The sequence below is a fragment of the Streptomyces sp. GL_140 genome, from assembly GCF_057834465.1.
In genome coordinates this window covers 5,236,664-5,686,342 of record NZ_CM174404.1, presented here as the reverse complement: position 1 = coordinate 5,686,342, position 449,679 = coordinate 5,236,664, and the positions used below count along the sequence as shown (strand labels likewise).

Annotated in this window: 412 protein-coding genes, 2 tRNA genes, 3 pseudogenes and 1 riboswitch (2 of these 418 only partly in view); of the genes and pseudogenes, 182 read left to right on the top strand and 235 right to left on the bottom strand. The window is 71.6% G+C overall.

Going from position 1 to position 449,679, the window contains the following annotated elements:
- Positions 1-1,617, bottom strand: partial view of a polymorphic toxin type 17 domain-containing protein gene (locus AC3IYJ_RS26505; protein ID WP_489397236.1) — the 5' end (the start) only. The gene continues 5,622 nt to the left of window position 1, outside the view; 1,617 of the gene's 7,239 nt are visible here — the first part of the coding sequence; the start codon lies at positions 1,615-1,617; its stop codon lies off the left edge, out of view.
- Between the two features lie 611 nt (positions 1,618-2,228).
- Between AC3IYJ_RS26505 and AC3IYJ_RS26500 the strand changes: the two genes are divergently transcribed.
- Positions 2,229-3,212 (top strand): XdhC family protein, encoded by a 984-nt coding sequence (locus AC3IYJ_RS26500; protein WP_489397235.1) that lies wholly within the window; start codon positions 2,229-2,231, stop codon positions 3,210-3,212.
- Positions 3,213-3,294: 82 nt separating this feature from the next.
- Positions 3,295-3,693, top strand: coding sequence for a DUF6479 family protein (locus tag AC3IYJ_RS26495; RefSeq protein ID WP_489397234.1), 399 nt, complete (start codon positions 3,295-3,297; stop codon positions 3,691-3,693).
- Between the two features lie 77 nt (positions 3,694-3,770).
- Here AC3IYJ_RS26495 and AC3IYJ_RS26490 read toward each other — a convergent pair whose 3' ends face one another.
- Together AC3IYJ_RS26490 and ligD are read right to left on the bottom strand one after the other, a co-directional pair.
- Positions 3,771-4,661 (bottom strand): ATP-dependent DNA ligase, encoded by an 891-nt coding sequence (locus AC3IYJ_RS26490; protein ID WP_489402937.1) that lies wholly within the window; start codon positions 4,659-4,661, stop codon positions 3,771-3,773.
- Positions 4,661-5,545 carry a non-homologous end-joining DNA ligase gene (ligD, locus tag AC3IYJ_RS26485; protein ID WP_489397233.1) on the bottom strand — a complete coding sequence of 295 codons (885 nt, stop codon included), beginning with the start codon at positions 5,543-5,545 and terminating at the stop codon, positions 4,661-4,663. Before ligD ends, AC3IYJ_RS26490 begins: the two co-directional genes overlap by 1 nt.
- 31 nt (positions 5,546-5,576) lie before the next feature.
- Here ligD and ku point away from each other — a divergent pair, with 31 nt between their 5' ends.
- Positions 5,577-6,656, top strand: coding sequence for a non-homologous end joining protein Ku (gene ku, locus AC3IYJ_RS26480; RefSeq protein WP_489397232.1), 1,080 nt, complete (start codon positions 5,577-5,579; stop codon positions 6,654-6,656).
- Positions 6,657-7,111: 455 nt separating this feature from the next.
- Here the strand turns inward: ku and AC3IYJ_RS26475 are convergent, their stop codons facing one another.
- Positions 7,112-7,903 (bottom strand): nuclease-related domain-containing protein, encoded by a 792-nt coding sequence (locus tag AC3IYJ_RS26475; protein ID WP_489397231.1) that lies wholly within the window; start codon positions 7,901-7,903, stop codon positions 7,112-7,114.
- A 332-nt stretch (positions 7,904-8,235) separates the two neighbouring features.
- On the opposite strand from AC3IYJ_RS26475, the gene AC3IYJ_RS26470 reads away from it, so the two are divergent.
- The 3 genes from AC3IYJ_RS26470 (at position 8,236) to AC3IYJ_RS26460 (ending at position 11,032) form a co-directional block, all read left to right on the top strand.
- Complete coding sequence (locus AC3IYJ_RS26470; RefSeq protein ID WP_489397230.1) at positions 8,236-8,868, top strand: hypothetical protein; 633 nt, start codon at positions 8,236-8,238, stop codon at positions 8,866-8,868.
- A gap of 140 nt (positions 8,869-9,008) precedes the next feature.
- Positions 9,009-9,782: a hypothetical protein gene (locus tag AC3IYJ_RS26465; RefSeq protein WP_489397229.1), complete on the top strand. Its 774-nt coding sequence runs from the start codon at positions 9,009-9,011 to the stop codon at positions 9,780-9,782.
- Positions 9,779-11,032, top strand: coding sequence for a histidine kinase dimerization/phospho-acceptor domain-containing protein (locus AC3IYJ_RS26460; RefSeq protein WP_489397228.1), 1,254 nt, complete (start codon positions 9,779-9,781; stop codon positions 11,030-11,032). Before AC3IYJ_RS26465 ends, AC3IYJ_RS26460 begins: the two co-directional genes overlap by 4 nt.
- Positions 11,033-11,074: 42 nt before the next feature.
- Here the strand turns inward: AC3IYJ_RS26460 and AC3IYJ_RS26455 are convergent, their stop codons facing one another.
- The 3 genes from AC3IYJ_RS26455 to AC3IYJ_RS26445 form a co-directional block, all read right to left on the bottom strand.
- Positions 11,075-11,386 (bottom strand): hypothetical protein, encoded by a 312-nt coding sequence (locus tag AC3IYJ_RS26455; protein WP_489397227.1) that lies wholly within the window; start codon positions 11,384-11,386, stop codon positions 11,075-11,077.
- A gap of 28 nt (positions 11,387-11,414) precedes the next feature.
- Positions 11,415-12,131 (bottom strand): TetR/AcrR family transcriptional regulator, encoded by a 717-nt coding sequence (locus AC3IYJ_RS26450; RefSeq protein WP_489397226.1) that lies wholly within the window; start codon positions 12,129-12,131, stop codon positions 11,415-11,417.
- Between the two features lie 129 nt (positions 12,132-12,260).
- The gene (locus AC3IYJ_RS26445) at positions 12,261-13,202 is read right to left on the bottom strand and encodes an AurF N-oxygenase family protein (RefSeq protein WP_489397225.1); all 942 of its coding nucleotides are present in this window, start codon (positions 13,200-13,202) and stop codon (positions 12,261-12,263) included.
- A gap of 211 nt (positions 13,203-13,413) precedes the next feature.
- Here AC3IYJ_RS26445 and AC3IYJ_RS26440 point away from each other — a divergent pair, with 211 nt between their 5' ends.
- On the top strand, positions 13,414-14,529 hold the full coding sequence (locus tag AC3IYJ_RS26440; RefSeq protein WP_489397224.1) for a ferritin-like domain-containing protein: 1,116 nt from the start codon (positions 13,414-13,416) through the stop codon (positions 14,527-14,529).
- Here the strand turns inward: AC3IYJ_RS26440 and AC3IYJ_RS26435 are convergent.
- Both AC3IYJ_RS26435 and AC3IYJ_RS26430 read right to left on the bottom strand, forming a co-directional pair.
- Complete coding sequence (locus AC3IYJ_RS26435) at positions 14,526-16,001, bottom strand: penicillin-binding transpeptidase domain-containing protein (protein ID WP_489397223.1); 1,476 nt, start codon at positions 15,999-16,001, stop codon at positions 14,526-14,528. The genes AC3IYJ_RS26440 and AC3IYJ_RS26435 overlap by 4 nt on opposite strands.
- Complete coding sequence (locus AC3IYJ_RS26430; RefSeq protein ID WP_489397222.1) at positions 15,998-17,377, bottom strand: FtsW/RodA/SpoVE family cell cycle protein; 1,380 nt, start codon at positions 17,375-17,377, stop codon at positions 15,998-16,000. Before AC3IYJ_RS26430 ends, AC3IYJ_RS26435 begins: the two co-directional genes overlap by 4 nt.
- 109 nt (positions 17,378-17,486) lie before the next feature.
- Here AC3IYJ_RS26430 and AC3IYJ_RS26425 point away from each other — a divergent pair, with 109 nt between their 5' ends.
- The 3 genes from AC3IYJ_RS26425 to AC3IYJ_RS26415 all read left to right on the top strand — a co-directional run bounded on the left by AC3IYJ_RS26425 (position 17,487) and on the right by AC3IYJ_RS26415 (position 19,696).
- On the top strand, positions 17,487-17,876 hold the full coding sequence (locus AC3IYJ_RS26425) for a DUF6325 family protein (RefSeq protein WP_489397221.1): 390 nt from the start codon (positions 17,487-17,489) through the stop codon (positions 17,874-17,876).
- A complete protein-coding gene (locus tag AC3IYJ_RS26420) occupies positions 17,876-18,253 on the top strand; it encodes an SHOCT domain-containing protein (protein ID WP_489397220.1) in 378 nt (125 codons plus the stop codon). Before AC3IYJ_RS26425 ends, AC3IYJ_RS26420 begins: the two co-directional genes overlap by 1 nt.
- Before the next feature lie 144 nt (positions 18,254-18,397).
- On the top strand, positions 18,398-19,696 hold the full coding sequence (locus AC3IYJ_RS26415; protein ID WP_489397219.1) for a C40 family peptidase: 1,299 nt from the start codon (positions 18,398-18,400) through the stop codon (positions 19,694-19,696).
- Here AC3IYJ_RS26415 and AC3IYJ_RS26410 read toward each other — a convergent pair.
- The 5 genes from AC3IYJ_RS26410 to AC3IYJ_RS26390 are packed head-to-tail and all read right to left on the bottom strand — an operon-like array spanning position 19,633 to position 25,342.
- Positions 19,633-20,907: a styrene monooxygenase/indole monooxygenase family protein gene (locus tag AC3IYJ_RS26410; protein WP_489397218.1), complete on the bottom strand. Its 1,275-nt coding sequence runs from the start codon at positions 20,905-20,907 to the stop codon at positions 19,633-19,635. The genes AC3IYJ_RS26415 and AC3IYJ_RS26410 overlap by 64 nt on opposite strands.
- Positions 20,908-20,918: 11 nt before the next feature.
- On the bottom strand, positions 20,919-21,581 hold the full coding sequence (locus AC3IYJ_RS26405; protein WP_489397217.1) for a GTP-binding protein: 663 nt from the start codon (positions 21,579-21,581) through the stop codon (positions 20,919-20,921).
- Entirely contained in the window at positions 21,562-21,951 is a 390-nt protein-coding gene (locus tag AC3IYJ_RS26400) for a DUF742 domain-containing protein (protein WP_489397216.1), read from the bottom strand. Before AC3IYJ_RS26400 ends, AC3IYJ_RS26405 begins: the two co-directional genes overlap by 20 nt.
- Positions 21,948-22,439, bottom strand: a complete 492-nt coding sequence (locus AC3IYJ_RS26395) for a roadblock/LC7 domain-containing protein (RefSeq protein ID WP_489397215.1) — start codon at positions 22,437-22,439, stop codon at positions 21,948-21,950. Before AC3IYJ_RS26395 ends, AC3IYJ_RS26400 begins: the two co-directional genes overlap by 4 nt.
- Positions 22,436-25,342, bottom strand: a complete 2,907-nt coding sequence (locus tag AC3IYJ_RS26390) for a sensor histidine kinase (protein WP_489397214.1) — start codon at positions 25,340-25,342, stop codon at positions 22,436-22,438. The genes AC3IYJ_RS26395 and AC3IYJ_RS26390 overlap by 4 nt, the downstream gene beginning before the upstream one ends.
- A 415-nt stretch (positions 25,343-25,757) precedes the next feature.
- Here AC3IYJ_RS26390 and AC3IYJ_RS26385 point away from each other — a divergent pair, with 415 nt between their 5' ends.
- On the top strand, positions 25,758-26,531 hold the full coding sequence (locus tag AC3IYJ_RS26385) for a protein phosphatase 2C domain-containing protein (RefSeq protein WP_489397213.1): 774 nt from the start codon (positions 25,758-25,760) through the stop codon (positions 26,529-26,531).
- Between the two features lie 86 nt (positions 26,532-26,617).
- Here AC3IYJ_RS26385 and AC3IYJ_RS26380 read toward each other — a convergent pair whose 3' ends face one another.
- Both AC3IYJ_RS26380 and lon read right to left on the bottom strand, forming a co-directional pair.
- Positions 26,618-27,103, bottom strand: coding sequence for a MarR family winged helix-turn-helix transcriptional regulator (locus AC3IYJ_RS26380; RefSeq protein WP_371619797.1), 486 nt, complete (start codon positions 27,101-27,103; stop codon positions 26,618-26,620).
- Between the two features lie 136 nt (positions 27,104-27,239).
- Positions 27,240-29,636: an endopeptidase La gene (gene lon, locus AC3IYJ_RS26375; RefSeq protein WP_489397212.1), complete on the bottom strand. Its 2,397-nt coding sequence runs from the start codon at positions 29,634-29,636 to the stop codon at positions 27,240-27,242.
- A 205-nt stretch (positions 29,637-29,841) separates the two neighbouring features.
- Here lon and AC3IYJ_RS26370 point away from each other — a divergent pair, with 205 nt between their 5' ends.
- On the top strand, positions 29,842-30,252 hold the full coding sequence (locus AC3IYJ_RS26370; protein WP_489397211.1) for a DUF4259 domain-containing protein: 411 nt from the start codon (positions 29,842-29,844) through the stop codon (positions 30,250-30,252).
- 58 nt (positions 30,253-30,310) lie between these two features.
- Here the strand turns inward: AC3IYJ_RS26370 and AC3IYJ_RS26365 are convergent, their stop codons facing one another.
- From AC3IYJ_RS26365 to AC3IYJ_RS26350, 4 genes are all read right to left on the bottom strand, one after another.
- On the bottom strand, positions 30,311-31,066 hold the full coding sequence (locus AC3IYJ_RS26365; protein WP_489397210.1) for a DUF4097 family beta strand repeat-containing protein: 756 nt from the start codon (positions 31,064-31,066) through the stop codon (positions 30,311-30,313).
- Between the two features lie 95 nt (positions 31,067-31,161).
- Positions 31,162-32,019, bottom strand: coding sequence for a sulfurtransferase (locus AC3IYJ_RS26360; RefSeq protein WP_489397209.1), 858 nt, complete (start codon positions 32,017-32,019; stop codon positions 31,162-31,164).
- A 133-nt stretch (positions 32,020-32,152) separates the two neighbouring features.
- The gene (locus tag AC3IYJ_RS26355) at positions 32,153-32,689 is read right to left on the bottom strand and encodes an RICIN domain-containing protein (protein WP_489397208.1); all 537 of its coding nucleotides are present in this window, start codon (positions 32,687-32,689) and stop codon (positions 32,153-32,155) included.
- Between the two features lie 164 nt (positions 32,690-32,853).
- Entirely contained in the window at positions 32,854-34,227 is a 1,374-nt protein-coding gene (locus AC3IYJ_RS26350; RefSeq protein ID WP_489397207.1) for a glycosyltransferase family 39 protein, read from the bottom strand.
- A gap of 195 nt (positions 34,228-34,422) precedes the next feature.
- Here AC3IYJ_RS26350 and AC3IYJ_RS26345 point away from each other — a divergent pair, with 195 nt between their 5' ends.
- Positions 34,423-35,052 (top strand): hypothetical protein, encoded by a 630-nt coding sequence (locus AC3IYJ_RS26345; RefSeq protein ID WP_489397206.1) that lies wholly within the window; start codon positions 34,423-34,425, stop codon positions 35,050-35,052.
- A gap of 98 nt (positions 35,053-35,150) precedes the next feature.
- Here AC3IYJ_RS26345 and AC3IYJ_RS26340 read toward each other — a convergent pair whose 3' ends face one another.
- Positions 35,151-35,837 carry a TetR/AcrR family transcriptional regulator gene (locus AC3IYJ_RS26340; protein WP_489397205.1) on the bottom strand — a complete coding sequence of 229 codons (687 nt, stop codon included), beginning with the start codon at positions 35,835-35,837 and terminating at the stop codon, positions 35,151-35,153.
- A 151-nt stretch (positions 35,838-35,988) separates the two neighbouring features.
- Here AC3IYJ_RS26340 and AC3IYJ_RS26335 point away from each other — a divergent pair, with 151 nt between their 5' ends.
- From AC3IYJ_RS26335 to AC3IYJ_RS26315, 5 genes are all read left to right on the top strand, one after another.
- On the top strand, positions 35,989-37,323 hold the full coding sequence (locus AC3IYJ_RS26335; RefSeq protein WP_489397204.1) for an MFS transporter: 1,335 nt from the start codon (positions 35,989-35,991) through the stop codon (positions 37,321-37,323).
- A gap of 119 nt (positions 37,324-37,442) precedes the next feature.
- On the top strand, positions 37,443-39,230 hold the full coding sequence (locus AC3IYJ_RS26330; protein ID WP_489397203.1) for a glycoside hydrolase family 3 protein: 1,788 nt from the start codon (positions 37,443-37,445) through the stop codon (positions 39,228-39,230).
- Positions 39,231-39,636: 406 nt separating this feature from the next.
- Positions 39,637-40,380 carry a response regulator transcription factor gene (locus tag AC3IYJ_RS26325; protein WP_330298546.1) on the top strand — a complete coding sequence of 248 codons (744 nt, stop codon included), beginning with the start codon at positions 39,637-39,639 and terminating at the stop codon, positions 40,378-40,380.
- Between the two features lie 62 nt (positions 40,381-40,442).
- Positions 40,443-41,495 (top strand): HAMP domain-containing sensor histidine kinase, encoded by a 1,053-nt coding sequence (locus AC3IYJ_RS26320; protein ID WP_489402936.1) that lies wholly within the window; start codon positions 40,443-40,445, stop codon positions 41,493-41,495.
- Positions 41,496-41,753: 258 nt separating this feature from the next.
- On the top strand, positions 41,754-45,656 hold the full coding sequence (locus AC3IYJ_RS26315; protein ID WP_489397202.1) for a multifunctional oxoglutarate decarboxylase/oxoglutarate dehydrogenase thiamine pyrophosphate-binding subunit/dihydrolipoyllysine-residue succinyltransferase subunit: 3,903 nt from the start codon (positions 41,754-41,756) through the stop codon (positions 45,654-45,656).
- Positions 45,657-45,830: 174 nt separating this feature from the next.
- Here the strand turns inward: AC3IYJ_RS26315 and AC3IYJ_RS26310 are convergent, their stop codons facing one another.
- On the bottom strand, positions 45,831-47,051 hold the full coding sequence (locus AC3IYJ_RS26310) for an aKG-HExxH-type peptide beta-hydroxylase (protein ID WP_489397201.1): 1,221 nt from the start codon (positions 47,049-47,051) through the stop codon (positions 45,831-45,833).
- Between the two features lie 149 nt (positions 47,052-47,200).
- Here AC3IYJ_RS26310 and AC3IYJ_RS26305 point away from each other — a divergent pair, with 149 nt between their 5' ends.
- Positions 47,201-47,389 carry a DUF6104 family protein gene (locus AC3IYJ_RS26305; RefSeq protein ID WP_030386011.1) on the top strand — a complete coding sequence of 63 codons (189 nt, stop codon included), beginning with the start codon at positions 47,201-47,203 and terminating at the stop codon, positions 47,387-47,389.
- 111 nt (positions 47,390-47,500) lie between these two features.
- On the opposite strand, the gene sodN is transcribed toward AC3IYJ_RS26305, so the two are convergent.
- Entirely contained in the window at positions 47,501-47,896 is a 396-nt protein-coding gene (gene sodN, locus AC3IYJ_RS26300) for a superoxide dismutase, Ni (protein WP_489397200.1), read from the bottom strand.
- 191 nt (positions 47,897-48,087) lie between these two features.
- On the opposite strand from sodN, the gene sodX reads away from it, so the two are divergent.
- Positions 48,088-48,555: a nickel-type superoxide dismutase maturation protease gene (gene sodX, locus AC3IYJ_RS26295; protein WP_489397199.1), complete on the top strand. Its 468-nt coding sequence runs from the start codon at positions 48,088-48,090 to the stop codon at positions 48,553-48,555.
- Here the strand turns inward: sodX and AC3IYJ_RS26290 are convergent.
- Complete coding sequence (locus AC3IYJ_RS26290; RefSeq protein WP_489397198.1) at positions 48,459-49,088, bottom strand: CGNR zinc finger domain-containing protein; 630 nt, start codon at positions 49,086-49,088, stop codon at positions 48,459-48,461. The genes sodX and AC3IYJ_RS26290 overlap by 97 nt on opposite strands.
- Positions 49,089-49,280: 192 nt before the next feature.
- On the opposite strand from AC3IYJ_RS26290, the gene AC3IYJ_RS26285 reads away from it, so the two are divergent.
- On the top strand, positions 49,281-49,970 hold the full coding sequence (locus AC3IYJ_RS26285) for a methyltransferase domain-containing protein (RefSeq protein WP_489402935.1): 690 nt from the start codon (positions 49,281-49,283) through the stop codon (positions 49,968-49,970).
- 85 nt (positions 49,971-50,055) lie between these two features.
- Here the strand turns inward: AC3IYJ_RS26285 and AC3IYJ_RS26280 are convergent, their stop codons facing one another.
- The 3 genes from AC3IYJ_RS26280 to AC3IYJ_RS26270 form a co-directional block, all read right to left on the bottom strand.
- The gene (locus tag AC3IYJ_RS26280) at positions 50,056-50,808 is read right to left on the bottom strand and encodes an amino acid ABC transporter ATP-binding protein (RefSeq protein WP_489402934.1); all 753 of its coding nucleotides are present in this window, start codon (positions 50,806-50,808) and stop codon (positions 50,056-50,058) included.
- Positions 50,809-50,819: 11 nt separating this feature from the next.
- Positions 50,820-51,770 carry an amino acid ABC transporter permease gene (locus AC3IYJ_RS26275; RefSeq protein ID WP_489397197.1) on the bottom strand — a complete coding sequence of 317 codons (951 nt, stop codon included), beginning with the start codon at positions 51,768-51,770 and terminating at the stop codon, positions 50,820-50,822.
- A 70-nt stretch (positions 51,771-51,840) separates the two neighbouring features.
- Positions 51,841-52,785, bottom strand: a complete 945-nt coding sequence (locus AC3IYJ_RS26270) for an ABC transporter substrate-binding protein (protein WP_489397196.1) — start codon at positions 52,783-52,785, stop codon at positions 51,841-51,843.
- Between the two features lie 525 nt (positions 52,786-53,310).
- Between AC3IYJ_RS26270 and AC3IYJ_RS26265 the strand changes: the two genes are divergently transcribed.
- From AC3IYJ_RS26265 to AC3IYJ_RS26250, 4 genes are all read left to right on the top strand, one after another.
- Positions 53,311-54,513: an NAD(P)-dependent malic enzyme gene (locus tag AC3IYJ_RS26265; protein WP_489397195.1), complete on the top strand. Its 1,203-nt coding sequence runs from the start codon at positions 53,311-53,313 to the stop codon at positions 54,511-54,513.
- A gap of 280 nt (positions 54,514-54,793) precedes the next feature.
- Positions 54,794-55,756 (top strand): zinc-binding dehydrogenase, encoded by a 963-nt coding sequence (locus AC3IYJ_RS26260; RefSeq protein WP_489397194.1) that lies wholly within the window; start codon positions 54,794-54,796, stop codon positions 55,754-55,756.
- 81 nt (positions 55,757-55,837) lie between these two features.
- Positions 55,838-56,047 carry a helix-turn-helix domain-containing protein gene (locus AC3IYJ_RS26255; protein ID WP_215015209.1) on the top strand — a complete coding sequence of 70 codons (210 nt, stop codon included), beginning with the start codon at positions 55,838-55,840 and terminating at the stop codon, positions 56,045-56,047.
- Positions 56,047-56,571: a Clp protease N-terminal domain-containing protein gene (locus AC3IYJ_RS26250; RefSeq protein ID WP_489397193.1), complete on the top strand. Its 525-nt coding sequence runs from the start codon at positions 56,047-56,049 to the stop codon at positions 56,569-56,571. The genes AC3IYJ_RS26255 and AC3IYJ_RS26250 overlap by 1 nt, the downstream gene beginning before the upstream one ends.
- 70 nt (positions 56,572-56,641) lie before the next feature.
- On the opposite strand, the gene AC3IYJ_RS26245 is transcribed toward AC3IYJ_RS26250, so the two are convergent.
- Together AC3IYJ_RS26245 and AC3IYJ_RS26240 are read right to left on the bottom strand one after the other, a co-directional pair.
- A complete protein-coding gene (locus AC3IYJ_RS26245) occupies positions 56,642-57,550 on the bottom strand; it encodes a PadR family transcriptional regulator (protein WP_489397192.1) in 909 nt (302 codons plus the stop codon).
- A 1-nt stretch (position 57,551) separates the two neighbouring features.
- Complete coding sequence (locus AC3IYJ_RS26240) at positions 57,552-58,472, bottom strand: DUF4097 family beta strand repeat-containing protein (RefSeq protein ID WP_489397191.1); 921 nt, start codon at positions 58,470-58,472, stop codon at positions 57,552-57,554.
- 170 nt (positions 58,473-58,642) lie between these two features.
- On the opposite strand from AC3IYJ_RS26240, the gene AC3IYJ_RS26235 reads away from it, so the two are divergent.
- Positions 58,643-59,470: a hypothetical protein gene (locus tag AC3IYJ_RS26235; RefSeq protein ID WP_489397190.1), complete on the top strand. Its 828-nt coding sequence runs from the start codon at positions 58,643-58,645 to the stop codon at positions 59,468-59,470.
- Between the two features lie 37 nt (positions 59,471-59,507).
- On the opposite strand, the gene AC3IYJ_RS26230 is transcribed toward AC3IYJ_RS26235, so the two are convergent.
- Positions 59,508-60,452 (bottom strand): LysR family transcriptional regulator, encoded by a 945-nt coding sequence (locus AC3IYJ_RS26230; RefSeq protein ID WP_489397189.1) that lies wholly within the window; start codon positions 60,450-60,452, stop codon positions 59,508-59,510.
- Positions 60,453-60,658: 206 nt separating this feature from the next.
- Here AC3IYJ_RS26230 and snpA point away from each other — a divergent pair.
- Positions 60,659-61,325 (top strand): annotated as a pseudogene (gene snpA, locus AC3IYJ_RS26225) (snapalysin).
- 26 nt (positions 61,326-61,351) lie between these two features.
- Here snpA and AC3IYJ_RS26220 read toward each other — a convergent pair.
- The 5 genes from AC3IYJ_RS26220 to AC3IYJ_RS26200 form a co-directional block, all read right to left on the bottom strand.
- Complete coding sequence (locus tag AC3IYJ_RS26220; protein ID WP_489397188.1) at positions 61,352-61,552, bottom strand: hypothetical protein; 201 nt, start codon at positions 61,550-61,552, stop codon at positions 61,352-61,354.
- 71 nt (positions 61,553-61,623) lie between these two features.
- Positions 61,624-62,208, bottom strand: coding sequence for a dihydrofolate reductase family protein (locus AC3IYJ_RS26215; RefSeq protein ID WP_489397187.1), 585 nt, complete (start codon positions 62,206-62,208; stop codon positions 61,624-61,626).
- Positions 62,209-62,253: 45 nt separating this feature from the next.
- Positions 62,254-62,880 (bottom strand): GNAT family N-acetyltransferase, encoded by a 627-nt coding sequence (locus AC3IYJ_RS26210; protein ID WP_489397186.1) that lies wholly within the window; start codon positions 62,878-62,880, stop codon positions 62,254-62,256.
- 201 nt (positions 62,881-63,081) lie between these two features.
- Positions 63,082-64,152: a family 2 encapsulin nanocompartment cargo protein polyprenyl transferase gene (locus AC3IYJ_RS26205; RefSeq protein WP_489397185.1), complete on the bottom strand. Its 1,071-nt coding sequence runs from the start codon at positions 64,150-64,152 to the stop codon at positions 63,082-63,084.
- The gene (locus AC3IYJ_RS26200) at positions 64,152-65,558 is read right to left on the bottom strand and encodes a family 2B encapsulin nanocompartment shell protein (protein ID WP_489397184.1); all 1,407 of its coding nucleotides are present in this window, start codon (positions 65,556-65,558) and stop codon (positions 64,152-64,154) included. The genes AC3IYJ_RS26205 and AC3IYJ_RS26200 overlap by 1 nt, the downstream gene beginning before the upstream one ends.
- Before the next feature lie 225 nt (positions 65,559-65,783).
- Between AC3IYJ_RS26200 and AC3IYJ_RS26195 the strand changes: the two genes are divergently transcribed.
- From AC3IYJ_RS26195 to AC3IYJ_RS26180, 4 genes are all read left to right on the top strand, one after another.
- Positions 65,784-66,236, top strand: a complete 453-nt coding sequence (locus tag AC3IYJ_RS26195; RefSeq protein WP_489397183.1) for an Rrf2 family transcriptional regulator — start codon at positions 65,784-65,786, stop codon at positions 66,234-66,236.
- A gap of 169 nt (positions 66,237-66,405) precedes the next feature.
- Positions 66,406-67,602, top strand: coding sequence for a globin domain-containing protein (locus tag AC3IYJ_RS26190; protein WP_489397182.1), 1,197 nt, complete (start codon positions 66,406-66,408; stop codon positions 67,600-67,602).
- A 121-nt stretch (positions 67,603-67,723) separates the two neighbouring features.
- On the top strand, positions 67,724-68,314 hold the full coding sequence (locus tag AC3IYJ_RS26185; RefSeq protein ID WP_489397181.1) for an N-acetylmuramoyl-L-alanine amidase: 591 nt from the start codon (positions 67,724-67,726) through the stop codon (positions 68,312-68,314).
- Positions 68,315-68,336: 22 nt separating this feature from the next.
- Positions 68,337-69,245, top strand: a complete 909-nt coding sequence (locus tag AC3IYJ_RS26180; RefSeq protein WP_489397180.1) for a 1-aminocyclopropane-1-carboxylate deaminase/D-cysteine desulfhydrase — start codon at positions 68,337-68,339, stop codon at positions 69,243-69,245.
- A 7-nt stretch (positions 69,246-69,252) separates the two neighbouring features.
- Here AC3IYJ_RS26180 and AC3IYJ_RS26175 read toward each other — a convergent pair whose 3' ends face one another.
- Complete coding sequence (locus AC3IYJ_RS26175; RefSeq protein WP_489397179.1) at positions 69,253-70,830, bottom strand: Na+/H+ antiporter; 1,578 nt, start codon at positions 70,828-70,830, stop codon at positions 69,253-69,255.
- 64 nt (positions 70,831-70,894) lie between these two features.
- Between AC3IYJ_RS26175 and AC3IYJ_RS26170 the strand changes: the two genes are divergently transcribed.
- From AC3IYJ_RS26170 to AC3IYJ_RS26160, 3 genes are all read left to right on the top strand, one after another.
- Positions 70,895-71,155 (top strand): UBP-type zinc finger domain-containing protein, encoded by a 261-nt coding sequence (locus tag AC3IYJ_RS26170; protein WP_489397178.1) that lies wholly within the window; start codon positions 70,895-70,897, stop codon positions 71,153-71,155.
- A 227-nt stretch (positions 71,156-71,382) separates the two neighbouring features.
- Positions 71,383-71,796: an ATP-binding protein gene (locus tag AC3IYJ_RS26165; protein WP_053676432.1), complete on the top strand. Its 414-nt coding sequence runs from the start codon at positions 71,383-71,385 to the stop codon at positions 71,794-71,796.
- A complete protein-coding gene (locus tag AC3IYJ_RS26160) occupies positions 71,793-72,866 on the top strand; it encodes an RNA polymerase sigma factor SigF (RefSeq protein WP_489397177.1) in 1,074 nt (357 codons plus the stop codon). Before AC3IYJ_RS26165 ends, AC3IYJ_RS26160 begins: the two co-directional genes overlap by 4 nt.
- A gap of 79 nt (positions 72,867-72,945) precedes the next feature.
- Here AC3IYJ_RS26160 and AC3IYJ_RS26155 read toward each other — a convergent pair whose 3' ends face one another.
- Entirely contained in the window at positions 72,946-73,383 is a 438-nt protein-coding gene (locus AC3IYJ_RS26155; RefSeq protein ID WP_489397176.1) for a hypothetical protein, read from the bottom strand.
- Between the two features lie 83 nt (positions 73,384-73,466).
- Between AC3IYJ_RS26155 and AC3IYJ_RS26150 the strand changes: the two genes are divergently transcribed.
- Together AC3IYJ_RS26150 and AC3IYJ_RS26145 are read left to right on the top strand one after the other, a co-directional pair.
- Entirely contained in the window at positions 73,467-74,432 is a 966-nt protein-coding gene (locus AC3IYJ_RS26150; RefSeq protein WP_489397175.1) for a diacylglycerol/lipid kinase family protein, read from the top strand.
- 332 nt (positions 74,433-74,764) lie between these two features.
- Positions 74,765-75,022: a WhiB family transcriptional regulator gene (locus AC3IYJ_RS26145; protein ID WP_003953983.1), complete on the top strand. Its 258-nt coding sequence runs from the start codon at positions 74,765-74,767 to the stop codon at positions 75,020-75,022.
- A gap of 171 nt (positions 75,023-75,193) precedes the next feature.
- On the opposite strand, the gene AC3IYJ_RS26140 is transcribed toward AC3IYJ_RS26145, so the two are convergent.
- Both AC3IYJ_RS26140 and AC3IYJ_RS26135 read right to left on the bottom strand, forming a co-directional pair.
- Positions 75,194-76,663 carry a sensor histidine kinase gene (locus tag AC3IYJ_RS26140; protein ID WP_489402933.1) on the bottom strand — a complete coding sequence of 490 codons (1,470 nt, stop codon included), beginning with the start codon at positions 76,661-76,663 and terminating at the stop codon, positions 75,194-75,196.
- A gap of 373 nt (positions 76,664-77,036) precedes the next feature.
- Entirely contained in the window at positions 77,037-77,630 is a 594-nt protein-coding gene (locus AC3IYJ_RS26135) for a TetR/AcrR family transcriptional regulator (protein WP_489397174.1), read from the bottom strand.
- 82 nt (positions 77,631-77,712) lie between these two features.
- On the opposite strand from AC3IYJ_RS26135, the gene AC3IYJ_RS26130 reads away from it, so the two are divergent.
- Positions 77,713-78,474 carry an SDR family oxidoreductase gene (locus AC3IYJ_RS26130; RefSeq protein WP_489397173.1) on the top strand — a complete coding sequence of 254 codons (762 nt, stop codon included), beginning with the start codon at positions 77,713-77,715 and terminating at the stop codon, positions 78,472-78,474.
- Between the two features lie 178 nt (positions 78,475-78,652).
- Positions 78,653-79,438, top strand: coding sequence for a glucosamine-6-phosphate deaminase (gene nagB / locus AC3IYJ_RS26125; protein WP_489397172.1), 786 nt, complete (start codon positions 78,653-78,655; stop codon positions 79,436-79,438).
- A 171-nt stretch (positions 79,439-79,609) separates the two neighbouring features.
- Here the strand turns inward: nagB and AC3IYJ_RS26120 are convergent, their stop codons facing one another.
- From AC3IYJ_RS26120 to AC3IYJ_RS26105, 4 genes are all read right to left on the bottom strand, one after another.
- Entirely contained in the window at positions 79,610-81,112 is a 1,503-nt protein-coding gene (locus tag AC3IYJ_RS26120) for a glycoside hydrolase family 3 protein (protein ID WP_489397171.1), read from the bottom strand.
- Positions 81,113-81,118: 6 nt separating this feature from the next.
- On the bottom strand, positions 81,119-82,009 hold the full coding sequence (locus AC3IYJ_RS26115; protein ID WP_489397170.1) for a carbohydrate ABC transporter permease: 891 nt from the start codon (positions 82,007-82,009) through the stop codon (positions 81,119-81,121).
- Entirely contained in the window at positions 82,006-83,001 is a 996-nt protein-coding gene (locus AC3IYJ_RS26110) for a carbohydrate ABC transporter permease (RefSeq protein ID WP_489397169.1), read from the bottom strand. Before AC3IYJ_RS26110 ends, AC3IYJ_RS26115 begins: the two co-directional genes overlap by 4 nt.
- A gap of 75 nt (positions 83,002-83,076) precedes the next feature.
- Complete coding sequence (locus tag AC3IYJ_RS26105) at positions 83,077-84,366, bottom strand: extracellular solute-binding protein (RefSeq protein WP_489397168.1); 1,290 nt, start codon at positions 84,364-84,366, stop codon at positions 83,077-83,079.
- A 295-nt stretch (positions 84,367-84,661) separates the two neighbouring features.
- Here AC3IYJ_RS26105 and AC3IYJ_RS26100 point away from each other — a divergent pair, with 295 nt between their 5' ends.
- From AC3IYJ_RS26100 to AC3IYJ_RS26075, 6 genes are all read left to right on the top strand, one after another.
- Positions 84,662-85,426 (top strand): GntR family transcriptional regulator, encoded by a 765-nt coding sequence (locus AC3IYJ_RS26100; protein ID WP_328304082.1) that lies wholly within the window; start codon positions 84,662-84,664, stop codon positions 85,424-85,426.
- Positions 85,427-85,649: 223 nt separating this feature from the next.
- The gene (locus tag AC3IYJ_RS26095) at positions 85,650-87,800 is read left to right on the top strand and encodes a carbon starvation CstA family protein (RefSeq protein WP_489397167.1); all 2,151 of its coding nucleotides are present in this window, start codon (positions 85,650-85,652) and stop codon (positions 87,798-87,800) included.
- On the top strand, positions 87,797-87,994 hold the full coding sequence (locus tag AC3IYJ_RS26090) for a CstA-like transporter-associated (seleno)protein (protein WP_489397166.1): 198 nt from the start codon (positions 87,797-87,799) through the stop codon (positions 87,992-87,994). The genes AC3IYJ_RS26095 and AC3IYJ_RS26090 overlap by 4 nt, the downstream gene beginning before the upstream one ends.
- 94 nt (positions 87,995-88,088) lie before the next feature.
- Positions 88,089-88,586 carry a GNAT family N-acetyltransferase gene (locus tag AC3IYJ_RS26085; RefSeq protein WP_489397165.1) on the top strand — a complete coding sequence of 166 codons (498 nt, stop codon included), beginning with the start codon at positions 88,089-88,091 and terminating at the stop codon, positions 88,584-88,586.
- 66 nt (positions 88,587-88,652) lie between these two features.
- A riboswitch (cobalamin riboswitch) is annotated at positions 88,653-88,781 on the top strand.
- A gap of 157 nt (positions 88,782-88,938) precedes the next feature.
- Complete coding sequence (locus AC3IYJ_RS26080) at positions 88,939-91,356, top strand: ribonucleoside-diphosphate reductase subunit alpha (RefSeq protein ID WP_489397164.1); 2,418 nt, start codon at positions 88,939-88,941, stop codon at positions 91,354-91,356.
- Entirely contained in the window at positions 91,356-92,372 is a 1,017-nt protein-coding gene (locus AC3IYJ_RS26075; protein ID WP_489397163.1) for a ribonucleotide-diphosphate reductase subunit beta, read from the top strand. Before AC3IYJ_RS26080 ends, AC3IYJ_RS26075 begins: the two co-directional genes overlap by 1 nt.
- Here the strand turns inward: AC3IYJ_RS26075 and AC3IYJ_RS26070 are convergent.
- A complete protein-coding gene (locus AC3IYJ_RS26070) occupies positions 92,324-92,527 on the bottom strand; it encodes a hypothetical protein (protein WP_489397162.1) in 204 nt (67 codons plus the stop codon). The genes AC3IYJ_RS26075 and AC3IYJ_RS26070 overlap by 49 nt on opposite strands.
- Positions 92,528-92,608: 81 nt before the next feature.
- Between AC3IYJ_RS26070 and AC3IYJ_RS26065 the strand changes: the two genes are divergently transcribed.
- Positions 92,609-93,574, top strand: a complete 966-nt coding sequence (locus AC3IYJ_RS26065) for a helix-turn-helix domain-containing protein (RefSeq protein WP_489397161.1) — start codon at positions 92,609-92,611, stop codon at positions 93,572-93,574.
- Positions 93,575-93,590: 16 nt separating this feature from the next.
- On the opposite strand, the gene def is transcribed toward AC3IYJ_RS26065, so the two are convergent.
- The 8 genes from def to AC3IYJ_RS26025 form a co-directional block, all read right to left on the bottom strand.
- The gene (gene def, locus AC3IYJ_RS26060) at positions 93,591-94,232 is read right to left on the bottom strand and encodes a peptide deformylase (RefSeq protein ID WP_489397160.1); all 642 of its coding nucleotides are present in this window, start codon (positions 94,230-94,232) and stop codon (positions 93,591-93,593) included.
- Positions 94,233-94,289: 57 nt separating this feature from the next.
- Positions 94,290-95,300: a tetratricopeptide repeat protein gene (locus AC3IYJ_RS26055; protein ID WP_489397159.1), complete on the bottom strand. Its 1,011-nt coding sequence runs from the start codon at positions 95,298-95,300 to the stop codon at positions 94,290-94,292.
- A gap of 124 nt (positions 95,301-95,424) precedes the next feature.
- The gene (locus AC3IYJ_RS26050) at positions 95,425-96,684 is read right to left on the bottom strand and encodes an HD-GYP domain-containing protein (RefSeq protein ID WP_489397158.1); all 1,260 of its coding nucleotides are present in this window, start codon (positions 96,682-96,684) and stop codon (positions 95,425-95,427) included.
- Positions 96,681-98,240: an HD-GYP domain-containing protein gene (locus tag AC3IYJ_RS26045; protein ID WP_489397157.1), complete on the bottom strand. Its 1,560-nt coding sequence runs from the start codon at positions 98,238-98,240 to the stop codon at positions 96,681-96,683. Before AC3IYJ_RS26045 ends, AC3IYJ_RS26050 begins: the two co-directional genes overlap by 4 nt.
- 229 nt (positions 98,241-98,469) lie before the next feature.
- Positions 98,470-98,817, bottom strand: coding sequence for a mycothiol system anti-sigma-R factor (gene rsrA / locus AC3IYJ_RS26040; protein WP_489397156.1), 348 nt, complete (start codon positions 98,815-98,817; stop codon positions 98,470-98,472).
- Complete coding sequence (locus AC3IYJ_RS26035; protein WP_008741505.1) at positions 98,814-99,458, bottom strand: sigma-70 family RNA polymerase sigma factor; 645 nt, start codon at positions 99,456-99,458, stop codon at positions 98,814-98,816. Before AC3IYJ_RS26035 ends, rsrA begins: the two co-directional genes overlap by 4 nt.
- Positions 99,459-99,724: 266 nt before the next feature.
- Complete coding sequence (locus tag AC3IYJ_RS26030) at positions 99,725-100,384, bottom strand: alpha/beta hydrolase family protein (RefSeq protein ID WP_489397155.1); 660 nt, start codon at positions 100,382-100,384, stop codon at positions 99,725-99,727.
- A gap of 16 nt (positions 100,385-100,400) precedes the next feature.
- Positions 100,401-101,216 carry an SOS response-associated peptidase gene (locus AC3IYJ_RS26025; RefSeq protein WP_489397154.1) on the bottom strand — a complete coding sequence of 272 codons (816 nt, stop codon included), beginning with the start codon at positions 101,214-101,216 and terminating at the stop codon, positions 100,401-100,403.
- A 53-nt stretch (positions 101,217-101,269) separates the two neighbouring features.
- Between AC3IYJ_RS26025 and AC3IYJ_RS26020 the strand changes: the two genes are divergently transcribed.
- The 4 genes from AC3IYJ_RS26020 to AC3IYJ_RS26005 all read left to right on the top strand — a co-directional run bounded on the left by AC3IYJ_RS26020 (position 101,270) and on the right by AC3IYJ_RS26005 (position 104,914).
- Entirely contained in the window at positions 101,270-101,983 is a 714-nt protein-coding gene (locus tag AC3IYJ_RS26020; RefSeq protein WP_489397153.1) for a M50 family metallopeptidase, read from the top strand.
- A gap of 125 nt (positions 101,984-102,108) precedes the next feature.
- Entirely contained in the window at positions 102,109-103,461 is a 1,353-nt protein-coding gene (aroA, locus tag AC3IYJ_RS26015; protein ID WP_489397152.1) for a 3-phosphoshikimate 1-carboxyvinyltransferase, read from the top strand.
- Positions 103,462-103,469: 8 nt separating this feature from the next.
- Positions 103,470-104,480, top strand: a complete 1,011-nt coding sequence (rsgA, locus tag AC3IYJ_RS26010) for a ribosome small subunit-dependent GTPase A (RefSeq protein ID WP_489397151.1) — start codon at positions 103,470-103,472, stop codon at positions 104,478-104,480.
- Positions 104,481-104,590: 110 nt separating this feature from the next.
- Positions 104,591-104,914 (top strand): DMT family transporter, encoded by a 324-nt coding sequence (locus AC3IYJ_RS26005; RefSeq protein WP_330298490.1) that lies wholly within the window; start codon positions 104,591-104,593, stop codon positions 104,912-104,914.
- Here the strand turns inward: AC3IYJ_RS26005 and AC3IYJ_RS26000 are convergent.
- Positions 104,880-105,494: a TetR/AcrR family transcriptional regulator gene (locus tag AC3IYJ_RS26000; protein WP_489402932.1), complete on the bottom strand. Its 615-nt coding sequence runs from the start codon at positions 105,492-105,494 to the stop codon at positions 104,880-104,882. The genes AC3IYJ_RS26005 and AC3IYJ_RS26000 overlap by 35 nt on opposite strands.
- 132 nt (positions 105,495-105,626) lie before the next feature.
- Between AC3IYJ_RS26000 and hisN the strand changes: the two genes are divergently transcribed.
- Positions 105,627-106,430, top strand: a complete 804-nt coding sequence (gene hisN, locus AC3IYJ_RS25995) for a histidinol-phosphatase (protein WP_489397150.1) — start codon at positions 105,627-105,629, stop codon at positions 106,428-106,430.
- Positions 106,431-106,624: 194 nt separating this feature from the next.
- Positions 106,625-107,020, top strand: coding sequence for a CBS domain-containing protein (locus AC3IYJ_RS25990; protein WP_489397149.1), 396 nt, complete (start codon positions 106,625-106,627; stop codon positions 107,018-107,020).
- A gap of 75 nt (positions 107,021-107,095) precedes the next feature.
- On the opposite strand, the gene AC3IYJ_RS25985 is transcribed toward AC3IYJ_RS25990, so the two are convergent.
- Positions 107,096-108,562 carry a catalase gene (locus AC3IYJ_RS25985; protein ID WP_489402931.1) on the bottom strand — a complete coding sequence of 489 codons (1,467 nt, stop codon included), beginning with the start codon at positions 108,560-108,562 and terminating at the stop codon, positions 107,096-107,098.
- 136 nt (positions 108,563-108,698) lie between these two features.
- Between AC3IYJ_RS25985 and AC3IYJ_RS25980 the strand changes: the two genes are divergently transcribed.
- Positions 108,699-109,115: a Fur family transcriptional regulator gene (locus tag AC3IYJ_RS25980; protein ID WP_371617824.1), complete on the top strand. Its 417-nt coding sequence runs from the start codon at positions 108,699-108,701 to the stop codon at positions 109,113-109,115.
- A 118-nt stretch (positions 109,116-109,233) separates the two neighbouring features.
- On the opposite strand, the gene AC3IYJ_RS25975 is transcribed toward AC3IYJ_RS25980, so the two are convergent.
- Positions 109,234-109,307: transfer RNA gene (locus tag AC3IYJ_RS25975), tRNA-Met, on the bottom strand.
- 47 nt (positions 109,308-109,354) lie between these two features.
- The gene (locus AC3IYJ_RS25970; protein ID WP_489397148.1) at positions 109,355-110,023 is read right to left on the bottom strand and encodes a TetR/AcrR family transcriptional regulator; all 669 of its coding nucleotides are present in this window, start codon (positions 110,021-110,023) and stop codon (positions 109,355-109,357) included.
- Positions 110,024-110,050: 27 nt separating this feature from the next.
- Here AC3IYJ_RS25970 and AC3IYJ_RS25965 point away from each other — a divergent pair, with 27 nt between their 5' ends.
- Positions 110,051-110,314, top strand: a complete 264-nt coding sequence (locus tag AC3IYJ_RS25965; RefSeq protein WP_489397147.1) for a hypothetical protein — start codon at positions 110,051-110,053, stop codon at positions 110,312-110,314.
- Positions 110,311-110,838, top strand: a pseudogene (locus tag AC3IYJ_RS25960) (FAD-dependent monooxygenase); the annotation flags it as partial. The gene AC3IYJ_RS25965 and the pseudogene AC3IYJ_RS25960, both read left to right, overlap by 4 nt.
- Positions 110,839-111,120: 282 nt before the next feature.
- On the opposite strand, the gene AC3IYJ_RS25955 reads toward AC3IYJ_RS25960, so the two are convergent.
- From AC3IYJ_RS25955 to AC3IYJ_RS25945, 3 genes are all read right to left on the bottom strand, one after another.
- On the bottom strand, positions 111,121-113,058 hold the full coding sequence (locus AC3IYJ_RS25955; protein ID WP_489397146.1) for a tetratricopeptide repeat protein: 1,938 nt from the start codon (positions 113,056-113,058) through the stop codon (positions 111,121-111,123).
- Between the two features lie 225 nt (positions 113,059-113,283).
- A tRNA-Met gene (locus tag AC3IYJ_RS25950) sits at positions 113,284-113,357 on the bottom strand.
- 44 nt (positions 113,358-113,401) lie between these two features.
- On the bottom strand, positions 113,402-116,296 hold the full coding sequence (locus AC3IYJ_RS25945) for a UPF0182 family membrane protein (protein WP_489402930.1): 2,895 nt from the start codon (positions 116,294-116,296) through the stop codon (positions 113,402-113,404).
- A 148-nt stretch (positions 116,297-116,444) separates the two neighbouring features.
- On the opposite strand from AC3IYJ_RS25945, the gene AC3IYJ_RS25940 reads away from it, so the two are divergent.
- Entirely contained in the window at positions 116,445-117,017 is a 573-nt protein-coding gene (locus tag AC3IYJ_RS25940) for a PPA1309 family protein (protein WP_489397145.1), read from the top strand.
- A 49-nt stretch (positions 117,018-117,066) separates the two neighbouring features.
- On the opposite strand, the gene AC3IYJ_RS25935 is transcribed toward AC3IYJ_RS25940, so the two are convergent.
- The 4 genes from AC3IYJ_RS25935 to AC3IYJ_RS25920 form a co-directional block, all read right to left on the bottom strand.
- Positions 117,067-118,167: a YlbL family protein gene (locus AC3IYJ_RS25935; RefSeq protein WP_489397144.1), complete on the bottom strand. Its 1,101-nt coding sequence runs from the start codon at positions 118,165-118,167 to the stop codon at positions 117,067-117,069.
- Between the two features lie 68 nt (positions 118,168-118,235).
- Positions 118,236-118,433 (bottom strand): hypothetical protein, encoded by a 198-nt coding sequence (locus tag AC3IYJ_RS25930; RefSeq protein WP_489397143.1) that lies wholly within the window; start codon positions 118,431-118,433, stop codon positions 118,236-118,238.
- Positions 118,434-118,550: 117 nt separating this feature from the next.
- The gene (locus AC3IYJ_RS25925) at positions 118,551-119,012 is read right to left on the bottom strand and encodes a molybdenum cofactor biosynthesis protein MoaE (protein WP_489397142.1); all 462 of its coding nucleotides are present in this window, start codon (positions 119,010-119,012) and stop codon (positions 118,551-118,553) included.
- Between the two features lie 226 nt (positions 119,013-119,238).
- On the bottom strand, positions 119,239-120,348 hold the full coding sequence (locus AC3IYJ_RS25920; protein ID WP_489402929.1) for an SDR family oxidoreductase: 1,110 nt from the start codon (positions 120,346-120,348) through the stop codon (positions 119,239-119,241).
- A gap of 269 nt (positions 120,349-120,617) precedes the next feature.
- On the opposite strand from AC3IYJ_RS25920, the gene AC3IYJ_RS25915 reads away from it, so the two are divergent.
- Together AC3IYJ_RS25915 and AC3IYJ_RS25910 are read left to right on the top strand one after the other, a co-directional pair.
- Positions 120,618-122,051 (top strand): zinc-dependent metalloprotease, encoded by a 1,434-nt coding sequence (locus AC3IYJ_RS25915; protein WP_489397141.1) that lies wholly within the window; start codon positions 120,618-120,620, stop codon positions 122,049-122,051.
- Positions 122,048-122,572, top strand: a complete 525-nt coding sequence (locus AC3IYJ_RS25910) for an NUDIX hydrolase (RefSeq protein WP_489397140.1) — start codon at positions 122,048-122,050, stop codon at positions 122,570-122,572. The genes AC3IYJ_RS25915 and AC3IYJ_RS25910 overlap by 4 nt, the downstream gene beginning before the upstream one ends.
- Before the next feature lie 77 nt (positions 122,573-122,649).
- Here the strand turns inward: AC3IYJ_RS25910 and AC3IYJ_RS25905 are convergent, their stop codons facing one another.
- The 5 genes from AC3IYJ_RS25905 to AC3IYJ_RS25885 form a co-directional block, all read right to left on the bottom strand.
- Positions 122,650-123,405 carry an AIM24 family protein gene (locus AC3IYJ_RS25905; RefSeq protein ID WP_489397139.1) on the bottom strand — a complete coding sequence of 252 codons (756 nt, stop codon included), beginning with the start codon at positions 123,403-123,405 and terminating at the stop codon, positions 122,650-122,652.
- Between the two features lie 17 nt (positions 123,406-123,422).
- Positions 123,423-124,103, bottom strand: coding sequence for an AIM24 family protein (locus AC3IYJ_RS25900; protein ID WP_371619788.1), 681 nt, complete (start codon positions 124,101-124,103; stop codon positions 123,423-123,425).
- Positions 124,104-124,132: 29 nt separating this feature from the next.
- Positions 124,133-125,791, bottom strand: a complete 1,659-nt coding sequence (locus AC3IYJ_RS25895) for a TerD family protein (RefSeq protein ID WP_489397138.1) — start codon at positions 125,789-125,791, stop codon at positions 124,133-124,135.
- 136 nt (positions 125,792-125,927) lie between these two features.
- The gene (locus tag AC3IYJ_RS25890) at positions 125,928-126,527 is read right to left on the bottom strand and encodes a M48 metallopeptidase family protein (RefSeq protein WP_489397137.1); all 600 of its coding nucleotides are present in this window, start codon (positions 126,525-126,527) and stop codon (positions 125,928-125,930) included.
- A gap of 72 nt (positions 126,528-126,599) precedes the next feature.
- The gene (locus AC3IYJ_RS25885; protein ID WP_489397136.1) at positions 126,600-127,928 is read right to left on the bottom strand and encodes a hypothetical protein; all 1,329 of its coding nucleotides are present in this window, start codon (positions 127,926-127,928) and stop codon (positions 126,600-126,602) included.
- Positions 127,929-128,178: 250 nt separating this feature from the next.
- Between AC3IYJ_RS25885 and AC3IYJ_RS25880 the strand changes: the two genes are divergently transcribed.
- A complete protein-coding gene (locus tag AC3IYJ_RS25880) occupies positions 128,179-129,345 on the top strand; it encodes a TOMM precursor leader peptide-binding protein (protein ID WP_489397135.1) in 1,167 nt (388 codons plus the stop codon).
- 107 nt (positions 129,346-129,452) lie between these two features.
- Positions 129,453-130,784, top strand: coding sequence for an ABC1 kinase family protein (locus AC3IYJ_RS25875; protein WP_489397134.1), 1,332 nt, complete (start codon positions 129,453-129,455; stop codon positions 130,782-130,784).
- A gap of 57 nt (positions 130,785-130,841) precedes the next feature.
- On the opposite strand, the gene AC3IYJ_RS25870 is transcribed toward AC3IYJ_RS25875, so the two are convergent.
- The 5 genes from AC3IYJ_RS25870 to AC3IYJ_RS25850 form a co-directional block, all read right to left on the bottom strand.
- Entirely contained in the window at positions 130,842-131,048 is a 207-nt protein-coding gene (locus AC3IYJ_RS25870) for a hypothetical protein (protein ID WP_489397133.1), read from the bottom strand.
- Positions 131,049-131,185: 137 nt separating this feature from the next.
- Positions 131,186-131,518 (bottom strand): hypothetical protein, encoded by a 333-nt coding sequence (locus AC3IYJ_RS25865; RefSeq protein ID WP_489397132.1) that lies wholly within the window; start codon positions 131,516-131,518, stop codon positions 131,186-131,188.
- Positions 131,515-131,886 (bottom strand): WhiB family transcriptional regulator, encoded by a 372-nt coding sequence (locus tag AC3IYJ_RS25860; RefSeq protein WP_214949242.1) that lies wholly within the window; start codon positions 131,884-131,886, stop codon positions 131,515-131,517. Before AC3IYJ_RS25860 ends, AC3IYJ_RS25865 begins: the two co-directional genes overlap by 4 nt.
- Positions 131,887-132,082: 196 nt before the next feature.
- On the bottom strand, positions 132,083-132,457 hold the full coding sequence (locus tag AC3IYJ_RS25855; RefSeq protein ID WP_489397131.1) for a hypothetical protein: 375 nt from the start codon (positions 132,455-132,457) through the stop codon (positions 132,083-132,085).
- 168 nt (positions 132,458-132,625) lie between these two features.
- Positions 132,626-134,779 carry an ATP-dependent DNA helicase UvrD2 gene (locus tag AC3IYJ_RS25850; protein ID WP_489397130.1) on the bottom strand — a complete coding sequence of 718 codons (2,154 nt, stop codon included), beginning with the start codon at positions 134,777-134,779 and terminating at the stop codon, positions 132,626-132,628.
- A gap of 197 nt (positions 134,780-134,976) precedes the next feature.
- Between AC3IYJ_RS25850 and AC3IYJ_RS25845 the strand changes: the two genes are divergently transcribed.
- Positions 134,977-135,237, top strand: coding sequence for a mycoredoxin (locus AC3IYJ_RS25845; protein ID WP_489397129.1), 261 nt, complete (start codon positions 134,977-134,979; stop codon positions 135,235-135,237).
- A gap of 61 nt (positions 135,238-135,298) precedes the next feature.
- On the opposite strand, the gene nudC is transcribed toward AC3IYJ_RS25845, so the two are convergent.
- The 5 genes from nudC to AC3IYJ_RS25820 form a co-directional block, all read right to left on the bottom strand.
- A complete protein-coding gene (gene nudC, locus AC3IYJ_RS25840) occupies positions 135,299-136,246 on the bottom strand; it encodes an NAD(+) diphosphatase (RefSeq protein WP_489397128.1) in 948 nt (315 codons plus the stop codon).
- A gap of 69 nt (positions 136,247-136,315) precedes the next feature.
- Entirely contained in the window at positions 136,316-137,743 is a 1,428-nt protein-coding gene (locus AC3IYJ_RS25835) for a dipeptidase (RefSeq protein WP_489397127.1), read from the bottom strand.
- A 10-nt stretch (positions 137,744-137,753) separates the two neighbouring features.
- Complete coding sequence (locus AC3IYJ_RS25830) at positions 137,754-141,332, bottom strand: ATP-dependent helicase (RefSeq protein WP_489397126.1); 3,579 nt, start codon at positions 141,330-141,332, stop codon at positions 137,754-137,756.
- A 48-nt stretch (positions 141,333-141,380) separates the two neighbouring features.
- Positions 141,381-144,839: an ATP-dependent helicase gene (locus AC3IYJ_RS25825; RefSeq protein ID WP_489397125.1), complete on the bottom strand. Its 3,459-nt coding sequence runs from the start codon at positions 144,837-144,839 to the stop codon at positions 141,381-141,383.
- Positions 144,840-145,085: 246 nt separating this feature from the next.
- Positions 145,086-145,433, bottom strand: a complete 348-nt coding sequence (locus tag AC3IYJ_RS25820) for an MGMT family protein (protein ID WP_489397124.1) — start codon at positions 145,431-145,433, stop codon at positions 145,086-145,088.
- 131 nt (positions 145,434-145,564) lie between these two features.
- On the opposite strand from AC3IYJ_RS25820, the gene AC3IYJ_RS25815 reads away from it, so the two are divergent.
- Entirely contained in the window at positions 145,565-148,306 is a 2,742-nt protein-coding gene (locus AC3IYJ_RS25815) for a lysylphosphatidylglycerol synthase transmembrane domain-containing protein (RefSeq protein WP_489397123.1), read from the top strand.
- On the opposite strand, the gene AC3IYJ_RS25810 is transcribed toward AC3IYJ_RS25815, so the two are convergent.
- On the bottom strand, positions 148,275-149,060 hold the full coding sequence (locus AC3IYJ_RS25810; protein ID WP_489397122.1) for a YwiC-like family protein: 786 nt from the start codon (positions 149,058-149,060) through the stop codon (positions 148,275-148,277). The two genes, AC3IYJ_RS25815 and AC3IYJ_RS25810, sit on opposite strands and share 32 nt — an antisense overlap.
- Before the next feature lie 244 nt (positions 149,061-149,304).
- Between AC3IYJ_RS25810 and AC3IYJ_RS25805 the strand changes: the two genes are divergently transcribed.
- The 11 genes from AC3IYJ_RS25805 (at position 149,305) to AC3IYJ_RS25755 (ending at position 165,968) form a co-directional block, all read left to right on the top strand.
- Positions 149,305-153,015, top strand: a complete 3,711-nt coding sequence (locus tag AC3IYJ_RS25805; protein ID WP_489397121.1) for a nitrate reductase subunit alpha — start codon at positions 149,305-149,307, stop codon at positions 153,013-153,015.
- A gap of 4 nt (positions 153,016-153,019) precedes the next feature.
- Positions 153,020-154,546 (top strand): nitrate reductase subunit beta, encoded by a 1,527-nt coding sequence (gene narH, locus AC3IYJ_RS25800; RefSeq protein WP_489397120.1) that lies wholly within the window; start codon positions 153,020-153,022, stop codon positions 154,544-154,546.
- Positions 154,543-155,256 (top strand): nitrate reductase molybdenum cofactor assembly chaperone, encoded by a 714-nt coding sequence (gene narJ / locus AC3IYJ_RS25795; RefSeq protein WP_489397119.1) that lies wholly within the window; start codon positions 154,543-154,545, stop codon positions 155,254-155,256. The genes narH and narJ overlap by 4 nt, the downstream gene beginning before the upstream one ends.
- A complete protein-coding gene (gene narI, locus AC3IYJ_RS25790; protein ID WP_489397118.1) occupies positions 155,256-155,981 on the top strand; it encodes a respiratory nitrate reductase subunit gamma in 726 nt (241 codons plus the stop codon). Before narJ ends, narI begins: the two co-directional genes overlap by 1 nt.
- On the top strand, positions 155,978-157,177 hold the full coding sequence (locus tag AC3IYJ_RS25785) for a TIGR04053 family radical SAM/SPASM domain-containing protein (protein WP_489397117.1): 1,200 nt from the start codon (positions 155,978-155,980) through the stop codon (positions 157,175-157,177). Before narI ends, AC3IYJ_RS25785 begins: the two co-directional genes overlap by 4 nt.
- Before the next feature lie 62 nt (positions 157,178-157,239).
- Positions 157,240-158,619 carry a protoporphyrinogen oxidase gene (gene hemG, locus AC3IYJ_RS25780; protein WP_489397116.1) on the top strand — a complete coding sequence of 460 codons (1,380 nt, stop codon included), beginning with the start codon at positions 157,240-157,242 and terminating at the stop codon, positions 158,617-158,619.
- A gap of 201 nt (positions 158,620-158,820) precedes the next feature.
- Positions 158,821-159,495 carry a two-component system response regulator CseB gene (gene cseB / locus AC3IYJ_RS25775; RefSeq protein ID WP_489402928.1) on the top strand — a complete coding sequence of 225 codons (675 nt, stop codon included), beginning with the start codon at positions 158,821-158,823 and terminating at the stop codon, positions 159,493-159,495.
- Between the two features lie 5 nt (positions 159,496-159,500).
- Positions 159,501-160,769 carry an ATP-binding protein gene (locus AC3IYJ_RS25770; RefSeq protein WP_489397115.1) on the top strand — a complete coding sequence of 423 codons (1,269 nt, stop codon included), beginning with the start codon at positions 159,501-159,503 and terminating at the stop codon, positions 160,767-160,769.
- Between the two features lie 134 nt (positions 160,770-160,903).
- The gene (locus AC3IYJ_RS25765; RefSeq protein WP_489397114.1) at positions 160,904-161,686 is read left to right on the top strand and encodes an ABC transporter ATP-binding protein; all 783 of its coding nucleotides are present in this window, start codon (positions 160,904-160,906) and stop codon (positions 161,684-161,686) included.
- 72 nt (positions 161,687-161,758) lie between these two features.
- Positions 161,759-164,296 (top strand): ABC transporter permease, encoded by a 2,538-nt coding sequence (locus AC3IYJ_RS25760; protein WP_489397113.1) that lies wholly within the window; start codon positions 161,759-161,761, stop codon positions 164,294-164,296.
- An 82-nt stretch (positions 164,297-164,378) separates the two neighbouring features.
- Positions 164,379-165,968 carry an alpha/beta hydrolase gene (locus AC3IYJ_RS25755; protein ID WP_489397112.1) on the top strand — a complete coding sequence of 530 codons (1,590 nt, stop codon included), beginning with the start codon at positions 164,379-164,381 and terminating at the stop codon, positions 165,966-165,968.
- An 87-nt stretch (positions 165,969-166,055) separates the two neighbouring features.
- Here AC3IYJ_RS25755 and moeZ read toward each other — a convergent pair whose 3' ends face one another.
- The 12 genes from moeZ to AC3IYJ_RS25695 form a co-directional block, all read right to left on the bottom strand.
- Positions 166,056-167,234 carry an adenylyltransferase/sulfurtransferase MoeZ gene (gene moeZ, locus AC3IYJ_RS25750; RefSeq protein ID WP_371617793.1) on the bottom strand — a complete coding sequence of 393 codons (1,179 nt, stop codon included), beginning with the start codon at positions 167,232-167,234 and terminating at the stop codon, positions 166,056-166,058.
- Between the two features lie 83 nt (positions 167,235-167,317).
- A complete protein-coding gene (locus tag AC3IYJ_RS25745) occupies positions 167,318-168,064 on the bottom strand; it encodes a spherulation-specific family 4 protein (protein WP_489397111.1) in 747 nt (248 codons plus the stop codon).
- The gene (locus tag AC3IYJ_RS25740) at positions 168,052-169,071 is read right to left on the bottom strand and encodes an SDR family oxidoreductase (protein ID WP_489397110.1); all 1,020 of its coding nucleotides are present in this window, start codon (positions 169,069-169,071) and stop codon (positions 168,052-168,054) included. The genes AC3IYJ_RS25745 and AC3IYJ_RS25740 overlap by 13 nt, the downstream gene beginning before the upstream one ends.
- Before the next feature lie 106 nt (positions 169,072-169,177).
- Entirely contained in the window at positions 169,178-170,077 is a 900-nt protein-coding gene (locus AC3IYJ_RS25735; protein ID WP_489397109.1) for a hypothetical protein, read from the bottom strand.
- Positions 170,074-171,699, bottom strand: coding sequence for a GT4 family glycosyltransferase PelF (pelF, locus tag AC3IYJ_RS25730; protein WP_489402927.1), 1,626 nt, complete (start codon positions 171,697-171,699; stop codon positions 170,074-170,076). The genes AC3IYJ_RS25735 and pelF overlap by 4 nt, the downstream gene beginning before the upstream one ends.
- 174 nt (positions 171,700-171,873) lie before the next feature.
- Entirely contained in the window at positions 171,874-173,592 is a 1,719-nt protein-coding gene (locus tag AC3IYJ_RS25725) for a dipeptide ABC transporter ATP-binding protein (protein ID WP_489397108.1), read from the bottom strand.
- Positions 173,589-174,581 carry an ABC transporter permease gene (locus AC3IYJ_RS25720; protein WP_489397107.1) on the bottom strand — a complete coding sequence of 331 codons (993 nt, stop codon included), beginning with the start codon at positions 174,579-174,581 and terminating at the stop codon, positions 173,589-173,591. Before AC3IYJ_RS25720 ends, AC3IYJ_RS25725 begins: the two co-directional genes overlap by 4 nt.
- On the bottom strand, positions 174,578-175,561 hold the full coding sequence (locus AC3IYJ_RS25715) for an ABC transporter permease (protein ID WP_489397106.1): 984 nt from the start codon (positions 175,559-175,561) through the stop codon (positions 174,578-174,580). The genes AC3IYJ_RS25720 and AC3IYJ_RS25715 overlap by 4 nt, the downstream gene beginning before the upstream one ends.
- Positions 175,558-177,309, bottom strand: a complete 1,752-nt coding sequence (locus tag AC3IYJ_RS25710) for an ABC transporter substrate-binding protein (RefSeq protein WP_489397105.1) — start codon at positions 177,307-177,309, stop codon at positions 175,558-175,560. The genes AC3IYJ_RS25715 and AC3IYJ_RS25710 overlap by 4 nt, the downstream gene beginning before the upstream one ends.
- Positions 177,310-177,529: 220 nt before the next feature.
- Complete coding sequence (locus AC3IYJ_RS25705) at positions 177,530-177,625, bottom strand: Ms4533A family Cys-rich leader peptide (RefSeq protein WP_330298437.1); 96 nt, start codon at positions 177,623-177,625, stop codon at positions 177,530-177,532.
- A 46-nt stretch (positions 177,626-177,671) separates the two neighbouring features.
- Positions 177,672-179,033 carry a DUF3152 domain-containing protein gene (locus AC3IYJ_RS25700; protein WP_489397104.1) on the bottom strand — a complete coding sequence of 454 codons (1,362 nt, stop codon included), beginning with the start codon at positions 179,031-179,033 and terminating at the stop codon, positions 177,672-177,674.
- Between the two features lie 258 nt (positions 179,034-179,291).
- Positions 179,292-180,314 (bottom strand): alpha/beta fold hydrolase, encoded by a 1,023-nt coding sequence (locus AC3IYJ_RS25695; RefSeq protein WP_489397103.1) that lies wholly within the window; start codon positions 180,312-180,314, stop codon positions 179,292-179,294.
- 121 nt (positions 180,315-180,435) lie between these two features.
- Between AC3IYJ_RS25695 and AC3IYJ_RS25690 the strand changes: the two genes are divergently transcribed.
- From AC3IYJ_RS25690 to AC3IYJ_RS25675, 4 genes are all read left to right on the top strand, one after another.
- Complete coding sequence (locus AC3IYJ_RS25690) at positions 180,436-180,651, top strand: hypothetical protein (protein ID WP_489397102.1); 216 nt, start codon at positions 180,436-180,438, stop codon at positions 180,649-180,651.
- Positions 180,652-180,818: 167 nt separating this feature from the next.
- The gene (locus AC3IYJ_RS25685) at positions 180,819-181,457 is read left to right on the top strand and encodes a TetR/AcrR family transcriptional regulator (protein ID WP_330298433.1); all 639 of its coding nucleotides are present in this window, start codon (positions 180,819-180,821) and stop codon (positions 181,455-181,457) included.
- 203 nt (positions 181,458-181,660) lie between these two features.
- Positions 181,661-181,888, top strand: a complete 228-nt coding sequence (locus AC3IYJ_RS25680) for a DUF3107 domain-containing protein (protein ID WP_330298432.1) — start codon at positions 181,661-181,663, stop codon at positions 181,886-181,888.
- A 132-nt stretch (positions 181,889-182,020) separates the two neighbouring features.
- The gene (locus AC3IYJ_RS25675; protein ID WP_489397101.1) at positions 182,021-182,323 is read left to right on the top strand and encodes a hypothetical protein; all 303 of its coding nucleotides are present in this window, start codon (positions 182,021-182,023) and stop codon (positions 182,321-182,323) included.
- Between the two features lie 137 nt (positions 182,324-182,460).
- On the opposite strand, the gene AC3IYJ_RS25670 is transcribed toward AC3IYJ_RS25675, so the two are convergent.
- A complete protein-coding gene (locus tag AC3IYJ_RS25670) occupies positions 182,461-183,219 on the bottom strand; it encodes a ferritin-like fold-containing protein (protein ID WP_330298430.1) in 759 nt (252 codons plus the stop codon).
- A 482-nt stretch (positions 183,220-183,701) separates the two neighbouring features.
- On the opposite strand from AC3IYJ_RS25670, the gene AC3IYJ_RS25665 reads away from it, so the two are divergent.
- From AC3IYJ_RS25665 to AC3IYJ_RS25655, 3 genes are all read left to right on the top strand, one after another.
- Complete coding sequence (locus tag AC3IYJ_RS25665) at positions 183,702-185,726, top strand: DEAD/DEAH box helicase (protein ID WP_489397100.1); 2,025 nt, start codon at positions 183,702-183,704, stop codon at positions 185,724-185,726.
- Positions 185,727-185,836: 110 nt separating this feature from the next.
- Positions 185,837-186,730, top strand: a complete 894-nt coding sequence (locus AC3IYJ_RS25660) for an alpha/beta fold hydrolase (RefSeq protein WP_489397099.1) — start codon at positions 185,837-185,839, stop codon at positions 186,728-186,730.
- A gap of 100 nt (positions 186,731-186,830) precedes the next feature.
- Positions 186,831-186,983 carry a hypothetical protein gene (locus AC3IYJ_RS25655; RefSeq protein WP_489397098.1) on the top strand — a complete coding sequence of 51 codons (153 nt, stop codon included), beginning with the start codon at positions 186,831-186,833 and terminating at the stop codon, positions 186,981-186,983.
- 97 nt (positions 186,984-187,080) lie between these two features.
- On the opposite strand, the gene AC3IYJ_RS25650 is transcribed toward AC3IYJ_RS25655, so the two are convergent.
- The 4 genes from AC3IYJ_RS25650 to AC3IYJ_RS25635 all read right to left on the bottom strand — a co-directional run bounded on the left by AC3IYJ_RS25650 (position 187,081) and on the right by AC3IYJ_RS25635 (position 190,134).
- A complete protein-coding gene (locus tag AC3IYJ_RS25650; RefSeq protein WP_489397097.1) occupies positions 187,081-187,686 on the bottom strand; it encodes a MarC family protein in 606 nt (201 codons plus the stop codon).
- A gap of 112 nt (positions 187,687-187,798) precedes the next feature.
- Positions 187,799-188,665: a PHP domain-containing protein gene (locus tag AC3IYJ_RS25645; RefSeq protein WP_489397096.1), complete on the bottom strand. Its 867-nt coding sequence runs from the start codon at positions 188,663-188,665 to the stop codon at positions 187,799-187,801.
- A gap of 162 nt (positions 188,666-188,827) precedes the next feature.
- Positions 188,828-189,469, bottom strand: coding sequence for a DUF6758 family protein (locus AC3IYJ_RS25640; RefSeq protein ID WP_489397095.1), 642 nt, complete (start codon positions 189,467-189,469; stop codon positions 188,828-188,830).
- Between the two features lie 80 nt (positions 189,470-189,549).
- On the bottom strand, positions 189,550-190,134 hold the full coding sequence (locus tag AC3IYJ_RS25635) for a suppressor of fused domain protein (protein WP_489397094.1): 585 nt from the start codon (positions 190,132-190,134) through the stop codon (positions 189,550-189,552).
- 381 nt (positions 190,135-190,515) lie between these two features.
- Between AC3IYJ_RS25635 and AC3IYJ_RS25630 the strand changes: the two genes are divergently transcribed.
- Positions 190,516-191,640: a magnesium and cobalt transport protein CorA gene (locus AC3IYJ_RS25630; protein ID WP_489397093.1), complete on the top strand. Its 1,125-nt coding sequence runs from the start codon at positions 190,516-190,518 to the stop codon at positions 191,638-191,640.
- Positions 191,641-191,695: 55 nt separating this feature from the next.
- Positions 191,696-192,208: a hypothetical protein gene (locus AC3IYJ_RS25625; protein WP_489397092.1), complete on the top strand. Its 513-nt coding sequence runs from the start codon at positions 191,696-191,698 to the stop codon at positions 192,206-192,208.
- Between the two features lie 13 nt (positions 192,209-192,221).
- On the opposite strand, the gene AC3IYJ_RS25620 is transcribed toward AC3IYJ_RS25625, so the two are convergent.
- A complete protein-coding gene (locus tag AC3IYJ_RS25620) occupies positions 192,222-193,013 on the bottom strand; it encodes a hypothetical protein (protein ID WP_489397091.1) in 792 nt (263 codons plus the stop codon).
- A gap of 222 nt (positions 193,014-193,235) precedes the next feature.
- Between AC3IYJ_RS25620 and AC3IYJ_RS25615 the strand changes: the two genes are divergently transcribed.
- From AC3IYJ_RS25615 to AC3IYJ_RS25605, 3 genes are all read left to right on the top strand, one after another.
- Complete coding sequence (locus AC3IYJ_RS25615; protein ID WP_489397090.1) at positions 193,236-194,561, top strand: magnesium transporter MgtE N-terminal domain-containing protein; 1,326 nt, start codon at positions 193,236-193,238, stop codon at positions 194,559-194,561.
- 202 nt (positions 194,562-194,763) lie between these two features.
- Complete coding sequence (locus AC3IYJ_RS25610; RefSeq protein ID WP_330301049.1) at positions 194,764-195,270, top strand: DUF1003 domain-containing protein; 507 nt, start codon at positions 194,764-194,766, stop codon at positions 195,268-195,270.
- A gap of 42 nt (positions 195,271-195,312) precedes the next feature.
- Complete coding sequence (locus tag AC3IYJ_RS25605) at positions 195,313-196,482, top strand: Mrp/NBP35 family ATP-binding protein (protein ID WP_489397089.1); 1,170 nt, start codon at positions 195,313-195,315, stop codon at positions 196,480-196,482.
- A 98-nt stretch (positions 196,483-196,580) separates the two neighbouring features.
- Here AC3IYJ_RS25605 and AC3IYJ_RS25600 read toward each other — a convergent pair whose 3' ends face one another.
- The 5 genes from AC3IYJ_RS25600 to sigE all read right to left on the bottom strand — a co-directional run bounded on the left by AC3IYJ_RS25600 (position 196,581) and on the right by sigE (position 201,357).
- Positions 196,581-197,300 (bottom strand): hypothetical protein, encoded by a 720-nt coding sequence (locus tag AC3IYJ_RS25600; protein WP_489397088.1) that lies wholly within the window; start codon positions 197,298-197,300, stop codon positions 196,581-196,583.
- A gap of 157 nt (positions 197,301-197,457) precedes the next feature.
- On the bottom strand, positions 197,458-197,907 hold the full coding sequence (locus tag AC3IYJ_RS25595; protein WP_489397087.1) for a sec-independent translocase: 450 nt from the start codon (positions 197,905-197,907) through the stop codon (positions 197,458-197,460).
- A gap of 116 nt (positions 197,908-198,023) precedes the next feature.
- Positions 198,024-199,550: a S1C family serine protease gene (locus AC3IYJ_RS25590; RefSeq protein WP_489397086.1), complete on the bottom strand. Its 1,527-nt coding sequence runs from the start codon at positions 199,548-199,550 to the stop codon at positions 198,024-198,026.
- A gap of 323 nt (positions 199,551-199,873) precedes the next feature.
- Positions 199,874-200,581: a zf-HC2 domain-containing protein gene (locus tag AC3IYJ_RS25585; RefSeq protein WP_489397085.1), complete on the bottom strand. Its 708-nt coding sequence runs from the start codon at positions 200,579-200,581 to the stop codon at positions 199,874-199,876.
- On the bottom strand, positions 200,578-201,357 hold the full coding sequence (gene sigE / locus AC3IYJ_RS25580) for an RNA polymerase sigma factor SigE (RefSeq protein ID WP_330298413.1): 780 nt from the start codon (positions 201,355-201,357) through the stop codon (positions 200,578-200,580). The genes AC3IYJ_RS25585 and sigE overlap by 4 nt, the downstream gene beginning before the upstream one ends.
- A gap of 143 nt (positions 201,358-201,500) precedes the next feature.
- On the opposite strand from sigE, the gene AC3IYJ_RS25575 reads away from it, so the two are divergent.
- Positions 201,501-202,163: an O-methyltransferase gene (locus tag AC3IYJ_RS25575; protein WP_267757465.1), complete on the top strand. Its 663-nt coding sequence runs from the start codon at positions 201,501-201,503 to the stop codon at positions 202,161-202,163.
- A gap of 119 nt (positions 202,164-202,282) precedes the next feature.
- Here the strand turns inward: AC3IYJ_RS25575 and AC3IYJ_RS25570 are convergent, their stop codons facing one another.
- A complete protein-coding gene (locus tag AC3IYJ_RS25570; protein WP_003966491.1) occupies positions 202,283-202,450 on the bottom strand; it encodes a DUF3117 domain-containing protein in 168 nt (55 codons plus the stop codon).
- Positions 202,451-202,780: 330 nt separating this feature from the next.
- On the opposite strand from AC3IYJ_RS25570, the gene chcB reads away from it, so the two are divergent.
- Complete coding sequence (chcB, locus tag AC3IYJ_RS25565) at positions 202,781-203,584, top strand: 2-cyclohexenylcarbonyl CoA isomerase (protein ID WP_489397084.1); 804 nt, start codon at positions 202,781-202,783, stop codon at positions 203,582-203,584.
- A gap of 146 nt (positions 203,585-203,730) precedes the next feature.
- On the opposite strand, the gene AC3IYJ_RS25560 is transcribed toward chcB, so the two are convergent.
- Together AC3IYJ_RS25560 and AC3IYJ_RS25555 are read right to left on the bottom strand one after the other, a co-directional pair.
- Positions 203,731-204,333, bottom strand: coding sequence for a DNA-3-methyladenine glycosylase I (locus tag AC3IYJ_RS25560; RefSeq protein WP_489397083.1), 603 nt, complete (start codon positions 204,331-204,333; stop codon positions 203,731-203,733).
- Positions 204,330-204,683, bottom strand: coding sequence for a DivIVA domain-containing protein (locus tag AC3IYJ_RS25555; protein WP_489402926.1), 354 nt, complete (start codon positions 204,681-204,683; stop codon positions 204,330-204,332). The genes AC3IYJ_RS25560 and AC3IYJ_RS25555 overlap by 4 nt, the downstream gene beginning before the upstream one ends.
- 77 nt (positions 204,684-204,760) lie before the next feature.
- Between AC3IYJ_RS25555 and folP the strand changes: the two genes are divergently transcribed.
- Positions 204,761-205,621: a dihydropteroate synthase gene (gene folP / locus AC3IYJ_RS25550; RefSeq protein WP_489397082.1), complete on the top strand. Its 861-nt coding sequence runs from the start codon at positions 204,761-204,763 to the stop codon at positions 205,619-205,621.
- 163 nt (positions 205,622-205,784) lie between these two features.
- On the opposite strand, the gene AC3IYJ_RS25545 is transcribed toward folP, so the two are convergent.
- Positions 205,785-206,543 (bottom strand): LOG family protein, encoded by a 759-nt coding sequence (locus AC3IYJ_RS25545; protein ID WP_489397081.1) that lies wholly within the window; start codon positions 206,541-206,543, stop codon positions 205,785-205,787.
- Positions 206,544-206,607: 64 nt separating this feature from the next.
- Entirely contained in the window at positions 206,608-207,687 is a 1,080-nt protein-coding gene (gene dapE / locus AC3IYJ_RS25540; protein ID WP_489397080.1) for a succinyl-diaminopimelate desuccinylase, read from the bottom strand.
- Between the two features lie 78 nt (positions 207,688-207,765).
- Between dapE and AC3IYJ_RS25535 the strand changes: the two genes are divergently transcribed.
- The gene (locus tag AC3IYJ_RS25535) at positions 207,766-208,776 is read left to right on the top strand and encodes a hypothetical protein (protein WP_489402925.1); all 1,011 of its coding nucleotides are present in this window, start codon (positions 207,766-207,768) and stop codon (positions 208,774-208,776) included.
- 281 nt (positions 208,777-209,057) lie between these two features.
- A complete protein-coding gene (locus AC3IYJ_RS25530) occupies positions 209,058-209,417 on the top strand; it encodes an ATP-binding protein (protein ID WP_489397079.1) in 360 nt (119 codons plus the stop codon).
- A gap of 85 nt (positions 209,418-209,502) precedes the next feature.
- Here the strand turns inward: AC3IYJ_RS25530 and dapC are convergent, their stop codons facing one another.
- Entirely contained in the window at positions 209,503-210,603 is a 1,101-nt protein-coding gene (gene dapC, locus AC3IYJ_RS25525; RefSeq protein ID WP_489397078.1) for a succinyldiaminopimelate transaminase, read from the bottom strand.
- 148 nt (positions 210,604-210,751) lie between these two features.
- Positions 210,752-211,081, bottom strand: coding sequence for a ferredoxin (gene fdxA, locus AC3IYJ_RS25520; protein ID WP_030868357.1), 330 nt, complete (start codon positions 211,079-211,081; stop codon positions 210,752-210,754).
- 117 nt (positions 211,082-211,198) lie between these two features.
- Here fdxA and AC3IYJ_RS25515 point away from each other — a divergent pair, with 117 nt between their 5' ends.
- A complete protein-coding gene (locus AC3IYJ_RS25515) occupies positions 211,199-212,194 on the top strand; it encodes a GNAT family N-acetyltransferase (protein ID WP_489397077.1) in 996 nt (331 codons plus the stop codon).
- Positions 212,191-212,985, top strand: a complete 795-nt coding sequence (locus tag AC3IYJ_RS25510) for a transglutaminase family protein (RefSeq protein ID WP_489397076.1) — start codon at positions 212,191-212,193, stop codon at positions 212,983-212,985. The genes AC3IYJ_RS25515 and AC3IYJ_RS25510 overlap by 4 nt, the downstream gene beginning before the upstream one ends.
- A 22-nt stretch (positions 212,986-213,007) precedes the next feature.
- On the opposite strand, the gene AC3IYJ_RS25505 is transcribed toward AC3IYJ_RS25510, so the two are convergent.
- From AC3IYJ_RS25505 to AC3IYJ_RS25405, 21 genes are all read right to left on the bottom strand, one after another.
- A complete protein-coding gene (locus tag AC3IYJ_RS25505; protein ID WP_489397075.1) occupies positions 213,008-213,625 on the bottom strand; it encodes a response regulator transcription factor in 618 nt (205 codons plus the stop codon).
- Positions 213,622-214,782 (bottom strand): sensor histidine kinase, encoded by a 1,161-nt coding sequence (locus AC3IYJ_RS25500; protein ID WP_489402924.1) that lies wholly within the window; start codon positions 214,780-214,782, stop codon positions 213,622-213,624. The genes AC3IYJ_RS25505 and AC3IYJ_RS25500 overlap by 4 nt, the downstream gene beginning before the upstream one ends.
- 32 nt (positions 214,783-214,814) lie before the next feature.
- Positions 214,815-215,555, bottom strand: a complete 741-nt coding sequence (locus tag AC3IYJ_RS25495) for an ABC transporter permease (protein ID WP_489397074.1) — start codon at positions 215,553-215,555, stop codon at positions 214,815-214,817.
- Positions 215,552-216,520 carry an ABC transporter ATP-binding protein gene (locus AC3IYJ_RS25490; protein WP_489397073.1) on the bottom strand — a complete coding sequence of 323 codons (969 nt, stop codon included), beginning with the start codon at positions 216,518-216,520 and terminating at the stop codon, positions 215,552-215,554. Before AC3IYJ_RS25490 ends, AC3IYJ_RS25495 begins: the two co-directional genes overlap by 4 nt.
- A 152-nt stretch (positions 216,521-216,672) precedes the next feature.
- Positions 216,673-218,793, bottom strand: coding sequence for a peptidoglycan binding domain-containing protein (locus AC3IYJ_RS25485; RefSeq protein WP_489397072.1), 2,121 nt, complete (start codon positions 218,791-218,793; stop codon positions 216,673-216,675).
- 258 nt (positions 218,794-219,051) lie between these two features.
- The gene (locus AC3IYJ_RS25480; protein ID WP_489397071.1) at positions 219,052-219,435 is read right to left on the bottom strand and encodes a DUF6113 family protein; all 384 of its coding nucleotides are present in this window, start codon (positions 219,433-219,435) and stop codon (positions 219,052-219,054) included.
- The gene (gene mshB, locus AC3IYJ_RS25475) at positions 219,432-220,328 is read right to left on the bottom strand and encodes an N-acetyl-1-D-myo-inositol-2-amino-2-deoxy-alpha-D-glucopyranoside deacetylase (RefSeq protein WP_489397070.1); all 897 of its coding nucleotides are present in this window, start codon (positions 220,326-220,328) and stop codon (positions 219,432-219,434) included. Before mshB ends, AC3IYJ_RS25480 begins: the two co-directional genes overlap by 4 nt.
- Before the next feature lie 80 nt (positions 220,329-220,408).
- A complete protein-coding gene (locus tag AC3IYJ_RS25470; RefSeq protein WP_330298396.1) occupies positions 220,409-220,603 on the bottom strand; it encodes a hypothetical protein in 195 nt (64 codons plus the stop codon).
- Between the two features lie 356 nt (positions 220,604-220,959).
- Positions 220,960-222,045, bottom strand: a complete 1,086-nt coding sequence (locus AC3IYJ_RS25465; RefSeq protein WP_489397069.1) for an ABC transporter ATP-binding protein — start codon at positions 222,043-222,045, stop codon at positions 220,960-220,962.
- Positions 222,038-223,012 carry an ABC transporter ATP-binding protein gene (locus AC3IYJ_RS25460; RefSeq protein WP_489397068.1) on the bottom strand — a complete coding sequence of 325 codons (975 nt, stop codon included), beginning with the start codon at positions 223,010-223,012 and terminating at the stop codon, positions 222,038-222,040. The genes AC3IYJ_RS25465 and AC3IYJ_RS25460 overlap by 8 nt, the downstream gene beginning before the upstream one ends.
- 12 nt (positions 223,013-223,024) lie before the next feature.
- Complete coding sequence (locus tag AC3IYJ_RS25455) at positions 223,025-224,038, bottom strand: ABC transporter permease (protein ID WP_489397067.1); 1,014 nt, start codon at positions 224,036-224,038, stop codon at positions 223,025-223,027.
- On the bottom strand, positions 224,031-224,954 hold the full coding sequence (locus tag AC3IYJ_RS25450) for an ABC transporter permease (protein WP_489397066.1): 924 nt from the start codon (positions 224,952-224,954) through the stop codon (positions 224,031-224,033). Before AC3IYJ_RS25450 ends, AC3IYJ_RS25455 begins: the two co-directional genes overlap by 8 nt.
- Before the next feature lie 30 nt (positions 224,955-224,984).
- Positions 224,985-226,619, bottom strand: coding sequence for a peptide ABC transporter substrate-binding protein (locus AC3IYJ_RS25445; protein ID WP_489397065.1), 1,635 nt, complete (start codon positions 226,617-226,619; stop codon positions 224,985-224,987).
- 151 nt (positions 226,620-226,770) lie between these two features.
- The gene (locus AC3IYJ_RS25440) at positions 226,771-227,697 is read right to left on the bottom strand and encodes a GNAT family N-acetyltransferase (protein WP_489397064.1); all 927 of its coding nucleotides are present in this window, start codon (positions 227,695-227,697) and stop codon (positions 226,771-226,773) included.
- 169 nt (positions 227,698-227,866) lie between these two features.
- Complete coding sequence (locus AC3IYJ_RS25435) at positions 227,867-228,919, bottom strand: ABC transporter ATP-binding protein (RefSeq protein ID WP_489397063.1); 1,053 nt, start codon at positions 228,917-228,919, stop codon at positions 227,867-227,869.
- Positions 228,912-229,958 carry an ABC transporter ATP-binding protein gene (locus tag AC3IYJ_RS25430; protein ID WP_489402923.1) on the bottom strand — a complete coding sequence of 349 codons (1,047 nt, stop codon included), beginning with the start codon at positions 229,956-229,958 and terminating at the stop codon, positions 228,912-228,914. The genes AC3IYJ_RS25435 and AC3IYJ_RS25430 overlap by 8 nt, the downstream gene beginning before the upstream one ends.
- Positions 229,959-229,978: 20 nt before the next feature.
- Entirely contained in the window at positions 229,979-230,926 is a 948-nt protein-coding gene (locus AC3IYJ_RS25425; protein WP_489397062.1) for an ABC transporter permease, read from the bottom strand.
- Positions 230,919-231,851 carry an ABC transporter permease gene (locus AC3IYJ_RS25420; protein WP_489402922.1) on the bottom strand — a complete coding sequence of 311 codons (933 nt, stop codon included), beginning with the start codon at positions 231,849-231,851 and terminating at the stop codon, positions 230,919-230,921. The genes AC3IYJ_RS25425 and AC3IYJ_RS25420 overlap by 8 nt, the downstream gene beginning before the upstream one ends.
- A gap of 175 nt (positions 231,852-232,026) precedes the next feature.
- The gene (locus tag AC3IYJ_RS25415; protein ID WP_489397061.1) at positions 232,027-233,661 is read right to left on the bottom strand and encodes a peptide ABC transporter substrate-binding protein; all 1,635 of its coding nucleotides are present in this window, start codon (positions 233,659-233,661) and stop codon (positions 232,027-232,029) included.
- Between the two features lie 442 nt (positions 233,662-234,103).
- Positions 234,104-236,008 (bottom strand): translational GTPase TypA, encoded by a 1,905-nt coding sequence (gene typA / locus AC3IYJ_RS25410; protein WP_384662309.1) that lies wholly within the window; start codon positions 236,006-236,008, stop codon positions 234,104-234,106.
- Between the two features lie 318 nt (positions 236,009-236,326).
- Entirely contained in the window at positions 236,327-238,801 is a 2,475-nt protein-coding gene (locus AC3IYJ_RS25405; protein WP_489397060.1) for an ABC transporter family substrate-binding protein, read from the bottom strand.
- Between the two features lie 365 nt (positions 238,802-239,166).
- On the opposite strand from AC3IYJ_RS25405, the gene AC3IYJ_RS25400 reads away from it, so the two are divergent.
- The 7 genes from AC3IYJ_RS25400 (at position 239,167) to AC3IYJ_RS25370 (ending at position 249,332) form a co-directional block, all read left to right on the top strand.
- Entirely contained in the window at positions 239,167-239,406 is a 240-nt protein-coding gene (locus tag AC3IYJ_RS25400) for a hypothetical protein (RefSeq protein ID WP_489397059.1), read from the top strand.
- A 109-nt stretch (positions 239,407-239,515) separates the two neighbouring features.
- Positions 239,516-240,340 (top strand): hypothetical protein, encoded by an 825-nt coding sequence (locus tag AC3IYJ_RS25395; protein WP_489397058.1) that lies wholly within the window; start codon positions 239,516-239,518, stop codon positions 240,338-240,340.
- 1 nt (position 240,341) lies between these two features.
- On the top strand, positions 240,342-242,261 hold the full coding sequence (locus AC3IYJ_RS25390; RefSeq protein ID WP_489397057.1) for a fumarate reductase/succinate dehydrogenase flavoprotein subunit: 1,920 nt from the start codon (positions 240,342-240,344) through the stop codon (positions 242,259-242,261).
- The gene (locus AC3IYJ_RS25385) at positions 242,258-243,031 is read left to right on the top strand and encodes a succinate dehydrogenase/fumarate reductase iron-sulfur subunit (protein WP_489397056.1); all 774 of its coding nucleotides are present in this window, start codon (positions 242,258-242,260) and stop codon (positions 243,029-243,031) included. The genes AC3IYJ_RS25390 and AC3IYJ_RS25385 overlap by 4 nt, the downstream gene beginning before the upstream one ends.
- A 79-nt stretch (positions 243,032-243,110) precedes the next feature.
- Positions 243,111-246,335 (top strand): protein kinase domain-containing protein, encoded by a 3,225-nt coding sequence (locus AC3IYJ_RS25380; RefSeq protein WP_489397055.1) that lies wholly within the window; start codon positions 243,111-243,113, stop codon positions 246,333-246,335.
- A 118-nt stretch (positions 246,336-246,453) separates the two neighbouring features.
- Positions 246,454-248,550, top strand: coding sequence for a TPM domain-containing protein (locus AC3IYJ_RS25375; RefSeq protein ID WP_489402921.1), 2,097 nt, complete (start codon positions 246,454-246,456; stop codon positions 248,548-248,550).
- Positions 248,551-248,618: 68 nt separating this feature from the next.
- A complete protein-coding gene (locus AC3IYJ_RS25370; RefSeq protein ID WP_489397054.1) occupies positions 248,619-249,332 on the top strand; it encodes a PspA/IM30 family protein in 714 nt (237 codons plus the stop codon).
- Between the two features lie 57 nt (positions 249,333-249,389).
- Here the strand turns inward: AC3IYJ_RS25370 and AC3IYJ_RS25365 are convergent, their stop codons facing one another.
- From AC3IYJ_RS25365 to AC3IYJ_RS25335, 7 genes are all read right to left on the bottom strand, one after another.
- Positions 249,390-251,990 (bottom strand): SpoIIE family protein phosphatase, encoded by a 2,601-nt coding sequence (locus AC3IYJ_RS25365; protein ID WP_489402920.1) that lies wholly within the window; start codon positions 251,988-251,990, stop codon positions 249,390-249,392.
- A gap of 185 nt (positions 251,991-252,175) precedes the next feature.
- Positions 252,176-252,604, bottom strand: a complete 429-nt coding sequence (locus AC3IYJ_RS25360) for an ATP-binding protein (protein WP_489397053.1) — start codon at positions 252,602-252,604, stop codon at positions 252,176-252,178.
- 151 nt (positions 252,605-252,755) lie between these two features.
- The gene (locus AC3IYJ_RS25355; protein ID WP_489397052.1) at positions 252,756-253,172 is read right to left on the bottom strand and encodes a (deoxy)nucleoside triphosphate pyrophosphohydrolase; all 417 of its coding nucleotides are present in this window, start codon (positions 253,170-253,172) and stop codon (positions 252,756-252,758) included.
- 41 nt (positions 253,173-253,213) lie between these two features.
- Positions 253,214-253,417 (bottom strand): SPOR domain-containing protein, encoded by a 204-nt coding sequence (locus AC3IYJ_RS25350; RefSeq protein WP_489397051.1) that lies wholly within the window; start codon positions 253,415-253,417, stop codon positions 253,214-253,216.
- A gap of 160 nt (positions 253,418-253,577) precedes the next feature.
- A complete protein-coding gene (locus tag AC3IYJ_RS25345; RefSeq protein WP_489397050.1) occupies positions 253,578-254,012 on the bottom strand; it encodes a hypothetical protein in 435 nt (144 codons plus the stop codon).
- An 84-nt stretch (positions 254,013-254,096) separates the two neighbouring features.
- Positions 254,097-254,849, bottom strand: coding sequence for a GntR family transcriptional regulator (locus AC3IYJ_RS25340; RefSeq protein ID WP_489397049.1), 753 nt, complete (start codon positions 254,847-254,849; stop codon positions 254,097-254,099).
- Positions 254,850-254,998: 149 nt separating this feature from the next.
- The gene (locus tag AC3IYJ_RS25335; protein WP_489397048.1) at positions 254,999-256,129 is read right to left on the bottom strand and encodes a DUF4190 domain-containing protein; all 1,131 of its coding nucleotides are present in this window, start codon (positions 256,127-256,129) and stop codon (positions 254,999-255,001) included.
- Between the two features lie 208 nt (positions 256,130-256,337).
- Here AC3IYJ_RS25335 and AC3IYJ_RS25330 point away from each other — a divergent pair, with 208 nt between their 5' ends.
- Together AC3IYJ_RS25330 and AC3IYJ_RS25325 are read left to right on the top strand one after the other, a co-directional pair.
- Positions 256,338-257,456 (top strand): threonine synthase, encoded by a 1,119-nt coding sequence (locus tag AC3IYJ_RS25330; protein ID WP_489397047.1) that lies wholly within the window; start codon positions 256,338-256,340, stop codon positions 257,454-257,456.
- A 62-nt stretch (positions 257,457-257,518) separates the two neighbouring features.
- On the top strand, positions 257,519-258,412 hold the full coding sequence (locus AC3IYJ_RS25325) for an EamA family transporter (RefSeq protein ID WP_489397046.1): 894 nt from the start codon (positions 257,519-257,521) through the stop codon (positions 258,410-258,412).
- Between the two features lie 97 nt (positions 258,413-258,509).
- Here AC3IYJ_RS25325 and AC3IYJ_RS25320 read toward each other — a convergent pair whose 3' ends face one another.
- The 4 genes from AC3IYJ_RS25320 to AC3IYJ_RS25305 form a co-directional block, all read right to left on the bottom strand.
- Positions 258,510-259,301 carry a trypsin-like serine peptidase gene (locus tag AC3IYJ_RS25320; RefSeq protein ID WP_489397045.1) on the bottom strand — a complete coding sequence of 264 codons (792 nt, stop codon included), beginning with the start codon at positions 259,299-259,301 and terminating at the stop codon, positions 258,510-258,512.
- Positions 259,298-260,458 (bottom strand): alpha/beta hydrolase, encoded by a 1,161-nt coding sequence (locus AC3IYJ_RS25315; RefSeq protein ID WP_489397044.1) that lies wholly within the window; start codon positions 260,456-260,458, stop codon positions 259,298-259,300. Before AC3IYJ_RS25315 ends, AC3IYJ_RS25320 begins: the two co-directional genes overlap by 4 nt.
- Positions 260,459-260,768: 310 nt before the next feature.
- Positions 260,769-261,980, bottom strand: a complete 1,212-nt coding sequence (locus AC3IYJ_RS25310; protein ID WP_489397043.1) for an alpha/beta hydrolase — start codon at positions 261,978-261,980, stop codon at positions 260,769-260,771.
- A gap of 151 nt (positions 261,981-262,131) precedes the next feature.
- Positions 262,132-262,569: a MarR family winged helix-turn-helix transcriptional regulator gene (locus AC3IYJ_RS25305; protein ID WP_489397042.1), complete on the bottom strand. Its 438-nt coding sequence runs from the start codon at positions 262,567-262,569 to the stop codon at positions 262,132-262,134.
- A 77-nt stretch (positions 262,570-262,646) separates the two neighbouring features.
- Here AC3IYJ_RS25305 and AC3IYJ_RS25300 point away from each other — a divergent pair, with 77 nt between their 5' ends.
- Positions 262,647-263,669 (top strand): SMP-30/gluconolactonase/LRE family protein, encoded by a 1,023-nt coding sequence (locus AC3IYJ_RS25300; protein ID WP_489397041.1) that lies wholly within the window; start codon positions 262,647-262,649, stop codon positions 263,667-263,669.
- Positions 263,670-263,801: 132 nt separating this feature from the next.
- Here AC3IYJ_RS25300 and eno read toward each other — a convergent pair whose 3' ends face one another.
- Positions 263,802-264,965, bottom strand: coding sequence for a phosphopyruvate hydratase (eno, locus tag AC3IYJ_RS25295; protein WP_489402919.1), 1,164 nt, complete (start codon positions 264,963-264,965; stop codon positions 263,802-263,804).
- 297 nt (positions 264,966-265,262) lie between these two features.
- Between eno and AC3IYJ_RS25290 the strand changes: the two are divergent.
- Positions 265,263-265,502: pseudogene (locus AC3IYJ_RS25290) on the top strand (Uma2 family endonuclease); the annotation flags it as partial.
- A gap of 50 nt (positions 265,503-265,552) precedes the next feature.
- Here the strand turns inward: AC3IYJ_RS25290 and AC3IYJ_RS25285 are convergent.
- The 3 genes from AC3IYJ_RS25285 to AC3IYJ_RS25275 all read right to left on the bottom strand — a co-directional run bounded on the left by AC3IYJ_RS25285 (position 265,553) and on the right by AC3IYJ_RS25275 (position 268,528).
- Positions 265,553-265,807, bottom strand: a complete 255-nt coding sequence (locus AC3IYJ_RS25285) for a Txe/YoeB family addiction module toxin (RefSeq protein ID WP_489397040.1) — start codon at positions 265,805-265,807, stop codon at positions 265,553-265,555.
- A complete protein-coding gene (locus AC3IYJ_RS25280; protein ID WP_489397039.1) occupies positions 265,804-266,091 on the bottom strand; it encodes a type II toxin-antitoxin system Phd/YefM family antitoxin in 288 nt (95 codons plus the stop codon). The genes AC3IYJ_RS25285 and AC3IYJ_RS25280 overlap by 4 nt, the downstream gene beginning before the upstream one ends.
- Positions 266,092-266,341: 250 nt before the next feature.
- Positions 266,342-268,528: a DEAD/DEAH box helicase gene (locus tag AC3IYJ_RS25275; RefSeq protein WP_489397038.1), complete on the bottom strand. Its 2,187-nt coding sequence runs from the start codon at positions 268,526-268,528 to the stop codon at positions 266,342-266,344.
- Between the two features lie 108 nt (positions 268,529-268,636).
- Here AC3IYJ_RS25275 and AC3IYJ_RS25270 point away from each other — a divergent pair, with 108 nt between their 5' ends.
- Positions 268,637-268,906: a type II toxin-antitoxin system Phd/YefM family antitoxin gene (locus tag AC3IYJ_RS25270; protein ID WP_489397037.1), complete on the top strand. Its 270-nt coding sequence runs from the start codon at positions 268,637-268,639 to the stop codon at positions 268,904-268,906.
- A 7-nt stretch (positions 268,907-268,913) separates the two neighbouring features.
- On the top strand, positions 268,914-269,177 hold the full coding sequence (locus tag AC3IYJ_RS25265; RefSeq protein WP_489397036.1) for a type II toxin-antitoxin system RelE family toxin: 264 nt from the start codon (positions 268,914-268,916) through the stop codon (positions 269,175-269,177).
- An 83-nt stretch (positions 269,178-269,260) separates the two neighbouring features.
- On the opposite strand, the gene ychF is transcribed toward AC3IYJ_RS25265, so the two are convergent.
- Entirely contained in the window at positions 269,261-270,349 is a 1,089-nt protein-coding gene (gene ychF / locus AC3IYJ_RS25260; RefSeq protein ID WP_489397035.1) for a redox-regulated ATPase YchF, read from the bottom strand.
- A 134-nt stretch (positions 270,350-270,483) separates the two neighbouring features.
- On the opposite strand from ychF, the gene AC3IYJ_RS25255 reads away from it, so the two are divergent.
- Positions 270,484-270,984 (top strand): DUF6542 domain-containing protein, encoded by a 501-nt coding sequence (locus tag AC3IYJ_RS25255; RefSeq protein ID WP_489397034.1) that lies wholly within the window; start codon positions 270,484-270,486, stop codon positions 270,982-270,984.
- Between the two features lie 8 nt (positions 270,985-270,992).
- Here AC3IYJ_RS25255 and ppgK read toward each other — a convergent pair whose 3' ends face one another.
- Together ppgK and AC3IYJ_RS25245 are read right to left on the bottom strand one after the other, a co-directional pair.
- Entirely contained in the window at positions 270,993-271,742 is a 750-nt protein-coding gene (ppgK, locus tag AC3IYJ_RS25250) for a polyphosphate--glucose phosphotransferase (RefSeq protein ID WP_489397033.1), read from the bottom strand.
- A gap of 81 nt (positions 271,743-271,823) precedes the next feature.
- The gene (locus AC3IYJ_RS25245; RefSeq protein WP_489397032.1) at positions 271,824-272,828 is read right to left on the bottom strand and encodes a 4-hydroxy-3-methylbut-2-enyl diphosphate reductase; all 1,005 of its coding nucleotides are present in this window, start codon (positions 272,826-272,828) and stop codon (positions 271,824-271,826) included.
- A gap of 86 nt (positions 272,829-272,914) precedes the next feature.
- Here AC3IYJ_RS25245 and AC3IYJ_RS25240 point away from each other — a divergent pair, with 86 nt between their 5' ends.
- The 4 genes from AC3IYJ_RS25240 (at position 272,915) to AC3IYJ_RS25225 (ending at position 276,635) form a co-directional block, all read left to right on the top strand.
- Positions 272,915-274,345: an APC family permease gene (locus AC3IYJ_RS25240; RefSeq protein ID WP_489397031.1), complete on the top strand. Its 1,431-nt coding sequence runs from the start codon at positions 272,915-272,917 to the stop codon at positions 274,343-274,345.
- A gap of 9 nt (positions 274,346-274,354) precedes the next feature.
- Complete coding sequence (gene xseA, locus AC3IYJ_RS25235) at positions 274,355-275,578, top strand: exodeoxyribonuclease VII large subunit (RefSeq protein ID WP_489397030.1); 1,224 nt, start codon at positions 274,355-274,357, stop codon at positions 275,576-275,578.
- Between the two features lie 75 nt (positions 275,579-275,653).
- A complete protein-coding gene (locus AC3IYJ_RS25230) occupies positions 275,654-275,902 on the top strand; it encodes an exodeoxyribonuclease VII small subunit (RefSeq protein WP_489397029.1) in 249 nt (82 codons plus the stop codon).
- A gap of 142 nt (positions 275,903-276,044) precedes the next feature.
- On the top strand, positions 276,045-276,635 hold the full coding sequence (locus AC3IYJ_RS25225) for a malonic semialdehyde reductase (RefSeq protein ID WP_489397028.1): 591 nt from the start codon (positions 276,045-276,047) through the stop codon (positions 276,633-276,635).
- Positions 276,636-276,713: 78 nt separating this feature from the next.
- On the opposite strand, the gene AC3IYJ_RS25220 is transcribed toward AC3IYJ_RS25225, so the two are convergent.
- A complete protein-coding gene (locus AC3IYJ_RS25220; protein WP_489402918.1) occupies positions 276,714-277,250 on the bottom strand; it encodes a DUF4245 domain-containing protein in 537 nt (178 codons plus the stop codon).
- 211 nt (positions 277,251-277,461) lie between these two features.
- Here AC3IYJ_RS25220 and glpX point away from each other — a divergent pair, with 211 nt between their 5' ends.
- A complete protein-coding gene (gene glpX / locus AC3IYJ_RS25215) occupies positions 277,462-278,493 on the top strand; it encodes a class II fructose-bisphosphatase (RefSeq protein ID WP_214953512.1) in 1,032 nt (343 codons plus the stop codon).
- Positions 278,494-278,617: 124 nt separating this feature from the next.
- Here glpX and AC3IYJ_RS25210 read toward each other — a convergent pair whose 3' ends face one another.
- The 3 genes from AC3IYJ_RS25210 to AC3IYJ_RS25200 form a co-directional block, all read right to left on the bottom strand.
- A complete protein-coding gene (locus tag AC3IYJ_RS25210) occupies positions 278,618-278,992 on the bottom strand; it encodes a WhiB family transcriptional regulator (RefSeq protein WP_489397027.1) in 375 nt (124 codons plus the stop codon).
- Positions 278,993-279,121: 129 nt separating this feature from the next.
- Positions 279,122-279,721 (bottom strand): TIGR03086 family metal-binding protein, encoded by a 600-nt coding sequence (locus AC3IYJ_RS25205; RefSeq protein WP_489397026.1) that lies wholly within the window; start codon positions 279,719-279,721, stop codon positions 279,122-279,124.
- Positions 279,722-279,843: 122 nt separating this feature from the next.
- A complete protein-coding gene (locus AC3IYJ_RS25200) occupies positions 279,844-280,530 on the bottom strand; it encodes a DUF1707 SHOCT-like domain-containing protein (RefSeq protein WP_489397025.1) in 687 nt (228 codons plus the stop codon).
- 150 nt (positions 280,531-280,680) lie between these two features.
- Here AC3IYJ_RS25200 and AC3IYJ_RS25195 point away from each other — a divergent pair, with 150 nt between their 5' ends.
- The 3 genes from AC3IYJ_RS25195 (at position 280,681) to AC3IYJ_RS25185 (ending at position 284,498) form a co-directional block, all read left to right on the top strand.
- Positions 280,681-282,345, top strand: a complete 1,665-nt coding sequence (locus AC3IYJ_RS25195) for a fumarate hydratase (protein ID WP_489397024.1) — start codon at positions 280,681-280,683, stop codon at positions 282,343-282,345.
- A gap of 296 nt (positions 282,346-282,641) precedes the next feature.
- On the top strand, positions 282,642-283,412 hold the full coding sequence (locus tag AC3IYJ_RS25190; RefSeq protein WP_489397023.1) for a glycerophosphodiester phosphodiesterase: 771 nt from the start codon (positions 282,642-282,644) through the stop codon (positions 283,410-283,412).
- A gap of 189 nt (positions 283,413-283,601) precedes the next feature.
- The gene (locus AC3IYJ_RS25185; RefSeq protein WP_489397022.1) at positions 283,602-284,498 is read left to right on the top strand and encodes an AfsR/SARP family transcriptional regulator; all 897 of its coding nucleotides are present in this window, start codon (positions 283,602-283,604) and stop codon (positions 284,496-284,498) included.
- On the opposite strand, the gene AC3IYJ_RS25180 is transcribed toward AC3IYJ_RS25185, so the two are convergent.
- The 4 genes from AC3IYJ_RS25180 to AC3IYJ_RS25165 form a co-directional block, all read right to left on the bottom strand.
- Positions 284,430-285,035 carry a flavin reductase family protein gene (locus tag AC3IYJ_RS25180; RefSeq protein WP_489397021.1) on the bottom strand — a complete coding sequence of 202 codons (606 nt, stop codon included), beginning with the start codon at positions 285,033-285,035 and terminating at the stop codon, positions 284,430-284,432. The two genes, AC3IYJ_RS25185 and AC3IYJ_RS25180, sit on opposite strands and share 69 nt — an antisense overlap.
- 15 nt (positions 285,036-285,050) lie before the next feature.
- Positions 285,051-287,156 (bottom strand): tetratricopeptide repeat protein, encoded by a 2,106-nt coding sequence (locus tag AC3IYJ_RS25175; protein WP_489397020.1) that lies wholly within the window; start codon positions 287,154-287,156, stop codon positions 285,051-285,053.
- A 45-nt stretch (positions 287,157-287,201) separates the two neighbouring features.
- Positions 287,202-288,416, bottom strand: a complete 1,215-nt coding sequence (locus AC3IYJ_RS25170; protein WP_489397019.1) for a hypothetical protein — start codon at positions 288,414-288,416, stop codon at positions 287,202-287,204.
- A gap of 409 nt (positions 288,417-288,825) precedes the next feature.
- A complete protein-coding gene (locus AC3IYJ_RS25165; protein ID WP_489397018.1) occupies positions 288,826-290,355 on the bottom strand; it encodes a ricin-type beta-trefoil lectin domain protein in 1,530 nt (509 codons plus the stop codon).
- Positions 290,356-290,462: 107 nt separating this feature from the next.
- Here AC3IYJ_RS25165 and AC3IYJ_RS25160 point away from each other — a divergent pair, with 107 nt between their 5' ends.
- From AC3IYJ_RS25160 to AC3IYJ_RS25150, 3 genes are all read left to right on the top strand, one after another.
- Positions 290,463-291,878: a class II fumarate hydratase gene (locus AC3IYJ_RS25160; protein ID WP_489397017.1), complete on the top strand. Its 1,416-nt coding sequence runs from the start codon at positions 290,463-290,465 to the stop codon at positions 291,876-291,878.
- Positions 291,879-291,990: 112 nt separating this feature from the next.
- Positions 291,991-292,782 (top strand): cytidylyl-2-hydroxypropylphosphonate hydrolase, encoded by a 792-nt coding sequence (fomD, locus tag AC3IYJ_RS25155; protein WP_489397016.1) that lies wholly within the window; start codon positions 291,991-291,993, stop codon positions 292,780-292,782.
- Positions 292,783-293,035: 253 nt separating this feature from the next.
- Entirely contained in the window at positions 293,036-295,234 is a 2,199-nt protein-coding gene (locus tag AC3IYJ_RS25150) for a SpoIIE family protein phosphatase (RefSeq protein ID WP_489397015.1), read from the top strand.
- Between the two features lie 97 nt (positions 295,235-295,331).
- Here the strand turns inward: AC3IYJ_RS25150 and AC3IYJ_RS25145 are convergent, their stop codons facing one another.
- The gene (locus AC3IYJ_RS25145) at positions 295,332-297,593 is read right to left on the bottom strand and encodes a transglycosylase domain-containing protein (RefSeq protein WP_489397014.1); all 2,262 of its coding nucleotides are present in this window, start codon (positions 297,591-297,593) and stop codon (positions 295,332-295,334) included.
- 244 nt (positions 297,594-297,837) lie between these two features.
- Here AC3IYJ_RS25145 and AC3IYJ_RS25140 point away from each other — a divergent pair, with 244 nt between their 5' ends.
- The 5 genes from AC3IYJ_RS25140 to AC3IYJ_RS25120 all read left to right on the top strand — a co-directional run bounded on the left by AC3IYJ_RS25140 (position 297,838) and on the right by AC3IYJ_RS25120 (position 302,795).
- Positions 297,838-298,749 carry an SPFH domain-containing protein gene (locus AC3IYJ_RS25140; protein WP_489397013.1) on the top strand — a complete coding sequence of 304 codons (912 nt, stop codon included), beginning with the start codon at positions 297,838-297,840 and terminating at the stop codon, positions 298,747-298,749.
- A complete protein-coding gene (locus AC3IYJ_RS25135; protein WP_489397012.1) occupies positions 298,746-299,042 on the top strand; it encodes a type II toxin-antitoxin system antitoxin in 297 nt (98 codons plus the stop codon). Before AC3IYJ_RS25140 ends, AC3IYJ_RS25135 begins: the two co-directional genes overlap by 4 nt.
- A 179-nt stretch (positions 299,043-299,221) precedes the next feature.
- Complete coding sequence (locus tag AC3IYJ_RS25130; RefSeq protein ID WP_489397011.1) at positions 299,222-299,746, top strand: PadR family transcriptional regulator; 525 nt, start codon at positions 299,222-299,224, stop codon at positions 299,744-299,746.
- Complete coding sequence (locus AC3IYJ_RS25125; RefSeq protein ID WP_489397010.1) at positions 299,743-300,429, top strand: ABC transporter ATP-binding protein; 687 nt, start codon at positions 299,743-299,745, stop codon at positions 300,427-300,429. Before AC3IYJ_RS25130 ends, AC3IYJ_RS25125 begins: the two co-directional genes overlap by 4 nt.
- On the top strand, positions 300,426-302,795 hold the full coding sequence (locus AC3IYJ_RS25120) for an ABC transporter permease (protein WP_489397009.1): 2,370 nt from the start codon (positions 300,426-300,428) through the stop codon (positions 302,793-302,795). The genes AC3IYJ_RS25125 and AC3IYJ_RS25120 overlap by 4 nt, the downstream gene beginning before the upstream one ends.
- A gap of 39 nt (positions 302,796-302,834) precedes the next feature.
- Here the strand turns inward: AC3IYJ_RS25120 and AC3IYJ_RS25115 are convergent, their stop codons facing one another.
- Positions 302,835-303,782 (bottom strand): hydrogen peroxide-inducible genes activator, encoded by a 948-nt coding sequence (locus AC3IYJ_RS25115; RefSeq protein ID WP_489397008.1) that lies wholly within the window; start codon positions 303,780-303,782, stop codon positions 302,835-302,837.
- A gap of 135 nt (positions 303,783-303,917) precedes the next feature.
- On the opposite strand from AC3IYJ_RS25115, the gene AC3IYJ_RS25110 reads away from it, so the two are divergent.
- From AC3IYJ_RS25110 to AC3IYJ_RS25100, 3 genes are all read left to right on the top strand, one after another.
- On the top strand, positions 303,918-304,472 hold the full coding sequence (locus AC3IYJ_RS25110; protein WP_489397007.1) for a peroxiredoxin: 555 nt from the start codon (positions 303,918-303,920) through the stop codon (positions 304,470-304,472).
- Positions 304,473-304,475: 3 nt separating this feature from the next.
- Complete coding sequence (locus AC3IYJ_RS25105; RefSeq protein ID WP_489397006.1) at positions 304,476-305,012, top strand: alkyl hydroperoxide reductase; 537 nt, start codon at positions 304,476-304,478, stop codon at positions 305,010-305,012.
- Positions 305,013-305,157: 145 nt separating this feature from the next.
- On the top strand, positions 305,158-305,817 hold the full coding sequence (locus tag AC3IYJ_RS25100; RefSeq protein ID WP_489397005.1) for a Uma2 family endonuclease: 660 nt from the start codon (positions 305,158-305,160) through the stop codon (positions 305,815-305,817).
- Between the two features lie 17 nt (positions 305,818-305,834).
- On the opposite strand, the gene AC3IYJ_RS25095 is transcribed toward AC3IYJ_RS25100, so the two are convergent.
- The 4 genes from AC3IYJ_RS25095 to AC3IYJ_RS25080 all read right to left on the bottom strand — a co-directional run bounded on the left by AC3IYJ_RS25095 (position 305,835) and on the right by AC3IYJ_RS25080 (position 311,056).
- Positions 305,835-307,298, bottom strand: coding sequence for an AI-2E family transporter (locus AC3IYJ_RS25095; RefSeq protein ID WP_489397004.1), 1,464 nt, complete (start codon positions 307,296-307,298; stop codon positions 305,835-305,837).
- 137 nt (positions 307,299-307,435) lie between these two features.
- Positions 307,436-308,134 (bottom strand): aggregation-promoting factor C-terminal-like domain-containing protein, encoded by a 699-nt coding sequence (locus AC3IYJ_RS25090; RefSeq protein WP_489397003.1) that lies wholly within the window; start codon positions 308,132-308,134, stop codon positions 307,436-307,438.
- A 414-nt stretch (positions 308,135-308,548) separates the two neighbouring features.
- Positions 308,549-309,865: an RNA 5'-3' helicase PhoH2 gene (phoH2, locus tag AC3IYJ_RS25085; RefSeq protein ID WP_489397002.1), complete on the bottom strand. Its 1,317-nt coding sequence runs from the start codon at positions 309,863-309,865 to the stop codon at positions 308,549-308,551.
- Between the two features lie 417 nt (positions 309,866-310,282).
- Positions 310,283-311,056, bottom strand: a complete 774-nt coding sequence (locus AC3IYJ_RS25080; RefSeq protein WP_489397001.1) for an isoprenyl transferase — start codon at positions 311,054-311,056, stop codon at positions 310,283-310,285.
- Between the two features lie 128 nt (positions 311,057-311,184).
- Here AC3IYJ_RS25080 and mgrA point away from each other — a divergent pair, with 128 nt between their 5' ends.
- The 4 genes from mgrA to AC3IYJ_RS25060 all read left to right on the top strand — a co-directional run bounded on the left by mgrA (position 311,185) and on the right by AC3IYJ_RS25060 (position 315,320).
- Positions 311,185-312,222: an L-glyceraldehyde 3-phosphate reductase gene (gene mgrA / locus AC3IYJ_RS25075; RefSeq protein ID WP_489397000.1), complete on the top strand. Its 1,038-nt coding sequence runs from the start codon at positions 311,185-311,187 to the stop codon at positions 312,220-312,222.
- A 343-nt stretch (positions 312,223-312,565) separates the two neighbouring features.
- A complete protein-coding gene (locus AC3IYJ_RS25070; protein WP_489396999.1) occupies positions 312,566-313,000 on the top strand; it encodes a DUF192 domain-containing protein in 435 nt (144 codons plus the stop codon).
- A 59-nt stretch (positions 313,001-313,059) separates the two neighbouring features.
- A complete protein-coding gene (locus AC3IYJ_RS25065; RefSeq protein ID WP_489396998.1) occupies positions 313,060-313,677 on the top strand; it encodes an SMI1/KNR4 family protein in 618 nt (205 codons plus the stop codon).
- 356 nt (positions 313,678-314,033) lie between these two features.
- Entirely contained in the window at positions 314,034-315,320 is a 1,287-nt protein-coding gene (locus AC3IYJ_RS25060; protein WP_489396997.1) for an extracellular solute-binding protein, read from the top strand.
- A 233-nt stretch (positions 315,321-315,553) separates the two neighbouring features.
- Here the strand turns inward: AC3IYJ_RS25060 and AC3IYJ_RS25055 are convergent, their stop codons facing one another.
- Positions 315,554-316,183 carry a hypothetical protein gene (locus AC3IYJ_RS25055; protein ID WP_489396996.1) on the bottom strand — a complete coding sequence of 210 codons (630 nt, stop codon included), beginning with the start codon at positions 316,181-316,183 and terminating at the stop codon, positions 315,554-315,556.
- 144 nt (positions 316,184-316,327) lie between these two features.
- Entirely contained in the window at positions 316,328-317,152 is an 825-nt protein-coding gene (locus AC3IYJ_RS25050; protein WP_489396995.1) for a polysaccharide deacetylase family protein, read from the bottom strand.
- Positions 317,153-317,422: 270 nt separating this feature from the next.
- On the opposite strand from AC3IYJ_RS25050, the gene AC3IYJ_RS25045 reads away from it, so the two are divergent.
- Complete coding sequence (locus AC3IYJ_RS25045) at positions 317,423-318,610, top strand: L,D-transpeptidase (protein ID WP_489396994.1); 1,188 nt, start codon at positions 317,423-317,425, stop codon at positions 318,608-318,610.
- 157 nt (positions 318,611-318,767) lie between these two features.
- On the opposite strand, the gene AC3IYJ_RS25040 is transcribed toward AC3IYJ_RS25045, so the two are convergent.
- On the bottom strand, positions 318,768-320,357 hold the full coding sequence (locus tag AC3IYJ_RS25040; protein WP_489396993.1) for an MDR family MFS transporter: 1,590 nt from the start codon (positions 320,355-320,357) through the stop codon (positions 318,768-318,770).
- Positions 320,358-320,479: 122 nt separating this feature from the next.
- On the opposite strand from AC3IYJ_RS25040, the gene AC3IYJ_RS25035 reads away from it, so the two are divergent.
- The 3 genes from AC3IYJ_RS25035 to AC3IYJ_RS25025 all read left to right on the top strand — a co-directional run bounded on the left by AC3IYJ_RS25035 (position 320,480) and on the right by AC3IYJ_RS25025 (position 323,255).
- Complete coding sequence (locus AC3IYJ_RS25035) at positions 320,480-321,064, top strand: TetR/AcrR family transcriptional regulator (RefSeq protein WP_489396992.1); 585 nt, start codon at positions 320,480-320,482, stop codon at positions 321,062-321,064.
- A 135-nt stretch (positions 321,065-321,199) separates the two neighbouring features.
- Positions 321,200-322,219 (top strand): SGNH/GDSL hydrolase family protein, encoded by a 1,020-nt coding sequence (locus AC3IYJ_RS25030; protein ID WP_489396991.1) that lies wholly within the window; start codon positions 321,200-321,202, stop codon positions 322,217-322,219.
- A 295-nt stretch (positions 322,220-322,514) separates the two neighbouring features.
- Positions 322,515-323,255 (top strand): SDR family NAD(P)-dependent oxidoreductase, encoded by a 741-nt coding sequence (locus tag AC3IYJ_RS25025; protein ID WP_489396990.1) that lies wholly within the window; start codon positions 322,515-322,517, stop codon positions 323,253-323,255.
- A gap of 324 nt (positions 323,256-323,579) precedes the next feature.
- On the opposite strand, the gene AC3IYJ_RS25020 is transcribed toward AC3IYJ_RS25025, so the two are convergent.
- From AC3IYJ_RS25020 to AC3IYJ_RS25010, 3 genes are all read right to left on the bottom strand, one after another.
- Complete coding sequence (locus AC3IYJ_RS25020; protein WP_489396989.1) at positions 323,580-324,314, bottom strand: hypothetical protein; 735 nt, start codon at positions 324,312-324,314, stop codon at positions 323,580-323,582.
- Positions 324,315-324,608: 294 nt separating this feature from the next.
- Complete coding sequence (locus AC3IYJ_RS25015) at positions 324,609-325,037, bottom strand: DnaJ family domain-containing protein (RefSeq protein WP_489402917.1); 429 nt, start codon at positions 325,035-325,037, stop codon at positions 324,609-324,611.
- A 71-nt stretch (positions 325,038-325,108) separates the two neighbouring features.
- Positions 325,109-325,549 carry a nuclear transport factor 2 family protein gene (locus tag AC3IYJ_RS25010; protein ID WP_489396988.1) on the bottom strand — a complete coding sequence of 147 codons (441 nt, stop codon included), beginning with the start codon at positions 325,547-325,549 and terminating at the stop codon, positions 325,109-325,111.
- Between the two features lie 117 nt (positions 325,550-325,666).
- On the opposite strand from AC3IYJ_RS25010, the gene AC3IYJ_RS25005 reads away from it, so the two are divergent.
- Positions 325,667-326,266 carry a TetR/AcrR family transcriptional regulator gene (locus AC3IYJ_RS25005; RefSeq protein ID WP_489396987.1) on the top strand — a complete coding sequence of 200 codons (600 nt, stop codon included), beginning with the start codon at positions 325,667-325,669 and terminating at the stop codon, positions 326,264-326,266.
- Positions 326,267-326,397: 131 nt separating this feature from the next.
- On the top strand, positions 326,398-327,801 hold the full coding sequence (locus tag AC3IYJ_RS25000; RefSeq protein WP_489396986.1) for an SH3 domain-containing protein: 1,404 nt from the start codon (positions 326,398-326,400) through the stop codon (positions 327,799-327,801).
- Here AC3IYJ_RS25000 and AC3IYJ_RS24995 read toward each other — a convergent pair.
- A complete protein-coding gene (locus AC3IYJ_RS24995) occupies positions 327,765-328,622 on the bottom strand; it encodes a S8 family serine peptidase (protein ID WP_489396985.1) in 858 nt (285 codons plus the stop codon). The genes AC3IYJ_RS25000 and AC3IYJ_RS24995 overlap by 37 nt on opposite strands.
- 6 nt (positions 328,623-328,628) lie before the next feature.
- Entirely contained in the window at positions 328,629-329,141 is a 513-nt protein-coding gene (locus AC3IYJ_RS24990; protein WP_489396984.1) for an ATP-binding protein, read from the bottom strand.
- A gap of 241 nt (positions 329,142-329,382) precedes the next feature.
- Between AC3IYJ_RS24990 and AC3IYJ_RS24985 the strand changes: the two genes are divergently transcribed.
- Both AC3IYJ_RS24985 and AC3IYJ_RS24980 read left to right on the top strand, forming a co-directional pair.
- Positions 329,383-330,234, top strand: a complete 852-nt coding sequence (locus AC3IYJ_RS24985; RefSeq protein WP_489396983.1) for a helix-turn-helix domain-containing protein — start codon at positions 329,383-329,385, stop codon at positions 330,232-330,234.
- A gap of 10 nt (positions 330,235-330,244) precedes the next feature.
- A complete protein-coding gene (locus tag AC3IYJ_RS24980) occupies positions 330,245-330,436 on the top strand; it encodes a hypothetical protein (protein WP_489396982.1) in 192 nt (63 codons plus the stop codon).
- Between the two features lie 59 nt (positions 330,437-330,495).
- Here the strand turns inward: AC3IYJ_RS24980 and AC3IYJ_RS24975 are convergent, their stop codons facing one another.
- The gene (locus AC3IYJ_RS24975; protein ID WP_489396696.1) at positions 330,496-332,076 is read right to left on the bottom strand and encodes an IS1182 family transposase; all 1,581 of its coding nucleotides are present in this window, start codon (positions 332,074-332,076) and stop codon (positions 330,496-330,498) included.
- 216 nt (positions 332,077-332,292) lie between these two features.
- Between AC3IYJ_RS24975 and AC3IYJ_RS24970 the strand changes: the two genes are divergently transcribed.
- Positions 332,293-332,574 carry a hypothetical protein gene (locus AC3IYJ_RS24970; protein ID WP_489396981.1) on the top strand — a complete coding sequence of 94 codons (282 nt, stop codon included), beginning with the start codon at positions 332,293-332,295 and terminating at the stop codon, positions 332,572-332,574.
- Between the two features lie 108 nt (positions 332,575-332,682).
- Positions 332,683-334,890 (top strand): protein kinase domain-containing protein, encoded by a 2,208-nt coding sequence (locus AC3IYJ_RS24965; RefSeq protein WP_489396980.1) that lies wholly within the window; start codon positions 332,683-332,685, stop codon positions 334,888-334,890.
- Positions 334,891-335,002: 112 nt separating this feature from the next.
- On the opposite strand, the gene AC3IYJ_RS24960 is transcribed toward AC3IYJ_RS24965, so the two are convergent.
- The gene (locus AC3IYJ_RS24960) at positions 335,003-335,461 is read right to left on the bottom strand and encodes a hypothetical protein (RefSeq protein WP_489396979.1); all 459 of its coding nucleotides are present in this window, start codon (positions 335,459-335,461) and stop codon (positions 335,003-335,005) included.
- 398 nt (positions 335,462-335,859) lie between these two features.
- Here AC3IYJ_RS24960 and AC3IYJ_RS24955 point away from each other — a divergent pair, with 398 nt between their 5' ends.
- Positions 335,860-336,330: a DIP1984 family protein gene (locus AC3IYJ_RS24955; protein ID WP_489396978.1), complete on the top strand. Its 471-nt coding sequence runs from the start codon at positions 335,860-335,862 to the stop codon at positions 336,328-336,330.
- 310 nt (positions 336,331-336,640) lie between these two features.
- On the opposite strand, the gene AC3IYJ_RS24950 is transcribed toward AC3IYJ_RS24955, so the two are convergent.
- The 14 genes from AC3IYJ_RS24950 to AC3IYJ_RS24885 all read right to left on the bottom strand — a co-directional run bounded on the left by AC3IYJ_RS24950 (position 336,641) and on the right by AC3IYJ_RS24885 (position 347,700).
- A complete protein-coding gene (locus AC3IYJ_RS24950; protein ID WP_489396977.1) occupies positions 336,641-337,279 on the bottom strand; it encodes an OmpA family protein in 639 nt (212 codons plus the stop codon).
- 4 nt (positions 337,280-337,283) lie between these two features.
- Positions 337,284-337,877 carry a hypothetical protein gene (locus AC3IYJ_RS24945; protein WP_489396976.1) on the bottom strand — a complete coding sequence of 198 codons (594 nt, stop codon included), beginning with the start codon at positions 337,875-337,877 and terminating at the stop codon, positions 337,284-337,286.
- Between the two features lie 28 nt (positions 337,878-337,905).
- Positions 337,906-338,520 (bottom strand): pilus assembly protein TadG-related protein, encoded by a 615-nt coding sequence (locus AC3IYJ_RS24940; protein WP_489396975.1) that lies wholly within the window; start codon positions 338,518-338,520, stop codon positions 337,906-337,908.
- Complete coding sequence (locus AC3IYJ_RS24935; RefSeq protein WP_489396974.1) at positions 338,520-338,765, bottom strand: hypothetical protein; 246 nt, start codon at positions 338,763-338,765, stop codon at positions 338,520-338,522. The genes AC3IYJ_RS24940 and AC3IYJ_RS24935 overlap by 1 nt, the downstream gene beginning before the upstream one ends.
- Before the next feature lie 110 nt (positions 338,766-338,875).
- The gene (locus AC3IYJ_RS24930) at positions 338,876-339,565 is read right to left on the bottom strand and encodes a response regulator (RefSeq protein ID WP_489402916.1); all 690 of its coding nucleotides are present in this window, start codon (positions 339,563-339,565) and stop codon (positions 338,876-338,878) included.
- Positions 339,565-340,761: a sensor histidine kinase gene (locus AC3IYJ_RS24925; protein ID WP_489396973.1), complete on the bottom strand. Its 1,197-nt coding sequence runs from the start codon at positions 340,759-340,761 to the stop codon at positions 339,565-339,567. Before AC3IYJ_RS24925 ends, AC3IYJ_RS24930 begins: the two co-directional genes overlap by 1 nt.
- Before the next feature lie 5 nt (positions 340,762-340,766).
- Positions 340,767-341,660: a DUF5936 domain-containing protein gene (locus tag AC3IYJ_RS24920; RefSeq protein WP_489396972.1), complete on the bottom strand. Its 894-nt coding sequence runs from the start codon at positions 341,658-341,660 to the stop codon at positions 340,767-340,769.
- Between the two features lie 13 nt (positions 341,661-341,673).
- Positions 341,674-342,612, bottom strand: coding sequence for a type II secretion system F family protein (locus tag AC3IYJ_RS24915; protein ID WP_489396971.1), 939 nt, complete (start codon positions 342,610-342,612; stop codon positions 341,674-341,676).
- Positions 342,609-343,961, bottom strand: coding sequence for a TadA family conjugal transfer-associated ATPase (locus AC3IYJ_RS24910; RefSeq protein ID WP_489396970.1), 1,353 nt, complete (start codon positions 343,959-343,961; stop codon positions 342,609-342,611). Before AC3IYJ_RS24910 ends, AC3IYJ_RS24915 begins: the two co-directional genes overlap by 4 nt.
- A 2-nt stretch (positions 343,962-343,963) precedes the next feature.
- On the bottom strand, positions 343,964-344,326 hold the full coding sequence (locus tag AC3IYJ_RS24905; protein ID WP_489396969.1) for a TadE/TadG family type IV pilus assembly protein: 363 nt from the start codon (positions 344,324-344,326) through the stop codon (positions 343,964-343,966).
- Positions 344,327-344,330: 4 nt separating this feature from the next.
- Positions 344,331-344,657 (bottom strand): TadE/TadG family type IV pilus assembly protein, encoded by a 327-nt coding sequence (locus AC3IYJ_RS24900; protein WP_489396968.1) that lies wholly within the window; start codon positions 344,655-344,657, stop codon positions 344,331-344,333.
- 75 nt (positions 344,658-344,732) lie between these two features.
- Positions 344,733-346,046 (bottom strand): CpaE/TadZ family protein, encoded by a 1,314-nt coding sequence (locus AC3IYJ_RS24895; protein ID WP_489396967.1) that lies wholly within the window; start codon positions 346,044-346,046, stop codon positions 344,733-344,735.
- A gap of 7 nt (positions 346,047-346,053) precedes the next feature.
- Entirely contained in the window at positions 346,054-346,755 is a 702-nt protein-coding gene (gene cpaB, locus AC3IYJ_RS24890) for a Flp pilus assembly protein CpaB (protein WP_489396966.1), read from the bottom strand.
- 39 nt (positions 346,756-346,794) lie between these two features.
- Positions 346,795-347,700 (bottom strand): hypothetical protein, encoded by a 906-nt coding sequence (locus tag AC3IYJ_RS24885; RefSeq protein WP_489402915.1) that lies wholly within the window; start codon positions 347,698-347,700, stop codon positions 346,795-346,797.
- 342 nt (positions 347,701-348,042) lie between these two features.
- Between AC3IYJ_RS24885 and AC3IYJ_RS24880 the strand changes: the two genes are divergently transcribed.
- Both AC3IYJ_RS24880 and AC3IYJ_RS24875 read left to right on the top strand, forming a co-directional pair.
- Positions 348,043-349,740, top strand: a complete 1,698-nt coding sequence (locus AC3IYJ_RS24880; protein WP_489396965.1) for a chitinase — start codon at positions 348,043-348,045, stop codon at positions 349,738-349,740.
- Between the two features lie 170 nt (positions 349,741-349,910).
- Complete coding sequence (locus AC3IYJ_RS24875) at positions 349,911-351,248, top strand: M14 family metallopeptidase (protein WP_489396964.1); 1,338 nt, start codon at positions 349,911-349,913, stop codon at positions 351,246-351,248.
- 108 nt (positions 351,249-351,356) lie between these two features.
- Here the strand turns inward: AC3IYJ_RS24875 and AC3IYJ_RS24870 are convergent, their stop codons facing one another.
- From AC3IYJ_RS24870 to AC3IYJ_RS24860, 3 genes are all read right to left on the bottom strand, one after another.
- Positions 351,357-353,177, bottom strand: a complete 1,821-nt coding sequence (locus AC3IYJ_RS24870) for a serine/threonine-protein kinase (protein WP_489396963.1) — start codon at positions 353,175-353,177, stop codon at positions 351,357-351,359.
- Positions 353,178-353,256: 79 nt separating this feature from the next.
- Entirely contained in the window at positions 353,257-353,676 is a 420-nt protein-coding gene (locus tag AC3IYJ_RS24865; protein ID WP_489396962.1) for a RidA family protein, read from the bottom strand.
- Entirely contained in the window at positions 353,673-354,437 is a 765-nt protein-coding gene (locus tag AC3IYJ_RS24860) for an IclR family transcriptional regulator (protein WP_489396961.1), read from the bottom strand. Before AC3IYJ_RS24860 ends, AC3IYJ_RS24865 begins: the two co-directional genes overlap by 4 nt.
- Before the next feature lie 208 nt (positions 354,438-354,645).
- Between AC3IYJ_RS24860 and AC3IYJ_RS24855 the strand changes: the two genes are divergently transcribed.
- The 4 genes from AC3IYJ_RS24855 (at position 354,646) to AC3IYJ_RS24840 (ending at position 358,835) form a co-directional block, all read left to right on the top strand.
- On the top strand, positions 354,646-355,938 hold the full coding sequence (locus AC3IYJ_RS24855) for an amino acid deaminase (protein ID WP_489396960.1): 1,293 nt from the start codon (positions 354,646-354,648) through the stop codon (positions 355,936-355,938).
- Between the two features lie 4 nt (positions 355,939-355,942).
- Positions 355,943-357,523 (top strand): N-acyl-D-amino-acid deacylase family protein, encoded by a 1,581-nt coding sequence (locus AC3IYJ_RS24850; protein ID WP_489396959.1) that lies wholly within the window; start codon positions 355,943-355,945, stop codon positions 357,521-357,523.
- A 31-nt stretch (positions 357,524-357,554) separates the two neighbouring features.
- Positions 357,555-358,565: a YdcF family protein gene (locus AC3IYJ_RS24845; protein ID WP_489396958.1), complete on the top strand. Its 1,011-nt coding sequence runs from the start codon at positions 357,555-357,557 to the stop codon at positions 358,563-358,565.
- A 78-nt stretch (positions 358,566-358,643) separates the two neighbouring features.
- Positions 358,644-358,835, top strand: a complete 192-nt coding sequence (locus tag AC3IYJ_RS24840) for a hypothetical protein (RefSeq protein ID WP_489396957.1) — start codon at positions 358,644-358,646, stop codon at positions 358,833-358,835.
- A 75-nt stretch (positions 358,836-358,910) separates the two neighbouring features.
- On the opposite strand, the gene AC3IYJ_RS24835 is transcribed toward AC3IYJ_RS24840, so the two are convergent.
- Together AC3IYJ_RS24835 and AC3IYJ_RS24830 are read right to left on the bottom strand one after the other, a co-directional pair.
- A complete protein-coding gene (locus AC3IYJ_RS24835; RefSeq protein ID WP_489396956.1) occupies positions 358,911-359,327 on the bottom strand; it encodes a lipocalin/fatty-acid binding family protein in 417 nt (138 codons plus the stop codon).
- A gap of 245 nt (positions 359,328-359,572) precedes the next feature.
- On the bottom strand, positions 359,573-360,049 hold the full coding sequence (locus tag AC3IYJ_RS24830; RefSeq protein WP_489396955.1) for a macro domain-containing protein: 477 nt from the start codon (positions 360,047-360,049) through the stop codon (positions 359,573-359,575).
- Positions 360,050-360,359: 310 nt separating this feature from the next.
- On the opposite strand from AC3IYJ_RS24830, the gene AC3IYJ_RS24825 reads away from it, so the two are divergent.
- Together AC3IYJ_RS24825 and AC3IYJ_RS24820 are read left to right on the top strand one after the other, a co-directional pair.
- A complete protein-coding gene (locus AC3IYJ_RS24825; protein WP_489402914.1) occupies positions 360,360-361,571 on the top strand; it encodes a PTS transporter subunit EIIC in 1,212 nt (403 codons plus the stop codon).
- A 2-nt stretch (positions 361,572-361,573) separates the two neighbouring features.
- Entirely contained in the window at positions 361,574-361,813 is a 240-nt protein-coding gene (locus AC3IYJ_RS24820; RefSeq protein WP_489396954.1) for a DUF977 family protein, read from the top strand.
- A gap of 96 nt (positions 361,814-361,909) precedes the next feature.
- On the opposite strand, the gene AC3IYJ_RS24815 is transcribed toward AC3IYJ_RS24820, so the two are convergent.
- Together AC3IYJ_RS24815 and AC3IYJ_RS24810 are read right to left on the bottom strand one after the other, a co-directional pair.
- Positions 361,910-362,344: a DUF4279 domain-containing protein gene (locus tag AC3IYJ_RS24815; protein ID WP_489396953.1), complete on the bottom strand. Its 435-nt coding sequence runs from the start codon at positions 362,342-362,344 to the stop codon at positions 361,910-361,912.
- The gene (locus AC3IYJ_RS24810; RefSeq protein WP_489396952.1) at positions 362,341-366,393 is read right to left on the bottom strand and encodes a polymorphic toxin type 33 domain-containing protein; all 4,053 of its coding nucleotides are present in this window, start codon (positions 366,391-366,393) and stop codon (positions 362,341-362,343) included. The genes AC3IYJ_RS24815 and AC3IYJ_RS24810 overlap by 4 nt, the downstream gene beginning before the upstream one ends.
- A 146-nt stretch (positions 366,394-366,539) precedes the next feature.
- Here AC3IYJ_RS24810 and AC3IYJ_RS24805 point away from each other — a divergent pair, with 146 nt between their 5' ends.
- Positions 366,540-366,755 carry a hypothetical protein gene (locus AC3IYJ_RS24805; protein WP_489396951.1) on the top strand — a complete coding sequence of 72 codons (216 nt, stop codon included), beginning with the start codon at positions 366,540-366,542 and terminating at the stop codon, positions 366,753-366,755.
- Between the two features lie 6 nt (positions 366,756-366,761).
- Here the strand turns inward: AC3IYJ_RS24805 and AC3IYJ_RS24800 are convergent, their stop codons facing one another.
- On the bottom strand, positions 366,762-366,995 hold the full coding sequence (locus AC3IYJ_RS24800) for a hypothetical protein (protein ID WP_489396950.1): 234 nt from the start codon (positions 366,993-366,995) through the stop codon (positions 366,762-366,764).
- Positions 366,996-367,081: 86 nt separating this feature from the next.
- On the bottom strand, positions 367,082-367,504 hold the full coding sequence (locus tag AC3IYJ_RS24795; protein WP_489396949.1) for a hypothetical protein: 423 nt from the start codon (positions 367,502-367,504) through the stop codon (positions 367,082-367,084).
- A gap of 269 nt (positions 367,505-367,773) precedes the next feature.
- Here AC3IYJ_RS24795 and AC3IYJ_RS24790 point away from each other — a divergent pair, with 269 nt between their 5' ends.
- From AC3IYJ_RS24790 to AC3IYJ_RS24780, 3 genes are all read left to right on the top strand, one after another.
- Entirely contained in the window at positions 367,774-368,985 is a 1,212-nt protein-coding gene (locus AC3IYJ_RS24790; RefSeq protein ID WP_215033672.1) for a pyridoxal phosphate-dependent aminotransferase, read from the top strand.
- 100 nt (positions 368,986-369,085) lie between these two features.
- A complete protein-coding gene (locus AC3IYJ_RS24785; protein ID WP_489396948.1) occupies positions 369,086-369,478 on the top strand; it encodes an SCO4983 family protein in 393 nt (130 codons plus the stop codon).
- 266 nt (positions 369,479-369,744) lie between these two features.
- The gene (locus AC3IYJ_RS24780; RefSeq protein ID WP_489396947.1) at positions 369,745-370,107 is read left to right on the top strand and encodes a hypothetical protein; all 363 of its coding nucleotides are present in this window, start codon (positions 369,745-369,747) and stop codon (positions 370,105-370,107) included.
- Between the two features lie 36 nt (positions 370,108-370,143).
- On the opposite strand, the gene AC3IYJ_RS24775 is transcribed toward AC3IYJ_RS24780, so the two are convergent.
- On the bottom strand, positions 370,144-370,569 hold the full coding sequence (locus AC3IYJ_RS24775; protein ID WP_489396946.1) for a hypothetical protein: 426 nt from the start codon (positions 370,567-370,569) through the stop codon (positions 370,144-370,146).
- Between the two features lie 137 nt (positions 370,570-370,706).
- Between AC3IYJ_RS24775 and AC3IYJ_RS24770 the strand changes: the two genes are divergently transcribed.
- The 4 genes from AC3IYJ_RS24770 to AC3IYJ_RS24755 are packed head-to-tail and all read left to right on the top strand — an operon-like array spanning position 370,707 to position 375,211.
- Positions 370,707-371,786 carry a substrate-binding domain-containing protein gene (locus AC3IYJ_RS24770; protein WP_489396945.1) on the top strand — a complete coding sequence of 360 codons (1,080 nt, stop codon included), beginning with the start codon at positions 370,707-370,709 and terminating at the stop codon, positions 371,784-371,786.
- 11 nt (positions 371,787-371,797) lie between these two features.
- A complete protein-coding gene (locus tag AC3IYJ_RS24765; RefSeq protein WP_489396944.1) occupies positions 371,798-372,979 on the top strand; it encodes a toxic anion resistance protein in 1,182 nt (393 codons plus the stop codon).
- Positions 372,976-374,604: a substrate-binding and vWA domain-containing protein gene (locus AC3IYJ_RS24760; protein ID WP_489396943.1), complete on the top strand. Its 1,629-nt coding sequence runs from the start codon at positions 372,976-372,978 to the stop codon at positions 374,602-374,604. The genes AC3IYJ_RS24765 and AC3IYJ_RS24760 overlap by 4 nt, the downstream gene beginning before the upstream one ends.
- On the top strand, positions 374,591-375,211 hold the full coding sequence (locus tag AC3IYJ_RS24755) for a hypothetical protein (protein WP_489396942.1): 621 nt from the start codon (positions 374,591-374,593) through the stop codon (positions 375,209-375,211). The genes AC3IYJ_RS24760 and AC3IYJ_RS24755 overlap by 14 nt, the downstream gene beginning before the upstream one ends.
- A gap of 66 nt (positions 375,212-375,277) precedes the next feature.
- Here the strand turns inward: AC3IYJ_RS24755 and AC3IYJ_RS24750 are convergent, their stop codons facing one another.
- Positions 375,278-377,128, bottom strand: coding sequence for a phosphoenolpyruvate carboxykinase (GTP) (locus tag AC3IYJ_RS24750; RefSeq protein WP_489396941.1), 1,851 nt, complete (start codon positions 377,126-377,128; stop codon positions 375,278-375,280).
- A 219-nt stretch (positions 377,129-377,347) separates the two neighbouring features.
- On the opposite strand from AC3IYJ_RS24750, the gene trhA reads away from it, so the two are divergent.
- The gene (trhA, locus tag AC3IYJ_RS24745; RefSeq protein ID WP_489396940.1) at positions 377,348-378,034 is read left to right on the top strand and encodes a PAQR family membrane homeostasis protein TrhA; all 687 of its coding nucleotides are present in this window, start codon (positions 377,348-377,350) and stop codon (positions 378,032-378,034) included.
- 12 nt (positions 378,035-378,046) lie between these two features.
- Here the strand turns inward: trhA and AC3IYJ_RS24740 are convergent, their stop codons facing one another.
- Positions 378,047-379,441 carry a virginiamycin B lyase family protein gene (locus AC3IYJ_RS24740; protein ID WP_489396939.1) on the bottom strand — a complete coding sequence of 465 codons (1,395 nt, stop codon included), beginning with the start codon at positions 379,439-379,441 and terminating at the stop codon, positions 378,047-378,049.
- A gap of 179 nt (positions 379,442-379,620) precedes the next feature.
- On the opposite strand from AC3IYJ_RS24740, the gene AC3IYJ_RS24735 reads away from it, so the two are divergent.
- The gene (locus AC3IYJ_RS24735) at positions 379,621-380,139 is read left to right on the top strand and encodes a hypothetical protein (RefSeq protein WP_489396938.1); all 519 of its coding nucleotides are present in this window, start codon (positions 379,621-379,623) and stop codon (positions 380,137-380,139) included.
- Here the strand turns inward: AC3IYJ_RS24735 and AC3IYJ_RS24730 are convergent.
- From AC3IYJ_RS24730 to AC3IYJ_RS24700, 7 genes are all read right to left on the bottom strand, one after another.
- The gene (locus tag AC3IYJ_RS24730) at positions 380,127-382,547 is read right to left on the bottom strand and encodes a galactose oxidase family protein (RefSeq protein ID WP_489396937.1); all 2,421 of its coding nucleotides are present in this window, start codon (positions 382,545-382,547) and stop codon (positions 380,127-380,129) included. The two genes, AC3IYJ_RS24735 and AC3IYJ_RS24730, sit on opposite strands and share 13 nt — an antisense overlap.
- Positions 382,548-382,630: 83 nt before the next feature.
- Positions 382,631-383,833, bottom strand: a complete 1,203-nt coding sequence (locus AC3IYJ_RS24725; protein ID WP_489396936.1) for a glycosyltransferase — start codon at positions 383,831-383,833, stop codon at positions 382,631-382,633.
- Between the two features lie 6 nt (positions 383,834-383,839).
- On the bottom strand, positions 383,840-385,501 hold the full coding sequence (locus AC3IYJ_RS24720; RefSeq protein WP_489402913.1) for an ArnT family glycosyltransferase: 1,662 nt from the start codon (positions 385,499-385,501) through the stop codon (positions 383,840-383,842).
- A gap of 77 nt (positions 385,502-385,578) precedes the next feature.
- Complete coding sequence (locus tag AC3IYJ_RS24715) at positions 385,579-386,931, bottom strand: glycosyltransferase (protein ID WP_489396935.1); 1,353 nt, start codon at positions 386,929-386,931, stop codon at positions 385,579-385,581.
- A gap of 331 nt (positions 386,932-387,262) precedes the next feature.
- Positions 387,263-389,317, bottom strand: coding sequence for a thioredoxin domain-containing protein (locus AC3IYJ_RS24710; RefSeq protein WP_489396934.1), 2,055 nt, complete (start codon positions 389,315-389,317; stop codon positions 387,263-387,265).
- Between the two features lie 176 nt (positions 389,318-389,493).
- Positions 389,494-390,681, bottom strand: coding sequence for a recombinase family protein (locus AC3IYJ_RS24705; protein WP_489396933.1), 1,188 nt, complete (start codon positions 390,679-390,681; stop codon positions 389,494-389,496).
- A gap of 62 nt (positions 390,682-390,743) precedes the next feature.
- A complete protein-coding gene (locus AC3IYJ_RS24700; RefSeq protein WP_489396932.1) occupies positions 390,744-391,403 on the bottom strand; it encodes a DUF4344 domain-containing metallopeptidase in 660 nt (219 codons plus the stop codon).
- Positions 391,404-391,620: 217 nt separating this feature from the next.
- Here AC3IYJ_RS24700 and AC3IYJ_RS24695 point away from each other — a divergent pair, with 217 nt between their 5' ends.
- A complete protein-coding gene (locus AC3IYJ_RS24695; protein WP_489396931.1) occupies positions 391,621-394,914 on the top strand; it encodes a tetratricopeptide repeat protein in 3,294 nt (1,097 codons plus the stop codon).
- Positions 394,915-395,000: 86 nt separating this feature from the next.
- Here the strand turns inward: AC3IYJ_RS24695 and AC3IYJ_RS24690 are convergent, their stop codons facing one another.
- Together AC3IYJ_RS24690 and mca are read right to left on the bottom strand one after the other, a co-directional pair.
- The gene (locus AC3IYJ_RS24690) at positions 395,001-395,219 is read right to left on the bottom strand and encodes a hypothetical protein (protein WP_489396930.1); all 219 of its coding nucleotides are present in this window, start codon (positions 395,217-395,219) and stop codon (positions 395,001-395,003) included.
- A gap of 2 nt (positions 395,220-395,221) precedes the next feature.
- The gene (gene mca, locus AC3IYJ_RS24685; protein ID WP_489396929.1) at positions 395,222-396,103 is read right to left on the bottom strand and encodes a mycothiol conjugate amidase Mca; all 882 of its coding nucleotides are present in this window, start codon (positions 396,101-396,103) and stop codon (positions 395,222-395,224) included.
- 124 nt (positions 396,104-396,227) lie between these two features.
- Here mca and AC3IYJ_RS24680 point away from each other — a divergent pair, with 124 nt between their 5' ends.
- Both AC3IYJ_RS24680 and greA read left to right on the top strand, forming a co-directional pair.
- Positions 396,228-396,632, top strand: a complete 405-nt coding sequence (locus AC3IYJ_RS24680) for a DUF4307 domain-containing protein (protein WP_489396928.1) — start codon at positions 396,228-396,230, stop codon at positions 396,630-396,632.
- Between the two features lie 286 nt (positions 396,633-396,918).
- On the top strand, positions 396,919-397,416 hold the full coding sequence (greA, locus tag AC3IYJ_RS24675; protein ID WP_489396927.1) for a transcription elongation factor GreA: 498 nt from the start codon (positions 396,919-396,921) through the stop codon (positions 397,414-397,416).
- A gap of 96 nt (positions 397,417-397,512) precedes the next feature.
- On the opposite strand, the gene AC3IYJ_RS24670 is transcribed toward greA, so the two are convergent.
- From AC3IYJ_RS24670 to ilvA, 3 genes are all read right to left on the bottom strand, one after another.
- Positions 397,513-398,370 (bottom strand): ABC transporter permease, encoded by an 858-nt coding sequence (locus tag AC3IYJ_RS24670; protein ID WP_489396926.1) that lies wholly within the window; start codon positions 398,368-398,370, stop codon positions 397,513-397,515.
- Positions 398,367-399,398, bottom strand: coding sequence for an ATP-binding cassette domain-containing protein (locus AC3IYJ_RS24665; RefSeq protein WP_489396925.1), 1,032 nt, complete (start codon positions 399,396-399,398; stop codon positions 398,367-398,369). The genes AC3IYJ_RS24670 and AC3IYJ_RS24665 overlap by 4 nt, the downstream gene beginning before the upstream one ends.
- Positions 399,399-399,613: 215 nt before the next feature.
- On the bottom strand, positions 399,614-400,846 hold the full coding sequence (ilvA, locus tag AC3IYJ_RS24660) for a threonine ammonia-lyase (protein WP_489396924.1): 1,233 nt from the start codon (positions 400,844-400,846) through the stop codon (positions 399,614-399,616).
- 233 nt (positions 400,847-401,079) lie between these two features.
- On the opposite strand from ilvA, the gene AC3IYJ_RS24655 reads away from it, so the two are divergent.
- From AC3IYJ_RS24655 to AC3IYJ_RS24645, 3 genes are read left to right on the top strand one after another with little or no spacing between them, the layout of a single operon-like run.
- The gene (locus tag AC3IYJ_RS24655; RefSeq protein ID WP_489396923.1) at positions 401,080-401,637 is read left to right on the top strand and encodes a MarR family winged helix-turn-helix transcriptional regulator; all 558 of its coding nucleotides are present in this window, start codon (positions 401,080-401,082) and stop codon (positions 401,635-401,637) included.
- 57 nt (positions 401,638-401,694) lie between these two features.
- Positions 401,695-402,156, top strand: coding sequence for a sigma factor-like helix-turn-helix DNA-binding protein (locus AC3IYJ_RS24650; protein WP_489396922.1), 462 nt, complete (start codon positions 401,695-401,697; stop codon positions 402,154-402,156).
- Entirely contained in the window at positions 402,153-402,404 is a 252-nt protein-coding gene (locus AC3IYJ_RS24645; RefSeq protein WP_489396921.1) for a hypothetical protein, read from the top strand. Before AC3IYJ_RS24650 ends, AC3IYJ_RS24645 begins: the two co-directional genes overlap by 4 nt.
- Positions 402,405-402,508: 104 nt before the next feature.
- Here the strand turns inward: AC3IYJ_RS24645 and AC3IYJ_RS24640 are convergent, their stop codons facing one another.
- Positions 402,509-403,666 carry a cystathionine gamma-synthase gene (locus AC3IYJ_RS24640; RefSeq protein ID WP_489396920.1) on the bottom strand — a complete coding sequence of 386 codons (1,158 nt, stop codon included), beginning with the start codon at positions 403,664-403,666 and terminating at the stop codon, positions 402,509-402,511.
- A gap of 147 nt (positions 403,667-403,813) precedes the next feature.
- Here AC3IYJ_RS24640 and AC3IYJ_RS24635 point away from each other — a divergent pair, with 147 nt between their 5' ends.
- The 4 genes from AC3IYJ_RS24635 to msrA all read left to right on the top strand — a co-directional run bounded on the left by AC3IYJ_RS24635 (position 403,814) and on the right by msrA (position 408,617).
- Positions 403,814-404,920: a hypothetical protein gene (locus tag AC3IYJ_RS24635; RefSeq protein WP_489396919.1), complete on the top strand. Its 1,107-nt coding sequence runs from the start codon at positions 403,814-403,816 to the stop codon at positions 404,918-404,920.
- A gap of 187 nt (positions 404,921-405,107) precedes the next feature.
- Positions 405,108-406,718: a M48 family metallopeptidase gene (locus tag AC3IYJ_RS24630; protein WP_489396918.1), complete on the top strand. Its 1,611-nt coding sequence runs from the start codon at positions 405,108-405,110 to the stop codon at positions 406,716-406,718.
- Complete coding sequence (locus AC3IYJ_RS24625) at positions 406,715-407,866, top strand: hypothetical protein (protein WP_489396917.1); 1,152 nt, start codon at positions 406,715-406,717, stop codon at positions 407,864-407,866. Before AC3IYJ_RS24630 ends, AC3IYJ_RS24625 begins: the two co-directional genes overlap by 4 nt.
- Positions 407,867-407,951: 85 nt before the next feature.
- Entirely contained in the window at positions 407,952-408,617 is a 666-nt protein-coding gene (gene msrA, locus AC3IYJ_RS24620; RefSeq protein ID WP_489396916.1) for a peptide-methionine (S)-S-oxide reductase MsrA, read from the top strand.
- A 22-nt stretch (positions 408,618-408,639) separates the two neighbouring features.
- Here the strand turns inward: msrA and AC3IYJ_RS24615 are convergent, their stop codons facing one another.
- Positions 408,640-410,811: a sulfatase family protein gene (locus AC3IYJ_RS24615; RefSeq protein ID WP_489396915.1), complete on the bottom strand. Its 2,172-nt coding sequence runs from the start codon at positions 410,809-410,811 to the stop codon at positions 408,640-408,642.
- 154 nt (positions 410,812-410,965) lie between these two features.
- The gene (locus tag AC3IYJ_RS24610; RefSeq protein ID WP_489396914.1) at positions 410,966-412,057 is read right to left on the bottom strand and encodes an NAD(P)-dependent alcohol dehydrogenase; all 1,092 of its coding nucleotides are present in this window, start codon (positions 412,055-412,057) and stop codon (positions 410,966-410,968) included.
- 122 nt (positions 412,058-412,179) lie between these two features.
- Here AC3IYJ_RS24610 and AC3IYJ_RS24605 point away from each other — a divergent pair, with 122 nt between their 5' ends.
- Entirely contained in the window at positions 412,180-413,091 is a 912-nt protein-coding gene (locus tag AC3IYJ_RS24605) for a helix-turn-helix transcriptional regulator (protein WP_489396913.1), read from the top strand.
- Here AC3IYJ_RS24605 and AC3IYJ_RS24600 read toward each other — a convergent pair.
- From AC3IYJ_RS24600 to AC3IYJ_RS24580, 5 genes are all read right to left on the bottom strand, one after another.
- On the bottom strand, positions 413,081-414,058 hold the full coding sequence (locus AC3IYJ_RS24600; protein WP_489396912.1) for a GNAT family N-acetyltransferase: 978 nt from the start codon (positions 414,056-414,058) through the stop codon (positions 413,081-413,083). The two genes, AC3IYJ_RS24605 and AC3IYJ_RS24600, sit on opposite strands and share 11 nt — an antisense overlap.
- 87 nt (positions 414,059-414,145) lie before the next feature.
- Positions 414,146-414,823 carry an ABC transporter ATP-binding protein gene (locus AC3IYJ_RS24595; RefSeq protein ID WP_489396911.1) on the bottom strand — a complete coding sequence of 226 codons (678 nt, stop codon included), beginning with the start codon at positions 414,821-414,823 and terminating at the stop codon, positions 414,146-414,148.
- Positions 414,824-414,896: 73 nt separating this feature from the next.
- Positions 414,897-416,417 (bottom strand): ABC transporter permease, encoded by a 1,521-nt coding sequence (locus tag AC3IYJ_RS24590; protein ID WP_489396910.1) that lies wholly within the window; start codon positions 416,415-416,417, stop codon positions 414,897-414,899.
- Positions 416,418-416,545: 128 nt separating this feature from the next.
- The gene (locus AC3IYJ_RS24585) at positions 416,546-417,826 is read right to left on the bottom strand and encodes a L,D-transpeptidase (protein ID WP_489396909.1); all 1,281 of its coding nucleotides are present in this window, start codon (positions 417,824-417,826) and stop codon (positions 416,546-416,548) included.
- Positions 417,827-417,938: 112 nt separating this feature from the next.
- A complete protein-coding gene (locus AC3IYJ_RS24580; RefSeq protein ID WP_489396908.1) occupies positions 417,939-418,280 on the bottom strand; it encodes a hypothetical protein in 342 nt (113 codons plus the stop codon).
- A 151-nt stretch (positions 418,281-418,431) separates the two neighbouring features.
- Here AC3IYJ_RS24580 and AC3IYJ_RS24575 point away from each other — a divergent pair, with 151 nt between their 5' ends.
- The gene (locus AC3IYJ_RS24575) at positions 418,432-418,734 is read left to right on the top strand and encodes a hypothetical protein (protein ID WP_489396907.1); all 303 of its coding nucleotides are present in this window, start codon (positions 418,432-418,434) and stop codon (positions 418,732-418,734) included.
- Positions 418,735-418,808: 74 nt separating this feature from the next.
- On the top strand, positions 418,809-419,180 hold the full coding sequence (locus AC3IYJ_RS24570; protein ID WP_489396906.1) for a ribosomal maturation YjgA family protein: 372 nt from the start codon (positions 418,809-418,811) through the stop codon (positions 419,178-419,180).
- A 113-nt stretch (positions 419,181-419,293) separates the two neighbouring features.
- Here the strand turns inward: AC3IYJ_RS24570 and hutH are convergent, their stop codons facing one another.
- The 5 genes from hutH to AC3IYJ_RS24545 all read right to left on the bottom strand — a co-directional run bounded on the left by hutH (position 419,294) and on the right by AC3IYJ_RS24545 (position 425,272).
- Positions 419,294-420,835: a histidine ammonia-lyase gene (gene hutH / locus AC3IYJ_RS24565; protein ID WP_489402912.1), complete on the bottom strand. Its 1,542-nt coding sequence runs from the start codon at positions 420,833-420,835 to the stop codon at positions 419,294-419,296.
- Between the two features lie 93 nt (positions 420,836-420,928).
- On the bottom strand, positions 420,929-422,047 hold the full coding sequence (locus AC3IYJ_RS24560; RefSeq protein WP_489396905.1) for a GGDEF domain-containing protein: 1,119 nt from the start codon (positions 422,045-422,047) through the stop codon (positions 420,929-420,931).
- 185 nt (positions 422,048-422,232) lie between these two features.
- Positions 422,233-423,048, bottom strand: coding sequence for an enoyl-CoA hydratase/isomerase family protein (locus tag AC3IYJ_RS24555; protein ID WP_489396904.1), 816 nt, complete (start codon positions 423,046-423,048; stop codon positions 422,233-422,235).
- A 44-nt stretch (positions 423,049-423,092) separates the two neighbouring features.
- Positions 423,093-424,283 (bottom strand): adenylate/guanylate cyclase domain-containing protein, encoded by a 1,191-nt coding sequence (locus tag AC3IYJ_RS24550; protein WP_489396903.1) that lies wholly within the window; start codon positions 424,281-424,283, stop codon positions 423,093-423,095.
- Between the two features lie 131 nt (positions 424,284-424,414).
- Positions 424,415-425,272 (bottom strand): biotin--[acetyl-CoA-carboxylase] ligase, encoded by an 858-nt coding sequence (locus AC3IYJ_RS24545; RefSeq protein WP_489396902.1) that lies wholly within the window; start codon positions 425,270-425,272, stop codon positions 424,415-424,417.
- Positions 425,273-425,608: 336 nt separating this feature from the next.
- Here AC3IYJ_RS24545 and AC3IYJ_RS24540 point away from each other — a divergent pair, with 336 nt between their 5' ends.
- The 4 genes from AC3IYJ_RS24540 to AC3IYJ_RS24525 all read left to right on the top strand — a co-directional run bounded on the left by AC3IYJ_RS24540 (position 425,609) and on the right by AC3IYJ_RS24525 (position 428,340).
- Entirely contained in the window at positions 425,609-427,204 is a 1,596-nt protein-coding gene (locus AC3IYJ_RS24540; RefSeq protein ID WP_489396901.1) for an acyl-CoA carboxylase subunit beta, read from the top strand.
- A gap of 22 nt (positions 427,205-427,226) precedes the next feature.
- Entirely contained in the window at positions 427,227-427,439 is a 213-nt protein-coding gene (locus AC3IYJ_RS24535) for an acyl-CoA carboxylase epsilon subunit (protein WP_489402911.1), read from the top strand.
- 111 nt (positions 427,440-427,550) lie between these two features.
- Positions 427,551-427,682 (top strand): morphogenic membrane protein MmpB, encoded by a 132-nt coding sequence (gene mmpB / locus AC3IYJ_RS24530; RefSeq protein WP_489396900.1) that lies wholly within the window; start codon positions 427,551-427,553, stop codon positions 427,680-427,682.
- Between the two features lie 49 nt (positions 427,683-427,731).
- On the top strand, positions 427,732-428,340 hold the full coding sequence (locus AC3IYJ_RS24525) for a Maf family protein (protein WP_489396899.1): 609 nt from the start codon (positions 427,732-427,734) through the stop codon (positions 428,338-428,340).
- Here AC3IYJ_RS24525 and AC3IYJ_RS24520 read toward each other — a convergent pair.
- Positions 428,321-428,845, bottom strand: coding sequence for a hypothetical protein (locus AC3IYJ_RS24520; protein ID WP_489396898.1), 525 nt, complete (start codon positions 428,843-428,845; stop codon positions 428,321-428,323). The two genes, AC3IYJ_RS24525 and AC3IYJ_RS24520, sit on opposite strands and share 20 nt — an antisense overlap.
- A gap of 420 nt (positions 428,846-429,265) precedes the next feature.
- Here AC3IYJ_RS24520 and AC3IYJ_RS24515 point away from each other — a divergent pair, with 420 nt between their 5' ends.
- Positions 429,266-431,020 carry an acetyl/propionyl/methylcrotonyl-CoA carboxylase subunit alpha gene (locus AC3IYJ_RS24515; RefSeq protein WP_489396897.1) on the top strand — a complete coding sequence of 585 codons (1,755 nt, stop codon included), beginning with the start codon at positions 429,266-429,268 and terminating at the stop codon, positions 431,018-431,020.
- Positions 431,021-431,387: 367 nt separating this feature from the next.
- On the opposite strand, the gene AC3IYJ_RS24510 is transcribed toward AC3IYJ_RS24515, so the two are convergent.
- Together AC3IYJ_RS24510 and AC3IYJ_RS24505 are read right to left on the bottom strand one after the other, a co-directional pair.
- Positions 431,388-432,347: a DeoR/GlpR family DNA-binding transcription regulator gene (locus tag AC3IYJ_RS24510; RefSeq protein ID WP_489396896.1), complete on the bottom strand. Its 960-nt coding sequence runs from the start codon at positions 432,345-432,347 to the stop codon at positions 431,388-431,390.
- Positions 432,348-432,522: 175 nt separating this feature from the next.
- On the bottom strand, positions 432,523-433,962 hold the full coding sequence (locus AC3IYJ_RS24505; RefSeq protein WP_489396895.1) for an NAD(P)H-quinone dehydrogenase: 1,440 nt from the start codon (positions 433,960-433,962) through the stop codon (positions 432,523-432,525).
- Between the two features lie 329 nt (positions 433,963-434,291).
- On the opposite strand from AC3IYJ_RS24505, the gene AC3IYJ_RS24500 reads away from it, so the two are divergent.
- The 3 genes from AC3IYJ_RS24500 to AC3IYJ_RS24490 all read left to right on the top strand — a co-directional run bounded on the left by AC3IYJ_RS24500 (position 434,292) and on the right by AC3IYJ_RS24490 (position 437,380).
- A complete protein-coding gene (locus tag AC3IYJ_RS24500; protein ID WP_215148387.1) occupies positions 434,292-434,729 on the top strand; it encodes a gamma-glutamylcyclotransferase family protein in 438 nt (145 codons plus the stop codon).
- A gap of 147 nt (positions 434,730-434,876) precedes the next feature.
- Positions 434,877-435,683: a purine-nucleoside phosphorylase gene (locus tag AC3IYJ_RS24495; RefSeq protein ID WP_489396894.1), complete on the top strand. Its 807-nt coding sequence runs from the start codon at positions 434,877-434,879 to the stop codon at positions 435,681-435,683.
- A gap of 38 nt (positions 435,684-435,721) precedes the next feature.
- Positions 435,722-437,380 (top strand): phospho-sugar mutase, encoded by a 1,659-nt coding sequence (locus tag AC3IYJ_RS24490; RefSeq protein ID WP_489402910.1) that lies wholly within the window; start codon positions 435,722-435,724, stop codon positions 437,378-437,380.
- Positions 437,381-437,517: 137 nt separating this feature from the next.
- Here AC3IYJ_RS24490 and AC3IYJ_RS24485 read toward each other — a convergent pair whose 3' ends face one another.
- Both AC3IYJ_RS24485 and AC3IYJ_RS24480 read right to left on the bottom strand, forming a co-directional pair.
- The gene (locus tag AC3IYJ_RS24485; RefSeq protein WP_489396893.1) at positions 437,518-437,772 is read right to left on the bottom strand and encodes a tautomerase family protein; all 255 of its coding nucleotides are present in this window, start codon (positions 437,770-437,772) and stop codon (positions 437,518-437,520) included.
- A 94-nt stretch (positions 437,773-437,866) separates the two neighbouring features.
- Complete coding sequence (locus AC3IYJ_RS24480) at positions 437,867-438,619, bottom strand: SDR family NAD(P)-dependent oxidoreductase (protein WP_489396892.1); 753 nt, start codon at positions 438,617-438,619, stop codon at positions 437,867-437,869.
- 122 nt (positions 438,620-438,741) lie between these two features.
- On the opposite strand from AC3IYJ_RS24480, the gene AC3IYJ_RS24475 reads away from it, so the two are divergent.
- Positions 438,742-439,653 (top strand): LysR family transcriptional regulator, encoded by a 912-nt coding sequence (locus AC3IYJ_RS24475; RefSeq protein WP_489396891.1) that lies wholly within the window; start codon positions 438,742-438,744, stop codon positions 439,651-439,653.
- 83 nt (positions 439,654-439,736) lie between these two features.
- Here the strand turns inward: AC3IYJ_RS24475 and AC3IYJ_RS24470 are convergent, their stop codons facing one another.
- The 3 genes from AC3IYJ_RS24470 to afsQ1 are packed head-to-tail and all read right to left on the bottom strand — an operon-like array spanning position 439,737 to position 442,628.
- On the bottom strand, positions 439,737-440,483 hold the full coding sequence (locus tag AC3IYJ_RS24470) for a GerMN domain-containing protein (RefSeq protein ID WP_489396890.1): 747 nt from the start codon (positions 440,481-440,483) through the stop codon (positions 439,737-439,739).
- On the bottom strand, positions 440,467-442,053 hold the full coding sequence (locus AC3IYJ_RS24465) for an ATP-binding protein (RefSeq protein ID WP_489396889.1): 1,587 nt from the start codon (positions 442,051-442,053) through the stop codon (positions 440,467-440,469). Before AC3IYJ_RS24465 ends, AC3IYJ_RS24470 begins: the two co-directional genes overlap by 17 nt.
- Entirely contained in the window at positions 441,951-442,628 is a 678-nt protein-coding gene (gene afsQ1 / locus AC3IYJ_RS24460) for a two-component system response regulator AfsQ1 (RefSeq protein WP_243333801.1), read from the bottom strand. Before afsQ1 ends, AC3IYJ_RS24465 begins: the two co-directional genes overlap by 103 nt.
- A 165-nt stretch (positions 442,629-442,793) precedes the next feature.
- Between afsQ1 and AC3IYJ_RS24455 the strand changes: the two genes are divergently transcribed.
- The gene (locus AC3IYJ_RS24455; protein WP_489396888.1) at positions 442,794-443,498 is read left to right on the top strand and encodes a SigE family RNA polymerase sigma factor; all 705 of its coding nucleotides are present in this window, start codon (positions 442,794-442,796) and stop codon (positions 443,496-443,498) included.
- 202 nt (positions 443,499-443,700) lie between these two features.
- Here AC3IYJ_RS24455 and AC3IYJ_RS24450 read toward each other — a convergent pair whose 3' ends face one another.
- Positions 443,701-444,399: a uridine kinase family protein gene (locus tag AC3IYJ_RS24450; protein WP_489402909.1), complete on the bottom strand. Its 699-nt coding sequence runs from the start codon at positions 444,397-444,399 to the stop codon at positions 443,701-443,703.
- Between the two features lie 65 nt (positions 444,400-444,464).
- Here AC3IYJ_RS24450 and AC3IYJ_RS24445 point away from each other — a divergent pair, with 65 nt between their 5' ends.
- Positions 444,465-444,827 carry a hypothetical protein gene (locus AC3IYJ_RS24445; protein ID WP_489396887.1) on the top strand — a complete coding sequence of 121 codons (363 nt, stop codon included), beginning with the start codon at positions 444,465-444,467 and terminating at the stop codon, positions 444,825-444,827.
- A 98-nt stretch (positions 444,828-444,925) separates the two neighbouring features.
- Here AC3IYJ_RS24445 and AC3IYJ_RS24440 read toward each other — a convergent pair whose 3' ends face one another.
- Genes AC3IYJ_RS24440 through deoC form a run of 3 tightly spaced genes read right to left on the bottom strand, consistent with a single transcriptional unit; the run spans position 444,926 to position 448,222 of the window.
- Positions 444,926-445,825 carry an aldehyde dehydrogenase family protein gene (locus AC3IYJ_RS24440; protein ID WP_489396886.1) on the bottom strand — a complete coding sequence of 300 codons (900 nt, stop codon included), beginning with the start codon at positions 445,823-445,825 and terminating at the stop codon, positions 444,926-444,928.
- On the bottom strand, positions 445,818-447,254 hold the full coding sequence (locus tag AC3IYJ_RS24435) for an aldehyde dehydrogenase family protein (protein WP_489396885.1): 1,437 nt from the start codon (positions 447,252-447,254) through the stop codon (positions 445,818-445,820). Before AC3IYJ_RS24435 ends, AC3IYJ_RS24440 begins: the two co-directional genes overlap by 8 nt.
- A gap of 5 nt (positions 447,255-447,259) precedes the next feature.
- Positions 447,260-448,222 (bottom strand): deoxyribose-phosphate aldolase, encoded by a 963-nt coding sequence (gene deoC, locus AC3IYJ_RS24430; protein ID WP_489402908.1) that lies wholly within the window; start codon positions 448,220-448,222, stop codon positions 447,260-447,262.
- Positions 448,223-448,490: 268 nt separating this feature from the next.
- On the opposite strand from deoC, the gene AC3IYJ_RS24425 reads away from it, so the two are divergent.
- A protein-coding gene (locus tag AC3IYJ_RS24425) for a hypothetical protein (protein WP_489396884.1) crosses the window boundary here: on the top strand, positions 448,491-449,679 show its 5' portion. Its footprint extends 86 nt past the window's final position; only the first 1,189 of its 1,275 coding nucleotides appear in the window; the start codon lies at positions 448,491-448,493; its stop codon lies beyond the right edge, outside the window.

Here is a 449,679-nt window from a genome sequence, read left to right as displayed (position 1 = left end):
GTTGGTGCAGGTCCCCGTCTGCTTGCACTCCTGGTCGACGGGTACGTCCGGCCAGTTGGTCTTGTTGGCCACCGTGCGCTGGGCCGGATCACAGTTCGCCTGGTCCACGCAGCGCTCGGCCGTCGTGAAGTTGACGCGGGCGGCCGGCTCCAGGGCGCCCTTGGCGGCGATCTGGTCGCTCAGGCGCTGCCCGTAGGCGATCTTCTGGAGGGTGGTGGCACGGGTGTAGTCCGTACGGGTTCCGGTGCCGTTGTTCTGGGCGCCGCCGCGCTCGTACCAGTTGGTCTCGGGAGACCAGGTGTACGAGGTCAGGTTGCCGTTCGGGTCGACGACGTAGTCGAGGGAGAGGCGCTGCCACATCGTGCAGAAGGACGCCGCGCCCTTGGCGCTGTCGTAGCAGGGGTCGCCGCTCTTGGGCGAGTAGACCGGGACGCTGGAGACGGAGTTGGCGGCCGGGTCGGACTTGTCGCCGCCGGGCAGGTGGTTGACACCGAAGTAGAAGACGGTGCCGGAGCTGTCCGTCATCTTCGCGTAGGAGCCGTCCTTGACGCCGTTGGCCGCGCCCGAGACGAACTCGACCTTGCTGCCGTCATCGCCCTTCAGACGCCAGGTGCCCGTGGCCGCGTCCGTGGTGGCGCCGGCCGAGCCCTGGTTCTTGTCCCGGACGAGCTGCCCGCTGTGGGAACCCACCGAGACGGTGGCGTTGAAACCGCTCCAGCACAGGTCACCGGAGTTGTCGATGCCGTTCTTGTCGCACTGCTTGAACGACCGCTCGATGTAACCGGGGTTGAAGTCCCAGCCGTCGCCGACCCACGAGGCCTGCGAGTTCGTCGCGGACGTCCGGCCGTCCACCGAGGACGAGTTGTAGCCCAGCGCGACGGACGGCGGCGTGCCGCCGAGCGCGGGCGGCACTTCGACGGGATAGCTGTACATCATCGAACCAGCGGCTGCGCCCGTGGCCCAGCCCGACGAAGGGGCCAGCTGGGTCGCGGCGTAGGAACCACCACCACCCGAAGGGCCGGTCTCAGCGGCCAGCACCATGGCCTGGGCCGGTGCCGCGGGCCCGGCGAGGGAGCCGGAGCGGGAGCCGGAGGCCGACTGCGTCGACTGACCGGACCGCTTGGTCTGCGGTGTGAGTACGGAGCGGCTCGGGGCCGGGACCTCCAGGTCGGCGCTCACGCGCCCGGTGGCCTTGTCGAAGGCCATCGTCACGGGCGTGCGCTTGCGGCACTCGGGGAGTTCCGGGGTGAGGGACGCGCAGGAGGGCAGCGCCACCAGGCGGCCGCGCGAGGCGAACTGCCCGTCCGTGGCGGCCTGCAGGGCGTCCAGGCCGAGCGAAACGCGGGTGGGCACGGCGGCGGCCGGGCCGTCGGCCTGATGGGACACGGTGAGCGTCAGCAGGGCGCCGTTGATGCCGGCCGCTTCCGCGGTCCGCGTACCGCTACGGACGACGGTCACCGTCGTGCCGGCGGGATCCTTGGTACCGGTGGGCGCTATCCACACCGGCAGGTCCCCGGCCTTGGCGGGAGCATTCGCCCGTGCCGCGGCCAGGTTCGCCGCCCCGCTCTGGGCCGGAAGGCTCGCGGGGGCGCGCTGGGGCTTTACCCGGTCGGGCACCGCGTAAATCGGCGCGACTTTTCCAGCCGGGCGCGCGGTCGAAACATTCAGTGAAGCAGTCTTGGGAAGTGCGGTATGGGGCGGTTTCCATACTTTACTGAAGTCCGGACCGGACGGCACGGCCTCCCCGATGGGCACTGTGAGCAGCGATGTCGTCAAAGCCATGACGATCGGCACGGAGACCCGCATCCGATACTTTCGGCCCAAACGACGCATGCCAAATGCTGGCACTACGTATCCCCCCGAAATATTCCGAGACGGCTACCAGATCTCTAATGATCAGCAGCCCAATCGCTGGGAATTTACATGTAAAGATGACCTAAAGCTCACTGGGAATTAAGATCCATCTGTGTTTCGCGTCACGCCAGAATGGGGCATCTCGGGCCTTCTGGGAATTCCACCCATCGGTTCAATAAGAGCCTTGCATTCCGCTTTCGCACCGGCATTGGCCGCTGTTCCGGTGGTCCGTACGAAGGAACTGGGGCCGGGTCTGTGGGTTTTGGGGGGTGGGGCGCGGGGGTGGGGGTGCGTAGGTTGGTCGGGAGGCCACCTTGTGCTGCTGACCTGGTGCTTTGTGGCGTGCTCTGACGGTGAGGATGGGGCGGCACGAAATGCGTGACTTGGTGGAAACGGCGCAGCGGTGGGTGGCCGAGGGACGGTCCGGGTTCTTGGCCCGGCCCGTGACCGAGCAGGGGTTCGGGCCGCGGGATCCGGCCGGGGCGGTGCTCGTGGATGCGCGCGGGGAGTGCGCCGGGGCCCTGTACCGGGGGGTGTTCGACGCCGAACTGGTCGCGGAGGCCGCGGCGATGGGGCCCGGAGAGAGCGCACGGGTGTGCGAGGTGTCCGTCGGGATCGGCGAGGCCGTGGAGGCGAAGCTGACGTGCGGCGGGCAGGCCGAGGTGCTGCTGCAGCCGCTGAGCGCGATTCCAAGTGAGTGGTGGGAGCTGCTGGGGCAGGGGGTCGGGGTCGCGCTCGTGACCCGGCTGAACGAGGGGGCGGACCGGGCCGTCAGTGTCGTGGTGCGGGGTGCGGACGTGCCGTCCAGCGACGCCGAGCGGCGGGCCGGGGAGCTGCTGGGGACCCGGCGGCCGGGCCGGGACGCGCTGTACGCGGGCTCCGGGCTGGTGCTCGTGGAGGCGTACCCGTCGGCCCCCTGCGTCGTCATCGGCGGGACCGGGGAACTCGCCGAGGTCATCGAGGCGCAGGCCCGGCTGCTCGGGTGGGACGTCAGTACGGTCGGTTCCGCGGGTGAGGCGGAGAAGCTGCTGGAGCTGCGGCGCGACGCCGCCTGCCTGGCGATGCTCAGCCACGATCCGGAGTTCGACGTGCCGACGCTGCGCACCGCGCTCGCGCTCGGGATTCCGTACGTCGGCGCGCTCGGCTCCCGCAAGACCACCTCGCGGCGCCGCGAGGCGCTCCTCGCGGCCGGGGTGAGCGAGGCCCGGCTGCGTACGGTGCACGGGCCGATCGGCCTGGATCTCGGCGGCCAGACCCCGGCGGAGACGGCACTGGCCATCTGCGCCGAGATCCTGGCGGTGCTCGGGGGCCGGGAAGTGCGCGGGGTACGGGACTCCGACGGGCCCCTGAAGGGGTAGGAGCAGGCGCGGGGCCTTACGAAGAGCTTTCCTTCTGCCGCCGATCGGGTGGATTTCGGCGCAATACGGGAAAATAGGAAGTATGAACACGACCCTGACCTACATCGCGATGGACAGGACCCTGACCAACATCGCGTGGTTCCTGGTCGTCGGGCTCATCGTGGTCGGATTCCTGCTCGGCGGCTTCGTGCTGGGCAAGCGGGTCCGGGCACAGGAGCCCGCACCCCCCACTCCCGAGAGCCAGCCCCACCTGCCCGACGGCGGTGCGGTGTACGAGGTCTCCGAGGAGCGGGAGTACGTCGAATTCCCCGAGCGCGGACTGCGCCCGCACGAGATGCAGGGGTACGGGAACTTCGGCTCCCGGACCTCAAGCGATCAGGAGGAAGCGCGGGCCGAGCGGGAATCCGGGTACGAGCATCCCAATCCGAGGCCGCGAAAGCCCCCGACCCTGCCGCCGCTGGGCGGCGTGAAGCCCGCCTGAAGTCCTCCGACCATGTCTCGTGACCCGCGGCCACCCGCCGCGGGTCACAGGTCGGTCAGGTCACAGGTCCGTCAGGGTCACAGGTCCGTCCGCAGCCGCAGCACCTCCGGCGGCGGGTGGCGGGCCGAGGTGTGGCGGACCTCGGCCGTGAGGGGTGGGTCCAGCGGGCGGAAGGGGACCTCGCCGACCCCGATGGCCGTGGCCGTGGCGCCCTGGGCCGCGGCGCCCGGAGCCCGGGTGGCCACCGCCGCCGCCACCTCGACCCGTAGCGCCGCCGTCAGCGGGCTCGACACCAGCGGGGTCTCGTCCCCGACCGGCAGGACCAGGACGAGCGCCAGGGGGCGGCGCGCTGTGCCCGTGTATCCGACGACCGCCGCGTCGCGCACGTTGGTGTGGCGGAGCTTGAGCCAGTCGCGCCGGCCCGCCGGGTAGGCCTGGTCCATCCGCTTGACGACCAGGCCCTCGACGCCGCTGGCGGGCAGGGTCTCGTACCAGGTGGCCGCCAGTTCCGGGTCGGTGGTCATCGGCACCGGCTGGAGCGGCGGCCCCAGCGGCAGCAGCAGGTCGACGAGGAGCGCGCGCCTGCGTTCGTACGGCCGGGCGCGCAGGTCCAGCCCGGCGAGCTCCAGGACGTCGAAGGCCGCGTACGAGGCCGGCAGGGTGTGCGCCAGTACGGCGGCACGCGCGGCCGAGGCGGCCGCCGCGCGGCGCTGCACGAGCGCGAAGTCGGTGCGCCCGGCGTGCCAGACCACCACCTCCCCGTCGAGCACGGTCCCGGCGGGCAGCTGCCGGGCCGCGGCGGCGAGGTCGGGGAAGGCTTCGGTGACGATGCGGCCGGAGCGGGCCTGGAGGGTCACCCCCTCCAGAGTGCGCAGGACGACCAGGCGGTGGCCGTCGAACTTCGGCTCGTAGGCCAGCCCCGGCCCGCGCGGCAGGCTCCGTACGGCGGCGGCGAGCGCGACGGTGATCACGGGAGTCGCCCGGCCAGGTCGGGGAGGAGCAGGGGACCGAAGAGATCACCGTCGCGGGCCAGCCGGGGCGGGATGTCGTCGGCGAGGAACTGCAGGTCGGATGGGGTCCGGCAGGCCTCCACCTCGGCCCATGCGAGCGGGGTGGAGACGGTGGGCAGGGCGCGGGCGCGCAGGGTGTACGGGGCCGCGGTCGTCTTGGCGGCGGCGTTCTGGCTGTGGTCGACGAAGACCTTCCCGGCGCGCAGCGCCTTGGTCATCCGGTGCACCACGAGGTCGGGGAGCGCGCGCTCGGCCTCCTGGGCGAGGGTCTTCGCGTACGCCGACACCTGCTCGGAGGGGGTCGGCTCCAGCGGGACCGCCAGGTGCAGGCCCTTGGACCCGGAGGTCTTGGCGCAGGCGTGCAGGCCGTCGGCCGCGAGGCGCTCGCGCAGCCATAGGGCGGCCGCGCAGCATTCGACGGCGGTCGCGGGCGGGCCGGGGTCGAGGTCGAGGATCAGGCGGTCGGCGAGGGCGGGGGCGCCGGCCGGCCACTGGGGGGTGTGGAACTCGACGACGAGGTTGGCGGCCCACATCAGGGTGGCCATGTCGGCGACGACCACCTGTTCGGCCCGCAGGTCCTCGGAGCGGGGAACCGGGGTGGTTTTCACCCATTCGGGGGTACCGGGCGGCGGGTTCTTCGTGAAGAAGAGCTGGCCGTCCGGGCCGTCGGGATAGCGCAGGAACGACACCGGCCGGTCGTGGACGTGGGCCAGCAGCGAGGGCGCGACGGTGGCGTAGTAGTGCAGCACCTCGCCCTTGGTGAAGCCGGTCCCGGGGTACAGGACCTTGTCGAGATTGCTGAGCGCGATGCGACGCCCCTCCACCATCGTGATCGGCGTCATACGATGAGATTGCCATGAATCAGGAGGAACCGTGCGATCCATATGGAACGGGGCGATCTCTTTCGGCTTGGTCAGCATTCCGATCAAGCTCGTGAACGCCACCGAGAGCCACTCGATCTCCTTCCGCCAGATCCACGTCAGCGACGGCGGACGCGTCCGCTACCGCAAGGTGTGCGAGTTGGACGGGGAGGAAGTGTCGACCGCCGAGATCGGCAAGGGGTACGAGGATGCCGACGGGTCCCTCATCCCGATCACGGACGAGGACCTGGCACAGCTGCCGATCGCGACGGCGAGGACGATCGAGATCGTCTCGTTCGTACCGGCCGATGAGATCGATCCGTTGCAGATGGACGCGGCGTACTACCTCGCGGCGAACGGGGCGACGGCGTCGAAGCCGTACACCCTGCTCCGGGAGGCGCTGAAGCGGAGCCGGAAGGTCGCCATCGCGAAGTACGCGCTGCGGGGACGGGAACGGCTGGGCATGCTGCGGGTCGTCGGCGACGTGATCGCGATGCACGGGCTGCTGTGGCCGGACGAGATCCGGGTACCGGAAGGTATCGCGCCGGAGGGGACGGTGTCGGTACGGGAGGCCGAACTGGACCTGGCGGACGCGCTGATGGCGACGTTGGGAGAGGTCGACATGGCCTCGCTGCGCGACGACTACCGCGAGGCGGTGGAGGAGATGATCGCGGCGAAGGCGGGTGGTGGCGGTGGCGCGGTGGCCGCGGTGGCGGCCGAGCCGTCGGGGGGCCAAGTCATCGACCTGATGGCGGCGTTGGAGAACAGCGTACGGGCGGCGAAGGCGTCCCGGGCGGCGGGCGGAGCGGAGGAGGTCGCGGAGGTGACTCCGATCCGGCGCAAGCGGGGGCCTGCGGCCGGGGGGACGGGGGCGGCTGCGGCTGCGGCTGCGGCTGCGGCTGCGGCTGCGGCTGCGCCGAAGGGTGCCGGCGGGAAGAAGTCGACGGCGTCGACTGCCGCTGCTGCTGCGAAGAAGAAGTCGGCGGCGGCCGCCGCGAAGAAGACCACTTCGACGAAGTCGGCGGCGACGGCGGGTGCGGCTTCCGCTGCCGCGAAGAAGGCGACTCCCCCGCGCAAGCGGACCTCCGCCTGAGCCGGTTCCCTGCGGGGTCATTCCCCGACCCACCCTTCCACCGTTCCCCGGGCGCTGCCCGGACCCGGTCCTCAAGCGCCGGACGGGCTGGGGCGGGGCCCCGGGCTACGCCCGGACCCCTGGGGCTCCGCCCCAGACCCCGCGCCTCAAACGCCGGCGAGGCTGGATCAGGCCGGCGGGCCTGGACTTGGCCGGTGGGAGCAGGGCTGACCGGTTTCGAAGAAGTGCCTGGTGGGTCGGGGACGCCGCGGTTGTGAGTCGAGGCCGAGCGGGCACCGCGGCTCGTACTGTCCGACTCCGAAAGGCTCCGCGAGCCGAGACGAACTTCCGCGGCGGCACCGGCCCACCAACGAAGCCGGGTCAGCCCCGCCGGCGTTGTGAGGCGCGGGGGTCCGGGGGCAGCGCCCCCGGCAACGGCGGGACAGCCGAAAACAGCCCGGCAGCGGCACGACCCCCTACCCCCACGTGGTCCAGTCGCGCGCAGCCGCGAACAGCGCCTCCACGTCCGGCGGTTTGAGCATCACGGGGGCACCCGTAAGGAAGGGCGCCAGCGTCGGCGGAGTCAGGACGCGGACGTCGCGGAGGGTGGGAGCCACGTCCACCCGGGACGCGTCGGCCACCGCCAGGATCGGGGTCACCGTGGCCGACAGGGCCCGGGTCGCGCGGGCCGCCGCCCGGCGGCATGCGCGCGGGTCCGGGCGGGGTTCGGCGCGGCCCACCGTGAGGAGGAGTTCCCCGACCACCGTCCGCTGCCGACGCCCCGGCACCGCACGGACGCAGAAGACGCCCGGCGGGCCGATCACCAGGTGGTCCGTGATCCCGCCGAGGGAGTGCAGGACCCGCCACTCGTCGGACTCCGACAGCCCTTCCAGCACCTCGCCGATCCGCTGCCGCGCGGCGAGTTCCTGGCGCAGCCGGTGCCGGGCGCGGGTCCCGGCGGAGCCGTGGGTGAGCTCGCCCAGCAGGTCCTCCCCCGGACGGTTCGGGGCCAGGTCGTCGTCGGGCCGCAGGGCCAGGCGGCGCAGGTCCGCGGCCGTGGGAACCGGGGGCGGACCGATCGCGACCGTTCCCGTCAGGTACGGGCGCAAAGCCTTCAGGATCTCCTCCCTGCGCTCGTCCGCCAGCACGCTGATCCGGTTGGCCTTCCGGTCGTACCAGGCCACCGCCCGGCCGTCGGGCAGATTGACGTACAACCGCCCCCGGCCGGGCCGGCCGCTCGGCGCCACTGCGAGTCCCCGCGTAGCCATCGTCCTCACCCCCGCAGTCCATGGGAGCAGCCCCGGCGCCCGGCGGCAATCCCCCAGTCACGGATAGGGAGACGGATACGAATACGGACACCCGTACGGGTACGAGTGCGGGTGCAAGTACAGGTACGAGTACAGGTCCCCCCCGCCCCCGCAAGGGCCAGGGCCGAAGGTCCGGTCCCGGCCGGGACCCGTCCCGGCTTCGCGCCGTGTAACGACTCCGTCGGCTCGCTGCCGTACGGCTGTTACAAATGCGCGGCAGAACCGCAACGGCCGGTGCTTACGTTTATCCCACCTGGACGCACCAGGGCAGGACCCGTACCGAAGGACGCCCCGTGAACACCGTGAGCCGCAGCCGCCGCACTCTCGTTCGCGTCGCCGCCGTGGCCGCGTGCGCCGGCCCACTGCCGGCGTTCCCGGCGGCCGCCGCGCTCGCCGACGGGGTCCCCTCCGCCGCCTCCGCGCACGCCGGGGCTTCCCCGCGGACCCTGGTCCAGACCATCTCCCTCGCGGACGGCGTCTCCAGGGCGAAGGTCTACCGCGTCGCCAAGGGCGCCTTCCAGGCCGACGTGCTCACCGCCGACGGGACCAGGACCGCCACCCTGACCAGCAGCGACGGCATGGCGGACTTCGGCGACGCCGGAGCGCTGCACCTCGCGCTCCAGGCCGACGGCAAGCTCAGCTCCTGGGTCGGGGAGGACGTGCCCACCACCGAGCACGCCGTCACCGGCACCGGTGCGAGCGCCGGACACAAGACCGGGAACCGGGACGGGGCGGTCGTGCCCGCCTCCGACGTGACCGACCGCGCGGGTGGCTCCCGTTCCGCCGAGGCGCTGCGCCTGCACACCCTGGCCGACGGCCCCGGTGACGGCGCGATGCTGCTCGCCGTGGGCGGCGGCATCGCGGCGATCGGCGCCGCGGGTCTGGGCTTCGCGATGCTGCGCCGGGGGCGCACCGAAGAGGCGTAGCCCCTGTCCCCCGACGTTCCCCACCGCACGGTCGCTGCGGGCCCCCGCCGGGCCCCCGCACGGGCAGAATCGATGCTCCTCTGCTTACTGTGGACACCCACATGGTCACGGGAATCACGGGAGAGGAGCGCACAGCCGTCGTGAGCGCCGTCCCCATCACCACCCCCCGCGGCAGCCGCGGCCGCGGCCGTATCGCCCTCTGCCTGCTGGCTCCGCTCCTGCTGCCGCTGGCCACCGGCTGCGGGGACCCCGGCGGGCTGGCCGGGGCCGGGGCGACGCCGACCGCGAGCGGGCCCGTACACCTGTGGCCGGGGCGCAAGGGTGCCGTCGTGCCGCCCGCCGATCCGGGGGGCGCACCGCCCGAGTACGTACCCGGCATCGCGCCCCTTCAGGACCAGAACGTGCACACCATCGACCCGGTGACCCTCGTCCAGGCCGAGGTGCGGGCCCACCCGGACACCGTGTCCGGCCCCGACGGGATGCCCAAGGAGACCGCCGACGCGATCGGGGCGTGCGGGAAGCCCGGCTCGGATCCCGCGAAGTGCCCGGTGCTGACGCCGTACTACCAGGACCTCACCGGCAACGGGAAGGACGACCTGATCGTCGGCATCCAGCTGCCCGATCAGATGATGTCCGTACGGGTCTACACGGCGGACGAAGCGGGCCGCCTCAACCGGATCATGGCGACCACGGACACCGTCATCAGCGTCGAACTCGCCAACGAGGACGTGATCCTGCACGTCCCGAGCGCCAACGCGGGCTACGAGGTGAACACCACCTGGTCCTGGGACTCGAAGCAGCGCTCGATGCTGCCGACGCACGAGCAGATCGTACGAGTGAACCCGCCGAACCCCGCGAACCCGCTGAACCCCATGAACCCCACGGCGGAAACCCCGGCAGGAACCTCGCCGTGAGGCTCCGGCTGCCCGCCTGGACGGCCACGCTGACCTGGAAGTCGGCGTGCTTCATCGCGGTGATGTGCTGCTCGCTCGCGGCGGTGCTGGGCGCGCTGGTGCACGTGGAAGTGACCCGGCAGACCGTGGCGGCCTCCCGGGACAAGGCGCTCGGCAAGCTGACCGACGCCGTACAGGCCTACGAGGCCGGCGAACCCCTGCCCGCCGAGTCCGGCCTGGATCCGGCCGGGCTGCCGGCGGAGCTGCGGGCGCTGGCCCTGTCCGGGCAGCGCGGGACCATAGTGGCCGATCACGACGGCCGGCCGACGATGTGGGCGGCGGCCCCCGCCGACGGGCAGGCGCTGGCCACCGCCGTCGACTACGGGCAGAGCACCCGGGCCATCACCGGACTGGACAACGCGATCATCGGCTCCTCGGTGCTGGCGATCGGCGGCACCCTGCTGGTGGGCGCCTTCGCGGTGACCCGGGTGACGCGACGGCTGCACCAGACGGCGACGGTGGCCCGGCGGATCACCCAGGGCGACCTGGACGCGCGGGTCCGCGACCCGCGCACGAAGGATCCCGCGCGCCACCAGGACGAGGTGGCGATCGTGGCCGGGGCCCTGGACACCATGGCGGGGAGTCTGCAGGCGAAGCTGCAGAGCGAGCAGCGGTTCACCGCGGACGTCGCGCACGAGCTGCGCACTCCGCTCACGGGACTGCAGGCGGCCTCGGAGCTGCTGCCGGAGAGCCGGGCCACGGAACTGGTGCAGGAGCGGGTCCGTACGATGCGCCAGCTGACGGAGGACCTGCTGGAGATCTCCCGGCTCGACTCGGGCAGGGAGGTCGTGGAGACGGACCTGCACCAGCTGGGACGCCTCGCGCAGCGGGTGGTACGGGCTTCGGGGACGGCCACGGAGGTGGCCGTGGTGCGGGACGCGCACGTGGAGACGGACCGCAGGCGCCTGGAGCGGGTGCTCGGGAACCTGGTCGCCAATGCCCACAAGCACGGGCGGTCGCCGGTGGTGGTGACGGTGGACGGGCCGGTGGTGACGGTACGCGACCACGGGGACGGATATCCCGAGTACCTGGTGACCCACGGGCCCCAGCGGTTCCGGACCGAGGGCGCGGGCAAGGGGCACGGGCTGGGGCTGACGATCGCGGTGGGGCAGGCGGAGGTCATCGGGGCGCGGCTGGTGTTCCGCCAGGCCCGGGACGGCGCGGGCGGGGCGGAGGCCGTGCTCACCCTGGTCGAAGCCCCGGTGCCGTAGGGCTGTCGTCGAAGCGCCGTCCGCCCCGGAGCCCCTCCCCCGTCATTCCGCGGGCTGCTCCGGCCCCGCGTCCGGCCTCGGCTCCGCGGCCGGCTTCGGCTTGGTCCAGGGCCAGCGCGGGCGGGGCTTCTCGCCCGAGGGCGAGTAGGCGTACTTCCAGCCCTTCTGGAGCCCCAGGCGCTTCGAGTAGCCGGACGGGACCCGCTCGTAGAGCAGCACCGTCGGGGCGCCGCCGTCCGGGTCCGGGACCGGGATCTCGTACCACTTCGGCGGATGGCCGGTCGGTCCGAGGAGGATCGGGAGGGTCCGGCCGTCCATCGGGCCGCCCTCGAAGGAGGTGGGTTGGCTTCTCACCCCTCCAGTCTCACAGCAGTCCGGAAAATCACAGCAGGTGGGCCGCCTCGGAGACCACCGGAATCACCCGCCGCGCCAGTACCCCGACGGGGCCCTGTGCCGATTCGAGGGCGAGGGCCGCGCGGGCCGCCTCCGCCGTCTCCGCGTCGGTGGCGGCGGTCGCCGTCAGCAGGGCGATGAACTGGTCCACCAGCCAGTCCCGGAGCGAGGAGACCTCCGGCTGCTTGCCCTCGTCGATCCAGATCAGCGAGGCGGCTTCGACCGCCGTGATCCACGTGCGCACCATCATCCGCAGCCGCGCGCCGGGCGCCGGGACCCCGAGGTGGAAGAGGATCGCCTCGGCGGCCGCGCGGCGGATGCCGTCGACGGTGGCGGTGGTGCGGGAGGTCTCCACCACGCTGCCGCCCTGGAGGAGAGCGGAGAACCCGGCGTCGTGTTCGTCGACGAAGGCCAGGTAGCGGTCCAGGGCCCGGGAGAGCCGCTGGGTCAGCGGGCCGGCCTGGGGTTCGGCGAAGCAGAGCCGCAGGACGTCGGCAGCCGAGCGCAGGGCGGCCTCGTAGAGCTGCTGCTTTCCGCCGGGGAAGTACCGATAGACGAGGGGGCGCGAGACTCCGGCGGCCTCGGCGACGTCGTCCAGCGAGACCTCCTCCGGCGCCCGGTGCGCGAACAGCGACAGGGCCGCGTCGAGGAGCTGGGCCCGCCGCTCCTCGACGCTCAGCCTGCGGTACGCACGCGCGGTGGTCATGTCCGCAGGGTAGCCCCACCCGGCGGCCTTCAGGCGGGGAGTACCGGCCGGAGTTCAGGCGGGCGGTCCCGGCCGGACTTCGGCAGACAGTCCCGGGCCGGACTTCGGACGCGCACCCCCGGCCGGGGTTCAGGCGAGCAGTCCCGAGCTCTTCCAGAGCTTGCGGCCGACGCCGCGCATCACGCCGATGTCGTCCAGGAAGTCGGTGAGCCGCTTCGCTCCGGTCTGCATGACCTCCCGGCGGTGACCGCTGGCCTTGACCTGGGCCAGCGCCTCGCGCCGGTCGATGCCGATGTTGTCGTAGACCTGGGGGTTCACGAAGGCCTGAGAGAAGACGCGGGCGGCCTGGCCGCAGCTGACTCGGGTGAGTTCCTGTTCCCAGCGCGGGGCGGTGAGCATCTGGCGGCGCAGTTCCTCGCGGGCGTAGCGGACGTGGCGCGCCTCCTCGATGACGTGGATGCGGGTGACTCCGCGCACGAGGGGCTGGATCCGCTCGTCGGGGAAGGTCAGCCGCTGCATCCAGTCGAGGACCTCCTCGCCCAGGAGGGTGCAGGCGAAGGAACCAGGGGTGGTGGAGACGGTCTTGAGGACGCGGGCGAGGTTGTGGTTGGTGCGCGAGACCGGGTACTCGGGGGCCCCGCCCGTCTTGATCATGCGGGCGAACATCATCGAGTGGCGGCACTCGTCGGCGATCTCGGTGAGCGCGTAGCGGACGTGGTTGCTGGTCAGGGACTTGTCGTAGATGTGGCGGACCAGCAGCTGCATGAGGATGATCTCGAACCAGATGCCGAGCGAGCCGAGCGCCGCCGCCTCGTGGCGGGAGAGTTCGATGCGCTGCTCCTCGCCCATCTTCTTCCAGAGCGGGGTGTCGAAGAGGGAGAGCAGCTCGGGCGGCCAGTAGTACTTGCCCTCGATGGGCGGGGCGTCCCAGTCGAGTTCCTTGTCCGGGTCGAAGGAGTGCTTGACCGAGGATTCGAGGAGTCGCTCGGCTATCTGTTCGCGGTCCTTGAGCAGGCCGAGCGCGTCGCGCAGCTCCCTGCGCGACTGGGCCCTGTCGGTCACGGTCGTCATGGCTTCGGACACCTCACGAGTGGTTGCCGGCGGGAGTTACCAGCGGTCACCGCTTATGAGACTGCTTGTCAGCAAGACCGTCAATCCCCTGCGCACGACTTGTTGACCGCGCGTCTACCAACGTGTGACGCTGCCAACGGCAGCCCGTGACCACCGACCGGCTGTCAACTGGCCTGTCCTGTACGGAAGTACGTGAGACGAGGGGGCGTCAGTGTCGACGCACGAGCTCTACACCAGTGACCCGGGCGGAACCGTCTGGCCGGTCCCCGCGACCGGCCACGCCCGCTTCAGCTGGGAGTACGACGGCGGCCGCGAACGGCTGCTGGCCCTGTACCAGAAGGGCAAGGACAAGCAGTGGGACGGCGCCAAGCGCATCGCCTGGGACATCGAGGTGGATCCGTACGATCCGCTCGGCACCCCCGACGAGGCGCTGACGCTCTACGGCACCCGGCACTGGGCCAAGCTCTCGGAGCGGGACAAGGGCGAGCTGCGCCGGCACTACAGCGCCTGGAACTTCAGCCAGTTCCTGCACGGCGAGCAGGGCGCGATGGTGTGCGCGGCGCGGATCGTCGAGTCGGTGCCGGACCTGGACGCGAAGTTCTACTCCGCCACCCAGACCATGGACGAGGCCCGGCACGCGGAGATCTTCGGCCGGTTCCTGCACGAGAAGGTCGGGATGCTCTACCCGATCAACGACAGCCTCCAGGGGCTGCTCGGCGACACCCTGCGCGACTCCCGCTGGGACATGCCGTACCTGGGCATGCAGGTGCTCATCGAGGGCCTCGCGCTGGCCGCCTTCGGCATGATCCGCGACACCACCGACAAGCCGCTGCCCAAGCAGATCCTGGCCTACGTGATGCAGGACGAGGCACGGCACGTGGCGTTCGGGCGGATGGCGCTGCGCGACTACTACGGGCAGCTGTCCGACGCCGAGCTGCGCGAGCGCGAGGAGTTCGTGATCGAGGGCTGCTACCTGATGCGCGACCGGCTGCGCGGGGTGGAGGTGCTGGAGAGTTTCGGCATCTCCCGCAAGGAGGCCGAGGAGTTCAGCGAGCAGTCGGAGTTCCTGGCGCTCTTCCGCAAGCTGCTGTTCAGCCGGATCGTGCCGTGCGTGAAGGACATCGGGCTGTGGGGCGAGCGGCTGCAGAAGGCGTACCTGGACATGGGCGTCTTCGAGATGGGCAACTCCAACCTGGACCTGCTGATGAGCCAGGACGAGGAGATCGCCGAGGCCCTGGACCGCGAGCGGTTCGCGGCCGAGGAGGAGCAGCGGGTGGCGGAGGTCGCCGAGGCCATCGCGGAGGGGGCCGAAGGCGCGGAAGCCTAGGGGGTGGACGGTGCGGGGGCGGCCAGGGCCGCCTCCATGACCGCCCGGGCGATCGGCGCGGCCGCGCCGTTGCCGCTGATGTCCCCGCGCACCGCCGAGGCGTCCTCGACGACCACGGCCACCGCGACCGCGGGCAGCGGCCCGCCCTCCTTGGCCGCCCAGGAGATGAACCAGGCGTAGGGGGTGCCCGCGTTGCCGACCCCGTGCTGGGCGGTGCCGGTCTTGCCGCCGACCACCGCGCCGGGGATCGCCGCGTTCCTGCCCGTGCCGCTCTCCACCACCTTGACCATCAGCTCCTGCATCCGCATCGCGGTCTGCGGGCTCATGGCACGGGCGAGGGTGTGCTGGTCGGTGCGGCGGACCGGGTCTCCGTCGTCCTGCGTCGTGCGGTCCACCAGGTAGGGGGTCTTGAGCACGCCTCCGTTGGCCACGGCGGCCGCCACCATCGCCATCTGCAGCGGTGTGGCCGTGGTGTTGAACTGGCCGATGGAGGACAGGGCCAGCTGGTCCGGGCTCATGTCGGTGTCGAAGTTCGAGCGCGAGACCCAGGCCGGCACCCGCAGCCCGTCGTCGTTGAACCCGAACCGGCGGGCGGCCTCCGTCATCCCGCGCAGCCCGACCTGTACGCCGATCTTCGCCATCACCGTGTTGCACGACCACTTCACGGCATCCGCCATCGAGGCGTCGGCGCAGCCGGTGCCCGCGTTCGGGAGCACGGTGTCCGTGCCGGGCAGCGGGTACGGGTCGGGGGTCTCGGTCGGCGCGTCCACATCGGTGACCACGCCCGCGTCCAGGGCGGCCGCCGCCGTCACGATCTTGAAGGTGGAGCCGGGCGGGTAGGTCTCGCGCAGCGCGCGGTTGAGCATGGGCCTGGCGGGGTCCGCGTTGAGCTTCTTCCACGCCTCCTTGACCTTCGCCCCGGTGCCGGAGAGCAGCGCCGGATCGTAGGAGGGGCTGCTGACCAGCGCGAGGATCCTGCCCGTGGCGGGCTCGACGGCCGCGACGGCTCCCCGCTTGCCGGCCAGCCCGGCGTACGCGGCCAGCTGCATGCTCGCCCGGATGGTGGTGGCGGCGTTGCCGCCGCCCGGTCGGCCGCGCGAGAGGTCGTACCAGAGCGGGAAGGCCGAGAGCCCGGGGTCCGTACCTGAGAGGACCGGGTCCTCGGCGCGCTCCAGGAAGCTGGTGCCGTAGGTCTGGGAGGAGAAGCCGGTGACGGGTGCGTAGAGCGGGCCGTTCTTGTACGTCCGCTCGTAGCGCAGGAGTTGGTGGCTGTCCCGGGAGCCGGTGACGGGCCGGCCGTCGACCGTGATGTCGCCGCGCGGTTCGGCGTAGCGCTCGATGGCGGGGCGCTTGTTGGCCGGGTTCGCGCCGTAGGAGGCGGATTCCCAGACCTGCACGCGGGCCACGTTGACCAGCAGGGCGACGAGCAGCAGGACGCAGAAGTACGCGCACCAGCGGATGTAGCGAATCATGCGTCGGCCTCCTCGGCCTCCCGGTCGGGCCGGGGTCTGCGGGCACTGTCGCTGAGCCTGATCAGCAGGGCGACGATGATCCAGTTGGTGACCACGGAGGAGCCGCCCTGGGCGAGGAAGGGCATGGCCATGCCGGTGAGCGGGATCAGGCCGGTGACTCCGCCGGCGATGACGAACACCTGGAGCGCGAGGATCGAGGCGAGTCCGGTGGCGAGGAGGCGGCCGAAGGGGTCGCGCAGGGCGAGTCCGGCGCGGAAACCTCGGGAGACGAGGAGCCCGTAGAGGAGCAGGATCGCGATGAGGCCGACGAGGCCGAGCTCCTCGCCGGCGGTGGCGAGGATGAAGTCCGATTTGGCGGCGAAGCCGATGAGGAAGGACTGGCCGTGGCCGAGGCCGGCGCCGAGCAGTCCGCCGGCCCCGAAGGCGAAGAGGGACTGGGCGAGCTGGCCGGGGCCGTCGCCGCGCGCGATGGAGGCGAAAGGATTCAGCCAGTCGTCCACGCGGCTGTTCACGTGCGGCTCGAACTTCCCGACGGCGTACGCGCCCACGGCGGCGAGCAGCAGCCCGATGGCGATCCAGCCGATCCGGCCGGTGGCGGTGAACAGCATGATGACGAAGAGGCCGAAGAAGAGCAGCGAGGTCCCCAGGTCGCGCTCCAGGACGAGCACGCCGACCGAGAGCAGCCAGACGGCGAGGATCGGGCCGAGGACCCGGCCGGGGAGCAGCTTCAGCCTCCAGACGAGGGTGCGTCCGGTGAGGGCCAGGGCGGTGCGGTTCGCGGCGAGGTAGGCGGCGAAGAACACGGCGAGCAGGATCTTGGCGAACTCCCCGGGCTGGAAGGAGAGTCCGCCGAACCTGATCCAGATGTGCGCGCCGTTGACGGCCGGGAAGAAGACGGGCACGAGCATCAGTGCGAGCGCGACGGCCGCGGCTAGGTACGCGTACCTCTGGAGCACCCGGTGGTCCCGGAGCGCCGCCACGGCGAGCACGAAGAGCGCCACCCCGAGGGCCGACCAGCGCAGCTGCTCCCCGGCGGTGACGTGGCCGGGGGTGGTGACGTCGAGCCGCTGGATGAGCACGAGGCCGAGCCCGTTGAGCAGGACGGCGATCGGGAGCAGCAGCGGATCGGCGTACGGGGCGAACAGCCGGACGGCCAGGTGGGCGGCGAGTGCGGCGACGGCGAGGCCGGCGGCGTAGTGGGCGGCGGGGCGCGGGATGTGGCCGGTGGTGGCGAGGCCGACGTAGAGGTGTCCGAGGACCGCGATCGACACGGCGCCGAAGAGCAGCGACAGCTCGACACCGCGACGCTTGGCGGCGCGGGCATCGGGAGGCGGGGGCGGGGAGGGCTCCGCCACCTTTGCCGTCAGAGCGGTCATACGGGGAAACGTAGCAAGCAGGCGGCACGTATGTCCGCTTATGTCATAGTGTGCCGAAGAATCGTCAGAACCGGTCGGAAGTGAATCAGCGGATCAGGAGCCTCTCCCCATGGGACCTGTGGAGTTCATCGTCCTGGCCTTCCCGGAAGAACAGTTGCGGGTCTCGGCGGTCGAGGCGGTGATGGGACTGCGCAAGGCCGGGGTCGTACGGCTGATCGACGGTCTCGTGGCCACCAAGACGGCGGCCGGCGAGGTGCTGGCCGCGGAGTTCGACGAGTTCGTCGAACTCAGGGGCCTGCTCGCGCATCGCGAGGCGGCCCCGCTGATCGGCCCGGAGGACGTCCGGGAAGCGGCGGACCTGCTGGAACGCGGCAGCTGCGCGCTGCTCCTGGTGATCGAACACGTCTGGGCCGAGGACGCGGCCGTCGCGGTGCGCGCGGCGGGCGGCCGGATCGCGGGCGCGGTCCGGCTCCCGGCCGACCGGGTGGGGGTGGCCTGATGTTCATCCGCCCCATCGGCTCGGTCGTCAACCCCGCCCAGCGCCCGTCGGGCAACCCGCTGCTGCGCGGGATCCTGAAGCGCGGAGCCTACGTGTGGGACACGGCCCGGCCGCAGCCCGCGGCCTCGGCCGCCGCTCCGGCCACCCCTCCCTCGCCCTCCCCCGCCGCCCCGTCCGCCGCCTCGTCCCCCACCTCGCCCGTCCCCTCCGCCTCCGCCTCCGCTTCGGCCTCCGGTCCGCGCGGCTCCGGACCGGGCCCTGCCGGAGCCGAACTCACCGACCAGCTGACCCGGCTGGCGGCCCTGGCCCGCGAAGGCCTGCTGACCCCGGAGGAGTTCTCGACGGCCAAGGGCCGGCTGCTGGGTCCGGGCGGCTGAGCGGACGGCGGGCGGGGCGGACCGGTCCGGCGCCGCCACGGGGGGCGGCCGTACGCCACTCGGGTGAGCGGCGCGGCACGGCCGACCCGGGTGGCCGAATTGTCATACCGGGCGTGGCAGCATCGGCCGCCTGGAGGTGACCACATGTCACGTCGACATCGGAGTCGGCTGCTTCGCGCCGCCTGCGTCGCCGCGGTCCTCGCATCGGCGGGCCCGCTGCCCGCCGCACAGGCCGCGCCGGTCGCACCCGACATCCCCGCCGCTCCCGGGGCCCCCGGAGCTCCCCGGGCACCCGGAGCACCCGGCCCGCCGGACTCGCTCACCACCCCCGGCACCCCCGAATCCCTCACGGCCCCCGGCGCCCCGGCCGAGCCCGTCGGGGTCCTCCTCTCCCGGCTCCAGGGCCTCTACCAGCAGGCCGAACAGGCCACCGAGGCCTACAACGCCGCCGAGAGCGCGCTGACCGCCCGCCAGGGCGAGGAGCGCCGGCTCAGCACCGAGCTCGGGAAGGCCCGTACCGCCGTCAGCGAGGCCCAGATCACCACGGGCAAGCTGGCGCGGGAGCAGTACAAGGCGGGCCGGGGGTTCTCCCCGTACGCCCGGATGCTGTTCGCCGGGGACGCCCAAGGAGTCCTGGACCAGCGGCGGCTCGCGGCGCGCGAGGGCGCCCGGCGGGCCGCGGCGCTGGAGCGGCTGGGCCGGGGCGAGCAGCAGGCCGACGCCCTCGCCGTCGCCGCCCGCAAGGCCCTGGACTCGGAGCAGAAGCTGGCGACAGAGACGAAGAAGCGCAAGGAGACGGCCGCCTCGCAACTCAAGGAGGTCGAGCGGATGCTCGCTTCCCTCTCCCCCGCGCAGCTCGGCGAGCTCGGCACGCGCGAGGCCGAGAACACCGCCGCCGCGCAGCGGGAGCTGGTCGATTCGGGGAAGCTCGGCGCGAAGCCCCGTAACCCCACAGCGGCCGGCGGCTCGGCGCTCACCTACGCGACCGCGCAGATCGGCAAGCCGTACGTCTGGGGCGCCGAGGGCCCGGCGTCCTTCGACTGCTCCGGGCTGACCTCGCAGGCCTGGGCGCACGCGGGCCGCTCGATCCCGCGGACCAGCCAGGAACAGTGGGCTCAGCTGCCCAGGGTGCCGCTCGACGAGCTCCGTCCGGGCGATCTGGTGGTGTACTTCCCGACCGCCACGCACGTGGCCCTGTACATCGGCGGGGGCAAGGTGATCCAGGCGCCGCGGCCCGGCGCGAGGGTCAAGGTCTCGCCGATCGCGGCGAATCCGCTGCTCGGCGCGGTGCGGCCGGACCCGGACGGCGCCCCGCTGACCGCCTTCACCCCACCGCCGCTGCCCACGGCGTCGGGCGCGGCGGCGGGGGACGACACGGGTTACTCGGAGGCGGAAGCGCCCGCGTCCGAACCGGCGACCGAGGCCGCGACCTCGGACAGGTAGTCGGCCGCGTCCTCGGGGTCGTAGAAGAACGCGTCGAAGTCGGCCGGGTTGTCGAAGCCGTTGGCGAAACGATCCGCCACCGGCTGGAGCTGCCCGGCCGCGCCGATCAGGTTCAGCACGTGCTCCGGCGGGACACCGAGCATGGCGTTGGTCCACTGGGTGGTCGGCCGGCCGGTGGTGAACCAGTACTTGTCGAAGGTGGCCTTCATCCAGGCCTCGTCGAACGGCTTGTCCCCGTGCATGATGATCGACGACAGGTACGAGGCCGCGCACTTGGCGGCGGAGTTCGCACCCTGGCCGGTGATCGGGTCGTTCGCGACGACCACGTCCGCGACGCCCAGCACCAGGCCGCCGCCGGGCAGCCGGCCGATCGGGTTGCGCACGACGGGGGCGTAGCGGCCGGCGAGCGTGGCGCCCGCGTCCGTCAGCTCCACCTTGGTGGCCCGCGCGTACTCCCAGGGCGTGTACTTCTCCATCAGTTCCAGCGTCAGCGCCAGGTGGTCGGCCGGGTCCTGCACGCCGTTGAAGACGTCCAGCGGACCGCCGGGGACACCTTCCCAGAACAGGATGTCGGCCCGGCCGGAAGTGGTCAGCGTCGGCATCACGAACAGCTCGCCGACGCCCGGGACCAGGTTGCAGCGTACGGCCTCCGTCTGCGGGTGCTCGGGGCGCGGGCCGAGGCCGTGCACGTAGCTGACGGCGAGCGCGCGCTGCGGGGCGTCGTACGGGGAGCGGGCGGCGTTGCGGCCGAACAGCGAGACGAGCTCGCCCTTCCCGGCCGCGACCAGCACCAGGTCGTACGTACGGGAGAAGAAGTCCAGGTCGGAGACGGAGGCCCCGTGGATGACCAGCTGACCGCCGCGCTGCGCGAAGGTGTCGAGCCAGCCGGACATCTTCACGCGCTGGTCGACGGACTGGGCGAAGCCCTTCAGCCTGCCGAGCCAGTCGACGGCGCGGTCGGCGTCGGGAGTGGCGACCGAGACGCCCAGACCCTCGATCTTCGGGGCCTGCTGCTCCCAGAGGTTCAGCTCGAGATCCCGCTCGTGCCGGAGCGCGGTGTCGAACATGCACTGGGTGGACATGACCCGCCCGGTGCGTATCTCGTCCGCCGTCCGGTTGGACATGAGGGTGACCTCGTACCCCTTCGACTGGAGTCCGAGGGCGAGCTGGAGACCGGACTGGCCGGCGCCGACGACGAGTATCTTGCGCATCTGCACGTTCTCTATTCGGGGGTCGAGTCGAGGGCGTGGCCCACGAGCGTCAGCAGGGATTCCACTACCGTGACCCGGCTCCGGGCGTCCATGATCACCACGGGCACGCCGGCCGGTATGGTCAGCGCCTCCCGCACGTCGTCCGGTTCGTACGACCGGGTGCCCTCGAAGTGGTTGACGGCGACGGCGTACGGCAGCCCGCAGCTCTCGAAGTAGTCGAGGGCCGGGAAGCAGTCGCGCAGCCGGCGGGTGTCGGCCAGGACGATCCCGCCGATGGCGCCGCGCACCAGGTCGTCCCACATGAACCAGAAGCGCTCCTGGCCCGGCGTCCCGTACACGTACAGGACGAGGTCGTCCTCGAGCGTGACGCGGCCGAAGTCCATCGCGACGGTGGTGGTGTGCTTGTCCGGGGTCGAGGACAGGTCGTCGGTCGGGACGCTGGCCTGCGTCATCACCGCCTCGGTACGGAGCGGCGTTATCTCGGAGACGGACGCCACGAAGGTGGTCTTGCCCACCCCGAACCCGCCCGCCACCAGCACTTTCACGGCCACGGGCGCGCGCGAGCGGTCGTACTGCCAGGGCTGTACCGGCTCGTCCTCGGGGACGGCGGCTCCCGTCCGGGAGAAGAGGTCGGACGCGGGGAGGAATCCGGTTTCAGAGACGGCGGAGCCCACTGAGCACCCTTTCGAGCAGCGCGCGGTCGGGACGGCCGGAGCCGTGCCCGGTCCCGTAGACGCGGATCCTTCCCTGGTCGGCGAGATCGCTGACGAGGACGCGCACCACACCGAGCGGCAGCTTCAGCAGCGCGGCGATCTCGGCGATCGTGCGCATGCGGCGGCAGACCTCGACGATGGCCGGCATCTCGGGCATCCGGTCGGGCTTCTGCGGCACGGACGCCCTGGTGTCCAGGGTGGCGACGAAGGTCTCGACGTTGAGGACCTGGGTGAAGCGGGTGCGGCCGCCCGTGAGCGAGTACGGGCGTACGCGGGCGGGGCGGCGGTCGGCGCCGCGTATGGGCAGCCGGTCGGAGGCCGGACTCCTCACGGGGTTTTCTCCATCGACTGGCGCAGCTCGCTGCGGACTTCGGGGGTCAGGACGTGGCCGGCGCGGCCCACGAACAAGGCCATGTGGTAGGCGACGACGCTCATGTCGCAGTCGGGCGTGGCGTGCACTCCGAGGAGCGAGCCGTCGCTGATGGACATGACGAACACGGAACCGTGCTCCATCGCCACCATCGTCTGCTTGACCGCGCCGCCATCCATCAGGGCCGCGGCGCCCGTGGTGAGCGAGCCGAGGCCGGAGACGATGGTCGCGAGGTCGGCGGAGGCACCGCGGGGGCCCTTGGGGCGGGCCGGCGGGTCCTCGGCCGGGGGCGTGTCGGGTGCCATCGGGTCGGAGGACAGCAACAGGAGCCCGTCCGAGGACACGACGGCCACGGAGTTGACCCCGGGGACCTCCTCGACCAGATCGGTCAGCAGCCACTGAAGGTTGCGGGCCTGGGTACTCAGTCCGTACGTACTGGGCGCGGTCATGTGCGTGCCTCCTGTGCGGTGTCCCCCCGGTCGGTCTGCCCTTGATCGTGCCGTCGGTCCGGCCCCGGGTCCTGCCGCGGGTCCTGCGCGAGCTCCGCTTCCACGACGCGCCGCCCGTCCTGGGCGCCCCGGTAGAACCCGCCGAGCCGGCGGCGCAGCTCGTCGGCGTCCACCCGGCGCGGCGCCGCCGGTACGGCGTCTCCGCGCCCGGCGGCCACCGTGCGGGGGGTCCGCTTGGGCAGGCCCTTGTCGGTGAGGGCCTCGTCCTCCACGGGTACGGGCGCGGGTACGGGTGCCTCGGCGGGGGCCGGGACGCGGAAGACCTGCTCGCTCGGCGGCAGCTGCTGCTCGGCCGGGGCCCGAACCGTGAACACCTGGTCGGCGGCGACCGGTTCCCCGGCCGGAGCCGGGACGCGGAAGACCTGCTCGCTCGGCGGCAGCTGCTCGGCCGGGGGCGCGAACGCCGCCGGAGCGGGCTCCGGGACCACCCGGGCCAGCAGCTCCTCGGCCGGAGCCGGCGCGGGCTCGTGGATCGGCTCGGGCTCGGGAGCCGGCGCGGGCTCCCCGATGGGCTCGGTGATCCAGCGCGGTTGCTCCGCGGAGGCCGCCTCGGGCTCGGGCTCGGGGGCCGCCTCGGGCTCGGGGGCCGTCGCGGGAGCCTCCTCGGGCTCCGCGGCCCAGCTCGGCACCTGCTCCGCCAGAGCGGCGGATTCCGCCGCGATCGGCTCCGGCACGGTGGCGGCAAGGCCCCGTAGGCGGGACGGGAGGGTGTTCTCGTTCGCCTCCGCGACCACGCCGGGCAGGTGCAGTGCGGGGGCTCCCGGGGTACCCAGGGTGTGGACGGGCGAAACCGGCGGAGCGCTCGGCAGCAGGGACGCCGGTACGACGACCAGCGCCTCCGTGCCGCCGTGCCGCGAGGTCCGGAGCTCCGCCGTCACACTGTGCCGGGCCGCGAGCCGCCCGGCCACGTACAGGCCCAGGCCCAGGCCGTGTTCCGACTCCGGCTCCTGGTCGTACGCGTCCGGCGTGGCCAGGCGGGCGTTCAGCGCGTCCAGCCGGTCCCCGGCGACCCCGATGCCCTCGTCCACGACGGACAGCACCACGTCGCCGGAGTCCAGCAGCCAGCCGGACACCTTCACCTTGGCGTCCGGCGGCGAGAAGGTCGTCGCGTTCTCCAGCAGTTCCGCGAGCACGTGCGAGATGTCGTCGGCAGCGTGCCCGGCGACCTGCGTGTACGAGGGCAGCGCCCCGAGGTCGACGCGCTCGTAGCGCTCGATCTCGCTGACCGCCGCGCGCATCACGTCGACGAGCGGGACCGGCAGGCCCTGCCCGTGGCCGTGCTCCTGGCCCGCGAGGACGAGGAGGTTCTCGTTGTGGCGGCGCATCACGGTCGCCAGGTGGTCGAGCTTGAAGAGGGTGGAGAGCCGGTCCGGATCCTGCTCCTCGGACTCCAGCTCTTCGATGACGGCGAGTTGGCGCTCGACGAGCCCGAGGGTGCGCAGGGACAGCGACACGGAGGTGGTCGACATGATGCGGCGGTGCTCTTCCAGCCCGGCCCGCAGCTGCCCGAGTTCTTCCTCCAGCGCCTCGCGGCCCGAGGTGAGCGCCTCGTTGCGGCCGATCAGGCGGCGGCGGTCGGCGTCGAGCCCGGCGATCCGGGTGTGCAGGGAAACGGTCTGGTCCCGCACGGAGTTGAGGTTCCGCACGACCTCGGCGAACTCGTCGTTGCGCCCGGTGAAGCGGACGGGCTCCACCGAGCCCTCGGGCGTAGCCAGCCGTGCGGCGCCGCGCCGCAGGACCGACAGCGGCCGGGTCAGCGAGCGGGCGACGGCCGTGGCGACGCCGACGGTGACCAGGAACACCATGCCGAGGAAGGCGAGCAGGGTCTCCAGGGCGGTCACGTCGTCGTCCCGCAGCGTGGCGAGGGCGGTGGCGCGCTGGCCGGCGAGGGTGGCCTCGACCGAGCGCATCCGGTCGATGCGGGCGGTGAGGGCCGGGCCGACGGTGCCGGAGTCGAGCTTGCGGTCGGCGGAGGAGAGGGTCGGCCGGTCGGTGAGCCGCCTGAGGTACTCGTCGGCCGTCTTGACCTCCGGTCCGGCGACGGTGGCGGCGAGGGTCTGGCGCACGTCGGGGCGCGCGGCCCGCGCGAAGTCGTCGAGGGCGCCCAGCTCCCGTACCCGGGTCCGCTGGGCGGCGGTGGTGAGTTCGTCCACGGCGGCGGCGCCCGAGGTCTCGCCGCGGGGCACGTCCAGCGCGGCGAGGAGCAGTCCGCGGGTGGCGGAGGCCTGCTCCACGGCCTGGCCGAGGGGGGCCAGCGGGCGGGTGGTGACGAGGGCGTCGGCGGCGCGCGGCGGGGTCAGCTCGGCGAGCCGGGTCCCGGGGGCGAGGAGTTCGGCGATGACACCGGAGTAGGCCTGGTGGGCGGCCAGTGCGCTGCCCTTGCCCTCGACGGCCTCGGTGCGAACGGCGCGGACCCGGCCGAGGGCGCGGGCCAGTTGCTCGTCGGCGTCGGCCCGGACCTCGGCGAGCTGCCGGTCGGTACCCGTGGTGCGCTCCTGGACGGCGGTCAGCGCGCCACCGGGGCGGCCCTTGGCCACGTACTCGGTGACGGCGTCGCGTTCGTCGCCCAGGAGGTGCGCGAGGGTGAGGGTGGCCCCGGTCTGCTCGGCGCGGGTGACCAGGTTCTGGGAGTCCTTCAGGTCCGCCGAGGCGGACAGGACGGCGGGCGCCCCGGCCGCCAGGACGGCGAGCCCTGCCACGGCAACTCCGATGACCAGCCTGCGGCGCACGCGCACCCGGCGCCCCGTGGGGGCTCCTGCGGTGGCTGGTCGGTCGGTTGCGGTGCCACCGGGTGCGGTGCCGTTCGCGACGGTGCCGTTCTTCCGAGGCCGCTTCTTCTGCACCGGTGCTCGCAATCCTGTACGTGTGCTGCTCGTGCTCGTCTACTCGTGTGGCCGAGGTAACGGCCGGTCAACAAGTAAACGCCCCCCGCCCCTGTTGTCTCGCGCCGCTGTGCCGCCGTACCGCCTCAGACCTTCGCAGTGCCCCGGGAAGAGGGCCGCACATCGCCCACCCGGCCACACGAAGGAGTGAACATCACGGACGAGTTGGCGGCCAACTCGGCGAACTGCCGTCAGAGCCCGGCTGTGGACGGGTGGTTGAAAGTTCGATGCGGCCTTTGGCAGGATGCCCGCCCACATACCGGCGGTCACCCCACCGGGCCCCGGGATTCCCTCCCACCCCGGCCGCACCCCTTTGGTCCGCACTCGCCCCGGCCCGTCCCGCCCCTCCGGCACCCCGCGCGGGCAGAATGTCCGCATGCGCATCGATCTCTCTTCCGCCCCGGGCAACCCGGAACGCCCCAACGAGGACTGGCTGTCGGCCGCGATACCCGCGTCGGGCGGCGGAGTCCTGGTCGCGCTCGACGGGGTCACCCCACCGCCGGGCGAGGTCGGATGCACGCACGGAGTCCCCTGGTTCGCGGCCCGGCTCGGCGGCCGATTGACCGAACTGTCCGGATCGCGGCGGGACATGCCGCTCGACCGGATCCTCGCCGAAGCCATCCGCACCACCGCCGACGCCCACCGCGAGACCTGTGACCTTTCTCACGTACGGACCCCGCAGGCGACCGTGGTCGTCGTCCGCTGGGACGAGTCCTGCGTCGAGCACCTGGTGCTCTCGGACTCCGTACTCCTCCTCCAGGCGCCCGGGGGCGAGGTCCGCGCGGTCCTCGACGACCGGCTGGACCGGATCCCGCGCGAGCGGCTGCGTACGGAGGCCTCCGCGGACGTGCTGCGCAACGCGGAGGGCGGTTTCTTCACGGCCGCCGCGGACCCGGCGGTGGCGGCGCGCGCGGTGACCGGGCGGACGCCCCGGGCGGAGGTCCGGGCGGTGGCGGCGCTCACGGACGGGGCGAGCCGGTGGACGGACACCTTCGGGGAGGGCGACTGGGCCGAGTGCCTGGCGGTGCTCCGCAAGGAGGGCGCCCAGTCCCTGATCGATCGCGTCCGGACCCTGGAGACGGACCCCCACCGGCCGCACCGACGCGACAAGAGGCACGACGACGCCTCGGCGGCGTACGCGGAGCTGTAGCGGGGCGGGGTCGGCTGAGCGGGGCGGCGGCAAGCGGGGCGGCGGCCGGGGAGCCGGCCGCTCCGATCGCCCGTCCTGCCGCTCCCCTACTCCACGCCCGCGTTCAGCTGGTTCAGCAGCCGGGCCAGCTCCGCGACCTCGCCGCGGTCCCAGTCCGCGAGCTTGCGCATGTACTGCTCCCGCCGGGCGTCGCGGACCCGCAGGAAGCGCTCCCGCCCCTCGTCCGTGAGCCCGACCAGGAAGGCGCGGCCGTCCGCCGGGTCCGGTTCGCGGGCCACCAGGCCCAGCACCTCCAGTGCCCGCAGCTGTCGGCTCATCGTGGCCTTCCCGACCCCGAAGTACCCGGCCAGCTCGGTCGCCCGCTGCCGGCCGGCGGCCTCCAGGCGGACGAGGAGCCCGTACGCGGCCGGTTCCAGCTCCGGGTGCAGTTCGCGCGCCATCTCCCCGGACGAGGCGCGGGCGCGCCGGAGGAAGACGGACAGCTCCCGCTCCAGGGCAAGGAACTCCTGGTCTTCGCTCCCGTGCACGTGTCCCGCTCCTTCGGTGGTGTGTGGGCCACCAGTATTTCGCAGCGGACGCGCCCGTGGCCCGGGGCCCCGCCGCAGCGGGGTCCCGGGCGCCTGACCGGGCGCCCGACCGGGCGCCGGGCCGGGCGCCGGGCCGGGCGCCGGGCCGGGCGCCGGGCCGGGCGCCGGGCCGGGCGCCGGATCAGGCGACCGCGGTCACCGTGACCGCGTCGGGGACCAGCGCCAGCGCCAGGACCTGGCGGACATCCGTCACCGGGTGGACCTCCAGCCCCTCCAGCACCTCGGCCGGGACGTCGTCCAGGTCGGCCTCGTTGCGCTTGGGGATGATGACGGTGGTCAGCCCCGCCCGGTGCGCGGCCAGCAGCTTCTGCTTGACCCCGCCGATGGGCAGCACCCGCCCGGTCAGCGAGACCTCGCCCGTCATCGCCACGTCCGTGCGGACCTGCCGCCCGGACAACAGCGAGGCCAGCGCCGTGGTCATCGTGACGCCCGCGCTCGGGCCGTCCTTGGGGACCGCGCCCGCCGGGAAGTGGATGTGCACGCCCCGGTCCTTCAGGTCGGCGACCGGGAGCTCCAGCTCCGCGCCGTGCGAGCGCAGGAAGCTGAGCGCGATCTGCGCCGACTCCTTCATCACGTCGCCGAGCTGCCCGGTCAGGGTGAGCCCGGCCGCCCCCGTCTCGGGATCGGCCAGCGAGGCCTCCACGAACAGCACGTCCCCGCCCGCCCCGGTCACGGCGAGGCCGGTGGCCACGCCGGGCACGGCGGTGCGCCGCTCGGCCGGGTCCTGCGCGGACTCCGGTACGTGGTGCGGCCGCCCGATGAGCGCCCGCAGCTCGCCGGCCCCGATCCGCAGCGGCAGCTCGCGCTCCCCGAGCTCGTGCTGGGAGGCCACCTTGCGCAGCAGGCGGGCGAGGGAGCGCTCCAGGGTGCGTACGCCCGCCTCGCGGGTGTACTCCCCGGCCAGCTTGCGCAGCGCCTCGTCCTCCAGCACCACTTCCTCCGCGCCGAGGCCGGCGCGCTCCAGCTGGCGGGGCAGCAGGTGGTCGCGGGCGATGACGACCTTCTCGTCCTCGGTGTAGCCGTCGAGGCGCACCAGCTCCATGCGGTCGGCGAGCGCCTCCGGAATGGCCTCCAGGACGTTGGCGGTGGCCAGGAACACCACATCGCTCAGGTCGAGTTCGACCTCCAGGTAGTGGTCCCGGAAGGTGTGGTTCTGGGCGGGGTCGAGCACCTCCAGCAGCGCCGCCGCCGGGTCCCCGCGGAAGTCGGAGCCGACCTTGTCGATCTCGTCGAGCAGTACGACCGGGTTCATGGACCCGGCCTCCTTGATGGCCCGGACGATCCGGCCGGGCAGCGCGCCCACGTACGTACGCCGGTGGCCGCGGATCTCGGCCTCGTCCCGCACTCCGCCCAGCGCGACGCGGACGAACTTGCGTCCCATGGCGTGGGCCACGGACTCCCCGAGGGAGGTCTTGCCGACCCCGGGCGGGCCCACGAGCGCCAGCACGGCCCCGCCGCGGCGGCCGCCCACGACTCCCATCCCCCGCTCGGAACGGCGCTTGCGCACCGCCAGGTACTCGGTGATCCGGTCCTTCACGTCGCCCAGCCCGGCGTGCTCGGCGTCCAGGACGGCCCTGGCGCCGCGGATGTCGTACTCGTCCTCGGTCCGCTCGTTCCAGGGCAGTTCGAGCACGGTGTCCAGCCAGGTGCGGATCCAGGAGCCCTCGGGGGACTGGTCGCTGGAACGCTCCAGCTTCTCGACCTCCTTGAGCGCGGCCTCCCGTACCTTCTCGGGCAGGTCGGCGGCCTCGACGCGGGCCCGGTAGTCGTCGGACTCCTCGCCCTCCTTCTCGCCGCCGAGCTCGCGCAGTTCCTTGCGGACGGCCTCCAGCTGGCGCTTGAGCAGGAACTCGCGCTGCTGCTTGTCGACCCCGTCCTGGACGTCCTTGGCGATGGACTCGGCGACGTCCTGTTCGGCGAGGTGGTCGCTGAGCGCCTTGACCGCGAGCTTGAGCCGCGCGATCGGGTCGGCGGTCTCCAGGAGCTCCACCTTCTGGGCCACGCTCAGGAAGGGCGAGTACCCGGAGTTGTCGGCGAGCGCCGACACCCCTTCGATCTGCTGCACCCGGTCCACGACCTGCCAGGCGCCGCGCTTCTTGAGCCAGCTGGTGGCGAGCGCCTTGTACTCCTTGACCAGCTCGGTGACGGCCCCGGGCAGCGGATCGGGGACGCTCTCGTCCACGGTCTCGCCCTCGACCCAGAGCGCCGCCCCGGGCCCGGTGGTCCCGGCCCCGATACGGACCCGCCCGCGCCCCCTGATCAGCGCCCCCGGGTCCCCGTCCGAGAGCCGTCCCACCTGCTCGACGGTGCCGAGCACCCCGGTCCCGGTGTACTTCCCGTCGACCCGCGGCACCAGCAGCACCCGCGGCTTCCCGGTCCCGGCGGCGGCCTGGGCCGCCTCCACGGCCGCTCGGGCCTCGGAGTCGGTCAGGTCCAGCGGTACGACCATTCCAGGCAGCACGACCTCGTCGTCGAGCGGCAGCACGGGCAGGGTGAGCGTTACGGACGTCGAAGCCATGATCTTCCCTCCGGCAGTGAAGTTGAGCTATGCCGACTCAATGCACCTGCGCGGCCCAATGTTCCCCAACCCCCGTTCGCCCGGGGCGAACAGCGGTCGCCCGCCCTCCGGAGCACCGTCGGCCGAACGTCCCGTCCGCGCGATCGTGTCGCTGTCAGTGGCCCCTGCGACGATCCGGGGACATCACCACGAGCGGGAGAACAGCATGGGCACCTGGGACGTCGGACCCTTCGACAACGACACCGCCGCGGACTTCTGCGGACGCCTCGACGACGCGCCGGAGCACGAGCGCGAGGCCCTCATCCGGGGCGCCCTCACGGAAACGATCGACACCGTCGGCTACCTCGACCAGGACATCGCGGCGCGAGCGGTCGCCGCGGCCGCGCTGGTGGCCGCGCAGTGCCCCGACGGCACGCCCGTCACCACGGCCTACGGCCCGGACCTGCCCCTGCCCCCGCTCTCCGGCGACCTGCGCGCGTCCGCCGTGGTCGCCCTCGAGCGTGCGGTCACCGAGCCCTCCGAGCTCATGGAGCTCTGGGAGGAGACCCGATCGCCCGGGCCCTGGCGGGCCGGCATAGGCGAAATCCGGGCCGTCCTCGCACCGCGGCAGGCGTAGGGCTCGGCCCTTCGTCGGACCGGGGGCCCGCCGGCCCGGGAGCCGGAGGGCTCCGGCCTCAGGTCGCCGAGATCTGGATGTCGCCCGAGGTGGTCTTCACCGACAGGTGGGCCGGGGCCACCGGGTCGGTGGGGAGGGTGACCTTGCGATCGCCGGAGTCGGTGGAGACCTCGACGCGGTACGGGGCCGAAGGGACCATCAGGTTCGTGTCGCCCGAGGTGGATTCCACCGCGACCGAGGCCGGAGCCTTCGCGAAGGCCAGCTCGACGGCGCCGGATTCGGAGCGGGCCTGCACGGCCTGACCGGCCAGGTTCCGGGCGGAGACGTCCCCGGACGAGGTGCGGATCTTCAGCGGCCCGGCGATCCCGTCGGCCTCGACCTCGCCGGAGGAGGTCACCAGGTCGGCCGCGGCCACCCCGGTCACCGCGATGTCCCCGCTGTCGCTGTGGAGTTCGACCTTGGCGGAGGCCGGCACCTCCAGGCGGTAGTCGACGGAGCATTCGCGGGAGCAGTCCCCGTTGGTGAGGGTCAGCACGCCCCCCGAAACCCGGTGGGCGGGCTCGGGCTTCGCGTCGCCGCGGTAGCGGACGGTGCGGTGGACGACGACACCCGGCCCGGATCCGACGGTGACCTCGATGTCGCCGCTGCGCGCGTCCGGCACTTCGACCGTGGTGACGGCCTCCGAGACGGTGGTGTCGGAGCTCGCCTTCTTCTGCGGGGCCAGGGAGAAGGAGAAGGAGCAGCCGGTGAGGAACAGGCCCGCGGCGAGGGCGACGGCGGTCGAGGTGACGGCGGTACGAGCAGTCAGGGTCATGACGCCGATCGTCCCCGCGGACCGGGTGCGGCAGCCATGGGGACCACGCCCCGATCCCGGTGGGGTTATCCCCCGGGACCGGCGCAACCACCCCCCTAGGCCCCCGTCACCACCGGCCGGTCCGGTGACGGCATGCCCCATTCGCTCCAGGAGCCGTCGTACACCGCGAGCCGCCCGTACCCGGCGAGGTCCGCGCCGAGGGCGAGCACGCATGCCGTGACCCCGGAGCCGCAGCTGAAGTAGAGCCGCTCCCGGTCCCCCGCCACCGCCCCGAAGGCATCGCGGAGCTCCGCGGCGGGGCGCATCAGGCCGTCGGCGTCCTGGAGTTCCCCGAACGGCAGGCTGACCGCTCCCGGCATGTGGCCGCCGCGCAGCCCCGGGCGGGGTTCGGGGGCGGTGCCCGCGAAGCGCTCGCGGGTCCGGGCGTCGAGCACGGCGGCGGCCGGATCGGCCAGGGCCGCCGAGACGGTGGCGGCGTCCACCAGGAGCCCGGCGCGGGGGCGGGCGGTGAAGGAGCCGCGGGGGCCCTCGTACGCCGCCGCGCGCTCCTCCACCGGCCGCCCGGCGGCGAGCCACGCGGGCAGGCCGCCGTCGAGGACCGCGACCCGGTCGAAGCCCATGGCGCGCAGCATCCACCAGGCGCGGGCGCTGGAGTAGATCCCGGCGCCGTCGTACGCGACGACCGTGCTGTCGTCGTCGACCCCGAGGGCGCGCATCGCCCCGGCGAAGGCCTCGGCGCCCGGCATGGTGTGCGGGGCCGCGGCGGTGTGGTCGGACAGGTCGCCGTCGAGGTCGAAGGGGCGCGCGCCGGGGATGCGGCGGCCGTCGGCCCGGTGACCGCTCACGGAGGCGTCGAAGACGACCAGCCCGGGGGCGCCGAGGCGCTCCGCGAGCCAGTCCCCGCCGACCAACGGACCGGGCGGCACGAGGGACTGGGAAGGGACTGCGGTCATACGGCACCTCCGGCAGAAGCCAACGGGCCGCACCCCACCGGCCCCCTCCGCCCCATCCTCCTACGAGGCTTCGCCGGTTGCCGGGACGGGCCCGTCAGCGGGCGGCGGACCCGGACACCCCCTGAACGGCGGCCTAAACGAAGTTCCACCTCTGGTTACTGTCATCGCCGCCGTGGCAGGTCCATTGGTGGATCTTCGCGCCGTCGTCCTTGGACCAGCCCTCGACGTCCAGGCACTTGCCGCTGAGGCGGTTGACGAGCTTGAACGTGTTGTCCGCGTCCCCCAGATACTCGACCCTCCACTCCTGGCTTTCGGTGCCGTAGCAGCCCCACTGGTGGATCTTGGCGCCGTCCGCGTACGAGGGCCCTTCGACGTCCATGCACTTCTTGCTGTTGAAATTGATCAGCTTGAAGTAGCCGTCGTGGGCGCCGAACCGATCGAACGTCCACTTCTGGTTTTCGTCCCTGTCGAGCACACAGCTCCACTGATGAACCGCCGCTCCGTCGTCCAGGGACCGGGCCTCGACGTCGGCGCACTTGTGGGAGTTCTGGCTCCTCATCTTGGTCGGTGTCGTGGGTGGATACGGGGCCAGAGCGCCGGCCGCCGGTGTTGCCATGACACCGGCCAGCCCGAGAGCGAGCATCGCAGCGGCGGCCACGGTTGTACGCATACGTTCTCCCACAGTGGTCCTGAGGGACCGGTCCCTGCCGGTCCCGGGGGTGAACGTAACAGCGGTGTCCGCTCCGCCGGGATCCGCCACCTGAGTGACCTGTTGCGCGCCTGACCTGCAGAAACGGTTACCTCACACCATCGCGGGCAAGGACCGGAACCCGCTTACGGGCAGTCGCCCGGCCTGGCGAAGAGGGCCACTCGGGCGCCGCGGACCTCCGTCACCGAGCACAGGTCGAAGGAGGAGACCAGGGTCTGGCGTTTCACGGCCTCCGACGGGTCCCCGTCCAGCGGTTGGCCCGCCGGGTCCAGGAGGGCCACCACCCGTTCGGTGGAAGGGTCGAGCAGGGCCTCGCGGATTTCCTGCGCGCTGCGCTCCACCCCCTGGAGGCTCCGCGAGGCCGCCGGGGTGCGGGACAGTGCGAGGTCGCGCAGGGAACCGTAGACCTCCGGCGAGGACAGCAGCCATTCGCGCCGCCGGGAGGGCAGGAAGAGCACCGCGTCGCCCGGCCGGGCGCGCTCGCGCACCGCCGCCGCCACGGCGAGCACGTCGTCCTTGCGGCTCTCCGGGGTACGCAGCCACGCGGACCAGAACCCCACGGGGACCAGGAGCGCCCCGGTCAGCAGCCAGGGCCACCAGTCCCGGGCCCGTACGGGCCGCCGCGCACGCGCCGGCCGGGCCCCCGCGAGGAGGGCGAGACCGGCGAGCGAGTAGAGCACGTAGCGGTCCACGTACCAGGGGTGCACCAGCGAGACCGTGAGCAGCACCCCGGGCGGCAGCAGCGCGAGCGGCAGGGCCACGCGTACGAGGTCCCGCGCGGCCGCGTCGGGCGGCGGCGCACCACGGCCGTCCGCCGGTGCCTTCGGGGCGGGCGTGACCCGACGCGGCACCAGGAGCAGCGCCGCCGCCGCGAGGACCCCGTACGCCGCCCAGTCCTGCCAGCCGGGCCGGCCGAGCCAGCCGAGCTGCTGCTGCGCCTGCCGCGCGCTGACCAGGGCGAGCGGCAGCAGCGCGGCCACGACGGCGGCGGCGCTCCACCGCCAGCCGCGCGAACGCCACGCGGTGAAGGCGTGCGCGGGCAGGGCCAGTACGGCGAACTCGTGCAGCCAGCAGCCCAGCACCAGGACCACGGTGTAGCCGGCCCACCGCTCGCGCAGCATCAGGTACGTCGCCCAGATCACGGCCGCGGCGACGAGGGCGTACGAGCGCCCCTCCTGGGCGTACATCTGCACGGGCGGCAGCACGGCGTACCCGAGCCCGGCGAAGAGCGCGGCCCGCTGCGCGGCGGGACCGTCCCCGGTCAGCCGGTGGGCCACCGCGGCCACGCCGGCCGCGGCCAGGGCGGTGGCGGCGACGGAGGGGAGGCGCAGGGCCCACAGGGCGGCGGGGCCCTGGTCGGCGCCGCCCGCGACGGCGAGGACCGCGTGCATCAACAGGTAATAGAGGCCGTGCACGGCGTCCACCTGGCCGAGGAGGTCCCACAGCCCGCCCAGCGGGCGGTGTGCGACCTGCCAGGTGACGGACTCGTCGCGCCACATCGAGCCGCCGCGCGCGAGGCCCCAGAGGCCGAGCGCGAGGGCGGTGAGCGGCGGCAGCCAACGCCAGAGGGCGAAGCGTCGGATGTCGGGCCTCCGGGTGCTATCCGTGCGGGTGGTGCCGACTCCATACTCGGGGTTCGAGCCGAATACCTGCGGGGGTGGGGCGTGCGAGCACGTGGATGGCGAGTCGGTCTGGTGGCCGCGACCGTGGCGCTGGCCCTTTCACCGGCCCTGGCCGGGTGTTCCTCCGGCGGGTCGAAGAACGGGGCCGGCCCGAAAACGACGTCGAGCCAGGGCTCGACCACGGCCCCCGGCAGCTCCGGCGCCGCGACGGCCACCCCCGGCTCCGGCGGCAGCACGGACCCGGGCGCGGATCCGAGCGCGACGGGTTCGAGCGCAGGGTCCGGCGGGACCGGCACCGGCCCGCAGCCCCCGACCGGCGGCTCGGCGCCCGCTCCGACGCCCAGCGCCTCGGGGCCCTCCTCCACCGCGACCCTGGTCACGGTCACCCGGAGCGGGGGCATCAAGGGGCAGACGAGCAGTCTGGTCATCAAGGGCGACGGATCGTTCCTGCGGCTGGACGCCCAGGCCAAGGCGGTCTCCGGGGACAAGCTCTCGGCGGCGGCCCTGGCGAAGCTGCGCACCGCCCTCGAGGACGCGGACTTCGCCCACCTGCCCCGGATCTCGATGCCCGACCGGCCCGTGGCGGACTCGTTCACGTACGCCTTCGCGTACGGCGGATACGAGGTCGCCGCCGCGCAGACCAAGCTCCCGGCCGCCCTGGCGAAGGTCCTGGGCGCGCTGCCGCCCTTCGACCCGCGATGAGGCACGGGCGAGGGCCGGGTGAGGAACGGGGTACGGACCGGGTGAGCACCCGGGTGCGGACCGGCTGAGGACCGAAGTGCGGACCGGCTGGGGCCGGCCTACAGCCCCGTCCCCGCCACCGTGATCTCCCGCAGCCGCCGGTCCAGGTAGCCGCGCAGCAGCGCCGGCATGTCCACGCCCTCCGGGTCCAGGACCCACTGGATCTGGAACCCGTCCATGACTGCGAGGGTCTCGCGGCCGACGGCCTCGCAGTCCGTCCCGGGCCGCAGCTCACCGCGCGCGACGCCCGCCTCCAGCAGGTCGACGCTGTAGCCGAGGACCCGTGCGTAGCGGCGGCGGAAGTAGTCGTGCGCGGGGTGGCCCTGGTTCCCGGACTCCCCGACCAGCGTGTTGAACATCCGTACGAGGCCGGGCCGGCGGGCGTTGTCCTCCGCGAGGGCGACCACGGCCGCGAAGTGGGCGGCGACCGAGGGGACGTCCTCGACCGGTTCGACGAAGAGCCGGTCCATGTCGTGCAGCTCGCTCTGGCCCAGGACCGACAGCAGCAGGTCCTCCTTGCTGCGGAAGTGGTGCAGCAGGCCGCCCTGGGTGATCCCGCAGTCGTTGGCGATCCGGGCGAGCGAGGAGGCGTGGAACCCCCACTGCGCGAAGTGCTCGACCGCGGTGTCGAGGATCTTCTGGCGGCGGGCGTCGCCCACCGCGTAGCTGCCCCGGCCCTTGGCGGCCGTCGAATTGGGGACCATCCGGTCCTTGTCCTGTGCCGTTCGGCCCTTGTCCTGTGCCATGCCGAACACCCTAGACGCAGTGCGTTTCCGGCCACCGGGAGAGAGTGATCCAGGTCACCAAACCAAAACCTAGTAGGTGCATGGTTTTCGCGCTTACGGTGAAAAAGCCGGGTCGGCGACGAGGCCGATCGCGGGAACGTTGGAGTACCCCATGACGCTCACGCAGGACGCCAGAGGCGCACACGACGCCGAAGACCGACCGGATCAGGCCACCCCGACGGACGCACCCGCCGGCGCATCCAACGGCGCAGCCACCGGCGCACCGGCCGACGCACCCGCCAAGCTGATCTTCGGCCTGGTCGCCGCGCAGCTCGGCGTCTGCATCGCCGTCTTCACCCCGATCGTCGTGACCCTGGCCCTGCGCGTGGCCCAGATCGTCCCCGACGCCGAACGCGGCGCCGCCCTCGGCAAGATCCTCTCCGTCGGCGCGCTCCTCGCCCTCATCGGCAACCCGCTCTTCGGCGCCCTCTCCGACCGCACCACCAGCCGCTTCGGCCGCCGCCGCCCCTGGCTCGTCGGCGGCATGGCGGTCGCCGCGGTCGGCCTGACGGTGGTCGGCCTCGGCTCCGGCGTCAGCACGCTCCTCATCGGCTGGGCCATCGCGCAGGTCGGCTGCAACGCCGCCCTGTGCATGGTCACCGCCTGCATCCCGGACCTGATCCCGGACCACCAGCGCGGCCGGGTCTCCGGCATGGTCGGCATGATGCTGTCCGTCTCGATGGTCGCGGGCAGCTTCCTCGCGCAGGCCTTCACCGACAACATGGCGCTGGCCTTCATCGTCCCGGCCCTCGTCGGCGTCCTCGGGGTCTGCGTCCTGGCCGCCGTGATGCCCGACCGGCCGGCCTGCGCCGCGTCCGTGGCCCCGTACAGCTTCCGGGAGTTCCTGCACAGCTTCTGGGTGAACCCGCGCAAGAACCCCGACTACGCCTGGAACTTCGCGAGCCGCTTCCTGGTCTTCATCGGCATCGCCTGCGTGACCAGCTACCAGGTGTACTTCCTGATGGACCGCCTCGGGGTCGCCGAGGGCGACGTCGCCTCGAAGATGTTCACCACCACCCTGGTCACCGTCGGCGGCGTGGTCGTCGGCTCCCTCGCGGGCGGCCGGCTCTCCGACTCCACCGGCCGCCGCAAGCCCTTCGTGCTCGCCTCCGCCTTCGTCATCGGCGTCGGCCTGCTGCTGATCGCCACCGCCGGCACCTTCGGGATGTTCCTCTTCGCCGTGGCCGTCTTCGGCTTCGGCGAGGGCCTCTACCTCGCGGTCGACGTGGCGCTCGCCGCCGCCGTGCTGCCCGACCCGCAGAGCGCCGCCAAGGACATGGGCGTGCTGAACATCGCCAACGCCCTCCCGCAGTCGCTCGTGCCGATGCTCGCGCCGTTCGTCCTCGCCATCGGCGGCGGGGGCAACTACGGGGCCCTCTTCCTCTTCGGCGGCATCGCGGCGGCCGTGGGCGCGGGCCTCGTCCAGCTGATCCGCTCGGTCAAGTGACCGCCGCCCGGGTCACCCCCTCGGCCGGCCCGTCGGCCGCCCCCTCCGCCGACCCTTCTGCCACCCCCTCCGCCGGCCCCGCACCCGGCGTCGCGACCACCCCTCTCAGGAGCCAGCCCATGACCACCGCATCCCACGGCCTGCCCGCCTACAAGGACTCCGCCCTCCCCGTCGACCGGCGCGTCGAGGACCTGCTCTCCCGGATGACCCTGGAGGAGAAGGCCGGCCAGCTCTTCCACTCGATGCTGATGATGAACCCGGACGGCACCCCGGTCACCGAGACCGACGGCTCGATCCTCCCCTTCACCACCCCCGAGCTGATCGAGGGCCGCTTCCTGACCCACTTCAACCTGCTCGGCTCCTACGGCGCCCGCGAGATGGCGATGTGGCAGAACGCCGTCCAGGAGATGGCCGCCGCCACCCGCCTCGGCATACCGGTAACCCTGTCCACCGACCCCCGGCACTCCTTCACCGACAACGTCGGCGCCTCCTTCAACGCCGGCGCCTTCTCCGCCTGGCCCGAGGCCATCGGCCTCGCCGCGATCGGCGACCCGGAGCTGGTCTTCGAGTTCGCCGACATCATGCGCCGCGAGTACCTCTCCGTCGGCTTCCGCGTCGCCCTGCACCCGCAGATCGACCTGGCGACCGAACCGCGCTGGGCGCGCCAGTCGGGCACCTTCGGTTCGGACGCGAAGCTGACGGGCGAGCTGGTCCAGGCGTACGTACGGGGCCTACAGGGCGAGGAGCTGGGCGCCGGCTCCGTCTCCGCGATGGTCAAGCACTTCCCGGGCGGCGGACCGCAGAAGGACGGCGAGGACCCGCACTTCGCGCACGGCAAGGAGCAGATCTACCCGGGCGGGCTGCGCGAGCACCACCTGGAGCCGTTCAAGGCGGCCATCGCGGCCGGCTGCTCGCAGATGATGCCGTACTACGGCCAGCCCATCGGCACCGACTGGGAAGAGGTCGGCTTCGGCTTCAACAAGGGCGTCGTCACCGGCCTGCTCCGCGAGGAGCTCGGCTTCCAGGGCATCGTGTGCACCGACTGGGGCCTGCTCACGGACTCCGTGATCTTCGGCGAGTCGCACCCGGCCCGCGCCTGGGGCCTGGAACACCTGACCACCGCCGAGCGGACGGCGCGTTCGCTGGAGGCGGGGTCGGACCAGTTCGGCGGCGAGCAGTGCCCCGAGGTCGTCGTGGAGCTGGTCCGCTCCGGCCGGATCCCGGAGTCCCGCATCGACGAGTCCGTACGCCGCCTCCTGCGCGAGAAGTTCGTCCTCGGCCTGTTCGAGAACCCGTACGTGGACCCCGACGTGGCGGCGCAGACGGTCGGCCGGGCCGACTTCGCGGCGGCCGGCGCGGCGGCCCAGCGGCGTTCGCTGACCGTCCTGACGAACACCGGCGCGATCCTCCCCGTCACCTCCGCCAACGCCTCCGGCAGGCCGAAGCTGTACGTCAAGGGCGTGGACGAGGCCGTCGCCGCCGAGTACGGGGACCTCGTGTCCGACCCGGCCGGGGCGGACCTGGCCGTGCTGCGGCTGCGCACCCCGCACGAGCCCCGCACGAACATCTTCGAGTCCTTCTTCCACTCGGGTTCGCTGGCCTTCCCCGAGCCGGAGCTCACCGAGATCCTGACCCTCCTGGACGCCGTCCCCACCCTGGTCTGCATCAACCTGGAGCGGGCCGCGGTGATCCCCGAGATCGCGGAGCGGGCGGCCGCGCTGATCGCCGACTACGGGGCTTCGGACGCCGCGCTCCTGGACGTGGCCTTCGGCCGGGCCGCGGCCGGGGGGAGCCTGCCGTTCGAGCTCCCGCGCTCGATGGAAGCCGTGGCGGCCTCCCGCCCGGACGTCCCGAACGACACGGTCGACCCGGTGTTCCCGCACGGGCACGGGCTGACCCTTTCCTGACCCCGGCGGGGCCCGGAGGGCGGGTGCGGGTGGTGCGCCCTGCGGGGCCCGGTCCCCTACGCCCTTCCACCGTTCCCCGGGCTCCGCCCGGACCCGCAGCCCCGGGGCTCCGCCCGAGGCCCCGGGGCTCAAGCGCCGGCGGGGCTGGATTTGGCTGGCGCCGCCCGTACGTTGCCTGCAGGGCAATTCCAGGCCCGCCGGCGACTGAGGCGAAGGGTCCCGGGGGGCCCCCCCCGGCAACGGCGGCGCTCGCGGCAACGGCGGCGCTCGCGGGCACTGCGGGCGGCCGAATCCAGCCCCGCCAGTCCCCCGGGCGGAAGCCCCGGGCGGCGAACCCGTCATAGCCGGAGGCCAGCCGCTCCTCTACGCTGCACCCCTATCCACGCGGGATCTTCAGGGGCGGGACATGGAACAGACGCACACCACCACCCACAACGGAGCCGCGGCCACCCCCGGCGCGCAGCGCCGGGTGCTCGTCGTCGAGGACGACCACACCATCGCCGAGGCCATCGCGGCCCGGCTGCGCGCCGAGGGCTTCCAGGTGCAGACGGCCGCCGACGGCCCGGCCGCGGTCGCCGCGGCCGAGAGCTGGCTGCCGGAGCTGCTCGTGCTCGACGTGATGCTGCCGGGCTTCGACGGCCTGGAGGTCTGCCGCCGGGTCCAGGCGCAGCGGCCGGTCCCGGTGCTGATGCTCACCGCCCGGGACGACGAGACCGACATGCTCGTCGGGCTCGGGGTCGGCGCCGACGACTACATGACGAAGCCCTTCTCGATGCGCGAGCTGGCCGCACGGGTCCACGTACTCCTGCGGCGGGTGGAGCGGGCCACGCTGGCCGCGCACGCCCCGCGCGGGGCCACGCTGCGCCTGGGCGATCTGGAGATCGACCACGCGCAGCGCCGGGTACGGGTGCACACGGAGGACGTGCACCTGACGCCGACCGAGTTCGACCTGCTGGTGTGCCTGGCGGGGACCCCCCGGGCGGTGCTCTCGCGGGAGCAGCTCCTGGCCGAGGTGTGGGACTGGGCCGACGCTTCGGGGACCCGTACCGTCGACAGCCACATCAAGGCCCTGCGCCGGAAGATCGGCGCCGAGCGGATCCGTACGGTCCACGGCGTCGGGTACGCCCTGGAGACCCCGGCGCAGCCGTGAGCCGCCCCAGCTGGGAGCGCGGCGTCAGCCGCTCCGGTGGAGCCCGTGCCGGCACCGGGGGGCTGCGGCCCTTCTCGCCGTTCTCGATCAAGACCAAGCTGGGCACGCTCGTCGTGGTGTCGGTCTTCATCACGACGGGTCTGCTGATGGTGGCGATGCGCACCGCCACCGAGGTCCGCTTCATCACGGTGTTCTCGGTGATCGCCTCGATGCTGATCACCCAGTTCGTGGCGCACAGCCTGACGGCTCCGCTGGACGACATGACCACCGTGGCGCGGGCGATATCCCACGGTGACTACACGCGCCGGGTGCGCGGGGCGGGCCGCCGCGACGAGCTGGGCGACCTGGCCTCCACCATCAATCTGATGGCGGACGACCTGGAGGCGGTGGACCGGCACCGCAAGGAGCTCGTCGCCAACGTCTCGCACGAGCTGCGCACTCCGATCGCGGCCCTGCGCGCGGTACTGGAGAACGTGGTCGACGGGGTCTCCGCCGCCGATCCGGAGACCATGCGGACCGCGCTGAAGCAGACCGAGCGGCTCGGCCGGCTGGTGGAGACGCTGCTGGACCTGTCCCGGGTGGACAACGGGGTGGTGCCGCTGCGGGCCCGCCGCTTCGAGGTGTGGCCGTACCTCTCGGGGGTGCTGAAGGAATCGGGGCTGGCGGCGTCGGGCCGGCCGGGGCTCTCCTCCGGCTCGGGCGGGCACACCCGCAACGACGTCCACCTCCACCTCGACGTGTTCCCGGCCGACCTGGTGGCGCACGCGGACGCCGAGCGGCTGCACCAGGTGGTGGCGAACCTGATCGACAACGCGGTCAAGCACAGCCCGCCGCACGGCCGGGTCACGGTCCGGGCGCGGGCGGGCGACGCGCCCGGGAGTCTGGCCCTGGAGGTCCGGGACGAAGGTCCCGGAATTCCGGAGGAGGAGCGCCACCGGGTCTTCGAGCGCTTCAACCGGGGCAGCGCGCGGGGCGGTGACGGCGGCACTGGGCTGGGCCTGGCCATTGCCCGCTGGGCGGTGGGGCTGCACGGCGGGCACATAGGGGTGGCCGAATCGTCACGGGGCTGCCGCATCCTTGTCACGCTTCCGGGCAGCTCACAGGCGCCGGGTTGACGTAGGGTTCTTGTGGGAAGGACATGATCTCGGCCACACATACCGGGGTCCGTCAGGGGTGCGAGGCCTAGGGGGTCGCAACCGCGGTGCCTCCTGCCCGAACCACGCTTGTTTCCCGCCATTTCAAGCGGTGAAACCCGCCGTTCGATGTGACCTACGCGACGGAAGTCCCGTCCGGTCTGCATCTCACGGCCCGGGAGGCGTAGCCTTTATTCCCGCTGTCCATACCTTGTGAAGCGGAAGAGGGCGGTTGCCGCCGTGTCGCCACAGTCCCCCAGTAACTCGAGCACCACGACCGAAGCATCGGAGGGCGGGAAGAACCCTGCTCCAGGCTTCGGCGCGAATGAGTGGCTCGTCGACGAGATCTATCAGCAGTACCTCCAGGACCCGAATTCAGTCGACCGGGCCTGGTGGGACTTCTTCGCCGACTACAAGCCCGGGGGCGCCATCGCCCCCGTGAAGGCCGAAGAGCCGAAGAAGTCCACGCCGACGACGGATGGCGCCTCCGCACAGGCCGCCACCTCCGTCGTGCAGACCCCGCAGGCCTCCGACGCCGCCGCCACGGGGGCGGCGAGTGCCACGGCCGCCCCTCCCGCAGCCGCGCCCACGACGCCTGTGTCAGCACCTGCCCCTGTACCTGCCACCCCCTCTGGTGCCCCTGCTGTGACTGTCACCTCCCAGGCCCCGGCCGCCGCCGCACCGGCTGCCCCCGCCTCTCAGGCTCCGGCTCCTGCCGCCGCCCCCGCCGTAGCCCCCCAGAAGGCCGCGCCCACCACTGGGGCCCCTGCCGGCCCCGCACTGGTGACGCTCCGCGGCCCGGCGGCCGCCGTGGTCAAGAACATGAACGCCTCCCTCGAAGTGCCGACGGCCACCTCCGTCCGCGCCGTCCCGGTGAAGCTTCTGTTCGACAACCGCATCGTCATCAACAACCACCTCAAGCGCGCCCGCGGTGGGAAGATCTCCTTCACCCACCTCATCGGCTACGCGATGGTGCAGGCCATCAAGGCCATGCCGTCGATGAACTACTCCTTCGCTGAGAAGGACGGCAAGCCGACCCTGGTCAAGCCGGAGCACATCAACTTCGGCCTCGCGATCGACCTGGTGAAGCCGAACGGCGACCGCCAGCTCGTCGTCGCCGGCATCAAGAAGGCCGAAACCCTCAACTTCTTCGAGTTCTGGCAGGCGTACGAGGACATCGTCCGCCGCGCCCGCGTCGGCAAGCTGACGATGGACGACTTCACCGGCGTCACCGTCTCGCTGACCAACCCCGGCGGCCTGGGCACCGTCCACTCCGTGCCCCGCCTGATGCCCGGACAGTCGGTCATCATGGGCGTCGGCTCGATGGACTACCCGGCCGAGTTCCAGGGCACCTCCCAGGACACCCTGAACAAGCTGGCCATCTCCAAGGTCATGACCCTGACGTCGACCTACGACCACCGGGTCATCCAGGGCGCGGCCTCCGGCGAGTTCCTGCGCATCGTCGCGAACATGCTGCTCGGCGAGAGCGGCTTCTACGACGACGTCTTCGAGGCGCTGCGCATCCCGTACGAGCCGGTCCGCTGGCTCCGGGACATCGACGCCTCGCACGACGACGACGTCACGAAGGCCGCCCGCGTCTTCGAGCTGATCCACTCCTACCGGGTCCGCGGCCACGTCATGGCCGACACCGACCCGCTGGAGTACAAGCAGCGCAAGCACCCCGACCTGGACATCACCGAGCACGGCCTCACCCTGTGGGACCTGGAGCGCGAGTTCGCGGTCGGCGGCTTCTCCGGCAAGTCGATGATGAAGCTGCGCGACATCCTCGGCGTGCTGCGCGACTCGTACTGCCGCACCACCGGCGTCGAGTTCATGCACATCCAGGACCCCAAGCAGCGCCGCTGGATCCAGGACCGCATCGAGCGCCCGCACTCCAAGCCGGAGCGCGAGGAGCAGCTGCGGATCCTGCGCCGCCTGAACGCGGCGGAGGCCTTCGAGACCTTCCTGCAGACGAAGTACGTCGGCCAGAAGCGCTTCTCCCTGGAGGGCGGCGAGTCCGTCATCCCGCTGCTCGACGCCGTCATCGACTCGGCCGCCGAGGCCCGCCTCGAAGAGGTCGCGATCGGCATGGCCCACCGCGGCCGTCTGAACGTGCTCGCGAACATCGTCGGCAAGTCGTACGCGCAGATCTTCCGCGAGTTCGAGGGCAACCTCGACCCGAAGTCCATGCACGGCTCCGGCGACGTCAAGTACCACCTGGGCGCCAACGGCACCTTCACGGGCCTGGACGGGGAGCAGATCAAGGTCTCGCTCGTCGCCAACCCCTCGCACCTGGAGGCGGTGGACCCGGTCCTGGAGGGCGTGGTCCGCGCCAAGCAGGACATCATCAACAAGGGCGGCACGGACTTCACGGTCCTGCCCGTCGCCCTGCACGGCGACGCGGCCTTCGCGGGCCAGGGCGTCGTCGCCGAGACGCTGAACATGTCGCAGCTGCGCGGCTACCGCACCGGTGGCACCGTGCACGTGGTCATCAACAACCAGGTCGGCTTCACCGCCGCCCCGGAGTCCTCGCGTTCATCGATGTACGCGACCGACGTGGCCCGCATGATCGAGGCGCCGATCTTCCACGTGAACGGCGACGACCCGGAGGCCGTGGTCCGCATCGCGCGCCTGGCCTTCGAGTTCCGCCAGGCGTTCAACAAGGACGTGGTCATCGACCTCATCTGCTACCGCCGCCGCGGGCACAACGAGTCGGACAACCCGGCGTTCACGCAGCCGCTGATGTACGACCTGATCGACAAGAAGCGCTCGGTGCGCAAGCTCTACACCGAGTCCCTCATCGGTCGCGGCGACATCACCCTGGAAGAGGCGGAGCAGGCGCTCCAGGACTTCCAGGGCCAGCTGGAGAAGGTCTTCGCGGAGGTCCGCGAGGCCGCCACGCAGCCCGCGATCGCCGCGCCGGCCGCCCCGGCCCCGGCCGCGGACTTCCCGGTGACCGTGAACACCGCGATCTCGCAGGACGTCGTCAAGCGGATCGCCGAGTCCCAGGTCAACATCCCCGAGGGCGTCACCGTCCACCCGCGTCTGCTGCCGCAGCTGCAGCGCCGCGCGGCGATGATCGACGAGGGCACCATCGACTGGGGCATGGGCGAGACCCTCGCCTTCGGCTCGCTGCTGATGGAGGGCACCCCGGTCCGGCTGTCCGGCCAGGACTCGCGGCGCGGCACCTTCGGCCAGCGCCACGCGGTCCTCATCGACCGGGAGACCGGCGGGGACTACACCCCGCTGCTCTACCTGTCGGACGACCAGGCCCGCTACAACGTCTACGACTCGCTGCTCTCCGAGTACGCGGCCATGGGCTTCGAGTACGGCTACTCGCTGGCCCGCCCGGACGCGCTGGTCCTCTGGGAGGCCCAGTTCGGCGACTTCGTCAACGGCGCGCAGACCGTCGTCGACGAGTTCATCTCCTCGGCCGAGCAGAAGTGGGGCCAGACGTCCGGCGTCACGCTCCTGCTCCCGCACGGCTACGAGGGCCAGGGCCCGGACCACTCCTCGGCCCGCCCGGAGCGCTTCCTGCAGATGTGCGCGCAGGACAACATGACGGTCGCGATGCCGACGCTCCCGTCGAACTACTTCCACCTCCTGCGGTGGCAGGTCCACAACCCGCACCACAAGCCGCTCATCGTCTTCACCCCGAAGTCGATGCTGCGTCTGAAGGCGGCGGCGTCGAAGGCCGAGGAGTTCACGACCGGCGGGTTCCGTCCGGTCATCGGCGACTCCACCGTCGACCCGAACGCGGTCCGCAAGGTCGTGTTCTGCGCGGGCAAGGTCTACTACGACCTCGAAGCCGAGCGTGAGAAGCGCGGCATCACGGACACCGCGATCATCCGCATCGAGCGCCTCTACCCCCTCCCGGGTGCGGAGCTCCAGCAGGAGATCGCCAAGTTCCCGAACGCGGCGAAGTACATCTGGGCCCAGGAAGAGCCGGCGAACCAGGGTGCGTGGCCCTTCATCGCCCTCAACCTGATCGACCACCTCGACCTGGCGGTCGGCGCGGACATCCCGGCCGGCGAGCGCCTGCGGCGCATCTCCCGCCCGCACGGCTCGTCCCCGGCGGTGGGCTCCGCGAAGCGCCACCAGGCGGAGCAGCAGCTCCTGCTGAGCGAGGTCTTCGAGGCCTAAGCCTCGAAGCTCCCGGAAGGCCCGGCCCCCCTCGGGGAGCCGGGCCTTCCGGCTGTCCGCTCCGCGGCAGATTTCAGCCTCGCCGGCGTTTGAGGCGCGGGGTCTGGGGCGGAGCCCCAGGGACCGGTGGAAGGGCGGGTAGGGGACCGAGCCCCGCACAGCGGCACCCAACCGTCAGCCGCCCGCGAACGGAGCCAAGTTCGGGTGCGCCTCGCACCAGCGCTCCCGCTCCCGCCCCACCACCGCGCGGGCCACCGCATACCGGCCCCCCGGCGGCGCCAAACCGTCCATGCCCCGCTCGGCCGCCACCATGGCATCGATGAACACCCGCCCGGAGGCAGTGAGTTCCGGACACCCCACGAGCACCGGCAGGACAACGGCCACCTGCGCCCGGATCCGCGCGTGCTGCGCCCACGCCCCCCTGGCCCCGTAGAGCGCGGCGCGCTGCCAGTACCCCGCCAGTGCCAAGTGCGCGTACGCGCCCCGCAGAAGCCCCTCCAGCGGCCGCGGATCGACCCTCCAGGGGGCCCAGTACCGCGCGGTGCGATCGGCGGTGTGCAGGGGGAACGCCCCGGCCAGCGCGGCCAGTTTCCCGTGCTGCACCTCGTGGACCAGGGCCGCGGCCAGCGTGGGCGGCGGCTGGGCCCGCGCCAGTACGGAGCCCTGCGCCGCGGGCAGGGTCCCCCTGGCCTGCCGGGAGCTGCCGGACAGCGGGACGACGGAGCGCAGCAGCCGGCCGGTCTCCTCCGCGCGGGCGGCGTCGTAGCGGCGCAGCAGGGTCAGGGCGCCGGACCACTGGGTGTCCCAGCGCTTGTGCCCCCTGGGGGTGAGCCGGCGGGCGGCGGGGACGGCCGCCGTGGCCCGGTAGGGGTCGAGGTCGTCCAGAGCGGTGTGTCCGTCGGGCAGCGCGTGCAGGGGCAGCGCCGCCGGGTCCCCGGGGTCCCAGGAGTGCTCGGTGAGGGCGAGCGGGCCGGGACGAGGCGGGCGCAGCAGTCCCAGCGTGGGCAGGACGAGGCGGCCGCCCGCGGCCCGCAGGGTGACCTTGAAGCCGATCCCGGCCCGCAGGGCCGCCGCCGCGGCGAGGGCCCCGAGGTGTCCGACGTCGGCCGGTGGCCCGTACGGGGAGCGCAGGCGGCGCAGCGTCTCCTCGGCCCACACCCCGGTGGCCGGGTACTGCACCACGTCGGAGGCCGCCTCGGGGTCGTGCCGGTCCGCCTCGTCGAGCAGGGCCCAGTGCTCGGCGGCCTCCGCGCCGGCCACGGCCTCGCGCACCTCCCGGAGCAGCTCCAGCCGCCGGTCCCGCCGTATGCCGCACACCAGCAGGGTCCCCTCGGCGGACGGCTCGGTGGACCCGAGCGCCCGCAGCACCCCGTCGGTCGGCTCCGGGTGCCTCATTGCCTCACCTCCAGCCGTGGACGCTCCATCCCTGCCCTGGCGACGAGCTCCGCGAACGGCGGAAAGCGGTCAAGTCCGACCCGGGGCGTGCCGTGGCCCCGGGCGGATTATCCTGGCGGGAAACACCCCACCACCGCACGGAGCCCGACTTGTACTTCACCGATCGCGGCATCGAGGAGCTGGAGAAGCGGCGCGGCGAGGAGGAGGTCACCTTCGAGTGGCTCGCCGAGCAGCTGCGCACCTTCGTCGACCTGAACCCGGACTTCGAGGTCCCGGTGGAGCGCCTGGCCACGTGGCTGGCGCGCCTGGACGACGAGGACGACGACGAGGACGCGTGAGCACCGCTCCCGCTGCCCCTGCCGCTCCCGCGCCATGACGAAGGGGCCCGACCGCTGACGCGGTCGGGCCCCTTCGTCATCGTCCCTGGGACAAGAAGGACAAGGTCGCGATCAGGCGGCCTTGGTCTCCCAGAAGATGCGGTCGATCTCGGCGATGAGCTCCAGCGCCTTGGCGCCGGTCGCCGGGTCGTTCGACGCCTTGGCGGCCGAGAGGGCCTTCAGGGTGTCGTTGACCAGCGTGTGCAGCTGCGGGTACTTCTCGAAGTGCGGCGGCTTGAAGTAGTCGCTCCACAGCACCGAGACGTGGTGCTTCGCGAGCTCGGCGCGCTGCTCCTTGATGGTGATGGCGCGCGCGCGGAAGTCGGCGTCGTCGTTGGCCTGGTACTTCTCCTGCACGGCCTTGACGGACTCGGCCTCGATGCGGGCCTGGGCAGGGTCGTACACGCCGCACGGCAGATCGCAGTGGGCGGAGACCGTCGCCTTGGGGGCGAACAGGCGGGAAAGCATGGGGTTTGTCCTCCTCGTGATCGTCTTCTCAAGGGGGAGATTACTCCGTGAGAGAGACGTTTTCGCGGGCGCCCCCATGCGGTTGGGACAAAAGTCCAGGGCCGCCACCGGGGCGGTGAGCGAATGTACGGACGCGTGCGGCAGCATGCGGAGTGGGACGAGACCCGGCGAGCCGGGCGAGGAGGTCGGGTATGTCGGGGAACGCGCGCAAGCGCCGGGGGACGCGGGAGTGGAAGTCGCCGCTCAGGCAGATCGGCGTCGTGGCGGTCCAGGGGCCTTCGATGGCACCGACGCTGGAGAACGGGGACCAGGTGGTGGTCCGGTACGGGGCCCCCGTGCGGCCCGGCCACGTGGTGGTGCTGCGCCACCCGTTCCAGCAGGACCTGCTGGTCGTCAAACGGGCGGCGGAGCGGCGGCCGGGCGGCTGGTGGGTGCTGGGCGACAACCCGTACAACGAGACGGGCGACAGCACCGACTACGGGCCGGTCCCCGACGAGCTCGTGCTGGCGACCGCGGTGGCGCGCTTCCGGCCCCGCCCGCGGCCGGAGCACGCGTCGGAGGATCAGCGCTCGCTGAGGGCGTGGCTCTCCTGGGCCGCCTCGTCGCTGCGCCCGCTGCGGGCGGACTCCTCGGCCTCCAGCCGCTTGCGGGCCCGGTAGGCGGCGACGTTGGCGCGGGTGGCGCACCGGTCGGAGCAGTAGCGCCGGGAGCGGTTGGTGGAGGTGTCCAGGTAGGCGTTGCGGCAGGGCGCCGCCTGGCAGATGCCGAGCCGGCCCGGACCGTGCTCGGTGAGGTGGAAGGCCAGCCCGAAGGACGCGATCGCGGCGTAGCCGGCGGAGGCGTTGGAGGGGTGGTCGGCCAGGTGGATGTGCCAGTCGGGACCGCCGTCGTCGCCGAGGGTCTCGTGGCCCGAGACCTGGGGGCTGACGGGGAACTCCATGAGCAGGGAGTTCAGCAGGTCGACGGCGAGGACGTGGTCCCCGCCGTCGGCGGCCTCGAAGACGTTGCGCAGCCGGCCGCGGACGTTGCGGAAGCGGGTGATGTCCGTGTCCGTGACGCGGCGCGCCATCTGCACGCTGGCGCCGAAGAGCGCGCGGACGGCGTCCACGGAGGTCAGCGAGTCCTTGTTGCGGGCCGGCTCCTCGGTGTTGACCAGGCGCACGGCGTAGTCCGAGTAATGGGCCAGTTCCACTTGTAGTCCTTACGGCTGCGGATTAGTGTCTCGGTAACGGCTGAGATAGGTACGAGGGTATTACGCATGGAGGATTTCGTGGCGGACACAGCACGTTCCGATACGGCACGCTCCGACAGGGCACACTCCGATACGGCTTCGCCCGACTGGCAGGCCTGGCAGGACAGCTGGGACCGCCAGCAGGAGTGGTACATGCCCGACCGCGAGGAGCGGTTCCGGGTGATGCTGGACATGGTCGAAGCACTGGTCGGCACCGCCCCCCGCGTACTGGACCTGGCGTGCGGTACCGGAAGTATCACGGACCGGCTCCTCAAGAGGTTCCCGCAATCCACCAGTACGGGCGTCGATCTCGACCCCGCGCTGTTGACGATCGCCCGGGGCCACTTCGCGGACGACCCCCGCGTCTCCTTCGTCACCGCCGACCTCAAGGACCCCGACTGGCGCGCGGCCCTCCCCCACGACTCCTACGACGCCGTCCTGACGGCCACGGCCCTGCACTGGCTGCCCAGCACGGACCTCGCCGCCCTGTACGGGCAGCTCGCGCCCCTGGTCCGCACCGGCGGGGTGTTCATGAACGCCGACCACATGCCCGACCCCGCCACCCCGAGGATCAACGCCGCCGAGCGCGCCCACCGGCACGGCGGGATGGACCGTGCCAAGGCGGTCGGCGCCGTGGACTGGCGCGAGTGGTGGGAGCTGGCGGCCGCCGACCCGGCGCTCGCCGAGCCGACGAAGGCCCGGTTCGAGATCTACGGCGAGCACGCCGACGGCGACACCCCGCCCGAGGCCTGGCACGCGGCCACGCTGCGCGGCGCCGGGTTCGCGGAGGCCCGTACCGTCTGGCGCTCGCCCTCGGACGGGCTGGTGCTGGCCCTGAAGTAGCTCCCGGCGGGCGGCACGGCCGAGGGGCGGTACGGATATCCCGTACCGCCCCTCGGTCACGCACTCACCGGCCGCAGCGCGCCGGCTACAGCACCTTGGACAGGAACGCCTTCGTCCGGTCGTGCTGCGGGTTGCCCAGGACCTCGCGCGGGTGGCCGGATTCGACCACCACGCCGCCGTCCATGAAGACGAGGTTGTCGCCGACCTCGCGGGCGAAGCCCATCTCGTGGGTGACCACGATCATGGTCATGCCCGACTCGGCCAGGTCCCGCATGACGTCCAGGACGTCGCCGACGAGCTCCGGGTCGAGCGCCGAGGTGGGCTCGTCGAAGAGCATCAGCTTCGGCTCCATGGCCAGCGCGCGGGCGATGGCCACGCGCTGCTGCTGGCCGCCGGAGAGCTGGGTGGGGTAGTTCCCGGCCTTGCCGCCGAGGCCGACCCGGTCGAGCAGCTTGACGGCGCGCGCCCGCGCGACCGCCTTGCTCTCGCCCTTGACCATGACCGGGGCTTCCATGACGTTCTCGATGGCCGTCATGTGCGGGAACAGGTTGAACCGCTGGAAGACCATGCCGATGTCCCGGCGCTGGGCCGCGACCTCGCTGTCCTTCAGCTCGTAGAGCTTGTCGCCCTTCTGGCGGTAGCCCACCAGCTGGCCGTCCACCGAGAGCCGCCCGGAGTTGATCCGCTCCAGGTGGTTGATGCAGCGCAGGAAGGTGGACTTGCCGGAGCCGGACGGGCCGACCAGGCAGAACACCTCGCGCGGGGCGACTTCGAGATCGATGCCGCGGAGGATGTGGGCGGGGCCGTACGACTTGTGGACGGCCTCGGCCTTGACCATCGGCTGGGCGGTCACTTCGCCACCTCCGTACGGCGGAACATGTTCAGGTTGGCCTTCAGCCGCTGGAGCGGCGTGGGCGGCAGGGAGCGCAGCGAACCGCGCGCGTAGCGGCGTTCCAGGTAGTACTGGCCGACGCTGAACACGCTGGTCAGGGCCAGGTACCAGATGGAGGCCACGAACAGCATCTCCATGATGGCGCCGGCCGTGGACCCGATGTTCGAGGAGGCTCGCAGCAGCTCCGTGTACTGGACCGCGGACACCAGGGACGAGGTCTTCAGCATGTTGATGAACTCGTTGCCCGACGGCGGGATGATCACGCGCATCGCCTGCGGGAGGATCACCCGGCGCATGGTCTGCGTCTGGGTCATGCCCAGCGCGTGCGACGCCTCGGCCTGGCCCTCGTCCACGGACTGGATGCCCGCACGCACGATCTCCGCCATGTACGCGCCCTCGTTCAGGCCGAGGCCCAGCAGGGCGACCATGAAGGGGGTCATGAGGACGACGGTCTCTTGCTTGTAGATCGGCCCGAGGTCGATGTACTGGAAGATCAGCGAGAGGTTGAACCACACCAGCAGCTGCACGTAGACCGGGGTGCCGCGGAAGAACCAGATGTAGAGCCAGGCGACGGAGTTGGTCACCGGGTTCTTGGAGAGCCTCATCACCGCGAAGACGATGCCGAGCACCAGACCCAGCGCCATGGCCGAGACGCTGATGATCACGGTGTTGCCGAGACCGCTGATGATGGAGGGGTCGAAGAGCTTGTCTCCGACCGTCTTCCAGATGATGTTGCCCTGTGAGAACGCGTAGACGAGCCAGGTGAGCAGTCCGACGACCACCACACCGCTGATCCAGCGGCCGTAGTGCCGGACCGGGATTGCCTTGATGGCCTCGTACGGGGTTCCCGAGGCGCCGGGCCCGGCCGGCGAGGTGTCGGCCGGACCCTTGTCGATCTTGTCAGTCACGATGACTGCCCTTCAGTGGAACTCAGGACCGGGGAACACCGGGCCGCGAGGGCCCGGATGTCTCCTCGGGTCACTTGCCTGCGTTGACCGTGGCGGAGGTGACCGCGCTGTCCTTGACGTTCCACTTCTCCAGGACCTTGGCGTAGGAGCCGTCCTTGATGATCGCGTCGAGCGCCTGCTTCAGGGCGTCGCGCAGCTGGGTGTTCTCCTTGCTGACGCCGATGCCGAAGAGACCGACGTCGCTCTGCGCGCCGCCGACCTCGAAGTCGTTGCCGCCGCCCGAGGTCTTCGCGATGTACGCGGCGACCGGGAAGTCGTTCAGGTCGGCCACGGCGCCGCCGGCCTTGACGCGGGTCTGGGCCTCGGCGTCGGTGTCGAAGGCCTCGATGGTGAGCTTCTTGTCACCGCACTTCGTGGCCTGCGCCTTGAAGGTGTCCTCGTAGATCGTGCCGCGCTGGACGGCGACGGTCTTGCCGCACAGGTCGTCCATGGACTTGATGGCCTGGGGGTTGCCCTTCTTGACGAGGAGCGAGACGCCGGAGGAGAAGTAGTCGACGAAGTCGATCCCCTTGCCGATCTGCTTGCCCGAGTCGTCCAGGCCCTTCTGGCGCTTCTCGTTGTCGGTGACCGAGGACATGATCGCGTCCTGGCGGCCGGTGTAGATCGAGGTGATCAGGCCGTCGAAGGCACCCGCGGTGAACTCGAACTTCACACCGAGCTGCTTGCCCAGCGCCTCGGCGATGTCGGGGTCGACGCCGACGATCTTGCCGCCCTCGGTGAACTCCATCGGGGCGTAGGCCGCGTCCGTGCCGACCTTGATGACGCCCGCGTCCTGGATCTTCTTCGGCAGGGCGGAGAAGAGCGGGGCGCTGTTGGTCTTCGAGCCGCCGCCGTCGTTCTTCTTCGTCTGGTCGCCACAGCCAGTGAGGATCAGGGCGCCGGCGACCGCGATGGCGCCGACCGCGGCGATCCGGGACCGGGCGGCGGTCGTACGACGGGTGGTGCTTGCGGTCATGAGCTGATTCCTCCGGCAGTGGGGAAAAACGCATCCGAGAGCGGTCGGGCACGCACCATCGAGTGTCGCGACCTTGTGTGATTACGGCATCTTGCCATTCGGACTGAGACATTCAGGGTGCCCGTCAGGTCAAAATCGGATAACGGACACCCCCCGGTGCCCAACAGCCCTGCGGATATGGGCCCTCGAGGCCGGATTAACCGCTGCGACCAGGCACTTTCGCCGTCGTTTTTGCGGTGTGTCTCGCCTATCGGACGCCAAGGTTTGGACTTTTCGCCAAAACCAGGGCAAGCAACCTATGGTCGAGGGGGAATCGACTCGTCTGGGTGAGTGTTCTTCGGGTACAACAGATCCTTACACCCCTCATCCGGGGCTCAGGGCGCGCGTGCGGCGCGCCCGCGCGTACGAACCTCCCCTTCGCGGAGACGGGCCAACCGTTGACGCGGAGTACGGACGCGGTGCCCGCCCACCCCTTAACAAGGAGTGGTCACCCTCAACGATTCAAAGACTTAAGGGGTCAAGACAGTGGCAGCGGAGATCGTCAATCCTCGCAGCGACAGCGTGACGGACAACAACCCCGATGCGGTGTTCGCGCTGCACCGGGGCGGCAAGATGGCCATCGTGGCCACCGTGCCGGTCCACAACAAGGACGACCTGTCCCTGGCGTACACGCCCGGCGTTGCGAAGGTCTGCAGCGCCATTGCCGAGCAGCCCGACCTGGTGAACGAGTACACCTGGAAGTCCAACGTGGTCGCCGTCGTCACCGACGGTACGGCCGTGCTCGGACTCGGTGACATCGGGCCGGAAGCCTCCCTCCCCGTGATGGAGGGCAAGGCAATTCTCTTCAAGCAGTTCGGTGGAGTGGACGCGGTTCCGATCGCGCTCGCCACCAAGGACACGGACGAGATCATCGAGACCGTGATCCGCCTGGCGCCGTCCTTCGGCGGCGTGAACCTGGAGGACATCTCCGCCCCGCGTTGCTTCGAGATCGAGCGGCGTCTCCAGGAAGCCCTGGACATCCCGATCTTCCACGACGACCAGCACGGCACGGCCATCGTGACGCTGGCCGCCATGCGCAACGCGGCGAAGCTCACCGGTCGCACCCTCGGCGACCTGCGTGCCGTCATCTCGGGCGCGGGCGCGGCGGGCATCGCCATCGCCAAGATCCTCGTGGACGCGGGCATCGGCGACGTCTGTGTCACCGACCGCAAGGGCGTCGTCTCCGCCGACCGCTCCGATCTGACGGACGTCAAGGCGGAGATCGCCGGCCTGACGAACAAGACGGGCCAGACCGGTTCCCTCGAGGACGCCCTCGTGGGCGCCGACGTCTTCATCGGCGTCTCCGGCGGTACGGTCCCCGAGGCCGCAGTGGCGACGATGGCGAAGGACTGCTTCGTCTTCGCCATGGCCAACCCGAACCCGGAGGTCCACCCCGACGTCGCGCACAAGTACGCGGCGGTCGTGGCCACGGGCCGCTCGGACTTCCCGAACCAGATCAACAACGTGCTGGCGTTCCCGGGCATCTTCGCGGGTGCCTTCAAGGTCCGGGCCTCCCGGATCACGGAGAACATGAAGATCGCCGCCGCCGACGCCATCGCCGGCGTCGTCGCGGACGACGAGCTCACCGCCGAGTACGTGATCCCGTCGCCGTTCGACGAGCGCGTCGCCCAGGCCGTCACGGCCGCGGTCGCCGCGGCGGCGAAGGCCGACGGCGTGGCCCGCCTGTAACGCTGCGCTGGCTGTACGAAAGCAGGGCCCGGCCGGAACCATTCCGGCCGGGCCCTGCTGCCATCCCGGGGGGGCCTGCTCCACCCGGACCCCTTCTGGGGCTCCGCCCCAGGGAACGGGCGAAGGGCGGGTAGGGGACAGCCCCCGCAGGGACAGCCCCGCGGCGGGCCCATCCGGCCGCCCACCGGCCCACCGCCACCCGTCCGGTGCGACGAAGCCCTCACCACCGCGTTGACGCAAAGGCTGGAGCCCGGAGCCTACCCAGCGGTAGCGTCGCGGCATGTTCGCTGCCTACGCCGCCCGAATCGACCGTGACCAGCCGCTGAGCGGCCTTGAGCTGGGCGAGCGCCCGGCGCCAGGGGCCCGCCCCGGCTGGGTGACCGTGAACGTCAAGGCCGCCTCCCTCAACCACCACGACCTGTGGTCGCTGCGCGGGGTCGGCCTCTCCGGGGACAAGCTCCCCATGATCCTCGGCTGCGACGCCGCCGGGATCGACCAGGACGGCAACGAGGTCGTCCTGCACTCCGTCATCGGCCAGAGCGGCCACGGGGTCGGCCCCGACGAGCCCCGCTCGATCCTGACGGAGCGCTACCAGGGGACCTTCGCCGAGCAGGTCACCGTCCCCGCCTGGAACGTCCTGCGCAAGCCCCCCGAGCTCTCCTTCGAACAGGCCGCCTGCCTGCCCACCGCCTGGCTCACCGCCTACCGCATGCTCTTCACCAACGCCGGTGTCCGCCCCGGGGATTCGGTACTGGTCCAGGGCGCGGGCGGCGGCGTCGCCACCGCCGCGATCGCCCTCGGCAAGGCCGCCGGGCTACGGGTCTTCGCGACCAGCCGGGACGAGGCCAAGCGCAAGCGGGCCGTGGAGCTGGGCGCCGTCGAGGCCTACGAGCCGGGTGCGCGGCTCCCCCAGCGGGTCGACGCCGTCATCGAGACGGTCGGCGCCGCCACCTGGTCGCACTCGATCAAGTCCCTGAGGCCCGGCGGCACCCTGGTGATCTCGGGCGCCACGAGCGGCGACCGCCCGGCACACGCCGAGCTGACCCGGATCTTCTTCCTGGAGCTCAAGGTGGTCGGCTCGACGATGGGATCCAAGGACGAGCTGGAGGACCTGCTGTCCTTCTGCGCGGCGACCGGGGTCCGCCCGGTGATCGACGAGACCCTGCCGCTGGACCGGGCCCGCGAGGGCTTCGAGAAGCTGGAGTCCGGGGACCTGTTCGGCAAGATCGTGCTCACGGTGTAGCCACCCAACGCGCGTCGCCCGCCGCCCGCCGACGTCAATGTAGGTTGACAGCCTCCCGCGCGTCAACCTACATTGACACCCATGACCGAAGCCACCGATCTCGCCGAACGGGCCGGTGACCGTGACCCGCGTGTGGGCCTGCGCGCCGTGGCCGCCCTCCGGAGGCTGCTGGAGCAGCTGGAGGCCGTCCAGGTACGCAGTGCCCGCGCGCAGGGCTGGTCCTGGCAGGACATCGCGGCCGAGCTGGGCGTCAGCCGACAGGCCGTACACAAGAAGCACGGGAGGCTCTGATGTTCGAACGGTTCACAAAGGACGCCCGCACCACCGTGACGGGCGCGGTCGCCGAGGCCGAGCGGGCCGGGGCCGCCCTGGTCACCGAGGAGCACATGCTGCTCGCGCTCCTCGCCCAGGGCGCGCTCGACCCCCTGGGCGTCGACCGGGCCTCCGTGACCGCCGGCCTCGCGGCGGCCCGCCGCCGGGGCGGCATGTCCAAGGCGGACGATGAGGCGCTGGCCGGTCTCGGCATCGACCTCACCGAGATCGTCTCCCGCATCGAGGAAACCCACGGCGAGGGCGCCCTGTCGGCTCCCCCGGCCCCTGCCCCCGGCAAGCGCGGCGGGCGGCGCACCCGGTTCGCCCCGGGAGCCAAGAAGGTCCTGGAGCAGTCCCTGCGCATCGCCCTGGGGCGCAAGGACCGCCACATCTCCACCCTCCACCTGCTCCTGTCCCTCCTGTCCCGGCCCGGAACCCCCGCCGAGGTCCTTGCCGACCATGGAGTCACCTACGCCACGGCCGAGGCGGGCCTGGCAGCCTGACGGCCGCTCAAGCCCGCCGTTCAAGCCCGGCAGCGCCGCTCAGCCGGACCTACACACCACCCCGGAGGGCTTACGCACCGCCCCGGAGGACCGCCGCGATCCGGGCTGCGGCGGCCGCGAGGTCGGCTCGGGCTTCGGCCAGCTGGGCCGGGGAGACCCCGTGGTCACGGGCGGCGTCGCGGATGTCGTCGCGGAAGCGGTCCAGCAGCCGGTCCAGGTCGCGGGCCGCATCACCGGTCGCGGGTACGTCCCGCGCCCAGTCGGCCCCCGAGGCCGGGGCCGATGCGGCCGAGGCGGCGGGACCATCGGCGGTGCCCGGGGCGCCCTGGGTGGAGCCGCCGAGCCAGGCTCCCGCCAGGGAGCCCAGGACCCCGCCGGACTTCGCGAACTGCTCCTGCAGCTGGCCGGCGATCCGCTGGACCTCCTCGCGGGCCCGGTCCTGCGCCTCCTTGGCCTGGCGGCGGGCCTGCTGGGCCTCCTCGCGGGCCCGGCGGCTCTCGTCCTTCGCCCGGCGCGCCTGCTCCTTCCACTCCGCCTTCGCCTTGCGGAACTCCTCCTTGGCGACCTTCCAGGACTCGTCCTCCACCTGCGCGGCCGACGCGTTGGCCGCGGCCCGCATCTCGCGCCGCAGGTCGCCCGCGGCACCGCTCACGTCGGCGCGGATCTCGGCGGCCAGTTCGGAGACGGAGTCACGGATCTCCAGCTCCAGGTCGGCCAGTTCGCCGACGCGGTCGGCCAGTTCGGCGCGGCCCGCCTCGGTGATCGAGTACACCTTGCGCCCGCCTTCGGTGGCGTACGTGACCAGCCCCTCGGCCTCCAGCTTGGCCAGGCGCGGGTACACCGTGCCCGCGGAGGGCGCGTAGAGCCCCTGGAAACGCTCCTCCAGCAGCCGGATCACCTCGTACCCGTGGCGCGGGGCCTCGTCGAGCAGCTTGAGGAGGTAGAGGCGGAGGCGGCCGTGGGCGAAGACGGGCGGCATGTCAGAGCACCTTCTTGTCGAGCGCGAGGGGGGCGGCCGGGGCGGCCGGGCGCCGCAGCAGCGCGATGGAACCGGAGACGGTGGTGGCGCGCAGGGTGCCGGTACCGGCGCCCAGGGTGCCGGTGATCCGCTTGGCGCCCAGCTGGCCGGAGACGCGCAGGTCGTCGAAGGCGTTGGAGACGCCGCCGGTGGCGGTGTTGGCCTCGACGCGGGCGTCGGCCGGGTGCGGGAGGCGGATGGCCACCTGCCCGGAGACGGAGGTGAGGGTGATGTCGACCGGGCTCCGGCCGGTGCGGTCCTCGAGGGCCAGGTCGATGAGCATGTCGCCGCTGACCGAGTCGGCCCGTACGTTGCCGCCGGCGCCGTCCACGACCGTCAGGCCGCCGGAGACCGTGTGGAAGCCGAGCTCGCCGGTCACGGACTGGGCCTCGACGCTGCCGGAGACGGTGTTCGCCTTGACCTTGCCGGACAGGCCGACGAGCGTGGCGTCGCCGGAGACCCCGTGGATGTCGGTGGCGCCGGCGATGCCGGAGACGAAGGCGGTGGCGCCGACGGTGGCCACCTGGACGCGGGTCGCGGCCGGGACCGTGAGGGTCACCGTGGCGCTGCGCTCCCAGGCCTTGCGGCCGGTGCCGGAGGAGGACCAGGCCTTCCACGGCTTACCCTCGAACCACTGCTTGAAGCCCTGGGAGCCGTTCCAGGGGAGGTCCTCGTAGGAAACGGTGAGGATGCCGCCCTCCTGCACCACGTGCAGGGGCGGTCCGTCGACCTCGGCCACCTCCAGGCGGGCCGGGCCCTCCTCGGCCGCGACGACGTTGACGGTGCCGCCGACCACGCGGACGCGGACTTCGGCGACCGGCTCCTCGAAGGTGAGCTTCTGCGGTTCGGCTACCGACCACGTCTTCTGCGCTGCCTCTGCCATGGTGCTGATCCTCCTCGGCGTACGTGCACGACTGATGGGCTGGCTTCGCTCCGAAGCACGCAACATATCGCGTCTTCTGGCTAACACGATATATCGCGGTTGCGGTAAGTCAAGCGCGTCAGGAAGATCCAAAATCATCGTTTTGGGGCGATTTGGCTTAGCGTGTGGGCATGCCGATCTCCAAGACCACGGCCGGCGGACTGCTGCTCTGCCGCGCCGAGCCGCTCGCCGTCCGCCCCGCCGCGCACATGCTGCGCGAACGCCTGCTGCTCGCTCCGGCCGGCGGCTGGACGGCGCTGGTCCCCGAGGGCAAGCCCTGGCTGGAGGGCGAGGAATCCGTGGCCGAGGTCCTCTCGGGATGGGGTTCGGCGGTGGCGATGGGAACCAACTGGCCGGTGCTGAGCCTGTGGTGGGCGGACGGCCGGACCGGATTCGTCCTGTCCTCGGGATTCCGGCGGTCCGCGGCCTACGAGTGGGACGCGGCGGGCCGTCCCCACGGCGATCCCCGGCCCGACGACGACGCCATGCGGGTGCTGGCGGCGCGGCTCGGGCTGGATCCGGTCCTGGACCTGGAGGAGCTGGAACGCCTCACCCGCCCCGACGAGGCGGCCGACGGCCCCGCCCGGCTCCTGGGGGTCATCGCCCTGCTGGCCCGCGCGGGGCTGGCACTGCCCGCCGGCCTGGCCCCGGGCGAACCGGCCGACCGGCTGCGCGAAGCGGCCCGGGTCGCGCCCGGTTCGGAGCCGGTGGAGTGGTCCGGCTGGCGCGACGCGATGCGGGCGGAGCTCGCGGTGGTCGAGGAGGGCCCCCTCGGCCGCCTGCTGCGCGGCCCCCGGCTCCGCCTCGCGGGTGCGGCCCAGTTGACCACGGGCGCACCCCTGATGCTCTGGGCGGCCCGCCGCCGCGACCCCGGCTGGCTGGCCGCGGGCGCCCTCCTGGTCGCCCACGGCGCGGGCTCCCTGGCCTACGACCGCGCCCGGCTGCGCGGCCGCCGCTGAACCCGCCGCCCGGACGCCCGGCCCTCCGGATCCCGGTCTACGCCGCCAGCAGCGGGCTCGCGTGCCGGTGGAGCCAGGCCCGGTACGGCGGGATCCCGAGCGCCGCTTCGCGGTAGGCCGCGCGCAGGTCCTCGTACACCTCGGCGCAGGCCTGCGCGTGCGCCCCCGGCCGGGTCGCCAGGAGGAGGCGTACGGCGAGCGGGTCGCCCGAGAGCGGCCGGATCGCCATGTCCTCGCGCGGCCCGGACGTGGGCTGGCAGGGGGCGACGGCCTCGCCCGAGACGATCAGCGAAGTGGCCGTGTGGTAGTCGGCGTGCAGCAGCGGCGGGTCCAGTCCGGCGTCCGCGAACACCCGGCGCAGGCCGTCCCATTCGCCGTCCACGGAGGGGTCCACGGTCCACCGGTCGGCGGCAAGGTCCCGTAACTCCACCACCGGCCGCGCCGCCGCCGGATGGTTCCGGGACATGGACACGAACTGCGGCTCCCGCTCCATGAGCACGCGCAGTTCCAGCCCGGCCGGGACCAGCAGCGGGCTGCCCTCCACCTCGTGCACGAACGCCACGTCGAGCCGGCCCGAAGCCGTCATCCGCAGCAGCGCGTTGGCGGAGACGTCGACGACCAGGTCCGTCTCCGTGTCGGGCAGCCGCCGGTGGAGGCGGCGCAGCCAGCCGGGCAGGGCGCGGCTGGCCGTGGAGCCGATCCGCAGCCGCGGCCCCCGGGACAGCGCGCGGGCCTCCGCGACCAGGGCGGCCATTTCGGCGAGGAGGGGCCGGGCCCGGCCGAGTACCGTGCGCCCGAAGGGAGTCGGCCGGCAGCCGGTGCGTTCGCGCAGGAACAGCTCGCCGTCCAGGGCGCGTTCGATGCGCCGGAGCTGGGTCGTCAGCGAGGGCTGGCTCACGCCGAGCTGCCGGGCGGCCTTGTGCAGGCTGCCGGCGTCGGCGATGGCGCACAGGGCGCGCAGGTGCCTGACCTCAAGCTCCATGCCCCGAGAGTAGGCCGGTCGCGGCAGACCGCACCAGCCACTGGTATCCCACCGAATCCCGCCATTCTCAAGGGAGTCGGCTTGCCGAAAACCTCCCGATAGCCCGGCGCTATCGGGGTCTGACATCATCCGCCGGCCACTTCCGCTCCCGCAGACTCCGGTACCGAACACCCCCCACCGCACCGGATGAAGCAGGAGTCCCCCACATGCGTCATTCCCGCAAGACCATCATGTCCGCCACCGCCCTCGGCCTCGGCGTGGCCGCCGCCCTCGGCGGTGTCGTCCCCAGCGCGAGCGCAGCCGCCCCGACCGGCAGCCCGGCCACGTACGCCGCGTACGAGCGTTCGCAGGAGAACCAGGCCGCCAACCGCGCCTTCTTCGGCGGTCCAGCGTTCGGTGTCCGAGCAGCGGGCCGCCAACCCGGGCCTGCAGGCGGTCACCGTCACCTACAACACCCGCAACGCGCCCAGCTTCCGCAGCCAGATATCCCGCTCCACGCAGATCTGGAACGGCTCGGTCGCCAACGTGAAGCTGCAGGAGGTGTCCTCGGGCGGGAACTTCGCCTACTACGAGGGCAACGACTCGCGCGGTTCCTACGCGAGCACGGACGGCCACGGCCGGGGCTACATCTTCCTCGACTACAGCCAGAACCAGCAGTACAACTCCACCCGCGTGACCGCGCACGAGACCGGCCACGTGCTCGGCCTGCCGGACCACTACTCCGGCCCGTGCAGCGAGCTGATGTCGGGCGGCGGCCCCGGCACCTCCTGCCAGAACACCAACCCGAACGCCGCCGAGCGCTCGCGCGTCAACCAGCTCTGGGCCAACGGCCTCGTCGGCTCGAACGCCGCGGGCCTGGACTCGAAGGGCTGACCACCGAGCGCTGAGCCCGGGGAGGGTCAGCCCTCCCCGGGTACGTACTGCGCGCAGTCCGGGTTCCGGCAGGAACCCGGCACCCACTCGGGGATGAAGATCCCGAGCGCCTTGCGCCGCCTGACCATCGTGTCGACGGGGCTTCCGCAGGCCGGGCACGTCTGCTGCTCGTGTCCGGCCCGCGGGGCGACCGTTTCGTGCGCGTGCTGCTGCTGTTCACCGGCCATACCTCCACGGTAGGCCCCCTGCACGGATTCGGCGGGGTCGTGGATCCGGCGGGGCCGCGGATCCGGCGGGCTCAGCGCTTGACGACGTACGAGGTGACGACCTGGCCGCCGCCGAGGACCGTGGCGCCGGTCAGCTCCAGCGGGCGGACCCCGAAGCCCGCCCGCGACATCGGCATGCCGGTGCCCGCGAGGACCGGGTAGGTCTTGATGACGTACTCGTCGATCTCGTCGATCAGCTGGGTGGCGAGGTCCGCCCCGCCGCAGAGCCAGATCCCGAGCCCGTCCTCGGCCTTCATCTCCCGCACCCGCGCGGCGATGTCCCCGCTGATCAGCCGGACGGCCGGGTCGGGCGTCCGGGCGAGGGAGCGCGAGATCACGTACTGCTCGCGCAGGTGACCGTAGGGACTGGTCACGCCCGCCTTGAGGCCCGGCTCGTAGGTTCCCCGGCCCATCAGGACCGTATCGAACCGCTTGGACGGGGTGTCGGCGAGGCCGAGGCGGGCGCGCACCTGGGTCGCGATCGTCTCCGGGTACTCGGCCTTCAGGTGGTCGATGAACTCGGTGTCCAGGTGCGCGTAGAAGAACTCGCCGTCCCCGTCGGGGGCTCCGATGAACCCGTCGACGGTCGTGGCGATGAAGTACGTGAGCTTGCGCAAGCGATTCTCTTCCGTTCGACAGTGCGCCCTATCAAGGCACGTCGATCAAAGTACTTCAGGCGAAGTGATTACGGCAAGGGATCCCTGCGGCTTGCGCCACATCGGCCACATCGGCGGACCGTCCGGCAGCTGCACGGCCGTGCCCGTGAACTCCCAGCCGAGCCGCTCGTAGAGCCCCTTGCTCCGCTCGCTGCTGGCCTCCAGGTACGCCGGCACGCCCTCGCGGTCGCACCGCTCCAGCACCGGCGCCATCAGCCGCGTACCCAGCCCCTCCCCCTGCCGGTCCGGCGCGACCGCGATCATCAGCAGGTACTCGTGCTCCTCGGCCGTCGGGTGCACCTCGCCCGTCAGCCGGCCGACCAGCTCGCACCGCTCGTTGTCCGGATCGGCCGCCGCCCGCATCTTCGCCGGGACCTCGTCCTCGCCCTCCGGCTCCCCGGCCGGGATCCGCAGCCACAGCGCCGCCGCCGAGCCGTCCACGGCGTAGTCGATCCGGCCCTCGGCCAGCGCGACGTCGACGAAGACGCCGAGGAACTTCCCGTGCACCGCCGCCCGGTGTCCGGGGTCCGGGAACACCCAGCTGCTCACCGGGTCCTCGCGGAACGCCTCGTCCAGCAGCCGCGCCACCACATCGCGGTCCGACCGATCCGCCCGACGTATCTCCAGCACCACGGGACCAACCCCTCACTCGCGTTTCAACGTCCGCCAGCGATCCTAGAGTTGGGCCGAGAAACCCGGAAAGCCCCGTTCCGGCACCATGAGATGCCGGAACAGGGCTTGCGCCTTCCCCCAGGAGGCCTACGGGGCATGCGCGCCGGCCGGGATCACGAGCCCCGCCGGGTCACGCCCCGCCCGGTTACAGGGTCCGCCCGGTCACAGCGTCCGCCGGGTCACGAACTCCGCGAGCGCCAGCAGCCCGCCAGCGGCCCCGAGGTCCGCGACCGCCCGCGACAGCTGCTGCACGGCCCGCCCCATCCGGTCGGCGGCGTGGGCCTGCGCCCAGTCCCGCCCACCGGCCCGCTCCACCGCGTCGGCGGCCCTGCGCACGTCGTCCCCGGTCATGGGACCCGCGTACAGCGCTGCCAGTTCCTCCCCCGCCGCGGTGCCCGAGGTGAGGGCGGCCACGACCGGGAGGGACTTCTTGCGGGCGAGCAGATCGGCTCCCGCGGGCTTCCCGGTGTGACCGGGGTCCCCCCAGATGCCGATCAGGTCGTCGATGAGCTGGAAGGCAAGCCCGGCCTCCCGCCCGAAGGCGTCCATGGCGTCGACCTCGTCCGGCCCGGCCCCCGCGTACAGGGCGCCGAGCGCACACGCGCAGCCCAGTAGGGCCCCGGTCTTGGCCATGGCCATGGTCAGGCACGCGTCGAGCGGGACGTGCGACTGCCGCTCGAAGGCGCAGTCGGCCTGCTGTCCGGCGCACAGCTCGACCACGCAGGCCGCGAGCCGGGACGAGGCCTGAGCCGAGGCCGGGTGCGGGTCCTCGGCGAGCAGTCTCAGTGCGAGCGCCATCATGGCGTCGCCCGTGATGATGGCGTCCGGTATCCCGAAGACCGTCCAGGCGGTGGGGCGGCCGCGCCGTCGGACGTCCTTGTCGATGACGTCGTCGTGCAGCAGCGTGAAGTTGTGCGCCAGCTCCACGGCCACCGCCGGCCGCACCGGCGCCACGGGCCCCGCCGCCTCCCCTGCCCGGCCCCCCGCGCCGTGCAGGGCCTGGGCCGAGGCGAGCACCAGGGCGGGCCGGATCGCCTTGCCGGCGTTGCCCGTGGCCGGGGTGCCGTCCTCCCGCTCCCAGCCGAAGTGGTACATCGCCACGCGCCGCATCGAGCCCGGCAGGCTCTCCACAGTGCGGCGCAGTTCGGGATTGACCGTCGCTCGTGTCCGTTCGAGCAGGAAGGCGGCTTCCTGCCCCTCGCCGGTGGTGACCGTCTCGGTGGCCGACACCATCAGCGCCAGCGTGCGATCTCGACGTTCTCCAGGACGCCGAGTGCGTCCGGCACCAGCACCGCGGCGGAGAAGTAGGTGGTGACCAGGTACGAGATGATCGCCTGCTCGCTGATCCCCATGAACCGCACGGAGGTGCTCGCCTCGATCTCGTCCGGGATCCCGGGCTGGTGCAGGCCGATCACCCCGGACTCGTCCTCGCCGGTGCGCATGCACAGGATGGAGGTCGTACGGGCGTCGCTGATCGGGATCTTGTTGGACGGGAAGATCGGCACCCCGCGCCAGGTCGGCACCCGGTGTCCGCCGATGTCGATCGACTCCGGGTACAGGCCCCGCTTGTTGCACTCGCGGCCGAAGGCGGCGATGGCCTTGGGGTGCGCGAGGAACATCTTGGAGCCGCGCCGCATGGAGAGCAGCTGGTCCATGTCGTCCGGGCTGGGCGCGCCGTCGTGCGGCTGGATGCGCTGGTCGTAGTCGGCGTTGTGCAGCAGGCCGAAGTCGCGGTTGTTGAGCATCTCGTGCTCCTGGCGCTCGCGCAGCGCCTCGACCGTGAGCCGCAACTGCTGCTCGGTCTGGTTCATCGGCTGGTTGTACAGGTCGGCGACACGGGTGTGCACGCGCAGGACCGTTTGTGCAATGGAGAGCTCGTACTCGCGCGGGCGGGCCTCGTAGTCCACGAAGGTGCCGGGGAGCACGGCCTCGCCGTGGTGGCCGGCGGAGAGGTCGATCGCGGCCTCGCCGTACTTGTTGGTGCGCTGCTCGGGCAGGGACTGTACGGAGTCCACGTGCGCGCGCAGCGATTCGACCCGGTCGGCGAGGAGCTGGAAGTCCTGGCGGGAGAGGACGAGCGCGGTGCCGGCGGTGGCGGCGCGGGCGGTGTACTCCCAGATGGACTCCTCGTTGACGAGGGAGTCCTCGCCGAAGAAGGCGCCGTCGGCCACGGTCTGCAGGACGGCGTCGCCGCCGTAGGGGCCGGTGCCGACCTGGTCGATGCGGCCGTGGGCGAGCAGGAACACCTTGTCGGCGGGGCTGCCGAAGGAGGTGAGCTCCTGGCCGGCCTCGAAGTCGATCTGGTGGCAGCGCGCGGCAAGTTCGGTGAGCACGTCGAGGTCTTCGTAGTCGCGCAGGAGCGGGAGCTCGCCGAGCTCTGCCGGGATCACCTGCACCTGTGTGCCGGTCTTGATGAATTCCACGATGCCGTTGCCGACCGAGTAGCTCAGGCGGCGGTTGACCCGGTACGTACCACCCTGGACGGACACCCACGGCAGCATCTTCAGGAGCCACCTGGAGGTGATCTCCTGCATCTGCGGCGCGGACTTCGTGGTGGTTGCCAAGTTCCGCGCGGCCGATGTCCCCAGACTGCGCTGCGGTGCCTGGGGCTCGGATTCGGAACCTGCCTGGACCGACATGTATTTCCCTTTCGATCACTCCATGGATCTGCGGGACGGAAGCCTTCCAGTACGGACCGTGGTGAGACCATTACACAAAAGGGTGGGACTACTCCGTCCGGGACTGGGCACTCTCTAGAGCTCAACTCCTCACCGGGAGACCGCTCGCCCCATCCGTTTCGGCCACTGCGGACGACGACGGGGTTTAAATTTGCATAGAGGATGCAAGTTTTCTACGGTGGACCCATGCGGCTGACCCGATTCACCGACCTGGCGCTGCGCGTCCTGATGCGCCTGGCCGTCGAGGAGACGGACCTCCCCACCACCCGCGAGGTCGCGGCGACCATGGAGGTCCCCTACACCCACACGGCCAAAGTGGTCGCCAAGCTGCAGCACCTCGGCCTGGTCGAGGCCCGGCGCGGGCGCGGCGGCGGGCTCGGCCTGACCGCCACCGGACGCGCGGCCTCGGTGGGCGGGCTGATCCGCGAACTGGAGGGAGCCGGCGACGTCGTCGACTGCGACGGCACCGTCCCGTGCCCGCTGCGCGGCGCCTGCGTCCTGCGCGGCGCGCTGCGCCGGGCCCAGGAGGCCTTCTTCGCCTCGCTGGACCCGCTGACGGTGAACGACCTGGTCGCAGCGCCGACGGGGCCGCTCCTGCTCGGCATTTCGGGCGGATCGACCGGGGCCGTAAGGCCCTGACGGCGGGGGCCGAATGGCCGGTTCGCACCGACGGCCGACCCGCATAACCTGAGCCCGACAGGGATCTCGAACACAAGTCCGCACCGCGGCGGACCCCGTACGCCTGTTTTCGAAAATAAGCATTTCATATGCAGATTTAGAAGACCCACCCCTACGCGAGGAGTCACCGATGCTTTCCGAGAAGTCGACCGCGACCGTACGAGCCACCCTGCCCGCCGTCGGCGCGGCGATCGGCGACATCACGGAGCTCTTCTACGGGAAGCTGTTCGCGGCCCACCCCGAGCTGATCCGCGACCTCTTCAACCGCGGCAACCAGAACGCCGGACTGCAGAAGCAGGCCCTCGCCGGCTCCATCGCCGCCTTCGCCACCCACCTGGTCTCCCACCCGGACGCCCGCCCCGACGTGATGCTGAACCGCATCGCCCACAAGCACGCCTCCCTGGGCGTCACCCGCGAGCAGTACCCGGTGGTCCACAAGCACCTCTTCGAGGCCATCGTGGAGATCCTCGGCGAGGCCGTCACCCCCGAGGTGGCCGAGGCCTGGGACGAGGTCTACTGGCTGATGGCGAACGCCCTCATCACCATCGAGGAGCGCCTCTACGCCGAGCAGCAGGTCCTCGCCGGCGACGTCTGGCGCGAGTGGACCGTGGCCGCCCGCGTCGAGGAGACCGCGGACTGCACCACCTTCCACCTCACCCCGGCCGACGGCGCCCCCGCGCCCGGCTTCAAGCCCGGCCAGTACGTCTCCGTCCAGGTCGAACTGGCCGACGGAGCCCGCCAGATCCGCCAGTACAGCCTCTCCAGCGCCCCCGGCTCGCCGGCCCGCTCCATCACCGTCAAGCGCGTCCACGGCCCGGCCGCCGACGGCCCCGACGGCGAGGTCTCCAACCACCTGCACGCCGGGATCCGCACCGGCGACACCCTGCGCGTCTCCACCCCCTACGGCGACCTCGTCCTCCAGGACTCCGACGCGCCGACGATCCTCGCCTCGGCCGGCATCGGCTGCACCCCGATGCTCTCGATGCTGGAACACCTGGCCGACACCGGGCACGCGGCCCCCGTCACCGTCCTGCACGCCGACCGCTCCCCCGCCGACCACGCCCTGCGCACCGACCACCGCGCCCTGACCGGCAAGCTCCCGGACTCCGCCGCGCACTTCTGGTACGAGGAGGCCGCCGAGCCCGGCGACCGCGAGGGCAGGCTCGACCTGACGGGGATCCCGGTCGCCCCGGACACCAAGGCCTACCTCTGCGGACCGCTCCCCTTCATGCGGGCCGCGCGCGAGCAGCTGATCGCCAAGGGCGTGGCGCCCGCGGACATCCACTACGAGGTCTTCGGCCCCGACCTGTGGCTCGCCTCGGCGTAACCCGTAACCCGTAACCCCCGCCCGCCCCCGCCACCCGCCCCTGTGCGCCCTTGCGGCGGAACGGACGCCTCCACTACACCGTTGAGTGACCGATCGCTCACAGAGAGTCAAGGAGGCGGCCATGTCCGCACCCATGTCCGCAGACCGGTTCCTCACCGTCCTGCGGGGCGAGGGCCTCACCGTCGTCGAGGTCGGCGAGTGGCGCACCCACAACCGCAACCACAAGGGACCCTGGGGCCCGCTGAACGGGGTGATGATCCACCACACCGTCACCCACGGGACCGCGTACACCGTCCAGCTCTGCCGCGACGGCGACGAGGCCCTCCCCGGCCCGCTCTGCCACGGGGTCATCACCAAGGACGGCCGGGTCCACCTGGTCGGCTACGGCCGCGCCAACCACGCGGGCGCGGGCGACTCCGACGTACTGGCGGCGGTCGTCGCGGAGAAGCGCCTGCCGCCGGACCGCCAGGCCGACACCGACGGCAACCGCCACTTCTACGGCTTCGAGTGCGAGAACCTCGGCGACGGCGAAGACCCCTGGCCCGCGGTCCAGCTCGACGCGATCGCCCGCGCGGCGGCCGCCCTGTGCCGGTTCCACGGCTGGACCGCCCGCTCGGTGATCGGCCACCTGGAATGGCAACCGGGCAAGATCGACCCGAAGGGCTTCACGATGGACTCGATGCGGGCCCGGATCGAGGAGCGCCTGAAGTAGCCGATGACGTGAGAATGGCCTGGTGAACGAGGTTCCCGATCCGTCCGCCGCCTCCGAGGCCTCCGCGGTACTGCGCCCCCGCCCCCCGTCCCCGCTGATCGAAGCGCCGGACGGGCGGTTCGCCGCGCACGGCGTACGGCTCCTGCTCAAGCGGGACGACCTGGTCCATCCGGAGCTGCCGGGCAACAAGTGGCGCAAGCTCGCGCCGAACCTGCGGGCGGCCGTCGCGGGCGGGTACCCGGCGCTGGTCACCTTCGGCGGGGCCTACTCCAACCACCTCCGGGCCACCGCCGCGGCGGGCCGGCTGCTGGGGCTGGCGACGGTCGGGATCGTACGGGGCGACGAGCTGGCCCGGCAGCCGCTGAACGAGTCGCTGGCCCGGTGCGCGGCGGACGGCATGCGGCTGCACTTCGTGTCCCGGTCGGCCTACCGGGACAAGGCGGGGCTCCCGGCACAGGCCGGCGCGGGCGACGCGTACGTCATCCCGGAGGGCGGCAGCAACACCCTCGCGCTGACCGGCTGCGCCGAGCTGGGGCGCGAACTGCGCGGCAGCTGCGACGTGGTCGCGGTGGCCTGCGGCACCGGCGGCACGCTGGCCGGACTGGCGGCGGGCCTGGCCGCCGGGCAGCGGGCGGTGGGGGTGCCGGTGGTCGGGGGCGGCTTCCTGGAGGCAGAGATACGTTCCCTCCAGAAGGCGGCCTTCGGCGGCCCGGCGGGCGACTGGTCGCTGGCCGAGGGGTACGCCCACGGCGGCTACGCCCGCGTCCCCGAGGAGCTGGAGGCCTTCGCGGCGGACTTCGAGCACCGCCACGGCCTGCCGGTGGAGCGGATCTACGTGGCGAAGCTCCTCTGGGCACTGCTCGCCCTGACCCGCGAAGGGGCCTTCGCCGAGGGCACCACCCTGACGGCGGTGGTCACGGGCCGCCCGTGACCACCTCCTAGGCAGACTCCTCGCGGTAGGCCGCCGCCTCCTCCAGGTCCAGGCGGCGCAGCAGCACGCGCAGCATCTCGTCGTCGATGCGCCGGGCGTCCCGCAGGGAGACGAAGACCTCGCGTTCCGCCGCGATCATCTCCCCGGCCAGGCGGCGGTAGACGTCGTCCGCCGATTCCCCCGTCACCGGGTTGACCTCGCCGAGCCGCTCCCACACCGCGTTGCGCCTGCGCTCCAGGACCGTCCGCAGCCGGTCGGCCAGCGGTGGCGGAAGGGCGTTCGACGGGGAGGCCAGGAGTTCCGTCAGGCGGTCCTCCGCCGCCCGCGAGGCCTCGCTCTGGGCCTGGGCCTCCGCCAGGGTTTCCGCCTGCGCGTCCCGGGCGGGCAGCCTCAGCAGCCGGATCAACGGGGGCAGGGTCAGGCCCTGCACCACCAGGGTGCCGATGACCGTCGTGAAGGTCAGGAACAGGATCAGGTTCCGGTGCGGCACGCTGATCGGCACGGAGAAGGCGATCGCCAGCGAGACGACGCCCCGCATCCCGGCCCATCCGACGATGACCGGGGCCTTCCAGTTCGTCTCCGGTTCGCGTTCCCGGATCCGCCGGGAGAGCCGCGGCAGGAACGTCGCCGGGAAGACCCAGGCGAAGCGGGCCACCACCACGACCACGAAGACGGCCAGCGCGTACCCGGCCGCGGCCAGGCCCTCGTACTGCCCCAGCCCCTTGAGGACCACCGGCAGTTGGAGCCCGATCAGGGCGAAGACCACCGATTCGAGGATGAAGGCGACCATCTTCCAGACCGCCTCCTCCTGGAGCCGGGTCGCGAAGTCCACCTGCCAGGCCCGGTGCCCCAGGTACAGGGCGACGACCACCACCGCCAGCACTCCCGAGGCGTGCACCCGTTCGGCGGCCGCGTAGGCCACGAACGGGATCAGCAGCGACAGGGTGTTCTGGAGCAGGGGTTCGCGCAGCCGTTGGCGCATCACGTGGATCGGGACCATCAGCAGCAGGCCCACGCCCACGCCGCCCACCGAGGCCAGCAGGAACTCCGCGATCCCGCCCGCCCAGCCGGCGCTCACCCCGACCGCCGCCGCCAGCGCAACCTTGTACGCGGTGATCGCGGTGGCGTCGTTGACCAGGGATTCCCCCTGGAGGATCGTCGTGATCCGGTTCGGCAGCCCGAGCTGGCGGGCGATGGCCGTCGCCGCGACCGCGTCGGGCGGGGCGATGACCGCGCCCAGCACCAGCGCCACCGGCAGCGACAGATCGGGCACCACCAGGTACGCGGCGTACCCGACGGCGAGCGTCGCGAAGAGCACGTAGCCCACCGAGAGCAGCGCCACGGGCCGCAGGTTGGCCCTCAGGTCCAGGTACGAACTGTCCACCGCGGCGGTGTAGAGCAGCGGCGGGAGCAGCAGCGGCAGCACGATGTGCGGGTCCAGCCCGTACTCGGGCACTCCCGGCACGTACGCCGCGATCAGCCCGGCCGCGACCAGAAGCAGCGGCGCGGGCACCGGGGTGCGGCGGGCCAGACCGGCCACGATCGCGCAGCCGGCGACGAGCGCCACCAGCGGCAATACCTCCATCGAAGATCATCCTCGCTTGATTCGCGTCATCCTCGGGCGCCCACACCTCAGTACGCTGGCCATCATGAGCGAGTGCACCCACGTTGCCGAACTGCCGCGCCCCGAGCCCGTCCCCCTTGCCCTGACCTGCCCCGAATGTCTGGAGCTCGGCAGCCATCCGGTGCAGCTGCGGATGTGCCTGGAGTGCGGGTACGTCGCCTGCTGCGATTCCTCGCCGCACCGGCACGCCACGGCGCACCACCACGCGACCGGCCACCCCGTCATGCGAAGCTTCGAACCGGGCGAGACCTGGCGGTGGTGTTTTGTCGACGGTTCGATCGTCTGAAGCGGGGTAGGTCAACCCTCCGCCGGTTCCCCTGATTTGGACCCGCAGACCCCTAGCCACTGTGCGTACCCATGGGCTTACCATCAGTCACTGGCCGCAGGCATGGCCATTCGGCCAGCCGTGTTCGACGGGGCCCTGCGCTCTCCAGCACGGGGTACCGCGACACGATCGCCCGGATCGCGATAGCGTCACCGGCGAACAGAGCTCGTACCACCTTGGAGGTGAGGGTGTCCCAGATCGCAGGCGAGCCCGGGACCCAGGACTTCGTGGAAGTCCGGCTGCCCGCTGCGGGTGCCTACCTGTCGGTGCTGCGGACGGCCACGGCCGGTCTCGCAGCACGTTTGGACTTCACCCTCGACGAGATCGAGGACCTCCGCATCGCGGTGGACGAGGCCTGCGCGATCCTGCTCCAGCAGGCCGTGCCCGGCTCCGTCCTCAGCTGCGTCTTCCGGCTGGTGGATGATTCGCTGGAAGTGACCGTCTCCGCTCCGACCACCGACGGCCGGGCACCGGAGCGCGACACGTTCGCGTGGACGGTCCTCTCGGCCTTGGCCGGGAAGGTCGAGGCCACGGTCGAGGAGGACCGAACGGTGAGCATCAGCCTCTACAAACAGCGCGGCGCGGGGCCAGGCCCGGCGTGAGCGGCGGGGAGGTCCCGGTGCGGGGCGGGGATCGGCCCCGGGTACGACACGAGGTCGACGGGGGCATTCCGGATCAGCAGCACGCCCGGCCGCACCCGGCTGACACGGATGCGGAAGACGGCTTTTTGGACTCGGCGGAGCGACGGGCGGGCCCTGTGAGCGACAACCAGCACGACCAAACACTGCCGGTCCACCCGACGGGGGCCGCTGCCACGGCCCCCGCGGCCCCGGCCCAGGCCTCGGCCACGGACGCGCCGGAAGCACCCGAAGGCCCACAGCCTCCGGTGTTCACGGCCCCGCTGCCGCTGCCCGATCCGCGCGACCGCAGTGGCGCGCGGGCCCTGTTCATCGAGTTGCGGGCGCTGCCCGACGGCTCGGTGGAGAAGGCCGAGCTGCGCAACCGGCTGGTACGGATGCACCTGCCGCTCGTCGAGCACCTGGCGCGGCGCTTCCGCAACCGCGGCGAGCCGCTGGACGACCTGACCCAGGTCGCCACCATCGGCCTGATCAAGTCGGTGGACCGGTTCGACCCGGACCGCGGGGTCGAGTTCTCCACGTACGCCACGCCCACGGTGGTCGGCGAGATCAAGCGCCACTTCCGCGACAAGGGCTGGGCGGTACGCGTCCCGAGGCGGCTCCAGGAGCTGCGGCTCTCGCTGACCACGGCGACGGCCGAACTTTCCCAGCAGCACGGCCGCTCCCCCACGGTCCACGAACTGGCCGAACGGCTGGGGATCTCCGAGGAGGAGGTCCTGGAGGGCCTCGAATCGGCCAACGCCTACAGCACCCTCTCCCTGGACGTCCCGGACACCGACGACGAGTCGCCGGCGGTCGCGGACACCCTGGGCTCGGAGGACGAGGCGCTGGAGGGCGTCGAGTACCGCGAATCGCTCAAGCCGCTCCTGGAGGGGCTGCCGCCGCGGGAGAAGCGGATCCTGCTGCTGCGGTTCTTCGGGAACATGACCCAGTCGCAGATCGCACAGGAGGTCGGCATCTCCCAGATGCACGTCTCGCGACTGCTGGCCCGCACCCTGGCCCAGCTCCGCGAGAAGCTCCTCGTCGAGGAGTGAGCAGCCGTGAGCGGGGCCCTCGGCCCCGCTCACCTGTACGGATCAGTACGTACGGGCCGGCGCACGCGCGACGACGCGGCTATCGGGCCTGTTCCGCGGGCCCGATGCCCAGCGCCACGGTCGCCGTCGGGTTCACCAGCAGCCCGACGACGGCCACCGCGGCCAGCGCCAGGGCGACGGCGGCGCCCTTCATCGCGCCGCCCCCGTTCCACACGGTCCAGGCCACGGGCAGGGCCATCAGCTGGGTGATCAGCGCCGGGCCGCGGCTCCAGCGGCGGCCCAGGCGCAGCCCGCGCGCCGCGATCAGCGGCAGCGCGGCGAGGACGAGCAGGGTGGCCCCGCCCATCTCGGCCGTCGTGAAGGACTCGGAATCGCCGCCGATGCCCGCGTACAGCACGGACACGCCGAGGCCGGCCAGGGCCAGGCCCTCCAGCGCGGTGAGCGCGGCGGCCGCGGTCAGCCTGCGGGGCAGCACGGCGGGGACGGCGGGCGCGGTGGGGCTGGGCTCGGTACTCACTCCAGCAGGGTATCGGCGTGCCTCCCGGTCCCGGAGGGACGGGCCGTATGGGACGCGTACGAACGGGTCGGTAGGCTGCGCTCATGCGTGCACTTCTCGTGGCCAACCCAGCAGCGACGACCACCAGTGCGCGCACGCGCGATGTCCTGACCCACGCCCTGGCCAGCGAGATGAAGCTGGAGGCGGTCACCACCGAGTACCGGGGGCACGCCCGGGACCTGGGACGCCGGGCCGCCGAGACCGGAATCGACCTGGTCGTGGCCCTCGGCGGGGACGGCACCGTGAACGAAGTGGTCAACGGACTGCTGCACGAAGGCCCCGATCCGGACCGGCTGCCGGGCCTGGCCGTGGTTCCCGGCGGCTCCACCAATGTGTTCGCCCGTGCGCTCGGCCTGCCCAACGACGCGGTCGAGGCGACCGGCGCCCTGCTGGACGCGCTGCGGGAGCGGCGCGAGCGGACCGTCGGCCTGGGGCTGGCGGCGGGTACGCCGGGCACGGAGGACGAGTCGGTGCCGGCCCGCTGGTTCACCTTCTGCGCGGGCTTCGGCTTCGACGCGGGCGTCGTGGGCCGGGTCGAACAGCAGCGCGAACGGGGCAAGCGTTCGACGCACGCCCTCTACGTACGGCAGCTGATGCGCCAGTTCTGGGAGGAACCCAACCGCCGGCACGGCTCGGTGACACTGGAGCGCCCCGGCGCGGATCCCGTCACGGACCTGGTCCTGTCGATAGTGTGCAACACGTCACCCTGGACGTATCTGGGCAACCGGCCGCTCTACGCGTCTCCGGAGGCATCGTTCGATACCGCACTTGACGTATTGGCACTGGACCGTTTGTCAACTTCGGCCGTCGCCCGGTACGCGACGCAGCTGCTGACCTCGACTCCTGAGCGCGGCCCGCATGGAAAGCATGCGGTGTCTCTGCACGATCTGACCGACTTCACCTTGCATTCCAAGGTGCCGCTTCCGTTCCAGATGGACGGAGACCACCTCGGACTGCGCACCAGCGTTCAGTTCACAGGCGTACGCCGGGCACTGCGTGTGATTGTGTGAGTGGAAGGGCCTAAAGTCCTTTCACTCGAACGTTTACACGCCGGTCCACCCCCAGGAACTAGGGCTGTGACCTAGTAGACACCGACGAATCAAAAAAAACTTTCCGGAAGGGGTTGTATCCCCGTCCGAGGTTTGCGAATCTCTACATGGCGATCGGGACAGCCCGCAGAACCCGGCACCCACACAGACCGCCAGAACCCCTCCACGAATCTCCGGCAGCCCAGGGCGAGTTTTTCCCCAAACTGGGCGGTCTCCCTTCCTTCGCGAAGGGATTCGTGAAAGCGTTCACATTCACAAGCAACCTGCCCGCAATACAAGGAGATGGAGCAGCCATGGACTGGCGTCACAACGCCGTTTGTCGTGAGGAAGACCCGGAACTCTTCTTCCCCATCGGCAACACCGGTCCTGCGCTGCTGCAGATCGAGGAAGCCAAGGCCGTCTGCCGCCGTTGCCCCGTCATGGAGCAGTGCCTGCAGTGGGCGCTCGAGTCCGGCCAGGACTCCGGTGTCTGGGGCGGTCTCAGCGAGGACGAGCGCCGTGCAATGAAGCGCCGCGCCGCTCGCAACCGGGCGCGCAACGCCAGCGCCTGATATCGACTTTCGAGCCTCGAGCCGCAGCGCGTAGTACCCCATATAAGCGCTCAGCAACGTGCTCTTGAGCCCCGGACCGAAAACCATTCGGTCCGGGGCTCAGTGCTGTCCGGGGCGGGGAGCCTCACTCTGAGTGACGGGGCCGGTGCTCCGGCCCCGCCGCTCCGCCGGCTACTTCTGCGAGATCGCCGGTATGTCGAGGACGACCTTGGTGCCGCGCGGCTCGGCCGCGACCATGTCGAAGCTGCCGCCGAGCTCGCCCTCCACGAGGGTCCGTACGATCTGCAGCCCGAGGTTGCCGGCCCGCTTGGGGTCGAAGCCCTCGGGCAGGCCGCAGCCGTCGTCGACCACCGAGATCAGCAGCCGGGCATCGCCCCGGCCGCTCCCCGAGCGGGTCGCGGACACCTCCACGGTGCCGCCCTCCCCCTGGGTGAAGGCGTGTTCCAGGGCGTTCTGCAGGATCTCCGTGAGCACCATCGCCAGCGGAGTGGCGACCTCCGCGTCCAGGATTCCGAACCGCCCGATGCGCCGGCAGTCGACCTTGCCCGGGGAGATCTCGGCGACCATCGCGATCACGCGGTCGGCGATCTCGTCGAACTCGACCCGCTCGTCGAGGTTCTGAGACAGCGTCTCGTGCACGATCGCGATCGACCCGACACGGCGGACCGCCTCGTTCAGCGCCTCGCGTCCCTGCGGGGAATCCATCCGCCGGGCCTGGAGCCGCAAGAGCGCGGCCACGGTCTGGAGGTTGTTCTTCACCCGGTGGTGGATCTCCCGGATGGTCGCGTCCTTGGTGATCAATTCACGTTCGCGACGGCGCAGTTCCGTGACGTCGCGGCAGAGCACGAGGGAACCGATCCGGGTCCCCTTGGGCTTGAGCGGAATGGCCCGCAGCTGGATGACCCCGCCGTTGCCCTCGGCCTCGGTCTCGCGCGGGGCCCAGCCACTGGCGAGCTTGACCAGCGCCTCGTCCACCGGGCCGCGCGACGGAGCCAGTTCGGAGGTGATGTTGCCCAGGTGCTGGCCGACCAGGTCGGAGGCGAGGCCGAGGCGGTGGTAGGCGGAGAGCGCGTTCGGGGACGCGTACGTCACCACGCCGTCGGCGTCGAGCCGGATCAGGCCGTCCCCGACCCGCGGGGAGGCGTCCATGTCCACCTGCTGACCGGGGAACGGGAAGGAGCCCGCCGCGATCATCTGGGCCAGGTCCGAGGCGGACTGGAGGTAGGTGAGCTCCAGCCGGCTGGGTGTACGCACAGTGAGCAGGTTGGTGTTGCGGGCGATGACGCCCAGCACCCGGCCCTCCCGGCGCACGGGGATCGACTCGACGCGGACCGGCACCTCCTCGCGCCACTCCGGGTCCCCCTCGCGCACGATGCGGCCCTCGTCGAGCGCGGCGTCGAGCAGCGGGCGGCGGCCCCGCGGGACCAGGTGGCCGACCATGTCGTCCTGGTACGAGGTGGGGCCGGTGTTCGGGCGCATCTGCGCGACCGAGACGTACCGGGTGCCGTCGAGGGTGGGAACCCACAGCACGAGGTCGGCGAAGGAGAGGTCGGAGAGCAGCTGCCACTCCGAGACCAGCAGGTGGAGCCACTCCAGGTCGGTTTCACTGAGAGCGGTGTGCTGGCGTACGAGGTCGTTCATGGAGGGCACGTGGCGAGCGTACCCCGGGTATGGGCCACGACTTTCCGCAGCGCGATACCGCGGAGTATCCAGGAGCCCCGGGGTACGCGTAGGGTTGGATGAAGTGACGGGAACCAGGGTCCCGCCATTGGATGGACAGAACAGATTGGTCTAGTCCACAATTGCTTCATACTTCCGCCCTCCCCGCACAGGAGGACGGATCGAGGTAAGCCGCGCGCTCTGCCCTGACCGCGCGGAACCTCCACAGGCCGTCGGGAACCGCACACCCGTCGGTCGCGAGTAACTCCGGGCCACGGTGCCGGGCGGGCTGAGGGTCCCATCCGGCACCGTGCCCAGAGGAACGATCGTCACGCGGAGTGACTCCGCACTCGGCCTAGCCCGGCCAGGCACGCATCGCCACTTCCGCCACCGCCTCCAGCTCCCCGCGGCTCGCCCCGTCGCGCGACTGCTGGGACATCCCCTGCAGCACGGCCCCGGCGTAGCGGGCCAGCGCCCGCGCGTTCGTGGTGTCCGGCAGGACCCCCGTGGCCATGTCCGCCCGGATCCGGGCCTCGAATGCCACCAGGTTGGCCTCGCGCCGCTCGCGCAGTGCCTGCGCCACCTCCTTCGAGGTGGTGTTGACGGCCGCGCTGATCACCATGCAGCCCGGCGGGTGCGCCGGGTCGGTGTAGACCTCGGCCGCCTCCTGCAGGATGCGGCCCACGGCCGCGCGGGCGGTGGGCTCCTCGGCGAGCGCCGCGGCCCCGAAGTCCCCGTAGCGGCCGCCGTAGACCACCACGACCTCGTCGAAGAGCTTTCGCTTGTCCCCGAAGGCCGCGTAGAGGCTGGGGGCGCCGATGCCGAGCGCGGCGGTCAGGTCGGAGATGGACGTGGCCTCGTAGCCGTTCTCCCAGAAGGCGAACATCGCCTTGTCCAGGGCCGCGTCGCGGTCGAAGGAGCGGGGCCTGCCGCGCTGTCCGGTCACCATGAACTCATTCTATAGCGCTCGTTATGAAATCTGATACGGTCGCCGAGTTCTGTATCGATCGCTACCGAATGGGGGGTTCGCCATGGGCGTGCTCAAGGGGAAGACGGCACTGGTCACGGGCGGCGGCAGGGGCATCGGCCGGGCCGTCTCGCAGCGGCTGGCCCGGGACGGGGCACTGGTCGCGGTGGCCTACGGGCGCAACGAGGCGGCGGCGAAGGAGACCGTGGACGCCATCGAGGCGGCCGGCGGTCGGGCCTTCGCGATCGGGGCCGAGCTGGGCGTCCCGGGCGACGCACAGGCGCTCTGGGCGGCGTACGCGGCCCACCCGCTGGCCACGGAGGAGGTGGACGTGCTGGTGAACAACGCGGGCGCGGCCACCTTCGCCGACATCGCCTCGACGGACGAGGAGACCTACGACCGGGTCCACGCGCTCAACGCGAAGGCGCCGTTCTTCGTGATCAAGCACGGCCTGGCCCGGCTGCGGGACGGCGGCCGCATCGTGAACGTGACCGGCACCCCCGAGATCGCCCTGCCGGCCATCCTGGCCACGGTCACGGCGAAGGGCGCGGTGAACGCGCTGACGGTGTCGCTGGCCGCCGAGCTCGCGCCCCGGGGCATCACGGTGAACTCGGTGGGCCCGGGGATCACCGAGACCGATCTGAACGCGGGCTGGCTGGCCGATCCGGCGGCCCGCGCGCACGCCGCGTCCCGCTCGGTCTTCGACCGCGTCGGCACTGCGCAGGAGGTCGCGGACGTGGTCGCCTTCCTCGCCTCCCCGGACTCCCGCTGGATCACCGGCCAGCACCTCTCGGCGACGGGCGGGCTCCAGCTCGCGCTGCTCTAGCCCATCGCGGGCCCGCGGTCGGACGCCGGTCGCGGGCCCGGCTCCCGGGAGGCCGGGAGCCGGGATCCGGCCCACCATGGGAGTGTGCGAAGACAGGCCGCGGGGGGCCTCTCTCTGCTAGATTGGTCCCAGATTGGTCTATACCACAAACGCCACACTCCAGATCGGCAGGCCCCGCGTGGAAGTTGTCATCGTCCCGGACGCCAAGGCAGGCGGCGAACTCATCGCGGAGGCCATGGCCGCCCTGGTCCGCCGCAAGCCCGACGCCCTGCTCGGCGTGGCGACCGGCTCTACCCCGCTGCCCATCTACGAGGCGCTGGCCGCGCAGGTCAAGGCCGGCAAGGTCGACGCATCGAAGGCCCGCATCTGCCAGCTCGACGAGTACGTCGGCCTGCCGACCGGACACCCCGAGTCCTATCGCGCCGTGGTGCTGCGCGAGGTCGTCGAGCCGCTGGGCCTGTCCCAGGACTCCTTCATGGGCCCCGACGGCAGCGCCGCCGACATCGTCGCCGCGTGCGACGCGTACGACAGGGCGCTCGCCGAGGCCGGCGGCGTCGACCTCCAGCTGCTGGGCATCGGCACAGACGGGCACATCGGCTTCAACGAGCCCTGCTCCTCGCTCGCCTCGCGCACCCGCATCAAGACGCTGACGGAGCAGACCCGCGTGGACAACGCGCGCTTCTTCGACAACGACATAGACCAGGTGCCCCACCACGTCATCACCCAGGGCATCGGCACCATCCTCGACGCCCGCCACCTGGTCCTGCTGGCCACCGGCGAGGGCAAGGCCGAGGCCGTGGCGCAGACCGTCGAGGGCCCGCTGTCCGCCCTGGTCCCGGCCTCGGCGCTCCAGCTGCACCGCCACGCCACGATCGTCGTGGACGAGGCCGCCGCGTCCAAGCTGAAGCTCGCGGACTACTTCCGCCACACCTACGCCAACAAGCCCGCCTGGCAGGGCCTGTAAGCAGTACCGGTACGCGAAGGGCCGGGCCCCCTGAGGGGGCCCGGCCCTTTACGTTTCGGCCTTGCCGGCGCTTCATTCCAGCCCCGCCCGGGGGCACCTCCCAGCGGTAGCTGGGGGAGTTTGAGGCGCGGGGTCCGGGGCAGAGCCCCGGCAGCCGGGCCGCAGAGGCCCCTAAACCCCCGCGATGACCTCGGCGGCAGCCTTGCCACAGACCCGGGCGGCGCCGTGGGTCGCGATGTGCAAAGCCCCCCGGGGCTCCGCCTTCGGCAGCCCCATCTCGACGACGATCGTCTGCGGCCGCGCAGCGACCAGCGCGTCCAGGGCCTCGGTCATCCAGGGGTGGCGGTGCGCGTCGCGGACCACCGCGACGACGGTGCGGTTCCCCGCGGCCGCCAGGATGTCGGCGGCCGAGGAGCCCTCGGGGTACACGCCCGACTCGGTGCCCGGGATCAGCGCGGCGAGTTCCCCGGCCACTCCCCACGGGGTCTCGTCGCCCACCGCGACGTTCGCGACGGGTGCGAGCGTGGCCACGTACGGGGCGTTGACCGGTGCGGCGGCAGCGGGCGAGCCCGAGACCGTCATCGCCCGGCGGGCCGCGGCCAGGCCGATGCCGGGCGCGCTCCCCTCCTGGTGCGCGCCCGGCGCGGCGAGGGCGGCGCGCGAGCGCCGGGTCCATTCGGCCAAGGTCCGCACGCGTGCGGCGGCCTCGGCGAGCCGCTCCTCCGGGAGCGAGCCTTCGCGGACGGCCGCGACCAGGGCGTCGCGCAGGCGCAGGACGGTCTCCTCGTCGGCGAGCCCGCCGCCGACACAGATCGCGTCGGCGCCGGCCGCGATGGCCAGTACCGAGCCGCGCTCGATGCCGTACGTCCCGGCGATGGCGTTCATCTCCATGCCGTCGGTGACGATCAGGCCCTCGTAGCCGAGCTCCTTGCGCAGCAGACCGGTCAGGATCTGCGGGCTCAGGGTGGCCGGGCGGGTCGGGTCCAGGGCGGGCACGAGGATGTGCGCGCTCATGACGGCCAGCGTGCCGGCCTCGATGGCCGCCCGGAACGGTACGAGTTCGCGTGCGGCCAGGGTGTCGAGGTCCACGTCGATGCGGGGCAGCGCGTGGTGCGAGTCGACGTTGGTGTCGCCGTGGCCGGGGAAGTGCTTGGTGCAGGCGGCGACGCCGGCGGCCTGGAGGCCTTCGACGTAGGCGGCGGTGTGCCGGGCCGCGAGCTGGGTGTCGGCGCCGAAGGAGCGTACGCCGATGACCGGGTTGTCCGGGTTGGAGTTGACGTCCGCGGACGGGGCCCAGTTGAGGTTGACCCCGCACTCGGCGAGGCGGCGGCCGAGCTCGCGGGCGACGTCGCGGGTCAGGTCGATGTCGTCCACGGCGCCGAGCGCCAGGTTCCCGGGGAAGGACGAGCCGCCGCGGACCTCCAGGCGGGTGACGTCGCCGCCCTCCTCGTCGATGGCGACGAGGACGTCGTCCCGCTCGCGCCGCAGCTGCGCGGTGAGCGCGGCGAGCTGGTCGGGCGAGGAGATGTTGCGGCCGAAGAGGCCGACGGCGGTGAGCCCTTCGGAGACCCGGCGCAGCACCCAGGCGGGGGCGGTGGTGCCCTCGAAGCCGGGCTGGAGCACCGCGAGGGCGTCACGGGTGAGCGTATCGGTGCGGTGCGCAAGGACAGTCATGGGCCGTTATCCCTTCACGGCGCCGGCGGTGAGGCCCGCGGCCATCTTGCGCTGGACGATGAGGAAGAGGATCACGATCGGGATCGCCATCATGGTGGAGCCGGCCATCATCGGCGCGAACTCGGTGCCGTGCTTGGTGGTGAAGTTGCCGAGCCAGACGGTCGCGGTCTGGTTCTGCTGGCTCATCAGCATGAGGGCGTAGAGGTACTCGTTCCACGCCTGGATGAAGCCGTAGACGGAGGTCGCGACCATGCCGGGCGCCAGCAGTGGGAAGACCACCCGCAGGAAGGCGCCGGTCGGGGTGCAGCCGTCGACCTGGGCCGACTCCTCCAGCTCCTTGGGGATGTTCACGATGAAGCCGCGCAGCGTCCACACCGTGAAGGGGAGGATGAAGGTCAGGTACGTGATGATCAGACCGGTGAGCTTGTCGTACTGACCGAGGTCGTTCAGGAGCAGGAAGACCGGGATGATCATCGCGACGAGCGGGATCATCTGGACGGCCAGGATGCCCACGATGACGACCTTGCGGCCCCGGAAGGCGAACCGGGAGATCGCGAGGGCCGCCAGCATGCCGACCGCGATGCCGATGACGACCACGACGAGCGAGACGATCAGACTCCGCCCGACCGGTCCCCAGAAGTCGGCGATGTTCAGCGCGCGCCGGAAGTTGTCCAGCGTGAACGGGCTGGGGAAGAAGTGGGGGTTCGGGTCGATCGCGTCCTTGGACGGCTTGAACGCGGTGTTGAGCATCCAGTAGACCGGGAAGCCCATGATCGCGAAGACCAGGAGTCCGACGGCGTTCCAGCCGAGCTTGGACTTCCTCGGCTTCCTCAGCTTCGTCGGTCCGACGGGCGCGACGGGCGCTGCGGGCGCGGTGGGCGCGGTGGTCGAGGTCACTCCACCTCTCCGATCTTGAGCATCTGGCGCATGTAGACGGCGACCACGCCGAGCAGGAGCAGCACGGTCACGAGGGCGATCGCGGAGCCGCCCGAGTAGTCGTTGACGACGAAGGCCTGCTGGTACGAGTACGTGGTCAGCAGCTGGAACTCGGACTCGGGGTTGCCGTTGCGCATCACGAAGACCTGCGGGAAGACACCCATGTCCCAGATGACGGAGAGCGTCGTCAGCATGACGATGATCGGCTTCATGATCGGGAGGGTGACGTGGCGGAAGACGCCCCAGGAACCGGCGCCGTCGAGGCGCGCGGCCTCCTCCAGCTCCTTGGGTACCTGCGTCAGACCCGCGCTGAGGGTGATGACGATGAAGGGCACCGCACCCCAGATCACCAGGAGCATGATCACCATGAGGCCCTGCGGACCACTGGCGAACCAGTTGTGGCCGATCATGTCCACGCCGGGGAGCTTGTCCAGCAGGTAGTTGAGGACGCCGTAGTCCGTGTCGAAGAGCCACTTGAAGACGGCCGTCGCGACGATGATGGGCATGCCCCAGCTCGCTACGAGGGCGACGCTGATGAGGATCTTGACGAAGCCGGAGACTCGCTGGAGGAGCAGCGCGATCAGCATGCCGATGACCATCGTCAGGACGACCGCGCCGACCGCGAAGAGGACCGTGCGGAGCACGACGGCCCAGAATTCGCCGTCGCCCAGGACCTTCGTGAAGTTGTCGAAGCCCACCCACTGGGCTTCCTTGAAACCCCAGAGCTCGGTCTTGCCGAAGTTCTGGAAGGAGAGGGTCACCAGCCTGAAGAGCGGGTACCCCATGATGAGGACGATGATCAGCAGGCACGGCGCCAGCAGCAGCCAGGGAGTCGCACCCGGGCCCCTGCGGTCGGCCTTGCCCGGCTTTCTGCTGTTTCCGCTCCCGGCTCCCTGGGAAGTCTTCTGCTTCGCCGGCGCCAGGTCGGGCTTGGTGGTCTGTGCGGCACTCATCGCGCGCTCCTCGGGGGTCCCTCTCTTGACGGGCGGCAGGGCCCCGCCGTTCGGCGGGGCCCTGCCGGCTTCAGGTCACTTGGTGTTGATGACCTTGTCGATCTCGGCGTCGGCGGCCTTGGCCGCGTCCTCGACCGACTTCGCGCCCGTGCCGATGTCACGGAGCATCGTCTGCAGGACCTTGCCCTTCTCGACCTGACCCCAGCCGGACGCGGTCGGGACGAACCAGGAGGACTCCGCCGCGGTGGCCGCGACCTGGGTCTTCGGGTCCGCCTTCAGCGGGGCGAGGTCCGTCTTGTTGTTCGGCAGGTTGCCCTTGGCGATCAGGCCCTTCTGGCCCGCCGAACCGGTGAAGACGTTGATCCACTCGGCCGCGACGTCCTTGGCCTTGGACTTGGCCGGGATGGCCAGGTCCGAACCGCCGAGGAAGACGGGGAGGTTCTTGCCGTTGGGACCGGGCTGGACGAAGTTCTCCAACTTGTCCGCCAGGCCGCCGACCTTGTCGTTCTCCGGGGTCGCGGAGGTGGCGCCCTCCCAGCCGGCCGCGAAGATCGCCGCGGAGTTGCCCTGGCCGAAGACCACCGGACGGTCGGACTCGTCCTTGGTCTTGTCGGCGTGCATGTACTTGTCGAGGAGGTCCTTGTACTGCTTGAGGCCCTTCAGCGACTCGGCGGAGGAAAGGGAGCCCTTCCACTTGTCGCCGTCCTTCTTGGCGATGGCGCCGCCCGCGTCGTAGACGTAGGACATCGCCGCGTACCAGTCCGGGGAGGGCTGGTAGAGGGCGCTGAACTTGTCGCCCTTCGCGGCCTGGATCTTGTCCAGGGCGCCGGTGTAGTCGGCCCACGTCTTCGGTGCGGCGGTGACGCCGGCCGCGGCCGCGATGTCCTTGCGCCAGGTGCCCACGCGGCCACCGGCGTAGTAGGGGACACCGTAGGTCTTGCCGTCGTAGGTCACGGACTCCTTGAGCGCGTCGAGCCACGCGGCGGAGTTCTCGAACTTCGAGGCGTCGATGTCGGCGAAGGCGCCGGTCGACATGTAGCCGATCATCTCGGAGTTGCCCATCTCGACAACGTCCGGGGCCTTGTCCGTGGCGAGCACGGCGTCCAGCTTGGCGTTCTTGTCCGGCCAGCCGTAGTACTCGTGCTTGACCGTGAGGCCCGGGTGCTTCGCGATGACCGCGTCGTCGGCCGCCTTGACCAGATCGGGCCAGTTCTTCTGCGCGTCGACCGTCAGCCAGACGGTGATCTCCTTGGCGCCGGAGGCCTTGTCAGCGGTACCGGTCCCCTTGCTGTCAGACCCACCACACGCCGCGAGGCCGATAACCATGCCCGCGACTCCGACTGCCGCAATGAGCTTGCGCTTCACGCCACCCTCCTCAGGGATGCTGCCTGCAACTTCCCTTGCCCGCCGCGGTGACTCAAAAGCACCAAGTACTGCCCGTGGGGCCGGGATCTGATCCATATTGGTGTAGACCAGTAACGGGAGCTTGGCCTAGACCTTTAGGGGTGTCAAGGGTCTAATGAGCGGGTGCTCGGTCCGTTATCGGACCGACACCTGGGGGAGGGAGGAGGCCTGCCCTCCCGCCCGTGTCACGATGTGACCGCACATATCGGAGGAGCCGGTGACGGCAACGAAACTGGAGTCGGGAAGGCGGGCGGCGATGGCCACCGAAGGGGCGACCACGGAGCCGGATGGCGGGGCGGCCACTCGTACGGCTCGCGTGCCCAAGTACTACCGACTCAAGCGGCACTTGCTCGACATGACCGAGACGCTGCCGCCGGGCACACCGGTACCGCCGGAGCGCACGCTCGCGGCCGAATTCGACACCTCGCGGACCACGGTCCGACAGGCGCTCCAGGAGCTCGTCGTCGAAGGGCGACTGGAAAGGATCCAGGGCAAGGGCACCTTCGTCGCCAAGCCGAAGGTCTCCCAGCCCCTCCAACTCTCGTCCTACACCGAGGACATGAGGGCCCAGGGCCTGGAACCCACCTCCCAGCTCCTGGACATCGGCTACGTGACGGCCGACGACACCCTCGCCGGCCTGCTCAAGATCGCCACCGGGGGCCGGGTCCTGCGCATCGAGCGCCTTCGACTGGCCAGCGGCGAGCCGATGGCCATCGAGACCACCCATCTCTCGGCCAAGCGCTTCCCCGCGCTGCGCCGCTCGCTCGTCAAGTACACCTCCCTCTACACCGCCCTCGCCGAGGTGTACGACGTGCGCCTGGCGGAGGCCGAGGAGACCATCGAGACCTCGCTGGCCACCCCGAGGGAGGCCGGACTGCTCGGCACGGACGTCGGACTGCCGATGCTGATGCTTTCCCGCCATTCGCTGGACGCCGACGGGGAGCCCGTCGAGTGGGTGCGTTCGGTCTACCGCGGCGATCGTTACAAGTTCGTCGCCCGACTCCAGCGCCCCGCGGTCTGATTCGTAGTTGACTCTCGTTCCGCTATGCGGACGGGGGGTTACGCCCACCGGGCGGCCCCCCGTAGATTCCCTGCGCTTACGCAGATGATCAACGAGGGGACCAGGGATCATGCCTGAACCGGAAGCAACGGAAACAGAACGGAACACGGCGGGTCCGGGCACCACGCCGGGCTCGCCTTCGCCGTCACAGGGCCCCGAGGGTGCCACGGGGGCGCTGGGGCGCATGTCTCCCCGCTCCGTGGTCCTGTGGGTGCTCGTCGGGCTCGTCGGCGCCATCGGCTGGGGCGTGCTGGCGCTCTCCCGCGGCGAGGAGATCTCGGCCGCGTGGCTGCTCGCCGCCGCGCTGGGTTCGTACGCGATCGGCTACCGCTTCTACGCGCGCTTCATCGCGGACCGCGTCCTGAAGGTGGACCGGACCCGGGCCACTCCCGCCGAACGCCTCGACAACGGTGTCGACTTCCACCCGACCGACCGACGGGTGCTTTTCGGCCATCACTTCGCCGCCGTCGCCGGCGCCGGCCCGCTGGTGGGTCCCGTACTCGCCTCGCAGATGGGCTACCTGCCCGGCACCATCTGGATCGTCGCGGGCGTGATCTTCGCGGGCGCGGTCCAGGACATGGTCACGCTCTTCTTCTCCACCCGGCGCAACGGCCGTTCGCTCGGCCAGATGGCCCGGGACGAGATCGGCCCGGTCGGCGGTGCGGCCGCGCTCGTCGCCGTCTTCGCCATCATGATCATCCTGCTGGCCGTGCTGGCACTGGTCATCGTCAACGCGCTGGCGCACTCCCCGTGGGGCGTCTTCTCCATCGGCATGACCATCCCGATCGCCCTCTTCATGGGCTTCTACCTGCGCGTCCTGCGCCCGGGCCGGGTCACCGAGGTCTCCCTCGTCGGCGTCGCGCTGCTGCTCCTGGCCATCGTCGCGGGCGGCTGGGTCGCGGAGTCCTCGCTGGCGGACACCTTCACCCTGGAGAAGGAGACGCTGGTCATCTGGATGATCGCGTACGGGTTCGTGGCGTCCGTGCTGCCGGTCTGGATGCTGCTCGCCCCGCGCGACTACCTCTCCACCTTCATGAAGGTCGGCACCATCGGCCTGCTGGCCGTGGGCGTGGTCGTCTCCATGCCGGTCCTGAGGATGCCCGCGGTCACCGACTTCGCCTCGCGCGGCGACGGCCCGGTCTTCGCCGGCTCGATGTTCCCCTTCGTCTTCATCACCATCGCCTGCGGAGCGCTGTCCGGGTTCCACTCGCTGGTCTCCTCCGGCACCACCCCGAAGATGATCCAGAAGGAGACCCAGGTCCGGGTCATCGGCTACGGCGCGATGCTGACCGAGTCCTTCGTCGCCGTCATGGCGATCATCGCGGCCTGCATCATCGACCCGGGCCTGTACTTCGCGGTCAACTCCCCCGCCGGAGTCGTCGGCGCCACCGTCCAGACCGCCTCCGAGGCGGTCGCCCACTTCGGCTTCGCCATCTCCCCCGAAGCCCTCGCGCAGGCCGCGAAGGACGTGGAGGAGACCAGCCTGCTGTCCCGCACGGGCGGCGCACCGACCTTCGCACTCGGAATGTCGGAGATCTTCTCGTCCGTGGTCGGCGGCTCCTCGATGAAGGCCTTCTGGTACCACTTCGCGATCATGTTCGAGGCCCTGTTCATCCTGACCACGGTCGACGCGGGCACCCGCGTGGGCCGGTTCATGCTCCAGGACACCCTCGGCAACGTGCACAAGTCCTTCAAGGACATCAGCTGGAAGCCGGGCGTCTGGTTCGCCAGCGCGATCGTCGTCGGCGGCTGGGGCTACTTCCTGTGGGTCGGCGTCAAGGACCCGCTGGGCGGCATCAACCAGCTCTTCCCGCTGTTCGGGATCGCGAACCAGCTGCTCGCGGCGGTCGCCCTGGCCGTCTGCACCACGCTGCTGGTCAAGTCGGGCCGCCTCAAGTGGGCCTGGGTGACGGGTGTCCCGCTGGCGTGGGACGTGGCCGTCACCCTCACCGCCAGCTACCAGAAGATCTTCTCGGACAACCCGAAGATCGGCTTCTTCGCGCAGCGGGACCTCTACCAGGACGGCATCGACGCCGGCAAGATCCTCAAGCCCGCGAAGAACCTGGACGAGATGCACACCGTGGTCACCAACGCCACGGTCGACGGGGTCCTCTCGGTCCTCTTCGCACTGCTGATCGTCATCGTCCTGCTCGACGCGGCCCGGACCTGCTTCAACGCCGTCCGCAAGCCGGAGTCCGTCACCCTGGCCGAGACCCCGTGGACCGAGTCCCGGATCATCGCCCCGGCCGGGCTGATCCCCACCGCCGAGGAGCGCGCGGAGCTCGCCGCCGCCGGACTCGACTCGGGCGGGGGCCGCGTAAAGGAATCCGCGTGACGGGCCTGCGCCAGGTCCTGGACCGGGCCCGCTTCTACGTACGGGAGTTCTCCGGCGAGGCGGCGTACGACCACTACGTCGCCCACGCCCGCACCCACGACCCGGACGCGCAGGTGATGACCCGCCGGGCCTTCGAGCGGGCCCGCATGGACGCCCGCGAGGCCGACCCGCGCGAGGGGTTCCGCTGCTGCTGAGCACGGACCGCGCACACCGGGGCCGCCCCTCCTCCCGCCCCACCGGCGGGAGGCAGGGCGGCCCTTTCGCGCACCCTGTCGCACACTCGGTGCCATGGACATCGTCATCAGGGCGGCAACGGCCGCCGAATACGAAGAGCTGGGCGAGCTCACCGCACAGGCGTACCTCGGCGACGAGCTGCTGGACTTCGCCGAGGACGACCCCTACCTGGACCGGCTGCGCGACGTCGCCGGCCGGGCGGCCGACGCCGAAGTGATCGTCGCGGAGTACGAGGGCACGCTGCTCGGCAATGTGACCTTCGCCCCTCCCGGCAGCCCGCTCGCCCAGATCGCCGGCCCCCACGAGGCGGAGTTCCGGATGCTGGCCGTCTCGCCCGAAGCCCGCGGCCGGGGCGCCGGCGAGGCCCTGGTGCGCGCCTGCATGGCCCGCGCCCGGGAGCTGGAGGGCGTGACCCACCTGACGCTGTCGACCACCGAGAAGATGCTGGGAGCGCACCGGATCTACCACCGGCTGGGCTTCGTACGGACCCCGGAACGGGACTGGTACCCGGTCCCGGGCCTGCCCCTGCTCACCTACCGCGTCGAGCTGTAACAGCGCGCCACCGCCGACGGGCGACACAACATGTGGGGGCTACCGCGAGGGGCGGCCCCCACATGTATGCTCGTCCTCGCTGTCGTCGCAGGGGAATCCGGTGAGAATCCGGAACTGTCCCGCAACGGTATGAAATGCCCGGACCCGTTCGGTGCATCCACAAGTCCGAGGACCTGTCGACAGTGCGCCCGGATCGTCCGACCCGGGTGCCGATTCGTCCGGGCCTCGCGGTTGGGCCGGTGGACGTCACGTGGCGTATGCGTGCCCTGCCAGGTCCGCACTTCCCCGCGTGCGCCCCCTCGCGCCCCGCACCAACGGTGTTCCCGGAGCCGAGCGAGGGAGAGCTCCCCCCGTGACCATCGCGCCTTCCGCACCGCGCGCCGAGTCCGACCCGTCCGCCTATGAGGGTCCGGGGGCCGCGCTGTTGCGCACGCTCACCGAGCTGACCGCCGATCTGCCCGACACCGACCCCGGCCGGGTCGCCGCCGCCGCGCTGCGCGGCCGCAGCGCGGCCGCCGACGAGGCGGAGCTGCGTACGCTCGCCACCGAGGCGGCCGCCGGGCTGATCTCCGAGGACCCGGCGTACTCCCGGCTCGCCGCCCGGCTGCTGACGCTGGCCGTCCGCGACGAGGCCGCCGGCCAGGGCTCCCTCTCGTTCTCCGGCTCCGTCGAGGTGGGTCACCGCGAAGGCCTGATCGCCGACCGCACCGCAGACTTCGTACGTCTCCACGCGAACCGGCTCGACGCGCTGGTCGAGCACTCGCTCGCCGAGGGCGCCGACGACCGCTTCGGCTTCTTCGGCCTGCGCACGCTGCACAGCCGCTACCTGCTGCGCCACCCGATCACCCGCCAGGTCATCGAGACCCCGCAGTACTTCATGCTGCGCGTGGCCTGCGGACTCGCCGAGAACGAGAGCGTTCAGGCCGTCGAGGAAGTCGCCTCCCTCTACCGGCTGATGAGCCGCCTGGACTACCTGCCGTCCTCCCCCACGCTCTTCAACTCCGGCACCCGGCACCCGCAGATGTCCTCCTGCTACCTGCTGGACTCCCCGCTGGACGAGCTCGACTCGATCTACGACCGCTACCACCAGGTCGCCCGCCTCTCCAAGCACGCCGGCGGCATCGGCCTGTCCTACTCGCGCATCCGGGCCCGCGGCTCCCTGATCCGCGGCACCAACGGCCACTCCAACGGCATCGTGCCGTTCCTCAAGACGCTGGACGCCTCCGTCGCCGCCGTCAACCAGGGCGGCCGCCGCAAGGGCGCCGCGGCCGTCTACCTGGAGACCTGGCACGCGGACATCGAGGAGTTCCTGGAGCTCCGCGACAACACCGGCGAGGACCAGCGCCGCACCCACAACCTGAACCTGGCGCACTGGGTGCCGGACGAGTTCATGCGCCGCGTGAACTCCGACGCCGACTGGTCGCTGTTCTCCCCGGCCGACGTCCCCGAGCTCGTCGACCTGTGGGGCGACGAGTTCGACGCCGCCTACCGCAAGGCCGAGGCCGGCGGCCTGGCCCGCAAGACCATCCCCGCCCGCGACCTGTACGGCCGGATGATGCGCACCCTCGCGCAGACCGGCCAGGGCTGGATGACCTTCAAGGACGCCTCCAACCGCACCGCGAACCAGACCGCGGAGCCGGGCACCGTCGTCCACTCCTCGAACCTGTGCACCGAGATCATCGAGGTCACCAACGACGGCGAGACGGCCGTCTGCAACCTCGGCTCGGTCAACCTCGGCGCCTTCGTGCTCGCCGAGGCCGGCGACATCGACTGGGAGCGGCTGGACGAGACCGTCCGCACCGCCGTGACCTTCCTCGACCGCGTCGTGGACATCAACTTCTACCCGACCGAGCAGGCCGGCCGCTCCAACGCCCGCTGGCGCCCGGTGGGCCTGGGCGCGATGGGCCTGCAGGACGTCTTCTTCCAGCTGAAGCTGCCCTTCGACTCCCCCGAGGCGAAGGCCCTGTCCACCAAGCTCTCCGAGCGCATCATGCTCGCCGCGTACGAGGCCTCGTGCGACCTGGCCGAGCGCAGCGGCCCGCTCCCCGCCTGGGAGCAGACCCGTACCGCCCGCGGCGTCCTGCACCCCGACCACTACGAGGTCGAGCTGAACTGGCCGGAGCGCTGGGACGCGCTGCGCGCCCGGGTCGCGAAGTCCGGGATGCGCAACTCCCTCCTCCTGGCCATCGCCCCGACGGCGACCATCGCGTCGATCGCCGGCGTGTACGAGTGCATCGAGCCGCAGGTCTCCAACCTCTTCAAGCGCGAGACGCTGAGCGGGGAGTTCCTCCAGGTCAACGGCTACCTGGTGCAGGAGCTCAAGCGGCTCGGCGTCTGGGACGCCCAGACCCGCGAGGCGCTGCGCGAATCCAGCGGCTCCGTCCAGGGCTTCGGCTGGATCCCTGCCGAGGTCCGCGAGCTGTACCGCACGGCGTGGGAGATCCCGCAGCGCGGCCTGATCGACATGGCGGCGGCCCGTACGCCGTTCCTCGACCAGTCGCAGTCGCTGAACCTGTTCCTGGAGACGCCGACCATCGGCAAGCTCAGCTCCATGTACGCGTACGCCTGGAAGCAGGGCCTGAAGACCACGTACTACCTGCGCTCGCGCCCGGCGACGAAGATCGCCCGCGCCGCGCAGGCCACCACCCCGGTGGCGCTGCCCGAGCCCATGAACGCCGACGCCGCGGCCCTGGCCGCCGCCGAGGCAGCCGCCGCGGAAGCGCTCGCCTGCTCCCTTGAAAACCCCGAGTCCTGCGAGGCCTGCCAGTAATGAGCTCCACAGACAAGAAGAACCTCCTGGACCCGGGCTTCGAGCTCACGCTCCGCCCCATGCGCTACCCGGACTTCTACGAGCGCTACCGGGACGCGATCAAGAACACCTGGACCGTGGAGGAGGTCGACCTCCACTCGGACGTGGCCGACCTCGCCAAGCTCACCCCCGGTGAGCAGCACATGATCGGCCGCCTGGTCGCGTTCTTCGCGACGGGCGACTCGATCGTCTCGAACAACCTCGTCCTGACCCTGTACAAGCACATCAACTCCCCGGAGGCGCGCCTGTACCTGTCGCGCCAGCTCTTCGAGGAGGCCGTGCACGTCCAGTTCTACCTGACGCTGCTCGACACCTACCTGCCGGACCCGGACGACCGCGCGGCCGCCTTCGACGCGGTCGAGGAGATCCCCTCGATCCGCGAGAAGGCCCAGTTCTGCTTCAAGTGGATCAACGAGGTCGAGAAGCTGGAGCGCCTGGAGACCAAGGCCGACCGCCGCCGCTTCCTGCTGAACCTGATCTGCTTCGCGGCGTGCATCGAAGGCCTGTTCTTCTACGGGGCGTTCGCGTACGTCTACTGGTTCCGCTCGCGCGGCCTGCTGCACGGCCTGGCCACGGGGACGAACTGGGTCTTCCGGGACGAAACCATGCATATGAACTTCGCGTTCGAGGTCGTGGACACGGTCCGCAAGGAGGAGCCCGAGCTCTTCGACGACGAACTCCAGCAGCAGGTCGTCGACATGCTCAAGGAAGCCGTCGAGGCGGAGCTCCAGTTCGGCCGCGACCTGTGCGGTGACGGCCTGCCGGGCATGAACACCGAGTCGATGCGCGAGTACCTGGAGTGCGTCGCGGACCAGCGCCTGGTCCGCCTCGGCTTCGCGCCGATCTACGGCTCGCAGAACCCGTTCTCCTTCATGGAGCTCCAGGGCGTCCAGGAGCTGACCAACTTCTTCGAGCGCCGCCCGTCGGCCTACCAGGTCGCGGTGGAAGGCACCGTCGACCTGGACGAGGACTTCTGAGTCCGGGTCCGCACCGCAGGAACCTCTGATCGGCCGGCAGCAGCCTCGCGCAGCTGCCGGTCGATCCTGCGTTCCAGGACCACGCCGTACAGGGACGGCGCGAGCACCAGGACGGCGAGGGCGAGGACGAAGAGAAGGCTCAGGAATGTGGTCATGAGTCCACTCTCGCCAGTCGGGCGAAAACCGGACAGTGGCAGGACTGTCATGGAAGTACGAATTACTGCCACACTGGGGTCATGCTGAAGAACGTGGCCGTGGCCCTCGTCGACGGAGTGGCGCCCTTCGAGTTCGGGATCTTCTGCGAGGTCTTCGGGCTCGACCGCAGCGAGCAGGGCCTGCCGGTGTACGACTTCGCCGTGTGCGCGGCCGAGGAAGGGCCGCTGACCATGGCCGACGTCGGCTTCGCCATCGCGCCCTCGCACGGCCTGGAGCGGCTGGAGGAGGCGGACCTGATCTGTGTGCCCGCCGACCGGCAGGCGCCCGTACGGGAGTATCCCCAGCCCCTCCTCGACGCCCTGTGCAGGGCCGTGGACCGGGGGGCCCGGGTCCTGAGCGTGTGCAGCGGCGCCTTCGTGCTGGGCGGGGCCGGGCTGCTGGACGGGCGGCGCTGCACCACCCACTGGATGCACGCCCCGGCGCTGGCCCGCCGCTTCCCGAAGGCCCGGGTGGACCCGGACGTGCTCTACGTCGACGAGGGCTCGGTGATCACTTCCGCCGGGACGGCCTCGGGCATCGACGCGTGCCTGCACGTGCTCCGCCAGGAGCACGGAGCGGAGGTGGCCAACACCATCGCCCGCAGGATGGTGGTGCCGCCGCACCGGGACGGCGGGCAGGCCCAGTACATCCAGCGCCCGCTCCCGCGCACGTCCTGCGACACGGTCGGCGAGGTGATCGGCTGGATGGCCCGCCACCTGGACGAGGAGATCACCGTCGAGCAGCTCGCAGAGCGCGCGCACATGTCGCCGCGCACCTTCGCCCGCCGCTTCCTGCAGGAGACGGGGACCACCCCGTACCAGTGGGTCCTGCGCCAGCGGGTGCTGCTGGCGCAGGAGCTGCTGGAGTCCACGGACGACACGGTCGACGCGATCGCGGGCCGCTGCGGCTTCGGCAACGCGCCCGCGCTGCGCCACCACTTCCTACGGGCCCTGGGGACCACTCCGAACGCCTTCCGGCGGACCTTCCGCGGGCCGCGGGCGGCCTAGGCGTCCTCAGTCGTCCTTAGACGTTCGGAACCGTCTCGTAGCGCGGGGTGCCCTCTTCCATCTGCTTCAGGGCGTCCTTGCGGTCCCGCTTCGAGAGCCGGTCGATGTACAGGTACCCGTACAGGTGGTCGGTCTCGTGCTGCAGGCAGCGCGCGAAGTAGCCGGTGCCGCGCACCTTGATCGGGTTGCCCTGGGCGTCCTGGCCGGTGACCTCGGCGTAGTCCGTGCGGGCCAGCGAGGCGTAGGCGGTCGGGACCGACAGGCAGCCCTCGTTCGAGTCGTCCAGGACCCGCGCGGCGGCCGGCAGCTCGACGAGCTTCGGGTTGACCACGACGCCCGTGTGGCGGTTGCCGTCGTCGTCCGGGCAGTCGTAGACGAAGACCTTGGCGTCCACGCCGATCTGGTTCGCGGCCAGGCCCACGCCCTCGGCAGCCTTCTGGCTGGCGAACATGTCGTCGATCAGCTGCGCCAGCTCGTCGCCGAACTCGGTGACGTCCTTGCACTCGCGGTGCAGGACCGGGTTGCCGACCACCGTGATCGGGCGGGCCGTGCCGCGCTCGCGGTGGGCCAGCTCGCGCGCCTCACAGTCCTCGGTGTCCACGACGTACCCGTCGTTCACTACCTCGACCTCGACAACGTCGTTCTCCTGCTGCGCCATGTCCGCCGTACGCCTTCCGTAAGTCCACCGAGTGCCGGTACAGCCTACGGCCACCCGTCAGCAGACTTCTTCGAGATCCCGCCACTCCCGGGTGTCCGGGCTGTCCGCGACCCATCCGTCGAGCAGTCCGCGCACCAGGCCGGGGGGCGCCGCGATGCCGCACTCGCGCTCGGGGACCCACAGGGAACCGGAGCCGGTCGTGCGGTGCCCCAGCGGGCCGGGGTGTCCCGGTTCGCTGTGGTCGTGCGGGTCCAGGTGCTCCCCGTCGCCCTCGCCGCTCGGCATCGCGCTCTCCGAGCAGGTCCGGCACAGCAGCCGCACCGACGAGGACCAGTCCTCGGCGGCGAAGCCGGCATCGGAGGCCAGCTGCTCCAGGGCGTTGCGGTCGGCCTCGGTGGCCGCCTCCAGCAGCACCACCCAGGTGGGCACGGGCGAGGGAGCCCAGAGTTCGATCTCGTCGAAGACGGGGTAGGAGGGCCCGGCCGCGGTGACGCGCTCGCCGTGCGGGACCCCGTCGTGCAGGACGACCTCGCCCCAGCGCCGCCCCGAGGAGGGCAGCGGGATCGACAGGACCTCCATGCGGGCGGGATCCAGCCTGCGGCCCCAGACCACCTCGGCCTCGCCCTCGGGAGAGAGCCGTACGGCCGCGCTGCCGAGCTCCATGCCGACCGGTTCGCCGTTGGCGTGGCCCGCGCCGCCGCCCGCGCCGTGCGGGTCCCCGGGCACCTTCAGCCCGTACGCCTGCCACGCGCGGCGGGCCAGCGGCCAGTCCTGGAGCGCGGTGGCGGCGATGCCCACGTTCCACCAGTCCGGGGCGCCGGTCTCCCGGTCCAGCAGCGCCACGGCACGCAGCCCGGCCGTCCGCGCCTGCTCCCAGTCGTGGCGGAACTTGTGGAGCAGCGCCAGGTTGAACCAGGACTCCGAAAGCCAGGGCTCCAGGTCCGCGGCTCTGGTCAGGAGCGCGCCCGCGTCCTCGTACCGCCCGTCGCCGATCAGCGTGAACGCGCGGTCGGTGGCCTGCCGCCACGAGGCGGAGGGCCTATGCCGTACCTTCCCGAAGATCCTCACGATTCCCGCCTGCCGGTCCGACGATGCAACGGTGCCTTGCGGACTCTCACACACCACTCTTGCTGGGGACACCCTTAATGGCATCCAACCATGCCCACTCGGACGGCCGCTCATTACCCATGGGTTACCCAGGCGGGACGGGTACGACTCTGGCACGTCCGCCCCGGGCGAGCACCCTGGCCAGGCATTCGACCACCTCTGGCTGATAGTCGTGCCCAGTGCCCAGCCGCAGCCGCTCCAGGGCCGCCAGTGAGCCGCCCGGGTGACGGGCCCCGCCGACCAGATCGTCGTACGCGTTGACCGCGCGGACGATCCGGGCGGCCACGGGCTGCTCCCGGTACGGGTCCGCCTGCCGCTCCACGACGACGGCGACCTCGGTGGGCACCCCGGTCTGGCGGGCCACCTCCCCGCCCAGCCCGGCGATCCTGCGGGCTTCGGCGGCGGGCAGCTCGGCGGTGGCCCCGTCCGGGACCGGGTCGACGAGGGAGAGCTGCCCGATGTCGTGCATCAGGGCGGCGTACTCCAGGACCGTGAGCTCCCGCTCCGAGAGGCCCAGCTCCCGGCCCACGGCGCAGCTGAGCGCGGCGACCCGGCGGGCGTGGCCGGGCCGGGTGTAGCCGGCGATCTCGGTGGCGCGGGCGAGGGAGGTGATGGTCTGGCGGTAGGTGGTGCGGATCGCGGTGATCCGGTGGAAGGACATCTGCGTCAGCAGCAGCGGCACGCTGAAGACGGGTACCGCCCACAGGCCCGCCACGGCGACACCGAGGGTCATGACCACCCCGGTGGCGCAGATCGCCGAGCCGATGCCGAGCTGCGCGCGCAGCTCGTCGCGGAGCAGGGGGCCGTAGGGCCAGCCGGTGCGGGCCCCGGAGAGGACGGCCGCGAGCACGGCGTCGCACAGGGCCGTGAGGCCGAGCAGGAAGAGCAGGAAGAGCACCAGGTACGGGCCCTGCCCGACCCGGTCCTCCAGTCGGCCGGAGTTGTAGAGCGGCTGGAAGCAGACGGCGGCGAAGGTGACGGTGAGGACCCTGCGGGCCAGGTGGTCCAGGGCGGGGCCGGTGCCCCGGGCGATGTGCGGGACGATCCCGACGAGCGCGGCGGCGACGACCACGGCGACGATCTGCAGGACCCCGTGGTGGGTGGTCTGGCCGGCGTTCTGCCCGAGCAGGGCGTACGCGAGGGCCCCGGCGGAGCCGAGCGGCGCGGGCTGCCTGCGGGCGGCTCCGCCGCGGTCGCGGCAGGCGAGCTCGCCGATGGCGATGAGGGTGCCGAAGGCGAGGGCGATGCCCGGTTCGACGACGCCGTTCCACAGGGTGTGCGCGAGTGCGGCCGCGGTCAGCAGCCCGGCGGCGCCCCGCACGGCCCAGCCGGCCCAGCCCCTCACGCGTTGGCCCCGGCGGAGGGGGCGGACGGGGACCCCCCGGCGTCGGCGCCGTCCGCGCCGCGGCCTGGCCGGGCCTGCGGCGAAGCCGCTCCGGACTGGGCGGGGAGCCCGGCGAGCACCTGTCCGGCGCGGTCGGCGTCCGACCGTGTGGCGGGGCCGGGGGCCTTGCCGGACGCCTCGGCGGCGCCCGGACCCGTACCCGGACCGCCCGCCGGGATCACCTGGAGGTCCTCGTCGGAGGTCACCACCGGGTGCCAGCCCTGTCGGCCGATCGCGTCGCCCAGCGCCCGGACCATGTCGGGGTCGAACTGCGCTCCGGCGCACCGTTCGAGCTCGGCCAGCGCGACCTGCACGGGGCGGGCCCGGCTGTACGAGCGGGTGGAGGTCATGGCGTCGAAGGCGTCGGCCACCGCCACCACCCGGGCCAGCACCGGGATCTGTTCCCCGGTCAGTCCGTAGGGGTAGCCGGAGCCGTCCACCCGCTCGTGGTGGTGCAGGATCGCCGACCGGGCTTCGCCCAGGAAGCCGATGCCGCGCACCATCTCGTGTCCGTACTCGGGGTGCAGTTCGATGACGCGGCGTTCCTCGGGGGTCAGCGGTCCGTCCTTGCGCAGCAGTCGGGTGGGTACTCCGAGTTTGCCCACGTCGTGCAGGATCCCGGCGATGCGGACGACTTCGAGGCGTTCCTCGCCCATGCCCAGCTCGCGGGCGATCATCGCGGAGGCCTGGCCGACCCGCTCGCTGTGGCCGCGCGTGTAGCGGTCCTTGATGTCCACGGCCTGGACGAGCGCCCGGATGGTGGCCTGGTGGGCGGCGCGTTCGCGGTGGTACTGGGCGAAGACCCAGCAGGAGATATACATCGGCAGCAGGACGAGCAGCGCGGCCGGGAGCCCGTAGGGGCTCTGCCACATGACGGCCATCATCAGCCCGGCGAGGCCGTGCACGCAGTGCGGGGCGAGGGAGCGGGTGAGCAGTCCGCGCCAGGCGGTGGCGGCGGGCCGGCGTTCGGCGGCGGCCAGGATGCCGCCGTCGAGGGCGGTGAGCACCAGGCAGAAGGCGACGGCCGCGGCGGCGGCGGGGAACATCACGTAGGGGAAGTCGGCGATCCAGGCCGCGGGGTCGCCGCCCGGTGGCCCGGTCGCGCGGAGGGAGCCTCCGGTCACCGCCTCGGATCCGCCGAGCAGCCCGTAGGTCCACCCGGCGATCCAGGCGGCTATCGCCTGCTGCGCCGCGTGCCACGCGCGTCGTACCCAGGCGGGCCGCTGCATCACGGTCCCGGCGAGTCCTCCCGGCAGCGCGACGAGCGCGGCGGCGGCGGGCGGCAGCAGGAACACGGCGGCCAGCACGACCGGGAAGAAGGAACCGAGTCCCTCGGGCACCCGGTGGCCCAGGAACGTGCAGTACTTGAGGAGTTCGCAGCCTAGGTAGAGCAGCGCGAGCAGGGCGACGGAGGGCCACGGGGTGGCGGTGTCGACGAGGGCCGGGGCCGCGCAACCGGCGGCGGCGAGGACCGCGCACACGATGTAGGCGCGCGCCATCGGCGGAAGTACCCGCATGGCGCTCTCCTCCCCCTGAGCCGTGCAAGCCAGTTACTGAATCAAACCAGTACCGAAAGGGGAGAATAAGTGGGGCCGGGAGCGAGCTGGGCCACATTTCCGCATTGCGCCATGCGGACGCCCCCGGATTACCACCTTCGGGTGAAGGAAGTGCCCTTCCGGGGGCGGCTGTTCGAGATCGTTCAATCGGGGACTACTTAGCGGGAAAGCAAGCTCCCCGATTTCGGCTTCAGCCCGTCGCGGATCCCGGCATCGGCTCGGCGACGGACGACGCGGTGGGCAGGACCGGTCCGGCCGTGACGTCGTGGTCCGGCACGGCCTGCCCCGAACGGATCAATTCGATCCGTCCCATCACCTTCGACCGCAGGTCACTCGGCACGTCGTCGGACCCGCAGCAGCGCTTCACCAGCTTCTTCACGGCCTGCTCCAGGCCGTACTTCTCAAGACAGGGATTGCACTCGCCGAAGTGCGTCTCGAACTTCGTGCAGTCGCTGTCCGGCATCTCGTGGTCCAGGAACTCATAAAGGTGGTCCAGGACCTCAGAGCAGTCCGTCTCGTGCGGATCTCCGCAGCTCATGAGCCCGAGCCTTTCAGGTCGTTCGACTCTCCCGCGCCGGCCGGAACGAGCCCGCGCTCACGGGCATAGTCCTCCAGCATTCCGCGGAGTTGACGGCGGCCACGATGCAGTCGCGACATGACCGTACCGATGGGTGTACCCATGATGTCCGCGATCTCCTTGTACGCAAAGCCCTCTACGTCGGCGAGATAGACCGCGATGCGGAACTCCTCCGGAATGGCCTGGAGCGCTTCCTTCACATCCGAATCGGGCAGGTGATCGAGCGCCTGCGATTCGGCGGAGCGCAGCCCCGTCGACATGTGGGACTCGGCGCGCGCGAGCTGCCAGTCCTCGATCTCCTCCGCCGCACTGCGCTGCGGTTCCCGCTGCTTCTTGCGGTAGGAGTTGATGAAGGTGTTGGTCAGAATGCGGTACAGCCACGCCTTCAGGTTGGTGCCCTCACGGAACTGGTGGAACGACGCGTATGCCTTCGCGTACGTCTCCTGGACCAGGTCCTCGGCGTCGGCCGGGTTGCGCGTCATACGCAGCGCGGCCGAGTACATCTGGTCGAGGTAGCCGAGGGCATCCCTCTCGAAGCGCGCGTTGCGCTCCGGGGTCGTCTCCTCCGCGTGGCCTTCGTCGGTCCCGGCGACAGGACCCACCTCCTCCGACTGCGTGGCGACTCCGAAAGCGGACCCGCTCGAATCGGAGAATAGTCGACCATCCCGGTCGTCCGCCGCCCGAAGCTTGCCGCGCTTGGGCGCGGGAAGCACTGTCCAGTCCAGGTCAACGGCCTGCGGACGGTTATGGCTGATGACCTGGGTCATGCGCTTCCTCTCCTGGCGACGTGTGCCGTGCGTACCGACATCCGGGACAACAGAAGCTCCGCGCGGCGCATTCCCCGCAGGGCGCCGGTTTCGGGCCGATGTCACACCGGAAGCCGTCCGAGCCACTCGGCCACCGCCCCGGTGATCACCTCCAGGGCTTCCTCCTGCGTCGGGCCGATCTTCTTCGGCACGGCGAAACCGTGGTCGCCGAAGGCCACCTCCACCAGCTCGTACGGGGCTGCGTGCCCTCCCCGCTCCGGGAACTCCCCGGGACGCCCGAAGGGGTCGCGGCCGCCCTGGAGCACCAGGGTCGGCGCCCCGGCGCCCAGCAGCTCCTCGGCCCGGGACTTCTCCGGCCGGCCCGGCGGGTGCAGCGGGAAGGCCAGCGCCAGCACCCCGGCGGCGCCCAGCTCGGCGGCGGTCCGGCAGGCCACCCGGGCCCCGGCGCTGCGGCCGCCCGACACCACGGGCAGCCCCGGCTCCGCGAGGGCGGGCCACAGGGCGCGCCAGCCCTCGTCCAGCACCTTGGGCGCGGCGGCGACCTTCTTCCCGGCGACCCGCCAGGGCTGTTCCACCAGCGCCACGGTGACCCCCCGGGCGGGCAGGGCGGCGGCCAGGGCCTGGAGGTCCCGGGCCTCGATCCCGCCGCCGGCCCCGTGGCCGAGGGCGAGCACCAGGCGGGCGCCGCGCGCCGGGGCCGGATGCCAGGTGATGCGGGCCTCGCCCGCCGGGGTCTCGACGCTCTCGGTACGCGTGCTCATGGACCCATCCTGCCCGTCAGAAGAGCGTGCTCTCCTCCGGCGCGGCCAGCTCCTCCAGCAGTTCGGGCCCGTTGTTGCGGACGTTGCTCACGGCCGTGGACACCGGATAGGCGCGCATCAGAGCGCCTGGCGGCGGGGCGAGCAGGGCCTGGAGCTCGTCGGGGTCGGTCCGCGCCGGGTCCAGCCAGGCGTCCCACCGGTCCGGGGTGAGCATCAGCGGCATCCGGGGGTGGATCTCGGCGAGCGAGCGCGGTCCCTCGGCCGGGGCCACGGCCAGCGGTCCGGTCTCGGCCTCCGCGGTGATCACCGAGCAGGTGGCCCACCAGGCGAGCGGGTGCTCGTCGGGCAGGGTCCGGTCGCGCCAGAACTCGTAGATCCCGGCCATGGCGAAGACGGAGCCGTCGGCGGGCAGGACGAAGTAGGGCTGCTTGCGCGCCCGCTTCTTCTTGCCCTCGACCTCCAGCTGCCGCTCGTCGTGGGCGGTGACCCACTCGTAGTACCCGTCCGCCGGGATGATGCAGCGGCGCTGCGCGAAGGGGCGGCGGAAGGACGGCTTCTCGGCGACCGTCTCCGAGCGGGCGTTGATCATCCGGGCCGCTCCCTCCGGGTTCTGGGCCCAGGACGGGACGAGTCCCCATTTCAGGACCCTCATCTGGCGAACCGGACGCGGGCTCGGAGCGTCTTTCAGTGGACGGTCGAGGATCACGTGGACCTCTTTCGTCGGGGCCACGTTCCAGTCGGCGGCCAGCGCCTCCTCGGGCTCCCACCGTTCCACCCCGAAGACCTCCACCAGGTCCTCGGGCCCGCTGCTCGCTGCATACCTTCCGCACATGGCTGCCACACTGCCATGGCCCCCGATCGCCACCGCAAGGAGTCCGCCACCTCATGTCCAGCAGCACCACGGCCGGCCTCTGGGACCGGCTCACAGGCATACAGACCCTGCCCGACCAGTGGCTGGTGATCGCCACGGGACTGGCAGCCCTGGCCGCCGTGGGGCCGCGCCCGCTCTGGCGGCTCTCGCGCAACGCCATCACCATCGCGCACGAGGGCGGCCACGGGCTGCTCGCCCTGCTGACCGGGCGGCGCCTGGACGGCATCCGGCTGCACTCGGACACCAGCGGGGTCACCGTCAGCCGCGGCAGGCCCACCGGCCCCGGCATGATCCTCACCGCCGCCGCCGGGTACACGGCCCCCTCCCTGCTCGGCCTCGGCGGGGCGGCGCTGCTCTCCGCGCACCGGATCACCCTGCTGCTGTGGGCGGCGACCGTCCTGCTCGCGGCGATGCTGGTGATGATCCGCAACGCCTACGGGCTGCTGACCGTGGTGCTGACGGGCACCACCTTCGTGCTGGTCTCCTGGCTGGCCCCGGCCGACGTACAGGCGGTCTTCGCCTACGCCGTGGTCTGGTTCCTGCTGCTGGGCGGGGTGCGGCCGGTCTTCGAGCTGGGGGCGAAGCGCAGGCACGGCGGGGCGCCCGACTCGGACGCGGACCAGCTGGGGCGCCTGACCCATCTGCACCCGGTGGTGTGGCTGCTCCTCTTCCACGTGGTCGCGCTCTGCTCGCTCGTCGGCGGCGGCCGCTGGCTGCTGGCGCTCTGACGGATCGCCCGTCCGGGGCCCATCCCCGGACAACCCGGCCCGTCTCGGCGCACCCCGGCCGTCCGCCCCGCGAGACGGCCTCGCGATCAAGATCTGTGGCCATGGGAAGCCACTAAAGTGGGGGCATGACCGAGACCCCCGCGCTCCACGCCCTCTGGCCCGCCCCGACCGCCGACTCAGCCGTCCGGGCCACCGTCACCGTGCCCGGGTCCAAGTCGGTCACCAACCGCGCCCTCGTGCTCGCGGCACTCGCCTCCGAGCCGGGCTGGGTCCGCCGCCCGCTGCGCTCGCGCGACTCCCAGCTGATGTCCGACGCGCTGCGCGCGCTGGGCGTGGGCATCGAGGAGACCGTCTCCTCCAGCTCCGCCGGCGAGGGCGACAGCGGCGAGGCCTGGCGCGTCATCCCTGCCGCCCTGCACGGCCCGGCCACCGTGGACGTCGGCAACGCGGGCACCGTCATGCGCTTCCTGCCCCCCGTCGCCACCCTCGCCACCGGCGACATCCGCTTCGACGGCGACCCGCGCTCCTACGAGCGCCCGCTCGGCCAGGTCATCACCGCCCTGCGCACGCTCGGCGCCCGCATCGACGACGACGGCCGCGGCGCGCTGCCGCTGACCGTCCAGGGCGGTGGGGCCCTGGAGGGCGGCACCGTCGAGATCGACGCCACCAACTCCTCGCAGTTCGTCTCCGCCCTGCTGCTCTCCGCCCCGCGCTTCAACCAGGGCGTCGAGGTCCGGCACGTGGGCACCAATCTGCCGTCCATGCCGCACATCCGGATGACGGTGGAGATGCTGCGCGCGGCGGGCGTCCAGGTGGACACCCCCGAGTCCGGCGGCGAGAAGAACGTCTGGCGGGTGGCCCCCGGCGCCCTGCTCGGCCGCGACCTGATCGTGGAGCCCGACCTCTCCAACGCCCAGCCGTTCCTGGCGGCGGCCCTGATCACGGGCGGTACGGTCACCATCCGCGACTGGCCGCGCCGCACCACGCAGCCCGGCGACGCGCTGCGCCGGATCTTCACCGACATGGGCGGCTCCTGCGAGCTGACCGACGCGGGCCTGGTCTTCACCGGCACCGGCAAGATCCACGGCATCGACGTGGACCTGGGCGAGGTCGGCGAGCTGACCCCGGGCATCGCGGCGGTCGCCGCGCTGGCCGACTCGGAGTCGGTGCTGCGCGGTGTCCAGCACCTGCGGATGCACGAGACGGACCGGCTGGCGGCGCTGACCAAGGAGATCAACGGGCTGGGCGGCGACGTCACGGAGACCGAGGACGGTCTGCGGATCCGGCCGCGCCCGCTGCACGGCGGCACGTTCCACACGTACGACGACCACCGGATGGCCACCGCCGGCGCGATCATCGGCCTGGCGGTGGAGGGCGTGCTCATCGAGAACGTGGCGACCACCGCGAAGACCCTGCCGGACTTCCCGAAGATGTGGACCGACATGCTCGGCCAGGAACCTTCGGGAGCGGGAGCGTAGGGCCCGCCATGCGCAGGTACGGCAAGCACACCGACGAGGACGACATCCGCCAGCGGCCCAACCCCAAGGGCAACCGGCCTCGTACGACCATCCGCCCCAAGCACGAGGACGCGGCCGAGGGCTTCGTCCTGACCGTCGACCGGGGTCGGCTCACCTGCCTGGTCGAGGACCGCCCGGTGCACGCCATGAAGGCCCGCGAGCTGGGCCGCAAGGCGGCGGTGGTCGGTGACCGGGTCTGGATCGTCGGTGACCTGTCCGGCAAGAAGGACACCCTGGCCCGCATCGTGCGGATCGAGGAGCGCAAGTCCGTCCTGCGGCGCACGGCCGACGACGACGACCCGTACGAGCGCGTGGTCGTCGCCAACGCGGACCAGCTGGCCATCGTCACGGCGCTGGCCGACCCGGAGCCGCGGCCCCGGATGATCGACCGCTGCCTGGTGGCCGCGTACGACGCCGGGCTGGAGCCCCTGCTGGTGCTCACCAAGTCCGACCTGACCTCGGCCGACAAGATCCTGGAGATCTACTCGACCTTCGGCCTGAACTACGTGGTCACCAACCGCGACGAGCTGGCGACGGGCGACGCGGCCGAGCGGGTGCGCGAGCACCTCAACGGCCGGATCACCGCCTTCGTCGGCCATTCGGGCGTGGGCAAGACCACGCTGGTGAACTCGCTGGTCGCCGAGGGCCGCCAGCGCGCCACCGGAGTGGTCAACTCGGTGACCGGCCGGGGCAGGCACACCACCACCTCCGCGCTGGCGCTGCCGCTGCCGGGCGCCGACGGCTGGGTCATCGACACCCCCGGCGTGCGCTCGTTCGGCCTGCACCACGTGGACCCGTCCCGGGTGATCCTGGCCTTCCCGGAGCTCGTGCCCGGGACGGAGGGGTGCCCGCGCGCGTGCAGCCACGACGAGCCGGACTGCGCGCTCGACAAGTGGGTGGAGGACGGCCACGCGGACCCGGCGCGGCTGTACTCGCTGCGGCGGCTGCTGCAGACCCGGGAGCGGCGCGAGGGCGACTGATCGGCCCGGCGGGGTTTGCCGCGCGACAAATCCGGTCAATGCATAGTCGCATCGAGTGGCGCGGCGGCCGAGGCCGCGGGCGCGTCACGTGACGCGGGGAGGCATGCGCCATGGCGTGGCTGTTGGTCGTGGTCGCCGGAATCCTGGAAACGGGCTTCGCGGTCTGTCTCAAGCTGTCGCACGGATTCACCCGGCTGTGGCCGACCATCGCCTTCGCGTGCTTCGCGCTCGGCAGCTTCGGTCTGCTGACGCTGGCCCTGAAGAAGCTGGACGTGGGCCCCGCCTACGCGGTGTGGACGGGCATCGGCGCGGCCGGGACCGCCATCTACGGCATGGTCTTCCTCGGCGACCTGGTTTCCACCCTCAAACTCGTCTCGATCTCGCTGGTCATCCTCGGCGTCATCGGCCTCCAGCTGTCGGGGTCGACCCACTGAGGCCGCTGCGGCCCTCGACACCCTGGCCCACCCCGTTGAACAGCCGCAGCAGTTCGACGGAGCCCGGACCCGGTGCCTCGGCCGGGGCGACCAGGTAGGACATCGCGAGCCGGACGGCCAACTCGCAGCGCTGCGCCCATTCGGCCTCCGCCGGGGCGAAGGCGGCGTCGGCCCGCTCGCGCACGGAGCGGAGCAGTTCGGCGGGGCCCAGAGCCGGCAGCCCCGGCCGGACCCCGCGGCCGGCCGGCACCGGTAAGTTCCCGTTCCAGCACCCCGTGAGCAGGGCCCGTACGAGGGGACGCTCGTGGGAGGCCGCCACGGTCCACTCCGCGACCTCCGCGAGCCGCGCGGCGCAGCCGCCCGGGGAGCCCAGGGCCCGGTCCACCCCGTCGAGGTACCAGGCGGCGTCGCGCCGGACCAGGGCGTGGCCGAGGCCGGTCTTGCCCGCGAACTCGTTGTAGAGGGTCTGCCGGGACACCCCGGCGACGGCCGCCACGTCGACCATCCGCACGGCCGGCCAAGGGCGCGCCGAGAGCGCCGCTCCCGCCGCTTCCAGCAAGGACTCCCGGGCCGTCGGCACCATTGCCTCCCCCTTTGACGTCCCCGTCAGAGTTGACGGACCGACAGATCCTGTCAAGGGTCCCGGTGGACGGCCGAGGTGCTCCCGTGGACGCCGTTCGCCCGGTTCCGGCCGCCTCGGTAGGGTTCTGGCATGCCCCAGTATGACGATGACCTGCGCCTTGCCCTCGAACTCGCCGACGCGGCGGACGCCGCCACGATGGAGCGTTTCCGCGCCCTCGACCTGAAGGTCGAGACCAAGCCGGACATGACCCCGGTGAGCGAGGCCGACACCGCCACCGAGGAGATCATCCGCGCCGGGATCGCGGCCGCACGGCCCTCCGACGCGATCCTGGGCGAGGAGTACGGCCTCAAGGGCGAAGGCCCGCGCCGCTGGGTCGTGGACCCGATCGACGGTACGAAGAACTACGTGCGCGGCGTCCCGGTCTGGGCCACGCTGATCTCCCTCATGGAGGAGGGCGCCGACGGCGTCTTCCGTCCCGTCGTCGGCGTGGTCTCCGCGCCGGCCCTCGGCCGGCGCTGGTGGGCGGCGCGCGGCCTGGGTGCGTACGCGGGCGGCGCGCTGGGCGCGACCACCGCGCTCGGCGTCTCGAAGGTGGCCACCCTGGGTGACGCCTCCTTCGCCTACTCCTCACTGAGCGGCTGGGAGGAGCAGGGGCGGCTCCCCGGCTTCCTGGACCTGACCCGGGCGTGCTGGCGCACCCGCGGCTACGGCGATTTCTGGCCGTACATGATGGTCGCCGAGGGCTCGCTCGACCTGTGCGCCGAGCCCGAGCTGAACCTGTGGGACATGGCCGCCCTGGCGGTCGTGGTCGAGGAGGCCGGCGGGCGCTTCACCGCCCTGGACGGGGTGGACGGCGTACACGGCGGGAACGCGGCGGCCTCGAACGGGCTGCTGCACGAGGAGATGCTGGACCTCCTGCGCCCCCGCGCCTGATCGCCCGCCCGGTGCGCGCCGGTCGTACGGCGGCGCGCACCGTCAGCGTGCCGAGCGCGCCCTCTTGATGACACTCCGTGTCCATGGGAATCTGGGTCTCCTCCGCTTGTGCGCTTGTGAAGGCCTTCTCTAAGTGCGGGCTTCCACGGTGCACCCACCCAAGCGGAGGGACTCACCAGGAGGTGGCTCTCTTCATGTTCGTCCGTGACGCCATGAGTACCGTGATCCTCACCCTCGGCCCCACTCACACCCTCCGTCAGGCGGCCTGCCTGATGTCCGGCCGGCGCGTCGGCGCGGCCGTCGTCCTCGACCCCGAACACAGCGGCATCGGCATCCTGACCGAGCGCGACATCCTCAACTCACTCGGCGCGGGACACGATCCCGACCGGGAGTCCGTGGGGGCGCACACCACCAACAACGTGGTGTTCTGCACCCCGGACGCCACCGTGCAGGAGGCCGCCGAGGCGATGGCGCACGGCGGCTTCCGGCATCTGATCGTGCTGGAGCACGGCGGCCCCGTGGGCATCGTGTCCGTGCGGGACGTCATCCGCTGCTGGGCGCCGGCCCGGCGCAGCACCGTACCCGTATAGGAGCCCCACGGCCGACGGGCCGGCACCCCCTCTCGGGGGCACCGGCCCGTCGACCTGCAACGACAAGCGGTCCTACTAGCCGCGGAGGGCCTGGACCGCGGCTTCCAGACGCTTGCCGAAGTCGCCGTCCGCCTGGCGGAAGTTGTTGATCGCGCGCTCGACGATGTCGTCACGGGAGACCTTGGCGATGAAGCCGGAGAGGTTCTCGATCAGACGGGCCTTCTCGTCCTCCGAGTACAGGCGGTAGAGGTTGCCCGCCTGGACGAAGTCCGTGTCCTCGCTGTGCACCGCGGCCGGGTGGTTGCCCGTGCCACCGGTGACGGCGGTGGAGACCCACAGCGGACGGTCCGTCTGGTGCGGGCCGCCGAAGCTGTTGGGCTCGTAGTTCTTCGCGCCCGCGTGGCGGCCGTCGTACAGGTAGCCGTCGCGGGAGTTGGTGCGCGCCTCGGTGGCGTGCGGACGGTTCACCGGCAGGTGGTCGGCGTTGATGCCGACGCGGTAGCGGTGGGCGTCGCCGTAGCCGAAGAGACGGCCCTGGAGCATCTTGTCCGGGGACGGACCGATGCCGGGGACGAAGTGCGCCGGGGAGAAGATCGACTGCTCGACCTCGGCGAAGACGTTCTCCGGGTTGCGGTTGAGCTCCAGCTTGCCGATCTCGATCGGCGGGTAGTCCTCGTGCGGCCACACCTTGGTGAGGTCGAACGGGTTGAAGCGGTACTCGGCCGCCTCGGCCGCCGGCATGATCTGGACCTGGACGGTCCAGGACGGGAACTCGCCGCGCTCGATGGACTCGCGCAGGTCGCGCTGGTGCGAGTCGGGGTCCTCACCGGCGAGCTGGTTGGCCTCGGCCTGGGTGAGGTTCTTGATGCCCTGGTCGGTCTTGAAGTGGTACTTGACCCAGAAGACCTCGCCGGCCTCGTTGTTCCACTGGAACGTGTGCGAGCCGTAGCCGTTCATGTGGCGGTAGGACGCCGGGATGCCACGGTCACCGAAGAGCCAGGTCACCTGGTGGGTGGACTCGGGCGACAGACCCCAGAAGTCCCAGACGTTGTCCGCCTCCTGCGAGCCCGTGTACGGGTCGCGCTTCTGGGTGTGGATGAAGTCGGGGAACTTGATGGCGTCCTTGATGAAGAACACCGGGGTGTTGTTGCCGACGAGGTCGTAGTTGCCCTCTTCGGTGTAGAACTTCAGCGCCCAGCCGCGGGGGTCGCGCACGGCGTCGGCGCTGCCGAGGTTGCCCGCGACGGTGGAGAAGCGCAGGAAGGTCTCGGTCTCCTTGCCGACCTCGGACAGGAACTTCGCCCGGGTCCACTGCGAGACGTCACGGGTGAGCGTGAAGGTGCCGTACGCACCGGCGCCGCGGGCGTGCACGACGCGCTCCGGGATGCGCTCACGGTTGAAGTGCGCGAGCTTCTCCAGCAGCAGCTGGTCCTGGACCAGAACGGGTCCGCCGATGCCGGCGGTCTCGCTGTTCTGGTTGTCAGCGACCGGAGCCCCTGCTTCCGTGGTGAGCGGTCCCTGCGTGGTCACGTGCGCCTCCAGTGTAAATTTGCTGCAAATCCTGTCCTGGTCCTACCGTAACCGATCCTACGATGGACTTTGTCTAAGTCAAGTGAGCATCCAAGTCGACACAGATTCAGGAGTTACACCGAATCCCCTCGCTGTTAGGCTGGCGTCTATGAGTGACCTGCTGGAACGACTTCGCGGACGCGGATGGCGCATGACCGCTCAGCGGCGCGTCGTGGCCGAGGTGCTCGACGGTGACCACGTTCACCTGACGGCCGACGAGGTGCACGCACGCGCGGTGGCGAGGCTGCCGGAGATTTCCCGCGCCACCGTCTACAACACCCTGGGCGAGCTCGTGACCCTGGGCGAGGTCCTGGAGGTTTCCACGGACCGCCGCGCCAAGCGGTACGACCCGAACGCCCACCGGCCCCACCAGCACCTGGTGTGCGCCCAGTGCGGTGCGATCCGCGACGTGCACCCGGCGGGCAACCCGCTGGCCGACCTGCCGGACACGGAGCGCTTCGGCTTCGTGGTGTCGGCGGTCGAGGTGACGTACCGCGGGGTCTGCCCGAACTGCGCCGGGGCGTAGCGAACCGAAGAACCGAAGAAGGCCGGGGGCTCATCGAGCCCCCGGCCTTTTTGCCGTCTTGGCATCCGGAAACGACTGAAGGCCCGGATCCATGGGATCCGGGCCTTCGAGCCTTCAGTAGCGGGGACAGGATTTGAACCTGCGACCTCTGGGTTATGAGCCCAGCGAGCTACCGAGCTGCTCCACCCCGCGTCGGTAAACCTGACTTTACGGGACGCCACCCGGCAGATGCAAATCGGTTAACGGGGCGGTTCGCCGGGCCCGCTCAGGCCGTGGAGGAGCAGCTCGGTGAGGGTGTCGACCACCTCGTCGTCGTCGAGCTCGACCCCGGCCGTCATGGCGGCGTACCCGAGCGTCGAGATCATGCCCCCCATGGCCGCGGCCACCAGCAGTGGATCCCCGGGCAGCCTGCGCCCGCACTCGCGCATGTACTCCAGGTGCTCCCGCAGCGGCCCGGTCTCCCGCGTGAGCCGCTCCCACGCCCCGCCCTCGGCGGGCGGCTCGGTCATCGACCGCTGGAACAGGGCCACGACCACGGGCAGGTGCTCCCGGAAGGCGTTCCAGGTGACCGCGACGTGCGTGCGCAGCTGCGCGCGGTCGGCGAGGTCGTGCTCGCGGGGATGGCCCGCGCCGGCCCCGATCTCCGCATCGACCTGGTCCCCCATGTCGGCCAGCAGCGACTGGAGCAGCTCGTCCTTGCCGGCGAAGTGCTCGTAGAAGGACCCGGTGGAGCGGCCGGCCGCCCTGGTGATGTCGGTGATCTTCGTCTGCGCGTAGCCGCGCTCCAGGAAGAGCGTGGCAGCGGCAGCGGTGGAGCCCTGCGGGCGGCGGTCATCGGGGGCGGCGTGGCCGGAACGGCGAGCGCGATCGCGCTGCGCCGGCGGACGGGCGCGGAGGTCACGATCCACGAGGCGTACGAGGACCCGGCCGGGCCGGTGGGCTCGTTCCTGAGCCTGGCGGTCAACGGCCTGCGCGTACTGGAGGAACTGGGGGTCCTCACCGAGGTCCAGGCGGCGGGATTCCCGGTCCCGGACCAGTGCCTGTGGTCGGCGACGGGCAAACTCCTCGGCCGGGTCCCCCGCGGCCGGCTCGCCTCGGACGCCCTGCACAGCACGACCCTGCGGCGCGGGCGGCTGGTGGAGACCCTGCGGGCGCAGGCGCTCCGGGCGGGGTCCGGATCGAGACGGGCCGCCGGGTGAGCCCGGACTCCGTGGACGCGGACCTGGTGGTGGCCGCGGACGGCCTCTGGTCGGCCACCCGCTCGGCCCTCGACCCGGAAGCCCCGCGCCCCGAGTACGCGGGCCTGTACAGCGTCTCGGGAAGGGTCGGCGGTCCCCGGAACCCCGCCCTGCCGACCGGGGACGCCTTCAACATGATGGTCGCCCGAAAGGGCGCCTTCGCCTGGATCCCGGCTCCGGACGGCACGGTCTGGTGGTCGGCCCAGGTGGCCTCGCCGCAGCCGCCCGACCTGGCGGAGGTGGACCTGCCGCTGCTGCGCCGGCTGTACGCGACCTCCGGGGCGCCGGCGGCCCTGCTGGCCGGAGCCACGGAGTTCGAGCGGCCGACGCTGATGCACAAACTGGCGGAGGTGCCCGTCCGGCACGATGCCCGCACGGTCCTGATCGGCGACGCGGCCCACCCCGTGGGCGCGGGCCAGGGGGCGTCCATGGCCCTGGAGGACGCGGTGGCCCTGGCCGACTGCGTGGCCGCGGCCCCCTCCGTCGCCTCGGCCCTGACCGCCTACGACCGCCTGCGCCGCCCCCGCGTCACCCGCATGGCCAAGGCCGCCGCCGCCAACCGCGGAGCCAAGACCCCGGGCCCCCTCCAACGCCGCGCGAACGACCTCGTGATGCCGTTCTTCTTCCGCTACGCCTACCCGCGCGCCACGTCCTGGCTGTACACGCAGGCCCCGTACGGCCCCGGCGGGTCCAGCCCCGCCCGAGCCCGAGCCCGAGGCCCGGAGCGAGGGCGGGGGCCGGGACCGGGGCGGGCCGAGGCCCGGGGGCTACGCCGAGAGTTCCTCCGCCAGCGCTTCGCGCAGCCGGGCCGCCCGCTCGGAGACCTCCGCCGGGCCCAGCTCCATGGCCCGCACGCACCACTTCTGCCCCTCCGTCAGATCGCCCTGACGGGCCGCGAGCAGGCCCAGCCGCAGCGCGGCCCGCCCGTGCCCGGCCACCGCGGCGCGGGTCCACCACAGGGCCGCCTCCGGCTCGTTGCCCTCACGGGCCAGCAGCAGCCCCAGGTTGAAGGCCCCGTTGCGGGAGCCGGCCTCCGCCGCCTCCCGGTACCAGCGCGCGGCGGCGCCCAACTCGCCCCGCGCGGCGGCCAGCATGCCGACCCGGACCTGCGCGCGCCGGTGCCCCAGCTCCGCCGCCCGCTCGTACCACTCCTCGCTCTCGGTGCGAGCGGCTCCGCCGACCGGCTCGCCCAGCGCCACCGGCTCCGGCGGCGGAGCCAGCGATTCCAGCAGCGCGGCCAGCCGGAAGCACGCCTCCGCGCTGCCGCCGCCCGCCGCACAGCGCAAGTGCCGTTCCGCCGCCCGGTCCTCGCCGTCGCGGACCAGCGCGATGCCGACCTGGAGCGCGGCGTCGGTGTGTCCCGCCGACGCGGCCCGCTCGTACCACTTCAGCGCCGTCCGGTCCTCGTCCCGGCTGGCGAACAGGATCCCGAGGTTGAAGGCCGCGTCCACGCTGCCCGCCTCGGCCGCCTTGGAGAACCACGGCTCCGCGCCCGCCGCGTCCCCGCCCTGGAGCAGCAGGATGGCCAGCGCGTTGGCCGCCTCGCGGTGGCCCGCGTAGGCCGCGCGCCGGTACCACTGCTCCGCCTGCGCGGTCCGCTCCTGTGCGGCGCACAGCAGCGCGAGGTTGTACGCCCCGTTCTGGTCGCCCGCGTCCATCGCGGCCCGGTACCACTTCTCCGCCGTCTGGGTCTCGCCCCGGGCTGCGTGCAGCGCGCCCAGCGCGTTCGCGGCGTTGCCGTCGCCGTCCTGGGCGGCCCGCAGCCACCAGGTCGCCGCGTTCTCCTCGTCGCCGGCGTCGCGCAGCAGGAAGCCGAGCGCGCACGCGGCCCGCGGCTCGCCCTGCTTGGCGGAGGTCAGGTACCAGCGCCCGGCCTCCTTGAGCTCGCCGCGCGCCTCCAGCAGGGTGCCCAGGTGCAGCCCGGCGCGCCGGTGGCCGCGCGCGGCGGCCTGCCGGTACCACTGCTCGGCCTCGGCCGGGTCGCCCTTCCGGAGGTGCCGGGCCAGCCGGTACGCGGCCTCGCGGTGCCCCTGCTCCGCGGCGGCCCGGAACCACCGCTCGACACCCTTGTCCCCGCGGTGCTCCAGCAGGTCCGCGAGTCCGTACGCACCGAGGGCGTGGCCGGATTCCGCCGCCTGCCGCATCCAGTACTCGGCCGCGGGCTCGTCCCCGCGCTCGCGGTAGTGGCGGCCCAGGGCGTGCGCGGCCGGAGCCGATCCGGCCACGGCTGCCACGCGCCACCAGCCGGCGGCCTCTTCGGGGTAGCCGCGCTGGTGCAGGAGCACGCCGAGGTTGTTGGCGGCCGCCCGGTCGCCCTCCGCGGTGGCCCCGCGCAGGTACGGCTCGGCCCCGGTCAGGTCGCCGCGGCGCAGCAGGAGCGCCCCGAGCACGCTCATCGCGCCCGGGTCCCCCTTGTCGGCGGCGACCCGGTGACGGGCCTCCAGCTCGGCGTCGCTGGCGGCGTCGGTCAGCGCGAAGGCCTCGTCGTCGAACACGTCGTCGGCCGCGGCCGTCCGCGTGATCGGCACGGCAGCCGTGATCGGCGCGGTAGCCGTGCCCGCCGTGGTCCGCGGTGTCTGCGTGGTCATCGCAGTCCTCGCGTCAACAGCCTGAGCCGCCCCATCGGACTCCGCACCCGATTCGGCTTCCGCCCTCACAAACCGCCCTGTCTCCAGCAGAGTTGACCTGTCCCCCATAAATCCCATCGTCGCATCACCTGCTACCCGCGTACACCTGGTATGTCGCAGCCCGTGAGGTCACTACAGCGTTTTGTCGACATGCCCACAGAGAGATAAGTCAAACACGCTCGGACCCCAACTCACCCACCCCAGCGACCTCGTGTCCGCCACGTGTTCACCACAGGCCCGCCGCGTATCCGTCCCGGGCATGACGAAGGCCCGGATCCATCGGATCCGGGCCTTCGTCTTCAGTAGCGGGGACAGGATTTGAACCTGCGACCTCTGGGTTATGAGCCCAGCGAGCTACCGAGCTGCTCCACCCCGCGTCGGTAAAACCACAGTAGCACGACGCGGGGTGGAGCCATTACCGCTAGCCGGTCGGCGGAGTCGGCTCCTTCAGCTTCGCCTCCGCGTCGATCGCCCGCTTCAGCGCCGCCTGCAGATCGCTCTGGGCCTTGCCGTAGGCCGTCCAGTCGCCGGCCTTCAGCGCCTTGTCGGCCTCCTCGACCGCCTTCTGCGCGTCGGCGAGGGCCGCCTTGACCGTCGGGTCCTGGTTGACCGGCGGCGTGGTGGTGCCGTCACCCGGCGGGGTCGTCGGGTTGGTCGGCGGGACCGGCGTGGTCGGGGACTCCGCCCCGAACACCACGTTCAACGCCTTCTCCAGGGTGTCCTCGAAGGCGGTCTGGCCGCCGTAGGTCACGAGCACCTTGCGCAGCAGCGGGTACTTCAGCCCGGAGCTGCGCACGTAGACCGGCTCCGCGTAGAGCATGCCGCCGTCGAGCGGCACCGAGAGCAGGTTGCCGTACTCGACCTCCGAGTCTCCACCGCGCAGCAGGCGGATGGACTCGGCGATCTTCGGCTCGGACTGGAACTTGCTCTGCACCTGCTTGGGGCCGTCGACCGGCTTGCTGGTCGGCAGCTTCAGGATTCTGATCTTGCCGTAGTCCGGGGTGCTCGGATCGGCGTTGACCGCCATGAAGGCGCTCAGGTTGTCCCGCTCGTTCGGCGTGAGCGTCGTGGTGAGCGAGAAGACCTGGTCCTTCTCCTTCTGGCCCGGCATCTTCATCGACAGGTAGTACGGCGGAACCGCCGTACCGGGCTTGGCGGTCGGGTCGTCCGGGACGGCCCAGGCCTCGCTGCCGCTGAGGAAGGTCTGCGGGTCGGTGACGTGGTACCGGGTCAGCAGCTCGCGCTGGACCTTGAACAGGTCCTGCGGGTAGCGGATGTGGTCCATGAGCGCCTTGGAGATCTCGCTCTTGGCCTTGACCGTGCCGGGGAACGCCTTCATCCAGGTCTTGAGGACCGGGTCCTGGGTGTCCCACTGGTACAGACTGACCGTGCCGTCGTAGGCGTCCACGGTGGCCTTCACCGAATTGCGGATGTAGTTGACCTGGTTCTCCTGGGCCACCACCGCGCGCTGGTTGTTGGTCAGCGAGTCGTGGGTGCTCTCGCCCAGCGTGGTGCGCGAGGCGTAGGGGTAGCCGTTGGTCGTGGTGTACGCGTCGACGATCCACTTGATCCGGCCGTCGATGACCGCCGGGTACGGGGCTCCGTCGATGGTCAGCCACGGGGCGACCGCTTCGACGCGCTCCTTGGGCGTGCGGTTGTACAGGATCCGCGAGCCCTCGCCGATGGCTCCCGAGTACAGGATCTGCGGCTCGCTGAAGGCGAGCGCGTACGCGGCACGGTTGACCGGGTTGTCGAGATTGACGCCGGAGTCGCCCTTGTAGCTCGTCTCCTTCTCGCCCTTGTCGTCCGAGTAGTCGAGCTCCTTCTGCGGTCCGCCGACGATCGAGTACTGCTTCGTCTGCTCGCCGTAGTAGACCCGCTGCTCGAAGTCCGTGCCGAACATCCCCTTGGAGGGCAGGTCGGACTGGGTGAAGTCGGGGGCGCCCTGGTCACCGACGGTGGTGCCCTTGGCCGCGACCACGCCGTAGCCGTGCGTGTACTTGAAGTGGTCGTTGATCCAGTTGTTCTTCGGGATGCCGCCGATGTTCAGCTCGCGCAGACCGATGACCGTGTCCTGGCCGTTGTACCGGTCCACGGCGAGCGTGGACGGGAACGCGTAGTAGCCCTTGACCTGCTGGAGCTGCTGGAAGGCCGGGGAGACGATGTTCGGGTCGAGGAGCCGGATGCTGGCGGTCGTGTCGGCCGCCTTGCGCAGCTGCTGCTTGTCGGTCCCCTCGGCCGGGACGCCCGCGTAGTCCGTGACGTCCGCGCCGGCGACCCCGTAGGCGTCGCGGGTCGCCTTGATGTTCTTCTCGACGTACGGGGATTCCTTGGCCTGCTCGTTCGGCTGGACCTGGAACTTCTGCACGATCGCCGGGTACAGCCCGCCGATCAGGATCGCCGAGAGCACCATCAGGCCGAAGCCGATGACGGGCAGCTGCCAGGTGCGGCGCCAGAGCGTCGCGAAGAAGAGCAGCGCGCAGATCGCCGCGATGGCGACCAGGATCGTCTTGGCCGGCAGGTAGGCGTTGGCGTCCACGTAGCGCAGGCCGGTCCAGTTGTCCGCGGCCTTGAAGTCGCTGGACTTCACCGCGAGGCCGTACCGGTCGAGCCAGTAGGCGACCGCCTTGAGCGAGACGAAGAGACCGAGCAGCACCGAGAGGTGTCCGGTCGCCGCGGCGGTGGCCCGCGCACCCGGGCTGGTGACGCGCAGTCCCCCGTAGAGGTAGTGCACGACGGCCGCGGCGATCACCGAGAGCACGACCGCGGCGAAGCCGAAGCCGAGCAGGAAGCGGTACCAGGGCAGGTCGAAGGTGTAGAACGACACGTCCAGGTTGAACTGGGGGTCCTTCTGACCGAAGGCCACCCCGTTCACGTACATCAGCCAGGTCTTCCACTGACCGGCCGCCGAGGCGCCCGCGATCAGTCCGACCAGCGCCGAGATGCCCAGCAGCAGCCACATGCGGTACGGCGCGACGCTCATCCGGTACCGGTCGAGGCTCTGCTGCTCCATCGACATCGCGCTGAGCGGCGGGCGCAGCCGGTAGGCCAGCCAGACGTTCAGCCCGACGGCACCGGCCATCAGCAGGCCGAAGACGGCGAAGAGGCCGACCTTGGTCCACAGCGTGGTGGTGAAGACGGTGGAGTACTTGACGGAGCGGAACCAGAGCCAGTCCGTCCAGAAGCCCGCGAACATGATGAACGCCATGGCAAGGACGGCCAGGACGCCCAAAGTCATCAGAAGAGTCCGGGCGCGCCGGGACGGGCGGCCGACTCTCATCCGTGGCCCGGAAGGGCCTCCGCCGCGGTCCGGCATCTGGAAAGCCAAGGTGCGCACCTCGAAAGTCGCTGTTTGTAACTGATGCTGAAATTTCTTCAGAGCATGGGCCCCCGATCGTAGGGCCCTCTCATGCAACTTACTGGGGCTTTAGTCAGTTCCCGGTATCCGGCGGAAAGGAGGCAGGATGTTGCCCATGTCCAACCTTTCGCCGTCCCCCGGCACCCCGATGGCCGCCACCCCGCTGACCCGTGCCGTCCTCGAGATCGACGAGTACGCCTCCACCCTCGGCTGGGACAAGCCCGCCCGCCTCTTCGCCCTGGTCGACACGGCCAAGCTGCGCAAGGAGGCCCCGGGAGTCGCCCGCCAGCTCGGCCTCGACCAGGACGACACCGGCAAGAACCAGCTCACCCCGATCGAGCAGGACGAGGTCCCGGCCGGGACCCCGCTCGACAAGTTCCTGGGAACCATCGCCTGGCCCCCGTCGATCCTCGGCTGCGCGCTGACCGTCGAGCGGCTGATGCTGCCGCCGTCGGCGGAGTCCTCCGTACCGGAGGGGCTCACCGACAAGCAGCTCGCCAAGTGGGTCGCCGGTCACCCGGAGCGCCAGGAGGTACGGCTGACCGTGGGCGTCCTGCGCGACGGCTCGCGCGAGTCCGCCGTACGGCTGCGCGAGAAGGACTCGGCGAACGAGGTGCTCACCGGCGCGACCCTGGTCCCCGGGCTCGCCGAGGCGCTGGCCGCCACCTTCCTGGACTAGGCCGTCTCTGGGCGGGAGGGGCGGCCCGGCGCGGGCCGCCCGGACACGGTCAGGGCTTGGTGCACTGCGGCAGCCCGGCCGTGTCCCCCTTGCCGATCTTCTCCAGCGCCTTCACGGCGTCGTCGATGGTGGAGACCTTCACCAGCTTCAGCCCGTCGGGCACGCCGGTCAGGGCGGAGGCGCAGTTGTCGGCGGGCGTCAGGAAGTATTCGGCGCCGGCCTGGCGGGCGCCGATGGTCTTCATCTGGATGCCGCCGATCGGGCCGACCTTGCCCGCGTCGTCGATGGTTCCGGTGCCGGCGATGAACTTCCCGCCGGTCAGGTTCTCCGGGGTGAGCTTGTCGACGATGCCCAGCGAGAACATCAGGCCCGCGCTCGGGCCGCCGACGTCGGCGAGCTTGATGTCGATCGTGAACGGGAAGGTGTGGTCGGTACCGGCCCGGATGCCGACGACTGCACGGCCCTCGGCGCCGCCCCCGGCGCCCGCCTTGCTCGAGACGATCGTGACCTTCGTGGTGGCGGTGGGCTCGCGGTGCGCCTTCTCGGCCTCGGCGGCGGCTGCCGCCGGCACGATGAGGAACTCGACGGGCTCGCCGGGCTTGTGCTTGGTGACGAGCTTGGCCACGTCCTCGGGGGCGTTGACGGGCGCGCCGTCCACGCTCTTGATCACGTCACCGGCGTGCAGCTTGCCCTCGGAGGGGCTGTCCTTGACCACCGAGGAAACGATCACGCGGGATTCGACCGGAATCCCGATCTGCTTGAGCGCGGCCACCTTGGCGCTCTCCTGCGACTGGCTGAACTCCTCGGCGTTCTCCTGCGAGGACTCCTGCTCCGTCTTGCCGTCCGGGTACAGGTTCTCGTGCGGCACGACGATGCTGTCACCGGCCGCCCAGCCGTAGACCGCCTCGAGCAGGTTCATGTCGTAGTCCGCGCCGGTGACGCGGACCGTCGTCATGTTGAGGTGCCCGGTGGTCGGGTACGTCTTGTGCCCCGAGATGTTCAGGACGGGCTCGCCGTGCGAGTCCCCGAGCGTGTTCACGGTCGGTCCCGGACTCATCTCCGAGTACGGGACCTTCATGAACACCCCTGCGCAGAGCAGGGCGAAGAGCATCAGGGTGGAAGCGAGCATCGTCGCAGTGCGGCGTGGCATGGATCGACAGTACGGGACGGCCCTCGCGAGCGGCCCCCGGGGCCGGTCCGTACGGGGAACCGGCGCCCTCAGAGGGTGTCGGCGACGGAGTGCGCTTCCGCCTTCGGCCGGGTCTGTTCGGCCTTGCCCATGGCTTCACGGAATCTCGCGTAGCCCGCAAGCTCGGATATGTCACCGGATGTACGGTCGCGTGCCGCCCAGCTGCCCCATATTGCCGCTCCGACCGCGGCGAACAGCGGAATCAGCAACCACGCCAGTGCCGCCATGGGCGTGCCTCCTTACCCCGAAGTACTTGTTGTTGGTGGCTTCAACGCTCGTGCCCGGGAGGGGGTTACGCAAATCGAGGGCGTGTTGCGCGTCCGAACGGGCGTGCCGGGCCCGCCTCAGCAGGCGCCGACCCACTCCTCGGTGCCGTCCGCGAAGGTCTGGTGCTTCCAGATCGGGACCTCGTGCTTGAGGTCGTCGATCAGCATCCGGCAGGCCTCGAAGGCCTCTCCGCGGTGCGGGCAGGAGACGGCGACGACGACCGCGAGGTCGCCGACGGCCAGGTCGCCGATGCGGTGGACGGCGGCGAGGGCGCGGACCGGGTACTTCGCCACGACGCGCTCGGCGACGCGGCGCATCTCCGCCTCCGCCGAGGGGTGGCAGGAGTAGCCGAGCTGATCGACGTCCGCCCCGCCGTCGTGGTTGCGCACCGTGCCGACGAAGAGCGTGGTGCCGCCCGTCGCGTCGTCGCCGACGGCCTGGAAGACCTCGTCGATCGAGAGCGGGGTCTCACGGATTTCGAGGAGCCGGATCGGGTCCGAAGCGGCCTGCTCGCCGGGGTGGTCGAAGTGCGGTGCCATACCTCCATCGTGCCCTAGCCCGCCAACCCGGCGTAATGGCCGTTCCACCAGGGCCGCCCCCACCCGCTTGGGAGCAAGGTCCAGCCCTGCCGGAAAATCCGGCCCCGCCGGGAAATCTGGCCCCACCGGGAAAATCCAGCCCCGCCGGCGTTTGAGGCGCGGGGGCCCGGGGGCAGCGCCCCCGGCAACGGCGCCGCACCGGGACACCGGCCCGACCCCGCCGGGGTCAGATCCCCCGACGCCGCCGCGCAGCGCGAATCGCGGCGGCCGCACCCAGCAGAGCCACCGTCGCACCCGCGGCACCCGCGGCCGTGGCGTCCTTGCGCCCCAGCCTGCGGCCCACGACGGTGTGGCGTCCGGCGACCTCCTGGAGGAGCTCCGCCAGCACCTCCTCGTTGGTCCAGCGCGGCCGCCAGCCCGCCGCGTGCAACGCGCTGATGCTGACCACCCACGGGTGCATCGTGTACGCGAGGTCCCCGGCCGGGGACGGGGTCAGGCCGATCCGGTGCAGCCGGGCCGCCGCGCCGAGGGCCACGGCCGACGGGAGCTCCATGCGGCGGATGCCGCTGAGCTCCTCGACCTCCTCCTGCTCCAGCCAGCCCTCGCAGCCGACCGCCAGCTCCCCCTCGACCTTCTCCAGCGCCGCGTACTCCAGCGCGCTGACCAGGTCCTCCACGTGGCAGAACTGCCAGGTCGGCCGGGATCCGGCCACCACGAGCAGCCGGGGCGACTCGAAGTACCGGGTCAGCGCCGTGTCCGTGCCGCCGACCAGGACCGCCGGGCGGACCACGGTGACGTTCAGGCCGGGGTGCGCGCGCGGCGCCCGGCGGCCGAGCCGCTCGATCTCCAGCAGGTCCCCGACCCCGGTCGCCTCGGCGGTGGCCCGCAGCTCGGCGTCCTCGGAGAGCGGGATGTCGTTGTCGGGCAGGGCCCCGTAGACCATCGCCGAGGTGCAGAGCACGACCCGGTGCACCCCGACCGCCGCGGCGGCGGTGAGCACGGTCTGGGTGCCGCGCACGTTGTACGCGGTACGGGCCGCCGGGTCGGTCTCCAGGTCCAGGTCCAGCGCCAGGTGCACCACGACGTCCGCGCCGCGCAGCTTCTCCGCGATCGCGGGGTCGCGCACGTCCAGGAGGTGCCACTGCGCGGCCGCGCACTCCCCCCGCCGCTCGTCGATCGCGACGACCTGCTTGACCTCGTCGGACTCGGCCAGTCTGGCCACCAGGGCAGCGCCCACCCCCGACGCGGCGCCGGTCACGGCGATCACGGGTCCTCGGACGGCCGGGTTACGCGGCTGGCGAACGCCCTGGGCGCTGTCGCCCGGCTCGGGGCGGATTTCGGCGTCCTGCGGCGCGCGAGCGGGCTCTTGCGAGCCGTTCTTGTCCAAAGCGTGCGGATCTGGGGAACTCACCAGGCGTCTCCAGCGGTTGTCTTCAGTAGGAGACGCGTCGTGACGCGTACCTACCAGGTGATGTCCATCCTGCCGCAGCCCAGGAGTCGGCGGAGCACCGAGCCCGGAAGCGGGTCTGGTGTCTACGCTGGGTGGTGTTGTCGATTCCATTGCCCGCCGGTACCCACCGGCGGCCCTACGAGCCGAGGAAACCCGTGAGCGACACCCCATTCGGATTCGGTCTTCCGCCCGAGGAGCCTACGAACGGCGACGAAGGCAAGAAGAAGGGCAATGAGGGCGGTCAGAGCGGCCCGAATCCGTTCGGGTTCGGCTCGGGCATGCCCGGCGGGCTGCCGGGGGGCGCCGGCGGTCAGGGCGGCGCCGACAACCCCTTCGCCGCGATGTTCGGCTCGATGAACCCGAACGACCTCGGTGCCGCCTTCCAGCAGCTCGGCCAGATGCTGAGCTACGAGGGCGGCCCGGTCAACTGGGACATGGCCAAGGACATCGCCCGCCAGACCGTGGCCCAGGGCACCTCGGACGGGGTGAAGGACGCCAGCATCGGCCTCGCCGAGAAGTCGGCGGTCGAGGAGGCCATGCGCCTCGCCGACCACTGGCTCGACGGGGTCACCTCGCTGCCGTCGGGCGCCGCGACGGCCGTCGCGTGGAGCCGTGCCGAGTGGGTCGAGGAGACCCTCCCGGTGTGGAAGGAGCTCGTGGACCCGGTCGCCGAGCGCGTCGGCGCGGCCATGGGCGGCGTACTGCCCGAGGAGATGCAGGCCATGGCGGGCCCGCTGCTCGGCATGATGCGCTCCATGGGCGGGGCCATGTTCGGCCAGCAGATCGGCCAGGCCGTGGGCACCCTCGCGGGCGAGGTCGTCGGCTCCACGGACATCGGTCTCCCGCTGGGCCCGGTCGGCAAGGCCGCGCTGCTTCCGCTGAACATCGAGCGCTTCGGCAAGGACCTGGGCGTCTCCTCGGACGAGGTCCGGCTGTACCTGGCGCTGCGCGAGGCCGCCCACGCGCGTCTCTTCGCGCACGTGCCGTGGCTGCGCTCGCACCTCTTCGGTGCGGTCGAGGGCTACGCGCGGGGCATCAAGGTCGACACCTCGAAGCTGGAGGACGTGGTCGGCCAGCTCGACCCGTCCAACCCGGAACAGCTGCAGGAAGCCCTCCAGGGCGGAATGTTCCAGCCGCAGGACACCCCCGAGCAGAAGGCCGCGCTGGCCCGCCTGGAGACGGCGCTCGCGCTGGTCGAGGGCTGGGTGGACGCGGTCGTGCACGAGGCGGCCTCTCCCCGGCTGACCTCGGCGGACGCCATGCGCGAGACCATGCGCCGGCGGCGCGCCTCGGGCGGTCCGGCGGAACAGACCTTCGCGACCCTGATCGGGCTGGAACTGCGCCCGCGCCGGCTGCGCGACGCCTCCCGGCTGTGGGCCTCGCTCACCGACGCGCGCGGTGTGGACGGGCGCGACGGGCTGTGGGAGCACCCGGACATGCTGCCGACCGCTTCGGACCTGGACGACCCGGACGGGTTCGTGCACCGCGAGCAGCTGGACTTCTCCGAGATCGACAAGATGCTCGGCGAGGCCGCCGCCCAGAGCGGTGACCAGGACGGCCGCGAGCAGGACGGCGAAGACAAGAAGTGAGCCTGCACGAAGACGCGGTGCTGGTCCTGAAGTCGTACGAGGACCAGCCCGAGCTGCGCGACCTGTACCTGGAACACCTGGCTGCCCACCCGGACGGGGTCTACAAGCCCTGCCATGCCGGGCACGTCACGGCCAGCGCGCTGGTGATCGACCCGGTGGGCGGCCGCGTGCTGCTGACCCTGCACAAGAAGCTGGGCATGTGGCTCCAGATGGGCGGGCACTGCGAGCCCGGTGACGCCACGCTCACCGATGCCGCGCTGCGCGAGGCCGTCGAGGAGTCCGGCATCGCCCACGCGCTGACGCTGCTGGAGGGCGGACCGGTGCGGCTCGACCGGCATCCGATCCCGGCTCCGTGCAACTGGCACCTGGACGTGCAGTACGCGGCGCTCGCGCCCGCCGAGGCGGTCGAAGCGATCAGCGACGAGTCGCTGGACCTGCGCTGGTTCCCGTACGCGGAGGTGGCGGCGGTGGCCGACACCTCGGTGGTGCGGCTGATGGAGGCGACCCGGGCGCGTCTCTGACCCGGCACGGCACGGCGAGAGGGGCGGTCCCGCGATGCGGGGCCGCCCCTCTCCTGCCTTGATCCGGCTGCTGCCGGTCAGTTCCAGGCGTTGTTCTGGTTCTGCGCGTGGGCGCCGTGCTGGCCCATGCCGAACTGCGCGGCCGCGCCCTGCCCGATGGTGGCGTTCTGCGGCGGGAGCACCTCGCTGGGCTGGACCAGGGCGAACCCGGTGCCGAGGAAGCTGAGCTCCCAGCCCTCTCCGGTGTTGCCGCGCCGGCGCCACACGCCGCTGGAGTGCGTCTGGGCCTGCATCTGCACGCGCAGCGAGGTGGACCAGGCGACGATGGCGTCCGCGTCGGCGTTGACGTACTTGTCCGGCGTGACCTGCATCATCAGCGGCTGCCCGGAGGTCATCAGCGCGACCTTTCCGCGGCCGGTGATGTTGAGCTGGTACTTGCCGGTGCCGGAGACCCCGTACTGGCTGTCCACGGCGATGACCTCGGTGTGCAGGGTCGAGTCGAGGGCCAGGACGTAGCCGCTGTCGACGGTGAGGCCCTCCTGGTCCACGTCCACCACGTGCACGTACTGGGCGAGGTTGGCCAGGTAGACCGTGCCCTGACCCGAGCAGCGCATCAGGTCCAGGCCCTCACCGGTGCGGGCGCGGGCGCCGTGCTGGGTGGTGCTCTGGTACTCGCCGTCGAAGTCGATGATCCCCTGGTAGGCGACCATGGCTCCCTTGCGGGCGAGCACGTCGTCGGAGCCGCTCAGGGAGACCCGCAGCAGCTGCGGGTTCTGGACGGCGTACCGCTCCTGGGACTGCGCCTCGGCGTGGGCGAAAAGTGAGCTCTGCATGGTGTGTCTTCTCCCCCTCAGCCCCGGGCCCGGAGCCGGTCGGTGCTGTCCTCGCTGGGCTGTACGACGACGATGCCCTGACCCGAGAAGGCCATCTGGTAGGCCTCCCCGCTGCCCCGGCCGATCAGTGACGAGGCCTTGAAGCTGCTCTTCCCCTTGACCTTGAGGTTCGGGGACCAGGCGACGAGCGCGTCGGGGTCGACGTACGTCTCGTCCTCGCCGCGGCCGCACTCGACCACGATCGGGGTGCCCCGGGAGGTGACGGCGACCCAGCCGGTCCCGGATACCTGCACGTTGAACAGGCCCTGGCCGGCGAATTTGGCCATGCCCTTGACCCGCTCGACGCCCCACTGGAGGTGGGCGTCGAAGGCGAGGAGGTTGGTGCCGTTGACGGAGAGGGCGTCGTTGTTGAGGTTGATGCAGACGACGTTCGCGCCGTAGTCGGCGAGGTAGAGCAGGCCGTCGCCGGTGCACTTCATCAGCGGGGCGCCCTCGCCCGTGAGCCACTGCGAGGCCATCTGGCGCAGGGCCGGCGGGTTGGGCTCGTACTGGACGAAGCCTTCGTAGGCGACCATCGACCCGGTGCGGGCGAAGAGGTCCTGGCCGCTCTGCATGGCGACCTTGAGCATGGCCGAACCGTGGTTCTCCATGCGGGCCGTGACGGGGGTCGGGGCGTAGCCCGCGAGCTGCTGGTTCATCGAGTTCATGGCATTCATGTGGGGCTCCCTCAGACCTCGTACGGCTGGACGACGATGAAGTTTCCGGGGGCGCCGCGGAACTGGAGGTTCACGGTTTCCCCGCTGTGGCCGGGGTAGGCGTTGCGGCGCAGCCGGACCTGGCTGGAAATGATCACCTGGGAGGCGGCGGACCACGCGACGATGGCGTTGCTGTCCGCGAAGGTGGTCGGGGTGACGGGCAGGACGACGGGGGTTCCGTGCGTCTTGACGATCACCGTGCCGGTGCCCTGGAAGAGCATGGTGAACAGCGCGCCGCCGGGGATGCCGTGGCCCTCGATGCGTCGCACCTCGTGCTGGAGCGACTCGTCGAAGGCGAGGACGGACTCGGCGGAGACGCAGATGCCGTCGCCCTGGAGCTCGATGGCGTGCAGGTGGGCGCCGTTCTCGGCGAGGAACACCTGGCCGCGGCCGGTGCAGCGCATGAGCTGCATCTCCTGGCCGGTGGCGTTGCCGACGATGCGGCCGGCGAAGCCCGCACCCTTGTAGCTGAAGTCGACCCTGCCCTGGTAGAGGACCATGCTGCCCTGGCGGGCGAGGACGGCCTGGCCGCCCATCGACAGGTCCACCCGCATGAGCTGCTTGTTCTGCGGGGTCCAGCGGGCGCCCGTGGGGGCTTCCTTGTACGGCTGGAGGGCGGCGGCGAGCCCGGCGCCGACGGCGGGTACCGCCTGCATGGGCTGGCCGTAGCCGGGGGGCTGCTGGCCGTACGGGGGCGGCTGCTGGCCGGGGTACTGGCCGGACGGCTGACCGGGGTACTGCCCGGACTGCTGGCCCGGGACCTGGCCGTACGAGGGCTGCGGCTGCTGCCCGTACGGCGCGGGGGCCGGGGTGGGCGGCGGGACCTGGCCGTAGGGCGCGGGCGCCGGGGCCGGCGGTGCCAGCGGGACGCCCATGGGTGCGGCCATGGTGGGGGCCGCGTGGACGGGCTGCTGGTACGGCGCGGGGGTCTGGGCCGGTGCCTGGTAGGGCGCGGGGGCCGGAGCCGGGGCCTGGTACGGGGCGGGGGCCTGGGGGGCCTGGGCGGGAGCGCCGAAGCCGGGCGCCGGAGCGGCGGCCTGCGGCGGCGGGGCGAAGCCGGGCGCACCGGCCGGGGCCTGGGCCTGCGGCGCGGGCTCCTCCTCCTCGGCGACCTCGCCGCCGAAGTTCTTGAGCAGCGCGGCGAGCCCGCCGTCGAACCCCTGGCCGACGGCGGCGAAGCGCCACACGTCCTTGAGGTAGAAATCGCCGATCATCAGGGCGCGCTCGGTGCTGAACTCCGAGCCCGTGAAGGAGTAGCGGACGACTTCCTCACCGCCCGCCACGATGCGGATGTAGCCCGGTCCGATCTGCGACATCTGTCCGGCGCCGTCGATCGAGGCGGCGAAGGAGAGCTTGTGGATGTTCGCCGGAATGCGGTCCAGGGTCACCCGGAAGGATTCCGCGTCACCGGACTGCGGGCCGAGCAGCTGAATGGACTCTTCCGGCGACTTCGGCTGGTTGAAGAAGACGAAGTAGCGGTCGTCCGAGAGCTGTTCGTTCGCGTCGAGGCCGAAGCAGCTGATGTCGATGGCGAGTCCGGGCCCGGCGATCTGGACGCCCACGTACAGGTCCGTGCCCGCCGTCAGATCACTGATTTTGGCCTTGTGACCGCGTTGGAATTCCCTGGCCATACCTAAGACCGTCCCCCATCCCGACTGTGAATGCGTGGCGCTCAGGCTAACGGCAACCTCGGACATCCGGCCAAGTCGGTACCGACCCGGTACATATCAGGGTGGGCGACATCCGGGGCAAGCGGGAATTAGGGGACTATTCGTCGTCGCGGGCGGCCGGCACCTTCGGGAGGCGCTCGGCGGCGACGACCCCCTCGAGGTACCCGCGGGCCCTCTCGGTACGCGGGTACTCCTCCAGCAACTCCCAGAAACCGGCTCCGTGGCCGGGCACGAGGAGGTGCGCCAGCTCGTGCAGGAGCACGTAGTCCACGACGTACTCCGGCATTCCCTGGAGCCGGTGGGAGAGCCGGATGCTGCCTTCGGCCGGGGTGCAGGAGCCCCAGCGGGTGTTCTGGTTGGTGACCCAGCGGACGGATCGGGGGCGGGCGCGACCGCTGAAGTACTGCTCGGACAAACGCTCGGCCCGCTCGGTGAGTTCCACGTCCCCGAGGGTCCGCTTGCTCTCCTGGGCCGCCAGCTTGTCGAGCATCACCCCCACCCAGCGCTGCTCCTCGGCCTCGGACATCCGGGCAGGGATCAGGACGACCGTACGGTCACCCTCGCGGTAGGCGGATACGGTCCTGCGGCGGCGCGCACTCCGGCGGACTTCGACGGCGCGCTGTGGTGGGTCGGCGGACACGCCACGACGGTACCCGCTCCCCCCGGGGGAAGTCCCGCCCCTCCGGGGTTCGAACATGATCGATTCGCGAACTCCCTCCGGAGAGCCCCGACTATTCCTGCTTTTCCTGAGATAGGAGTGACTGGGCGCTCAGTCCGAAATCGGCGGAGACCCGGGCGGGGAAGCCGCGTCGGCGAGAATCGCGCGGCGGGCATCGACGGCGGCCGCGAGCAGGCGCTCGTCCAGCATCGTCTCGCCGTCCCTCGTGGAGTCGTTGACCGGTACGCGGGTGCGCCGGTCGATCAGCGCCGTCAGTGACGGCAGCGCGGGCAGCGCGTGCCGTCCCATTCGTGCGAGGCCCTGCGAGTAGTGCTCGCCCATCGTGTAGTCGTCGATGTGCGGCGTCATGAGGGCGAGAAGGCGCGGAAGAACCGTGGGACCGGCATGTCGCAGCCACAGCGGAGCGCACTGCGCCTGCGTGGGGCAGGGCCGTTCGAAGGTGAGGCCGTACAGCTGGGCAGCCTGCCGGAAGGTCAGCGGGCCTTCGTCCAGCAGGGCCCCGAAGATCTCCGGGGCACGGCCGAGTCGCCCGATGCCCATCGGCTTGGCCTGAAGCACCGCCGCGGCGGTGGCACCGTCGTACGAGGGCCGCGGGCTGCCGGAAGGCCGTCGGGCCTTGGGGTACGGGGTGAAGGGGGCTTCGGCGAGCAGTGCGCCGTGCGTACGCATGGCGGCCTCCGAGATGGACGCGGTGGTGAGGGCCGTGGCCATGGCCGGGCTGATCCCCTCCCCGCGGTGACGGACCAGCAGGGGCAGCAGTTCGACCGGGGCGGCCCGCCAGCCGTGACAGGCCTCCCGGGCCAGGTCGGCGCCGATGTCTCTGGTGGCGGGATCTGCGACGAGCCGCGCCACCAGGGCGTAGACGTGGTCCTCGCGCCCCAGCCCGCACAGGACCCGGCCCCAGCGCCCGCCGACGCCGTCCAGGTGGCGCGCGGCCTCCGGGGCATCGGCGAACAGCGCCCGGTCGAGCGGCGGCCACTGCTCCTCAGGAGCACCGCTCAGGGTCGCCAGGCGGGCGAGAAAGCGGACGGAGGCCAAGGGATCGTCCCGCAGGTGCGCAACGGAACCGCGGAGCCAATCGGCGAGGACGGTACGCACCAAGGGATCGTCGAACTCGCCCAGAGCCCTCAGCGCGACATCGCGGCTTCCGGCGTGCACGACGAGGAACGCGGCCCTGCGCCGCACCTCTTCATCGGGGTCGTCGAGCAGGGCCAGCGCGGCCTCGGCGGCCTCGGGCCACGGGCGCCTGCCCCCGGGGCACGACAGGAGGTCCACGGCCTCACGGCGTACGAACGCGTCGTCGGACCGGGTGAGCTGAAACAGCCGGACGGCTACGGGGCCGGCGCGATCGGCCAGTAGCGCGTCGAGGATCGCGACACGGGCAGGGTGGGCGGCCGTCGTGGCGTGTCCGGCGGACACGGCCTCGTCCAGCCACTTCAACGGACGGGGCGGTGGCCGCCCTTCCGCGCAGAGGATTCGATCATGCGGCTGATCCTGTCATTCGGGGCAACCGCCGGGCCAGGGGATTTGCGCGCCGCGGGCCGCCTCGGCCGTGGAGTTGTCCACAGGGCTGTCGGCCCGATTCCCAACTTCCCTACTCTCAGTAGTGGAAGAACCTCGCCGAGTAGTCACTCGCGGGGTGCGGTCAGGGGAACGAGGGGGGATCACTGTGTATCCGAGGATGAAGCCGGCGCTGGCGCGGGCCTGGCGGGATCTGCAGACGGTGCAATTCGGAGTCACGCCCGCCCATGCGGTGGTGCTCGGTCCGGTGGATACGGCGACGGGTGCGCTCCTGGACCTGATCGACGGGACGCGGAGCATGGAGCTGCTGCGCGTGCAGGGCCGGGCGATGGGGCTGCCGGAGGGCCGGGTCGACGACGTGGTGCGGCGACTGGCTTCGGCCGGGCTGCTCGACGACTCCACGGTCGGCGGGCCGCGGGCCCAGGCGGTGCGGGGGCGGCCGGAGGCCATGGCCCGGCTGGGCCCTGACCTGGGTTCGCTGTCCCTGGTCCACCCCGAGCCGGGCGGGGACCTACTGGGTGTCGCCGCCCGTCGGGGGATACGGGTCCAGGTGCGCGGGAGCGGCCGGGTGGGCGGGGTGATCGCCTCGGTCCTGGCGGGAGCCGGGGTGGGCCGGGTCGAGGTCCTCGACGGTGGCCGCGCGCAGCCCTCGGACGTGGCGCCCGGCGGGCTGGGGCCCGGCAGCGTGGGCCGGCTGCGCGCCGAAGCGGCCCGGACGGTGGTCCGCGAGGCGGCCCCGGGGCGGGGGCCGCGGACCGCGGAGAGCCAGGGGCCGGAGCCGGGGCTGGCCCTGGTGGTGGTCGCGCCCCGGGACGGGCTCCAGTCCTGGGCCCCCGATCCGCAGACCGCCGAGGACTGGGTCGACACCGGGACCCCGCACCTGTACGCGGGGGTGCTGGAGGGGACCGGGCTGGTGGGACCGCTGGTGCTGCCCGGAGCCACGGCGTGCGCCGGGTGCATGGAGCGGGACCGGGTGGACCGGGATCCGGCCTGGCCGCGGATGCTTGTCCAGTGGCGGTCCGTCCACCGCCGCCGGGGCTCGGCCGCCTGCGACCTGGGGCTGTCCACGGCGGTGGCCGGCCTGGCCGCGGCGCACGCCCTGTCCTTCCTCGACGGCGAGCTCCCCGCCTCGACGGCCACCCGCTGGGAGGCCTCGCTGCCCGGCCTCCACTGGCGGCCCACCCCGGTCCGGCCGCATCCCGAGTGTCCGTGTGGTGCGAGCGGGCACGATGGGCCCGCCGAAGCGGAACCGACCGTCCGGCCCCGGCCGGAACCGGCCATGGCAGCGGGCTCGGAGAGGCGCGGAGGGCCATGACAGGATTGTCGTGGTCGAGGCCCGATCGGGGCCGCGACCGAGAGTTCGTCGGGGGCTCCCCCCGAACCGCCGCTTGCGGCTCAGCTGTCTGGGAACTGGAGGGGCACATGTCTGATCTTCCCCGGAAGGCGGTCACCCGCACCGTCAAGCTGGCCGCGCTGCCGCTCGGCATGGCGGGCCGGGCCACCTGGGGGCTCGGCAAGCGGATCGGGGGCAAGTCGGCCGAGATCGTCGCGCGCGAACTCCAGCAGCGCACCGCCGATCAGCTGTTCCGCGTCCTGGGTGAGCTGAAGGGGGGCGCGATGAAGCTCGGGCAGGCGCTCTCGGTCTTCGAGTCGGCCCTGCCCGAGGAGGTCGGCGGCCCCTACCGGGCGGCGTTGACGAAGCTTCAGGAAGCCGCGCCGCCGCTGCCCGCGGCCACCGTCCACCAGGTGCTGACGGACCGACTGGGTGCCGACTGGCGGGATCTGTTCGAGGAGTTCGAGGACAAGCCCGCCGCGGCGGCCTCGATCGGACAGGTGCACCGGGCCGTGTGGCACGACGGCCGGCAGGTGGCGGTCAAGGTCCAGTACCCGGGGGCCGGCGAGGCCCTGCTCTCGGACCTCAAGCAGCTGAGCCGGTTCGCTGGGCTGCTGGGACCGTTGATCCCGGGCATAGAGATCAAGCCGCTGATCAAGGAGTTGCGCGACCGGGTCGCCGAGGAGCTCGACTACGAGCTGGAGGCGGAGGCGCAGCAGGCGCACGCGGATGCCTTCGTCGGCGACGACGACGTGGTCGTACCCGAGGTCGTGCACCAGGGCGACCAGGTGCTGGTGACCGAGTGGATGGAGGGGACTCCGCTGTCGGAGGTGATAGCCGACGGCACCCGGGAGGAGCGCGACGGCGCCGGACAGCTGCTGGCCCGGTTCCTCTTCTCCGGCCCCGCCCGCACCGGGCTGCTGCACGCCGATCCGCACCCGGGCAACTTCCGGCTCATCACCGGGGCGGACGGCCGGATGCGGCTGGGCGTCCTGGACTTCGGGACGGTCGACCGGCTGCCGGGCGGCTGGCCCAAGCCCATCGGCAGGTCACTGCGGATGACGCTGGACGGTGACGCCGAGGGGGTCTACGGACACCTTCGCGCGGAGGGGTTCGTACGGGATTCCATAGAGCTGGACCCGGATGCGGTGCTCGACTACCTGAAGCCCATCATCGAGCCCGCCGAGGCCGAGGAGTTCACCTTCACCCGGCAGTGGCTGCGCGGCCAGGCGGCGCGCATAGCCGATCCGCGATCTCCCGCGCACCAGTTGGGGCGTCAGATCAACCTGCCGCCGTCGTACCTGCTCATCCACCGGGTGACGTTGAGCACGATCGGCGTGCTGTGCCAGTTGGGCGCGACGGTCCGGCTCCGCGACGAACTGGAGTCCTGGCTCCCGGGGTTCCTGCCCGACGAGGACTGAGCGGGCCCGGGGGCCGGGTCGGTCGGGACCGATCCGGCCGGGTCCGGGCGGGCCGGTTCACCACCAGGCGGAGTCGAGGCGGCCTTCGATGGCGCGGAGGTTGGCCCGCGCGCAGTCGACGCAGAAGTACTGTCTGGTCCCGTTCTCCACGGAGCAGGTCCAGGTGGGCGGGGGGCCGGCCGGGGCCTGGGCGCCGCAGCGCGCGCAGACGACGGGCGGGTCCTCGGAACCCGGCGTGTCCGGGTGGGAATTCGGCTGGTCCACCTCCAGACGATATCCCCGCCGCCCCTGCCTTGGGCGACGGCGCTCCGCAACGCACCGGGGGGACCGGTCCGTTCGGACCGGTCCCCCCGGGCGGTGTTTCAAAGTTGCTCCGGCTGCCCTCGGCAGCCGTGGCGGTCCTAGTTCATGACGGCCATGGCCAGCGCGCGCCGGGCGCGCATGGAGACGCGCTCGGCTCGCCGCTGCATGCGGCGCGCGGCGACCACGCGCAGGGCGCGACGTTCGACGTCGACCTCACGCATACGGTCGGCCATATGGGCACGAGCCATGGCTTCTGGGATGAGTTGCATTTCGCGGGTCCTGTTCTGACGCGAGGTGATCGCGCCGGCGGTGATGAAGTCTGCGGTGGCGGAGCCGTGCGGCTGCTCGCTCGTGGTGGCGTGGGGGGACATGAGGGCCTGCTTCAGGGGGTCGTGCGTCAGGGGGCGGTCGATGGTTCCGTTGGCGGTCATGCCGCGACAACCGGGTTCTTGCGCGGACGGCCACGGGGGCGCTTGCGGGCCACGACCACGCCCTGGACGAAGAGCTCGCCACCCCAGACACCCCAGGGCTCGCGGCGCTCGAGCGCACCGGCGAGGCAGGCCTCGACCAGCGGGCAGGTGCCGCAGAGGGACTTCGCGTACTCGACGTCCGCCGGGGACTCGGCGAAGAAGACCTCGGGGTCGTAGGTACGGCAGGCGACGGGTACGCCGAGGTTCTCGATGGCGTCGTCGAGCGCGGTGAGCGCGGTGAGGGGAGTCAAGGTGGAGTCCTCCGGGACTGCGGGCGGGGAGAGGGTCTGGGTCTTCGGTACGGACGGGGCGTGCGCTTCGAGTTGCACGGTGGTTTCTTCCTCGTCTTGTTCGTCTAGTCGTTCCGGCCGGTCGGCCGGGGGCGGCTGGGCTACCTCGTCACACCGACTGGACTTGCCAGTCCCGAGGCCCCTTCGCTCCGTCGTCCCTGTTCGGGACAAACAGAAGGGCCGCGGATCCCGGGTGGGGTTCCGCGGCCCTGAAGGCGCCGGCCTGATCATGCGATCAGGCTGGATCACTCCAGGGTTCGAGCCCGCGGAAGGCCCACATCAGGTGGTGCTGCTGCTTCTTCGACTGCTTCGACTGCTGCGTCTTGAATCCGACACTGGCGGCACCGGCACCGGCTGCGGCCGCAAAGGCATAGGCGCCATGCGCCCCTGCTTCTGCTGCCAGTACTGCCACCGGTGCCTCGGTCGGTCGCTCATTGCGCTCACTGGCCCTCAGCGCGACGGACGCGCCGGCGCTGGCCAGGGCAGGGTTGCCGGCGGAAATCGCGGACAGACCGGTACCCGTGAGCGGAAGGAGCGTGGAGGAGCCGAGCGTGCAGGAAGCGGCAACCGAGCGATCGGTCATTTTGGTGATGGTCATGAAGCTGGTCACTGGTCTCGCCTCCTCTCGGCGTCTCGGGGACTCGGCCCGGAGGCCTGGTCCCATGCGTATTCGGATAAGTACAGCACGGATCCGGGGCTTCGGAGAAGCCACCGTTTCCGTTGCTAAGAACCTATGGGGATTCGCTGGGCATGTGCAAACTATTTTTCCGACGAGTTTCTACGCGTCGTCAGGATCTTGCCCTTCGGGGTCCTCACCTGCGCAGATGGCCAGCACGTCGGCGCCGTACCGCTCGAGCTTGCGCGCGCCCACTCCAGAGATCATCGCGAGCTCCCCGTCCTGCGAGGGCGCGGCCTCCGCGATGGCCATCAGCGTCTTGTCCGTGAAGACGCAGTAGGCGGGCATGCCCTGGTCCTTCGCCTGGACGGCGCGCCAGTCGCGCAGCCGTTCGTAGAGCCCCTCGTCCATGTCCGACGGGCAGTCCTCGCAACGCATCAGTTTGAGCTCGCCGGCCTCGATCAGGGTCTTGCCGCAGACCCGGCACAGGACCGGTCCGCGGCGGCCGCGCTTGCGGACCACTCCCTCCGGCGCGCTTCCCGGGGCCATGGAGCCCGGTCGCAGGCCGCTCAGGAAGCGGCTGGGGCGTCGGGACCCCCGGCCGCCCGGAGTGCGGGAGAGCGCCCAGGAGAGCGTCAGGTGGAGCCGGGCCCGGGTGACGCCGACGTAGAGCAGCCGGCGCTCCTCCTCGACCTGCTCGTCGGTCTTCGCATAGGTGATCGGCATCATGCCGTCGGTCAGGCCGACCAGGAACACCGCGTCCCACTCCAGGCCCTTCGCCGCGTGCAGCGAAGCGAGGGTGACGCCCTGGACCGTCGGGGCGTGCTGGGCGGCCTTGCGCTCGTCCAGCTCGATCGTGAGGTCGGCCAGGGTGGCGGTCGGCCGGGCGCGGGCGAAGTCCTCGGCGAGCCGGACCAGCGCGGCCACGGACTCCCACTGGTCGCGGACGGCCCCGGAGCCGGCGGGCGGCTCGTGGGTCCAGCCGGTCGAGCTGAGCACGGCCCGGACCTGGGGGCCGAGCTCCACGATGTCGTCGAGCAGCGGGTCGTTGCCGCCGGAGCGGGCGGCACCGCGCAGGGCGAGGATCGCCTTCTGCACCTCGGCCCGCTCGAAGAAGCGCTCGGCTCCGCGCAGCTGGTACGGGACTCCGGCGTCGGCGAGGGCCTGCTCGTAGACCTCGGACTGGGCGTTGATGCGGTAGAGGACGGCGATCTCGCCCGCCGGGACTCCGGCCGCGATCAGGTCCCGGATCCGGACGGCGATGCCCTCGGCCTCGGCGGGCTCGTCGGGGTACTCGGCATAGACCGGGTCGGGGCCGGTCTCGCGCTGGGAGATCAGCTCCAGGCGGTGCTCCGCGGCCCGGCCCTTGGCCTGGTTCAGCAGCCCGTTGGCGAGGTGGACGACCTGGGGGGTGGAGCGGTAGTCGCGGACCAGCTTGACCACGGTGGCCTGCGGGTACTTGGTGCGGAAGTTCAGCAGGTGGTCGGGGGTGGCGCCGGTGAAGGAGTAGATGGTCTGGCTGGCGTCGCCGACCACGCACAGGCTGTCGCGGTCTCCGAGCCAGAGGTCCAGGAGCCGCTGCTGGAGCGGGCTGACGTCCTGGTACTCGTCGACGACGAAGTGCTGGTACTGGGAGCGGATCTGGTCGGCGACCACGGGGCTGTCCTGCAGGATGCCGACGGTGAGGAGCAGCACGTCCTCGAAGTCGATCATGTTGCGGTCGCGCTTGAGCTGCTCGTACATCCCGTAGATCTGGGCGATCTCGGCCAGGTCCCGGGGGGCCTCGCGGCCGGTCTTCACGGCTGCCGCCGGATAGTCGGCGGGCACCGTCTGCGTGACCTTCGCCCACTCGATCTCGCCGGTCACATCGCGCAGCTCGCCCCGGTCGAGCCGGATGCGGCAGCGCGCGCCCGCCTCGGCGACGAACTGGATCTTGCGCTCCAGCAGCCGGGGCACCTCGCCGCCGACCGCCTTGGGCCAGAAGTACTGGAGCTGGCGCAGAGCGGCGGAGTGGAACGTGCGCGCCTGCACCCCGCCGGCGCCGAGCTGGCGCAGGCGGCCGCGCATCTCGCCCGCGGCGCGGTTGGTGAAGGTGACGGCCAGCACGCTCGCCGGCATGAGCTGGCCGGAGCGGACCCCGTAGGCGATGCGGTGGGTGATCGCCCGGGTCTTGCCGGTACCCGCACCGGCCAGCACGCACACCGGCCCCCGCAGGGTCGTCGCGACCTCGCGCTGCTCCGGGTCCAGGCCCAGGAGCACCGCGTCGGCCGAGTCGGCGCCGGCCGTGAAGGATGAGGAGTGCGTTGCTGATGTCACCCCGCCATGCTGCCAGGTCTGCAGGGGAGGGAGAGAAAACCGTCCACAGGGCGCCTGCTTTCTTCATACCGGAGCCGGTCGCCCAGCCCATCGCGCAGCCCGGTCGCCGAGCCCGGTCCGGCCCCCGGGAATGGCCGCGCCGTCCCGTACGTTCGACTACTCGGACCCACGAGCACCCCACGGATGGAGAGCGCAGCATGCAGGACGCGGGCACGGTCACGATGTACAGCACGACCTGGTGCGGCTACTGCCGTCGGCTGAAGAGCCAGATGGACCGGGAAGGCATCGCCTACAACGAGATCAACATCGAGCTCGACGCCGAGTCCGCGGCGTTCGTGGAGAAGGCGAACGGCGGAAACCAGACCGTTCCCACCGTCCTCGTGAAGTCCTCCGCGGGCAACGAGTCGGTCATGACGAACCCGAGCCTGGCCCAGGTCAAGCAGGCCCTCGCCGTCTGATCGCGCGATCCACGTGCAGAAAGGCCCCCGCCTCGGCGGGGGCCTTCTGCTGTGACGTGACTTACGCGGTCGGCCTCGGCAGCGGCTTGCCGTACCAGAGCTCGACCAGCCGGGCCGCGATGGAGATTCCGGCCGGCGGGAGGACCTCGCCCGCCTCGATCGCCGTGCGCAGGTCGTCGCGGGAGAACCAGCGGGCCTCCTGGATCTCCTCGCCGTCGACCGTGATCTCGGAGGTCACGGCGCGCGCCGTGAAGCCCAGCATCAGGCTGTACGGGAACGGCCAGGGCTGGCTGGCGACGTAGTCGACCTCGCCGACCTTGACGCCCGCCTCCTCCCACACCTCGCGGATGACGGACTGCTCGATCGACTCGCCCGGCTCCACGAACCCGGCCAGGGTGGAGAAGCGGCCTTCCGGCCAATGCACCTGGCGGCCGAGCAGCGCGCGGTCCTGGTCGTCCGTGACCAGCATGATCACCGCCGGGTCGGTGCGCGGGTAGTGCTCGGCGCCGCAGCCCGGGCAACGGCGGATGTGCCCGGCGGCCGCGACCACCGTGCGCTCGCCGCAGCGGGAGCAGAAGCGGTGCATGCGCTGCCAGTTCTCCAGCGCCACCGCGTGCACCATCAGTCCGGCGTCCCGCGGGGAGAGCAGCATCCCGGCCTCGCGCAGTCCGGCGGGGCGCGCCGACTGGTCCATGCGGCCGGGCAGCGAGTCCTTCTGCAGCGCGAAGTACCGTACGCCGTCCTCGTCGGTGCCCAGGAAGTACCGGTGGGTCTCGGTGACCGGGGCCTCGAAGGCCGGGGTCATCACGATGGCGGTGCCGCCGTCGGGGGTGTCGTCGATCAGGACCTGGCCGCCGGAGACGACGAAGACCCGGGTCGTCGGGTGGCTCCAGGCCGCGGCGAGCCACGCCTCGTCGAGGCGGTGGTGGGCCTCGCGGTCGATTCCGCTCGGCGCGGCCAGCGAGATCGGGCGCTCGGGCTCGATATGGGTGCTCACGGGTACTTCCAACTCCCCCGGTGGTAGGACACGGGCAGGCTCAGCAGGACGGGTGTGCGGTGGCAGGGCTTCTACGGTGTTTCAGCCGGACGCCGGCTTCCAGTGGGCGGCCAGGTCGCCCCAGAGGTACGCCGTCGTCTCGACGCCCTTGGCCAGCAGATCGAGCTCCACCTTCTCGTTCGGCGAGTGCCAGCCGTCGGAGGGTACGGAGATTCCGAGGAAGAGGACAGGGGCGTCCAGCACGTCCTGGAGGTCCGCCGCCGGTCCCGAGCCGCCCTCGCGGGTGAAGCGCACCTTCTGGCCGAAGGCCCGGCCCATGGCCCGGACCACCGACTGCAGCGCCGGGTGGTCCAGCGGGGTCAGGCAGGGCCGGGTGGGGGCGCCGAAGGTGATGGAATGCCGAATTCCGGCCGGGACGCGCTCCGCGACCCAGTCCTTGACGGCCGCTTCGACCTCGTACGGGTCCTGCCCGGAGACCAGGCGGAACGACAGCTTCAGGTGCGCCGAGGCGGGCACGATGGTCTTGCCGCCGGGACCCTGGTAGCCGCCGCCGATGCCGTTGACCTCGGCGGTCGGACGGGCCCAGACGCGCTCCAGCGTGGAGTAGCCGGCCTCGCCCGAAGCCGCGTACGACTTGGCCGTACGGAGCCACTCGGCCTCGTCGAACGGCAGCTCCGCGATCAGCTCGCGCTCGGCGTCCGTGAGCTCGGCGATGTTGTCGTAGAAGCCGGGGATCGTGACCCGCTCGTCGGCGTCGTGCAGGGCCGCGACGAGGCGGGCGGCGACGGTGGCCGGGTTCGGCACGGCACCGCCGAAGGCGCCCGAGTGGATGTCCTGGTCGGGGCCGTGCAGGTCGATCTCGCAGTCGGCCACGCCGCGCATGCCGGTGCAGACGGTGGGGGTGGTCTCGGACCACATGCCGGTGTCGGAGACGATCACGATGTCGGTGGCGAGGCGGGCCGCTTCGCGCTCGACGAGGGCGCGGAAGTTCGGGGAACCGGACTCCTCCTCGCCCTCGATGAGGAGCTTGAGGTTGACGGCGGGGGCCGCGGCGCCGGTCGCGGCGAGGTGGGCCCGGACGCCCAGGGTGTGGAAGAACACCTGCCCCTTGTCGTCGGCGGCGCCCCGCCCGTACATCCGGCCGTCCTTGACGACCGGCTCGAACGGGTCGGTGTGCCAGCCGTCCGCGAGGGCGGCGGGCTGCACGTCGTGGTGCCCGTAGACGAGGACGGTGGGAGCGGCGGGATCCGCGCTCGGCCACTCGGCGAAGACGGCGGGCGCGCCGGCCCCCGTTTTCGAATCAGAAGGGGTCCAGACCTCGGCGACCGGGAAACCGGTCTCCTTGAGCTTCGCGGCCAGCCAGTCGGCGCTGCGGCGCACGTCGTCCGCGTGCTCGGGCTGGGCCGAGACGGAAGGGATGCGGAGCCAGTCGGCGAGGTCTTCGAGGAAGGCCGCGCGGTGCGTGTCGATGTACGTGCGGACGACGCTGTCCGCCGGGGTGTCGCTCATGCCCACGAGCCTAACCGTCCGTTCGATGGTCACTTTCCGTGTCCGGTTTGCCTTGGAGGATCCGCTCAAGACGGGCCCGGCCGGGGAGGTTGCCCGGCCGGATGACGCGGCCGCTGCGGACGTGCAGGAAGGCCGCGGTGATGTCGGAGAGCGGGGTTCCGGTGGCTTCCGCCCAGGCCAGGCGGTAGACGGCGAGCTGGAGCGGGTCGGCGTCGGTGGTGCGGCCGGTCTTCCAGTCGACGATCTCGAAGCCGCCGTCGCCGTCGCGGTACACCGCGTCGATCCGACCGCGGATCACCCGGCCGGCCAGGGTCAGCTGGACCGGCACCTCCATGCGGTACGGGGTCCGGTCGGCGTACTCGCTGCGCTCGAAGGCCGCCTTGAGGGAGTCGAGGTCGGCCTCGTCCGCGATGTCCTGGTCGGAGCCGGCGCCGGGCAGCTCGGTGACGGGGTCGAGGAGGTCCAGCTGCGGCAGCGGAAGCTCGTCGAAGCGGGCCTCGACCCAGGCGTGGAACCGGGTGCCCTGACGCGCCGCGGGCTGCGGGGGCTTGGGCATGGGGCGGGCGAGGTCGCGCACGAAACCCTGCTCGTCGGCGGCGAGGCGCAGCAGCTGGCTGGCGGAGAGCGCGGAGGGCAGCTCCACGTCACGGACGGCCGCGCGGGCACGGCGCAGCTCGCCCTCCAGAGCGTCGAGGTCCCGGTCCCAGGAGGCCATGGTGCGGGCCTCCTCGGGGGTGGGTCCGGCGGTTCCTTGGGCGGGGCCGGGGGCGGGGGCGGGGGCCCAGCCTTCTGCCTCCGGCCAGAGGTCGTCCGGGGCCGGGGTGCGGGCGTTCTCTTCCCCCACCCCGCCCCTTCCCGAAACCGGGGCTGCGCCCCGGACCCCCTGCGGGGTCGCGCCCGCGGCCGGGCGTGCCTCGGCCTCCGGCCAGGACTCCGGGTCCGGGTCCGGCCGGAGGTCCTCCGGCTCCGGGGGTTCCTCGTCGTAGGACGGGTCCTCGCAGTCCGGGGGCCAGAGGTAGTCGTCGGCAGCATCCGCGACCGGGTCCGGGGCGTGCGCGGCGGTGGCCAGGTGGGATTCCACCAGGGCCGCCGCCCGGCGGCGCAGGGTCAGCGAGTCCGGGTCCAGGGGCAGGGGCCAGGAGTGGTCCGGGGTGGCGTCCGTAGCCAGGGCCGGGTTCTCCGCGTCGGGTTCCGGGGTGTCGGCCCAGGCTTCGATCTCGCCGTGGCCCGAGGCGCAGTGGTCGTGGAGGGCGGAGAGGAAGGCGGACGGGCCGCGGGGCTTCTTCTGGGTCGGACCCCACCAGTGGCCCGAGGCCAGCAGGAGGGAGCGGGGCCGGGTGAAGGTGACGTACCCGAGCCGGAGCTCCTCGACGGCCTTGTGCGCCTTGAGGGCGGCCTTGAAGGAGCGCAGGCCCGGCGAGGTCCATTCCGGGGGCGGCGGGAGGGTGGCCGCGTCGCCGCGCAGGTCGTACGGGAGGACCTTCGCGTACGAGGTCCAGGCCTCCGGGGCCTTCTCCTTCGGGAAGGAGCCCGCGCACAGGTCGGGAACCACGACCACGTCCCACTCCAGGCCTTTGGACTTGTGGGCGGTGAGCACCTTGACCGTGTTCTCCCCGCCCGGCAGCGCGTGGTCCAGGCCCTTCTCGTACTGGGCCGCCGTGCGCAGGAAGGCCAGGAAGGCCGGCAGGGACGCCTCCCCGTCCAGGGAGGCGAAGCCGGCCGCCACGTCCATGAAGCTCGACAGGGTCTCCCGGCGGCGGGCCGCCAGCGCGTGCGGGGACGCGGCCAGTTCCACGTCGAGGCCGGTCGTGGACAGCACCCGGTGCAGTACGTCCATCAGCGGGTCGGCGAGCGAACGCCGCAGGTCGCGCAGCTCCTGTGCCAGGTGTGCGAAGCGGACCCGGGCGGCCGCGGAGAACGGCAGGTCGTCCGGGGCTCCGGCGGATCCCTGGCCGGCGCCGTCCAGGAAGCTCTCCAGGGCGTCGGCCAGGGAGACGACCTCCGACGGGTCCACTCCCTCCACCGCGGCCGCCAGCCGGTCCGCTCCCTCGTCCCCGGACCCGGACGGTGTGCGGGCGATCAGCGTGCGCGCCCGGCGGCCCAGCAGCGCCAGGTCCCGCCCGCCGATCCGCCAGCGCGGACCGATCAGGAGCCGGACCAGCGAGGCGTTGGCGCCCGGGTCCTGGAGGACCTCGCAGACGGCGACGAGGTCCGCGACCTCGGGGAGGTGCAGGAGCCCGGAGAGGCCGACCACCTCGACGGGAACGTCACGCTCGACCAGGACCGCCTGGATCCGCGCGAAGTCCCCGGCGGAGCGGCACAGTACGGCGATCTCGCGCGGCTCCGTACCCGTGCGGACCAGGTGGGCCACCGAGTCGCCGAGCCAGTCGAGCTCCTCGGCGTGGGTCTGCAGCAGTGCGCAGCGCACCGAGCCGGCCTGCTCCTCCCCCGGCGCGGGGCGCAGCGCCTCGACGCCCTCGTGCATGGCGCGCAGCGGGGCGGCGAGTTCGTTGGCCAGGTCGAGGAGGCGGCCGCCGCTGCGCCGGTTCTCGCTGAGCGAGAAGCGGGTGGCGGGGCGGCCGTCCGCGTGCGGGAAGTGCTCGGGGAAGTCGTCGAGGTTGGCCACGGAGGCGCCGCGCCAGCCGTAGATGGCCTGGCAGGGGTCGCCGACGGCGGTCACGGCGTGCCCGGTGCCCCCGCCGAAGAGCCCGGACAGCAGCAGCCGCTGGGCGACCGAGGTGTCCTGGTACTCGTCGAGCAGGACGACCCTGAACTCCTCGCGCAGCAGCGCGCCCACCTCGGGGCGGGTGGTGGCCAGCTGTGCGGAGAGGGCTATCTGGTCGCTGAAGTCGAGGAGGTCGCGGGAGCGCTTGGCGGTGCGGTAACGCTCGGTGAGCTCCAGCAGTTCCAGGCGGCCGCGCACGGCCTCGGGCACCTTGCGCAGGTCGTCGTTGGTGAGCCTGGTGTCGGCCAGGACCGAGAGCAGGTCGGTGTCGTACGCGCGCAGCCTCTCGGGCTCCACGAGGTGCTCGGAGAGCTCCCCGTCGAGCGCGAGCAGGTCGCTGACCAGGTCGGGGACGGATTTCGTGAGGGAGGGGTAGGGGCCGGGGGCCTCGCGGAGCACGCGGGCGGCGAGCTGGAAGCGGGTGGCGTCGGCGAGCAGCCGGGCGCTGGGCTCCAGGCCGATGCGCAGGCCGTGGTCCTTGAGGAGCTGTCCGGCGAAGGCGTGGTACGTCGAGATGCGCGGCTCGCCGCCCGCGGAGTCGGCCTCGGCCGGGGAGGGGTCCGGGTCGCTGATGCCGGCCCGCGCGAGGGCCCCCCGTACGCGCTCGGCGAGCTCGCCGGCGGCCTTGTTGGTGAAGGTCAGGCCGAGGACCTGCTCGGGTGCGACCGCGCCGGTGCCCACCAGCCAGACCACGCGGGCGGCCATGACGGTGGTCTTGCCGGAGCCCGCGCCGGCCACGATGACCTGGGGGGCCGCCGGGGCGGTGACGCAGGCCATCTGTTCGGGCGTGAAGGGGATCCCGAGGAGCTCCTTGAGCTGCTCCGGATCGGTGAGGACGGGCTGGACGGGCGGACGCACGGACACCTCAAAAGGCTAGCCGCCCCCACCGACACTCCCAGCCGGACGGGATCCTCACTCGACCGTCTGGCGGCCCTCCGGCCGGGCGCTGCACGAGTTGCGGAAGGAGCAGTGGTCGCAGTGCTTGCCGATGGCGGGGGCGAAGCGTTCGTCGAGGACCCGGCCCGCGGCGGTGGCGAGCAGGTCGCCGACCCATTCGCCGTGCAGGGGCTCCTGTGCCTGGATCTTCGGGACCTGGTCGCCGCCGTCCTTCTTCGGCGCGCCCTGGCGCAGCTGCACGAGCTCCGCCCCGCCCGGTTCGGGGCGCAGGCCGTCGAAGACCTCGTCCACGGCGCCCTCGCGCACGGCGAGCTGGTAGACGGCGAGCTGCGGGTGGCGCGCGACCTCGTCCTTGGTCGGCGCCCCCTTGCCGGTCTTGAAGTCGACCACGTACGCCCGTCCCTGCGGGTCCGCCTCCACCCGGTCCATGGAGCCGCGGATCCGGACGGCGTACTCCCCCGCTTCGAGCGTGACGTCGAAGTCGTGCTCGGTGGCCACCGACTCCCGGCCCCCGCGGTCGGTGGTGTGCCAGCGCAGGAAGCGTTCCAGGGCGGCGCGGGCGTTCTCCTTCTCCTGGCGGGACTTCCAGGGGGCGTCGAAGGCGAGCGAGTCCCAGACGGAGTCGAGGCGTTCCATCAGGACGGCGAGGTCGGCGGGGGTCCGCCCGGAGGCGACCTCGTCGGCGAGGACGTGGACGACGTTGCCGAAGCCCTGGGCGGCGGTGGAGGGGGCGTCGGCCTTGACCTCGCGGCCCAGGAACCACTGGAGGGAACAGGTGTTGGCGAGCTGGTCCAGGGCGGAGCCGGACAGGGCTACGGGCCGGTCCCGGTCGCGCAGCGGGACGCTGCTGCGGGTGGGCTCGTACAGGCCCCACCAGCGCTGCGGGTGCGCGGCCGGGACGAGCGGTCGGTCCTCGTCGTCGGTGAGCACCGCGAGGCGGGCCAGGCGCCGGGCGGCGGCCTCGCGCAGTGCCTCGGAGGCCTCGGGGTCGACGGTGGTGGCGCGCAGCTCGGCGACGAGGGCGGGCACGGCCAGGGGGCGGCGGGGGCGGCCGGTGACGTCCTTGACGGGGACGCCGAGCTCGGTCAGGAACCGGGAGGGCTGGTCCCCGTCGTCGGCCGGGGCCTTGACGGCGGTGACGACGAGGCGGTGGCGGGCGCGGGTGGCGGCGACGTAGAAGAGGCGGCGCTCCTCGGAGAGCAGCGCGCCGGGGGTGAGGGGTTCGGCGAGGCCGTCGCGTCCGATGCGGTCGGCTTCGAGGAGGGAGCCGCGGCGGCGCAGGTCCGGCCAGAGCCCTTCCTGGACGCCCGCAACGACGACGAGTCCCCACTCCAGGCCCTTGGAGCGGTGGGCGGTCATGAGGCGGACGGTCTCGCGGCGGACGGCGCGGGGGGTGAGGGTGTCGCCCGCGATGTCCTCGGCTTCGAGCTGTTCGAGGAAGTTGAGCGCGCCGGCGCCGCCGGTACGTTCCTCCGCGCGGGCGGCGGTGTCGAAGAGCGCGCAGATCGCGTCGAGGTCGCGGTCGGCGTTGCGGCCGGCGGAGCCGCCGCGGCGGGCGTTGCGTTCGAGGCGCTGCGGCCAGGGGGTGCCGTCCCAGAGGGTCCACAGGACCTCTTCGGCGGTGCCGCCGCCGGCGAGGAGCTCGCGGGCCTTGCGCAGGAGCAGGCCGAGGCGTTGCGCTCCGCGGGCGTAGGCGGGGTCGTGGGCGACGAGCCGCTCCGGCTCCGCGAGGGCGCGGGCGAGCAGCACGTCGGAGGGCGCGGGCGTCCGGATCCCGGCGGCCCGCTCCTCGTCGCGCAGCGCGCGCCCGAGCCGCCGCAGATCGGCTGCGTCCATCCCGCCGAGCGGCGAGGTCAGCAGCACGAGCGCCGCCTCGACCCCGACCCATCCGGCCGCCTGGTCCTGGCCGGTGTCCTGGCCGGTGTCCTGGCCGTCCGTGGAACCGGGGGTGGGGTCGACCCCGGGCGCATCCGCGGAGCCGGTCCCGGTCCCGGCCGCGGCGGAACTGCCGCCGTCGGCGGCACGCCCTGCGGGGCCGGGCACGGCCTCGGACTCGGACGCGGCCTTGTCCGCGGCGCCGGGCTCAGCCGGGGACTGCTCCGCCGCAGGCGGTACGGCCGACTGGGCCAGGGTGCGCAGGGCCGTCAGGAGCGGGGTGACGGCCGGTTCGTGGCGCAGGGGGCTGTCCGTGCCGTCGGTCTCCGCGGGGACGCCCGCCGCGATCAGGGCGCGCCTCATCTGCGGCAGGGTGCGGCCGCCCGCGCGGACCAGGACGGCCATGTCCTGCCAGGGCACGCCGTCCTCCAGGTGGGCCCGGCGCAGGATGTCCGCGATGTTGTCCAGTTCCGCGCCGGCCGTGGGGTAGGTGAAGACCTCGACCCGGCCGCCGTCCCGGGAGGAGGCGAGCGCGCGGTGGGCCCGTACCGCCGCCGAGGGCAGGCGGGGCACCGGCATGCGGGTGGTCAGCTGCCGGGTGGCCGCCAGGAGCACGGCCGGCGAGCGGCGGGAGACCGTCAGGGCGTGGATACGCGCGCCCGGGAAGGAGGTCTCGAAGTCGAGGATGTTGTTGATGTCGGCGCCGCGGAAGGCGTAGATCGACTGGTCGGGGTCGCCGAAGGCGGTCAGTCGCCCCGCCGGCCCGGCCAGCACGCGCAGCAGCCGCAGCTGCGAGGCGTCGGTGTCCTGGTACTCGTCCACGTAGATCGCGTCGTACGCCAGGGAGAGCGTCGGGGTGCGCTCCGCCAGGAGCACCGCGCGGTGCAGGAGCTCCGCGTAGTCCAGGGTGCCCTGGAGGTCCAGGACGTCCAGGTACTCGGAGAGGAAGGCCGCCGCCGCCTGCCAGTCCGGCCGGCCCAGGCGGGCCGCGAAGTCGGCGAGGGCGGTGGGGCCGAGGCCCAGCTCGCGCGCGCGGGCCAGGACCGCGCGGACCTCGTCGGCGAACCCGCGCGTGGTCAGCGCGGCCCGCAGGTCGTCCGGCCAGCGGATGGCCGCGCCTGGGCGCAGCCGGCGCTGTCCCTCCAGGAGGGTGCGGACCATGACGTCCTGCTCCGGGCCGGAGAGCAGCCGCAGCGGGTCCGCGAACAGGTCGGTGTCCTGGTGGGCGCGGACCAGTCCGTAGCAGAAGGAGTGGAAGGTGGTGGCCTGTGGAGCGCGCGCGCCGCCGAGCCGCAGGGCGGTCCGGTCCCGCAGTTCCACGGCCGCCTTGCGGCTGAAGGTGAGGATCAGGATCCGTGCGGGGTCGGTACCGGCCTCGACGCGGGCCGCGACCGCCTCGACCAGCGTGGTCGTCTTTCCGGTGCCCGGTCCGGCCAGCACCAGCAGCGGGCCGCCGGTGTGCTCAACCACCGCGCGCTGCGCTGCGTCCAGCACAGGAGGATCCACCCGTTCCGGCCCGGTACGCACGAGGCGGTACGCGTCCGGGGTCCGCGTACGCCGCCGCTCGGTGCGGTGGCCGTCGGAGGAAGAGGTGTTCACGTGGGGTGCCGGTCCTGGTGGGTCTGCCGTCGCAGCGGTCGCTGCCGTGGTGACGGCCGCAGCCGAAGCCGAGGCCGAAGAGGCAACGCTACGGCAACCCGCGCGGCCCGCGCAGTTTCCCCGGGACAGCCGTCCGCACCGTCGTCCCCACTGCCGTCGGGGCTGCCTTCCGGTCCCGCGGACGGCTCGTACGGGGCTTCGGACGCTCCTTCGACCGCCCGTTCGGCCCGCGGATGGCCGAAGCTGTCAGATGTGACCTTCGTCCTGCCCGGCGCCCCCGTCCCAGCGCGCCCGCCGCATGTCCAGCCGCGGTTCGCCGTCCGCGGTCAGGCGCAGCGGGGTGGCCTCGGCGCGGTAGTTCTCCAGTGCCCGCCGTTCGCTGCCGGGCAGCGGGCGTCCGTCCGCCCGCACCACGCGCCACCAGGGCACGGCTCCGCCGTACAGTGCCATGACGCGGCCGACTTGGCGGGGTCCGCCCTCGCCGAGCCACTCCGCGACGTCCCCGTAGGTCATCACCCGGCCGGGCGGAATACGCTCGGCCGCCTCCAGCACCCGCTCCGCGTAGGCGGGCAGCTCTTCGCTCATTCGGCCCATGGTGCCGCACGGGACCGGCAAGGCGGTGGAAGCTCGAGTTCCGCACCGGCTCGCACCCTGATGCCCCGATCGGCCGCCGGTCCGTGCCACCATCTTCCGGGCGGTGACGCGTGATACGTGATCAAGAAGAGATGGAAGTGACGGAAAAGGAGCAGGGTGTGAGCCCTCCGGATGACGGTGCGACGGGGCACTCCGACGACCCCGCGGACCCCCCGGGCCGCTCCGAGGACTCCGAGGCCCCGCACGGGCACACCCCGACCGCCGCCGACCAGGTGGAGGTCGACGAGCCGCTGCTGGCCGCCCGTGTGCACCGCCCGTCCGACCTCGTACGGCTCCTCGTCGGTGTCCTCGGCATCGCCGTGGTACTCGGCATCGCCGCCTTCGCCCACGGCACCACCGCGGGCCTGGAAGCCGACATCAGCAACGGCACCGGCCAGGCGCCGGACGTGCTGATCAAGGTCGCCGGGCTGGTCTCCAGCATCGCCGTGCTCCTCGTACCGGTGGCCTTCGCCATCGAGCGGCTGATCAAGCGCGACGGGCTGCGCATCGCCGACGGCGTGCTCGCCGCGGTCCTCGCGCACGGAGTCACCCTCGCCACCGACCTGTGGGTCTCCCAGGGCGCCCCCTCCACCATCCAGGAGGCCCTCACCCGGCCCACCGGGGCGGGCGGGGCCCTCACCGATCCGGTGCACGGCTACCTCGCGCCCGTGATCGCGTACATGACCGCCGTCGGGATGACCCGGCGGCCGCGCTGGCGGGTCGCGCTGTGGGTGGTCCTGCTGCTGGACGCCTTCGCGATGCTGGTCAGCGGCTACACCACCCCCTTCTCGATCATCCTGACAGTGCTCATCGGCTGGAGCGTCGCGTACGGAACCCTGTACGCGGTCGGCTCGCCGAACGTCCGTCCCACTGGGCAGAACCTCCTCGCGGGCCTGCGCCGGGTCGGCTTCCAGCCGGTCAGCGCGATGCGCGCCGAGTCCCTGGAGGGCCCCGACAGCACCGAGGTCAGCGACCGCGGGCGGCGCTACCACGTCACCCTGGAGGACGGCCCGCCGCTGGACGTCACCGTCGTGGACCGGGAGCAGCAGGCCCAGGGCTTCTACTACCGGGTCTGGCGGCGCCTGACCCTGCGCGGCATCACCACCCGGCGCAGTCTCCAGTCGCTGCGCCAGGCCCTGGAGCAGGAGGCGCTGCTCGCCTACGCGGCCATCGCCGCCGGGGCAAACGCGCCCAAGCTCATCGCCACCTCCGAGCTCGGCCCGGACGCCGTGATGCTCGTCTACGAACACCTCGGCGGCCGGAGCCTGGACTCGCTGGCCGACGAGGAGATCACCGACGAGCTGAGCCGCAACGCCTGGGAACAGGTGCGGGCCCTGCAGTCGCGGCGCATCGCGCACCGGCGGCTGACCGGGGACGCCCTGGTGGTGGATCGTTCCGGCAGTACGGGTTCGGGCGGCTCGGGTTCGGGCGGCCCCGCGGGCACCATCACCCTGACCGACCTGCGCGGCGGCGAGATCGCGGCCGGCGACCTCGTGCTCCGCATGGACATCGCGCAGCTGCTCACCACCCTCGGCCTGCGGGTCGGCGCCGAGCGTTCGGTCGCCTCGGCGGTGTCCGTACTGGGTCCGGACGCGGTGGCGGACTGCCTGCCGCTGCTCCAGCCGATCGCGCTGAGCCGCTCCACCCGGGCCACGCTGCGCAAGCTCGCGCGGGAGCGTTCGGACCGGGAGCGGGAGGCGGTGCTGGAGTCCTCCCGGGCGGCGAAGGCCGCGCGCGAGGCGGACTCCGCTTCGCCGACCGCGCGCTCGGCGGCCGACCGCAAGGCCGAGAAGAAGGCGCTGGACGACGCGCTCGACGGGGCCCGCGAGGAGGACCTGCTGAGCCAGATCCGCCAGCAGGTCCTGCTGATCCGCCCGCAGGCGCCGGTGGAGCCGGCCCGGCTGGAACGGATCCGGCCGCGCACGCTGGTGTCCTTCATCGCGGGCGCCTTCGGCGCGTACTTCCTGCTCACGCAGCTCGCGCACGTCAACTTCGCAACGATCGTCAGCGAGGCGCGCTGGGGCTGGGTCGGGGCCGCGATGGCCTTCTCGGTCCTCACGTACTTCGCGGCGGCCATGAGCCTGCTGGGCTTCGTGCCGGAGCGGGTGCCGTTCCTGCGGACCGTACTGGCGCAGGTCGCCGGATCCTTCGTGAAGCTGGTGGCTCCGGCGGCGGTGGGCGGTGTCGCGCTCAACACCCGCTTCCTCCAGCGGGCCGGCATCCGGCCCGGACTGGCGGTGGCCAGCGTCGGCGCCTCGCAGCTCTTCGGGCTGGCCAGCCACATCCTGCTGCTGCTGTCCTTCGGCTATCTGACGGGCACCGAGAAGACCCCGGAGATGACCCCGTCCAGGACCGTGATCGCCGGTCTGCTGACGGTGGCCGTGCTGGTGCTGGTGGTCACGGCGGTGCCGTTCCTGCGGAAGTTCGTGGCGACCCGGGTACGGGCGCTGTTCGCGGGCGTGGTGCCGCGCATGCTGGACGTCCTGCAGCGGCCGCAGAAGCTCCTCACCGGCATCGGCGGGATGCTGCTGCTGACCGGCTGCTTCGTGATGTGCCTGGACGCGTCGATCCGCGCCTTCGGCGGCGGCGAGGCCATCAGCTACGCGAGCATCGCGGTCGTGTTCCTCGCGGGCAACGCGCTGGGTTCGGCGGCGCCGACTCCGGGCGGCATCGGCGCGGTGGAGACCACGCTGACGCTGGGGCTGATCGCGGCGGGGCTGGAGAACCAGGTGGCGATCTCCGCGGTGCTGCTGTTCCGGCTGATGACCTTCTGGCTGCCGGTGCTGCCGGGGTGGATCTCCTTCAACTTCCTGACGCGCAAAGAGGCGATCTGAGGCTCGCCTGGAAGACCAGCAGGAGTGATGTCAGGAGCGCGGCCGAGCAGGCGATTTCGACGGCTCCGATCACGGGTGCCCTGAGGCCCCGACCGGGGAGGGCGATCGCCCTGGCCAGGTAGGCGCCGAAGGGGATCGCCAGCCACGGGGAGAGGAAGACCGCCGCCAGGGCGAGGGCCGCCGCGTGGTGGGCCACCGATCCGCGGTAGTACGTACGGGAGTTCCGCTCGCGGATCATCGTCTTCACGTACGGGACGGTGCCCCCGAAGTACAGCAGGCAGGCCGCCGCCGGGGCCCAGGGCCGTCCCGCCCCGCCCAGGTGCGCGGCCACCAGCAGCATCCCGCAGGCCGGGACCACCGCCACCAGCCCGTTGATCAGCGCCCGCTCCCGGTTGCGCCGGGCGTACCAGGTGGTGACCGCCACGAACGGAGCCGCCGCCGCGCCCGCCAGGAGCAGCCAGGGGTGGGCCACCGCGAGCGGGATGCCGGCCGCCGCGCACGCCGCGCCGAGGACGAGCGCGGGGCGTACGTGTCCCCGCGCCACCGCCGGCCGCCGGGCGGCGACCCTGCGCAGGCGCAGCCACTGCTGTGCGTGGAAGAGGGCGCAGTAGCCGAGGAGCCAGGCCGCGAGGAGCGCCGCGTGCTCCCATCCCGGCCGGGGCGCCAGGAAGGTACCCGCGAGGAAGGGCACCGTCAGCATCGCCCAGGCCCCGTGCTGGTCGGGTATCCAGGCGGTGGCCTTCTTCGGTGACACGTTCCCGGGTCCTTCCTCTGATCGGCATTTCGATAATTGGTACGGAGACTCGTAATTTTCCGGGCCCGTAACGGAGTTGACCTCATCCAGCGTGACATCCGGTCGGCCTGTGAAAGACCGGAATTAGGTCATGCCCGCCCGGGACCTTTGTCATCGAATTCGCCTCCGGACCGGGCGTAGCGTCGTGTCTGGGCCATCTTGTCCTGGCCTCGCACCGCCTTTATTTCCGGCCTGGAGGGTCGCCTTGCACGAGCGCCACGGACGTCAGGAACACCAGGACGCCGCCGAATCTCTGATCAAGGCGGGCAGTTTCTTCACGCGCGGCGAGGTCTCGGACGACCTTCGCACCGTCCACAGGACCGGTGGCCGCGCCGCGGAGGCGTTCTACCGGGACCGCTGGAGCCACGACAAGGTCGTGTACTCCACCCACGGCGTGAACTGCACCGGCTCCTGCCGGTGGAAGGTGTACGTCAAGGACGGGATCATCACCTGGGAGACCCAGTCCACCGACTACCCCTCCGTCGGTCCGGACAGCCCCGAGTACGAACCGCGCGGCTGCCCGCGCGGAGCCTCGTTCTCCTGGTACTCCTACTCCCCCACCCGGGTGCGCTACCCCTACGTCCGCGGCACCCTCCTGGAGATGTACCGCGAGGCCAAGCAGCGGCTGGGCGATCCGGTCGAGGCCTGGGCCGACATCCAGGCCGATCCCGAGCGACGGCGCACGTACCAGCGGGCGCGCGGCAAGGGCGGGCTGGTGCGCGCGACCTGGGAGGAGGCGACGGAGATCGTCGCCGCCGCGCACGTGCACACCATCAAGGAGCACGGTCCGGACCGGGTCGCCGGCTTCTCGCCGATCCCGGCGATGTCGATGGCCTCGCACGCGGCCGGTGCCCGTTTCCACTCGCTCATCGGCGCGCCGATGCTGTCCTTCTACGACTGGTACGCCGACCTCCCGGTCGCCTCCCCGCAGGTCTTCGGCGACCAGACGGACGTCCCGGAGTCCGGTGACTGGTGGGACGCCGCCTACCTGATGATGTGGGGCTCCAACGTCCCCGTCACCCGCACCCCGGACGCCCACTGGATGGCCGAGGCCCGCTACCGCGGCCAGAAGGTCGTCACCGTCTCCCCGGATTTCGCCGACAACACGAAATTCGCCGACGAATGGATGCACCCGCACCCCGGTACGGACGGCGCTCTGGCCCTTGCGATGGGCCATGTCATCCTCAAGGAATTCTTCGTCGAGAAGGAGACCCCCTTCTTCGCCGATTACGTCCGGAAGTACACCGACCTGCCGTTCCTGGTTTCACTCACCGAGACCGAACAGGGTCTGGTTCCCGGAAAGTTCGTCACCGCCGCCGATCTCGGCCACACGCATGGTCTGGACGCGGGCGAGAACGCGCAGTGGAAGACCGTGCTGATCGACGACACGACCGGCGAGGTCGTCGTCCCGAACGGCACCCTCGGGCACCGCTGGGGCAAGAACGAGACGCCGGAGTGGAATCTCGAACTCGGCGACACCGTCCCGCGCCTGACCCTCCACGGCACCGCCGACGACAGCGTGGAGATCGTCCTGCCCCGCTTCGAGGACGACGAGCGGGGCGTGGACGCGAACGGCGAGCAGCGCGGCACGATCCGCCGCGGTGTGCCCGTACGGCGCCTCGGAGACCGGCTCGTCACCACCGTCTTCGACCTGATGCTGGCCCAGTACGGGGTCGGCCGCGAGGGCCTGCCCGGCGTCTGGCCGACGGGGTACGAGGACGCGTCCGCGCCCGGCACCCCCGGCTGGCAGGAGTCGCTGACCTCGGTCCCGGCGGCCCAGGCGGCGCGCGTGGCGCGGGAGTTCGCCGAGACCGCGGAGCAGTCGCAGGGCCGCTGCATGATCCTGATGGGCGCGGGCACGAACCACTGGTTCCACTCGGAGACCATCTACCGCGCCTTCCTCGCCCTGCTCACCCTCACCGGCTGCCAGGGCCGCAACGGCGGCGGCTGGGGCCACTACGTGGGTCAGGAGAAGTGCCGCCCGGTCACCGGCTGGGCCACCCTCGCTGCCGCCTCCGACTGGTCGCGCCCGCCGCGCCAGATGATCGGCGCGGCCTGGTTCTACCTGCACACCGACCAGTGGCGCTACGACACCCTGCCGGCCGAGGCCCTCGCCTCCCCGCTGGCCAGCGGTGCCTTCGAGGGGATGACGGGCTCGGACTGTCTGGCGGCGAGCACCCGGATGGGCTGGATGCCCTCGTACCCGACCTTCGACCGCAACCCGCTGGAGCTGGCGCAGGCCCAGGACCCGATCGCGGAGACGGTGCGGCAGCTCAAGAGCGGTGAGCTGGGCTTCGCCGGGGAGGACCCGGACGCCCCGCACAACTGGCCGCGCGTGCTCAATGTATGGCGGGCCAACCTGCTGGGCTCCAGCTCCAAGGGCAACGAGTACTTCCTCAAGCACCTCCTCGGCACGCACTCCAACCTCCCTGAGGACGGGCCGCGTTGCACGCCGAAGGACGTGACGTACCGGGAGGAGGACGTGGAGGGCAAGCTCGACCTGCTCATGTCCATGGACTTCCGGATGACGTCCACGACGCTCCTGTCCGACGTGGTCTTCCCCGCGGCCACCTGGTACGAGAAGCACGATCTGTCCTCGACGGACATGCACCCCTTCCTGCACGCCTTCAGCCCGGCCGTGGACCCGCCGTGGCAGGCCCGCTCGGACTACGACGCGTATCTGGCCCTGGCCGAGCGCTTCGGCGAGCTCGCCGGCACCCACCTGGGCGTCCGCAAGGACCTGGTCGCCACCGCGCTCCAGCACGACACCCCGGGCGGCGAAATGGCCCAGCCCGGCGGGGTCGCGCTGGACTGGTCGAAGGGCGAGTGCGAGCCCGTACCCGGCCGGACCATGTACAACCTGCAGGTCGTCGAGCGCGACTACGGTGCGGTCGGCGAGAAGTTCGCCGCGCTGGGCCCGCTCGTCGACGAGCTGGGCGTGACCACGAAGGCGGTCACCTTCGACGTGGCCGAGGAGGTCGCCTACCTCGGCGCGAAGAACGGCACGGTCCGCGGCGGGGTCGCCGACGGCCGCCCGCGCCTGGAGACCGCCCAGCAGGCCTGCGAGGCGATCCTCTCCCTCTCCGGCACCAGCAACGGCCGCCTCGCCACCCAGGGTTTCGAGACCCTGGAGAAGAAGGTCGGCACCCCGATGGCCCACCTGGCCGCCGAGGCCGAGGGCAAGCGGATCACCTTCGCCGACACCCAGGCCCGCCCGGTCCCGGTGATCACCTCGCCCGAGTGGTCGGGCTCCGAGTCCGGCGGGCGCCGGTACACGGCCTTCACGATCAACACCGAGCACCTCAAGCCCTGGCACACCCTCACCGGCCGCCAGCACTTCTTCATCGACCACGACTGGCTGCACGAGGTCGGGGAGTCCCTGCCCGTCTACAAGCCGCCGCTGAACATGCACACCCTGTACGGGGAGCCCGAGCTCGGCACGGTCGACGAGAAGACGAAGTCGGTGGCGGTGCGGTACCTGACCCCGCACAACAAGTGGGCGATCCACAGCCAGTACCAGGACAACCTCTACATGATGACGCTGGGCCGCGGCGGCCAGATGGTGTGGATTTCCCCGCAGGACGCCGACGCCATCGGCGTCGCGGACAACGACTGGATCGAGGCGGTCAACCGCAACGGCGTGGTCACCGCCCGCGCGATCGTCTCCCACAAGATGCCGCCCGGCACGGTCTACATGAACCACGCGCAGGAGCGCACGGTCGGCGTCCCCAAGACCGAGAAGACCGGCCGCCGCGGCGGCATCCACAACTCGCTGACCCGGGTGATGCTCAAGCCCACCCACCTCATCGGCGGATACGCCCAGCTGACCTGGGCCTTCAACTACCTCGGCCCGACCGGCAACCAGCGCGACGAGGTGACGGTCATCCGCCGCCGCGACCAGAAGGTGGAGTTCTAGAAATATGAAGGTCATGGCACAGGTCGCGATGGTCATGAACCTCGACAAGTGCATCGGCTGCCACACCTGCTCGGTCACCTGCAAGCAGGCGTGGACCAACCGGCAGGGCACCGAGTACGTCTGGTTCAACAACGTCGAGACCCTCCCCGGCCAGGGCTACCCGCGCCGCTGGGAGGACCAGGAGAAGTGGAAGGGCGGCTGGGAGCGCACCCGCTCCGGAAAGCTGCGGCTTCGCGCCGGCGGCCGGCTCGCCAAGCTGGGCAAGATCTTCGCGAACCCGGACCTCCCGGAGATCGACGACTACTACCAGCCGTGGACCTACGAGTACAAGAACCTCACCGAGGCCCCGGCGGGCGACGACATGCCCACCGCCCGGCCCGTCTCGCAGATCACCGGCGAGCCGATCGACAAGATCGAGTGGGGTCCGAACTGGGACGACAACCTCGGCGGCGCCCCCACGCACGCGCCGAAGGACCCGATCGTCGAGAAGATCCGCGACGAGGTCGGCGAGAAGATCCGCTTCGAGTTCGAGCAGAGCTTCATGTTCTACCTCCCCCGCATCTGCGAGCACTGCCTCAACCCGGCGTGCGTCTCCTCCTGCCCCTCGGGCGCGATGTACAAGCGCGAGGAGGACGGCATCGTCCTGGTCGACCAGGACCAGTGCCGCGGCTGGCGCATGTGCGTGAGCGGATGCCCGTACAAGAAGGTGTACTTCAACCATCAGACCGGCAAGGCCGAGAAGTGCACCTTCTGCTTCCCGCGCATCGAGGTCGGCATGCCCACCGTGTGCTCGGAGACCTGCGTCGGCCGGATGCGCTACCTCGGCGTGATGCTCTACGACGCCGACAAGGTCGCCGAGGCCGCCTCCGTCGAGGACGAGCACGACCTCTACCCCGCGCAGGTCGAGTGCTTCCTCGACCCGGACGACCCGGCCGTGATCGCCGCCGCCCGCGCGGCCGGCATCACCGACGAGTGGCTCGACGCGGCGCGCAGGTCCCCGGTCTACGACCTGATCGCCACCTACCAGGTGGCCCTCCCGCTCCACCCGGAATACCGCACGATGCCGATGGTCTGGTACGTGCCCCCGCTCTCCCCCGTGGTCGAGGCGGTCGCCGCCACCGGCAGCGACGGCGAGGACGCCGGCAACCTCTTCGGAGCCATCGACGCCCTGCGCATCCCCGTCGAGTACCTCGCCGCGATCCTCACGGCCGGCGACACCCAGCCGGTGGAGGCGGTGCTGCGCCGGATGGCCGCGATGCGCGCCCACATGCGCCGGATCAACCTCGGCGAGGAGAAGGACGAGTCGATCGCGAGGGCCGTCGGGCTGTCCGGGCAGGAGATGGAGGACATGTTCCGCCTGCTGGCGATCGCCAAGCTCGAGGACCGCTTCGTGATCCCGAGCGCCGCCCGCGCCGACGCCGAGGCGCTCTCCGAATCCCACCCGCTGGACATCGAGCCGGGCTGCCCGGTCGGCGAGGTCCGCGAACCCCGGGTGATGCTCAACCTCAGTCCCACCAGGAGGAGTTCGTGACCGGATATCCGAGCACCGGGGATGCGCTGGTACGGCTGGTCGCGGGCTGCGTGCTGCAGTACCCCGGCGACCACTTCCACGATGAACTCCCCCGGCTCCGTGCGGCCCTCACCGGGGCGCCCGCCGAACCGGCCCGACTGCTCGGCGCGTTCCTCGACGAGGCCGAGGAGCAGACCCCGATCGAGCTGTGCGCGCAGTACACCTCGACCTTCGACACCCGCAACCGGCGCTGCCTCTATCTCACCTGGTGGGTGGACGGCGACACCCGTCGGCGCGGGCTGTCCCTGGTCCGGCTGAAGCGGATCTACCGGGACTTCGGGCTGGAGTTCGCAGCTGCGGAGCTGCCCGACTTCCTGCCGGTGGCCCTGGAGTTCGCCGCCCGCGAGGAGGAGGCGGGCACCGAGCTGCTGCAGGAGCACCGGGCCGGGCTGGAACTACTGCGGCTCGCGCTCGTCGAGGCGGGATCCCCGTACGCCCAGGTGCTGGAGGCCGTCTGCGCGACGCTGCCCGGCCCCTCCCCCGAGACCAAGGCCGAGGCGAAGGCGCTGGCGAAGAACGGGCCGCCGCAGGAACTGGTCGGCGCGGGCTCGCCCCTGGAGCCGTTCGGGCCCGGCATCGACATGCCCGCGGCTGCAGTGAATCAGAGGGGCCCGTCCTCGGCCCCCACCGACCTTCCGTGGCCCACCACCCCCGAAAGGATGCCCGCCTGATGGACCTCCTCCTGTGGGGCGTACTCCCGTACGTCTCGATCGCCCTGCTCATCGCGGGCACGGTCTGGCGGGCCCGGTTCGACAAGTTCGGCTGGACCACCCACTCCTCGCAGCTGCACGAGTCGCGGCTGCTGCGCATCGGCTCGCCGCTCTTCCACTTCGGCATGCTCTTCGTGGTCGTCGGCCACGTCGTCGGCCTGCTGGTCCCCAAGAGCTGGACCGACGCGGTGGGCCTGAGCGACCACGCGTACCACCTGATGGCGGTCTCCACCGGCACGCTCGCGGGTGTCGCGGCCGCCGTGGGCATCGGCATCCTGGTCTACCGGCGCTTCAAGGTGCCGGCGGTGCGCAAGGCCACGCTGCGCAGCGACCACCTGATGTACACCTTCCTGCTCGGCGCGATGGTCCTGGGCATGACGGCGACGGCTCTGAACTCCACCGGGATGACCAACGACTACAACTACCGCGACGGCATCTCGCTGTGGTTCCGCAGCCTGTTCACCTTCACCCCGGACTACCACCTGATGGCGGGCGCCCCCCTCGCCTTCAAGATCCACATCCTGTTCGGCTTCACGCTGTTCGCGCTGATCCCGTACTCGCGGCTGGTGCACATGTTCTCGGTGCCGCTGAAGTACCTCTTCCGGCCCTACGTGGTCTACCGCAAGCGGGACCCGAAGCTGCTCGCCAACCGCCGCACCAAGCGCGGCTGGGAGCGCGTCTCGTGAACCGGCCCCCGACGAGGACGGTGGTCCGCCGGCCCCGGCACGACGTCTCCGACCGGCCCTTCATCGTGATCTGGGAGGCCACCCGGGCCTGCCCGCTGGCCTGCCTGCACTGCCGGGCCGAGGCGCAGACCGCCCGCCATCCCGAGGAGCTCGACGGCTCCGCCGCCCGCCGGGTGATGGACCAGATCGCCGCCTTCGGCAAGCCCAGCCCGCTCTTCGTCATCACCGGCGGGGACCCCTTCCAGCGCGCCGACCTCACCGACCTGGTGGCGTACGGGACCTCGCTCGGCCTGCGGGTCGCGGTGTCCCCGTCCGGTACGCCGACGCTGACCCGGGAGAACCTCGTAGCCGTGCGGGAGGCGGGCGCCATCGCGCTCTCGCTCTCGCTGGACGGCTCGACGGCCGAGCGGCACGACGCCTTCCGCGGCGTGCCCGGGGTGTACGACTGGACGCTGGACGGCTGGCGCACCGCGCGGGAGCTCGGGCTCAAGGTCCAGATCAACACCACGGTCACCCGCGACAGCCTCGCGGACCTCGCCGACATCGCGGCCCTCGTCAAGCGCGAGCGCGCGATGCTCTGGTCGGGGTTCATCCTGGTCCCGACCGGGCGCGGCGAGCAGCTGGACCCGCTCACCGCCGCGGAGATCGAGGACGTACTGCACTTCCTGTACGACTGCGGGGCGGTGATGGCCACCAAGACCACGGAGGGCCACCACTTCCGCCGGGTCGCGCTCCAGCGCACCGTCCTCGACGCGCGCGGCGAGCGGCCGGTCCTGGGGGAGCTCTACGAGCGCCTCACCGCCCGCGCCCGCGAGCTGGGGGTCTTCGCGGGCGAGCAGCGGGCGGTGCGCCGCCCGCCGATGGACGTCTCCTCGGGCCGCGGATTCGTCTTCATCTCGCACACCGGCGACGTGCACCCCAGCGGGTTCCTGCCGGTCTCGGCGGGCAACGTGAAGAACCATCCACTGACCGAGATCTACCGGGGCTCGGCGCTGTTCACCAAGCTCCGCGACCCCTCGCTGCTGCGCGGGAAGTGCGGGGCGTGCGAGTTCAAGGCGGTGTGCGGGGGGTCGCGCTCGCGGGCGTACGGCTTCACGCGCGACGTGCTGGAAGCCGACCCGTACTGCGCGTACGAACCGGGGAGCTTCCCCTATCAGGAGGACCTCAGGGCTTTGGCCGAAAGCATGAGGCGCTGACCACTGGGTTCTCATATGTTTCATATGGGAACATATCGGCCTCGGGGCCACGGGAGAACACAATGCGTTCAGTGATCGTCATCGGTGGCGGAATCAGCGGTCTGGCCGCCGCGTGGCAGTTGCGCGGCCAGGCGGACGTGACCGTTCTGGAGAGCAACGCCAAGGTCGGCGGGAAGCTCCGTACGGGCACCATCGCCGGAATCACCGTCGACGAGGGTGCGGAGTCGCTGATGGCCCTGCGGCCGGAGGCCGTGGAACTGGCCGCCGCCGTCGGACTCGGCGGCGCCCTGTGCGACCCGGCGAAGGCCCCCACCACCATCTGGACCAACGGCGCACTGCGCCCCCTGCCCGCCGGGCACGTGATGGGCGTCCCGACCGACCCCGCCGCGCTGATCGGCACCGGCCTCCTCTCCCCCGAGGGCGTCACCCGCGTCGCCGCCGAGGAGACCCTCCCCGCCACCGCGCTGACCGAGGACTGCTCGGTCAGCGCGTACCTGGCCGACCGCTTCGGCCAGGAGGCCGTCGACCGCCTCATCGAACCCATGCTGGGCGGGGTCTACGCGGGCCTCGCCGACCGGCTCTCGCTGCGCGCCGCCATGCCGCGGATCGCGGCCCTCGCGGAACAGGGCACCCCCCTCCTGCCCGCCCTGCGCCGGATGCGCGCCGCGGGCGCCCCGCGCTCGGCGGCCGTGGCCGTCCAGGGGGTCGTCGGCGGCACCGGACGCTTCCCGGCCGCGGTCGCGGAATCCTGCGGAGCCCGCATCCTCACCGGCACGACGGCCCGCTCGCTCCAGCGCGTGGCGGGCGACCGGTGGCGCGTCCAGGCGATGACCGGCGACGGCGCGCTGACCATGGAGGCGGACGCGGTGATCCTCGCCCTGCCCGCCTTCGCGGCGGCCGAACTGCTGCGCCCCCACTCGCCCATGGCCGAGGACGAGCTCTCCTCGATCCCGCACGCGTCGACGGCCGTCATCACCATGGCCTTCTCCCGCGCCCAGGCCCATTTCCTCCCCGAGGGCAACGGCTTCCTGGTCCCGCCGGTCGACGGCCACGTCCTCAAAGCCGCGTCCTTCCTCTCCAACAAGTGGTCCTGGCTGCGCGACGCGGCCCCCGAGACCTTCGTCCTGCGCGCCTCCATCGGCCGCTTCGGCGAGGACGCCCTCCTCGGCCGCCCCGACCGCCACCTGATCCGCTCGGCCATCGCCGAGCTCCACCACGCGGTGGGCCCGATGGGCGAACCCTTGGCCGCCCGCGTCACCCGCTGGGACCGCGGCCTGCCCCAGTACGGGGTGGGCCACCGCGAGCGCGTCGAGCGGATCCGCGAGGCCGCCGCCAAGCTCCCCGGGCTCGCCCTGTGCGGCGCGGCCTACGAGGGCGTCGGCGTCGCCGCCTGCGTCGCCACGGGCCGTAACGCTGCGAAGCAGATCCTGTCGCAGCCGTAGGAATTGCCCGCCCTTTGTATCGGGCGGGTATCGGGAAGCGCTTGACCAGCCATCCGATCGGAATGCCGGGCCGTGGCGGGCCGGGCCGCGCTCACCGCTGCCATATCGTTCCCCTCAGGTCGCCGTACGCCGAACAGGAGTCATCCGCCCGTGTCCTCCCCCGCTCCGGTCCACGTGCTGCTGGTGGAGGACGACGACCTGATGCGCCGGTCCTTCACCGTCGCCCTGGAGCGCTACGGCTACCGGGTGAAGGCCGCCGCCGACGGCCTCACCGGCCTCGAATCCTTCCGCGAGGGCACCTTCGACGTCCTGATCCTGGACGTGATGCTGCCCGGCCTGGACGGGATCGGCCTGTGCCGCCGGGTCCGGGAGAGCAGCCTGGTGCCCGTCCTGATGATGTCGGCCCGCGGCGACGGGCTGGACATCGTCGCCGGCCTGGAGGCCGGGGCCGACGACTACGTGGTCAAACCCGTGGACACCAACGTGCTGGTGGCACGCATCCGTTCACTGCTCCGGCGCGCGACCTACGCGCCCGCCCCGGCGGCCGGACGCACCGCGGGCGACGGGCCGGAACCGGCGCCCTCCGAGGGGGAGCTGCTGACCTTCGGGGACCTGACCATCCACACCGGCGGCCTGGACGTGTCCGTCGACGGCAGCCCGGTGGCACTGACCCCGACCGAACTGAAGCTGCTGCTGGAGTTCGCCGCGCACCCCGGCGTCGTCCTGGAGCGGCACACCCTGCTGCGCAACGTCTGGGACTACGGCTGGGACGGCGACAGCCGGGTCGTGGACCTGTGCGTGCAACGGCTGCGCGGCAAGCTCGGCCGGGACCGGATCGAGACGGTCCGCGGCTTCGGCTACAAGCTCAGGCGCTGAGTCAGGTGCCCCCGTCCGATCGGCCGCGACCGCCCCGGGTGACCCTGCGCTGGAAGATCGCCGCGCTGGCGGCGGCCGCCGCCTGCCTGGTCGCAGTGGTGGTGGGCCTGCTGGTCCACGCATGGACCGCCCACGACATCCGGCACCGGGCCGAACGGCGGGCCCACGACGCCGTGATCTCCGCCACGGACGTCTACCGGCGCACCGGGACCCTCGCCAGCGGCGCCGAGCTCGATCCGGCCGAGCTCCCGTACGCGCTGCAGAACCCGACCGACGACGGACCGCACGTGTCCTACGGCGGCACCCTCCCCGGGAGCATGGACCCGACCGTCTGGGGAGCCCAGCGCACCGCCGGGCCGGGCAGCCCAGTGCTCGGCGTCCAGATCGCGATCACCGCGGAGTTCCGCGAGCTGTACCGGCTCGACCGGACCATGGCGTTGGCCTCGCTCATCGCCCTCGCGGTCACCACACCCCTGGCGGCCTACGGAGCCGGGGTGCTCGCCCGGCGGCTGCGGCGGGTCTCGCAGACCGCGGTCCGGATCTCCACCGGGGACCTGGACGCCCGTACCGGACCCACCAGGGGCCGCGACGAGGTGTCCGACATCGCCGCCACCGTCGACCTCATGGCCGACACCCTCAGCCGACGGCTCCACGACGAGCGCCGGTTCACCGCGGACGTGGCCCACGAACTGCGCACCCCCGTCGGCGGTCTGCTGGCGACCGCCGACCTGCTGCCCGCCGGTGAGACGGAGGACCTGCTCCGGGCCCGGGTGCGCGATCTGCGCGGCCTGGTCGAGGACCTGCTGGAGATCTCCCGGCTGGACGCCGGAGCCGAACAGCCGGTCCGCGCCCGGGTGCCGCTCGACGCGGTCGTACGGGAGGCCGTGGAGCGCACCGGCTTCGACACGGAGGTCACCGTCACCGGCGCCGCGCCCGAGTCCGCGCGCACGCCGGAGACGGTGGAGACCGACCCGCGCCGTCTCGAACGGATCGTCGGCAACCTCGTCATCAACGCCCACCGGCACGGGCGCACCCCGGTGGAGGTCGTCGTCGACGGCCGCACCGTCGTCGTGCGCGACCACGGCCCCGGCTTCCCCGAGCACCTGCTGCGCGACGGCCCCCGCCGATTCCAGACGGGCGCCGCCGAGCGCGGCTCGGGCCACGGCCTGGGCCTGACCATCGCCCTGGGCCAGGCCCGGCTCCTCGGCGCCGAGCTCCGCTTCACCAACGCCCCGGACGGAGGAGCCGTCGCCACGCTGCGCCTGCCGCACTGAACGACCGGCCCCATGGAACCCCTACACAACCGATACGAACCGGAGCGACCGCCGATACGAGGCGCCCCGGGGCCCCGATACGTTCCCCGGACACCCTTCGGAGTGCACCGTCCGCACCCGTAGAGGAGTCCCCCGTGACCGCCGCCCCCCTTGCCCCGAACACGCTGCACGCGCCGACCGGCATCGCGGCCGCCACCACCGGCCTGTCGAAGGTCTACGGCAGCGCGGACACCCGCGTCGTGGCCCTGGACGACGTCAGCATCTCCTTCCGCGAGGGCGAGTTCACCGCGATCATGGGCCCCTCCGGCTGCGGCAAGTCCACCCTGATGCACTGCGCCGCCGGGCTCGACTCCTTCAGCTCCGGCTCCGTCCGGATCGGCACCACGGAACTGGGCGCGCTGGGCGACGAGCAGCTCACCCGGCTGCGCCGCGACCGCGTCGGCTTCATCTTCCAGGCGTTCAACCTGCTGCCGACTCTGACCGCACTGGAGAACATCACCCTCCCGCTCACCGTCGCCGGCCGGAAGCCCGACCGGCAGTGGCTGGACCACGTGGTCTCGATGACCGGCCTCTGCGACCGCCTCGGACACCGCCCCGGCCAGCTGTCCGGCGGGCAGCAGCAGCGCGTCGCCGTGGCCCGGGCCCTGGTCTCCCGGCCCGCGATCGTCTTCGGCGACGAGCCCACCGGAAACCTCGACTCCCGCGCCGGGGCCGAGGTGCTCGGCTTCCTGCGCGATTCGGTGCGCGAGCTGGGCCAGACCGTGGTCATGGTCACCCACGACCCCGTCGCCGCCGGCTACGCCGACCGCGTGGTCTTCCTCTCCGACGGCCGCCTGGTCGACGAGATGACGCGGCCCACCGCGGACCGGGTCCTGGACCGGATGAAGGCCTTCGACGCCCGCTCCCGCACGAGCTGACCCGTCGGCCTTCCCGCACCGCACCAGCCGCCCGCCCGCTTCCCCGGGCCCGCCCCCCAGGATCCGCATCCCATGTTCCGTACCGCCCTGCGCAACGTCCTCGCGCACAAGGCCCGCCTGCTGATGACCGTCTTCGCGGTCATGCTCGGGGTCACCTTCGTCACCGGCAGCCTCGTCTACGGCGACAGCACGAAGCAGGCCACCGCCGACCGGGCGAGCGCAGGCTACGACCGCATCTCCCTCAACCTTTCGGCCAACGCCCACCCGGGCGGCCCCCCGGCCACCCTCGACGCCCGCACCGCGGCCACCCTTGCCGAGGTCCCCGGAGTCGCCGCCGCCGCGGGCCGCGTCGACGGCTTCGCGGCCGTCGCCGACCGCGAGGGCCGGCTGCTGGGCAGCGCCGACTGGCGCAAGGGCGGCAACTTCGCCCCGACCAAGGACGGAACGGACCCCGCCTACCGGTTCAGCGAAGGTTCCGGCCCGGCGGACGGCCACACGATCGCCCTCGACGAGGCGAGCGCCGCCAAGGGCGGCTACCGCATCGGTGACAGCGTCCGCGTCGGCACGGGCACCGGAGCCGAGTCCTACCGGCTCAGCGGCATCTTCCGGACCGACGCCTCCAAGCTCACCCCCGGCGGCAGCCTCGTGCTGTTCGACGACGCCACCGCCCAGCGGCTGTTCCTGGAGCCCGGCCGGTGCACGACCGTCGAAATCACCGCCGCACCCGGCACCGACCCCACGCAGCTCCTCGCCCGGGTCAAGGCCGCCGCCCCCACGGACACCACCGTGGTCACCGGCGCCTTCCTCGCCCGACTCCAGGCGAACCGCGTCTCCAGCGACAGCGACACCATGAGCCAGATCATGGTGGGCTTCGCGGCGGTCGCCCTGTTCGTGGCCACCTTCCTCATCTCCAACACCTTCACCATGCTGATCTCCCGGCGCACCAGGGAACTGGCCCTGATGCGCGCCGTCGGCGCCTCCCGCAAGCAGGTGCGGCGCATCCTGCTGGCCGAGTCCGTCCTCGTCGGCCTGATCGCCTCCGTGGCCGGCATCGTGGCCGGCACCGGGGTCGCCGCCCTGCTCCAGACGCTCTTCGCCCCCGCCGACAGCCCGGCCGCCCCGCTGGTCCTCCTCCCCGCCACCGTGATCATCGCGCTGGTGGTCGGCACCGCCCTGCCGGTGATCGCCGCGTGGGTCCCGATCCGCCGTGCCATGGCCATCCCGCCCGTCGCCGCACTCGGCGCGGCCGAGCCCCCGGCGCCCGCGCGGACCGGGTCCCTGCGCACCGGCATCGGCGCCGCGCTGGTGTTCACCGGCACCGCCGCCGTGATGTACGGAGCCCTCGCCGCGGATTCGGACTCGAAGGACGCCCGGACCGTCATCGGCCTCGGCGCCGCCCTCGCCATGGCCGGGACGATCACCCTCATCCCGCTGCTGTCCCGGCCGTTCGTCGCCCTGCTCCGGCCGCTGCTGATCCGCCTGAGCCCGGTGCACGGGGACCTCGCCGCCCGCAACACCGTGCGCGACCCGCGCCGTACCGGTGCCACCGCCGCCGCGCTCGCCATCGCCCTCACCCTCGCCTCGGGCCTGTCCGTACTCGGCGCCTCCGCCACCCAGTACCTCGACGGCGCGACCACCCGCGACCTCACCGCCGACTATCTGGTGCAGGCCCCCTCGGGCGGGCAGCGGATGACCCCCGCCACCGCGGAGCCCCTCAAGAAGCTGACCGGCGCCACCTACAGCCCGCTCAACCAGTCCACCGAGTACCGGATCGAGGGCGTCCGCTCCGTCCTGACCGGCGTCGACCCCGCCGCCATCGGCCGCCTCCTGCGCTACGAGGTCACCGAGGGCTCCCTCGACAGCCTGGGCCAGGGAAAGATCGCGATCGCCGACTACAAGGCCAGGGCCAACGGCTGGAAGGTCGGCCAGAAGCTCACGGTGAAGCGGCAGGACAAGCAGGGCGAGGTCACCGTCGGCGCGATCTACCGGGCGGAGGAACAGAGCAAGGTACTGCCCAGCATCACCGCACCCGACTCCCTGGTCTCCCGGTACGACGCCGCCCCGCACACCGACGCGATCGTCGTGGCCACCGCCGGCGGACCCGGCCGGGCCCAGCTCGCGAGCGTCGTCAAGGCCCTCGGCGACAACCCCGCCCTGTCGGTCCTCGACAAGGAGGGCATCCGGGCCGAGGACACCAGCGGCATCGGCGACCAGCTCAACATCTTCTACGCCCTGCTCAGCATGGCCCTGGTGATCGCCGCCCTGGGCATCGCCAACACCCTCGCGATGTCCGTACTCGAACGCCGCAAGGAGATCGGCACGCTGCGCGCCATCGGCCTGGACCGCGCCGGAGTGACCCGGATGATCCGCACGGAGGCCCTGCTCGTCGGCGCCCTCGGCGCGGTCGTCGGCACGGTCACGGGTGTCTTCATGGGCTGGGCCATGGGCCGCACCCTCCAGGAGAGCGTCGCCGGATACGCCCTGGTCATCCCCTGGGGACGGCTCGCCCTCGGTGTCCTGCTGGCCATGGCCGGCGCCCTGCTCGCCTCGCTCTGGCCGGCCCGCCGGGCCGCCCGCGTCGACATCCCCGCCGCCACGGCGGCGCACTGACGGACGGCTCCCCGCGCCCCCGCGCTGACCCGGATGGGTCAGCGCGGGGGCGCAAGTGGCGGCGCACGCACAGGATGAGGACATGCCGACACACGCCCTGCGGGTCGCCGCTTCCGCCGCCGTCGCCGCCGCTCTGCTCGCCACCAGTGCCTGTTCCGACGGCGGCCAGGAGAAGCGGGGCAAGGACGGCGCCGCCCAGGGGGCCAAGGCCCTGAAGTGGGGGGACTGCGAGGCCCCCACCGCGGCCGAGGGCGGCGGGCAGGTGCCCGGCAAGGACTGGCAGTGCGCCGTCCTGGAGGTGCCCCTCGACTACGCCAAGCCCGAGGGCGAGACCATCGAGCTGGCGCTCATCCGGGCCAAGGCGCGCGACAAGGACAAGCGGATCGGGTCCCTGGTCTTCAACTTCGGCGGGCCCGGCGGCTCCGGCATCACCACCCTGCCCGGGGCGGCGAGCGAGTACGCGGCCCTGCGCGACCGCTACGACCTGGTCAGCTTCGACCCGCGCGGGGTCGGCCGCAGCGCGCCCGTGAAGTGCGAGGACGACAAGCAGCTGGACGCGTACTACGCCTCCGACTCCTCCCCCGCCACCCCGGAGCAGGAGAAGGTCTTCCTCGACGGCATCGACAAGTACCAGAAGGCGTGCGAGGCGAACTCCGGCAAGGTGCTGCCCTACGTGGGCACCGAGAACGCCGCCCGCGACCTGGACCGGATCCGCCGGGCCCTCGGCGACGAGAAGCTGAACTACTTCGGCATCTCCTACGGCACCGAGCTCGGCGGGGTCTACGCCCACCTCTTCCCCAAGAACGTCGGCCGGGCCGTCTTCGACGCCGTCGTCGACCCGACCAAGACCTCGGAGGAAGGGGCCCTCGGGCAGGCCAAGGGCTTCCAGCTCGCGCTCGGCAACTTCGCCCAGGACTGCGTGAACCGCGGGGACGCCTGCCGGCTCCAGGGCAGCACCGCCAAGGAGATCGAGGCGAACGTCATCGAGCTCCAGAAGAAGCTGGCGGCCAAGCCCATCGCCGGTATCGGCGACCGCATGCTGACGGAGACCGCCGCGACCAACGGCATCGCCCAGTCCCTGTACTCCAAGGAGCTGTGGCCGCTGCTGGAGCAGGGCCTCGACGAGGCCGACGGCGGGCAGGGCCAGCTGCTGCTCGCCCTCTCGGACGCCCTCAACGGGCGCGACCAGCAGGGCCGGTACAGCAACATCGGCGCCGCGAACGCGGCGATCAACTGCGCCGACTCCAAGGAGCGGCCCACCCTCGCCCAGACGAAGGCGAAGCTGCCGGAGTTCCGCGCCGCCTCGCCCGTCTTCGGGGACTTCCTCGGCTGGGCCATGATGAGCTGCACCGACTGGCCCGTGGCCGGCGCCTGGAGCACCCCGGACGTCTCCGCCCCCGGCTCGGCCCCGATCCTGGTGATCGGCAACACCGGCGACCCGGCGACCCCGTACGAGGGCGCCCGCAAGATGGTCGAGCGGCTCGGCAAGGGGGTCGGCGTGGAGCTGACCTACAAGGGCGAGGGCCACGGGGCGTACAACAGCGGCGACAAGTGCGTGCAGCAGGCGGTGAACTCCTACCTTCTGGACGGGAAGGTGCCCGGCGCGAACACCGTCTGCACGCCGTCGCCCGCCACCTCCGCGTCCCCCTCGCCCGCGGTCTCGGCTCTCTGAGCCGTCCCGAGGACGCCGAAGGGCCGTGTCCCGCTCGCAGGGAGCGGGACACGGCCCTTCAAGATGCCCCACGGGTGGGGCGACTGCTCAGTAGACCGGCTTCTCGGGCTCGATCTGGTGCACCCAGCCGATGACGCCGCCACCGACGTGGACCGCGTCCGCGAAGCCCGCAGACTTCAGGACCGCGAGGACTTCCGCACTGCGGACACCCGTCTTGCAGTGCAGGACGATGCGCTTGTCCTGCGGCAGGTCCGCCAGGGCGGTGCCCATCAGGAACTCGCCCTTGGGGATCAGCTTCGCACCGGGGATCGAGACGATCTCGTACTCGTTGATCTCGCGGACGTCGATGATCTCGATGTTCTCGCCGTTGTCGATCCACTCCTTGAGCTGCTTCGGAGTGATCGTCGAACCGAGCGCGGCCTCCTGGGCCTCCTCCGACACGACGCCGCAGAAGGCCTCGTAGTCGATGAGCTCGGTGACGGTCGCGTTGGGACCGCAGACCGCGCAGTCGGGGTCCTTGCGGACCTTGACCTGGCGGTACTGCATCTCCAGGGCGTCGTAGATCATCAGACGGCCGACCAGCGGCTCCCCGACGCCCGTGAGGACCTTGATGGCCTCGGTGACCTGGATGGACCCGATGGACGCGCAGAGCACGCCCAGTACGCCGCCCTCGGAGCAGCTCGGGACCATGCCCGGCGGGGGCGGCTCCGGGTAGAGGCAGCGGTAGCACGGGCCGTGCTCGGACCAGAAGACCGAGGCCTGGCCGTCGAAGCGGTAGATCGAACCCCACACGTACGGCTTGTTCAGCAGTACGCAGGCGTCGTTGACGAGGTAGCGCGTGGCGAAGTTGTCCGTGCCGTCGACGATGAGGTCGTACTGGCTGAAGATCTCCATCACGTTCTCGGCTTCGAGCCGCTCTTCGTGAAGGACCACGTTGACGTACGGGTTGATGCCCAGCACGCTGTCACGGGCGGATTCGGCCTTGGAACGGCCGATGTCCGCCTGGCTGTGAATGATCTGGCGCTGCAGGTTCGACTCGTCGACCTCGTCGAACTCCACGATGCCCAGCGTGCCGACGCCGGCCGCGGCCAGGTACATCAGGGCGGGCGAGCCGAGGCCGCCGGCACCCACCGCGAGCACCTTGGCGTTCTTCAGGCGCTTCTGCCCGTCCATCCCGACGTCCGGGATGATCAGGTGGCGGGAGTACCGACGGACCTCGTCGACGGTGAGCTCAGCAGCTGGCTCTACCAGGGGTGGCAGCGACACGGGCACTCCGGAGATGGGGATCATCCCCGCATGCGCGGGGACCACGGTTGGTTACTCTCCCCACAACACTGCCACGCACCCTTTCATTCCGAGACACCTGTCCCGATCCGCGAGACGATTTCGTCCCAGTACCCGGGCATCGAGGCCCACGGGTCGCGGTCGCCGGCACCGCGCCGGTCGGTGAACCAGATGGTTCCGGCCCCCTGCCAGCGGGCGATCCGGACCGCCTCCTCCAGGTGCGTGCGGGGCACCCCGTGGACCAGGTGGCAGAACCGCTCCGGCGGATGGTCCGCCGTCCACTCGGCCACCTGCGACCAGCGGTAGTCGGCCCAGGTCCCGGAGAAGGTGACCAGCTGGTCGGCGGTCTCCGCGTAGCCCTCGCACGGGTGGGTGCCCTGTCCGAGGACGATCCGCAGCCCGTCGCCGAGCCCCCGCAGGGTGTCCACGACCCGGCGCACGGAGGCCAGTTCCTCCGGCCCCGACGGGGCTTCGGCGAGGTAGAAGCCGCCGACCCGGTACCAGTCGCGGAAGCGGTGGGCGTCGGAGACCAACTCCCCGAAGGACCGCTCCCCGTCCCGCATCGCGAGATGGCCGAGGACCACGCCGCCCGCACCGCGGAGCCTCGCGGCCGCCTCGGTGCAGTGCGGGTCGGGCCGGGCGCCCGGCCCGTCCGCGACGTTGAGCACGGCCCAGTGAAGCGGAGTGCCGGGCCGGGTCAGCTCGGCCCACTCCACGGGGGCGAGCAGCGGATGCGCGTACCCGGGGACACCGAGGCCGAGGCGGCCCGTCCCGGTGGCCGCCGCGGCCGCCGGGGTGCTCAGATGCGGCACGCCGCCTCCATCCAGATGTCCGCGAGGGACTCCTCCAGGTTGATCCTGGGCCGCCAGCCGAGCCGGTCGCGGGCGGTACGGACGTCCGCCTGCTGCCAGGCTCCGCAGCCGTCCGGGTAGGGGTACGGGGGCTGCGCGGCCTGGGCCGCCGCCAACTGCTCGGCGGTGGCCTCGGAGCGCGGGGAGCCGATGGTGGCGAGCCCCTGCGGCCGGCCCCCGAGCCCGTGCTGGCCGTACTGCTGCCCGTGCTGCGGGACGTCGAGCTCGTGCAGGGAGCCCGCGTACCCGGCGACCCGCGCCAGGACGGCAGCCGCGTCGCGCAGCCGGACCGCCCGCCCGGTGCCGATGTTGACCACGCCCTGGGCCGCGGAAAGCGAGGCGGCGTGCACCGCCCGCGCCACGTCCCGTACGTCGACGAAGTCGCGCTGGACACCGAGCCCGCTGAGCTTGAGCTCGCCGTCCCCGGCCTGCATCGCGCGCCGCATGGCCTCGGCGAGCCGCCCGAGCGGGGACCCGGCCGGGGTGCCGGGGCCGACGGGCGAGAAGATCCGCAGGACCACGGCGTCGAGCCCGGAGCCCAGCACCAGTTCGGTGGCGGCCAGTTTGCTCACCCCGTACGGTCCGCCCGGTCTGGGCACGGCGTCCTCGGCCGTGGACGATCCGGGCTGGCTGGGGCCGTACTCGGCGGCGCAGCCGAGCTGGACCAGCCGGGCGCCGCAGCCGCTGCGGCGCAACGACTCGCAGATGGTGGCGACGGCGACGGTGTTGTGCCGGGTGAGCTCCCGGGCGCCGCCGCGGGTGGCGCCCGCGCAGTTGATGACCACGCCCGGGTGGACGGCGTCGAGGAACCGGGTGAGCGCGCCGGGACTGCCGGTGGCGAGGTCGAACCGGACGTCGGCGTCGTCACCCCGGCCGAGCGCGGTCAGCTGCACCGCCGGGTCGGCGAGCAGGCGGTCCGCCACGTAGCGGCCGAGGTATCCGTTGGCTCCGATCAGCAGCACCCTCATCGCGCGGCCCCTTGGTTGGTTGGCTGGCCGGTCATGTCCTGTTTCTCCTTGCTGGTGGGATGGGTCGGTAGGGGGTACGGCTCTTCGGTGTCGGCTTCCGAAGGGCTCAGGAACGCGCATGCGCGGAAGCCCGCGACAGGGCGAGGACGGCGGGTACGAGAAGTACCGCTGCGGCGGCGAACGATGCCGCCGGGATCGGGAGAAGAGCGAGGGCCAGGCCCGCCGCGACGGCCGGGCGCGGGGCGCCGTGGCCGAGCATCAGCCGGGTCAGGAACAGCAGCACCGCGAGCGGTACGGCGACGGCGTACGGGGCTCCGGCCAGCGCGGCCGCCCCCGCGGCGGCCGCGCCGAACAGCAGCACCGTGCCCAGCAGCAGTGGCCGCACCCCGTAGGCGAAGTCCTCCAGGGCCCGGCTGCCGGCGACCCTGCGCCGGGCCCTGGCCGCGAAGACGGCGCCGGCCAGGTGCCCGGGTGCGACGGCCACGGCGAGGGCCACGGCGAGCGGGGTGCCGTGGAGCAGGACGGCCCAGCCCACGACGACGGCGGCCAGCAGGTAAACGGCGGCGGGGAACCGGCCCCCGGCGGCCCGGCCCGGCCACCCGAGGGAGGCGACGGTGGCGGCCGCCGCCAGGGCTCCGGCCCAGGGCACCCCGGCGGCGGCAGCTCCGAGGGCCAGGGCCCCGGGCAGCAGCGCACAGCCGAAGCCCCGTACCGCCCGGGGGTCGACCGGGATCCCGGCGAGCGGGACGGGCGGAGCCTGGGCGCGGGGGGTCCGGGCGTAGAGCTCTTCCGCGAGGGAGAAGACGTCCCGGTGGCGGAACCGGGCAGCGGTGCGGTCGGTGATCCCGTGCGCCTCCAGCCCGGCCGCTATCTCCAGGCTGTCCACGGCGCGTTCGCACAGTTCCCGGTGCTGGTGGAGCAGCGCCTTGACGGGATCCCCGCCCGCCCGGGGCCTGCGCCGCGGGGACGGATCGACGGGGACGGCTTCGTCCAGGGGAACGGTCATCCCGGGACCTCCGAACTCGTGAGGGGAGCGCTCGCCGGCGGGGCGGCCCAGGTCGGGGTGGCCCAGTGGCCCGGGACGCGGGCTTCGGGGGGCTGCTCGAAGGGGACTCCGGTGCCGGCGCCGTCGGGGCGGGCCGGGCCCCGGGCCAGCAGCCACAGGTAGGACTCCTGGAAGGCGTCGATGTTCTGCTCGACGGTGAAGAGCTCCATGGCCCGCGCCCGGGCGGCGGCCCCGAGCCGCTGGGCCCGCTCGGGGTCGCGCAGCAGCGTCACGCAGGCCTCGGCGAGCGCTCGCGGGTTGCGCGGCGGCACCACGAGCCCGGTCCCTCCGATCACCTCGCAGACGGCGCCGACATCGGTGGAGACGGTGGCGCGGCCGCAGAACATCGCTTCCACCAGGGTGATCGGGAAGCCCTCGATGACGGAGGAGAGCACCACGACCCGCCCGGCGCCGTACGCGTCGGCCGCGGACGGGACCCCGGGGGCGCCGATCACCTCGAAGGTGACCGGGTTCTCGCCCACCGCGTGGGCGTCGGCGGCCTCGTCGGGGAAGAGCTGGGCGGCGAGCGAGCGGCAGTCGGCGAGGTACTGGACCGAGGCCTCGCCCGCGGCGACCGAGGTCGCGAAGATCCGCAGCCGTGCGCCCGGTTCGGACCTGCGCATCTCGGCGAAGGCGTGGAGGAGGGCGATCAGGTCCTTGGCGGGCTCGACCCGGCCGATCCACACGATCGTGTCGGGGTCCCCGCAGGAGGTGTCCTCGCCGACGGCGGCGAATCGGTCCGCCTCCATCCCGGGGTAGACCGTCCGCAGCCGCTCGCGCGGTGCCCCGCAGCGTTCCTGCCAGCGTCGGGCGTGCGCGTTGCCGGGGGTGAGCAGGTCGGCCTGGGCGTAGATCTCCCCGGCCAGCCGGGTGTGGAAGGCGGCGAGCAGGGCCCGTACGGCCGGCCGCTCGTCCTGCGCCGGCTGCTCCAGGTAGTGGGCCCGGAGCTGGACCCCGTACTCGGTGACCAGGAGCGGTACTCCGAAGAAGCGTTTGGCCAGCAGGCCGGGGAGCGCCGCCACCCCGCCCGCGGCCGCGTGGCAGACGTCGACCTCGCGGAGCTGCTCGTACCAGTCCAGGGACAACGGGCGCAGCAGCCGCTCCAGTTCGTCCACGAACTCCAGCAGGTCCGCGACCTGCACCCGCTGTACGGTCCTGCTCGCTCCCGGCGCGCGACAGGCGGACTCCACCGCCCGTACGGCCGTCTCGGAGCGCAGTGCCGCGTACAACCCGCCTTGTTCCCCGGCGAGTTCGGCCAGTCCGTACAGGCCGTCCGCGAACCGGTCGGCGTCGGCGCCGCAGATCCCCCGGACCAGTTCCGTGAAGGCGGCGGCGAAGCGGCGGCGCTCGCGGCGCCCGTAGCTGCGGCCGTCGTCGGCGGGGGCCCACAGCGGGGCGGTCAGCACCCGGGTGACGTGGGCGGGCAGCGGGACCCGGCCGCGCTCCTCCTGCTCGGCGCTGCGGCTCAGGGCGTAGAGCTCGAACTCGTGCTGCGGGAGCCCGCGCACGAGCCGGTCGCACCACAGCCTCGCTTCCCCCGTCGCATACGGATAACCACCTTCCGTGAGCAGTCCGATCCGCACGAGTGGCACCCCCGATCTCCCGTTGCAGGCGGTCGTCGTCGGTCCGGCGACCCGCCGGATTGAACTCAAGCGGATATGCCGAAGGCGCGACGGACGGTTGTCCGTCGCGCCACCGGAAGGGGTGAAGAGTCGTAACTTTCCAGTACGGTTCGCGTTCGAGCACGCTAAGAAGTACTAGTGCAGCGTCAGGGCCGCCTCGGGACGGCGCCGCCCGAGCCGCCGCTCGGCGGCCAGGGCCGGGTCGAGGGCGGGTACGGCGGCGAGCAGCCGGCGGGTGTAGGCGTGCGCCGGGCGGTCGTAGACCTCGTCCACCGGGCCCTCCTCCACGATCACTCCGCCCCGCATGACGGCGACCCGGTCGCTGACCTGCCGCACCACCGCGAGGTCGTGGGCGATGAAGACCAGCGCGATGCCCAGCTCCCGCTGGAGCTCGGCCAGCAAGCCGGTGACCTGCGCCTGCGTGGTCACGTCGAGGGCGGAGACGGGTTCGTCGCAGACGATCAGGCGGGGCCGGGGCGCGAGCGCGCGGGCGATGCCGACCCGCTGGCGCTGGCCGCCGCTGAACTCGTGCGGGTAGCGGTCGTAGTGCGCGGCTTCCAGCCCGACGCGGACCAGCAGTTCGCCGACCCGGGCCCGGACCGCGGCCTCGTCACGCCTCCCGGCCGCCCCCGGCACGCGCAGCGGATCGGCGATGGACTCGCCGATCGAGCGGCGCGGGTTGAGCGAGGACACCGGGTCCTGGAACACCATCTGGACCCCGGACGCCACCCCCGCGGCCTCCCGGCCGTCGTGGCGGACCTGGCCGGAGCTGGGCTCCAGCAGTCCGACGAGCATCCGCCCGAGCGTGCTCTTGCCGCTGCCGCTCTCCCCGACGACGCCCAGCGTCTCCCCCGCGCGCACGGCTAGCGAAACCCCGCCGACGGCAGCCACCCTCCGCTTCCCCCGCCCGAACTCCTTCCGCAACGCGAACGCCTCGACGACGGGTTCGCCCAACCCCAGCCCGGCCGGCCCATCCAGCCCATCCAGCCCCGCCGGCGTTTGAGGCGCGGGTACGGGCAGGGCCCGTGAACCCCCCGGCCGGGGCACCCGCACCGCGTCCAGCCTCGGCACCGCCGCCAGCAGGGCCTTGGTGTAAGCGACCGAAGGCGCGGCCAGCACCTCGGCCACCGCCCCCCGCTCCACGGCGCAGCCATCCCGCATGACCAGCAGCTCGTCCACGCTCTCCGCCGCCACGCCCACGTCGTGCGTGACCAGCACCAGGCCGAGTCCCCGCTCCCGCCGCAGGTCGTGCAGCAGGTCGAGGATCTGCGCCTGCACCGTGACGTCCAGCGCAGTCGTCGGCTCGTCCGCGATCAGCAGCCGCGGCTCACACGCCAACGCCATCGCGATCAGCGCCCGTTGCCGCATGCCGCCGCTGAACTCGTGCGGTCGCGCCCGGGAGCGGCGTACGGCGTCGGGGATGCCGACCCGGTCCAGCACCTCGACCGCCCGCGCGCGGGCCGCCCGACGGGAGCCGCCCGCGTGGATCCGGTACACCTCGGCTATCTGATCGCCGACGGCGTAGTACGGGTCGAGGGAGCTCAGGGGGTCCTGGAAGACCATGGCGGCGACGGCCCCGCGCAGTTCCCGGAGCTCGGCCGGGGTGGCGGCGCCCACGTCGGCGCCGCCGACCCGGACAGTTCCGCCGAGCCGCGCACCGGTTCCGTGGTGCAGTCCCAACAGGGCTGCCGCGACGGTGGACTTGCCGCTTCCGGACTCCCCCACGATGCCCAGGGCGCGCCCCGGCTCCAGGACGAAGGAGACCCCGTCCACGGCCCGTACGTACTCGCCCGGTCCGCCGACCGGGAAGTCGACGGCGAGGTCGGTCACCTCCACCAGCGGTTCGGCTGTCATGACAGGGCCACCCTTCGGTCCGCGACGGCGTACAGCAGGTCGGCGACGACGCCCGCGAGCACCACGGCCGTGCCGATGGCGAGGACCACGCCCACCACCACGGGCAGGTCCACCACCCGGACCCCGTCGATCAGGGTCTTGCCGAGTCCGGGGATCCCGAACAGCGATTCGGTCAGCACGGCTCCGCCGATCATCGTGCCGAAGTCCACTGCGCTGAGCGCGATCACCGGGGCCACCGCGCCGCGCACGGCGTGCCGGGTCACGATGGCCCGCTCCCCCACCCCGTAGGCGCGGAAGGTGCGGATGTGGTCCTCGGCGAGGGTCTCCAAGGTGGAACTGCGGGTCAGCCGGGCGTATTTGGCGCTCTCGAAGAAGCCGAGGGTCACCCAGGGCAGCAGCAGGTTCCAGGCCCACTGCTCGGGATCGTCGCCGAAGGCCACGTACGTCGGGAACGGCAGCCACTGGAGGTAGGCGCAGACGGCCATGAGCAGCAGCAGTCCGAGGATGAAGACCGGGGTTCCGGTGGCGGCGAGGGTGAGCACGGTCAGCGCCCGTTCGGTGAGGCCGCCCCGGCGCAGCGCGGACAGCAGTCCGGTGCCGACGCCTATCACGAGCCAGATCACCAGGGCGCCCAGCGCCAGCGACAGGGTGGCGGGCAGCCGCTGCAGGATCAGCTCGGTGACCTGCTGGTCGTTCTGGTACGAGAATCCGAGGCAGGGCGCGTCGCAGTGCAGGACGACCCCGGCGCCGCCGGAGTAGTCCCGGCCCGTCAGCAGCCCCTGGAGGAAGTGCAGGTACTGCGCGGGCGCCGACTCGTTCAGCCCGAGCTGTTCGCGCACCTGGGCGATCTGCACCGGGTTGCAGCGCTCCCCGCAGGCGAGGCGGGCGGGGTCGCCGGGGGCGAGGTAGAAGAGGGCGTAGATCAGGACGGACAGGGTGAGCAGCACGAGCAGTGCGCCGCCGGTCCGTTTGAGTGCGAAGCGGGTCACGCCGTGCGCTCCTTTCGGGTGCCGACCCGCAGGCGCGAGCCCGCGCGCGGGTCGAGGGCCGTGCGGACGGCGTCGCCGAGGACGGTGAAGGCGAGCACGGTGACGAAGAGCAGCCCGGCGGGGAGCAGCACGTAGGTGGGGTCGGCGCGGAACCAGGTCTGGGCGCTGGAGAGCATCTGCCCCCAGGAGGGCGTCGGCGGCTTCACTCCGACGCCGAGGAAGGAGAGCGAGGCCTCGATCACCATGTTGGTGGGGACCTTGATCGCGGCGAGGGTGATGACGGGCGCGGCCAGCGAGGGCAGCAGTTCGCGGCGGGCGATCCGCAGCGTGCCGCTGCCCGAGAGCCGGGCGGCGTCGACGAAGTCCAGCCCCTTCAGGGCCAGGGTCTGGGCGCGCACCAGGCGGGCGGTGGCACCCCAGTCGAGCAGGCCGATGACGAGGATCAGCAGCAGCGGGCGCGGGAAGTCGGCCGGCACGACGGCGGTCAGCGCGATCGCGAGCACGAGCATCGGCAGGGCGATCAGCACATCGGTGAGGCGGCCGATCAGCCCGCTGACGAAGCGGTTGCCGAGGGCGGCGGCCAGCCCGGCGGCCACGCCGATGCAGACCTGCACGACGGTGGCGCCGAGTGCGACGAGCAACGAGATCCGGGCGCCGTAGAACAGCCGGGTGAAGAGGTCGCGGCCGGTGCCGGGCTCGACGCCGAGCCAGTGTTCGCCGGAGATCCCGCCGAAGGAGCCGAGGGGCACACCGCCGCGCGCGGAGTCCACGAGCTCGTCGTGGTAGGTGTTCGGGTCCTGGCCGGCGAGCTGCGCGAGCAGCGGCGCGGCGAGGGCGAGGAGGACGAGGAGTGCGAGGACGGCGGCGGCCGCCACGGCCGAGGGCCGTGCGCGCAGCCGCCGCCAGACCTGCCGTCCGGCGCCCGGACCCGGGGCGGTGACCCCGGGCACGGACGCCGACGGGTGGGCGGTGAGGGTCACTTGACGGAGACCTGCGAGATGTCGAGGACGCCGGTCCAGTCGCTGATCACGACGTTCTTGACGTCCTTGCCGACGATCCGCTTGTAGACCGGGTGGAAGAGCGGCACGTCGAGTGCCTGCTCGCCGATCTTCTTGTCGAGCGCGCCCCAGCGCTTGCCGGCCGCCGCGAGGTCGGTCAGCTTGGCGATCTCGTCGATCTCGGTGTTGACCGCCGGGTCGTTGAGCTGCGCGTGGTTGTAGTTGGTGCCGTTGGTGACGATCTGGCGGCCGTCGTAGATCGGCGCGAGGAAGGGTGCGCCGGACGGCCAGTCGGCGCCCCAGCGGGAGAGGAAGAAGCCGGGGGTGTTCTTGGCGTCCCAGCGCTTCTCGTTGAAGGCGTTGTTCTCCAGCCCCTCCAGCTTGACGGTGATCCCGGCGGCGGCGAGCGCCTGCTGGACGGCCGTGGCCACCTCGGGGCTGGTCTGGCGGTTCTGCGCGGTGGAGTGGGTGAGGGTGATGCTCAGCCCGTCCTTGTAGCCCGCTTCGGCCAGCAGCTCCTTGGCCTTGGCCGGGTCTCCGGTCTTCCCCGCCGGGAAGTGGTCGTACTTGGTGAAGCCGAAGGCCTCCTGCTCGGGGAGGAAGGTGGTGGCGGGCTCGGCGAGCGCGGAGCCGCCGGCCGCGTTGATCACGCTGGTGCGGTTGATCGCGAAGGAGATGGCCTGGCGCACCTTCGGGTTGTCGAAGGGGGCCACCTTCGGGTTGAAGGCGAGGTAGTTGATGTAGCCGAAGTGCCCGGTGCCGACCCGGCCCGCGAGCTCCTTGTTGTCGCCTATCTGCGCGAGTTCGGCGGGGCCGAGGTTCGTGTCGGTGGTGACGGCGGCCGCGTCGGCGCCGGAGCTGGTGGAGAGGCGCTGGTTGATGACCGCCGCGTCGAGTCCGGACCGGACGTCGATCCTGTCCGGGTAGGCCTTGCGCTCCTCGTCGGTCTTCTCGTCCCAGTTCTCGTTGCGCTCCAGGGTGAGGTGCTCGCCGTCGTTCTCGTTCTTGGCGACCTTGTACGGGCCGGAGGAGACGGGGTGCTCCTCGTACTTGACCCCGGTGTCCTTGGCCTTGGGTACGGGCGCGAACTGGGTCTGCGTGGCGAGGAAGGGGAATTCCCCCTCGGGCTTGCGCAGCTTGAAGACGATCGTCTTCGCGTCGGGCACGACGATCGAGTCGAGCCCCTTGCCGCCGTCCTTGTACGGGCCTTCGTAGGTCTCCCCGCCGACCAGCCAGTCGCGCAGGTACGGGGCCCCGCCCGAGAGTTCGGCGGCGAAGGAGCGCTCGATGCCGTACTTGATGTCGGCGGTGGTGATCGGCGAGCCGTCCTCGTACTTCAGCCCGTCCTTGAGCGTGTACGTCCACTCCGTGGCGTCGGCGTTGGCCTTGCCGAGGTCGGTGGCCAGGTCGGGCACCACCTTGGTGCCGGCCGGTCCGGCCTCGCGGTTGCGGGTGGTCAGGGTGCGGAAGACGAGCGAAGGAACGTTTCCGCCGCCGGAGGTGTAGAGCCGGGCGGGGTCGAAGTCGTTCTGCGGTTCGGCGTTGAGGACGGTGAGGGTGCCGCCCTTCTGCGGCGCACCCCCGGCGCCCGGGGCGCCGGCCTTCTCCGCGGCCCTGTCCGAACCGTCCTTGGGTCCGCAGGCCGCGGCACCCCCGGCCAGGACGAGGCTCACGGCGACCACGGCCAGGCGGCGTGCTGTCTGATGGCGGGCAGAACCGGCGGAAAGCATGGGAAAACGACCTCTCGGCGTGCAAAGGATTCAGGATGCTGAATGCGGAATGCGGAGCAGGCCACGCGAGGAGCGACGGTCGTGATCGACGTCAGAGCGGTCGGCGGCGTGCCGACGGCAAGAACGGAGGAACGAGAAGGAGCCGCGCCTGCGGGCAGGAGAAGGCCCCGGGCGCGGCGCGAAAACGGGATGGAGAAGGTCGCGCGCGCTCAGGGAGGCGTCAGCGACAGAAGATGTCGGCCACGCTGTGCGCGGTCACACCGAGCAGCGCCAGCTCAATGGCGGCGCTCGCGGCGGTGGTGTGATGGTGCGACATGCGGAGAACAATTACCGACCATCGGACAGCTTGTCAACGCGGCCCGTCAACTCCCGGGGAACACCCACGGGTTGGGCTTGCACTGGATTCCGTTGATGTCCAGGGACTTGGTCTGCTGCTGCATGATCGGCGCGAGCGCGCCCGGAGTCTGGCAGCTGACGTGCCCGTGTCCGAGCCGGTGGCCGACCTCGTGGTTGATCAGCATCTGGCGGTAGGCGAGCATCAGGTCGGCGCCGTAGGTGACCGAGCCCTGGGCCCAGCGGTACGCGTTGATCATCACGCGGTTGGTGTTCGCGGAATCGCAGGAGACGTTGTCGACGGTGGTGTCGAGCCCCGACTTCGCGCACCAGACCCCGGTGGTCCCGGGACTGGCCAGCGTGATCACGAAATCGGCCTCGCCGCCCGGCACCCGCTCGAAGGTCTTCGTACCGCCGTGGCCCCAGCTGCGGTCGTCGTTGAGGGTGCGCTGGACGGCCTCGGCGAACAGCTGCGGGTCCAGACCGAGCCCCTGCTCCACATCGACCCGGTAGCGGATCACCTGGCCCTTGCCGGGCGCGGGCGCCACTCCGGGCACGGTGTCGAAGGTGCCCGGCCCCTTCAGCTTCTCGTCGATCGGGAACCGCTGCGCCATCTTCTGCTCGTACGAGAGCTCCACCGCGGGGGCGTTGGCCCCCGCGGAGCCCTCCGGGGTCGGACGGCCGTCGGAGCGGGAGGCCGCGGAGTTCCCCTGGGCGGTGCGGCTGCCGGAGCCCTCGGCGGCGGCGCGCGCGTCGCTCTTGCCGGTGTCGCCCTCGGAGGCCACCTGGCCCGCGACGACCACGGCGAGCACGGTGGTGACGGCCGCGGCGGCCATGCCGGTGTACGTGCGCACCTTGAGGCCGCGCGAGGACCCGGCCGGCGGCTCCTCGACCGGGGCGACCGGGGTACGGGGCCCCGGGATCCTGCGGTGCGAGCCGGTGGAGGTGAAGGCCTCGTCCTCGAACGCGGGCACGGAGACCCGGCGGTGGGAACCGGTGGCGGTGACGGGGCTTTCGGCGGGCTCGACGAGTTCGCGGACGGAGATCCGGCGGTGCGAGCCCGTCGCGGTGACGAGGCTTTCGACGGGTTCGGCGGCTCCGGGCACCGAGACCCGGCGGTGCGAGCCCGTGGCCGTCAGGGGCGATTCCAGGTCGATCCGGGGGAAGCCGACCGCGGGAGTGCCGAAGGCCGGGGTGTCGCCGTCCCGGACCGCCGCCGCGGTGGCCGTACCCGCGGAGGACCGACCGCGCGGCGCCCCGCGCCAGTCCCCGTACACGGAGGCGGCGGGGGACCCGGGCGCGGACCCGGCGCCCCAGGCGCCGCCGGACTCGCGCTGCTCGGGGTGTCCGCCGCGCGCGCCGAACCCCTGCCCGGGGCGGGACGGGGGCACGTGCCCCCGATGGGCGGCGGAAGGCTCGGGCCAACCTGCGGGAGCGGGACCCGCGGCGGGAGCCGGGGCAGGGGCCGGCCAGGTGCCTGGGCATAGGCCTGGGCATGCGCCTGGGCCGGAGCGGCCGGCTGCCCGGCCGGTTCCGGACGGAGCACGCCAAGGCCCCCGCCGGGGCCGTGGCCTTGGCCGGGGCCCCCGGCTGGGCCGGAGGCGGCGGCCGGGGCAGGGTCCTTGCGACTATGTCGTCCCACGGTGTCCTCAGCCCTTGCCGTCTTCGTTGTCGGTGTCCCGGTCCGGATCCCGGTCCGGCGCGGTGTCGCGCACGCCGCCGGAGTCCTCCAGCAGCTCCCGGAAGGCGGCCGCGACCACCTCGGGGTACTCCATCATCGCCACGTGCCCGGCCTCGGGCAGACTCAGCAGCCGCGAACCCCGGAAGGACGCCGCGGCCTTGCGGGCCATTCGGTACGAGACCAACTGGTCCCGGCCACCGTAGACCAGCAGCGTCGGAGCCAGTACCCGCTGCGCCTGCCTCCACAGTCCGTGCTGGCCACCGAGGGTGTAGGCGTCGACGATGCCGCGCGAGGAACGGGTCAGCGCGTCCCAGAAGTACGGCAGCGCGATCCGGCGTTCCATCTCCTCGACGGCCGCCGCGAACGCCTCCGGCGTCACCCGTGAGGGGTCCCCGTAACAGAGCTCCGTCACCCCCCGGGTGCGCTGTTCGGCGCTCAGACCCCGGGTGAGGCGGTCGACGAAGCCGGCCATGCCCGGTACGGCGAGCAGCGCCGTCGGCACGGCCGACTTCTGCACCCGCAGTTCCGGCAGGGCCGGTGAGATCAGCGTCAGCGTGCTCACCAGGTCGGGGCGGGCGGCCGCGACCCGGGTGGAGACGGCTCCGCCCAGGGAGTTGCCGAACAGGTGCACCGGCCCGCGCCCGGCGGCGTCGAGGTGGCGGATGACGGCCCGCGCGAGCCCGGTGACGGAGTAGTCCCGGTCCGCGGGCGGCGGGGACCAGCCGAAGCCCGGCAGGTCGAGGGCCTCGCCGTCGACGGAGTCGGCGAGCCGGGCCATCAGGGCGGACCAGTTCTGCGAGGACCCGCCGAGCCCGTGTACGAATAGTGCGGGCGGCAGGCCGGCCCGAACCGGCGGACGGACCCGTACGGCAAGTTCCAGACCGGGGAGCCGGTCGGTGCGCAGCTGCTCCCCTTCGGCCATCCGCACGGCTCCCACCTGGGGAGACGACTCGGCGGTGGACCGTACACCCGGCAGCTCGGTCGAAGACATGGGGGCAATGTTACGAGAGGATCACGCCCGGCTTGTTGTGTTCGGCGTCACAGGTGCTTGGAAGGCCGCGTAGCGGGGTATCCGCGATCCTCCTAGGCTCATAGGTGGAAAGGGGTGCCCCATGACTGTCGACCCTGCGGAACCGGACACCTTCCGGGCGGAGCTGCGGGAATCCCTCGACGCGGAAGCCCCCGAGGCCGACGCGGCTGAGCAGAACACCGAATTGAGCCCGGTCGAGGACGACCCGCTCACCGGCCTCGGCCTCCGCGAAGCCGGCGCCGCCGATACCGCGGAGCAGGCCCGAGTGGTCGCCCTGGACGAGGACGACTACCGCTGAGCCGCGGCCGAATCCCGCCGGCCTTGCGCTGACCAGCATCTCCGGCGGGTTACCGGAGGTCCGTACCGCGAGAAAACTCGGCTTGGACCCTCCAGATTCGGTTACCGAAAAGTACGATGGCGGCGCGGCGCAAGGCGCACTGTGTTCTAGAGAAAGTGGGAGGCGGCGTGACAGCCATCGAGCAGACCGAGGCAGCGCGTCCGCGGGGCACGCGACTTCCGCGCCGGGCCCGGCGCAACCAGCTCCTGGGCGCGGCCCAGGAAGTATTCGTCGCGCAGGGTTACCACGCCGCGGCGATGGACGACATCGCCGAGCGCGCCGGTGTCAGCAAGCCGGTGCTGTACCAGCACTTCCCGGGGAAGCTCGACCTCTACCTGGCGCTGCTGGACCAGCACTGCGAGTCCCTGTTGCTCGCCGTCCGCACCGCACTCGCTTCCACGAGCGACAACAAGATGCGCGTCGCCGCGACCATGGACGCCTACTTCGCCTACGTCCAGGACGAGGGCGGGGCCTTCCGGCTGGTCTTCGAGTCGGACCTGACGAACGAGCCGGCCGTGCGCGAGCGCGTCGACCGCGTCTCGCTCCAGTGCGCGGAGGCCATCTCCGACGTCATCGCCGAGGACACCGGCCTGTCCAAGGACGAGTCGATGCTGCTGGCCGTCGGTCTGGGCGGGGTCTCGCAGGTCGTGGCCCGGTACTGGCTGTCGAGCGAGAGCCCGGTCGCCCGTGACACGGCGGTGGGGCTGCTGACCTCGCTGGCGTGGCGTGGAATCGCCGGTTTCCCGCTGCACCCCACGGACGTCTGAACAGACGTCTGAACTCACGTCTGAACGGACGTCCGCGAGGACGGCCCGGCAGGAGGTCGGGCGGGGCCGGTTCGGCCCTGACCGGCGTGCTGTTCGCTGCGAGCGTGTCCGCCCTGCGGCGGACACCTCGTCTCTCCGGGCTAATGTGGACCGGGTAACGGCGCGGCAGATCGCGCGAACCGGACCGTCGGAGGGACAAGGCCGTGGAGGTCAAGATCGGCGTGCAGCACGCACCCCGGGAGATCGTGCTTGAGAGCGACCTGAGCGCCGAGGAGCTGGAGAGCATCGTCACCGCCGCCCTGTCCGGCTCGGCGCCGCTGCTCAGCCTCACGGACATCAAGGGCCGCAAGGTCCTGGTGCCGTCCGACCGCCTGTCGTACGTCGACCTGGGCGAGCCCAGCGCGCGGAAGGTCGGTTTCGGCGCGCTCTGAGCAGCGCCCCGAGAACGTCCGCGAGCGGCCCGGTGGATGACTCCACCGGGCCGTTTCCGTGTCCTCCGCTTCGGGTAGGAGCCAGTTGAGGCACCACCCGCGTACGCCCCCGTCGCTTTGGGAGGATCCCCCATGCTGCTGATCGAGGCGCTTGGCTCCGCTCTTCTGGGCCTGGCCCTGTCCGGGGCGGCCGTCCGAGTGCTCGCCCAGCGGCTGCCCTCACCGAGGACGGTGCTGGTGAGCGGGGTCGCGGGAGCGCTCTTCGGGGCGTACCTGACGCACACGTCCCTGGGCCCCGGGCACAACACCCTGCTCGCGACCTTCATCGGCGGGGTGCTGGTCTCCGCGGTGGTCCTGTCCCTCTTGCTGCGCCCGGCCCAGCTGCCCGGGAGGCCGTCCACCCGGACTCCGTTTTCGGTTCCGACGCGGGGCTGACCGGCGGCGCGGCCCGGACGACCCCGGCCCCGATGACCCCGGGCCCTGAAGACACCACTGACGACGTACGCCGGCCCCGGTGCGGGATGATCCCGCACCGGGGCCGGCATATGTACAGCTGTATGTACGGGGGCGGGTCAGGCCGCGAGGCCCAGGGCCGCCATGCGCTTGGTGTGTGCCTTGGTGATGCGGGTGAACATCTCGCCGACGGCCGCGAGGTCGAAGCCGGCGGCCATGCCGTCGACTCCGCCGACCAGCATGGTGGAGAGCGCGTCGCGCTCGGCGACCACGCGCTGCGCCTGCGACAGCGCCTCGCCCATCAGCCGGCGGGCCCACAGCGCGAGCCGGCCGCCGCAGCGCGGGTCGGCCTCGATGGCGGCGCGGACCTTCTCGACGGCGAAACCGCCGTGGCCCGTGTCGTCCAGCACGCTCACGACGAGCCCGCGGGTGTCGGTGTCGAGGTGCGTGGCGACCTCGCGGTAGAAGTCACTGGCGATCGAGTCGCCGACGTAGGCCTTGACCAGGCCTTCCAGCCAGTCCGACGGCGCGGTCTGGCGGTGGAAGTCGTCCACGCCCTTCGCAAAGGGCTCCATGGCCGCGGTGGGGTCCGCGTCGATTGCGGCGAGGCGGTCGCGGAGCCTCTCGAAGTGGTGGAATTCGGCGGAGGCCATCTTCGCGAGCTCGGCCTTGTCGCCGAGGGTGGGCGCGAGCTTCGCGTCCTCCGCGAGGCGTTCGAAGGCCGCGAGTTCGCCGTACGCGAGCGCCCCGAGGAGATCGACCACAGCAGCCTTGTACTGCGGCGATGCGGAGGCCGTGGCCCAGTCCTGGGCGGCGATTCCGGCCGCCTCTGCGGGGGCGCTGCCGTCGGCGGGCGATGCGTTTTCAACGGTCGACATGCTCCGCACAATAGCTCGCCGAAAGGCACCGCGAACCACCTGCTCAGTCCACGTAAACGCGCCTACCTGATGAATTCACCCGACACAGCTGCGAGATTCCGGGGTACAGTGGTAATGCGCCTGCCGAACACTCGGCGGGCCATCCGAATGAGGATGCCCGGTCGGTGGCCCGATCGGCTCCACCCGACCGCCCTCGGCGTGAAGCGTACGTTCATACGTGCCGCCTCCCACGAGGGGCCCCCTCAGCGGCATAAAGCGCCTGAGCGAAGGCTCGTGGTCCCGCGCAGCTTTGCACGGCTCCCCCAGAACTTGGGTGGGCGAACCACTGCAAGCCCGGCACGGTACGACCCCCTTCGCCGCCTCGCGCCGCGTCTCACAGAAGAGGCAGCACCCTGACTACGTTCCGAGACCTCGGGATCCTCCCCGAGACGGCCGAAGCCCTTGAGGCCGTCGGCATTGTGTCCCCCTTCCCGATCCAGGAGATGACCCTCCCCGTCGCCCTCTCCGGCACGGACGTCATCGGCCAGGCCAAGACCGGTACCGGCAAGACGCTCGGTTTCGGCCTTCCCCTGCTGGAGCGGGTCACCGTCCCCGCGGACGTCGAGGCGGGCCGGGCCAAGCCCGAGCAGCTGACCGACGCCCCGCAGGCCCTCGTGGTGGTCCCGACCCGCGAGCTGTGCACCCAGGTCACCAACGACCTCCTGACCGCGGGCAAGGTCCGCAACGTCCGCGTCCTCGCCATATACGGCGGCCGCGCGTACGAGCCCCAGGTCGAGGCGCTCAAGAAGGGCGTCGACATCATCGTCGGCACCCCGGGCCGCCTGCTCGACCTGGCCGGGCAGAAGAAGCTCGACCTGTCGCACATCCGCGCCCTCGTCCTCGACGAGGCCGACGAGATGCTCGACCTGGGCTTCCTGCCCGACGTCGAGAAGATCATCAACTACCTGCCGCCGAAGCGTCAGACCATGCTGTTCTCGGCGACCATGCCGGGCGCGGTCATCGGCCTGGCCCGCCGGTACATGACGCAGCCGACGCACATCCGCGCCACCTCTCCGGAGGGCGAGGGCGTGACGGTCGCGAACATCGCGCAGCACGTCTTCCGCGCGCACAACATGGACAAGCCGGAGCTCGTCTCCCGCATCCTGCAGGCCGAAGGCCGCGGGCTCGCCATGATCTTCTGCCGCACCAAGCGCACCGCGGCCGACATCGCGGAGCAGCTGGAGAAGCGCGGCTTCGCGTCCGGCGCCGTCCACGGCGACCTGGGCCAGGGCGCCCGCGAGCAGGCGCTGCGCGCCTTCCGCAACGGCAAGGTCGACGTGCTGGTCTGCACCGACGTCGCCGCCCGCGGTATCGATGTCGAGGGTGTCACCCACGTCATCAACTACCAGACGCCCGAGGACGAGAAGACCTTCCTGCACCGTGTGGGCCGCACCGGCCGCGCGGGCAACAAGGGCATCGCCGTCACCCTGGTCGACTGGGACGACATCCCGCGCTGGCAGCTGATCAACAAGGCGCTGGAGCTGGACTTCCACGACCCGGTGGAGACGTACTCCACGTCCCCGCACCTGTACGAGGAAATGAACATCCCGGCCGGCACCAAGGGCATCCTGCCGCGCGCCGAGCGCACGCGGGCCGGCCTGAAGGCCGAGAACCTGGAAGACCTGGGCGAGACCGGCGGCCGCGGTGCCCGTGGCGGTCGCGACGCCGGCCGTGACAGTGGCCGTGGTGGCCGCGACGGCGGTCGTGACGGTCGTGGGGCCGCCCCCGCCGCCGCCCCGGCCGCCGAGGAGCGCGCTCCCCGTACGCCGCGCCAGCGCCGCCGCACCCGCGGTGGCTCGGAGTCGGGCGTCGTCGAGGCCGTGGCCACGGCCGCCGCGGTGACCCCGGTCGCCGAGGCTCCGCAGGCCGCACAGGCCGCGCCGACCGTGCCGGCCCCGGCCGTCGAGGAGTCGCGCAAGCCGCGCCGTCGCCGGACCCGGTCCGCCGCTCCCGCCGCGACCTTCGTCGCCCCCGCGGCGGCGCTGGAGCCCCTGGCCCCGTTCGTCGTGGAGCCCGAGCCGGACTTCCAGATGGCCCCGATGGTGGAGCCCGTCCGGCCGACGCGCAGCCGCGCCGTGCGCGCCCCGCGCAAGGCGCCCGCCGCCCAGGCTCAGGCCGCGGCTCCGGTCGCCCCGGTCGTGGCCCAGGCCGCCGTGGTCGAGGCTCCGGCCGCGCCGGTCGCCGAGGAGGCTCCGGTCAAGCCGAAGCGCACCCGGACCCGCAAGGTCGCCGCTGCCGCTCCGGCCGCGGAGGCCGTCGCGGTCGCCGAGGCCGCCGTGGTCGAGGCTCCCGCCGCGCCGGTCGCCGAGGAGGCTCCGGCCAAGCCGAAGCGCACCCGGGCGCCCCGCAAGACCGCCGCTCCGAAGGCCGAGGCCGCCCCGGCCGCCGCCGAGGAGGCTCCGGTCAAGCCGAAGCGCACCCGTACCCGCAAGGCCGCTGCGGCTCCGGTGGAGACCCCGGAGGCGTAACGCCCGCCCGATGGCCCCGATCCCCTTCCGAGGGGGCCGGGGCCATCGGCGTACCCGGACCCGTCCGGTTCGCACTGCCGTACGGGGCTACGGGCCGGTAACCTCGGGACATGAGCAAGCCGCCGAGCCTCACCCTGCCCCCCTCAGCCCGTGCGTACCGCCTGACCACCGCGCGCGGCGAGTTCGCCGTGCACGAGGCCTCCCCCGGGCTCGGCTCCGGCGGGCCGGTGCGCGGCACCGCCCTGCTGGTCCCCGGCTACACCGGCAGCAAGGAGGACTTCATCGGCCTCCTCGCGCCGCTGGCGGCGGCGGGGTACCGGGTGGTCGCCGTCGACGGGCGGGGTCAGCACGAGAGCGGCGGGCCGCGCACGGAAGCCCCGTACGCCCTCGAGGAGCTGGCGCGGGACGTGCTCGCGCAGACGGCGGCGGTGGCCGACGGCGGCCCGGTGCACCTGCTGGGGCACTCGCTGGGCGGGCTGATCGCACGGGCGGCCGTGATCCGCGATCCGGCCCCCTTCGCGAGCCTCGCGCTGATGAGCAGCGGTCCGGGCGCGGTCTGCGAGGACCAGCAGGCCCGTACGAAGATGCTCGTCTCCGCGCTGGAGGTCATGGGCGACGACATGCCCGGCATCTGGGCCGCGATGCGCGCCATGGATCCGCGCGACGAGGCCCCGGACTCCCCCGAGCTCGCACGGTTCCTGCGCGACCGGTGGGTGGGGACGGTCCCGGAGCAGCTGATCGTCACCGGCCGGGCCCTGGTCGGCGAGCCGGACCGGACCGGGGAGCTCGCGGCCGCGGCGCCCGGGCTGGCGAAGCTGGTGCTCTCGGGGGCCTCGGACCCGGTGTGGCCGGTGGAGTGGATGGACGACACGGCGCGGTTGCTGGGCGCTTACCGGGTAGTGGTCCCGGGTACGGCACACTCACCGAACGCCGAGGATCCGGCGGCCACCGCGGCTGCCCTGGCCCGGTTCTGGGACTCCTGCGGGGACTCCGATACCCACTAGTACTTAGCCAGTGAAAAAATTTCCTTAGCGTAGGGAATGTTTGCGGCTTACACTTCGTTAACCCTGTACGTAGGAGAAACACGACGAAGGGAGAAGCCCCATGCGCTTCGAGATTCTGCGCCTGGACGACGTCGACGGATCTGCCGTGGACAGCACCGTCGTGGACGCGGCCTCCGTCAACCGGATCGTGCAGCAGGCCGCGGCCATCGGCCAGCGCATCCTGATCCGACCGGCCGGGACCGCGTCCAACTGACGACCGTCCGACTGACGACTGGCACACGCCACCGAAAATATGAGCGCCCCCGTACCGGATCGGTACGGGGGCGTTCGCATACGCGCCGGTCGCGGCACTAGGCGGTGTGGATCACCTGGATGACGCCGTTGATGATCTGCTGGACGGCGATCGCGGAGAGCATCATGCCCGCCAGTCGCGTCACGAGGACCACCCCGCCGTCCTTGATCACGCGGATGATGACGAGCGAGTAGCGCATCACCACCCACAGCACGACGTGCATCGCGACGATCGCGCACCACACGGAGAGCTGGCCGGAGAACCCGTCGGCCTTCTGGACGGCCAGGATGACCGACACGATCGCACCGGGTCCGGCGAGCAGCGGCATGCCGAGCGGGACGAGCGCGACGTTCACGTCCTTGGTCTGCTTCGGTTCGTCGGTCTTGCCCGTGAGCAGGTCGAGCGCGATGAGCAGGAGCAGCAGACCGCCCGCGATCATCAGGGCCGGCACGGAGACGTGCAGGTAGTTGAGGATCTGCTGGCCGCAGATGCCGAAGACGGCGATGACGCCGAAGGCGACGCAGACGGCCTGCCAGGCCATCCGGCGCTGCACCTTGGCGGGGCGGCCGGAGGTCAGGGCGAGGAAGATGGGCGTGATCCCCGGGGGGTCCATAATCACAAAAAGCGTGAGAAAGAGGGATCCGAAGACGGCGAAATCGAGCACAGTGATGCCTTGCAGGAGAGGGGTGTTACGAAAAAGGGCGTGGTGGCGTGCGGCGCGGGCAGCCGTCGGCCACGTGGGGGTACCGGGTACGGGCGCTACGTGGTGGCAGCGGTCAGGCGCGTGCGCGTCCACCCGCGCCGGGGACGGGGAACGCCCCGGTCGCACGGCGCGTGATCTCGCCGTAGATCTCGGGGTCGGTCGTGAAGTCCCCGAGGCGGCAGGTCTTGCGGCCGCCGTGGTAGTCGCTGGACCCGGTGGTCAGCAGACCGAGCTCGCCGGCCAGGCCGCGCAGTCGCGCGCGGGTGGGGCCGTCGTGGTCCATGTGGTCGACCTCGATGCCGTCGAGTCCGGCTTCGGCGAGCGCCGCTATCGCGTCGTCGGAGACGCAACGGCCGCGCTTGACCGCGGCCGGGTGCGCGAAGACGGTGACCCCGCCGGCCGCCTTGACCAGGCGGATCGCCTCGAAGGGGTCGGACTCGTGCTTCTCGGCGTACGCGCGGCCCCCGTCGGCCAGCCAGGCCGGCGTGAACGCGTCGGACACCGTGGGGACCACGCCCAGCTCCACCAGCGCGGTGGCGATGTGCGGCCGGCCCACGGAACCCTCGCCGGCGATCCGGGCCACCTGCTCCCAGGTGACCGGGACACCGAGGTCCTGGAGCTTGCCGATCATGGCCTGCGCGCGGGGGGTGCGGTCGTCGCGCACGAGCTCCCGCTCGCGGGAGAACTCGGGCTCCTCGGGATCGAAGAGGTAGGCGAGCATGTGCAGCCCGGTCCCGTCGAGGCGGCAGCTCAGCTCGGCGCCGGTGACCAGGGTCAGCCCCTCGGGCAGCGCCTCGATGGCCTCGCGGTAGCCGCTCACGGTGTCGTGATCGGTCAGCGCGACCACGTCGAGCCCGCCGGCGGCCGCGTTGCGGACCAGCTGCGCGGGGGTGTCCGTACCGTCGGAGGCCGTGGAGTGGGCGTGCAGGTCGATGCGCACGGCCGGGCTCCAGGTGGGTGGTGGGTATGACGGGGGACGCTCAAGGATACCCGCGCCCGGACACCGCAGGGCGCGGGCGTCGGGGTGACCCGCCGGACGGAGTGCGGCGCAGCGCGCCGAAGCCCGGGAGGCCCGCCGGGGCCGACCGGTGCGAGGTGCGCGTCAGGAGGCGAGGATTCTCGGGCTCAGAGCCCCGCAGGGCAGGAGCTCCACCTCGGCTCCCGCGTCCCTCAGGTCCGTCAGGACGAGCTCGTCGTACATCAGGAGCCCCGACTGCTCCGGCCAGACGATGGCCCACAGCCACAGCCCGCGCGCCTCGCCCGCGAAGACGGCCCGGTCGTCCGGTACGCCGCTCACGTGCCACAGCGGCGTCGGACGGCCCGCGGCGACGACCTTGGTGTGCGGCGGGGCGGAGACGTTCATGAAGGGGCCCGGATCGGGGGCGTCGATGCCCGCGAACCGCGCGCCCAGGCCCACGCCCAGCTCCTCCGCGATCAGCACGAGCTCGCCGATGCCGCCCAGCGGGCCGGGGCCCGAGCAGGCCACGGCCGTGGCCCGGCCGCCGCTGCGGTCGTCACCGGCCGACGCGACCCCGGTGAACAGCCATCCCACGGGCAGCGGCCACGGCATCCAGACCGGGACCTGTGCCCGGTTGACCACCACGCTCAGACCCTCGACGCTCGGCGGGATCACCGGCTGCAGGGGGTGCACCGTGCCGTGCACCGTGCACTGCCAGGAGTCCGCGAAGAGACCGGGCGCCCTGACCCGGCCACCGCACTTCGGGCAACTCGGTTCGCCCCTCATACAGAGCCACGCTCCTCCCCGCCGCGCGCCCCGTCAAGACGCGATCACCCGTCCGGGCGGCCGGGTTGCGTTGAGGATCTTCAGTCCAGTGCGACGGCCGTACGCAGAGGGTCCCGCAGATCCGTGCCGCGCGCGAGCCAGCGTTCCTGCAGCGCGGCCGCGCCGTGCACCCTCTTCCACGCCGCCTCGTTCGCCGTCATCGGCAGGAGCGGGAAGAAGGACACCGGGTCCATGGGCTCGTCGAGGTCGACGTCCTCCACCAGTCCGCCCGGCTCCGCCACCAGTACGGAGGTGAACGCCGCCCCGTCCCAGAGCGGCTCCCCCACGTCCAGCGAGGCGCCCGGGGCCACGATCAACCCCTCCACCTGGGGTGACGCGGCCAGTACGGCCAGCGGCCGCAGCAGCTTGTCGGTGGGAGCCAGTCCGCCCCGTACGGTCAGCACGAGCTCGGCGCGCGGCCCCCGTACGGGATCGGCGACCACCGCGGTCGGATCGGTCATCGGATGTGCGGACATGCCGAGGGTCGCGTACCGCACCAGGTCCCCCTCCGTGAAACGGAGTACCTCGATGCGGTCGGTGCCCAGGAAGGTGACGGCCGCGCGTGCGTCGGGTTCGCCGAGCGCGCTGCGCAGCCGGGCTTCCACAAGGGCCAGAATTTCTGCCATGGAGCGAGCATAGAACTCGTATCAGCCGGGTAAAGGGCGGGTCTTGACCATCCGTCGGCTGATATCGTTGACCGCTGGTCGGGGACGCTCTCAGAAGAGAAGTTTCAGTGCTCCGGCGACAGGACGTCCCCCACGGGGGACCGGCCGGAGGAGGTGGGGTCTGCGGTGGATCGAAGTCGATCGTGCAGTACCAATCGCTCTTCCACTTCGCTGACGGGCGCCGCGCGCCCCATTTGATCCCTTCTTGCGGATCAGTCGAAGAGCGACGGCAGAACTGTGTCCTCCGTCCTTTTTCCTTCCGCCTGACCGGGCCCTGCCGGCCGCCGCGGCGGAAGCCTCCCACCCGTACGGTCCGCAGCCGTGCGCGAGAAGGAGCCTGCCATGTCGATGCTGCCCTACCTCCGTGCCGCCGTCCGTCCGGCACTGCGCCGGTCCACCCCCGTACAGCCCGGCTACGACACCACCCGCGACCCCTCCGCGAGCACCGCGGTGGTCGACTGCGCCGTCTACCGCGACGGGCGGCGCGGCGGGTCCGCGACGCAGGGCGGGCGCCTGACGCCCCGTGAGGCGATGCGCCAGGTCCGGGAGGTCGGCGGTTTCGCGTGGATCGGCCTGCACGAGCCGACCGAGGACGAGTTCGCCGGGATCGCCGCCGTGTTCGGACTGCACCCGCTCGCCGTGGAGGACGCCGTCCACGCCCACCAGCGGCCGAAGCTGGAGCGATACGACGACACCCTCTTCACCGTCTTCAAGACGATCCACTACGTGGAGCACGCCGAACTCACCGCCACCAGCGAGGTGGTGGAGACCGGCGAGGTGATGTGCTTCACCGGCCCCGACTTCGTCATCACCGTCCGGCACGGCGGCCAGGGCTCCCTGCGGGGGCTGCGCCACCGCCTCCAGGACGACCCGGCGCTCCTGGCCCGGGGTCCCTCCGCCGTCCTGCACGCCCTCGCCGACCACGTGGTCGACGGCTACATCGCCGTCGCCTCGGCCGTCCAGGACGACATCGACGAGGTGGAGAGCGAGGTCTTCGCCGCCCCCGCCAAGGGCAGTGCGCGCGGCGGCGACGCGGGCCGCATCTACCAGCTCAAGCGCGAGGTGATGGAGTTCAAGCGGGCCGTCTCCCCGCTGCTGCGGCCCATGGAACTGCTCAGCGAGCGCCCGATGCGGCTGGTGGACCCGGACATCCAGAAGTACTTCCGCGACGTCGCCGACCACCTGGCGCGCGTCCACGAGCAGGTCGTCGGCTTCGACGAGCTGCTGAACTCGATCCTCCAGGCCAACCTGGCGCAGGCGTCCGTCGCCCAGAACGAGGACATGCGCAAGATCACCTCCTGGGCGGCGATCATCGCCGTGCCGACGATGATCTGCGGGGTGTACGGGATGAACTTCGAGAACATGCCGGAGCTGCACTGGCGCTACGGCTATCCGATGGTGATGGCCGCCATCGCCGGCAGCTGCTTCACCATCCACCGGGCCCTGCGCCGCAACGGCTGGCTGTAGCGTCCCGGCGACGTCCGGCTGCGGGGGCGCACCCGCCGCTGGCTACCCTGTGCGCATGACTCTCAGCGCGCTCGATCTGGCCCTCGTCGAGGAGGCCACCAAGAAGTCCGGCCTCATCTGGGTCCGTGGCTCCGGGGCCGACCGCGGGCTCTGGCACGCCTGGGTGGACGGCGCGGCGCACGTGCTGGGCGACGGCCCCGGGGAGCAGCCGTTCCCGGGCCTCGCGGACGGTGCGGCCGCCGAGGTGACCGTACGCAGCAAGGACAAGGGCGGCCGGCTCGTCGCGTGGACCGCGACCGTACGGGAGCTCGTGCCCGGGAGCGAGCCGTGGCAGGCCGCGGTGGCCGAGCTCAAGGGCAAGCGGCTCAACGCCCCCGACTCGGCGGAGATGACCGACCGGTGGGCCCGGGAGTGCCGGCTGCTGCGCCTGGAGCCGGAGTCCGTGCGGGCGGAGCTCCCCTCGGAGTCGCTGGCCGCGGTTCCGCTGGACTCCCCGGCCATCACCCGGCGGCCCGTCCCGGCCGCGCTGCCCAAGCTGCTGCTCAAGCGCAAGAAGGCGGCGCGCTAGCCGGGAGCGGAGGTCAGCTCTTGGGGGCGGTGCCCTGGCCGGAGCCCTTGGAGGCGGACGGCGCGGGGCTCGCCCCCTGCTCCTTGGTCGTCGGCAGCTGGGACCCGTAGTCCACCGTCTGGTCCTGCGCCGGGGGCTTCAGCTCGACCGGCTTGCCCCAGTCCTCCATGACCAGCCGGCCGGCGCCGCCCGCGCGTTCCATGAGGAGCGGGTAGGGGACGCCCTCCAGGGACACCGAGACCTTGCCGCCCTTGCCCTGGTCCGCCGAGACCTGGACGACCCTGGTGTGCCCGACCTTGGTGTAGTCGCCCTTGGTGAGCTTCCCGTCGAGCCCGAGGAGCCCGTCCAGGAGCACGTGCATGTCGGTGAAGCCGAGGAACTGCTTGTACGAGGGGTCCCCCTCGGGCACCTTCACGAACTTGTCGCCGAGCTTTCCGGCCGCCTCGGACTGGCCCCAGAACTTGGCGCCCGCCTTGAGGTAGAGCTGCGAGCCCACGCGCAGCAGCTCGAAGGTGGTGTCGTCCGGCGCCTTCACCTCGCCGGAGCCGCCGTCGGCGCCCAGCTTCATGTCGAGGGTGAAGGATTTGCCGCCGCTCACGAGGACGCCGGACAGGTGGACCGACTTGGCCCCCGTCGCGGCCTCCTTGGCCTTGCTCTCGATCTGGTCGGCGGAGAGCTTTCCGACCCCGTTCGTACCCTCGTCGGGGTCCGCCCCGCACCCCGTGCCTACGACGGCCAGGCCCGCGCACAGGGCCCCGGCGAGGGCGGCCCGGCGCAGCCGCGCGGAGGGGAGATAGGCAGTCACGGGCAGGTGCCTCTCGTCGGTCGTCTTCGAGCAGCTGGCAGCGTACCCGGCCGTGGGCGGGCACCCGCGCGATGCCCCGTGCGGTGCGGGTGCGGTGCCGGTGCGGTGCGTGCGGTGCCCGTGCGGGCGGCCCCATCAGGAGGTTGCGGCGGGCACGGGCTAACCTGAGGGACGGCAGTACCGGTGATCGACGGATGACGCAGACTCGTAGGAGGCGCTCGGATGGCGGCAGGCGCCCCACGGATCTTCGTCTCGCATCTGTCGGGTGTGCCCGTCTTCGACCCCAACGGCGACCAGGTGGGCCGCGTCCGCGACCTCGTCGCGATGCTCCGCGTGGGAGGCCGCCCGCCACGGCTGCTCGGCCTGGTGGTCGAGGTGGTCAGCCGGCGCCGGATCTTCCTGCCCATGACCCGCGTGACGGGGGTCGAGTCCGGGCAGGTCATCACCACCGGAGTCGTCAACATGCGGCGCTTCGAGCAGCGCCCCACCGAGCGGCTGATCCTCGGCGAACTGCTCGACCGTCGGGTGCGGCTGGTCGCGGACGACGAGGAGGTCACCGTCCTCGACGTGGCCATCCAGCAGCTGCCGGCCCGCCGGGACTGGGAGATCGACCGGATCTTCGTGCGCAAGGGCAAGTCGGGCGCGTTGCGCCGGCGCGGCGAGACCCTGACCGTCGAATGGTCGGCGGTGACGGGCTTCTCGCTGGAGGAGCACGGGCAGGGCGCCGAGAACCTGGTCGCCACCTTCGAACAGATGCGCCCGGCGGACGTCGCGAACGTCCTGCACCACCTGACGCCCAAGCGGCGCGCCGAGGTGGCCAACGCCCTCGACGACGACCGGCTCGCGGACGTCATGGAGGAGCTGCCCGAGGACGAGCAGGTGGAGATCCTCGGGAAGCTGAAGGAGGAGCGCGCGGCCGACGTCCTGGAGGCGATGGACCCGGACGACGCGGCCGACCTGCTCTCCGAGCTGCCGGAGGACGACAAGGAACGCCTGCTGACCCTGATGCGGCCCGACGACGCGGCCGACGTGCGGCGTCTGCTGTCGTACGAGGAGAACACCGCGGGCGGTCTCATGACCACGGAGCCGATCGTGCTGCGGCCCGACGCCACGGTGGCGGACGCGCTGGCCCGCGTACGGCAGGCGGACCTGTCGCCGGCGCTGGCCGCGCAGGTGTACGTGTGCCGGCCGCCGGACGAGACGCCCACGGGCAAGTACCTGGGCACGGTGCACTTCCAGCGGCTGCTGCGGGACCCCCCGTTCACTCTGGTCAGCTCGATCGTGGACACCGACCTGCCGCCGCTGCGGCCGGACGCGCTGCTGCCGGTGGTGACCAGCTACCTGGCCGCGTACAACATGGTCGCGGTGCCCGTCGTCGACGAGAGCGGCTCGCTGCTGGGCGCGGTCACCGTGGACGACGTACTCGACCACCTGCTGCCGGACGACTGGCGGGAGACGGACTTCCACTCCGAGAGCCCCGAGGATTCTGACGACTCCGACGGGCTCAGGGGTTCCGAGGATGCGGAGGGGGCCGTACGTGACCACTGAGCGGGGGCGGGGCGACCAGGCCTCGCGCGAACGGCGGCGCGAACAGATCCGCGAGCGGCGCGAACAGGCGCGGCTCCAGGCGCGCGAGCACGGGCTGTCGGCGGAATCGGCGGAACGTTCCTCCGAGTCGCACCGGGAGCGGGCCAAGAGCGGCTCGTCCGGGTCGTTCGGCTCCTCCGGCTCCTCGACCGGGTCGAGCGCGCTGACGCGCTCGCGCGCCCGTCTCGACCTGCCGCGCCCGGCACGCCGGCGGCTGCTGCCCGAGTACGACCCCGAGGCGTTCGGACGGCTCTCGGAGCGGGTGGCGCGGTTCCTCGGCACGGGCCGGTTCATCGTCTGGATGACCGTCGTCATCATCGTCTGGGTGCTGTGGAACATCTTCGCGCCGCAGCACCTGCGCTTCGACACGTACCCCTTCATCTTCCTGACCCTGATGCTGTCGCTCCAGGCCTCCTACGCGGCCCCGCTGATCCTGCTCGCGCAGAACCGGCAGGACGACCGGGACCGGGTCAACCTGGAACAGGACCGCAAGCAGAACGAGCGCTCGCTGGCGGACACCGAGTACCTGACCCGTGAGATCGCGGCCCTGCGGATGGGCCTGGGAGAGGTCGCCACGCGTGACTGGATCCGGTCCGAGTTCCAGGACCTGATCAAGGAGATGGACGAACGGCGGCTGTTCCCCGCCGAGAGTGACGAAGGCGACCGCTAGCAGGCTTTCCTGCGGCACGCTACCGAGCCGTACCATCGGGGCATGGCTACCGACACAAGCTCCGCCTCCGCCGCTGCCGTGCCCGAGCAGGACGCGATCCTGGACGCGCTGGCGACGGTGAACGACCCCGAGATCCACCGGCCGATCACCGAGCTCGGCATGGTCAAATCGGTGGAGATCGGTGACGGCGGCGCAGTCGCCGTCACCGTGTACCTCACGGTGTCGGGCTGTCCCATGCGCGAGACCATCACCAACCTCGTCACCGAGGCCGTGCAGCGGGTCCCCGGCGTCACCGCGGTCTCCGTCACGCTCGACGTGATGAGCGACGAGCAGCGCAAGGAGCTCGCCGTCACCCTGCGCGGCGGCACCGCCGAGCGCGAGGTCCCCTTCGCCAAACCCGGCTCCCTGACCCGCGTCTACGCGGTCGCCTCCGGCAAGGGCGGCGTGGGCAAGTCCTCGGTCACCGTCAACCTGGCCGCCGCGATGGCCGCCGACGGCCTCAAGGTCGGTGTGGTCGACGCCGACATCTACGGCCACAGCGTGCCGCGCATGCTCGGCGTGGACGGCCGCCCCACCCAGGTCGAAAACATGATCATGCCGCCGTCGGCGCACGGCGTGAAGGTCATCTCCATCGGCATGTTCACCCCCGGCAACGCGCCGGTGGTCTGGCGCGGGCCGATGCTCCACCGGGCCCTCCAGCAGTTCCTGGCCGACGTGTTCTGGGGCGACCTGGACGTGCTCCTCCTCGACCTGCCGCCGGGCACGGGCGACATCGCGATCTCCGTGGCCCAGCTGGTGCCCAACGCCGAGATCCTCGTCGTGACCACCCCGCAGCAGGCCGCGGCCGAGGTCGCGGAGCGGGCCGGCTCGATCGCCGTGCAGACCCACCAGAAGATCGTCGGCGTCGTCGAGAACATGTCCGGGCTGCCCTGCCCGCACTGCGACGAGATGGTCGACGTGTTCGGCTCGGGCGGTGGCCAGCGGGTCGCCGACGGCCTGACGAAGACGATCGGCGCGAACGTGCCGGTGCTCGGCTCGATCCCGATCGACGTGCGCCTGCGCGAGGGCGGCGACGAGGGCAAGCCGGTCGTCCTGTCCGACCCCGACTCCCCGGCGGGCGCGGCCCTGCGCGCCATCGCCGGCAAGCTGGGCGGGCGCGCCCGCGGCCTGTCCGGCATGTCGCTGGGCATCACGCCGCGCAACAAGTTCTAAGGGACAGCCGGAGGGACCGCGCGGCCCGAGGGACGCGTAGCCCGAGGGACCGTGGCCGAAGGGGCACCGCCGACCGGCGGTGCCCCTTTCCCGTACCCCTACTCGTAGGCGGCGAGGTCGCCGATCGCGGAGAACCCGATCCCGTACGCGCTCATGCCGCGGCCGTACGCGCCCAGATGGACCCCGCTCCCGGTGGAACCCGCCAGGACCCAGCCGAACTCCGACTCGCGGTAGTGGAACAGCGTCGGCTCCCCGTCCACGGGCAGCGACAGCGTCGACCAGTCCTCCCCGTCGAGCGCGTCCGCCAGCTCCCACGCGGCCTCGGTCTGCTGGTCGAGCCAGTCGTCGCGCAGGGTGTGGTCCATCTGCACGGGCCAGCTGTACGCCAGCAGCCCGGAGCCGGCCAGCCAGGCCGCCGAGGAGACCGAGGTGGCCTCCAGGACGCCGGTGCCGTCCCCGCTGCGGCGCAGCGGGTTGCTCGCGACGGTGACGACCACCGCGAAGCGCTCCTTCTCGCCCGTGGCGATCTCGCCGCGGGCGGACGGCTCGTCGCCGTGGCCCGTGGAGCCGTGCTCCACGCTGCCGTCCGCGCCGGTACCGACCTGCATGAGCCAGCGGGGGCCGGTGAAGGCCCCGTCCAGCCCGTACCAGGGGAAATCTGCCCGCAGGTAGCTCTCCGCCGTGCGGCGGGCCGCCGGTACGGGCCGTGCGGCTGCCTCCTGCGGCAGCCGCGGGTGCTCCTGCGGTGCCGGCTGTGCGGGTGCTGCCGCCGTCTCGGCGGGCTGCGTGCCCACCCGGCTACTGCGCGTCGTCTCCATGTGAGCGGCCTCTCGTTCCGTGGGGTCCGGAACGGCCCTCCCCCGTGCTGCGCTGGGGGGACCCCCTCCCTGGGGCGTCCTGGGTCCGGACTCATGGAGGATAGCCACCGGACCCCGGATCACCGGGCAGGCAGGCTCGCGCGTGGTATCGGGTGGCTCAGGTGGCATCCGCGTCGAAGACCGTGCGCCGCTCCTGCGCCGGGGCGGCGGGCTTCTTCAGCAGGTCCGGACCGCCGGTCGGCGCGGGCGCGGCGGTGTCGCCGGAAGCGGCCGGGGCCGGGTCGACGTCCTTACTGTTGACCGCGTCCGTGACCTCGTTCAGCTCCTTGCGGAGATCGAAGCTGCTGCGGATGTCCTTGAGGTCCTCGTTCTCCGCCAGCTGCTTGCGGATGAAGTTCTTCGGATTGAGGTCCTCGAACTCGAAGTCCTTGAACTCCGGGCCGAGTTCGGAACGGATGTCCTGCTTCGCACTGTCCGAGAACGCGCGGATCTTCCGGATGACGCCCGTGACGTCCTGGATGACCTTGGGCAGCTTGTCCGGGCCGAAGATGAGAATGGCCAGCACTACGATCGTGACCAGTTCGAGTGCGCCTATGTCGTTGAACACCTTGCCGCTCCTCGGCTCTCTTCGGGTCAGGCCCGACACACGGTACCCGGCCGGGTCCATTGGCCAATACATCAGGACCGCTCAATAACCGAGCGGCCCCCGCTTTCACGCTCCCGTCACGACCCGTTCGCCGACCCGAGGACCACTTCCAGCGTGCGCTCCCCGCCGTCCCTGAGCACGGTGAGGGCCAGGGAATCGCCCGGCCGGTGGGCCCGGATCTTGATGACGAGCTCGTCGCCTCCGTGCACGCGCACCCCGTCCACCTTGGTGATCACGTCCCCGGGCTTGATCCCCGCGCGGGCCCCCGGACCACCGGAGGCCACGGCCGGCTTTCCACCCTCGCCCTTCTCCCCCACCCGGGCGCCATCACCGGAGTACTCCATGTCCAGGGTGACGCCGATGACGGGGTGGGTGGCGTGGCCGGTGCGGATGAGCTCCTCGGCGACGCGCTTGCCCTGGTTGACCGGGATGGCGAAGCCCAGGCCGATGCTGCCGCGCTGCTGGCCGGAGCTGTCGCCGCCGTCGCCGCCGCGGATGGCGCTGTTGATGCCGATGACCTGGGCCCTGGCGTCGAGGAGCGGGCCGCCGGAGTTGCCGGGGTTGATCGGGGCGTCGGTCTGGAGCGCGTCCACGTAGCTGACGTCGCTGCCGTCGCCCTTGTCCCCGCCCGCGGTGATGGGGCGGCCGGTGGCGCTGATGATGCCGGCGGTGACGGTGTTGGACAGGTCGAAGGGGGCTCCGATGGCCACGACGGGGTCGCCGACCTTGACGTTCTCGGAATTCCCGAGCGCGAGGGGCCGCAGCCCCCGTACGCCGGTGACCCGGACGACGGCCAGGTCGTAGCCGGTGTCTCCGCCGACCAGCTCGGCGGGGACGCTCTCGCCGGTGCTGAAGGTGACCGTTATGCGCTGGGCGCCGTGGACCACGTGATTGTTGGTGAGGATGTGGCCCTGCGCGTCGAGTACGAAGCCGGTGCCGGTCGCACTGCTCTGCGCGCCGCTGACGTGCAGGGTGACCACGCCGGGCAGCGCGGTGGCCGCGATCCCGGCGACGCTGTCGGGGGCCCGGCCCCGGTCCGCCTCGGGTGCGGCCTGCGGAAGTTCCAGGCGGGTGGTGGCCTTCCGCTCGGCGAGCACGCCCACGACACCGCCGATCGTGCCCGCGAGGAGGGCGATCCCGACGCCGAGAACGACGCTCTGGCGGAGCCGGAGCCGGCGGGGCCCCGGCTTCCCCCGATCCGGCGCCTGCAGCGGCTGGGCGGACCAGGGGTCGTAGCGCGGGGCCGGGTCCTTGGCCGGGTCCGGGTCCGGCGCGCGGTCCGACAGGGCAGCCACCGCCGCCGCATCCGCCCCGTGCGGCGGACCGATCTCCGCGGGCCGGCTCCACCACACCGGGGCCGGGACGGCCCGGTCGTCCGGGGCCGGGTCCAGGTCCGGGTTCGGGAGGGTCTCGGGGTCCGGGGTCGGGGTGCGGTCCTGTGCGGTCCGCGGCCGCGGTACGGAGGCCTCGTCCGTCCCGGCGGCAGGGCGATAGGGGCGGCTCCACCAGCGAGGGGTCCGGGACGTCCCGGAGGGCCGGGGCGCGGGAGCTTCGGCCGGAGCCCGCGTCCGGGCCGCCGGATCGGTCTGCTGACTGTCGGACATGGGCGCTCCCCGCGTACCTGTCTCCGCCGGCCGCCCGGAGCGGCACATCTGGCGCAGATTCAACCAGGTCACCCCCGGGCCCCGTCACCCCGCCCGCCACGGGCCGTGTGCGGCCCGAGCGGTCCCGTCGGATAGGTGCGGTGCCCGGCGGGGGCGAGAGGGGCGGCCAGTGCCCGCGTACGGAGTCGTACGCACCCGGCGGACTGCCCCGGCGGACCCGGCCGGGTCCGAGGGCGCCTGCGGGACGGCGCGGCATCGCGCACGCCACCGGCCGCAGCACCAGTGCTGCGGCCGGGAAAAGGATCACCGCGTCGCGTCGCGGCCTAGCGCGACAAGGAGACCGGGCGGGCCGAGGCCTGGGTGGCGGACGGGGAGGCCGAGGCGGAGGCGGAGGCGGAGGCCAGCGGGGTTTCCGGGTGGAGCGTCGGGACGGTACCCGGGCGCTCGATCCGGTTCTCCCGGGCCACCGCGTCGAAGACCGGCACCGCGGGGCCGGTCCGCGCGGCGGGGGCTTCGCCCCGGGCGTTGGGCTCGACGGCGTCCAGCGGCAGCGAGCCGCCCAGCGCGATCGCGGCGAGCGATACCGCCCCGGCCGCGACGAACGCGAAGCGGCGCCGCGAGCGGCCCGCCTCCTGGCCGCCCATCTTGTGTATGGGGAAGCCCGACTGCGGCCCGGCGGCCGCCGGGGGCGCGTAGGCGAAGGAGGAGAACGGGTCGGCACCCGGCGGCGGACCGAAGGGGCCCGACGGCCCGGAGGGGCCGTCAGGGCTGCCGCCGGGCAGCCCCTGGAGCCGCGCCAGCAGCCCAGCCGAGAGCGGGGGCGGCGCGCTCTCCACGAACATGGTCTTCAGACGGCGCTGCGCATCGGCCTCGGCCTTGCACTTGGAGCACGTCGCCAGGTGCGCCAGCACGCGCTCGCGGGCGTCATGGCCCAGCTCCCCGTCCACGAGGGCGGCGAGCCGGTCGCCCAGATGCTGTTCGGCGGAGGACGCCTGTTCGGCAGGCGACGGGGAAGGACTGATCCCGCTCACTCGGCTCCGCCCTCTCCCCCGGCGCCCGGGGCGCCCACTGCCACTCCGGCCAGCGCGCGCTGCTCCGCACGGGCCTCGGGAGAACGGTGCTTGAGCGCCTTGCGCAGGTGCGAACGGCCCCGGTGGATACGGCTGCGCACGGTGCCGAGCTTCACTCCGAGCGTGGCGGCGATCTCCTCGTAGGAGAGACCCTCGATGTCGCACAGCACCACGGCCGCGCGGAACTCGGGCGCGAGGGTGTCCAGCGCCTGCTGCACGTCCGCGTCGAAGTGGGTGTCGTGCAGCACCTGCTGCGGGGACGGCTCACGGCTCGGCAGCCGCTCGGCGGCGTCGTCGGCGAGCGCGTCGAAGCGGATGCGCTGCTTGCGGCGGACCATGTCCAGGAAGAGGTTGGTCGTGATCCGGTGCAGCCAGCCCTCGAACGTGCCGGGCGTGTACGTGGAAAGCGAGCGGAAGACGCGGACGAAGACTTCCTGCGTCAGGTCCTCGGCGTCGTGCTGGTTGCCCGTCAGCCGGTAGGCGAGACGGTAGACCCGCGCACTGTGCGTGCTGACGATCTCCTCCCACGAGGGAGGGGTCCACGCCTGGGAGCCCGCATCGGCGGCAAAGGTCGCGGTGGTTGCGGTGTCTACGGTGCGGAAACGGTCAGCAATGTTGGTCACGGATTTCGGCTCACCGGCCGACCAGAAGAGGCGTCGGAGAACACCCCCACGATCCACAGGCGCAGCCGCACCTCCCCTGTCGGCTCTGGTGGTGTCCAGCGGATTCCCTACCATAGCCACCCCTCCCGTCAGCTCCGGATAAGCATTTTTGCAGTAACTTTGCACGGGCCGAGGGTCCCGGACCGCCCTTATCCCTCTACTGCTCTCAACGCCCGGTCCCATCTGCGGGTTCCCGACTCCAGCGGATACAGTCACCGTTGCGCCAACTATGGGGACAGGAGAGGGTCATTACCGGCAACCGGCAGACGAGCTGGGCGTTCGCCGACGCGTTTGTCGCCGAGGACGACGCTCTGCGATGGGCCCGCGACCGGTCCAGGGAAGCGGGACTGCGCTCCGTCTCCCCCGGCACCGGGGCCGCGCTGCGCCTGCTCGCCGCCACCGCGGACGCCAAGGCGGTCGCCGAAATCGGCACCGGCACAGGCGTGTCGGGCATCCACCTCCTGCACGGAATGCGGGCCGACGGGGTGCTGACCACGGTGGATCCGGAACCCGACCGCCAGGCCTTCGCCCGTCAGGCCTTCCGCGCCGCCGGCTTCGCGGGCAACCGCGCCCGCTTCATCCCCGGCCGCGCGCTCGACGTCCTGCCGCGACTCGCCGACGGCGGATACGACCTCGTCTTCTGCGACGGGGACCCGTCCGAGTCCCTCGACTACCTCGCTGAATCGTTGCGCCTGCTGCGCCCCGGCGGACTGGTCTGCTTCGAGGGAGTCTTCTCCGACGGCCGTACGGTCGACTCCGCGGCCCAGCCGGTGGAGGTGCTCCGCGTCCGCGAGCTGCTGCGCAGCGTCCGTGAGAGCCCGGCCCTGGAGGCCGCGCTGCTGCCGGTCGGCGACGGCCTGCTCTGCGCCGTCCGACGCTGACCGCGCGCCCTTCGGAGCGGAGCGGCCCGGAAAAACAACACTGCCCCGGACGCGGTGCGCGACCGGGGCAGTGCAGAGTCTTCAGTTGGCGTCAGTGCGCCCTCAGTACCGACGAGGGGTCAGCCGACGACCTTCTTCAGGGCGTCACCCAGGGCGTCCGCTTCGTCCGGAGTCAGCTCGACGACAAGCCGACCGCCGCCCTCAAGCGGTACGCGCATGACGATGCCCCGCCCCTCCTTGGTGACCTCGAGCGGGCCGTCGCCCGTCCGCGGCTTCATGGCCGCCATGCTCGTTCCCCTTCCTGAAACCAGCTCATCGTCAGCCGACGGCCCCAGTCAGGCGCCTAGTACCGGCATCGAACACATTGCTTCCAGGCCATTATCCCGCATGTCAGGACCCGATGACCAACATCGGGTGGGAACGCTTGCGCAACGCGCTCGGCCAAAACCACTCATTTCGGGGACCTGCCTGCGATACTTCGCCGCCGCACCCCGGATCCGCCCTCCGGTTTGTTTGACGCACATCACATGTGGAACCACGGCCCGGTCCGCCATGCTGACCCTTGCACCGGACGATACCGGCCGGTAGCCAGCCCGCGACGAAGGGGGACCCCCGACATGGCCGACAGCGTGCTCTACGAAGTGACCGACGGACTCGCGACCATCACGATCAACCGTCCCGAAGCCATGAACGCCATGAACACGGAGACCAAGGTCGCCCTGCGCGACGCGGTCGAGGCTGCCGCCTCCGATCAGGCCGTGCGGGCGGTCCTGCTCACCGCTGCCGGCAACCGGGCGTTCTGCGTCGGCCAGGACCTCAAGGAGCACGTCGGGTTCCTGACGGCCGACCACGAGAGCGGTTCCTCGCTCACCATGAGCACGGTCGCGGAGCACTACAACCCGATCGTCCGGGCCCTGACGCAGATGCCGAAGCCGGTGGTCGCGGGCGTGAACGGCGTCGCGGCGGGCGCGGGCTTCGGCTTCGCGCTGGCGGCGGACTTCCGGGTGGTCGCGGACACGGCCTCCTTCAACACCTCCTTCGCCGGGGTCGCCCTGACCGCCGACTCGGGCGTCTCCTGGACCCTGCCCCGCCTGATCGGCGGCTCGCGCGCCTCGGACCTGCTGCTGTTCCCCCGCTCGGTCAAGGCCCAGGAGGCCCTGGAGCTCGGCATCGCGAACCGCGTCGTCCCGTCGGACGAGCTGGCCGCGGAGGCCCTTGCCGTGGCCCGGCGGCTGGCGGAGGGCCCGACGGTGGCGTACGCCGCGCTGAAGGAATCCCTGGCGTACGGGGCCTCGCGGTCGCTTCCCGAGGCGCTGGAGCACGAGGACGCCCTGCAGACCCGTGCGGGGGCCTCTGAGGACCACGGGATCGCGGTCGCCGCGTTCCTCGCGAAGCAGCCGCCGCGCTACCTGGGGCGCTAGCCGCTTCCGGGGGCGCAGCCCGGGGCCCGCCTCTCGCTGCGCGGGGCCGGTCCGGGGCTGCGGGGTTGCCGCTGCGCGGGGCGTGTCCCCTACCCACCCTTCCGCCGTTCCCCGGGCTCTGCCCGGACCCGCACAGCGCGCGAGCGTCAGACCGCGGCCTCGCGGGCCACGCAGTGGGCCAGGTGATCGTTGACCAGGCCGCAGGCTTGCATCAGGGCGTACGCCGTCGTCGGGCCGACGAAGCGGATGCCCGCCTTCTTCAGCGCCTTCGCCAGCGCCGTCGACTCCGCCGTCACCGCCGGCACGTCCTGCGTGGTCTTCGGCGCCGCGCGCAGCCGGCCCGCCGCCGTCTTCGGGGCCGCGGGGGCGTGGGACCAGATCAGCGCGTCCAGTTCGCCCGCGCCCCACCCGGCCAGGGTCCTCGCGTTGGCGAGGGTCGCTTCGATCTTCATCCGGTTGCGGACGATCCCCTCGTCGCCGAGCAGCCGTTGCACGTCCGGCTCCTCGAACTCCGCGACCTTGGCGATCTCGAAGCCCGCGAACGCCGCCCGGAACCCCTCCCGCTTGCGCAGGATCGTCAGCCAGGACAGCCCCGACTGGAAGGCCTCCAGGCACAGTCGCTCGTACAGCGCGTCGTCCCCGTGGACCGGACGGCCCCACTCGGTGTCGTGGTACGCGATGTAGTCCTCGGTGGCCAGCCCCCAGGGGCAGCGCAGCCCCCCGTCGGGCCCGGCGACGACCCCGCTCACTGCTCGTCGGCCTTGATGAGGTCCACCGGGCCCGGCGCAGCGGCCCCGGAAGCAGCTACGGCGCCGGCCGCGCTCAGCTCCGCGATCCTGGCGTCGCGCTCCGCCAGCTCCGCCGCCAGCCGTTCCAGTACGTCGTCCACCTCGGCCATCCGGTAGCCCCGCGGAGCGACCGGCAGGCGCAGTTCGTCGATGTCGGCCCGGACGACGGGACGGTTCTCCGGCAGGCCGTCGGACACCCGGTCCGGCTCGGCTTCCGGCAGGACGGCCTCGGATCCCCCGCCGGCCACGGCCAGGGTGACCGCGGCGACGACCACGACCAGCGCGATGAGCAAGAACGCGAACACGATCAACTCCCCTGAGAAGACTCCGGCCACCAGGTTAAGGTCGCAGACGAGGCGCAAGGGCCGCCGAAGGAGGAAAGAGCAGGATGCTGCGACTGGGCAGGCGCGAGTTCGAGACGCACGAGCCGGTGATCATGGCCATCGTGAACCGGACCCCTGACTCCTTCTACGACCAGGGCGCGACCTTCCGCGACGAGCCGGCCCTGGACCGCGTCGAGCAGGCGGTCGCCGAGGGCGCCGCGATCATCGACATCGGCGGGGTCAAGGCGGGGCCGGGCGAGCACGTGGACGCCGTGGAGGAGGCCCGGCGCACGGTCGGCTTCGTCGCCGAGGTGCGCCGCCGCCACCCGGAGGTGGTGATCAGCGTCGACACCTGGCGGCACGAGGTCGGCGAGGCGGTCTGCGAGGCCGGGGCCGACCTGCTGAACGACGCGTGGGGCGGAGTGGACCCGAAGCTCGCGGAGGTCGCCGCGCGCCACGGCGCCGGAATCGTCTGCACCCACGCGGGCGGGGTCGAGCCGCGCACCCGGCCGCACCGGACCTCGTACGAGGACGTCATGGAGGACATCCTGCGCGTCACGGTCGGGCTCGCCGAGCGGGCGGCCGCGCTGGGTGTGCGCCGGGACGCGATCATGATCGACCCGGGCCACGACTTCGGGAAGAACACCCGGCACTCCCTGGAGGCCACCCGCCGGCTGGCGGAAATGGCCGATACCGGCTGGCCGGTGCTGGTCTCGCTGTCCAACAAGGACTTCGTCGGCGAGACCCTCGACAAGCCGGTCAAGGAGCGTCTGCTGGGAACCCTCGCCACCACGGCCGTCTCGGCCTGGCTCGGCGCCCAGGTCTACCGCGTCCACGAGGTCGCGGAAACCAAGCAGGTCCTCGACATGGTGGCCTCCATCCAGGGCCACCGGCCACCCGCGGTCGCCCGCCGGGGACTTGCCTGAGCCCAAGGTCCGACGGCCGGAGGCCGGCGCAGCCGCCCGAAGCCGGTGAGGCGCCCCGGCGCCGAACTGCGCGAGAGCGGCACGAAGAAGGCGACATGGTGGCCTCCATCCAGGGCCACCGGCCCCCGGCGGTCGCCCGCCGGGGACTGGCGTAGCCCTGGAGCTACTTGCCGACTTCCTTCGTCACGAGCGCGATCGCCTCGTCCACGTCGTCCGTGACGTGGAAGAGGTACAGGTCGCGCTCCGAGGCCTTGCCCTGCGCGACCACCGTGTTCTTCAGCCAGTCGATGAGCCCGCTCCAGTACTCCGTGCCGAACAGCACGATCGGGAAGCGGGTGATCTTCTGCGTCTGGACCAGGGTCAGGGCCTCGAAGAGCTCGTCGAGGGTGCCCAGGCCGCCCGGCAGGACCACGAAGCCCTGGCTGTACTTGACGAACATCGTCTTGCGGACGAAGAAGTAGCGGAAGTTCAGCCCCAGGTCCACGTGCTGGTTGAGCCCCTGCTCGAAGGGGAGCTCGATGCCCAGGCCCACCGAGATGCCGTTGGCCTCCCGGGCGCCCTTGTTGGCCGCCTCCATCGCGCCCGGACCGCCGCCCGTGATGACGGCGAAGCCGGCGTCCACCAGCGTGCCGCCGATCCGCACCCCCGCTTCGTACTCCGGTGATCCCACCGGGGTGCGGGCCGAGCCGAACACGCTGATCGCCGGCGGAAGCTCCGCCAGCGTGCCGAAGCCCTCGATGAACTCCGACTGGATGCGCAGGACCCTCCAGGGATCGGTGTGCACCCACTCGGAGGGCCCGGCCGAATCCAGCAGCCGCTGGTCCGTCGTACTGCCCGCCTGCACCTGGCCCCGCCTCCTCAGCACCGGCCCGAGCTGCTGCTCCTCGGGCCGACGGCGGGCGGAACTTTCGGGGTTGCCCATGATGTGCTCCCTCCTGCTGATCGTTGGATCAGGGTAGGCGCACAAAGGTGACGAGAAGCGGAATTCAGGAGGTCAGCCAGGCGCGGAGTCGTTCCTCGCAGTGCAGGATCGCCTTCGTCTCGACGCGTTCGTCGACCTTGTGGGCCAACAGGGCGTCCCCTGGGCCGTAGTTCACCGCCGGTACGCCGAGCGCGCTGAAGCGGGAGACGTCGGTCCAGCCGAACTTCGGCATGGCGCGGCCGCCGACCGCCTCCATGAAGGCCGCCGCCGCGGGGTGGCCGAGCCCGGGGAGGGCGCCGCCCGAGGAGTCGTCGACCACGATCTCGGCGATGCCGCAGTCCTCGAAGACCTCGGTCACGTGGGCGAGCGCCTCGTCCTCGCTGCGGTCGGGGGCGTAGCGGAAGTTGACCGTGACCGTGCACGCGTCGGGGATGACGTTGTTGGCGACGCCGCCTTCGATGCGGACCGCGTTGAGGCCCTCGTGGTACTCCAGGCCGTCGATGACGGGCTTGCGGGGCACGTACGCGGCCAGCTTCGCCAGGATCGGGCCCGCCGCGTGGATGGCGTTGGAGCCCATCCAGCTGCGCGCGGAGTGGGCGCGCTCGCCGGCCGTGCGGAGCAGGACCCGCAGGGTGCCCTGACAGCCGCCCTCGACCTCGGCGTTCGACGGCTCCAGCAGGACCGCGAAGTCGCCGGTCAGCCAGTCGGGGTGGGCTTCGGCGACCTTGCCGAGGCCGTTGAGGTGGGCGGCGACCTCTTCCTGGTCGTAGAAGACGAAGGTGAGGTCGCGGTTGGGCTCGGGCACGGTCGCGGCGATGCGCAACTGCACGGCGACGCCCGACTTCATGTCGGTGGTTCCGCAGCCCCACAGGACGTCGTTCTCGTCGAGCCGCGAGGGCACGTTGTCCGCAATGGGCACTGTGTCGAGGTGACCGGCGAGTACGACGCGTTCGGCGCGGCCGAGGTTCGTGCGCGCGACGACGTTGTTGCCGTAGCGGTCCACGGTCAGGTGCGCGAGGCCGCGCAACGCGTGTTCCACGAGGTCGGCGAGTACCTTTTCGTCGCCGCTCACGGAGGGGATGTCGACGAGCCGGGCGGTCAGCTCGGCGGCGTCCAGGGTGAGGTCCAGCTCGGATTCGGGCATGGAGCTGACCCTAACGCTCCGGGGTTCGGTGAAACGGTGTCCGTCCGGCCGGTGGACGCGCCGAATGGCTCAAGTACGGTGGGCGGCGTGCCGCAGACCGATGATCAGCCTCGTCCCCGCCGCCGCCGTCACCCGCTCCGCTGGGCTGCGGGTTTCCTGGTGCTGGTCGCCGTCGTCGGATATTTCGTCGTGCAGCGGGAGTCGAACGGCGGCGGCGGTGCGCCGTACTGCACGGCCAGCGTCCACGGACCGGGCGAGGACAAGGGCAGCGCCGACGAGTACGTCGAGATGTCCCCGGACCAGGCGGCCAACGCGGCGACGATAGCGGCCGTCGGGGTCTCCAAGGGGATGCCGGACCGGGCCGTGACGATCGCCCTGGCGACCGCGATGCAGGAATCGGCGCTGAACAACCTCGACCACGGCGACCGGGATTCCCTCGGTCTCTTCCAGCAGCGGCCCTCGCAGGGCTGGGGCACGCCCGCGCAGATCATGGACCCGGTGTACTCGGCCGGGATCTTCTACGACCGGCTGGGCGAGATCAAGGGGTACTCGCGGCTGCCGCTGACGGTGGCGGCGCAGAAGGTGCAGCTCAGCGGTTTCCCGCAGGCGTACGCGAAGCACGAGCCCGACGCCACGGTCCTGACGACGGCACTCACCGGCGCCGGCCACCTGGTGTGCACCGGCCCCGCTCCCGCGCAGGCCGGGGACCCGGCCAAGGTCCGCACGGAGCTGTCCCGGCTCATCGGCAAGAGCGGGCTGCAGACCATGCCGACCGTTGCCAGGGACTCGTCGCGGACCGATGACGAGGGCGCCGGCGGCAGCAAGGCCGTCCCGGAGTCCGAGGTCACCCTGGTGGAGAAGCGGGGCGGGGGCGAGGCGGCGGTGCGCGCCGGCAAGGTCCTCGCCGGGTGGGCGGTGGCCAACGCCCGCACGCTGGAGATCACCCGGGTCTCGTACGTCGAGAAGGCCTGGATCGCGGGCAAGGACGGCGGCCGGTGGCAGTGGAAGGGCGGCACGGGAGCCAAGGACGGCGACGGCGACCGGCACAACGCGCAGTCCGGCGAGGTACGGATCTTCGTGCGCGGCTGATTCGTGCGCGGCTGATTCGTGTACGACTGATTCGCGCGCGACCGAGCGGCCGCAGGGCACTCGCTCGGCCGTGCGAGGCGTCCCCCGTGCGGGGGTGACCCCAACGGCGGACACCCGGGCCCCGGCGGGCACACAAGCGCAGGTGGGCGTGCATCCGATGCGGTTGTCGCGGAAGCCGATTAAACGATGCGTTACTGATCCTTTACCCACCGGCTCCGCAACTCACCGCCCCCCGTGAGCGGTTGTACCGGCGTACTCAGCCGCTACCGCTTAGGAGCATCATGTCCCTCCCCCTGACCCGCCGCATCGCCCGTACCGCGCTGCTCCTCGCAGCCGGGGCAGCGCCCGTGGTCGGTGCGGCCGGCGCGGCCAGCGCCGCGGGCCTGGAGTCCGTGCCGCAGCTGGGCGCGCTCACCTCGCCGGACGCGACGGTCGCCGCCGCGGGCGACACCGCGACGGAGACGGCCGCCCAGGCCGCGCCGGCCGCCGCCCACGCGGTCCCGGCCTCGCCGACCGATGCCGCCGCCGGCCTGCTCGGCGGGCTCCCGACCAGCGGCCTGACCGCCGGCGGGCTGCCCACGGGCGGGCTCCCCACAGGTGCGCTGGGCGGCCTGCCCGGCGGCCTGCCCGGCCTCGGCTAACCGCCGGCCGCAGGAACTCCGAAGGGCCCGGGAGCACGAACTCCCGGGCCCTTCGGGCTGTCGGCCGGCGGGCCGGACGGACCGGCTAGCCGGCCAGTCGCTTGACCGCCGCTTCGACGCGCTCGTCCGTGGCCGTGAAGGCGACGCGGACGAAGTGCGCGCCCGCCTCGCCGTAGAAGTCGCCCGGGGCGACCAGGATGCCCAGGGAGGCGAGGTGGGCGACCGTGTCCCAGCAGGGCTCGTCGCGGGTCACCCACAGGTAGAGGCTGGCCTCGCTGTGCTCGACGCGGAAGCCGTGCGCCTCCAGGGCCGTACGCAGCGCCGCGCGGCGGGCCGCGTAGCGCACGCGCTGCTCCTCGACGTGCGCGTCGTCGCCGAGCGCCGCCACCGTGGCCGCCTGCACCGGGGCCGGGGTCATCATGCCGCCGTGCTTGCGGATCAGCAGCAGCTCGCCGAGGACTTCGGCGTCACCGGCGATGAAGGCCGCCCGGTAGCCCGCCAGGTTGGAGCGCTTGGAGAGCGAGTGGACGGCGACGAGGCCCTCGTACGAGCCCCCGCAGACCTCGTCGTCCAGGACGGAGACGGGCTCGGCCTCCCAGCCCAGCTCCAGGTAGCACTCGTCGCTGAAGAGCAGGATCCCGTGCTCGCGCGCCCAGGCCACGATCCGGACGAGCTCCTCCTTGGAGAGGACCTTGCCGGTGGGGTTGGACGGGGAGTTGAGCCACAGCAGCTTCACGCGGGCCGGGTCGAGATCGGTGGTCGGGTCGTCGTAGACCACGGGCTCGGCCCCGCACAGCCGCGCGCCGACCTCGTAGGTCGGGTAGGCGAGCCGGGGGTAGGCGACCTGGTCCCCGGCGCCGAGGCCGAGCTGGGTCGGCAGCCAGGCCACCAGTTCCTTGGAGCCCACGACCGGCAGGACGTTGTGGTGCCCGGCCGCGCTCGCGCCGAGGCGGCTGCGCACCCACCCGGTGATCGCGTCGCGCAGGGCGGCCGTGCCCCACACCGTGGGATAGCCCGGGGAGTCGGCGGCCTCGACCAGGGCGCGCTGGATCAGCTGCGGTACCGGGTCGACGGGGGTGCCGACGGACAGGTCGACGATGCCGTCCGCGTGGGCCGCCGCCGTCGCCTTGTAGGGCTCCAGCTTGTCCCAGGGGAAGACGGGGAGACGGTCTGAGACTGCGGCCACGATGCGCTCTCGCTTTCCGGGTGTTCCGTGCGTTCCAGAAATCCTGCGGGTCCTGCGTGTCCTGCGGGTTGCCGCGGGGTGAAACACCTCGGTCCCGTCCGGCTGCGAGGCCGGACGGGACCGAGGGCGGCTCAGGCGGTACCGACCGTCAGTGGCTCGGGTTGATGTCCGCCGGAAGCGCTGCGATGAAGGGGTGGTCGCGCTCGATCAGGCCGAGCTTGGAAGCACCACCGGGCGAACCGAGCTCGTCGAAGAACTCGACGTTCGCCTTGTAGTAGTCCTTCCACTCCTCCGGAGTGTCGTCCTCGTAGAAGATGGCCTCGACCGGGCATACCGGCTCACACGCACCACAGTCGACGCACTCGTCCGGGTGGATGTACAAGGACCGCTGGCCCTCGTAGATGCAGTCGACGGGGCACTCTTCGATGCACGCCTTGTCCTTGACGTCGACACAAGGCTCCGCGATGACGTAGGTCACGCTCTCGTTCCTCCTCATAAGGGCTGTCCATATCGCGCGGGAGCGCGGCGTCGTCGATGCCCGCCTCTAGTATCTCCGTTCCCGGGCACGATCCGAACAGGAGGGGCGGACAGAGCTGTGGAAATCACTGCCGGTGGACGGCTGGAGATCCGGATCACCCCCGCTGACGTGGGTAAACGAGTCTCTGTACGACGGGTGGAGGGCGGGTCGGGCGGGGCCCCCGCGTTCACGGACGCCGTAGGGGTTCTCACATCCTGGAACGCGGGTGTGCTGACGATCACACGAAAGACCGGCGAGTCCGTCCGAATCGCGGAATCCGCGCTGGTCGCGGGCAAGGTCGTGCCCGCCGCGCCGGCCCGCCGCAGGGGTCCCGCGGCCTCCTTCGAGGAGCTCGCGCGGGCCTGCGCACGGTCCTGGCCGCCGCTGGAGAGCGAGCCGCTGGGCGAGTGGACGCTGCGTGCCGCCTGCGGATTCACCCGGCGGGCCAACTCAGCGCTGCCGCTCGGCGACCCCGGGATGGAGCTGGACGATGCACTCGCCCGAGTGACCTCCTGGTACGCGCAAAGAGGACTTCCGGCCTACGTCCAGGCCGCCACGGGGGCCGCGGGCACCCAGGAGATGCTGTGCGCGGAGCTGGAGGCCCGGGGCTGGGTCCGCGAGGTGTCGGCGGAGGTCAGGATCGGCGGGCTGGCCGCACTGGCCGATGTGGACGACGCCGCGGCGTCCGCCGCCGCGGAGGTACGTCTGACCCGTACCCCTGACGAGGAATGGCTGGGCCGCTACGGGCGTGTCAAGGACCCGCAGGCCGCCCGCCGGGTGCTGACGGCGGGGCCGTCGGTGTGGTTCGCGACGATCCCCGGCCGGGCGATCGGACGGCTCGTGGTGGACGGCCGGTGGGCCGGGTTCGCCGCGGTCGAGGTGGACCCGGCCCACCGGCGCCTCGGTCTGGCGACGGCCGTGATGGCGGCGCTGGCCGGGCGCGCCCTGGAGGAGGACGCCTCGGCGGCCTGGCTCCAGGTGGAGACCGCCAACACGGGGGCACGGGCGCTTTACGACGGGATGGGCTTCGCGGCCCACCACAGCTACCACCACTACCGCCGGGCGGCGGCGTGAGCGCGCGGGAACGGCGCGAGCAGTTCGCGGCGGAGGCCCGGGCGGAGCGGCCGGACCTGTCCGTGCTGTGCCTGCTGCTCGCCACGGAGGGCGATCCGGACCTCGACGAACGGGTCATGGACTGGGCGCAGATCGAGCTGGACCGGCTGGCTGGGATGCTGCCGTACGGACTGCGGGGCTCCCGCGCGTGGGCTTCGGCGGTGACCGAACTGCTGGGCGGGCAGCTGGGGTTCCACGGCACCCCGGCCGACTACGACCGGCTGCCGTCCTCGTTCCTGCACGAGGTGCTCAGGCGCCGTCGGGGCCTGCCGATCCTGCTGTCCGTCGTCTGGCTGGAGGTGGCCCGGCGGGCCGGGGCCCCGGTGTACGGGCTGGCCCTGCCGGGGCACTTCGTGGTCGGCTTCGGCGATCCGGAGGAGGGCGTGGTCGTCGATCCCTTCGCGGGCGGCGCTTCGCTCGGCGCGGGAACGGCGGAGCTGGCGCAGGGTCCGCGGGTCGCGGCCCGGACCCTGGACATCGTGCTGCGGATCCTGAACAACATCCGCGCCTGGGCCTCCGCACGGCCCGAGCACTCGGGGGTGGCGCTCTGGGCACTGGAGCTGGCGCTGCTGCTGCCCTCGCATCCCGCGGCCCTGCGCTACGACCGGGCGAAACTGCTGGTGGAGCGCGGGCAGTTCGCGCACGGGGCCGCCGAGCTGGAGTCCTACGCCCTCGTCGTCGACGCGATCGACCCGCCGGCGGCGGGCCGGATCCGCGCCGAGGCCCTGTCGGCCAGGGCCCTGCTCAACTAGGGGGTAACGCCGACGGGGCCGACTACAGCCAGCCCTTCTCGCGGGCCACGCGCACCGCTTCCGCGCGGTTGCGGGCCGCCAGTTTCTGGATGGCCGTCGAGAGGTAGTTGCGGACCGTGCCCTGGGACAGGTGGAGGCGGGTGGCCAGCTCCGCGTTGGTCGCGCCCGACTCCGCCTCGCGCAGGACCTCCCGTTCGCGGTCCGTGAGGGGGTTGGCGCCGTCCGCCAGGGCGGCCGCCGCCAGGGTGGGGTCGATGACGCGCTCGCCCGCCAGGACCTTGCGCACCGCCGCCGCGAGTTGTGCGGCCGGCGCGTCCTTGACCAGGAAGGCGGAGGCCCCCGCCTCCATCGCTCCGCGGAGGTAGCCGGGGCGGCCGAAGGTGGTCAGGACGACGATCCGCAGGGACGGCAGGGCCACCCGCAGGGCCGCCGCCGCCTCGATGCCCGTCATGCCCGGCATCTCGATGTCCAGCAGGGCGACGTTCACGTCGTGGGAGCGGGCCGCCTCCACCACCTCGTCGCCGCGGGCGACTTGGACCAGGACCTCGATGTCCGGCTCCAGGCCGAGGAGGGCCGCCAGCGCCTCGCGGACCATGGACTGGTCCTCCGCCAGGAGGATGCGGATCGGGCGTGGGCTCATGAGTCCGATCCTAGGGGGATACGGGCCGTGAGCCGGAACCCCGATCTCCCGGCGGGGCCCGCGTTCAGGGTGCCGCCCACCGCCTCCAGGCGCTCCGTCAGACCCGTCAGGCCGTTGCCCGCCACCGGCGGGCCGCCCGCGCCGTCGTCGGTGACCGTCAGCTCCGCCATCCGCCCGGCCAGGGTCTGGGTGGTGGCCAGGGAGACCGTGCAGCGCTTCGCGCCGCTGTGCCGGACCACATTGGTGATGGCCTCGCGCAGCGCCCAGGCGAGCGCCGACTCGATCTCCTCGGGGAGCTCCTCGGCACAGTCGGAGGGCAGGTCCGCCACGATCCCGGCGGCTGTCAGAGCGGTCCGGGCACCGGCCAGTTCGCCCGGCAGCGTGGGCCGCCGGTAGCCGCTCACGGCCTCCCGTACGTCGACCAGCGCCTGGCGGCTCACCTGCTCGATGTCCGCCACCTGGCGCGCGGCCGCCTCCGGCTGGTCCGGCAGCATCCGCCCGGCCAGCTCGCTCTTGAGCGTGATCAGCGACAGCGAGTGTCCCAGCAGGTCGTGCAGGTCCCGGGCCATCCGCAGCCGTTCCTCGTTGGCCGCGAGCTGCGCCACCGTGGCCCGTGCCTCGCGCAGTTCGATGGTGGTGCGGATCATCGCCCGGATGCCGACCATTGCGAATCCGCCCATCAGGGACGGGATCAGCAGGCCTGCCAGGTATGCGTCGCCGCCCGGCACCATCATGGCCGTCGCGGTGAGCAGCGCGGTCGCGGCGGGGACGGTCCAGCGGGAGATCTCCCCGGGGAGGGCCGCTCCGGAGGAGATGGCCACGTAGACGAAGAGCACGAGCCATTCGCGGCCGAGGGTCAGGGAGAGGACCGTGGCCTGGGCGGCGAGCACCGACACCGAGAACAGCACCCGGGCCGGTGCCATCTGCCGGGCCGTGCGGAAGACCAGGATCAGGTACCAGGCGACGAAGGCCGCGAGGCCCAGGCCGCCGAGCAGCCGGGCCCAGAGGCTGTGGCCCCCGCTGATCAGATCGGTGACGGGGGCGCTGAGGTAGAAGAGCCACAGCCCGATCCACAGCGACTTCACGATCTTCTGCCGTCGGTTCTCCGGCGGGACCCCCACCCGGGTCCCGCCGGGGCCGATGGCCGTCCCTGACACTTCCCCGAACGCCGGGCTGCTGCTCACGATCGTCACGCCTTCAGGGAGTCCTTGCGGTACAGCCAGGCGGCGGCACCAGTGAACAGTACGAAGTACACGACGAGGATGGCCACGTCCTTTGCGTGCGGCGCGCCGCCCAGCTCGATGGCCTGGCCGAGGCCGGCGTAGGCGTGGGTGGGGAGCCACTCGCAGATGTTGCGCAGCCACTGCGGGAAGTTCGCGGTGGGCATCCACAGGCCGCCGAGGATGGAGAGGCCGAAGTAGAAGAGCATCGTGATCGGGCGGACGGTGTCGCCGCTCGCGAGGTAGCCGATGGCCACGCCGAGCGCGGCGAAGACGAGGCTGCCGGCCCAGATGGAACCGGTCAGGGCGAGCCACTGCCAGAGCTCGAAGCGGACTCCCTTGACGCCCGCGGCGACGGCGAAGACCACGAGGATCGCGGGGAGCGAGAGCACTCCGGCGCTGGCGGTCTTGGCGAGGACGTAGCCGCGGCCGGGCAGGGAGGTGAGGCGCAGCTGGCGGACCCAGCCGGCCTCGCGCTCCTTGGCGATGCGTTCGCTGTTGCCCATGAGGACGGCGGTCAGGGCGCCGAAGGAGGCCATCGCCACCATGTAGAAGGCGGGCATGGTCAGGTCCGTGCCCATGACCTTCGTCGTGCCGTTGAGCGTGCCGCCGAGCATCAGGAAGAGGGCGGCCGGGTAGAGCACGGTGAAGAACAGGTACTTCTTGTTGCGCAGGGCGCGGGTGATTTCGAGCTTCACCAGTTGGTTCATGATGCGTTGGCCTCCTCGGCCTCGGTGAGGGCGATGAAGGCCTGCTCCAGGCCGAGGCCCGCGACCTCCAGATTGCGGGGGTAGGCCCCCAGGGCGTACACGGCGTGGACGGTCGCGTCGGCGTCCGTCGACTGGAGGCGGACGGTTTCGCCGTGCCGCTCGTAGCCGGTGAGGTACGGGAGTTCGCGCAGGGCGAGCTCGTCCACCGAGCCCTCCACGAGGTCGAAGGCGATCCGGCGGGCGCCGGCCTTGGCCTTGATCTCGGCCGCGGTGCCGTCGGCGAGGAGCCGGCCCTTCTGCAGGACCAGGACCCGGTCGGCGATCGCGTCCGCCTCTTCCAGGTAGTGCGTGGCGAAGAGGACGGTGCGGCCCTGGGCGGCCTGCTCGCGCATGGTGGCCCAGAAGGCCTGGCGGGCCGTGACGTCCATGCCGGTGGTCGGCTCGTCGAGCACGATCAGGTCGTTGTGGCCGGCGGTGGCGAGTGCGAAGCGCACGCGCTGCTCCTGGCCGCCGGAGAGCTTGTTGACCATCCGGCCGGAGATGTCGGCGACACCGGCGAGGGAGAGCACCTCGTCGACCGGGTACGGCCGGGGGTGCAGGGCGCAGGTCAGGGTGACGAGCTCGCGGACGGTCACGTCCTCCATGAGGCCGCCGGTCTGGAGCATCGCGCCGACCCGGCCGGCCGCGATGGCCTCGCGGGGGGTGGTGCCGAAGAGCCGGACGGATCCGGAGTCCGCGGGGCGCAGGCCGAGCAGCAGGTCGAGGGTGGAGGACTTGCCGGCTCCGTTGGGGCCGAGGAGGGCCACGGTCTCGCCGGGGTGGAGGTCGAGGCTGAGGCCGTCGACCGCCCGGACCTGGCCGTAGCTCTTCGTCACGTTCTGGAAGCTCACCACGGCGCTGCCGGCCCCCTGGCCGGCGGTGGACCCCGTGGCGGCGCTGGTCTGCGTCGCGGTCGTCGTCTTCATGGCTCAAGGTTCGCCCGGAGGGGGGTCCGCCCGGCAGTGTCCCGCGTCGTGGGAGCCGCATGACAGATGTCATGCGGGGAGGGTGACGGGGATGCGCCGGAGCCCCTCCCCGGTGACCGGGAAGGGGCTCTGGGCTGCGGGTTCGCCGAGGATCAGTTCGGGTTGGTGTCGATGACCGCGATCCGCTCGGCGGTCGTCTTTCCGCGCAGGGCCTTGCCGAGGGCCCCGGCGACGTCCTGCGGGGTGACGGCCGTCTTCTCGCCCGTGCCGCGGGTGATGAGGATGCCGTCGAAGGTGTTGCCGTAGGTCGCCTTGAGGGCTTCCAGGTCGTACTTCTCGACCAGGTGTCCGTCCACCGCCTGCATGCTGAGGATCTTGGGCAGGGACTTGGCGCCGAAGGGCAGGGACTTGGTGCCCACCTTGACCGTGGCGGGGGCGGACATCGCCGGTTCGGCGAAGTCCTTCATGGCCCGGTCCAGTTCGGCCTTGTCGATGACCGGTTCCTTGACGGCGGACGGCAGTTCGACGGGGGCCGCCTTGCCGGTGGCGACCATGTCGCGGAAGGCCTTGGTGACCAGGTCGGCGGAGGCGCCCACGTCGAGGGTGGTGCCGGGCTTGCCGGGTACGGCGACGGCCTTGCCGGTGTCGAAGGTGATGGTGCCCTCGGTGGCCGAGCCGGCGGTGCCGGCCAGCTCCGTGAGGGCGACCTGCAGCTTCTCGTCGTCCACGGGCATGACCGCATCGGCCTCGCGCGCGCTGCCGAAGAGGGAGCCGATGACCGTGACGGGGTTGTAGTCGCTGCCGGCCGCGTTGCGGACGGTGGTCTGGCTGTCGAGGCTCAGTCCGGCCTTCTCGGGCTTCAGCTCGACCGGCTTGCCGCCGACGGTGAGTTGGAGCGGGCCTGCGGCGCGGTTGCCGAAGGCCGTCTGGAGCTTGGCGACGGCCTCGTCGCGGGTGCCGCTGATGTCGATGCCGAGGACGGTGGTGCCCTTGGGGACGTCGGAGTGGTTGAGGAGCAGGCCCGCGCCGTAGGCCACGCCGAACAGCGAGACGCCGGCGACGACGAGCAGGAGCAGCTTGCTGCGGCCCTTCTTCGCGGGCCGGGCGGGGGCCGCCTTGACCTTGGTCTTCGCGGGCACCGCGGCGGGCGCCTGCGGCTCCGGGTCGAGGCCGGGGAAGGCGGACGTGTCCGGGCCGCGGTCGACGCCCGGGGCGGGCGCGGGAGCGGGTACGGGGTACGCGGCTCCGGCGCCGAGCTCGGGGCCGGGCCAGCGGGGCTCCTGCTCCTCGCCCACGGGTACGGTGCCCAGCGCGGGCCCGCCGGTCGGACCGTCCGGTCCCGCCGGGCCGGGGCCGTACGGGGACATCCCCTGGGTGGTGCCGACTCCGGGGCCGCCGGGACGGTTCCCCGCGGGCACGCCGAAGCCGGGCCCGGCCGGATGGGGGGCTCCCTGGGCGGGGGCTCCGGGGCCGGGGCCGTACGCGGCGCCGGGACCGGCGGGCAGCGCGGGGGCTCCGGGGCGCTGCGCGGAGCCGGGGCCCTGTGCCGGGCCGGGGCCCTGTCCGTAGCCGGGGCCCTGTCCGGGGCCCGCGCCGTAGCCCTGGCCCGGGGCGCCCTGGCCGGGACCCCCCTGGCCCGCGTACTGGGCGGCGCCCTGGCCGGGGCCCGCGGGACCACCCGTACGGGGACCCGCCGGAGGCTGGGCGAAGCCTTGTGCGGGCGTGTCGTAGCGCGGAGCGGGGTTCCCCCCGGCCGGCGCTCCGGGGCCGCGTCCCTGCTCCTGGGGCCGGCCCTTGGCCTGGGCCCGGGCCAGTGTCTGAGCCGGCGTCGGACCCGATGCGGGACCCGTCGGTCCCGGACCCGCACCCGGAGCGGCCTTGCGCGGCGCGAACCAGTTGCTGGTCGACTCCTCGGCGGTGGCCGGAGCCTCCTCGGGAACGGGCGCGGGGGCGGCGGCCGGTGCGGGCTCCGGTTCGCCGGTCTCGGGCATGGGCGTGCGGACGACCACGGGCGGAATCGGCCGCGATCCGGGGATGTTGATCCGGATCCGGGTCGTCAGGGTGGTCTCCGTCTTCGGCCCGTCGGAATCGGGCGGGGACGGCTTGGCAGGCGTAGTCACAGAACTCTCCTCCGGGGCGGTCGCGGCACCAGGACCATTCGGCTCGGTCGTGGACGGATACTGGCCGGTTCCATACGGCGGCGTGCCCGAGGGGTAAGCGGCTCCACCGCGCCCGTTGGGCCCGGAGGACGAACTGTCGGTTGGACGACTCAAGGCAGGTTCTCCCGGTTGGCTCCGCCGCCCGTCATACCGTGCGCGGGCAGCTCGGCGGCCCGTCCACCATACTGGCCGCCGCCCGCACGCAACCGACCACCGGGAACGAAGGGTTCCCCTTGACCCCCTTCACGCCCCCTCGAAAAGCCCCTCGAGCCCCCCGGTGCCGCCGTCCGGTTGGCCGCCTGATGTCCGCCGACCCTGCGTCAGGCGCCTGCGGCGCAGCTCGTCAAGGTACCGGCAGGCCCCGACGGCCCGTCACTTGGCGGTCCCGGCGGCCGAAACCACTCGGTGCCCCGGCATGCTGATCGTGGCGCACATCACAGCGAGTACCACGCCACCCAAAAGGTAGACGTACATGCTGATTCCGGACGAACTGAGCAGGAAGTCCCCTTCCGGCCTGGGGGCGCTGAGCACCACGTAGGCCAGGAACCAGCCGACCGCGCCCGCACCCACCCCGATGCCGGTCCCGAGGGCGATCCGGCCGCCGAGGAACAGCCCGAAGAGGGCGAGCAGGGCCAGCAGCAGCCCGCCCGGGAACCACAGGTCCACCACGAGCCAGCCGGCCGCGCCGGTCAGGACTCCGGCCACCAACAGGCCCAGCAGGGCGGCGATCCGCCCGGGGGTCGACGTACGGGTCATGCCCGCACCCCCGCGAAGAGGTCCCGCTCGCGCTCGCCCGCCGGGGCGCCCGGACGGCCCGAGGCCAGCTCGTAGTACTCGCGGGTGAACAGCGGCTGCGCGAGGTCGTTCGAGAGTGCGAAGAAGGGCCCGTCCACGGCGATCTGGGTGGCGTGGGCCCGCATCGCGGCGGCCTTCGCGGCCACCAGCGCCTCGTCGGCGCCGATCTCGGCGGTGATCCGCTCGTCCTCCACCACGCCCGGCACGTCGTCCGGTTCGGCCAGCCCGGGGAAGGGCGCCCCGTCCCCGGCGGCGCGCAGCCGGGCGAAGCCCTCCTCGACGACCGAGCGCGGCACGCGGTTCCAGTAGAGCTTCTCGATCGTGTGCGGCGCGCCCAGATCGCGGCGGTACGCGGACTCCGCGGCCAGTTCGGCGGCGCGGGTGGCGACGCGGTGGGCCTGGATGTGGTCGGGGTGGCCGTAGCCGCCGTCCGGGTCGTAGGTGACGAGGACCTGGGGGCGGAGCTCGCGGATCACCTCCACGAGGTATCCGGCGGCCTCGTCCAGGTCGGCGGACCAGAAGGCGCCGGGGCGGCGGTTCTGCTCGGCGCCCATCATCCCGGAGTCCCGGAAGCGGCCGGGGCCGCCGAGGAAGCGGTGGTCGGTGACGCCCAGTTCCCGCATCGCGTCGGCGAGCTCGCCGATGCGGTGGGTGCCGAGGGTGTCCTCGCGGTCGGCCGCCAGGTGGGCGAGGCCGGGCGGGATGACCTCGCCCTCCTCGCCCAGCGTGCAGGTGACCAGCGTGACGTGGGCGCCCTCGGCCGCGTACTTGGCCATGGTGACGCCGTTGTTGATCGACTCGTCGTCCGGGTGCGCGTGCACGAGGAGGAGCCGACGGGCGGGAAGACCGTTCATGGGGCAAGACTACGAGGGCCTGGCGGCCCGGCCCCACAAGGCGGCGTCCCCGCGCCCCGGCGGGCCCTGGGCGACGAGCCCTAGAGCTTGAGGCCGCTGATCATGCTCGCCACGTTCGAGGTGAGCTGGGAGAGCGTCGGCGCCACCGTCGAGCTTGCCAGGTAGAAGCCGAGGAGCACGCAGACCGCCGCGTGACCCGCCTTCAGGCCCGAGCGCCGGACCAGCAGGAAGACGATGACTGCCAGTAGCACCACGGCCGAGATCGATAGTGCCACGGCGTTTCACCTCCACGTCGAGCGGACATCGGTACGCGTATTCGCAACTCGCTGCTCGGCAGAGTCATACCCACCGTGCGCTACGGATCATAACTTTCCGTACCAGAGCATGGATCGATTCCGGCAGCACGAGGGGCGCATGCCGCGCATGCCCGGGGTCACGAAGACGCCGGACGGGGCGGCGATAAGCCTCCCCGTCCGGCTGTCGGCACCCGCACGGCCGTACCGGAGCCAGGCTGCCCGGCCCATATCTCGGGGCAGAAACGGTCAAGTTGCCTACATGTAAACGGGGTTGGGGAACCGTTCGGCGCTGTGGCCGGAAATGAGCGGTACCGCGGGCCAGAGGTCCGCGCCGATCAGCCCTTCGTCAGCGGTCCGGCCTGCGGAGGACCCTCCCCCTGCCCCTCCCCCGGTCCCTCCCCCGGCGGCGGGACGACCTGCTTCTCGGATGCGAAGTGACAGGCCGAGGGATGGGCCGCCGGGCCCGCCGGGAGGAAGGAGGGGACCTCCAGGAGCGGGACCTCGCTCGCACACCGCTCCTGGGCCTTCCAGCAGCGGGTGCGGAAGCGGCAGCCCGACGGCGGGTTGGCCGGCGAGGGGACGTCGCCGGAGAGGATGATCCGGTCGCGGTGGGCGCGGGCCCGGGGGTCCGGGACCGGGACGGCGGAGAGCAGCGCCTGGGTGTACGGGTGGGTGGGGTGGTCGTAGATCTGGGTGTCGGTGCCGATCTCGACGATCCGGCCCAGGTACATGACGCCGACCCGGTCGGAGATGTGGCGCACGATCGACAGGTCGTGCGCGATGAACACGTAGGAGAGGCTGAACTCGCTCTGGAGCCGCTCCAGCAGGTTGATGACCTGGGCCTGGACGGAGACGTCGAGCGCGGACACCGGCTCGTCCGCGACGATGATCTCCGGCTGGAGGGCGAGGCCGCGCGCGATGCCGATGCGCTGGCGCTGGCCGCCGGAGAACTGGTGCGGATAGCGGTTGATGTACTCCGGGTTGAGGCCGACCACGTCGAGCAGGTCCTGGACCTTGCGGCGCCGGTCGCCCTTGGGGGCCACCTCGGGGTGGATCTCGTACGGCTCCCCGATGATGTCGCCGACCGTCATCCGGGGGTTGAGCGAGGCGTACGGGTCCTGGAACACCATCTGGATGTTGCGGCGGACGGCCTTGAGGGCCTTGCCGGACAGCTTGGCGATGTCCTCGCCCTTGTAGGTGATCGCGCCCGCCGTGGGGCGTTCCAGGTTGACCAGCATCTTGGCCACGGTCGACTTCCCGCAGCCCGACTCCCCGACGATGCCCAGGGTCTCGCCGGCCCGCAGGTCGAAGGAGACCCCGTCGACCGCCTTGACCGCGCCCACCTGCTTGCGGAAGACGATGCCCTGGGTCAGCGGGTAGTGCTTGACCAGGTCCGTCACCTCGAGGATCGACTCAGGCACCGAGGCACTCCTTCCAGAAGAAGCACGCGCTGGCGCGGTCCGGCCCGACCTCGGCCAGCGGCGGTACGTCGGTACGGCAGGCGGCCCGCGCCATCGGACAGCGCGGGTTGAAGGCGCAGCCGGGCGGGATCGCGAGCAGGTTGGGCGGCAGGCCCTTGATCGCGTAGAGCTCCTGGCCCTTCTGGTCCAGGCGCGGGATGGAGTCGAGCAGGCCCCGGGTGTACGGGTGCGCGGGGGCGGCGTAGATCTCGTGGACGGGGGCCGACTCGACGATCCGGCCGGCGTACATGACCGCGATCTTGTCCGCGACGTCGGCGACCACGCCGAGGTCGTGGGTGATCAGGATGAGGCCCATGTTGAGCTCGCGCTGGAGCTCCGCGAGGAGGTCCATCACCTGGGCCTGGACGGTGACGTCCAGGGCCGTGGTCGGCTCGTCCGCGATGATCAGCGAGGGTTCCAGGGCCATCGCCATGGCGATCATGATGCGCTGGCGCATGCCGCCCGAGAACTGGTGCGGGTAGTCCCCCACCCGCTCCCTGGCCGCCGGGATCTTCACCCGGTCCATCAGCTCGACGGCCTTGGCCCTGGCGTCCTTGCGGGACATCCCGCGGTGGACCTCGTACATCTCGCCCAGCTGCGCGCCCACGCTCAGTACCGGGTTCAGGGAGGACAGCGCGTCCTGGAAGATCATGGCCATCTCGGCGCCGCGGACCTTCCTGCGCTCCTCCTCCTTCATCTTCAGCAGGTCTTTGCCCTTGAAGAGGATCTCGCCGCCCGCGATGCGGCCCGGCGGCATGTCGAGGATGCCCATCACGGCCTGCGCGGTGACCGACTTGCCCGAGCCGGACTCGCCGAGCACGGCGAGCGTCTCCCCCTCGTCCACCGAGTAGTTGACGCCGTTGACGGCCTTGGCGACGCCGTCGCGGGTCTTGAACTCCACGTGCAGGTCGCGCACTTCGAGCAGCATGTACGGGGCTCCTCAGCGCAGCTTGGGGTCGAGGGCGTCGCGCACCGCGTCGCCGAGCATGATGAAGGCGAGCACGGTGATGCTGAGCGCGCCGGCCGGGTAGAGCAGCATGTGCGGGGCGTTGCGGATCTGCGAGGCGGCGTTGGAGATGTCGATGCCCCAGGAGACGGTCGGCGGGCGCAGGCCGACGCCGAGGAAGGACAGGGTCGCTTCCAGGGCGATGTACGTGCCGAGCGCGATGGTGGCTACGACGATGACGGGCGCGATGGCGTTGGGCGCCACGTGCCGCAGCAGCATCCGGCTGTTGCCGGCGCCGAGCGCCCGCGCCGCCTGGACGTAGTCGTTCTGTTTGGCGGTGATGACCGAGCCGCGGGCGATGCGGGCCAGTTGCGGCCAGCCCAGCAGCACGATGAAGCCGACGACCGGCCAGACGGTGGTGCTGGTGACCACGGACAGGAAGACCAGGCCGCCGAGGACGACCGGGATGCCGAAGAAGATGTCGGCGACCCGGGAGAGCAGCGCGTCGCCCCAGCCGCCGAAGAACCCGGCGAGCCCGCCGAGCGCGGAGCCGAGGAGGGCCGCGCCCAGGGTGGCGCAGACGCCCACGGTGATGGAGGCGCGGGCCCCGTAGACGGTACGGGTGTACACGTCGCAGCCCTGGGTGTCGTAGCCGAAGGGGTGGCCCGGGGAGGAGCCCTGCTGCGATTTGGACAGGTCGCACTGGAGCGGGTCGCCGCTCGCGATGAGCTGCGGCCAGATCGAGATGAGGACGAGGAAGAGGATCAGCAGGGTGGAGACGATGAAGACGGGGTTGCGGCGCAGCTGGTGCCAGGCGTCGGACCAGAGCGACCGGGCCTTCTCGGAGGGTCCTGCGGGGCCCGCGCCGGCGGGACCCGCATCGACCTTCTCCAGGCTCTCGGCCGAGGAGAGGGCGAGGTCTATGGCTCCGCCCTGTCCGGTGGGCGCGATGGCCTCGTGGGGTCCGGGCTGGAGCGGATCGTAGGCGGGGCGCTCGGGATCAGGCATACCGGATCCTCGGGTCCAGGACCGCGTAGAGCAGGTCGACGAGCAGGTTGGCCAGCAGGAAGACGATGACGAGGATCGTCACGAAGCCGACCACCGTCGGGGAGTTGTTGCGCAGGATCCCCTGGTAGAGCTGATAGCCGACGCCGTGGATGTTGAAGATCCGCTCGGTGACGATGGCCCCGCCCATCAGGGCGCCGATGTCGGTGCCGATGAAGGTGACGACGGGGATCAGCGAGTTGCGCAGCAGGTGGCGGGTGATGACCCGGCGCCTGGGCAAGCCCTTGGCCACGGCGGTGCGGACGTAGTCGGCCTTGACGTTCTCGGCGATGGAGGTGCGGGTCAGCCGGGTGACGTAGGCGAGGGAGACCAGCGCGAGGACGATGCCCGGCAGGATCAGTTCGCTGAAGGGCGCGTCCGGGGAGACCGTGGGCCGCACCCAGCCCCATTTGACGCCGAAGACGAACTGGAGGAGGTAGCCGGTCACGAAGGTCGGCACCGAGATCACCACGAGGGTGAGCACCAGCAGGCTGGTGTCGATGGACTTCCCGCGCTTGAGGCCGCTGATGACACCGAGGGTGATGCCCACGACGATCTCGATGGCGATCGCGACGATGGTCAGGCGCAGGGTCACGGGGAAGGACGAGGCCATCAGCTCGGTGACCTTCTGCCCGTTGAAGGCCGTCCCGAAGTCGCCCTGGAAGATCTGGCCCATGTAGTGGAGGTACTGCTTCCACAGGGGCTGGTCGAGGTAGAGGTCCTTGCGGATGCGCGCGGCGGTGGCCGGGTCGGGCGCCTTGTCGCCGAAGAGGGCGGCGACCGGGTCACCGAGCGCGTACACCATGAAGAAGATCAGGAACGTGCTGCCGATGAACACGGGGATCATCTGGAGCAGTCGCCGGATCACATAACGTCCCATGGACTGCTCCAGGTTCGATCCGACGAAGGGTCAGCTGACCTTGATCTGGTCGTAGACGGGGACGCTGAACTGGTTGAGCGCCACGTCCGAGATCCGCTGCGAGTGCCCGGCGCTGCCGTTCTGGTACCAGAGCGGGATCGACGGCATCTGGGCGGCGAGGATCTTCTCCGCCTCCTTGAACTTGCCCGTCGCCTTCGCGGTGTCGCTCTCCCGGTTGGCCTCGTCGACGAGCTTGTCGAAGTCCGGGTTGCTGAACTTGCCGTAGTTCGAGGAGGCGCCGGTGTAGTACAGCGGCTCCAGGAAGTTCTGGATCAGCGGGTAGTCGGCCTGCCAGCCGGAGCGGAACGGGCCGGTCAGCTTGAAGCTGCTCTGCTGGTTGCGGAAGTCGGCGAAGGTGCCGATCGGGTTGACCGTGCAGACCGGTCCCTCGCCCAGCGCGTTGTTGATGCTGTTGCAGACGGCGTCCATCCACTCGCGGTGCGAGCCGGTGTCCACGTTGGAGGTCAGCGTCATCTTGCCGCCGGGCAGGCCGCCGCCCTCCTGGATGAGCTTCTTGGCTTCCTTGGGGTCGAAGGAGCAGGCCTCGCCGCAGGCGGTGGAGCTGAACCCGCCCTTGTCCCCCAGGGCCGGGGAGGTCCAGTCCTTGGCGGGGGTGCGCGTGTCCTTGAAGATCTGCTTGGTGATCTCGTCGCGGTTGATCGCCCGCGAGACGCCGATGCGGACCTTCTCCATGCCCTCCTTGCTCCACTGCGGGTCGTACAGCGGGAAGGTGAGGGTCTGGATGATGAGGGCCGGCTGGTTGATGTAGCGGTCACCGAGGTCGTTCGTGACGTTCTTCAGCTGCTGCGCCGGGATGTCGTCGACCAGGTCGAGGTTGCCGGAGATCAGGTCGGTGTAGGCGGTGTTGTTGTCGGTGTAGACCTTCAGGTCCACGCCGCCGTTGACCGCCTTGTCCGCACCGGTGTACCCCTCCCACTTGCGCAGCTTCATTCCGGTGCCCTTGGTGTACGAGTCCACCGTGTACGGGCCGTTGCCGACGGGCTTCTTCAGCCAGCCGTCGTGGTCGGTGAAGAAGGCCTTGGGCAGCGGGGAGAACGCCTGGTAGCCGAGGGTCTCGGGCCAGGTGGAGAACTTCTCCTTGAGTGCGACCGTGAAGGTCTTGGGGTCCTTGACCACCAGGCCGGACATGGTCTTGGCCTTGGGGTCGCCGGTCGCCGGGTGCACGTCCGCGTAGCCGACGATGTCGGCGAAGAAGGGCGAGTTGTTCTGCTTCTTGGAGACGTCCGCGCCGTAGTTCCAGGCGTCCACGAAGGACTGGGCGGTGACGGGCTCGTCGTTGCTGAACTTCCAGCCGTCCTTCAGCGTGATCGTGAAGTTCTGGCTGTCGGCCGTCTCGATCTTCTCGGCGAGGAAGTTCTTGGCCTCTCCGGTCTTCGGGTCGTAGCGCTTCAGACCCCGGAAGAGCATGTCGAGTACCTTGCCGCCCTGCACCTCGTTGGTGTTGGCGGGCTCCAGCGGGTTCTGCGGGTCACCCCACGAGGAGCTGATGATGCCCGTCGCGCCACCGCCTCCGCCGCTGTCGCTTCCGCCGCCGCCGCAAGCCGTCGCCGCGAGGGCGACGGCCACCGCACTTGCGGCCCACTTGGCGTGGGTGGCTCCGCGCATGGAGTGCCTCCTACTGGATCCCAAGACTCACTTAGGGGCCAATGTCACCCTATGTGGGGTCCCGCACACTCCTCGTTGGACCGATTGCACCCTCGCGTCCCCCGGCTGTCACCCATGCGAGTGCAAAGCCGGCACCGTGATGACCTCCCGGTCACAGCGGCAGCTCCCAGGTGTGCACCGCGTAGTGCATCGCCATGCCGTGCGCCTCGTAGAGCGCGAGTGCGCCGGTTTCGTTGCCCGTGTCCACGCCCAGGCCCACGGTGGTGCGGCCGCGCGCCGCGTAGGCGGCGAAGCCGTGGCGGAGCAGGAAGCCGCCGATGCCCCGGCCGCGCACGTCCGCCCGTACGCCGAGGTGGCTGAGCCAGCCCATGCTGGTGCGGTCGTCCCGGGTCAGCAGGACGCCCACGTCGCCCAGGCCCGGCAGGGCCGCGATCCACACCAGCGACCAGTCCAGGCCGCGGCCGTCGATGTGGTCCAGCCAGGGCTCGTACGGGCGCTCCACATGGCCGAAGTGCTCGGCGAAGGTCTCCTCGATCAGGGCGTGGGCCCGCAGGCGCTCCGCCCCGTCCCCGTCGCAGGGGCGAAGGGTGAGCCCGGCGGGGGGTACCGGGGGCCGGTCGGCGGCCGGGTCCAGGGCTCGGGTCATCACCTGGTAGTGGCGCACGGTCCGGTAGCCGCGGGCGGGCAGCAGGTCCGCGTCGAGGGTGGGCTCGACGTTGAGCTGGAGCCTCAGGTGCGGGCCGGGTGCGCCGGCGGAGAGCTCGCGGGCCCGGACCTCCATCCGTTCCAGCAGCCGGACGGCGGCCTCGCGGTGCCCCGGCAGGACGTAGTGATCGGAGTCGACGCGACCGGGGCCCGAGTCCGCCCACACCATGGCGTAGGCGACGAGCCGGCCGCCTTCGAAGGCGAGCCAGGAGTCCTTGGCCAGGTCGACGTCAGGGTGGTGCAGATCGGCCTCGACGGCCGCGAGGTCGGTCTCCGGGCGGCCGATCTCGATCACGTCGACGGCGTTGAGGAGTCCACAGATGTCCTCGGCGTCCGAGGGGCCGGCGGGTCGTACGGTCAGCATGTCGGTCATCGAACCACTCTTGGAGCGGCCGGGGCGGGCCCGCAACCGCCTTTCCGCGCGCGGCAGGTACGCGGCGGATGCACGGCGGGTGCCCGCGGGCAGGTGCGCGGACGCCGAAGCGCCCGGCGCCGGATCGAGATCCGGTGCCGGGCGCCCTGGTGCAAACGCCTGCGGGAGGTCAGACGGCCAGAACGGCCTTCTCCTCGGCGAAGTGGCAGGCCGACTCGTGCGCGGCCAGCGACTTGGAGCCCTGGAAGCGCTCCGGGATCGCCAGCAGCGGCTCCTCCGTGGAGCACTTCTCCTCGGCCTTCCAGCAGCGGGTGCGGAAGCGGCAGCCCGACGGCGGGTTGGCCGGCGAGGGGACGTCACCGGTGAGCAGGATCCGCTCGCGGCCCTCGCGGGCCTCCGGGTCCGGCACCGGCACCGCGGAGAGCAGCGCCTGGGTGTACGGGTGGGTCGGGTGGTCGTAGATCTGCGCGTCGGTGCCGATCTCGGCCATCTTGCCGAGGTACATGACGCCGACCCGGTCCGAGATGTGCCGGACGATCGACAGGTCGTGCGCGATGAAGATGTAGGAGAGGTTGAACTCCTCCTGCAGCTTCTCCATCAGGTTGATGACCTGGGCCTGCACCGACACGTCGAGCGCGGAGACCGGCTCGTCGCAGATGATGATCTCCGGGTTGAGCGCGAGGCCGCGGGCGATGCCGATGCGCTGGCGCTGGCCGCCGGAGAACTGGTGCGGGTACCGGTTGATGTACTCCGGGTTGAGGCCCACGACGTCCAGGAGCTCCTGGACCTTGCGGCGCCGGTCGCCCTTGGGAGCCACCTCGGGGTGGATGTCGTAGGTCTCGCCGATGATGTCGCCGACCGTCATGCGCGGGTTGAGCGAGGTGTACGGGTCCTGGAACACCATCTGGATGTTGCGGCGGACGGCCTTGAGGGCCTTGCCGGACAGCTTGGTGATGTCCTGGCCCTTGTAGAAGACCTCGCCGGCAGTGGCGCGCTCCAGGTTCATCAGCAGCTTGGCGACGGTGGACTTGCCACAGCCGGACTCGCCGACGATGCCGAGGGTCTCGCCCTGGTACAGGTCGAAGGAGATCCCGTCGACCGCGCGGACCGCTCCGACCTGCTTCTTGAACAGGATGCCCTGGGTCAGCGGGAAGTGCTTGACCAGGTTGCGGACCTGGAGGATCGGCTCGCGCTCGGGGGCGTTCTTGGTGAGCTCAGCCATGGATCTGCTCCTTCCAGAAGTGGCACGCGCTGTGACGGCCGACAAGCTCGGTGCCGTCCTGCTCGCTGACGGGCTGGAGCGCGGGGATCTCCGACCGGCAGATGTCCTGCGCGGCGGTGCAGCGCGGGTTGAACGAGCAGCCGGTGGGCAGGCGCAGCAGGTTCGGCGGCAGGCCCTTGATCGCGAAGAGCTCCTGGCCCTTCTGGTCCAGGCGCGGGATCGAGTCGAGCAGACCGCGGGTGTACGGGTGTGCCGGGCGCTTGTAGATCTCGTGGACCGGAGCGGTCTCGACGATCCGGCCGGCGTACATGACCGCGATCTTGTCCGCGACGTCGGCGACGACGCCGAGGTCATGGGTGATCAGGATGAGGCCCATGTTGAGCTCGCGCTGGAGCTCCGCGAGGAGGTCCATCACCTGGGCCTGGACGGTGACGTCCAGGGCCGTGGTCGGCTCGTCCGCGATGATCAGGTCCGGCTCCAGCGCGATCGCCATGGCGATCATGATGCGCTGGCGCATACCGCCGGAGAAGTGGTGCGGGTAGTCGTCCACACGCTCCTTCGCCGCCGGGATCTTGACCTTGTCCATCAGCTCGATGGCCTTGAGGCGGGCGTCCTTCTTCGACAGGCCTTCGTGGACGCGGAACATCTCGCCCAGCTGGTAGCCGACGGTGAGCACCGGGTTCAGCGAGGACAGCGCGTCCTGGAAGATCATGGCGATCTTCCGGCCGCGCAGCTTGCGCCGCTCCTCGAAGCTCATCTTCAGCATGTCCTGGCCGCGGAAGAAGATCTCGCCCTGCGGGATCTTGCCGGGGGGCATGTCGAGGATGCCCATGATGGCCTGGGCCGTCACGGACTTGCCGGAGCCGGACTCGCCGAGCACGGCGAGGGTCTCGCCGGCGCTCACGCTGTAGTTGACGCCGTTGACTGCCTTGGCCACACCGTCGCGGGTGTGGAACTCGACGTGCAGGTCGCGCACTTCGAGCAGGGGCGTCTGGGGGTCCCCGTCACGCGGGGAGGGAACGCTGGAGGTGTTGTCCATGGTGATCACTTACGCCCTCCTCAGCGCAGCTTCGGGTCGAGGGCGTTGCGGACCGCTTCGCCGAGCATGATGAAGGCGAGGACGGTGATGCTGAGGATGATCGAGGGGTACAGCAGGATGTGCTGCGCCACTCGGATCTGCGCGGAACCACCGGAGATGTCCACGCCCCACGAGATGGTCGGGGACGCGAGGCCCAGACCCAGGTAGGACAGGGTCGCCTCGGCGCCGATGTAGCCGCCCAGCGCGATCGTGGCGACCACGATCACCGGGGCCATGGCGTTCGGCAGGATGTGCTTGAACAGGATCCGGGGGGTTCCCGCGCCGAGTGCCTTGGCCGCGTGCACGTAGTCGGCCTGCTTCACGGTGATGACCGCGCCGCGCATGACGCGGTTGATCTGCGTCCAGCCCAGGAAGGCCAGGGCGAAGACGACCGTCCACACCGTGCGCTTGGTGAAGGCCTGGAGGACGACCATCGCGCCGAGCAGGAACGGGATGCCGAAGAAGATGTCGGTGATGCGCGACATGATCGCGTCCGTGATGCCGCCGAAGTAACCGGCGATCATGCCCGTGATGCCGCCGACGACGGTGACGATCGCGGTCACGCAGACGGCGACGATGATCGAGGCCCGGGTGCCGTAGATGAGTCGCGCGTAGACGCTGCGGCCCTGGCCGTCGTAGCCGAGCCACTCGGGCGAACCGAACTTGGACAGCTCCGGCTTACTGAGGAAGTGGTGGACCAGATCGCCCTTGGTGGGGTCGACGCTGGTGAACCAGCTCGGGAAGGCGGCGATCGTCAACAGGATGATGATCAGCACGGAGGAGACGATGAAGTACGGGTTGCGACGCAGGTCGGCCCAGGCATCGCCCCAGAGGCTGCGGGCCTTCTCGGCCTTCACCGGCTCCGCGGGGGCGCCCGGCGCTCCCTGGGTCCCGGTCTTCACGGTGTCGGTCTGGGTCATGTCAGGCATACCGGATCCTCGGGTCCATGACCGCGTAGAGGAGGTCGACGAGCAGGCTGGCTATGAGGTAGACGACGACCAGGACGGTGACGACACCGACCACGGTCAGGCCCTCGCGGCGGACGACCGAGTCGTAGATCAGACCGCCGACGCCCTTGACGTTGAAGATGCCCTCGGTGACGACGGCGCCGCCCATGAGGGCGCCGATGTCGGTGCCGAGGAAGGTCACGACGGGGATCATCGAGTTGCGCATCAGGTGCACGCCGATGACGCGGCGCTTGGGCAGGCCCTTGGCGACGGCGGTGCGCACGTAGTCGGCGCGCAGGTTCTCGGCCATCGAGGTTCGGGTCAGGCGGGCCACATAGGCCAGGGAGAGCGAGCCCAGCACGATGGCCGGCGCGATCAGCTCGCCCCAGGTCTCGTTAATGCTCACGTTGGGTTCGATCCAGCCGAGCTGGAAGGCGAACACCGCCTTGACGATGAAGCCGAGGACGAAGACCGGCATCGAGATGATCAGCAGCGTGAAGATCAGGATGAGGTTGTCGGCCAGCTTGCCGGCCTTGAGGCCCGCGAGGATGCCGAGGGCCAGGCCCAGGACGATCTCGATGGCGAACGCCAGGAAAGCCAGCCGGATCGTGACCGGGAAGGCGCTGCCGATGACATCGGTGATCTCACGGCCGCTTCGGATCTGACTGCCGAAGTCGAAGTGGAACAGGATGCCGGTGATGTAGTTGTAGTACTGCTGCCAGATCGGCAGGTCCAGGCCGTGCTGATGCCGGAGTGCGGCAAGCGTGGCGGGGTCGGCGCCCTTGTCGCCGAAGAGTCCGGCCACGGGATCGCCGGGCAGGCTGTACACCATCAAGAAGATGAGCAGGGTCGTCCCGAAGAAGACCGGGATCATCTGGAGCAGTCGTCGTGCGACATAGCGCCCCATCATGCCTCCGTAGAAGATGCGGCAGGCGCAGCCGGACGGGCCCTTTCGCCACGCACGCGCGTGACGGCTTCGTCACTGCGTCGCGAAAGGGCCCCCCGGGGCGCTGCGTATAGGCCCGGATGTGGGCCGGCTCCCGCCGGCCCACATCCGTCTTTGCTGAATTACGCGCTGGGACTTACTTCTTGACCTCGACGCCGGTGAGGATCGGGTCGCCGTCCTGGGCGTACTTCACGTTGGAGACCTTCTCCGAGAAGCCCGCGTTGACCTTGTAGTACCAGAGCGGGATCGACGGCATGTAGTTGACGAGGTCCTTCTCGATGGCCTGGTAGGCCTTCACGGACTCGTCGAGGGTCGCCGCCGAGTCGGCAGCGGCGATCTTCGCGTCCAGCGCCGGGTTGGAGAACCCGCCCTGGTTGCCGCCGGCGCCCGTACGGAACAGGTCGCTGATGAAGTTGGAGTTGACCGGGTAGTCGAGGACCCAGCCGGAGCGGTAGATCGACTTGACCTGCTTGGTCTTACGGGCCTGGAGGTCGGCCTGGAAGTCCGGCTTGGCGTCACCGGTGCACTTGACGCCCGTGGCGTTGGTGATGCTGTTGCAGACAGCCTCGACCCATTCCTTGTGACCGCCATCCGAGTTGAACTGGATGAAGATCTCGTTGTTCGGAACGCCGCCGCCCTCGGCGATGAGCGCCTTGGCCTTCGCGGGGTCGAACTTGGTGACGTCACCGGTCGCGTTCGGCGTGTAGCCGAGGACGCCCTTGGCGACCCAGCCGGTGGCGGGCTCGCGGGTGCCCTGGAGCACGGTCTTGGTGATGGTGTCGCGGTCGATCGCCATCGACAGACCCTGGATGACCTTCGGGTCGACGACCTTCGGGGTCTTCCACTGGTCGGCGTAGTACGCGATGGCCAGCGTCTGGATGGCGGAGTACGCCTGGTCCACGGCACGGTCACCGAGGTCTGCACGGTAGACCGGGAGGTCCTTCGGGCCGATCTGGCGCAGGACGTCGACGTTGCCCGACTTCAGGTCTTCGTACGCGGTCTCGAGGGTGGAGTAGTTCTTGAGAATCACGCCACCGTTCTTGGCCTTGTTCTCACCCTTGTAGCCGTCGAAGCGCGTGAGCTCGATCTGCTTCTTGTGCTCCCACGACTTGAACTTGTAGGGGCCGTTGCCGATCGGCTTCTCACCGGCGGCCGCGGGGTCCTTGTAGAAGGACTCGGGCAGCGGGGCGAAGGCGTTGTAGCCGAGCTTGTACGAGAAGTACGGCACCGCGGCGGTGAGCTCGATGGTGAAGGTGTTGTCGTCGACGACCTTCAGGCCTTCCAGCGCCTCGGCGGTGGGCTTGGCGCCCTCGGCCTCGGGGTGGAGGGCATCGTAGCCCTTGATGTCCGCGAACCAGGACGCGTTGCCCTGCTTGTTGTTGATGTTCGCGGCCCAGTTCCACGCCTTGACGTAGGACTGAGCGGTCACCTTGGTGCCGTCGTGGAACTCCCAGCCCGGCTTGAGCTTGACGGTCCAGGTCTTGCTGTCCTTGGTCTCCACCGACTCGGCGTTGACCATGGTGAGCTTGCCCTCGGCGTCGTAGCCGACGAGCTCGGAGAAGACACCCTTGATGACCGCGGAGCCGTTGGACTCCATCGTGTCGGCCGGCTGGAGCAGCTTCTCGGGCTCGCCCAGCTCGGACGAGAAGATCCCGTTCGGGTCGACCTCACCCTTGCCGGCCGCCTTGCCGCCGCCACCACCGCAAGCGGTCGCAGCCAGGGCAACGATGATCGCGCCCGTTACCCACTTGGCGCTCTTGGCACCGCGCATGGGTTTCCTCCTCATGAGTCCACTGTCTGATGTGAAGGGCACGAGTTGCGTTTCGCCGACACCCCTGACGGCGATTAGGAACCAGTACCCCGAGTGTGCTCGTGAGTCGACGCTCCCCACAGCGTGTGACCCATTGACCCGAGCTCAATGGAGCCATCCTCAGGGACTCCCAGACCGTAAACCACACTTAAGTGGTCTCGTTTTCACAACATCGCACAGTGGCCAAAACCCGAAATCCGGACAAACGGATAGGAGACAGACACGCGCGAAACGGACTGTTAGCTCTTCTTCCGGAGTGTCACGGTCGGTATCCGGACACCGGATGGAAACAATCCACTTGACAAAAGCGAACAGCCCCTCCAGGCACGGAGACCGTGCCTGGAGGGGCTGTTCGAAAAAGCGGTGTTCGGGCGGACCCAAGTGTGATCTGGGTCCTACGCGACTACTTGCCGGACTTGGCGCGCGACGCGGAGCGCGAGCGCTCCTTCTGGTCCAGGACGACCTTGCGGATGCGGACGGCCTCCGGGGTCACCTCGACGCACTCGTCGTCGCGGCAGAACTCCAGGGACTGCTCCAGGGAGAGCTTGCGGGGCGGCACCACGTTCTCGGTGTTGTCCGCGGAAGCCGCACGCATGTTGGTGAGCTTCTTCTCCTTGGTGATGTTCACGTCCATGTCGTCGGCGCGCGAGTTCTCGCCGACGATCATGCCCTCGTACACCTCGGTGCCGGGCTCGGTGAACAGGACACCGCGCTCCTGCAGGTTGATCATCGCGAACGGCGTGACCGAACCGGAGCGGTCGGCGACCAGCGAACCGTTGTTGCGGGTCACCAGCTGACCGAACCACGGCTCGTGGCCCTCGTGGATCGAGTGGGCGATGCCCGTACCGCGGGTGTTCGTCAGGAACTCGGTACGGAAGCCGATGAGGCCTCGCGACGGGACGACGAACTCCATGCGGACCCAGCCGGAGCCGTGGTTCGACATGTTGTCCATGCGGCCCTTGCGGACGCCCATGAGCTGCGTGACGGCGCCCATGTGCTCCTCGGGGACGTCGACCGTCATGCGCTCGACCGGCTCGTGCACCTTGCCGTCGACGAGCTGCGTGACGACCTGCGGCTTGCCGATGGTCAGCTCGAAGCCCTCGCGGCGCATCTGCTCGACCAGGATGGCGAGCGCGAGCTCACCACGGCCCTGGACCTCCCAGGCGTCCGGACGCTCGGTGTCGAGCACGCGGAGCGAGACGTTACCGATCAGCTCGCGGTCCAGACGGTCCTTGACCTGGCGCGCGGTGACCTTGCGGTCCTTGACCGCGGACTTGGCGTCCGCGCCCTTGCCGCTGCCGCCGCGGCCGACCATCGGGGAGGTGTTCGTGCCGATGGTCATGGAGATCGCCGGCTCGTCGACCGAGATCAGCGGGAGCGCGATCGGGTTCTCCGGGTCGGCCAGGGTCTCGCCGATCATGATGTCGGGGAAACCGGCGACCGCGCAGATGTCACCCGGGCCCGCCACCTCGGCCGGCTTGCGGGTGAGCGCCTCGGTCATCATCAGCTCGGTGATGCGGACGTTGGACATCGTGCCGTCGCGCTTGATCCAGGTGACGGTCTGGCCCTTGCGCAGCTCGCCCTGCTCGACGCGGACCAGGGCGATGCGGCCCAGGAAGTTGTCGGCGTCCAGGTTGGTGACGTGGGCCTGCAGCGGCGCCTCGTCGTCGTACACCGGGGCCGGCACGTGGGCCAGGATCGTGGAGAAGAAGGGCTCCAGGCTGTCGCTGTCCGCGGGGACGGTGCCGTCCTCCGGCTTGGTCAGCGAGGCGATGCCGTCACGGCCACAGGCGTAGACGATCGGGAACTCGATCTGCTCCTCGGTGGCGTCCAGGTCCAGGAAGAGGTCGTACGTGTCGTTGACGACCTCGTCGATCCGGGAGTCCGGGCGGTCCGTCTTGTTGATGCAGAGGATGACCGGCATGTTCGCCTGCAGGGCCTTGCGCAGGACGAAGCGGGTCTGGGGCAGCGGGCCCTCGGAGGCGTCCACCAGCAGGACGACTGCGTCGACCATCGACAGGCCGCGCTCGACCTCACCACCGAAGTCGGCGTGGCCGGGGGTGTCGATGATGTTGATCGTGATCGGGGCCGACCCGTCCTTCGGGTGGTACTTCACCGCCGTGTTCTTGGCGAGGATCGTGATGCCCTTCTCACGCTCCAGGTCGTTCGAGTCCATCATGCGGTCGTCGAGGTGCTGGTGGGCGGCGAAGGCACCGGCCTGCTTGAGCATGGCATCGACGATGGTCGTCTTGCCATGGTCGACGTGGGCGACGATGGCGACGTTACGGATGTCGTGGCGCGTGGGCACTTCGGCGCTTCTCCCGGGATCGTGGATGGCGACGCGTACGGTCCGGCACGCGAGCCTCGACCGGGCGGAAAACCTGCCACGGCCTTACCCCATCGTACGTCGCGCAGCGGGAACCGCCTGCCGGGGGGTCTGTCAAGAGGCCGGACGACTGAGGAGGGCCGAGGTTCGGGTGGGGGGTCTCGGCCCTTGGTACTGCCTGAAAACACGCGGGTCAACGGGTACGTACGACCTTGCCCGCCGGGTTCCCGGCGGGCAAGGGACTTGAGTCACATCTGAGGTAGAAACCCGGGGCTCAACCTCGGATGCACCCTTTCGTCATCAGTTCTTCTTGCCGTCCTTGGCCTTGTCCTTGGCCGTCGGCACCTTCTTCCAGCCGATGTCCTGGTAGCGCGGGACGCCGAGGCCGAAGGCACCCGCGTTGACCAGGTTCGGCTTGGCCGCCACCAGCTCGGGGCGCTGGTAGAGGGGGATGGAGCCCGCCGCGGCCCAGATCCGGGCGTCCGCCTTGCGCATCAGCTCGCGGGACTGGTCCTCGTCCAGCGTGCCGGCCGCCTGGTCGAAGAGCTGGTCGATGTGGTCGGTGCCGACCCGGGTGTAGTTCTGTTCGATGACCAGCGAGCCGTCCGCCGCCGGCTCCGGCTTCGCGAAGATCGGCCGGGCGTCGGTGGCGGGGTAGGCGGTCGCGGGCCAGGAGTACAGGGCCAGGTCGTACTGGCCGGAGGCGATGTAGTCCTTGAAGAAGCTCTCGTCCGCCACCTTGGTCAGCTCCGCCTGCACGCCGACCTTGTGGAGCATCTGTGCGATCCGCTCGGCGACCGTGCGCAGCGCCTCCGAGCCGGGGCCCGACGGGAGGACGAAGCGAAGGGTCAGGGGCTTGCCGTCCTTGGCGAGGATGGCGCCCGAGTTGCGTACGGCCTGCTTGGCGGGGGCCGTCGGGGCACCGCTCGCCTTGGCCGCGGCGTCGGCGGCTTCGGCGTCCAGGGCCGGGCTGCGCTTGCCGTCGTCCACGGATTCGGCCTGGGCGGCCTGGGCGGCCTGCGCCGCTTGGGCGGCCTGGGCAGCCTGGGTGAGCAGCAGCTGCTCCTGCCGGGCCGCGAAGGGGGCCGGGGCCAGCACCGGGGAGGGCCGGACACCGGAAGCGAAGACGTCGGCGTCGACGATCTCCCCGTCGAACCGGTACGCGCCCTCGCTCAGCGGCACACCGGCCGGGTTCTCGGGGCCTTCGGGACGGTGGTCGGGGTGGTCCGGGTGGTCGGCCCGCCGGGCGGCCTTGGCTCCGGCCGCGGGCTTGTCGTCCCCGCGGTGGCCGCGGGCGTCGTGGTCGCCGTTGCGCTCGTCGTCCTGGCCGACGATGTAGAGCCCGTCGTTGCCGGTCCCGGGGCCCGACGGGATCTTCGAGTCGTCCTGCTCCTTCGTGGCTTCCGCGCCGGCCTTCGCCCCGTTCGGCTCGGTGATCTTGCCGTCCCGGCGCCAGCCGGCGTCCGCGAGCAGGGCCTGCGAGGCCGCGGTGTCCTGGCCGCCGAGGGCGTCGCTGTTGTCGGCGTACGCCTGCTGCCCGGCCAGCGCCAGGTGGCTGCCCACCGGCTTCGCGGGCAGGCCCAGCGGCTTGAGGACGATCTCGGCGAGCGCCTGGCGGTCCAGGGCGCGGGCCACGGCCCGGCGCACGCGCTCGTCGGTGAGCGGGCCGGAGGCCCCGTTCATGGCGAGCTGGGTGTAGGCCGGCTCCAGGGACTTGCGGACGGTGAAGGACCGCAGCGCGCCCTGCTCCTCGGCGTACCGCTTCACCGCCTCGGCGTGCTTCTGCCGGCTCTCCTGCTCCGCCTTGGCCTTGGACTCGTCCGCGCCGAAAGCGAGCGCCCACGACAGGGTGGCCTGCGCGGCCGTCACCGATGCGGCGGGGCCGTGGGCCCCGTCGGCCTTGGCGGCGTCCCGCTGCGCCAGGGCGATCCGGTCGGCGCCGGTCCGGTCGATCTCGGCCATGTCGAGCTTGCCCGCGGCGAGCGCCGCGGGGCGCTCCGCCCGGGGCACGGCGGTGAGCACCAGGGAGTCGAGCTTGGCGGGGGCGCCCCACCAGCGCGGGTTGCGCGTCAGGGCGGCGGTGCCGGTCTTCTTGTCGATGGCGCCCAGCGAGAAGGGGCCCGCGGTGACCTTGAGGGCGCCGCGGGCTCCCTCGTTGAAGGCTTCCGGGGTGCCGGTGACCTGCTTGGGATAGAGGGGGGAAAAGAGGGAGCGCCAGTCGGCGTACGGCTTGACGAAGGTGACCTTGACCTCCAGGTCCGTCTTGCCGCGCTCGATCTTCTCGATCCGGTCGTAGCCCGCGTTGCGCGCGGTCCAGTACGCGGAGTCCTTGCCGTTCAGGGCCCGCCACTGGGCGACGAAGTCGGCGGCGCCGATCTCCCGGCCGTCGCTCCACACGGCCTGCTGGTTCAGCTTGTACAGGACGACCTGCTTGGGCTCCCGCTCGACGACCTCGGCCTTCTCCAGGTAGTCGGGATTGGCCACCGGCCGTCCCTTGGAGTCCAGCACGAACAGCTGGGGCAGCACCGCCCCGGCGATCCGGCCGGTGGTGGCGTCTGCATCGGCCTGGAAGGTGTTGAGGGTGCCGGGCAAGGCGTCCACGGCCCAGCGCAGCACCCCGCCGTCGGCCACCTTGTCGCGGGTCGTGGTCGCGATGTCCTGCCCGGCGGCGACCGGGCCGCCCTCGTCTTCACCCGCGCCGCAGCCCGCGAGCAGCGGCAGTGCAAGAACTCCCGAGGTCAGGAGCGCCAAGGATCTGCGCCTTCTCTGAGACATGGGTGGTACCTCCGGGGCAGGGCGTGGGGACTGGTCGTGAAAAGGAGGAGCGCCTTGATCACGTTCGGCGGTATATGGAGCTGATCACACTGGGTGCCGAAACCCACTGAAATCGACACCCCGCCGCACCCACTGCAGCGGACCCTCGCCACGCCGCGAACCCCACCCATGCGGACCAATCCGGCTTGTGCTCCGGACGGGCGTTCCCCCGCAAGAGGGATGAAAATGGAGTGAGGGAGGGCGCACGGTTCGCGCCTGCGCGCCCGCAATCGCTGCACGTCCCTTCACAACCGGGGACGGGAGGCGCGACACTCGCAGGCGCACATGAGCGATGCCACCGCACCACGCGGAAATGAGGGCAAGTCATGTCCCTGCAAGATGATTTGAGCACCGTACGGCGCAATCTGAACGAGCTGGTCCGCTCGGTGGAGCGGCTCGAACAGGATGTCGCGCGGCAGGCTCCGGCCAACCCCAGGCCTCCGGGCACGGGCGGACCGGGCCGCACGGGCGGCATGGTCGAAGTGTCGGACACCCCGTACGACAGTTCACTGTGGACGGACTCCGACGACGAGGGCCTCGGCGCCCGCGACCGCCGCGCCCCGTAGGTCGGCACACCCCCGCACGTCCCCCGCACACCCCACCGGACCCGGCCACCCTCTTCGACGGCGGCCGGGTCTCCTGGGCCACCCCTCATCACTCCACCCGGAGTCCCTCTTGGCCACAGGCACCCAACCACCATCACAGCGGCCCGGCGGCGTCCACGACGCCTCGCGGGCCGCGATCGCAGCCCGGCACCTGCGGACCGACCGGTGGTGGCTCTCGCCCGCCGGCACCGCGGCCGGGCTGCTCGCCTTCATCGTCTATTCGACCTGGCGGGCCTTCGCCAACGCCGACTACTACGCGGCCCCGTACGTCTCCCCCTTCTACTCCCCCTGTCTGGCGGAGAACTGCAAGGAGATGCGCGGCGGCCCGAACCTGGACCTCTTCGGCAGCTGGTGGGGCCTGTCCCCCGCCCTGCTGATCCTGATCTTCCCGCTCGGCTTCCGGCTGACCTGCTACTACTACCGCAAGGCCTACTACCGGGGCTTCTGGGCCTCGCCGCCCGCCTGCGCCGTCGCCGAGCCGCATGCCTCGTACAGCGGCGAGACCCGCTTCCCGCTGATCTTCCAGAACATGCACCGCTACTTCTTCTACGCGGCGCTGCCGGTGGCGGGGATCCTGACCTACGACACCGTGCTGACCTTCCGCAACGACCGTTACGAGTGGGGCCACATGGGCCTCGGGACGCTGCTGTTCCTCGTCAACATCGGTCTGATCTGGGCCTACACGCTGTCCTGCCACTCCTGCCGGCACATCATGGGCGGCCGCCTCAAGCACTTCTCCGAACATCCGGTGCGCTACCGCCTGTGGGGCTGGATCAGCCGCCTCAACTCCCGTCACATGCAGCTGGCGTGGGCCTCGCTGATCAGCGTGGCCGCGTGCGACTTCTACGTGTACCTGGTGGCCAGCGGCGCCTTCAACGATCCGAGGTTCTTCTGACATGGCTCAAGTCGAACGACAGCAGTGGGACGTGGTCGTGGTCGGCGCGGGCGGCGCCGGGCTGCGGGCCGCGATCGAGGCCCGGGAGCGCGGTGCCCGGACGGCCGTGATCTGCAAGTCCCTGTTCGGCAAGGCCCACACCGTGATGGCGGAGGGCGGAATCGCCGCCTCCATGGGCAATGTCAACGAGGGCGACAACTGGCAGGTGCACTTCCGCGACACCATGCGCGGCGGAAAGTTCCTCAACCAGTGGCGGATGGCGGAGCTGCACGCGAAGGAGGCCCCGGACCGGGTCTGGGAGCTGGAGACCTGGGGCGCGCTCTTCGACCGCACCCCCGACGGGAAGATCTCGCAGCGCAACTTCGGCGGGCACGAGTACCCGCGCCTCGCGCACGTCGGCGACCGGACCGGCCTGGAGCTGATCCGCACCCTCCAGCAGAAGATCGTCCAGCTCCAGCAGGAGGACTTCAAGGAGTACGGGGACCACGAGGCCCGGCTCAAGGTCTTCCAGGAGTGCACGGTCACCAGGGTTTTGAAGGACACCAGTCTCAAGGACGGGGAGAGGGTGTCCGGGACCTTCTGCTACGAGCGTGAGACCGGCCGCTTCTTCGTCCTGGAGGCCCCGGCGGTCGTGCTGTCCACGGGCGGCATCGGCAAGTCCTTCAAGACCACCTCGAACTCCTGGGAGTACACGGGCGACGGCCACGCGCTGGCCCTGCTCGCCGGGGCGCCGCTGCTGAATATGGAGTTCGTGCAGTTCCACCCGACCGGCATGGTCTGGCCGCCCTCGGTGAAGGGCATCCTCGTCACCGAGTCGGTGCGCGGCGACGGCGGGGTGCTGCGCAACAGCGAGGGCAAGCGGTTCATGTTCGACTACATCCCGGACGTCTTCAAGGAGAAGTACGCGCAGACCGAGGAGGAGGGCGACCGCTGGTACGAGGACCCGGACCACAACCGGCGTCCGCCCGAGCTGCTCCCCCGCGACGAGGTGGCGCGCGCCATCAACTCCGAGGTCAAGGCGGGGCGCGGCACCCCGCACGGCGGGGTGTTCCTGGACGTGTCCACCCGGATGCCCGCCGAGAGGATCAAGCGGCGGCTCCCCTCGATGTACCACCAGTTCAAGGAGCTGGCGGACGTCGACATCACCGCGGAGCCGATGGAGGTCGGCCCGACCTGCCACTACGTGATGGGCGGCATCGCGGTCGACTCCGACACCGCCGCCACGGTCGGCGTGCCCGGCCTGTTCGCGGCGGGCGAGGTCGCGGGCGGGATGCACGGCTCGAACCGGCTCGGCGGGAACTCCCTCTCCGACCTGCTGGTCTTCGGCCGCCGGGCCGGACTGCACGCCGCCGAGCACGCGGCCGCCGAGGCGGGCCGGCTCCCGGCCGTGGACCAGGCCGCGGTGGACGAGGCAGCCGCGGAGGCGCTGGCTCCGTTCCATGCCGCCGAGGGCGCGGAGAACCCGTACAGCCTCCACCAGGAACTCCAGACCACCATGAACGACCTCGTCGGCATCATCCGCCGCGAGGGCGAGATGGCCGAGGCCCTGGAGAAGCTGGCGACCCTGCGGCTACGGGCCTCCCGGGCCGGGGTCGAGGGCCACCGGCAGTTCAACCCGGGCTGGCACCTGGCGCTGGACCTGCGCAACATGCTGCTCGTCAGCGAATGCGTGGCCCGCGCGGCCCTGGAGCGCACCGAGAGCCGGGGCGGGCACACCCGCGAGGACTGCCCGGCGATGGAGCGGTCCTGGCGGCCGGTGAACCTGCTGTGCCGGCCGATCGACCCCGCCCCGTCCGATCCGGCTGCGGACCGGATCGAGCTGACCCGGGTGCGCACCGACCCCATCCGACCCGACCTGCTCGCGCTCTTCGAGAAGGAAGAGCTGGTCAAGTACCTCGCCGAAGAGGAGCTGTACGAGTGACTACCTACGATGCCGCGTTCCGGATCTGGCGGGGCGATGCGGAGGGCGGCGAGCTGCGCGACTTCACCGTGGAGGTGCACGACGGGGAGGTGGTGCTGGACATCGTCCACCGGCTCCAGGCCACCCAGGCCTCGGACCTCGCGGTGCGCTGGAACTGCAAGGCGGGCAAGTGCGGTTCGTGCAGTGCGGAGATCAACGGGCGGCCGCGGCTGCTGTGCATGACGCGCATGTCGACCTTCTCCCGCGAGGAGACGATCACCGTCACCCCGCTGCGGGCCTTCCCGGTGGTCCGCGACCTGGTCACGGACGTGTCCTTCAACTACCAGAAGGCGCGCGAGATCCCGGCTTTCGTGCCCCCGGCCGGGGTCGCGCCGGGCGAGTACCGGATGCAGCAGATCGATGTGGAGCGCTCGCAGGAGTTCCGCAAGTGCATCGAGTGCTTCCTGTGCCAGGACACCTGTCACGTGGTGCGTGACCACGAGGAGAACAAGACGGCCTTCGCCGGACCCCGTTTCCTGATGCGGGTGGCCGAGCTGGACATGCACCCCCTGGACGCGGCGGCCGAAACGGGCCTGGACCGCAAGCGCACCGCCCAGGAGGAGCACGGGCTGGGCTACTGCAACATCACCAAGTGCTGCACGGAGGTCTGCCCCGAGGGAATCAAGATCACCGACAACGCCCTGATCCCGCTGAAGGAGCGGGCCGTGGACCGCAAGTACGACCCGCTGGTGTGGCTGGGGAACAAGATCGGACGCCGTTCCGGCCGATAGCAGCCCCCAGCCGTTCACTTCGCAGTACAGAATGCCCCCTGTATCAACGTCGTTGACGTGATGTCAGGGGGCTTTCGCGGTGCGGGTGGGGGATCAGCTGGCGGGCCGGTACCGCCTCGACCAGCGGCTCGGCCAGGGCGGCATGGGCGAGGTGTGGCGGGCGCACGACACGGCGCTCGACCGCGCCGTGGCGGTGAAGGTGCTGCTGGAGGCGGCCACGAACGACGAGGTGGTCGCCCGCTTCCGGCGCGAGGCCACCATCGGGGCCCGGCTCCAGCACCCGGGCATCACCGTCGTGCACGACGTGGGTCAGGAGGACGGGCGGCTCTTCATCGTGATGGAGCTGCTGGCGGGCGAGGACCTGCGCAGCGCCCTGGCGCGGGAGCCGGGCGGGCTCGCGGTGGAGGTCGCGCTGGAGCTGGCCGCGCAGACCGCGGAGGCCTTGGCCGCCGCCCACGAACGCTCGGTCGTCCACCGGGACCTGAAGCCGGCCAACCTCTTCCTGCTGCCCGGCGGCAGGCTGAAGATCTGCGATTTCGGCATCGCGCACTCGTCGGACGCCACCGCGGGCTGGACGGTGACCGGCCGGATCTTCGGCAGCCCGCCGTACATGGCCCCGGAACAGTGGCGGGGCGAGCGCGTGGACGCCCGGTGCGATCTGTACGCGCTGGGGTGCGTGCTGTACGCCCTGCTGAGCGGGGACCCGCCGTTCGGCGAGAGCGCCGACGGACCCTACGTACTGATGCGCCGGCACATCGAGGACCCGCCGCTGCCGCTGCGCGAGGCCGGTACGCCGGTGGCCCCGGAGGTGGACCGGCTGGTGCTGCACCTGCTGGCCAAGGACGCGGCGGACCGGCCGGAGTCGGCGGAGGTGGTGGCGAAGTCGCTGCGGGGGCTGCTGGGGACCTCCTCGGCCACCTTGACCGCACCGACCGGGGAATCGGGGCGGGTGACAGGGGGTCCGGGGAGGGTGGCCGAGGGTCCGGGGGGCGGGTCTCCGCGGGACGTGGCCCCGGAGGAGCGGGAGCCGGAGCCCGGGCTGGAGCAGGAGCCGGAGCAGGAGCCCGGGCCGGAGCAGGGGGCGGAGCCCGCGCAGGAGCCCGGGGCCGTGCCCCTCGGCGTACGGGAGTTCGTACGGGACCTCCTGCGGGAGGCGGCGGAGGACCTGCGGGACCTGCCGCCCGCCGCCGGCGCCCGCGTGGAGGTGCTGGCCGTGGCCGCGGACGCCGCCGCCCGGTTCGACGCGGACCTCGCCGCCCGGCTCCTGGCCGATGCCGAGGCCGCGGCATGGACGGACGGGGAGGGCGACGGGGCCCGGGTGGCCCGGCTGCTGACCGCGCTGGCCCGGGACACGGCCGCGCACGCCCCGGCACGGGCCCGGCGGCTGCTGACCGACGCACGGCAGGCACTGTTCACGGTGTTCGGCTCCAACCGGGCGGCCCCGCTGCGCGCGGTGGCGGAGCAACTGGCCCGGGTCGCCCCCGAGGAGGCGGGCGAGCTCGCCGCCCACCACTTCTCCGACGGTCCCGTCGAGAGCCGGCTGCGTTCCCTGATCGCCACGGCCGCGGCCGCCGCCCACCCCGAGGAGGCCGAGCTCCAGTTGGCCCGGATCCAGGACCCGGGGCTGCGCGCGACCGCCACCTACGACATGGTGCTGGCGCTCGCCCCCCGGGACCTGGACACCGCCCTGCGCCTGAGCGAGCGGATCGGCTCCGCCGGGGCCCGGCTGCTGGCCCTGTGCCAGGTGGCCCGCGACCTCGCCGCCGACGGGGACACGGCCGGCGGAGCCAGGGCCCTGGAGCAGGCCGAGGCCGAACTCCCCGAGGCCCTTCAGGAGCGGGCCGCCTGGCTGCGCGAGGAGGCGGCCGGGCACGAGGCGGGCGGCCGGCTCGGCCAGGTCCAGGCCGAGCGGCTGCGCACCCGGGCCGCAGCCCTGCTGCGCCGCCATCCGGAGACGGCCGGCGACGAGAAGGCCGACCACGCGCTGGCCTCCCTGGCCAAGGCCCGCGAACGGGTGGAGCGGGGCGCCCGGCCCGCGCTGGACCCGGAGCGGGCCCGGGGCGACGCCGAACTGGCGCGCGCGCTGCCCGATCCGGCGCTCCGGGCCCGCACGTTGGCCGGGATCGCCCGGGACTGCGTCGCCACGGCGGGCACGCCCTGGCTGGCCGCTGCGGCCGCCGAACCGGGGAGTCCGCCTCCGCCCGGGGTGACGGTCCTCGCCGAGCGGGCCCCGGCGCCCGCGCTGACGGCCGCGGACGGGCGCCGCTGGCGGCAGGGCAACCGCCCGGACTCCCTGCACGCCGCCGGGGACGGCCTGGTGTGGCGGTCGGGCCCCGAGGTGGGCTGCGTGCGGGCCGACGGGGGCCGGCCGCGCTGGACCGCCTTCGCCGACGAGGGCGCGGCCGCACCGCCGCTGCCCGGGGCCGGGCGGCTGGTGGTGTCCTGCGTGACGGACCCCGCCACGGTGTACGTCGACGTACGGCGCGAGGGCGCACAGGGGCTGCGGCTGCTGGCGCGGGAGCCGCGCGACGGACGGGTGCGCTGGTGGCGGGACCTGCCGCGAGCGGGCGTGCTGCGCGGCGCCGGGCCGGTGCTGGTGCACGAGGCGGACGGCGACCTGACCGCGCTGCTGGCGTCCTCGGGCGCGGTCCTGTGGCAGCGCTCCTTCCCGGACTCCACCCGTTCCCTGGCGGCCGCGGGCGACTGCCTGGTGCTTTCCGACGGCCGGCAGCTCCAGGCGCTGCACCTGCCGAGCGGGCGGCGGACGTGGTCGCAGCTGCGGGGCTCGGAGTCCTTCGACCGGACGCCGGGCCTGCGGCCCGTGCACCTGCTGGACGGCGGGGACGGGCCGGAGGGCGGCGACCGCCTGCGGGCCCTGGACCGCGACACCGGCCGGGAACTGTGGCAGTTCGCCCCGGGCCGCCCGGCGGAGCGGATGCTGGTCGAGGGCGGCCGGGTGTACGCGGCCGCGTACCGTCCGGGCCAGGGGGACCTGGTCTTCGCCCTCGACGCGGACACCGGGGCGCTGTGCTGGCAGCGGGCGCTGACCCGGCGGGACGGACCGCGGTGCGCGATCGAACTGCTGGGCCTGCGCCCGGGCGGCCTGTACGTCAAGGTCCCGCAGGGCGGCCGCCGCAACCTCCTGAACCGGTCGGCGGGCCCCTTCGTGGCCGTCCTGGATCCGGCGACGGGAAGGGTGCGCCGTCAGTGGGAGCATCCGGAACTCGCCCAGGGGGCCGCCCTGCTGGTCGGCGACCACCTCGTCCTCTCCCGTCCGGAACTCTCGGCGTACGCCCTGCCGTAGCCGCCCGAACCCCCCATCCGGGACCGTCGATCTCCGGGTGCGGGGGTACGGAACGGCCCATACTCTCCCAAATGTGACTCCGCCGAGAAGCAGGACGAAGAGACGCACCGCCGCCGGCATATCCCTGCGGGCCACCCTCACCCTGGCCGCCGCCCTCCTGGCGGCCGGCGGCTGGGCGACGGCCGCCGCGCCCGCCGCCCGCGCCGACGATCCCGTCACCCTGTCGCAGCAGGGGCAGATCACCGACCGGGTGAACGCCCTGGGCGACCGCAAGCCAGCCGTCACCGCCGCGCTGGACAAGCTGTACGCCGACCGGAAGATCCAGCTGTTCGTCACGTACGTACGCGATTTCTCCGGCCGTTCCGCGCAGAGCTGGGCCGACGCCACCGCGCAGAAGAACGGCCTCGGCCAGAACGACGTCCTGCTCGCCATCGGCACCGGCGCCCGGCAGTACGCCTATTCGGCCGACGTGGACTCCGGTTTCACCAAGGAACAGCTGGCGGAGGTCGCGCAGACCGCGATCGAGCCGGCCCTGCGGCAGAACGACTGGGCGGGCGCCGCGATCGGCGCCGCCAACGGATACGACGCGGTCCTGGCCGGGCGGCCCGTACCCGTGCCCGCCATCACCCCCGGCGAGGCGGACCCGGGCGGGTCCGGGGCGAGCGGCGAGAACGGCGCCGGGGACTTCGTCCTCCCCGTGGTCGCGATCGGCGCGGCCGGCGCCCTCGGCGCGTACGCGTACACCCGCCGCAAGCGCAGGAACGCGGCCGGCACGGGCGGCGGCTCGAAGACCACCGGCTGGTCCGGGCAGGACACCGCGCCCGCCCCGCTCCCCCTGCCCGAACTGGATTCCAGGGCCAAGGCCCTGCTGGTGGAGACCGACGACGCGATCCGCACCAGCACCGAGGAACTCGGCTTCGCCACCGCTCAGTTCGGCGAGGAGGCGGTCTCCGCGTTCACGCAGGCCGTGGAGTACGGCAAGGGCGAGCTGACGGCCGCCTTCCGGCTGCGCCAGCAGCTCGACGACGCCTACCCGGAGGACGACGCCACCCGGCGCCGGATGCTGGACGAGATCGTGGCCCGCTGCACGGAGGCCAACCGGCGCCTGGACGCCCAGTCGGCGGACTTCGACCGGCTGCGGGACCTGGAGAAGAACGCCCCGCAGGCCCTCGCCACGGTGGAGGGCCACTTCCGCGCCCTGACGGGCCGCACCACGACGGCGGAGGCCACCTTGACGGCACTGGGCCGGCGGTACGCGGACTCGGCGGCCGCGCCCGTGGCCTCCAACCCCGAACAGGCCAAGGACCGGCTGCTGTTCGCGACGACCAGCCTCGGCCAGGCCCGCACCGCGATCGACTCCGGCGACAACGGCAAGGCCGCGGTGCACGTCCGGGCGGCCGAGGGCGCGGTCGACCAGGCGGCCACCCTGGTCGACGCGGTGGAGCGGCGCGCGCAGGAGCTCGCGGAGGCCGCCGGGAAACTGCCGGGCGCCCTGAACGAGACGGACACGGACCTCGCCGACGCGCGCGGGCTGCTGACCGGCACCACCGAGGGCACCTCGACCGCCGATCTGCGCGGCCGGATCGGCCGCGCGGAGGCCGTACTGGCCGACGTGCGCCAGGAGCAGAGCGGCGGCCGGTACGACCCGATCGACGCCCTGCGCCGCATCGAGGAGGCCGACGCGGCCCTCGACGAGGCGCTGGCCGGGGCCCGCGAGCGCGAGTCGGGCCGCCAGCGGGCGGCGGCCCTGCTCGACCAGGCCCTGCTCACGGCCCGCAGCGCGATCGGCGCGGCGGCGGACTACATCACCACCAGCCGAGGCGCCGTCGGCAGCCAGGCCCGGACCCGGCTGGCGGAGGCGCAGCGCCACCTTGAGCGCTCCACCTCCCTGGCCCCGAACGACCCGCCGGGCGCTCTGGCGGAGGCGCAGCAGGCGGACTCGCTCGCGCGCCAGGCGCAGCAGCTGGCCGAGCAGGACGTGGGTGCGTACCAGAACCCGTACGGCGGCGCGGGCGGCCGACGGCAGGGCAGCGGCATGGGCGGCGCGGTGCTCGGCGGGATCATCCTCGGCGAGATCCTGGGCGGCGGCCGCGGCGGGGGCGGCGGCTTCGGCGGAGGTGGCGGAGGTGGCTTCGGCGGGGGCGGCGGGAGCGGCCCCGGCTCCTTCGGCGGCGGCGGAACCCGCGGCCGGATGGGCGGTGGCGGCCGCTTCTGACTCCCCCGGTCCCGCTCCCGCTCCCGGTCCCTCCCCCTCCCCTTCATTCCCCCAAGGAGACAGCGCACATGAGCAAGCAGACCATCCTCGGCCGCGTCACCCAGCTCGCCAAGGCCAACATCAACTCCCTGCTGGACCAGGCCGAGGACCCGCAGAAGATGCTGGACCAGCTGATCCGCGACTACACGAACAACATCTCGGAGGCCGAGCAGGCCGTCGCCACCACCATCGGCAACCTGCGGATGCTGGAGGCGGACCACAAGGAGGACGTGGAGGCGGCCTCGGAATGGGGCGGCAAGGCCCTGGCGGCGAGCAGGAAGGCCGATGAGCTGCGGGCCTCGGGGTCCACCGCGGACGCCGACAAGTTCGACAACCTCGCCAAGGTGGCCCTCGGCCGCCAGATGCAGTCGGAGAAGGAGGCCAGAACGGCCGAGCCGACGATCGCCGCCCAGACCGACGTGGTCGACAAGCTCAAGTCCGGGCTGGACTCGATGAAGAACAAGCTGACCGAGCTGACGGCCAAGCGCGACGAGCTCGTGGCCCGCGCCAAAACAGCCCAGGCGCAGAACACGATGATGGACGCGGTGAAGAACATCGACGTCATGGACCCCACCAGCGACCTGGCCCGCTTCGAGGACAAGGTCCGCCGCGAGGAGGCCATGGCCATGGGCAAGCAGGAGCTGGCCGCGTCCTCCCTGGACGCCCAGTTCGAGTCCCTGGACGACCTCGGCAAGACCTCGGAGATCGAGGCCCGCCTGGCCGCCCTGAAGGCGACGGCCTGAAACCCGCCCCGCCCACACGCGCTCCGGGGCCGGCCGCGGCCGGCCCCGCAGGGCGCCCTACCCGTACATGCCCAGCAGTTGCTCCGCCGAGAGCTCGGCCACCGACTCCGCGACGGCGCCCGGGAGCGGGAGTTCGAACCAGACCGTCTTGCCCCGGTGCGTGCGCCGGGTGCCCCAGCCGGCCGACAGCAGGCCGACGAGCTGCAGGCCGCGGCCGCCCTCGTCGGTGTCGCGCGCCCGACGCCGTCTCGGCTGCGCCAGGTTGGCGTCCCAGACCTCGCACACCAGGGTCCGGTCGAGCAGCAGCCGCAGCCGGATCTCGCCCTCGCCGTAGCGCAGGGCGTTGGTGACCAGCTCGCTCACCAGCAGCTCCGTGGTGTCGAGCAGCCCCTCCAGGCCCCACGCCGGCAGCTTGGCCCGCGCCAGTTCCCGCGCCCGGCCCACCGAACGGGCCTCGCGCGGCAGCTGCCAGTCGCCGACGGCGTCCACCGGGAGGCCCTGGACCCGGGCCATCAGGAGCGCGATGTCGTCCTCCCCGTGCCGGGTGTCGAGGGTGTTCAGGACGTGGTCGCAGACCTCCTCCAGGGGGCGCGCGGGGTCCGCCAGCGCGGACCGCAGGCCCCGTAGGCCCTCTTCCAGCGGGTGGTCGCGCGATTCGACCAGGCCGTCCGTGTAGAGGGCGAGCATCGCGCCCTCCGGGAGTTCGACCTCGACCTCCTCGAAGGGCTCCCCGCCCACGCCCAGCGGCAGTCCCGTCGGGATCTCCAGGAGCAGTCCGGGCCTCGGCTCGGCGCCCTCCTCGGCCGGTTCCACCAGGACGGGCGGCATGTGGCCCGCGTTCGCTATCGTGCAGCGCCGCGTCACCGGGTCGTACACCGCGTAGACGCAGGTCGCGAGGTAGACCTCCGAGCGGTCCGCGTCCCGTGAGTGCAGGGCGGCCCGCGAGGCCTGCTGGGAGCCGCCGGGGGCGCCGAGCCCCCGGGCGATCTCGTCGAGCGCGGTCAGCACCTCCGCCGGTTCCAGGTCGAGCAGTGCCAGGGTCCGTACCGCCGTGCGCAGTTCGCCCATGGCCACGGCCGCCCGCAGTCCCCGGCCCATGACGTCGCCGACGACCAGCGCCGTGCGGTGGCCCGGCAGCTCGATGACGTCGAACCAGTCGCCGCCGACCTCGGTGGCCGCGTTGCCCGGCAGGTAGCGGCAGGCGATGTCGAGCCCGGCCGCCTCCGGGTCGCCGGGGGGCAGCAGGCTGCGCTGGAGTATCAGCGCGCGCTCGTGTTCGCGCCGGTACAGCCGCGCGTTGTCGATGCAGACGGCGGCCCGTGCGGCGAGTTCCACCGCGACCGCCCGGTCGCGTTCGCCGAAGGGTTCGCTGCCCTTCGTACGGGAGAACTGCGCGAGTCCGACCACCGTGTCGTGCGCGACGAGCGGGACGACGAGCGTGGACTGGACGAGGTCACCCGATTCCGGGCCGCCCCCTTCCACCAGCCGCGGCCGCGCCGTCCGCAGCGCGAACGCGCCCGGCGACCCGGCCGGATACCGGTGGACCTCTCCTACGGAGACCAGCGCGCCCGGACCCGACAGCGGCGCATCCGACACCGCGGAGGCGAAGGCCACCCGCCGCAGCGGCGGCGAGGGCGCCCGGCCGGGGCCCTGGCCGGGCAGGCTGGGCACGCCCGGGCCCTGGGGCCGGGCGGGGCGGTCGTCGTCGCCCAGGAGCAGCCCCTGGTAGAGGTCGACGGCGGCCAGGTCGCAGAAGCCGGGGACGGTGACGTCGAGGAGTTCGCGGGCGGTGGTCTCCAGGTCGAGTGAGTTGCCGATGCGGTGTCCGGCCTCGTTGAGGAGGGCCAGGTTGCGCCGGACCCCGGCGGCCTCGCGGGCGGCGAGGTGGCGGCGGGTGACGTCGATGCCGATGCCGGCGACCCCGATGGGGCGGCCGGTGCCGCCGTGGACCCGGTAGAGGTTGATGGACCAGTGGCGGTTGTCCCGGCTGCCGGGGGCGGATCCGGCGATCTGGAGATCGGTGACCGAGTCGCCGGTCTCCAGGACCCTGCGCAGTGCCTCGGCCATCCGGTCGGCCTCGTGCGCGGGCAGGTAGTCGTGGACGGTGCGGCCGCGGTGCTCCTCGGCGGCGCCGCCGAAGACGGTGGCGAAACGGCGGTTGGCGCGCTGCACGGTGAGGTCCGTACCAAAGAGCAGGAAGCCGAAAGGAGATTGACCGAATATCGCCTGCGAGGCCGCCAGATCGGATTCGATCCGCCGCAGCGCGCGTACGTCGACCACGACGCAGAGCGCGGCCCGCTCCGCGGATTCGGTGTGGGTGGGCATCACATAGATCTCGGCGACCCCGTGCGCCCCGTCCCCACCCGGGATCCGGAAGGGGACCAGGCCCGTCCATTCCTTGCCGTCGAGAATCTCCGCCACCCGGCGGTGGCCCCCGGCGCGCAGCTCCGGCGGCATGAAGGCGTCGACCGGGTCGCGGCCCATGGCCTGTGCCGGGGTCAGCCCGAAGAGCTCCTCGGCGCGCAGACTCCACTGGTCGATGAGGCCGTCCGGCCCGATCGAGAACGACGCGACCTTTATGTAGTCATATATCGAGCCAGGCGGGCTGCTGTGCCACAAGGAGTCGTGCCAGGTCTCCCTGGGCACCTCCTCGGGCACACGGGCCTGATGTGCCTGTACAGGTATCTCGCTCACGCGACCGTCCCCTCCAGCTCACCGCAACCGGACCGGCCATGACCGAAGTATTCAGCACCACGGCCCCCTACGGCACGGCCTTCGCGATCACAAAAGGATCCCGTTGTTTTCCAGCCATGCCGTGTGATCGTCGACTGTCCTTCACCTTGTTACTCACCAGGAAGAGCCAACTCGAACCACACCGTCTTGCCCGACTTCCCGTGCCGGGTCCCCCAGCGCTGTGCCGAGACGGCCACCAGGTGGAGCCCGCGCCCGCCCTCGTCGTCCGGTTTTGCGACTCGCTCCTGGGGCGGATCCGGAAGCGGATCCGAAACCTCTACGAGAAGTGCCGGACCCGGGACCGTGTTGGCCACGGCCGGATTCCGTCGTACCAGACGGACCCCGATGGGGCCCGAGGCGTAGCGCAGGGAGTTGGTGACCAGCTCGCTGACCAGCAGTACGGTGACATCGCCGACGGACTCCAGCCCCCAGTCGCGGAGGGTGCCGCGCACGGCGTGGCGGGCGGTGCGGACGGCGCCGGGTTCCGCCGGGAAGGCCCACTCGGCGCATTCACCGTCTGTGTCGATCACGCCGATCACTTCCCGGGCCGGCTGGCGACCCCAGTCCGTTCGACAGGGACAGAACCACGGGGGGACGAGTATGAGATAGGGATTAATACCGACATACCCGATATTCAGGGCGTCGTACCACTCGGTCCCCCACGGACCGGCGCACTGTGGCTCAGACGGCCTACAGAGAGCGCGTCATGCGCCCCTGCGCGCGTAGCCTGCGCCCGGCCTCGGCGACCGCGGGCCGGTCCTGGTCGAGCCAGTCCACCGAGTCGAGCTCTTCGGGGCCGAGCCAGCGCAGCTCGTCGTGGTCCTCCAGCGCGGCCGGCTCACCGGAGAGCAGCCGGGCCGTCCACACGTGCAGTACGAGTCCGGGCCGCAGCGGCCACTCCCCCGGGATCCGCTCCAGCGCCTCGGTCTCCACGCCGAGCTCCTCGCGCAGTTCCCGCACGAGCGCCTCGGGCACCGATTCGCCGGGCTCGGTCTTGCCGCCGGGGAGCTCCCAGCGGCCGGCGAGCTCCGGGGGCGCACTGCGGCGGGCGGCCAGCAGGCGCCCGTCATGACAAAGGGCTCCGCCCACGACCACTCGTACAGTCATGGGCGGAGCCTATGGCAGCGGCCGCGCGGCCGCCGCATCGCTCAGTTCATCGTGGCGGTCTGGCTGGTGGTGCCGCCCTGGACGAGGCGCTCGATCCAGTAGAGCTGCTTGTGCCCTCTGTCCTCGAGGCTGTCGGCGACCTTCTGGGCTTCGGCACGGGTCGCGTACCGGCCCACTCGGTAGCGGTTGCCGTTGTCGTCCTCACGTATGACCAGCCACGGGAGCAGGGCACCGCTGTCGTTCATTGCGTTTCACCCTCCGCCGACGTACCTGCCCGGGAAACCGCATTGCGCATATGCCCGAGCTTACGCCCGACCCTTACGCAGCGGATACGGTTTTTCACGAAGGGGTACCTCCCAGGCGTACGCATCCGGCCATGCGTACGACTGTGCCGTGCGCGCCGGTTCAGACCCGGCGCAGGGTCGGCATCGGCAGGATCACCGCCCCGCCCGGGCTCTGCTCGCGGCAGACGTCTGCGCAGGTCGCGTCGAGGGAACAACAGAGCGAGCAGATCGGGCCCGACCGCACCGGGCAGCCGGCGACGTCGGGCAGCTCGTACGCCGTCTCACAGACGGAGCAGAGGTGCGTGGCGGTGACGTCCTCGACCACGGCGTCCGGCCCGGTGACGGTGTTCGGCCTGGCCAAGCAGTACTTCCCCTTCGTCGCCCACGCGGTCAACGGGCGGAGGACGAGCGCGAGTCGGGCCGCGACGAAGGTGGAGAAGACTTCCGCGCATGTCCCGAAAAGGCCGAAGAAGGCGAGGATCGAGAGGGCCCGGACACGTCCGACGGTGGTGCAGATGGAGACGGTCGGTCCGCGCCGTGCGCAGGGTGCGCTCAAGTGCCGACGCCACCCCGGGCGTCGGCATGAGCCTCACCTGCAAGACGATCCCACCAGCGGGTGACCGCCCCCGCAGGGCTCCTGCTACCGCACCGGCAGGTGGTACGCCAGGCGGTAGCGGTCGGCCGGGACGACCACGTCCGCCGTTTCCACGGCGCGGCCGGAGGCGAAGTACGTGCGCCCGATCACCAGCACAACGTGCCCCGGCACCCCGCCGAGCAGCAGGTTCTCCTCCGCCAGGCCGGGCCGGGCGCCGACCTCCTCCACCACGTTGTCCACGACCACGTCGATGGCCGCCATCCGGTCGACGACCCCGGCGCCCCCGAGCGGCCCTTCCTCCGGCAGCATCACGGGCGAGCGGCCCGTCACGGTCAGCGGCTCCCAGGAGGTCGACAGCATCATCGTCTCCCCCGCGTCGCGGAAGACGTACCGCGTGCGCATCACCCGCTCGCCCGGCTCGATGCCGAGTCGCTTCGCGATGTCCACCGGGGCCTCGATCTGCTCGCTGTTCGATTCCCAGGTGCCGCGCGCACCCGCCTCCGCCTGCTCCTGCCGGAAGGGGGTCGAGGCTCCGCCCGTGCGGTAGCCGGAGCGGGCCACCCGGCGCGGGACGGGCTGTTCCCGCACGTACGTGCCGGACCCGGACCGGCCCTCGACCAGGCCCTCCGCCATGAGGACCTTGCGCGCCTCCAGGGCCACGGTGTCGGATACCCCGTACTCCTCGCGGATCCGGGCCTGCGAAGGAAGCCGGGCGTGCGGAGGCAGGGAGCCTTCGACGATCTTCCGCCGCAGATCCCCGGCGACGCGCAGATAGGCCGGCTGCTCGCCGAAAGTCACTGGCCACTCCCATCAGGTTGACAGACAGCTACACCCTGGCAACCGACGGTTGTGCACCGCAAGCAAGGGCCAGAGTTTCACCCGAAGTGATGAAGCCAGGTCACTCAAACCCGTTACCGCGCGTTACACCTCAATACCCCGCAATACGATCATGCGGCTTCCACGGCCGGCCCCGGGCTCGGCTCGCCCGATCCGTCCGCCCCGTCGCCGTCGGCGTCCTCCAGCCACTCCGGAACCGTCGTCGACAGCCCGTACGCCCCGCGCAGCACCTTCTCCGGGCCGACCGGCAATTCGGCGACCGCCCGGTCCCAGGCGTCGCCGAACGCCTGCGAGTCCTTCGCCGCGGCGGCCCTCTGCCACTGCTTGCGCGCCGCCTCGACCCGCTCCCGCTGCAACCCCGCGGGCCCGGCCAACTGCGGCCGGTCCTTCACCCCGTCGAGCACGCGCGACTCCTCGGCCAGCGCCGCGTCCACGTCCCGCGCCCACGACCGGTACTGCTCGAGCGATTCGCGGACGTCCACGCCCGGCGAGCGGCCCAGTACCAGGTCCACCTCGTTCACCGCCTGCAGGAAGGTCACCTGGTCCGGCGTCAGCATCGCGGCGTCCTTGCGCAAGCTGCCGCGGTGCTCCTGCTCGGAGGTGCCGAGCACGCAGATCACCTGCCGGTCGCCGTCCTCCCAGCTCGCCCGCGAGGGGGCGAAGTAGTACATCCCGGCGTACGGGGGCAGCGCCCAGGTGTCCATCGCGTAGGAGTCCTGCGCGCGCCAGCAGTCCTCCGTCACCGACTGCTTCAGCTGATCCACGCCCGGGAACCGCGGTCCGCTCAACGAGGTCGAGGAGGTGACCTCCGCATCGTGGACCTGCGAACAGGCGATCCGGTAGGCGAAGGGCTCGTCGGCCAGCAGGTCCCCGGAGGGGACGTTGAAGCAGTCCCCGGGGCGCAGGTCCGCCTTGTCGGTGTACTCGCCCTCCACGTCCTCGTAGGGCTGCAGCGCGCGGACCCGGTCGAGGAAGATGCCCCCGGCCTGCTCCACGACGAAGACCATGACCAGGGTCATGGCCACCGAGACGGCCAGACCGCAGATCGCGAGCGCCTTGCCGCGCTCGCCCTTCTTCGCGATCTGTACGAGGGCCACGATCCCGAAGACGATGCCCAGCGGCGGGATGCAGAGCAGCCCGACGAGCAGCGAGGCGAGCGCGAAGCCGTTGAGCGCGGGCGGACCGTACCCGTAGGGCTGCGGGGGCGCGGGCCAGTGGTGGGGCGGCGGCGGAGTGCTCACGAGGTGCGGGGCTCCATCAGGGCAATGGCGGTGGCGGCGACGGAAGCGTTCGCTCCGGTGTAGGCGCGAACGAATGCGCGAATAGTAAGCGGCGGGCGCGCCAGCGGAAAGACCGACCCCTCGTCAGATCACCGGACGCGTAACATCCGTAGCCCGGCGCCGCAGCCGTCTCCCGGGGCGGCCGCGATCGAGCAAGGGGACTCATCCCATGACGCACGCCCTGCCCGGCTACCTCTGCTCCGAAGACGGCACGCGCTCGGACGCGCGCACCGCGCCCTGGTGCTGCCCGGTCTGCGACGGCCCGTGGGACCTCGACTTCACCCCCGATCCGGCCGCCCCGCTGGAGCCGGCGGCCGGTCCGAACTCGCTCTGGCGCTACGGCTCCGCGCTGCCGCTGACCGGGGCGTTCGGTGTGACGCTGGCCGAGGGGAACACCCCGCTGGTGCCGCTGGCGGAGCGGGTGCACGCCAAGCTCGACTTCCTGATGCCGACGCTGTCCTTCAAGGACCGGGGCGCGGTGATGCTCGCGGAGCTCGCGCGGCGGCTGGGGCCGCAGCGGGTGGTCGCGGACAGCAGCGGGAACGCGGGGACCGCCTTCGCGGCGTACTGCGCGCGGGCCGGGCTGCCGTGCGAGGTCTTCGTGCCGGAGGGCACCTCGCAGAAGAAGACGGAGCAGATGCGCGCGCACGGCGCGGCGGTACGGGTGGTCCCGGGCGGGCGCGAGGCCGCCGCGGCGGCAGCCCGCGCCGAGGCCGATCTCCCCGGGGTCTTCTACGCCAGCCACGTCTTCAACCCGTACTTCCTGCACGGCACGAAGACCTACGTGTACGAGGTGTGGGAGGCGCTCGGCGGGCACCTCCCCGAGGTGCTCGTGGTTCCCGTCGGCAACGGCACCCTGCTGCTCGGGGCCGCGCTGGCGGTGGAGGAGCTGGCCCGTCGCGGAGTGCGCCCGCCGGCCCTGATCGCCGTCCAGTCCGAAGCGGTGGCCCCGCTGGCATCGGCCTTCCACGCGGGCGCCGAGGACGCCGGGCCGGTGCCCCAGCTGCCCACCCTGGCCGAGGGCATCGCCATCCCGGCCCCGCCGCGGGCCCGGCAGATCCTGGCGGCCGTCCGCAAGTCCGGCGGCACCTTCCTGACCGTCTCCGACGACCGCATCCGCGCGGCCCAGCTCGACCTGGCCCGCCGAGGGCTCTTCGTGGAACCGACGGCCGCGGCCTGCTGGGCCGCAGTGGGCCCGACCGCCCCCGACCACCCCCTGCGGGACCGCACCGCGGTGCTCCCCCTGTGCGGCGCGGGAGCCAAGTCGGGGCTGGCCCCGGCGGGCTGACCTGGCGGTCCGTTCCCGCAATTGCCCGATGGTTGCACTGTCCACCGACATAGGCTCCTGCCATGCCCACCTCAACGACCCGCGTCTGGATCGCCCTCGCCCTCGTCTACGTGGTCTGGGGCTCGACCTACCTCGGCATCCGGGTCGTCGTCGAGACCATGCCGCCCCTCCTCTCCGCCGGCGCCCGCTTCATCGCCGCGGGAGCCCTCCTCGCCGGCCTCGTCGCCTGGCGCCACGGCCCCGCCGCGCTCAAGGTCACCCGCGCCCAGCTCGGCTCCGCCGTCCTGGTCGGGCTGCTCCTGGTCCTCGGCGGCAACGGCCTCGTGGTCCTCGCGGAGACCTCGGTGCCCTCCGGCCTCGCCGCCCTGCTGGTGGCCGCCGTTCCGATGTGGCTGGTCCTGCTGCGCGCCGGTTCCGGCGACCGGCCCTCGCCGCGCACCCTGACCGGGGTCCTGCTGGGTCTCGTCGGCCTCGCCGTCCTGACCAGCCCGGGGTTCGGCGGCGAGATCGGGATCGGCGGGGTGCTGCTGGTGCTCGGGGGCTCGGTCCTGTGGTCGCTCGGCTCGTTCTCGTCCGCGAAGCTGACCCTGCCCGCCGATCCGTTCACCGGCAGCGCGTACCAGATGCTCGCGGGCGGGGTCGGCGGGATCGGCGTCGGGCTGCTGCGCGGCGAGCAGCACGGCCTGGACCCCGGCTCGTACTCCACCGCCTCCTGGCTGGCGCTGGGCTACCTCGTCCTGATCGGCTCGCTCGTGGGCTTCACCGCGTACGTCTGGCTCCTGCGGGCGGCTCCGCTCGCGCTCGTGGCCACGTACGCCTACGTGAATCCGGTGGTGGCCGTCGCCCTGGGCTGGCTCATCCTCGACGAGGCCCTGACCTGGCCGATCCTGCTCGGCGGCGCGATCGTGGTGGCCGCCGTGTGCGTGATCGTCAGCACGGAGCGGCGCACCGGCTGACCGGGCGGCCCGGCGCGGGCGGTCCGTCGGAGGCGTTCCGGCGCGGGCGGTCCGGCGCGGGCCGCCTCTCGCGGGCGGCCCGGCGCCCGCCGTGCCGTCAGCCCTTGGCCGCCCGCTCGTACAGGGCCTTGGCCCGGCCGTCGAAGAGCGCGGCCGTCGAGTCCACGTCCGTGTCCCCGCCGCTCAGCACCCCGATCAGCTCCCCAGGCCGCCCCGCGCCGACCCGGTCAGCGATCCACGGGCTGCCGCTGGTCCCGGTCCAGAACCCGGAGCAGTTGATGTACAGCATCGCCGGGTCGTCCTCGTCGTGGCGGCTCTGCGTCGTGCACGCGACCGGCTTGTTCTGCGGGTTGTGCGTGGCCTCGGGGTAGCCGACCACGGTCACCTCCCGGTCGTAGCCGGAGGCCCAGGCGGGCTTCGCGGCCTCGTCGCGCCCGACGACGTCCTGGACGCTGCGCCCGTCGCCGTCGGGTTCCACCGTGAGGAAGGCGAAGTCGGCGGTGTCGTCGCCCCACTTCGTCCAGCGGTCGTCCACGTGGACGGAGCGCACCTTCCACACCCCCAGGGGCTGCTTTCCGGCGCCCTCCCCGGTGAACGCCGGGGCGAAGGCGAGCTCGCCGATGGCCAGCCCGTCGTGCGCGACCTCGCCGGGCCGTCCGTCCTCGCCGGCGGGGGCCACGCAGTGCGCGGCGGTGGCGACGACGTTGCCCTTCGGGCTGTCGACGACGCTGGCCGTGCACCAGTGCTCACCGTTGGCCATGAGCACCCCGACGGTGGGGAACGGGAGCACGTGCCGGTCCTCGTAGCCCCCGGAGGTCTTCACGAACACCACCGCGAGCACCGCGGTGATCCCCGCGACGGCGGCGACCCCCTTGACCCCAGGGCTCATCGCCCGGAGGCGTCGTTCACGCGGGCGCCCCGGGCCTGCTCCTGACCCGACCCTGCCGTGGGCCTGGTCGCGGGCGTGGGCGCCGACATCACCTTGCTGATCCACTCCAGGGAGCCCTCCCTCATGCCGCGCACGTACGTCTTCCCGTTGTGCTCACCATCCTGGATCACCTGCAGCCGGGTGTGCACGGGACCCTTGCCGTACTCCCGCATGAACTTCTCGGCCTTCTCGCGGCCGGTCTCGTTGGTGCCGATCTGGAAGCTGATCCAGACGTCCGGACCGCCCGCCGCGATCAGCTCGGCAGCCAGCTTCTCGGGGTTGTTCTCGTCCATGGCCCGCTTGTTCCCGTTCCACAGCGGGGAGTCGGGGACGATGTCCACTCCGCTCGCGATGACCGCCTTGAAGCGGTCGGGGTACTTCAGGACGTGCTTGAGGGCTCCGAAACCGCCCGAGGAGGAGCCCATGAAGGCCCATCCGTCGCGGGAGGTGAAGGTACGGAAATTGGCCTTCGTGAAATCCGGGATGTCCTCGGCCATCCAGGTGCCCATCTTGGGCTGGCCGGGGATGTCGGAGCCGTCGAAGTGGTGCTTGGTGTCGGCGTTGATCACCGGCATGACGAGGATGAAGGGCAGGCTCTTGCCCTCGTTCGCCCCGTCGCTCACCGCCTGCTGGAGGCCGAGCCCGGGGCCGGTGCCCCAGTAGTTCTTCGGGTAGCCGCGGCCGCCGGGGAGCGAGATCAGGACAGGGAAGGCACTGTCCGCGTACGCCGGGTCGTCGTACTCCTTCGGCACCCACACCCACACGTCGCCCGTGAAGCCGGACTTCTTGCCGGTCACCGTGGTCTGGGCGATCTGGGTGCCGTCCGGGAGCCGCGAGGTGCGGACGAACTCGGCCTTCGGCCCGGTCGGCATGGACACGCCGGGCCGTACGTCGGCGGTGGAGGACGCGGCCGTCCCGGACTTCCCGAAGGAGACGGGATCGCCTATGTCCGAGAGGAGCCCGTATTTGTACGCGGCCGCCCCGCCGCCGGCTACGAGCGTCAGCCCCAGCCCCCCGCTGATCAGGATCAGCCGCAAGCGGCGCTTGAGGCTGCGGCCCTCTCCCGTGGTGGCCGCCTCGGTCGTGGCGCCGCCGTCACCCTGCTGGTCTTGGTGCACGGATTGCTTCCGTTCCTGCTCCGGCGCCCTGGAGGAGCGCGGGTCGGACCGATTGGTCCCCCTTACATCCATAACAGAGGTATTAACGACCGGATGGGTTGCCTGGGACCGCGGGGACGTGGTGAGGACCACGCCCGCCGGGCGCGCCGCGCGCGGCCCCCGCCGCCTTGGGGGCGCGCCGCCGCTCCCCCGCGCGGGTGCGTCCGATCGCGGGGGCGGGGCGGGCGGGGCGGGGGCAGGGCTGAGCAGGGCGGGGCGGGGCAGGGCGGACCGGGACCGGGACGCCTGGAGGAGGACCGTGCGCGGCCGGTCAGCCGGCCTCGGGCTTCGGACCCTTCAGAACCTTGCTGACCCACTCCAGCGAGCCTTCCTTCATGCCGCGCACGTAGTGCCAGCCGTTGTGCTCGCCGTTCTGGATGTCGCGGATGGTCGTCTTGACCGGGCCCTTGCCGTACTTCTCCTGGAACTTCAGCATCGACGGCTTGCCGGACTCCTTGGTGCCGACCTGGAAGTTGATGTAGACGTCCGGACCGTTGCTGTCGATCAGCTTCTGCGCGAGCTTCTCGGGGTTGTTCGCGTCCATCTCCGCCTGGTGCCCCTTCCAGAGCGGGGAGTCGGGAACGAGCTCACCGCCGCTGGCGATCACGGCCTTGAACTTGTCCGGGTGCTGGAGGACCTGCTTCATGCCGACGAAGGCGCCGGAGGAGGAGCCCATGAAGGCCCAGCCGTCGCGGGACTTGTAGGTACGGAAGTTGGCGCGGGTGAAGTCCGGGATGTCCTCGGAGATCCAGGTACCCATCTTGGGCTGGCCGGGGATGTCGGAGCCGTCGTAGTAGTACTTCGCGTCCGGGTTGAGCACCGGCATGATCACGATGAACGGCAGGCTCGTACCGGCCTGGACGCCTTCGCTGATGGCCTTCTGCAGGCCGAGGCTGCGGTCGGACCAGTAGTTGGCCGGGTAGCCGTTGCCGCCGGGGAGGGCGATGAGGACCGGGAAGCCGCTCTTGGCGTACTTCGGGTCCTCGTACTCCTTGGGCGTCCACACCCAGACGTCGCCCTCGAAGCCGGACTTGGCGCCCGCGAGGCGGGTCTTGGCGATGATCGTGCCGTCGTCGAGCTTGGTGGTCTGCTTGAAGGTTGCCGCCGGGCCGGTCGCGAGCTGTACGTCGGGGTCGCCGGTCGGCGTGGGCGAGCTCTTCGGGGCCTCGCCCGGGGTCTTCGCCCCGCTCTCCCCGCCCTGGCCCACGGCGGGCGGGGTCTTGCCGAAGCTCACCGTGGAGCCGTTGCCGGAGAACCAGTCCAGCTTCCAGGCCGCGAAGCCGGCGCCGCCGAGGAGGAGCGCGAAGGCCACGGTCGCGCCGATCCACACCACGCGGCGGGAGCGCTTGCGGCGCGGCTCCTGCGGGGGTTCGTACGACTCGGGGGGCCCGGGAGTCGCGGGAGGCTCGGCTATGAGCCCACCCGGCGGGTAGAGCGGGTACGGCTGGTCATCGGTCCGCGGGCGGTGCGGGTCCTGGTGCACGAACTTGGCTCCGAACGGTCATGACTGCCCCCCAGTGGGACAGAACGGACTGGGATCCCCTTAGTCCTGATGCCTGTATCCCCAGGGAAGTTCCAAAACAGAGCAAAAACATCGGCGGAACGCGGGCCGTACGGAACCCGAACGCTCCACATCACCTCAGGGTGTCGAGCGCCTGCGCGCACCGCCCGAGCAGCCGGATCAGCAACTCCCGCTCCTCCCCGGTGAACTCGGCGGCCAGCCTGCGCTCGACCGCCACGGCCCCCGCGTCGGCGACCTCCATCACGGAGCGCCCCTCCTCGGTGAGCCGGGTCTCCAGGACGTTGCGGTGCAGTTCGTGCGGGGTCCGCTCGATGAGCCCGCGCTCCAGGAGGTTCTTCAGCACGGTGTTCATGGTCGGCGGAGTCACCCCGCACAGGCGCGCGAGCGTCGCGGCGGAGATTCCGGGCTTCTCGGAGAGCCAGAGCAGCGCGGCGTACTGCGGAACCGTTACTGCGGCCGGCTTCACCGCCGCGTTCTTGGCCCCGAGGAGCGCCTGCTCGGCGCGCTTGATGTGGGAGCCGATGCGCTCCTCGGCGGGCATGGAGGTCATCCCCCGATACTAAAGCCCTTGCGTACATTAGAGCTCTAACATACCTTCGTGTTCACACAGACAGAAGAGGACGTCCAATGCCGAAGAAGCTCCTGCCCGCATCCCTGCTGACCGTGGCGATCGCTCTCACCCTCGGCGCCGCGCCCGCCGCCCGGGCCACGCAGGACACGCAGGCCACCGCTCAGACCACTCAGACCGCCGAGGCCCCGGACGGCCGGATCTCCACGGCGTTCACCCTCCCCGGCGCCAAGGTCTTCCCGGAGGGCATAGCCGCCGACCCCCGCACCGGCACGGTCTACGTCGGCTCGTACACCGACGGCACCATCTACCGGGCCCGCTCCGGCACACGCACCGCCGAGGTCTTCCTGCCCTCCGGCACCGACGGCCGGCACACCGCGAACGGACTGCGGGTCGACGGCCACGGCAGGCTCTGGGTGACCGACTCCACCTCGGGCGTCTCGGTCTACGACACCCGCTCGGGGGCCCGTCTGGCCCATTTCGAGATCCCCGGAAGCGCCCCGCGCTTCCTCAACGACCTGGCCGTCACCCCGGACGGCACCGCCTACCTGACCGACAGCGTCCGCGCGGTGGTCTACCGGGTCACCCCGGACCAGCTCGCCGCGGGCTCCGGGCCGCTGCTGCCCGCGTACGACCTGAGCGGGCTGCTCACCCCGTCCCCGGCGGGCAGCTTCAGCCTCAACGGCATCGCCGCCGACCCGGCCGGCCGCTACCTGCTCACCGTGGACATGACGGCGGGCGACCTGTATCGCATCGACCCGCGTACGGGCGCGGTCTCCCGCGTCGCCCTGACCGGCGGCGACCTCAAGACCGCCGACGGCCTCGACCTCGCTCCCGGCGGCGTCCTGCGCGCGGCCCAGAACACGCGGAACACCCTGAGCCGCTGGCAGCTTTCGGCGGACGGCACCCGGGCCCGCCTGGTCCGCACGGTCACGGACCCGTCGCTGCAGATCCCGACCACGCTGGCCCACCTGCCCGGCCGCACCCTGGTGGTCCGCTCCCAGTTCGACAAGGACGGCGGCCCGATGCCCTCCACCGGCGCCCCGACCGCCTTCACGATCGCCTCGGTCCGCGGCCTCTGAGGAGCCGCGCCCGTAGGCCCCGTAGGCCCGTCGGCCCTGCGGATCCCGGGCGTGGACTCCCCGACACGCGAAAGCGCCGGCCCCTCGAAGGGGCCGGCGCTTTCACTGAGCGACTTCAGGCACTGAGCAACTTCAGGAACGGCCGCAGCCGGTGGCGACCGCCAGGTCGGCGATGGTGGTGTCCTCGGTCTCACCGGAACGGTGCGACATGACCACCGTGTAGCCGGCCTTGTGCGCGGTGTCCACGGTGGTGAGGGTCTCGGTGAGCGAACCGATCTGGTTCACCTTGACCAGGATCGAGTTGGCGATGCCGTCCCGGATGCCGTCGTTGAGGCGGTCGACGTTGGTGCAGAACACGTCGTCACCGGTGAGCTGGCACTTGTCGCCCAGCTCCCGCATCAGCAGCTTCCAGCCGTCGAAGTCGTCCTCCGCCATGGCGTCCTCGATCGACGAGATCGGGTAGCGGGAGACGAGGCCCGCGAGGTACTCGACCTGCTCCTCGATCGAGCGCTTGACGCCCTCGCCCGCGTAGTCGTAGACACCGTCCTTGAAGAACTCGGACGTGGCCGGGTCCATGACCAGGGAGATGTCCTCACCGGGGGTGTACCCGGACTTCTCGATGGCATCCACGACGAACTGCAGCGCCTCGTCGGAGGTGCGCAGGCTCGGAGCGAAGCCGCCCTCGTCGCCCACACCGGTGCTGTGGCCGGCGTCCGACAGCGACTTGCGCAGGGTGTGGAAGACCTCGGAGCCCATGCGCACGGCCTCGAAGAAGTTCTCCGCGCCGATCGGCGCGATCATGAACTCCTGGAAGTCCAGGGCGTTGTTCGCGTGTGCGCCACCGTTGATGATGTTCATCATCGGCACGGGCAGCAGCCGGGCGCCCGACCCGCCGACGTAGCGGTACAGCGGAACCCGGTGCGCGGCGGCGGCGGCCTTCACCGTGGCCAGCGAGACGCCCAGGATCGCGTTGGCTCCCAGCTTCCCCTTGTTGGGGGTGCCGTCGAGCGCGATCATCACCTCGTCGACCAGCGTCTGGTTCTCGGCTTCGACTCCCACGAGGGAGTCCGCTATGACGCCGTTGACCGCTTCGACGGCCGTGCGAACACCCTTGCCGTGGAACCGCGAAGCGTCGCCGTCACGGAGCTCGACGGCTTCGTTGGCGCCCGTCGAGGCACCGGAGGGAACTGCGGCACGGCCCATCGACCCGTCTTCCAGGAGGACATCCACCTCGACGGTCGGGTTTCCCCTGCTGTCCAAGACTTCGCGTCCGACAACTCGGGTAATCGCAGTCATCATGCTCCTTCATTGCTGATCGGCGCCGTGGAGCCGTCAGTGATATCCAGATTCATCGGACGCGTCATCGAGTCCATACGTGAAAGCCATGTCCGCCGGCCCGGACGCCGCCATCCTCCCTACGACACCTCCAGAGTTCAAAACGGCCGTCCCATATCGCGGACAACAGAGGCGAGTTGGGGGCCGCCACACTTCCGGCAATGACCGCATACCGCCGCTACCGTGAAGCCGTGACCGCACTGCCCGACCGGATGCGCCCGCCGCGCGCGGAAGGCTGGTTCGCGGAGGACCTCGACATCTCCGGAGTCCGCCCATCGCGATCGCACGGTAAAGCTCCGCAAGTACGCGGAGGCCGGCATCCCGCACTACTGGCGCATCGAGGACGAGGACGGGGCACCCGTCGTCCACGTCTACGAACTCGACGAACCCACCGGCGCCTACGCCCCCGCCGGCATCTTCCGGGGCACCCTCCAGCGCCCGGTGCCCTTCGCGGTCAGCCTGGACCTCGACAAGCTCACGCCGCCCCGAAGCAGCTGATACGTCAGCACGGGAGCAACATCCCAGCACCGCCCGCACCGCCTGAGCGGTCAGTAATGGTACCGAGCCGCGAGGATGACGATCTCCTCGTCCGTCACCAAGTAGACGAGGCGGTGCTCGTCGTCGATCCGCCGCGACCACACGCCAGGCAGGTGGTACTTCAAAGGTTCGGGCTTGCCGATACCTGAGAACGGGTCACGCCTGACGTCCTCGATGAGCTTGTTGATCCGGGCGAGCATCTTGCGGTCGTTCTTGAGCCAGGACGTGCAGTCCTCCCAGCCCTGATCCTCGAAGACAAGCCTCACGCGGCACCCGCACCCGCACCCGCGTCCGCCGAGTCCGGATCGATCAGCTCGCGCTCCGACACGTTGATGTGGGCCAGGGCGTTCTCGTACGCCTTGAGCAGCCGGCGGGCGTTCGCCGGAGAGCGCAGCAGGTACGAGCCCTCGCGCAGCGCCGCGTAGTCCTCGGCCGAGACGAGCACGGCGTTGCCGTGCTTCGAGACGATCTCGATGGCCTCGTGGTTCTCGTTGACTTTCTTGATCAGCGGAAAGAGCGCCTTGCGGGCTTCACTCGCAGTTATCGACACGACCTGACACCTTCCACCTAGTGGTACCTAATAACGTACCACCAGCACTCCCCCCTCGCGCAGAGTGAGCGACCGCGATGGAACCGCACGAGAATGGGCGGATTCGCGCCAACGGCCGCATGGAGGGGCGGCGCAGAAGCCCGTATCCCGGCACGACAGGAACGAACCGGGATGATGACAGGTGACAAGGAGCCAGGTTTCCCAGCACCATCCCAGCACGGGAATTGACCAGGGGCCGGACGACGGTCGCTTACGGGTGTCCTGCGGCCTCTTTGCGGACCGCTCCAAGCCGCGCCTGCTCCTCCTCGACGATCTGGCGAGCCATCGACGTGTCCGACACATCGACCGCGTCCGGCGTTGACTCGGCGACCGCGCTACGACGTGCGTACGCGTCGAACAGGCGGGTCTTGTTCTTCAGCATCTCCACCATCCGCTCGTCCACCCCGCGGGTGGTGAGCAGTCGGTGCACCCGGACCGAACGCACCTGCCCCATGCGGTGGGCCCGTGCCACCGCCTGGTTTTCGATGGTCGGTTTGATCTGAGGCTCGCAGATGATCACGACTGACGCGGCCTGCATGTTGAGCCCAACCCCCGCCGCCTCGATCTGCGCCACCAGCACCGCATGACCTGGCGCGGCTGCAAATTCGTCCACCAGCTGCTGACGGCGCGCGGGCGGCACACTTCCCGAGATCGGACCGAACACCTGACCGCCACCATTGCTCCGCGCGCCATCCAGCGTGTCCTTCACCACGCGAAGGACATCCTTGAAGTTGGAGAACACCACCACCTTCAACCCGTTCTCGGCGGCGTCCTCGACGATCTCGCACAGCCGGTTCAGCTTGGCCGACTTCTCGGGGCGCGCGTACGCCGCCCTGCGCATCGCCATGAAGTTCCCGGCACGCACGGCCTCGCGGTAGGCGTCTTCGTCCGAGGCGCTCAGCTCCTCCCACTCGTCCGTCTGCTGGAGCGCGGGCAGTTCGGTCAGAACATCCTGCTGGTTGCGGCGCAGATAGACCGGGGCGACAGCCTTCCGGAAGGCCTTGGAACCGGCCACTCCGTCACGGTCGCCGACAGCCCCTGCCAGGTGCGGCTGGAGAATCTGCACAAGATTGCGGAACTCGGCGACTCGGTTCTCCATGGGCGTGCCAGTCATGAAGAGAACGCGTTCGCAGTGCTGGGACCATTCGGTCACGGCCTGGGAGCGACGCGTCTTCGGATTCTTCACGTAGTGCGCCTCGTCCACGACTAGCATCCCCAGCTCGCCGCCCCCGGGGACCGGAAACCCACGCAAGGCGTCGAAGGTCGTCACCCCTACGCCACCCCGGCCCTTCCAGTCCGCGAACGCTTCCTGCCTGTCGGGGCCGTGAAGAGGCATCGCACGCAACTTGCTGCGGGCCTCGATCTCGCGTGTCCAGTTGATCAGGACGCTGGCCGGGCAGACGACCATGAAGTGGCTCTGCCCCTCGGCAGCGAGATGTGCCAGAGCGGCAATGGCCTGGATGGTCTTGCCGAGCCCCATCTCGTCGCCAAGGATCACCTTGCGTTGCGCCAGGGCGAAGCGAGCGCCGAAGGCTTGATAGCCGCGCAGCGACACCCGCCGGTGAGTGTCATCGAGCATCTGGTCGCGGACCCGCTCGGCAACTTCGTCGGGCAGGAACCCCTCGGCAGCGGCAGTGTCGGGTATGCGGCCGGAGATCTCCGCGAGCAGGCTGTAGTACTCGGCGGAACGCAGTTCGAAGTCGACCCAGGCCGCAACCTCGGTCGAGGTACCGCGCAGCAGATCCACCGAGGCCTGTGCGAGCAGCTCCGGCACACCGCCCAGCGCTGCTTCCTCTGTCAGCCTGCGGACCTCTGCAACGGCCTCCAGCGCCCGAGCCCGCTTGACCTGCCCCACCAGGAGCATCCGCAGCCGTCCGGCGGCCGGCTTGGCCTCGGCCAGCAGCGGACCGAGCCGCTCCGACAGAGCCGCGGCCATGTCAACGGCTCGCCGCGCATCGGGGCCCGCTTCGACCAGCACATGCAGGGCCATGACGAGCGAAGTGGTTCGCGGCTCGGGCCGATCCACGTCGATGTGGACGGCGATGCTCTCCCGAACGGCATCAGATATCTGACGTGCCGCCGCGATGATCTGATCGGCGGTCCGCTGCCCCATGCCGGGAATCTGTCGCAACCGGTAGGAACCGGCATCGAGCACCTGCCGAACCGACCGTAGCCCGCTCCTCTCAACTTCCCCGATCCGCCCCAGCCGACCCTCAGTGACCTCCTTCAACCGGGCCACTGGAATGGCATCCAGTGCCTGTTCCGCCGCCGTATCGCAGATCGGCTTCAGCGCCGCCCGAACCGCCCCGACAGCCCGCACGTGGTCGCCGGCCACCGCCCGCGCCGCCTCGTACAGCCGCCCTCCCGCGGCAACCGCCTCCCGCTCACTGCGCCCCATCCCGCCCCGGCCCCTTTCGCCATGTCCCCGCATACTGCCACCGCCACCCCGGCGCCGACCGGATCCTGCAGATTGTGTACACATGGCACACTCGGTACCCTTGGGCGCATGACGCAGCCGCTGCCCATAGAGTCCATCCGCGACGTACGCGCCCACTTGGCCGAAGTCGTCGAACGGGCCGACCGCGACGACGTGCCCACTGTCATCACCCGTCGCGGCAAGCAGGTCGCCGCCGTCGTCTCCATCGAGGTACTGCGCAAGTACCAGGAATGGGAAGAGCGCGAGATCAATCGGATCATCGACGAGCGCATGGCCAACCCGGCGCCCGGCATCCCGATCGAGGACACCATGAGGGAGACGCTGGCACGCAGTGAATGAGCACAGCGTGAGTGAGTACCGAACCGTCTTCCGCCCCGAGGCTCAAGCCGAGCTTCGGAAGATCCCTCGCGACATGGCGCTGCGCATCCTGGCCAAGCTGACCGAGCTGGAGACCGATCCCCTCGGCTTCAACACCACCGCACTCGTGTCCCAGCCCGAACGACGCCGCCTGCGCGTCGGCGACTACCGCGTCGTCTACACGCTCGACGACGGGGAGCTGGTGGTGTGGGTCGTACACGTCGGACACCACTCCACGGTCTACGACACGTAGCTGCGCAGGTCTTGCGGACTGCTGCGGACAGCACAACGGCCTGACCTGCTTTCTTGCAGGTCAGGCCGTTTGTTCACGTCCGATCAGACGTTGAAGCGGAACTCCACCACGTCGCCGTCCTGCATGACGTAGTCCTTGCCCTCCATGCGGGCCTTGCCCTTGGCGCGGGCTTCGGTGACCGAGCCGCATTCGACCAGGTCCGCGAAGGAGATGACCTCGGCCTTGATGAAGCCGCGCTGGAAGTCGGTGTGGATCACGCCGGCGGCCTCGGGGGCGGTGGCGCCCTTCCTGATGGTCCAGGCGCGGGTTTCCTTCGGGCCGGCCGTCAGGTAGGTCTGCAGGCCCAGGGTGGCGAAGCCGACGCGGCCGAGGGTGGCCATGCCGGGCTCTTCCTGGCCGACCGACTGGAGGAGCTCGAGGGCCTCGTCGTCCTCGAGCTCGATGAGCTCCGCCTCCAGCTTGGCGTTCAGGAAGATCGCCTCGGCCGGGGCGACGAGCGCGCTCTGCTCCGCCTTGAAGGCGTCGTCCGTCAGCTCGTCCTCGTCCACGTTGAAGACGTAGAGGAACGGCTTGACCGTGAGGAGGTGGAGCTCGTGGAGGAGGTCACCCTGCTCCGTGCCCTTGGTGATGCCGACGGAGAAGAGCGTCGTGCCCTCTTCCAGGATCTTCTGGGCCTTCTCGACGGCCGCGAGGACCGCGACCTTCTCCTTCTGGAGGCGGGACTCCTTCGTCAGGCGCGGGATCGCCTTCTCGATGGACTGGAGGTCCGCGAGGATGAGCTCGGTGTTGATCGTCTCGATGTCGTCCTTCGGCGAGACCTTGCCGTCGACGTGGACGACGTTCTCGTCCGCGAAGGCACGGATGACCTGGCAGATCGCGTCCGACTCGCGGATGTTCGCGAGGAACTTGTTGCCGAGGCCCTCGCCCTCGGACGCACCGCGCACGATGCCCGCGATGTCGACGAAGTCGACCGTCGCCGGGAGGATCTTCTGCGAACCGAAGATGCCGGCCAGGACCTGGAGGCGCGCGTCCGGGACGCCTACGACGCCGACGTTCGGCTCGATCGTGGCGAACGGGTAGTTGGCCGCCAGCACGTCGTTCTTGGTCAGGGCGTTGAACAGGGTCGACTTGCCGACATTCGGCAGGCCGACGATTCCGATCGTGAGCGACACGTTGGCGACTTCCCGTAGCTGGAGGGGGCGGCGGCCCGGGAGTGGGCCAAGGAGCAGTTTACTTTCCGATGAGGGGGCACGGATGTACGCGTGTCCGGACACACGATCGGCGGCCCCCCGCCTAGTTTTGAGGGGTGGAGCGATACAAGGCGCGTACGGTACGTCACCCTGCAGAACGGGCCGCCGCGGCCCCCTCGTCCCCTCCGTCCCCCGCCTCCCCCGGCCGGGAAGCGGTACGGAGGCTGCCGCGGCCGCGGCTGACCGGGCTCGGCGGCGGGCTGTTCGCCTGCGCCGCGATGTTCGTGTGCGGCGGCATCGACTGGCTGCTGTTCGACGCCTCGCTCCTCGCCTACGGGCTGCTCTTCCTGCCGGTGGCGGCCGCGACCGCCCTGTGGGTGCGCCCCGCCGACCTGATCACCGCCCCGATCACCGCCCCGATCGCCTTCGCCGTCGGGGTGTGGCCCGTGTCCGGCGGCTCCGGCGGCTTCGCCGGGGAGATCATGGGGCTGGTGTCCGCGCTGTCCCTGCACGCCGGCTGGCTGTACGCGGGGACGCTCATCGCCGCCCTGATCGTGGTGGTGCGCAAGGCCGTGCTGATCGGGCGGCGGCGGAGCGTGCCCCGCCGCGTCGTCTGAGAGTCCTTCTAGGCGGTCGACCCCGGGTGCGCCGCCATCGCCGCGCCCACGATGCCCGCGTTGTTCTGCAGTTCCGCCGGGACGATCCGCGCGCGGACGCCCTCGATCAGCGGCAGGAACTTCTCCGGCTTGCGGCTCACTCCCCCGCCGATGATGAACAGGTCCGGGGAGAACAGCATCTCCACGTGGGCCAGGTACTTCCCCACCCGGCGGGCCCAGTGCTCCCACGTGAGGTCCCCGTCGTCCTTCGCCTTCACCGAGGCCCGGGTCTCCGCGTCGTGGCCCTTCAGCTCCAGGTGCCCCAGCTCGGTGTTGGCCACCAGCCGCCCGTCGGTGAACAGCGCGCTGCCGATCCCGGTGCCCAGCGTGAGCAGGATGACGGTGCCGCCGACCCCGCGCCCCGCCCCGTAGGTCATCTCCGCGATCCCCGCCGCGTCCGCGTCGTTGAGGACCGTGACCGGCCGGCCGTCCAGGCGGCCGGACAGCAGGGCCGCCGTGTCCGTGCCGATCCAGGCCTTGTCCATGTTGGCCGCCGAACGGGTGACCCCGACCGTGACGACCCCGGGGAAGGTGACCCCGACCGGGCCGTCCCAGTCGAAGTGGCGCACCACCTCGACGACACAGCCGGCCACCCCGTCGGGGGTGGCCGGCTGCGGTGTCAGTACCTTGTGGCGCTCCTGCGCCAGATCGCCGCGGTCCAGGTCCACGGGAGCGCCCTTGATCCCGGAACCGCCGATGTCCACACCGAAGATCTGCATGGACACACCGTACGAAATGACCCGCCGGAGCGCTCTGCTTCGGACGGAAGCGGATCGGACCGGACCGGAGCGCGGTCCGGCCTACTTCTCGGAGACCAGCTCCGCCGCCTCCGCGCGCAGGTCCCGGCGCAGCTCCTTGGGCAGCGAGAAGACGATCGACTCCTCGGCCGTCTTGACGATCTCCACGTCCGCGTACCCGCGCGCGGCGAGCCACTCCAGCACCTCTTCGACCAGTACCTCCGGCACCGAGGCGCCCGAGGTCAGGCCCACCGTGGTGACGCCTTCCAGCCAGGCCTCGTCGATCTCGCTCGCGAAGTCCACGAGGTACGAGGCCTTCGCGCCGGCGTCGAGGGCGACCTCGACCAGCCGGATCGAGTTCGAGGAGTTCTTGGAGCCGACGACGATGACCAGGTCGCAGTCCTTGCCCATCACCTTGACCGCCTCCTGGCGGTTCGAGGTGGCGTAGCAGATGTCGTCGCTGGGCGGCGAGACGAGCAGCGGGAACTTGGTCTTCAGTGCGCCGACCGTCTCCATCGTCTCGTCGACCGACAGCGTGGTCTGCGACAGCCAGACGACCTTCGACTCGTCGCGGACGGTGACCTTCTCCACGTCGTGCGGGCCGTCCACGATGGTGATGTGGTCGGGGGCCTCTCCGGAGGTGCCGATGACCTCCTCGTGGCCCTCGTGGCCGATGAGGAGGATGTCGAAGTCCTCGTTCGCGTACCGGATCGCTTCCTTGTGCACCTTGGTGACCAGCGGGCAGGTCGCGTCGATCGTCGCGAGCTTGCCGCGCGCCGCCTCCTCGTGCACGACGGGGGCCACCCCGTGCGCCGAGAACATCACGATGGAGCCCTCGGGCACCTCCTCCGTCCGCTCGACGAAGATGGCGCCCTTCCTCTCCAGGGTCTGGACCACGTACTTGTTGTGCACGATCTCGTGGCGTACGTAGACCGGCGCACCGTACTGCTCGAGGGCTTTCTCGACGGCGATCACGGCTCGGTCCACGCCCGCGCAGTAGCCGCGGGGGGCGGCGAGCAGGACGCGTCGGGATGCGGGAGCAGGGGCGGGAGCAGTCATGCGCTCCATCGTACGGGGGTCTTCAGGAGGCCGGACGTCCCCCGTTCGACGCAGACTGGGTCGAACGTCCGTACCGGCTATCCCCCGGAGGAACGATGGCGTCCGCGACGGATTCCAGCACGACGCCCGGTGCTCCCGGCCCCTCCGGCGGCGGGGCGCCCGGCACCGCGCTGACGCGGAACCTGGGCTTCCGGGACCTGGTCGTCTACGGACTGCTCTTCATCGCCCCCATGGCCCCGGTCGGCGTCTTCGGGACCCTCGACGCCAAGTCGCACGGCGCCGTGGCGCTGGTCTACCTCGCCGCGACGGTCGCGATGGCCTTCACCGCCTTCTCGTACGCCCAGATGGTGCGGGTGGCCCCCCAGGCCGGCTCCGTCTTCACGTACGCCCGCAAGGGGCTCGGCGAGGGCCCCGGCCTGATCGCCGGCTGGATGGCGATGCTCGACTACCTGCTGATCCCGGCGGTCGCGTACCTCTTCTCCGGCATCGCCATGCACGCCCTGGTCCCGGAGGTCTCCCGGTGGGTGTGGACGGCCCTGGCGGTGGCCGTGACCACCCTGCTCAACCTGTGGGGCGTACGGGCGGCAGCGCGCGTGGGCTTCGCCGTGCTGGCCATGGAGATCCTGGTCCTCCTGGTGTTCCTGGTCTCGGCGGTGACGGTCCTGGTCCGGGACGGGGCGCAGCGCGGCTGGCTCTCCCCGCTCACCGGCGACGGCTCACTGGGCTTCTCGACGGCCGCGGTGCTCGGCGCGGTCTCCGTGGCGGTCCTGTCGTACCTGGGCTTCGACGCCATCGCCTCCTTCGCGGAGGAGGTGACGGGGGGCAGCGCGAAGGTGGCGCGGGCGGTGCTGTTCTGCCTGGCGCTGACCGGGGTGCTGTTCATCGCCCAGACCTATCTGGCGGCCCTGCTGACGCCGGTCTCCTCGGCGGAGCTGGCGGCCGACCCGGGGCTTCAGGGTCCGGCCTTCTACAACACGGTCGAGGCCTCGGTGGGCGGCTGGCTGCACGACCTGGTCGCCGTCAGCAAGGCGATCGGGGCGGCCTTCGCGGCGCTGGCCGGGCAGGCGGCGGCGGGCCGGCTGCTCTTCGCGATGGCCCGCGAGCGGCGGCTGCCGCGCCTCCTCGCGCACACCTCCCACGGCACCCCGCGCAGGGCCCTGCTGGTGGCGGCCACGGTGACGCTGGTCGCGGCGGTGTGGGCGGCCCGGCGCGACGACGGCCTGGACCACCTGGTCTCGGTGGTCGACGTGGGCGCGCTGGTGGCGTTCACGCTGCTGCACGCCTCGGTGGTCGGCTGGTTCGTCGTCAAGCGGCGCGAGGGCGCCCCGAACTGGTTCAAGCACCTGGTGATGCCGGTGCTCGGCGCCGCCGTGACCGTCGCGGTGATCGTCGAGGCCTCGTGGACGGCGCAGCTGGTGGGGGCGGTGTGGCTGCTGGTGGGCCTGGGGGTGCTGGTGGCCCAGCGCGGACGACGCGCGGGCGCCGAAGGGTCCGGGCCCGACGCCGGTGTCGGCGCGGGCGGTTAGCCTGCGTGCATGGGTCTGAATACGTCGGCTGACGCGCCGCTGCCGGTCGGTCAGGTGTCCCGGCTCATCGGGGGCTGGATCGACAAGCTCGGCCAGGTGTGGGTGGAAGGGCAGATCACGCAGCTCTCGCGGAGGCCGGGAGCGGGGGTGGTCTTCCTGACGCTGCGCGATCCCTCGCACGACATCTCCCTCAGCGTGACCTGCTTCCGCCAGGTCTTCGACGAGGTCGCGGACTCCGTGACGGAGGGCGCGCGCGTCGTCGTACTCGCCAAGCCCGAGTGGTACGCCCCGCGCGGGCAGCTGTCCCTGCGGGCGACGGAGATACGGCCCGTCGGCATCGGCGAGCTGCTCGCCCGGCTGGAGCGGCTCAAGCGCTCGCTGGCCTCGGAGGGGCTCTTCGCGCTGGACCGCAAGAAGCCGCTGCCGTTCCTGCCCCAGCTGATCGGGCTGGTGGTGGGGCGGGCCTCGGCGGCCGAGCGCGACGTACTGGAGAACGCGCGGCGCAGGTGGCCGGCGGTCCGCTTCGAGGTCCGCAACGTGGCCGTCCAGGGGGTGCACGCGGTGCCCCAGGTGATCGAGGCGGTCAGGGAGCTGGACGCCATGCCCGAGGTGGACGTGATCATCGTGGCGCGCGGCGGCGGCAGCGTGGAGGACCTGCTGCCGTTCTCCGACGAGGAGGTCGTACGGACCGTCGCGGCGGCCCGTACTCCCGTGGTCTCGGCGATCGGGCACGAGCCGGACTCCCCGCTGCTGGACCTGGTCGCGGACCTGCGGGCGTCCACGCCCACGGACGCGGCGAAGAAGGTGGTCCCGGACGTGGGCGAGGAGCTGGAGCGGGTGCGCCAGCTGCAGGGCCGGGGGCTGCGCGCCGTGCGCGGGCTGCTCGACCGGGAGGAGCGGGGGCTCGCGCACGCGCTCGCCCGGCCGGTCTTCGTCCACCCCCAGCGGATGGTGGAGACCCGGGAGGCCGAGCTGGACGCGCTGCTGGCGCGTGCGAGGCGGACCCTGGGGCACTTGCTGGACCGGGCGGATTCGGAGCTGGCGCACACGCTGGCCCGGGTGGTGGCACTGTCCCCGGCGGCCACGCTGGAGCGCGGGTACGCGGTGCTCCAGCGGGCGGACGGGCACGTGGTGCGCTCGCCCGAGGACGTGGCGGCGGGCGACGTGCTGCGGGCGCGGGTGGCGGAGGGCGAGTTCGCGGTGCGGGTCTCCGAGGAGACCCGCGGCGCCTAGACGGCCCAGGCCGTCTCCGGCGGGCACGCCTCCGCCGAGAAATCGTTGCATTACACATATGAACTGGGAGCGGGAATGACCGGAACCGAAACGGCGCTGGGATACGAGCAGGCCCGGGACGAACTGATCGAGGTCGTCCGCAAGCTGGAGGCCGGCGGGACCTCACTGGAGGACTCCCTCGCGCTCTGGGAGCGCGGCGAGGAGCTCGCGAAGGTGTGCCGCCACTGGCTGGAGGGCGCGCGGGCCCGACTGGACTCGGCGCTGGCAGCCCGGGACGCGGCGGGGGCCGACGGGGAGGCCGGGGAGCGGGACGGCGGGGAGTGACCCGGGGACTACCGGGCGGCGACCCGGGGGTGCCCCGGGGGTGACCTCTCTCACCCCCACCCGGATTTAGTTGAACTTTCATCTACCTGGGGCGTACTGTCGGGACATCGCTTCGCAGTTCCGTACAGAAGAAGGCTTTCCGATGTCTCTCGTTCTCGACGCCGCCGCTCAGGACCTCCTCTTCCGTGAGGCGCGCACCGCCAACACGTTCTCCGACGAGCCGGTGACCGACGAGCAGATCCAGGCGATCTACGACCTGGTGAAGTTCGGCCCGACCGCCTTCAACCAGACCCCGCTGCGCATCACGCTGGTCCGCTCCCCCGAGGCCCGCGAGCGCCTGGTGCAGCACCTGGCCGAGGGCAACCAGGCCAAGACCCTGGCCGCCCCGCTGGTCGCGATCCTGTCCGCGGACAACGAGTTCCACGAGGAGCTCCCGCAGCTGCTCCCGCACTTCCCGCAGGCCAAGGACATGTTCTTCTCCGAGCGTCCGGTCCGCGAGCAGTCCGCGCTGGTCAACGCCTCCCTGCAGGCCGCCTACTTCATCCTGGGCATCCGCGCCGCCGGCCTGGCCGCCGGCCCGATGACCGGTCTGGACTTCGCCGGTGTGGCGAAGGAGTTCCTGGACGGCGACCACACCCCGCTGATGGTCGTCAACATCGGCAAGCCGGGCGAGGACGCCTGGTTCGCGCGCTCCCCGCGCCTGGACTTCGACCAGGTCGTCACGACCGTCTGAGCCGAGCCACCGACGACGAAGGCCGCGCACCCCGGAGATGTCCGGGGTGCGCGGCCTTCTCGCGCATCGGCGCCCGCGCTACTGCTGCTGCGGCTGCTCGGGGCCCTGCTTGAACTCCAGGGCGGCGGCCATCACTCCGAGGTCCTCGAAGGAGGCCGTCCCCGTCACCACGGTGACGTAGCCCTGTTCCCGCCGCACGAGGGCGTCGTACTTCTCCCCGTCCCAGCGCTCCCAGGCCTGGTCGCCGACCTGCTGCGTCTGCCCGGTGGCCGCCGCCTTCTGCGTGACCTTGCTGAGGTAGCCCGCCGTGGTGTCCGCCGACTGCTCCACCGCCACGTACTGCTTCCGCGGGTCCAGGAAGCCCAGGTGCCAGGATTTGGCTTCCTTCCCGTCGTACGTCACCGAGGTCGCCCGCCACTCCTTCGGCAGCCCGACGGGGGCGGCCACCGGGTACGGGGCCGCGCGCCGGGCCGTGAGCGTCTCGACGCGGTAGTCGACCACCCGCGTCGGATCGGCTTTCTCGTCATGTGGGATGAAGATGTAGATCCCGCCCACGACGAGACCGATCGCCACCAACGAGAGGACCATGTCCCGAATCGTCTGCTTGCCTTTCATACCTGCCACCGGACCATGGTCCCGCATCGCCCGCGGCGATCACCGCCGGGGTCCGTGTCGCGTCCCGCGCGGGGCGCAAGATGTCCGCTCAGGACAACCGGCTGACCGATATACCGCTCATACGTGACCCGGTCTGCTCAATATGTCGACGTACCGATAGAGTCCAGGGACCCTCACTCCCGGCCGTCGCCGTACAGAAAGGTGCGCTCCGATGACCGAGCACAACCTGCCGCCTCAGCTCGAAGTCTCTCCGGAGGCACCCGACCGCAACCTCGCACTGGAGCTCGTCCGGGTCACCGAGGCCGCCGCCATGGCCGCGGGCCGCTGGGTCGGGCGCGGCGACAAGCTCGGCGCCGACGGCGCCGCGGTCAACGCCATGCGCACCCTGATCTCCACCGTTTCGATGAACGGCGTCGTCGTCATCGGCGAGGGCGAGAAGGACGAAGCGCCGATGCTCTTCAACGGCGAGCGGGTCGGCGACGGCACCGGTGCCGAGGTCGACATCGCCGTGGACCCGATCGACGGCACCACCCTGAACGCCAAGGGCATGCCGAACGCGATCGCCGTCCTGGCCGCCGCCGACCGCGGCACCATGTTCGACCCGTCCGCGGTGTTCTACATGGAGAAGCTGGTCACCGGTCCCGAGGCCGCCGACTTCGTCGACATCAACGCCCCGGTCTCCGTCAACATCCGCCGCGTCGCCAAGGCCAAGAACATGGCCGTGGAGGACGTCACCGTGGTCATCCTCGACCGCCCCCGTCACGAGGGCATCGTCAAGGAGATCCGCGAGACCGGCGCCCGCATCAAGTTCATCTCCGACGGCGACGTCGCCGGCTCGGTCATGGCGGTCCGCGAGGGCACCGGCGTCGACCTGCTCCTGGGCATCGGCGGCACCCCCGAGGGCATCATCTCGGCCTGCGCCATCAAGTGCCTCGGCGGCACCATCCAGGGCAAGCTGTGGCCCAAGGACGACGCCGAGCGCCAGAAGGCCATCGACGCGGGCCACGACCTGGACCGGGTCCTGCACACCAACGACCTGGTCTCCGGCGACAACGTCTTCTTCGTCGCGACCGGCATCACGGACGGCGAGCTGCTGCGCGGCGTCCACTACCGCTCCGAGACCGCCACGACCTCCTCGCTGGTCATGCGCTCGAAGTCGGGCACGATCCGCCAGATCGACTCCACCCACCGGCTCTCGAAGCTCCGCGCGTACAGCGCGATCGACTTCGACCGCGCCCAGTAGGACCGGGGCTGCAAGCGGCGCCGTACAGCACGGCGCGGCACGGCACGGCACAGCACGGCAGAAAGGGGCGTTCCCGCGTGCGGCGGGAGCGCCCCTTCCGTGTGTCCGCAGCCCGCCCGTCCGCCTACGAGGCTTCGCGCAGCTCCCCCGTCCGGCGCCGCCGCCGCGCCAGCACCACCCGGCGCTCGGCGGCGGTGAGCCCGCCCCAGACGCCGTAGGGCTCCGGCTGGAGCAGCGCGTGCTCGCGGCAGGCGATCATGACGGGGCAGCGGGCACAGACCCGCTTGGCGGCGTCCTCGCGGGACAGCCGGGCCGCGGTCGGCTCCTTGGAGGGGGCGAAGAACAGCCCGGCCTCGTCGCGCCGGCACACCGCGTCCGCGTGCCATGGCCCGTCCTCTTCCTTGGCCGGCACCCGCGGCTTCGGCACGGCCGCCGTCGGCCGCCCCTGAAGAGTCTGGACGGCGGCTACCTGCAGGGACTGGCGCGGCGGATGCGGCACGGTCTACTCCTGACGACGTATACGCGAGCGAGAGACGATGCACCTGTCCCTACCCGCTGTGCGCGCCCCTATGCACCGAGTGCCTCCGATCCGGACGGTTCGACCGAAACGTGACGGCGTCCCGCGCGGTCAGGCGACGGGCGGCGTCCAGTCGGGCCGGCGGCCCAGGAAGGCGAGCAGCGAACCGGCCGGATCGGCGTCCGGGTCGGGGGCGGGCGTGAGCGCCGGGCCGTAGGCGAAGCCGCGCAGGGGCTCGACGAGCACCTCCGCGGCCGGACGCAGGGCCGCGGCGAGCGCGGGGGTCAGCGGGGAGGCCTGGCCGGTGGCGACGGCGATGTCCCAGGCGTGGACGGCCGCGTCGAGGGCGGCGGCGCCGACCGCGGTCTCGGCGGGCACGGTGAACGGCGGCAGCGGGACGGCGACCTCGGCCGCGCCCGGCTCGACCCCGGCGAAGGCCTCGGCGGCGGCTTCGAGGGCCGGCTCCAGCAGCTCCGCGGGGGTACCGGCCAGGATGCCGGAGGGTGCGAAGGGGTCCTCGGACGGTCCCGGGCCGCCGGTGAGCCGGGCCGCGTAGGCGAGCTGGTCGCCGGCCGCGTGCTGGAGCACTTGGCCGACATTCCACTGGTCGCACGGGGTCGGTCCGGACAGGCCGTCGGCAGTTGTGCCGTCGACGACGGAGCGCAGTGCAGCGTACGCCTGGTCGAGCAGGTCCCACTTGGATGCGGTCATGGGCCGACCCTAACCGGCGACCTCCGGCCAAACGGCTGGATTTCAGAGGCAGTTGCCCGCGTGTCGGCTCCTCCCGGGCGCCGGACCGGACGCCCGACCGAAAGAGACGGCCCAGACCTCGGTCAGCCCTCGGTCCGCTTGCCGAGCCCCCGGGCCAGGTCCACCAGGCGGGCGCCGAACTTGTGCCGCGCCTCGATGTTGCCCAGCAGGGCGAAGCCGCGGACGATCACGACCGGGGCGTGCGGGTCCGCGCCGCCGGCCTGGCCCTCGCCGTGCACCTCGACGTTGCCGAGCACCCCGCTGCCGTAGCCGCGCAGGGTGACGTTCTCCGGGACCAGGATCTCGACGTTGCCGAGGACGCAGGTCACATTGATCTCGGTGACCTGCTGCTGGAAGACCGCCTCGGTGAGGTCGATGGTGATGTCGCCGAGGACGGAGACCGCGCGGGTGTTCGCGCCCGGCCGCCAGCGGCCCTTGCGGGAGGAGCTGCTGAACACCGCGACGAGGGTCTCATCGGGCAGACCGCCCGTCGGCTGCTGCGCCCCGTACCCCGCGCCCGCGGCGGCGTACGCGGGCTGCTGACCGGCGGCGGCGCCGGGCGCGGGCAGGTCCCGTACGAGTACGTCGAGCTCGCCGACCGTCTTGAAGGCGTACAGCGAGTCGAGGCGGTCGGAGTGCTCCTCGGAAGTCAGCCTGCCCTCGGCGAGGGCGTCGGCGAGGATCTGCGCGATCCGGTCCCGGTCGGCGTCGGAGGCGCGCATCCCGGCAGGGGAGGGCGCGGGGGCGGAGGGGTGCTTTTCCAGGTCCACGCCGCCCAGCATAGCGAGACACGATAGATCGCGATACTGGGCAGTGAGCCTTACCTCACAGACAAACGTCCCGGCGGAGGTCCTACGCTGGATACCGCGCTGCCAATTTGGTCGCCAGCGCCGTCTGCCGAGTGAGGAATGACTGCCGTCATGCCAGAGTTTGCGTACACCGACCTGCTGCCCCTGGGCGAGGACAACACCCCCTACCGGCTGATCACCGCGGAGGGCGTCTCGACCTTCGAGGCCGACGGCCGTACGTTCCTCAAGGTCGAGCCGGAGGCGCTGCGCAAGCTCGCCGAAGAGGCGATCCACGACATCCAGCACTTCCTGCGCCCCGCGCACCTCGCGCAGCTGCGCCGCATCATCGACGACCCCGAGGCGAGCGCGAACGACAAGTTCGTGGCCCTGGACCTGCTCAAGAACGCGAACATCGCGGCGGCCGGCGTCCTGCCGATGTGCCAGGACACGGGCACGGCGATCGTGATGGGCAAGCGCGGCCAGAACGTCCTGACCGAGGGCGGCGACGAGGCGGCGCTCTCGCGCGGCATCTACGACGCGTACACCCGCCTGAACCTGCGCTACTCGCAGATGGCCCCCCTCACCATGTGGGAGGAGAAGAACACCGGCTCGAACCTGCCCGCGCAGATCGAGCTGTACGCGACCGACGGCGGCGCGTACAAGTTCCTCTTCATGGCCAAGGGCGGCGGCTCCGCCAACAAGTCCTTCCTCTACCAGGAGACCAAGGCGGTCCTCAACGAGGCCTCCATGATGAAGTTCCTGGAGGAGAAGATCCGCTCGCTGGGCACCGCGGCCTGCCCGCCGTACCACCTGGCGATCGTGGTCGGCGGCACCTCGGCCGAGCACGCGCTCAAGACCGCGAAGTACGCCTCCGCGCACTACCTGGACGAGCTGCCGACCGAGGGCTCCGCGCTGGGCCACGGCTTCCGCGACGAGGCCCTGGAGCAGCAGGTCTTCGAGCTGACCCAGAGGATCGGCATCGGCGCGCAGTTCGGCGGCAAGTACTTCTGCCACGACGTCCGCGTGGTCCGTCTCCCCCGCCACGGCGCGTCCCTCCCGGTCGCCATCGCGGTCTCCTGCTCGGCAGACCGCCAGGCCACCGCGAAGATCACCGCGGAGGGCGTCTTCCTGGAGCAGCTGGAGCGCGACCCGGCCCGCTTCCTGCCGGAAACGACGGACGAGCACCTGAACGACTCGGCGGACGTGGTCTCCATCGACCTGAACCAGCCGATGGACGAGATCCTCGCCACCCTCACCAAGCACCCGGTCAAGACCCGCCTGTCCCTGACCGGCCCGCTGGTCGTGGCGCGCGACATCGCGCACGCCAAGATCAAGGAACTCCTCGACTCCGGCGCGGAGATGCCGCAGTACCTCAAGGACCACCCGGTCTACTACGCGGGCCCCGCGAAGACCCCCGAGGGCTACGCCTCCGGCTCCTTCGGCCCGACCACGGCCGGCCGCATGGACTCCTACGTGGAGCAGTTCCAGGCGGCGGGCGGCTCCAAGGTCATGCTGGCCAAGGGCAACCGCTCCCAGCAGGTGACGGACGCGTGCGCCTCGCACGGCGGCTTCTACCTCGGCTCCATCGGCGGCCCGGCCGCGCGCCTGGCCCAGGACTGCATCAAGAAGGTCGAGGTCCTGGAGTACGAGGAGCTCGGCATGGAGGCGGTCTGGAAGATCGAGGTCGAGGACTTCCCGGCCTTCATCGTGGTCGACGACAAGGGCAACGACTTCTTCCAGAACCCGGCCCCCGAACCGACCTTCACCCACATCCCGGTCCGCGGCCCGGGTCTGTAACCCGACACCCCGGACCCCGAGGGCCCCTCCGCCGATCGGCGGAGGGGCCCTCGCGCATCTCCGCCGATCGGCAGATGGATCGCGGACGAGCTCCCGACAAGGCCCTGGGGCGTGGCCAACCTCGACGTACACCCCGACCTCACGGCCACCCAGGCCCCGGTGGGCACCTGCATGGCCCCGGCCCCCTTGACCACCGGGCCCCGCTGAGTCCCGCCCGGAAGGGGGACCGCATCCGGTTAACGTCGGGGACACGCCCACGCGCCTGCGCGTTCACCCCGGTTTGCAAGGATTTCCGCATGACAGCGACACCCTCCCTCCGTACGGCCCGCGGGACGCGGGTCATCGCTCACCGCGGGGCCTCCCACGCGTACCCCGAGCACACTGTCGAGGCCTACCGGCAGGCCATCGCCGACGGGGCCGACGCCCTCGAATGCGACGTGCGGCTGACCGCCGACCACAGGCTGGTGTGCGTGCACGACCGTCGGGTCGAGCGGACCTCCGACGGCCGCGGGGTCGTGTCCGGGATGACCTACGAGGAGCTGCGCGCCCTCGACTTCGGCGCCTGGAAGGGGGCCCCGCACGCCGGGGCCCGGGTGCTGCTCTTCGAGGACCTGCTCCGGGAGGCGCTGGCCGCGCCGTATCCCGTCGGGCTCGCCGTCGAGACCAAGCACCCGACCCGCGCGGGCGGCCGGCTGGAGACCGAGCTCGTACGGGTGCTGCGCGAGCACGGGTTGGCCGACGGCTCCACCGGCCGCGTCGAGGTGATGAGCTTCTCGCGGGCCGCGCTGACCCGGATGCACCGCCTCGCCCCGGGCCTGCCCGCCGTGTACCTGATGGAACGCAGGCTCCGCCCGGTCCGTCCCCCGTACGCCACCCACGCGGGTCCGGGCATCGACCTCGTGCGCCGCGACCCGGGGCTGGTGGGCCGGCTGAAGGCCAGGGGGCTGTCGGTGCGGGTGTGGACGGTGGACGAGCCGGCCGACGTGGAACTGTGCCTGCGCCTGGGCGTGGACACGATCATCACCAACCGGCCCCGGGCGGTGCGGGAACAGCTCGGATCCCGGTAACTCCCGCTGCCCACACCGGCATTGGCTGGTTCGTGCTAGTGACAGCCGGTCGGTGAACCTCGAACCTATGCCGTGGCGTGCAGAGCGGTGGGATCCGTCCGCGAGCGCGCCTGGCCGACGACTGGACAGGCGCTCACCGGCGCCGTGGCACGGGCGAGGTGGCTGGGCATGAGCGGCACACGGCACAGGATGAGACGCACGGCGGCCGACAGACCCACGGAGAGCGGCCCAAGCGGCGGGAGCGCCTCGGGCCGCGGACCGCGCTACCTCCTCCTCGGGCCGCTGGAGGTCCGCCGGGCCGGGGTGCCGTGCACGCCGAGCCCGCTCAAGCACCGGGCCCTGCTCGCGGTCCTGCTGCTGCACTCCAACCGGCTGGCCTCGGCGGACATGCTGATCGACGAGCTGTGGGACGGGCACCCGCCGAGATCCGCCGCGGCGACCCTGCAGATGTACGTGTCCGGGCTGCGCCGGACCCTGGACCCGGCGCACGGCCGCGCGGGCGGGGACCCGCGCCGCCACCCGGTGCTCCGCACGGCCGGCTCCGGCTACGTGATGTCCGTGGCACCGGGCGAGCTGGACCTCGACCTCTGCCGGGCCCTGGCCGCGCGCGGCCGGCGGCTACTGGCCGCCGGGGACTGCGGGGCGGCCAGCGAGTCCTTCTCGGGGGCGCTCTCGATGTGGCGGGGCCGGCCGCTGGCCGACCTGGGCCCGGCGCGACTGCCCGCGTACTACGCGGTCCGCCTGGAGGAGGAGCGGCTCGCGCTGCTCCACGACCGGATCGGCGCCGACATCTGCGCGGGCCGTGCCCAGGAGGTCGTCGCCGACCTGGCCGAGCTGTGCGCCCGGCACCCGCTGCGCGAAGCCTTCCACGAGCAGCTGATGCTGGCCCTGGCCGGCACCGGCCGGCGGGCCGAGGCGCTGGACGCCTTCGCCCGCGCGCGGAGCGTCGTCGTCGCCGGGACCGGCATGGAGCCGGGGCCCGGACTGCAGGCCGTACAGCGGGCCCTGCTGCACGGGTTACACCCGTCGGCCCCCGTTCACGGCCGATGTCGCCGCCCCCGGCTCCTGCAGCCCGTCGGGCACTGAACCTCCCGGACCCAGGCGCCAGCCGAGGCGGCGCCGGTAGTAGACCAGCGGCTCGGCCTCCGCCACCGTGCAGCCCACCACCTCGGCCACCAGCACCACGTGGTCCCCGTGCGGAAGGACCGCGGCCACCCGGCACTTGAGGTAGACCGGGACGCCCGCGATCCGGGGCGTCCCCTCGTCCCAGTCCCACACCACGTCGTCGAACTTGTCCCGGGAGCTCCCCGCGAACACCTTCGCGAGGGCCTCGTCCGCGGAGCCCAGCAGATGCGCCCCGAAGGGCGTGCCCACCCGTGCCCCCATGGCCCGGTAGGTGCGCGAACCGCGTGCGAGCGCCACCATCACCGACGGCGGGGCCACGCTGTAGGAGCTGAGGGAGGACACCAGCAGTCCGCACGGGCTGCCGTCGGCGCGGCGCGCGCAGACCACCGCCACCCCGGACACCAGGCGGGCCATCGCCTCGGTGAACGCGGCCGCCGGGTCGCCCGGCCGGGTGTCCGGCCGCGACCGCGGTCCCTCCTCCCTCCGACGCAGGCTCATCCGGTCCGCTCCGCCTCAGACGGCGCTGCGCTCGGCGGCGCGCCGGCAGACGTCGCGTTGCCGGACCGCGTCGGGGTCGCCCGTGGCCGCGTAGACGGCCTCGTAGTCCGTCGCCGCCTCGGCGAACCGGCCGGCCGCCTCGTGGACCACGGCCCGGTTGAAGCGGAAGTCGGGCCGGTCGGCCAACTCCACCGCCCGGTCGAAGTCGGCGGCCGCGGCCGGCAGATCGCCTTCCAGATAGGCCAGTTCGCCCCTGACGGCCCAGGCCTCGGCCAGCCCCGGATCGCCGGCCAGCGCGGCCGCCAGGGCCTCGGCGGCCTCCTTGGTCCGGCCCTCCTCCGCCAGCAGCCGGCCCCGCAGGCACAGCAGGTGGGCGTGGCCGGGGGCCTGGGACAGCCCGGCGTCCACGTCCGCGAGGGCCGCCTCCGCGTCACCCGCGTCGGCGAACAGGCCGGCCCGGCCGAGCAGCGCCTCCTGGTGGCCCGGTTCCAGCTCCAGGGTGCGGTCGAAGTCGGCCAGTGCGCCTTCGGTGTCGCCCAGTTCCAGCCGGGCGTCGCCCCTGTTGTAGTAAGCCTCCGGGAAGGGCGCTTCGAGGGACAGGGCCCGCTCGTAGTCGGCGATGGCCTCCTCGATGCGGCCGAGCTTGCGCAGGATGTTGCCCCGGTTGAAGTAGTGGTCCGCGAAGTCGTCGTCCGCGTCCATGATCTCCGCGTAGTCCTCCAGGGCCGCCTCCAGTCGCCCGCTCATGCTGTTGACCTGGGCCCGGTTGTAGCGCAGGCCGACCCGGTGCCAGGTCTTCTCCCCCAGGCCCAGCTCCCGGCCGAGCCGCTCGATCCCCTCGTCGAGCAGCCGCAGCGCCTCGTCGGGGCGGCCGTCGCGGACCTCCACGAGGGCGAGCCCGTTGCGGTTGAAGACCGAGTAGAAGGACCGCTCCTTGGGGTCGGGCAGCAGGTCCGCCAGCGCGATGGCCGTGTTGACCCAGGCCCGCGCCCGGCGCGGATCGCGCCGCTCCTCCGGGTAGTGGCGTGCGTAGAGCATGCCGATCTCGTAGGCGAGCTTCATGTGGTGCGCGGGGTTCAAGGTGGCCGTCCGCGCCTCTTCCTGGAGCACGGCCGACTCGTCGGGGCGGCCCGCCGCCGCCAGGCAGACTCCGGACTCGCGGATGAACACCCACCACAGCTCGGGGCGTTCGGCCGGGTCCACGAACCGCCTTCCCTCATCGCCCAGTTCGGCCGCGATGTGGTAGAAGCCCAGGTACTTGCAGCGCAGCAGGGCCGCGCGCAGGGCCTCGACCCCGGCTCCGGCCGCGTCGGAGCCGCGCATCAGGTGGTAGGGCAGGGCACCCAGCCGGAGCGAGGGTTCGCGCTCGGCCCGCTCGGCGAGTTCAGCGGCCCGGCGGTCGTGGAGCGCGGCGCGCTCGGCCGCGCCGAGGCGCCCGTAGGCCTCGGTCAGCGCCGGTTCCTCGGCCACGCAGTCCCCGTCCACGTACTCCCGGGCCGCCTCCGGACCGGGGGTGCGCGCAGGTCCTACGGAGACTGCGCCCCGCGTCCTCGTCGTGTGCGCGGCCAGCGCGTCCGGGAGCGAGAGCGAGGGGAAGCCGGGCGGGTCCAGCAGCCGGGCCGTCCCCGAGCACAGCACGAGGGTGAGCAGCTCGGGCGGGATCCGGCGCAGGGCGGCCGCCAGGAACTCCTGGTCGGTGACGTCCGCGTGCTGGATGTTCTCCACCACCAGGGTGCGCGGGCCGCACGCCGCGTCGGCGAGGGCTCCGAGCAGGAAGTCCACGATGCCGTGGGCCACGCGCAGGGAGTGCAGGCGGGCCGGGTAGCGGCTGACCTCGCCGGCCGTCGACTGCTCCTCGATGTGATGGGTGATCGGCGGTACCAGCGGGGCCAGTTCGGGCGTGCTCTCCTGGAGCTCGATGTAGTGCCGGGCCGCCAGGGCGGGCCGCCGCTCCAGCGCCTCGGGGGCCAGCAGCCGCAGCAGCGTACCGGCGGCGGTGTACGGGCCGCGCAGGCGCCGGTGAGCGTCCACGGACGCGAGCAGCGGGGGCAGGTCGAGACCGGCCGTCAGCGCTTCGCGCTCGTGACGGTGCGGCGCGGAGATCCAGTGGTGCCCGCTCATCGATGACTCCTTGCATGAGGGCCCGGGGGTTTCGGGACGGGGCGGTCAGGCGATGACGTGGTGGAGCCGGGCCCGCCGGCTGCGGATGCGCTCCCTGGCGGCGAGCCAGAGGGCGATGGCGATCTGGGCGAAGGTCAAGGCGAGGAAGACCGCCGCGTCGAGGAGCTGGACCCAGGTCGAGCCGTGGCCCGCGCCGAACCGGTCGAGCGAGGCGGAGATCATGTTCAGGAAGACGGGGCCGATGCCCCAGAGGAAGGTGCTCAGGCTGAGGACGTAGCCGGCCGGGAGCAGCCAGGAGTACCAGCGGGCGACCCGCCGGTCCACGGGGTGCCACAGGGACTCGTCGGTGAGCCGGTCGGTGCGGCCCAGCAGCCGGTTGACCCGGTTGGCCAGCATGCGCAGCGAGGTGGTGTGCAGGTCCACGCAGCCGAGCACGGTGGTGATCAGGACGTAGACGTCGGTCCGCAGGTAGAGGAAGAACTGCCACAGCACCCGGATGAAGGTCGTGAAGGCCACGGCCAGGCACAGGCGGGCGGTCAGCCCGTGCGTGAAGCCGGCCGCGATGACCGCGAGGCTGATCAGTACGGTGTCGGCGACCATCCCGGCGAGGATCGGCAGGTAGCGCTTGCGGCGCTCCACCCCGGCCAGGCCGTCCAGCGAGGTCTCGACGACGAGGAAGTAGAACCGGTACGACATCCTCGTACGCGAGCGGATGCCCAGGCGGCGGCCGGCCAGCGCGTGGAAGATCTCGTGGAGCGCGATCAGCGGGACGGCGACCACGAGCAGGACGAGGGTGATCACCGCGTAGTAGTGGCTGAAGACCAGGTCCTGCGGGGACGGCAGGAGCTCGGGCCTGCGCACCACGCTGACCACCGCCCAGGCCACGGCCAGCCCGTAGCAGACCCAGGCCGCCGGGGAGAAGACCGCCCGGCCGAGCCGCTGCCAGCGCACGGGTTCCGGGGCCGCCGCCTCCTCGCCCTCGGCGCGTACGAAGCCGAGCTCGTGCAGGGCCTCGACGACGTCCCCGACGTCGGCGCGCTCCCCGTACGTGTCCTCGTACCAGTCGGCGGCCTGCGCGGGGGTGGCGCCCTCCTGGAGCCGGCGTACGAGTTCGGCTCCGTCGGGCGGGAAGATCGCGTAGGACTCGGTGTCGCGGCGTCCGATGGTGACCTCGTCGCCGTCCTCCAGGTAGACCAGCGGATGGAGTGCCAGCGGTACGTCGTGGGAGCTGTCGGGGCTGAGGTGGGCCGGCTCCGCCATGGCGGGCGCTCCGTCTCTCGTCGGCCGGGCCGGGGCCGGGGAGGGCGCCCCCGAGAGTGACCGGGGACGCCCGTGCGCGAACTCGCCCGGGTGTGGTTAGGCGGGGCTCGGGTAGTGCGAGCAGGCGGAAGAGGTCAGGCGGACCGGACCGGCCTTGCGGATCTGGATCTTCTTCATGTGGATGCACCTCCTTCGGGAGGATGGGTGGGGACTGGACGTCGTCCATGCTGCCGAGGCCCGCCAGAAGTTCCCCAAACCGCCGCCAAAGTCCGGAGCGCGCACCCTCGCCCGAACATGGGAACGCCCGACCGGGGTGCGCCGGCCGGGCGTGGGGGGTGCGGGTGTGGCGGGGGTGTCACGAGGAACGGGGGTGTCACATCGAGCGGGGGTCTCGCGTCGAGCAGGGGGATTACACGAAGCGCTGGTTCGCCGAGCCGTTGCAGGTCTGCAGGCGCAGCGGCTCGTGAGCCGCGGCCACCGTCACGCACATGCCCGGGGCGGCGGCGGGCCGGATGGTGGCTCCGTCACGGACGAACTGCTGGTTGGGACCGCCGTGGCAGTTCCAGATGATCATCGCGGTGCCGTTGCCGTAGTTGCCGGCGGGGGCGTCGAGGCAGCGGTCCTGGGTCAGCTGGATGTGGATCGACTTCTTCGCGGAGTCGTACCACCAGCCCTGGTTGCGGCCGCCGTGACAGTCCCAGCCGATGATTTTGGTGTTGTTGGCGCTGGAGCCGCCGTTGGCGTCGAGGCAGTTGCCGGTCGCCTCGTTCTTCAGCGGCTTGTACAGGTCGTCCCAGGCCCCTGCCTGCAGCACGGGGGTGCCGGTGCTCGCCGGGTCGGCGCAGGAGGCCTCGCGCAGGCCGGAGGTGTAGAGCTGGGTCAGGCACGACGCGAAGGCGCCGTGGCCGCGGTAGTTCGGGTGGAAGGACTGGCGGGCGGTGTTCTCGTCCCACGGGAAGTGGTCCCCGAGGTCCAGGTAGAGGCCGCGGGCCCAGGTGTCCTCCATGCAGACCTCGTGGCCGTTGAAGAGCCGCGAGTTGTCGAGGAAGGTCGCGCCCGCGGCGAGGGCGGCCGCGCGCATGCCCTTCTCGAAGGTGGGCACGGCGTAGTTGCGGCCCCAGGCGGCGTCGGAGTCGTAGCCGGCGCAGCCTCCGGGGAGCTTGCCGGGGAAGTCGGGGTTGTCGTAGAAGTCGGGGCCGATCGGGCTGGGGTAGCCCATCACGACCAGCTTGTAGTCGGAGTCGGCGTAGCCCGCGTCGCGCATGACCGTCTTGAGGTCCGCGATCGTCGACTCCACCTTGGGCTTGAGGCCGTCGACGCGCGCCTGCCAGCCCGGACCGTACTTCGGCTCGCAGGTGCCCTGGCTGAGCACCCAGCGTGTGACACAGTCGGTCATGACCGGACCGAACTGCAGGTCGTCGTTGGCGCCGGCGACCAGCAGCACCATCTTGATCCTGGTGTTGCGGGCCTTGATGGCGAGGCTGTCGCTCTGGACCAGCTCGTCGGCGTACTGCTTGCTCCCGCCGATCTTGATGTTGCCGGTGTACCCGCCGGAGCAGGCCACGTTGAAGGTGAAGTCGGCCGGGATGCCGGTGCGGTGGATCGCCGAGTCGGGCGAGCGGTGGCATTGGTTGGACGAGGTGTTGGTCGCGGGGTCGTAGTTGCCGACGCCCTCGCCCGAGATCTCGCTGTCGCCGAGCGAGATCAGGCCGGTCTTGCGGTCCGCGAGCGGGCGGATCGCGGAGTCGCCGTAGATGCTCGTCGACTCGGCCGCCCGGATGGCCTCCAGTTCGGGCGAGAGGGGGGTGGCCGAGGGCCCGGCGGCGGTCGCCGCGTGGGCCATGGGGGTGATGGCGGTGACTCCCCCGAGGACGGCCGCGATCGCCGCGCCGGCGGCGACGGTAGATCTGAGCCTGGATTGTGTACGGGCACGTGCCATGAACGCCTCCCCGATATCAGTGTTACCCCCGGTATTTACTGGCCAGTAAGCGAGTTGGGAACAGTCCGAACAAGACAATTGCTCAACTTTTTGAGGAGGCACCACACATGACCGAAAATCAGCAGGCCCAGCAGCCCCCCGCCGGGTTCCGGATCGAGCACGACTCGATGGGCGACGTACTCGTCCCCGAGGGCGCCAAATGGCGAGCTCAGACCCAGCGCGCGGTGGAGAACTTCCCCATCTCGGGACAGCGCCTGGAGCGCGCCCACATCGAGGCCCTGGCCCGGATCAAGGCCGCGGCCGCCGCCGTCAACGCCCGGCTCGGCGTGGTCGACGAGGACATCGCCGCCGCGATCGCCTCGGCGGCCGCCGAGGTCGCCGAGGGCCGCTGGGACGAGCACTTCCCCGTCGACGTGTTCCAGACGGGTTCCGGAACCTCGTCCAACATGAACGCCAACGAGGTCATCGCCACCCTGGCCACCGAGCGGCTCGGCCGCCCCGTCCACCCCAACGACCACGTCAACGCCTCGCAGAGCTCCAACGACGTCTTCCCGTCCTCCATCCACGTCGCCGCCACCGCCGCCGTCACCCGCGAGCTGATCCCCGCCCTGGAGCACCTGGCCGAGGCGATGGAGCGCAAGGCCGCCGAGTTCTTCGCGGTGGTCAAGGCCGGGCGGACGCACCTGATGGACGCCACCCCGGTCACCCTGGGCCAGGAGTTCGGCGGGTACGCGGTCCAGCTCCGCTACGGCGTCGAACGGCTGCGGGCGGCGCTGCCCCGGCTGGCCGAACTCCCGCTGGGCGGCACGGCCGTGGGAACCGGGATCAACACCCCGCCCGGATTCTCCGCCGCCGTCATCGCCGAGGTGGCCGCGGCGACCGGACTGCCGCTGACCGAGGCCCGCAACCACTTCGAGGCCCAGGGGGCGCGGGACGCACTGGTGGAGACCTCGGGGATGCTCCGCACGGTCGCCGTCTCGCTCACCAAGATCTGCAACGACCTGCGCTGGATGGCTTCCGGGCCGCGCACCGGTTTGGCCGAAATCAATCTGCCGGATCTTCAGCCGGGTTCCTCGATCATGCCCGGCAAGGTCAATCCGGTGGTACCGGAGGCCGCCCTGATGGTCGCCGCCCAGGTGATGGGCAACGACACCGCCGTCGCGGTCGCGGGCGCGGCGGGCAACTTCGAGCTCAACGTGATGCTCCCCGTGATGGCCCGCAACCTCCTCGAATCGATCCGCCTGCTCGGCAGCGTCAGCCGCCTGCTGGCCGACCGCACGGTCGACGGAATCACCGCCAACACGGCACGGGCCAGGGAATACGCCGAGTCCTCGCCCTCCGTGGTGACCCCGCTCAACCGCTACATCGGCTACGAGGAGGCCGCCAAGGTCGCCAAGAAGTCCCTCGCGGAACGCAGGACCATCCGCGAGGTCGTCCTGGACTCCGGCTACGTGGAACGCGGCGACCTCACCCTCGAACAGCTCGACGAGGCCCTGGACGTCCTGCGGATGACCCACCCCTGAACCGGCCGGTCCGGCTCCGCGCAGGGGTCCGGATCCGGTCTTTTCCGGTCCCCGGACACCTCCGTGACCTGCCCAGCGGCCAGGTTCCGGGCCCCAGCCCTAAGATCTGCCCATGACAGGTCATGGAGGCCGCGGGGGCGGCAGAGCGCGGGGCCCGGTACGGGGCCCGTCCCACGGCACGGGGCACGACCCGGCGCAGGACGCCGCGCGGGGCACCGCCCAGGACCCGGCGCGGGACTCCGCGCCGGGCGGGCGCTGGCTGCCCGGGGACCAGATCCTCTGGCGCTACCGCGACCACGCGCCCGGCCTCGAGGGCGGGGTCCACATCTGCCGGCCCGTGACCGTGGTGCGCGACACCGACGAGCTCCTCGCCGTATGGATGGCCCCGGGCACCGAGTGCGTCAAGCCGGTGCTCGCCGACGGGACCCCCGTCCACGAGGAGCCGCTCGCCACCCGGTACACCGCGCCGCGCACCACCGTGCGGTCGCGCTGGTTCGGGGCGGGCGTGCTCAAGCTGGCGCGGCCCGGGGAACCGTGGTCGGTGTGGCTGTTCTGGGAACATGGCTGGCGTTTCAAGAGCTGGTACGTGAACCTTGAGGAGCCCCGCTCCCGCTGGTCCGGCGGGGTCGACTCCGAGGACCACTTCCTCGACATCTCCGTATACCCGGACCGGACGTGGAAATGGCGGGACGAGGACGAGTTCGCGCAGGCCCAGCGGTCGGGTCTGATGGACGGCGAACAGGCCCGGCGGGTCCAGGCCGCGGGGCGGGCCGCGGTGGACCTGATCAAGGCCTGGGGGCCGCCGTTCTGCGACGGCTGGCAGGATTGGCGGCCGGACCCGGCCTGGGGAGTCCCTGCGCTGCCCGATGACTGGGACCGCACTCCGGCGCATATGACCTCATGAGACCCTTGATGCGCCCCCGGGGGACAATCGTAGGATCGTCCTCCGCCAGGTCGTCGGCAGGGGTGCCGTACGGTCTTTCTCCGGCAAATGACCCCAGGTGAGCGTGGATTGACCGGAGGTCGACGCACGACGAGAGGTAACGAGCGGGACCCGGAACCACGGGGTGATGGTGTCCCCGCCGCTGAGCGGGTATACCGCGACTGACCGAGTTGAGTGCAGCGCACATCGAGCGCAAACGGACGGAATGCCACGCGTGACGGAGTACCCCACCTCTCAGGAGGGCTCGCAGCCGGTTGCCTCCGGCGGTCGGACCGACGAGCCGGGCCACGGCAAGGCCGGTGCCTCCGGCGGTCGCACGGAGGAACAGGGCCACGGCAAGGCCCCGGTCACGGCCGCCGAGGCCGTACGCACGCATGCGCAGACCCAGGCGGCCGGCTTCCCCCACCCCCGTGGTGCGGCGCGCCCGCGCGACGGCGCGGCCGCCACCGGGGAACCGGGCGGCGACACGGCGGCGGGCCCGGGCCCGGGCCCCGATGGTGACGCCGCGCGCGCCATCGCGGTGGCCGCGGGCAGCGGGGCCGGGGAGCCCGGCCGGTCCGGTTCGGCGTCCGGCCAAGCCGGTGGCGGGTCCGGTTCCGCGCCCGGCCAGGCAACCGGTACCGGTCCCGAGGCCATCGCGCGCCGGGAAGGGGACCGGCTGCGCTTCGTCGGGGCCGCCACCCGGCGGATCGCGCGCGGCATCGACCTCGACGAGATCGTGCTCGGGCTGTGCCGGGCCACCGTGCCCACCTTCTCCGACGCCATCCTCGTCTACCTGCGCGACCCGCTCCCCGTGGGCGACGAACGCCCCGTAGGCCCGGTCGTCCTCAGGCTCCGGCGCACCGACCGGCTCCGGCCGATCGACGAGTTCACCGGGGTCGGCACCGGCGCGGGCACGGGCGGCGGCACCTTCGGCGCCACCCCGGACGGCGAGCTCGACTTCAGCCAGCTCGCCCTGGTCGGCCCGCAGGGTGACCTGCCCGCCGCCGAGCTCTGCGAGATCCGCCCCGGCGGGGCGCTCGCCGAGGTGCTGCGCGGCGTCCGGCCCGTCTTCGGGTCCTCCGCCGCCGCGCGGGCCGCGCTGCCGGAGCTGCTGGGCGCGGACCACCCCGTACCGCGCGGTCAGCGGGCCATCCTCGCGCCGCTGCGGGGCCGCCGTCGTGTCATCGGCGCGGCGGTGTTCCTGCGCACCCCCGAGCGGCCGGCCTTCGAGACGAACGACCTGCTGGTCGCCGCCCAGCTGGCCACCCACACCGCGCTGGGCATCGACAAGGCCGTGCTCTACGGGCGCGAGGCCTACATCGCCGACGAGCTCCAGCGCACGATGCTGCCCGACAGCCTCCCCCAGCCCACCGGGGTCCGGCTCGCCAGCCGCTACCTGCCCGCGGCCGAGACCGCCCGGGTCGGCGGGGACTGGTACGACGCCATACCCCTGCCCGGCAGCCGGGTCGCGCTCGTCGTCGGCGACGTCATGGGCCACTCCATGACCTCCGCCGCGATCATGGGACAGCTCCGCACGACGGCCCAGACGCTGGCGCAGCTCGACCTGCCGCCCGCCGAGGTCCTGCACCACCTGGACGAGCAGGCGCAGCGCCTGGGCTCCGACCGGATGGCCACCTGCCTCTACGCCGTCTACGACCCGGTGTCGCACCGGATCACCATCGCCAACGCGGGCCACCCGCCGCCGGTCCTCCTGCACCTGGGCGGCCGCGCCGAGGTGCTGCGCGTACCCCCCGGCGCCCCCATCGGCGTCGGCGGTGTGGACTTCGAGGCCGTGGAGCTCGACGCCCCGGCCGGGGCCACCCTCGTGCTGTACACCGACGGGCTCGTCGAGTCCCGGCTGCGCGACGTGTGGACCGGCATCGAGCAGCTGCGCGAACGCCTGGCCACCACCGCACAGCTGACGGGCCTGGACCACCCGCCGCCACTGGAAGCCCTGTGCGACGACATCCTGGACATGCTCGGTCCCGGCGACCGGGACGACGACATCGCGCTGCTCGCGGCCCGGTTCGACGGGATCGCGCCCAGTGACGTGGCGTACTGGTTCCTGGACCCGGAGGAGACCGCTCCGGGCCGGGCCCGCCGGTTCGCCCGCCGCGCGCTGTCCCGCTGGGGGCTGGAGGAGCTCCAGGACTCGCTGGAGCTGCTGGTGAGCGAGGTGGTGACGAATGCGGTGCGGTACGCCGAGCGGCCCGTCACGCTGCGCCTCCTGAAGACGGACGTGCTGCGCTGCGAGGTCGGCGACGACTCCCCGCAGCTGCCGCGCCAGCGCCGGGCGCGGGACGACGACGAGGGCGGCCGCGGCCTGTTCCTGGTCAACCGGATGGCCCGCCGCTGGGGTGCGACCCGGCTCAGCAGCGGCAAGGTGGTCTGGTTCGAGCTCGCGCTGCCGGGGGCGCAGGACCGGAGCTGAGCGCACCGCCGCCGATACGAACGCCAACGCCCCCGCGACTGCGGGGGCGTTGGCGTTGGCGTTCCTAGCGGCGTTGACGGCGGGGCAGGCGCTCGGCCTACCTCCCCCCCGGTCCCGGGTCCGGGGGCGGCGGGGTCTTCGTCGGCGGCGGCGTGGGAGTCGGCGTCGGGGTCGGCGTCGGCGTCGGGGGCTTCGGCGGGGTCGGCGTGGGAGTCGACGGCGGCGTCGGCGTGGGAGTCGACGGCGGCGTCGTGTTGCCGCCCGGCGGCGGGGTGGTCGCGGACTGGGTCGGCGTGTTCGTCGGGGAGGTGGTGCCGCTCGGCGTCTGGGCCTTGCCCATGTCGGCCTCCTCCAGGTCGAAGGAGCCGGTGTCCGCGCCCTTGAGCGCGGCGAGCGTGTATTCCTTCCAGATCGCGGCCGGGAAGCTGGAGCCGCCCGCGCGTCCGCCGCCGGCGGTACCGGTCAGGCTGGTCTGGGTGTGGGTGCCGGGCTCGTCGCCGAACATCGCGACGACGGTGACGAGTTCCGGGGTGAACCCGGTGAACCAGGCGGCCACGTTCTTCTCGGTGGTGCCGGTCTTGCCCGCGGCCTCGTAGGCCGAGCTCTTGACGGCCTTGCCGGAGCCGTCCTCGACGACGCCGGTGAGCACCTTGGTGACGGTGTCGGCGGTCTTGCGGCTGATGGCCTGGTCACCGATGGCGCGGACCGGCTTGTACTCGCGATCCTTGTGCACGGCGGACTTGATGATGCTGGGCGTGACCTTCTTGCCGTGGTTGTCGAAGGTGGCGTAGACGCCGGCCATTTCCAGGGTGTCGGCGCTCATGGTGCCGAGCGACATGGCCGGCCGGTCCTCGGGCCAGCCTTCGCGGTCCTGCATGCCGAGCTGGAGGGCGGTCTTCTTCGCGTTCTTGGGACCGACGTCCACGATCATCTGGGCGTAGACGGAGTTCACCGAGGAGTTGGTGGCGTCCTGCACCGTCATCATCGGGTTGCCGTAGTTGCGGTCGTCCTGGTTCTGCGGGTTGAACGGGGTGTTGCTGCCGACCACGGGGCGTTTGCTGGTGCCGTCGTAGAGGGCGTTCGGGGTGATCGGCTTGCCGTCCTGCGTGGTCGCGCCGGTCTCCAGGGCGGAGGCGAGCACGACCGGCTTGAAGGTCGAGCCGGGCTGGAAGTCCTTGCGCAGGGCGTTGCTGGCCCACTGCTCGCTCTGCCCCGTGCCTCCGTACATCGCGACGATCGCGCCGGTCTTCGGGTCCACGGAGGTGGCGCCCGCCTGGACGGCGGCGTCGACCGGGCGGCCCTTGCGGTCGAGCTTGGATTCCAGCTCGTCCTGAACGGCCTGCTCCAGGGCGGCCTGCTTCTTCGGGTCGACGGTGAGGGTGATCTCCCAGCCGCCGGCCTTGAGCTCGGCTTCGCTCATGCCGGTCTGCTTCTTGAGCTCCTCGTCGGCCGCCTGGATCAGGTAGCCCTTCTGGCCCTCCATGCCGGGCGGGGCCTTGGGCTTGATCGGCTCCTGGAACTTCATTTCCTTGCGCTTGGCCGGGTCCAGCTTGCCCATCTCGACCATGTTGTCGAGGACGCCGTTGAAGCGGACCATGACGAGGCGCTTGCCGTTCGGGCCGGCGGTGGCCCAGTCGTACTGGCTGGGGGCCTGGAGGACCGCGGCGAGGTACGCGCCCTGTTCCAGGGTCAGCTTGTCGGCGTCGACCCCGTAGTAGGCCTGGGCCGCGGCCTGGATGCCGTAGGCGTTGCGGCCGTAGAAGTTGGTGTTCAGGTAGCCCGCGAGGATCTCGGGCTTCTTCATCCTCTGGTCGACCTTGAGGGAGATGACCATCTCCTTCAGCTTGCGGGTCGCCGTCTGGTCCTGGGTCAGGTAGAAGTTCTTGACGTACTGCTGGGTGATGGTCGAGCCGCCGGCCTTGCCCTTGCCGGTGACGGTGTTGAACAGCCCTCGCGCGATGCCCTTGAAGTCGACGCCGCGGTCCTCGTAGAAGGACTTGTTCTCGATCGCGATGAAGGCCGTCTGCACGTCCTCGGGGATCTTGTCGATCGGAACGATCTGACGGTTCGTCTTGCCCACCTGGGCCATGACCGTGCCGTCGGACAGCTTGTAGACGTTGTTCTGCGTCAGGGCCTCGGCGTTCGGGTTGGGCTCGTCCACGTAGAAGTAGAGGCCGATCAGGGCCGCCATGCCGAGCAGGACCACCCCGAAGAAGGTTCCGAGGATCTTCCTCCAGGTGAAGAAGCGGCGTATGCCGGTCGGTTTGCCCGGCTTCCCGCCCTTGCCCTTGGCGCGCCCGCGCGGCGCTCGTCGCGCACCGCGCTGCTGCTGCGCCTTTCGCGCTTCTGCTCGGCCCATCGCTCCCGCTCCGCTCGATTACCCCCCGACGTCAGCTCAGAAAGCTAACACCGCAGGTTGTGACAAAGGATGGCCAACCAGCGTCAATACCGGTCAATTCGGACGTGAGAATCAGCACCCGCCCATATGGAACCGACGCACGGAAGGGCCGCGAGGTTGCCGAGGACTGTCGGCGGACGCTGAAAAGTGATATCACTTTGATAGGGCGCCCGACCGGCGGCCATCGAAGGAAACGGGGCAGACCATGACAGAGAACAAGGGCGTCGCCGAAGCGGGCGTACGGGAGTTCCCCGCGCGGAGCGTCGGCGGCGGGCTCGCGCTGCTGCTCGGACTGGCGGGAGTGCTCGCCGGGGTGGCCCTGGTATTCGCCGGCGCCGTGGCCGGCAGCGACGGCGCCAAGGCGGGCCTGATCGCCTGCGGCATCCTGCTGACCATCGCCGCCGTCGTGGCCATGAGCGGGCTGAACACCGTCGCCCCGGGCGAGGCCCGCGTGGTCCAGCTCTTCGGCCGCTACCGCGGCACGGTCCGCACCGACGGACTGCGCTGGGTCAACCCGCTGACCTCCCGTCGGCCCCTGTCCACCCGGGTGCGCAACCACGAGACGCCCGTCATGAAGGTCAACGACGCCTACGGCAACCCGATCGAACTGGCGGCCGTCGTGGTGTGGCGGGTCGAGGACACGGCGCGCGCCGTCTTCGAGGTCGACGACTTCACCGAGTTCGTCGAGACCCAGACCGAGACGGCCGTCCGGCACATCGCCATCGAGTACCCCTACGACGCCCACGAGGACGGCGGCCTGTCGCTGCGCGGCAACGCCGAGGAGATCACCGAGAAGCTGACCGCCGAACTGGCCGCCCGGGTCGAGGCCGCCGGCGTCCAGATCATCGAGTCCCGGTTCACGCACCTCGCGTACGCCCCGGAGATCGCCTCCGCGATGCTCCAGCGCCAGCAGGCGGGCGCCATCGTCGCGGCCCGCAAGCAGATCGTCGAGGGGGCGGTCGGTATGGTCGAACTCGCCCTGACCCGCCTCGCGGAGCAGGACATCGTGGACCTCGACCCGGAACGGAAGGCGGCGATGGTGTCCAACCTGATGGTGGTCCTGTGCGGGGACCGCGCGGCCCAGCCCGTCGTCAACACGGGCACCCTCTACCAGTGAGCCCCGACGGCGGCAGCGCCACGGAGCCCGAGGAGGGCACGGAGGGCACGGAGGGCACGGGGAGCGAACCCGCGGCCGGGCCCAAGCAGGCCCGCCAGGCCCGCAAGCAGGTGCTGCTGCGGCTCGATCCCCAGGTGCACGACGCGCTCGCCCGGTGGGCGGGCGAGGAGCTGCGCAGCGCCAACGCGCAGATCGAGTTCCTGCTGCGGCGCGCCCTGTCGGAGGCCGGCCGGCTGCCCGGCGGAGCGGGTCCCATCCGGCCCCGCGGCCGCCCGCCGAAGCCCACCGACTGACCGCACGGACCGCACGGACCGCACGGCACGGACACCGCACGGACCCCTGTGGCACATTGCCCCAGGGGTCCGTTTCTTATTGTGACAATCGACCCTGACCTGCAGAAACACCCTCCACCCCGCCAGCTATACACTGTGCGTATACAGCGAGGGTATACACCGCATGTACAGTCGAAGCCATGTCCATCGGTCACGCATTGCTCGGTCTCCTGGAGGCCGGCCCCCGCCACGGTTACGACCTCAAGCGCGCCTTCGACGAGAGATTCGGGCACGACCGCCCGCTGGCCTACGGGCAGGTCTACTCGACCATGTCCCGGCTCCTGAAGAACGGCCTCGTCGAGGTCGACGGAGTCGAGAGCGGCGGCGGTCCCGAGCGCAAGCGCTACGCCATCACCGACGCCGGGATCACCGATGTCACGGCCTGGCTCGCGCAGCCCGAGAAGCCCGAGCCGTACCTCCAGACCACGCTCTACACCAAGGTCGTGCTCGCGCTCCTGACCGGCCGCAGCGCCCAGGAGCTGCTGGACACCCAGCGCGCCGAACACCTGCGCCTGATGCGCATCCTCACCCAGCGCAAGCGCAAGGGGGACCTCGCGGACCAGCTGGTCTGCGACCACGCCCTGTTCCACCTCGAAGCGGACCTGCGGTGGCTCGAACTCACCGCCGCCCGCCTCGACCAGCTCACCCAGGAGGTACGCCGATGACCCCGGCCGGCACTCTGCTCAGCGCCACGGAGCTCCGTAAGGCGTACGGCACCACCAACGCCCTCGACGGCGCCGAGTTCTCCATCCACGCCGGCGAGGTCGTCGCCATCATGGGGCCCTCCGGCTCCGGCAAGTCGACCCTCCTGCACTGCCTCGCGGGCATCGTCACCCCCGACTCCGGCACCATCACCTACGCCGGCCGCGAGCTCTCCGCCATGAACGACGCCGAGCGCAGCGCCCTGCGCCGCGGCGAGTTCGGCTTCGTCTTCCAGTTCGGCCAGCTCGTCCCCGAGCTGACCTGCGTGGAGAACGTCGCCCTGCCGCTGCGCCTGACCGGAGTCAAGCGCAAGGCGGCCGAACGCACCGCCCTGGAGTGGATGGAGCGGCTCCAGGTGGACGACCTGGGCGGCAAGCGCCCCGGCGAGGTCTCCGGCGGCCAGGGCCAGCGCGTGGCCGTCGCCCGGTCCCTCGTCACCAACCCCCGGCTGATCTTCGCCGACGAGCCCACCGGAGCCCTGGACTCCCTCAACGGCGAGCTGGTGATGCAGCTGCTCACCGAGGCCGCCCGGTCCACCAACGCCGCCGTCGTCCTCGTCACGCACGAGACCCGCGTGGCCGCGTACTCCGACCGCGAGATCGTCGTGCGCGACGGCAAGTCCCGCGACATGGAGCGCGCCGTATGAGCCACGGCAAGCAGAGCGCGCTGCGGGTCTGGGCCCGCGACCTCGCGCTCGGCGCCCGCTTCGCCTTCGGCGGCGGCCGCCAGGGCTGGACCCGCACCCTGCTCACCGGCGTGGGCGTCGGCCTCGGCGTCGGCCTGCTGCTCATCACCAGCGCCGTCCCCAGCGCCCTGGCGGCCCGCGACGCGCGCGGCGCCGCCCGCCAGACCATCACCTCGCCCACCTCCGAACAGCCCGGCCGCGACACCCTGCTGATCGTGGACGCGAACCAGACGTACCGCGCCTACGGGATCGACGGACGGCTCGTGCAGCCCGAGGGGCCGGACGCCCCGCTGCCGCCGGGCGTCAAGAAGTTCCCCGGCGCCGGCGAACTGGTCGTCTCCCCGGCCCTCGACAGGCTCATGAAGACCGGCGAGGGCAAGCTGCTGCGCGACCGCCTCGACGGGAAGATCGTCGGAACCATCGGCGACTCCGGCCTGGTCGGCCCCGGCGACCTCTACTTCTACGCGGGCAGCGACCGGCTCACCGAGCTCCGCGAGAGCGCCCCCAACTACGTCCAGCGGGTCACCGCCTTCGAGAACAGTCAGGAGGAGGAGGCCCTCGACCCCGTCCTCACGCTCCTCGTGGTGCTGACCTTCGTCGCCCTGCTGATGCCGGTCGCCGTGTTCATCGGCGCCGCCGTCCGCTTCGGCGGCGACCGTCGCGACCGCCGGCTCGCCGCACTGCGCCTGGTCGGCGCCGACGGCCACATGGTCCGCCGGATCGCCGCCGGCGAGGCTGCCGCCGGATCGCTGATCGGCCTGGCCCTGGGCACCGGCTTCTTCCTGGCGGCCCGCCGGCTCGCCCCGGCCATGGACCTCTACCAGCGCAGCGTCTTCCCCTCCGACCTCAACCCGGCGCCCTGGCCGGCCGCGCTCATCGCGCTCGCCGTGCCCGCCGCGGCCGTGGCCGTGACCCTGTTCGCCCTGCGCGGCGTGGTCATCGAGCCGCTCGGCGTGGTCCGGACGGCGACCCCGGGCAGGCGCCGGATCTGGTGGCGGCTGCTGCTCCCGCTGGCCGGGCTCGGCCTGCTGGCCCCGATGATCGGCAAGGGCAACGACAGCGGGCAGTTCAACCAGTGGCAGGTCTCGGGCGGTGTGGTGCTGCTGCTCGTCGGCATCACTGTCCTGCTCCCCTGGGTACTGGAACGCGTCGTCGGCCGGATCGGCGGCGCGGGCCCGGTCTCCTGGCAGCTCGCCGCCCGCCGGCTCCAGCTGACCAGCGGCAGTTCCGCCCGGCTGGTCAACGGCATCGCCGTCGCGGTCGCCGGAGCCATCGCCCTGCAGATGCTCTTCGCCTCCACCGCGGACTCGTACACCAAGGACACCGGCCAGGACCCCAGCCGGGCCGCGCTCTCCGTCATGCAGCGCTCCCGCACCGGCGGCGAGGCCGTCGCCCAGGCCCTGGCCGCGACCAAGGGCGTCACCCAGGCCGTCGCGGAATCCTCGACCAATGCCGGGCGCAGCGCGGACATGTCCTACAGCGACCCGGCGATCTCGGTGACGACCGGCACCTGCGCCGCCCTCAAGGAGTACGCCCAGCTGCCCTCCTGCAAGGACGGCGACGCCTTCGTCATCGCCGGTGATCCCACTCCCAGCGGCATGACCGGCGATGTCGCCAAGCCCGGCGAGAAGCTGTTCGCCGGGAACATCTTCAAGGACAACGAGGACGACAGCACCAAGCCGGTCGCCTGGACCGTGCCCGCCGACGCCCGCACCGTGCAGGCCCGCAAGGGCCCCATGGGCGACATGCTGACCGGACTGCTGGTCACCCCGGCCGCCGCCCCGAAGGGCATGGGGAACTACCAGTCCTCCCGGGTGTACGTGAAGCTGGACCCGAAGGTGCCCGACGCCATGGAGCTGGCCCGCAACGCCGCCTTCAAGGCCGACCCGCTGTCCGTCCCGATGACCGTGCAGCCCACCGAGGTCAACGACCGCTACGCCTCCATCCGCACCGGCCTGTTCGTGGGCTCCGCCCTCGTGCTGATGCTGATCGGTGCCAGCCTGCTGGTCTCCCAGCTGGAGCAGCTGCGCGAGCGCAAGAAGCTGCTGTCCGCGCTGGTCGCCTTCGGTACGAAGCGCTCCACGCTCAGCCTGTCGGTGCTGTGGCAGACCGCCCTGCCGATCGGCCTGGGCCTGGCCCTGGCCACCGTGGTCGGTCTCGCGCTCGGCACGGTCCTGATGCAGATGGCGGGGGTCTCGATCCGGATCGACTGGTCCTCGGTCCTGTCGATGATCGGCATCGGCGGGGGCGTGGCCGTCCTGGTCACCCTGCTCAGCCTGCCGGCCCTGGTGCGCCTGATGCGCCCGGACGGGCTGCGCACGGAGTAACCCGGACCGCACGAAGCCCCGTACGCCCCGCGCCCGCTCTCAGTCCGTCAGCCAGACGGGGAGCGGGCGCACGGCTTCGCGCAGCGCGTCGGCGACGGCGCGGAACTCCGCCTCGCGGGCCGTTCCCGTCCGCATCGCCAGCGCGATCCGCCGCGAGGGCGCGGGCTCGGCGAAGTACCCGGTGGCCAGCCGCTCGTTGCGGGCCGTCTCCAGGCGCAGGGCGGTGCGCGGCAACAGCGTGACGCCGAGCCCCCCGGCGACCAGTTGTACGAGGGTGGACAGCCCGGCGGCGGTGGTGGTGACGTCCGCCCCGGTGGTGCGTCCGGCGTCGTGGCAGATGTCGAGGGCCTGGTCGCGCAGGCAGTGCCCCTCGTCGAGGAGGAGCAGCTGCAGTCCGCGCAACTCTTCGTGCGGGATGTCCCTGCGTCCGGCGAGCGGGTGCTCGCGCGGTGTGAGCAGGACGAAGTCCTCGTCGAAGAGCGGCAGTTCGGTGACCCCGGGGACCCCGAGCGGCACGGCGAGGAGCAGCAGGTCGAGCCGCCCGCCGGAAAGCCCCTCCAGCAGCGAGGCCGTCTGCTCCTCGTGCACCTGGAGGTCGAGGCGCGGGTAGCGCCGTTGGAAGAGCCCGAGGACGGTCGGCAGCAGGTACGGGGCCACGGTGGGGATCACCCCGAGCCGCAGCACCCCGGTGAAGGGGGCCCGTACCGCCTCGGCCTCCTCCAGCAGCCCGCCCATGGCGTCGAGCACGGCCCGCGCCCGGACCGCGATCCGCTCCCCGGCGGGCGAGAGCAGCACCTTGCGGGTGGTCCGCTCCAGCAGCTGGACCCCGAGCGCCTCCTCCAGCGCGGAGACGGCCCCGGAGAGCGCGGGCTGGCTCATCCCGATGGCGCCGGCCGCGTCCCGGAAGTGCAGGTGCTCGGCCACGGCTACGAACGCCCGCAGCTGTGCGAGCGTGGCCTGCTTCGCACCCCTGTTACCGACAGCCACTGATAGGTACCTCCGATCACTGGTCTCTAGACTAGCTATTTCTGCAATCAATGCAGCTGTGTCAGCATGTGAGATACGTCCAACCCCGCTGGAAAGCCCCCAAAAGGGTCACTTTCCCGTTCGCAAGGAGAGCGCGTGCTCACTGTCGGTGACAAGTTCCCCACCTACGATCTGACCGCCTGCGTGTCGCTGGAGGCCGGAGCCGAGTTCGCGCAGATCGACCACAAGTCCTACGAGGGCAAGTGGCGCGTGGTGTTCTTCTGGCCCGCCGACTTCACCTTCGTCTGCCCGACCGAGATCGCCGCCTTCGGCAAGCTGAACGACGAGTTCGCCGACCGCGACGCCCAGGTCCTCGGCGTCTCCGGCGACTCCGAGTACGTCCACCACGCCTGGCGCAAGGACCACGCCGACCTGCGTGACCTGCCCTTCCCGATGCTGGCCGACTCCAAGCACGAGCTCATGAAGGACTGCGGCATCCAGGGCGAGGACGGCTTCGCCAAGCGCGCGGTCTTCATCGTGGACCCGAACAACGAGATCCAGTTCTCCATGGTGACCGCCGGTTCCGTCGGCCGTAACCCCAAGGAGGTCCTGCGGGTCCTCGACGCCCTGCAGACCGACGAGCTGTGCCCCTGCAACTGGAACAAGGGCGAGAGCACCCTCGACGCCGGCGCGCTGCTGGCCGGTGAGTGAGCGGTGTCCCTCGACTCCCTCAAGTCCGCCATACCGGACTTCGCCAAGGACCTGAAGCTCAACCTGGGCTCGGTCATCGGCAACAGCGACCTCCCGCAGCAGCAGCTGTGGGGGACGGTACTCGCCTGCGCGATCGCCGCCCGCTCCCCGCGCGTCCTGCGTGAGCTGGAGCCGGAGGCGAAGGCGGCCCTGTCGCCGGAGGCGTACACCGCCGCCAAGTCCGCCGCCGCGATCATGGCGATGAACAACACCTTCTACCGCACCCGCCACCTGCTCTCCGACCCGGAGTACGGGAACCTGCGCGCCGGCCTGCGGATGAACGTCATCGGCAACCCGGGCGTGGAGAAGGTCGACTTCGAGCTGTGGTCGCTCGCGGTCTCCGCGATCAACGGCTGCGGCCAGTGCCTGGACTCGCACGAGCAGGTCCTGCGCAAGGCCGGTGTCGACCGCGAGACGGTCCAGGAGGCCTTCAAGATCGCCTCGGTGATCCAGGCCGTCGCCGTCACCCTCGACGCGGAGGCCGCCCTCACGGGCGAGTGACACCGCGTACGCATATCAGGACCCCCGCAACCGTTCAAGGCCGCGGGGGTCCTGTCGCACGTTCGTTTGGCATATGCCGCTTACGGGACAGCGGAGCGGTCCCGTCCTACGATGATGGCCTCGACCCCAGCAACCAGGAGGCGCCATGTCTGCCGCAGCAGTCGAGCACCCCTACGCCGACGAACCGCCGGAGCCCCTGCTCGAAACGGCCAACCGGCTCATGGAGCAGCTCCCCGGCTACCGCGTCGAGATCATCGGAGGAGTCGTCACCGTGGCCCCACCGCCCGACTTCCGTCACGCACGCGCGCTAAGCGATCTCATGATCCCCTTCTTCGCAGCCGGGTTGCACGGCGGTGAGACTCTGATCGCCCAGGGCGTCGGCGTCTGGCTCCCCGGCGGTCCGGAGGACTACGCCATCCCGGACTTCGTCCTGGTCGACGCGGACATCGAAGAGCACCACATCAGCAACAACTGCTACGACCCCGCATGCTTCCGCCTGGTCCTGGAAGTCACCAGCAGCAATTTCAACAGCGACCTCCGGAACAAGGTCCATGCCTACGCTGAAGCCGCGATCCCCGTCTACGTCATCGTCGACCGCAAGAACGTGCGCGTCCACCTCCTCACCGATCCTGTCGGCGAGGAGTACGGCACCCACCGGCTCTACGCCCCCGGACAGCAGCTCACCCTGCCCGACTCCATCGGTGCCGAGATCACTCTGGACGCCACCGCACTGCTGAAGGCCGGCGGCTGCAAGGTCGCCGAGCCCGACGCCACGCCTGATACCGCGCCCGACGCCACGGACTGACGCTGCCGCCGGCGGACTCAGGCTCCGCCCGCGCCCTTGTCCGTCTGCGCCGCCTCGGTCAGGGCCAGTCCCAGGGCCGTCGCCCCGTGCGGGGCCGGGCCGACCGGGGAGAGGCCGTGGTGGAGCTGGTCGCGGGAGTAGGCCCGCAGGTAGACGACGACGGTGTTGGTGACGGCGACCAGCGGAACGGCGACGACCGCTCCCCCGATGCCCGCGATCATGCCGCCTGCCGCCACCGACAGCACCACCGCCAGCGGGTGCACCCGTACCGCCCTGCCCAGGATGAAGGGCTGGAGGACGTGGCCCTCGATCTGCTGCACGGCCAGGACCACCAGGAGCACCATCAGTCCGGTGAACGGCCCCTGGGTCACCAGGGCCACGACCACCGCGAGGGCTCCGGAGACCACCGCGCCGACGAGCGGGATGAAGGCGAACAGGAAGATGAAGACGGCGAGCGGGACCGCCATCGTCACGTCGAGGAAATACAGCCCGAGGCCGATGAAGATGGCGTCGATGAGCGCGACGAGGACCGTGCCGCGGACGTACGCGGTCAGGGTTCGCCAGGCGCGCGGTCCGGCGCCGGCCACGCCGGGGCGGGCGCTCGACGGGAGCAGGCCCAGCGTCCAGTTCCAGATGCGCTTGCCGTCGTAGAGCAGGAAGAGCGTGGAGAACATCGCGAGCAGCATGCCCGTCAGCACCTCGACGAGGACCGTCACGCCCTGGAGTCCGGCGGAGGTGATCTGCTCGGTGTTGGTGCCGATGGTCTCGCTGAGGTTCTTCGCGATGTCGTTGATCTGCTTCTCGGTCACGTGGAACGGACTGTCCAGTGCCCAGAGTTTGAGCTCGTTGATGCCGTCGCGGACCCGGTCGGAGAGCTGGTCGAGGTTGTCCATGACCTGCCAGACCACGAACCAGCCGACCAGCCCGATGACCACGAAGCCCAGGATCGCGGTGACGGCGGTGGCCAGCCCCCGCGGCATGCCGAGGCGGCGCAGCCGCACCACGAAGGGCTGGAGCAGGGCGGTGACCAGGAGGGCCGCGGCGAAGGCGAGGACGACCAGGCGGACTTCGCTGATCACCTTCATCAGGACCCACAGCATCCCGGCCAGGAGCAGCAGCCGCCAGCTCGCCTCGGCGGCCACGCGCATGCCCCACGGAATGACGGTCACCGGGTCGGGGCGGCCGGGGGGCTGGTAGCCGCCCGCCGGAGCCGCGGCGTGGGCGAGCACGGTTCCCGGCGCGGATCCCGCCGGGGATCCCGGCGCGGAAGCGGACCCGGCCGGGCCGGGGACCGGCGGGACCGCGGGAGGCGGCGGGTACGCCGGGGCCGGGGGGTGCGTCGGGTGCGGAGGGTGCGCGGGGTGCACCGGCAGGTCCCCGGAGGTCTCGGCCTCGACCTCGGCCCGCCGCTCGTCGAGCCTCGCCTCCATGCGGCTCAGCTTGTTCCCGAGTCGGCCGAGCCAGCCCGCCGTCTTCGCCATGTCGTTCCCTTCCCCCCGCCCCGACCCGATTTGCCCGGACACACCTCGCAAGACCGTACACGCGAGGAGCCCCGCACCGTAGGACGGTGCGGGGCTCCTCGGGGTTGAGGCGCGCGGGCGCTCTCTTGCGCCGGTGCCTAGTACCAGCCGTTGGACTGGTGGAAGCTCCAGGCGCCGCACGGGCTGCCGTAGCGCCCGTTCATGTAGTTCAGACCCCACTTGATCTGGGTGGCGGGGTTGGTGCGCCAGTCGGCGCCGGCCGAGGCCATCTTCGAGCCGGGAAGCGCCTGGACGAGACCGTAGGCGCCCGAAGACGAGTTCACGGCCTTGTAGTTCCAGGTGGATTCCTGGTTGATGATGTTGGAGAAGCACTGGAACTGCCCCGCCGGAACCATCTGCTGGGCGATGGCCTTGACCTCGGCGACCGTGTAGGAGCCCTGGACCGCGAAGTCGGACGAGTCGCGGGCGGCGGACCGGCTGGCGGCCTGCTCCTTCTCCTCGCGCTCCTTCTTCGCCTTGTCGTCGGCGGCCTTCTGGGCGTCGGCCTTCTTGGACTTGGCGTCCTGAGCGGCCTGGACGCGGGCTGCCTCCTCCGCCGAGCGCTTGGCGTCGGTGTCGGCGGCGTGGGCGATGGCGTCGGCCTGCTGCGTCAGGGACGCGTTCTGGACCTGAGCCTGGTCGCCGACCGGGATGTCAGTGAGGAGAGTCGTCCCGGACGCGGTCGTCTCAAGATTGTTCGAGGCGGGGTCGCCAGTGGCAACGCCCACGACTGCGCCGACGGTGGTTACCGCCGTGGCCGAAGCCACAGCGAATCCCCGAACCGAGATCCGGCTCACACGGTGTCCTTCCAGCAGCGTCCGCAGTGACCGAGCGGGCGCACGAGTGCCCCTCGACACTGGCCTCCGTGGTGGTGCGGTCACTGGAGACGCGGGCCCGTGGGCAACTCCCTTGCGGGAGTGCCGCGTGATGCTCCGGGCGGCATACGGCGAACGACTGTGGAGTTAGTTGTACTGCGCGTACCTCACGGGAGATACAGGTGTGCCGTATGCGGGGCCTGACGGAAAACAGACTCTGCCGGACCTCGACGCCGCAGGGCAATTCTCCGTTGCGTGGGAAAGGTCACACTTGGCATGTCGCCGTTGTTTTCATCAAAGCCCTGTGCACGAAGGCGCCGCCCGGCTAGGCTCCTGGGCCTTTGCCGGGCGGCGCCAACTCACCTTCCCGCTATGGGGTTTTTACCCCTTTTCCGGTTAGAGGGTCTCCAGCATCTCGGTGACCAGCGCGGCGATCGGGGAGCGCTCGGAACGCGTCAGCGTGATGTGCGCGAAGAGCGGATGACCCTTCAGTTTCTCGACCACGGCGACGACTCCGTCGTACCGGCCGACCCTCAGGTTGTCCCGCTGGGCCACGTCGTGGGTGAGAACCACCCGCGAATTGGCCCCGATCCGGGACAGAACGGTCAGCAGGACATTGCGCTCCAGCGACTGGGCCTCGTCCACGATCACGAAGGCGTCGTGCAGCGAACGGCCCCGGATGTGCGTCAGCGGCAGGACTTCGAGCATCCCGCGGCCCAGCACCTCCTCGATGACCTCGCGCCCGGCGACCGCCGAGAGGGTGTCGAAGACCGCCTGCGCCCAGGGGCTCATCTTCTCGGACGCGTCCCCGGGCAGGTAGCCGAGGTCCTGGCCGCCCACCGCGTACAGCGGCCGGAAGACCATCACCTTCTGGTGCTGCCTGCGCTCCAGTACGGCTTCCAGGCCCGCGCACAGCGCCAGCGCCGACTTTCCGGTGCCGGCCCGGCCGCCCATCGAGATGATCCCGATCTCGGGATCGAGGAGGAGGTCGAGCGCGATGCGCTGCTCGGCGCTGCGGCCGTGCAGCCCGAAGGCCTCGCGGTCGCCCCGTACGAGCTTCACGTTGCCGTCGGCCGTGACCCGGCCGAGCGCCTTGCCGCGCTCGGACTGCAGGACCAGTCCGGTGTGCACGGGCAGTTCCGCGGCCTCCGGCACGTAGAGCCGCTCCTCGGTGTAGAGGAGGTCCACTTGTTCACCGGAGAGGGCGAGCTCGCTCATGCCGGTCCAGCCGGCGTCAGTGATCGCGAGCTCGGCGCGGTACTCCTCCGCCATCAACCCCACCGAGGAGGCCTTGATGCGCAGTGGGAGATCCTTCGAGACAACCGTGACGTCGTATCCCTCGGCCTGGAGATTGCGGGCGACCGCGAGGATGCGCGAGTCGTTGTCCCCCAATCGGAAGCCGGCCGGCAGGACGCTCTGGTCTGAGTGGTTGAGCTCGACACGCAGGGTGCCGCCCAGATCGCCCAGCGGGATGGGTGCGTCGAGGCGACCGTGAAGAACCCGGAACTCGTCGAGCAGGCGCAGGGCCTGGCGGGCGAAGTAGCCGAGCTCGGGATGGTGCCTCTTTGCCTCCAGCTCGGTGATCACCACGATCGGGAGCACGACTTCGTGCTCTTCGAACCGCGTGATCGCGTTGGGGTCTGCCAGCAGAACGCTGGTGTCGAGGACGTAGGTCCGCCTGTCGGGCAGGCGGCTCTTAGTGCTGGTCACCACGGAAGGACGTACCCCCTCGGAAGAGGTCGGGCCATGAAGACCGGACCGGTCATCGGCACCCATGCGCGGGCCGACTTCCGGCCCTCCACTCCGTCCGTGCGAACCGCACGTGCGTCCTGGTGCAAAGGGCCTCCCGGGCGGACGACCCCATGCCGTCCGCTGAGATTCGACACCCGTGGATCGGGCGTCGACCTGCAAGGGATATTCCCCGAATAGGTCCAGCCATACCAAGGCATATGACGGACGCTCGGTGAATCCCTGGTGAAGGCCCTGCTCGGAGGGTCCCCGGGGACCCCGCGGGGCGCGCGGGAGCACGGGGACGGCGCGCCGCGGAAGGGTCCGGGCGCGCCGTGAGGTGCCGACGGGGTATCAGATATCCACAGGTCAGGTGCCGTACGGGGGCTCCTGCCGGGTGGTTCAGCTGCCGTAGCGCCGGTGCCGGGCGGCGTAGTCGCGCAGCGCGCGCAGGAAGTCGACCTTGCGGAAGGCCGGCCAGAAGACTTCGCAGAAGTAGTACTCGGAGTGCGCGCTCTGCCACAGCATGAATCCGGACAGTCGCTGTTCGCCGCTGGTGCGGATCACGAGGTCCGGGTCGGGCTGGCCGCGCGTGTAGAGGTGCTCGGCGATGTGGTCGATGTCGAGGATCTCGGCGAGCTCCTCGAAGGAGGTGCCCTTCGACGCGTGCTCCAGCAGGAGGGAGCGGACCGCGTCGGCGATCTCCTGACGGCCGCCGTAGCCGACGGCGACGTTGACCAGTATCCCGTCGACGCCGTGCGTGGCCTCTTCGGCTTCCTTCAGGACGGTCTGGGTCCCGGCGGGGAGGATGTCGAGGTTGCCCACGTGGTGGACGCGCCAGCGGCCGTCGGCGGCGAGGCCCCGTACGGTGTTCTCGATGATGTTGAGCAGCGGGCGGAGCTCGACCTCGGGCCGGTCCAGGTTGTCCGTGGAGAGCATCCACAGGGTGACGACCTCGACGTCGGTCTCGGTGCACCAGCCCAGCATCTCGGAAATCTTGTCGGCCCCGGCCTGGTGGCCCTGTTCCGTCGTGCCTCCGGACGCCTTCGCCCAGCGGCGGTTCCCGTCCAGGATCACGCCGATGTGCTTGGGCGTCTCGTCATGGTCGATGCGGCCTTCCACCCGGCGTGCGTAGAGCCTGTACACAGGACGGCGTACCAGGTCGCGCAGCTTCACGATCTTCCAGCCCCTCCGAGCGATTCCCCCGATGCGGAATGCGGTCCCCCCAGGTCCGCCACATTACTGCGCGGCGGGATCCGGTACCCAACTCGGTCCTGTCACAAGTCCGTGATAGGGAGGACAACGTGACTGAAAACAATCCCTATCGGGCAGAGCCCTCGCGCTACGACTCCATGGAGTACCGGCGCACCGGCCGCAGTGGCCTCAAGCTCCCCGCGATCTCCCTCGGCCTCTGGCACAACTTCGGTGACGACAAGTCCCTGGAGTCCCAGCGGGCGATCCTGCGCCGGGCCTTCGACCTCGGCGTCACCCACTTCGACCTGGCCAACAACTACGGCCCGCCCCCCGGCTCGGCCGAGCTCAACTTCGGCAAGATCTTCGCGCAGGACTTCGCGTCCCACCGCGAGGAGCTGGTGCTCTCCACCAAGGCCGGCTACCTGATGCACGAGGGTCCGTACGGCGAGTGGGGCAGCCGCAAGTACCTGCTCGGCTCGCTGGACGCCTCGCTGAAGCGGATGGGCGTCGACTACGTCGACATCTTCTACTCCCACCGCTTCGACCCCGAGACCCCGCTGGAGGAGACCATGGGCGCCCTGGCGTCCGCGGTCCAGCAGGGCAAGGCGCTCTACGTGGGCGTGTCCTCGTACACCGCGGAGCAGACGGCCGAGGCGGCGCGGATCCTGCGCGAGATGGGCGTCCGCCCCCTCATCCACCAGCCCTCCTACTCCATGATCAACCGCTGGACGGAGGAGGACGGCCTGCTCGACACCCTGGAGGCGGCCGGCATGGGCTGCATCTCCTTCGTGCCGCTCGCCCAGGGCCTGCTGACCGGCAAGTACCTCAAGGGCATCCCGGAGGGCTCGCGGGCCACCCAGGGCAAGTCCCTCAACCCGGACCTGCTGTCGGACGAGGTCGTCCGCCGGCTGAACGGGCTGAACGACATCGCGGTGCGGCGCGGGCAGTCGCTGGCCCAGCTGGCCCTGAACTGGGTGCTGCGGGACGAGCGGATGACGTCGGCCCTGATCGGCGCGTCGAGCGTGAAGCAGCTCGAGGAAAATGTGGCCGCACTGTCCGGAGCGGCGCTCACGGAAGCGGAGTTGAAGGAGATCGACTCCTTCGCGGTCTCCACCCCCGGCGCCAACATCTGGGCCCAGCGGGGCTGACCTGCGGCTTTGCCCCCGGTCCGATGAGGACAAAAAACGGGCCGGTCCGTGGGGGGGATACGGACCGGCCCGAGGGGGGGGTTCCACCATAACCCTTCGTAAAGCCTGCTGCGTGCATTGCCGCAAGATGATTACGCTCCGGAGCCGCCCGGCCGCGCTCCGGTGAGCCGAAAACGCCCCCGGAAGGCCCGTGCGGCCAGGCCCCGGGCCTGGTCCGGGCCCCTGCGGAAGCCCGCGGCGGGCCCGGGCGCGCCGCGGACGGGCCCCCGGGCGGCGTAGCCCCCAAGGGGGACCCTCCCCGGTGCACCGCCTTGACGCCCGCCCTGCCCCTACCCTGACCGCCATGGGGATCAGGGGACAGTGGCGGGACGGTGGGGGCACGCTGGTCGTCGAGCCGGCGCAGGACGGGCGGGCGGTGGCGCCCGGACCCGGCGGGACACCCCCACGGGTGCCCGTGGAGCCGCCGGTGGAAGTGCCCGTGGAGATCGCGGCCTCGTACGCGGCCCGGACCCGCGGGCTGCTCGGGCGGGACGGGATCGACGGAGCCATGCTGCTCACCCCGGCCGCGAGCGTCCACACGTTCCGGATGCGCTTCGCCATCGACGTGGCCCACCTGGACCGCGATCTGAGGGTCGTCGCGCTGACCACCATGTCCCCCGGCAGGCTCGGCCTGCCGCGGCTGCGCTCCCGGCACGTCCTGGAGGCCGAGGCGGGCGCCATGGCCGGCTGGGGGCTGCGCGTGGGGTCCCGGCTGCGGCTCCGTCTCAACTCGCGCTAGGCGTCGTCCGCCGCCGGCGGTAGGTTGGGGCGGTTGAGCTGGGGTGGCAGGGGAGCGGCATGACCGAGAACGCGCACATCAAGGCGCTGGAGCAGATCATGCCGGCGACGCACGGAGCCGACGAGGACATCGACTGGCAGGCGGCCGAGGCCGTCTGGGGCGGCCGCTTCCCCTCCGATTTCGTGGCTTTCATGGGCCGCTTCGGCGCGGGCTCGATCAACGGCGAGGCGAGCGTCCTGCTGCCGCTGCCCAAACCGGGGCTCCAGTGGGACCCGGCGCAGATGACCGAGGAGACCTCCAACGCCCGCCAGGTCTGGGAGGCGGAGGGCGGCCGGGCCGCCTTCGACGTGGACCCCGAGTCGATCCTCGCCTGGGGCGTCACGGGCGGCTCCGACATCCTGTGCTGGCTCACGACCGACCCGGACCCGGACCGGTGGCCCGTCCTGGTGGTCGGGCGGCACACCGCCGACTCCTTCGCGGTGTACCCGTACGGCATGGCCGAATTCCTGTACCGGCTGTGCTCCGACGAGTTCGATGTGAGTCCGGTCAGCATCACCTTCTGGGACGGCGGCCACCTCAGCTTCGTGCACTGGCAGAAGGCCCAGCGCCGCTGGCAGGAGGGCCGCAACCCCGAGACGGGCGAGCCCGACCCGTACGCCGGCGACTTCACCGACTGACGCTCCCCCGGACTTCCGGCCGCGACTTCCCGGCCCTGACGCCCGGCCCGGGCCCCCGACGCCCGGCCTCGACGCCCGACTCGGGCCCTCGACCCCCGAAATCCGTTCCGCGGCCCCACCATGGCTGGAAACGGGCGTTTCGGCATGTCTACGCGCGTCCGAATTGTTGATCACATATCGGAAAACACCATTCGGAAATGCCGCACTTGGAGCATTGACCACAAGTGCCGACCCAATGGAACCAACCGCCCTTCCTCAGGAGAGAATTCCGGCCAACGGGCCACTGAGGGACACCGCAGCCCGGAGCAACTCATAAGTAATAACGGGACTCAAAAGAAAATCAGGGGAATACACCCGTGCGACGAAGAATCTTCGGCACGACCGCCACCGCCGTCGTCCTGGGCCTGCTGATACCGCTGGCCGGATGTGGCAGCTCCGGCGACAGCGGCGCAGGTGACAGCGGTACCCTCCGCCTCGTCGCCGCCGAATACGGCGACAACCCGGCCAACAGCTCCAAGGCGTTCTGGGACAAGGTGACGACCGAATTCACCGCCGCCAACCCGGGCATCAAGGTGCAGGTGCAGCTGATCCCGTGGGCCGACATCGACCGCGAGGTCTCCCGTATGGTCAAGGCCGGCAACGCGCCGGACATGGCCCTCATGGGCGGTTACTCGGACTTCGCGGCTCAGGGCAAGCTCTATTCCGCGGACGAACTCCTCTCGGTCACCGCCGAGGCCAACTTCCTCGGTCCGCTCGCCGACGCCGGCTCCGTCCGCAACACGCTCTACGGCCTGCCCTTCGTGGCGAGCAGCCGTCTGCTCTTCTACAACGAGGGCCTGTTCAAGCAGGCGGGCGTCAGCGCCCCCAAGACCTGGAACGAACTCAAGGCCGCCGCCAAGGCGCTCAAGGACAAGGGCGTGAAGTACCCGTACGCCATGCCCCTGGGCCCGGAAGAGGCGCACGCCGAGGCGATGATCTGGGAGCTCAGCAACGGCGGCGGGTACGCCGACAACAGCGGCAACTACAGCCTGGCCTCCGACCAGAACATCCTGACCTTCAAGTGGATCAAGGACAACCTGGTCGCCCCCGGCCTGCTCGGCCCCACCCCGCCGTCCCAGCTCAACCGGGCCGACGCCTTCGCCGCCTTCACCCGCGGCGAGGTCGGCATGCTCAACGGCTACCCCTCGCTCGCCCACGAGGCGCGCGCCAAGGGCATCCAGGTCGGCACCGTCTCGATGCCCATCTCGAACAACCTGAGCCCCGGGGAGACCCCGCCGACCGTGGGCGTGGCCGACTGGATGATGGCCTTCAAGCAGCGCGGGCACCGCACCGAGATCGGCAAGTTCCTGGACTTCGTCTACCAGGACAAGAACCTGTCGGACTTCGCCGGCCGCTACCACCTGCTGCCGTCCACCGTCACCGCCGCCCGCACCCCGGCCGGCGGCGGCATGGACAACAACGACCAGCAGTTCCTGGCGGCCCTGCGCGTCGCCCAGCTCTACCCGGTCAACGACCCGTCCTGGGTGACCATCAGCGACACCATCAAGCGCAACATCGGGCGCGCGGTGGACCCGGACGGCGACCCGAAGGCCGTGCTGGAGGAGATCGCCGCGAAGGCGGGCGAGGAGACCAAGAAGCACTGACCCAGCCGCCCGCCTGCCGGACGCGCCCTGGAGGCCCTGGAGGCCCTGGAGGCCCTGGACGTCCCGAACGTCCCGGACGTCCTCGCCGACAGAGGACCTTCGCCCCCTGCCGCAGACCGTCCCGCGCGGCATCATGGCTGTACGGCCCTTGATCCAAGGCCACGGCCACGTCGCCCGCCGCGCACCCACAAGGTGCGCGGGGCGACCGGCCCACCTCCCCCGGGTACCCGGTGCTAGCTGGCGCCCTGGTTCTGCGGGGTGAAGGCCGTGCGGTACTGCTCGCAGCTGGAGTCCCAGACCAGGGAGCCCTTGAGGGTGCCGTAGCCGGTGCGGGTGAGCGACCACTCCACCGTGTACTTGCCGGTGTCACAGGCGATGCGCTTGCCGCCGGGGATCTTCGTGCGGCCCGTGGCGGGCCGGTTCGTGAGCTCCTGGTCCACCTCTGCGGCCTTGACCCGCTTCGCGTCGCGCAGGACCGCGTGCACCACGATCGGGTGCTTGCCGTCCTTGGTCGTCAGCACCTTCTTCACGCCCTGAGAATCCGCCACCGACCACGCGAACTCGTACCCCGGCTCCCAGGCGAGGGTCGTCGGGTCGGGGACCTGGCGCGGGTACTCCTCGGCGCCCTTGGGGCCTCGGCGGGTGACCGTCTTGTACTGGATGCCGGGCCGGAAGCGGAACTGCGCTTCCACCTTGTGCATGTCGTCCTTGGTCCACATCGACTTCATCGCCTTCTCCCCTCCGCTCGGGTCCTGGAGGTACGCCGTGCCGTCTGCGGCGGTGGCGGCGCCCTGGCAGAGGACCGGGACGAGGGCCGCCGCTACGGTCGCGAGGGCCAGAGCGGCGGTACGAGTGCGCTTCATGCCCGGACCAACGGGGCCCCGCGGCGGGCCGGAACGACGCCGGGCGCGCTTTCACCCGTACGGGATCCGGAATATCACCCGATCAACTGCACGTCGGCGTATCCGGAGAAGACGCGGACCCCGGCGGGATCCGAAAGGGACGGCCTAGGTGCTGGGGCCGGTGACCACCGGGAAGCCGGTGGGTCGGCCCTCCTCCTTCAGCCAGTCCAGCACCTGGTTGAGGGCTTCGACGGTCTGCGCGCGGTTGCCTCCGCCGTCGTGGAAGAGGACCGTCGGGCCGTTGCGCATCTCGGACTTGACGGTGTTGACGATCGCGACGGTGCCCGGCTTGCTGAAGTCCTTGCTGTCTATGTTCCAGCCGAGCGGCCGCATGCCGTTGGCTGCGGCCAGGGCACGGCTCTCGGGAGTGAACGCGCCGCCGGGGGCCCGGTAGTACTGCACCTTGGCCCCGCCGCCCGCGGCCTCCTCGATCAGCTTCTTCGCGTCGAGGATCTGCTGCTTCTGGTACGCGAAGGGCTTGTGGTCCATCGCCGTGTTGTGGTCCATGGTGTGGTCGCAGAGCCGGTGGCCGTCCGCGACCACCTTCTTGACCAGGTCCGGGTGCTCCTTGGCCTGCGGGCCGATCATGCAGAAGGTCGCCTTCACGTCGTACTTCTTCAGTACGGCGAGCACCTTCGGGGTCCACGTGGGATCGGGCCCGTCGTCGATGGTGATGTTGACCGCGTCGCCGCCGCTCTCCGACGCGTGGGCTATGCCGTCGGGCACCTTCCCCGCCGGGTTCCCGGGCGCCGCCGGGTCGGCGGCGTCGCCCTTCACGGCGTCGTCCGACTGCCCTGAGACGTTCTGGTGGCGGGTGTCGTGGCCTGGGTCGACGACCGTCGTCACTCCCCAGATCGTGGCGGCCACCGCCACGGCGGCCGCCCCAACGGCGACCCGGGCCCGTACGTCCTTCATGTGTGTGCGCGCCATGAACCCCATGAGCTGTCTCAACTCCCCATCCGACATCAGACATCCGCCGCAAGGAGGTACTCCGGACACGGCCGGGAGTACCTCCTCGCACTGACAGGACGTCGGTGGGCTGGGCGGGGTTCCAGCCGAATGGCCCATAAATTCCATGTTGTAGGACTTTGGTCCTTGATCGTCCCGATTTCCGTCCGGGCTGAAACCGGGGGCGGCGGGGCGTCCTCCTATCGGGCATCCCCTACCGAAGACCCCTGTTCCATTTGGAGGTTCGACCCCATGCGCAAGGCAGACACCCCCGCGGTCGCGATGCTCGCCGTGCTCACACTGCTCGCGCTGTCGGCGACGGCGTGCGGAGACGGTGGGGGCGCCGCGCAGGCCGCGAAGCCCGCGGCCGAGCTGAGCCTCGTACCGGCTGACGGAGCGAAGGACGTCGAGCCGGACCGGCCGGTCACGGCCCGGGTGGAGCACGGGACGCTGACGGCGGTGACCGTGACCGAACCTGACGGGAAGCCGGCGGAGGGTGCACTGGAGGACGGCGCGTTCATACCGGAGGCGGGTCTGGCGGTGGACACCGAGTACACGGTGAAGGCCACGGCCACCTCGCAGGACGGGAAGGAGACCCACGCCGAGTCCTCCTTCCGGACGCTGAAGCCGTCGAAGGAGCAGACGGAGACGGTGACCGTGCTTCCCGCGGGCCGGACCGTGGGCGTGGGCCAGCCGCTCTCCCTCACCTTCGACCATCCGGTGAAGAACAAGGCCGCGGTCGAGCGGCGGCTGAAGGTGACCACGAGCAACCCGACCGAGGGCTCGTGGGGCTGGCTGAAGGAGACGCTGACGGGCAAGGACCGGGTGGACTGGCGGCCGAAGGAGTACTGGAAGCCCGGTACGCAGGTGACGTTGGAGGCCCCGCTGTCGGGGGTGGACACCGGCGACGGCCGCTACCTGGCGAAGTCGTACTCGGCCTCCGTCACGATCGGCCGGAGCCAGGTGGCCAAGGTCGACATCGCGAACCACCGGCTGACGCTGGAACGTGACGGCCAGGCGGTGAAGTCGATCCCGATCACGGCGGGCGATCCGGCGAGCACCCCGACCTGGAGCGGGAGGATGCCGCTCATGGGCAAGGAGGGGACCATCCGGATGAGGGCCGACTCGGTGGGCCTGACCGGCTACGACCAGCAGGTGCAGAAGTCGATGAGGCTGACGGTCTCGGGCACCTACGCGCACCAGGCGGAGTGGGCGGAGAGTTACATCGGCTCGGCGAACAGGAGCCACGGCTGCATCGGCATGAAGACGGCGGACGCCACGTGGTTCTACGACCAGGTGCAGGTCGGCGACGTCTTCGACGTGACGGGCGGCAAGGAAACGGTGGCCGCCGGGAACGGCTTCGGCGAGTGGAACCTGTCGTGGGAGGAGTGGCGGAAGAAGTCGGCCATGAGCGCACCTTCCAGCCCCGCCGGCGTTTGAGGCGCGGGTCCGGGCAGAGCCCGGTTTCGGGAAGGGGCGGGGTGGGGGAAGGCTCCGCGCAGCGGACCCACACGCGAAGAGGGCCCGGCCCGGTGGAAATCCACCGGGCCGGGCCCATCGTCCGGATGCGGGCCGCGGGCGCCGAACCCGCGCCGTGTCAGTGGGCGAGCGAAGCCGCCTGCGCGGCAGACGCATCCTTCGCCGCGCCACCACCGGCACCCCCACCACCGGCGGGGCCACCCCGCAGGGGGACCTCCTTGACGAACCAGGCGGCCACGAAGCCCAGTACCGCGATACCCGCACCGAGGAGGAACGCCGAGTGGGTACCGGCGGCCACCGCGTGCTGGTAGGCGTCGCGGACGACCTCGGGGAGCTTGGCCAGGCTCGCCGCGTCCAGCTGGGCCGAGCCGGCCTTGACGGCGGCCTCGGGGCCGAGGCGGTCGGTCATGGTGCTGGTGACCTGGCTGGTGAACAGGGAGCCCATGAGGGCCACGCCGAAGGAGCCGCCGAGGGTACGGAAGAGGGTCGCCGAGGAGGACGCGACGCCCATGTCCTTCATGTCGACGCTGTTCTGCGCGACCAGCATCGTGATCTGCATCAGGAAGCCGAGACCGGCGCCGAGGACGGCCATGTACACGCCGGACATCAGGCGGCTGGTGCCGGTGTCCATGGTGGCGAGCAGGAAGAGCCCGACGACCATGAGCGCGCCGCCCAGGATCGGGAAGGCCTTGTACTTGCCGCTGCTGGTGGTGATCCGGCCCGCGACGAGCGAGATGACCATCATCGAGAGCAGCATCGGCAGGAGCAGCAGGCCGGAGTTGGTGGCCGAGGCGCCCTGGACCGACTGCTGGAAGAGCGGCAGGTAGAGCACGCCGCCGAACATCGCGAAGCCGACCAGGAAGCCGATCACGGACATGAGGGTGAAGTTGCGGCTGCGGAAGATGTGCAGCGGCATGACCGGCTCGGCGGCCTTGGTCTCGACGTAGAGGAAGGCTGCGATGGAGACGATGCCGACGACGATCAGGCCGATGATCTCGGTGGAGCCCCACGCGTACTCGGTGCCGCCCCAGGTGGTGACCAGGACCGTGGAGGTGATCGCGAGGGTCAGCAGCGCCGCGCCGAGGTAGTCGATCTTGCCTTGCGTCTTCTTCTTGGGGAGGTGCAGCACCGCGGTCACCATGGCGAGCGCCACGATGCCGAGCGGCAGGTTGATGTAGAAGGACCAGCGCCAGCCCATGTGGTCGGTGATGGTGCCGCCGACCAGCGGTCCGCCGATCATGGCGAGGGCCATCACGCCGGCCATCATGCCCTGGTACTTGCCGCGCTCACGGGGCGGGATCAGGTCGCCGATGATCGCCATGACGCCGACCATCAGACCGCCGGCGCCGAGGCCCTGGATCGCGCGGAAGCCGATGAGCTGGCCCATGTCCTGGGCCATGCCGCTGAGCGCCGAGCCGATCAGGAAGATCACGATCGAGGTGAGGAAGGAGCCCTTCCGCCCGTACATGTCGCCGATCTTGCCCCAGATGGGGGTGGAGGCGGCCGTGGCCAGCGTGTAGGCCGTGACCACCCAGGAGAGGTGCTCCAGACCGCCGAGCTCGCCGACGATCGTGGGCATGGCGGTACCGATGATCATGTTGTCGAGCATGGCCAGCAGCATCGCGATCATGAGGGCCATCAGGACGACCCTTACGCTGCGCGGCTTCACCTCCTCCGAGGCGACCGCTTCCTTTGTCTTCTCCACCATGCTCCACTCCCCTGGCACACCCGCACCGGTCTTGGCACTTACTTGCCGCCCGGCTAGTTGACTACACTGGGGAAGGTAGACCCGTAACTAGCCGGGCGTCAAGTAAGTAATTGGGGAGAGTCATGTCCAGCAGCAGTCCGCAGCCGCGCCGTGGCAACACGCGCCAGCGCATCCAGGACGTCGCACTGGAGCTCTTCGCCGAACAGGGGTACGAGAAGACTTCGCTGCGCGAGATCGCGGAACGGCTGGAGGTCACGAAGGCGGCGCTGTACTACCACTTCAAGACCAAGGAAGACATCATCATCAGCCTGTTCGAGGACCTGACCCGGCCCATCGACGAGCTGATCCAGTGGGCGGAGGAGCAGCCGCGCACGCTGGAAACGAAGCGCGAGGTACTGCGCCGCTACAGCGAGGCGATGGCCGGCGGCGCCTCGCTGTACCGCTTCATGCAGGAGAACCAGGCCTCGCTGCGGGAGCTGAGCATCGGCGAGACCGTGAAGAAGCGGCTCTTCGCCCTGGTGGAGCTGTTGCGCACGGGCCAGGAGGATGCCCCGCTGGCCGACCAGGTCCGGTGCGTGAGCGCCCTGTTCACCCTGCACGCCGGAATGATGTTCCTCCAGCACGTCGAGGGCGACCCGGAGGAGACCCGCCAGGCGGCCCTGGAGGTCGCGACGGACCTGATCACCCAGGCCCACCAGCACCCGTAGGCGGTGCGGCCCGGGTTCCCGTTCACTCGATGGAGGGAACCGGGACCTGGGATTATTACTCTCCGTAGTCAAGTCGGCTACTTTTGGTGATGTGCGTTGCGGACGGGTCGCGGCGCCCGAGCCGAAGGCACCGCCATGACACGTCTCGCCCTCACCCTCGCAACCACCGCTGCGGCGGCCCTCTTCGCCACCGCCCTCGCGCCGCGGGCCCCGGCCTCGGCCGCCCCGCTCTCCTACGTGGCCCTCGGGGACTCGTACAGCGCCGGCTCCTTCGTACGCCCGTGGAACGCCGACGGCTGCGGCCGCTCCGAGCAGGACTATCCGCACCAGGCCGCACGGCGGCTGAAGTTGAAGCTCACCGATGTCACCTGCTCGGCCGCGGAGGTACGGGCCGGGCTGCTGGGGCCGCAGTCCGAGCTCGCGGGGCCGCCCTCCGTGGCCCCCAAGGGTGGCTGGGCCGCCAAACCGGCGCAGATCGGGGCCGTTTCCGCGAACACCGATCTCGTCACGGTCGGCGCCGGCGGCAATTCCGTGGGGTTCGCCGACATCGTCGAGACCTGCGTGAAGCGGGGGTTGGCCTCCTTCGGGACGGGCACCCCGTGCACCGACCACTACAGGCGGGGCGAGGCCGCCTCCAGGCTCGATTCCCGGTTCGCCGGGCTGGAGGCCGACTTCGCGGTCCTGCTGAAGGAGATCCGCACGCGCGCCCCGCGCGCCGGGGTCGCGGTCGTCGGATACCCGGCCGTCGTGGACCAGGCCGCGGGCTGCGGCTGGGGCTCCTGGCACCAGCTCGGCACGGTCGCCAAGGGGGACATGCCCTGGCTCGACACCATGGAGCGCCGGGTCAACGCGCTCCTGAAGGAGCAGGCCCGGCGGAGCGGCGCGGTGTACGTGGACACGTACTCCTCCAGCACCGGCCACGGGGTGTGCGCGACGGGTGAGCAGCGCTGGATGTACGGGATCAAGGACAGCCTGACGGGGCCGGGCGACCAGAGCGATCCGCCCTCCGAGCTCTGCCGGGCCATCCCGGCCCGGGGCGAGGCGTGCACCGTCCTGCACCCGAACCTCCGCGGCGCCACCCACCAGGCGGACCGCGTCACCGAGGCGCTGGCAGGCATGGGGGCGGGGGCGGGGGCGGGGGCGACGAGAAGCTGAGCGGGAGGCGACCGGGCTGTCGGCCGGGGCGGGGCGGAAAGGCCGGACAGGGCGGGACGGGGCGGGCCTGGCCGGGCGGTCAGGCTGGGCAGGCAGGCAGGTCACCGTCCGGGACCAACGGTCGGCTTCTCCGGGACCTTGGGGCGTCCACCGGGGCACGGGCGGCCGGGAGGATTGGTCGGGGTCCACCCACCCGCTCCCCGATCCACCCCATTCGCCCCATCGCCCCACCCGGGCCTCACGGGCCGCGCAGGCCACGCGGGCGCGCACAGCCGAAGTTCCACAGGAGACATGCATGTTGCTCACCGGAAAGACCGCCATCGTCACCGGGGCCAAGCGCGGGCTCGGACTCGCCATCGCGGAGCGGTTCGCCCGGGAGGGGGCGACCGTCGTGATGGCGGACCTCCAGGACGCGACGGAGGAGGCCGCGGAGGTCGGCGCGTCCTACGTCCGCGCGGACGTGAGCGACGAGACCGAGGTTCGGGCCCTGATCGCCCACACCGTCGCGGCACACGGCGGGGTGGACATCCTGGTCAACAACGCCGGGATCGAATTCGCCAAGACCATCCTCGACACCACCGTCGAGGAGTGGGACCGGCTGATGTCGGTGAACATGCGCGGGGTGTTCCTCTGCTCCAAGCACGCCGTTCCGGCCATGACCGCCCGGGGCGGCGGGGTCATCGTCAATCTGGCCTCCGAGCTCGGCGTGGTCGGTGACGCGGGCGTGGCGGCGTACTGCGCCTCCAAGGGCGGGGTGATCCAGCTGACGAAGGCGACCGCCATCGACCACGCGAAGGCGGGCATCCGGATCAACGCCTTGTGCCCGGGGCCGATTTCCACCCAGCTGCTGGAGGACGTCTTCCGCTCCAGCCCGGACCCGGAGGCCATGCGCCGGGACTTCGAGGCCCGCACCCTCCTCGGCCGGCTCGGCCGACCGGACGAGGTCGCCTCGGCGGCCCTGTTCCTGGCCTCGGACATGTCCTCGAACATGACCGGCGCCAACCTGATCCTCGACGGCGGCTGGACCACCCGCTGATGGGACCCGAGTCGTACACGCATGCGATGGCGGACTTGAACGGCTCTAGCGATGGGGGACGCTTACATGGGGCTCAGCCCTGAGTGGGAGAGACTGTTCGGTCCCGATTCCGGGCCGGATTCGGATTCGGGCACGCGGATGACACTGGCCTCGGCCGCCGCACCGGGAGACGGCGGTGGCGGTGGCCTGGACGTTCAACAGGGCCCCTGTACCACCGCGGCCGGCGTTCCGGGCTCCGCCGGCCGAGGCCTGAGCACCGGAACGGCCGGGGGGTGAGGCGCTCGCGGCTGCGGGCGCCTCACCCCCTTCGGGAACGGGCTGTCGTCAGGCCTTGCCCTTGAGGGAGGTCACCAGCTGGTTCGTCAGCTTGGTCGCGGCCGCCGTGCCCTTGTCGGTGCCGCTGCTGGCGAGCACGGTCACCACCGAGGTGCCGACCCGCGCGGCCACCAGCGTGGTGCCGCCCTTCCAGGCGGGGCTGGTCAGGGTGATGGTGAAGGCGCCGTCGCCCACGCCCTCCAGGGGCTTCTCGGTGACCGTCACCTTGGCGTGGGTGTCCGCGTCGGTGTAGCTCGGGCAGGCCTTGGAGATCATGCCGAGCGCGCCGAGCACCGTGGCGGAGGTCGTGCCGCGGTAGACGTCGATCTCCTGAGCCTGCTCGGAGGAGGAGTCCTTGTTCACGTACGAGTCCTGCGCGAAGGAGACTCCGGAGATCCCGGTGATCTCGATCCACGAAGTCCCGCCGAGCTTGGTGCAGTCCGGGGTGGGGACGGAGGCGGCCTCGGGCAGCTGGTAGGTGTCGCCGGTGTCGCGCGCGGTGGCCGGGTCGGCGGTGTAGCCCTCGGCGAAGAACGTGGCGGGCGCGAGCGCGGCCTTGAGCTGCGTACCCGTCAGCAGGCCCTTGTTGGGACCGTCGTCGGCGGCTGCGGCGGACGGCTTCGCGGCGGCCGACGAACTCGCGTCGGGCGCGGCGGCCTTCGTGCCGTCGGGGGAACACGCGACCAGCACGAGCGGGAGCGCCGCGACGGCGAGCAGTCTGGCGGAGGGGGATATCAGACGCACGATGTGGTTCGACCTCTGTGTTCGAATGCCTGGCGCACCGGATCATCCGGAACACCAGGGTGTGGCTGACACCGGATCGGCGCGAACCGGGAGAACGGGTGGGTGGAACAGGGCAGGGCAGGGCGCGGCCCGGTCCGGGTCAGCTGGGGGACCCGCGCATCACATCGGGTCGCCAGGGGCGGAACAAGGGGCCGGCACATGTCTTTACCTGCGGATATGCAAGATTTTTCCAAACCGGACCGACTGAGTCCGGATAGTGCCGGACCTTCCGGTGCAGGGCTTGCGGGAGCCGACTCAGGCGTCGCCGGCCTCGCGCCCTTCCCGTCCTTCCCGCTCCGCACGCCACTGCGCCACCTCGGCTTCGACGTCGAACTCACTGAGGTTCAGCGGCGGTCCGGGCGGCGGCCTGCGCAGGGCCGCGCCGATCTTGGCGTTGACCTCCGTCAGGATGTCCCGCGCCTGCCGCTCGGTGCGGGCCGCGCGGACCGCCTCCCGCGCGTCCTCGGCCTCCTTGCGGAGCGCGAGCGCCGGCGGGAGGACCGCGAAGCCCTCGCGGTGCATCTTCCCCTTGATCCACCACAACTCGTCGTACGGGGCGTCGAGCGAGGCCAGCGGCTTGCCGAAGCCGGGCAGTTCCTCGAACTCGCCGCGCTCGGCGGCTTCCCTGATCTGCCGGTCCACCCACGACTCGAAGCTGACGCCAGGCGGTTTGCGGTCGGTCACCATGCCTCCTCGGGAGTCCCTGCCAGCATATCGCCGTCGCCCGACAGGCCAGTTACCGACGGTATCCACCTCTACAGCCGACGCTCCGCCTCCTCGATCGGGACGTCGTTGATGCTGGCCTCCCGGCGGCGCATCAGGCCGGCCGCGTCGAACTCCCACTGCTCATTGCCGTGACTGCGCCACCACTGGCCGGCCGTGTCGTGCCACTCGTACTCGAAGCGCACGGAGATCCGGTTGCCGGTGTACGCCCACAGCTCCTTGCGCAGCCGGTACTCCAGCTCGCGCTCCCACTTGTCGGCGAGGAAGGCGCGGATCTCGGCGCGGCCGGCGAGGAAGCGGTCGCGATTGCGCCAGACGGAGTCCTCGGTATAGGCGAGTGCGACGCGTTCGGGGTCGCGGCTGTTCCAGGCGTCCTCGGCGGCCTGCACCTTGGCGCGGGCGGACTCCTCGGTGAAGGGCGGCAGGGGCGGTCGTACGGAGCCAGCAGAACCAGCGGAACCAGTGACAGTCACGACGGGACACCTCTCGACTGAACGGCAGAAGCGGTGAGAACGATCGTTCCCTACTCCGCCCCCAACCCTAGAGAACGACCGTTCTCCCCGCAAGCGGTTCTGGTCTACGCTGCTCCCATGCCCATTCCCGCCGCCGCCCCGATGACCGACGAAGAGGCCCGCACGCGTCTCCTGGACGCCGCGGAGGCCCTGTTCTACGCCGACGGCATCCAGGCCGTCGGCATGGACCGCATCCGCGCGGAGTCCGGCGTCCCGCTCAAGCGGCTCTACCGCCTCTACCCGGCCAAGGAGTCCCTGGTCGCCGCCTACCTGGAGCGCCGCGACCGCCGCTGGACGGCGAGCCTGCGCGGCGCCGTCGCGGGGAGCGCCGACCCGGTCGGGGCCCTCTTCGACTGGCTCGCCCAGTGGTTCTCGGAGCCGGACTTCCGCGGCTGCGCCTTCCTGAACGCGTACGGGGAGCTGGGCGCGGGCCCCGCCGGAGTGCTGGACCTCGTACGGCGTCACAAGGCGGAGCTACGGGCGCTGCTGGCCGAGATCGCCGGTCCTGGTCGGGAGGGCCTGGCGGAGCAGTTGCTGCTGCTGGTCGAGGGGGCGACGGTGGTGGCGGCCCTGGATCCGGGTCCGGGGGCGGCGCTGCGGGCCCGCGAAGCGGCGTACGTACTGGCCCGCGAGGCGCGCGACACGGCCGGGCAGGAGATTCACGCGGCTGCCGAGTGACCGGTGACGCGTCGCGCACTCCCGGGTCGCATGATCAGCTTTTAACTGGTGTTGGAATTTTTGTCCACCGGTAGACCGCATTCGGCGGTTTCATGCCGGTTCCATCGCCTTTCCTCGCGGAGGAAACACCCTTGTCTGCTTCCCGCTGCACGTCGGCCGCCCTGGTCGTCGCGGCCGTCACCGCGACCTGCCTGCTGCCGGTCGCGCCGGCCTTCGCCGCCGCCGGCCCGCCGCACATCCGGTTCTCCCAGCCGTACGTCCCCTCCATCGCCGCGGGCAAGACCGGCCGCGTGGTGATCGTGGCGGAGAACAACGGCGATCCGGCGCTCAGCGGCAGCTTCCGGATCACCGCTCCGGAGCGGACGACCTTCCCCGAGGCCCGCTTCTACTGGAACGGGGACCGCGCCGGAGCGTCCTGCACCCGCTCGGGCGACGCCCGCCAGCTGACCTGCGACGCGGGGACCCGCGCGGGCTTCGCCTTCCCGGCGGAGAGCGACACCCGGCTGGGCGTTCTCGTACGGGTGGACGCGGACGCCCCCGAGGGCACGACCCTCGGCGGCGGCGAGTGGGCGGCGGGGGACGACTCCGCGCCGGGCCTGTACGCGGTGTCCACCCCGGTCAGGGGCCCCAAGGGCGACGACGGCCACGACGGGAAGCCGGGCGACGACGGGCACGACGGGAAGCCGGGCCACGAGGGCAAGCCCGGCCACCACGGCAAGCCGGGCCGCCCCGGGCCCAAGGGCGACAAGGGTGACAAGGGAGACCAGGGCGAGCGCGGCGAGAAGGGCGAACGCGGGGACCGGGGGGACCGCGGCGAGAAGGGCGAGCGCGGCGACAAGGGCGACCACGGACCGAAGGGCCCCCAGGGCCACAAGGGTCCGAAGGGCGACAAGGGCGACACCGGACCCAGGGGCCCCAAGGGCGACCAGGGCCCGAACGGCGGCCCCCAGGGCCCGAAGGGCGACACCGGCCCGGCCGGTCCGAAGGGCGACCAGGGCCCGGCGGGCGGCCCGAAGGGCGACAAGGGGGACAAGGGCGACCGCGGCGACACGGGCCCGGCCGGCGGTCCGAAGGGCGACAAGGGAGACAAGGGCGACCGCGGCAACACCGGCCCGGCCGGCCCTACGGGATCGCGCGGACCCGGCGGACCCAAGGGTGACCAGGGCCCCAAGGGCCCCAAGGGCGACCAGGGCAAGCCCGGCAAGTGCAAGTGCGGCAAGGACCACGGCGGTAAGGACCACGGGGGCAAGGACCACGGGGGCAAGGACCACGGCGGCAAGGACCACGGCGGCAAGGGCAACGGGCACGCCAAGCCGACCGCCCGCATCGTCGGCGACAAGCTGCACGTCCGCACCGGCCCCGGCACGCACTACGCCAAGAGCGGCGTGCTCAAGCACGGCGCCGAGGTCCAGGTGATGTGCAAGACCAACGGCACCGAGGTCGCGGGCAACTCCCTCTGGTACAAGCTCGCCGACGGCAGCGGCTGGATCGCCGCCCGCTACGCCGAGAACCTGAACCGCATCCCCACCTGCTGACCGGCCGACCGGACCACCGGCCGGCCTGACCACCGCACCACCACCGGCGCGCACCGGGGCCCCGAGCCCCGGTGCGCGCCGCGTTCTGCTCCCGCCCTCAGCGGGGACGGACTACAGGCCGCCGGTGTCCAGCAGCAGGTTCCCTTGATGGTCCTGACCGGGAACCCGGGAGCGTAGATGTCGCCGCCCACGGCGTTCCACGCCTTGTAGTTGTTGCAGCCCGGGTTCGCTACGGCGCCCAGCGGGACGGTGTCGTCCGGCGCCGTGCCCATCACCACGAGGGCCTGACCGGCGTTGGCGGGCGGGTTCTCGACCGCGTAGCGCTGGATGGCGGCCGGGAAGAACCAGCCGGCGTCCGTCGGATTGCCCGCGGAAACGGCCACGAAGACCCCGGACAAGGCCAGGTTGTTGATGGCCACCGCGACTTCGTTCATCTGGCCGTAGTAGCCGTACCCGTTCCAGTTGTGCGAGAAGACGGCCACCGCGGGGCTCTTGTGGTGGGCGGCGACCCAGTTGATCGCGTTGATGAAGTCCTGGTTGGTCCCCCCGCCGCCGCAGGGCTGGGTGTGGACCGCGATGAGGTTCACCTTCTTCGCGACTCCGTACGTGCGGCCGCCCAGGTTCTCGGCCAGACCCGTGCCGTGCCCGGTGCAGTCGTTGGGACCGTTCCCGAAGGGGTCGTACTCCACCGAAGCCCGGCCCTCGAAGTCGGGGTGGGCGATGTCGATGCCGGAGTCGATGACGTACGCGTTGACGCCCTCGCCCTGCGAGTGCGTGGTGTAGCTGTAGGACGACTGCCCGGCCGGAACCCGCCCGCGCACCGCCCCTCAGGAGCCGAGGTACCCGGCGGCCCCCGCCACCGGCAGGCTCGCCCAGGTCCGCGTCCCGCCACCCGGTTCCCGGGACTCGCCGAAGCCCCACGACCCGCCGCAGTCCCTGACCACCGCCGACATCACCCGAAGCGCACCCCGGCGGCGGGCCTCGCAGTGGGCGGCGAGGCGGGGATGTGTGTGCGGGACGTGGCCGTCGTAGGCGGTGAGCCGGAGGAAGCCGTCGCGGTGGCGGATGGACAGGTACAAGCTCCGCCCCGGATCCAAGTACCAGGCGGCGGCGACGAGTTCCCCGGCGACCTGCACGGCGGCGGGCGCGAGCGGATCGAGCCGGTGGGCGTGCAGGGCGGACCGTACGGTGCTGCGCGCGATCTGCGAGCTGCACGGCTCCCCCGGCAGGGTCAGGCTGCACGCCAGCCCGTCCGGGGAGGGCGGTTCGCCGCCGGCGGCCGGAGCCGTCGGGCATACGGCGAAGTGGGCGGCGGGCGGCGGCGTGAAGGGGCTGGGCATGACGGACTCCCTGCGTCGTGACGTGGATGACGTGACCTTCGGTGAGCCGGCTGCTCCCGCGGCGGGGGTAGTGGCCTGCCGCCGGGGCATGCGGGATCGCACGGCGGGGCGGTGCACTTCAACTCCCTTGCGTGAGCGGCGCTTTACTGAATGTAGCGGAGTCGGGGGCGCAATTGCGCCCCCGACTGGAAAAATTGCCCCGCCGTCGTCAAGGGCCATCGCGAACCGGCAGACTGCACACATGACAGCCAGGACCTCCCCAACGGAGCGCCAGCGACGTGTGGGCGCGGAGCTGCGCAGGATGCGCGTCGCGGCAGATGTCTCCGCCGAGTCGGCAGCCGCCGTACTGAACGTCAGCCGCTCCCAACTGTCGGCCATCGAACAGGGACTTCGGGCGGTCAGCGACGGCCGCCTGCGCACCCTGGCCGCGCACTGCGGCGTGGGCGACAAGGCTTACGTCGACAAACTGGCCACGTTGACCCAGCCCCGGGAGCGCGGCTGGTGGGAGGCGTACCGCGGTGCGATCCCGCCCGGCCTCCTCGACATTTCCGAGCTGGAGTGGCACGCAACACGTCTCTGCTCGGTGCAGACCGTCCACCTGCCGGGGCTGCTCCACCAGAGCGCCTACGCCCGCGCCGTATTCGGCTCCGTACTCCCCGCGCTCCCGACGTCCGAGGTCGAGCTGCGAGTGGCACACCGCCTGAAGCGACAGCAGGTGCTGGAGGGCGACGATGCCCGGCCCTACGAGGCGTACGTACACGAAGCCGCGCTGCGAATGCAGTTCGGCGGTCGCCGGGCCACACGGGAACAGCTGGAGCACCTGTGCGAGGTCTCGGAACGGGAAAACCTCACGCTCCGCGTCCTGACCGTTGAAACGGGCGCGTTCCCGGGTGCCGGGCACGCGATGCTCTACGCCGAGGGCGTCGTGAGTCAGCTCGACACCGTGCAGCTCGACTCCGCGCACGGACCGGAGTTCACGCACACCGAGGCGCAGCTCACGAAGTACCGGTCCCACATCGACTGGATGGACAAGCACGCACTGTCCCCCGACGCGTCCCGCGATTTCATCCACGCGGTCGCCAGCCAACTCTGAGGAGCCACCGATGGCCGACATAAGCTGGGAAGAAGCCTTCTGCGGCGAGGGAAACAACTGCTACCGGATCGGGGTGGACGGGGACGGCAACAGCTACATCGCCCTCGCCGGCCAGGAGGACACGTACCTCACGGACAGCCGCGAGGCCCTGCAGCAACTGATCCGGGACATCAAGGCCGGCAAGGCCGACCACCTGCTCTAGAAGGTTGCTGAAGATCTTGTTGTGGGGCTGTCCGGCCGTGGGCCGGGCGGCCCCTTTCGCTATGTGGTGGCTGGGGCGAGACGCCAGGTGTGGCCGGTCCGGGTGAGTCCGAGGTTGATCAGTCGGCGGAGGTTGAGGACGGCGGCGCGGTGGTGGAGCCAGATGCTGTTGGCGATGACGCCCCGGTGCGGGACTCGTCGGTTGCCTTTGCCGACGAGCCAGGCGATGGCGCGTTCGACCGGTGGCCGCCATCGGCGGTATTCGTTCTGCCAGGCCGGGTCGGTGGCCGCCTGTGCTCGGGCCGCGGCCAGCAGCTCGTGCTGGGGATGGACGTTCACGGTGCGTCCGGTCTTGGAGGCTGTGCAGCGTTCCCGCAGGGGGCAGTCGGTGCAGCCGCGCTTGAACTGGGCGGTGCGGGCGCCGTCCGCTTTGACCCGCCCGAGGTTGGCGGTGTGTCCCGCGGGGCAGGTCGCGGTGCCGGCCGCCTGGTCGATGTGGAAGTCGTCGATGGTGAAGCCGCCGGGGACGGCCCGCCGCATCGGCGGCGGCTTGATCACCAGAGTGTGGCCGGCGGCCTGCAGCTGCTCGCGCAGTTCACCGGTGCCGTAGGCGCAATCGCCGAGCACGGTTAACCCGTCGTTTTCCCCCTCCAGCAGATCGGCGGCGACGGAGGCCTCGTGATTGCCGGGACCATAGCCGCCGGTCAGGGCGACCGCGGTGAACAGCCCGGTCTCCGGCTCGAAGGACACATGCCCTTTGAAGCCGTCCTGGTGGCGGGTGCGGTTCTTGTGGATGTGACGGGCGTCGGGATCGACGGTCGATACGATCCGGTCCGGCGCTGTGCGCTTCGCGATGCGCCAGCGGCCGTCGCGGCCGTCGGAATCCTCGGCAGGCTCGACGTCCTGGCCAGCGACCAGGGCCAGCAGGCCCACCGCGTTCGCTGCCTTCTCGCCCAGTTCCTCCTCGGGCAGGTGCCCGAGGAGGTTGAAGGCGTCGGTCACCAGCGCGTCGACCAGCGCGGCGCGGGCCGCCTCATCGTTCCAGGCGATCTTCGGCTTGCCCGGATCGGTGTAGTCGTGCGCCGAGCACCACGCCGCGGCCGTCTCCTGGCCGCCGGGGACCTCGCGGATCACCCGGCGGATCGCGGAGATGATCTGGGTGACGGTGTCCTGGGTGGCCACCGCGTCATCGAGCACGGTGGAGTCCAGCGCCCGTCGCTGCTTTCCCTTGAGTACGCCGGTCGCGGCCACGACCTCTTTGACCGTGGTGAAGATCCGCATCGGATCGGCCGAAGTACGCAGACGGCGCCGAAAGTACGTCAGCAGCGACGGATCGAAGGCCATGTCATACAGGCCAAGCCCGCAGGCGGCCTTCCACCGCAGGTCACACCGCAGTTCCTGAACGGCCTCAAAGTCCGACAACCCCTGCAGACTCTGCAGCACCACCGTCGCGGCCAGCACCTGCGGCGGCAGACTCGGACGGCCGTTGGACGAGGGATACATGTCGGCGAAGGTCCCCGCCGGGAACAGTGCCTCGCGATGCTCGGCCAAGAATGCGAACACACTCCCCGCCGGGATCAACTCCCGGCAGGTCTCCCACACATCCGGCCCGACCGTCTCCCCGGCCCATTCCCCCTGCATGCCTACAAGACTGGCCCCGACTCGACCGAGCCGGGGCCAGAACCCGAGATTTTCAGCAACCTTCTAGGCCGTCTCTTTCGGATCTTGCCGGGGTCCGCGTCTGACAAGGCCGACAAGATCCGAAAGAGACGGCCTGGATGCCGGGCACCACGCACGGGCGTAGCGTCGCAGTGAGGACCTTTTTCCCCGTCGGCCGGGGGGATCCAAAGAGTCGAGATGCCAGTTTTGGTGCACAACCAGAGCGCGGACTGGACCCAGGACATCTACCAGACCGTCTTCGACAGAGCCATCCCCGACCGGACGAACCCGCCCGCCGGCCTCATCTCCCACGTAGCGACCTTTCTCGGGGACGGCGGTCTACAGGTCATGGACATCTGGGAATCGGAAGCCGCCTACCAGCGCTTCGTTCAGGAGGCGCTTGTCCCCGCCGCCCAGGACCTGGGGGCGCCGGGCTTCGACTCGAAGGTGTACGAGATCTACAACTCGCTGATCCCCTGATCGAGGGCCCCTCCCCGGCCTCCCCCCGAGGGTTCTGGGCTTCTGGGGTTCAATGGGGCACGTTCGCGAGGTGGGGCGGAGTGCCCCGGGGGGACGGGGAGAGTGGCTGTGCGCGTTCTTGCGGGCCGGTACGAGCTGACGGAGTTCGTGGGCCGGGGCGGCATGGGTGAGGTCTGGGCGGGGCGGGACCGGGTGATCGGCCGTCACGTCGCGGTCAAACTACTGCCCCACGACCGAGGCGACCGCAGCGACGCGGAGTTGTTCTTCCGCGAGGCACGCACCGCGGGCGGTCTCAACCACCGCGGCGTCGTCACCGTCCACGACATGGGTCAGGACCCGGCCGACGGGACGCTGTTCCTCGTCATGGAGTACATCGAGGGCCGCGACCTGGCGGCGGTGCTGCGCCAGGACGGTCCGCCCCCGGTGGCGGACGCGGTCGGGTGGGCCGCCCAGGGTGCCGCCGCGCTGGCCGCCGCCCATACGGCCGGCATCGTCCACCGGGACCTCAAGCCCGCCAACCTGATGCTCACCACGGGCGGCGAGATCAAGATCCTGGACTTCGGGATCGCCCGCTACATGGCGGCCAGCGACAAGTCCAGCAAGGTCATGGGCACGCTCGCCTACATGGCCCCCGAACGCTTCGACGAGCAGAGCGGGGACGCCCGCTCGGACCTGTACGCGTTCGGCTGCGTACTGCACGAACTCCTCACGGGAAGCACGCCTTTCGCGGCCACCGGCCCTGTAGCGATGATGACCGCGCACCTCAACAAGGCCCCCGTCCCGCCCCGCACGCTCCGGCCGGAGGTCCCGGCCGCGCTCGACGCGCTGGTGCTGCGCCTCCTGGCGAAGTCCCCCCAGGACCGCCCAGCCTCCGCCTCCGAGGTCCACGACACCCTGCGCGCCCTGGCCGCGACACTCCCCGCCCCGGCGCCGGCCCTGCCCGCGGAGCCCCCGCCCGGCTTCGGCCCCTCACCGGACCCCCTCCACAGCCTGGCCACCGAGACGGCGACGCCGCCGCCCGGGCCCCCGCACCCGACGGCCACGGCGAAGGCCGAAGACTCCGTAGAGGCCGTAACGCCGGAGGGGACCGGCGCGGCGGCAACGACGACGGAGGAGGACGGCAAGCCCCGCCACCTGTCCCGCAGGCGGGCGCTGTGGCTCGGCCTCGGCGCGGCCGCGCTGGCGGCGAGCGGCACCACGGCCGCCCTGCTCGCCCAGAACGGCAACCGTGGCACGCCACGGTCCGCCGGACACGACAACGGGGCAGGGGCTCCGTCCGCCGGGCAGCCGAGCCCCGGGCCGCGCGGCTGGCGCTTCGAGGCGAAGACGACCATCCCGACACCCCCGGTCCTGTCGGCCGGCACGCTCCGCTTCACCGACGGCCACACGATCTACGGTCTGGACGCGCTCACCGGCGCGGAACAGGCTCAGGTCACCGCCGACGGGACCAAGGAGGTGGGCGAGCTCACGGCGGCCGACGGCATGCTGTTCTTCGCCGACTCCGACGGGAAGCTCCACGCGCGCAGCGGCAGCGAGAGGTGGGTGTTCGCCGCCGGGGACTACATCCCCGGCAGGCCCGCCGTGGCCGAGGGCAGGGTCTTCTTCGGCAGCAAGGACGGCAAGGTCTACTCCGTCGACACGAACACCGGCCTGGAGGTCTGGAACTTCCCGACCGGAGACAAGGTCTTCTGCGCGCCGACCGTGGCCGACCAGACGGTCTACATCGGCGTCGCCGGCAAGGAACCGGGCCTGTACGCCTTCAACGCGGTGTCAGGGCAGATCAAGTGGGCCTTCCACGAAGGCGGCCAGTACTTCAAGACCCCCGCAGTGGCCGAAGGCCTCGTCTTCGCCACCGCCAACGACGACACCCTCTACGCCGTGGACGCCGCCACCGGCACCAAGAAGTGGTCCGCGTCCCTCAAGCGCGACGCGACCGCCGACCCCTGGTTCCGGCCCTCGCCCCCGGTCGTCACCTCGGACACCGTCTACGTCGGCGGCGGCGACAAGACCCTCCACGCGCTGGACCTGAAGACCGGTGCCAAGAAGTGGACCTTCGACATCAACGGCCCCTTCATCCCCTCGACGCCGACCGTGGCGAACGGGAGGGTCTACGTCGCCGACCTGCAGGACATGTACGGAACCGTCTACGCCCTCGACGCGACCGACGGGTTCCAGAAATGGACCGCCCGAACCGGCGCCAGGGTCAACGGCATGAACCTGTGGAACGCCCCGCTCGTCGCCAACGGCCTGGTCTACGTCACCAACGAAAGCGGCGTACTGGCCGTCAACGCCACCTCCGGAGACCTCCCCACCTGACCGCACTACCGCGCGACCGCACGACCGCGCCTCCGGTGCGCGCCGGGCCGCGGCCCCAACCACGACGCGGACGCGCACCGAAGGCGTTTCGGCGAACCGGCGGTTCAGGCCGTCACGAACAGCGGGGCGTGCAGTCGTTGAGGTAGAATAGCGGGCTCTGGGCGTCGAGCCAGTGGTAGCCGCTGTTGTCCCAGTACTCCCGGAACGAGACGTTGTAGTAGTGACCGTTGGGTACGCTCACGTTCCCGCCCGAGACGCGGCAGGTACCGCCGCCGCAGCCGTACGAACCGACCTTCCAGCTGTTCAGCAGGGTGCCGCCGGGGCCGCTGAACTCGTTCACGTACAGGTCGGCCCGCGCGATGGGGCCGTACAGGTACCCGGAGGCGACGATGGTGTGCGGGGTCGTCCAGTCCCCGCAGGGCTGAAGGCCCTCGGAGGAGTTGGCCCAGTAGGTGGCCCGGCATCCGGTGGCGGCGCTGGCGCTCCCGGCGGTGGTGAGGGAAACCCCGGCGGCGAGCGTCACGGTCGCGGCGGCGAGGGCGGCGGCGCGACGCAGCTTCGTCTTGAGCATGGTTCTCGGTTCTCGATTCCCTGAGAGCGGTGAGGTGGCACGCCGTTCCGTCGGTGGCCCGGCCCCGCCAGTGTTGGGGCGTACGGCATCCCCCGGATAGGTCTGGACCAGCCGATCGGCCGGCCGTGCCGGGAAGAGGTCACCGATGCGGAAATGGCATGATCCGCACCGGCGACAACGTCGCACACGGCCCACGGAGCCGGTGATCCAACCGGGACATTCAGGCGGACACCCCACACGCCCGCCCTGGCCCGCGCCACCCGGACCAGGCCGAAAACGTCCGGCGGATCATCCATCCCCGGCGGGCGGGGGCAACGAAAAATGGACTCATCCGAGCGCCTTCGCATCCGTACACTGCTGCGAGACGCACGACGGACGAGGAACAGGAGGTGGTACCGGTGAAGCTTGCCGAGGCACTTGCGGAACGCAAGGACACGACGCGACGCGTGGAACAACTGCGGGCGCGCATAGTCAGCAACGCGCGGTACCAGGAGGGCGAACCGCCCTCCGAGGACGCGGCGCAGCTGCTGGCTGACGCCGGCGAGGCGATGGACACCCTGGAGTCCCTGATCCGGCGGATCAACCGCACCAACGCCACCATCGACATGGGCCCGGACGGCACCCTCACCGACGCGCTCGCACGCCGGGACGTACTACGGCTGCGCCACTCGGTGGTCACCGCAGCCGCGGACGCGGCGGCGGGTACGGGCGAGCGGGGCTACGGCAGGCAGCTGCGTTCCGAACTGGTGACGCTGTCGGCACTACCGGTCGCGGAACTGCGCGGCCGGGCGGACGTGCTCGCGCGGGAGATCCGCGAGCTCGACGTGCGCATCCAGCGCACGAACTGGGAAGCCGACCTGCTGGACTGACGTTCCGGAGTCCGGCAGGACGGGGTCATGTGGAGCAGGTAGTCGCTTCGGAGGCGAGCACAAACCGAGGGCCGGCGGTTCTTCCGACCCACTCTTGGTGTGTGAAGAGCAACGCGGGGGTTCGAGTCCCCAATGACAGTGCAGCTCAGCACGGCACACAAGTAACAGTGCACAACACACGGCACATCACCACGTGCAGATCCGAAGCGATGAGGGCGGGTTCGGGGCTCTCCACACGGCCTCTTCCGGCGGTCGCAGTCGACGTAATGTCGACGGCGACCGCCGGTTTTGCTTCGTTCGCGCCGATGCCCTACTGGCCGGAGCCGCGCGGGAAGGTGATCTCGACCCGGCGGTTCTTCTTGCGGCCTTCCTCGGTGCCGTTGTCGGCGATCGGATAGTCCTCGCTGTAGCCGCGCACGTCGAAGACGACACTGGGGTTCGTCACGGTCTTCGCCAGCTCGGCCTGCACGGCATCGGCCCGCTTCTTGGAGAGCTCCTTGCCGTGCTCGTAGCTGCCCTGGTCGTCCGTGAACCCGAAGACGCGGACCCGGGTCGCCCTCTGCGTGTTGATCTCCTGCGCGATGGCCTGTATCCGCGCGGCCGCCTGGGCGTTGAAGACCGCGCTGTCCTCCGGGAACATCACCTCGGACTGCAGCGCCATCATGACGGTCTGATTCGTCTCCTGCCGCCGCTGCTCACCCCCGAGATCCTCGACGACTTCGGCGATGTCCAGCACTTTGATGGGCGCGAGGGTGCCGCCTTGGGGGATCTTGAGGCCGGGGGCTTTGGAGTCGATGGGTACGGGGGCTAAGGCGGACGGCTCTGTTCCGGGGGGTACGGAGGGTGTGGGGTTGTCTGCGTAGGCACTCGTCGCGCCGATTAGGTGGGCACCGGCGATGACGAGGCCGGCGACTGCCGTAGCGGCGGTGGTGCGGTGGCGGTTTGTCATGGGGTCACCCGGAGAGTTTGACGGTAGCCGTGGCGAAGGTGGGCAGACTGAACTCCACCTCGGAGGAACTGGTGGGCGGCGCTGGGAACTGCGCGAAGAACGGGATCGTCTGATCGGGTTCAATCGCGGCCACGCCACTCGTGCAGAGGCAGCGCCCATCCGTGTCACGCAGCACGTAGTAGCGCTTCTTACCCGCCTTGTCGACGAGCGTGGCACCGCCCACCGACTCGCCACTCCCGGTGAGCGCCTTCTCAGTGCCCCGCCAAGCAGTGGTCTTCACATACTGCTGCTTGCCGGTGTTCTTGATCTGACCGCTGACGGTTAGAAACCCACCTGCATCGCGCTTGGCCGAGTTGATCGTCAGTACGACACCGTCCTCCCCATTGACCGTGGCAAGGACCTCAAGCGGTGCAGAGCTTTGACTCGGACCAGGCGCGGGTGTCTGGGACGCCCCGCCCTGAGGAGACGAGGCGGAAGGGCTTTGTGCGGCCTTCGGCTTCTCATCGCCTCCACCGCATCCGGCCAGAGTGAGGGCCAAGACCGCCGCAACCGCTACGGCCGCTCCCCTGCGGACCTTCACCATCTGCCGCATGCTCATGTACGCCGCTTCCTTGTCTCTCACGTCGTCAATCGACCAGTCGCACACTAAAGAGAACCCTTGCCAGTTTGGGCAATTGGCCTGGATTCAGTGGATCCAGAATGATGTCTTTGCCGCCATCGCAGCTGATGTTCACCGGGTCAGGCTTCGGAGCCTCCCCGTCAGGGGGCACGGACGGGGTGGAGGCCATCCCAAGAGAGCAGCGCGGCTTGATCAGCGCTGTGGCCTTGGCCTCTCCATGCGCTCCTCCCGTCCCTGGTACGACCGATGAACCAATGGTCTTCGTGGTAGTCACCGTGACTGTGAATCGTGGGGGGTTCGCATCACAGGCAGCCGTCGCCTCGTTCTCCCTGGCGTACGTGGTGGCCTTCCCGCAAGCTCCAACGGTGTCGAAGGCCTTCCCGTCGAGGATCTTCTCCCAGTCAGCCGGTTTGAGATCCGCCAGGTTGAGGCCGCCGAACACCTTGTCCCGCGCCTCTCCGGCTGCTGCCAACGCCGCCGCATCCGCAGCACCCTGCGCATCGCTGCGGATGACGCCGGCCATTCCGACAACAACGAAGGCCAGAGCGGCGAAGAGAAACCCCGTCACTGCCACGATGTAGATGGGGAACGCCTGCCCCCGGTCGTCGAGCCTCCGGGCCATTAGCCGGCCTTGATCAGCCCGACCTGCGACTTGATCTTCTCGACGATCGTCGTACCGATCCCAGTTCCCACCATCGCTCCGATGATCACTACAACCACCAGGATGATCCCGAGGTATTCGAAGGCGGTCTGCCCCCGGTCCGTCGCCGCATACCGCTGGCGCGTCCTCGCGACGGCTGTGTCCATCCATCCGCTCACGCGAATCTTCGTCTGTACGGTCGCCTTGAGCAGCGTGCTGTGTGACATGGGGGATCCCTCCCGGCCGAGTGCCGCTGTCGATTCGCGGACGGTACGTCGAGTCACCAGTCGTTACCAAGGGTCCCGGGGCCCAATTACGGACCCACTGCGCACTCCGTCTACCCATGGCCACTCACCCCTGGACGCGCCGTTCCCAGCCAGCGCGCTATCGCCTCGCTGCGGGTCGCGCTCTGCAGCTTGGCGAAGATGCGGTTGATGTGGTTCTTGACCGTCTTCTCGCTGATGAAGCAGGTGGCGGCGATCTGCTGGTTGTTCATTCCTGACGCGATGAGTTCCATGATCTCCACCTCCCGCGAACTGAGCCCGAAGACAACCGAGTTGTGCAGACGTTCACTAGACTGTGCCACAGTTCGTTGCGGTTGCGAAGAGGTCCGTAGTTCCGTGAGCAACGCGCTCGCCGCCGATGGCGTGAAATGGGGGCGGCCCTCGCGCACGTCACGGACCGCTCGGATCAGGTCGTCGGGGGTGAACTCCCCGTGGACCAGGTAGCCGCCGGCCCCCAACAGGAGGGCCTCGCGGACGATTTCCGATTCACGGCTGTACGTCAGCATCAGGACCGGGGCCAGGGAGACCAGATGGGGCAAGGCCGAGATGCCGTCCACTCCCGGCATCCGTACGTCCAGCAGGACGACCTGCGGGGCGTGCAGCCGGGTCAGCCGCAGGGCCTCGCGGCCGTCCGCGGCCTCGGCCACCACCTCGATGCCCTCGGTCGCCGTCAGGAGGGCGGCCAGGCCGGCCCGGACGACCGGGTTGTCGTCCGCGATCAGAACGCGCAGCGGTGTCGGCATCACGCGGCACGCACCCCCAGCGCCGCGAGCGGCAGCTCCAGTCGGACCTGGAACCCCGAACCGTTCGGGCCGGAGCCGATGTCCAGGCGGGCGCCGATGGCGGCGGCGCGTTCCGTCATGCCCAGCAGGCCGAAGTGACCCCGGCGGGCGAGAGTCGAGAGGTCCACGCCGCCCGGGAGGCCTGGGCCGTCGTCCTCGATGGTCAGGGTGAGGTGGGTGGGGTTCGCGGCCAGGCGGACCGTGGCGCGCGCGGCGGTCCCCGCGTGTCGGCGGGTGTTCTCCAGTGCCTCCGAAGCCACCGCCAGCAGGTGGCGGGCCACCGCGCCCGGGATCACCGGGAGGACTCCCGACGTGTGGAGCTCCGCGTCCCCGGTCAACGAACGCAGGTGCGGGAACAGGGACACCCCCGGGGTGTCCAGGTCCCGCCGCAGGTCCGTCAGCAGGGCTCGGGATTCCGCCGCGGCGGCACGGGCAGCCGCCGACAGGACTTCCGCCTGGCGGCGGATCGCCGACGGGTCGGTGGTGCGGGCCAGGGCGTCCGCCGTCAGGGCCAGGCCGTGCAGGGTCTTCGACACCGAGTCGTGCATCTCCCGGGCCAGGTGGTCGCGCTCCGCGCGGACCGCGTCCGCCACAGCCAGGCGGGCCCGGGTCTCGGTCAGGGCCTGGCTCGCCGTGCCGAAGCGGACGAGGAGGTCGCGCAGGCAGGATCCCGCGGCGCCCGCGAGCAGGCACAGGGTGGGAAGGATCAGGGTGCCCGCCAGAGCGCCGACCGCGACCGCCTGGACCGCCGCGTAGACCGCCGAGCCCCGCCACCCGTAGACCAGCCCGGCCAGGAGAGGGGTGCAGAGCGAGACGAAGCCCAGCGGGGACTCGGGGGTGGCCGTGATCAGGAGGAGGGCGCTGAAGCCCATGTCCGCCGCCAGGAGCCAACGGTGCCTGAGGAGGAGCGGGCCGAAGCGTTCCCAGTCGCGGAAGAGGACGTAGGACAGCATGAAGGTCAGGAGGATGGCGGCGCCCACGAGGTACGTGGGTCCCCCGTGTGCCGTGCGCGCCAGGGCCAGCGGTGCGCCCAGGGCGATCATGACGAGGCGGAACGCGAAGACCTGGCGGCACAGGGCCCTGAGCGCGTTCGCCTGGAGGGTCGGGGAGGGCACGGCGACGGAGGGTGCCGGCCGTGCGAGGTCCAGTACCGCCATGGTGGTCACCCGCCCCCGAACAGGGCGCCGAAGTCCACGTTCGCTCCGTAGACGAACCCGCACACCAGCAGGATCAGAGTGCCCGGCAGCATGAACGTCGTGACCGCGAAGGTCGCCTTCGGGACCGCCCGTGCCGCCCGGCGGCGGGCGTTCTGCGCGTCCGTGCGCCGCATGTCCTCGGCGATCGCGATCAAGGTCTCCACGATCGGGGAGCCGAGCTCCTCGCCCTGCTGGAGGGCGGTGACGAACTGGGCGACCTGCTCGGAGTCGTTGCGGCGGCGCAGCTCGTCGAAGGCCTGGCGGCGGCTGACTCCCATGTCCATCTGCTGGAGGGTGATGCGGATCTCGTCGGCCCACGGGCCCTCGTACTTGTCGGCCACCCGTCCCAGGGCCTGGCGGAAGCCCAGGCCGGCGCTGACGACGACCGCGAGGACGTCCAGGAAGTCCGGGAGCGTCCGCTCGATGTGGTCCCGGCGGATGCGGACCGCCGACCACAGGCCGACCTCGATCCAGAACAGGCCGAAGGCCACCATGAGGAGGGCCGGGACCAGTTGGCCGTTGATCAGCATGGCGAAGGCGCCGAGGGCGCCCAGGAATCCGTACACGGCGCGGCGGGCCGCATAGCGGTCGATGGTGAGGCCGGCCGGGTTTCCGGCGGAGTCGATCTGGCGGCGCTTGCGTGCCACCCGGGTGGGGCCCATCAGGCGCAGGACGAGGGGTGCGTAGCGGATGCCCATGCGGTCGACAGCCGAGCCGACCGCGGTCGTGCGGGTGGCGCCGACCTCCAGGGCCAGGGCCAGGTCGGTGGGGAGTTTGGCATCGGCCCGGTAGAGGCGCACGCCGTGGAAGATCCCGAAGACGGAGATCCCGACTACGACGGCCAGGAGCAGAGCGGTCACGGTTTCGGGCTCCTCACACGTCGATCTTCGACATACGGCGGATGAGGACGAAGCCCAGCGTGAAGAGGCCGATCGAGACCAGGACCGCCGTCTGGCCGATGAAGGCACCCGTCATGCGGTCCAGCGCGCCCGGCATCATCGCGTTCACCAGGAACAGCGAGCCGAGCCCGATCGCCGGGACCAGGTACGCCGTCGCCGTCACCTGGGAGAGCTGGGTGCGGACCTCTCGCCGGGTCTCCTTGCGCTGTTCCAGCGTCACGGTCAGGTTGCGCAGGCTGCCTACGATCGCCCCGCCCGCCCGCGCCGAGAGGACCAGGGTGGAGACCAAGACGACCAGCTCGCGCGACGGGAGCCGCTGCGTGAGCTCGCTCAGCGACTCCTCGATGGAGTGGCCGATGGCCAGGCGGTCGGCGACGCGGGTGAGTTCCTCGCCGGCCGGGGCTTCGAGTTCCTCCGCCGCGATCCCGATGGCGGTGCGCAGGGCCAGGCCGGCCTGGGTGGCGTTGGCCAGGATGCGGGCCAGTTCGGGGAGCTGGCTGATGAAGCGTTCCGTGCGGCGCGTGCGCTGCCAGTTGAGGAAGGCGTTGGCCGACCAGAGGCCGATGGCGCCCGCGACCGGGCCGAAGAAGGGGGCCAGGAGGGAGGCCGCCAGGAGCCAGACCGCCGCGACCGAGGCGAGCATGTAGGCGAAGAACTCCCCCGGGGTCACGTCCAGACCGGTGGTCGCCAGCTTGATCTCGATGCGCTTGCCGAGCTGCGTGCGCCGCAGCCTGCGGTCCAGGGCGCGGAAGCGGCGTACGCGGCCCAGTGGGTCGGGGGCTCCGCTCGCCGAGAGCCGGTCGATGAGGGCGGCGCGCTGGGCACGGCCCTTGGAGTAGGCGTGGACGCCCCAGATCACGAACAGGCAGGAGAGCAGGGTGGCTGCGAGGGTGAGGGAGACGTATGGGTTCACAGGGCGGTCCCGCTGATCGGGCGCGGCATAGTGAGTTCGTCTTCCGGCAGGGCCACGCCGAAGGCCTGCGGGATCGGCTGGCTGTTCATGTAGAGCCGGTCCGCGATGCGGCGCGGCAGGGGGTAGTAGGTGAAGTAGCCCTGGACTCGGGCGTCCGCGCCCATGGGCTGGGGGACGAAGCGGCAGACCGGGATGATCCGGAACGGTTCGCGGCCGTGCGAGTCGAGGATGGAGATCTCGGTGATGCGGCGCGTGCCGTCGCCGAAGCGGGTCAGCTGGACGACGACGTTGACGGCGCTGTTGATCTGGTCCTGGAGCGCTTCGAAGGGGATCTCCACCTCCGACATGGAGGCGAGGGTCTGGAGGCGCATCAGGGCGTCCTCCGAGCTGTTCGCGTGGACGGTGGCCAGGGAGCCGTCGTGGCCCGTGGACATGGCCTGGAGCATGTCGAGCGTCTCGCCGCCGCGGACCTCGCCGACGATGATGCGGTCGGGGCGCATGCGCAGGGAGTTGCGGACGAGGTCGCGGATGGTGATCCGGCCCTTGCCCTCCACGTTCGCCGGGCGGGATTCGAGACGGATCACGTGCGCCTGCTGGAGCTGGAGCTCGGCGGAGTCCTCGATGGTGATGATCCGCTCGCCCTCCGGGATCAAGCCGGAGAGGGCGTTGAGGAGGGTGGTCTTGCCGGTGCCGGTGGCGCCGGAGACGATCACGTTCATCTTGGCCGCCACCAGCCCGGACAGCAGCAGGAGCATGTGCTCGTCCAGGGAGCCCAGGCCGACCATCTCGTGCAGGGTGAAGGCCCGCGGGAAGCGCCGGATCGTGAGCGTGGCGCCCGTGAGGGAGAGCGGCGGGATGATGACGTTGACGCGCTCGCCGCTGGGCAGGCGGGCGTCGACCATCGGGTTGGCCTCGTCCACGCGGCGGTTGACGGTGGAGACGATGCGCTCGATGGTCTGCATCAGCTGGTCGTGCGAGGCGAAGCGCAGCGGGAGCTGCTCCACGCGGCCGGAGCGTTCCACGAAGATCTGGTCGGGGCCGTTGACCATGATCTCGGAGATGGTGGGGTCTTCGAGGAGCGGTTCGAGCACGCCGAGGCCCAGCGCCTCGTCGACGACGCGGCGGATCAGCTGGGAGCGCTCCGCGGTGGACAGGACCGGGCCCTCGCGGCTGATGATGTGGCCGAGCACGCGCTCCAGGCGCGCCCGGCGCTCGGCGGGCGCGAGCGCGGACATCTCCGCGAGGTCGATCTCCTCCAGCAGCTTGGCGCGGTACGAGGAGACCAGCCGGCCGTCCTCGCGAGGGTTGTGGCGGTCGTCGGGTGTGTTGACCCGGGAACGCAGGCTCATGGTCAGGGTCCCTTCGGGTCGTCGTTGGGCATGACGGCGGTGGCCGTCGCCGGGTCGGGGTCGAGTCCCGGGATGATCGAGTTGATCTTGATGGTCACCCGCGCGGTGACGGCGTCGGCGTTCTTGGTCACGCTGATGTCGGCGCCCAGGCCCTCCCGGACGGCCGCCTGCCCCGCGGCCGCTCCGCCCGAGCCGTAACGGGCCTCCACGCGGGCCGCCGTGCGCGCGGCGGTCTCGGCCTGCTGGTGGACGTACGCGACCCAGCCCAGCTGGATGCCGCACAGTGCGACGAACAGCAGGATCGGGACGAAGCCGATGTACTCGATGGCCACTTGGCCCCGGTCGGAGCGAGAGCGTCGCCTCATGCCGTCATTCCTCCCTCTCCATCGCCGCGCCGGCCGTGCCGTCGATCGAGCCGAATCCGAGGCCGGGGAACAGTACGGGGATGTTGAGGGTGACGGTCGCCTTGTAGACGTCCCCGGACGCGCCGCAGCTGACGGACTTCTTCCAGCCGGTCCCGATGTACTTGCCCGCCGCCGCCTGGCACTCGGCGGCCCCCTTCACCGCACCCGCGCGCGCCGCCTCGTCCGCCGCGTTCCCGGCGAGGGAGAAGGCGTACCCGATCAGTACGCACTCCCACACCGCCGCCACGAGCAGCAGGACCAGCGGCACCGTACCGACGAACTCGATCGCCACCTGGCCCCGGTCCCGGCCCCGATCCCGGCCCCGACGTCGTTCGCCGCCGCGTACGGGTCTGCGCGCGGGCACCGCTCAGCCCTCCCGGCCGCGGCGCAGCCACGGGCCGAGGGCGCCGCGGTCGCCGCCGCGCAGGCGGGCCACCGGGCCGGAGGCCCGCACGGCCACCGCCGCGCCCGGCTCTGCGGGCGCGGCCGTCGGTGAACCGGGGGCGTCCGGCGCCGTCAGCAGCCCCAGTTCCCCGGCCACCGCCCACAGCGCCTGTTTCACCGTCGAGCGGTTGTCGAGGTCCTGGACGCGGCCCGCGTCCACGACCGCCTGGAGTTCCTTGAAGGCGGCCGGCACCGGGGTGCGTACGGCACGGGTCTTCGTGATCTTCTCGATCAGCGAGGGCTGTATCTCGGTGTTCTTGCTCCAGCGGTTGACGACCATCGCCGTGTCCTCCGCCTTGCGGACCTGGAGCCGTTCCCACATCCGGACCATCCGCTTGGCCGCCCGGACCGCGACCACGTCGGGGGTGGTGACCAGGACCGCCACGTCCGCCGTCTCCACCGCCGCCGCGTTGGCTCCGGTCACCTGGGTGCCGCAGTCGATGACGACGACCTCGTAGCGGGCGCGCAGGGCGGCGATCACGTGCCGGGCGGCCCGGTCGTCGACCTCCTCGCCCCGTTCGCCGTCCGCCGGGGCGAGGAGCAGGGCGAGTCCGGTGCGGTCGTCGTAGACCGCGTCCTGCAGGACGCGCGGCGAGATGTCCTGGATGCCGGCGAGGTCGGCGATGGAGCGGCGGAACTGCACGTCGAGGTAGGAGCCGACGTCGCCGGCCTGGAGGTCCATGTCGACCAGGGCGGTGCGCCGTCCCGCGGCCGCGGCGGCCAGCGCGAACTGCACGGCGGTGAAGGTGGCGCCAACTCCGCCCTTGGCCCCGGTGACGGTGACCACCCGCCCGCCGGGGCCGGTGGGGAGCTCCGGGCCGCGGCCCAGGTGTCGGCGTACGCCCACGGACCACTGGGCGGCGGCCTGGACGCGGGCCGCGAGTTCCTCGTAGGTCGGCGGGAGGCCGATCAGGCCGCGCGCGCCGGAGTCCATGGCGGCGGAGAAGAGCGCGGGGCTCGCGTCCGAGGTGACCAGGACGACGCCGACCGCCGGGAAGCGCAGGGCGACCTCGCGGATGAGCTCCAGGGCCGGGAGCGGACCGATCCGCTCGTGTACGAGGACCACCTCGGGCAGTTCGTCGATCGACTCGGTGGCGAGCCGGCCCAGCATCTCGAGGAGGAAGGTGGAATCGGCGACGGGGGCGGCGGGCTCGGCGCCCGGGAGCTGGCTGAGGAGGGTGGCGATGACGCGGGCGGCTTCGGGGTCGCCGACCGCGGGCAGGATCCGGGTGGTCATCCGCACCTCACCTGTCCCCTTCGAGGGTGTAGAAGTGGTCGCTCGGGCTGGGCGTCGAGTCGGTGCCGGGGGCCACCAGGGCCAGGCGTACGTGCTCCGCGAAGGACTCGGCGTACGCGACGCGCTCGGTGTCCTTGGTGCTCAGGGCGAAGGTGATCGGGACGGCCTCGGCCGGACCCTTCTTGTCGCTGTCCTTGTCCAGGGCGGTGAGCCGGCCGACGTTGATGACGCGGGCGTTGGCCACCATGACCACGGCCACGTCGGGGTCGGTCGGCTTCTTGCCCTTGAAGGTGCCCAGGATGTTGACCTTGGCACCGGGGGTGATCTTGCCCGCCACGCCGGTGGAGGCGTCGATCATGATGGCGATCTCCTGCTCGCCGGCCTGGAGCTTGGGCCGGTCGACGAACATGTCGCTCTGGAGCAGCGATCCCTGCTTCAGAGCGGTGAGCGCCATCTTGTCCTTGAGCTGGCCGAGGTCGGTGACGGCGGTGTCGGACAGCCACCGCTTGGGGACCGTGACCTGCTCGAACTGGCCTGCCGCCAGCGGGGTGTACGGAGGTATGTCGCCCTTCACGCGGTACGCGACGACCTCGGCCCCGACCTTGGAGTTGACGTCTCCGATCAACACCAGGACTCCACCGAAGGCGGCAAGGGCGCACAGGACCGACAGGATCAGCAGGATGACGCCGCGGCGCTGGCGTGAGTTCATCGCGGTCTTACCTCGCCGTTCTTCATTCGTTCGGGCCGGTCAGAGTCTTGATCTGGATCTGGGGCGCAGCTGAGCGGCGGGAGCCGTCGGCGGGGGCGGCGCGGTGAGCGGGGCGGCGCAGAAGCCGCAGCGGTCTCCGATGAGTTCGAAGCCGCACCATCGGCACTCCTCGCGGCGGACCGAGGCGACCAGCTGGTAGAGGACCGAGGGGTCCGGGATGGCGGCGGCGAACTCGACCAGTTTGGGCGTGGCCCACCAGGCCGCCGAGTCGGCGGGCAGCGGGTTCTCCATCACCCCCTGGACCTTCCAGGCGGGGGCCAGGTCCGAGACCACCCAGTCGGAGGCGAGCTGGCCGCGGGCGAAGGTGAGGTGGGTGGCGAAGTCCGGACCCGCGGGCAGGGCGCCGCCGCCGTGTGCGCCGCCCGATCCCGAGCCCAGTTTGGCCAGGTACGGAGACGGGTTGGCCAGGACGGCGAACTGTGCGTTCGGCGCCCAGGACTTGGCGTGCGCCTTGAGCCCGACCGGGACCCGGTCCAGCTTGGCGACCGAGCCGAGCAGCGCGCCGGCGTAGATGTAGTGGGCGAGCAGCCGGGCGGCGGAGGCAAGGACTCCGGGGCTGAAGTCGCAGACGCTGAGCTGGCGCAGCTGACGCACCAGCAGGGCGGTCGCCAGCGGCGGGAGATCGATGTCGACCAGCGCGATCCGGTCGGTTTCCAGGATGGCCCGAACGGTGTGCAGGCGCCGGGCCTCGGAGGCCGGCAGCCAGCTGGGTACGACGACCACGAGATGGCCGTGGCGCTCGAGCAGTTCGGCCGTCCGGGCGAGTGCGCCCTCCAGGTCGAGCTCGTGCGGCGGTGCCAGCACGGCGGCCGCGGGAGTGTGCCGGTCCGGGGCCGGCAGCATCAGATCGGCGCTGGTGACAGCAATGGCGGTCGGCACGCGCATCCCCCCGTTCACCCGGTACTCCACGGGCGTTCCCCTGACCGTGGTGCGTGCGCGCATGCTGCGCGACCGCAAACGACCAACACCCTTCCCCCTTGCCCGAGCACCATATCCGCGTCCTTCCTGACAGGGCAGGGCCTTGCGAATTCCCGTGCCGTCAGCACGTGTCACAGGTGGCGGGAAATACGGACAACAAGGATCGGAAGACGACCGGTGCGGCGATCGGTTCAAGCCATGTTGCAAACACCCTTGACAGGATCATTGGACTAGACCAACTTGGCGGCGGGGCACCCCACATGCCCCCTGACGCGTCCCTCACATCCCCACTCCCCCCACGGAGCCCACGTGAACCGCATACGCTCCCTCGCCCTCCTGGGCGCCGCCACCCTGACCGCCGGCGGCCTCACCGCGCTCGCCGCCGGTACCGCGCAGGCCGCCGACGTGAACGTCGTCCGCAACGGAGGCTTCGAGTCCGGCCTCTCCAACTGGACGTGCACCTCCGGCAGCGGCGCGATCGTCTCCTCCCCCGTCTTCGCGGGCGCCGCCGCCCTCAAGGCCACCCCGGCGGGCCAGGACAACGCCCAGTGCAGCCAGACCGTCACGGTCAAGCCGAATTCGACGTACACCCTGAGCGAGCAGGTCAACGGCTCGTACGTGTACCTCGGCGCGACCGGGACCGGCACCCAGGACGTCTCCACCTGGACCCCCGGCACCGGCGGCGGCTTCCAGAAGCTGTCCACCACCTTCACCACCGGCGCGAGCACCACGCAGGTGACCGTCTGGACGCACGGCTGGTACGGCCAGCCGGCCTACGTGGTCGACGAGTTCAGCGTCTTCGGTCCCGACGGCGGCGGTGGCACGGACCCCGCGCCGACCGTCCCGGGCGCCCCGGCCGGCACCGCGGTTTCCGGCCAGAGCTCCAGCGGGCTCACCCTTTCGTGGAACGCCGTCACCGGCGCCACCGGCTATTACGTGTATCAGGACGGCGTCCGCGTCCAGACCGTGACCTCGGGCACCTCCGCCCAGATATCCGGGCTCGCCGCGTCGACCTCGTACTCCTTCCAGGTGAGCGCGTACAACGCGGCCGGCGAGGGCACGAAGGCGGCGGCCGTCACCGGCACCACCACGAGCGGCGGGGGCGGCAACCCGAACCCGGCTGTTCCCAAGCACGCACTGACGGGCTACTGGCAGAACTTCAACAACGGCGCGACCGTCCAGAAGATCTCCGACGTGTCCTCCCAGTACGACATCATCGCCGTCTCCTTCGCCGACGCCACGAGCACGCCGGGCGCCATCGCCTTCAACCTCGACTCGGCCGGCCTCGGCGGTTACACGGTCGCCCAGTTCAAGGCCGACATCGCCGCGAAGAAGACCGCCGGCAAGTCCGTCATCCTCTCCATCGGCGGCGAGAAGGGCACCATCTCGGTCAATGACTCGACGTCCGCGAACAACCTGGCGAACTCCGCGTATGCGCTGATGCAGGAGTACGGCTTCAGCGGCATCGACATCGACCTGGAGAACGGCCTGAACCCCACCTACATGACCCAGGCGCTGCGCTCGCTCGCCTCGAAGTCCGGCTCCTCCTTCGTCCTGACCATGGCCCCGCAGACCATCGACATGCAGTCGACCCAGGGCGGCTACTTCAAGACGGCGCTGGCCGTCAAGGACATCCTGACCGTCGTCAACATGCAGTACTACAACAGCGGCGCGATGAACGGCTGCGACGGCAAGGTCTACTCCCAGGGCTCGGTGGACTTCCTCACCGCGCTGGCCTGCATCCAGCTGGAGGGCGGCCTCGACCCCTCACAGGTGGGCATCGGCGTCCCGGCCTCCCCGAGCGGCGCGGGCAGCGGCTACGTCTCCCCGACCATCGTGAACAACGCGCTGGACTGCCTGACCAGGGGCACGGGCTGCGGGAGCTTCAAGCCGTCCAAGACGTACCCGGGCCTGCGCGGGGCGATGACCTGGTCGACCAACTGGGACGCCAAGGCGGGTAGCGCTTGGTCCAACGCGGTGGGCCCGAAGGTCCACGGCCTGCCGTAGGGGTCCACGGCCTGCCGCAGGCGGTAGGTGTGGGGGTGACCGGACACCGGGATTTTTGGCTGCCACGGTTCGTGGCTGATTAAAGCTGCCAATTCTTGACCCGGACATGCCATGAGAGCACGCTGTGCGCGTCCGCACGGCTACCCCCACACTCCCACCCAGGAGAACGCATGCGGCTCCACCACCGCCGAAGGGCCGCCGTCACGGCGGCCCTTCTCGCACTCGCGCTCGGCGCACCCGCCTACGGCCTGAGCGCGACGGCAGCCCCACCGCCCAGCCCGTCCACCGCCACCCAGGACGAGTCGATCGTCCAGTACGAGATCCAGGGCCCGGCCACGGCGGCCGAACGCACCGCCCTGCTCCGCACCGGCGCCTCGATCGACGAGGTGGACGCCCGCTCGGTCGTCGTCAGCGCCGACACCGCCCAGGCCAGAAGCCTGCGCGCGCTCGGCTACAAGCTGACCGCCCTGCCCGGACCACCGGACCGCTCGGAGGGCCGCAGCGTCGCCACCGGGGCCGCCGACTTCCCTTCGGCGGACTCGAACTACCACAACTACGCCGAGGCCAGCGCGGAGATCGACCAGCGCATCGCCCAGTACCCCTCGATCATGAGCAAGCAGGTCATCGGGAAGTCGTACCAGGGCCGGGACATCGTCGCCATCAAGATCAGCGACAACGTCGGGACCGACGAGGACGAGCCCGAGGTCCTCTTCACCCACCACCAGCACGCGCGCGAGCACCTGACGGTGGAAATGGCCCTGTACCTGCTCAAGGAGTGGGGCTCCAAGTACGGCACCGACCCGCGCATCACCAACATGGTCAACAGCCGCGAACTGTGGATCATCCCGGACCTCAACCCGGACGGCGGCGAGTACGACATCGCCAGCGGCTCGTACCGCTCCTGGCGCAAGAACCGCCAGCCGAACACGGGCTCCTCGGCCGTCGGCACCGACCTGAACCGCAACTGGGACTACAAGTGGGGCTGCTGCGGCGGCTCCAGCTCCAGCAAGAGCTCCGAGACCTACCGGGGTGCGTCCGCCGCGTCGGCGCCCGAGGTCAAGGTGGTCTCGGACTTCGTACGCAGCCGCGTGGTCGGCGGCAAGCAGCAGATCAAGGCCGCCATCGACTTCCACACGTACAGCGAGCTCGTGCTGTGGCCGTTCGGGTGGACGTACAGCGACACGGCGCCCGGAATGACCGCGGACGACCAGGCCGTGTACAAGAAGATCGGCACCAGCATGGCGGCCAGCAACGGCTACACGCCGGAGCAGTCGAGCGACCTGTACATCACGGACGGGACGATCGACGACTGGCTGTGGGGCAACCAGAAGATCTTCGCCTACACCTTCGAGATGTACCCGACGGACTCCGGGAGCAGCGGCTTCTACCCGCCGGACGAGGTCATCGACCGCGAGACCTCGCGGAACAAGGACGCGGTGCTCCAGCTGCTGGAGAACGCGGACTGCATGTACCGCTCGATCGGGAAGGCCGCGCAGTACTGCTCGTAGCGGCTGACCTGCTCCGCCGGCCGGTCCGCTCCGTCGGCCGGTCCGCGTGAGCCGGGGCGCCCCACCGCCAGGGGGGCGCCCCTTCGCCGTCCGGCCGGACGGCCGGGGCTAGGACCTCTTCGCTTCCCCGGCGTTGCGCCAGATCGTGAGGTCGACGGTGATGTACCGGGTCTCCTCCTTGCCGCCCTTGCGGCCGTGGAAGGTCGCCACCGCGATGTGCCCGGCCTTGCTCAGCACGCAGACCTGCGAACCGTCCGTGAGCTCGTCGAGCCCGATCTTCTCGGTGAAGCGGGTCACCGTGCGGCAGGTCTCCAGCGAGCCCTTCTCCGAGTTGCTCAGCAGGACCAGCTTTCCGTTGGCGCTGCCGAACTTCTCGTCGCCGAAGAGGGTGTCCCGGAAGTAGTAGAGGTCCGCGCGTCCGTAGAGAACGCCCGCGCCGCTCTGCTCCTCGGCCGGGCGCGGCGGGTTGTCGGCGAGCATCACCTGGTAGTTCTGGGGCACGTCGATGCCCTGGTACGTGGCCGGCTGCGGGTCGGACGGCTTCTGCGCTCCGCCCGCCGGGGCGCTCCCGCTCGGCCCGCTGCCCGGCTTCCCGGACGCATCGCCCTTGTCGGAGTCCGGCAGCAGGGACCCGACGACCGCGAGCCCGATGACCGCCGCCACGACCACCCCGGCCACGATGAGGCCCGTCCGCCTGGGTCGGGGCTGCGGCGGCTGCGCGAAGCCCGGCGCGTACGAGGGCTGGGCGTACCCGGGCTGCGGATACGCGGGCTGGGCATGCGTGGGCTGCGCGTACGCGGGCTGGGCGTACGAAGGCTGCGCGTACGGCTGCGGGTTGTGCGGCGGTGGCGGCGTCCGGTAGCCGGGCGGCACCGTACCCGGCGCGGGCTGCGCCGGGGCGGCATGCGTGGGCGCCGGGTGCGGGGGCGCGTCGGACAGGGAGGTCGGGGTGTACGCGGGCACGGGCGGCGGGGTCGGCGCCTGGGCGGGCTGCTGCGGCGGCGGGGTGGGGGCCGGCGCGGGCAGCTGCTGCTGCCGCTCGGTGAGGGACCCGACGACCGCCCGCGGCAGCCAGTCCTCGCCCTGGCGCAGCGGCTCGGCCGCGGCGGCGTGGCACAGCGCGATGACCTCGGTCAGGGCTGGGCGGTCGGCCGGATCGCGGCTGAGGCACCGGGTCACCACGGGCAGCAGCTCCTCGGGCAGGGCGCTGAGGTCGGGGTCCTCGTGCACGATCCGGTAGAGCACCGCGTGCGAGGGCCCCTCGCCGAACGCGGAGGCCCCGATGGCCGCGAAGGCCGCGATCTGGCCGAGGGCGAAGACGTCGGTGGCCGCGGTGACGGTACCCGCCGAGGCCTGTTCGGGCGCCATGAACGCCGGGGTGCCGATGGAGACGCCGGTGCTGGTCAGAGCCGTGCTGTCGGCCGCGCGGGCGATGCCGAAGTCGATGACGCGGGGGCCGTCGGAGGCGAGGAGGACGTTGGCGGGCTTCAGGTCGCGGTGGACGATGCCCGCGCCGTGGATGACGAGGAGTGCCTCGGCGACCCCGACGGTCAGCAGCAGCACGCTGCGCGGCGGCAGCCCCCCGTGCTGGGCCACGGCGTGCGCGAGCGAGGGACCGGGCACGTACGCCGTGGCCAGCCAGGGCTGCGGGCCCTCGGTGTCCGAGTCGATGACCGGCGCCGTGTAGAGGCCCTGGACCCGCTCCGCGGCCCGCACCTCCTGCTGGAAGCGGCGCCGGAACTCGGGGTGCTCGCCGAACTCGGGCCGGATCACCTTGATCGCGATGGGCCGGCCGCCGGGCGTGTACGAGAGGTACACCTTGCCCATGCCGCCGGCGCCGAGCACCGCCGCCAGACGGTAGCCGCCCACCACGGCCGGGTCGTCCGCCTTGAGCGGTTGGAAGAAGCCGGCCGTTGACGCTGTGCCCATCAGGAACCATCCCAGTATCAGCGGCGATTCAGCCCTCGCCGACGCCCCAAGTCAACGCAGAGGGTACCCATCCCCGGGCTCAGGCAGGGGAGTCCAGGACCGCGAGGGCGTCGATCTCGATCAGCAGCCCGGCCGGCAGGCCCACGTACACGGTGGTGCGGGCGGCCGGGGCCTCCTTGAGGCCCTGCTCCTCGAAGTAGGTGTTGTAGATGCCGTTCATCTCGCCGAAGTGACCGGTGTCCGTCAGGTACACGCGGATCATCATCACGTCGTCCCAGCTCGCACCGCCCGCCTCCAGGACGGAGCGGACGTTCTCCAGCGTCTGGAGGGTCTGCTCGCGCAAGGTGGGACCGGCGGGGGTCGGCGGCTGCCCGTCCACGTGGGGGAGGAAGCCGACCTGGCCGGCGACCTGGAGGATGTTGCCCTTGCGCACCCCGTGCGAGAACTTCGCGGGGGGCGTGGTGTGGGTGGCGGGGGTGATGGCGGTCTTGTCGGTCATGGCCGGTCTTCCTGTGCGGGGCCCGAGCCTGAGTACTCGCGGCCGATGGTGTCGGCGGTCTGCCGGACGAGCGGGAGCAGTTCGAGCAGTCCCTCGGCGGAGACGACCACCCCGGGTGCGGAGACGGACATCGCGGCGACCACGCGTCCGCCGGGTCCCCGGATGGGGGCGGCCAGGCAGTTCAGGGCCTCTTCGTGGCCACCCAGATCGGTGGCCCAGTCCTGAGCCCGTACGAGGTCCAGCTCGCGCAGGTACGCGGCGGCGTCCGGGGTCGAGCGGGGGGTGTAGGCCGGGTACTCGATCCGGTGCGCGAGGGCGGTCCGCTCGGCTTCGGGGAGGTCGGCGATCAGCAGCTTCGCCACCGCCGCGACGGTCAGCGGCACGGGCCGGCCGATGCGCGAGTACATCCGGACCGGATAGCGGCTGTCGACCTTGTCGATGTAGACGACCTCGTCGTCCTGGTGGAGGGCCAGGTGCACGGTGTGGCCGGTGACGCGGTTGAGTTCGACCAGGTGCGGGTGCGCGACGTCGCGCACGTCGAGGTTCTCGATGGACTCCGCGGCCAGCGCGAAGAGCGAGGCCCCGAGCCGGTAGCGGCCGTCCGGCTGCCTGTACACGAAGCCGTGCTCGTGCAGGGTCCGCAGCAGCCGCAGGGCGGTGCTCTTGTGCACGCCGAGCACCTCGGCGACCTCGCCTAGCCCGGCGGGGCCCTTGGCCAGGGCGGGCAGGATCCGCAGCGCCCGTTCCACGGACTGACTCAACGCCGCGCCCCCTCGTTCCGCCGGGGCCCGTTGACCCGCCGTCATCCGGGATGTTAGACAGCATGCAGCGGTACACGCAACGACCGTTGCGCCATGCACAACAGGCACGGCCGCAACGGATCCGGTGCACGCGCCGCACACACGCGACGCAAGCGCGTCGCACACGCCACGCCATGCCATGCCATGCCACGCCCCGGGAGGCACGCACATGCCCAGCGACCCCGTCCAGGCCCTCGCCCAGGAAACGGTCGACCACCGGTTCAAGGGCCTCCCCCCGGACGCCGAGCGCTCGGGCCTCACCGTCGGGCAGCTCGCCGCCCAGCGGCGGGACCTCTTCTCCGGAGGATTCACCACCCCCGTCCTGACCCTGGACTCCGACGCGCTGAGCCACAACCTCGCCGCCCTCAAGGCGTACACCGAACGCCACGGCCTCGCCTTCGCCCCGCACGGCAAGACCTGCATGGCCCCCCAGCTGTTCCACCGCCAGCTCGACCAGGGCGCGTGGGGCATCACCGCCGCCGTGCCCCACCAGGCCCGCGTCTACCGCGCCTTCGGCATCCAGCGGATCTTCCTCGCCAACGAGCTCGTCGACGCCGCCGCCCTGCGCTGGGTCGCCGCCGAGCTCGCCGCCGACCCCGACTTCCGGTTCGTCTGCTACGTGGACTCCGTGCGCGGGGTCCAGCTCATGGACCGGGCCCTCCAGGGGCAGCCCGCCATCGCCGTCGTCGACGTGGTCGTCGAACTCGGCGCCGGCGAAGGCGCCCGTACGGGGGCCCGCACCGACGACGACTGCCGGGCCGTCGCCGACGCCGTGGACCGGGCCCCCACCCTGCGCCTGGTCGGCATCGCCGGGTACGAGGCCGAAGTCCCCGACGCCGAACCGGAGTCCGTGCACGCGTACCTGCGCCGGCTGACCGGACTCGCCGTCGAGTTCGACAAGGCCGGGCGGTTCCCCGCCGGCCTCGACGAGATCGTGGTCAGCGCCGGCGGCTCCGCCTGGTTCGACGCCGTCGCCGATGTCTTCGCCGAGATCCCGGAGCTGTCCCGGCCGGTGCTCAAGCTGCTGCGCTCGGGCGCGTACGTCTCGCACGACCACGGCTGGTACACCCGCCTGACGCCCTTCAACCGGATCCCGGAGGAGGGCGCCCTGCGCCCCGCGTTCCGGCTCTGGGCGCAGGTGGTTTCCCGCCCCTCCCCCACCCAGGCGTTCCTCAACGCCGGCAAGCGCGACATCGCCTACGACCTGGGCCTGCCCGAGGTGGAGCTGCTCCGCGACCCGGTGAACGGCATCGAGCGGACGCCGGCCGCCGGCTCCGTCCGCGTCACCAAGCTCTCCGACCAGCACGCCTGGGTGGAGACCGACTCCGCCGACGACCTCCAGGTCGGCGACTGGGTGGCGCTCGGCATGTCCCACCCGTGCACGATCTTCGAGAAGTGGCCGCTGATCCCCGTGGTGGAGAGCGACGGCACGGTCGGCGAGTACGTCCGGACGTTCTTCTAGAACCATGGACCTGGTCATCCGAGGGGCCCGCGTCGTCGACGGCACGGGCGGGCCCTCCTACACCGCCGACGTCGGCGTCCACGGGGGCCGCATCGCCGAGTTGGGAAGGATCCGCGGCGGCGGTCGGGAAACCCTCGACGCCCACGGGCTCGTCCTGGCCCCCGGCTTCGTCGACATGCACGCCCACAGCGACCTCGCGCTGCTCCGCGATCCGGACCACAGCGCGAAGGCCGCGCAGGGCGTGACCCTCGAAGTCCTGGGGCAGGACGGCCTGTCCTACGCCCCCGTGGACGACCGGACCCTGACCGAGGTGCGGGCCGCCATCGCCGGCTGGAACGGCGCGCCGCCCGGGGCCACGGACATCGACTTCGACTGGCGGGACGTGGGCGGCTACCTCGACCGCCTCGACGCGCAGGGCATCGCCGTCAACGCCGCCTACCTCGTCCCCCAGGGCACCGTCCGCGCCCTCGCCGTCGGCTGGGGCGACCGCCCCGCGACCCCCGCCGAGCTCGACCGGATGCGCACGCTCGTCGCCGAGGGCCTCGCGCAGGGCGCCGTCGGAATGTCCTCCGGGCTCACCTACACCCCCGGCATGTACGCGTCCGGCGCCGAACTGACGGAGCTGTGCCGGGTGGTGGCCTCGTACGGCGGCTACTACTGCCCGCACCACCGCTCCTACGGCCGCGGGGCGCTCGCCGCCTACGCCGAGATGGTCGAGCTGACCCGCGAGGCCGGCTGCGCGCTGCACCTCGCGCACGCCACGATGAACTTCGGCGAGAACCGGGGCCGCGCCGGGGAGCTCCTGGGCCTCCTCGACCGCGCGCTGGCCTCGGGCGCCGACATCAGCCTCGACAGCTACCCGTACACCCCCGGCTGCACCACCCTCGTCGCCCTCCTCCCCAGCTGGGCGGGCGAGGGCGGACCCGAGGCCGTCCTGGCCCGGCTGCGCGACGACGGCGAGGCCGAGCGGATCCGGTACGCGCTGGAGGTGGAGGGCGCCGACGGCTGTCACGGGGTGCCCGTGGACTGGTCGACGATCGAGATCGCCGGAACCACGGATCCGGCGTACGGGGCCCTCGTGGGCACCCGACTGCCCGACTGGCAGACCGCCCGGCGGCTGCTGCTGGACGACCGGCTCGGGCCGAGCATCCTGCAGCACGTGGGGCACGAGGAGAACGTACGGGCGATCATGCGCCACCGGGTCCACACGGGCGGCTCGGACGGCATCCTGCAGGGGGCGAAGCCGCACCCCCGGGCGTACGGCACCTTCCCGCACTACCTCGGGCACTACGTGCGCGAGCTGGGCGTTCTCTCCCTGGAGGAGTGTGTCGCGCACCTGTCGGGCCGCCCCGCGGCCCGGCTGCGGCTGCCCGACCGGGGCACCGTCCGGGTGGGCCACCGCGCGGACCTCGTCCTGTTCGATCCGCTGGCTGTCGCGGCCGGGTCGACGTACGAGCGTCCCCGCGCGCTGCCGACCGGGATTCCGCACGTCCTGATCGACGGCCGTTTCGTGATGCGGAACGGCCTCAGGACGGACGTCATGGCCGGGCGTGCGATCCGCCGGACCCCGCATCTCGGCCGCTGACCGTTCACCCGGGCCGCCTACGATGAGCGACATGTTCGCCTTTGTCCCTGCCGCGCTCTTCCTCGCCCTCTTCGGCGTGAGCGTCCGGGCCGACCGCCGGCGTTTTCGCAACGCGGTCTACCTGGGCCTCACCTTCATATTCGTGTCGATCGGCGTGCTCACCCTGGTGCCCGATCTGCCTCACGGCCTCGGCGGGATCATCGTCGCGCTGGTCTTCCTGGTCCCCGCGCTCGGTACGGTCGTGCTGGGCGTCTTCCTGATCGGCAACGGACTGACCATGGTCCGCAAGGAGGGCCGCCGCCCGGCCAACCTGCTGTCCTTCACGGCGGGGGTGGGGATCTTCGCCCTGATCGCGTTCGTCCTGACCATGGGCAACCAGGGCTCCCAGATGTGGGACGCGGTGGTGGTGGGCGTGGTCTTCCTCGCCGGGTACGTCTCCTTCCTCTTCCTCTGCTTCCTCGCCTACGCCTACCTCTACGGCCGGATCAAGGTGCGCGGGGACGTGGACTACGTGGTCATGCTGGGCTCGGGCCTGATCGGCGGCGACCGCGTCCCGCCGCTGCTGGCCTCCCGGCTGCGCAAGGGCATGGAGATCCACGACGCCCAGATCGCGCGGGGCGGGCGCGTGCCGCTCCTGCTGACCTCGGGCGGCAAGGGGCCGGACGAGAAGGTCGCCGAGGCGCGGGCGATGGCCGACTGGCTGATCGCACAGGGCGTGCCGGAGGGCCACGTACGGCTGGAGGATCGTTCCCGCACGACGCAGGAGAACCTCGGATTCAGCCGCGGGATCATGCTCGCCGGCGATCCCGGCTACCGCTGCGTGGTGGTCACCAACAACTTCCACGCCTTCCGCGCCGCCATGACCGCCCGCAAGGCCGGGGTGAACGGGCAGGTCCTGGGCTCGCCGACGGCGAAGTACTTCTGGCCGAGCGCGACGATCCGCGAGTTCGTCGCGGTGTTCTGGGAGCACCGGACCGTCAACCTCGGCATCTGCAGCGCGATCGTCGCCCTGACGGCGGCGCTGGCGGTCAACGCCGCCTGAGGCCGGCGCCCGGCCCGAGGTGCGTTCATGGAGGCGCCGCCGGAGGATGGGGCCAGGGGGCACCAGGAGGAGGCAGCGATGGACAGTGAAGCGGACCAGCAGCCCAAGACCAAGGGCCCGGCCAAGCTCTACTCGGGCGGCGAGCGCCCGTACGACCCCGAGGACCTCGTCATGGCGAGCGGCCGGGACGTGACTCCGGAGCGGCTCCAGAAGGCCCGCGAAATGATGGAGAAGGAAGGCCCCGCAGCGATCGAACGCTACCTCCCGTAGGTACGGACCGGGCCGGGGTCCGCCGTGCGCGGCGGACCCTGCAGGGCCGGACCCTGCCGCACCGCCCCGCCGGGGTCAGACGATGCGCTTGTACGCGCAGGTGAAGGTGGCCCCGCCGAAGGAGAAGACCTTCGTCATGCCCTGGGGCGCGGGGGTCCACACGACGGTGATCGCGCCGCCCCCTTCCAGGAGGTCCACCTCCACTAGCCCCTGGTCCCCGGATCCGGTGAAGGTGGTCTTCACGTCGAGCTCGGCCTCGTTCTTCCAGCCGAACCCCACCCCGAGTTCGAACTCCTGGATGATGGTCCGCAGGGCGGTCCGCACCCTCAGCCGATAGCCCGTCGCGGTCGCCGTGAACTCGTCCACCGGCGCGGCACTCACCGCCAGGGCGCGCTGGGCCGGGCCCATGCCGACCGCGCCGAGGTACGCGTCGTAGTGCTCCGGCGAGGTCAGCTCGAACCTGCCGATGAGATGTGGAATGTCCGCTGCCATAGCTCCCACTCCTACCGAAACCGCAGGTCAGACGCCAAATGGGCGCGGCCCGGGTGGCTGGAAACCGAATGGTGACACTCGGGTATATGGGATGACCTGTGCTGCCGGATTGGCTTCATCGCCACCGATTCGTCCGGAACGGAAACGGCCGGATTTCCCGTCATCCGCGGGAGTGAGGCCGCAGCCGCCGGGTCAGGGCGTCAGGCTCGCGAGGTCGGTCTCCGCCGGGAAGCCTCCGGGTCGGGTCAGTCGAAGTCGTAGACCGTGACGGGTATGCCCTTCGTGCACAGCCGGTCGCTGATCAGTGGTTCGACGCGGGACCACTTGCCGCCCGCCAGGCCGCAGCCGATGCGGGGCATGTGGACCGATGCGTCCAGCTCGGCGGCGCGGGTGGCCAGGGTGGCCAGGCAGCGGTCGATCGCCTCGTAGCGGACGGGCGGGCCCGCGCTGCCCGTGCGGATGCCCCGCTGGCCGATCATGTTCGCAACCCAGGTGTCCGGCAGGACCTGGACGAGCTGGACCGCGCCGAGGGCGAAGTCGTTGCCGCTGCGTCCCCGGTGCCAGGCCCGGAACTCGGCTTCGGGCCCGCTCCAGCGTTTCGAGAGCGCGAGGACGAAGCCCTTCCCCCAGCCCCCGAGGTCGTTGCAGACGTGCGCGATGATCTTCGACCCCTTGGACTGCGGGCTGGTCGCGTCCCCCCGGACGATCTTCAGATCCGACACCGACCCCACCCCCGTCTTCCCTCTCCGGAAGGTACCCGGACCCGCTGACAACGCCGGAAGGCACCCGTGCCGCGAGGCTTTCGGCCCCACCCTGCGGGCAGTAGGTCCGCAGTCTGACCGGGTGCGGGTTTATGCGGTTTTAACCGTGTTACAACTGGAACACCCGCCGCAAATAGCGCAATTCCCACCGCTGTTGCCCAGCCCACACAAGCGCTGCCCTGCCTTGGCAACACACCTCGTTTCCTCTGGAGGAAGCACCGTGAGTACAGCCGAGCAGACGGCCCCGTCTGCCAAGAAGAACTCCACCGCGATGGCGGTCATGCAGCGCCTCGGCCGCAGCCTCATGCTGCCCATCGCGGTGCTGCCGGCCGCCGCGCTCCTGATGCGCTTCGGTCAGGGCGACATGCTGGGCAGCAAGTCGCTGCCCAGCTGGTGCAACGAGATAGCCAAGTACATGGCCGCCGGTGGCGGCGCCATCTTCGACAACCTGGCGCTGCTGTTCGCGGTGGGCATCGCGGTCGGCTACGCGAAGAAGGCCGACGGCTCCACCGGCCTCGCGGCCGTCGCGGGCTACCTGGTCTTCGCCAAGGTGCTGGGCACCTTCACCGACGGCAACGTGCCGAAGATCGAGGCCGTCGTCGACCACAAGGTCGCCCTGATCGAGGCACCCGTCAACGCCGGTGTCCTCGGCGGTGTGATCATGGGCATCGTCGTCGCCCTGCTGTACCAGAAGTTCTACCGGACCAAGCTGCCGGACTGGGCGGGCTTCTTCGGCGGCCGCCGCCTCGTCCCGATCATGTCCTCCCTCGCCGGTCTGGTCATCGGCATCGTCATGGGTCTGATCTGGCCGGTCCTCGGCAAGGGCATCCACGGCTTCGGCGAGTGGCTGGTCAACTCCGGCGCCGTGGGCGCGGGCATCTTCGGTGTCGCCAACCGCGCACTGATCCCCGTCGGCATGCACCACCTGCTGAACTCCTTCCCGTGGTTCCAGGCGGGCGAGTACAACGGCGCCCACGGCGACATCGCCCGCTTCCTCGCCGGTGACCCGACGGCGGGTCAGTTCATGACCGGCTTCTTCCCGATCATGATGTTCGCCCTCCCGGCGGCCTGCCTCGCGATCGTCCACTGCGCCCGCCCCGAGCGCCGCAAGGTCGTCGGCGGCATGATGTTCTCCCTCGCCCTCACCGCCTTCGTCACGGGCATCACGGAGCCCATCGAGTTCACCTTCATGTTCATCGCCCCGGTCCTCTACGCGATCCACGCGGTCCTGACCGGCGTCTCGATGGCCCTGACCTGGTCCCTCGGAATGAAGGACGGCTTCGGCTTCTCGGCCGGCGCCATCGACTTCTTCCTCAACCTCGGCATCGCGTCGAACCCGTGGGGCCTGGCCGGCATCGGCCTCTGCTTCGCGGTCGTCTACTACTTCGTCTTCCGCTTCGCCATCACCAAGTGGAACCTGCCCACCCCGGGCCGCGAGTCCGACGAGGAGCTCGCCGAGATCCTGAAGGCCGAGGCGAAGTGACGGTGTCCGAGCCGCGCACTCCCGGTCAGGGAATGCCCTGCGAGGAACGGCGGGAGCTCATCGTCGGCGTGGCGCGGGAACGGGGCCGGGTACGGGTCGGGGACCTCGTACGGGACCTGGGCGTCAGCCGGATGACGATCCACCGGGACCTCAAGCAGCTGGACGCCGAGGGCCGACTGCTCCGGATCCGGTCCGGGGCGACCACCCGGACCGGCCCGGCGGGCAGGAACGGGTCGGCCTAGGGCCTGCCGTCCCCTCCCACCGACGAAGCCCCGCGGCGGGCGCGCCACCCACAGGTGGCCGCGCCCGCCGCGGGGCTTCGTCAGCGCGTGGCGGCATCAGCGGGTGTCCGGGCCGACCGGCCCGCCGAGGTAGCCGTCCATGTCGATGCCGATCCCGCAGTCGGCCGCGAACCTCACCACGTCCGGGGGCAGCCACATCGCGGGCAGCGAATCGTCTTCGCCCCGAGGAGCGAAGGTCAGCACGGCGTGGACGGCCACACGGCAGTCCGGACGCGAGACGAGCGTCCTGATCCGCCCACTGAGCCCGTGACACCGGCGTACGAGGGCTTCGAGGTGCTCGTCCAGGTCGGCGTCGGGTGCGAGCCCTGAGTCCAGCTGCCACAGATGGGGCCACCGGCGCCCGGCGACCGATGACGTCCGCGCCCCGGTCACGCCCAGCAGCGCGACCAGTTGCTCCGCGGTCACTTCACTGCTGCGGACTCCCAGATAGACCAGCCATCGGTACGGGCACGCAGGCTCGGGCTCGGTCACCGACGTCGCCTTCCGCCGCCGAAGGGGTCGTCACTGGAGAACTTGATCGTACCGAACCGCCCTGTTTCCGGGTCGTAGTTGACCGAGACGTGGCGCTTCAGTCCGGTGAAGGTCTCGTCGAAGTGGACGTAGTAGCGCTGCTGTCCCGGTCCGAGCGCGGGATCGAGGTTGTCCGACATGGCCTGCGGCCCGTCGACTCCGGTCCGCTCCCAGCTCTCGATGAAGTCGGTGTTCGGCCGGCCCTCGAGGTCGGCCAGCACTTCCGCCTCGATCTCGGCGTGTGTCGTCGGGTGGTGCGCCGGAGCATCGTTGCCCATGGACGGGTCGTCGGTGTCGGCATGCGGGTCGTCGTGCGCGGATGACGGTTCGTCGAGGCCGCTCCCCGGCTCGTGGCCGGAGGCCCCGCCCGGCGCTTCGAAATCTGCGGTCCGGCCGAGGTAGCCGGCGCTTTCCTTGCCGGAGCCGAAGTGGCCGGTCTTGCGCTGGGCCCAGAGGTTGCCAGCGCGGTCCTCGTAGATGTCGTAGTGCGAGATGGGTCCGTCGACCTGGCCCTCCTTGAGCGCGTGCGGGTCGATCCCGCGTTCGCGCAGGTACGCCTCGGATCGTTTGACCAGGTCTCCGACGGGGCGGTCGGGGGGTACGCCGGGTTCCTGGCCGGGGGCCGTGCCGGGCTCGTGCGCGTCGTGGTCCCCTGCGGATTCGAGTTCCTCGCCGTGCGCGGTGCCCGATTCGGCGGCGCCGTCCGCGGGGGTGGCCCCGCCCTCATTGACGGGCCCCGTCTCGTTGACGGGCCCCGACCCCGACCCCGACCCGGAGCCGGACCCGGATCCGGACCCGCTCTCCGTCATGGGCCCCGTGCCGGAGCCGGACTCCGTCACGGGCCCGGTGCCCCCCGTACCGCCCGAAGGGCCGTCGTGGCCGCCGGCCATCGCGTGGGGTGCGTCGGGGTTTCCGCCGCCGCCTTCGATGACCGTGAACCTCGGCCTCGCGGGCGCGCCGCCGTCCGTACCGGTGAGGGGCAGGGCCTGCTCGTCGGCCTGCGGGCCGTGGCCCGCGTTGTCGTTCGCCGCCTCCCCGCCCTGGAACTCGGGCGGCAGCTCGGCCGGCTCGAAGGGCTCCGGCGCCACGGCGTTGTCGTTCGCGACGGCGTTGTCATTGGCCGCGACCCCCTCCACGGGGGCGGGGCCCTGTGCCGGGGGCTCGGCAGCCGAAGGCCCGGGGGCCTCCACGGGCGCGGGCGCCGGGGCCGGTGCCGGGGCTTCCGCAGGCGACGCGGGCACCGGAGCCGAGGCCGGGGCCGATTCCACCGCCGAGGCCGGAGCCGGAGCCGAATCCACCGCCGAGGCAGGAAGCTCCGTACCGCCGCCGGAACCGCCCGCCGGGGCGGCGTCGGCGGCGCCGGGCGCATCCGCCGCGGGGGCGGACGGTGGGGCGGACTCCGCGGCCGCCGTGCCCGGGGGCTCCGCGGCGGCCCCGGCCTCCGGGGCTCCGCCGCCGGGGGTCATCGCCGTGCCGATCTTCGTCATGTTCTCCGCGAGCATGGTCCCCACCGCGGTGCCGGAGCCGGCCAGCTTGGCCTGGACGCCCTCCATCGCGCCGCCGATCCTGGGACCGACGGCTTTGCCGACCTTGTCTCCCGCGATCTGCATCGCCATCATGCCCATCGCGTTGACGTCCTCGCCCATGGCCATCGACTCGCGTTGGAGATCGGCGGCCTTGGCCGCGGTGGCGGCATCGATGAGGTTCTTGATGAAGACGAGCCCGTTCAGTACGAGGGCCACCTCGGCCGCCGTGACCGCCCACGGGCCGACCGTCGCCGCCACCGTGCTGCAGATGCCGATGACCGGGAGCAGCACGGGCGCCAGCGTGCCCCAGGAGACCAGGATCAGCGCCGCGGAGATCGCGATGATGGCCACCGCGAGCCCGGCGACGGAGCCGAGTACGACCGTGACGCCCGTGGAGATGTCCGCCGCCGACTTCAGCAGGTTGCCCAGGGGATCGCGTCGCCACTGCTCGCGGCTCAGCAGGTTCGCGCCGCCGCTGAGGATCATGCCGAGGCCCTGGACGACCCCGCCGAGCGATACCCGCGGGTCGACGAACCCGCGCAGGATGCCCAGTCCGAACTTGGGCCAGTTCGTCTGTCCGAGCGAGCCGAAGGTGCGGGAGAAGGTCAGGTGCAGTGCGAGGGACGCCTTGTCCGCGGTCCCGAGCGTGGCGAAGTCTCCGTGGGAGGCCTCGTTGATCTGGGCGAGTTCCTGTTGTTTGCGGCGCTCCGCCTCGGCCAGTGCGGCGGCCCGTTGCGCCGCGGTCTGCTCGTCGCCGGTGATCCACGCGGCGGCGTGCTCGAACGAGGGGAACCGCTCCCGCTCTCCGCTGCCGGCGGCACCGCCACCGGCCCCGCCCTCGCCCGCCGCCTCGCGCTGGATCACCGGAGCCGGCCGGCCCGCCCGCCGCAACGCGGCGAGCCCCTCCGGGCCGGCCTCGTAGACCATCCGTACCCGTGGATCGCGCTGCGGCGGCGGGCCGGGCAGTCCCGACAGTTCGGAGCGGTGGCTCTCCTGCGCGGTGTGCAGCCGGGCTTCCAGCTGTACGGAGTTGGCCGTCACCGCGGCCGCCTGCTCCTGCTGCGCGGCCGCGCCCGCCTCGATCTGATCGGGCTGGTCGGCGAGTCCCTCGACCTGTCCGCGTGCCGCCTCGTTCATCGACGTCAGGTCGGCGAGTTTGCCGTCGGTCGCGGCCAGTTGCTGCCGGGTTCCCTCGATCGTCGTCCCGGTGGCGCTGTTGTCCTCCTGTGCCCGCGCGGCCTCCGCCTGCAGCTGCCGTGCGCGCGCTCCGGTCCCGTCGACCGCGGTGTCGATGCTCTTGAGGTCTTCGCCGACCTGGGTGATCTGGCCGGACTGCTGCCGGGACTTGGCCGCGGCCTCGGCGTCCTCGGGGGCCGCGCCGGCCGCGTTGGCGGCCAGCTCGGCCGATTCCCGGGCCATCGGGCCGGTCTGCCCGCGCCCGGCGTCCGCCTGGGCGGCGACGCCGGGGGCACCGCTCGCGACGGTCTGCGCGGTCTCCTTCGAGCTGTCGAGCGCCGTCGCCGCCTGTTCGGCGACCGTACGCCGGTGCGCGACGTGTCCCGACACCGTCTGGATGGAACCCGCCGCCTCGTCGATCCTGCCGCGTGCGTCGGTCAGCGCGCCGCGCAGCCCGAGGGCCCGCGCGCGGTGCGCGGTGGCGTCGACCGCCAGTCCGTGGGCGCTCCGGCGGAGCTGGACGAGCCGGGTGGCCACGGCCGCGGCCGCGGCGTCACCGGCCGGGCCGACGGGCAGCGGCGCCCCCGTGCTGTCGACCGGCTCCGTCATGACCGGGACCGCCACCTCCGGCGGCGCCTCGGGCGCGGTCAGGGCAGCGGCCCGGGCCTGCTCCGCGGACGCCTGCGCGTCCGCGGTGGCCCGTGCGGCGGCCGCGGTGGCGGCCGGGCCGGCGTCGGCCCCGGCGGGCGCGGCCGCGGTTCGCTCCGCCACCACCGGCTGGGCAGGCGCCGCCGCCTCGGTCTTGGTCTCCGACGCGGTGGACCGGACCTGCGAGGCGGGACCGGACACCCGGTCCGGCTGGGCGAAATTGCCCTGCTGCCGGGCACGGGCCTCGGCCTTCGCGGCGGGATCCGGCTGCGGCGGCGGTTCGCCCTCGTGCTCGGCGGCGCTCTCCCGCGCCTCGGCGGCCACGGAGTCCGCGCGGGAGGTGATCTCGGCCCGCTGGCCGCCATCGGCCTCGCGCTGCACAACGGGGCCACTGGTCGCGCCGGTCGCACCGGTCGCGCTGGTCCCACCGGTCGCGCTGGTCCCACGGGTCGCACCCAGCAAAGCGCGGACGGCTCCGTTGCCCGCACGCCGCTGCAGGGCGACGACGGCTGCCGGAGTCAGCGCGGACCGCGGCCGCCCGGCGGCCTCGGTCCCGCCCGGCCCGGTCCCGGGTTCCGGTTCCACGGGCCGCCGCAGTCCCGGGGACCGGTCCTGCGGACCGGTCTCGGGGCGCTGTGCGGGACCGGCCGACTCCGCCATGACGACGCCTCCGCCCAGCTCGGTTGCTCAGCCACCGTAGGGACGGGCCGGGCCGGCGGGAACGGCGTACGAAGACGGGCCGGGGGCAGCATCGTCTGCCCGATCGGGCAGACCTCAACGACCGTCGGCAGTCCTAGACTTCGGACATGGAGACCGGGCCGGACGGCAGGAGGCGCGTGGACCTGACGGTCCTGCCCGCATGGGTGAAGCTGCTGCTCGCGGTCGCCGTGGTCGCCCTGGTCGGCGGAACCGCCCTGCTGCTGCGCGCCCCCTCGGGCCACCGCACGGTCCCGGCGGTGGCGATCGTCGCCGCCGTCATCGCCTTCGCCGTCGCCTCCTGGCACGGCCGGCCCCGCCGCTGAACCGGCTCACAGGTACTCGCGGGCGAACTCCACCGCCCATTCGACCGCCACCACCGGAACGCTGCCCGAGTAGGGGTCGATGGTGAGGCAGGCGGATTCCCAGTCCTTGTCGTGCTCGCGGTGGATGGCGAAGACGGCCGGGAGCTCGGCCCCGCGCACGGTGGCCCAGAACTCGATCGCCCGGTCGTCCCCGTCCGAACCCAACGCCTCGATCACCATGTCCCCGACCGTGAACTCCACTGCCCCACCCCTCAAACGATCTCGTGGCGGCCAGCCTCCCCCGGGGCCGGCCGGGCCGCATGAGTGCGCGTACTCATGCGGCCTACTCAGACCGCCGGGCCCCGGCCACTCGCCAGCAGGCGGCGCCACCGCGTCCGCTCCGTCACCAGGCAGGCCGTCGCGAGCGCGGTCACCACGACCGCCGCCCAGAGCGGCCAGGCGGCCCAGGACGAGGCCACCGCGGCGGCCAGCTGCAGCAGGACCAGGGCGATCGTCACCGCCCCCGGGACCGGGACCATCACCTGGGCCTTGTCCCCCGGAGTGGCGAAAACCGTCGGGAGGCCGATCAGGAGCACCACGGAGGCCACCGCCGCCGTCACCGACCAGCCGGCCAGGGCCCAGGGCGTGGCCACCCAGGCGCACAGCTCCGTCGCGAACCGCAGTACCGAGGCGATGTCCGCGTCCGGACCGCCCCCGCTCCCGCTCCCGCTCCCGGCTCCGCCGGCCTGGGCCGCTTCCCCATCGTCCATCTCCCGCTCCCCCCACTCTTCTTGATCACCATCCCGCGCCGCGCACACCCTAGGAGCAGACAGGGTGACGAGCGCAACACCGTTCCGGCCCCCTCCCCCGCCCCCACTCATTCCGCAGGCCGGAGCGCGGGGGCGGCCCCGGTTTCCAAGGGCGTGCGGCGCTCGCACCCAGCCTTCGCACGAAAGGGGACATTTCGGTCCGCTGCCCACCCCGCCGCTCCTGGGCAAATAGCGGAGCGCCCCCGCACGCGGACCCGTAAGCTCCCGTCATGCAGGTGATCCAGTCAACGAAACTCGCCAATGTCTGCTACGAAATCCGCGGCCCCGTGCTCGAAGAGGCCATGCGACTCGAAGCAGCAGGTCATCGCATCCTCAAGCTCAACACCGGCAACCCCGCGGCCTTCGGCTTCGAGTGCCCGCCGGAGATCCTTGAGGACATGCTCCGCAACCTGGGCAACGCCCACGGGTACGGGGACGCGAAGGGGCTGCTCTCCGCGCGCCGTGCGGTGATGCAGCACTACCAGACCAAGGGCATCGACCTGGACGTCGAAGACGTCTACATCGGCAACGGCGTCTCCGAGCTGATCCAGATGTCGATGCAGGCGCTGCTCGACGACGGCGACGAGGTGCTCGTCCCGGCGCCGGACTATCCGCTGTGGACCGCCTCCGTCAGCCTGGCCGGCGGCACCGCCGTCCACTACCGGTGCGACGAGCAGTCCGACTGGATGCCGGACCTCGCCGACATCGAGCGCAAGGTCACCGACCGCACCCGCGCGATCGTGATCATCAACCCGAACAACCCGACCGGCGCCGTCTACGACGACGAGATGCTGCGTGGGCTCACGGACATCGCCCGCCGCCACAACCTGATCGTGTGCTCGGACGAGATCTACGACCGGATCCTCTACGACGGCGCCACCCACACGAACACCGCCGCGATCGCCCCGGACCTGCTGACGCTCACCTTCAACGGGCTCTCCAAGAACTACCGCGTCGCCGGCTACCGGTCCGGCTGGATGGCCGTGTGCGGGCCCAAGAAGCACGCCTCGTCGTACATCGAGGGCCTGACGATCCTGGCCAACATGCGCCTGTGCGCGAACATGCCCTCACAGCACGCCATCGCCACCGCGCTCGGCGGACGCCAGTCGATCAACGACCTGGTCCTGCCCGGCGGGCGGATCCTGGAGCAGCGCGACACGGCGTACGACCTGCTGACGCAGATCCCCGGCATCACCTGCGTGAAGCCCAAGGGCGCGCTGTACCTCTTCCCGAAACTGGACCCCTCGGTCTACAAGATCAAGGACGACCGGCAGATGGTCCTCGACCTGCTGCGCGAGGAAAAGATCATGGTCGTGCACGGTACGGGCTTCAACTGGCCCGAACCCGATCACTTCCGGATCGTGACCCTGCCCAACGCCAAGGACCTGGCCGACGCAGTGACCCGGATCGGGAACTTCCTGGACGGCTACAGCCAGCCGTAGCGGCCCCGGACGGCCCGACGCGCAGGTCGACCAAGATTCAACTCAACTTTAGACCGAATCCAATGTAGGATGGTCTCCTGACCACGCAGGAGGCCACCTCATGTACGAGCCGATCCGGACCAAGCCGGTCGATCCCCGCATGGGCAGCCGCCCCGCCGAGTACCCCCACAGCAGCCGCGGCGAAGCGCTGGACATCCAGCTCGGCGGCCATCTCGCGGCGCTGCTCGCCGTCACCGACGAGCTGGGGCTCGAAGAGGCCGCCGCGGACATCGCCCACCAGGTGGCCCGGCTGCGCGGAGCGCAGCCCGCCCGTGCGACCCACCGCCCCGGCCGGGGCTCCGGGGACGCCGCCTCGCTGCACCAGCGGGCCCACGACCTCGCCGCCCGCGCCCTGCTCGTCGCCGCGTCCCGCGCCGACACCACCGTCGCGATCCTCGCCGCCGAGCGCATGGACGCGCACACCGCCGCGCTCGACCTCGTCGGCGCCCACTGACGGCCCCGGTCCGGGGCCGCGGAGGCTCCGGACCGGGCGCCATTGCCCTGCGGGGCTGGACCTGCAACCCGCCTCTCCTCGGCTCGGCCGGACCGGGAAAGACCTGGGGCTCCGCCCCAGACCCCGCGCCTCAAACGCCGGCGGGGCTGGATTTGGCCGACGAGGCTGGATCCCAAGCGCGGGCCCGACAGGTTGCAGGGGTAGCGGGGTTTCTGTGCAGCCGGTACAACATGTCTGACAACTGCCTTGCCGGGGGGAATCAGACGATGCACCAGCCGAACGTGTTGCGCCGCACCGGGGTGGTCCTGGCCCTGCTGCTCGGGACCGCGCTCTTCGCCGGGCCGGTGGCCGCGCAGGCCGCCCCCCGGGCCCAGCAGGCCTCGTACTCCCAGCAGTTGGGGCAGGCTGCGCAGCAGCGCTCCGCGCTCGGCAGCGGGCACTCGCTCGTGCAGGGGCACCCGGCCAAGGCCTCCGAGTCGACGACCGGGAAGCCGAAGAAGTCCAAGAAGTCCAAGAAGAAGGGCTTCAAGGCGGCCGGAATCATCTTCCTCATCCTCGGCATCGTCTTCATCGTGCTCGTGGGCCTGCTCATCTGGTTCCTCGTGCAGCGCTCCCGCAACCGCCACTGAGCCGCCGGAGCCCCGGGAACCGCCGGGCAGGCCGTCCTACGGAGCCGCCGTGAACTCGGCGGCCGCCACCCCGCACCACGGGACCGCGTCCGGAGGCCAGACCGGCCCCAGCGAGTCCCCGTGCTCCGTCGCGCCCGGGGCCACGCCCGGGATCTTGACCAGGGCCTGGGCCCAGCGGTCGCCCGGAGCCCGGGTCTCCTTCTCGCGGAACTCCACGGTGACCACGTAGGCCCCCGCCCCCGGGAAGCGGTTCACCGCCTCCACCGAGGCCGCGATACGGCGGCTTGCCGGATCGATTCGGCAGTCGGTGATCCGGACGTCCTCCCGCGCCGCCGAAGCGGCCCGCGGTGCCGGCACGCCCCCGGCCCACACGTACAACCCCAGCGGGGCGAACACCAGCATTCCCGCCACACACACCAGGGCCACCAGCCAGCCCTGCCATTTCAACGCGCTCACGGCCATGGCACGATCCTCCCGGCAGCCCGCCCCGGCCACCAGCACCCACGAAGTCACACAGCATTTCGAAGTGGGACCGCCTGGCCACCCTCCGTTCACTCAACTCAGCGCGGAATGTGGGTTTCCGCGAGCACTCTGCACCCGTGAGACGCATCCTAGGAATCGCCCTGGCGGTCCTCCTGATCGGCGGCGTGATAGCCGCCATCGCTCTCGGGGGCAAGAAGCCGGAGGGCACGGCAACGAAGACCGTGCATGGCGTCATCGGTTCGGAGAAGTCCGAGTTCTTCCGCGACCCCGACGTCGTCAAGGCCCTTAAGGACAAGGGCTACACCGTGAAGACGGAGACTTCGGGCTCCTGGGCGATGGACCAACTCGCCCTGAAGGAATTCGACTTCGCCTTCCCCAGCAGCAACGAACCGGCCGCCGAGATCGAGGCCGCGGCCGGGGTGAAGGGCGCCCAGACCACCAAGCCCTTCTTCTCCCCGCTCGTCGTCATCGCCCGCGCCAACGCCGCCAAGGTGCTCACCGAGCACGGCCTCGCCAAGACGACCGGCAAGAACACCGGCACGCTCCTCCTCGGCCCCTACCTGAAGGCCGTGGACGGGCAGAAGAGCTGGCAGGAACTCCAGGGCGGCACCAGCGCCTTCCCCGAGCTGAACGGCACGGTGTTCATCCGGACCACCGATCCGACCACCTCCAACTCGGGCGCGCTGTTCCTCGCCACCACCTCGAACGTCGCCAACAACTCCACCGTCGTCTCCGACGACGCCGGAGTCGAACGCACCGCGCCCCTGATGCGCAAGACGATCTCCGTCCAGGGCGCCATGCCGCAGTCCACCGACGACCCCTTCCGGGCCTTCCTCAGCGGCAGCGGCGAACCGCTCATCCTCGCCTACGAGTCCCAGGTGGCCAGCCTGCTCCTCCAGAAGCAGGATCCGGGCGACATGGTGGTCCTCTACCCGGACACCACCGTCAACTCCCCGCACACCTTCGTGCCGATCAGCGAGAACGCCAAGGACCTCGGCGCCCTCCTGGTCTCCGACCCGGCCCTGCGCGCGCTGGAGATCCGCCACGGCTTCCGGCCGCAGGAGGGACTGGCGGAATTCACCGCCGCGACCGCGCCGTACACCGCGTACCTCAACCCGGGGCTGACCGGCATCCGCCAGGTCGGCGCCCCGACCGTCAAGATCCTGATGGCGCTGGCCGCGCGCGCCAAGGGATAGGGGGACTCACGATGACACTGACACCACCGGAGGACAGCCCGCTCGTCCTCACGCCTCCCGAGCCCGTCGCCCCCGTCAAGCGGGAGCAGGCATCCGGCCTCGTACCGCTCCAGGACGGGGTGCGCGACGAGATGGCCCGCCGGGCCGGGGAGTACGTCGGCTCGCTGGCCGGCATCGACAGCCGCTCCCCCGAGTTCGCGAGCCGGATCGGCGAGATCGCCGGCCTCGGCTCCGCCGACATCCGCAGCGCCGCCCAGCAGTCCAACCGGATGCTGGAACGCGCCGTACGCTCCCTGGGCGCGGACGGCGGCGGCGACGCCCAGGGCCGCGTGGCGAACTCCCTGGTCGAACTGCGACGCACCGTCGTGGACCTGGATCCGAGCGACTCCCCCGCCAAGGGGTTCGGCAAGCTCCTCTCGAAGCTCCCGGGCGGGAACCGGTTCCGCGACCACGTGGCCAAGTACGCCTCCTCCCAGGCGACCCTCAACCGGATCGTCGGCGCCCTGCGCGGCGGCCAGGACGAGCTGCGCCGCGACAACGCCGCCCTGCACACCGAGCGGGCCCGGCTGTGGGAGACGATGGGCAAGCTCCAGGAGTACGCGGTGCTCACCGAGGCCCTGGACGCCGCCGTCGAGCAGCGGATCTCCGGCCAGAGCGACCCCGGGCAGGCCGACGCGCTCCGCGTGGACGTGCTGTTCCCCGTCCGGCAGAAGCACCAGGACCTGCTGACCCAACTGGCCGTCTGCGCCCAGGGATACCTGGCGATGGACGTGGTCCGGCGCAACAACGACGAGCTGATCAAGGGCGTCGAGCGGGCCGCGACCACCACGGTGTCCGCGCTGCGGATCGCCGTGATGCTGGCCTCGGCGCTCGACAACCAGAAGAAGGTGGCCGAGCAGATCAACACCCTGCGCGACACCACCGAAGACCTCATCCGGGGCAACGCCGAGATGCTGTCCACGCAGAGCGGGGAGATCCAGCGGATCGCCGCCGACCCGGCGGTGGGAGCCGAAACCCTGCGGACCGCCTTCGCGCAGATCTACAAGACCCTCGACGCCATCGACACCTTCAAGGTGCAGGCGACGGAGAACATGGCGGCCACCGTGGAGTCCCTGACCGGCGAGCTCCAGACGGCCTCGGCCTACCTGGCACGCACCCGCACCGCGGGCGCCTTGGAAGGAGGCGGGCGATGAGCGTCCGCGGCGCCGTGATGCGCAGAAGGCTCGCCGCCGCCGTGGCGCTGGCCGCGGCCCTAATCGGGGCGAGCGCGTGCACGTCCGAAAGCGGCTCCGGCGGCTCCGGGCAGCCGAAGCAGACCGTGTACCAGGAAGGCAAGCTGCGGGTCCTGGCCTCCAGCGAGCTCTCCGACATGGACGAGGTGCTGAAGGCGGCCAAGAGCGCCACCGGGGTGAGCGTGGAGCTGACCATGTCGGGCACCCTGGACGCGGTCGAGCAGATCGCCACGGGCAAGGCGGACGGGAAGTACGACGCCGTCTGGCTCTCCTCCAACGACTACCTGCGGCTGCGGCCGGAGGCGGCGGGCAAGCTGTCGAGCGAGACCCCGGTGATGTCCTCGCCGGTCGCCATCGGCGTGAAGCCGCAGGCGCTGACCCGGCTCGGCTGGAAGCCCGAGGAGGTCACCTGGTCGGCGGTCCACGAGGCCGTGGCCGCCGGGAAGCTGACGTACGGCATGACCGACCCGGTGCGCTCCAACTCCGGTTTTTCCGCGCTGATCTCGGTCGCCTCGGGGCTGTCGGGCGCGCAGGCGGCCCTGACCGACGCGGACGTGGCGAAGGCGCAGCCGAAGCTGAAGGAGTTCTTCACCGGGCAGAAGCTGACTTCCGGTTCCTCGGGCTGGCTGGCGACGGCGTACGAGAAGCGCGGGGACGTGGACGCGCTGGTGAACTACGAGTCGGTGCTGCTGTCCATGAACCGGGACGCGAAGACGAACCTGACGGTGATCCGGCCGGTCGACGGGGTGGTCACCGCCCACTACCCGCTGACCCTGCTGACCTCGGCCCCGGCCGGGGCCCGCGAGTCGGGCCGGGCGCTGACCGAGTACCTCAGCGGCGCCGCGGCCCAGAAGGCGATCACCGAGAAGACCTTCCGCCGGCCCGTCGCGGCCGGCGTGACACCGGCGGCCGGACTGAACTCGGACAAGCGGCGCGAGCTCCCCTTCCCCGGCACCCGGTCGGTGGCGGACGGCCTGCTGGCCTCCTACGAGAACGAGCTGCGCCGGCCCTCGCGCACGGTGTACGTGCTGGACACCTCGGGCTCGATGGGCGACGACAACCGCATCGGGCGCCTGAAGACCGCGCTCACCGACCTGACGGGTACGGGCACTTCGGGTACCGGGCAGCGGTTCCGGGACCGCGAGGAGGTGACGCTCCTGCCGTTCGGCGACAAGGTGAAGAAGGTACTGACGCACGTGGTGGAACCGGGCAATCCGGGACCGGCCCTGGACGCGATCCGGGGTGACGTGAAGTCGCTGCAGCCGAACGGGGGCACGGCCATCTACAGCAGTCTGGAGGCGGCGTACCAGCACCTCGGCGAGGGCAACGCGGACGCGTTCACCTCGATCGTGCTGATGACGGACGGCGAGAACACGGCGGGCGCCGGGGCCAAGCACTTCGACACCTTCTACGCGGGGCTGCCGGAGGCCCAGAAGCACACGCCGGTCTTCGCGGTGCTCTTCGGGGACTCGGACCGCAAGGAGCTCGGCCACATCACCGAACTGACCGGCGGACGGCTCTTCGACGCCACCGACGGCAACGGTTCGCTGGACGGAGCCTTCGAGGAGATCCGTGGCTACCAATAGAGCCCTCGGTAGGGCTTTTCTCCACTACCTCGAATCGAAGAAGAACCTGACGGGCAGCGCCTGCGGGCTCCTCGGCCTGGGCCTGACCCTGACCGGGGTGGCGGGCACGTACTGGCCCGTGGTGGTCGCCGGGCTGTACGCGGCGGGCGCGCTCATCGCCCCGCCGGACCTGCCCGAGCCCCCCAGACCCCCGGAACCCGCCGAGGAACTGGGCTTCGTACGGGAGGACTTCGCGCGGCTGCGGGAGTACGTGGCCGAGGTGGACCTGCCGGCGGAGCCCGCCGGGGTGCTGGCCGCGCTGCTGGAGCTCTACGCGGCGATGCTGGAGCCGGGCTGGGTGGCCGGCGTACTGGCCACCGATCCGGAGGCGGTGCACGCACTGACGCGGGCGATCCGCACGGACGTGCCCGAGTGCGTGGACACCTACAACCGGACCCGCTGGTGGACCCGGCTCACGCCGGGCGGCGAATCGCCGGAGCGCCACCTGGAGCGGCAGCTGTCGCTGCTGCGCGAGGAAGCGGAACGCCAGACGGCGGACCTCCGTGAAACGGAGGCCCGCCGTCAGCAGACGCACACGACCTATTTGGAAGGTCGCAGGGAATCCTAGGTCGGGGAATCCCGCGTCAGCCCGCGGCCGGGGACAGCCGGCTGCGGGAGTTCATGTGTGCCGGGCTCAGCCCAGGCGCTCGACGAGCGCCTCGTACTGGTCCCACAGCTCCTTGGGCGTGTGGTCGCCGTAGGTGTTCAGGTGCGCCGGGACCAGCGAGGCCTCGTCGCGCCAGACCTCCTTGTCGACCGTGAGCAGGAACTCCAGGTCGGAGGCCGGCAGGTCCAGGCCGTCGGTGTCCAGGGAGGCCACGGTCGGCAGGATGCCGATCGGGGTCTCGACGCCCTCGGCGGTGCCTTCGAGGCGCTCGACGATCCACTTCAGGACGCGGCTGTTCTCGCCGAAGCCCGGCCACACGAACTTGCCCGCGTCGTTCTTGCGGAACCAGTTCACGTAGTAGATCTTCGGAAGCTTGGACTGGTCCTTGCCCTTGGCGACGTCGACCCAGTGGCCCATGTAGTCGCCCATGTTGTAGCCGCAGAACGGCAGCATGGCGAAGGGGTCGCGGCGCAGCTCGCCGACCTTGCCCTCGGCGGCGGCGGTCTTCTCCGAGGCGATGTTCGAGCCGATGAAGACGCCGTGGTTCCAGTCGAAGGACTCGGTGACCAGCGGCACCGCGGAGGCGCGGCGGCCGCCGAAGAGGATCGCGGAGATCGGGACGCCCTTGGGGTCCTCCCACTCGGGGGCGATCGTCGGGCACTGCGAGGCCGGGACGGCGAAGCGGGCGTTGGGGTGGGCCGCCGGGGTCTCAGACTCCGGGGTCCAGGCGTTGCCCTTCCAGTCGATCAGGTGGGCGGGCGCCTCTTCGGTCATGCCCTCCCACCAGACGTCGGAGCCGTCGGGGGTGAGCGCGACGTTGGTGAAGACGGTGTTGGCGTACATCGTCTTCATGGCGTTGGCGTTGGTGTGCGCGCCGGTGCCGGGCGCGACGCCGAAGAAGCCGGCCTCGGGGTTGATCGCGTAGAGGCGACCGTCCTCGCCGAAGCGCATCCAGGCGATGTCGTCACCGATGGTCTCGACCGTCCAGCCGGGGATGGTCGGCTCCAGCATGGCCAGGTTGGTCTTGCCACAGGCGGACGGGAACGCGGCGGCGACGTACTTGGCTTCGCCCTCGCCCTGCGGCGGGGTGAGCTTGAGGATCAGCATGTGCTCGGCGAGCCAGCCCTCGTCGCGGGCCATGACGGACGCGATGCGCAGCGCGTAGCACTTCTTGCCGAGGAGGGCGTTGCCGCCGTAGCCCGATCCGTAGGACCAGATCTCGCGGGTCTCCGGGAAGTGCGAGATGTACTTGGTGGTGTTGCAGGGCCACGGCACGTCGGCCTGGCCCTCGGCGAGCGGGGCGCCGAGGGTGTGGACGGCCTTGACGAAGAAACCGTCGGTGCCGAGCTCGTCGAGGACGGCCTGGCCCATGCGGGTCATGGTGCGCATGGCGACGGCGACGTAGGCGGAGTCGGTGATCTCGACGCCGATGGCGGAGAGCTCCGAGCCCAGGGGGCCCATGCAGAAGGGCACGACGTACATCGTGCGGCCCTTCATGGAGCCGCGGAAGATGCCGCCCTCTTCGCCCTTGCCGGCGAAGAGCTCCTTCATCTCGGCCGGGGCCTTCCAGTGGTTGGTCGGGCCCGCGTCCTCCTCCTTCTCGGAGCAGATGAAGGTCCGGTCCTCGACGCGCGCGACGTCGGAGGGGTCGGAGGCGGCGTAGTACGAGTTCGGGCGCTTGGCCGGGTCCAGCTTCTTGAAGGTGCCCTGGGAGACGAGCTCGTCGCACAGGGCCTCGTACTCGGCCTCGGACCCGTCACACCAGACGATGCGGTCCGGCTGGGTGAGGGCTGCGATGTCGCCGACCCAGGAGACGAGCTCCTGGTGCTTGGTCGGGACGTCGGAAGTAGTGGTGGGAGCCGCGATGTCGCGCGCCACGATCGCTCCTTGTTGAGGGGTTTGTTTGGTGTTGCCCCGTGGGGGCTGCGACCCGGACGCTTCGCGCATCGCTCATCCGGTGCCGACCGCACTCATCTGATCATCCGGTGGATGTGCGCATATGTCCAGGGGGCCTCTCACGTGAGCATTGCCACTCCGGTCAATCTTCCGTAAAGCGCACTAACGGAAACCTACGCAACCGTAGGTAGCATGGTCGGCATGACTTCTGACGCCGCTGCCGTGGCCGCTCCGACGGTAGAACCCGCCGATCAGGAGGCCAAGCCGCTCATGCGCGGCTGGCTGCACACCGGCATGTTCCCCGCCGTGGTGATCGCCGGTCTCGTCCTGATGGCCTTCACCGACTCGACCCGGGCCCGGGTGGCGTGCGGGGTGTACATCCTCACCGCGTGCCTGCTCTTCGGAGTCAGCGCCGTGTACCACCGCGGTACGTGGGGCCCGCGCGGCGAAGCCATCCTGCGGCGGCTCGACCACGCCAACATCTTCCTGATCATCGCGGGCACCTACACACCACTGACCGTGCTGCTCCTGCCGGACTCCTCCGGGCGGACCCTGCTGTGGGCCGTCTGGATCGCGGCCGCGGCCGGCATCGCCTTCCGCGTCTTCTGGGTCGGCGCCCCGCGCTGGCTGTACACGCCCTGCTACATCGCCATGGGCTGGGCGGCGGTCTTCTTCCTCCCCGAGTTCATGCGCACCGGCGGCATCGCTGTCCTGGTCCTGGTGATCGTCGGCGGCCTCCTCTACAGCGTCGGCGGAGTCATCTACGGCATGAAGCGCCCGGACCCCTCCCCGCGCTTCTTCGGCTTCCACGAGGTCTTCCACTCCCTGACCCTGGCCGCCTTCGTGGCGCACTACGTCGGCATCTCGATCGCCGCCTACCAGCACTAGCCGTACCCACCGCTAGCGCCCGGAGACGTTCGTCGCGGCGGTGTCCGTGTTGTTTCCGGGGCTCGGGTCGAAGGTGGTGGATGCGGCCTTCGCCGTCGCCCCGACCGGGCCCGGGCGGGTGGCCCGCACCGTGACGCGGAAGGTGCGGTGCTCTCCGACGGCCAGTGAACCGGTGTTCCAGGTCAGCTGGTCCGGGGTGGAACGCCGGGGCTCCGGCGAGGCGTTCACGGTGTGCGCCGACGCGGGCTTGGCCAGCGTCACGACCACACCCTTCGCCGGGGACAGGCCGTGGTTGGTGACCTTCACGGTGTAGGTGTACGCATCGCCGGTGCGTGCCGTGGCCGGCGCGGACACCGAGACCGCCAGGTCGGCCGCCGGATCCCCGACCTTCACGCGCCCGACCTTGTTGCCGATGAACTCCGTGAACCACATGTTGCCGTCCGGACCGGCGGCGATGCGGAAGGGCGTCTTCCCCGGGTTGGGGTGGGGCAGCGGGCGCTCGGTGACGGCGCCGCCGGTCGTGATCCGCCCGATCCGGTCGGTGTTGGAATCGGCGAACCACAGGTTTCCGTCCGGCCCCGCGGCGATGCCCATCGGCCCGCCCTCGGGATCGGCCAGCGGGTATTCGGTGATGCCACCGCTCCGCGTGATCTTCCCGATGCGGCCGCGCCAGAGTTCGGTGAACCACAGGTTTCCGTCGGGACCGGCGGTGATGCTGTCGGGACCGCTGTCCGCGTCGGGCAGCGGGAATTCGGTGACCTTGCCGGTCGGCGTGATCCGTCCGATCCGGTTGGCGGCCTGCTCCGTGAACCACACGTTGCCGTCGGGACCGGTCGCGACGCGATAGGCGATGCTGTCGCCTTGGGGCAGCTCGAACTCGGTGATCGCGCCGGCCGTGGTGATCCGGCCGATGCGGTTGGCGCCCAGCTCCGCGAACCAGAGACTGCCGTCCGGGCCGCCGGTGATGCCGAACGGGAGGCTGTCCGGGTGGGGCAGCGGGAAATCGCTGACGACGCCGGCCGTCGTGATCCGCCCGATCCGGTTGGAGCCCGGCTGGGTGAACCACAGGTTGTCGTCGGACCCCGTGACGATCTCGTCCGGGAAGCCTCCGGTGGGCACCGGGAACTCGGTGATGGCCCCGCCCCGTGTGATCCGCGCGACCTTGTCGGCAGCGTTCTCGGTGAACCACACGTTGCCGTCGGGCCCGGAGGTGACGCCCACCGGGAAGCTCCCGTCCGGGAAGCCCGCCTTCGCAGGAACGTCGAATTCGGTGATGTCACCGACGCCGGCGTGAGCCTGCCCCGCGAGGGAGGGCAGGCTGAGCAGACTGCCCGCGAGCAGCACGGCCAGGCGCCGGCTCCGGGTGACACGCGCGCGTCGCGGGGTCGGCAGGGCTGTCTCGCGCATGGTCGCGGAACCTTTCGTCCGGGCAAGGGGCCGCGACTCAGCGTAGGAGGAGCGTCACACCGCGGTGCGGGGCGACGGGCGGTCAAACGGGTGCACTTGACAGCAGGGCAGCGAAGGGCCCCGCAGAGTGCCGGAACACGGCAGTGCGACGGGCCCGGCCCACCTGTCAGAGTGGCCGCATGGGGTGGAGTTTCAAGCTGCACGGCGCACTGGCGGGCTTGCTGAGCGCGATCGCGGCCCTCGTGGGGGCGCTCACGTTCCTGCCGGGCGGGCCGGTCCTGCCGGGCTCGTGGCGAGTGCCCTTCGTGGCCGGGTTCCCGCTCCTCATCGCCGCCACCCTACGGATCATGCTGACCCGGACGGACCGCAGCACACGGTGGCTCGCCTTCCGGTGCCTGCCGACCGCCGCGCAGGCGGCCCTCGCCGCACTGGCCCTCGGGGGCGCCGTACTGACCGGCCTGAGCGGCGACCACTTCCAGAATCCGCGCATCGTGGAAGGCCGTTACTACGTCTTCGACACCAGCCACCATGCGCGCAGCAGGCTCGAGGTGTCCCGAGGCGCGTACGAGGCCGCCGCCGCCAATGAGGAGCGCACCTTCTTCGGCGTATCGGCGGTCCTGCTGGCCGCAGCGGCGGGCCTCGCCCTCGCCGCAGGGGAACTGCGGCGGAGCGAGGCCCTCACCCGTCAGCAGGCGTAGCCGTCGCCGTCCGGGTCGAGGCGCAACGGGTCGCTGCCGTTGACCTTCAGGCGGGGCGGGAACTTGTGCGAGGCCAGCCAGTCGCAGCGGGCCTTGGTGGTCCCCTTCACCTCCGTCGGGAAGCGGGTCGGCACGCAGACGTTGACCGTCCCGTAGTGGCGGTCGCAGCCGGCCACGCTCGGGGCCACCGGGGCGGAGTCCCGCTGGGCCGGGTTGGCCTTCGGGGCCGCCTGTGGGGCGTCCGCGAAATCGTGCACGTGAGCCGTCGGGGCCACCACCGCCGCCGCGACCGAGGGCGCGCCGCCGAGGTGGACCCAGGTGGCGACCGACGGGATGCCGTTCGCGTCGACCCCGAAGAGCATGTACCAGCCGGGCGGCGCCAGGTTGGGGTTGGTGGTGACGTTCAGGTCGATCGTCGTCCCGTTGACCACCGACATCGGCAGGTCCACGAACCGCTGGTTGGGGTCCGAGGAGTGGGTGACGGCGGCCGGACGGATCAGCTCCGCCTTGGCGATCGGCCGGTCGACGGTGATCCGCTGCGTGTCCCCGTACACCCAGTCCGTGTCGATGACGGAAGTGAGCTTGGGGCGGGCGCCCTTGAAGAGGTACGGGGGCGTGTAGATCGACACGTTGTTGTTGTAGGTGCCGTTGCCCGGGTTGTCGCCGACCGTCATGACCCGCCCGTCGGGCAGCAGGAACCCGCCGGAGTGGTACGTACGCGGGATCGGGTCGGCGGGCAGCCCGGCCTGGTAGGTGTTGGTCACCGGGTCGAAGAACGAGGCCTCGTAGACCGGGTCGGCGCGGTCGTGCAGCCCGCCGCCGGTCTCCAGCACCTTGCCGTCCGGCAGCAGCACGGCCGCCGGGTACATCTTGCCCTCGGCCCCGGTCTGCGGCCGCTTGCCCGCGCCCACGTCGACCAGGCCCTGGGGGATGTCCGGGCCGGCCGTGTACACCGGGTTCGCCGCCTTGAGGTCGATCAGGTCGGTGAGCCGGTTCGCCGCCGGGTTGGTCTCGTTGTTGCCGCCGCCGATGGTCAGGACGCGCTGGTCCTGTGCCGGGGGCAGCAGCACGCTCGCCGACTCGTCGCGCTGGTCCTTGTTGCGAAGGCCGGGCACGTCCGTGATGGTGTTCGCGTTGTAGTCGTAGATGGACGCGCCGCTGCCCTGGGTGCCGTTGCCGAAGGTGTGGCTGCCCGTGTAGAAGAGCCTGCCGTCCTGCATGAGGACCATGGAGGGGTAGAGGCCCCAGTAGGACCAGGTCTGGTTGACCTCGTTCATCGGCAGCCACTTGTTCTGCGCCGCCGAGAACTTCTCCGCGGTCACATTGCCCGTGGAGTCCTCCTTCAGACCGCCGAAGGTGATCACGTCGCCGTTGCCGAGAACGGTCGCGGACGGATACCAGTGCCCGCCGTTGAGGTCGTTGGTCCTGGTGTACTTCTCGGTCGCCGGGTCGAAGACGTAGGAGTCCTTGAGGCCCTGGTAGCCGATCTTGCCGTCGGCGGACGGATAGCCCTTGTTGCCGCTCATCACCAGCACCCGGCCGTCGGACAGCTGCACGTGGCCCGAGCAGAACATGTCCGAGGGCGTCGGGATCGTCTTGAACGAGCCGTTCGCCGGATCGTAGACGGCGGAGGTGAAGGTGCCCGCGTTGAACTGGGCGATGTCGTTGCCCGAACCGGCGATCAGCAGGACCTTGCCGTTCTTGAGCACCACCGCGTGCATCGAGCGCACCGGGTTCTTCGCGGGGATCACCTCCCACGAGCCCTTCGCGCACTGGTCCGTCGTCCCCGTGCAGCCGGGCTGCGGCGGGGTGGCGCCGACCTCCTCCACCGCGTAGTCGTCGCTGGTCAGCGCGCCGACCCCGTAGACGGACAGCCCCCAGGTGATCTTGTCGGTGCCGGGCGGCACGGCGGGCGTACGGACCTGCGTGCGCGCCCAGGCGGCGCTGACCGGCGGGTTGGCCAGGTCGGTCCAGTACTGCCAGCCCGCCGTGGCGTCGTGCCGGAACACCGTCACCGACACGTCCGGGGTGTTGGACTTGTACCAGGCCGACAGGTCGTACTGCTTGCCCGGAGTGACGGTGGGCGCGCAGGCCGCGTTCTCGGTGACCATCGCCTTGCGGTCGCCGTTCACCCGGCGGGTCAGGGCCACCTTCATCGCCTTGGTGCCGGAGTGCGCGTCCGCGACGGTGGTGAAGCTGAAGTCGTTGTCGCCCCAGCCGGACCTCTCCCAGCAGGAGGGCATGTCGGCGCCGGGAGCGCCGGCGGTCTCGAAACCTGGGTTGGTGAGCAGGTTGGGCGGCCCGGCCGAGGCCTGCTGCGGTGCGGTCAGCAGCAGGCCCGCGGTCATGGCCCCTACGGCCAGCAGGGCGGCCCGCCGCCCTGCCCTGCGCCGGATCTTCCATCGCATGAGCGTCGATTCCCTTCGGTGCGGCTCGACTCCTGGGGACTGGACTTCCGGGACCGGGATTCCGGGGTTCGGCTCCCGCGCGGTCAACTCCCGGACGTACGGCCTGCCTTGCGCGGGAGGTAGACGAGTGCTTCGGTCGCCGCGAACCGCAGGACGAAGGTGGTGACCAGCGCGAGCGCCGTCGCGGTCAGCACGCCGAAGCCCAGCTTCGCGACGAACAGGGCGATCAGCGGGATCCGCAGCAGTAGATCCGCGTTGGCCAGCAGGGTGAACCGGCCGATCCGGTCCGCCCAGTGGCGGTGACGGCGGCGGTCGCGGAACAGCAGGGTCTCGATGAGGAGGAAGTTCCACATCACCCCGGCCTGGTTGGCCGCCACCTCGGCGAGCAGGTAGTTCATGCCCGTGTGCGTGAGCAGCCACAGCGCGGCCAGGTTCGGGACGAAGCCGGAGAGCCCGATGAGGCCGAAGCCGATCATGCGGGCGAGCGGGGTCGCGGAGCGCAGCGCCGCCAGGTGGGTCAGGAAGCGCAGCCCCTCGCGGGCGGTGGACTTGGACTCCCCGGAGTAGCGGTCCTGGAAGACGAACGGGACTTCGGCCACGCGCGCGGGCCGGCAGCGAACGGCCAGCTCCAGCAGGATCTTGTAGCCCAGCGGCTTCAGCGCCCCGCTCTCGCCGCTGATGGCGGTCCGGCGCATCGCGAAGAAGCCGCTCATCGGGTCGCTGATCCCGCGCAGGGCGCGCGGGAAGAGCCCCTTGGTCAGCCAGGTCGCGCCGCGCGAGACGGCGATCCGGTAGCTCCCGGCGAGCCCGGCCCGGCTGCCGCCCGCGATGTAGCGGGAGGCCACGACCAGGTCGGCGCCGGTGCGCGTGCCTTCGCCGACGAGTTCGGGGACCAGGTGGGGCGGGTGCTGGAGGTCGGCGTCCATGACGACGATCCAGTCGGTGTCCGCCCGCTTGATCCCCTCCACGACGGCTCCGCCGAGTCCGCCCTCGGGGCTCTCCCGGTGCAGGACCGACACCGGGAAGGCGCATTCGAGGGCGGCCTTCTCGACCACCGCCGGGGTGTCGTCGGTGGAGTCGTCGACGAACAGCACCTCGCAGGGCAGGTGGGCGGGGAGGGCCGCCGCCAGCCGGCTCAGCAACTCCACTATGTTTCCCGCCTCGTTGAAGGTCGGGATGATGAGGGTGACACTGCCCTGGGCGGGCAGCTCCATGGGCTCCGGCACGGCCGGAGCATCGAGCTCCGGAGCGACCGGGGCATGCGGGGTCCACAGGTCTTCGGTCATGCCGGATCAGCTCCCGTTGGCGACGCGGTCCGTGCGACGGATCTCGATGCGGTCCTCGCCCTCGCCGAAGACGGCCACCGGAGTCGAATGCTCCAGCGCGGCCTTCACGTTGGGTAGCGTCACCGCGTCCCGGCGGACGGTGGGCGAGGAGACCACGTAGTCGATGTCCTGCCAGCCGTTCGGCAGGGTCTTGGTGACGGCGGGGTCGAGGTCCGCCTTGTAGAACCAGATCGCGCCGAGCCCCGGCTCGTAGCCGTGGTGCACCGCGTCCAGCCACAGCGCGTCGTCGACCAGCACCCTGGTCCGCGCGGGGTCGCGCACCTCGTGCCCGAGCCAGGCCGCGGCCTGCCGGTACGGGGCGTTCGCGTCCGCGGTGAGCGCCGTGCGGTTGCCGTCGTACCAGCGCGGCAGGACGTAGACGGCGGCCGAGGCGGCGAGGATCCCGACCAGCGCCCAGCGCCCGTAGGTGAGCGCACGCCGCTCCCCCGCCCCGCGGCGGCGGCGCAGCACGGCGTGCGTGATGCTGGCCGCGCCCCCGGCGAGGACCAGCGCCAGGAAGGGCAGCGCCTGGATCACGTACATCGCCGGGAGGTAGCCGGAGGGCCGCATCGCGACGAGGGCGAGGATGACGGCGGCCAGCGCCGGGCCGGCGAGCGCCCGGGCGGTGACGGACCACCGGGTGGTGGCCAGCAGCAGGACCGCGCCGGCCAGTCCGCCCAGCGGCAGCACGGTGTCGTAGTACAGCCAGGACCGGAAGACGCCGTGCGAGCCGGAACCGGAGTCGAGGATGAAACCGGAGCCGGGCCGGCCCATCTGGTAGGTGATGCCGTCGAGCAGGGAGACGTGCCCGGAGCCGGGCAGCAGCTCGCCGTTGAGGAGTGCGTAGAGCGGGTACGTCACGCCGATGAGCACGCAGGCGGTGACGGCCCCGGTGACGGCGAACTTGCGGGTGTCGCGGTGGCTGTGGCGCCACATCGTCACCAGCAGCGCCGGGAGCACCACCAGCATCGTCTCCTTGGTCAGGACGGCGGTGGCGGCCGCCAGTCCCGACCCGAAGTGGTGCCAGAGGTGGCGGCTGGGGGACGCGGCGAGGCAGAAGGCCAGCAGCATCCACATGACGGCGATGTTGTCGAGGAAGATCTCCCGCTGGAGCACGACGGAGAGCGGGGAGAGCCCGAAGAGCCCCATGGCGAGCCCGGCCGCCCAGCGCGGCAGCCAGAGCCGGCGCGCGAGTACGTACATCAGGACGGAGCTGGCGCCGGACACGGCGAGCATCGAGAACCGCATGGGCGCGACGGTCATCGCGTCGGGCACGAAGAGGGACGGCAGGTAGGTCAGGCCCGCGATCTGGATCCAGCCGAGGGGCGGATGGTCGTACCAGTAGGTGTAGTGGGCCAGTCCCTGGCCCTGCTGGACGGCCCACGCCTGGGCGAGGTAGGTGCCCTCGTCGTCGCTGAGGGTCGGGAAGTTGGTGATGTTCCAGCCCTGTACGAGGACGATCGCGAGCAGCAGCGTCCCGCAGAGGATCAGGTCGGGGCGCGAGGTGCGGAAGCGCACCGGCCCGCGGAGCGGGGCCTTGACGGTGGAGGCGGACGCGATGTCGCCGGCGCCGGTGCGCTGGACGGGGATCCGGACCCGGGTCGAAGCCTGGGTCGAGCCCGGGGCCAGGGTGGTGGTCGGGCCGGTGGTCGGGTCGGTGGCGGCCGGCTGGGGCTCCGGATCAGTGGCCGTGGGCACGGTGGTGGTCACTGGTTACTGTCCTCTCGGCTCGTGGCGGTCGCGGGAACGGCGGTGGCAGTGGCGGTGGCGGAACCGGCGGCGACGGCGGCCAGGGCAGGCGCGGCGGCCCCGGCGGGCGCCCCCGTCAGATGGGCCCCCGTGTGGCTCGTGAGCTCCCACTCGTTGCGGCCGCGCTGCTCGCGCCAGACCGCACGGATCGCGGCGCCGGCCAGCATCACCTGGTAGAACGGGCCGCCGATCACGAGCTTGACGTAGTGCACGAAGCGCACCCGCAGCCCGTACTGGCGGCCGAAGTCGTGGAGGCCGACGATCTCGAAGACGAAGGTCACCATCGCGGTGATCATCGGCAGGAAGGTGACGATCGCGATGCCCACCGGCACGTCGAGGAAGAGCGCGATCGCGAAGTTCAGCGGGATCACAACCCCGGAGGTGGCCTGCAGGAACGGGGTCATCAGGGTGTACCGGGCCAGCCAGCGCTGGCCGCGGCCGGGCAGCTGCTGCCAGTCCTTCTTCCGGTAGACCTGGAGGAAGCCCTGGTTCCAGCGGGTGCGCTGCTTGAGCAGGCTCACCAGCGAGCCCGGGGTCTCCTCGCGGGTGACCATGTCGCTGTCGTAGGCGACGACCACCTTCTTGCCGACCGAGGAGAGCCGTACGCCCAGGTCGCAGTCCTCGGCCAGGCAGTTCGGGTCCCAGCCGTCGGCCTCGCGCAGCACCTCGGTGCGCACGAAGACGGTGTTGCCGCCCAGCGGGATGAACCCCTTCTCGGCGTGCAGGTGCAGCCGGGAACGGAACCAGAAGAAGTACTCCAGGCAGTTGCGCAGGCTGTACCAGCTGGAGTGGAAGTTGATGAGCTGCACCCCGCCCTGGACCACGTCGGCCCCGGTGGAACGGAAGGCGTGGTCCACGTGGGAGAGCAGCTCGGGGTGGACCTGGTCCTCGGCGTCGAAGACCCCGACGATGTCCCCGCGGCAGTGCGGGAGGGCGGTATTGAGCGCCTTGGGCTTGTTCTTGACCTCGTGGTGGTCGGTGATGACCCGTACGAGGCCGGGTGCGCGGGCCGCGGCCCGTTCGGCGACGGCGGCGGTCTCCGGGTCGTCGTGGCCGACGATCACGATGATCTCGTAGTCGCGGTGGCTCGATTCAAGCAGCCGGTCGATGGTGTGCTCCAGGACCGCCTGCTCGTGCCGGGCGGGCAGCAGCAGCGAGAACGCCAGCCGGCCGCCGCCGTCCGGGCGGTCGAAGCGCGTCGAGGCGAGCGTCTCCGGCGTGCGCCACGCGTGCATCTGCCACCAGAGCGTGAATGCGGCCATCCAGAAGAGCGCAAGCGAAACGGCAGATATGAACACGGATGTGAACAAACTGTCCCCCACAGACATGCCGCAACCCCAAGCGGCGATCGTCAAACCCCCCGGGGGCGGTGACGCACGACAGGCTCCCCGGCCCGCCGCACACTCCTCCCCCGCTTCCCCCTGCTCCCCTGCTTCCCCCTGCGCGCACCCCCCGGTGCGCGCCGTCGGTGCCAACGGCGTCGGCGGCGCCGACACCGTCGGCGCTGCCGAGAGTGACTGATCAGTGACTCCCGAAGTCACGAGACTAGGCACCAAAGATGAAATCAGGACGCCGCTCGGATAAAAACCACGTTTCCGAACTGGCCTTCAGGCAAACGGAATTGACGCTACTCCGGCCGTTTCACGGATGAACCGCACCCAACTGTTCCGCCAGCTCGACCGGGTCTGTCGTAGGCCGCGCGCAGACGAAATGTCGACACACATACGCCGTGGGGAGGTCGCGCACCAGCGCGCGCTCGGCCAGAAGGGGGAACTCGCCACCACTGCCGTCCGCCGCCCACGGCAGACCACACGCCACCACCGCCCCGGGAGCCGTCCCCAGCAACGCGATCCGGTGCAGTTCCGCCCGCGCCGGATCCTCCGGGTGGCCGACGACCGCCACCTCGCGCGGACCGTCGACGAGCGCTTCGGCCACCGCCAGGCCGTGCCCGATGAACCGCGGGGCCCGCGGCCCGAGCGCGTGCACCACGGCCAGCGCCCGCTCCGCCGCCGTGCGGTGGGGCTCCGAGCCGGTGTGCGCGGCGTACGAGAGCAGGGCGCCGGCAGCGGCCGTCCAGCCGGACGGGGCCGCCGTGTCGGTCGGGTCCTGCGGCCTGCGGATCAGCTGCTCGGCATCGTGCGCCGTGTCGTACAACGACCCGTCCTCGGCGGCGAAACGGGCCAGGACCAGATCCACGAGGAACCCGGCGAACTCCAGCCAGACCCCTTCCCCGGTGACGGCCGCCAGGGTGAGGAACCCCTCCGCGACGTCCCCGTAGTCCTCCAGCACACCGGCGTTGGGCCCCACCTTCCCGTCCCGGCTGGTGCGCGCGAGCCGGGCCCGCCCGTCCATGTGCACCCGTACGAGGAGGTCCGCGGCCTCGGTGGCCCGCTCGACGAGGTCGGGCCGGCCGAAGAAGGCCCCGCATTCGGCGAGGGCGGCGATGGCCAGCCCGTTCCAGGCGGCGACGATCTTGTCGTCCCGGCCGGGCGCGGGGCGCTGCGCGCGGGCGGCCAGCAGCCGCTCCTTGATGCCCTCCAGCCGCTCCGGCTCGACGTCCGGCCCCTGAGCGGGCAGTTGCAGCACGGAGGCCCCGTGCTCGAAGGTCCCCTCCTGCGTCACCCCGAAGCAGGCGGCGGCCAGCTCCCCGTCCTCCTCACCCAGCACCTCCCGCAGCTGGGCGGGGGTCCAGGCGTAGTAGGCCCCCTCGACGTGCTTGCCGGTCTCCGGGTCCTCACTGTCGGCGTCCAGCGCAGAGGCGAACCCGCCCTCGTGGGTGCGCAGTTCACGGACCATGAAGTCGGCCGTCCCGATGGCCACGCGGCGCGCGAGCTCGTCTCCGGTAGACCGCCAAAGATGCGCGTACACCCGGCACAGCAGCGCGTTGTCGTACAGCATCTTCTCGAAATGCGGCACGACCCACTCCCGGTCCACGGAGTACCGCGCGAACCCGCCCCCGAGCTGGTCGTAGATCCCGCCCCGCGCCATGGCCTCACAGGTGTCGGCGGCCATCTGCAAAGCGCCCTCGGACCCGGTGCGGGCGTGATGCCGCAGCAGGAACTCCAGCACCATGGACGGCGGGAACTTCGGCGCCCCGCCGAATCCGCCGCGCGCGGCGTCGTACTCCCGCGTCAGCCCGAGCAGCGCCTGCGCGAGCTCCCCGGGCCCGGGGGTGCCGGCCTTCCCGTAGTCCAACTGCCGCCCCGCGAGGTCCCGTACGATCCGCTGCGCGACCTCGGCCACCTCCTCGGGCCGCCCGACCCACGCGGCGCGCACGCCTTCGAGCACCTGCATGAAGGAGGGCATCCCGTGCTTGGGCTCGGGCGGGAAGTAGGTACCGAAGTAGAAGGGCTCGGCGTCGGGTGTCAGAAACACCGTCATCGGCCACCCACCCTGCCCGGTGGCGGCCTGCACGGCCTCCATGTAGACGGCGTCGATGTCGGGACGCTCTTCGCGGTCCACCTTGACGTTGACGAAGTGCTCGTTCATGTACGCGGCGATGACTTTATCTTCGAAGCTTTCGAAACTAAAAACATGGCACCAATGACACGAGGAGTAACCGACGCTGAGCAGCACGGGCACGCCGCGTTCACGCGCCTCCGCAAAAGCCTCCGGGGACCAGGGCCACCAGTCGACGGGGTTGTCGGCATGCTGGAGCAGGTAGGGGGAGGTCTCATTCGCAAGGCGATTCGGCATACCTCCCATCCTGCCGCACCGCCCCGCACACCTCTCATGACGGGGCCATCAGGCCGCCGGTTCGGCGGCCCCTATACGATCAGCCCACTTCCATACCGGCACCACGCGGGAATGGCCCCAAGTGCCACACCCCTTCTTTCCCGGCTTGATCACGAGGTGAGTGAAGACCGAGGCGATCACCTTCCGCTTCTCCTCGAACCCCATCTCACCCGACTGCCACCGCCGGCGCATCGACTCCGGCAACCGGAGCCGACCTCTCCGTCCCGGGGGAAGAGGAGCCTCTCGACGGCCTCCTCCACAAGGGGACCGCTGATGGCGCAGCGGCCGCAACCACGGCCCGAGGCGCAGATGTAGTTGTACGGGCTCTTGCGGCTGCGTGCGCTCTTGCTGCCGCCCATGAGCTGATCGCATTCACTGCAGCGCAGAAGCCCGGTGGCGAGGTACTTCGGACCGGCCTTACGGTCGGTCAATCGTGGACTCAGAGGCCCCCTGTGCATGTACAGGCTGCCTGCCGAGAACGTCGAGCAGAGCGCCGCCCAACGCTCCGGCGTGACGATGGCCTGCCATGCCCCGATCAGCGGCTTCTCCGTATCCGGGTCGATCAGCAGCTCCCCCCTGTTGGCGCGGAAGCCGCACACCCTTGGAGCCGTGATGATCTGGGTGACCGTCTGCGGGTTCGGACGGCCCCCACGCGTGCCTGTGATGCCCAGCGCATCCCACTCTCGCGCCACCTGCCCCATTGAGCCGTCGGCGATGCGATGCTCGATCGCCTTGCGGACGAGTTCCGCCTCGACCGGATGCAAGGTCTGCCGGTCCTCCTGCCACCCGAAAGGCCTCGGCCCGCTGTGCGGCAGTCCGTCCATGGCCCGTGACCAGTGCCAGTCCTGGACTCGACGACTGCGCATCTTCCCCTCGGCGACGGCCCCCTGGAGGGATTCGGCACCGCGCAGAAGGCCGGCCCTGCTGTACGGGTCCCGCAGGCCGTCCCGGTCGACGTACACCCGCCCCGGCGCCGACGTCAGCGCTGCCATGAAGCGGATGAGATCCTCCGGCCTGCGGTAGAGCCGGTCGTCCGCGACGGCGACGACGCCGCGCAGGGGACCGGCCGTGAAGGCGTGGCCCCGGTGCAGGTCGGCCAGCAGGTGGTCGAAGCCCGGGCGTTCCCTGTCGTCCTTGGTCGCGTTGCGCGCGTTGTCCGTGTAGGTGGCGACCACGACGCAGCCGTGTTCGCGGGCGGTGCGTTCGTTGATGCGGTGCTGGTGGCGTACACCCCGCGCGTCTCCCTCTGGTGTGTCCTGTGAGGTGCGTGCGTACGAGGCGACCGGGATGAGGTCCTCCTCGGCGGTGTTCGCTATGTGGTGCATAACCCGTTCCTCTTTCGAGAGTTCGTCCGATGTTCCGCATAACGGACGAACGGGGGAACGGGTTACGTGTGCCGCAGGAGCGGGGCCAGGTCGTGGGTCCAGGTGTCGCGGGTGCGGGTCCAGGTGGTGGTGCAGGTGGTGCGGGACGGGGTTGCCAGGTCCTTGTGGCGGGTGGGGAACGCGCCGTAGACCGCGCAGCGGTGGGATTCCGCGCGGGCCGCGGCCGGGGCGTGTTCGTCCGTGGGGTCGGGGGTGGGGTCGGCGGCGGCCTCCCGTTCGTAGATCCGGGCCGCCGTCAGGAGGGTCCGGTCGCCCTCGGGGTCGCGGAGCAGCAGTACCACCTGGGCGAAGCGGTCGGCGGCGTCCTCCTCGGCGCGATCCCCCTGGTCCGGGAGGTCCAGCGCGTCGATCAGGGCGTGGCCCGCCTCGTGGTGGATCGTCTCCCGGACGGCCTCGGCGAGGTCCTCGTCGCGGGCGGTCGCGGCACGCTGCTCGGCCAGGTCGTCGTAGCAGAGCTCGATGCGGTGGGTGTCGGGGTCGTAGCCGGTACCCTCGCCCCGGCAGGATTTGGCGACGACGGTGACCAGGTACGGGAGGTCGACGTAGTCGTTGAGGTCGGCGAGGGTGAACTCGGTGATCGCCCAGTTCCGCAGGAAACGGGCGTTGTCCTTGTCGGCCGCCACCGGCTTCTCGTAGTGGAGCCAGAATCCCTTTTCGGGCACCGGTTCCTGCTGCAGGAGTTTGCATCCGGTCACCGCCAGAAGCAGCGCGGTTGCCGTCGCGCACAGTCCCCGAGTCCTCCAGTTTCTGCTCACCGAGCCACCATATGCGACCGATTGCACGCCAACTCCCTCTGAACTAGCTCAGATTCCCTCGCGCTCGCGCCCGTCCCGGCGGACACTTGTCGCACCATGCCGGAGCTCTCTGAGGGGGATGCCGATGCGGGACAGCCATCGCGTCGATGCCGAGCGGCTGCTGGGTCGGGCCGTGGACGACGAGGCCCGGCGGGGGGTCGCGGGGGCGGCCGGGACCCCCGAGGCCCGGGCGGCGCTGCTCGCACGCGGCAGGGAGGCACTGGACTCGCTCGCGGCGAGTGCGGCCCCCGAGTACGAGGCGTACGTGCGCGCCCTGGACGAGGCGGCGGCCGGTGAGGAGTCGCTGGGCGAGGCCTTCCGGCGGGCGAACCTCTCGACGGCCCTGCTGGTGACGGCAGTTGCCGCCGCTTCGGCCATCGGAGCCGACCTGGCCTTCGGGGTGGCCGCGGGCACCGCGCTGACCGCCGGTGCCGTCGTCGGCGTGGCCGGGGCGACGGCCACCGTGGCCAAGGTGACGGCCCTGCACCTGCCCGCCGCGAACCGGCGCGCCGGGGAGCTGGGGCGGCCCGGCGGGGCGGAGCAGTTGAAGCTCCAGTGGCTGTCGGCGCTGGAGGTGCGCGGGGTACGCCCTTTCCTGGAGCAGCAGCGCAAGGTGGCCGCGGCCGCCGCGCAGCCCGCCCATCCCGCTTCCAAGGCGAACGGGAACGGCGCCGGCAACGGCCTCCAGCTGCGCGGGGCCAACCGCAGCGCCGAGGCCCGGCGGCGGGCGATGCTGGAGCAGTCTTTCGGGCAACTCCCGCAGTTGGAAGGCTTGTTCACGGGCCGACGGGCGGAGCTGGACCGGATCGGCCAGTGGGTGCGGACCGCCCGCGCCAGTACCGAGACCCGGCCCGTGGTCGTGGTGCTGCACGGCGAGCCCGGGGTGGGCCGCACCATGCTGGCGCTGCACGCGGCGCACGCGCTGCGGGACCAGTTCAAGGGTGCCTGCGTGGTGGACCTGCGCGGGGGCGGCGCCGCCGAGACCCCGCTGCCCACCCGTGAGGCGCTGCTGCACCTGATGAACCGGCTCGGCGCCCCCCGCGAGCAGCTGCTCTTCCGCGAGGGTTCCTCGGCCGAGCAACAGGTGCGCAGGTTGGGCGAGTTGTACCACCAGCACTTGCAGGGCACCCCGGTGACGGTGGTCCTGGACGATGCCGTCGACGCCGCGCAGGTACGGATGCTCGTGCCCGAACGCTCCGACAGCCTGGTCCTGGTCACGGCGCGGGAGCCGCTGGAGCTGCCGGCGGACCTGGCGGCCTGGGTGCACCAGGTTCCGGTGGCCCGGCTCGCGGAGGAGGCCGGGGCGGAGCTGGTCCGGGCGGGGGCGGGCGAAGCCCCGTACGGGGAGGAGACCGTACGGGAGCTGCTCGCGCTCGGCGCCGGACTGCCGCTCGCGCTGCGCGTCCTGGCCCCCCTGGGGGACACCCGGGGCGACGCGGCCGACGCGGCCGACGCGGGCGCCGGGGGCAACGGGGACGCCAGGAACGGCGGGGCCGACGGGCGCGCGGCCGACGGCACCCTGGATTCGGCCCTCGACCTGGCCTACGCCGCCCTGCCCGAGGAGCGGCGCCGGCTGCTGCGCCGCCTCACCCTGGCCGGCCGGGCCTCGCTGGGGGCGGCGGCCGCGGCGGCGCTGATCGACGCGGAGCAGGTGGAGGCCGGGCGGCTGCTGCGCGAGCTGGCGCAGGCGGGCCTGCTGGACCACGTGCGCGGGGACCGGTTCCGGATGCACGACGCGGTGCGCGCCCACGCGGCGGCGCGACTGGCGGCCGACGAGGACCGGGCGGGGGCCGCGGCGGCCCACGAACGGCTGATCCGTACGTACGCGCAGCTCGCCGACTCCGTGATCCGGATGGTCGACGGGAAGATGTCCACGCGCGCCAACGCCCTGTCGCGGACGAGCACGGTGGGCGGCCACGGCTTCGCCTCCCTCGACGCGGCGCTGCGCTGGCTGGACGACGAGTCCAGCTTCATCACGGCGGCCCTGCGCCATTCCGAGGGCGTGGACCAGCAGGCGGTACTGGACCTGCTGGGCGCGCTCTGCGACTTCTGCCTGCTGCGCGGGGACCTGTACCGGCTCGGCGAGATCAACGAGCTGACCCAGGCCGTCGACCAGGGGCTGCTGGTCCGCTCGGTGCAGTGGCGCACCGGTATCGCGGCGCGCCAGCTCGGCGAGCTCGACAAGTCCCGCACCACCCTGACCTCGCTGGTCGACCAGTACATGGAGGCCCAGCAGGAGGCGGGCGCGGGCATGGCGCTGGTCTCGCTCGGCATCACCCTGCACCACCAGGGCAACCTGCCGGAGGCTTCGGCGCGCATCCGCGAGGCCCTGGTCCTGCAGGCGTCGGAGGAGCTGGCGGGCGACCGTGCGTGGGGGCTGCACGCGCTGGGCGCCGTGGAACGCGACCGCGCGCACCTCGTGGAGGCCCTGCGGCTGCTGCGCGAGTCCCTGGTGCTGCACCGCAAGAGCGAGAGCGTGCACGGCGAGGCCTGGGCGCACTTCCAGCTCGGTCAGGTCTATCTGCGCCTGGGCCAGGTGCCGCGGGCGGAGGCGGAGCTGCGCCTGGCGCTGGAGCTGTACGGGCGCACCCGTGACGACCGCGGCCGGGCCTGGGCGCTGACCCAGCTGGGCCGGGCGAGGGTGGTCGACGGGGATCCGGGGCCGGCCCTGGAGCGGCTGCGCGATGCGCTGGCCCGCCACCGGGAGGCGGAGGACGCGCGCGGCGAGGCGTGGACCCTGTACTACCTCGGGCAGGCGCTGGAGGAGGCCGGGGAGCGGGACCGGGCGGTGCGGGAGCTGGAGCGGGCCCGCACGATGTTCTCCCGGATGCGTGACGTGTACGGGCTGGCGCACGCCCGTCACCACTCGGGCCGGGTGACGCGCGACCAGCGGGCGGCGCAGACGGGCAACCTGCGCAACTCCGGCTTCGCCCGTCAGCTGCTGGTGGACGCGCGGGCGGACTTCCGGCGGATCGGTCTGGCGCACGGGGAGGCGTGGACCTGCCTGGAGCTGGCGGTCGTGGACGCGGGCAACGGGCGGACCGCGCAGGCGCTGGGCCTGTGCGAGGAGGCGGTGCGGCTGTTCATCTCCTACGGGGACCGGCGCGGGGAGGACTGGGCGCGGTTCCTGCGGTGCACGCTGCTGCCGTACGCGGTGCCCGGGGCCCCCGACGAGGCGCGCACGGAGCTGTCCCGCCTGTCGGCGGCTCCGCACCCGATGCGGGACGGGCGGCTGGAGGACTGCCTGGAGACCTACGCGGTGGTCCTGGCGCGCGGTGTCGACCCGGCGGAGGGCTGGCAGGCGTGGCGGCTGTCGCTGGTGCCGAACCTGCATTCGAGGGAGATCATGGGGATCCCGGTGTCGCTACCGGCGGAGTAGGGGGGCCGGGGGCGCGCGCGAGGACCCGCCGTCCCCACCGGTTCACGGTGGGGCGGCGGTCGCGCGAAGGACCGTACGGGCGGCCGCTACGGGGCGCGGGTGCCGTCCGCCGGGGTGGGCTCCGGGGCTTCCTGGAAGTTGACCCGGCCCATGTGCCGGCTCATGGACTTCATCAGGCCCCACACCCCGAGGGCGAGGGCCGCGAACACGATGAAGCCCAGGATTCCGGGGGTCACCTTGTTCTTGTCGAAGGTGTCTCCCGCCAGCGGAAGGAGCTGGGCGATTGCTGCCTGCGTAGCGCTCATAGCTACGCATTCTCCCGGATGCCCGCGAAGAGGTCGGACTCGGGGAGGGAAGTGTCCACGAGCGACTTCGCCAGCTCGTACTCCTCGGTCGGCCAGACCTCCTTCTGGATCTCCATCGGAACGCGGAACCAGCCGCCGTCCGGGTCGATCTGCGTGGCGTGCGCGATGAGCGCCTTGTCGCGGATCTCGAAGAAGTCGGCGCAGGGGACGTGGGTGGTCAGGGTCCGCTCCTTGCGCTCGAACTCCTTCCACCGCTCCAGCCACTCCCCGTAGGGGGATTCCATGCCGCGGGAGAGCAGCGCCTCGTGCAGGGCGACGGTGCGCGGCTTGTTGAAGCCCTGGTTGTAGTAGAGCTTCTGCGGCTGGTAGGCCGGGCCGAACTCGGCCTCCGGGTACTTCTCGGTGTCGGAGGCGTGCTCGAAGGCCTTCATCGAGATCTGGTGGGTCATGATGTGGTCGGGGTGCGGGTAGCCGCCGTTCTCGTCGTACGTGGTGACGACCTGCGGCCGGAAGGCGCGGATCTTCTTCACCAGCTCGCCGGCGGCCTCGTCCACGTCCGCCAGTGCGAAGCAGCCGTCGGGCAGCGGCGGCAGCGGGTCGCCCTCGGGGAGCCCGGAGTCGACGTACCCGAGCCACTCCTGGTCGACGCCGAGGATCTCGCGGGCCTCGTCCATCTCCTTGGCGCGGACCTCGTGGATGTTCTCCTCGATGTACTTGTCGCCCTGGAGCTTGGGGTTGAGGACGGAGCCGCGCTCCCCGCCGGTGCAGGTCACCACCAGGACGGAGACCCCCTCGGACACGTACTTGGCCATGGTTGCCGCGCCCTTGCTCGACTCGTCGTCGGGGTGGGCGTGGACGGCCATCAGTCGAAGCTGCTCGGTCAAGACAGGATCCTCTTTGAGTCGTCAGGGCTGGCGCCTTCTATAGTGACCGAATCGGGGGGTCGAAAAATTCCGGGGGGTCTGCCTCCGGATTTCCGTTGTTCGCCCGTCTCGAAGGGAACGATCGATGAGCGCGGTGCGCGAAGGACTGCCCGACGGCCGGTACGGCCGGTCGGCGGACGAGCGTGCGGACCGGAAGCTCAAGATCGTGGGATCCGTCCTCGGGGTCGGGCTGCTCGGTGTGGTCGGCTGGATCGGCTGGGACTACGTCGCCGGTCAGAGCGTCAGCGCCGAGGTCATCAAGTACAAAGTGGTCTCGGACAACGCGGTCGAGGTGCACCTCGAGGTGCGCAAGGAGGCCTCGGCCACCGGGGTGTGCACGCTCAGCTCGCAGGATGTGGATCACGGCGAGGTGGGCCGGGCCGACTTCACTTTCGCGCAGAAGGACGGGCGCGTGGACGAGATGGTGACGCTGAAGACCACCAGCCGTGCCACGATGATCGAGCTGATCGGCTGTCGGCCCGCGAGCTGACCTCGACCCTGCCTCGACCGGCCTCCACCCGGCTTCGAACCGTCCTGGACACCGCGCGCACCGCAACACGCCGGGTGGCGGAGCAGTTCCTCGCGGTGACGGGTGACCGCGTCCGGCCCGGTCCGGCCTCGTCCGGGGCCCGTCCCTGCCTCCGCCCCGCCCGCCGGGGAGCCCTGACGCACTTCACACGCTTGGTGTCCTCCCCCTTTTCTTCCCGAATTGTTAGGCTCGTGGTTTCGTCCGCCGCTGGCGGCTTTGTAGTCCCCTGTACCGACGAGGAGCACCCGTGACCCAGACGAGCGAGAGCGTCACCTGGCTGACCCAGGCGGCGTACGACCAGCTGACGGCAGAGCTGGAGTACCTCTCTGGTCCCGCACGCACGGAGATCACGATCAAGATCGCTGCCGCTCGCGAGGAGGGCGACCTCCGCGAGAACGGCGGTTACCACGCGGCCAAGGAGGAGCAGGGCAAGCAGGAGCTGCGCATCCGCCAGCTCACGCAGCTCCTGGAGAAGGCCAAGGTCGGCACCGCCCCCGCCGCGGAGGGCGTGGTGTCCCCCGGCACGCTCGTCAAGATCGCTTTCGACGGCGACGAGGACGACACCATGGAGTTCCTGCTGGCCTCGCGCGAGTACGCGTCCTCGGACTTCGAGACCTACTCCCCGCAGTCCCCGCTGGGCACCGGCGTGATGGGCAAGAAGATCGGCGAGGACGCCCAGTACGAGCTGCCCAACGGCAAGCAGGCCTCGGTCAAGATCCTTGACGTCAAGCCCTTCACCGGCTGATCACCCTCCCTTGCGCAATTCGCCCCGCCGAGCGGCTGCTCGGCGGGGCGAAGTGCGTTCGGCGAGGTGCCCTCGGCTGGGTGCCCCCGTTGATCCTCAGGCCGTCGCCGAGCGGTACTTGCGCACCGCCAGGGTCCGGAAGACCACGATGATCAGGATCGACCAGAGGACGGACGCGACGACCGGGTGCTGCATCGGCCAGGCGTCGGGCACCGGATAGCCCTCGGGCAGGTTGCCGAAGAGCTGGCGCGCGGCCTGGACGGTGGCGCTGAAGGGGTTCCACTCCGCGATGTGCCGCAGGAAGCCCGGCATGTTCTGGGAGGGGACGAAGGCGTTCGAGATGAACGTCAGCGGGAAGAGCCAGATCAGCCCGCCCGAGGTGGCCGCCTCCGGGGTGCGCACCGACAGGCCGATCAGGGCGCCGATCCAGGAGAACGCGTACCCGAGCAGGAGCAGCAGCGCGAAGCCGCCCAGGACCTCGCCGATGTTGGTGTGGGTGCGCCAGCCCACGATCAGCGCCACGATCGCCAGGACGACGAGCGTGAGGGTGGTCTGGACGAGGTCGGCGAGGGTGCGCCCGGTCAGGACCGCGCCGCGGGCCATCGGCAGGGAGCGGAAGCGGTCGATGAGGCCCTTGTGCATGTCGTCCGCGATGCCCGCGCCCGCGCCGGCCGTGGCGAAGGTGACGGTCTGGGCGAAGATGCCAGCCATCAGGAACTCGCGGTAGGCGGCGGGCGAGGTGTTGCCGCCGACGGCGATGGAGCCGCCGAAGACGTAGCTGAACAGGACGACGAACATCACCGGCTGGATCACGCCGAAGATGATCATCTCGGGGATGCGGGACATCCGGATCAGGTTCCGCTTGGCCATGACCAGGGAGTCCTTGACCCCCTGGACGATGCCGCCGCGCGGGCGGGGCGCCACCAGCTCCGGGGTCGTGGAGGTGAGCGTCATTTCACCGCCTCCTTGCTCGCCTTGCGTGCCTTGCGGCCGCCCTTGGCGTCGGCGGACGCCTCGCCGTTCTCCGCGTCGGCTTCCGCGAGCTCCGCGGCGTGGCCGGTCAGGGAGATGAACACGTCGTCCAGGGTGGGGCGGCGCAGGCCGATGTCGTCGATCTCGATGCCGCGCCCGTCGAGCTCGCGGATGACCTCGGCGAGCAGCTTGGCGCCGCCGGAGACCGGCACGGTCAGCTTGCGGGTGTGTTCCTCGACGGTGGTCTCGCCCTTGCCGAAACCGGCGAGGACCTCCCGGGCGACCGCCATGTGCTCGCGCTCGTGGACGACCACCTCGACGCGCTCGCCGCCCGTCTGGGCCTTGAGCTGGTCGGAGGTGCCGCGTGCGATGACCTTGCCGTGGTCGACCACGCAGATGTCGTGCGCGAGGTGGTCGGCCTCCTCCAGGTACTGCGTGGTGAGCAGCAGGGTGGTGCCGCCCGCGACGAGCTCCTGGATGATCGCCCACAGGGCCTGGCGGTTGCGCGGGTCGAGGCCGGTGGTGGGCTCGTCCATGAACATGACGGGCGGGCTGACGACGAGGGCCGCCGCGAGGTCGAGGCGCCGGCGCATGCCGCCGGAGTAGGTCTTGGCCGTGCGGTCGGCGGCGTCGCCGAGGTTGAACCGCTCCAGCAGTTCGGCGGCGCGGGCCTTGGCCGCCTTGGCGCCCATCTGGTAGAGCTGGCCGACCATTTGGAGGTTCTCACGGCCGGTCAGGTACTCGTCGACGGCGGCGAACTGGCCCGACAGGCCTATCGCGCGCCGCACTTCGTTGGGGTGCTTGAGGACGTCGATGCCCGCGACGACCGCTTTGCCGCTGTCGGGCTGGAGGAGGGTGGTCAGGACGCGCACGGTCGTGGTCTTGCCCGCTCCGTTCGGACCGAGCAGACCGAGGACGGTGCCTTCGGGGACGTCTAGGTCCACGCCGTCCAGAGCCCGTACGTCGCCGAAGGTCTTGACCAGACCTTCGGCGTAGATGGCGCCTGGCATATGAATGCTCCCAGTGCGGATGGGGCTGGCAGAATCGTTACATTCCTACGCAAATCTTAGGGGCGGTGGGCGTCCCCCGCCCGGCCGCCGCCGATCGGGCGAACGCTATCGCGTCATATCGCGTTTTTGCTAGGGGTAGGTGCCGCTACGGGTGGTTGCGCAGAGTGCCGCTCTCTCCTCGGCTCATGACCTCGTCGTCCCGCGACCCGCTCAGCTCAGCTCATGACCTTGTAACCAGCGCTGTGCAGCGAACGGGCGACCTCCGCGCAGTGCTTCGGCCCCTTCGTCTCCAGGTGCAGCTCCACCTCCACCTCCGTGAGCCCGAGCCGCGGGTCGGTCCGTACGTGGCTCACGTCCAACACGTTCGCATCCACCACTGACAACACCCCCAGCAGACCGGCCAGCGCCCCCGGGCGGTCGGTCACGCGCAGCCGCAGCGACAGGTAGCGGCCGGCCGCGGCCATGCCGTGGCGCAGGATCCGCTGCAGCAGCAGCGGATCGATGTTCCCGCCCGACAGGACGGCCACGACCGGGCCGTCCCCGTACAGTTCGGGCTCGCTCAGCAGCGCGGCCACCGGGCTGCACCCGGCCGGCTCGACCACCATCTTCGCCCGCTCCAGGCAGAGCAGCAGGGCGCTGGAGAGCGCGTCCTCCGACACCGTACGCACGTCGTCGAGGAGTTCGCCGATGATTTTGAAGGGGACGTCGCCGGGCCGCCCCACCCTGATGCCGTCCGCCATCGTGTTCGGGTTCTCGATCGACACCGGGTGCCCGACCTTCAGCGAGGGCGGGTACGCGGCCGCGCCGGCCGCCTGGACCCCGACCACCCGCACGTCCGGGCGCAGCGCCTTGACCGCGACCGCCACACCGGCTGCGAGCCCGCCACCGCCGATTCCGACCAGGATGGTGCGCACCTCCGGGCACTGCTCCAGGATCTCCAGGCCCACCGTGCCCTGCCCGGCGATGATGTCGTGGTGGTCGAAGGGGTGGATGAACACCGCCCCCGTCCGGTCCGCGTACTCCTGGGCGGCCGCGAGGGTCTCGTCCACCACCTGCCCGTGCATGCGCACCTCGGCGCCGTAGTCCTGAGTCGCCGCCACCTTCGGCAGCGGCGCCCCGACCGGCATGAACACCGTCGAGTGGACCCCGAGCAGGGAGGAGGCCAGGGCCACGCCCTGCGCGTGGTTCCCGGCGCTGGCGGCGACCACGCCGGCGGCGCGCTGCTCGGGGCGCAGGCCGGCGATGCGGACGTAGGCGCCGCGCAGCTTGAAGGAGCCGGTGCGCTGGAGGTTCTCGCACTTGAGGTGGACCGGGGACCCGGTGAGGGAGGAGAGGTACCGGCTGCCCTCCATCGCGGTCACCCGGGAGACGCCGGAGAGCATCTTCTGGGCCCCCCGGATGTCGTCGAGGATGACCTGCGGGACGGGCTGCGGCACGCGGTAGTTCATGCGGCCAGTCTCGCAGCCCGCGCGCTTCGCGGCGCAGGACCGCGGACCCGGGGGCGGGGGCGCAGGGTCCCGTCCACAGGTGCCCGGACGGACGAAATCAGGCCATCCTGGACGGCCCGCAGCCTGGGCCGCACAGCGGCCGTATCAGTTCTTGTACGCGGAGTACGAGCCGCCGCACGGCCGCGTACTCTGTCCCCCATCCTTGTCGGCCCCAGCGAAGAGAGCCCACGGCCATGCCCTCCACCTCGGCCAGTTCCGACCTGCCCGCGCCGACCGGCGCGCCCGCCGAAGCCGGTCTCCTCGACGCGCTCCAGCACCAGGTCGCGGTCTTCGCCCGGCGTGCCGAGCAGACCCGCCTGGGCGGGGTCGGCCAGGCCCGCAACTCCATGGACCGGGCCGCGTACCTGCTGCTGAACCGGCTCGACCTGGAAGGCCCGATGGGCGTCAAGGCGCTCGCCGGCGGCATGGGCATCGACTCCTCCACCGTCACCCGCCAGGTCGCGCCCCTCGTCGACAGCGGCCTGGTGAAGCGGGCCTCGCACCCCGAGGACGGGCGGGCCGTGGTGCTGGCGCTGTCCCCGCGCGGGCTGGCCCGGCTGGATGAGGTCCGCTCCTCGCGGCGCGAGCTGATGGCCCGGGTGACGGACGGCTGGGACGAGGCGGAGCGCGAGTCGTTCACCGCTCTGCTGACCCGTTTCAACGTCTCGCTGTCCGAGCTGATGTCGGCCGGTTCCGAGGCGGGCCCCGACGCGGCCGCCGACCCCGCTTCCGCGGCCGGACCCGCCTCCTGATCCGGGTGCTCCCGACCCCTTGACCGGGGTGGTCCCGCTGGCCGCACTATGTCGTCTGTGGACCACGGGCCGGGCCCCTACGCCGAGTTCGAAGCCTTCGTCGCGGGTGCGGCGGGGCGGCTCCTGCGCGTCGCGATCCTGCTCACGGCGGAGCCCGACACCGGCCCGTCCGGCGCGGCCGACGCCCCCGCCGCGCGCGGACTCCTCGGGGGCGCGCTGGCCCGTACGTACGCGAACTGGCGCAGCCTGCGCGGGGACGACCCGTACGACTACACCCGCCAGGAGCTGTGCGCCGCCTTCGCCCGCACCGGCCGCCGCCACCACGGCGGCAGCGGGGTGCTCGGCCGGCTGAGCCCGCTGGAGCGGCTCGCGCTGGTCCTTCGGCTCTACGAGGGGCTCGCGGAGGAGGTCACGGCGGCGCAGCTGGGGCTGCCGCCCGAGCGGGTACGGGCGCTCTGCGCGCGGGCCGTCTCCGAACTGCGCAAGGGCCCCGGCGTGGCCGCGGCGGGTGCCGCGTGAGCAGCCGCCCGGACCCCAAGGAAGCCCAGGTCAGGCGGCTGCTGGAGGGTCCGTACCCGACCGTGCCGACCGATCTCGCCGCGGGAGCCGCCGCGCGCGGGGACCGGCTGCTGCGGCGGCGCCTGGTCCGGCGCCGGATCGGCTGGGCCCTGCTGTTCGCGCTGGTGGTCGCCTTCGTGGTCTGGGCTTCGCTGACGCACGCCTGGACCTGGACGGCGCCGTCGAGCGAGGTCTCGCCGCCCTGGTAGCGGCGCGGGACCGGGTACGGCCCCTGCTGCGGCTCCGCCCCCGGCGCCGGGTGGCAGCGGGGGCGGAGCGCCCGTTCAGCGGGCGGTCGGGACCGGCAGGGCGGTCAGCCCAGCGCCTGGGTCAGGTCCGCCACCAGGTCGTCCGCGTTCTCGATGCCGACCGACAGCCGGATCAGGTCCGCCGGGACCTCCAGGGCCGAGCCGGCCACCGAGGCGTGGGTCATGCGGCCCGGGTGCTCGATGAGGGACTCCACGCCGCCGAGGGACTCGGCCAGGGTGAAGATCTTGGTGCGGGCGCAGACGTCGACCGCCTCCTGCTCGCCGCCGACGACCTGGAAGGAGATCATGCCGCCGAAGTTGCGCATCTGCTTGGCGGCGACCTCGTGGCCCGGGTGCTCGGGCAGGCCCGGGTAGAGGACCTTGTGCACCTTGGGGTGTCGGGTCAGCAGCTCGACGACCTTGGCCGCGTTCTCCGCGTGCCGGTCCATGCGCACGGCCAGGGTCTTGATGCCGCGCAGCACGATCCAGGAGTCGAAGGGGCCGGCCACGGCGCCCATCGCGTTCTGGTGGTAGGCCAGTTCCTCGCCCAGCGCCTCGTCGGCGGCGACGAGCGCGCCGCCCACGACGTCGGAGTGGCCGCCCATGTACTTGGTCAGCGAGTGCACGACCACGTCCGCGCCGAGCGCGAGGGGCTGCTGGAGGTAGGGGGACGCGAAGGTGTTGTCCACGACCAGCTTGGCGCCGGCCGTCCGCGCGATGTCGGCGACCACGGCGATGTCCGTGATGCCGAGCAGCGGGTTGGAGGGGGTCTCGACCCAGATGACCTTGGTCTTCGGGGTGATGGCGGCCCGTACGGACGCCGGGTCGGAGGTGTCCGCCACCGACCACTCGACGCCCCAGCGGGAGACGACCTTCGCGAAGAGCCGGAAGGTGCCGCCGTAGGCGTCGTTCGGGATGACCACGTGGTCGCCCGGGGAAAGCAGCGTGCGCAGCAGGCAGTCCTCGGCGGCGAGCCCGGACGCGAAGGCGAGGCCGCGGCGGCCGCCCTCCAGCGCCGCGAGGTTCTCCTCCAGCGCGGTACGGGTCGGGTTGCCGCTGCGGCTGTACTCGTAGCCGCCGCGCAGTCCGCCCACGCCGTCCTGCTTGTAGGTGGATACCTGGTAGATAGGCGGTACAACCGCACCGGTCTGCGGGTCCGCCGTGTTGCCCGCGTGGATGGCACGGGTCTCGAAGCTCTGGTGCTCGTGGCTGTCGTCGCTCATGCACCGATGTTAGTGCCCCGGCAGGCCCTTCAGCGGCGCGCTTGAACGCGCTCCGGAGCCGCTCCGGGGCCGCTCCTGATCCACTCCGGATCCGCTCCAGGTTCGCTACATTCGCGTTCGCGCGGGTGGGTCTGGTTCGCTGGGGGCATGGAGATTTTGTGGTTCCTGATCGCGGTGGGCCTGATTCTGGCCGCCTTCGGACCGTACATTCGGCGCAGGCGGGGCGGCCTGCGCCAGGTCGCACCCGGCAGCCCCGATGCCGCCGACCCCGCGAACTACGGATTCGCCCTCCAGGAGGAGCTCGACATCCGGATCCCCGGCCCGGACCAGGACCTGATGGACGCCCTCTCCAATGTCCAGCGCACCGGACAGTGGCAGGCCGCCTCGCAGCTGCTCGCCGGCACCCCGAAGGAGGGCGAGGTGCGCTGGCAGCGCGTCCAGGCCTTCGCCGGTTCGGCCGCGCTGGAGCTCTCGCGGGAACCGGGGCTCGGCGCGCAGTGGCTCAAGGCGTGGCGGCTGGAGGCCCCCAAGGACGCGGGCGGCGCGCAGGTGCACGCGGAGCTGCTGGCGCAGCAGATGTTCCGGCGTCCGCAGGGCACGGGCGAGGCCGACGTGCGGATCATCGCGGAGGAGGCCCGGGAGTCCTGCCACAAGGCCGCGCTGCTGGCCCCAGGCGACCCGGTCCCGTACATCATCGAGCTGGCGGTCGCCCGGGTGATGCACTACCCGGAGCCCGAGTACGACGCCCTCTGGGCGAAGGTCATCGACCGGGCGCCGCAGCACATGGGCGCCCATCTGGCCGCGCTGAACTACTGGTGCGAGAAGTGGCACGGCTCCAGCGAGAAGGCCGACGCCTTCACCCACTACGCGGCGGCCCGCGCCCCGCAGGGCTCCCTGCTCGCGGCGCTCCCCCTCTTCGCCCTCTACGACCACATCCCCGACGTCGTCCTGATCCGCAGCTTCCACCAGAGCGCGACGGTGACCCGGGCGGTGGAGGGTGCGCTGTACGCGGTCCACAGCGCGCGCCCCGACGACCCGATGCTGGCGCACGTACGCCACCTGCTCCTCTTCTTCCTGGTCGGCGGCGAGCGCTGGGCCGAGGCCATGGAGCAGGTCCGCCACGTGGACGGCTACGTCGGCGCCCTGCCCTGGTCCGCCGACGCCGACCCGGCGGCCTCGTACGCGGTCTACCGCGCCCTGGCGGTGGCCGGCTACGAAGCCAACGGCGGCTCCCCGGCGACCCTGCCGCACTGACCGCCCCACCGCGACGGACGACGGCCGCCCCCTCCCGCACGGGAAGGGGCGGCCGTCGTCATGAGCCGGTGGTACCGCCCCGCCGACCGGCTCGAAAACCCCTGCCATAAGGTTCGCGTAAGCAACCTCGCGTTGCATCGCAGCGCATCACACGCACCGCATTCATCCCGTGGGGGGATCTGTCCATATGGGCGCTTCACTGCGCGCTTTGCGCGCCCTCGTTCTGCTGGCCGGCTTCTATCTGCTCGGGCTGGTACTGATCGCCGCCCTCGCCGGCATCGACTTCGCCGCCTGGAGCGCCGATCTGCGGGGGCCGGGGCTGGCCAAGCTGGTCATCGTCTCCGTCGTCCTCGCCGTGCCGATCGTGCGCGGCATGTTCATGCTCCGCATGCCCAAGGGCGATCCGGTCCCCGGCGTCCCCGTCGACGAGCGGCAGGAGCCCGAGCTGTGGCGGACGGTCCGGGAGATCGCCGACCAGGTCGGGACCCGGGCGCCGGACGAGATCGTGCTGATCGCGGACGTGAACGCCGCCGTCGGTGAGGACGCCCGGCTGCTCGGACTGCTGCCCGGCACCCGGCGCCTGTACCTCGGGCTGCCGCTGATGTCCGGCCTGGACGAGATGCAGCTGCGCGCCGTCCTGGCCCACGAGATGGGCCACTACGCCAACCTCGACACCCGCCTGACCCCGCTGATCCGGCGCGGCCGTGTCCAACTGCTGCGCACCGTCGAGCACTTCCACGACCGGGCCGACGCCAAGGTGGCCAAGGAGCGGGCGAAGCAGGAGAAGAAGGCCGAGCAGCGCATCGCGGCCGGCAAGAAGGCCAAGGCGGTCGACACCTCCGGCGACGGCGCCATGTACCGCGCGATGGCCAAGATCTACACCGGGTACGGGAAGTTCTACCAGCGCGCCACCCTCGCCGGCGCCCGCCGCCAGGAGCTCGCCGCCGACCTGGCCTCCGTCCGCATCGCCGGCCGCGACTCCGCCGCCTCCGCGCTGCGCGAGCTCAACGCCATCGGCCCGGCGCACGAGTTCTACATGGACCGGTACGCCACCCTCGGCGTCGGCGCCCGACTGCTGCCCCGCCCCGGGCAGGTCTTCGGCGGCGTACGCCGGCTCCTCGACGCCCGCACCGAGGAGCTGGACGGGCTGCGCACCGAGTTGCCCGAGGAGCCGACCTCCCCGTACGACTCGCACCCGGCGCTCGCCGAACGCGTGGCCCGCATCGAGGCCCTGCCCGACGACGGCCGCGCCGCCCAGCCGGCCCGCCCCGCGCTGGAGCTGCTCACCGACGCCGAGGCCTCGCTGACCGCACTGGAGCGGGCGGTCCTGACCCCCGAGGCCTTCGCGATGGAGCGCCTCGACTGGGACGACCTGGTCCACGAGAGCATGAACCGGTACGTCGCCCAGGACGCGGAGGCGATCCGCGAGGCCCTCGCCGCCGAAGTCACCGAAGTCACCGAGCCCGGCCTGGACTCCCTCCTCGACGCGATCGACGCCGACCCGGCCGTGCGCTGGCGGATCACCGACCACTTCCCCAAGTCGGACCAGGCAGCCGCCGCCACGGGCCGCGCCGCCCGCGAGTTCGCCCGCCCCGTCCTGCGCCGCGCCCTGAACCAGCTGGTCACCACCGAGCTCACGGCCCGCGGCACCGCCCGCTGGCAGCTGTCCTGGACCGACTCGGCCACCCTGCGCTACCCGGCCGACGGCTTCGAGGAAGAGCTGGAGCGCGCCCTCGACTCCGCCGTCGCGGACCTTCCCGACACCGCCCCCCTGCGAAAGCTGGTGCTTGCCCCGTGACCGGTCTCATCATCTTCGGCCTCTTCCTGCTCGGCGGAGCCGCGTACAGGTTCATCACCGCCCGCACCAAGACCCTCCAGGGCCGGATCGCCGCCCACGAGGCGGGCTCGCCGGGCGCGAAGGCCCGTACCCCTGCCGAGGAGGCGGAGAAGAAGGCACGGGAGGCGGCGGCGGTCGTCGCCCTCGGCTACGTCGCCGAGGCGGACCTCGACACCGAGAACTCGCAGCCCGTACTTCCCGAGGACACCGCGGCGCTCGCCGCCGTCCGAGCCGGTGACTGGGAGGCGGGCGCCGACTTCATCGAGGCGGCCGGCCGGGACTGGGAGCTGCGCTGGCACCGCGTCCGTGTCCTGGCCGAGGCTGCCGCCGAGGACGACGCGTGGCTGCTGGCCTGGCAGGCCGGCCGGCCCGCCGACCCGACGGCGGCGCTGGTCAACGCCGACACCGCCGTGATGGTGGCCTGGCACGTGCGCGGCAGCCAGGCGGGCAGCCGCACCACGCAGGAACAGTTCCGGCTGTTCGGCGAGCTGCTGCTCACCGCCCGCGAGGCGGCGCACGAGGCCCAGCGCCTGGCCGACCCGGCCGACCCGGTTCCGTACGTGGTGGAACAGCCCATGGCGCAGGGCCTCGGCTACTCCCACGACGAGTACCGCAAGCTGTGGGCCGAGGTCGTCTCCCGCGACCCGAAGAACCTGGTCGCGCACACCACCGCACAGCAGTACTGGTCGCAGAAGTGGCGCGGCTCGCACGAGCTGGCCATGGCCTTCGCCCAGGAGGCTGCGGCGGGCGCGGGCCCCGGCGAGCTGCTCACCCTCCTCCCGCTGATCGCGCTCGTCGAGCAGGAGTCGTGGGAGAAGGACCTCAAGCCGTCGGTCTTCTTCTCGGAACCGGCCGCCGTGGCCGCGGTGGACGCCGCCCTGGCGGACCTGGCCGCGGCCGATCCGGCTGACCACCGGCGTGCCATGCGGCTGCGGCACATCCTCGCCTGGCTGCTGTGGTGGCAGGACCGGGACGCGGAGGCGGTGGAGCAGTTCCGGCACATCGACGGGTACGTCGGCGCGCTGCCCTGGTCCTACGCCGGGTCGCCGAAGACCCGCTACCTGGCCGCGCGCGACTGGGCGGTACGGGTGACCACCCCGGGGTTCTGATCCCGGCCGGACAACGGCGAGGCGGCGGGTCGGGGAATCCCGGCCCGCCGTTCGCCGTTACGGGTAGACCACAAGGAGGGAATCCATGTTCTCGTACCGTCGCACGCCCGAGCTCCCCACCCGCGAGGAAGCCCTGACGGGTCGCGCGGAGCCGCTCTTCGGGCTGCCCGCCGTCCACACGGTGCTCGGCAACCCCCTCGCGGGCCCCTACCCCGCCCACCTCCAGGTCGCGGACTTCGGCCTCGGCTGCTTCTGGGGGGCCGAGCGGAAGTTCTGGCAGACCCCGGGGGTGTGGACCACCCTGGCCGGTTACCAGGGCGGCTTCACCGAGAACCCGACCTACGAGGAGGTCTGCTCCGGCGGCACCGGGCACACCGAGGTCGTCCGGGTCGTCTTCGACCCCTCCCTGGTCTCCTACGAGGCCCTGCTCAAGCTGTTCTGGGAGTCCCACGACCCCACCCAGGGCTTCCGCCAGGGCAACGACGTCGGCACCCAGTACCGCTCGGCGGTCTACACCCACTCCCCCGCCGACCAGGCCGCCGCCGAAGCCTCCCGCGAGGCCTACCAGCAGGTCCTGACCTCCTCGGGCTACGGCCGCATCACCACGGCCGTCCTCCCGGCGGCCGACCGCCCCTTCTGGCCCGCCGAAGCCCACCACCAGCAGTACCTCGACAAGAACCCCGGTGGCTACTGCGGCATCGGCGGCACGGGCGTCTCCTGCCCGATCGGTGTGGCGCGCGCCGACGGCTGAGCCCCGGCCGAGCCCTGCCGGCTCAGATCACCGTCACCCGGGCCTGGGCCCATGAGGTGTGGTCGAAGGCGGAGTTGGCGTTGGCGTCCTCCACCACCAGGTGGAGGAGGCGGATGCCGCGGACGTCGATGTCGACCGGGACCGGGCCCGTGGCGCCCTTGAGGACGGGTGAGGTGAACAGGGTGCGGCCGTCGCCTCGGACGCTCGCGCGGGTGGCTCCGGCCGAGGACTGCTTCGTCGAGAAGTCGTCGATGCCGACGAGGGCGGTGAAGCGGTCCGCGCGGCCTCCCAGGTGGTAGACGATCTCCGACGGCGCGTGCACGCCCAGGCCCTTCGCGTAGGTCACGCCGCCGAAGGCGATCGGGGTGCCGTCGCCCGCCGGCTTCTTGCCGTTGGAGCTGTCGAGCTCGACCGGTCCCCAGCCGTTGGCGGCCGAGACCCACGGGAGGTCGCTGAGGTAGCTGTCCCGAGTGGGCGGCGCCGGCAGCGGGAGGAACCGCGTGGCCGCCGTGAAGCGGAAGTCCGAGGTGGTCGAGTCCGCCGTGATCAGGGTCTCGGCGGCGGCCGGCGGAGCCGTGAGGTTCCAGGTGGTGGCCAGCTCGGCGCCCGGGGCCAGGGAGTCCGTGGCCACCGGGCCCGCCGGGGTGGCCGTCCAGCCGGCCGGGACGCGCAGGGCGACGCGGGCGTCCGGCCACGGGCGGCTCGTGCCGTTCGACAGCCGCGTCGTGACCGTCAGGGCCGTCGCGTCCGTCACCGCCGTCAGGCCCCAGGCGCGGCGCGGGTAGGTGTCCGACCACGACGCCCTGAGCAGGGCCGTCAGGGACGCGACCACCGACGGGTTCTTCGCCGCCACGTCGTTCTGTTCACCGAGGTCCGTCGCCAGGTTGTAGAGCTCGAAGGCCCACTGGGAGTCGGCCGCCGTGCGGTCCCGCGCCGGGGCGAACCGTACGGCCTTCCACTGGTCCTTGCGGATCGCCTCGGCGATCCGCGTCGCCCTGCCGCCGTCCTGCGCGTTGGCCCGGCTGGTGACGCCCTGCTCGTCCCGGTACCAGTACAGGTGGCCGTGGAGGGGTGCGAGGGCGGCCGCGCCGTTCAGGACGGGGGCGGCGGAGAGGCCGTCGATGTCCGAGGGGGCCGGGGCTCCCGCCAGTTCGGCGAGGGTGGGCAGCACGTCGTAGAGCGGGGTGGGGCGGGCGCTGGTGGTGCCAGCGGCGATCCGGCCCGGGGCCCAGGCGATCAGCGGGACGCGTACGCCGCCCTCGTACAGGTTGCGCTTGTAGCCGCGCAGCGGGCCGTTGGCGTCGAAGAGGTCGGGGTTCACCCCGCCCTCCTCGTGCGGGCCGTTGTCCGAGGCGATCAGGACGACCGTGCGGTCCGCGATGCCCAGCGCCCGCAGCCGGTCCACCACCGCGCCGACCTGCTTGTCGACGAGGCTCACCTGCGCGGCGTGGGCCTTGTTCGCCTGCGTCCACGACTGCGAGGCGTACGGGCCGACGTCGGGGATGTCGCTGGGCGCGTGCGGCAGGTTCGGGGCCAGGAAGAGCAGGAAGGGGTCCGGGCCGGCCGCGTGGGAGTCGATGAAGTCGAGGGCGCGGTCGGCGATGACACCGGGGGCGAAGGTGCCCGTCGGGAGGGTCTCCTTGGCTCCGTTGTGCCACAGGTAAGCCGGGTAGTACTCGTGGGCGTGGGTGTGGTCGATGTAGCCGTAGAACTCCTCGAAGCCGCGCGCCCCGGGGTGGCTGGGCTGGTCCCCGAGCTCGGGGCCGAAGCCCCACTTGCCGAACAGGCCCGTACGGTAGCCGCGCGCCCGCAGCACCTCCGCGAAGGTGGTGTCGCCGGCGCCGAGGCTGCCCTGGCCGCCGCTGGAGGGGTTGGCGCGGACGGCGGCGTGGCCGGTGTGCAGGCCGGTCAGCAGTGCGGCGCGCGAGGGTGCGCAGACGGCGGCCGCGGCGTAGGCATCGGTGAACCGCAGCCCCTCGGCAGCGAGTTGGTCGATGCGCGGGGTGGTGATCAGCTTCTGGCCGTACGCGCCGAGCTCGCCGTAGCCCAGGTCGTCGGCCAGGATCACCACGAGGTGGGGCAGCGCTCCGGCCGCGGCGGCGGACGCCGCCGCGGGCGCGGCCAGCTGGGGAAGGGCCGCGAGGCCGACGGCGGCCGCCGCCGATCCGGCGAGGAAGTGGCGGCGGCTGGGCATGGCGAACTCCTGAGAGTGTGCGGGTGGTTGACCGGGGCGGTGGCTAGATCATCCACAACCGCGCACGGCCGGGACCATGCACGCGGCGTGAAGAACATGTGACACCGGCTACCGGATCCCCCCGCCCCGCCTGCCCCGCCCCACCCGCGTGCGGTCAGATCGTCGAGGTGTCGATGACGAAGCGGTAGCGGACGTCACCCGCCTGCACCCGCTCGTAGGCCTCGTTGACCTCCTCCGCGCGGATCACCTCGATGTCCGAGCCCAGGCCGTGCTCCGCGCAGAAGTCGAGCATCTCCTGGGTCTCGGCGATCCCGCCGATCATCGAACCGGCCAGGGTCCTGCGGCCGCCGATGACGGAGAACAGGTTGAACGAGACCGGCTCCTCCGGGGCGCCGACGTTCACCAGCGCGCCGTCCACCTTCAGCAGCCCCAGGTAGGAGTCGAGGCCGATCGGCGCGGAGACGGTGGACACGATCAGGTCGAAGCGCCCGGCCAGCTCGTCGAAGGTGGCCTCGTCGTTCGTGGCGTGGAAGTGGTCGGCGCCCAGGCGCAGCCCGTCCTCCTTCTTGCGCAGGGTCTGCGAGAGGACGGTGACCTCCGCGCCGAGCGCGTGGGCGATCTTGACGCCCATGTGGCCGAGGCCGCCGAGTCCGACGATCGCGACCTTCTTGCCGGGACCGGCCTTCCAGTGCTTGAGCGGGGAGTACAGGGTGATGCCGGCGCACAGCAGCGGGGCTGCGATGTCGAGGGCCAGGCCCTCGGGGATGCGGACGGTGTAGTTCTCGTCCACGACCACGTGGGTGGAGTAACCGCCGTACGTGGGCTCGCCGTTCTTGTCGAGGGCGTTGTACGTGCCGGTCATGCCCTTGGCGCAGAACTGCTCCTGGCCGGCGAGGCACTGCTCGCACTCGCGGCAGGAGTCCACGAAGCAGCCGACGCCGACGCGGTCGCCGACGGCGAACTTGGTGACTCCGGGGCCGACTTCGGTGACCACACCGGCGATCTCGTGGCCCGGGACCATCGGGTAGATGCCCTCGCCCCAGCCGTCGGTGACCTGGTGGATGTCGGAGTGGCAGATGCCGGCGAACTTGATGTCGATGAGTACGTCGTGCGCGCCGACCGGGCGGCGCGGGACGGTGATGCGCTCCAGCGGGGCCTTGGGTGCGGGGGCGGCGTAGGCGGCGACCTGGGTGACGGACACGGTGGGGCTCCTCGTAACGCGGTGCTGCTGTTCTTTCGGTGCCATCAGCCTGCCCGTCCGCGCGCCGCCTTCCCATCCCCCTGTCCTGCCTAGGACTGGCGAACCTAGTACTGGCGGGGTCAGGCTCAGACCCCCGTCCGGTACCCGCGCGCGGTGATACTGGGGTAATGGACCAGCTTGACCAACGTGCCGAACTCGGCGAATTCCTGCGTTCCCGCCGTGCCCGGCTGCGCCCGGAGGACGTGGGCCTGCCCGACTACGGGCGCCACCGCCGCGTCCCCGGGCTGCGCCGCGAGGAGCTGGCGCAGCTGGCGGGGGTCTCGGTGGCGTACTACACGCGGATGGAACAGGGCCACGGGCAGAACGTGTCCGCGGAGGTCCTCGACGCCATCGCGCGGGCGCTGCGCCTGGACGGCACGGAGCGCGAGCACCTGAGCCACCTCGCCGGCCCGCAGCCCCGCAAGCGCCGCCAGTCCCAGCGCGCGCAGCAGGTCCGGCCGGAGCTGCGGACGCTGCTGGACGCGATGGAGGGGGTGCCCGCGTACCTGGTCGGGCAGCGGCAGGACGTCATCGGCTGGAACCGGCTGGCGGCGGCGGTCTTCGGCGACTTCGGCGCGCTGCCCGCGCAGGAGCGCAACCTGGTGCGGCTGGTGTTCCTGGATCCGGCGACGGCCGATCTGTACGCGGACTGGGAGTGCCGGGCGTGCGAGGTGGTGAGCAACCTGCGCGTGTACGCGGGCCAGTTCCCCGACGACGAACGGCTGACGGCGCTGGTCGGTGAGCTGTCGGTGAAGAACGAGGAGTTCCGGCGGCTGTGGGCGGCCCACACGGTGGCGGACAACAAGATCCACGGCGTGAAGCGCCTGCGTCACCCGCTGGTGGGGGCGCTCAGCCTGTCCTTCGAGACCCTGGCCCTGCCGGGCGACCCGGCGATGTTCCTGGTCACCTACCACGCACCCCCCGGCTCCCCCTCGGCCGACGCCCTGCGCCTCCTGTCGTCCTGGTCGGCCACGCCGAGCACCCCGGCGCCGGCCGCTCCGGCCGCCCCCGCCGTCCCTCCGGGGACCGCTAGAGCGTGAGCTGGAAGTAGCCCGTCCCGCGCTCGCGCCGGTAGCCGAGGGCGGTGTTGACGTTGAGCATCGGGTTGTTGTCGTCCGCCACCGAGGTGTCGATGTGGCGCAGGGCCGGGTGGAGGTCGGCCGTGTGCGCGAGCATGCGGAGCTTGACCGCCCGGCCCAGCCCGTGGCCGCGGTGCGCGGGGGCTACCACCGTGTCGTACTGGAGGGCGCGCGGGCCGGCCGGATCGGGCAGGACCAGCTCCGTGTACGCCGCCACCTCGCCCTGAGGGGTGACCGCGGCAACCGTGGTCAGCGCGCCGCCCCGGGCCAGGACCAGCCGGTGGGCCGCGTGCAGGCGCTCCGCGGTCCAGGTCTGGACCCGCTGGTCGAGGTCCCCGCTCGGGGCGTCCTCCATGGCTCCGTGGGCCACGGCCGCCGCCTGCGCCCAGGCGTCGGGGACCAGGCCGGGCCAGCACAGCAGCTCGTAGCCGGGCGGGGCGGGGGTCGCGGCCGGGGCCTGGGCGCCGAACCGGGCGCGCGCCTCCCGTACGTCCTGGGCGTACCAGGCCATCGGCAGCAGGTTCTCGAAGCCCAGGGACTCCGCGAACGCCTGGCCGCCGCCGCCGAGGTCCACCTCCGCCGAGACCGAGGTCCGGCCCTGGGCGAGCAGCTCCGCCCGGACCCGCTGCCACAGGGCCGTGCCCACGCCCTTGCGGCGCGCGTCCGGCCGTACCGTCAGCAGGTCCAGGTGCGCGGTGTGGTCGTTGCTCCCGTCCGTGAACAGGAGCAGGGAGGCGACCGCCTCCCGCGACGCCCAGTGCACGGCCCGCCCGCGTGCGGGCGGCACCCGCAGCCGCCCGGCCACCTCCCCGCGGGAGGGTGGCGGCAGCTCGGGCAGGTCGGCCGTCCGGGCGGCGGTCAGGACCGCCCACCAGTCGTCCACCTCGGTGTCGGTCGCGGGTGCGGAGAGCTCGGTGATCATCGTCATCTTCGGACCATAAACCGGACACCGCCGCCCCGCACCACCCTTTCCGGCGGGGCCGGGACCGGGACCTGGGGCCGGGGGCCCGCGGCCTCAGGGGTTCTCGGTGATGGTCACCCTGCCCCGCCGGATCGTCGCCACGCGCGGTGCCCGCTTCGCCAGGGCGCTGTCGTGCGTGACCATGACGAAGGTCAGGCCGTGTTCCTTCCACATCCCTTCGAGCAGGTCCATGATCTCGTCGCGCATCGACTCGTCGAGGTTGCCGGTCGGCTCGTCGGCCAGCAGCACCTTCGGCCGCTTGACCAGCGCCCGCGCGATGGCCACACGCTGCTGCTGGCCGCCGGACATCTCCCCGGGCAGGTGGCCCGTCCGCTCTCCGAGGCCTACGGAGTCCAGCGCCTCGGCGGCCCGCTCACGGCGCTCGCGCGCCCCCAGTCCGAGCGGGACCAGGGCCGTCTCGACGTTCTCCTGCGCGGTGAGCGTCGGGATCAGGTTGAAGGACTGGAACACGAAGCCGATGTTCTCGGCCCGGACCCGGGTGAGGCGGGATTCGGAGACCGCGGCGAGGTCGAGGCCGTCGAGGACGACCTGGCCGGCCGTCGGCCGGTCGAGGGCGCCGAGCATCTGGAGCAGGGTGGACTTGCCGCCGCCGGTGGGCCCCTGGATGACGAGGCGGCCGCCGTCCTCGATGGTCAGGTCCACGCCGTCCAGCGCGTCGATGGATTCCTTGCCGCGCCGGTAGCGCTTGGTGACACCGGTGAGTTGGTACATCTCTGGTTCGTTCCCTCGGTTGCGGGGTGCGGGGCGGTGCGGGGCAGTGCGGGGCGCCGGATCGGCGCGCGGGTCATTCGACGCGGCGCAGGGCGTCCGCCGGCCGCAGCCGGGAGGCGCGCCAGCCGCCGAAGCCGCCGGCGATCAGTCCGCCCGCGATGGCGAGGGCGACGGCCAGGCCGATGGTGGAGAGCGAGACGGGCGCGGTGAGCGCGACGTCGAGGGCCTTGCCCGCGCCCTGGCGTGCGGCGCGCATCATGCCGCCGCCTCCGCCCGCGCCGCCGCCCTGGAAGCGGCCGCCGCCACCGCCACCGCCCGCGAGCTGCGCGGTGAGCTTGGGGCTGATCGCGGTGATGGCGTACGCGGCCCCGAGCCCGAGGCCGATCCCGAGCACTCCGCCGATCAGCCCGTTGACCAGGGCTTCTCCGGCGACCTGGCCGGTGACGCGGCCGCTCTTCCAGCCGAGCGCCTTCAGCGTGCCGAATTCGCGGACGCGCCGGGAGACCGCCGAGGAGGTCAGCAGACCGGCGACGAGGAAGGCCGCGAGGAGCACGGCGTACGAGAGCCACTTGCCGACGGTGGAGGCGAGGGAGGCGGCGGTCGAGAGCGAACCGGAGACCGTGTCGGCCAGATCGGCCGAGGTGGTGACGGTGGTGTCGGGCACGTTCTTCTGAATGGCCTGCTTGACCGAGGTGATCGCCTGGGAGTCCTTGGCCTGGACGTAGACCGTGGTGATCTTGTCCGGGGTCTCGGCGAGGGTCTGGGCCTGCTTGAGCGGGACGTAGACGTTGGCGGCGGCGTCCCCGCTGTCGGCGGTGGCGATGCCGACGACCTTGAACTTGGCGTTCTTGATGGTGATCTCGGAGTCCACGGCCAGCTTGTTCTTCGTGGCGTACGCGCTGTCGACGACGGCGACGGCCGTGTCGGTCTCCGCGGCCTCGAAGGTGCGGCCCGCGGTGATCTTGGAGGTGGTGAGCGGGCCCAGCTCGGGCCGCGTGACGTCCGCGCCGTAGACGGAGAAGGAGTTCACGTCGAAGTCGGCGCCGCCGCCCTCGACCTTGCCGGTCCCGCCCGCACCCGTACCGCCGCCGCCCGCACCGCCGCCCGTACCGCCGCCCGCGCCCGGCTTGGCGGCGCCCGTGCCGCCTCCCTCCGCGCGCTTGAACTCGCCGCGCCGGAACTGCCCGTTGACCTTCATCACCTGGAGGCTGAGCCCGCCGACGGCCTGCGCGACCCCGTCCTGCCCGGCGACCCGGCCCACGGTCGAGGCGTCGAGGGTCTGGAAGCCCTGCGGCATGACGAGGTCGCTGCTCTGGTCGGCTCCGGCGTTCGTGTCGCCCTCGCCCTTGGCGTCGAACTTGAACCGCGGCCGGGTCGCGCCGCCCTCGCCCGGCGGGGTCTGCGCCTTGGTGACGGTCATGTCCGTACCGAGGCCGTAGAGCGACTGGAGGACCTTGCCCTGCGCCTGCGCCATGCCCGCCGAGACGGAGTTGACGACGATGACGAGTGCGATGCCCAGGGCGAGTCCGGAGGCGACGACGAGCGCCGCCTTCCTGCGACGGCGCAACTCGCGCCGGAGATAGGTGAGGAACATGCGGCCGAAAGTAGGCGGCACCCGTGATCGAGGGGTAAGGCCGGGGTAAGAGTCGGATGAGAACGCGAACGGCGGGGAGCCCCCTGGTCGGGGCTCCCCGCCGTCGGGCGCGGGTCAGTTCTTGTACGTCAGACGGCCGAGCCCGCCTTCCAGTCCGCCCAGCTCATGTTCCAGCCGTTGAGGCCGTTGTCCGGCTTGATCGTCTTGTCCGGGGAGTTGACGACCGTGACGACGTCTCCGATGAGGGAGTTGTCGTAGAACCAGGCCGCCGGCTGGTTCGGGTCGTTCGCGCCCTTGGCGTCGTTGAGGCCGACACAGCCGTGGCTGGTGTTGACGCTGCCGAAGATCGAGTCGGAGCCCCAGTAGTTGCCGTGCACGAAGGTGCCGGAGTTCGACAGGCGCATCGCGTGCGGAACGTCCTTGATGTCGTACTCGCCCTTGCCGTCGTCGTCCGTGAAGCCGACGGTGGCGCCGTTCATCCGGGTCTCCTTGAACTTCTCGGAGATCACCATCTGGCCGTTGTAGGTCGGGTTCGCCGGGGAGCCCGCCGAGATCGGGATGGTCTTGAGGACCTCGCCGTCCCGTACGACCGTCATCTTCTTCGTCTTCGCGTCGACCGTGGAGACCTGGCTCCGGCCGATCTTGAAGGTGACGGTCTTGTTCTGCACGCCCTGGATGCCGGGGCCGCCCTGGACCCCGTCCAGCGCCAGCTTCAGCGTGACGGTGGAGTTCGCCGCCCAGTACTTGTCCGGGCGGAAGTCCAGCCGCTGGGTGCTGAACCAGTGGCCCACGACCTCCTGGCCGCTGCTGGAGGTGACCGTGATGCCCGCCTGGACGGCCTTCTTGTCCTTGATGGGCTTGTTGAAGGTGATCGAGACCGGCATGCCCACGCCGACGGTCTGGCCCTCGTCCGGGATGAACGAGCCGACGAAGCTGTTCTCCTGGGAGACGGTCGTGAAGGAGGCGTTCTCGTGCGCCTCGCGGCCCGCCTCGTCCTTCGCGACGGCCGACAGCGCGTACTTGGTGGAGCGCTTCAGCGCGCCGTCCGGCTTCCAGCTCTTGCCGTCGGCGGCTATCTTGCCCGCCACCGCCGCGCCCTCGGAGCTCTTCAGCTCGACGGCGGTGAGCGTGCCGTCGGTGACGGCGACGTTGGCCGCGTCGTTCAGGCCGACGTTGGTGGCGCCGTCCTTGGGAGTGATGGCTATTCGGGCCTTGGAGCTGTCCTTGGCCGCCGCCGCGTCGACATCGGCCTTGGCCGACGCCTCCCCGTTCGCCTTCGGTGCGTCCTTCGCGCCGTCGCTGCCCGCGTCATTGCATCCCGCGAGCACCAGTACGCCACCGAGTACGGCGGATATGGCCACCAGGGACCTTCTCCGACGCTTGCTGTCCGTCCTCACACGCCACTCCATCGTTGCAGGAACTCCCCGGACAGGGGGGAGTGACCCCCCTGCCTCCTTCCTGACAACGCGAGAACGCCCCGGATCGGATCCACATTCCGTTCGAATGTGGTCAACCCCACCGTCAGGCGTTGTCAGCCTCTTCTTCGAGGTCTCCATCTTCCTCGTCGATGTCCCACTCCATGGACTCGGGGTCGTATTCCACCGGCTCGCTGCTCCACGAAGCCTGTGCCAGTTCGATCCCGGGGATGCCCGCGACCAGGTCGGTCGGGTCCACCAAGTAGGCCAGAGCCTCCGATTCGTCCTCCCGGACCGCCGCCTCGGCGTGAGCGCGCTCCTCGTCCGGCATGAACTCGTCGGCCTTGATGTGCGCGAGGGCGGCTCCGGTCAACGCGTCGACGTCCGGCACCTCCAGTACCAAATCCACCCGAAGTCGTACGTATCGTGATGTCTCAGAAGAGTTCATACGACGGAGAGTAATCCTGCCGCAGCCCCGGGTTTCCCACGACCCGCCCGGACCCCACAGGGCCTTCTCCGCCGGACGGAACTCCGGTGGAGGACGGATGTAGCATCACTCCACACGGCCAATTCGCTGCTGCCACAAGGGGGATCGCACCGTGTCCGCACGACGATCGACGCTCACCGCCCTCGGGGCGACCACCCTCCTCGCCGCCCTCTGGTTCGTCCCCTCGGCCAACGCCACAGCGCCGGGCCACGCGAGCGGCGCCGCAGCGCCCGCCGCGGCCGGATCGCAGGTCCGGGCCGAGGCCGTCACTGCGCTCTCGGCCGCGGAGACCCCCCTCGCACTCGCCGACACGGGCGGCGTCGACACCACCCCCTACCTGCTGGGCGGCACGCTCTGCCTCGGCCTCGGGGCCGGCTTCGTCACCTTCTCGGTGCGCCGCTCGCGCACGGCCTAGTGGCCGACACGGCACCGGTGGCTCCCGGGGCGGCTCGAAGGCCGCCCCTTCGGGCACGCACCCGTGCGGCGGCGGTGGCGGCTGCCGGGCTGACCGTCGGCGCGGGGCTCGGGCTCAGGGCCGTGGCGGCCGGGGACGTGGCCAAGTACGGCGGCGACGCGCTGTACACCGTCCTGATCCTCACCCTCGTCGTCGCGGTCGCCCCGCGGGTGTCGCCCGCCAGGGCCGCCGCAATCGCGCTGGCCGCCAGCTGGGCGGTCGAATTCCTCCAGCTCGGCCCGGTGCCGGCGGAGCTCTCCCGGCGCAGCGCGCTCGCCCGTCTCGTGCTCGGTTCCACCTTCAACGCGCCCGACCTGTACTGGTACGCGGTCGGCGCCGGAGCGGGCTGGCTCGTCCACACCGCGCTGCGCCGGGCGCGGCGCCGCTTCGGCGACGGGGCGGCCTGAGCCCGCGCGGAAATGTGCGTACGCACCCGCCCGCGTACGGGAACGGGCCGCGCCCGGGGTCCTCGCCCCGGGCACGGCCCGTTCCCTCATGCGTTACGCGTGCCTCGGACCATTCAGGCCAGCGGGCCCGTCACGGACTCCACCGCGTCCACCAGACCGCCGGAGCGGACGAAGGCGTCCGAGGCTGCCAGGTCGGGGGCGAGGAAGCGGTCCGGCCCGGGACCCTCCACGCCCGCGGCACGCGCGGCCGCGATGGCGGCCAGGCTGGCCGGAGCCGCGGTGAGCCCGTGGCGCAGCTCGATGGCGCGGGTGGCCGCGTACATCTCGATCGCGATGATCCGGGTCAGGTTGTCGACGGCGGTACGGAGCTTGCGCGCGGCCGACCACCCCATGGAGACGTGGTCCTCCTGCATGGCGGAGGAGGGGATCGAGTCGGCGGAGGCCGGGACCGCGAGCCGCTTCATCTCGCTGACCAGAGCGGCCTGCGTGTACTGGGCGATCATCAGCCCGGAGTCCACGCCGGCGTCGTCCGCGAGGAACGGCGGCAGGCCGTGGCTGCGGTTCTTGTCGAGGAGGCGGTCGGTGCGGCGCTCGGCGATGGAGCCGAGGTCGGCGGCGGCGATGGCCAGGAAGTCCAGGACGTACGCGACCGGGGCGCCGTGGAAGTTGCCGTTCGACTCCACCCGGCCGTCGGGCAGGACCACCGGGTTGTCCACGGCGGAGGCCAGCTCGCGGGAGGCGACCAGGGCGGCGTGCGTCATGGTGTCGCGGCCCGCGCCGGCCACCTGCGGGGCGCAGCGCACGGAGTAGGCGTCCTGGACGCGCGGGGCGGACTCCTCCTGGAAGTGCCCGATGAGCCCGGAGCCCTTGAGGACGGCGGCCATGTTGGCGGCGGAGGCGCCCTGGCCGGGGTGCGGGCGGATCGCGTGCAGCTCGGGCTGGAGGACCTTGTCCGTGCCGAGCAGCGCCTCCATGGTCAGCGCGGCGGTGATGTCGGCGGAGGTGAACAGCTTGCCGAGGTCGGCGAGGGCCATGCACAGCATGCCGAGCATGCCGTCGGTGCCGTTGAGGAGGGCGAGGCCCTCCTTCTCGCGGAGCTCCACGGGCGTGATCCCGGCCTCGGCGAGCAGCTCTCCGGCCGGCCGGACGGTCCCGTCGGGGCCCTCGGCGTCGCCCTCGCCCATCAGGGCCAGTGCACAGTGCGAGAGCGGGGCGAGGTCTCCGGAGCAGCCGAGGGAGCCGTACTCGTGGACGACCGGGGTGATCCCGGCGTTGAGCACGTCGGCCATGGTCTGGGCGACGGACGGCCGGACGCCGGTGTGCCCGGAGGCGACGGTCTTCAGCCGCAGGAACATCAGCGCGCGCACGACCTCCCGCTCGACGCGCGGGCCCATGCCGGCGGCGTGCGAGCGGACGATGTTGCGCTGGAGCTGCGCGCGCAGTTCGGGGCTGATGTGCCGGGAGGCGAGCGCCCCGAAACCGGTGGACACCCCGTAGACGGGTTCGGGCTTGGCGGCGAGGGCGTCCACGATCTCGCGGGCGCGACCGAGGGCTTCCACGGCTTCGGCGGAAAGCTCGACGCGGGCGTTGCCCCGAGCGACGGCGATCACGTCCTCGGCGGTGGTCCCGGACGTTCCCACCACGACAGTGTGCATATCCATATTCAGCACCCTACGGACTGAATCCCTTCATGTCACTAGCCGCCCGGCCGGGGGTCACCAACACCACTCCGTCCGCCACCGCGCGGACTACGCCCGCCCCCGGAACCGGCGGCGTTCGGCCGGGTCCTGCGGGGCCGCGTCCGCCAGCCGGACCACGGCCGTGTCTCGGCCCGCCACCACGGGCTTGGGCGAGCGCGCCGCCTTCGCCTTGTACTGGGCCGCGTCCGCCAGCCGGAACAGCCGCCGCGAGGACTTGACCGGCCCGATCGGGTCCCCGGTCGAGGCGACTCCGCACGCGACCCCGTCGCCCAGCTCCAGCTCGGCGGCCCGCAGGCACACCTCCTCGGTGACCCGCACCACTTCGTCCGCCGAGGGGCCCGCACTGACCAGGCAGAACTCGTCCCCGCCCAGCCGGGCGACGAGCGCGCCCGGGAGCATCGCCCCGCACCGGCTGAGGACGGAGCCGAAGCGCTCCAGCAGCCGGTCGCCCATGGCGTGACCGAGGGTGTCGTTGACCTTCTTGAGGCCGTTCAGGTCACAGACCACCAGGCTGACCACGGTCCGCGCCCCGCTCCGGCGGTGTTCCTCCAGCGCTTCGTCGAGCCGCATGTCCACGGCCCGCCGGTTGGCCAGACCCGTCAGCGGATCGGTGAAGGCGAGCCGCCGGGCCTCCTCCAGCCGGTCGTTCTGCGCGAGCCCGGCCGCCACCACCGCGGCGAGGACCGTCGCGAACTCCGCGTCCTCCTCGTCGAAGTCCGGCAGCCCCTCGTCCCGCGCGACGTACAGCTCCCCCCAGGCCCGGCCGCTCAGCACGATGGGCGCGACCACGCAGGTCCCGCGGCCGCGGCGGCGCAGCACCTCGCCGCGGCTCCCGGGCCGGTCGCCGACGGCGGTCTCCACCCAGGCGTGGGGACCGCCGCCGCCCGCCCAGCGTTCGTGGAGGAACTCGGTGATCTCGGGGAAGTCGTGCACGGGGTAGGACTCGTCCTCGGGGAACTCCTCCTCCCCCGCCCGGCGCTCGCCCTCGTTCACGAGGACCCGCAGCCGCCCCCGCTCGCGCTCCCACGCCGAGATCGCGGCGAAGGAGCCGTCCATCGCCAGCCTCGCCCCCCGCGCCGCGGCCCGCACACTGTCCCGCGGCGCGCACGCGGCCGCCATGGCCTGCGCGAGGCCCACGACGGCTCGCAGCCGTCCATCAACACCCATCACCCCAGGTTAGGGGGTTTGTCCGATTTAGTGACAATTGGCACGACATTCAGTGCCCTCAAGATCACGGGCGGTGACGGGTCGGGGGCCCCGCCCCGATCCCCCGAAGTCGCACGGGGACGGGGCCGCACGAGGTCACACGAGGTCACGCGGGGTCACACGAGGTCACGCGGGGTCACACGGGGTCACGCGGGGTCACACCCCGGCCAGGCCGGCTTCCGCTTCTCGTTGAACGCCGCGACGCCCTCCGCCCGGTCCCCCGAGAAGGCCACCGCGCGCCACGCCGCGTCCTCGATCTCCAGACCGGCCGTCAGGTCCATCCCGTGCCCGAGCCGCAGCGCCCGCTTCGCCGCCCGCAGCCCGACCGGGGAGTTCGCCGCCATCCGCCCGGCCAGCTCCAGTGCCGCCCCGCGCACCGAGCCCGTCGGGACCACCGAGTCCACCAGCCCCAGGGCGAGCGCCTCCGCGGCCTCCACCCGGCGGGCCGTGAAGATCAGCTCCGCGGCCCTCGCCGCACCCACCCGCCGCGGCAGCAGCTGCGTGCCGCCGCCGCCCGGGATCACGCCGACCGACACCTCGGGCAGACCCACCACGGCCGTCTCGTCGGCCACGATGACGTCGCAGGCCAGCGCCAGCTCGAAGCCGCCGCCCAGGGCGAAGCCGTGGACCGCCGCGATCGTCGGCATCGGCAGCTCCAGCACGCCCCCGTACGCGCCCCGCGTGGTAGGCCGCTGGCGCACTAGATCGGCGTCCGACAGGGAGTTGCGCTCCTTGAGGTCCGCGCCGACGCAGAAGGCCCGCTCGGCGGCCGAGGAGAGCACGACGACCCGTACCGACGCGTCGGCCGCGAGCGCGGCGCACGCGGCGCCGATGGCCCGCGCCATGTCCGTGGACACCGCGTTCATCGCCTTCGGCCGGTCCAGGACCAGCTCGGCGACCCCGTCCGCGTGCCGGCGCACCTCCACGAACTCGGACACGGACGCGGACGCGACCTCGGACACAGACGCAGACTCGGACACAGGGCGGCCCTCCCGGTTAACGAACGTTACGTCGGGATCTTAGGCTTCCGTCGCGTCAGCGACCAGGGCTCCACCACGCCCAGCCCGCGCACCGGGCGCTGCCACATCGGCTGGAGCGCGAAGCGGTACGAGCCGCCGCCCTCCTCGGCTTCGGCTTCCTTCTCCGACACCGGCGCCGCGCCCGTGCGGCCGAGCTCCTCGGCCATCGCACCGTCCACCAGGACCGCGTCCTTGGGGGCTATGGAGGTCAGCCTCGAGGCCAGGTTCACCGTGGTCCCGAAGACGTCGCCCATCCTGGTCGTCACGGTCCCGAAGGCGATGCCCACGCGCAGCTCCGGCATCTGCGGGTCGGCTTCCATCGTCTCGATCAGCCGCAGCGCGATCTCCGCCGCCGTCGCCGCGTCGTCGGCGCAGTACAGCACCTCGTCGCCCAGGGTCTTGATCAGCCGGCCGCCGTGCGCGGCCACCAGGTCCGCCGAGGTGGTCTCGAAGGATTCGACCAGCTCGCCGAGCTCCTCCTCCTCCAGCCGGCGCGTGAGGCGGGTGAAGCCCACCAGGTCCGCGAAGCCCACCGCGAGCCGCCGGTCGACCATCTCCTCGTCGTCGGCCACCTGCACGACCCGTCCGGTCGCGGCCGCCAGCTGGCGCCGCCACACGTAGACGAGGAACTCCTCCAGCTCCGGCAGCAACAGCTCGACCAGCGGGTACGTGACCTCCGTGCGGGTCATCCCCGGCTCCGGGGGCTCGGTCAGCCCCTCCAGGAAGGAGTCGATCTGCCATTCGGCCAGCCGTGCGGTGGTCTGCCCGGTGGAACGGGCCACCTGCACCGCCATCGGCTCGGACAGCAGCCCGGCCTCGACCAGACCGGCGAGGCGCCGCAGCGCCAGTACGTCCGCCTCCGTCAGGGCCTTGGCCTGGCCGATGTCCGCGAAACCCATCGCCCGCCAGAAGCGGGAGGCGAGCTCCATCGAGACCCCGGCGCTGCGGGCCGCCTGGAAGGGGGTGTACCGGCGCTCGGCGCCCAGGATCAGCTGCTCCAGGCGGATGGCGAGCGGGTCGGCCGTCGGCTGCGCCGTGTGGTCGACCTCGTGGTGGGGAGTGTGCTGGTCCCGCCCGATCGGGGTGGCCGGGCTGCCCTGGCCGGGCGCACCGCCGGCCGCCGCTCCGGGGGCGGTCGCGGAGGCGGGCGCGCTGGAGTGCGGGTCGTCGACGGTCAAGGGCCGCCTCCTGTCCATTCCGTGCGCACTGCCGAACCGGTTGATCACCGCGAGGACCGGGATCGCCTAAACCATACGGCAGGTGTGCCGTAGCTCACTCCCCTACTCCGTCACTCCGCCGACCGGCGCGGCTACCGGACCGACCGCAGGTGGACGACGTCCCCGGCTCCCACGGCTTCGTGCCGTCCCTCGGCCGTCCGCACGACGAGCCTGCCGTCCGCGTCCACCGCTTCGGCCGTCCCGGTGAGGGTGCGCCCGCCGGGCAGCTCGGCGCGCACGTGCTTGCCGAGGGTGGCGCAGCCCGCCGCGTAGGTCTCCTGCAGTCCGCTGGCCGCCGGATCCCCGCCGGCCGCGCGCCAGCGCCCGTACCACTGCTCCAGCGAGCGCAGTACGGCCTTGAGGAGCGGGTCCCGGTCGGTGACGGAGGCCTTGGCGAGCAGCAGCGACCCGGCGGTTTCCACCGGCAGCTCCTCGTCGGTCAGCGTCACGTTGAGCCCGATCCCGACGACGACCCCGTCGCCGACCCGCTCGGCGAGGATCCCGCCGGTCTTGCGCTCCTCGCCGTCCACGGTGACCAGCAGGTCGTTGGGCCACTTGAGGCCGGTGTCCACCCCGGCGGCCTGCGAGAGCCCGGTCGCGGTGGCCACCCCGGCCAGCAGCGTCAGCCACCCCCACCGCTCCTGCGGCACGTCCGGCCCCGGCTTGAGCAGTACGGAGAAGAACAGCCCCGAGCGCGGGGGCGCGACCCAGCTCCGGTCGAGCCGCCCGCGCCCGGCGGTCTGCTCCTCGGCGACGAGCACGGCCCCCTCGGGCAGCTTCCCGGCCTGGGCGGCGAGATCGCTGTTGGTCGAACCGGTGGCGGCCACCACCTCCAGCGAGGTCCACAGCCCTTCCTCGGTCACGAGGCCCCGCCGCAGCACGGCGGCGTTCAGGGGCGGCCGGTCAAGGCTCGACCAGCGGCCCGCGGAAGCAGAAGCGTCTGATGGCATCGGGATTCCCCTCATGTGGCGGCCCCGGCCTTCAGACCGGGAGGAAGCACGTCATCGGCCGGTCGTTCGAAGCGGTCGTCCAAGCTCCGTGATCACCCTACCGACGGCCCGGGCCGCGGAGCCGTCACGACCGCTGCGGCGCGTGCGTCCGCCAGGGTGAGGGAGCGCGTGAGGGAGCGTTCCCCTAAGGGGGGCGGCGAGACCAGGCAACCCAGATCCGGTGTGTCAAACGCCGCACTGCCGAGCGCCATGCCCGCCGATACGCTACGCACCAGTAGCCAGTAGTAGTCAGTGAATTGCCAGGCAGTTGACACCACGCAGGGAGCCGCGACCCCGATGTCACAACCGTCAGAGCCGATCGACATGCACACCACCGCGGGGAAGATCGCGGATCTGCAGCGCCGCATCGAGGAAGCCACCCATGCCGGATCCAGCCGGGCGGTGGAGAAGCAGCACGCCAAGGGGAAGCTGACGGCGCGTGAGCGGGTGGCCCTGCTGCTGGACGAGGGGTCCTTCGTCGAGCTCGACGAGTTCGCCCGGCACCGTTCGACCAACTTCGGCCTGGAGAAGACCCGGCCCTACGGGGACGGGGTCGTCACCGGCTACGGCACCGTCGACGGCCGGCCCGTCGCCGTGTTCTCGCAGGACTTCACCGTCTTCGGCGGGGCCCTCGGCGAGGTCTACGGCCAGAAGATCATGAAGGTCATGGACTTCGCGCTGAAGACCGGCTGCCCGCTGGTCGGGATCAACGACTCCGGCGGCGCCCGCATCCAGGAGGGTGTCAGCGCGCTGGGCATGTACGGCGAGATCTTCCGCCGCAACGTGCACGCCTCCGGGGTGATCCCGCAGATCAGCCTGGTCGTCGGGCCCTGTGCCGGCGGAGCCGTGTACTCCCCCGCGATCACCGACTTCACGGTGATGGTCGACCAGACCTCGCACATGTTCATCACCGGCCCCGACGTCATCAAGACGGTCACCGGCGAGGACGTCGGCTTCGAGGAGCTGGGCGGGGCGCGCACGCACAACAGCACGTCAGGCGTCGCGCACCACATGGCGGGTGACGAGAAGGACGCCATCGAGTACGTGAAGTCGCTCCTCTCCTACCTCCCCTCGAACAACCTCTCCGAGCCCCCCGCGTTCCCGGAGGAGGCCGACACCGAGGTCAGCGACTGGGACCGCGAGCTCGACGTCCTGATCCCGGACAGCGCGAACCAGCCGTACGACATGCACACCGTCATCGAGCACGTCCTCGACGAGGCGGAGTTCCTGGAGACGCAGTCGCTGTTCGCTCCGAACATCCTCACCGGCTTCGGCCGCGTCGAAGGCCACCCGGTCGGGGTCGTCGCCAACCAGCCGATGCAGTTCGCCGGCTGTCTGGACATCGACGCCTCCGAAAAGGCCGCGCGCTTCGTACGGACCTGCGACGCCTTCAACATCCCGGTGCTGACCTTCGTCGACGTACCGGGCTTCCTGCCGGGCACCGACCAGGAGTACAACGGAATCATCAGGCGCGGCGCCAAGCTGATCTACGCGTACGCCGAGGCCACCGTCCCCCTGATCACGGTCATCACCCGCAAGGCCTTCGGCGGCGCCTACGACGTCATGGGCTCCAAGCACCTGGGCGCCGACCTGAACCTCGCCTGGCCGACCGCGCAGATCGCCGTCATGGGCGCGCAGGGCGCGGTCAACATCCTGCACCGCCGGGCGATCGCCGAAGCGGAGGAGGCGGGCAACGCCGAGGAGACGCGGGCGCGGCTCATCGCCGAGTACGAGGACGCGCTGCTGAACCCGTACACGGCCGCCGAGCGCGGTTACATCGACGCGGTGACCATGCCGTCCGAGACCCGGGCGCACGTGGTGAAGGGGCTGCGCCAGCTGCGCACCAAGCGGGAGTCCCTGCCCCCGAAGAAGCACGGCAACATCCCCCTCTAGGCCCTAGGAGGGCAGTCCTGTGGTGATCAAGGTCGTCAAGGGGAACCCGACCCCCGAGGAGCTGGCCGCCGCACTGGCGGTGGTCCAAGCGCGCGCCGCGGCACTGGCGTCGGTGCCGTCGGGCGCGCGCAGGCCGGCCGACGCGTGGTCGGCCCCGGGCCGGGTGGCGCGGCGGACGCTGCCGCAGCCGGGGCCGGGCGCGTGGGGCCGTACGTACTGGCCCGGACAGGGCTGAGTCCGGTGCGGAGCTGAGTCCGGTGCGGAGCTGAAGATGGCGTGAACGCACGGTGGCGCCTGAGTACCCGTACTCAGGCGCCACTGCCGTCCCCGGGGCCAGGATCGGGGCATGCTCTGGTCAGACCCGAAGAACGAGCCGCCCAAGGACATGCGCGACGCACAGGCGATGGTCCGGCGGATGACCGTGATCGTCGTCCTCGCGATGCTCGTCGTGGTGTACGTGCTGGGCGTGGGCTTCTAGACCGTCGTCCCTTTCGGAGGTGCCGCGGTCCCGCCCTACGATGACGGGCATGACTGCCGAAGCCCGCCACGCCCTCGTCCTCGCCTCCGCCTCGCCCGCCCGGCTGAACCTGCTGCGGCAGGCCGGGCTCGCCCCGCACGTGATCGTCAGCGGGTTCGACGAGGACGCCGTCACCGCCGACTCCCCCGCCGAACTGGCCCTCGCGCTGGCCGAGGCCAAGGCCGCCGTCGTGGCGGCCCAGGAGGAGGCGGCGGGCGCCCTGGTGATCGGCTGCGACTCCGTGCTGGAGCTCGACGGCGAGGCGCTGGGCAAGCCGGCGGACTCCGAGGAGGCAACGGCCCGCTGGAAGTCGATGCGCGGGCGCGCCGGGGTGCTGCGCACCGGGCACTGCGTGATCGACACCGCGACCGGGCGTCAGGTTTCGGCCACGGCCTCCACGACGGTCCGCTTCGGCGAGCCTTCGGACGCGGAGGTGGCGGCGTACGTGGCGAGCGGGGAACCGCTGCACGTGGCCGGAGCGTTCACCCTGGACGGGCTGTCGGCGCCGTTCATCGAGGGCATCGACGGGGATCACGGCAATGTGATCGGGATCTCCATGCCGCTGCTGCGCTCGCTGCTGGCCGAACTGGGCGTGTCGATCACGGACTTGTGGGCTTGACGTCTCCGAAGTCCCCGAAGTCCCCGAGCAGCGGCGGACCCGGCGGCGTGTCCTGCACGTCGTCGGCCGCCGCCCCGCCGGCCTCGTCGGCCCTGCCGGCCTCGTCGGCGGAGCCGCTGCCGGCCGCGCCCTTGGCCGCGTAGAGCGTCAGGCTCAGTACCAGCAGGCACAGGATCGCCATCATCACCGCGAAGGCGCCCCAGCCGACCAGCCCGACGACCAGGGCGCCGAGCAGGCCGTGGACGACGGCGGCGGTCACGAGGACCACGCGGGCGAAGGCGCCGGGGGCCCGGTCCCGGATCGCCGCGACGGCGAGGAGGACGGCGCAGAGCAGCAGGAAGCCGCCCATGCCGGCACCCAGCGCGTAGGTTGCCTTGGACATGACATCCGGATCCATGCCCGCTATGGACATCGACTGGTTCTCGGTGGTCCGTCCCAGGACGATGTGGACGAAAACGAGCACCGCCGCTTCCACGACGAGTACGACCGCGGTCGTTCCGGCCACGGATCTCCGCAGCACCACCCCACCCGCACCAGCCACGACGCCCCCATCCCCCACACGCACAAGCCCGTTCGACGCCTGGAGGCTACTAACGGGTAAACCTGCGGACAAGGGGCCGGGTCACCTTCGTTGCCATGGGAAGGCCGGACGGTGTCCGCGCGGTACTCCGCGGGCAATCGCCAGGTCATTCGTAGGGACCCGACAAAGATTCACCCGTGCCCGCTAACCTGCCGGACAGAGACCCCGGACACACGTCAGGGTTACTGTGCAGTCGGGGATCCCCCTGACATGGGGCGTCACAAGGGTTTTCGACTCCGAGTCGACTCAAATCACACTGCGTGTGGGCAAGGTCACCAACGGGGAAGGGTCGAAAGGCCGTGTGGGCTGTCCCTAAACTCAGCTTGTTTCAAGGAGGGAGCCATCGTGCGCAAGGTGCTCATCGCCAACCGTGGCGAAATCGCAGTCCGTGTTGCTCGGGCCTGCCGGGATGCCGGGATCGGGAGCGTAGCCGTCTACGCCGATCCGGACCGGGACGCTCTGCACGTCCGAGCGGCCGACGAAGCTTTCGCGTTGGGCGGTGACACCCCGGCCGCCAGCTACCTGGACATCGGCAAGATCCTGCAGGCCGCAGCCGATTCCGGTGCGGACGCCATCCACCCCGGATACGGCTTCCTCTCCGAGAACGCCGACTTCGCGCAGGCCGTCCTCGACGCGGGCCTGATCTGGATCGGCCCGCCCCCGCAGGCCATCCGCGACCTCGGTGACAAGGTCGCCGCCCGTCACATCGCGCTGCGCGCCGGCGCGCCGCTCGTGGCCGGCACGCCCGACCCGGTCTCCGGTTCGGACGAGGTCCTGGCCTTCGCCCAGGAGCACGGCCTGCCCATCGCGATCAAGGCCGCCTTCGGTGGCGGTGGACGCGGACTCAAGGTCGCCCGGAACCTCGAAGAGATTCCCGAGCTCTACGACTCCGCCGTCCGCGAGGCCGTCGCCGCCTTCGGCCGCGGCGAGTGCTTCGTCGAGCAGTACCTCGACAAGCCCCGCCACGTCGAGACCCAGTGCCTGGCCGACAGCCACGGCAACGTCGTCGTCGTCTCCACCCGCGACTGCTCCCTCCAGCGCCGCCACCAGAAGCTGGTCGAGGAGGCCCCGGCGCCGTTCCTGACCGAGGAGCAGAACGCCGAGCTGTACGCCGCCTCCAAGGCGATCCTGAAGGAAGCCGGCTACGTCGGCGCGGGCACCGTCGAGTTCCTCGTCTCCGCCGACGGCCTGATCTCCTTCCTCGAGGTCAACACCCGCCTGCAGGTCGAGCACCCGGTCACCGAAGAGGTCACCGGCCTCGACCTGGTCCGCGAGATGTTCCGCATCGCGGACGGCGAGGAGCTGGGCTACGGGGACCCGGTCCTGCGCGGCCACTCCTTCGAGTTCCGCATCAACGGCGAGGACCCGGGCCGCGGCTTCCTGCCCGCCCCCGGCACCGTCACCAAGTTCGCCCCGCCCACCGGTCCGGGCGTCCGCCTGGACGCGGGCGTCGAGAGCGGCTCGGTCATCGGCCCCGCCTGGGACTCGCTGCTCGCCAAGCTCATCGTCACCGGCGCCACCCGCGAGCAGGCGCTGCAGCGCGCCGCCCGCGCGCTGGCCGAGTTCGAGGTCGAGGGCATGGCCACCGCCATCCCCTTCCACCGCGCGGTCGTCGCCGACCCGGCCTTCACCTCGGATCCCTTCACGATCCACACCCGCTGGATCGAGACCGAGTTCGTCAACACGATCCCGGCGTTCGTGGTTCCGGCCGCCGAGGACACCGATGACGAGCCCGGCCGCGAGACCGTGGTCGTCGAGGTCGGCGGCAAGCGCCTCGAGGTCTCCCTGCCGTCCTCGCTCGGCATGACCCTGGCCCGCACCGCCGCGGCCGGCGGAGCCAAGCCCAAGCGCCGCGCCGCCAAGAAGTCCGGCCCCGCCGCCTCCGGCGACACCCTGGCCTCCCCCATGCAGGGGACCATCGTCAAGGTGGCCGTCGAAGAGGGCCAGCAGGTCAACGAGGGCGACCTCGTCGTCGTCCTGGAGGCCATGAAGATGGAGCAGCCCCTCAACGCGCACCGCTCCGGAACCATCGTGGGCCTGAACGCCGAGGTCGGCGCCTCCCTCACCTCCGGCGCCACCATCTGCGAGATCAAGGACTGATCCCGCACCGCCGCCGAACGCCGCAGGCCCCCAGGACCCGTTCGGGTCCTGGGGGCCTGCGGCGTTGTGTCCCGGAGAACTGGATCACCAGGTCCACCCGGGTGGCATCGATGATCCTGCGGACCTGCTGAGAGAGGGCTATGCACTCACCCTCAGGGACTCGGCCCTGGCCGAATGGTGTGCGGTCGTGCCGGACCCCGACGGAGTGGCCCGAGGAATCTGGGAGGACCTCCGGGAGGCGTGACGCCCACCGGGAACCACTCGATTCCCATGAATGACCGAAGCCCCGCCCGGCAGTGCCTGGCGGGGCTTCGGCATTGCTCCACGGCGACGGTGGAGCGACGGCTCGGGGCTGGTACACGACGGTTCACCGCCGCCGCATGTCCGCCACCCTTGCGCGCTCCCGCTCGCCCGGCTGGGGGTCCGGGATCATGCCCGCGCTGCGGAGCTGGGCCGTGGGGCCGCCTCGGCGTTGGACCGGGAGGGGGGATTCGCGGCGGGGGCGGCGGCCTGCCATGCCGTCGCCCGTCGCGCCGGGGGACGCGGTCGCGCCGGCCACCGTGATCTGGACCCCCTGGTCCGCCAGTGCCTGGAGCTCCGTGCCCGCGCGGTCGTCGTGCGGCGGTGGCTCGTCCGTGACCAGGCGGGTCATCACGTCGGTCGGCACCGTCTGGAACATGGTGTCCGTGCCGAGCTTCGTGTGGTCGGCCAGGACCACGACCTCCGCCGCCGCCTGGACCAGGGCGCGGTCCACGCTCGCGGAGAGCATGTTGGACGTGGACAGGCCGCGCTCCGCGGTCAGGCCGCTCCCGGAGAGGAAGGCGCGGGAGACGCGCAGGCCCTGGAGGGACTGTTCGGCTCCGCTGCCGACGAGGGCGTAGTTGGACCCGCGCAGGGTTCCGCCGGTCATCACCACCTCCACCCGGTTCGCATGGGCCAGCGCCTGGGCGACCAGGAGGGAGTTGGTCACGACGGTCAGACCGGGCACCCGGGCGAGCCGGCGGGCCAGCTCCTGGGTCGTGGTGCCCGCGCCGACGACGATGGCCTCGCCCTCTTCCACGAGGGAGGCCGCGACATCGGCGATGGCGGTCTTCTCCGCCGTCGCGAGATGGGACTTTTGCGGAAAGCCGGATTCTCGCGTGAAACCGCCCGGCAGTACCGCACCGCCGTGCCGGCGGTCGAGGAGTCCTTCTGCCTCCAGTGCCCGCACGTCCCGCCGTACGGTCACTTCGGAGGTCTGGACGACGCGGGCGAGCTCCCGGAGCGATACCGCTCCGTTGGCCCGCACCATTTCGAGGATCAATTGGCGACGTTCTGCAGCGAACACGAAACTGACAGTAACCCCAACGACCGTCTGCTTTCAGCTCTTTGCGCCGGAATTCCGAAGTTGTCCATACGGTGGGGCAACTAGTGGTATACGCGGCCGGCCCGCCGCGCACCTGCTCCGCGACGGGCCGTCAGTTCGAGCCAAAACCCTTGCACACAAGGGGTGTTACCGGGATCTATGCCTCTCCGGCGGCCTTCCGCGTGTGCAGCTGGCGCGCCACTTCCGCGATCGAACCGGACAGCGAGGGGTACACGGTGAACGCGTTTGCGATCTGCTCGACCGTCAGGTTGTTGTCCACGGCGATCGAAATGGGGTGGATCAGCTCGCTCGCACGCGGCGAGACGACCACGCCGCCGACGACGATGCCGGTTCCCGGGCGGCAGAACATCTTCACGAAGCCGTCGCGGATGCCCTGCATCTTGGCGCGCGGGTTGCGCAGCAGCGGAAGCTTCACGACCCGGGCGTCGATCTTGCCGGAGTCCACGTCGGCCTGGGTGTAGCCGACGGTGGCGATCTCGGGGTCGGTGAAGACGTTCGAGGAGACCGTCTTGAGGTTCAGCGGGGCCACCGCGTCGCCGAGGAAGTGGTACATCGCGATGCGGCCCTGCATGGCGGCCACGGAGGCCAGCGCGAAGATGCCGGTCACGTCGCCGGCCGCGTACACGCCGGGCGAGGAGGTGCGCGAGACCTTGTCGGTCCAGATGTGCCCGGACTCCTTGAGCTTGACCCCGGACTCCTCCAGGTTCATGTTGCCCGTGTTCGGGATCGCGCCGACCGCCATCAGGCAGTGCGTGCCGGTGATGACCCGGCCGTCGGAGAGGGTGACCTCCACGCGGTCGCCGACGCGCTTGGCGGACTCGGCGCGCGAGCGGCCGATGACGTTCATGCCGCGGCGGCGGAAGACGTCCTCCAGGACGGCGGCGGCGTCCGGGTCCTCGCCGGGCAGCACGCGGTCGCGGGAGGACACCAGGGTCACCCGGGAGCCGAGGGCCTGGTAGGCGCCGGCGAACTCGGCGCCGGTCACACCGGAGCCGACCACGATGAGCTCCTCGGGGAGCTCGTCGAGGTCGTAGACCTGGGTCCAGTTCAGGATCCGCTCGCCGTCGGGCATCGCGTCCGGGATCTCGCGGGGGTGGCCGCCGGTCGCGATGAGCACGGCGTCGGCCGTCAGGATCGTCTCGGTGCCGTCGGCCGCGGTGACGATGACGTCGCGCGTGCCGTCGATGCCTTGCGGGCCGCCGAGCTTGCCGCGGCCCCTCACGACGCGGGCGCCGGCCCGGGTGACGGAGGCGGTGATGTCGTGCGACTGGGCGAGCGCGAGGCGCTTGACGCGCCGGTTCACCTTGCCGAGGTCCACGCCGACGACGCGCGCGGCCTGTTCCAGCGGCGGGGTGTCGTCGGCGACGACGATGCCGAGCTCCTCGTACGACGAGTCGAAGGTCGTCATGACCTCGGCGGTCGCGATGAGAGTCTTGGAGGGCACGCAGTCGGTGAGGACCGACGCTCCGCCCAGACCGTCGCAGTCCACGACGGTCACCTCCGCGCCGAGCTGGGCCCCCACGAGGGCCGCCTCATACCCGCCTGGTCCGCCGCCGATGATCACGATCCGGGTCACGAAAACTCCGCCTCACGTCTACCCGGCCGGCTGCCGCCCCGGCCGGGGCTTCCGGGGGGTCTCCCCGGGGGATGCATTCCGTGCCCCATTGTCCCGCACGCATCAAGGTGCTTCACGCCCGGTCCGCCATACGGGCAGGGCCGGGACAAGCCCAGGCCAGGGCCCTGCCGGGGTCCGGGCGGCCGCCGGGCGGGGTCCGGGCGGCCGCCGGGCACGATCCCCCGCGGGGTCCGGGCGCGATCCCCGCGGCGTACGGCCCCGGCCGCCGCGGGGTCCGGGCACCCGGGCGGGCACGCAACGGAGGCCACCCCTCCCGTACTCTCGACCCCATGTCGCTCTACGCCGCGTACGCCGGCAACCTCGACCCGCGGCTGATGACGCGCCGCGCTCCGCATTCGCCGCTGCGCGGCACGGGCTGGATCAACGACTGGCGCCTGACGTTCGGCGGCGAGCAGATGGGCTGGGAGGGCGCGCTGGCGACGATCGTCGAAGCGCCGCGCCACCAGGTCTTCGTGGCGCTGTACGACATCGCGCCGCTGGACGAGGACTCGATGGACCGGTGGGAGGGTGTCGGGCTCGACATCTACCGCCGCATGCGGGTGCGCGTGCACACCCTGGACGGCGAGGAAGCGGCCTGGGTGTACGTCCTGAACGGCTACGAGGGCGGCCTGCCCTCGGCGCGCTACCTGGGCGAACTCGCCGACGCCGCCGAATCCGCGGGCGCACCCCACGACTACGTGATGGAGCTCCGCAAGCGCCCGTGCTAGGCGGGCTCCGGGCAGGGCTCCGGGCAGGCGCCGCACGCGGCCCCGTAACCGGTCGGGACGATTCGGCGGAAACGACAAGACAACGATCCGAACACCGTGAGCTGCGCCATCTACGCGCGTAGGCCAAGACCGGCTACGCTCTTCCGCGTGAACGCATCTGTTACCGACCCCTTCGCCGCCGCCGACGCCGCAGCCGCCCGTCTGCGCGAGCTGACCGGCGCCGAAACCCACGACGTCGCCCTCGTGATGGGCTCCGGCTGGGCCCCCGCCGCAGAGGCGCTCGGTGCGCCCGAGGCCGAGTTCCCGGTCACCGACCTGCCCGGCTTCCCGCCGCCCGCCGTCGAGGGCCACGGCGGCAAGATCCGCTCGTACAAGATCGGCGACAAGCGCGCGCTGCTCTTCCTCGGCCGGACCCACTATTACGAGGGCCGCGGCGTCGCCGCCGTCGCCCACGGCGTCCGTACCGCCGTCGCCGCCGGCTGCAAGACCGTCGTCCTGACCAACGGCTGCGGTGGCCTGCGCGAGGGCATGAAGCCCGGTCAGCCCGTGCTGATCAGCGACCACCTCAACCTCACGGCCACCTCGCCGATCGTCGGCGCGAACTTCGTGGACCTGACCGACCTGTACTCGCCGCGCCTGCGCGCGATGTGCAAGGAGATCGACGAGACCCTCGAAGAGGGCGTCTACGTCCAGTTCCCCGGCCCGCACTACGAGACCCCGGCCGAGATCAACATGATCCGCGTCATGGGCGCCGACCTGGTCGGTATGTCCACCGTGCTGGAGGCCATCGCCGCCCGTGAGGCCGGCGCCGAGGTCCTCGGGATCTCCCTGGTCACCAACCTGGCGGCGGGCATCTCCGGCGAGCCGCTGAACCACGAAGAGGTGCTCCAGGCCGGCCGCGACTCGGCCGCGCGCATGGGCACGCTGCTGACCCGGGTCCTCGCCCGGATCTGACCGAGCGACCCGACCGACGACGAGAGGTAGTGCAGGACGTGCAGGACGCGCAGGACGATCTGATCGCACGGGCCCAGGCCTGGCTGGCCGAGGACCCTGACCCGCAGACGGCGGCCGAGCTCGCCGGGCTGATCGAAGCCGGTGACACCGCCGAGCTCGCGGACCGCTTCTCCGGCATGCTCCAGTTCGGCACCGCCGGGCTCCGCGGCGAGCTGGGCGCGGGCCCGATGCGGATGAACCGCAATGTGGTCATCCGGGCCGCGGCGGGCCTCGCGGCCTACCTCAAGGCCCAGGGCCACGAAGGCGGCCTGGTCGTCGTCGGCTACGACGCGCGCTACAAGTCGGCCGACTTCGCCCGCGACACCGCCGCCGTGATGACCGGCGCCGGGCTGCGGGCGGCCGTCCTGCCGCGTCCGCTGCCGACCCCCGTCCTCGCGTACGCCATAAGGCACCTGGGCGCCGTCGCCGGCGTCGAGGTGACCGCGAGCCACAACCCGCCCCGGGACAACGGCTACAAGGTCTACCTCGGCGACGGTTCGCAGATCGTCTCCCCGGCCGACGCCGAGATCGCGGCTCAGATCGACGCGATCGCCGCGCTGGCCGACGTACCGCGCCCGGAGAGCGGCTGGCAGGACCTCGGCGACGAGGTCCTGGAGGCCTACCTGGCGCGCACGGACGCCGTGCTGACCCCGGGCTCCCCCCGGGGCGTGCGGACCGTCTACACGGCCATGCACGGCGTCGGCAAGGACGTGGTCATGGCCGCGTTCGCCCGCGCCGGCTTCCCGGCCCCGGTCCTGGTGGCCGAGCAGGCGGAGCCGGACCCGGCCTTCCCGACCGTGGCGTTCCCCAACCCGGAGGAGCCGGGCGCGATGGACCTGTCCTTCGCGACGGCCGCCCGCGTGAATCCGGACATCGTCATCGCGAACGACCCGGACGCCGACCGCTGCGCGGTGGCCGTCCCGGACGACTCCTCCGCCTCCGGCTGGCGGATGCTGCGCGGCGACGAGGTCGGCGCGCTGCTCGGCGCCCACCTGGTCAGCAAGGGTGCACGGGGCGTCTTCGCCGAGTCGATCGTCTCGTCCTCCCTCCTGGGACGGATCGCGAACGCGGCGGGCCTGGGCTACGAGGAGACCCTGACGGGTTTCAAGTGGATCTCCCGGGTCGAGGGCCTGCGCTACGGGTACGAGGAGGCGCTCGGCTACTGCGTGGACCCCGAGGGCGTCCGCGACAAGGACGGCGTCACGGCCGCCCTGCTCGTGGCCGAGCTGGCCTCGGTGCTCAAGGAGCAGGGCCGGACCCTGACCGACCTGCTCGACGACCTGGCGATGGCGCACGGACTGCACGCCACCGACCAGCTGTCGGTCCGCGTCGAGGACCTGTCGGTCATCGCCTCGGCGATGGCGGCGCTGCGCGCCCAGCCCCCGCTCTCGCTGGCGGGCCTGCGGGTCGTCTCGGCGGAGGACCTGAACCAGGGCACGGCGACGCTCCCGCCCACGGACGGGCTGCGCTACTACCTGGAGGGCGAGTACAAGGCCCGGGTGATCGTCCGCCCGTCGGGCACGGAGCCCAAGCTGAAGTGCTACCTGGAGGTCGTGGTCCCGGTGGCGGAGGCCTGCGACCTGGCCACGGCCCGCGTGCGCGGACAGGAAGTCCTCGACGCGATCAAGAAGGACCTCGCGGCGGCGGCGGGCATCTGATCCTTCTCGCACCGCTCGCGCGGTGCGGCCCCGGGGGGCCGCACCGGCTTCTCACCGCTGCGCCGGACTCCGTCCGCCGACCCCCCGGTCAGCACGCCGGCCCCCTTGACCGGGGCCGGTCGCCGTTTCCGGGCCCGTCAGGCGCCGTACGGGTTGAACGGCGGCTCCGGGGCGGTGGCCGCCCGTACGGCCCGGGTCCGGCGGCGGTACTCCTCGGTCGGTACGCCGCCGACGCCCCAGCTCTCCAGGTCGACCTCCTCGATGACGACGAAGGTGGTGGCGGGGTCCTTGTCGAGGACGTCGACCAGCAGGCCGGTGACCCCGGCGATGATCTCGGCCTTCTGAGCGGCGGTGGCACCCTCGCGGGTGATCTTCACATTGACGTACGGCACGGTCTGCGACCTCTCTGGATACGGGGACTGCGCGATGCGCGATGCGCGGATCGGGGATCGGGGATCGGGGATCGGGGATCGGGGTGCGAGTCGTTCAGGAGCGGCCGGTGACGTGGCCGCCGTCCACGCGCAGGACGTGGCCCGTGACGAACTCCGCCTCCGCGAGGTAGAGGACCGCCTGCGAGATCTCCGCGACCTCGCCGACCCTGTTCAGCAGCGCGAGGCCCCCGTACGCGTCGACGTCCGCGCCCTCGTGCAGTGGCGTGCGGATGATGCCGGGCGCGACGAGGTTGACCCGGATGCCCTCGGCCGCGAGTTCGGCGGCCAGGCTGATCGTCAGCCCGTGCACACCGGCCTTGCTCACCACCGGCGCCGAGGCCGGGAAGCCCGCCAGGCCGTGGTCCACCAGGACGGTGCCGATGTTGACGACGGCGCCGCCGCGGCCCTGGGCGCGCACCGCCCGTACGAAGGCCTGGGTGGTGAGGTAGGTGCCCTTGAGGTTGTGGGTCAGGAAGCCGTCCAGCTCCTCTTCGGTGACCTCGGTGAAGGGCTTGGAGGCGAAGGTCCCCGCATTGTTCACGAGGACGTCCGCGCTCCCGAAGCGGTCGAGGGCGGCGCGTACGAGTGCCTCGCCGGTGCCCGGGTCGGCGATGTCGCCCGCGACCCAGGCGGTCCGCTCCGGCCGGCCGAGGACGGCCGCGGCCTTGGCGAGACGGTCCGCGTCGCGGCCGTTGAGGACGACGTTGCCGCCCCGCTCCAGGAAGGCGCGGGCGATGTCCAGCCCCATCCCGCTGGAGGAGCCCGTGACGAGGGCGGTGCGGGCGGCGGCGGTCGTGGTGTCGGACATGGTTCGGTGCCTTTCGTATCCGACCGGTTCACCGGTCGGCTGCTCTCGCTGACACCTGAAAGCTACGACCCGTCAACTCATCACACCACGACCGATGTTGAAGCATGTGATAATCCAGCGTTATGGATGTGGACCTGCGTGACCTGGAGCTCCTGGAAGCGATGGCCGAGTCCGGCTCGCTGACCGCCGCCGCCTCGCGGCTCTACGTGAGCCAGCCCGCCCTCAGTCAGCGGCTGACCCGGCTGGAGGAGCGACTGGGCATGCTGCTCTTCGAACGCACGGGCCGTCGGCTGGTGCCCAATCCGGCCGGCCGCAGGATGCTCGTCGCCGCGCACCAGGTCCTCGGCGAGCTGAAGTCGGCCACCCGCGACCTGCGGGACATCCGTGACGGCCGGGACCGCCGGGTGCGCTTCACCGCACAGTGCAGCACCACCTTCCCGTGGCTGCCGCCCGTATTGCGCGCCTTCCGCGAGCGGGAGCCGGACGCCGAGGTGCGGATCGTCACGGTCGCCGACGACGCGCCGATCCCGGCACTCCTCGCCGACCTCGTCGACGTCGCCCTCGTCACCAAGCCTGACCCGCAGATGGACCGGGTGGAGCTGACCGAGCTGTTCGAGGACGAGATGGTGGCCGTGGTGCCCGCCGGACACCCCTGGGCGTCCCGCGCGCACGTGACGGCCCGCGACTTCTCGGGCGTGGACCTGGTCCTCTACGACGTCTACGACCAGAGCCGCATCCCCTCGGTCCCGCTGCCGATCCCCCCGGGTGCCCGGCCCGCCCGGATCACCACCATGCCCCTGGTGACCGACCTGGTCATCGAGATGGCGGCGGGTGGGCAGGGTGTGGCGATCCTGCCGAACTGGGTGGCCGCGCCGTACGCGTCCTCGCACGGCCTCGCACTGGTCCGCATCGGGGCGAAGCCGCTGACCCGCACCTGGTACTGCGCCACGCGCCCCGGCCCGCGCCCGCCCCGGCTGGCCGCCTTCGTGGAGGAGCTGACGACCCGGCTCACGCGCCGGCCCCAGGCCGCCTGAAGCCGGACGGGGCCCGAGCGGGGCGGTGCGGGCGGGCGCGAGCCGGTGCGGATCAGCCCACCGCACCGGCGCTTCGGCGTCCGCTAGGTCGTGTCCGACGGTCCGGGCGAAGGCGCGCCCGTGGTGGCCGACGGACTGCTCCCCGGCCGGACCACGTCGCCCAGCGTCGGCACCGCCTCCGGCCGGGCGCGGACCGCGTCGCTGCACGACCACGACCTCGGCGGATCCGCATCCGGTCCGCCCAGCACCACCGGTCCCGGACCCGCCGACACCGCTTCGCTCTCCGAGAGCGTGCACACGATCTGCGACAGGGCCACCAGCGGCAGGTCCTCCGGCTTGCGGCTGAGCCGCACCGTCCCCGCCGGATCGCCCGGCCGCGGCGACGCCGTCGTCAGCCCGGCCGGGACCCCGGTCGTGAAGCCGGCGTCCCGCTCCTCCGCGGACGGCTCGCGCTGGAGCGCCTCCAGCAGCGCCTGGCTGACCAGTACCACCGCGTCCCGGGAGGTCCTCTTCTCCGGAACCGGCACCACCCGCTCGACCCCGACCAGCTGGGACCCGCAGACCAGCTCCACCGTGGCCCTGATGCCCTGCACCGTGCTCGCGCCGCCCGAAGGCCTGGCCGGGGTGTCGCAGGACACCCGCGAGGGAGCCGGGCCCACGTCCACCGGGACGGTGCTGGCCTGGATGCCGCATCCGCAGAGCACGAGCCCCGTCAGAGCGGTCCCGCACAGCAGGGCCGCCACCGTACGACTGCCGCTTTCACGGCCGTCGCCACTGTCACGGCCGTTGCCACTGCCCCGACCGCCGCTGCCGCTACGCCTCGTCTTCATCGGCGATCACCTTCCCCACGTCCATGGGCAGCCGCAGGGTGAAGAGCGCGCCGCCCTCCGCCCTGTTCGCGGCCGTGATGTCGCCGCCGTGGATGTGCGCGTTCTCCATCGCGATCGACAGGCCCAGCCCGCTGCCGTCCGACTTCGGCCGGGACGCGCTCGCCTTGTAGAAGCGGTCGAACACGTGCGGCAGCACGGCCTCCGGGATGCCCGGCCCGTTGTCCCGCACCGCGATGACCAGCCACTCCCCCTCCACCAGCACGGAGACCCGTACCGGCGAACCGCCGTGCTTGAGCGCGTTTCCGATCAGGTTGGCCAGGATCACGTCGAGGCGCCTGGGGTCCAGGCGCGCCACGATCCCGCGCTCCGCGTCGAGTTCGACCGCGTCCAGCCAGGCCCGCGCGTCGATGCAGGCCGTCACCTGGTCGGCGACGTCCACGTCGTCGAGCACCAGCCGGGCCGTCCCCGCGTCGAAGCGGGTGACCTCCATCAGGTTCTCCACCAGGTCGTTGAGGCGCCGGGTCTCGCTCACGACCAGCGCCACCGCCGGTGCGATCATCGGATCGAGGTCGTCGACCTCCTCCTCCAGCACCTCGGCGACCGCCGTCAGCGCCGTCAGCGGCGTGCGCAGCTCGTGGGACATGTCCGCGACGAACCGTCGGCTGGACTCCTCCCGCGCGCTCATGTCGGCGACCTTCTTCTCCAGCGCCTCCGCCGTCTTGTTGAAGGTGTGCGACAGATCGGCGAGTTCGTCGGTGCCCGACACCTCCAGGCGGTGGTCGAGCTCTCCCTCGCCGAGCCGCCGGGCCGCCTCGCCCAGCCGCTGCACGGGCTTGAGCACGGTCCGGGCCGCGGCCTGCGCGAGCAGCGCGGAGCCGAGCAGCGCGAGGCCCGTGGCGATGGTCAGCGACCAGGCCAGGGCGTTGAGGTCGTCGCGTTCCTGGGCGAGGGACTTGTACATGTAACCGGTCGGCCCGCCGCCCACGATCCGGGTGCCGCCGACCAGGTACGGATTGCCGTTCGGCTTCGTCCGCTGCCAGTACATGTGGTACTCGGCGTCGTTGACCGCCGTCGTCTTCTGCCGGTCGTTGACCGCGTGTTGGAGCGACTTGGGGACGTCGGCCATCCGGAAGGCGTCGGGACCGGCCGCGCCGGTCACCGTGGTGTGGTCCTTGCGCTCGTGGACCAGGAGCACGCTGTAGCCGGGGCTGCTGCCCGCCATCATCTCGGCGGTGCGCTGCAGCTCCTCCTGCGTCGGATCGATGGGCAGCGCGGCGGCCCGGTTCTGCATCTCCTGGCGGAAGTCGCCGAGGACGGCGTCCTGGGTCCGGTCCAGTACGGCCTGGCGGTTGAGCCAGTACGCGATCCCGGAGGCGGAGACGGCCGTCGTGAGCGCGACCAGGGCGAACACGATGAGGAGCCTCAGACGCAGGCTGGTCCAGCGCCGGCCCGCGAAGAGGGCTTTGATCACTGAGGGGAGTCCAGTCTGTAGCCGACGCCCCGCACCGTACGGATCAGGGTGGGCGAGGAGGGAACTTCCTCGACCTTGGCGCGCAGCCGCTGCACGCATGCGTCGACGAGACGCGAATCGCCCAGGTAGTCGTGTTCCCAGACCAGCCGCAGCAGTTGCTGCCGCGACAGGGCCTGGCCGGGGCGGCGGCTGAGTTCCAGCAGCAGCCTCAGCTCGGTCGGAGTGAGCTGGAGGTCCTCGCCGTTCTTGGTGACCGTCATGGCGTTGCGGTCGATGACCAACGAGCCGAAGACGGCGGAGTCGGTGGCCTCGCGCTCGCCGCGGCGCAGCACGGCGCGGATGCGGGCGTCGAGGACCCGCCCCTGGACGGGCTTGACGACGTAGTCGTCGGCTCCCGACTCCAGGCCGACGACCACGTCGATGTCGTCGTTTCGCGCGGTCAGCAGGATGATCGGCAACTGGTCGGTACGACGGATGCGCCGGCACACCTCGAAGCCGTCGATGCCGGGCAGCATGACGTCCAGGACGATCAGGTCCGGACGCTGCTCGCGCAGCAGCTTGAGGCCGTCTTCTCCCGTCGCCGCGGTGGCCACACGGTGGCCCTGGCGTGACAGGGAGAGTTCGAGGGCCGTGCGGATGGCGTCGTCGTCCTCGATGAGCAACAGGAAAGGCACGGGCTCATTCTGTCCCATCGTCCCTCGGGAGTTCGACCGTCCGGCCCCTCGGATCCTGCGGGGGTCCCTGTGACAGGCCTGTGACAGTCGAAGGACACCCCGGTTATGTCCGGCGGGCAGTCTTCTAGCAACGAACCAGACAGACTCCACGACGGGGGGCGCGAGATGAGCACGCTGCACGCCACCACCACCAGCGCGGTTGTCACGCGGCTGCACGATGTGAACCGCAGGACGGCCGTCCGCACGGCGACGACGCCCACCCGGCGGCCGTCGCACGTGGTCGCCATCGACGCGAAGACCTACGAGCGCCCCTCCGTCCCGGTCCAGCACACGCCGAGCTCCTCCTCCAACGAGGCCGAGTTCACGGCGTACGTCCAGGAGCGGCGGGCCGCCCTGTACGCGACGGCCTTCCACCTGACGGGCGACCGCTACGAGGCCGAGGACCTGCTGCAGACCGCGCTGTTCTCCACGTACCGCGCCTGGGACCGCATCAGCGACAAGGCGGCCGTCGGCGGCTACCTGCGGCGCACCATGACCAACCTGCACATCAGCGCCTGGCGCCGGCGCAAGCTCAACGAGTACCCGACCGAGGAGCTCCCGGAGACGGCCTCGGACACGGACGCGATGGGCGGTACGGAGCTGCGTGCGGTGCTGTGGCAGGCGCTCACCCGCATCCCGGAGCCGCAGCGCACGATGCTGGTGCTCCGGTACTACGAGGGCCGCACGGACCCGGAGATCGCGGAGATCCTGGGCATCAGCGTCGGCACGGTGAAGTCCAGCATCTGGCGCTCGCTGCGACGGATGCGCGAGGACGAGGCCCTGAACTTCGGCGTCGACGAGGCGGAGTCCTTCGAGAAGCTCGTCGCGTAGTCCCGCTCCGGGGCACGCACCGTGCGCGTGACGCGCGCACCACACAGTCCAAGGGGCCAGGGGGCCCGTCCTACGGGGGTGGGACGGGGGTCACGGGGGCAAAAGGCGGGATCAAGCGGATGGGGGTCCGCTGGTCCCGCCTTTTGGCGTGCCCGGGGTCCGGCCGCGCGGGCGCCGGTCGCGCTGCTTGGAGGCCGTGCGGCTACGCGGGCGCCGCGGCGCGGTGGCGGCCAGCCGCGGCGGCGGCCAGCCGGCCGAGGGCCTCGTCGCGGCCGCAGGCGTGCGCGCCCAGCAAGGTGTGGCGGGCCACGATGCCCCGCTCGGCCCGCATCAGCCGCCATCCCCTGCGCAGCAGGAAGAGGACGGATTTGCGGCCCTCGCGCAGGTCCCTCGCGAGGCGCCGGCGGAAGGTCGTGGAGGGACGGCCCCGCAGGCAGATCGCGTCCGCCAGCAGGCCCAGCTCCTGGCACCGGTCCACGACGTCCGCCGCGAAGATCCCCTCGGCTATGAACAGCGGCGTCCGGGAGATGTCCAGCGCCTCCGTCCCGGTCCGGGAGGAGGTCGCGATGTCGTAGACGGGAACCTCCGTGCGCCCGGCGGCGCACAGCTCCGCGATCGCGGCCACGGCCGCCTCCGCGTCCCAGGACAGCGGGGAGTCCCAGTCGATGTCGGCGCTGCCGTCGACCAGCGGGAGGGTGGGGTCGTCACCCTCCTTGTAGAAGTCGTCCAGGCGCAGCACGGGCAGCCCGGAACGGGCCGCCAGCGAGGACTTGCCGGACCCCGAGGGTCCGGTCAGAAGGACGACACGCGTAGGCAAAGGAGAGGAACAGCTCACGGAACACAAGTGTGAACTATTACCTCGCGCAGGGGACCTACCCAAAGGCCCGTTGGTATCCAGGATCACACCTCCACTACGCTGCGTGCGCACGCGACTACGAGACCGTACGAGCCCACAGGCGGGAATCCATGGCACGTCACGCAGCCCCCAAAGCCCCTCAGACCAAGGCGCTGCGCACCGCAGGCCTGACCCTTTCGATGGCCGGCGCGGCCCTGGCGATGGCCGCCGGCGGCGCCCAGGCGGGGGAGCTCTCCGTCCCCGCGGCCCTGGCCGGGGTGGCCGATCCGATCTCGAATCTCAAGGTGAACCCGCTGGCCAACACCGGTGTGGACCCGTTGGACAACGGGGTGGCCACGCAGGTCGCGGACTTCCCGTCGGTGGGTACGAGCATGCTGACGGGCAGCCTGACGCGCGGCTCGTCGATCGGCGAGCTTCCCACCGCGGCCGCGTCCTCGCTGCTGGGCCCGCTGCTGCCGGGCGCGGTCAAGTAGGGCGTCCGGAGCCTCGTAGGGCATGAAGAGGCCCCGGCAGCGCGGGGGACGCTGCCGGGGCCGGTCTTCGGGGGCGGTTCTGTACGGGACCCGGAGGTCTAGTACGAGGATCCGCCCGCGCCCAGCGACCCCGTGGGGTGCCAGACGGTCTTGGTCTCCAGGAAGGCCGTCATGCGGGCCGTACCCGGGTCCGCGCTCCAGTCGTCCACAGGCTGTGGACGCAGAACGCGCTTGAGGTTGTCCGCCGCCGCGATCTCCAGCTCCTTGGCGAGCGCGGAGTCGGCGCCCGCCAGGTCGATCGCGTTGACGTCCTGGTGGGACGCCAGGTGCGGGCCGATCTCGGCGGCCTTGCCGGACAGGATGTTGACCACTCCGCCGGGCAGGTCGGAGGTGGCCAGCACCTCGCCGAGGGAGAGCGCCGGGAGCGGCGCCTTCTCGGAGGCGATGACGACGACCGTGTTGCCGGTGGCGATCACCGGGGCGATCACGGAGATCAGCCCGAGGAAGGAGGACTCCTGCGGGGCGACGACCGTGACGACGCCGGTCGGCTCGGGGGTCGAGAGGTTGAAGAACGGGCCCGCGACCGGATTGGCCCCGCCCACGATCTGGCCGATCTTGTCGGTCCAGCCCGCGTACCAGACCCAGCGGTCGACGGCCGCGTCCACGACCGCCGCGGCCTTGGACTTCGACAGCCCCTCGGCCTCGCCGACCTCGCGGACGAACTGCTCCCGGCGGCCCTCCAGCATCTCGGCGACGCGGTAAAGGATCTGGCCGCGGTTGTACGCGGTCGCGCCCGACCAGCCGCCGAAGGCCTTGCGTGCGGCGACGACGGCGTCACGGCCGTCCTTGCGGGAGGACAGGGGGGCGTTGGCCAGCCACTTGCCCTTAGGGTCCGTCACCTCGTACACCCGGCCGCTCTCGGAGCGGGGGAACTTGCCCCCGACGTACAGCTTGTAGGTCTTGAAGACACTCAGTCGCTGCTCGAACTTCTCAGACATAGAGGTAGCCCTCCAGGCCGTGACGGCCGCCTTCGCGCCCGAAGCCCGACTCCTTGTAGCCGCCGAAGGGCGAAGTCGGGTCGAACTTGTTGAACGTGTTGGCCCACACCACACCCGCGCGGAGCTTGTTCGCGACCGCGAGGATGCGCGAGCCCTTCTCCGTCCAGATGCCGGCGGACAGGCCGTACTGGCTGTTGTTGGCCTTGGCGACGGCCTCGTCGGGCGTACGGAAGCTCAGCACGGACAGCACCGGGCCGAAGATCTCGTCGCGGGCGACGGTGTGCGCCTGGGTGACGTTCGTGAAGAGCGTCGGGGCGAACCAGTAGCCGGCGGAGGGCAGTTCGCACGCCGGGGACCAGCGCTCGGCGCCCTCGGCCTCGCCGGTCTCCACGAGCGCGGTGATCCGGGCGAGCTGCGCCGCGGAGTTGATCGCGCCGATGTCGGTGTTCTTGTCGAGCGGGTCGCCCAGGCGCAGCGTGGACAGGCGGCGCTTGAGCGAGTCGAGCAGCTCGTCCTGGATCGACTCCTGGACCAGCAGGCGCGAGCCCGCGCAGCAGACCTGGCCCTGGTTGAAGAAGATGCCGGTGACGATGCCCTCGACGGCCTGGTCGATGGGGGCGTCGTCGAAGACGATGTTGGCGCCCTTGCCGCCCAGCTCCAGGGTGACCTTCTTGTCCGTGCCGGCGACCTGGCGCGCGATGGCCTTGCCGACGGCGGTGGAGCCGGTGAAGGCGACCTTGTTCACGTCCGGGTGCTCGACGAGGGCCGCGCCCGCGTCTCCGTAACCGGTGAGGATGTTGACGACGCCCTTGGGCAGGCCCGCCTGGCGGCAGATGTCCGCGAAGAACAGCGCCGACAGGGGCGTGGTCTCGGCGGGCTTGAGCACGACCGTGTTGCCGGTGGCGAGCGCCGGGGCGATCTTCCACGCGAGCATCAGCAGCGGGAAGTTCCACGGGATGACCTGGCCGGCCACGCCGAGGGGACGCGGGTTGGCCCCGTAGCCCGCGTGGTCGAGCTTGTCGGCCCAGCCCGCGTAGTAGAAGAAGTGCGCGGCGACGAGCGGCAGGTCCGCGTCGCGGGTCTCCCGGATCGGCTTGCCGTTGTCGAGGGTCTCCAGGACGGCCAGCTCGCGGCTGCGCTCCTGGATGATCCGCGCGATGCGGAAGAGGTACTTGGCGCGCTCGGAACCGGGCAGCGCCGACCACTTCTCGAAGGCCTTGCGGGCGGCCTTGACGGCGCGGTCCACATCGGCGGCGCCGGCCTGCGCGACCTCGGCGAGGACCTCCTCGGAGGAGGGGGAGACGGTCTTGAAGACCTTGCCGTCCGCCGCGTCGGTGAACTCGCCGTCGATGAAGAGCCCGTAGGAGGGGGCGATGTCGACGACCGAGCGCGATTCGGGGGCCGGTGCGTACTCGAAGAGGGATGCCATGGTGATCAGTCCACCGTCACGTAGTCGGGACCGGAGTAACGGCCGGTGCTCAGCTTCTGGCGCTGCATCAGCAGGTCGTTGAGCAGGCTGGACGCTCCGAAGCGGAACCAGTGGTTGCTCAGCCAGTCCTCGCCGACGGTCTCGTTGACCAGGACCAGGAACTTGAGTGCGTCCTTGGTGGTCCGGATGCCGCCGGCCGGCTTCACGCCGATCTGGATGCCGGTCTGCGCCTTGAAGTCGCGGACGGCTTCGAGCATGAGCAGCGTGTTCGCGGGCGTCGCGTTGACGCCGACCTTGCCGGTGGACGTCTTGATGAAGTCGGCCCCGGCCATCATGCCGATCCAGGAGGCGCGGCGGATGTTGTCGTACGTGGACAGCTCGCCGGTCTCGAAGATCACCTTGAGGCGGGCCGCGCTGCCGTCGGGGCGGACGCAGGCCTCCTTGACCGAGCGGATCAGCTCGTAGGTGTCGAGGTAGTGGCCGGCGAGGAAGGCGCCACGGTCGATGACCATGTCGATCTCGTCGGCACCGGCGGCCACGGCGTCGGCCGTGTCGGCGAGCTTGACGGGCAGGGCGGCGCGACCGGCCGGGAAGGCGGTGGCCACGGAGGCGACCTTGACGTCGGCGCCGTTCAGGGCGGCCTTCGCGGTGGCCACCATGTCGGGGTACACGCAGACGGCGGCCGTCGTGGGCGTGGTGCGGTCGGTCGGATCGGGGTGCACGGCCTTGGCGGAGAGCGCCCGGACCTTGCCCGGGGTATCCGCGCCTTCCAGCGTCGTCAGGTCGATCATCGAAATGGCCAGGTCGATGGCATAGGCCTTGGCCGTCGTCTTGATCGAGCGGGTGCCGAGGGAGGCCGCGCGGGCCTCCAGGCCGACAGCGTCGACGCCGGGCAGCCCGTGCAGGAAGCGGCGCAGCGCACTGTCGGACGTCGTCACGTCAGCGAATGCGGTGAGGGTGGTGGGCATGGTCACCACATGAGCATATCTACGCGCGTAGCGGCCTGTCACCCCCTCCCCCCGGAATCGTCCGAAACTCCCCCCGCGCTCCCCCCGCTTTCGCACACGGGTTCGCCGTGACAGTTTGGTGACAGGAAGCAGATGATCCACACGCACAGGATCCGTAAATTTCTCTTCAGCAGCCCGCCACACCTGACCCGGTGCAACACACGCCGAACAGACTCAACGAGGCATGCGACTCTCCTCCGTCTTCCTCACCATGCTTCAAGGAGTCGTTATGCGTTCCGCCCTCGCCCTCCGCACCGCCATCGTCACCGCCGCCGTCGCGGGGACCCTGCTCGCACCGGCCGCCACCTCCGCGTTCGCGGCCGCGCCGCAGACCGCGCTGTCGGCGGCGGCCGCCTCGGACAACAGCCGGTACGAGGGCGAGCCGGTCTACATAGGCGAGGGCCTGGTCGCGGTGCTGCGCAACAAGGCCGAGGGCCCGGAGGCCTGGATCCGCTTCGTGGGCACGGACTGGAAGCCGGGCGACACCTACATGGTCCGCGTCATGGACAAGCTCGACCGCACCCACACCAGCGGTTTGCTCAGCGGGCTGGAGCTCAAGCTCACCAAGGCGGACACGGCGGCCCCCGTCCTCACGGTCACCAAGGCCGGTGTCACCAAGTCCTACCCGCTGCCGAAGGGCGAGGCCACCACGCCCGCGTCCTGCGTCTCCGCGGTCAAGACGGTGCGGCTCGGCGAGTACAAGTCCGCGGACCTGACGATGTCCCCGCAGGGCCCGAAGGCCTTCGTGCGCAACCTGGAAGGCGACCCCGCGCCGCAGACCCTGGACCGCACCCACCCCAACGGTCCGAACCCGGACGCCCTGCGCATCGAGAACCCGAGCGGCGCCAAGCCGGTGCTCCGGTGGAAGTACCAGGTCGGCGACTCCAAGGCCCTCAGCGCCGACTTCCCCGCGCTCCCCAAGGGCTGCACCCCCGAGTACCCGGTCAAGAACGACCCCACCCCGGCCGAGACCTGCGTCTCCGAATCCCGGACGCAGTCGATCGGCGCCGGCCTGAGCGCCGAGCTCACGATGTCCACCAGCGGCCCGAAGGCCGTCGTCCGGAGCGCCGGCAACGACACCGTGGTGTGGCGCACCCTCACCCGCACCTCCTCCGCGCTCCCCGCCTCGGACGGCATGCACCTGCGCATCGTCAACGCGAGCGGCGCCCAGCCCGTGCTCGAGTGGAAGACCCAGGGCGGCGACACCCCGGTCAGCCGGACCGCCTTCCCCGCCCTGCCCAAGGGCTGCACCGCCGAGTACCCGGTCAAGGACGACGCGGCCGCGCCCGCGCCGAAGCCCTCCACCACCTCGAACACCACCACGCAGACCACGGGCCAGACCTCCGTGGTTCCGCAGGGCGCGGTCGCGGCGGGCGCCGAGATCCCGGTCGCGACGGTCGCGGACACCGACAACACCA

Excerpts from the sequence above, each read along its gene's own strand:
- AC3IYJ_RS25670 (WP_330298430.1), bottom strand. The coding sequence starts at position 183,219 with ATGTCGACCGTTGAAAACGCATCGCCCGCCGACGGCAGCGCCCCCGCA.
- AC3IYJ_RS25035 (WP_489396992.1), top strand. The coding sequence starts at position 320,480 with ATGTCCAGCAGCAGTCCGCAGCCGCGCCGTGGCAACACGCGCCAGCGC.
- dapE (WP_489397080.1), bottom strand. The coding sequence starts at position 207,687 with ATGCCCGAATCCGAGCTGGACCTCACCCTGGACGCCGCCGAGCTGACC.
- fomD (WP_489397016.1), top strand. The coding sequence starts at position 291,991 with ATGACAGGTCATGGAGGCCGCGGGGGCGGCAGAGCGCGGGGCCCGGTA.
- AC3IYJ_RS25665 (WP_489397100.1), top strand. The coding sequence starts at position 183,702 with ATGACCCTCCCCGTCGCCCTCTCCGGCACGGACGTCATCGGCCAGGCC.
- AC3IYJ_RS24705 (WP_489396933.1), bottom strand. The coding sequence starts at position 390,681 with ATGCACCACATAGCGAACACCGCCGAGGAGGACCTCATCCCGGTCGCC.
- narI (WP_489397118.1), top strand. The coding sequence starts at position 155,256 with ATGGACCTCCTCCTGTGGGGCGTACTCCCGTACGTCTCGATCGCCCTG.
- AC3IYJ_RS24975 (WP_489396696.1), bottom strand. The coding sequence starts at position 332,076 with ATGCAGGGGGAATGGGCCGGGGAGACGGTCGGGCCGGATGTGTGGGAG.
- AC3IYJ_RS24990 (WP_489396984.1), bottom strand. The coding sequence starts at position 329,141 with ATGCCCAGCCCCTTCACGCCGCCGCCCGCCGCCCACTTCGCCGTATGC.
- AC3IYJ_RS25760 (WP_489397113.1), top strand. The coding sequence starts at position 161,759 with ATGTTCCGTACCGCCCTGCGCAACGTCCTCGCGCACAAGGCCCGCCTG.
- AC3IYJ_RS25600 (WP_489397088.1), bottom strand. The coding sequence starts at position 197,300 with ATGGAGACGACGCGCAGTAGCCGGGTGGGCACGCAGCCCGCCGAGACG.
- AC3IYJ_RS24690 (WP_489396930.1), bottom strand. The coding sequence starts at position 395,219 with ATGAGCGCTACGCAGGCAGCAATCGCCCAGCTCCTTCCGCTGGCGGGA.
- AC3IYJ_RS24670 (WP_489396926.1), bottom strand. The coding sequence starts at position 398,370 with ATGACGCTCACCTCCACGACCCCGGAGCTGGTGGCGCCCCGCCCGCGC.
- AC3IYJ_RS25420 (WP_489402922.1), bottom strand. The coding sequence starts at position 231,851 with ATGGGGCGCTATGTCGCACGACGACTGCTCCAGATGATCCCGGTCTTC.
- AC3IYJ_RS24870 (WP_489396963.1), bottom strand. The coding sequence starts at position 353,177 with ATGGGCACAGCGTCAACGGCCGGCTTCTTCCAACCGCTCAAGGCGGAC.
- AC3IYJ_RS25495 (WP_489397074.1), bottom strand. The coding sequence starts at position 215,555 with ATGAACCAACTGGTGAAGCTCGAAATCACCCGCGCCCTGCGCAACAAG.
- AC3IYJ_RS25655 (WP_489397098.1), top strand. The coding sequence starts at position 186,831 with ATGCGCTTCGAGATTCTGCGCCTGGACGACGTCGACGGATCTGCCGTG.
- AC3IYJ_RS26250 (WP_489397193.1), top strand. The coding sequence starts at position 56,047 with ATGTTCGAACGGTTCACAAAGGACGCCCGCACCACCGTGACGGGCGCG.
- glpX (WP_214953512.1), top strand. The coding sequence starts at position 277,462 with ATGACCGAGCACAACCTGCCGCCTCAGCTCGAAGTCTCTCCGGAGGCA.
- AC3IYJ_RS25590 (WP_489397086.1), bottom strand. The coding sequence starts at position 199,550 with ATGTCCGACAGTCAGCAGACCGATCCGGCGGCCCGGACGCGGGCTCCG.
- AC3IYJ_RS25455 (WP_489397067.1), bottom strand. The coding sequence starts at position 224,038 with ATGCCTGATCCCGAGCGCCCCGCCTACGATCCGCTCCAGCCCGGACCC.
- AC3IYJ_RS24470 (WP_489396890.1), bottom strand. The coding sequence starts at position 440,483 with ATGAAGACGAGGCGTAGCGGCAGCGGCGGTCGGGGCAGTGGCAACGGC.
- AC3IYJ_RS25820 (WP_489397124.1), bottom strand. The coding sequence starts at position 145,433 with ATGGGCCGAATGAGCGAAGAGCTGCCCGCCTACGCGGAGCGGGTGCTG.
- AC3IYJ_RS26475 (WP_489397231.1), bottom strand. The coding sequence starts at position 7,903 with ATGGCTACGCGGGGACTCGCAGTGGCGCCGAGCGGCCGGCCCGGCCGG.
- AC3IYJ_RS24910 (WP_489396970.1), bottom strand. The coding sequence starts at position 343,961 with ATGAGCCTGCGTTCCCGGGTCAACACACCCGACGACCGCCACAACCCT.
- AC3IYJ_RS25070 (WP_489396999.1), top strand. The coding sequence starts at position 312,566 with ATGGGGATCAGGGGACAGTGGCGGGACGGTGGGGGCACGCTGGTCGTC.
- AC3IYJ_RS24810 (WP_489396952.1), bottom strand. The coding sequence starts at position 366,393 with ATGGCGGAGTCGGCCGGTCCCGCACAGCGCCCCGAGACCGGTCCGCAG.
- AC3IYJ_RS25480 (WP_489397071.1), bottom strand. The coding sequence starts at position 219,435 with ATGACCCGTACGTCGACCCCCGGGCGGATCGCCGCCCTGCTGGGCCTG.
- AC3IYJ_RS25275 (WP_489397038.1), bottom strand. The coding sequence starts at position 268,528 with ATGGGGCGCAGTGAGCGGGAGGCGGTTGCCGCGGGAGGGCGGCTGTAC.
- AC3IYJ_RS24835 (WP_489396956.1), bottom strand. The coding sequence starts at position 359,327 with ATGGCAGCGGACATTCCACATCTCATCGGCAGGTTCGAGCTGACCTCG.
- AC3IYJ_RS24465 (WP_489396889.1), bottom strand. The coding sequence starts at position 442,053 with ATGCGTGCAGCGGCTGCGCGCCAAGGTCGAGGAAGTTCCCTCCTCGCC.
- AC3IYJ_RS25605 (WP_489397089.1), top strand. The coding sequence starts at position 195,313 with ATGGCTACCGACACAAGCTCCGCCTCCGCCGCTGCCGTGCCCGAGCAG.
- AC3IYJ_RS25955 (WP_489397146.1), bottom strand. The coding sequence starts at position 113,058 with ATGGGATTTATGGGGGACAGGTCAACTCTGCTGGAGACAGGGCGGTTT.
- aroA (WP_489397152.1), top strand. The coding sequence starts at position 102,109 with ATGACCGAGACCCCCGCGCTCCACGCCCTCTGGCCCGCCCCGACCGCC.
- AC3IYJ_RS26205 (WP_489397185.1), bottom strand. The coding sequence starts at position 64,152 with ATGGTGTCGGCCACCGAGACGGTCACCACCGGCGAGGGGCAGGAAGCC.
- AC3IYJ_RS25140 (WP_489397013.1), top strand. The coding sequence starts at position 297,838 with ATGACAGAGAACAAGGGCGTCGCCGAAGCGGGCGTACGGGAGTTCCCC.
- AC3IYJ_RS26385 (WP_489397213.1), top strand. The coding sequence starts at position 25,758 with ATGCGCATCGATCTCTCTTCCGCCCCGGGCAACCCGGAACGCCCCAAC.
- AC3IYJ_RS24930 (WP_489402916.1), bottom strand. The coding sequence starts at position 339,565 with ATGCCGACACCGCTGCGCGTTCTGATCGCGGACGACAACCCGGTCGTC.
- AC3IYJ_RS25195 (WP_489397024.1), top strand. The coding sequence starts at position 280,681 with ATGCCAGAGTTTGCGTACACCGACCTGCTGCCCCTGGGCGAGGACAAC.
- ilvA (WP_489396924.1), bottom strand. The coding sequence starts at position 400,846 with ATGAACTACCGCGTGCCGCAGCCCGTCCCGCAGGTCATCCTCGACGAC.
- AC3IYJ_RS24730 (WP_489396937.1), bottom strand. The coding sequence starts at position 382,547 with ATGCGATGGAAGATCCGGCGCAGGGCAGGGCGGCGGGCCGCCCTGCTG.
- AC3IYJ_RS25490 (WP_489397073.1), bottom strand. The coding sequence starts at position 216,520 with ATGAAGACGACGACCGCGACGCAGACCAGCGCCGCCACGGGGTCCACC.
- AC3IYJ_RS24525 (WP_489396899.1), top strand. The coding sequence starts at position 427,732 with ATGACTGCCGAAGCCCGCCACGCCCTCGTCCTCGCCTCCGCCTCGCCC.
- AC3IYJ_RS26340 (WP_489397205.1), bottom strand. The coding sequence starts at position 35,837 with ATGGCACAGGACAAGGGCCGAACGGCACAGGACAAGGACCGGATGGTC.
- AC3IYJ_RS24765 (WP_489396944.1), top strand. The coding sequence starts at position 371,798 with ATGACACTGACACCACCGGAGGACAGCCCGCTCGTCCTCACGCCTCCC.
- AC3IYJ_RS26430 (WP_489397222.1), bottom strand. The coding sequence starts at position 17,377 with ATGACCGCTCTGACGGCAAAGGTGGCGGAGCCCTCCCCGCCCCCGCCT.
- AC3IYJ_RS24580 (WP_489396908.1), bottom strand. The coding sequence starts at position 418,280 with ATGAACTCTTCTGAGACATCACGATACGTACGACTTCGGGTGGATTTG.
- AC3IYJ_RS24945 (WP_489396976.1), bottom strand. The coding sequence starts at position 337,877 with ATGAGCATGCGGCAGATGGTGAAGGTCCGCAGGGGAGCGGCCGTAGCG.
- AC3IYJ_RS24985 (WP_489396983.1), top strand. The coding sequence starts at position 329,383 with ATGACAGCCAGGACCTCCCCAACGGAGCGCCAGCGACGTGTGGGCGCG.
- AC3IYJ_RS24630 (WP_489396918.1), top strand. The coding sequence starts at position 405,108 with ATGGGCGCTTCACTGCGCGCTTTGCGCGCCCTCGTTCTGCTGGCCGGC.
- AC3IYJ_RS25440 (WP_489397064.1), bottom strand. The coding sequence starts at position 227,697 with ATGACCGACATGCTGACCGTACGACCCGCCGGCCCCTCGGACGCCGAG.
- AC3IYJ_RS24710 (WP_489396934.1), bottom strand. The coding sequence starts at position 389,317 with ATGCCGAATCGCCTTGCGAATGAGACCTCCCCCTACCTGCTCCAGCAT.
- AC3IYJ_RS26450 (WP_489397226.1), bottom strand. The coding sequence starts at position 12,131 with ATGACCACCGCGCGTGCGTACCGCAGGCTGAGCGTCGAGGAGCGGCGG.
- AC3IYJ_RS25325 (WP_489397046.1), top strand. The coding sequence starts at position 257,519 with ATGCCCACCTCAACGACCCGCGTCTGGATCGCCCTCGCCCTCGTCTAC.
- cpaB (WP_489396966.1), bottom strand. The coding sequence starts at position 346,755 with ATGAACTCACGCCAGCGCCGCGGCGTCATCCTGCTGATCCTGTCGGTC.
- AC3IYJ_RS26240 (WP_489397191.1), bottom strand. The coding sequence starts at position 58,472 with ATGGCAGAGGCAGCGCAGAAGACGTGGTCGGTAGCCGAACCGCAGAAG.
- AC3IYJ_RS24895 (WP_489396967.1), bottom strand. The coding sequence starts at position 346,046 with ATGACCACCCGGATCCTGCCCGCGGTCGGCGACCCCGAAGCCGCCCGC.
- AC3IYJ_RS26170 (WP_489397178.1), top strand. The coding sequence starts at position 70,895 with ATGAGCGAGTGCACCCACGTTGCCGAACTGCCGCGCCCCGAGCCCGTC.
- AC3IYJ_RS26365 (WP_489397210.1), bottom strand. The coding sequence starts at position 31,066 with ATGACCCTGACTGCTCGTACCGCCGTCACCTCGACCGCCGTCGCCCTC.
- AC3IYJ_RS25505 (WP_489397075.1), bottom strand. The coding sequence starts at position 213,625 with ATGAGCCCACGCCCGATCCGCATCCTCCTGGCGGAGGACCAGTCCATG.
- AC3IYJ_RS26110 (WP_489397169.1), bottom strand. The coding sequence starts at position 83,001 with ATGAGTGCCGCACAGACCACCAAGCCCGACCTGGCGCCGGCGAAGCAG.
- AC3IYJ_RS25545 (WP_489397081.1), bottom strand. The coding sequence starts at position 206,543 with ATGGGCAACCCCGAAAGTTCCGCCCGCCGTCGGCCCGAGGAGCAGCAG.
- AC3IYJ_RS26065 (WP_489397161.1), top strand. The coding sequence starts at position 92,609 with ATGCTGAAGAACGTGGCCGTGGCCCTCGTCGACGGAGTGGCGCCCTTC.
- AC3IYJ_RS24455 (WP_489396888.1), top strand. The coding sequence starts at position 442,794 with ATGAGCACGCTGCACGCCACCACCACCAGCGCGGTTGTCACGCGGCTG.
- AC3IYJ_RS25755 (WP_489397112.1), top strand. The coding sequence starts at position 164,379 with ATGCCGACACACGCCCTGCGGGTCGCCGCTTCCGCCGCCGTCGCCGCC.
- AC3IYJ_RS25350 (WP_489397051.1), bottom strand. The coding sequence starts at position 253,417 with ATGAACGACAGCGGTGCCCTGCTCCCGTGGCTGGTCATACGTGAGGAC.
- AC3IYJ_RS24545 (WP_489396902.1), bottom strand. The coding sequence starts at position 425,272 with ATGCCATCAGACGCTTCTGCTTCCGCGGGCCGCTGGTCGAGCCTTGAC.
- AC3IYJ_RS25705 (WP_330298437.1), bottom strand. The coding sequence starts at position 177,625 with ATGTCGCACCATCACACCACCGCCGCGAGCGCCGCCATTGAGCTGGCG.
- AC3IYJ_RS26270 (WP_489397196.1), bottom strand. The coding sequence starts at position 52,785 with ATGACCGCAAGCACCACCCGTCGTACGACCGCCGCCCGGTCCCGGATC.
- AC3IYJ_RS24740 (WP_489396939.1), bottom strand. The coding sequence starts at position 379,441 with ATGCGCGAGACAGCCCTGCCGACCCCGCGACGCGCGCGTGTCACCCGG.
- AC3IYJ_RS24935 (WP_489396974.1), bottom strand. The coding sequence starts at position 338,765 with ATGTCACACAGCACGCTGCTCAAGGCGACCGTACAGACGAAGATTCGC.
- rsrA (WP_489397156.1), bottom strand. The coding sequence starts at position 98,817 with ATGAGCTGCGGAGATCCGCACGAGACGGACTGCTCTGAGGTCCTGGAC.
- AC3IYJ_RS24635 (WP_489396919.1), top strand. The coding sequence starts at position 403,814 with ATGGAGATTTTGTGGTTCCTGATCGCGGTGGGCCTGATTCTGGCCGCC.
- AC3IYJ_RS24680 (WP_489396928.1), top strand. The coding sequence starts at position 396,228 with ATGAGCGCGGTGCGCGAAGGACTGCCCGACGGCCGGTACGGCCGGTCG.
- AC3IYJ_RS25835 (WP_489397127.1), bottom strand. The coding sequence starts at position 137,743 with ATGAGCGACACCCCGGCGGACAGCGTCGTCCGCACGTACATCGACACG.
- AC3IYJ_RS25230 (WP_489397029.1), top strand. The coding sequence starts at position 275,654 with ATGACCGGAACCGAAACGGCGCTGGGATACGAGCAGGCCCGGGACGAA.
- AC3IYJ_RS26420 (WP_489397220.1), top strand. The coding sequence starts at position 17,876 with ATGTTCATCCGCCCCATCGGCTCGGTCGTCAACCCCGCCCAGCGCCCG.
- AC3IYJ_RS26085 (WP_489397165.1), top strand. The coding sequence starts at position 88,089 with ATGGACATCGTCATCAGGGCGGCAACGGCCGCCGAATACGAAGAGCTG.
- AC3IYJ_RS26425 (WP_489397221.1), top strand. The coding sequence starts at position 17,487 with ATGGGACCTGTGGAGTTCATCGTCCTGGCCTTCCCGGAAGAACAGTTG.
- AC3IYJ_RS25630 (WP_489397093.1), top strand. The coding sequence starts at position 190,516 with ATGTCGATGCTGCCCTACCTCCGTGCCGCCGTCCGTCCGGCACTGCGC.
- AC3IYJ_RS26285 (WP_489402935.1), top strand. The coding sequence starts at position 49,281 with ATGCCCGACCGCGAGGAGCGGTTCCGGGTGATGCTGGACATGGTCGAA.
- AC3IYJ_RS25625 (WP_489397092.1), top strand. The coding sequence starts at position 191,696 with ATGACTCTCAGCGCGCTCGATCTGGCCCTCGTCGAGGAGGCCACCAAG.
- AC3IYJ_RS25570 (WP_003966491.1), bottom strand. The coding sequence starts at position 202,450 with ATGGCGGCCATGAAGCCGCGGACGGGCGACGGCCCGCTCGAGGTCACC.
- AC3IYJ_RS24665 (WP_489396925.1), bottom strand. The coding sequence starts at position 399,398 with ATGCCAGGCGCCATCTACGCCGAAGGTCTGGTCAAGACCTTCGGCGAC.
- AC3IYJ_RS25005 (WP_489396987.1), top strand. The coding sequence starts at position 325,667 with ATGCCCATTCCCGCCGCCGCCCCGATGACCGACGAAGAGGCCCGCACG.
- AC3IYJ_RS24885 (WP_489402915.1), bottom strand. The coding sequence starts at position 347,700 with ATGCGCGTGCCGACCGCCATTGCTGTCACCAGCGCCGATCTGATGCTG.
- AC3IYJ_RS26435 (WP_489397223.1), bottom strand. The coding sequence starts at position 16,001 with ATGATTCGCTACATCCGCTGGTGCGCGTACTTCTGCGTCCTGCTGCTC.
- AC3IYJ_RS26120 (WP_489397171.1), bottom strand. The coding sequence starts at position 81,112 with ATGACTGTCCTTGCGCACCGCACCGATACGCTCACCCGTGACGCCCTC.
- narH (WP_489397120.1), top strand. The coding sequence starts at position 153,020 with ATGAAGGTCATGGCACAGGTCGCGATGGTCATGAACCTCGACAAGTGC.
- AC3IYJ_RS26350 (WP_489397207.1), bottom strand. The coding sequence starts at position 34,227 with ATGTGGCGCGACGAGTCCGTCACCTGGCAGGTCGCACACCGCCCGCTG.
- mmpB (WP_489396900.1), top strand. The coding sequence starts at position 427,551 with ATGCTCTGGTCAGACCCGAAGAACGAGCCGCCCAAGGACATGCGCGAC.
- AC3IYJ_RS24600 (WP_489396912.1), bottom strand. The coding sequence starts at position 414,058 with ATGACGATGATCACCGAGCTCTCCGCACCCGCGACCGACACCGAGGTG.
- AC3IYJ_RS26235 (WP_489397190.1), top strand. The coding sequence starts at position 58,643 with ATGCCGATCTCCAAGACCACGGCCGGCGGACTGCTGCTCTGCCGCGCC.
- AC3IYJ_RS26410 (WP_489397218.1), bottom strand. The coding sequence starts at position 20,907 with ATGCGCAAGATACTCGTCGTCGGCGCCGGCCAGTCCGGTCTCCAGCTC.
- sodX (WP_489397199.1), top strand. The coding sequence starts at position 48,088 with ATGTCGGGGAACGCGCGCAAGCGCCGGGGGACGCGGGAGTGGAAGTCG.
- AC3IYJ_RS25930 (WP_489397143.1), bottom strand. The coding sequence starts at position 118,433 with ATGGCGGCACTGGCGTGGTTGCTGATTCCGCTGTTCGCCGCGGTCGGA.
- AC3IYJ_RS24590 (WP_489396910.1), bottom strand. The coding sequence starts at position 416,417 with ATGTTCCTCACCTATCTCCGGCGCGAGTTGCGCCGTCGCAGGAAGGCG.
- AC3IYJ_RS25460 (WP_489397068.1), bottom strand. The coding sequence starts at position 223,012 with ATGCTGCTCGAAGTGCGCGACCTGCACGTGGAGTTCAAGACCCGCGAC.
- AC3IYJ_RS24850 (WP_489396959.1), top strand. The coding sequence starts at position 355,943 with ATGGACCTGGTCATCCGAGGGGCCCGCGTCGTCGACGGCACGGGCGGG.
- AC3IYJ_RS25725 (WP_489397108.1), bottom strand. The coding sequence starts at position 173,592 with ATGACAGCCGAACCGCTGGTGGAGGTGACCGACCTCGCCGTCGACTTC.
- AC3IYJ_RS26280 (WP_489402934.1), bottom strand. The coding sequence starts at position 50,808 with ATGGTCAAGGCCGAGGCCGTCCACAAGTCGTACGGCCCCGCCCACATC.
- AC3IYJ_RS25635 (WP_489397094.1), bottom strand. The coding sequence starts at position 190,134 with ATGGCAGAAATTCTGGCCCTTGTGGAAGCCCGGCTGCGCAGCGCGCTC.
- AC3IYJ_RS26030 (WP_489397155.1), bottom strand. The coding sequence starts at position 100,384 with ATGAGCACGCGTACCGAGAGCGTCGAGACCCCGGCGGGCGAGGCCCGC.
- AC3IYJ_RS26445 (WP_489397225.1), bottom strand. The coding sequence starts at position 13,202 with ATGACGACCGTGACCGACAGGGCCCAGTCGCGCAGGGAGCTGCGCGAC.
- AC3IYJ_RS26045 (WP_489397157.1), bottom strand. The coding sequence starts at position 98,240 with ATGCGGGTACTTCCGCCGATGGCGCGCGCCTACATCGTGTGCGCGGTC.
- AC3IYJ_RS25450 (WP_489397066.1), bottom strand. The coding sequence starts at position 224,954 with ATGGGACGTTATGTGATCCGGCGACTGCTCCAGATGATCCCCGTGTTC.
- AC3IYJ_RS24560 (WP_489396905.1), bottom strand. The coding sequence starts at position 422,047 with ATGGGTGTTGATGGACGGCTGCGAGCCGTCGTGGGCCTCGCGCAGGCC.
- AC3IYJ_RS26020 (WP_489397153.1), top strand. The coding sequence starts at position 101,270 with ATGTCCAGCAGCACCACGGCCGGCCTCTGGGACCGGCTCACAGGCATA.
- AC3IYJ_RS24875 (WP_489396964.1), top strand. The coding sequence starts at position 349,911 with ATGCGGCTCCACCACCGCCGAAGGGCCGCCGTCACGGCGGCCCTTCTC.
- AC3IYJ_RS25390 (WP_489397057.1), top strand. The coding sequence starts at position 240,342 with ATGGCTCAAGTCGAACGACAGCAGTGGGACGTGGTCGTGGTCGGCGCG.
- AC3IYJ_RS24960 (WP_489396979.1), bottom strand. The coding sequence starts at position 335,461 with ATGCTCAAGACGAAGCTGCGTCGCGCCGCCGCCCTCGCCGCCGCGACC.
- AC3IYJ_RS26150 (WP_489397175.1), top strand. The coding sequence starts at position 73,467 with ATGCGTGCACTTCTCGTGGCCAACCCAGCAGCGACGACCACCAGTGCG.
- AC3IYJ_RS25025 (WP_489396990.1), top strand. The coding sequence starts at position 322,515 with ATGTTGCTCACCGGAAAGACCGCCATCGTCACCGGGGCCAAGCGCGGG.
- AC3IYJ_RS26200 (WP_489397184.1), bottom strand. The coding sequence starts at position 65,558 with ATGTCGGTCCAGGCAGGTTCCGAATCCGAGCCCCAGGCACCGCAGCGC.
- AC3IYJ_RS26005 (WP_330298490.1), top strand. The coding sequence starts at position 104,591 with ATGGCGTGGCTGTTGGTCGTGGTCGCCGGAATCCTGGAAACGGGCTTC.
- AC3IYJ_RS26415 (WP_489397219.1), top strand. The coding sequence starts at position 18,398 with ATGTCACGTCGACATCGGAGTCGGCTGCTTCGCGCCGCCTGCGTCGCC.
- AC3IYJ_RS25220 (WP_489402918.1), bottom strand. The coding sequence starts at position 277,250 with ATGAAAGGCAAGCAGACGATTCGGGACATGGTCCTCTCGTTGGTGGCG.
- AC3IYJ_RS25925 (WP_489397142.1), bottom strand. The coding sequence starts at position 119,012 with ATGGCACCGCACTTCGACCACCCCGGCGAGCAGGCCGCTTCGGACCCG.
- AC3IYJ_RS25980 (WP_371617824.1), top strand. The coding sequence starts at position 108,699 with ATGAGTGACCTGCTGGAACGACTTCGCGGACGCGGATGGCGCATGACC.
- AC3IYJ_RS24980 (WP_489396982.1), top strand. The coding sequence starts at position 330,245 with ATGGCCGACATAAGCTGGGAAGAAGCCTTCTGCGGCGAGGGAAACAAC.
- AC3IYJ_RS24795 (WP_489396949.1), bottom strand. The coding sequence starts at position 367,504 with ATGGACGATGGGGAAGCGGCCCAGGCCGGCGGAGCCGGGAGCGGGAGC.
- sigE (WP_330298413.1), bottom strand. The coding sequence starts at position 201,357 with ATGGTAGGGAATCCGCTGGACACCACCAGAGCCGACAGGGGAGGTGCG.
- AC3IYJ_RS26245 (WP_489397192.1), bottom strand. The coding sequence starts at position 57,550 with ATGCCGCCCGTCTTCGCCCACGGCCGCCTCCGCCTCTACCTCCTCAAG.
- deoC (WP_489402908.1), bottom strand. The coding sequence starts at position 448,222 with ATGCCCACCACCCTCACCGCATTCGCTGACGTGACGACGTCCGACAGT.
- AC3IYJ_RS25145 (WP_489397014.1), bottom strand. The coding sequence starts at position 297,593 with ATGGGCCGAGCAGAAGCGCGAAAGGCGCAGCAGCAGCGCGGTGCGCGA.
- AC3IYJ_RS25300 (WP_489397041.1), top strand. The coding sequence starts at position 262,647 with ATGCCGAAGAAGCTCCTGCCCGCATCCCTGCTGACCGTGGCGATCGCT.
- AC3IYJ_RS24845 (WP_489396958.1), top strand. The coding sequence starts at position 357,555 with ATGTTCGCCTTTGTCCCTGCCGCGCTCTTCCTCGCCCTCTTCGGCGTG.
- cseB (WP_489402928.1), top strand. The coding sequence starts at position 158,821 with ATGCGCCGGTCCTTCACCGTCGCCCTGGAGCGCTACGGCTACCGGGTG.
- rsgA (WP_489397151.1), top strand. The coding sequence starts at position 103,470 with ATGCGCAGGTACGGCAAGCACACCGACGAGGACGACATCCGCCAGCGG.
- AC3IYJ_RS26140 (WP_489402933.1), bottom strand. The coding sequence starts at position 76,663 with ATGAACGACCTCGTACGCCAGCACACCGCTCTCAGTGAAACCGACCTG.
- AC3IYJ_RS25130 (WP_489397011.1), top strand. The coding sequence starts at position 299,222 with ATGTCCATCGGTCACGCATTGCTCGGTCTCCTGGAGGCCGGCCCCCGC.
- AC3IYJ_RS25330 (WP_489397047.1), top strand. The coding sequence starts at position 256,338 with ATGACGCACGCCCTGCCCGGCTACCTCTGCTCCGAAGACGGCACGCGC.
- AC3IYJ_RS25160 (WP_489397017.1), top strand. The coding sequence starts at position 290,463 with ATGACCGAAAATCAGCAGGCCCAGCAGCCCCCCGCCGGGTTCCGGATC.
- AC3IYJ_RS25740 (WP_489397110.1), bottom strand. The coding sequence starts at position 169,071 with ATGAGGGTGCTGCTGATCGGAGCCAACGGATACCTCGGCCGCTACGTG.
- AC3IYJ_RS24760 (WP_489396943.1), top strand. The coding sequence starts at position 372,976 with ATGAGCGTCCGCGGCGCCGTGATGCGCAGAAGGCTCGCCGCCGCCGTG.
- AC3IYJ_RS25055 (WP_489396996.1), bottom strand. The coding sequence starts at position 316,183 with ATGAAGCGCACTCGTACCGCCGCTCTGGCCCTCGCGACCGTAGCGGCG.
- AC3IYJ_RS25320 (WP_489397045.1), bottom strand. The coding sequence starts at position 259,301 with ATGAGCCCTGGGGTCAAGGGGGTCGCCGCCGTCGCGGGGATCACCGCG.
- AC3IYJ_RS26500 (WP_489397235.1), top strand. The coding sequence starts at position 2,229 with ATGCGTGACTTGGTGGAAACGGCGCAGCGGTGGGTGGCCGAGGGACGG.
- AC3IYJ_RS25400 (WP_489397059.1), top strand. The coding sequence starts at position 239,167 with ATGTCCCTGCAAGATGATTTGAGCACCGTACGGCGCAATCTGAACGAG.
- AC3IYJ_RS24445 (WP_489396887.1), top strand. The coding sequence starts at position 444,465 with ATGGCACGTCACGCAGCCCCCAAAGCCCCTCAGACCAAGGCGCTGCGC.
- AC3IYJ_RS26325 (WP_330298546.1), top strand. The coding sequence starts at position 39,637 with ATGGAACAGACGCACACCACCACCCACAACGGAGCCGCGGCCACCCCC.
- AC3IYJ_RS26175 (WP_489397179.1), bottom strand. The coding sequence starts at position 70,830 with ATGGAGGTATTGCCGCTGGTGGCGCTCGTCGCCGGCTGCGCGATCGTG.
- AC3IYJ_RS24500 (WP_215148387.1), top strand. The coding sequence starts at position 434,292 with ATGTCGCTCTACGCCGCGTACGCCGGCAACCTCGACCCGCGGCTGATG.
- AC3IYJ_RS26195 (WP_489397183.1), top strand. The coding sequence starts at position 65,784 with ATGCGGCTGACCCGATTCACCGACCTGGCGCTGCGCGTCCTGATGCGC.
- AC3IYJ_RS24595 (WP_489396911.1), bottom strand. The coding sequence starts at position 414,823 with ATGTACCAACTCACCGGTGTCACCAAGCGCTACCGGCGCGGCAAGGAA.
- AC3IYJ_RS25245 (WP_489397032.1), bottom strand. The coding sequence starts at position 272,828 with ATGGAGCGCATGACTGCTCCCGCCCCTGCTCCCGCATCCCGACGCGTC.
- AC3IYJ_RS25875 (WP_489397134.1), top strand. The coding sequence starts at position 129,453 with ATGTCTGATCTTCCCCGGAAGGCGGTCACCCGCACCGTCAAGCTGGCC.
- AC3IYJ_RS26310 (WP_489397201.1), bottom strand. The coding sequence starts at position 47,051 with ATGAGGCACCCGGAGCCGACCGACGGGGTGCTGCGGGCGCTCGGGTCC.
- AC3IYJ_RS25890 (WP_489397137.1), bottom strand. The coding sequence starts at position 126,527 with ATGTTCGAACCCCGGAGGGGCGGGACTTCCCCCGGGGGGAGCGGGTAC.
- AC3IYJ_RS25900 (WP_371619788.1), bottom strand. The coding sequence starts at position 124,103 with ATGAACCAGCAGCTCGCGGGCTACGCCCCGACCCCCGTCACGGCCCGC.
- AC3IYJ_RS25190 (WP_489397023.1), top strand. The coding sequence starts at position 282,642 with ATGACAGCGACACCCTCCCTCCGTACGGCCCGCGGGACGCGGGTCATC.
- AC3IYJ_RS25225 (WP_489397028.1), top strand. The coding sequence starts at position 276,045 with ATGTCTCTCGTTCTCGACGCCGCCGCTCAGGACCTCCTCTTCCGTGAG.
- AC3IYJ_RS25355 (WP_489397052.1), bottom strand. The coding sequence starts at position 253,172 with ATGACTGTACGAGTGGTCGTGGGCGGAGCCCTTTGTCATGACGGGCGC.
- AC3IYJ_RS25175 (WP_489397020.1), bottom strand. The coding sequence starts at position 287,156 with ATGAGCGGGCACCACTGGATCTCCGCGCCGCACCGTCACGAGCGCGAA.
- AC3IYJ_RS25640 (WP_489397095.1), bottom strand. The coding sequence starts at position 189,469 with ATGAGGGGCGAACCGAGTTGCCCGAAGTGCGGTGGCCGGGTCAGGGCG.
- AC3IYJ_RS26360 (WP_489397209.1), bottom strand. The coding sequence starts at position 32,019 with ATGACCGCAGTCCCTTCCCAGTCCCTCGTGCCGCCCGGTCCGTTGGTC.
- AC3IYJ_RS25815 (WP_489397123.1), top strand. The coding sequence starts at position 145,565 with ATGGAAGTGACGGAAAAGGAGCAGGGTGTGAGCCCTCCGGATGACGGT.
- AC3IYJ_RS25935 (WP_489397144.1), bottom strand. The coding sequence starts at position 118,167 with ATGCCACGCCGCACTGCGACGATGCTCGCTTCCACCCTGATGCTCTTC.
- AC3IYJ_RS26230 (WP_489397189.1), bottom strand. The coding sequence starts at position 60,452 with ATGGAGCTTGAGGTCAGGCACCTGCGCGCCCTGTGCGCCATCGCCGAC.
- AC3IYJ_RS25895 (WP_489397138.1), bottom strand. The coding sequence starts at position 125,791 with ATGGCCAGGGAATTCCAACGCGGTCACAAGGCCAAAATCAGTGATCTG.
- AC3IYJ_RS24695 (WP_489396931.1), top strand. The coding sequence starts at position 391,621 with ATGCGGGACAGCCATCGCGTCGATGCCGAGCGGCTGCTGGGTCGGGCC.
- AC3IYJ_RS26260 (WP_489397194.1), top strand. The coding sequence starts at position 54,794 with ATGTTCGCTGCCTACGCCGCCCGAATCGACCGTGACCAGCCGCTGAGC.
- AC3IYJ_RS25040 (WP_489396993.1), bottom strand. The coding sequence starts at position 320,357 with ATGGTGGAGAAGACAAAGGAAGCGGTCGCCTCGGAGGAGGTGAAGCCG.
- AC3IYJ_RS24840 (WP_489396957.1), top strand. The coding sequence starts at position 358,644 with ATGGACAGTGAAGCGGACCAGCAGCCCAAGACCAAGGGCCCGGCCAAG.
- AC3IYJ_RS24805 (WP_489396951.1), top strand. The coding sequence starts at position 366,540 with ATGGAGACCGGGCCGGACGGCAGGAGGCGCGTGGACCTGACGGTCCTG.
- AC3IYJ_RS25690 (WP_489397102.1), top strand. The coding sequence starts at position 180,436 with ATGACTGTCGACCCTGCGGAACCGGACACCTTCCGGGCGGAGCTGCGG.
- AC3IYJ_RS25100 (WP_489397005.1), top strand. The coding sequence starts at position 305,158 with ATGTCTGCCGCAGCAGTCGAGCACCCCTACGCCGACGAACCGCCGGAG.
- AC3IYJ_RS25125 (WP_489397010.1), top strand. The coding sequence starts at position 299,743 with ATGACCCCGGCCGGCACTCTGCTCAGCGCCACGGAGCTCCGTAAGGCG.
- AC3IYJ_RS26220 (WP_489397188.1), bottom strand. The coding sequence starts at position 61,552 with ATGGCCGGTGAACAGCAGCAGCACGCGCACGAAACGGTCGCCCCGCGG.
- AC3IYJ_RS24585 (WP_489396909.1), bottom strand. The coding sequence starts at position 417,826 with ATGGAGTGGCGTGTGAGGACGGACAGCAAGCGTCGGAGAAGGTCCCTG.
- AC3IYJ_RS25095 (WP_489397004.1), bottom strand. The coding sequence starts at position 307,298 with ATGGCGAAGACGGCGGGCTGGCTCGGCCGACTCGGGAACAAGCTGAGC.
- chcB (WP_489397084.1), top strand. The coding sequence starts at position 202,781 with ATGGCCGACAGCGTGCTCTACGAAGTGACCGACGGACTCGCGACCATC.
- sodN (WP_489397200.1), bottom strand. The coding sequence starts at position 47,896 with ATGCTTTCCCGCCTGTTCGCCCCCAAGGCGACGGTCTCCGCCCACTGC.
- AC3IYJ_RS26185 (WP_489397181.1), top strand. The coding sequence starts at position 67,724 with ATGTCCGCACCCATGTCCGCAGACCGGTTCCTCACCGTCCTGCGGGGC.
- def (WP_489397160.1), bottom strand. The coding sequence starts at position 94,232 with ATGGCGCAGCAGGAGAACGACGTTGTCGAGGTCGAGGTAGTGAACGAC.
- AC3IYJ_RS26335 (WP_489397204.1), top strand. The coding sequence starts at position 35,989 with ATGACGCTCACGCAGGACGCCAGAGGCGCACACGACGCCGAAGACCGA.
- AC3IYJ_RS24970 (WP_489396981.1), top strand. The coding sequence starts at position 332,293 with ATGCCAGTTTTGGTGCACAACCAGAGCGCGGACTGGACCCAGGACATC.
- AC3IYJ_RS24440 (WP_489396886.1), bottom strand. The coding sequence starts at position 445,825 with ATGTCTGAGAAGTTCGAGCAGCGACTGAGTGTCTTCAAGACCTACAAG.
- AC3IYJ_RS25735 (WP_489397109.1), bottom strand. The coding sequence starts at position 170,077 with ATGACCGTTCCCCTGGACGAAGCCGTCCCCGTCGATCCGTCCCCGCGG.
- AC3IYJ_RS25030 (WP_489396991.1), top strand. The coding sequence starts at position 321,200 with ATGACACGTCTCGCCCTCACCCTCGCAACCACCGCTGCGGCGGCCCTC.
- AC3IYJ_RS24475 (WP_489396891.1), top strand. The coding sequence starts at position 438,742 with ATGGATGTGGACCTGCGTGACCTGGAGCTCCTGGAAGCGATGGCCGAG.
- AC3IYJ_RS26135 (WP_489397174.1), bottom strand. The coding sequence starts at position 77,630 with ATGGTGACCGGACAGCGCGGCAGGCCCCGCTCCTTCGACCGCGACGCG.
- ppgK (WP_489397033.1), bottom strand. The coding sequence starts at position 271,742 with ATGCAGATCTTCGGTGTGGACATCGGCGGTTCCGGGATCAAGGGCGCT.
- AC3IYJ_RS25165 (WP_489397018.1), bottom strand. The coding sequence starts at position 290,355 with ATGGCACGTGCCCGTACACAATCCAGGCTCAGATCTACCGTCGCCGCC.
- AC3IYJ_RS25435 (WP_489397063.1), bottom strand. The coding sequence starts at position 228,919 with ATGGCTGAGCTCACCAAGAACGCCCCCGAGCGCGAGCCGATCCTCCAG.
- AC3IYJ_RS26095 (WP_489397167.1), top strand. The coding sequence starts at position 85,650 with ATGTCTCCCCGCTCCGTGGTCCTGTGGGTGCTCGTCGGGCTCGTCGGC.
- AC3IYJ_RS25430 (WP_489402923.1), bottom strand. The coding sequence starts at position 229,958 with ATGGACAACACCTCCAGCGTTCCCTCCCCGCGTGACGGGGACCCCCAG.
- AC3IYJ_RS24640 (WP_489396920.1), bottom strand. The coding sequence starts at position 403,666 with ATGAGCGACGACAGCCACGAGCACCAGAGCTTCGAGACCCGTGCCATC.
- msrA (WP_489396916.1), top strand. The coding sequence starts at position 407,952 with ATGTTCTCGTACCGTCGCACGCCCGAGCTCCCCACCCGCGAGGAAGCC.
- AC3IYJ_RS25120 (WP_489397009.1), top strand. The coding sequence starts at position 300,426 with ATGAGCCACGGCAAGCAGAGCGCGCTGCGGGTCTGGGCCCGCGACCTC.
- AC3IYJ_RS25845 (WP_489397129.1), top strand. The coding sequence starts at position 134,977 with ATGCAGGACGCGGGCACGGTCACGATGTACAGCACGACCTGGTGCGGC.
- AC3IYJ_RS26330 (WP_489397203.1), top strand. The coding sequence starts at position 37,443 with ATGACCACCGCATCCCACGGCCTGCCCGCCTACAAGGACTCCGCCCTC.
- AC3IYJ_RS25405 (WP_489397060.1), bottom strand. The coding sequence starts at position 238,801 with ATGTCTCAGAGAAGGCGCAGATCCTTGGCGCTCCTGACCTCGGGAGTT.
- AC3IYJ_RS25695 (WP_489397103.1), bottom strand. The coding sequence starts at position 180,314 with ATGTCTTCGACCGAGCTGCCGGGTGTACGGTCCACCGCCGAGTCGTCT.
- hemG (WP_489397116.1), top strand. The coding sequence starts at position 157,240 with ATGCGTTCAGTGATCGTCATCGGTGGCGGAATCAGCGGTCTGGCCGCC.
- AC3IYJ_RS26395 (WP_489397215.1), bottom strand. The coding sequence starts at position 22,439 with ATGACCGCGCCCAGTACGTACGGACTGAGTACCCAGGCCCGCAACCTT.
- AC3IYJ_RS25675 (WP_489397101.1), top strand. The coding sequence starts at position 182,021 with ATGCTGCTGATCGAGGCGCTTGGCTCCGCTCTTCTGGGCCTGGCCCTG.
- AC3IYJ_RS25660 (WP_489397099.1), top strand. The coding sequence starts at position 185,837 with ATGAGCAAGCCGCCGAGCCTCACCCTGCCCCCCTCAGCCCGTGCGTAC.
- AC3IYJ_RS25940 (WP_489397145.1), top strand. The coding sequence starts at position 116,445 with ATGTTGCCCATGTCCAACCTTTCGCCGTCCCCCGGCACCCCGATGGCC.
- AC3IYJ_RS24605 (WP_489396913.1), top strand. The coding sequence starts at position 412,180 with ATGGACCAGCTTGACCAACGTGCCGAACTCGGCGAATTCCTGCGTTCC.
- AC3IYJ_RS24540 (WP_489396901.1), top strand. The coding sequence starts at position 425,609 with ATGTCACAACCGTCAGAGCCGATCGACATGCACACCACCGCGGGGAAG.
- AC3IYJ_RS24480 (WP_489396892.1), bottom strand. The coding sequence starts at position 438,619 with ATGTCCGACACCACGACCGCCGCCGCCCGCACCGCCCTCGTCACGGGC.
- AC3IYJ_RS26025 (WP_489397154.1), bottom strand. The coding sequence starts at position 101,216 with ATGTGCGGAAGGTATGCAGCGAGCAGCGGGCCCGAGGACCTGGTGGAG.
- AC3IYJ_RS25615 (WP_489397090.1), top strand. The coding sequence starts at position 193,236 with ATGGCGGCAGGCGCCCCACGGATCTTCGTCTCGCATCTGTCGGGTGTG.
- AC3IYJ_RS26130 (WP_489397173.1), top strand. The coding sequence starts at position 77,713 with ATGGGCGTGCTCAAGGGGAAGACGGCACTGGTCACGGGCGGCGGCAGG.
- AC3IYJ_RS26070 (WP_489397162.1), bottom strand. The coding sequence starts at position 92,527 with ATGACCACATTCCTGAGCCTTCTCTTCGTCCTCGCCCTCGCCGTCCTG.
- AC3IYJ_RS26255 (WP_215015209.1), top strand. The coding sequence starts at position 55,838 with ATGACCGAAGCCACCGATCTCGCCGAACGGGCCGGTGACCGTGACCCG.
- AC3IYJ_RS25530 (WP_489397079.1), top strand. The coding sequence starts at position 209,058 with ATGTCCCTCCCCCTGACCCGCCGCATCGCCCGTACCGCGCTGCTCCTC.
- AC3IYJ_RS25170 (WP_489397019.1), bottom strand. The coding sequence starts at position 288,416 with ATGGCGGAGCCGGCCCACCTCAGCCCCGACAGCTCCCACGACGTACCG.
- AC3IYJ_RS25050 (WP_489396995.1), bottom strand. The coding sequence starts at position 317,152 with ATGGCGCGCACACACATGAAGGACGTACGGGCCCGGGTCGCCGTTGGG.
- AC3IYJ_RS24825 (WP_489402914.1), top strand. The coding sequence starts at position 360,360 with ATGGCGGTCATGCAGCGCCTCGGCCGCAGCCTCATGCTGCCCATCGCG.
- AC3IYJ_RS24775 (WP_489396946.1), bottom strand. The coding sequence starts at position 370,569 with ATGGCCGTGAGCGCGTTGAAATGGCAGGGCTGGCTGGTGGCCCTGGTG.
- AC3IYJ_RS24780 (WP_489396947.1), top strand. The coding sequence starts at position 369,745 with ATGCACCAGCCGAACGTGTTGCGCCGCACCGGGGTGGTCCTGGCCCTG.
- AC3IYJ_RS26495 (WP_489397234.1), top strand. The coding sequence starts at position 3,295 with ATGAACACGACCCTGACCTACATCGCGATGGACAGGACCCTGACCAAC.
- AC3IYJ_RS24735 (WP_489396938.1), top strand. The coding sequence starts at position 379,621 with ATGGGGTGGAGTTTCAAGCTGCACGGCGCACTGGCGGGCTTGCTGAGC.
- trhA (WP_489396940.1), top strand. The coding sequence starts at position 377,348 with ATGACTTCTGACGCCGCTGCCGTGGCCGCTCCGACGGTAGAACCCGCC.
- AC3IYJ_RS24785 (WP_489396948.1), top strand. The coding sequence starts at position 369,086 with ATGTACGAGCCGATCCGGACCAAGCCGGTCGATCCCCGCATGGGCAGC.
- AC3IYJ_RS24950 (WP_489396977.1), bottom strand. The coding sequence starts at position 337,279 with ATGACAAACCGCCACCGCACCACCGCCGCTACGGCAGTCGCCGGCCTC.
- AC3IYJ_RS26355 (WP_489397208.1), bottom strand. The coding sequence starts at position 32,689 with ATGCGTACAACCGTGGCCGCCGCTGCGATGCTCGCTCTCGGGCTGGCC.
- AC3IYJ_RS26190 (WP_489397182.1), top strand. The coding sequence starts at position 66,406 with ATGCTTTCCGAGAAGTCGACCGCGACCGTACGAGCCACCCTGCCCGCC.
- AC3IYJ_RS25415 (WP_489397061.1), bottom strand. The coding sequence starts at position 233,661 with ATGCGCGGTGCCAAGAGCGCCAAGTGGGTAACGGGCGCGATCATCGTT.
- AC3IYJ_RS24855 (WP_489396960.1), top strand. The coding sequence starts at position 354,646 with ATGCCCAGCGACCCCGTCCAGGCCCTCGCCCAGGAAACGGTCGACCAC.
- AC3IYJ_RS25305 (WP_489397042.1), bottom strand. The coding sequence starts at position 262,569 with ATGACCTCCATGCCCGCCGAGGAGCGCATCGGCTCCCACATCAAGCGC.
- folP (WP_489397082.1), top strand. The coding sequence starts at position 204,761 with ATGCTGCGACTGGGCAGGCGCGAGTTCGAGACGCACGAGCCGGTGATC.
- AC3IYJ_RS24925 (WP_489396973.1), bottom strand. The coding sequence starts at position 340,761 with ATGGCGGTACTGGACCTCGCACGGCCGGCACCCTCCGTCGCCGTGCCC.
- AC3IYJ_RS24940 (WP_489396975.1), bottom strand. The coding sequence starts at position 338,520 with ATGGCCCGGAGGCTCGACGACCGGGGGCAGGCGTTCCCCATCTACATC.
- eno (WP_489402919.1), bottom strand. The coding sequence starts at position 264,965 with ATGACTGCGATTACCCGAGTTGTCGGACGCGAAGTCTTGGACAGCAGG.
- AC3IYJ_RS25865 (WP_489397132.1), bottom strand. The coding sequence starts at position 131,518 with ATGACCGCCAACGGAACCATCGACCGCCCCCTGACGCACGACCCCCTG.
- AC3IYJ_RS25205 (WP_489397026.1), bottom strand. The coding sequence starts at position 279,721 with ATGACCGCATCCAAGTGGGACCTGCTCGACCAGGCGTACGCTGCACTG.
- AC3IYJ_RS25370 (WP_489397054.1), top strand. The coding sequence starts at position 248,619 with ATGAGCAAGCAGACCATCCTCGGCCGCGTCACCCAGCTCGCCAAGGCC.
- AC3IYJ_RS25180 (WP_489397021.1), bottom strand. The coding sequence starts at position 285,035 with ATGAGCCTGCGTCGGAGGGAGGAGGGACCGCGGTCGCGGCCGGACACC.
- AC3IYJ_RS24725 (WP_489396936.1), bottom strand. The coding sequence starts at position 383,833 with ATGACCGAAGACCTGTGGACCCCGCATGCCCCGGTCGCTCCGGAGCTC.
- AC3IYJ_RS25945 (WP_489402930.1), bottom strand. The coding sequence starts at position 116,296 with ATGCCGGACCGCGGCGGAGGCCCTTCCGGGCCACGGATGAGAGTCGGC.
- AC3IYJ_RS24655 (WP_489396923.1), top strand. The coding sequence starts at position 401,080 with ATGCCCTCCACCTCGGCCAGTTCCGACCTGCCCGCGCCGACCGGCGCG.
- AC3IYJ_RS24905 (WP_489396969.1), bottom strand. The coding sequence starts at position 344,326 with ATGAGGCGACGCTCTCGCTCCGACCGGGGCCAAGTGGCCATCGAGTAC.
- xseA (WP_489397030.1), top strand. The coding sequence starts at position 274,355 with ATGGGTCTGAATACGTCGGCTGACGCGCCGCTGCCGGTCGGTCAGGTG.
- AC3IYJ_RS26075 (WP_489397163.1), top strand. The coding sequence starts at position 91,356 with ATGAGCTCCACAGACAAGAAGAACCTCCTGGACCCGGGCTTCGAGCTC.
- AC3IYJ_RS25710 (WP_489397105.1), bottom strand. The coding sequence starts at position 177,309 with ATGCTTTCCGCCGGTTCTGCCCGCCATCAGACAGCACGCCGCCTGGCC.
- AC3IYJ_RS24610 (WP_489396914.1), bottom strand. The coding sequence starts at position 412,057 with ATGGCACCGAAAGAACAGCAGCACCGCGTTACGAGGAGCCCCACCGTG.
- AC3IYJ_RS26145 (WP_003953983.1), top strand. The coding sequence starts at position 74,765 with ATGGACTGGCGTCACAACGCCGTTTGTCGTGAGGAAGACCCGGAACTC.
- AC3IYJ_RS25185 (WP_489397022.1), top strand. The coding sequence starts at position 283,602 with ATGAGACGCACGGCGGCCGACAGACCCACGGAGAGCGGCCCAAGCGGC.
- AC3IYJ_RS25065 (WP_489396998.1), top strand. The coding sequence starts at position 313,060 with ATGACCGAGAACGCGCACATCAAGGCGCTGGAGCAGATCATGCCGGCG.
- AC3IYJ_RS26370 (WP_489397211.1), top strand. The coding sequence starts at position 29,842 with ATGGGCACCTGGGACGTCGGACCCTTCGACAACGACACCGCCGCGGAC.
- AC3IYJ_RS24615 (WP_489396915.1), bottom strand. The coding sequence starts at position 410,811 with ATGCCCAGCCGCCGCCACTTCCTCGCCGGATCGGCGGCGGCCGCCGTC.
- hisN (WP_489397150.1), top strand. The coding sequence starts at position 105,627 with ATGCCCCAGTATGACGATGACCTGCGCCTTGCCCTCGAACTCGCCGAC.
- AC3IYJ_RS25905 (WP_489397139.1), bottom strand. The coding sequence starts at position 123,405 with ATGCAGAGCTCACTTTTCGCCCACGCCGAGGCGCAGTCCCAGGAGCGG.
- lon (WP_489397212.1), bottom strand. The coding sequence starts at position 29,636 with ATGGCTTCGACGTCCGTAACGCTCACCCTGCCCGTGCTGCCGCTCGAC.
- mshB (WP_489397070.1), bottom strand. The coding sequence starts at position 220,328 with ATGAACGGTCTTCCCGCCCGTCGGCTCCTCCTCGTGCACGCGCACCCG.
- AC3IYJ_RS24435 (WP_489396885.1), bottom strand. The coding sequence starts at position 447,254 with ATGGCATCCCTCTTCGAGTACGCACCGGCCCCCGAATCGCGCTCGGTC.
- AC3IYJ_RS24790 (WP_215033672.1), top strand. The coding sequence starts at position 367,774 with ATGCAGGTGATCCAGTCAACGAAACTCGCCAATGTCTGCTACGAAATC.
- AC3IYJ_RS26100 (WP_328304082.1), top strand. The coding sequence starts at position 84,662 with ATGGCCACCGAAGGGGCGACCACGGAGCCGGATGGCGGGGCGGCCACT.
- hutH (WP_489402912.1), bottom strand. The coding sequence starts at position 420,835 with ATGCACACTGTCGTGGTGGGAACGTCCGGGACCACCGCCGAGGACGTG.
- AC3IYJ_RS25425 (WP_489397062.1), bottom strand. The coding sequence starts at position 230,926 with ATGCCTGACATGACCCAGACCGACACCGTGAAGACCGGGACCCAGGGA.
- AC3IYJ_RS25045 (WP_489396994.1), top strand. The coding sequence starts at position 317,423 with ATGCGCAAGGCAGACACCCCCGCGGTCGCGATGCTCGCCGTGCTCACA.
- AC3IYJ_RS25240 (WP_489397031.1), top strand. The coding sequence starts at position 272,915 with ATGGCGTCCGCGACGGATTCCAGCACGACGCCCGGTGCTCCCGGCCCC.
- AC3IYJ_RS25270 (WP_489397037.1), top strand. The coding sequence starts at position 268,637 with ATGACGCAGCCGCTGCCCATAGAGTCCATCCGCGACGTACGCGCCCAC.
- AC3IYJ_RS24865 (WP_489396962.1), bottom strand. The coding sequence starts at position 353,676 with ATGACCGACAAGACCGCCATCACCCCCGCCACCCACACCACGCCCCCC.
- AC3IYJ_RS25990 (WP_489397149.1), top strand. The coding sequence starts at position 106,625 with ATGTTCGTCCGTGACGCCATGAGTACCGTGATCCTCACCCTCGGCCCC.
- ligD (WP_489397233.1), bottom strand. The coding sequence starts at position 5,545 with ATGACGCCGATCACGATGGTGGAGGGGCGTCGCATCGCGCTCAGCAAT.
- AC3IYJ_RS25445 (WP_489397065.1), bottom strand. The coding sequence starts at position 226,619 with ATGCGCGGAGCCACCCACGCCAAGTGGGCCGCAAGTGCGGTGGCCGTC.